Source organism: Lysinibacillus fusiformis (genome assembly GCF_016925635.1).
Classification (GTDB): Bacteria; Bacillota; Bacilli; order Bacillales_A; family Planococcaceae; genus Lysinibacillus; species Lysinibacillus fusiformis_F.
Map to the genome: position 1 here is coordinate 3,747,686 of NZ_CP070490.1, position 461,373 is coordinate 4,209,058.

The following is a 461,373-nucleotide window of genomic DNA, read 5'->3' on the forward strand; positions in this document are numbered from 1 at the left end:
GGGCGGAACGCATTAAATCGGGCGACTTGAATTTTGAGATTGCGTCCTACTCGAATGATGAAATTGGACAGCTGAATCGGTCATTCGAGGAAATGAGAGTCAAATTAAAAGAATCAATCCAGCTTCAGCTCCAATATGAGGAAAATCGGAAAGAGCTCATCTCCAATATCTCCCATGATTTAAAAACGCCAATGACTTCTATTATCGGCTATGTGGAGGGCATTAAAGATGGTGTGGCGAATACAGAGGAAAAAATGGATAAATATTTAACAACTATCTATACAAAAGCAAAGGATATGGATGTATTAATTGATGAGCTATTCTTATTTTCTAAATTGGATTTAAAAAAGATTCCATTCCAAATGGAAAGCGTCAATCTCCAGCAATATATGCATGATTATGTAGAGGATGCGAGCTTTGATTTTATTGCACGAGACATTCATTTACAATATATATCAGCAGGCTCGCCGCTTTTTGCGATGGCGGACCGAGATAAATTAAGACGTGTCTTGACGAACCTATTAAGCAATAGCGAAAAATATATGGATAAGCCGTATAAACAGATTATTATTTCATTGCATGAGCGAGCAGAGGATGCAATTATTCAGGTAACAGATAATGGTGCAGGCATTGATCCTGCCGCATTACCCTATATTTTTGATCGTTTTTACCGTGCGGAGCTTTCACGTAATTCGCAAACAGGTGGCAGTGGCTTAGGGTTAGCCATTGCAAAACAAATCGTTGTTGAAATGGGCGGCGATATTTGGGCAAAGAGCGAATTAACGAAGGGGACGAGCATAGTCATTTCATTGAAAAAAGATGAGGAGAAGGTGAATCATCATGAAAAAAATTCTGCTAATTGAAGATGAAGTGAGCATAGCAGAGCTTCAACGAGATTATTTAGAAATTAATGGTTTTACAGTAGCTATCCAACATCATGGAGAGGATGGACTAAAGCAGGCACTTGAAGGCAATTATGATTTAATCATTTTGGATATTATGCTGCCTGGGATGAGTGGCTTTGAAATTTGTAAACAGATTCGAGCCGTACACAATATTCCCATTTTATTTGTTTCAGCTAAAAAAGAGGATATTGATAAAATTCGCGGTCTTGGACTAGGAGCGGATGATTATATTACGAAACCATTTAGTCCGAGTGAATTAGTGGCAAGGGTCAAGGCTCATTTATCAAGATATGAGCGACTGGCAACCAATCAGCAAACGAATCATATGATGTCCATTCATGGCATTACAATCGATACTTCGGCTAGAAAGGTGTTTGTCAATGGGGATGAAATTGCCTTTACAACAAAGGAATTTGATTTACTCGTCTTTTTTGTCAAACACCCCAATCAAGTTTTAAGTAAAGAGCAACTCTATGAGCGAAACTGGGGCTATGAATCCGCTGCAGATGTTTCGACTGTCACCGTTCATATCCGAAAGCTCCGTGAAAAAATTGAACGAGATCCAGCACAGCCCAAGTTTTTGGAAACAGTATGGGGTGCAGGCTACCGCTTCAATGTTTAAGTACAAACTACCTCGTCCTTGTGGCGGGGGATTTTTTTAGACTTTTTTAAGAATTCATTAATGGGGAATTTAGCATTACCACTTACACTGAGGAAAAGAAAGGCGGTGTATGAAAATTGAAGAAGAGGCAGGCAGTTATCATCGCATTAACATTTTTACTACAAGGGTGTGCCTTACATGATACAGAGACGATCCAGCATAGTGAAGTGGTGCAAACAGATTGGTCGAGTGCGTTGTTGAAGGCAGCTGAAAAGGGAGATATCGATGGGCTTCAACATGTTTTAAGTCAAAACGTGAATATCGATGCTCAGGATTCAAATAACCGAACAGCCTTAATGATTGCTACCTATAATCAGGATATAGAGGCAGCGAAATTATTAATAGATGCAGGAGCAGATGTTAATATTCAGGATAATCAGCAAAATACGCCGTTTCTCTATGCAGGGGCGGAAGGCTATCTGGCTATTTTAAAAATGACCATCCAAGCTGGTGCCGATCCGACTATTTTAAATCGATATGGGGGAACAGCACTCATACCAGCAGCAGAACATGGTCATGTGGAGGTCATCGAGGAGCTATTGAGCAATACTGACATGGACGTCAATCATGTGAATCATTTAGGCTGGACAGCCCTGATGGAGGCAATTGTCTTAAATAACGGCAATGCACCACAGCAAACCGTGGTACAACTGCTGATTGAACATGGTGCTGATGTGAATATTCCCGATCAAAATAAGGTGACACCACTGCAACATGCAAAACAGCGAGGATTTAAAGAGATCGAACAAATCCTCCTTGCAGCAGGCGCGACATAACCCAAACTGTAGAGACGGCTCTCTACAGTTTTTTTGTTCTTAAATTATTTTTCCTATTTTTTAATTCTTTTTTAATCATTTATTTATTGGCAGTTTAGATATGGACCTTATGATAAATTTTGTAAACCAAATAACACCATAAAGGGGAGTTCAACAAATGAAATTAAGAAAACGTCTTGTCCCAGCAGCATTAGCTATATCGGTATTATCAGCAGGTCTAGTAACCGTAGGCGAGCCATTAAATGTGGATGCAGCAAGCAATAAAGCGGTAGCAGCAGCGGAAAATGAGCAAGTAGCTAAAATAACAAACATCAAACCATTAAATACGATGACACTACAAATTACATTTAATCAGTCATTAGCAGCTGCTGATGTAGACCTAAATAATTTAGTTGCCATTAAAAAACATTTTACTTTTAATGGGGATTTAGCGATTGTCAATGTGCCACGCTTAATGACAGGTTCTAAGAGTACATATATTGTACCGACAACATTCCAAGAAGATGATTTTATTTATACTTTGAGCTATAAAGAGCAACGCAATCAAGTTTTTGAGGGCACGGATGAAAAGGTGTATGTACGCCATGTGGAGCAAGTCACAAACGATACATTCACGTTGGAATCATTCCAGGAGGATGGCGTAGTAGACTATGCTAACATTATTGAAGCCTATCGCGCGGGTCGTGGAGATTTAGCATTTAGCTTAGATCGTCATAATCGAGATGCTAGCGGAAAACGCTTTGATGTTATTTCTTCATTACGTGATCGCTATGTGACAGTGAAAACAAGTGAGGGAGAAGCGTTTGTCGCTAATTATGTACCATTTACACAAGCAGCTGATGGCAGACAAGCTCCTCAATTTAGACTTCCTGCTGGCAAAATTTTAAAATCAGGTGTGACTTACCGTGTGTACGCACAATGGGCGGAGATAGATGGAAAGAGCTTTGTAGCGAATGAAATCGCGCCATTCGCCCTGCAATCAGCGAAAGCAATAGATGAAAAATCCTTTGAATTACAATTAAGAAACGATCCACCATCTGATTTACTTGCTGGCCGAAGTGTAGAGCTAAAAGGAAATGATGGAAGCACATTGCAAGCGCAATATCGTTATTCATCACGTAAAGGTGCTGTGGGCATTTTTGATCTAGCGAACGGTGGCACGTTGAAGGCAAATGTCAGCTATACTGTTATCCCATTAAATAACTGGGCTACAGCGACAAATGTAGTGCTACAAGGAAAATAATCGTTTCCGTGAAATAATGTTTAACATCGTAAAAATCTCGTCACGGCTGTGGCGAGATTTTTTTATAGCCAGCCTTTTTCACCTGCTACCTGAGCGGCTTGCTGTCTGGATTCCACTTGTAGCTTTTGGATAGAGGTTGATAAATAATTGCGAATTGTGCCCTTTGTTAAATATAATTGCTTACTGATTTCGTTTGTAGTCAAGCCTTCTTTGACTAGCTGAAGTACCGCTATTTCTCGTTCATTTAAAGGGTTTTGCTCCTTCATAAATAAGGAAGCAGCTAAATCCTTGCTGACCACCTTTTCTCCCTGCATGATTTTTCGGATAGTAGCGATTAAATAATCAATCGGTTCATCTTTCAATAGATAGCCGTGTACCTCGCAATCGATTGCCTTCTGTAAATAGCCTGGGCGTGCAAAGGTTGTTACAATCATCACCTTGCAAGGGAGGTTGGCCTGTTGTATTTTTTCAGCAAGCTCTAGCCCTGACAGATGGGGCATTTCGATATCGACGAGGCAAATATCTGGTGGCTCCTGCTGGATAAATTCCCATGCTTGTTGACCATCTGCCACCTCGGCTATGACCTCAATATCAGGTTCAAATGCTAAGAGCGAAGTCAAGGCACCACGTAACATTTGCTGGTCCTCTGCTAGTAATACACGTATCATGTTAGAGGCTCCTTTCCATCTTGAATTGGTAAAGTAAGTGTGACACTTGTGCCTGTTGGTGTGTCACTGTCAATCATGGCATAGCCTTGCAGCATATGCATTCTTTCTTTTATGGAGTGGATGCCATTCCCGCGTCCTTGTGACTGTAAACCGATGCCATCGTCCTTCATCACAAGGGTATATTGTCCAGCATGACAATGGATGGTGATATGGCATTTTTTTGCCTGACTATGCTTGAGAATATTCGTAGTGGCTTCTCGTACACATAAAGCGAGCATCGTTTCCTCCACACTAGAAAGTACGATTTGAGGACATTGATTGGCCAGGGTTGTCGTAATATTCGCACTTTGTAAAAGCTGTTGGCAATGGACAAGCTCCGTTTGCAACGAAATAAAATTCATCTCAGACACAAGCTCCCGTACCTGTTTTAAGGCTGTACGGGTAGTGGCTAATATATCATGTAGCTCAGGCTTCACGCTTGAAGGATCTCGGTCGATTAGTTTTGTCGTTAGCTCGGTTTTCACTTTAATCATTGTGAGTGTATGACCGATTGTATCATGAAGGTCTCTAGCAATTCGCTGTCGTTCCTCTTGCTGAACAAGCTGTGTATTCACGTCAGCCAGTTCGGCTTGCAGATTTTTCGACTTTTCCACAAAATAAATGAGAATCGGGAGCACCAGCTGAAACATCATAATCGGTACTAGCACCAGTGACTCCTTTTGTAAAAATGAATCTGTTGTTATGTACATGACCGTCAAAAACATAACAGCGATGGCTACGATTCCACAGGCAATATGCCTTTTTGATTTTGCCCGTCCTAGTAAATCGGCAAAGGTAAAGCCAAAAATAAGCATAAAAGGATCGACTAAAATGCCAAGTAAGGTGATAAGGACAAAGGCTACTAGTGATGCAACAAGTAGCCTCCCATCTCGATGCCATAAAGCAATGTAGAAGGCTATTAGGTATAAAAGGAGCACTGCTATTTTCATAGTTAAGGGAAGGGAATGAGACCATAGCACCATAGTGATCAAGAAAATGACAGAAGCTGTATCAATGATTAAATAATGCTTAATTTGTTCTCTTGGATATATTTTTATTACTAGCACCATCCTTTGTTGCTGATTGCTGTGTCATTGCTTGAAGGGCTTTTTTACGAAGCCATTCCATCGGACCCATTTGAAATGGCTGTAACCAAGCGAATGCTATGACTAGTTGTAAGATTGATAGAGATAGCCAAATACCAATGACGGTGAAGCTATTGACTTGCCCGCCTAAGCCAAGCCCCCAGCCATAAAAAATGATCGACGCAAGCACGTTTTGGAGGACATAGCAGCTTAAAGACATTTTGCCGACATAGGCAAAGCGCTGCCAAAGCCAATCTAGCCTCTTATATTCTACCAGTTTACCTAAAATTCCAATATAGCCAATAGATAGAATAGGGGCACATAGATAGCGAACAGGTAAATCAAAAAGCCCACCAGGAATAAAAATAAGCAGATTGATAGGAATGCCAATGAATACACCAATCTTAAATAGCTTTTGTCGAGCAAGGCGTCCTTTGTCTGTTGGTGAAAATACCTCATTACGCATGAACTTCACGCCAAGTAAAAATAAAAAGACATTCATTGGGATAATAAAAATAGCTTCTGAGCGATAAAATAAAAAGTTTGTTAGACGATGCTGTACCTGCGCAAGCCATGTGCCATGTTCATATAGCGTGGCAACGGACGCCATACCATTTAAGGAAACTCCTGCTCCTTGTAAGGTACTGATAAAAATAAGCAGAATCAATAGAACGTGAAAGCCACCAAAAAGATAGAAGGCGCCTGTCATGACCTTGTCTCCCAAACGCACAATAAAAGAGACGATGAATGCTGTGACGGCATAGCTCATTAAAATATCATATTCCATCACAAGCGTGTAATGTAGCAGCCCCTCCAAACCTAAAAAGATGATAGTCCACAGATACACGCCAGGCCAAGCTGTGCCTCTACGTAAGGCTTGCTGATATTTTAATTGTAAGCCCACCCCAAACATAATCGTTAAAAGTCCAAGCAGCTTACCATTAACGAAAAATAATACGACCATTCGTAAAAAATCATGGAAGGACCACCAACCAGAATAGTTACTTGTTGTGATATACGATAAATCTCCTAAATAGGCAAAAATCCAAATATTTGTGCCGAGCGTTCCTAAAACGGCAAAGCCTCTTAACATATCGATAAAAGGAAGTCTTTGTTGCGTTTGCATAAGTTCGATCACTCTTTCTTTGTTTTCTTACCTTAAGGATAAGAAAATCTCAAAAGAAAACCTATTCACACCAGTCAAAGGATCTTGATGACAGGTGTCATAAAATATGCTGTGACAGCACAAAAAACCAGCAACGCTTTGGATGCTGGCTCATTATTTTGTACAGGTATAGATGCGATAGTCTAAAATTTTTTCGTATTTTTCATTCATGGCGATGTGCTGATCCATCATTTCATAGAACTCGGATTCCATATCTGTGGAAACTTGAAATTCAGGCTTGGATGAGATGGATTTGTTTTTTTGTATATGGATATCATGAAAACCAGCCTGTTGTAGTAGTCCTACCCAATCCTTTTTTGTGAGGAGAGACTGAAAGCCATAAAATTGTTGGATGTCCTCTGTAAGTTTAGTGCGAAGTGTTTTGGGAATGGTGAATTCAATGGCAATGAAGCGGCCACCTTTTTTCAATAAACGATAAATTTCCTGCAAAGCCAGCTGTAGATTAACAAAGGTTAGAACCGACTCAGCTAGAATCAAGTCAAATGACTCGTTCGCTAACGAGGTTTGTTCTATAGAGCCTTGCAGAAGACTGACAGGTAGACGCGCTTTCTGCATGCGCTGACGAGCCTTTTCTATCATAATAGGCTGAATATCGAGACCTGTGACGTTTGCTTGATAGGAAGATGCTAAATAAGCAGCCGTTTGTCCTGTACCACATCCTACATCTAAAATATGTGCGTTTTGCTCGATATTCTCTGCTTGCAAGACAGCCTTTGATAGATTGATGCCCCCTGGATGTGCGCCTCCAACCCCGAACTTAGCTAAAAAGGTAAGATAATGAGAGCCTTGAATAGTACCACCTTCTTTTTTTCTTATAGTATGACAGGGAAACTAGTATGGTTCCCTTATTATTTTTAACCTCTTCTTCAAAAGTCTAATTCGCTATTAATATTTGCACATATACTAGTGAGAAGCTTTCAGATAGGGGGTGTATAAATGCCATATTTTCAGCCGAATGCTAGAAGGGGCCCATATCCGCCAAACAATAGGCAATATTTTGGCCCACCTTTTCGAGGTAGAATGGTGCAACCTTACTATTCTCCCAATCAACAACAACAAGGCCCTAGACTAGGAAATTTACCAGATCATTTAAATACGATTATGGGGCATGCTGGGACGATTACAAATGGAGTTAATATGTTGAGGCAGATGGGATCGTTACTAAGTTTATTTAGATAAAAACTAGAAACCCTCTTAAGAAAATGGTCTTAAGAGGGTCATGTTGTTGAAAAAAGAGGATGTCAACGGCAGAAAAAGCAACTTTGCAAGGTGAGGGGTTGATTTCCGTTCCGCCAGCGTCCTTTCCAGGGGGCGTTCGATGAGCCGCTTCACTCACTTCCGTTCGCTCCAGGGTCTCCTCTGTGACGCTAAATCCCCTAGGAGTGACGCTGGCTCCACTCCAATCAACCATTCTGCAAAAGTGTCTTTACTTTTTTTCATACTAGCATAGCAATCAAATAGCCCAATATCTGTATGCTTAGGGGGATAGGATTTTTATTTTCAATGTGGAGAAGTGATGCGTGACAACACCCCTCCATAAAGAGTAGTGAACACCTTTACTTTATTTGAAAACCTTTGCTAAAAAGGTAACACTTTTGTAGGTTGGAGTGGAAGGCTACTTGACTCCCGTGGGATAGCGAGACAGGCGAAGCCCTGCACGGAGCGGTAGCGGAGGAAGCGATTCGGCGCTCGCCCACAGGAAAGCAAGTAGCCTGCAACGGAAATCCATTTCTACCTTTCAATTGACTGTTTTGTTTTTCAACACTAAGACCCTCTTAAGAAAATGATCTTAAGAGGGTTCATATTTGGGTTTAATGGGCTGGGGCCAATTGCTTTTCGATAATAGAGCGATTTTTCTCTTTAAATAGTTCATTATGTGAGGACACCATGCCATGACGATAGGCGGTCGGTTCTAAATACGTTTTAATGGAGTTGACCGCATTGGCTGCATCCTGGAATGTGCCAAGTAGCAAATTGATTTTTCCATCAAACGATAAAATATCACCTGCCGCAAAAATACCAGGCTGTGCCGTTTCGCCTGTTGCTTTTCCTTCAAAATAATAATCATCCTTTTTTGGGAGGTCAATGGCCTCATCAAATGCAAGAGATGCCTCACGATTATAGCCGTGACTGACGATTACCTCATCGATTTGACGAGTATAGCTTTGCTTCGTTATCGTATTTTCACATGTCACTAATTGAATAGCGGTTTTATCAGCATTCGCGGAAAGCTTGGTAATCGATGTATTACACTCAATACGCACACCTGCATCCAGTGCTTCCTGTACAGTGGCTTCATGAGCGGATAAATTCTCTTTGCGGTAAACCACCGTCACGCTTTTGGCAATCGGACTTAACTCAACAGCCCAATCAATGGCTGCATTGCCACCACCTGAGATCATGATATCCTTATCGACAAAACGTTTATACGATTGCACAGTGTAATGTAAATTTGACATTTCATATTTTTCAGCGCCTTCAAGTGTTAGCTTTTGAGGATTAATAATGCCACCACCAACAGCGAGCAGCACCGTTTTAGAATAATGTTTTTCACCAGTTGCTGTATGTATCACAAAAATATCATCGTGACGTTCAATCAAATCTACTTTTGTATCTGTCAAAATAGTAGGATCGAATGTTTTGGCTTGCTCGATTAATTGTTTGACAAATTGTTCGCCTAACACAGGAGGATGCCCTCCAATATCCCATATCAGCTTTTCGGGATAAAGTAGTACTTTTCCGCCAAGCTGTGATTGGCTTTCTAGTAATTTTGTTTTTAAACCACGTAAACCACTATAAAAGGCACTATATAAGCCAGCTGGGCCTCCGCCAATAATTGTCACATCATACACATGCTGCATTTTTATTGCCACATCCTTAATAAATAGTAAAAAAGTAATTGACAAAATCTTATCAAAAAACTAGACTAATTCTAGTGATAATGATTATCATTTTAAGCTTTGAATATCATAGCATGGAAAGAAGTAAAAAGAAAGTGAGGGTCCGATTTGCGTTTAGAAGTTGAATCGATTCGTGTTGGTTATGAGAATAAAACAATTGTGCATGACTTATCGCTGCAAATTCCCGATGGCAAAATAACAACAATCATTGGTTCAAATGGTTGTGGAAAATCAACCTTATTAAAGGCCATCACACGGATTTTAAAGCATGAGAGTGGACAGGTCATATTAGATGGTCAAAATATTTCCAAGATGAACACAAAAGAATTGGCAAAAGAGCTGGCAATCTTACCACAGAGTCCAGAAAGTGCACATGGTTTAACAGTGGAAGAGCTTGTATCCTACGGTCGATTTCCTTATCAAAAGGGCTTCGGTAATTTATCACCAAAAGATAAAGATGTGATTGGCTGGGCTTTACAGGTAACCAAAACAGAAGAATTCCGTTTACAAACTGTAGATGCTTTATCTGGTGGACAACGTCAGCGCGTATGGATTGCGATGGCATTGGCCCAAGAAACCGACATTATCTTTTTAGATGAACCGACAACTTATTTAGATATGGCTCATCAGCTAGAAGTTTTAGAGCTGCTTTACAAACTGAATGAAGAACAGGGGCGCACCATTGTCATGGTACTCCATGATTTAAATCAAGCGGCACGTTTTTCAGATTATATTGTAGCGCTCTCACAGGGTGAGCTTGTAAAATTCGGAACGGCTGAAGAAGTGATGGTTCCAGAAGTTTTGAAAAAAGTATTTAATATTGATGCAGTCATTGGCAAAGATCCACGAACAAACAAACCAATGTGCATTACATATGACTTATTACAAACCGTTTAAAGGGAGAATAACAATGAAAAAGTGGCTATTACCAATGTTTATGATGCTTGTCCTAGTACTTGCAGCATGTGGCAATAAGGAAGAAAAAACAGAGCAGGCTGATGAAGGCTCAAAAGAAGAAACATCAGCAGAAACAATCACATATCAATCAGAGTCAGGTCCTGTTGAAGTACCAGCAAATCCGAAACGTGTAGTTGTACTATCTTCTTTTGTAGGAAGCTTATTACAGCTTGATGTGAATGTTGTTGGCGTAGATGCATGGGCAGCGAAAAATCCGAACTTCGAAGACGGGATTAAAGATGCTGTCGTAGTTGAAAATACAGATATTGAAAAAATTCTTGAGCTAGAACCAGATTTAATTATTGGCTTAAATGGGATTGAAAATGCTGATAAATTAGCAGAAATCGCGCCAACAGTATTATTTACGTATGGTAAAGTAGACTATTTACAGCAGTTCATTGAAATCGGTAAAGTTGTGAATAAAGAAAAAGAAGCAACTGCATGGGTAGAAGATTTTAAAACACGCGCAGCAGAAGCTGGTAAAAAAATTAAAGAAAAAATCGGTGAAGATGCGACTGTAACAGTGGCAGAAAACTTCAATAAACAGTTCTATATTTATGGCGATAACTGGGGCCGTGGAACAGAGATTTTATATCAAGAAATGGGCTTGAAAATGCCTGAAAAAGTAAAAGAAACAGCGTTAGAGCCTGGTTACTATGCTATTTCTCAAGAAGTTTTAGGGGAATACGCTGGTGACTATGTGATCTTCAGTATGTTCCAAGATCAAGATAATTCCTTTACAGATGCAGCGTGGTTTAAAGATTTAGAAGCAGTGAAAAATGGTCATTTATTTGAAGTGAATGCAAATGCCTTTTACTTCAACGATCCTATCACATTAGAACATCAACTGAAGTTCTTTGAAGAGAAATTTTTACAATAATTAGTAGAGAGTAGCGAAGGCAAATGACAAAGTTTCGAAAGCTTCCATTTTGGCTTCAAGTATTGCTAGCATTGCTTGTATTAATTGGCACTGCTAGTATCTCGCTGTGCTTAGGGGCAGCGAATACTAGCATTCAAGATGTCTTTCAAGCAATTGTTGGACAAAGTGGTGGCAAACATTACACGATTTTACGTGAAATTCGATTTCCGCGTATCATTGCAGCTATTTTTGTTGGGAGTGCCCTCGCTGTCGCTGGGGCGATTATGCAAGGGGTTACACGAAATCCATTAGCTGATCCAGGGCTGCTTGGTTTAACAGCAGGGGCAAATGCTGCCCTTGCTTTAACGATGGCATTTATTCCGAAGTTCTCGTATTATACGTTAATTTTAGCCTGCTTTGTTGGGGCTGGTATTGGTATGATGATTGTTTATGGGATTGGTGCCTCTACTAAAAAAGGCTTTTCTCCGTTGAAGCTTGTTTTGGCTGGTGCGGCTGTCACGGCATTATTACAGGCAATCGCAGAAGGAACAGGCATTTTATTTCAAATTTCCAAAGATGTTTCGATGTGGACAAGTGGCGGTTTTATTGGCACAACATGGCAGGCATTATTAATCGTTCCTGTTATTATCATCGGTCTACTCCTATCATTTGCTTTCAGTCGTCAATTAACGATTTTAAGCTTAAATGAGGAAGTAGCGGTGGGGGTTGGACAAAACACCACGTTCGTAAAAGGCATCATGATGTTTGTGGTGGTTATTCTGGCTGGTTCTGCTGTGGCCCTTGTCGGAAATCTAGCTTTCGTTGGCTTAATGGTGCCGCATATTGTCCGCGCGTTTGTAGGGACAGACTATCGCTTTGTCTTACCAATGAGCGCCATTGTAGGTGGCTGGTTTATGGTATTGGCTGATTTTGCAGGTCGCATGATTAACGCACCTTATGAAACGCCAGTTGTGGCCATTATTTCGATTATAGGTCTTCCATTCTTCCTACTCTTAGTGCGGAAGGGAGGACGTCAATTTGTTTAAAGAAGGTCGAAAAAAACAACGGAAATGGTTGTTCATTTGGCTAGTGGTCACCTTATTCATTTTTGTAATGGGGATTTCATTAGGTGCCGCATCCGTATCTTTTGATCGAATTATCCCGACCTTGTTGGGCGATGGTAGTTTTAAAGAGTCGTTCGTGCTATTTTCCGTTCGTTTACCAAGAATGTTTGTGCTAGCGGCTGCGGGTATGGCATTAGCGCTGGCGGGTGCCGTATTGCAGGGGGTGACCCGCAATGATTTAGCGGACCCAGGGATTATTGGCATAAGTGCTGGGGCAGGTGTTGGGATTACAGTCTTTTATTTGCTAGTAAATGGCGACCTTCCTCACTTTGCCTATATTTTACCGATTGTCGGCTTTTGTAGTGCCTTAGTGACAGCCCTGTGCATTTACTTTTTCTCTTATCAGCGTAATAAGGGCGTACATCCTGTGCAGTTTATTTTAGTAGGGGTTGGCGTAGCATCCGCCTTATCAGGGGTCATGATGGTGTTAATTTCCTCCGCTGAGCGTAGTGATGTACAATTTATTGCACAATGGCTAGCCGGAAATGTGTGGGGCACAGATTGGCCATTTTTCTGGGCGTTAGTGCCTTGGCTTGTACTGGGTATCCCGTACATTTTCTATAAAGCGAATGTGTTAAATGTCTTGGCCATGACGGAGCAAACAGCAGTCGGCCTCGGTATGAATATTGGGCGAGAACGTTTGCGATTATTAATTGTCGCCGTTGCGCTAGCGGCAGCTGCTGTATCGGTAACAGGTGGTGTAGCCTTCATCGGTTTGATGGCTCCGCATATTGCGAAACAGCTTGTTGGCCCACGCTACCAATTCTTTTTACCACTGACCTTATTCATTGGCGCAAGCTTGCTAATGCTGGCTGATACCATTGGGCGTGTAGCCATTGCAAGTGCAACAGTTCCTGCTGGTATTGTTGTTGTGTTTATTGGCGCACCCTACTTCCTGTATTTATTGCGGAAGAATGTGTAGAAACGTATTAGCAAACGTTAGTTGTTGCTCGAAAGAACAGTCTTTCGATCTACTAAAAATTGTGAAAAATTGATTTTGCAATATCTATCTTTTAAGTTTTTGAGAACCTCATTTGTTGAGGTTCTTTTTTTATATAATCAGGGCAGGAGGTGAATACATGATTCTATTAGCACGACAACCATCGGATTCTCAGAAAATACTAGAGGTGATGCTACGAAGATTGCCGCAGACGCACAATGACTACGCCTATTATAGTGAACGGTTGAGCCGTGTCCAAGCAGGGCTTGCTGGTGAACAGCGTGTCGATGCAGAATGGCTTGAGATCGATTTACCAACCCCCCATTATTTTCTCCATGATTTTCAAACCACGAATGGCTTCGGCTCTACCCATCAAATGGACACCATTTTTCTCTGTCCCCATTTTTTACTCATCCTAGAAATCAAAAATATAACAGGAAATCTCTCATATGATGCCTCTTTTGCGCAGTTTACACGTACGACCATGGATGGCACGGTGGAAGGAATGGCTAATCCATTTGTTCAGCTGGAGCGACATGTGGTTTGGATGAAAAAACTGTTCCAGCGAGAACGTATCGATTTACCTGTTGTTCATGCGGTTGTACTGGCAACGAAAAATGGCATTTTAACAAAGGGTTTTGAGAGGCAACCTATATTTCATGTGACAGGGTTACGATTTTATTTCCAAAAATGGATAGAGCGGCATCATCCTAGCGAAAGTGTAGATCTTTTGCGATTGGCGAACCTTCTATTATCCCTACACACGAAGTTGAAAAAAGAGGTAGAGCTGCCGCTTCAGGAAATGGTGAAAGGTGTGTTATGTCCACAATGTGGTACGGGACAGCGATTAAAGTATCACTATAAAAAATGGATTTGCCCACGCTGTGGATTGGTGGATCGAGAAGCGCTGATGCGAACATTGGAAGATTACCGATTACTAGTCGGGCAGCAGGTAACCAATCGAAGCTTCCGCGAATTCTTTGGCATTGACTCGCCCGATTTAGCGTACAAGTTGTTACAGCAACTCCCTTTGCAAGCAGAGGGTGTCAAAAAACATAGGAAGTACTGGATTATGGAATAAGGATATTAAAAACTAAGCAACTCATTCAAGCGGTCTGAATGAGTTGCTTTCATAGTTTTTGAGGTGGATAGAACGCGAGAAGTAGCGGATACAACAGAGAAAGTGGAGGATACGGATTAAGTCCATATAATTGTGTAAAAAGAAAAGGGGTCATTTTCTCTCCTCTTGGTTAGAATGTTTTCAACCACGAACACATTTTAAGAGAGGTAGATTAAAAATGACCCAGTTACAGTTTAACCTAGACATGGATCTTTTAAAAGATTCCGTTATGAATTCCACTATTGATGCTGTTGTAAAGTCAGCTATTATTTTAGTCTTAAATGAATTTATGGAAAAAGAAAGAGATGCCTTCCTTCATGCATCTGCCTATGAACGTTCTAATGAGCGTCGTGATTACCGTAATGGGTACTATGAACGTGAACTGACTATGAGTATTGGTAAGATAAAACTAAAAGTTCCTAGAACGCGTCATGGTGAATTTTCTCCTACTGTTTTTGACAAGTATGCACGTTGTGATCAGGCATTTGTTCTTTCTATGCTGGAGATGGTTATTAATGGCGTCTCTACACGAAAAGTCACACATATTGTAGAACAACTTTGCGGCGAATCCGTTTCTAAATCTTTTGTTTCTTCACTCACACAGAAACTGGATCCGATCGTGAACGAATGGGCAAATCGTCCATTAAACACCATGTATTATCCTTTTGTTTTTGTAGATGCCATGTACATAAAAGTACGTGAACATCAACGTGTCGTATCAAAAGCTGTTTATATCGCTACGGCCATTACGGAAGAAAATAAACGCGAAATTATCGGTTTAAGTGTGGATCATGTTGAAAGTTTTGATAGTTGGAGCTCTTTTTTTAAACAACTCAAATCACGTGGACTTCAATCACCTCAACTAGTGATTTCAGATGCTCATCAAGGGCTTCAAAAAGCGATACAGCGTGAATTTATCGGCACTGCTTGGCAAAGATGTAATGTGCATTTTAAACGAAATATTATCGAGAAGCTTCCTAAAAAAGACTCCGTCGATATCCGAATGATGATGAAGCGCATTTTTGAAGCCGTAACCCTTGAAGATATTCGAAAGTTTAAGGATGAATTAATGGACCAATTTGGAAATAATCCAAAGTACGAAAAAGCTCTTACTATCTTAGATGAAGGTTTCGAAGATACCATCCAATACATGAATTATCCAGCAGATATACGCTGTCATATTCGAAGTACAAATTCACTTGAACGATTAAATCAAGAAGTGCGTAGAAGAGAAAAGGTCATACGAATCTTTCCAAATACGCAGTCTGCCTTTCGATTGGTAGGTGCTATTTTAATGCAGTATCAAGAAACGATTTACTCAAAGAAAAAAGGTTTAACCAAATAGAACAAGTATTTTTCAACGTATCTTCCATTCATGGAGTATTCCACAAGCAGTAAAGGCTATCAAAGTGAAAAGAGCCTTTGACAGCCTTTACTGCCTGTGGAGATATAAACCCATGGAAGTTACGGGCAAAAAAATGGTAGTGTTGTTAAATGGATAAACAAAATTTGGCTACACCAATCAAGAGCTATGAATAAACGCTAGGTTGAAAACTTCTGTATAGAATTTTACACAATAATTAGGACTTGACTCGGATACGCAATAAGTAGGTGGATAGAAAAGGAAAAGTAGCGGATAGAACGTGAGAAGTGGTGGATACAGCAGAGAAAGTGGAGGATACGCAATAAGTAGGTGGATAGAGAAGGGAAAGTAGCGGATAGAACGCGAGAAGTGGTGGATACAGCAGAGAAAGTGGAGGATACACAATAAATTAGTGGATAGAACAAGAAAAGTTGCGGATAGAACGTGAGAAGTGGTGGATACAGCAGAGAAAGTGGCGGATACACGCATCAAGATGAGGATGGATTCTCCGAAAAGTATGCTAAATCTACCTCCTTTCTGAGCGAGGGTTCGCTTATTTCCTACTAGACAAATAGAGATTTTGGGTATATAGTTAGCTAGGCTAACTAATTTAAAAGGAAGTGATAGTGTGACAATTGAACAGGAATTTTTTAATCAGTACCGCTTAATGTATCGGCCATTTATTAATCAGCTGAATGTACAGCTTGAACCCTATCAGTTATATAGCTCGCAGTGGGCAGTGCTTCGTTTCTTGAATGATAGGGGGCCACATTCATTTGTAGATATCGCGAACTTCATGTCTATAGAGAAGCCAAGTGTCACGAAGCTTGTACATAAACTTGTGGAGCTGGGCTATGTGGAAACGATGGCAGGTAAGGATAAGCGTGAAAAGCTTGTACATCTATCAAAGCATGGGGAAGAGCTTGTGCAGGAAATAAAGTCGCATTTGAGTCCGTTTTTTGAGCAGGCACTGGCAGGTGTGCCCAAGCAAGATATTGACATTGCGACACAGGTTTTAGCAAGAATTTGTATGAATATCAATCAATAGGAGAGAGTAACGTGGAAGCAACCAGAAAGAAACTATGGACAAAGGATTTTTTAATTGTCTCACTTATTAATTTTACCATTACGTTAATCTTTTATTTATTAATGGTGACGATTGCGGCTTATGCGGTGGAGCATTTTAATGCCTCTACAAGTACAGCAGGGCTTGTATCGAGCATTTTTATTATCGGGACACTATTAGGTCGTCTTGGGACAGGGCGTATTATTGGTGACTGGGGTAGCAAAAAAACATTATTTTGCGGATTGCTATTATTTATGTTGTCAACGATGTCTTATTTTATAGCAGGCAGTCTACCACTGCTGATGGCCAATCGTTTAATACAGGGGATTGCACTAGGAATTGCCAGTACAGCTACAGGTACGATTATTGCACAAATTTTACCAGCAGAGCGTCGTGGGGAAGGGATTGGTTATTATAGCCTAAGTGCGATTTTAGCCACAGCCATTGGCCCATTTGTCGGCATATTATTAACACAGCTGTTTGAAGATTATCGTATGATCTTTGCAGTCGATTCTGTTTTAGCTATTATTTGTTTCTTTATGTATTTCATGGTGACCGTGCCAGATGCACCGAAAAAAGCGAAGGATACAGCTGCGAAGGCTGGCTTTAAAGTGACGAACTTTATTGAAATGCGCGCAGTACCGATTGCCTTTGTGGCACTTGTGATTGGCTTTGCGTATTCAGGTGTCATGTCGTTTATGACGTTTTATGCAAAGGAGCTAGATTTAGTATCAGCAGGTAGCTACTTCTTTATTATCTATGCTATTGTCATTTTGGCTACACGTCCATTTACAGGGAAATTGCTTGATACAAGAGGGGCAAATATCATTATCTATCCATGCTTAGTGTTGTTTGCAATAGGCATGTATGCCTTTAGCTCAGCAACAACTACGATTGCCTTTTTAATCGCTGCCGCTTGTATCGGGATTGGCTATGGAAACTTCAACTCGGTGGCACAGGCAATTGCCATCAAAGTAACACCAAATGAGCGTTTAGGACTTGCGACATCTACGTATTTTATTTTTTATGATTTAGGCTTAGGTGTCGGGCCTTATTTCTTAGGTTTATTTGTACCCTCTATGGGCTACAGCTCGATTTTCTTCTCGATGGTCTTTGTTATTTTAGTGTCGATTGTGCTTTATTACCTTTTACATGGAAAACATGAAAATTTGAAACAAGCAAAAATTTTGTAGATTAGAATCATTATATTGTAGAAAAAACGTCTTTTTTCTAGTTGTTCGTAAAGAATAACTGAAAAATGACGTTTTTTTCTATTTACAAAAATAGTTGTTGCAATAGATGATGATAATCATTATCATCACAATATAAAACAAATTCGGAAGTAGGTACGAAGTATGAAAAACAAATCATTTTTGTCGGTATTAGTAGCAGGAGGCATTTTAATGGCTGGCTGTGGCAATACAGAAGAAGTAAAAAAAGAAGATAAGCCAGCAACAGAACAGGCGGAGCAAGCTACAAAAGAGGTGGATTTATCTTCTGAATTATCAGCCTATCAACAATTTGCGTTAGAGCAAATGGATCAATTTTTACTAGATACAGAGAAATTTGTGAACCTATTCAAAGCAGGCGATATTGAAGGGGCAAAGGAAGCGTATGCGCCAGCACGTATGTATTTTGAACGCTCTGAGCCAATTGCGGAAAGCTTCGGTGATCTTGACCCTCGCATCGATGGACGTTTAGCAGATATTCAAGAAGAAGGTAAGGGTGAGGAAGAATGGTCAGGCTACCATAAGCTTGAGTATGCTCTTTGGGAAGAAAATACAACAAAAGGTTATGAGGCTGTAGCAGATCAGCTTCTTGCAGATGCGAAGGAATTGCATGCACTTGTGCAAACAGTGGAAGTGACACCTGACTTAATGATTACAGGTGCAGTAGATTTATTAAATGAAGTATCAACATCTAAAATTACAGGTGAGGAAGAAATTTACTCTCATACAGACCTTTATGATTTTAAAGCGAATATTGAAGGCGCAGAAAAAATCTTTGAGATTTTACGCTCAAAATTAGAAGCAAAAGATTCTACATTAGTGGCAACACTTGATGAAAAATTCAAAGCAGTAGACGATTTATTAGCACAGCATACAACGGCTGATGGTGGCTATATATCTTACGAAGAATTAACGGAGGAAAACACAAAAGCACTGGCAGCAGCGGTGAATCAGCTTGGAGAACCATTAAGTCAAATGGGTATCATTTTGGAGTGAACATAAACAATGACAACGTCAAACGAGGAAAAATTTATAAATAAAAAAATTTCTAGACGTGATATGTTAAAGCTAACAGGTATCGGTGTGGCAGGTGTTGCCATCGGTGCCTCTGGCTTGGGTGGTGTCATGAAAGCAATGGGCTATGATGTCTTTGAGCCAGTAGCAGATAGCACGACGGCTAGCAATAAGGTCAATTTCTATGGCAAGCATCAGTCGGGTATCGTGACACCTGTACAGACGAATATTTATTTTGCTTCTTTAGATGTATTAGTGACATCAAAGAAGGAACTACAAGCGTTGTTCCAGCAATGGACACCCCTTGTGGTGCGTTTAATGAATGGTGAAGTCATGGTCGATGTATCGACAAATACAAGAGTGCCAACTGGCGATACCGGAGAGGCAGAGGGCTTAGATGCATCTAATCTATCCATTACCATTGGTGTCGGGCCTTCATTATTCGATAAACTGGGCATCCAGCATTTAAAACCAGCGGAGCTAAAGGATTTACCACATTTCCCTAAAGATCAGCTACAGAAAGAATACACAGGTGGTGATTTGTGTATTCAGGCTTGTGCAGATGATCCGCAGGTGGCCTTCCATGCTGTTCGTAATCTAGTACGAGCTGCTTCAGGTAAAGTAGAAATAAAATGGTCACAGGCGGGCTTTAACTCGTTTCCAGCTAGTGGAGGGACACCACGAAACCTCTTCGCATTTAAGGACGGTACTGTAAATCCAGTCATTACGGATGAAAAAGACTTAAATGAGGTCGTGTGGGTGGATAAAGGCTGGTTAAAGGGTGGCTCTTATTTAATTGCACGTAAAGTTCAAATGCATCTTGAAACTTGGGATCGTACATCATTGAAAGATCAAGAGGCAACATTTGGCCGTTACCGCGACAGTGGGGCACCTTTTGGCAAAACAAAGGAATTCGATGATTTTAATGTAGAGGCAAAGGATGATAAGGGCAATTATATAATGCCTGATACATCACATGTCCATTTGGCGCGGAAATCAGGTGCGCGTATTTTGCGACGCTCTTATTCTTATGCGTCAGGCGTGATGTCGAATACAGGGACCCATGATGCGGGGCTAATCTTTATCTCTTTTCAAAAAGACCCAGCCCAATTTACAACCATCCAAAATAGCTTAGGGCGTATGGATAAAATGAATGAGTACATTACCCATCGAGGCAGTGCCGTGTTTGCTTGCTTCCCTGGTGTACAAAAGGGGAGTTATTTAGGTGAAGCACTTTTTAACGCGCTGTAGTATCGTGTTTGCCCTTATGCTGACTTTAGCTTTACCTGTGCAAGCTGCGCAGTCCTATAGTCATCTCTATATTGCGATTAGTGATGCACTGATGAATACAAAGCAGGATAAAGAGGCGGAGGCCAAGCAGGCACTTGAACAATTTGCTATTGATTGGGCTAAAGTATCTTCAGAGCAGAAAGAGGCAAAAGCAAAGGTTGATGAAATCCTTGCGCAAGCTACTGAAGCGACATCCAAAGACGAGCGTTTAGAGGCGCTATCAGCACTGTCGAATGCATTGCGTGCCTTAGAAAAGCTTGAAAATCCAGTGGATGAAGCGGCACAGCGAGCAGAGTTTGGGCAAAAGTTTAAGCCGATTATGGCAGACTTTGAAAAAGCTTTAGCAAGTGGTGACATTCAGGCCATTGAGGAAGCCTACAAAGATTTTAATAGTAAATGGAATAAAAATGAGCGACCTGTGCGTGAACAAAGTATCGCAATGTACGGGCAAATCGAAACACAAATGGCATTTCTTCGTATCTCTATTTCTGCTGAGGAGCCTGATGTAGCGCTTATGCAATCTCAATTTGCTGCTTTAAAGCAAACGATTGAGGATTTTGTAGCTGGTAAAGAAACAGCCGAAGTGGTAGAGGGGGAGTATTCATTAGCGACATTAATTGCCTATATAGATGAGGCCAATGATTTTGTCAACGCTGGTGATTACCAGGCAGCTTCAAATAAAATACGTGAGTTTATTACCATTTGGCCAAGCGTAGAAATTGAAATCTCCACACGTAATGGTAGTCTTTACACGAAAATTGAAAGTGATATGCCGATTATCGCGAGTGATTTATTAAAATCCAACGTCGATCAGCAAGCAATTACAAAAAAATTAAATGCTTTCCGTACTGAAATTGAGCTGATTCAGGGGGATTCCGATTACACCATTTGGGACGCTGCGTTAATTTTACTACGTGAAGGGCTAGAGGCATTACTCATTATTTTAGCCTTAGTGTCATTCCTCAATAAATCAGGACAGAACAAGATGCGCAAATGGATCTATGTTGGCGCATTTGTCGGCGTTTTATTATCAGCCGTTGCTGCCATCCTTATGTCGACGATTTTGAATTCAGCAACGATTGATACGAATCGAGAATTAATGGAAGGGTATGTAGGGTTAGTTGCTGCAGCGATGATGATCGGTGTTGGTATCTGGCTGCATAGCAAATCAAGTGTAGTCAGCTGGAACCGCTACATTTCCAAACAAATGGGCAATGCCATTTCGAGTGGCTCTATTTTTGCGATGGCTATGATTAGTTTTTTATCGGTCTTCCGTGAAGGTGCAGAAACGTTGGTCTTTTATGCGGGGATTGCACCAAAAATGGAAACGTCGCAGTTTATTCTTGGAATTGTAGTGGCACTGGTCATTCTTGCTGTACTGGCAGTCGTGTTATTTAAAGCAAGTGGCAAAATTCCCATTCATAAATTCTTTGCAGTAGCAACCGTTTTAATTTACGTTTTAGCCTTTAAAATTATTGGTGTCAGTCTGCACACATTGCAACTCACAGATAATCTGTCCACAACCATTGTTGATGGCATACCTGTTATTAGCTTCATTGGCTTCTATCCAACAGTGGAAACGATCATTGGCCAAGCTATTTTACTCGTGTTAGTGGCAGCGACTGTGCTTTATAAAAAGAAACAAGCCTAATGAAAAAGGGTAGATGAGTGTAAAACGCCATCTACCTTTTTTAATGCCAATGGGCTGGTCGTTTAATATAGGAAGGTAATTTAGTCGAACGATCCCCCTTTGCGGCATTGATTTGCATTTGGGTTAAAAACAGACTTGTCGAAAGGTCAGCACCGCGCAAATTGGCATCTCGTAAATCGGCCCCGATGAAATCTACTACTTGTAAATGCGCATTTTGAAGATTAGCTGCAATTAAATAACTACCCCTTAGATCAGTCCCTCGTAAATCCTTGCCTTTTAAATTTTTGCCCATCCAATCAGCTCCACGCTGATTCAATTTGCTAGCAGTCTTTCCCTTTACGCTAAGCTGACGAATTTGCTCACTTGTTTGGAGCAATAGTGCATTGATCGGCATACGAATCGCTACCATATCCAGTGCTAATAAGGCATCAGCCTCTAGTGCTGTTGTTTGCTGTAGCTGCTCCAATTGGGCAAGGAGCTGCTCATAAAGCGTATTATCCACCTGATAGGACAATGCCTCCGCTACATAAGCAATCATTTCGTAAAGCTGTTCCATGATGGGAAAAACGCGAAACATCTTGTCAGCATGCTCACGGGATTGTCACCAATCCTGTCCATGAAATGTCACCTGTGAAACCTGCTGTCCTGCACCTAAGCAATCAAAAACGGTACAGCCCTTAAAGCCTGTTTCTCTCAGCTGGCTATGAATGTGACAGCTATAGTCACCCTGCAAATTAGGACATGGCGTGCCTGCTGGCTTATTAATCGCAAAATCACTGGAAGCCACGATATTTAATGCGGTACAGCATAAACCAAAACAACTTTGACAATCTGCCTGTAGGCTTTGTCGGATTTTTGTACCAACTGTTGTCTCTTTCTTTGTCTGATTCGACATTCTCATTTTCCTCTCTAATCTTTTCCAATTAATTATTATTTTAACACTATCAGGCTAGCAGTTAAAATAGAGAGCAAACTGTATTTTGAAAGATAGTAGGGGATATGGTATTCTTCTTCAAAAGAGTTGTAAAGAAAAGTGGTGGTGGAACATGGGGTAACGGTCAATGAATTATTACAATTGCCATCCTTTCGAGGGGCAGAGGTGTTAACGGGTAAAGATAATCTGCATCGTACCGTATCATCCTTATCTGTACTAGAGGTATCGAATGTTGATTTTTATTCGAAAATTATTAACCGTGTACAGGAGGAATGGTATGCAGAGGAGCTTGTCATTAGCTCCTTTTACTCCATTCGAGATAGCGTGGAGCAACAATGTGAAACGATTCAGCATTTACATGATTTAGGAGAGCTAGGTCTGATTTTGTATTATGTCGGCATTGTATTGCCCGATATTCCAGAAGAAGTGCTGACGTTAGCGGAGGCGCAAGGGTTTATTATCATTTGTATGCCAAGAAATGATTATTCACTGCGCTATAATGAGGTTATTTATGAGGTCATGGAAGCCATCGTTAGTAATCAAGGCGTAAATGATCATTTTGTCAAAGAGACATTAGAAAAGGTATCGTTACTGCCTGAGCATTTAAGAAGTGTTGAAATTACACTGAAAATGCTTTCGGATCGTTTGAAAGCCAATATCGTGCTCACGAATAGTCATTTTGAAATTGTGAACCAGGTGATGTGGCCTCGAAATTCATCATTAGATGTGGCGAATGTGATTGAAGAATGCTCTCAATCCAATTTCCATCGAGAAACGGGCAAGCTAGAGCTACAAAGAAGTGATGTCTCTTGTGTCGTGGACTATAAAAGAGTGCATCAAAAAAATGGCGAGCCGCTATTTTTATTCTTAATAAAGGAAAATACAAAACTGCCCGCTAAGACGATTGAAAAGGTAAGTGAGGTTGTACAAGTAGCCATAAATTTATGGGGAGATAAGCATGATGAGGTAAGTGAATACGCCCTAGTCAAAGCCATTATTAATGATGAAGGGGAGAAAATGAGACGGTTAGCCAATCTCCTTCATATTGATGTTTCCGCCATTCAAATGATGTGGCTTGTCTACATGCATGATTTAGCAGATGAAAAAAGAATTCGCGATGAATTGGAAGAACAGCTTTCCAAGTATTATCAAACAAGAGTGATCCAATGCATTGACCATTGTATGATCGTGCTGGTAGGGAATTGCTTTTATAAGCATCATGAGTTTGAAATTGCCATCGAATATAGTGAAACGACCCAGTATGATGCACAAATCGCAGAAATTGTTTATGCACCTAAAATGAGAAATACAAAGTCTGTTCGTCAAATGTATCAATTGGTCAATCAGGTGGGGGACAAGGCTCATACCATTTACCCAATGCGAAAATTGTTTACAGCAGCGGAAGTTCGCTCTATGAAAAGGGCCATTGATGTCAGTAAGCAGGGCGAGGAAATGATTGAGGAATACTTGTCTGTGATAGAACCCATTTTACGTGATCAGGATGCCTTGCAGACATTGTTGACCTTTTTATTAGATGCAAACGCTAGTGTGGAGCGCTGTGCAGAGCTCCTTTATATTCATAAAAACACGGTGAAATATCGCATTAAAAAAATTAGCGAGCTGATTGGCACGGATGTTACCGTGTACTCGGAATTTTATGATGCCTATATGGCTTGCATGCTATATCGATTGATTAATGATTAGAATAATCTGAAATTTTGTCATTTTGAACAAAATTTCAGATTATTTTTTTCATTTACGCAAAAGACTCGTGCCCTTCCTTTCTTTTATAATTAAAAACATTAAACCCCAATAAGGAGGGAGTCACATGCAAAATGAAAACAAAGGTCAATCTTGGTATAGCTTAGGCATTATTTGGGCTGGTGCCATGATTTGTATCCCTAGTTTATTAGTAGGTAACGCACTGATTACCAATATGAGTTTATCAAAGGCACTGGCTGTCGCTTTTGTAGGCTATGCCATTGTCGTATTCATCATGGTATTGCAAGGCATGCAAAGCAGTGATTTAGGAAAACCCACTGTCCATATCGCAGGGCAAGTGTTTGGGAAAAAAGGCTCTCGTACAATATTATCCATTATCTTAGCCATTGCTTGCTTAGGGTGGTTTGGCATTCAGGCCAATGTGTGTGGCGTTGCCTTAGCGAATTTATTAGCTATCTATCATTTGAATATACCCATTCCTCTTGCTTCATTCGTGAGTGGTATGGTCATGGTCGTATCGGCTCTTTATGGTATGAAAGTGTTACGTATTTTAAGCTATATTGCTGTACCATTACTCGTCATTATTTGCCTGTACGGTTTAGGTCAAACATTAACTGGCGAGCAGCTGCAGCTCATTCGGGATTATCAGCCACAGGGCAATATGAGCTTTATGGATGGTTTAGCTGTAACGATTGGGTCCTTTGCATTAGGGGCTGTTATAGCGGGTGATTATTCGCAATTTTCCAAAAAACGTTCAGATGTTTTCAAAGCCGCTACATTAGGGATTATTCCAGCAGGTGTGCTGATGATTGCTGTGGGAGCTGTGTTAACGATTGCCTATCAAACAAGTGATATTACTGCAGTCTTTCTGCATATCGCAACACCCTTTATTGGTGGGGTTGGTCTGATTTTAGCGACATGGAAAACCAACTTGGTTAATGCGATTTCAGGTGGTATTGCCTTAATAAATGTATTCGATGTTGCCAAAAACAAAGAACGATTAGCAATTGGTGTGGCGGGTACACTTGGCACAATCTTAGCCGTTGTGGGGATTTTAAATTATTTTACACCGATTATGTCAATTTTATCGGCGATGATTCCACCTGTTGCAGGGGTGATGATTGCGTCCTACTGGGTCATTCATAAAGGCAAAACAGATAGCTGGCATGAAGTTGAAGGGGTCAATCGATTAGGCGTATTTTCTTGGCTAGTAGGAGCTGTGATTGCCTGTATGCCAGTGGTATTCTCCTTATTCCCTGCATTGCCAGCACTACCAAACCAACCGATGATCGGCATTATTATTTCATTCGTGATTTATTATGTTGGCTATCGTGTATCTGTACAAAAAACGGTCATATTGGGGGAACATAGATGAGATATTTAGATCAAACCGCTATTGAACATATTGCCATTGGCGCAGCATTTCTAGGAACAGGTGGGGGAGGCGATCCCTACATTGGGAAATTAATGGCGCTTTCTGCCATCGAAAAAAATGGGCCTGTGAAGCTGTATTCTGTAGATGAAATTGCAGATGATGACTTTTTCATTCCAGCCGCGATGATGGGAGCACCATCAGTTTTAGTAGAGAAATTCCCACGTGGCGATGAGTTCGTGAAAGTTTTCCAAAAGCTCGCGCAATATTTGGGCAAGGAAAAAATTGCAGGCACCTATCCAATGGAAGCGGGTGGGGTCAATTCGATGATTCCCATTGTAGTTGCTGCACAGCTTGGCTTACCATTGATTGATTGTGATGGTATGGGACGTGCATTCCCAGAATTACAAATGGTGACATTCCACTTAGATGGGATTTCGGCAACGCCAATGGCCATCACAGATGAAAAAGGGAATATTGGTATTTTTGAAACGATTGATAATAAATGGACAGAGCGTATCGCACGAACAGCAACAGTGGAAATGGGCGCTAGTTCATTAGTGAGCCTCTACCCAACAACAGGTGCACAAATTAAACAAAGCGGTGTACATCATATTGTGACGCTTTCTGAAAAAATCGGTGAAATTATTGCCTCGAAAGATCAAGAGGTGAACGATAAGCTACAAAATCTTTTAAAGCTTGTGGAAGGATATGAGCTTTTCCAAGGAAAAATAGTAGATGTTATTCGTGAAACAAAGGGTGGCTTTAACTTAGGTAAAATGAATCTTGAAGGTATTGAATCTTATAAAAATGATCAGATGAAGGTTCATTTCCAAAACGAAAACTTATTAGCGGAGAAAAACGAACAGGTTGTTGCGATGACACCAGACTTAATTTGCTTGGTGGATTATGAAACCTTATTGCCTGTTACAACAGAAAGTCTAAAATACGGCAAACGTGTGCGTGTAATTGGCTTACCAGCACATGAAAAATGGCGTACAGCAAAAGGGATTGAAACGGCTGGACCAAAATACTTTGGCTATGAATATGAGTATACGCCAATTGAGGAATTGGTGAAAAAGGAGGTAGCAGAGCATGTATAAAATTGGGATCGATGTAGGTGGAACAAACACAGATGCCATCCTTTTAGACCATAATAGTCAGCTCATTTACAGTGTGAAATCACCAACCAGCTTAGATATTAAAACGGGTATTGAACAGTCTCTGCAACAATTACTAGAGGGCGCAAATATTGACAAAACAAAAATTACCCATGCGATGTTAGGAACGACACAATGCACCAATGCGATTGTTGAACGTAAAAAGCTAGCAAGAGTCGGTGTTATTCGATTAGGCTATCCAGCGACGGCCTCTGTACTGCCTTATACCGCTTGGCCAGCCGATATGATTGATAAATTATCAGGTAATTATGCGATTGCACATGGTGGCTATGAATATGATGGTCAATTATTAAGTGCGCTCGATCAGGAGGAAATTACAAAGCTATTAGAGGAATGGCGTGGTCAAGTAGAATCGATTGCGATTGTCGGCGTCTTTTCTTCTATTAAAAACGATCAAGAATTGCAGGTTCGTGAATGGATTCAAGAGGTCTATGGCGAGGAGTTCCCGATTTCCTGCTCCTCATTAATTGGTTCTGTCGGGTTAATTGAACGTGAAAATGCAACGATTCTAAATGCTGCATTATGTAAGGTGATCGAGACAACAACACAGGGCTTTGTACAGGCGTTGCAAGCAGAAGGTATTTTTGATGTAGCAGTATATCTATGCCAGAATGACGGTACATTAATGTCCATCGACTATGCCAAGCAATTCCCGATTTTAACAATTGCTTGTGGACCAACGAATAGTATTCGTGGGGCATCGTATTTATCCCAAATTCAAAACACAATGGTATTGGACGTTGGGGGGACGACTTCCGATATCGGCGTATTACAGGATGGTTTCCCTCGAGAATCCTCTGTTGCGGTAGAAGTGGGGGACATCCGTACAAACTTTAGAATGCCCGATATTATCTCAGTAGGACTTGGCGGTGGTAGTATTGTTCGTGTGAATGATGACAAAATTACTGTTGGGCCAGATAGTGTAGGCTATAAAATTAGTGAAGAGGCCCTTGTCTTTGGTGGCTCGACCTTAACGACAACGGATATCGCTGTCTGTTTAGGCTTAGCAGACGTAGGCGATTCCACGTTAGTTGCCCATATTGATGAAGCATTTGCCAAAGCCGTTCAAGAAGAAATTTCTTCCTTACTGGAGCAGGCGATTGATAAAATGAAAACTTCCTCAGAGGATGTGTCACTGGTTTTAGTGGGCGGCGGTGGAATCATTGTGCCAGACAAAATTCGTGGCGTTTCTACTATTGTAAAATCTGAATACGGTGGTGTAGCGAATGCCATCGGTGCCTCGATTGCGCAAATTAGTGGTCAATATGAGCAAATTTATATTTATTCCAAAGAACCACGTCAGGAATCCTTAAAGGATGCACAAAACAAGGCTGTGAAACAAGCCGTATTAGCAGGTGCTCTTGAGGATACGATTGAGCTAGTGGAAGTAGAAGAAACCCCTCTAGCGTATCATCCAGAAAATGCAACAAGATTAAAGGTAAAAGTAGTAGGGAAAATGGTCTAACAGTCAAAGGAAGAGTCCTAGTTAAACAGGGCTCTTCCTTTTATTAATTGATCAAATGAATGAATCTCGGCATCTGGTTTGATGTCAGTAGGATTCGTGAGTTGATGAGGATTGAACCATATGCCCTTCATCTTTGCCTGTTGACAACCAGCAATATCCTTTTCTAGGTCATCCCCAACGAATAGGGCTTCTTCTGGTTGTACATGAAGCTGATTTAAGGCTAATTCAAATATGCGTTTGTCAGGCTTAGTAAATCCTACTTCCTCAGAAATAAGGACAACATCAAAGTAACTCGCTAAGCCTGTATGCGTGATTTTAGCCTTTTGTCGCTGAGTAGAGCCGTTTGTGATAATGCCAACCTGTACATGCTTCTTCATTGTTTGGATAACCTTCAGCGTATGTTGATTAATAGAAAAGCAATATGGAAACTGCTGATTCCAAAAATCTTGCATGTCATGACGAGGCATTTGAAAGGCTGGTGGAAACGCATCAAAAAACGATGTTAAAACAATTGTTTTATCGGCATTGCCATAATCTCTTTTATCGTATTCTTTAAATCGTTGCAGCATGTCAGTTTTTACAGAATGCTCAACAGCTCCATAGTATTTTTCTAGCATAATATGAAACAGGTTATCGACAGCATGATCTCGATTAAGTAAAGTATCATCTAAATCAAATAGTATCGCCTTCACAAGCTTCATGTCCTTTCTTGCTCATCAAGCAGTTTTCGTTTATGCTTTTCCTTAATAATTTTCTTGTTAAGGATTGTTACCTTACCAACCATGAGCAACCTCATATCTTCCACAATATACTTAGCTAGCTCTTCGTCCGATATGTCATCCCCATCAATATCAAGGCGGAATTCCTGCCCTTGTAGGCCACCACCATTGGTAAAGTCAATTTCAAAATCAAAGACAACTCTATTATCCATTCCAGTACCACCTTACGCTTAGTGTTAGAGTCCTATCCATATATTCTGTTTTGTATAGATGAATACCTCCTTAAAAAAATGTGTAGATACAAATAAATAACAGAGGATTCTTATCAATTTAGAAATGAAAGCTTTTCTTGATGATTTTCGCCACTTCTGGTGCACTCAAATTTGTATTATTGATTTTGAGATAATTTGAATAAGGAATCTCACCTTCTAAAGAATTCAACCTGTACTGCTCCATTGATATTTTTAAGTCAGCCTCAGACCATTCTATATCTCTTTTGGATGGCTTATGTACAAGTCGGTTATCACTTTTATTACGTTCAAGTCTTTCATCGAAATCAGCCTCAAGTTCCACATAGTAAACAATACCACCTCTGGACTCGAACAACTGCGAGACTCGCTTCACATAATCCCAGTCAGCTTGTAGATTAAATGCCCAAACGTAAGTAAAAATCATGCCATACATATTGCTCTTTGATACTTCTTCAAATATCTCCTGACGAAACAAATTTACTAATCTTTTTCCTTCTTTCGTGCCGTAATCAAAAAAATGTCCCACTAAATCAATCGTCATATGATTATGAAAAAGCTTCAAATTTGTTATTTTAGCTAATTCTTGTCCAACAGTCATCTTCCCAACTGCTTGTGGTCCAAAGATAAGAATAAATTTCATAAACTCCCTCCTAATATCCAATATTATCCTATAAAGAGTAAAGCATAGATAAAGGAATAATGGAAGACGATTAGAAGGAAAAGACCTGAGCAATAGGAATTTCCTTTTTCTTGTATTTGCCACTTGCTAACTAAAAAGTCATAGTGTAATATGTGACTAGTACACTATGACACGAGGTGTTGTGATTGAAAAGTTTTGTAGGACTTTTAAAAAAAGAATGGGTGCTTTATCGCTCATGGTTTCTAGTAGGGATATTTATGGGTCTTACGCTATCTTGGATCGTTCCCTATGTATTACATCAGTATGTCAATCTCTTTGCACATGAGCATCAGCTAGCATTTGCCTTTACGATACTCGTCCTTTTTCTAGGCGGATTTTATTCTATCTTACAATTTTTAGCGTCGATGCGATTGGATATTAAAGCAAAGGAGAGCTGGCTCCATTCAACAAGCTCCATTACGAAGCTTATCGGGGCAAAGTTAGTTTGTTCGTTAGTAGGATATCTCCTCTTTAATACCCTTTTCACGAGTATAGCCATTTTCCATATGAAAGATGAGCTAATAGCGAGTGCTGGACAAATTTTATTAATTTTGGTAATAATTGTTATTATATTGACAGTTTTACAATTAATGCTATTTATCGTGCTTTTATTCTTTTTAGCTTTTTATTTGCAATTAAAGCGCCTAATCGGTCGTTTTTCGATTGTACTGACAATGGTTGCGTTTTATTTAACGACAGCTGGTTGGGTGAAGGTGACGGAGAGTCAGCTGTATCGAACGATTTTCCTCCATGGAGAAGTTTCGCTTCACCATATTGAACAGTACCTACCAAAAGCGAAAGGGATGACAATGGAATGGATGCTGGGCTCGATTTATATTGTCGAGGAAGTGGCCATTACGTTATTCCTGCTACTGCTCTTTTTAGCAGCATCGAAGTGGCTTGAAAGGGTGGTTTTACGATGACGATGGATTTTTCGCGTGATAAACCCATTTATAGCCAGCTTGTCGATCGAATTTGTGGGGACATTTTGAAGGGGAAGTTGCAACTAGGTGATCGACTTCCCTCCGTTCGAGAATATGCAGTAGAAACAGGTGTCAATGTCAATACGGTGCAACGTGTCTATAAGGAGTTAGAGGCGATGAATATAACGGAAACCAAACGAGGACAGGGTACATTTATTACGAGCAATGAGGAACGCATTGAGTTATTGCGGGAAGAGATGAAAAACCAGCTAGCTGAAAATTTTTTAACATCAATTGAGGCATTAGGCTTTTCCAAGGAAGAGATGCTAGTGGTTTTGAAAAATAAAGCGTGAGGTGAAGGGATGTTACAGCTATCAAAAGTGTCTTTTCAATATAAGAAAAAGCCGATTTTACAGGATCTATCCTTTTCCTTTCCGATTGGACAAATCATTGGACTAGTTGGGGAAAATGGTAGTGGTAAATCCACGCTCATGAAAGTTTTAGCTGGCTTACTACGACCTACTGCTGGTGAGGTCACACTAGATGGTGAGCCCGTCACACGTAGAAGTGCTGACCAAATTGCTTATTTGCCCGATACGGATTTGTTTTTTGAGTACTACACGGGTGAACAGCTATTCCAGCATTATGCCTCACAGTTTGCAGATTTTTCCTATGATAAGGCCTGTATCGTCGCACAATTTTTACAGGTAGATAAAGGCGCGAAGCTACGCCAATTGTCAAAGGGCAATCGTGGTCGTATGAAAATGGCTGCAACCCTTGGGCGAGAGGTTCCTTATTATGTCATGGATGAGCCGTTTGCTGGGCTAGATCCCATAGTGAGAGAGCAGCTGATTAAGGGCTTAATTCAATTTACGGATATTGAAAATCAAACGATTGTGCTATCCACACATGAATTATATGAGGTAGAGCCTATTTTAGATCAAATTATTTTATTGCAGGCGGGCGCTATTACGGCCTATGAGGAAGTCGAAACATTACGTGATGTGGCGAATAAGGATGCAGTCGAGTGGATGAAAGGATTTTATCGTCCTTCAGTAAAAGACATCGACAGCTCAAGGTGAAGAAAAAATTGTCAGTAAGGCATTATTGCAGGATGGCTTCAATAGCCAGACGCCATTATGCCAAGTCGAAATAGATTAGAAAGGGTGAAAAATATGACTGAACCAATTGTACAATTGCAAAATTTATCGAAGACGATTCGAGGAAAGCAATTAATTCAACAGTTAAACATTGATTTATATCCTGGCCAAATTACAGGATTTTTAGGACCGAATGGAGCGGGGAAAACAACAACGATCCGAATGATGACAGGACTTATGCATCCAACAGAGGGCAATGTCATCATCGATGGTCTTTCACTTAAGGATCATTATGAGGAAGCCATTAGTAAGGTTGGCGTCATTGTAGAAAATCCAGAAATGTATAAATTTATGTCAGGCTATAAAAATTTACTACATTTTGCGCGTATGCATAAAAATGTAACAAAGGAACGAATTCAGGAGGTTATTCAACAGGTTGGGCTCGAAAATCGTATCCATGAAAAGGTCTCTACGTATTCACTTGGTATGAGACAACGACTAGGGTTAGCTCAGGCGCTATTGCACAGACCGAAGTTTTTGATTTTAGATGAGCCGACGAATGGCTTAGACCCTGCTGGTATTCGTGAGTTTCGTATGTACCTGCGTAAGATTGCTTCTGAAGAGGGCGTATCCGTCTTTGTCTCAAGTCACTTATTATCTGAGATTGAATTGATGTGTGATCGTGTGGCCGTGATCCAAAATGGGCAGCTAATTGATCTGCGTGATATTCACAATGAAAGCTCATCATTTTATTATGTGGAGGCACAGCCAAAAGAGCAGGTGTCTGCTTATCTGGAACAGCGTGACTTTAACTTTGTAGCAGAAAATCAAGGCTATGTGGTGGAAATGAAGAAAGAGGATGTCCCAGCCATGACTACACAACTAGTCCAAGCGGGTATTCAATTATTTGCTGTACAGCCACATCAAAAAACATTAGAGGATCAATTCTTAGAAATGACGGGAGGCGGACAAATTGCTGAAGCTAATTCAAAATGAGTGGATGAAATTATGGCATAAAAAAGGAACATGGGCAATGGTGGCCATGCTGATTCTTGTCATTCTTGTTCCAGCTGGAATCACAAAATATTATGAAGTAAAATCCCCGACAGAAGGCTCTTGGCAGGACATAGAGCAGGAGGCCATTCAGTCGTATAAAGAGAGGCTAGCAGGTGAAGATTTAACGGAGGAAGATAAAGCATACTTTCAAGAGCAGATGGCTATTTCTGAATATCGTTTAGCTAATGATGCACCAAGTCAAAAGGATAGTAGCCTTGTGAGCTTTATGTCCTTTACAAGCGGCATGCTAACGCTTGTCACTTTATTTACAGTCATTACCGCAGCGAGTATTGTATCGAGCGAATTTTCAACAGGGACGATTAAAATGCTCTTAACGCGTCCAATGTCCCGTGCAAAAGTGTTAACGTCTAAATTACTGACAACATTCCTCTTTGGTTTGTTATTGTATGTGGTCAACGTGGTGGTAAGTGCGCTTGTCGGCTTAGTCTTGTTCGGCATGGGAACAGGTGTCGAATTAGAAATCGTCAATGAACAGGTTGTTGAAAAGGGCGTATGGGGTGATTTAGCCTATCATTATCTATTATCTGGTGGCGATTTTGTAATGTCTACATTATTTGCCTTTTTGATAGGTTCTGTGTTCCGTTCAAGCTCCTTAGCAATCGGTTTAACGATGTTCCTGTCCTTTACAGGCGGCATGATTGTCATGTTCTTAAGCCGATATGACATCGTCAAATATATTTGGCTAACACATTCTGATTTAACACAGTATGAACATGGTGGAGGCTCTATCATTGCTGATGTAACGATGCCCTTCTCACTAACAGTACTTGCTATTTACGCATTAGTTTTCCTTGTCATTAGTTATTCAACCTTTATGAAACGTGATGTCACGGCATAAGCTAAATAAGAACTGTGCCCTAATTTCAGATTAGGGTGCGGTTTTTTTGTTTGACATCACGAAATATTAAAAAAGTATTTATTTTTTTTTGAATTGCGCCTATAATAATAGCAACTTAGTGAAAACGCTTTTTTTTTTACTAAAGTGGTCTAGACAACTATACCAAAGGGGGATAATGAATGTTTGCTTTCTTACAAAAAATCGGTAAGTCGCTCATGTTTCCAATTGCTACATTACCAGCAGCAGCATTACTATTGCGTTTAGGTTCAGGGGATATGCTTGGGGCCGTACCGAATGAAGCAATCCAGTACATTGCTAGTATTATGGCCGCTTCTGGTAATGCCATACTAGGGAATTTACCAATTATTTTTGCCATCGGTATTGCGATGGGATTGGCACACGATAGCAGTGGCGGCGCAGCTCTTGCAGGTGCAATTGCGCATCTTGTTTTAATAGCCGTTTTAGGAACTGTTAATGAAGAATTAAATATGGGTGTGTTTGGTGGCATTATTGCCGGTATTACGGCAGGCTTATTGTATAACAAATATTATAATGTGAAATTTCCAGAATGGTTATCATTCTTTGGTGGACGGCGCTTTGTGCCAATTATTACATCCATCACCATGGCGATTTTAGGGAGTATTTTAGCGATCGTATGGGGACCAATTCAAGGTGGCATAGATGCTGTCGGCAATTGGATGATCGGGGCAGGATCACTTGGCGTAGGAATGTATGGCTTCTTCAACCGTCTATTAATTCCAGTGGGTCTACACCATGTAATCAATACGATTATTTGGTTTGATTTCGGTGAATTTACGAATGCTGCAGGCGAAATCGTGAAAGGGGATATCAATCGTTTCCTAGCAGGAGACACATCAGCTGGACATTTCCAAGCTGGCTTCTTCCCCATTATGATGTTCGGTTTACCAGCAGCATGTCTTGCGATGTATTTTACAGCGAAAAAAGAAAAACGTCCGATCGTTGGTGGGATGTTCGTATCCATCGCTTTAACAGCCTTTTTAACAGGGGTTACAGAGCCGATTGAATTTTCATTTATGTTCTTATCACCAGTTCTTTATGGTATCCATGCGGTATTAACAGGTATTTCGCTTGCAGTTGCCTATATTGTTGGGTTCCGTGACGGCTTTGGCTTCTCAGCAGGTTTAATTGACTACTTGCTCAACTTAGGGCTAGCAGATAAACCATTGCTATTATTACCGTTAGGCTTGGGCTTTGGGGCAATTTACTTTGTTGTTTTCTATTTTTTAATCAAAAAATTAGATTTAAAAACACCTGGACGTGAAGACGATGAGGAAGAGGATGGCGAAGTAAATGCTACTATTTCTAATGATGTCGATTTACGTGCCTACTATACAATTGAAGCATTAGGTGGAAAAGACAATATTCAGCAAGTGGATTACTGTACAACTCGCTTACGTCTGTCTGTACAGGATGCGAATGTTGTAGATGATAAAACACTGAAACAAACAGGTGCACGAGGTGTAATGCGTATCAGTAAAACGAATGTTCAAGTAATTATTGGAACATCTGTAGAGTTTTTAGCTGAGGCCATGAAAGAGCGTTTGAAAAAAGGCAATCCAGCACCAACCAACGCTGAACTTCCTACTGCACAGCCTGTCGTGGAAGAGGCAGTAAAGAACGAGACTATGACATTCCGTGATTTCGAGATGCCAATGACAGGTGATTTATTACCTTTAACAGAAGTGCCAGATGAGGCATTTTCAGCAGGCTTGATGGGCCCAGGTTTCGGTATTCGTCCGACAGATGGAGCAGTTTATGCACCATTCGATGGTCAGGTAGTAATGATTTTCCCAACAAAGCATGCAATCGGCTTGAAATCAGATACAGGTATGGAAGTATTAATTCATGTTGGCTTAGATACGGTCAAACTAAATGGTGAAGGCTTTGAACTGTTCGTTACAGATGGTCAAAAAATTAAGCGTGGGGATGCGCTATTAAAAGCAGACATCATACAGATTGAAGGCCAAGTACCTTCTGTCATCACACCAGTTGTCTTTACAAGCTTAATGGGGCAAGAGATTACACTTGAAAAAACGGGCTACCAACGAGCAGGCTCAACAAATATTATTACAATGAAGAAGTAACGACTAATGGGGCTGTTAGCGAAGGTACACAGAGGCAATGAGCTATTGCAAATGGATGCCTTTTCGACAGCCCTTGTTCAAGAAGGAGATGTTTTTCTTGAGTTTATTCATTCGAAATATCACAGTGGTGAATGCCAATGGACGAGATGAACAGGTAGACGTGTGGATGAAGGATGGTAAAATTGCGCAAATTGCTCCCCATCTCGATATTCATGATGTAGATCAGCTAGATGGTTCAGGGAAATTTTTATTGCCAGGATTTATTGATATGCACATTCATGGGTCCGCTCAAATTGATACAATGGATGCTTCAGATGAAGGGCTTCATACGATGGCCCAATCCCTTTTAAAAGAAGGCACGACAAGCTTTTTAGCCACAACGATGACACAAAGCTATGACAACATTGAGCGAGCTATCGAAAATGTGGCGCAGTTCCAGCCACAGCCAGACGAAGCGGAGGTACTAGGTATTCATATCGAAGGGCCATTTGTCTCAAAGCAGCGAGCAGGGGCACAGCCTCTTGAATATATTGTCGAGCTAGATTTGGATAGATGGACAAAATGGCAGGAAATCAGTGGCCATAAAATTAAGCAAATTACGCTAGCACCAGAAGAACCGAATGGCATGGCAGCTGTGCAAAGTATTTCTGCTAGCGGTGTCATTGTTTCCATTGGTCACTCGGATGCTACCTTTGAGCAAATGCAACAAGCGGTTCAATTAGGTGCCACACAGGGAACACACTTATACAATCAAATGCGTCCATTCCACCATCGAGATCCAGGTGTAGTTGGTGGTGTCCTGCTGCTAGATGCGATTAAGGCAGAATTGATTGTTGATTTTATCCATATGCATGAAGGCGCGGTGGAAATGGCCTATCGCTTAAAGGGAGCAGACGGACTGATTTTAATTACCGATGCGATGCGCGCAAAGGGCATGCCATTTGGAGCGTATGATTTAGGTGGTCAAACAGTACATGTAACAGAGGCAGGCGCCCATTTATCGAATGGTTCTTTAGCAGGTAGTATTTTAAAAATGGATCAAGCTGTACGGAATATGCGTCACATTACGAATTGTACGCTGGAGGAGCTTGTCAAAATGTCCAGCTTTAATGCTGCAGAGCAATTGAAGCTAAGTAATAAGGGACAGCTTGTGCAAGGCTATGATGCCGATGCGGTAATTTTGGATGAACATTTAAAGCTTCATCAAACGATTAAGGCGGGCAAGGTCTTCTATGATGCAATGCTAGCTGGTGATGGGCAATAATGTCAGGAGTTATGCAAACATCTAGCATGAAACGATGGAAATGAAAAGGTGATAGAACATGAATACCTATTTTCAACAAGTTAATCGATATTTAACAATGATGGCACAACAGGAAAGCAATCAACTGATGCGTATTGCCGAGCAAATTGTTAAACGTCTCACACAGGGAGGCATCATTCAGCTCTTTGGCTCTGGTCATTCCATGCTATTAGCACAGGAATGTTACTACCGAGCAGGTGGCTTAGTGCCTGTCAAACCCATACACATTGAATCGTTAATGCTACATCAGGGTGCACGGCAATCCTCACAAAATGAAAAAAAACAGGCTTTTTTAGCCTCCTATAAGAATCAGCTGCAATTTGATGACCAAGATGTTTGTATCATCATTTCAACCTCTGCCAATAATCCAGCGCCCATTGATATGGCTATTTTTGCAAAGGAAGCGGGCGCTTTGACCATATCACTGCAGTCGCTCGAATATCAACAGCAGCCATCACGCCATTCATCAGGCAAGCGTTTAGAGCAAGTAGTAGATGAAGTATTGAATACGCATGTGCCATTAGGCGACGGTGTGTTAACCGTTGACCAGTTGCAATATGCTCCTGTATCAACAGTGTTAGGTGCAACTTTATTAAATGCTTTATTCGCTCAAATCATTGAGCTGATGCATGCACAGGGCGCAAGCATACCTGTGTTTGGTAGCAGTAATTTAGGGGAAAACAATAACAATGCGCTCATTGATCAATATGGTCAGCGCATTCATTTCTAAGGCACAAAGGAGGATATGTGGTGAAAATAAAAAGGTTTTCCTCAATGGATGATTTATATACACATGCAGTAGCAACAATCGTGGAAGCAAAAAATAATGGCGCAACAACTTTCGGATTAGCTACTGGTGGAACAATGGAACCGCTGTATGCTAAAATTTGTCAAACAGATATTGATTTTTCACAGAGCATTAGCTTTAATTTGGATGAATATGTCGGGCTTGAGGCAACACATAAGCAAAGCTACGCCTATTATATGAGCAAACATTTATTTAACCAAAAACCATTTCTAGCATCGTATTTACCGGATGGTTTAGCAATAGATCCTCTAGTGGAAACAGCTCGCTATGAAGGATTATTGCAACAATATCCATTAGACTTCCAATTACTTGGTATCGGTCAAAATGGTCATATCGGCTTCAATGAGCCTGGTACGCCATTTGCTTCTTTAACACATCTTGTGACACTCGAAGAATCCACTCGTCAAGCCAATGCGCGTTTCTTTTCTTCCATTGACGAAGTGCCAACACAGGCATATACAATGGGTATTCAATCGATTATGCGTGCAAAATGCATTTTGTTACTCGCAGTGGGAGAAGCTAAGCGTGAGGTGTTAGAGCGTTTACTGTCTTCTGATTATACAGAAGATGTACCAGCCACTGTTTTATCCAAACATCCAAATGTTATTGTTTTAACAGACTTACAAGAAGAGGAGAATAAATTATGAAAACACAACAATTTACAGTAGTCGATCCTTTAGGTATTCATGCACGACCAGCAAGCCAGCTTGTGGCAAAAGCAACACCGTTTACTTCATCTATTGAAATACGCACAGAAGAAAAAGCAGCTAATTTGAAATCCATTTTAGGTGTGATGGGATTAGCCTTAAAGCAAGGTTCACAATTTACACTTGCTGTAGAGGGGGAAGACGAAGAGCAAGCATTAGCAGCATTAACGACACTCATTACAGAAATGGGGCTTGCACAATGACACAACTCACTGGTATTGCCGCTTCAGACGGCATTGCCATTGCGAAAGCATATCGTTTCGTCCAACCAGATTTAACATTTGCTAAAACAACTGTTCCTGATATCGAGGCGGAGCAGCAACGTTTAACAGCCGCTCTTGCCAAAGCAGAACAAGAACTAGTTATTATTCGACAGCAAACATTCGAAAAATTTAGTGCAGAAGAAGCTGCAATTTTTGAGGCACATTTATTAGTGGTTCATGATCCCGAATTAATTGGGCCCATCAATCAAAAAATTGCAGACGAAGCGGTGAATGCGGAATATGCATTGCATGAAGTATCCTCTATGTTTGTGGCATTATTTGAAGGTATGGATGACGAATACATGAGTGCACGAGCATCAGATATTAGAGATGTGACAAATCGCATATTAGCACACTTACTCGGTGTACATATTCCAAATCCAAGCAATATGAACGAACAGGTAATTATCGTAGCGAATGATTTGACTCCTTCAGAGACAGCCCAATTAGATCGCAACTTTGTTCTCGGTTTTATTACCGATATTGGAGGGCGAACATCCCATTCGGCCATCATGGCTCGTAGCTTAGAAATCCCAGCAGTCGTAGGAGCAGGGATTGCTACGACAACGATTCAGAATGGCGATCAATTAATCGTGGATGGTTTGGCGGGTCAAGTCCTAGTGAATCCAACAGCCGATGTGATTGCGCACTACCAGGAAAAGGCGCAAAACTATCGTGCACAGCAGGCGGAATGGTCTACTTTAGTGAATGAGCAAACTGTTTCTAAAGATGGCGTGCATGTGGAGCTAGCGGCTAATATTGGATCACCAAGTGATTTGGATGGTGTATTGCGTCATGGGGCAGAAGGAATTGGCCTGTATCGTACAGAGTTTTTATATATGGGCCGAGAAAATTTGCCATCAGAGGAAGAACAATTTATAGCGTATAAAACAGTCATGGAAGGAATGAAGGGCAAGCCAGTTGTTATTCGAACACTGGATATCGGTGGCGACAAACACTTGCCATACTTACCTTTGCAGGAAGAAATGAACCCATTCCTTGGTCATCGTGCCATTCGTCTATGTCTAGACCAGCAGGAGCTATTCCGCACACAATTGCGTGCCCTCCTTCGAGCATCGGTCTACGGAAATTTAAAAATTATGTTCCCCATGATTGCGACCATTCAAGAATTCCGTGAGGCTAAAGCGATTTTGCTTGAGGAAGAGGAAAAGCTGATAGCGGCAGGTATTGCAGTAGGTTCATCTATAGAGGTCGGGATGATGGTTGAAATTCCATCGACAGCCGTAATGGCTGATATTTTTGCAAAAGAAGTGGATTTTTTCTCCATTGGCACAAATGATTTAATTCAATATACAATGGCTGCAGATCGCATGAATGAAAAAGTTGCCTATTTATATCAACCGTATAATCCAGCCATTTTACGTTTAATTCAAATGGTCATTAAAGCTGCCCATCAAGAACAGAAATGGGTAGGGATGTGTGGAGAAATGGCAGGCGATGAGCTAGCTGTTCCTCTATTACTAGGCTTAGGCTTAGATGAGTTCTCTATGAGTGCCACATCGATTTTAAAAACACGCGCCTTGCTGAAGCAATTATCTGTCCCAGAGATGCAGACTTTAGCGACGGAGGCTTTACAGTTAGCGACAGCTGAGGAAGTGCTAGAAAAAGTAAAGCAAGCATTGAAATAAGATAGAACGATAGCCCATCTACCAAGTAGATGGGTTTTGTAGCATTACTGGCTGAAAGAGTTGATGACTATAGGTATTTCTAATAAATCCTCCACGATGGCATCCGCTTCAACATCGTCCCATTGTTTGTCCTTTTTCCAAATGCCCTTCATTCCTACGTGTTGAGCAGCTTTGACATCATTTTCAGGATGATCGCCGATAAAAACACATTCATGAGGCAGCACATTCAGGTTTTCGATTGCGTTCAAAAATAGTTGAGGATGGGGCTTTTTCATTCCTGCCCATTCAGAAACTAAAATGACATCAAAATACTGCTCAATTACTAATGCCTTTATATTGTCCATCTGAAATTGCCCATAGCCATTTGTAATCATGCCTAAAACCAATCGATCCTTTTTCAATTGCTCTAGCATCGAAATAAGGTTAGGAAAAGGGACACAGCTATATTTGAATTCATTTAGGTAATCTTGAAGAAGTGCTTCCCACGTTATATGAGCAAGATGAAATTCCTCCACTAATTGCTGATAGACGCGATCCTTCCAAACGTAGCCTCGCTTATCTAATTGAATAAAGCGAGTTATATATTGTTCCCTTGGAATGCAACCGAGAACCGCCTTCAATCGCTCATATTGCTGCTCGATGAAGAGTTGGACAGATGCATCTCTATTTAATAATGTTCCGTCTAAATCAAATAATGCCGCTTTAATCACGAAACATTTCACCGTCCTTTTTGATTGTAAAAAAAGTAGCTGAATTATAAAAGGGTTGCTTATTTATAGAGAATTTACATACTTATTTATGAGTTAAATATATACATTAATAGTAAATTTTTATATAATTTATATATACAGAAAAATATGTATCTTATTATACTTTAATCTAATTTGCATACGATGTATAGACAATTAAGGAAATCAATACCCATGATAAATGTACTAAAAACAAGATATAGCAGGGGGAAAATTTATATGGATATTAAGGAAATGAAATGTAAAAGTTGTGGAGGAGATTCATTTGTAGAAGCGATGGATTTCATAAATCTTCGTCCAGTTGATAAGAAAATTGCTATAGGTTCTGAGAGAATCTTTACGGTTTGTTTGGATTGTGGAGAAGTTGCTTCAATAAAAGTAAAAAAACCAGAAAAATTAATTAAGTGATCTTACTGCTTGAGTGAAGAAATAAAATTAATTAGTTTCGGTTCTTCGTCATTGATAGTTCCTCTAATTGGGAATTAGAAACATGCCCATTCTAAAAAAGGCACGACAAATGCTATGTGATTTTATAAACTAATTCTATTAAATAGGGTACGAAAATCATTGTGATTTCGTACCCTATTTATGTTGAAATTAAATTTTTGTCCTTCAAAAGTGAAAGTCTGAAGTTTTAGTTCATTAGGCATGTTTTGAAATAATTTGCTGAAGCTTCGCCTGCAGTGTTGGTAGGTCGTGCATCGTAATGGTTGTGCGAACATAGCTTTCATCCATATCTAATGCCTCAGCAAAAAAGCTACCAATGCCTTTTACTTTGCGGTCAATTTGCATTAAAATCTCTGCAGAATGGTTGGACTGAGAGAGGAAAACTACTTCTAGCTCATCTAAATGACCTCTAAATTGTCCAGTTGGTACAAATTCAAATTCCTGGACAAATGGATAGTAGCCACGGAAGCGTGAAGGGGCTTGTTCACATTCAGCTTCACGTAAACGGAAACCTAATCCACGAATCGCATCTAATATATGTCCTGCAAGCGCTGTTGGCTCAACACGAATATAATCCTTATCACTCGGATCGACCGCATTTTTAATATCCAGACCCGTTTGAATCCAAACCTGTGTTTTACCAGCACTAATCGGTGTTTCAAATGGTAGTGTTAATGAAATAGGAAAGACCTTTTCTTCGCCAGCCGTCAGTGTGAAAGGCTCTGTTACTTTGACTTTTTGTAGTGCGGCAACCTCTGTATGTTTGTGATCATTCGACTCGCGAATATACGTCGTATTGACGGATAAATAAATGGTATCCACTTGTTGCTCGACTTGACCGCCATGCACTATGATTTCCCCCTGCATAACCTCTCCAGCATGATAAGTTTCCTTTTCCAATCTTGTATCCACTGTTGCTGAACCTATTCCAATACTTGCTAATGCTTTATGAAAAAAAGACATCTTTCATTCCTCCTACTGACATCGTTAGCTATACATACGCTTATGTTGAAAAAAGGTTTCAAGACTTCCAAATTTTTCGCTATACTAGTTGAAAACGAAAGAGGGATAGCGATGGAAACAGAATGGCTACGCACATTTATGGTGGCAGCACAAACCGAAAACTTTCGAGAAACAGCTGAAAAACGATTTATTACACAATCGACCGTGACGAAGCACATCCAGCATTTAGAAAGGGCATTGCAAACGCCATTATTTAATCGACAGGGCAAACAGGTAACGTTAAATCGGCACGGTGCTTATTTTAGTCAGCAGGCACAAAAAATTTTGTCCGCTTTAGATGAAGGGCTACATCAGATGGATGCCTTCGTAAAGGGCTACACCGCTAAACTTACGCTTGGTGTTGCTCCACAAATAGCGAATTCAACATTACCAGCCATTATCACAGCATTCCAGCGCCGAAAGCCAACTACTCAAGTAGTGATAGAACTTTTAAAATCCAATGAAATCGGGGAAGCGGTATTTACTGGTGTAATCGATATTGGCTTATCCAAATTAACCTCAACTCGTGAGCTACACACGGTGATGCTCGCACAGGAACCACTGCATTTGATTGCCCCTATGGCTAAAAAGGACAAGGATGCTTTCACACTTTTACAGCAGGAAACACTTTTCACCCATGCGTATGCGCCCTATTGGCAGGAGGTTCAACAGGTGCTACAGCAATTTGCCAGCCATCAAACAATGCATATCAATCAAACAGAGGTGATTAAGCATTTCGTCAAGCATGGTCTTGGTATCGCCCTATTGCCTAAAAGTGTGATTGAAGCAGATTGTCAGCAACATCTTCTACATAGCTATTCAATAAAAGAATTTTCCCATATTGTATCGGATACCTATTTGCTTACAAAGTATGTCTCAGCTGATTATGATGATTTTTTAGAAGCATGTAATAGCGTGTATGGGTAAAGCTGCTATCTGCACTGTTTATTCATAATGTTCCTTTATACTATTTTAATATAAAGGATAGATAGAGGGTGTTGATATGTATAGTATGTTGTCCACCATTAGTCAGTTTATTAGTGAGCCCATTACGCAATTTGTACAGGGCTATGAGCATTCTGCCTTGATGCTGGCCATTCTTCTTGGCTTGATAGGCGCATTTGCTCCATGTCAATTAACAGGTAATATGAGTGCCATTACATTTTACGGCAATCGAACACTTCAAAAGAGCAGTAATTGGCAGGAGATTGTATTTTTTATTGTAGGGAAAGTGGTTGTTTTTAGTGGACTTGGCTTTTGTGCATGGCTATTTGGACAATCGTTTGAAACAAAGATGACCGTTTATTTTCCAATTTTTCGTAAGGCTATTGGACCGATGATGCTGCTAACAGGGCTGGTGCTAATCGGTTTATTCAAATTAACCTTTCTGCAACGCTTAACATCGCTGCTGCCACCTGTAGTCAAAGAGGGGAAATTCGGCTCGTTCTTAATGGGCGCTAGTTTTTCGATTGCCTTTTGTCCCACTATGTTTGTCTTGTTCTTTGTGTGGTTAATGCCCCTTGTGGCGAGCACTTCCTATGGTTTGCTCCTCCCAAGTATTTTTGGCGTAACAACGGCTGTACCGCTTATCATCATGCTTCTGCTGATTTACGTCTTTGATGCCAAGCGTCTTATCCTACGCAAAAGTATGAAAATGGGAAGGGCTATTCAAATGATGGCAGGTATCCTATTATTTTTAATCGGTATGACGGACACCATTACCTATTGGAGCTTGTAAGACATGTATAATAGAGTTAAAACGAGAAAGAGAGATACAGTATGTCAGCTATATTATTATTTATTCTTGCGGGAATTGGCGAAATAGGTGGAGGCTATTTAATTTGGCTTTGGTTACGAGAGGGCAAACCTTTTTATTGGGGCATTATTGGCGGATTTGCACTTGCTCTGTACGGTGTGGTCGCAACATTTCAGTCCTTTCCAACGTTTGGGCGAGTTTATGCAGCCTATGGTGGGGTATTCATCGTGCTGTCCATTTTATGGGGGTGGGGCATTGATGGCAAAAAGCCCGATCACTTGGACTTTATTGGCGCTGGTATATGCTTAATCGGCGTTATCGTGATATTGCTGCCTCGCTCTTAGCGTGGAAAAAAAGGTTACTAGGACAGGCTAGTAACCTTTTTTGAACTATTTTTTACGCGCAATAAAACGTAGACGATAATAATCAATGACCCATTCATTGTGGTGAAAGCAAGTTGGCTTTAATAATTCCTCACATGTCGCATACACCTGCTCCTTGTCATCTACCGTTAAGTGCTGTAGTAGATTATCACTAAACATCACCAACCAGTTGCGAAGCCCATCCAGCCCTTGAAGTGGTGTAGGACGTTTATAGAGTGTGATATTCTCGACCTGAAAGCCTGCATTTTCTAATTTTGATTGATATTCCTCGACGCTTGGAAAATACCAAGGGAAATAGTGGTCGATATAGGGAAATTGTAAAGATTCCATACTTTTTTGCAGGGCCCAAACGATGGATGCAATATTACCTTGTCCACCCATTTCAGCAACAAAGCGTCCATCGTTCTTCAGTGCGCCATAGACGTTTTCGATAACTACATCAGGTTCCTTCATCCAATGAAGTGCGGCATTGGAGAAAACGGCATCAAATTGCTGAGAAAAATGCATCGCTGTAGCTTCCATTGTTTGAAAATTTATGGCAGGATATTTTTGCTGAGCAGCTAAAATCATCGTAGCCGAGGCATCTACTCCAATCACAGAAGCCCCAAATGCTGATATGTCATTAGCCAAATCTCCTGTACCACAACCCACATCTAAAATATGTTCATTTTTCTGCGGCGCTAGTAGATCGACTAAGCTTGTACCCAATTTTGACACGAAATCATGCTTTTCATCATATAAATGAGCATTCCATTTTGTTTTTGTTGTCATCCTATTTCATCTCCTTTAGTTGAGCATAGCAAAGGAGAACAGAAATCAGAAATGCGAAAAATCATGAATTTTGATTCCAAATTGGAATTAGAACTTTCTCTACAACAGCTAGCTTTACAGGCTATCAAATTTCCGATCCGATAAGAGATTAAAATTTTTTATAAAACACATGGTCAAGGTAGTAAGAAAGTTTTATCTGGAGTTTCTCAATGATTTGAAAAAACGAGGTCCAAATGTAAAGATACCGCAAGCATAAAAATTTTGAGTAAACTAAAAAGGTAGCTGATGTTTTTTCAGCTACCTTTTGTTATGGTTAAAGCTTTGTTAATGTTTTGCCACTCCAGCCAAACAAGATCGTAAGAATTGGTCCAAGTAAACAGAAGAAGGTGAACGGTAGGTAATCCAATGTGGAAATACCGAGGACACTTGCGATAAAAATACCACAAACACTCCAAGGCACAAGTGGGTTGACGACCGTACCTGCATCCTCCATGACGCGTGAAAGGTTTTTTGGTGCAAGACCAACCTTTGCAAATTGAGCCTTAAAGGCCTCACCAGTTAATAGAATGGATAAGTACTGTTCACCGATCAATGAATTGACACCGATGCCTGTAATAGCAGCACCTGTAATAACAGAACCAGCACTTTTAAATAAACTTTGCACCTTCGCTAAAATACTTTGAATAATGCCTAATGTGAACAAAAGACCACCCATTGTTAAAGCAAGTAGAACAAGCGCGATTGTAAATAGCATACTATTCATCCCACCACGAGTGAGCAAGGCGTCTACATCTTTATTACCAGTTTGAGAGACATAGCCATCAAACAGAATCTTGAAGATATCTGAAGCGGGAACTGGGTCAAGTAGAGAGCCAAGGCCTACTCCAATAATGGATACAACAGCCAATGTAATGATTGCTGGTGCCTTATAAAAAGTCATGATAACAAGAACAACAATTGGCAATAATGTATACCAATGAATAAGTTCTGTAGACAATAAACCTTCTTTAAATTGTTCCACAGTCTCAAAGGATGTAGCAGCTCCTGTTGGCGAGATAATAGCATAGATTACAAAGGAGATAAGAAAAGCAGGAATGGTTGTCCAGCCCATATTTTTAATATGCTCAAAAAGGTCTACACCAACTGTACCAGAAGCAAGATTGGTTGTATCGGATAAGGGTGACATTTTATCACCAAAGAAGGCGCCAGAAACAATCGCTCCAGCTGTAATCGTTAGGGAGATATCCATAGCACCGGCAATGCCCATAAATGCCACACCAACCGTCGCCACAGTTGTCAACGAGCTTCCAATTGAAATACCCACGATACTACAAATTAAAAACACGATGGCAAAGAAAAAGTTTGGCGAAACAGTTAAAAAGCCATAATAGATAAGGGTTGGGATCGTTCCACCCATAATCCAGCTTGAAATTAAAATGCCGATAAAAAAGAAAATAAAAACGGCGCCAAGTCCAGCGCTAGCACCCGCAATCATACCACCTTCAAGATCGCGAAAGGGTACTTTTTTCAGTAGTCCATAAGCGAGTAAAATGGCAATCACAAGAAAAATCGGGATATGTGGCGTAGCCTTTAAATAGCCAATACTATAAGCCATTATGGCAATAATTAAAATAGTGATAAAGCTTGCCTCAAGAAATCGAGGGTTACTCTTTGCTTCTATTCGAAACATGTGAATCCTCCTAATACATACTTCTGCGCTTCAATGCGGTGAAGCCCAAAAGTATTATAGCACGCTAATATTTTTTGTCAATTGACTGAAAATTGGCGGTTTCAATGCAAGAAATAATCCCATGCATTTTTCAAAATTAATAAACAGGTCATGACAATAAAGATGACACGCATCATGGTCGTTCCACGCTTCAACGCAAATTTGGATCCAAGGATGGCCCCAAAGATCATGACAAAGCCCATCGAAAAACCATATAGAAAATGAACTTCTCCTAAAAATAAAAACATGATTAATGCCGCTAAATTAGAGGTGAAATTAAAAGCCTTGGCATTACCAGCAGCTTGCAGAAAATCATAGCCCATCATTAATAGAATAAAAATAAAAAATGAGCCTGTACCAGGTCCAAAAAAGCCATCGTAAAAGCCAATAGCCGCAAATGTGCCTATAAAGGCTAAATTTTTGGCTGTACTAAGCACACGCTCTTGATATTGCTGTCCCTAATCTTTTTTAAACATTGTATAAGCAGCTACAAGGACGAGCATAACAAGCATAAGTGGTTTTAAAATAGCAGGGGATACAAGATGGACAGTAAAGGCACCGAGTAAAGATCCTACAAAGATAAAGGGAAGGATTTTTCCGATTTTCTTGATGTCTACTTTCCCTGCACGTAAAAAAGTGAGCATACTTGTACCATTACTAATCGTATTGGCCAGTTTATTTGTGGCAATGGCTGTACTTGGAGGTAAACCAACGGCCATTAATGCAGGTAAGGAGATGAGCCCACCGCCTCCGACAATCGCATTTAAAAAAGATGCGATAAAAGCAAGTGGTAATAATAGTGTGAGTGAAAATAAATCAATATCCATAGGTATGCTTCCATCTTTCTCCATTGCGTTTTAACATAGCGTACTGCGAAAGTCAAAAAATAACAATGAAATCCCAGCATTTTCATGTAAATTTCGTTTACAATTCCTTAACATTTCACAGGGCAAACAAATAAGCAGAAAAAAGTTTATTTCAAGTATTTTTATAAAAATAAAAGAAAAAATGGTCGTTTTTAAAGAAAAAATAGTGATTTTTAATATTTGATTTCCAACGTTTGCAACTTGGAAAATAGCTTGAAAATAAATGTGGCGAATTTTATATTACAGTTTTGTAAAATCAACAGCTACGTGTTTAAAATTTTGTAGAATTGTGTAAATGTTTTGTTATGATGGTTCAGAAATCGACAATATATTTTCAACAGGAGGAACAGGATGTTCAACTCAAATAAGCAAGATCCATTTTTTCAGTCATTATTAAAAATCGCGAAAAACGTGAATGAAGGTATTTATTATGCTCATAATGCCCGTATTCAAGATATAGATGCGCTAAAAGAAATTGCAGACACAATGAAGCAATACGAAACAAGTGGCGACAAATTAATCCATGAGCTCATTGTCATGCTGAATAAATCCTTTATGACGCCAATTGAGCGTGAAGATATTTTAGCCTTAGCGAATAAATTGGATGATGTAATTGATGGGATGGAAGGCTGTATTGCGCACTTCAATATGTACAACTTAACAGAAGTAACAGAGCCAATGCGTCAATTCCTCACATATATTGCGAAGAGCACAGACGAAATGGTACAAGCCATGGAATTGTTAAATAGTAAAAAGCTTGTGGAAATGCGTAAACATGCTATTCAAATCAAGGACAATGAACGTGAATGTGATGAAATTTTCCGTTCTTCGATGAAGCAATTATTCATCCAAGAAAAAGATCCAATGCGTCTGATTGTCTTCAAGGATATTTATGAGCAATTTGAAGATATCGCGGACAGCTGTCAAACAGTAGCAAACACAATTGAAACAATAATTATGCGTAATGCATAAGATGGAGTGTACGAAATGGATACGATCTTATTAATCACCATATTAGTCGTTATTTTCGCACTTGTGTTCGACTTTATTAACGGCTTCCATGATACAGCAAATGCCATTGCTACTTCTGTATCAACCCGTGCCTTAAAGCCACGTACTGCGGTGTACATGGCAGCGGTTATGAACTTCGTCGGAGCGATTACCTTCGTTGGGGTAGCCAAAGCCTTAACAAAAGATATTGTGGACCCATTTTCTTTAAATGCCTATGATGGCGATATTACAGGTTCTGTTGTGATTTTAGCAGCCCTATTATCTGCGATTACATGGAATTTATTAACATGGTATTTTGGGATTCCATCGAGTTCTTCTCATACATTGATTGGTTCTGTTGCAGGGGCAGCTATTGCCGCAGCAGGATTGGATATTTTGAACTATGCTGGGTTTATTAAAATTCTTCAAGCACTTATTTTTTCACCATTACTAGCGTTCGCCGCTGGTTTCCTGATGATGACCTTAATGAAGGTCATCTTCAAAGATATGAATTTATATCGCACGAATAAAGGCTTCCGCACAATGCAAATTGGGACAGCAGCCTTGCAATCCTTTACACACGGGACAAATGATGCGCAAAAGGCGATGGGGATTATTACCCTCGCGTTAATCGCAGGCGGCCTACACCAGGGAGATGATATTCCATTCTGGGTACGTTTTGCAGCAGCAACTGCGATGGGTCTTGGTACTTCTGTCGGTGGTTATAAAATTATCAAAACCGTTGGCGGTAAAATCATGAAAATCCGCCCAGTGAACGGGGTAGCGGCAGACTTAGCTTCTGCATCGATTATCTTTGGTGCAACATTAATCCATTTACCTGTATCCACAACACATGTTATTTCTTCATCCATCATGGGTGTCGGAACAGCACACCGTGTTAAAGGGGTAAAATGGGGAATGGCACGCAAAATCGTTACAACATGGGTCATCACGATGCCAATCTCTGCTGTCATGGCAGCATTGATTTACTATATTTTAAGTTTATTTTTCTAGTTCGCTAAGGAATGCACAATCACAGTGCATTCCTTTTTTTGTGCTGGAAAATGGAAGCAGGTGATAGGATAGAAATGAAGGATGTAGCGGATAGGAGCGGCAAAGTGAAGGATAGCCCCACAAAAGTGGCGGATAGCCCGGGCAGGAAGAAAAACTGCTTCGGTGAAATCGGTAGCCTCCGCCACTTGTGTAAAGTGCGGATACGCTCTAAGGTAATTATAAAGAAAGTGTAAAGTTCGGAGAAAATCGTTTTTTCCGTAGTAAGGTGAATACAGGAGGAAAATGATGAAGGAAAAGTTACTACTGATTGAGGATGATACAGCAATTGGACGCATTGTGAAGGATACGCTAGAGCAGGAAGGCTATTATGTGACATGGGCTACTACGGGCCTTGAGGGACTGGCAGATTTTCAAACGCAACCTTTCGATTTAGTGCTAGTGGATTGGATGCTGCCAGAAATGGATGGGTTAACGGTTTGTCAAAATATCCGTTGGGAGAGTGATGTGCCGATCCTAATGATGAGTGCCCGCAAGGAAGATGCGGATAAAGTGGAGGGCTTGCAGGGGGCAGACGATTATATCGCTAAACCATTTAGCTTAGAAGAATTAAAGGCACGAGTTGCCTCTCACCTTAGACGCTGGCGACGCTACCACAAGCAAGACGTGATAGAAGAGCATACTGCCTATGCGAATGGATTAACAATAGATTGGCAACGACAAATAGTATGTGTTTATCAGCAAGAAATTGCATTAACTCAAAAGGAGTTTGCTCTTGTTAGGCTGCTAGCTAAAAATCCGAGTCAAACCTTTACAAAAGAAGAACTGTATCAGCATATTTGGCAGCAAGCAACGTTAGAGGACACTCATACTGTCACAGTGCATATTAAGGCTTTGCGAGAAAAGCTCAAGGATTCTGTGAAAAACCCAAATTTCATTCAAACTGTGTGGGGTAAGGGCTACCGTTTTATTGGTGAACCATTATGAAAATAAAAGCGTGGTTACTAATTATGTTTTTTATTGTAATGGTATTACCCATAGTAGGGGCTTATAGCCTTTATGTGTGGATTAATGCTTATTACCAAGATAAAAATGTGGCGGAGTACTTTGACAAGTGGACAGAGCTAAATCAGGTAAAAGATGTCCTTGACAATCCAGTGCTTTATCAAAAAAATGCCGATTTTGAGGAAATAGAGGAACTTACCAATGAGCAGCTGGCGATTACCCTCTATACGAAATCTGGCTATGTTTTATATTCCTCCAACCCCTTGCTAACGGGCTATGTAGGGAAAGAGCGCATGTTAAATGGTTTATATGATTTACAGCAAGCATATAACGCCTTTACATACAAGGAGCCTGTATATCTAAAAGGTGATTTGCTTGGCATCTATGAAATTCAATTACTACGAACAGATTGGGTAAAGGGTGTAGAAAAGCGTTCGTGGCTCGTCATCGCAAGCACGATCCTGTTATTTCTTATCATTTATTTAACTGTCATCTTGTTGCTTCATCGGAAACTGAATCGGCCATTACGTGAACTGATGCAGCAAATGCGTAATTTTGCGAAAGGTCAGCATGTTAAATCAAATCTAAGCGTAAGAAAAGATGAGATTGGGGCACTCGCCAAAACATTTGAGGCGATGCAGGATGAAATTGAAAAGACTCGAGCTTCTTTAAAAGCGGAACAACAGCAAAAAGAAATGATGATTGCAAGTATTTCCCATGATTTGAAAACACCCCTTACAGCCATCCAAGCCTATGCGGAATCTTTACAAAATAAAGGCTTGTCAGAACAGCAGGAGGCAGAATATCAGCAGGTCATCGTTACGAAGGCAGATCGGATGAAGCATATGCTAGAGGATTTAATGATGTTTACATTACTTCAATCAACGAACTATACATTAGAGCTCATTGCTGTGGATGGAGAAGAATTTTTTGACATGGCCCTGTCTGACTATGAACCTTTATGTGAGGAAGAAGGATTTACATTAAAAGTCTTCTGTGCCGTAGATGGGCTCTATGCTGTGCATCCTAAACAACTTCAGCGTGTCATTGATAATTTATTAAACAATGCATGGCGTTATGGGGAAAAGGGGACAACAATCTGCTTAGCGGCAGTCAAGGCTGGAAACGATCCCAAATGGGGCTTTGACTTCTTGAAGTCGGCTTTAAACAAGCAAGAGGGAATGTATATCATTGTACAAAATCACGGAAGAGGTATACCACAGCAGGACATTGTAAAATTATTCGAGCCTATGTATCAAGCAGATTATGCGAGATCAAAGGCTGGTGAACGAGGAACAGGACTAGGCTTAAATATTACAAAACAAATTATTGAAAAACATGGTGGCACTGTCGAACTGCTTTCTAGAGAGAACATTGGAACAGCGGTAATTTGCTGGCTACCACCTTATAAAGGAGTAAATGAATGATGAATTGGAAAAAATCTTGCCAAGCAGCAGGCTTAATTGCTGTGATGACATTTAGTTTAGTGGGCTGTAATTCAGAGGCATCTTATACACCTCAGGAAATTATCGACCAAGCCCTTCAAGAATCGAAAGAGCCACTCACTTACTATGGCGAATATACGTTAGATATGGGAGAGCTAGGTGGTAAAGCTCAAGTGAAGGAATGGGTAAAGGATAGCAATAGACGGATAGAAATGACAGGTGATAATGGAGAACATGTTATCACAGTCAAAAATGACGCTAAAGTGATTAGCTATGATGTCACTGAAAAGACAGCCTACACAATGGATTATTCACAACATGAATTAGACAGCTTGCAATCACCTAAAGATCAGGTACAGCTTATTTTTAATATGGTTAAAGATACGCATGATATTAAGATAGCAGGAGAAGAGAAGGTTGCAGGTAGAGATACCTATAAAATCGTCGCAAAAACGAAGAAAACGGAATCGTTATTTGGAGATATCGAAGCATGGATTGACAAAAAAACTTGGCTGACATTAAAAATGAAGACAGATAGTGCAGGTACTCATATGATCACTGAGTATTCTAAGCTTAATTTTGGTGAAAAAATAGATGCTCAACAATTTACACTAGATCTTCCAAAGGATGTAACGATTCAGGAAATTAGCGGACAGGACACTTCAGCATCCATTTCTTTAGACGACGTAAAGCAGCAGCTTGAAAAGTTTTTATTAGTGCCAGAAGTAAATGGTCTAACGTTAGATAACATAACCATGGTTAAAGGGATAGAGGAACGACCAGAATACTCTTTCGATTATGTTTTAGATGGAGAGTTAGCCTTTTTTGTCACGATTTTTAAAGCAGATGCTAGCGTTGCAGATATTGGTCCCATTCTAAATGAAAAAGAAATAGATATTCGTGGACAAAAAGGCACAGTTATGGATGGTGAAAATTTCCGTTCCCTTGCTTGGCAAGAAAACGGCTACCAATATAGTATGGTTGGGCAAAATCCAGCATTAACAGTTGAGGATCTTTTAAGCTATGCGCAACAAATGACCGTTGTACAATGAGGTGATACTATGAAAAAAGCGCAAGGACTAAAATATCTGGCATTATTTTTATTTACCACTATTTTCCTATATGGGGTAGGAGAAACATATGAGGTGACTTGGCTACAATTTCACTTTACGGGACAATATCAGGACGTAGGCTTTTATTTCAGTTTTACATCCCTCATTCCAATATTAATTGGATTATTAATGGTGGGTCTATATGAATCATTGTTAAAACGATTCATCTAAATAATTAGGAGCAGGGTCAGCGTGGAGGATCCTGCTTTTTTTATGGCGGGAATATTGTTCGTATATTACAATATTTATATAAAGAGGATACTTATAGGAGTTTTCATCAATGGCTACATTTCTACATGGCTTTGCTCAACAACTCTTTTTCCCCTTGTTTATGATTTTATGCTTTTATTTCACACTAACTTATTTTCATCATCTAAAGACAGGCGATGACCGTGATATTAAGAACACAAAACGGGCAGCAGTGGTGTGTTTAGCGTTCGCTTTGGTTGCGCCAGCGCTTTATAATGTGATTACGTTCATGATCATGATGAGGTAAAGTGATAATTTTGGCACAATGCGTACAGAATATAAGGTAGCAGGTTTAGTCATTCTAAAATTAGGGAATATATATTTATCCTAAGATAATGTAGGTGATACATATGTTTGACAATTTACTATTTCAGTTACCTTTTATTATTTTTATCGGTTTGTTTTCACAGTGGTTAGCATGGCGTTTTCGTATGCCTGCCATTGTCATTATGAGTATTGCTGGGCTAATTATTGGTCCGTTTACAGGGTTAGTGTCTCCAAAAGAGACATTTGGACCTATTTTTCATACCATTATTTCTCTGGCAGTTGCCGTTATATTATTTGAAGGAAGTTTAAGCCTTGATTTTCGAGAAATACGTGGCTTTAAGAAGTCTATATTACGTATTTCTACAGTAGGGGCAGCCATCGCTTGGATTGCAGGCTCTACTGCCGCGCATTTTGTTGCAGGGCTATCATGGCCAGTTTCTTTTGTCATTGGTGGATTATTTATTGTAACAGGTCCAACCGTTATTTTGCCTTTATTGAGACAGGCAAAATTGAAGGAGCGACCAGCAGCTATCTTAAAATGGGAAGGAATTGTTGTAGATCCTTTTGGCGCGTTGTTAGCGCTATTTGCGTATCAGGTCGTTTTGGGCATATATCATTTAGAAGGTGGGACATCCCTTACCGTTTTCTTTGTTTCCGCCTTTTTAGCCGCCCTGTTAGGAGGGGTCGTCGGTTATGTAATGGGGCAATGCTTGGAGCGTGGTTTAATTCCAGAGTTTTTGAAATCACCTCTGTTACTTGCTACTATTTTACTTGTTTTTGCCCTAAGCGATGCCATCATGCACGAGACGGGCTTATTGGCTGTGACAGTGATGGGGCTTGTGATGGCCAATATGCATTTAACAAGTCATCATGAGCTGTTGCATTTTAAAGAAAATATTTCGGTTATTTTAATTTCAAGTGTCTTTATTATGCTGACGTCGTCTTTAACCATCGATACGTTATGGCAAATCGTTGATTGGCGTATGCTACTATTCGTGCTAGCAATGATGTTTATTGTTCGACCGTTATCGATTTGGATTGCGACCATTAATACGGGCTTAACATTGGAAGAACGGGCCTTAATTGGGTGGATTGCACCGAGAGGGATTGTAGCATTAACCGTTTCAGGTTACTTTACAACGGCACTACAAGACGTAGGTTTTCAAAGTGCACAATTATTAACAGCGCTCACATTAGCACTTGTTTTTGCGACAGTGGTTGCCCATGGCTTTAGCATTGGCTGGCTTGCGAAAAAATTAGAGCTACAAGCTTCCACTGGGAAAGGTATTGTGATTGTAGGCGCTTCTCCATTTACAACACAGCTCGCAACGTCCCTGCAAAATAACGGAATTGATGTGTTGATGATGGATCGTGCATGGGAAGATTTATCTGATGCTCGACAAAATGGTATTAAGACGGAAACAGGTGATATTTTAAGCGAGCATACTGAGTTTTATGTTGATTTATCCCCATATGATCAACTAATTGTAGCAACAAAGCAGGACGCCTATAATGTCCTTGTTTGTGCAGACTTTGTTCCAGAATTAGGGCGTCTCAATATTTTTCAAACGGCTTTACATTCTACAGACCCTAAAAATTACTCACGGAAGTACGGGGGACAGCTTCTTGTCGATGCACAGCATGATATTCATCAGCTCAATGAACTGATAGAGCAAGGTGCACAACTTCGTCAAACGAAAATTACAGAAGTATTTACATGGAAGGATTATGTAGAACAAAATCCTCATGCCGTCTGGGTGTATGCTATAACACAGGATGGAGCTATCGTGTTGGATATGGTCAATAAATATGACGATATAAAACATGAACCACATACTATTATTAGTTTAATTAGCTAAAACCAGCCAACTGTTTGTGCAGGGCGGCTGGTTTTTTGATGCAAGAGAAAGGAGACTAGTTGACTGAAAATGACCATGCTTGCAATTAGTGTTCTGCCTGTTTTATACAAAACAAGAACAGCTAGCTTAAAGAGAGCAACTCCATATCCCGATGATGAATAATGGTAATCCCACCCCAAGAGAGCATTTAATTAGGAGATTTTTCTAACCCGTTTCTACTAAAAATCGCAGTGTTAAATGGCTATTCATACTTTCCTCCTCATTACGCAATCTGCTGTAAATGCGTCTTCTTAAAAGCGTCATCATATTTTAAACCATAGCCAAGTGCACGATCTAAGAAAATATGGGCGAGCCAAATGAGGGTAGCCATCAAAAGTATGGGTGTAGACGTTAGTAAACCAAAGACCATCAACACGGCAGGTAGCACAAAGCTATGTCCTATATTATAGAAAAGAGCGCCTATTTTTGTATTGATGAGATACCCAACCATTGTGATGTCAGGAAGCAATAAAAACACAATAAAATAAAGCCATGAAAAATCGAGATGCCCAAAGAAAAAGACGGTGATGATAAAGGCAATGAGATATTCGAAAGAGATGATTTGACGTAATTTCATTTAACCACGACCTTCCAGTAAATTTTGATACATATCCTCAATGAGTGAGGTAATTTTTTCTTGATTTTTTTCAAACTGTCCGTCAGCCATTAACATTTTTGTCAGTTGTAACGATTGAAGCGCATGCTGATAGAATCGTAGTTGCTGCTCGATTTGGGCAATCTTTGTGGAAAATAGCTGAACCGTTTCTTCATTACACGCTGTTGAAATAGGCTTTTGTTCGAGTGTCAGTAAATGTTTAATTTCTTGTAGCGTAAAGCCTAGCTGGCGTAAGACGATAATAAATTTCATTGTATGTTCACACATGGCATCATACACACGGTAGCCATTGTCTTGTTTTTGAGGATGTAAGAGTCCCTCTTTTTCATAGTAGCGAACGGTATCGGTTGTTAATTGAAATTTCTCGGCGAATTGTTTAATTTTCATGTAAGTACCTCCTAAAATCATCCTAACATTGGAGTATACTCCAAGGTCAAGGTGCTGGAGGAAAAAAGTTGAAAAAAATGAAACGGTCAGTCAGTGGCAGTCGTTTATAGTGTAAGAAGGGGAGGTGGACGGCATACTTGAAGAAATGATCGAAGAACATGCAACGCATTTATTACGTCTCGCCTATTTTTATGTGAAGAACCGACAAACTGCTGAGGATATTGTGCAAGAGGTCTTTATTAAATTTTCTCAGCGTGGCTATGAAGAACGAGGGCAGTTACGTGCGTATTTATCGACACTAACGATTAATCAAAGCAAGGATTATTTAAAAAGCTGGCATTATAAAAAGTTACTATTACAAGAAAAAATATTTCCTGTGCAGGGGAATAAACAACGGGATGAGCTTGTGGCAGCAGAGGAACGTTCTCAAATTGGGGCAGCTATTTTAAAGCTATCACTAACCTATCGGGAGCCCATCATTCTTTATTATTTTGAAGAAATGAAGATTCATGATATTGCCCAGCTACTAGGCATTGCTGAGAATACGGTGAAGACAAGATTGAGACGGGCAAGAGAAGCATTAAAGCCTCATCTGAAGCAGGAAGAATGGGAGGTGCTTAGACATGAATGAGATACACAAGGAATTACTCAAAGTAGCGGGTGATATGACAGCAAGCAAAGAGCGTGTTAAAAAACATGTGCTACAACAGTCTATCAATAGAAGGAAGCCTTTTCGATTCACCCTATTAACCGTCGTACTGACACTTTGTATGGCAGGGTTTGTGATGGTGCAGCTTCTTACGAACGAACCAAAGCAAACGTCCTCACTATTTCATGAAAGGCAGCTTGAGCACTTCGAACGTATTAATCAGACCATGTGGCCAGGGAAAGAGCAGGAATTTTATAAGGAGGAGTCCTACCTTTCATATGAGAAGCTCGTTGCCGCCTACTATTTTGCGACATCATTAGGGATTGATTATTCAAAGGCAGAGCTTGAGATGGAGAGAAAGAAGCAAGTAGAACAGTTGGAAATGCTTTATCAGTCATCTGAATACGAAGCACTTTTTCAAGGATTAGCACCGAAACAGTATGTTGAAACATTTCTCGAACCCCTTCTGCCGATGTATACAACGAGAACGAAACTATATGCCTTATATAAAGAAAAATATCCAACTTTTTATGCTTACCAAGAGGTAGCCAATATTGATGCCAAACGGTACTTCCAAGCGCATTATACTGAGCAGGCAACAGCCTTTCAAAAGGAACATAACATTGTAATACGTACCAGCTCACATGGTGCTTCAATGGTCGGAACAGTTGCAAAGGTTGAATCGAATGTTTTCTTATTTATTGAAGGGGTGATTCCTGAGAATCTTGAGCATATGACGGAGGAACAGCTTAGTGAAAAATATGAACAAGCCGATTGGTATCCTGTGCTGGATGAATTTCCTGTCGAGCAGGGAGATTATATTACTTTAACTTCAATGGGAACAGGGAGCATTGAGGAAGACGGAGTCGTAAGAAAATATGGTTTATTATCAAAATTGGAAAAATTAGAGCCAACCGTTACAAGGATACTTGAGCTGGAAAATGACAAAGAGGTCGCTGAGTTTTTACACGATATTCCTTGGAAGACTGCAAATTATATGAAAAGACCACCCGACTATTCATTTGAAATAGAAGGTGTCCGTATTGAAATGTGGAGGGGCTATGGTGGTTCCCTTTATCTTCAAAAGGTAGGGAGCGGAGAAATTCAGTTGAGTGCCAGCAGAGCGAAGGAATTAAAAGCCATCCTAGGTATAGAAGATTAACAAGTCTCTTGAAAGAGGCTTGTTTTTTATTTTGGAGAAAATTATAGTGAAAGTACCATGTTAAAATAACCTTTTTTAAAATCTAGGATAAAATACACAATAATTTTCAACATTAGGATGAATTACTTAATATCGAAAAAATAAATGAGTCCAAAGAATTGTAATATTTCAAGGGCAAATGTAGTATTAAAGAAGTAGGGATGAAGAAAAGGAGGGGCGGTATGAACGCACAAGAATTTGAAGAATTATGGATTACGCTGAATGAGTTATATAATGCGGATCGTTTTTTAGAATATATAGAAATAAGTAGTGCCGCAATTGAAAGTGCCATTAAGCTTGAAATGTATGATAAGGCTATTCTTCTATTACGTTATAGCTGTGCCAGTTATTTTCAAACGGGTGATCTACAGCTTTCTATAAGCGTTCTTGAACAATATCGTGAGTTAACTTTTCAACATGGCAATGATATTGATTTAATTCAATATTACAATTTAGCGGCCATTTATTGGGGAACATTTGGTCATTTAAAAAAATCAGAAGAGTTGATGTTGAAAGGCTTAAAAATTGCTGAAACGATTCAGCATGTGGAGAGCATGGGGAAAATCTACAACAATCTGAGCGACTTAGATATATCCATGGGTAGCTATCGGACAGCTAAGGAATTTGCCTTAAAGAGTTTATACTACGCCAATGCGTTTGAAATGAAGCATAAAGAGCCTTATACAGGGATTATCCATCCGAAGACGAACCTAGCTGTGGCGCTTATTTGGCTTGAAGAATTTGAAGAAGCCAATACAATATTACAAGAATTAATGGCAACGATTCATCATCCACCTTATTCGAAAGTACAACTGGAGGTTCTCAATGCCTATGCCTTCCTATGTGAAAGACAGGGACGTGTAAGTGAGGCCATAGATTTATACCAAAAGACGAAGCATTATGCTTTGCAAAACAATGATCTTTCCTTGCTTCAATTAATTTATAATTCGTTAGTGAAGCTAATTGAGGAGCAAGGCAATAAAATCGTGTTATGCGCGATACAAAAGGAATATATTAATATTTTGTTAGAAATTCAGCGTGAAAACTATTCACATGTATTGTTTGAGATGGAATATAACGATCATAAGAAGCAATTTGAAAAAAATGCCTATATCGATCCTTTGACGAATATCTACAATCGTCGCTATTTTGATGAACAGGCTAAAATGATGGTCGAAAAAGCTGCTGAAAGTCATCAGCAATTGGCCTTGATGATGGTGGATTTAGATCATTTTAAAGAAATCAATGATATGAATGGCCATTTATTTGGCGATGATGCGTTGACGAATACAGCCAAAACATTACAGGACTTTTTTCAGCCCTTTGCGTCCATTGTCGCCCGTTTTGGTGGAGATGAATTTATTGTGTTGAGTCAAGTAAAGGAAGGTGAATCGGTGCAAACGTTGGCCGACAACCTGTATCAAACCTTAACGGCACTGTCACTTACCGTGAACAATCAAACCGTTCAGTTGGAATTCAGTATTGGTGTCAGTACGAACAATCATGGCAAAATTCAGAAAGTAGAGGAGCTCATTCAGCATGCGGATGAAGCGCTTTATAAGTCAAAGCGTAACGGCCGCAACCAAATTACGCACTATAACCAATATTGCGATGTGGGAAATGGTATTTAAAAGAGAGAGAGGCAAATCTACAGAAGAAGTGCCTCTTTCGTGAAGTGTTGCTAGTGTGATGGATTAAGCAAGCCGTAAAACACAATATCTTCAAAAGTACCGTTTTTATAAACATGATCCTTTAATGTTCCCTCATAGCGCATGCCGCATTTCTCCATGATTTTCCCTGATGCGGGATTGGATTGAAAATACTGGGCATAAATACGATGATACTGCTTCTCCTGAAAGGCAAATTCGATAATCGCTTGAGCCGCCTCTGTTCCGTAGCCATTTCCCCAATAGGACTCTCCAATCCAATAAGCGATTTCTCCCCTTTGATGTTGAGATTGATTTGACAGCCCTATCGCTCCATATAATTGTCCGCTGTGTTTGTCTGTTATCGCAAATTCGTAACTTCGATTTTCCTCAAAGTTTTGTTGATGCGTGGAAATCCATGACAATGCACATTCTAATGTATAAGGATAAGGTAAATTCAGCGTGCTTTTATAAATCGCATAATTGTTACATAAAACACTTACTTCTTGTGCATCTGCATCTGTAAAAAGTCGAAGTATTAAACGCGGAGTTTCAATCGTTTTTTCTGTAGGTGAATAAATCATCGAATGCCCCCTTTTCGTTGGTTGGATTGATTATAGCACAATAAAAAGTAAAGTAAACCAAATATTGGGTATCTAATAACATCTTGAATTGGAATAAAAATTTATTGAAAAACGATAAATTTTGTGGTAAATTTAACGGGAGAATAAATAAAAGAGGTGCGTAAGATGAAACGAGAAACGCTCTTTTTAAAGATAGCTGTTTTTCTAATAGGCATACCCGTTCTTGCCTTATGTATATGGGTGGTGCCTCGTGTTGCTTTGGGTACAGTGGGGCATTCTCCGGTCCTAACCATTGTTGCTTTAATTGGCGTCTATGCAACGGCCATCGCTTATTTTGTTGCTCTATTTACGACAATCAAACTACTAAGCTATATTGACCAAAACATTGCATTTTCAGAGCTGTCAGTGAAAGCTTTAATCAAGATCAAATATTGTGCAATTATTATTAGTAGTGTTTACGTGGTTGGCATGCCACTGATATACTATGCTGCAGAAGTAGACGATGCACCAGGTCTTATACTTATCGGAATGGTCATTATTTTTGCTTCCTTTGTCGTGGCAGTCTTTGCTGCTGTGCTGCAAAAGCTTCTTAAAAATGCCATCGATATCAAATCAGAAAATGATCTAACGGTTTGAGGTGAATACTATGGCAATGATCATTAATATTGATGTAATGCTGGCGAAACGAAAAATGAGTGTAACAGAGCTTTCAGAAAAGGTTGGCATCACGATGGCAAACCTCTCGATTTTAAAAAACGGCAAGGCCAAAGCCATCCGCTTTTCAACATTAGAGGCTATTTGTGAGGCATTGGATTGCCAGCCTGGCGATATTTTGGAATATCGAAAGAACGAGGACCTACAAAAATAAGGATCTGCGTAAAGCAGATTCTTTTTTTGTAGAAATTATTGCCAACAGAAGTCGTCCTATGCTAGGATAAAGGTAAGATAAATTGACAGGCAGTCGGTCTATTATAAGGAGTTGTCTTGATGAGGGAAATGAAAAAAGCAGATGAGCGCAGAAATGAAATATTAGATGCAGCGGATGAATTATTTACGCAGAAGGGGTTTGACGGCACTAGTACCAGTAATATTTTGGAAAAAGTAGGTATTGCTCGAGGCACCCTTTATTATCATTTTAAATCCAAGGAAGATATTATGGATGCACTGATTGAGCGTTATACAAGCTCGATGCTCGCAAAGGCAAAAACCGTTGCAGCAGACACAAGCATCGCTGTAAATGAACGTATATTGCGCGTTGTCATGGCATTGAATATGCAAAATGAACATGGTGGACAGGAAATGATGGAGCATGTTCATAAGCCACAAAATGCTTTGATGCATCGCAAGATACAGCAGGTGGTCATCAATCAAGTACCGCCGATCCTCACGTCCATTATTCGTGAGGGCATTGAGCAAGGTATTTACCAAACACCCTACCCCTATGAGTGCATGGAAATGATAATCGCTTATACCAATACGGTATTCGATGATGATCTTGTCTTGATGACAGATGAGGAACGAGCTACCCGTATCCCAGCATTGATGTTTAATATTGAACGAATGCTAGGAGTGGAAAGTGGTAGCTTACTGTATATGATGCAAATGTTTGGGAATGAAGAGGAAGGCAGTTCGAACTAATTTTTTTAGGTATTGTTAGGTTTGACGCCAGTTAACAACTTACAAAGAGGTGACCTATGTATTGGAAAATTGTGCGCAATGATATGGCAAATAGCAAGCTAATAACAGGTATGACAACATTATTTGTGGCGGCAGCGGCTTTGCTTGTCACATTATCAGCAGTACTGATCGTCCATTTGACAAGTGCAATTGATACGCTGATGAAGCAAGCAGAAACGTCGCATTTTCTCCAAATGCATGCAGGGGAAATCGACCAAGTGCAGCTCACTGAATTTGCAGAGCAAAATGAATATGTAGATGAATTTCAAATGAATGAATTTCTAGATGTAGAGGGCTCGAAGATTAATATTGCGGGTACCACTTTGGCACATAGTGTGCAGGACAATGGTTTTAGCACGCAAAGTGAGCAATTTGATTACTTACTGGACCTTGATGGAAACGTGATTGAAGTATCCAATGGTGACATTTATGTACCTGTAAGCTATTGGAAGGACGGCATTGCCGACTTGGGTGATAGTGTGGTGGTCCATGATCAAACCTTTACAATAGCTGGGTTTCTAAGGGATTCACAGATGAATTCTATGCTAGCTTCATCTAAACGCTTTCTTGTCAGTGAACAAGATTATGCAGCAATCCAGGGAGCGGGCACAGTTGAATACTTAATCGAGTTTCGTTTAAAAAATTTGGCGGATTTAAAGAGTTTTGAAGAAGCCTATATGGGGGCAGGGCTCGAAGCAAACGGACCGACCATTACGTACCAGCTTTTTCAAATGCTGAATGCCATATCGGATGGACTCATGATTGCTGTCATCCTACTAATCAGCATCCTTGTAGTCGCTATTGCTTTTATGTGTATCCGTTTTACATTGCTCACTAAAATGGAAGAGGATACTCGAGAAATCGGTGTGATGAAAGCGATTGGCCTACGCGTTGGGGATATTCAGAAAATGTATCTAGCCAAGTATGGCGTGATCGCTGTAATTGGCTGCCTGCTTGGTTTTGCCTGCTCTTTCTTGCTTCGAGATATGCTATTAGAAAATATTCGCTTGTTCATGGGAGAAACGGACAATGTCTCACAAATTTGGCTGTTCACGGGTCTCGGGTTGATGCTCGTATTTATGGTGATAATGGGCTATGTACATTCAGTATTGAAACAGTTTCGCAAGCTATCAGCCACACAGGCTATTCGCTTCGGTACAACGCAAGGTAAAGTGCAACATGCAAAATTTTTGAACCTCAGCTCCAATAAAAGGCTTCCAATTAATCTTTTTCTTGGTATGAAGGATGTGCTCTCCCGAAAAAGTCTTTATGCGACAATGCTTGCCGTGCTATTATTAGCAACATTTATTATCATCGTCCCTCAAAATCTACACAACACGATTGCGGCTAAAAGCTTTATTACGTATATGGGTATTGGGGATAGTGACATCCGAATCGATATCCCACAAGGTAAGCAAAATGCACAGCAGGTGGCAGCGGTGATCGATACGCTTGAGCATGACACAGCCATCAAGAATTACACTGTTTTGACAACGAAAAAGTTCACAACGATTGCCGAGGACGGATCAGCGCAAAACCTAAAAATAGAGCTGGGTAACCATACGATCTTCCCATTAGAATATGCGCATGGTAAGGCACCGGTTGCCCCTAATGAAGTAGCGCTTTCGGTGCTCAATGCAGAGGAGCTTCAAAAAAAGGTTGGCGATCAGATAGCAGTGGTCCTCAATGATGAGGAGAAAAAGTTGAGGGTCAGCGGTATTTATTCAGATATTACAAATGGCGGCAAGACAGCTAAAGCAGCTTTCTCTGATCATTCTACGGAAAGCATGTGGAGTGTTATTTATAGTACGATGGCAGATCCATCACTCGTCACAGATAAAAGGGCGGAATATGCAAAAACTTTCTCTTTTGCCAAGGTGTCAGGGATTGATGATTATATCAATCAAACATTTGGTACGACGATTCATGCCATTGAAAAGGCAGCCCGTGCAGCACTCGTCATAGCTCTATTGCTGTGTGTGCTCGTGACATTATTATTTATGAATATGCTGATTACGAAGGATCAAGCGCCTATCGCTATTATGAAAGCTTTAGGATTTACGAATGCTGATATTGCTACACAATATGCGGCGCGTTCGGTTTTTGTATTACTGCTAGCCATTACGATGGGGACGTTGCTCGCAAACACGCTAGGCGAATTTCTAACAAGTACAGTCATTGCCTCATTTGGGGCGGCATCATTTGATTTTACGATTAATCCACTAGCAGCCTATGTTTTTTGCCCACTAGCGCTTATAAGCGTCGTACTGCTAGCCACGTTATTCGGTACGTCAAGGGCAGGGCAGGTAAAAATGATAGAACATATGAAGGAGTAGAACCTATGAATATAGTGAGTGGAGAACAAATTGCAAAGTCTTTTCAAGTAGGCAATGACCAGCATCCGGTTTTAATGAATGTCTCAGTGGCAATCAATCAAGGGGAGTTTATTGCCATTATGGGGCCATCTGGCTGTGGGAAATCGACATTGTTGTATGCCCTTAGTGGGATGGACAGTATTGATCATGGTCAGGTTATCTTTGATGGAATGGATTTAACAGCACTAAGTGACAAAGAACTGGCTGATTTGCGTAGAACGAAAATGGGCTTTGTTTTTCAGCAGCCGACCTTTCTAAAAAGCCTGAATATCCTTGATAATATCCTGTTACCTGCCATGCGTGATCAGCGAAAAAATGTGAGGGCCTTGACAGAAAGGGCGCTGCAAATCATGCACAAAATGGGGATTGCAGATTTGGCAGAGCGAGATATTACCCAGGTTTCTGGAGGGCAGCTGCAACGAGCAGGCATCTGTCGCGCTTTGATTAGCAACCCACAAATCATTTTTGGAGATGAACCCACAGGCGCTTTAAATTCAACGTCTGCTCAGGAAATCATGGATTTACTCGTTGCCATTAATCGAGAAGGCACAACGGTTATGCTTGTGACACATGATCCAAAAATTGCTGCAAGAACAGAGCGTATCCTTTTTATGTCTGATGGCGCTATTGTGAATGAACTGCGGTTGCCTGAATTCACAGGCAATGATTTAGACGATCGAATGGTCAAAGTTGTCTCTACTATGCAAAAAATAGGTATTTAGCTTGAAGAAATCCGTAATGATTTTAAAATTACGGATTTTTTTTGTGAAAAATGAATCGCAATCGTTATGGCGTCCGTCAGTAGTGTAGAAAGTAGGTGAGGGCAATGATGGATATTGAACAGATAATCGAGGAGCACGGTGATTACTTACTAAAGGTCGCCTATCTATATGTAAAAAATAAGGCAACGGCGGATGACATCGTGCAGGATGTGTTCATCGCCTTTTATCAAAAGCAGGGACAGTTTCGTCAGGAGGCATCCTTGCGTACATATTTAGTGAAAATGACGGTTAATCGAAGTCACGATTATTTACGAAGTTGGAAAAGTAAACGACTGTCATTGTTTGAAAAGATCACGGGGCGCACAACAGCTATGACACCTGAAAAGGAGATGCTAGAGAAATCCGTTAAAAAAGAGCTAACGGAGGCATTGTTTACATTATCAGTTGCCTATCGAGAGGTCTTGATTTTGTATTATTTTGAGGAGATGTCGACAGTGGAAATTGCACAGCTTGTACACTGTCCGGAAGCAACGATTCGCACAAGATTACAGCGAGCTCGTAAACAGCTGGCAACAGCAATGGGTGACTTTGATTGGGAGGTGCTACGCCATGAATCAATTTAAAGAGGATGTATTAAAGGAGCTACAAGATGTCAAGCTCTCACAGCAGCGCAAACAAGTAATCGCGGAAAAAGCACGACGAAAGGTTCAACGCAAAGCAGGCGGTCAATGGACGTATCGTTTCGTGCTCGCAACCTTTACTATTTTTGTCATCGGTTTTAGCTATATCTTGACACAACAGAAAGAGCAACGTACTTCAGGCCACCAAGCGGCTAGCCTACAGTCGGATACTTGGCATTGGTGGTCACTTTTTGATTCGGATTATGTAAGAGGCTTTATTTTACTGAGCATTTTTATAGGGGCGACATTTATAGTCAAACGTTATCTAGTGAAAAAGGGTTATGGTTTACCTGTTTGTATCGAATGTGGGGAAAGCTGGTCTGAGAAGGATGCACGTAAATTATATCGCAAAAATAGTGAAATTATGTGCCCTCATTGTGGACAAAAACAATATCGCACAAAAAAATCGATGCAAATCAGTGGTGTGATGACGATGCCAGTACCTTTGTTGATTATGCTGCAGCATGTTTTCCAACATTTTGTTATCGGTATTATTTTCTTTTTAGTAGGGATGTTCTATTACCATTATCAAATTGCGCCATATGTGTTTAAGCTACAAGAAAAAGATCCAATGAATGAACCTTTATGGTAATGATTATGACAGGAAATTGCTATTGTAATCTAGCAATTTCTTGATGTTGTTGAAAAAAGATCATGTCACTAGCAGAAAAAGAACTTTTAGCAAGGTGAGGGGTTGATTTCCGTTCCACCAGCGTCCTTTCCAGGGGGCGTCCGATGAGCCGCTTCACTCACTTCCGTTCGCTCCAGGGTCTCCTCTGTGACGCTAAATCCCCTAGGAGTGACGCTGGCTCCACTCCAATCAACCATTCTGCAAAAGTGGCTTTTCCTTATCTTTCATACTAGCTAGCCGTAGTAATCAAATTTGCCCATGATTTGTATAATTAGATAGGCTCTTATTTTCAATGTGTAGTGACAACACCCCTTCATAAAGAGTAGTGAAGATCTTCACTTTATTTGAAAACCGTTGCTAAAAAGGTAACACTTTTGTGTATTGGAGTGGAAGGCTACTTGACTCCCGTGGGATAGCGAGACAGGCAAAACTCTAAACGGAGCGGTAGCGGAGGAAGCGATTCGGCGCTCGCCCACAGGAAAGCAAGTAGCCTGCAACGGAAACCATTTTCACCTTTCACAAAAATTCTATTGATTGTTTTGTTTTTCAACACTATGAGGAAATTGCTATTGTAATCTAGCAATTTCTTTTTTTATTCTAAAATAGATTGACAATGGTTTTCATTTGCTTTATCTTTGTGTTAACTTATTTTTATTATTAGTTAACGCACAAGGGGAGGCTTTTTACATTGAAAAAAGGAAGTACATATCAATACGTCTTAGCAGCATTTGGGGCAGCGATTATCGCGGTTTTAGCACAGGTAACAATTCCATTACCACTTATTCCGATTACAGGTCAAACTTTAGCGGTTGGAATCATCGTGACGATTTTAGGGACAAGATTAGGCACGTTATCTGTTCTATTATATATTTTACTAGGAGCAGCAGGTTTACCTGTATTTAGTGGTATGTCAGGTGGACTAGGAATTTTAGTTGGTCCAACAGGTGGGTACATTGTTGGTTTCCTTGCCACAGCGATTATTATGGGCTTATACTTAGATAAATTTGGTATTACATTTGCTCAAGCTATTATTGCGAATATCATTGGGATGATCATTACATTAGCGTTTGGGACAGTGTGGTTAAAAATTGTAGCAGATTATACATGGACAGCTGCCTTTATGGGTGGAGTTGCACCATTTATCGTGGTGGGGATCGTCAAGGCGGTACTTGCAGCATGGATTGGTGTCATTGTTCGTCGTCGCTTAGAAAGAGCGCACTTAATTGAAGCAATAGCATAGGACATGGGAGGAATTGTTTTGGCAACATTATGGACAGGTGGTAAGATTTACACGATGGCTCAGGTTGGTGAAACAGTGGATGCAGTCCTTGTTGAAGATGGAAAAATTGTGGCGACAGGCTCAGTAGAGAGCTTGTCGCCACTAGCTGCTTCTATCCAACATTTAGAGGGGAATATCATGTATCCAGGCTTTGTCGACAGCCATTTACATATTATTGGCTACGGAGAAAAACTCAAGCATCTTGATGTATCGGCGGTTACCAGTAAGGAGGCGCTACTTGAGAAGCTTCAAGAGCGAATGTCTGAGGCGTCAGCACATGAATGGGTCATTGCGATTGGGCTAAATGAAAACCAATTTGAGGAGCCCATTTTCCCAACCTTAGCGGAGCTAGATGCCCTTGGAAATGCTCATTTAATCATTAAACGGAGCTGTCACCATTTAATCTTAGCCAATTCCAAGGCACTCGCTTTTGCAGGAATTACAAATGCTACCCCTTCGCCAGAGGGCGGTGTTATTGACAAAGTAGATGGTCAGCTCACAGGTGTGTTAAAGGATGCAGCATTGTATTTAATTGTTAACCATATGCCCCATATTACACCTGCGTATATTGAGGATGCACTGACAAAGGCGGTGGCCTCATTGCAATCCTATGGTTTAGTAGGGGGACATTCAGAGGATTTAAGCTATTATGGACCGCCAAGCCAGCCGATTCAGGCTTATCGCAAAATCGTAGAGGCACAGCAATCCTTTAAGGTGCATTTATTACAGCATCATACAGTCTTTGAAGAGGTTGCGAAGATGGATTTAACCCCATCACCATTTTTAGCGTTTGGTGCGATGAAAATTTTTATTGATGGAGCCTTTGGAGGTCGCACGGCTGCACTACGTCAGCCTTATTGTGATGATCCAGATAATGCGGGGATGCTTATTCATACAACAGAGCAATTAACAAGCTATGTTCAGCTAGCACGCCAATATGGACAAACCGTTGCTGTGCATGCCATTGGTGATTTAGCGATAGACATGATTTTAGATGTTTTTGCGGACAATCCTCCTCAGGATGGTCAGCTTGATCGGGTCATCCACTGTAGCTTAGTCGATGAGGAACTATTAGCCAAGCTAGCTGCATTACCAGTGGCAGTGGATATGCAACCGCAATTTGTACAGGGAGAATATCAAGCAGAGCTATCGAGACTTGGAGAGGAGCGCGCACAGGGCTTACATCCTTTAAAATCCCTTCTTGACCGAGGGCTGATTGTGGCAGGTGGCAGTGACGCTCCGATTGAAGTACCAAATCCGTTGCACGGTATCTACGCGGCTGTCACTAGAAGAAATTTTGGGGAGACACATGAAGGCTACAATCCTCATGAGAAAATTTCACGATTTGAGGCAGTCCGTTTGTACACAGTAGGGGCGGCTGAAATAATTGGGCAGCAATTTAGGCGTGGCAAAATTGCAGAAGGCTATGCAGCAGACTTTACGATTTTGCAAGAGGATGTATTTACGGTAGAGACGGACCAACTACCACACATACAAGTGGCATGTACGGTTGTGGATGGTAAGATTGTCTATGAAAATCGCTGAGAAGGTTATCCTTCACAGCGATTTTTTTCATGGGGCTATTGTTTGTCAGCTAGTTTTGTTATTTGTTGTTCCAAGTTCGATACACGTTTTGTTAAGTCCTCTACTTGCTGTTGCATGGTTGGTGGAGGAGGCACAGGGGCGGTAGATTTCATTTTTTTAATCATATGAATCATCACGAAAAAGATTGCTAGAAACATACATAAAAGAACAGTTGTACTAATGATATCGCCAAGATTGAATTTCATGTTTGCGCTCCTTTCTGTAGTGGGTATCTAGTTATATACAGGGTGGCATGCTAAAAAGTTTCAAAAAAATGGAGAATGTCACGATGAATACAAAAATCGATTCCTGCTTTGATGTAGAGGCGTGCTATTTTATTGGCTTTGAGGAATGGGCCATAGCAGTCAAAACATACGTTAGTAGAGAGCGATTTTAACAGCATGATAGGGGTGAGTATGTGCACAAGGCAGGACAAGTAATGCGACAGGCTGTTCATAATATTTATGTATATCGATTCGATTATGTACAGGTTTTCGCATTAATTAGAATCTTTCAGTTTTTAATGATGATCCCTGTAACCTCTATCGTTTTGAAGCTCATGCTACGAGTAACAGGGTTTACACATATTACCGAGCAAAATTGGCAAAGCTTTGTGACCCATCCCTTTGTCATCATGATGATTTGTCTATTAATTTTGCTGTTTTTATTATTTGTGTATTATGAGATGGGCTTTTTATTTCTCATGGCCTTTCATCAGCAACGGGGAATTCGCTATCGATTTCTTCCTTTATGGCAACAATTAAATCGCAAGGTTGTTTATTTTTTTAGTGTGCAAGTACTGTTTCTTATCGTCTATCTAGCACTATTAATGCCACTAGCTTCCTTTATGCTACCACTTACGTTGACCCAATCCATCTCCCTTCCACATTTTCTAACTGAAGAAATCATGAGCAGTCGAGCGGGTAGACTAACATATGCTGCGGTGGCAAGCATCGTGGTGCTGATAGGTATTCGAAGTATTTTAACCTTACCTATTTTTACAATTCAGCCGCACATCTCTATTTTGCGTTCCTTTAAGCAGAGCTGGCATTTTTCTAAGCGAGGTTTATTTGAACTTTTAGTGCTATTAGCGATGCTTTTAACAGGACATCTGTTGATGATGCTTGGGATAACAGTGATCGCTACGTTTCCGCTCTATTTAATCGAACGTTTAATGCCAAGTGCCGCATTGGTTACAGCTGGGCTGACACTTGCCTTTTTGGAAATGGTCTTTGTGGTGCTTTTTAGTTACTTACAGGCGATGTTTTCACAAGTTATGGTTGCCATTACGTATAATACGCCGGTGATGGGTAAAGTCAGCGCTACTACCCATCGGAAGCGGCGCTATAAGCCATTGCTGTTGATCAGTGGCATTGTTTTTCTCGTATTAAGTATGATGAATATCAATTCATTAGAGAAAAGTGTCTATGCTCCAGACACAAAAATTATTGCCCACCGCGGCTATGTCGCTGGCAATGTAGAAAATACGATTAGTGGATTGGTGAGTGCAGCCAATGCGGGGGCAGATTTAATTGAAATCGACATTCAGCAAACCGTGGATGGCGAATTCGTCGTCTTCCATGATCGAACATTACGAAGGCTAGCAGGTAAAAACGGTGTCATTGCGAATATGACCCTGAGCGAACTAAAAACGTTAACCATTCATCAAAATGGCTTTAGCGATAAAATTGCTTCATTAGATGAGTGTATTGAAATTGCTAAAGCGCTAGATGTGGCGCTGTTAATCGAATTAAAGGTACATGGCCAAGAAACAGAAGATGTTTTACCTAAATTAGTAGAGAAGCTACGAAAATACAAGGTGCTAGATTCCTACTATGTGCAATCCGCTGATGTACAGAAAATGACACAATTAAAAAAATTGGTGCCAAATTTACGTGTCGGTATTGTCTATGCACTCAATATTGGTCCAATGGAGGAAAATGTTGATTTTATCGCATTGGAGGAATCCTGGGTAACGGAGCAGCTTATCGAAGAATTGAAGCAGCACCCGACCGATTTATTTGTATGGACACTCAATGACGACCGATCCCTGCAAACCTTTATCGAAAAAAATGTCAGCGGCGTCATCACCGACCACCCCGACGTCGCCCGCGAGCTAAGAACGCAGCAAAGCGAAAACCAATACTTCTTACAACGCATCCTGAATCGACTGCGATTTATCTTCTGATCGGGGGTGAATACCCGCGAACGAAGGGGAAATACTCGCGGAGAGAAAGCGAATACCCGCGAACGAAGGGGAAATACTCGCGGAGAGAAAGCGAATACCCGCGAACGAAGGGGAAATACTCGCGGAGAGAAAGCGAATACCCGAGAACGAAGGGGAAATACTCGCGGAGAGAAAGCAAATACCCGCGAACGAAGAGAAAATACTCGCGAAAGCAAAAGCTCGAGCCATAAAAATTTTGGGCCAAATTGTAACCTTTTTCATGTGAACACGACTACTATTATGAACTCGTGAAAATGAAGGAGATGCTTTTTGTATGAAAATGACGAAAGTCGTACCATTTGCTATGTCAGCATTATTATTAGGGGGCTCGATTGGAGCTCCAACTGCATCAGCGAACGAAGGGGAGGCTACTGTGATTAACGCAGAAACTTCGGTGCAACAAGTGCAGCCTGTTTTTATTAAAGTGACAGGTACAATTGACAGCGTAGAAGTACGTGAAAACGCCACATACTATACAGTGGTTGATGGTGACAATACCAATATTATGATTGCGAATAAAGACACATTAGTTTTCGACAATATGGGCAAAGAAGTCAAACTTCAAAAAGGAGATAAGGTGTCAGCTTACTCTTATGCGAAGAAGCCGATGCTTGCAATTTATCCACCACAGTACAACCCAGAAGTAATCATTGTGGAAACGGAAGAAATGGGTAGCGTGGAAGTGGATTTCTTCAATAAAGATTTAGTGGATACTGAAAATAACCTCAAATTAAATGTTGGGGAAGACACGAAGCTGGCAAGTGCTACTGGCAAAGATGTGAAAGTGGACGATTTAAAAGAGCAGCATTTAGTGGTGTTCTACACAATCGCAACGATGAGCATCCCTGCTCAAACACCACCTTCCAAAGTGATTGTGTTAGATACAATCGAGAAGGAAGAGCCTGTTGAAGTGGACCCAGTGCCGACACCAGAGCCAGCTCCAGTTGATTCAGCGGTTCAAGAAATTATTAATAAAGACTTTTACGAAGTAGAAGGAACGAAAATGGTGCCGCTACGCTTAATCGCTGAAAAGCTAGGCTTTAAAGTAGAAGTAACGCCAAAAGGTGCCATTGTTTCAAAAGGAGCCCTTTCGTATACAATTACGCGAGGTCAAAAAGAATATGGTTATAATAAAGCACTTCGCCAATTTAAAGTAGCCCCTGCTTTATTAGAATCTGGCAAAACCTATGTACCTGTTGAATTTGTAGAGGAATTAACAAAATAATCTCGTCATACCCCTTTATGGTTGCTACCATGAAAGGGGTTTTTTTATGACAAAATAGTTGTAGAAAAATATTTTGAAAAAGGGTTGAGAAGGTATTGAAGCCAAATAAAATTGGTTTTTTGTGGAGTCTTTATTCTGCATTTTGGAGAAATATGTTGCTTTAAAGAGAAAAAATAGTACAGGAAATAAAATTCAGAGTATTGACAATTGTTGAACTATTATTTAAAATTCAAAACAAATCCACATAAATACAGAAATAAAATGTTGAATTTGTGGATTGTGTTGGATTTAACTTTGTGTTTGGAGTGATGATGTATGTCTCTTTCGTTTGAGGAACGTAAAAAAGTAATTTTAGATATTTTAGATTTAGAAGGAAAAGTGAAGGTAAGTGATGCAGAACAGCTATTAAACGTATCAGGCGAGACCATACGTAGAGATATGGATCGATTGGAGAAGGAAGGGCTTCTACACAAAGTCTATGGGGGTGCTGTGAAGGCAAAAGAAAAGTATGAACGGACCTTTGAACAGAAAACGTCACTTAACAATATAGAGAAGAGGAGGATTTGTAAGGCTGCTGCAAGTATTGTGGAGGACGGAGATGTGATTTTTATCGGTCATGGTACAACAGCCTATGAAATCGTTCGTTATTTAGGTGATAAGCCCAATGTCATCGTGGTCACAAACTCGCTCCCAGTTTTATCCTTAGCGGCAGAATGCTTTCAAGGGAAGGTGCTCTTTGCGGGGGGAGAGTATGAGCATCGTCAAAAATTTATGGGTGGTCCATTAGCTGATTTATTTTTTAATCAACTAAAGGCAAATAAAGCCTTTGTTGCGGCAGGCGGGATTTCTTTAGCCGATGGTATTACCGATTATGATATTACGGGCGCCGCGATTTCAAAGAAATTAATAGAGCGGGCAGAAAATACGATTATTTTAGCAGACCATACGAAATTTGGTATCTCTACATTTGCACATATTTGTCATTTAGAGGACGTTTCGATGGTTATTACGGATCAAAAGAGTTCTACACAATGGCAGGAACGTTTACAGCAGAAAAAAGTGGAGTTATTCATCGCAGGTGAAATATTGGATGAAGTCAATGTATAGGAAGGTGGAAACAATGGACTATTTTGCAAATAAACAGGCAACCTTACAAAAATCAATTGACTGGTGGAATCCAGGAAAAACGAAACAGTGGCAAATTGATGGTGTCGATGTCGTTATCGGGAAACGAGAGGGCTATTATTTTTACGATGTGGATGGCAAAAAATTAATGAATGCGCATCTCAATGGCGGTACGTATAATCTCGGACATCGTAACCCAGAAGTCATTGCGGCATTGGTGGAAGGAACCAATTATTTTGATATTGGAAATCATCATTTTCCATCGACTGCACGTGCACAATTAGCAGAAAAATTAGCAGCTTGCACACCAGAGGGTTTAACATACTCTATTTTTTCTAGTGGTGGAAGTGAAGCAATTGATGTTGCCCTAAAGTGTGCACGTTATGCTACAAAACGCAAGAAAACGATTTCAATTAAAAATGGATATCATGGCCACACAGGTCTTGCGGTTTCACTTGGTAATGAACGCTATTCAAAGCCATTTTTAAGTGAAGGCAGTCCACATGAATTTGTACACGTACCATTCAATGATCTTGCGGCAATGGAGCGAGAGCTTGCAAAAGGGGATGTAGCTAGCGTCATTATCGAGACCATTCCTGCGACATATGGGTTCCCGTTGCCAACAGCGAATTACTTGGCGGATGTCAAGTCACTATGTGAGCGATACGGGGCATTATATATTGCAGATGAGGTGCAAACGGGCTTAATGAGAACAGGTAAACTGTGGGGAATTGAGCATTATGGTGTGAAACCAGATATTCTGGTGACGGCAAAGGGTCTGAGTGGCGGCATCTATCCAATTGCGGCAACAGTGGTCAATGAACGAGCAGGTGGCTGGATGGAAGAAGATGGACTAGCCCATATTTCTACATTTGGTGGCGCAGAACTTGGTTGTGTAGTGGCGATGAAAGTATTAGAAATCTCCCAACGTCCTGAAGTAGTAAAGAATGTAGAATATGTTGCGCGTTACCTACGCAGTGGCTTAGAGCGTATTCAACAACAATATCCTGATTTCTTTGTGGGCATTCGTCAGCTTGGCGTTGTTATGGGTCTAGAGTTTAATCATCCTGAAGGGGCTAAATATGTCATGAGCTCCTTGTACAAGCATGGTGTATGGGCCATTTATTCGATGCTAGATACTCGTGTGTTGCAATTTAAGCCAGGGTTATTATGTGATAAAGCGTATTGTGATGAATTGCTGGAGAAATGTGAGGCAGGTATTAAAGAAGCAGCACAGCTTGTAAAGTTTGCACGCTATTAATGGGAAGAAAGCTTATCATTTTAGTAAACAGGGGGTTTTCTAGATGGGTCAAATGGATTTCGTAGATTTAGAAATGGTCCTTTCCAACTTTCATCAAGCCGCAAATGACGCGTTAAAGGAGTTTAGTTGTTTAGTAGAAGCATCTTGTGAAATGATTGATTATTCCGAAAATGCGACGTATCTCGTAGAAGATGGTCAGGGTAAAAAATATATTCTGAGGATTAGCCGTCCAAATTACCATAAAAAAGAAGAAATCGAAGCGGAGATTGCTTGGTTAAACTCGCTCCATGAGCAATCTCCTATTGATGTATCATTACCGATGCGAGCAGATGACGGTGACTACGTACATGCTCATCCGTATAATGACACGATTTATTATAGCACATTATTTACATTTTTAGAGGGAAATGCTCCTGATGAAAATAATGAAGAAGACTTAATTCAACAATTTGAAACATTAGGCGAAATTACAGCCATGTTCCATAAACATACAATCGAGCAGCATGATTATTACCAAGCCTTTCAACGCATGACATGGAATTATGACACGATTTTAGGCCAATCCCCTAAATGGGCGAGATGGCAGGATGGACTTGGAATGACCTCTACACGAATTGCCTTATATGAGAAAGCATCACATATCATACAAAGGAAGTTAGAGGCATTTGGCAAAGATAAAACACGATTTGGTCTTATCCATGCTGATTTACGCTTAGCTAATTTACTCATCTATGGTGATGAAATTAAGGTGATTGATTTCGATGATTGTGGTTTTGGTTGGTTTTTATATGATTTAGCTACATCCGTGAGCTTTATTGAGCATATGCCATATCTTGATGAGTTGATCGTTTCATGGATCAAGGGCTACAGTAAAATTCGATCATTAACAGATGAAGAAAAAGAGATGATTCCGACATTTATTTTAATGAGAAGACTACAGCTTATTTCCTGGATTGGTAGTCGTGATAATGAGACAACGCGCTTACTTGGTGAAAACTACACGCTTCAGAGCGATGCATTAGTGAAAGCTTATGTAGAAAGGTATCAAGACCGTAACAACTAAATAACGATAAAAGGTGGCGAATAACATGTCTTCGAAAAAGGATGAAATCATCGTATTAAAGAAAGCCCTTACACCCATCCATTTATGGACAATTGGCGTCGGCATTGTGATTTCTGGTAACTACTTTGGCTGGAATTTTGGTTTAAGTCAATCTGGTTTTTTAGGAATGCTCATTGCCACATTATTTATGGCGATTATGTATTTAACGATGACCTTAGGTATTTCTGAATTATCGACGATGTTACCTTATGCAGGTGGCCCTTATTCATTTGCTCGACGGGCGATGGGTCGTTATATCGGTTTTATTACAGGGATTGGTGTCGTGCTGCAGTATGTCATTGCCGCACCCATTATCGCGATTGGTATTGGGGGCTATATTAGCTTTTTATTTCCAGCCGTACCGACAGTGGTGGCAGCTGCCTTTATGTATGCTCTGTTCATGGGTGTTCACATTATTGGTATTAAGGAATATGCCACAATCGAAATGGTGCTTGTCTTTATCGCGTTAGGTCTATTAGTGCTAATGTACTTCGTTGGCTTACCACAAATTAATGTGGGTCATTTATTCCCTGCGAATGGTGATCTTATACCAGGTGGGTTTAAAGGAATATGGTAGGCATTACCGTATGCGATGTGGCTATTCCTAGCAATCGAGATGCTGCCTATGCTATCAGAGGAAACAAGAGATGTGCAAAAGGATATGCCAAAGGGGTTAATTTCAGGTATGGTGACCTTGCTAATCTTGTCCATTTTGACAACAACGGTTGCTATCGGGCTAGCTGGTATTGATGTCATGACAGTTGCTGAAGATCCGTTGCCAGCAGCGATTGCGGCCGTTTTTGGGAATACGTATTGGTTGGCTCAAATCTTAGCATCTGTTGGCTTAGTCGGCTTAATCGCAAGCTTTTCTGGTGTCATTTTGGCTTATTCTCGTCAGGTCTATGCCTTATCACGAGCAGGCTATTTGCCAAGCATGTTATCGAAGATGCATAAAAAGCGTCAGACACCGTATATGGCCATTATTTTGCCAGGCTTTATCGGGTTAGTGTTAGTCCTTTTATTTAATCCAGATGATTTGATTTTAATTTCTACATTTGGGGCCTTGGTATCCTATATCACGATGAATTTATCGGTGTTGATTTTGCGTAAAAAGGAGCCACATCTAGTGCGTACCTTTAAGACACCGCTGTATCCATTTACGCCCATTGTCTCACTCGTGCTAGCTGTTATTGCCATCTTTGCGAGCTTCTTTGCGAATTTGACTTTTTTCATCGTTAGTTTGGCTGTTTTTGCTGTGGCAAGTATTTATTATTGGGTGTGGGCAAGACATCGTATTAACGAGGATGCACCAGAGGAACGTTTTGCGAAGGAAGCCACGGTGCAGGTAGAGGTGCAAGTACCAGTATCGCCAATCGAAGCGATACGAGAATAAACAAAGGGATGGGTTTTCCTATGACAAAAGTGGAATGGGTCATTTTTGATAAGGATGGAACGATTATCGAGATGGATTCTTTATGGATTGACTGGGCCAAAAATTTATATGCAAATTTAACTGAAAATCCAGACTTCAAAATCCGTATTTCCTTACAAATTTTTTTGAAAAATATAGGGGTTCATGACAATGGAACAACCATTGATCCAACGAGTCCTCTAGCCATTGGAAGTATACAAGAAGCTGAAACGATTGTGGCGTTTTTACTCTATCAGCAGGGAATCCCTTGGAGCAAAGGGGTGACACTTGCGAGAGCAGCTTCCAACTTAGCCACATCACAGCAGGAAAATAGCAGGGTACAGGCATTACCAGGTATTCGCTCTCTCATCAAGACTTTAAAAAATCAAGGGATGAAATTAGGGGTGATCACAGCTGATCAAACAGCACGAGCTAAGTCACACTTACAACAGCTAGAGTTATTAGGCTACTTTGAATTCGTTCTAGGAAGTGACCAAGCTGCATCCAGTAAACCCTTCCCAGACTTAGCATATGTTGCAAAGGAACAATTTCAAGTACCACTTGAGAAAGCCGTGATGATTGGCGATTCGAATGCAGATATGCTCTTTGCTAAAAATGCTGGCATGTGCTTTTCGATTGGCATCATACCTCCAGCCACATACCCAAAGGATTATTTACCTGATGCGACCACCATTATTGAAGCGTATGACGAATCTGTTTTTACCATGCTAATCGAAAAGGAGTGAGCATATGGACAATCAGCTAATTGCCAAAATTACTGAATTGGTATTGGAAAAACTAACACAAGCCTCTCAAACATTATCAAACGAAGAATTACAGGAATGGCAATCATTTCGATTAATAAAAGAAAATCATCAGTTACAGCAAGCAACGGCCCCTGCTTATGAAGCATTATCTGCGCATGAATTACAACATTGGCAAAGCTTGCACCAGCAATCATCAGGCACTGCCTCTACAGCCAATACGAACGACTTAATCGCGCTAAAAAAATTTACATGACGGGAGGTTCGTCATATGGTGAGAGACCAAGATTTGCTTTCCATACAAGAGGCAAGGGACGGGATAGCAGCCGCTTCGCTTGCGCAAAAAATGTATGCTAGCTTTACACAAGAGCAGGTGGATCGAATTGTCGAGGCCATTGCCCAAGCTGCTTATAAACAAGCAGAAAACCTTGCCATACTAGCCGTTACGGAAACAAAGATGGGGATTATTGAACATAAAAAAATGAAAAATGAGTTGGCTTCCCAAGGTGTTTATGAAGCCATCCGACAGGAGAAGACAGTTGGCATTATATATGAGGATAGGGTAGCAAAGCAGGTGGAAATGGCCTATCCATTCGGTGTCATTGCCGCAGTTACACCTGTCACGAACCCGACAGCAACAGCCATTTTTAAAACGCTCATTGCCTTAAAGGCGCAAAATGCCATTGTCTTTAGTCCTCATCCAACAGCCGTCAACTGCACCATTGAGGCATTAAAGATTTGTCAGCAGGCAGCCGTTCATGCCGGTGCACCAGAGGGACTCATTCAATGGATTAGCCATCCAACAATAAAAGGTACAGAGGAACTTATGCATCATCGTGATGTACAGCTGATTTTAGCAACAGGTGGAGCAGGGCTTGTTAAAGCTGCCTATAGCTCAGGGAAACCAGCCTATGGTGTTGGCCCTGGGAATGTTCCTGTCTATATTGATCGCACAGCAAATGTGAACGAGGCGATGAAACGAATTATCGATAGTAAATCATTTGATAATAGTACCATCTGTGCCACAGAACAAGCCATTGTCGTTCATCAGGAGGTAAAAGCTCAGGTGATGGCGGCTTTAGCGGAGAATGGGGCGATCTTACTAAGTGGGCAGAACAAGGAAAAATTAGCAAAGGTGATTTCGCCAGTGGCTCGTACATTAAATAGCCAAATTGTCGGAAAGCCAGCAACTGTAATCGCCCAAATGGCCAATATTGAGGTTCCCCCTCATACACGCGTGTTAGTGGCGGAGGAACATGAGATAGGGAAGGAATTTCCGTTTTCAATGGAAAAGCTATCCCCGATCTTAGGTCTTTATACAGCTCAGTCTCAGGAGGAAGCCGTAAAGATTTGTCATCGCTTGCTTGACGTTGGAGGGAGAGGACATAGCCTGGCTATTCATGCTCAGGATGAACATTTTGTTAAGCAGTTCGCCGCTCAAATGCCTGTGTCCAGAATTTTAGTGAATACCTTAGCATCTGTTGGTGCTGCGGGCGGTACAACAAGTTTACCCCCTTCCTTTACATTAGGCTGTGGGGCATATGGGGGGAATATTACGAGTGATAATATTTCTGCTCGTCATTTGGTGAATAAAAAAAGAGTGGCCTATGAAGTGAAGGCACTAACAATTCCGCCCCCACAGCATCCACAAAATATACAGGCTCCTTCGATGCAAGCAAATGAAGGGGCATCCATTGACAGGTTGACCATTGAAAAGATTGTAGAGAAAGTACTAACAAAGCTAAGTAATTAGAGGAGGAAATAGCAATGAGTGTAGAAATAAATGGAGCTTTAGGCATGATTGAAACAAGAGGCTTAATCGGATCAATTGAAGCAGCAGATGCCATGGTGAAGGCTGCAAACGTCAATATTGTAGGAAAAGTACATGTTGGGGGCGGCATTGTGACGGTGCTGGTGACAGGTGATGTCGGGGCAGTCAAGGCAGCGACCGATGCAGGCTCTGAGGCCGCACGTCGTGTAGGTGAGCTATTATCCGTACATGTCATTCCACGCCCTCATTCGGAATTATACGCAATTTTACCTAAGTGAAAAGTGAGGGATTGTGATGACAAACAATCAAATACATGCCACTGATGTCACCAATCAAAGTATTCCGATTGCGATTTCTGCCCGTCATTGCCATTTAAATGAGGAGGATTTCTATCATTTATTTGGGAGAGAGGCTGTTTTACAGAAATGGAAGGAACTTTCCCAGCCCGGTCAATTTGCCGCACAGCAAGTCCTAACGATAAAGGGAGCTAGAGGTCAAATTGACAAGGTTCGGGTTTTAGGCCCTTTTCGCACAGCAACCCAAATTGAAATCAGCCAAACGGATGCCATCAAGCTTGGCGTGACACCACCGATTCGTCTGTCAGGTGACTTAGAAAAATCTGAATCGATCACATTGATTGGACCGCATGGAACACGCCATAAAAAGCAAGGATTGATTATTGCCCAAGCACATATTCATATGGGCGTATCGGATGCTGTTGCCTTCAATGTCCAAGATAAGGAAATCGTGACGGTCGAAATCTGTGGGGATGTACGTCATCTGCAATTAATGAATGTTGTTGTACGTGTCTCACCCGAATTCGTCCTTGAGATGCATGTAGATACAGATGAAGCGAATGCCGCTGCCCTTCATCAGCATTCAATTGGCAAGCTGATAAAAATGGAGTGACAAGTATGGATGTAAAAGAATTACAGAGAATCATCGAAGAAGTAGTCACATCGTTGATGGATACGAGGCACAAAAGAATCTTACTTGTTCATCCTTACACGGCAACCTCTAAGAAACAAGTGGACATATTACAAAGCTATTGCCATGTCGAGGAGTGGCAAGTAAACGACACTACTAGCACCTCTCAGCTGTTTTACGATGCCATTGTTTTTCTGGAAGTGGATCAAGCATTTATTGTCAGCAGCGCACAAGGTTTGCCTACTACACCGGCAGCCTTGTACCTGTCTGAGTTGCTTATTAGCACTCAAACAGCGATTTTAATTCCCGATGAAAAATTAGCTGCTGTTGTCTCAGCAAAGGAACCAAATCCTTACATGAAGATGTTGCTGCACCATATAGAGCGCTTAAAGGAATTTGGCTGTGACATTCAGTTATTTGCACAGCTTATTCGATTTTTAAAGCAGCAACAGGAACCTACTCATTTAAGTATAGAGGCAAACTATGTAACAGCCGAGATGCTTCAATCGTACAAAGGGCAACAGCTGACACTGCCTGCCCACACAAAACTTACACCACTTGCACAAGAAATAATTCAGGAAAAAGGGATGACAATACAAAGATATTAGCAGGAGTGTTGCTACATGACGAAATCGATTGGTATTGTGGAGACAAGAGGGCTTGCGATTTCAATACGAATCGCAGATGCTATGCTCAAAGCAGCGGATATTCGAATACTTCGACAAGAAACCATCGATTTGGCTCTAGTAACCATTGCCATTGAAGGGGACACAGCGGCCATTCAAGAAGCGATAGCCATTGGCACACAACTAGCTAAAGCAGCCAACCAATGGATTGCCTCATCGACTATTTTACGGCCAGATATTGCGGTGAATGGATTAGTCACAGAAATTGCGAAAAAGCCAAGTACTTAAAATGGATAAAAGGAAAGGTGGAGGAACGAGTTGAAGGTCGATTTAACGGGAAAGGTTGTCATAGTTACTGGTGGTAGTAAAGGAATTGGGAAGGGGATTGCCACCGTCTTTGCTCAGCAAGGTGCTCATGTGGTGATTGCGGCAAGAGGTATGGAAGCTGCCACAGATTTAGCAAATCAACTACAAGCGCAAGGGTTTTCAGCTTCAGCTACCGCTGTTGATGTTGAAAACTATGAATCTGTTGAAAACATGGCTACGGAGGTTGCTAGCTCTTTTGGTTCCATCGATATTTTATGTGCCAATGCTGGTATTTTTCCCTCTGTAAAACTAGAGGACATGACGCCCGACCATTGGGATCAGGTATTAAATGTCAATGCCAGAGGAACGATGTTTGCTGTTAAAGCGTGCATCCCGTATTTAAAGGAAGCGAATGCTGGCAGGGTCATTATTACCTCGTCCATAACGGGCCCAGTGACTGGCTATGCTGGATGGACCCATTATGCCGCAAGTAAAGCAGCTCAATTAGGGTTTATGCGCACTGCGGCTCTTGAATTAGCACCCTATAAGATTACGGTCAATGCCGTGCTACCAGGAAATATTGCAACAGAAGGCTTAGATGGACTTGGTGAAACCTATCTACAGAAGATGGCAAAGGCGATTCCATATGGTAGTCTCGGTCGTGTGGAGGATATTGCGTATGCCGCATTGTTCCTCAGTAGTAAGGAGGCTGGTTTTATTACGGGCCAATCGATCATTATTGATGGCGGTCAAACATTACCAGAAGATGCAGAAGCATTTTAAGAGAGGGAGGGATACGAGATGAATTTAGGTGCATTAGGGATGATTGAAACAAAGGGTTTAGTGGGTTCTATTGAAGCGGCTGATGCGATGGTGAAGGCCGCAAATGTCAATATTGTTGGTAAAGTCCATGTGGGTGGCGGTATCGTTACTGTGCTTGTCCGTGGGGATGTAGGGGCTGTGAAAGCCGCAACGGATGCAGGAGCAGCAGCTGCACAACGTGTTGGAGAGCTATTATCTGTGCATGTGATTCCGCGACCACATGCAGAATTGGAAGCGATGCTAAAGGTGCAATAATGAGTGAGGTGGCTATATGAATGAGCAAGCAATCATGCAAATTGTCAATGATATCATAGCCGAATTACTACTCAAAAAACAAGCCGCTCCTACACCCAATGAAATCCCCATAGGTATCTCTGCAAGGCATATTCATTTACAACAAGCGCATATTGAGCACCTTTTTGGTAAAGGTGCAACGCTGAGTGTACAAAAAATATTAGCTCAGCCTGGTCAGTTTGCAGCACAGGAAACGCTACAGGTGGTGGGACCAAAAGGAAGCATCCAAAATGTACGTGTATTAGGTCCAGCTCGCACAGTTACACAAATTGAAATTAGTCAAACCGATGCCATTGCACTCGGAATCCAACCACCCTTACGTGAATCGGGCGCGATTGCTGGCTCAGCTAGCTGTACATTGGTAGGGCCAAAAGGAAGCTTGGTCTTACAGGAGGGAGTCATTATAGCACAGGCACATATTCATATGACACCCACTGATGCACAGTTTTTAGGGGTTCAAAACGGTCAATCCGTATCCGTAAAGGTGCAAGGGCGACGTCCCATTACCTTTGAGCAAGTGAAAATTCGTGTGGCAGCTCATTATCAATTAGAAATGCATATTGATACAGATGAAGCAAACGCAGGCTTCATCCAACAGGGCGAAACAGGTACCATTATAACAGGCAAGGTGGCAGGAGAGCCGTTCAATAACCCTGTCCGGCCTCCAATTGAAATCAACAACAAAATCATAACAGCAAGCGATTTAAGCCATTATCAAGGTAAGACAGTGGTAGTCCCAAAAGAGGCAAGATTGACGGCACTGGCAAAGGAGACCGTGACAAAATTAGGAATTGAACTTCAGTTTCACGAAAAAGGATGAGGATGCATGCGGATAGGAACGGTGGTCGGAAATATCTGGGCAACGCGTAAAGAGGAAGGGCTACAGGGATTGAAATTACTCATTATCCAACAAAAAAAACTGGATGGTCAATTGAGTGATGAACAAATTGTTGCAGCAGATCGAATAGGTGCAGGTGTCGGTGATGACGTCATTTTAACAATGGGCAGTGCAGCCGTACGAAGTTTTTCAACGACCAATATTTGTCCGATTGATGCGATTGTTGTGGGAATTATAGATGGCACAGATGAATCGTGAGGTGAGCACAGTGAAGGAAGCGATAGGGATGATCGAAACGTATGGCATGATTGGCTCTATTGAGGCGGCGGACGCCATGCTAAAAGCAGCGAATGTCCAGTTAGTGAAACAGGAGCTAGTGGACGGTGGTATCGTAACCGTGATTGTCGAGGGAGATGTTGGTGCAGTACAGGCTGCTGTAGAGGCAGGCAAAGCGGCAGCAATGCGAACGAGCAAGCTACTAAGCGCACATGTAATTCCGAGAGCCGCACATGAAGTATTCACAGCGATTATTGTTGAAAAACAGCATACAAAAGTGACGGAGACAGGAGCCAAAAAAACAAGCGCTCGCCAGAAGGCTCAACAAACAAAGCCTGTAGAGGATGAGCAGGCAGACAAGTAGTCATGCAATGTCGTTAGGAGGGTGAGGCAAATGAGCTTTAGGCGACCCAAAATCGCCATCATTGGCGCTGGACATACAGGTGCAACCGTAGCTTTAATGGTCGCACAGAAGCAGCTTGGAGATCCTGTGCTTATCGATTTACCAGACTTAGAAAATGCTGCAAAGGGGAAGGCACTCGATATTCTTCAAGCTGGACCGATAGAAAAATTTAATGTACAGGTGACGGCTACATCAAAGTATGAGGAAATAGCTCATGCTGATATTGTGGTTATCACGGCAGGTATTGCAAGAAAACCTGGAATGACACGAGAAGATTTAATTCATACAAATGCGGCAATCGTCCGCACAGTAAGTGAACAGATTAAACGTTATGCTCCAACTAGCTATATTATTGTCTTAAGTAACCCTGTCGATGCCATGACCTATGCTTGTCTGGAAGCAACAGGTTTTCCAAAAAATCGTGTCATGGGACAATCAGGTGTTTTAGATACAGCGCGCTTTAATACCTTTATTGCACAGACTCTTCAGCTCGCTGTTGAGGATGTATCAAGCTTCGTCCTGGGTGGGCATGGCGATGAAATGGTGCCACTCGTTCGTTATACGTATGTCGGGGGAATTCCACTAGAAAAATTGCTGCCACAAGCACAGATTGAGCAAATAGTGGAGCGGACCCGAAAAGGCGGAGGCGAAATTGTTTCCCTACTTGGCAATGGCAGTGCTTACTATGCCCCAGCCGCCGCCATTGTCCAAATGATCGAAGCGATTGTCAAGGATCAACGAAAAGTAATGCCCATCATTACGTATTTACAGGGCGAATATCAAGTAAACAATGCCTGCATTGGTGTCCCCGTCGTTTTAGGGGGAGATGGCATTGAAAGTGTAATTGAATTGCATTTAAACGAAGAGGAACAGCAAGCATTTAATCATTCGGTTCACCAAGTTTATCAAACATTAGCCTATATCAAATGATGCAAGCGCATGACACCATCTAATAGTGGCATGTATTAGATGGTACTGTACATAGGAGTAGAAGCACCTCACCATGTTGTGAAGGTGCTTTTTGTTGTTCAAAATTTTCTTTTAATGGAAGATCGTTTTCTGTACAATTAAAAAGGTTACTATTACTGGATAAAGGAGAACGCTATGAAACAAGCACTCATCATTATCGATATACAAGAGGCTTTCTTTCTAGATAGCCAACAAAATCTTTGGAACAGTGAAGCCATTATCAAAAATATCAATGCCTCCATTACATGGGCACGGCGCAATGAAGTACCGATAATTTTTATTCAGCATACAGAAGCAGACGATGTTGATTTTGCATTAGGTCAGCCTGGGTGGGAACTGTATCATGGACTACAAAGAGAAGCGGAAGATCAAGTGATTCAAAAAACAACATGGGACGCTTTTTATCAGACGGAGCTTGCAGCTTATTTACAAGCGCAGCACATCGACCAATTGATTTTCGCTGGCGCTCAAACAGAGTTCTGCCTTGATACGACAATCCGCAGTGCTTTTAGTCATGGCTACCAGCATAATATTTTAATAGAAGATGCCCATAGCACCTTAGATAGTAATGTACTGGCAGCACCGCAAATTATTCAACATCATGAATCTATTTGGCATAATCGTTTTGTGCGAATTCAGTCTATTGGGGGGCTTCAACATGCTGATTGACCAGAAAGAGCTTCAGATAAAAGAGCTATCCTATACAATTCGCTGTGCCCGATTCGAAGATGCCCAAGCCTTATCGGATTTGCGCTTGCAATTAGACGGTGAAACGGAAAACTTCGATCGTGAACAAGGCGAGGCATTCATTGACCGAGCAGGCTTTGAGCAGCTTATTCAAAAAGACATCGAAAGCCCCAAAAATCTGTGTTTAGTAGCGGTTGTCGGTGATCGAATCGTTGGGTTCTCAAGATGTGAGGGCTCTTCACTCAAAAGGCTTGCCCATAAAGTCACATTTGGTGTTGGTGTTAGTAAAGCGTTTTGGGGCTATGGCATAGGAAAAGCCTTGCTGCAACAATCCATTGCTTGGGCAGATGCCAATGGTGTACGGAAAATAGCACTAGAAGTGTTAGAAACCAATGAGAAAGCCATACAGCTCTATAAAAAAATGGGCTTTTTAGTGGAAGGCATTGTGAAAAATGATAAATGCCTTGCAGATGGTATGTTCTATCATACGATCATTATGGGAAGATGGCAGGAATAGCAACGTAGAAGGAATTTGAAACAGCATGACAAATTTTATGTATATCTTTTGTTTAATTGTCTGGGGTCTTAATTTTATTGCAGTCAAAATTCAAGGAACGCCAGTCAGTTTAGAACTATCTTTAACCTATCGTTTAGTGATGACAGCCTTTTTATTTTTCATCCTTGCTTGGTTCATGAAACCACAGGGTAAACCTCAAAAGCACGATGTACCTTTTATCATTGTTTTTGGCGTTTGTAATTTTGCATTCAGCTATTTAGCGCTGTATTATGCGACGATATGGAGCTCGGCTGCTATTGTCACATTAATTTTTTCATTAAAAGTCATTTTAACACCCATCGCTCTATGGATATTTCTCAAGGAGCCATTGCATCGTCGTGTTTTAATTGGCGGCATTTTAGGTGTCATCGGCGTGGGGGTGCTGATTTATCCATCTTTACATAATATGGAGTTAAAAGGAGTTTTGATTGCCTTTGTAGGGACTGTCCTGACAGCCATCGGGGATGCAAGCTCTGCCAGAAATGCCAAACATCAAATAAACCCCATTTATGCGAATGCCATTGGTTTTGCAGTGGGCAGTGCAGTCATGTGTGCCATTGTTTGGCTACAGGGACAAACAGTCGTGATACCCAAATCCTTTACCTACTTATCGGCTCTGTTGTATTTAACGATTATCGCATCTTTTCTTGCATGGTTATTTTACTTAAAACTAGTCGAACGAATTGGTGGGGCAAAAAGTGGCTATATGGTGGCGTTATTTCCCGTGATTGGCGGTATTGCTTCTGTTGTCATTGGGGAATCAACACTCAGTATTTATTTAATCTTAGGCTGTCTTTTTAGCTGCATCGGGGCTGCGATTGCCTTAGGCTTTAAAATTAAGCCTATTTTACGATGAACGAAAACCCTCTTCCCTTCATAAACTAGAGAAGAACGCTTGAAAAGGGTGAGGGGCAAAATGTCATTCGTTCCATTGAATGCGATGGGCATCAGTAGAGAAAAAGAAGAAGATCATTGGGATATTGATCGTTGGGAAAATGATGGTGGCAGAAGCTTAGAGGCGTAAGGGAGACAGAAATTTGTCTCCCTTAAAATATTTTTGAAACCTTTTGATAGATGGCTCGTATGATAAGTAGACAAGTTTTAAATTGTCAGCTATAAAAAAGGGAGAAATGATTTTTTTGAACCATTGAACAAAACGATTATTATTTATTATTTACGTGATTGTCATTGCGGATGCGTATTACACAACGCTCTATATTGAACCCAAAACACCGCCGCAACACCAAACGATCAAAGCAACAGCCATTACAGTGAACCAACTACGGTAGCAAGCCTCACAAAAAGAAGCGGACAACCCGTCGTATGAAGCCTATTTCCTTCAAGCCATTTCTTCAGAGTGTGTTCAAGGAAATGGTGATGCCAGAAAGTTTCGGAGAGGCACGAACACAAAAGCGTGTCTACTTACACTATCAACAGCTACGTTGCTGACACCCTGTACATTTACAGGGTTTTTTTAATAGGAGGAGCAAGCACATGAGCATGGCAACCTATATAGGCTTCAATTTCCCAGTTGAAATACAGGATGAGTATACAGAAAATGAAGTGGACATAAATTATTTTTTCTCAGATAAAGAGAATCGCCAAATTGTACAGGCAAAGCATTTTACAACACCCTATATATATGAAATCGAAACAAAGGGAGAGCCCATTTGGCAAATGCATAACGAAAATAAAGTGTATTCCCCACATAACTATGAAAAAGCCAAAAGAACTTTTCTCCATGTATGTGACTTCTTAAGAAGTTTCCTTCCCCAAGGAGATTATTGCGAAATCTATATTTGCTGGATAGGAGAAGAAGGGGAGGACCATGAGAAAAAATTCGAACTTCCGTTAGATCCACTTCCAGTAGATGAGGTAGAAATAGATGAGAAATGTTTGATGACATTGAAAAACTAAAGCCTTCATAAAGGAAAAACAAAACCATCAATAGAATTTTTGTGAAAGGTGAAAATGGTTTCCGTTGCAGGCTACTTGCTTTCCTGTGGGCGAGCGCCGAGCCGCTTCCTCCGCTCCCGCTCCGTGCAGGGGCTCGCCTGTCTCGCTATCCCACGGGAGTCAAGTAGCCCTCCACTCCAACCTACAAAATGTTAACTTTTTAGCAAAGGTTTTCAAATAAAGTGAAGGCGTTCATTACTCTTTATGAAGGGGTGTTGTCACGCATCACTTCTTCACATTGAAAATAAGAGTTTATCCCCTCTAAGAATACAGTTAATGGGCTATTCGATCGCTATGCTACTATGAAAAAAAGTAAAGACACTTTGCAAAAAGATTGATTGGAGTGGAGCCAGCGTCACTCCCTAGGGGATTTAGCGTCACAGAGGAGACCCTGGAGCGAACGTTAGTGAGTGAAGCGGCTCCTCGGACGCCCCCTGGAAAGGACGCTGGCGGAACGGAAATCAACCCCTCACCTTGCAAAATTGGTTTTTCTGCCGTTGACATCATCTTTTTGCAACAACAGGAAAAAGATTGAAGCGTAAGCCTCAATCTTTTTTATGTTTGCTAGGAAGCTGATAGCCATCTAAGTTCGGAATAAATTCTTGTGGGTCAATCGGTACATTTACTTCAAGCCTTTCTGGATGAACATAGCTTGTCAGCTCACCGTTTTGGTCATATGTTTCACTTTTAACGAGAATGCCAGTATCTTTATCCACCCAAAAACGAAACGCTTCTGTCGTGCCTTTTAAATTATCACTATATGTCACCTCTTTATCCATTTTCCCTGCTAATACGATTGTGTTATGACCTAATAACGCTTCATTTTGTTTTTCAATCTCCCAATCTCCCATATGTCTTAAATAACTAGCAGCTTTCTCATAAGCGAACAACGACATACTTGAACTTCCAAATGAAGGTCTTTCCCTCAATTTATTATATGAAATAGGCGGATATTGCAAGTCAATACTAAAAGCTTGCTCAGGCGTAACTATGTCTCGTTTTGGTTTCTGTTTCGATTCACTAACTGTATAAATTTTTTGACCATTAAGCGCTGTATATTTTAACCAGCTCTTTTTGTTGTTATAAAAGTACTCCTGTGTATCGTTCTTAATCCCCGTCGTGTTATCATCTAAAGCGATCAGTTTTTCATAGCCACCAATTTCGTTTTTGGTACTTACTTTATAAGTAACACCCAATGTTCTAGTGGAACCGTCTTGAAAAATTTTATGTTCTTCAAATTTTCCAGCTGCTGAGTGAAAATAATCAATTGAATTCAATAATTTACTCACGACATCCTCTTTTGTTATCTCACCATAAAATTCTTCTTGGATCGGGGGGATATAAAGATTCGTTTCCAATGTAGGTTCTTGTGAACGGTCACCCTTAGCAACTGGTTGTTCTGTCAGCTCCGTGACCATAAAATAGCTAACGCCTATAAGAAAAAGACCAATAACAGCTATAGGTAACAAATGTTTGAAAATGGATTGAAATGGGTGCTGTTTCTTATGGCCTTTTCGAAGCCTCTGTCGCACTTTTTCTTTATGTTTCTCATTAAAATGAATGTCCTTTAATGCCGTGTCATCTAACGCTTTACCTATATTTTTAAATATATCATTCATTCATCTTGCACCCTTCCATTGACTTTTTTAGCAAAAGGCGAGCCCTATGAAGACGAGACTTAATGGTTTGTAAACGCAAATCTAACAAATCAGCTATTTGGTTATAGGACAGCTCTTCATAATAATATAAAATAATGAGTTCTCGATATCGTACAGGTAGAGCAAGAATCTTCTCAGAAAGCAAACGTTTATCCTCCTGTCCAACTAATTCCAACTCAGGGGATTGACTAGTACTCTTAATTTTTGAGAAAAATTCTGTCAGAACGATATTTCGATAAGACCAGCTTTTTAATTTATCTTTACATAGATTGACAGTAATTCGATATAACCATGTTTTATAGGAAGATTCATTCCTGAAATTATCTAAATGCTCATAGCACTTTATAAACACTTCCTGCGCAATATCTTCCGAAAGCTGCTTGTGCTTCATATACGTAAAGGCTAGACGTGCTATATCATCTCCATACGCCTTCATCAACCATTCAAGCCTCTCCTCCTTACTACAATCCCTACTAACTTCTATTGATGTTCTCACATGTTCAAGCATCCTCCACACCCTTTCAATTATTAGACGGAGTTGGTGCTATTTGGTTGTAATTAATTTACTATAATAACGAAGGATTTGTAATAGAGGTAAAAGAGAGGAATGAGAGATTCTTGTGTTATTATTCAATAGTAAAGTGCCAATAAATGGTGAAAAAGGGGAGTTAGTATGAATACACAATTCGAATTTACAGTTTTTCCTCCATTGGAAACAAAACGCTTCATCCTACGAAAAGGAAGAATGAATGATGGCCAAGATATTTTAAGACTTTATTCTAATGAAAATGTAGTGAAGTATCTGCCATTACCATTGTTCGCTTCAGTGGAAGATGCTATAGATGAAATCAATTGGTATGAGAAAATTTTCAAAGAACAGACAGGCTTAAGATGGGTAATCGAAGAAATTCAGACCAACAAAGTGATTGGCACATGTGGCTATTTGAATTATGAAAAAGAGCATAATCGTATAGAAATTGGCTATGATTTAAACCCTGACTATTGGGGGAAGGGTGTGATGCAAGAGGCTTTAAGCGCGATCATCCATTTTGCCTTTACATCAATGGGGATAAATAAAATCGAGGCAAAAATAGAACCAGAAAATACAGCATCGATCAAACTATTGGAAAAATTAAATTTTTCTCAAGAAGGTCTTTTAAGGCAACATGAATTTGAAAAAGGGAAGTACGTCGATCTTGTTATTTTTTCATTATTGAAAAGTGATTATTAGGAAGTCACGCTTAGAATGAGTAGTGGCTTTTAACAGACAAAATGTTGGGAGGAGTATTTTTTGAGCAACAATCAGCTAATTCCTACAAATGAAATTAAAGAAGAGTTTGAGGCTATTTTATTAGAACATGATAGTATTGCGCATTGTGAGATTAATTTAAAAAACGGGACTATCAAAAACATACATCAATTAGACACCAGCTATGACGAGTTTGCTTTGGATACGGTGAATAATGAATTCTGTTTTAGTCTAAAAGATAAAAATAACATAAACTTTTATAGAATGAATCTTCAAACATTTAGTCAAATAAATGCTATCACATTACATTTAGACAATTATTTTTCTTCTGAAGAACTTAAGGATGAAAGCTATTATTCCAAGTTAATCTACCTTAATCATCAATATTTGTTGTATTGGATTACGAAAAGAGCAATTAACTATGGACATCCTTTTTATCAATGTATTTTTTTAGTAAACACGTCTAGGGGAGAGATAAAACGATTAAATCCTTTCCTTCCAAACGGAGATAATTTACTTAGATTAGATACGTCCAAAAACATCTATCTAAGCAATCAAAATCATTTTTTACTAGTAAAAACGGGGAGAATTAGACCCTTTGAGAAACAAGCAATGTATAAAAGAGTAGATATTGAAAATCCTTATCATGACCACCTTGAATCGATTTACTTAATGGAGGTTTCAACTTTAATTGATCAACAAAATTTTAATAATACGACATTACTATCTTTATTAAATTATTCAGGTGCTTCTGAAAACTTACGATATGAGAACAATGTTCTTTCATACGTAGTCTCTGATTTTACTAATAACACGAAAGAATTAATAAAACATGATTTGTTAGTTGGGGATGTTTCAAGATGTCAAGATGACCAATTCATACGAGATCATTTAAATTATGAACTTGAAGTAGAAACAAGCTACTATCATTATATTGTAAAATTATTCAAACAAGAAAAAACGGATTCATTTAGTCTAATTGACGATGAATTGTCGTTTAATTTAAAGCTGGATAAGATAAGCTGAGAGAATTTTAACTTGTTAAAAGCATTTGTAATGGAGGATGGATTACATAGGAGTCTTATACCTAATGGGAGCCCTTCAACAATACATAAAGGCTATGAAGATGTTAAGTAGGAGGAAGAATAAACAACTCATTAATAGAGTGACTAAATAGAGTAGATACAAGGATGAGGTTTGGCATGAATTCGGTTTCTATTGGGATTCATGCTTTTAATTTTGCTTTTCTCAAGATATTTTCTATAAAATAAAAAGATTGAAGCACATTAGCCTCAATCTTTTTATTTTCGCTTTTATTATTTGACGTTCGGATAAATCATTGTTGCTGGGTCTACATATTCATCGAACTGTTCTTCTGTTAGTAAGCCACTTGCGATGGCTGCTGCTTTTAAAGTCGTGCCTTCTTTGTGGGCCTGTTTCGCGATTTTTGCTGCGTTTTCATAGCCGATATATGGGTTTAATGCTGTTACAAGCATTAAGGAATTTTGTAAATTGTGATCAAGTACTTCTTTGTTTGGCTCAATGCCTACTGCACAATGGTCGTTAAATGATTTCATTGTATCCGCTAATAGGCGCGTTGATTGTAAGAAGTTGTAAATGATGACTGGTTTAAAGACGTTTAGTTCAAAGTTACCTTGAGAAGCGGCGAAGGCAATCGTCGCGTCATTCCCAACTACTTGTGTGACAACCATTGTCATGGCTTCACTTTGTGTAGGGTTTACTTTACCTGGCATAATCGAAGAGCCTGGCTCGTTTTCTGGAATCGTAATTTCACCGATACCTGAGCGAGGGCCACTTGCAAGCCAGCGAACATCATTGGCAATTTTCATTAAATCAGCCGCTAAAGCTTTTAATGCACCATGCGCCACAACCGCTTCATCATGACTTGTTAGAGCATGGAATTTATTTGCAGCCGATGTAAATTGTTTGCCTGTAAGCTCACTAATTTCCACAGCTACACGGTCACCAAATTCAGGGTGCGCATTGATACCCGTACCAACCGCTGTTCCGCCAATTGCAAGTTCCTTCATATAGTCAATATTTTGAATAATCATGTGTTCCGATTTTGCCAGCATGGCTGCCCAACCGCTAATTTCTTGACCTAGTGTAAGAGGTGTCGCGTCCTGTAAATGTGTACGGCCAATTTTAATAATGTCTTTGAATTGAGCTGCTTTATCTTCCAATGTTGCTTTTAATAGACGTAGTCTTGGAAGTAAATAATCTTCTACTTTTAAGACAGCCGCAATATGCAATGCTGTTGGGAATGTATCATTTGAGCTTTGTGATTTATTGACATCATCATTTGGATGAATGCAGTCAGCTTCGCCAGCATCCTTTAATAGTTGATTCGCACGGTGAGCAATGACTTCGTTCACATTCATATTGGATTGTGTACCACTACCAGTTTGCCAAACCACAAGAGGGAATTGATCGTCCCATTGACCATTTAAAATTTCATCTGAAGCCTGCACGATGGCATTTGCTTTAATATCAGAAAGTTTGCCTAGTTTGTTGTTCGCAATCGCAGCACTTTTCTTTAAGATCGTCATAGCTTGCACAAGCTCGATTGGCATTTGTTCCGTACCAATTTGGAAATTTTCTTTACTGCGCTGTGTTTGCGCGCCCCAAATTTTATTAGCGGGTACTTTAATTTCACCCATAGTGTCTTTTTCAATACGATAATCCATGTCAAAACAGCTCCTTTAGTATGTAAAGTTCTCCTCATGTACAGATAAAAACGGATACTCTTAGTCTGATGTAAGAATATCCGTTTGATACATGCTTATTCAAAAAAGAGGGGGATTCTGAATTAAGCAATTTGGAGAAAAGAAATAATCTATTGATAATGATAATTGTTATCAATTAAAAAGTCAACGGTTTTGCTTGAAGAAATTTAATGGTGAGAATATTTCGCAATCCGTGCTTATTTTATTCCCGAAATTTAATGGAATAAACCTGTTTTAGTCGACTATCTCTTTTTCTTCCCAAGCTCTTTAAGAGGCTGCTTTTTAGGGATTTTTTCGAACAATATCTTCACATGAAAATTGTTGTCATCCACTTGAAGTACCTCCAACACCTTTGCCTTGCGCCCTTTAATGCGAATATCCTCTTCCACAGCAGGCAGTTTGACGAGCAATTGACTTAAAACGGACGTCTTGTTTTCATAATAATGAGTCACAAACATCACGATTCTCCTTCTAACTTTTGATTGTTACTCAATTTATGAGCGGAGGATAATAGTTAGAACTTTGAAGGTGGTGATCAAAGAATGAGTGGAACCGCTCGAAAAGATGTTAGTGGTGATCATCAATGGAGGGAACCCGCTCAAAAAGTTGCTGAAAGTGATCATAAAGAGAGGGAACCCGCTCAGAAAGTTGCTGAAAGTGATCATAAAGAGAGGGAACCCGCTCAGAAAGTAGCTCAAAGTGATCATAAAACGAGGAAAACCGCTCACAAAGGAACGCGAGGTGATCATAAAGCGATGCCCCCGCTCACAAAGGAACGTGAGGTGATCATCAAACGATGCTCCCCGCTCAAAAAGGAACACCAAGTGATCATAAAGCGATGCACTCCGCTCAGAAAGGAACGCCAGGTGATCATAAAGTGAAGCCCCCGCTCAAAAAGGAACGCAAGGTGATCATAAACTAAGAGAGCCAGGCACAGAGGAAAACTAGTAATTAATTTCTTATAGAAGTTTATAACTTAGTGAGGGAAAAAGAGGAGTAGAATACCATACAATGCTTAATAATCATATTGTAGGTGAATGGAATAGATTTAATAAATGAAAATAATATTTCGAAAGTAAATTACTTTTCCTATTGGTTAATTATGTTAATATCACGTTAGATTAATATGACTAGATAGTAAAGAAAAGGAGGCTAGAAAGAAGGATGGCAAATAATATCATCGAACAAGTAAAACGGGGATTGGAAGGTTTTGCTATTGGGGGTTATCATACTAGCGGAAATTTTAGTAAGTATCGAGAGGAATACTATAAATATTTTGGAGATCCAGATTATGAAACAAGAAAATACGCTATCGCTGCATTTACTTGTATGCTGGGTACCTGGGAAACAGGTTCTCTTCAGGTATTTCAGCCAATACAGGAGTGGGAGGAAAATAAAAAATGGAGCTCGAATCCATTAGACCAGAAGCGATTTTATCGTTTTAAAGATTATCTTTCTGCACTGTTAGCACATCATGAGCAGATAGAGAAAGAATTCCCCTATATGTTTGAAGATATTGTTTTATTTTTAATAAAGATTGAACTGAATCAAGGGATCAGTTATGAGGAATGGTTTCCTGAACATAACCCGAATTTGTTTAAGCGATTAAGGGAGGAAATTTTAATCCCTAAACAACATTTGATAGATAAAAGAAGTCATCGGAAATTCTTATTAAAAGAAATAGGTATTGAGCCTTTTTTTGAATCGGATCAATTTAGGTAGTTAAAGTGATCTAAAGGTGAATGGATTTGCCCAGAAACGAACTCTAGGTGATCCTAAAGTGAGGAACCCCGCTCAGCAAGGGATGTAAGGTGATCATAAAGAGAGGGAAACCGCTCAGAAAGGAAGTCAAGGTGATCATAAAGAGAGGCCACCCGCTCAAAAAGGAACGCAAAGTGATCATAAAACGAGGAAAACCGCTCAAAAAGGAACGCAAGGTGATCATAAAACGAGATAACCCGCTCAGAAAGGAACACCAAGTGATCATAAAGCGGTGCACCTCGCTCAGAAAGGGATGCCAGGTGATCATCAAACGATGCACCCCGCTCAAAAAGGAACACCAAGTGATCATAAAGCGAGGCATCCCGCTCTTATTCAAGATGATCCAGCAGCAAATCACTGGAAATAATAGAAAATACCGCTCAGAATGGCAGGGAAATCGCGTTTACTCATTCGGAAGGAATTCTCCAGAATGAGGTTTGCCTCCGTTTGTTTTATAAGAAAATCAAAAATATGACATGATTTTACGTGTGGGAATTGCAACTTTCGACATGTTTTTTATTTATTTCTCGGGAAATATCTCATAGCAATTTGTGAAAATGGTAGGGACTTCGTCAGCTAGTTTAGGCAATTTATGTGGTGGTTGGCTCGGATGGATACATAATAAAGTGTAATTTCAATCAAACAGGTGGGTGGATTACGTTTCAGCTAGGGGGATGTTCGCTATAATAAGAGTAAGGAGGAAATGCGATGTATTTAAAATCATGTAAGGTGTTACAGGATACAATTCCGAATAAGCAGGTGTATCCTTTTAATATTCCAAGCTTGCAGGATTTGCATGAGCTGGAGTTCCCGACGAATGTGACGTTCTTTGTTGGGGAGAATGGTTCGGGAAAATCAACATTACTGGAGGCGATTGCGGATCGCTGCGATTTCAATACGGCGGGTGGTGGTCGTCAAAATTTATATGAAGTACATAAGGCGGAATCTTCGTTGGGGGAATATATTCGTTTGTCGTGGCTACCGAAAATATCGAATGGTTTTTTTCTTCGATCGGAAACATTTTATCAATTTGCCAGTCATATTGATTTGTTAGATCGCCATCCAAACAAATATGCTGCTTTTGGAGGAAAATCTCTGCACCATCAATCCCATGGTGAATCCTTTCTGGCGTTATTTATGAATCGCTTTAAGGGTAAAGCCATTTATTTATTGGATGAGCCTGAGGCGGCATTGTCTCCAACGAGGCAGCTGAGCTTGCTGAAAATTATCAAGGACCTAGAGCATGAGGCACAATTTATTATTGCCACACACTCACCCATTTTGCTTGGCTATCCGAATGCAACAATTTATAGTTTTGATCAAGGAGAAATTGAATCCATTCGCTATGAGGATACGATTCATTACATCGTTACAAAACGTTTTTTAGATGCGCCACAGACCATAATAAGAGAGTTATTTGATGAGGAGAGGGAATCATGAATCAACGAAAAGGCTTAATCATGCGAGAAATTCGATTAGATGAAATGGCACAGTCCATTGATTTACTGAATTATGTCTTTCAAATGTCAATGTCCATTCACAAGGATCGTCGTTTTGTGAATGCTAAGAGCAGGCAATTTAATGAAGGGCATGCCATCGGGTGGTTTGATGGTTCACAGCTTGTATCGCAAATTTTAAGTTTGCCTTTTGAGGTTAATGTACATGGCAAAATTTATGAAATGGGTGGCATCACAGCAGTTGGGACATACCCTGAGTATTCGGGACATGGCTTAATGGAGAGCTTGATCATTGAAAGCCTGCAAAGTATGCGAAATGAAGGACAGTTTATATCCTATTTATTTCCATATTCTATTCCTTATTACCGCAAAAAGGGATGGGAAATTATGAGTGACATTGTGGAGTTTCAAGTGAAGGATACACAGCTGCCTCATTATGCTGGGCTAAACGGGAAAATTCGTCGTGTTGATCCGAAACATGAGGACGTTGTGGAAATCTACGCACGCTATGCACAAAAAACGCATGGGGTAATGGTGCGCAATAGTATTGCCTGGAACGAGAAATTTCAGGAGGATTTCTGGGAAGAGAAATTCATTGATAGTGATGTCAATCTTCAGGCGGCGGTCTATTATGATGAAGAGGATGTGGCACAGGGCTACATGTTCTATCGCATTATGGAGGAAAATTATTACATTGATGAAATCGTATATTTGCAGGAGGAGGCTCGTAAAGGTTTATGGAATTTCGTCTCGGCTCACAGCTCGATGGTTTATAATGTCTACGGGAAAACAACGGGCAATGAAGCGGTAGCCTTTCTATTAGAGGACAGTGAGATCATTCAAAAGGTATCGCCTTATTTCATGGCAAGAATTGTCGATGTCAAAGAATTTTTACTGCGCTATCCATTTATCGGCCAGGGTTTCGAGCTTCAGCTAGCTGTCATTGATCGTACTGTGGCGTGGAATAATGGTACCTACATCATCAAAATGAAAGATGGAAACCTTTCCGTGCAAAAGGTGAGTGAGACGTTGAATGCGAATGCTGTGCATTTAACGGTGCAAACATTGGCTACTATGCTGTTAGGCTATAAACGTCCAACCTATTTAGAAAGAATTGAACGATTACAGGGACGTGCAGAGGAAATTGCATTGCTGGAGGCGGTTTTACCAGTAGGTATCCCAACATTTATTGATTATTTTTGAGCGAGGGGGAGAGCCATAACGTTGACGGTTATGGCTGCCACGCCTCTTTTAACAGCTCGATGCCTCGCTTGATTTCTTCCATCGTTAATTTGCTAAAGCCTAATTGCAGCATAGGTTCATCTCTTGTTTGATGGATAAAAAACGGGCTTGTCGGATAAACCTTCACACCGTAAGACGCCGCTCGTTGAATGAGCTGCTGCTCTGAAAGTAGAGACTTCATCTTCACTAATACATACAGTCCTGATTGCTCGCCCAACACAGAAATTTGCTGACCAAATTGGCGTTGTAGCTCCTGCACAAGGTGCTGCATTTTTTGTTTATACGTCAAACGCATTCGTTTAATATGGCGTGTCCATTCCCCTTGAGCCATAAATTGGGCCATTGTGCGTTGATGGAGGGACGAAGCATTTTGTTCAAATTGAGCAAATCGCTCTTTAAATGGCTGAACCAGTGCATTGGGTAGCACCATATAGCTCAAACGTACACCTGGTAAAAACGATTTGGAGAAGGTGCCAAGATAGATTACTCGTGAAGGGTCGATGGAGGCAAGGGCAGGAAATGGCTGTTGCGCATAGCGAAATTCTCCATCATAATCATCCTCCAGAATATACCCACCGACTTGTTGAGCCCATTGTATTAAAGTTTGTCGTTGCTGAATGGTCATGGACACACCGTATGGGAAATGATGTGATGGGGTGACATACAACAAGCGAGATTGACAGTGTTGGAGTACATCAAGTTGTGCTCCTGTTTCTATTACGGGCAATGCCTCTATTTCGAAATGGTGTAACTGGAAGGATTCACGTGCACCGTTATAACCAGGGTCTTCCAAAAGAATGCTTGGGAAATGGTCTTTTAATAAAAAGCCAAGATACAGTAGCATTTGCTGTGTGCTACTGCCAATGATGATATTTTCGCTCGTTGTACAAACCCCTCTTGCTTGCAATAAATACGGCACAAGCTGCTCCTTTAGCATTGATTCTCCAAACAGTTCTCCGTATTCGTAACAGGTGGATTCCTGTAATACTTGATTGGCGATTTGGCGCCATGCTTTCATAGGAAAATGCTGCTGATCCACAGCCCCTGCGCGAAAATCGACGAGGTATGATGTAGCGTTACTTTTTGACTCTGACATAAGAGGCTGTTCCTGCTCCTGTAGGAAAACCTGCTCCAGTGCATTAACGAAATAGCCTTTTCGACCTTCACCGCGTATGTATCCTTCTGCCACAAGCTGTTCATAGGCAGTTAATGTAGTATTACGACTGACCTGTAAAGTTTCTGCTAGTTTTCGAATGGAGGGCAGGGAATCATCCGTTTGCAGTGTACCTTGCGTAATCAGTACTTTAATTTGCTGGTACACTTGCTTATATTTTGCCTCTTTTTCTGTTAATAGAAAGATAAAATCGTCCATAGGGCACCACCTTGACATGTTAAAATGTTTGAAACTGTTTCTTTTGAAATGTCAGATTACTTACTATCATCATACTAGAAGGACAATAAAAAAGAAATGGAGAGTCATAGCATGAAAATATCTACAGTGACACAGGCAACGATAGGGGAAGTAGTCCCATTATTTAATGCCTATCGTGAATTTTATGGTCAACCGTCTGATATACAGCAAGCTGAACAGTTTATACGGGAGCGAGTGGAGAGAGCAGAGTCTATTATTTTCCTCGCGTATCTGGAGGAGGAGCCAGTCGGATTTGCACAGCTGTTTCCAGTCTTTTCATCCGTAGCTATGAAAAGAGCATTTCTCTTAAATGATTTATTTGTGGCGAAACAAGCCAGAAAACAAGGCGTGGCACAGGCTTTAATGGAACAATGCTACACCTATTGTCAACAGGAGGAGGCTCGTTACATGTTGCTCGAAACCGCCACCGATAATGTCCAAGCACAGAAACTCTATGAAAAAATGGGCATGACGATTGATGAAAAGGTTTATTATTATAGTATTTATTGGTGAATTTTTTCTATGTGGTGGGTGGGGAGCTACTGATAAAGTGTCTGAGGTGCTTACATTCGAGGGGTAACCGCTCCTAAATGAGTAGAGAGTGATCCATCTGAAGGGGTAACCGCTCGTAAATGAGTAGAAAGTGATCCATCTGAGGAGGAGCCCGCTCCTAAATGAGTAGAAAGTGATCCATCTGAAGGGGTAACCGCTCGTAAATGAGTAGAAAGTGATCCATCTGAGGAAGAGCCCGCTCCTAAATGAGGAGAAAGCGCTCCAACTGAGGAGGAGCCCGCTCAAAAATGAGGAGAAAGTGATCCAACTGAAGGAGACCCTGCTCATAAATGAGATGAAAGCGCTCCACCAAGTGAAGACCCCGCTCCAAAATGAAATCAAAGTGCTCCAACTGGAGAAGAATCCGCTCATAAAAAGGGTAAAAGCGCTCCAACTGAAGGAGTCTCCGCTCATAAGCTAGGCAAAAGCGCTCCATCTGAGGAAGAGCCCGCTCCTAAATGAGGAGAAAGCGCTCCAACTGAGGAGGAGCCCGCTCAAAAATGAGGAGAAAGTGATCCAACTGAAGGAGACCCTGCTCATAAATGAGATGAAAGCGCTCCACCAAGTGAAGAACCCGCTCCAAAATGAAACCAAAGTGCTCCAACTGGAGAAGAATCCGCTCATAAAAAGGGTAAAAGCGCTCAAACTAAAGGAGTCTCCGCTCATAAGCTAGGCAAAAGCGCTCCAACTGAGGGAGACGCCGCTCCTAAATGAGGCAAAAGTGCTCAAACAGAAGGAAACCCCGCTCATAAAAGGAACGAAAGCGCTCAAACCAAGTTGAATTCGCTCCACCAAGTGTAGAACCCGATCAATTAACCCTTCAAAAATAAACACTAGCCCCCGCCATTGTCACTATAAATGGTGGGGGCTTTGTGTTTAGGCGTGGCTCATCCATCCTGCGAAGAGGCCTGAGGAGAAAAAGCGGGTAATGTTTTGGAAGCCAGCTTCACTTAAAAGCTGTTGGATTTCTTGATCAGATAAGAAAGAAATATTCATGATGACTTTGCCCATGTTTTCTACCTTTTCTTTTGTGTAGCCAGCATCTAAAAAGTAGCTTTGCCATATACTGATGCGATCTTGTAGCTCGTCACTTTCTCGTTCTCCGTAGGCACAGGCGAGGACAAAAGGCTTTCCGGGTTTTAATTGCTTGCGAATGTTTTGTAGTAGACGGCGTTTCTCCTGTCGATCTTCAATAAAATGAAGAACGAGGATACAGCTTGCCGCATCGAATTTCGGTGTCGTTTGTGGCAAATGCTCAATCGTTCCTTGTAGTAACTGAACACGACTTTCAATACCGAGTTGTACGGCTTTATGTTGAGCGATTTGGAGCATTTCCACAGCAGGATCAACCCCGGTGAACGTCCATTTAGGGTTTGTTGGTCCCCATGCAGAAAGTTCATTGCCCCCGCCCGCTCCTACTACAAGTAAGGATGCTTCTTGTTCCCCTAAATGCATACGGAAATAGGCTTGTGTCATGGTAAATAATGTGTCATAGGCAGGCACGGAAATCCGCGTGCTTTGCTCATAAGTTCGTGCCTTTTCTAATAAATGTGTAGATAATGTCCCCATTGTGATAGCCTCCAGTGTTTTATCGTCTCTATTACAGACCTTTAATGTCTGTAATAGAGTATAAATGAAAATAACTGAAAAGACAAAGAAGAAGGCTGTAGCCAGCGCATTTCGTTGTAAAGCATTAAAAAATTAATAATAAAGATAAATAATTTAACGATTATCATTAAATAACTGTTGAAAAAAATGGTGCTTTCTTCTATGCTTGTAGTAAACAGGAGGGGAAATAGAATGATGAATAGTTTAATCAGTGCCGTTTTGCAAGTGATATTATTTTCAGTGATTCCGTTTATTTGGTGGCTTTGCACAGCGAGAAAAAAACAGCCCTTTTTAACGTGGATAGGCTTGCAAAAGCCCATTATTGTGCATAAGGGAAGGTATGCCATGTTCTTTGTACTTTCCATTGTTGTGCTTGTAGTACCGAGCTTTGCGCTAATCTTTTTCTATATTGATCGCTCCTTACTAGCGGCGAATCAATTTGCGGGCCTTGGTGTGGCAGCGATCATTCCAGCACTTTTCTACGCCATTATTCAAACAGGTTTAGCAGAGGAACTATTGTTTCGCGGCTTTTTATTGAAGAGGTTGGCGAAATTTTTTGGCTTTCAAGTAGGTAATCTCGTGCAAAGTATTGTTTTTGGCTGTGTTCATGGGGCCATGCTATGGTCGCTGCTTTCGCTTCACGTGATCTTGTTAGTCGTGCTTACTACAGCGCTTGCTGGCTATTTGATGGGGTGGATGAATGAACGAGTTGCAGGGGGTTCCATTGTCACTAGCTGGTGTATCCATAGTATTGTGAATTTCATAGCAGCGTGCATGTATATGTTTCAATTTTGACTTATTTGCATTTCTTTGCTGTCACTTGCATAATAGGGCAGAGAAGATTTTTTCGTGAAGGGACGTGCAAGCATGACAGAGTGGCCTAAGGGAGTAGCAAAACCAGCAATTCGCGCATTACATGCAGTGGGCTATACAGAATTGAAGCAGCTAGAAAAAGTGGAGCTTTCTACATTAGCTCATCTTCATGGAATGGGGCCAAAAGCTTTAGCAGCGATTGAGGCGGCACTGAAGGAAAGTAGGGAACCTCGTGAATAAGCTGACATTATTTTTACTGGCAATGGTTGTCTATTATATCCTCGTTGTAGTCGTTATTAGCAAGCTGTTTATTATTCCCATTATGAAAGTGATGGCGCTGATCTTTTTTATAGGGGCAGGTTATATTTTTTCTCGTAAAATGCGTAGAAAATTACAGTAGGAGGTAATATGAAAATTGTTAAATTAACATTCTTTTATTTAGCTATTATTTTATTGGCACTGACGCTGTCCTTAGCGGGTGTTCGTCTATCCATTTCACTCGGGATATTTGCATTGATTGCGATTGGGATGATTTATCGCCATATACATATTTTATATCGCACAAACAATATGGAGCAGGTGGATCAATGGGTGAAAAATCATCGAAAAGAGCCTATATTTGCTGCTCTCTATGCATCAGCTTACGGGACAAAAGAGGAACAGATTCAGGCAATCGATGTCATCATTCATCACTACAAGCAACCAGCTATCAAGTACAATTATCTCTTTATTAAGGCGATTATGGAGGAGAATCTTGGTGCTGCTAAAGTAGCTGCAAGACAAATTGAAAAGGAGCCTTTAACTAGCTATGCACGATGCTATATTGCTGCGCTTGAAGGTCGATCCGCCGATATGAGAAGTGATAAACTAACACAGCCGTGGATGCAACCTGCAATCGAAGCGGTCCATGCCTGTACAATAAAGGATCAAGCAAAGTTCCGCCAATTCGCAGATGCCAGCATCCAACAAGCACGTGGCATACAGAAGTACGGTTTAATACATAATTTTAAGCAAATGGAAGATGAATTGGTAAAGGTATAATCGAAGGGCTACTTGATAACAGTATCAGGTAGCCTGATTTTGTGTCAGAAACCATAAATTATAAATTAATTCGATGAGGTGAAAATGTTTGTCTAAAATGGATCATATGATGCAGATTTTATGGATGTTGAATTCAGGTAGGAAAATTACTGCGAAAGAAATTGCTGAAAAATTAGAGATTAATATCAGATCCGTTTACCGCTATATTAACTCCCTTTCTGCCAGTGGTGTCCCAATTATAGCTGAAACCGGTCATCATGGAGGATATACCCTGTTGAATAATTTTATTAAAAGTCCTCTTATTTTTGATGTTGACGAGAAAGCGGCATTACTTCATGCTTCTATTTTTGCAAAAGAAGCTGGTTATTTTTTAGATGAGGCATTAAACAGTGCAACAGCAAAGCTTACAATGTATTCAAATCAAGAGCAAGAAAAAATGATTCAACAGCATTTACAAGGTTTCGAGATAATCGGACCTGTTGAATCCTCATTGGAGCCACTATTAAAAAAATTAGAAGAGAGTATAGTAAAGGAAACATCTATAGAAATGGAATACCATACTAATAATGAAGAGCAAGCTAAGTCTAGGGTGATTAATCCATATGGTTTGGTTTATTGGAATCAAAACTGGTATGTCGTTGCATTTTGTCATGTAAGAAATGAAATCCGTACTTTTAAAGTAGGCCGAATTAGCAGTCTGCATCAAACAGTCATTCCCTTCCAACGACCACAATCTTTCTCTGCCAGTGATTTTTTTATGAAAAGCCTTTTTCCCCAAGTCGAAGATAAACAGAACCTTGTGCCCTTCATCATTTGTGGAAAGACAAGTGCTGTGGATGCGATCAGTCAGGATTGGTTTTTAAAGTATCACCTCAAAGAACGCACCAATAAGAACGCAATATTTTTATTAGATGAAGAAGCATTACATACATATGTACCTTATTTACTTTTTCCCTATGGAAAAGCAATCCAAGTAGTAGAACCCATAAGTCTAAAGCAAAAAATAATTGATGTTCTATATGAGCTCATACATTTTTATGAAAATGAAAACTTTACTGACGGAGAATGTCAGTAAAGTTTTTTTATACTAAGGATAGTTTCATTTAAAGGAGTGTTTATTATGCAGACAAGAAAAGTATATCTTTATGTATTTGATACGATGGCAGATTGGGAGATAGGGTATTTAATGGCCGAATTAAATACAGGTAGATATTTTAAAAAGGGGTTAGAGCCTTTAGAGGTGATGACTGTAGGGATTGATAGAAGTCCTGTTACGACAATGGGCGGCATCACCATACTTCCGACGATGGCCGTTGCTGAATGTCACTTGAATAGCATGGATGTCTTGATTCTTCCTGGAGGCAACACATGGCTAGAGTCTATTCATGAGCCTGTATTGAATAAAGTCTCAAAAGCGTTGAACGAAAATGTTTTCGTAGCTGCAATTTGTGGTGCAACGTTTGGTCTCGCAAAGGTTGGTTTGCTTGATACAAGACAACATACGAGCAACGATCTCGAATACTTGAAGATGCTTTGTCCACATTATATTGGGGATGAACATTTTAAACAGAAGCCAGCCGTAACTGAAAGGAATTTAGTAACGGCATCAGGCATTGCACCGTTGGGATTTGCCTACCATGTTTTGAGGCTACTCGATGTTTTTACACCAGAAACATTACATGCTTGGTATAAGCTTTATGAGACGCAGGAGAAAAAATATTTTTATGAATTAATGACATCTATTGAATAATAATTAGTCTAAGAAGAGCATGTTCATTGTTAAAACATGCTCTCTTTTTTTACATTAACTTTTTTTAGCCAACAAAATGCCTCGCACAATCCCCATCATGAAGATGCCACATAACAGCAACAGAAATAGGTAAGCCTGCCATTGCTGTAAAATACGTTCACGTCCTAGAGCTACCGTAAGATCATTGAACAGGGAGTAGGTGAAATACAATAGAATACTATTTTTGATGAGACAAAAGGTAAGGATGCCATTTTGTCGTTGTCTATGGGACAGTGGGGCTTTATTTTTGCGCATCACAGGATAAGCGGCTTTTATCTCTAAATAGTGTAAAAGTAAAAAGAGCATGAGTGCGACAAAGGGTAAATAAAAAATAGCGATTTTTGGTCCGAACTGGGCTTGGTCACTCGTGAAGCTTTGTAAGACAGGAATCGTGGCAGGGAGCTTGCCATATTGAATGAGTGTTGCTGTAATACCAGCTAGAAAAATAGTAGACACGATAACAGTTAGCTGGTGACAAAAGCGTGGTGTGGGTGTTTTTTGTTGTATATGCATCCTTGCTCCTCATTTCCATCATCATTGATAATAACAATCTGTTATACTGTATCATAGAATGATTGCTTTTTGTGTTAGAGAAAGAAGGATATTATGGAATACTTGTTGTTTTTACTAATTGGCATCATAGGGAATGTCATTGGCACGTTAGTTGGGGGCGGTGGTTTAATTACCTTGCCAACGATGATGCTTATGGGTGTACCCGTCCATTCGGCTATTGGCGCGAATAAAGTGTCCAATATGGTAAGTGCTTTTTCAAGCTTTTATACGATTTATCAACGTAAGGAATTAGCCTGGACCGAAATGCGTTCGGTGTTACTTGTCTCTTTGATTGGTGGTACATTGGGGGGACTTTTCGCTTCATTCATGAGCAGTCAAACATTGACGTTCATTGCGATTATTTTACTTGGCTTTGCGCTTGTCATGTCCTTTATGGGTGGGGCTGATTTTGGCGACAAGGAACGCTTTACGATGAATCGAAAAAACGGTCCTATCCTTCTTGGGGTAGGCTTTTATGACGGCATGTTTGGCCCTGGCAGTAGTACATTGGCGCTTTATACATATGCACATGAGAAGATTTCCTATATTAAAGCAGTTGGGCTATCACGGGTAGGGGTATTTGCAATGTGCTCAGGAGCAGCGATTACCTATATTGCTACAGGGAAAATCGAATGGCCATTAACGCTTATTTTAATGATTGGCTCGACGATTGGTGCACAAATTGGGCTCGTGCTCGCGAGAAAAGTGAAAGCAAATCAGGTAAAGCTTTTACTGCGTATTGTAACGATTGTGCTGATCATACAGCTTGTTTATGATTTCATCCATCAGCTTTAGGAGGTGATTGTCCTGTTTGAAATTTCACCCTATCCAACCTTTTCGTGGTCGCTCTCGCGTCATAAAACATTGACAAGCTGCGCCCGCAAATATGGCTTTGAATATTACTTTTCACATAACGGATGGCTCAGCTACAATGTGGAGCCCTATCATCAACAGGTGTATCGCTTAAAAAAGCTACAATCAATGCCTATTTTATTTGGGCAAATTGTCCATCGATACATTGAGCAGGCCATTAATGATTATCTACAAACAGGTAAAGCTCCTACTGTAGAGGAGTTGATTCAATTGGCACGCGGGCAGCTTAATGCAGCCTTTATCGACTCCACTCGTCGTCTTGAATTTTGGAGACAAAAACCGAATAAATACTATATGATGCAGGAAATTTATTATCAAGGCACACTTTCTCCTGAGCTTGTGCAAGACTATAAAGAACGTTTACGACTTGTTTTTAGCCATTTTTTGATGAGCGAAACATTCCAGCAAATCACCTCACAAAAAGGCTCTCTCCGTATAGGGGAACCAGAGCAATTCCGCTCCATGAAAGTGGATGATGTCCAGGTATTCGTTGTTATGGACTTTCATTATTATGATGAACTGAGGGATAAATGGGTTATTGTTGACTGGAAAACGGGCGGGGAGTCTGATGATGACCGTCAGCAATTAGCGCTCTACGCTTACTATGTTCAGCAGAAATACCGTGTGTCTCTGGCGCAAATCGAGGTATATAATGAATATTTATTAACAGGAAAACGCAAGAAATATAGTTTTACTGACTTCGATATGGAGAATATTTTGTATACATTTCAGCGCAGTGTTTTAGAAATGAAAAAGTATCAGGCAGATATTTTCTCCAACGAGCCCGTAGACATCGAGGACTTTGAACAAACACAGGAAAAATGGCATTGTCGAGGCTGTAATTTTAGGGAGTTATGCGCGCCAATGTGAGTGAGAAAAAGAAGCGATTGCTAAAATAGCCACTCGCTTCTTTTTAAGTGATTTTAGATAAATGAGCTTTGTGCTTTTTTAATAAAATAAAGAAAAATTAATTGCACAAGCGCAACTATTAGAAACATGAGGCCCAAAATAACGAATGAGATCAATTTACTTTCAGGTGTTTGTGCAATCCCAGCACCATCAACATTCATTGCCCCAATAAATACGGCAATGCCAGAAAAGATCAATAACCATACAATATTTACAGCCCACCAAATTATTTTCATACCCAACATAAACATCCTCTTTCTTCTTGTAGTTCCCTCTTATTGCTTTATTATATCAATTTACCTTAATTTTGGAAATTTTCTACAGCCTTCAGACGGATTGACGATAAAATTGATGTTTTTCACAGGCTTCATTCCTTCTTCAGGGGATATATGGTAAATTTGGTATGTACATATTTTTGTATGTCACCTAGCCATTTTCTAGAAAGGAGGCAGCATATGGTTAACAATAAAAAGGCGTTTATCGGGTCAATCGTTATTTTGGGTATATGTATGTGTCTATTTTTTCCGTATCCCTACAATGAAGCGATGATTGCACATACTACATTCATGTCAATTCCCATCGAAACACAGGATGGATACGTGTTACTTGGCATTTTTTGCTCGATTTTATTTATAATCGCCATGATTATACTACTTAGGAGCATAAACAAATATCTTTTTCGAACATTTGTCATCGTAGTATTACTCTATTCATTTTTACCCCATTTGCTCATTATGGCATATCAAGAAACCTTTGCTAGTGGCATTATGGCCATTTCATATAAAGGAGACGGTAACTGTCATTTTGATATGGTGGGAAAAGACTTAATGAATGGGGAATGCACCCTTGTATTACATAATCGAAGCAATGAAGCAGTGTCCTTTGATTTACAATTTATCGATACGAATTTTTTTAAAGATGATGAGCGTATGACTTCGCTTATGAATATTGCAGGGCCATATCATGTGACAATCGAGGCCAATCGTGAAAAATCTATTCATCTAAAGGAATTACTCGATGTAACAAATGTCCCTAATCATATATATAGTGGGGGCTCCTCCAAGGTACATGTTCAATTAAGGGACGGAGACAATGAAAGAACCTTATAGATAGGCGATGAGGGGAAAACATTTTGCGTCTCCTACATCGTTTCAATTTTGGATTTGCTTTTATGGGAGACTAGTATTAAATTATAATAAGCTATGAATTGATTTTGAGAGAGGAGGCAAAAAGTCATGGAAACGATTTTCAGAAGAACGGCCATTGAGGTAAAGACATTTTTACAATTAGATGATTTATGCTCAAAGGGACCAGTCTGTGGTTTTTTAAGAAAACAGCATATTGAGATTAGTAACCGGAAGCTTTTTGCCTTTGTCAGTCATGTGTGAAAAATGACTTTTTAACGATACAAAGTAATTTCTAGACGCCGGTTTTATGGCGTCTTTTTTGTTGTGATTCAACTGAGAGAGGGTGAGCTAATTGCTAAAAAAACTAAGGCAATTAAGGAATGTTGCAGTGTTCCTAGCGCTTCTAATTTAGAAAAAACAATTAGAAGCGAGGAATTATACGATGAAAAAACAACCAATTTTTACTTCATCATTTCTTTTTCTATTTATAAGTAATTTTTTTATTTTTATAGGATTTGAAATGCTACTGCCTATTTTACCAGCCTATTTATTAAGCATAAACGCCAATCCAATGCAAGTAGGCTTGGTGACGACGGTATTTACACTAGGCGCCATTACGATAAGACCTTTTATAGGATACTATTTAATTGATCATAAGCGAAAAAAACTAGCCATTGTTGCAAGTATCATGTTACTAATCATTACAATGCTGTATCCATTGCTTAATACGATTTGGATTTTCCTGTTGTTGCGACTTTTCCATGGAACGGCGTGGGGGGTATCGACGACAGCCAATAGTACAATGGCTGTAGATAGCATTCCTAAAGCGCGATTAGGAGAGGGAATGGGCTATTTCTCGGTGTCAACAACAGTCGGAGCGATTGTTGCACCAAGTCTCGGGATCCTTATTTATAGTTCCTTTTCTTTTCATACTTTGATTTGGTCATCTGCCTTACTCAGTTTATTTGCGATCCTAATGCTTTCATTAGTGCATTCAACGGCACCTACTCAAAATGACAAGCAGCCATTTCGATTTATGGAAGCGTTATTTGAAAAAGAGGTAAGGTTTCAGGCATTATTGACAGTCGTGACGACGCTTGGTTTTGGCGCCATCATTACATTCTTAGTTCTTTTTGGTGAACAAAAGGGATTAGCACATATTTTTCTATTCTTTCTGATCAATGCAATTGTTTCCACTTTAATACGTCCATTTACAGGGAAATGGTTTGATCAGCATGGACCGTGGTCGATCATCATTGTGTCAGCCATCTTCGGTTTCCTATCATTAATCATGTTGTCCTATACGACAAATAATCTCACACTAATTATCGCAGCGATTTTATTCGGTGCAGGCTATGGCACCGTAATGCCGTGCTTACAAACTTGGGCTGTTCAAAAAGTAAGCGAAGCCAAAAGTGGTGCAGCCAATGCCACTTTCCTTTCCAGTTTTGACGTTGGGGTCGGTTTGAGCGCATTCATCTTAGGGATGTTAGCTGAATGGATGAGTATAGAAATGATTTTCCGACTTGTTAGCCTAAGCTTTCTTCTTGTCGCCCTGTTAGTTTACCGAGATTATATTGTTAATAAGAAAACAAACCATTAATCCAGTAAGAAGGACCAGTCTCTGTTAATTGCCCTTTAAAGAAGGACCTTAATTTTACACGTCTTATTTAAAGGGGATTTTTATATGAACAACATCATTAGACTTCTTCACTCAGTACAACCAAAAAAATACCATCAATAGCACTTAGATAGGATTGCGTGATAACAAATAGTTGGAAAATTCAATCCAAATTATTTAGGTTTGAGGTATGATAGGGAGTAGGCAAGCTTTGGAGGATTTTAAATGGGAAATGAACAATTATTAAAGCATGTTAGAACCTTATTGGAGATGTATGAAGAAGGAGATCTTGGTGGGGAAGTAATGCCTGAAGATGCATTAAAGGGTGTTGTAGAAGATGCAGATTTACTTCATGTGCTAACGCTAGCAATGGCTTTGAATTATCAACGAAATTCTTATGCGTTGTGGGAATCTGTTGTCAAGGCTTATCAAGATGAAAAAACAGCATGGATTTTTCAGCCTGAAATCGTCTCAAATTGTGATATTCATGATTTACGCGAGGCATTATTGCTTCATCGTGTTGCTTTACAACCTAATCGACATCCTGAGATTTGGCAACGAGTAGCGAAAGGTATTGTAAATTCCTCTGCAAATGGAGATGTACAGGGGCTGATAGCATCTACTCACTTTGATATTGCTATCTTAAAAGAGCTGATGCAACATACTCGCAAAGCGGAATTCCCCTATTTATCTGGACCTAAAATTTTCAATTACTGGCTATATGTTTTGGAGAGCTACGCATCTATTAAGTGGCGTTCTCGGGAGCTTATAACAATCGCTCCAGATACACATATAATGAAAGCAACTGTTAAATTGGGGTTATGTATGGAAGAGGTGTTAGATGGGGGAGCAAATGATCGTAAAGTTGTAGCGAATGCCTGGGAGCAAGCACTCAAAGGCACAGGAATAGCCCCAATCGATATTCATACGCCATTATGGTTGTGGTCTCGAGCTGGATTCCCCTCGCTCCAAGAGAAAAAGCAAAGGGTTTAGCCGTGCAGCTTTTAAAACCTAAAGAGCATGTTTTGATTATATGTTTTCAAAACATGCTCTTACTTATTGTGGCCGTATTTAGTAAAGATTAAAAACTATTTCTCCCAAAGCTCTATCAGTCGACCTTCTGGATCTTTAATCCAAATAAACTTTCCGAATTCGCTACTCTCTAGAGGCTTTGCAAGGGGAACAGCAAGATGTTCAAGATGCTTTATCATCTCGTTTAAATCATGTACTTGGAAATTCAACATTACTTGTTGTTCTATGGGAAAATAACTGTCCTGTTCAGTGAAGAAAGAAAAGATCGTTTCATTGCCTTCTTGGGGTTTCATGATTGTCCCATTCCAATCGTCTATTTCCAACATCAAGACTTCGCTGTACCATTTTTTTATAGCATCTAGATTCTTTGTTCGCCAAAAAATGCCGCCAAAACCTTTTATCATCGTCTCGAACTCCTGTCTATTTAAAGTTTCCTCATCTTTACCAATATAGCATGACAAGTTGGGCATAAGAAAGAGACCATGCCAATTTGAATGGTCTCTACCTATTATTCGGTAACCGTCTCTGCAAATGTTTTACGGCCAGGGCTTACTTTATTAATATGAATATCGATTTTACTAATGGAGTCTTTGCTTAATGGAATTTTACCATCCTTCTCTAATTTTTTCCACGTTTTTACATTACCACGATAAAGATATTCGGATAGGCGGAAGACATCTGCATCCAGCTTTAGCCCTTCCTCAAAGGTAGTCATGATTTCTTCTCTGACTGCTTTTTCTACTTTTTTTCTTACCTGATTAGGTGTGAGCTTCCCTTTAAATCCATTTAAAATCGTATCGAATTTTAAATAGACCTCAAATGTTACATCATTCCCTTTGACAATTGGTTTGACTTTAACATCTAGCTTTTTAATATCAACGGTTAAGTAATCACTTTTTTCATTATTTTCTAATTCAACGGTGATTTCACCTTGCTTTGTTTCATCATTCATCCACTCGATTCCACGAGCCGTTTTGCCTTTAATATAGCCTTTAAAACTATCCTTTGACAGAATACCAACACCAGCAAAAACGGTTTCTGTTTTGGATCCATCTGTTGTTTCCCAGTTTTCGTTGACGGTTACGTAAGGAATTTTCATTTCGTGGTTTGGCTCATTTAAGCCAATGACTAGCTGTCTTAAATTGACAGGCTCTACAAATGACTCCTGCTTAGCTGTATTTTTAGGATTACTTAATTTGGCTGCAGTTGGTGATTTCTCTAACAATGGAGAAACTAATAAAACATCCTTAATAGGATCTTGGGTACAGTAAACCCAAATATGATATCTGGTCTCGCGAAAGCGTAAAAAAGTATCAATAACCGCAATAGCACGCTCATCTTTCATAGCACTCTCGGAGAAGAGAAGAAAGGTCATATGTCCCCAAAATACTTCTTGGTCCATTGAACGATACAATTTGTAAATGGCTTCTTCTATTGTTTTTCCCTTCGCTTGGCCAATTTCGGTAGGTGCCGCTTCTGGATTAGCGGATTCTGTTTTCGCTACATTAGCAAAGTTGATAATTTGTAAGTATGCTGTATATTCATTATCCTTATAGTCAACCCCTACACCTTGTACGTAATACATTCGTTGTGGCTCTGTGACATCCCAACAGCCTGACATCAGTAGTGTAGTCGTAAGCATGACAATAATAATCGCAATCTTTTTTTGGCTCATATGTCTCCCTACTTTTTAAAGTTCGTGTATATTAGTTTGTACAAGAACGCAAGGTATTATAAGTAGAGACCATTTAGTATGTAGAAAAGTGCTGCTCTTGTCAAAAATGACTTGGAGACAGCACTAGTGGTTTTAGTGGAAATATTTTTGGACGCGTTGAACGACCTCGTTTGCCGAAAGTCCATCCGCATCAATGACAGGACCTGCCATGACTGGATCACTAATTCCCATAACATCGCGGTCCTGACCTGTAATGATACAAGCATCACATTTTTTTGCATCCTCTTCATTACGAAGCTGGATGACTTCATAGCCTTGTGCCTTTAAAGCATCCTCAATATTTGATAATGATTGTTCAACACCAATAATTCTAGACATTCCTTGTCCACCTCCTACAAATAATGTGCCATTTCAGGTAGCTCATTATTCATATTATTTTTTTAGAGGAGATGGATAATTTTTAGAGATCTGTCCGTAATAGTGGTTGTGTACTACATCTAAAAGAACCGCCAAAGCTTCGAGAGATTGTAAAATCAACATATTCTACTGTGATACCTCTCTGTGCTAGTTGCTCGCCGATCCATGTAAATTCTTTATCTGTAATATAGACTTCTTCATTAATTGGTAAACCGTTAGTAGCAAGTCTTGCGGCATCCTCTAGAGAAACGTGAATTTTATCCCAATCCTGTAGCTGTTCGGGAATGCCGTCTACGAGCGCTTCCTCACAAACAATCATCAGACCCTCTCTAACCAAGCTTAGCGCACAGTCGAGATGGAGAATGGTTGGATGAAGCGGCACTTCGACCACCTTATAATCAACGTTACTTGCCAGATTACGCAGCCATTGCACTCCGTTTTTATTGGAGGCTAATCCTGAATTTCCGACGAAAATCGTTTTATCTAACACTAACACATCGCCACCCTCTAAAAATGGGCCAGCCTCAGAATCCAGACCATCTGCCATATCAGGCTTTGGAATGGAGACATAGAAACATTGATTTTCGTTTGCTTCCTGTGCTAAAAGATTGCGCACTGGCAAAACTTCGTTGCGTCTATGTGGGAATCGAAGGGAACCCTCGATTAAGAAATGGCCGATGGTGAAAAAGGGATCGCGAACGAAGAAATTGCTATAGCCATCTTCTTTTCCTGTCTCTTTTTCATAGTCTGTTAAACATCTTGGTACTTGTACTTCTACATCGTATTTTTCTAATACCTTCTTTAAATTGGCTCTTTCCAATTCCCATTGCTGCTGTCTTTCTGGAAAGACGTCTTTGAAATTTTTACCGAGTGTATCTGTGTTTGCATAAAGTGCCAATGTTTCTTCTGTTAAAAATGCATCATCTGTTAGATCATCCTTCGCTGGAAAAGCAAATTCCGATTGCGCCATGACAACTCGTTTTAAAGGAGCAAACTCACTTTTTACAAAAATATTCGTCATCGTACTTCCTCCTGTTGTATGATTTAGAAAAAATAGTGAAAACTTTTCCTTCGATGTTCCTTATCGTAAGGTATATAGTTACTATATAGTCAAGAATGGGTTGTAAGGTGGTGAAAAGATGGGCATTGCAGAAGTGTTGACCATTTTCTTTGTCGTATTAAAGCTAACAGATGTCATTACATGGTCGTGGTGGCTGGTATTATTACCAGCGATTCTTTCCTTTAGTCTGTATGCCATGATTGGGCTGGTGAAGCTCGGGCTGGTATTGATTGCTGTGGTAGCAGTGAAAAGGAGGCGGGTTGATAAAATCGATTGAAAAATGAAGTGTATGATTTCCTACATAAAAATCAGGAGAGGATCGAGCAAATTCGAATCCCTCCTGATTAGTTTAAGAAACTTTGAACAAATAAAAATAAATCAGCATTGTCCGCAAGAATGTATTGCTTCATATTTTTAGGATGCACGTTAATACCGATGATATTTCTGTCATAATCCACTTGGATTGTATACGATTCTTCTGCATTGGCAGAATTGAAAATCATATAAGCATCCGTATTAAATGCGGGTATATTCGGTATGAATTTCTTTTTCATCACTAGATTATCTAGTATCGAGATCAGTTGCTCTGTTTCCTCAGCGTCCAGATAATACGATTTTTCTCTCGTATCTGAAATCAAAACAAGTTGGATATTAGCTGTATTTCATTCAGGTACAGCATCATGAAAGGAAATGAGCGGTTTGCGAAAAAACACGAGCAGCAAAATGATCACTAGTAATCCGAACGACCAGATCCATCTTTTGTTTCGCATAGTCATCTCCTCCTAGCTCTTCAACCAAATTTTGGAGATTGAAAAAGGTGAGGTTAGTCCAACTAGGTCCAACCTCATCACTTTATTATTTGCTTAATTCATAGGTTTTCACAGCTGGAGGAACAAAGCTTTCGCATTTATCTAATAGGGCTGCTGCGTCCTCATCGACAATAAGTGCCTCACGATATTGGGCTTTTAAAAATTGTTCATTTTGCATATGGTCAAAGAATGAAATTAATAAATCAAAATAGCGTTCCATATTGAAAATAGCACAGGGTTTTTGAAGCAGACCGATTTGATTCCACGTAAATACTTCAAAAAATTCCTCTAATGTTCCAGGTCCACCAGGAAGGGCGATAAAGCCATCTGCTAATTCCATCATTTTACTTTTACGTTCATGCATTGTGTTCACAACAATTAGTTCTGTCAGCTGTTGATGCGCAATTTCACGTTCTTCTAATAATGTCGGAATCACCCCAATGACCTTGCCGCCTTCTTCTAGCACTGTATTCGCTACTGTTGCCATGATGCCTACAGAAGCACCACCATAGATAAGGGTAATTTGTCTTTTGGCTAATTCTTTTCCTAGTAAAATGGCTCCTTGACGATAAGCGTCAGAAGCGCCTAGACTGGATCCGCAAAATACGGCAATACTTTTCATAGTTGATTTCCTCCATATCTGATCAAATTCTTTTATAGTATAATTTATTTTGAAGAGGAAGGAAATGGAGGAAACAGAATTGCAACTAAATGAATTTCAACGCTGGGTAAAGGATTATTATGAAGCACGTGGCTGGTCAGAGCTCAATATTTTTACACGTATTGGCTTTTTGGCAGAAGAAACAGGTGAGGTAGCGAGGGCGATTCGAGCAATCGAGATTGGTAGAGATCGACCAGATGAAAAAACACAGTCCTTTGAGGAAAATAAACAGGAGCTGATTGAAGAGCTAGGGGATGTCCTAGGGAATCTTATAGTCATTGCCAATCAATATGATATTCCACTAGAAGAGATATTTGCGGCTCATCAAGACAAGCTTATAAAACGCTACCAGGAGTAGGAGGAGCAAAATGGAATATCAAGTAGAGGTTCTACGTGAACAGCATGAGGATTTTACGAATTTTTTAAGCGAAAAAATTCGTGCCTACAATAATGAGCATTCCTCTTATCATCGTGAAAGTAGACAGAAGGGGGCGGTTCGTCCTTTACAGTTGATCGTCACAGATCAACAGCAGCAATGGATAGGTGGTCTAACGGCTGAGATCTACTGGGGATGGGTGGAAATACATAAATTTTGGTTTAGTGAAGAATATCGTGGAAAGGGTATTGGCAAAAAGCTCTTAGCACAAGCAGAATTGGTAGCGAAGGACATGGGGGCAACCAAAGCCTTGCTGACAACCTACGCGTTTCAAGCGCGTACATTTTACGAGGCACATGGCTATCAAGTAGTGGGAGAAATTAAAGATTACCCTCCAGGCAGTAGCTACTATACGATGGTGAAAGTGTTAGCTTAAGAATTGGCTGTCTATGGAGATAGACAGCCTGTTTTAATTGACATCGCCCAAATAAATAGCTGTTTGTTGTCCTTGAATAAATTGTTGTAGTGGTTGGATAAGGGCTTTAGGGTAAAGTCTATAAGTATGAAGCTTTTCAATGGGAATCCATTGTGTTCCGACTTGATGACTATCTGGATTTGTTGGTTGGCTGGTTTGCTCCTGTACCTGACATAGGAAATAATATTCTACTTGATGTACATCTGCGTCAAAGGCGGCATGCTCATGATTTTGTCCGATGTATTCTCGGATAAATTGTAGCTCTCCAATCTGAACGGAGGAGCCAATTTCTTCAAGGCATTCTCTTTGTAGCGTTTTGTGGAAGGTCTCTCCATGCTCCTGTCCGCCACCTGGGCAAAGATAAAAGTAGCCCTCGTCATCTTGATTTTTTGTTAACAATAGCTTCCCATCCGTGATGATAATTGCTTTGACAGAATTTCTAATCATCGACTTCTCCTTTTAATTGTTATTTTTTGTGATCATGACTAAAACGCTTCATGAATGTCTACCTTAGTAAAAAGGGGAGATGAAGCGTGTATTCAATGTCCAATTTTAAATTACTTGTAGACAAACAGACTGAAATTGATACCATTTATCAGAATTGTAATGATTTAATTCAATCCAATGTTACACCGAAACTAGATGCAGAGGTGGAGCAGTTTTTAAAGCTAGTTGAACAGCATTTGACACAACAAGGCTTTACGATTACGAATACCTCAACGGGGTTAATCGCCAATTATCAAGAGGCTGTCATTAATGTAGATAAACATTCAAAGCATTTGGAAGAATGCTTTTTTATCAATTTAAATAGTTATGCTGAGGATCAAGTCTCTATTGTACTCGATATCTCACCGACGATGCTACCGAAAATTTCAAATCAGCTTGATGGCTATACAGATATTATCGAGCAAATGACGGATAAGCTAAAGCAGGCAAAAAGTCTGGAGAAAGCTTGTACGAATCCCAAATTTCTTTATAAAACGCAAAGCAATAAAGTTTTCCATTCCGCTCAGGAAGTTTTGGATTATTATTTTCAAGGATAGGAGAAGAACCTGGGACAAAACTAGCTGATATTCAAGAAAAGAGAAAACTTGATTCTAAGGACTGATTTCAACAGTATAGACAAATAAAAAATGCATCTTCGATTGAATAGGGGTTTAGAAACCTAAATTTCAATTGGGATGAGTTTTTTCTAAGAATATAAGAGTGAGTTATCCATATGAAAAAAATGAAAGCCATTGAGACAGGTTTTAAATGAATTAATTGATACCTTTTGCGGAATATAAATACGAAAAGGATGATGATTCAATTACAATCACCATCTTTTTTAGTGTATAAAATAACTAAAACATACTTAATCGGTAAATGAAATCATTCTTTAATCCGTTTCAAAGGGCTTTTCTTTATACTTGGAAACATCATAACGCCCAATTACTTGATAATTACTAGACGTTTCATCGTCAGCCTTGAATTTATTGAAATCAGCTACATCCAGTGCATCTGTCATCATCTTCAATAAATATTGTGGTTCCGAAGCTTCTTCTACTGCGGCAAGAACTAGTGCATTTCGTAAATATCCTGCATGCTGTGAGAGCAATTGAGCATTGAAGTCTAGACTATTTGCTTCAGCAAAAAGCTTCATGAAAATCGATACTGTTCGTGTATTTCCTTCTCGGAAAGGATGAACACGCCAAAGCTTTGTCATAAATGAAGAAAAGTCCTCTACTAGGCGAGGATTAGAATACTTCCATTGCTTAGATTTAGACCAACTGAAAATAGTTTTTAAATCAGATACAATGTGATCTTTATCACTATAAGCAACAGATAATCCATTTAAAACATGTTCATTTTTATAAATATTGACTGTGCGGAATTCTCCAGCCCATGAATATAGCTCATGAAAAAGGAAGTGATGAATCTTTTGGAGACTTTCATATTTTTGAAAGTCAATCTCATACGTGATAGAAGAAATATCTATAATCCCAGCGATTAACAGTTGTGCTTCAACGTCAATCAATTGTTGTCCATCTCGAATATTTAATTTGTTGATTAAGACGTTTGTATTAGGATAAATATATGGGTCCATAAACTACTGTGAAGCCCTTGTATATTTTTCAACAATCGCTTGTTTCAATTGGCTGGATGATACTTGACCATTTTCATATTGGTTTAAGAGGTTTTGTGTAAATGCGCTCGGTTTTCCACCGTCAATGGCAGCCATACCCACTGCGAATTGCACTTGCTTTTTACGTTCCAAGGATGAATTTTCTTTCATAAATAACACCCCTCATTTTAATGGTATATCTATTATATCAGTTTTATGCATCAGGAGATAGTTAGACCACTACACGATTCCTACTGACATAGTTCAATCTTTGTCATTAGCATTTACAGTTTGAGTGGAAAAATTTGGAGCTAGGCAAGTCTATAATCAGAGTGGGTGAAATTTTACGAAGAGTAAAATTTCACCCACTTTTTCTATTCGGAGAAGAGGTTTTGTTCTAAGTCTTTCATCAATCTAAAAGCCATAGGATTGGAAGCCCGCTTTCTTCCATTATCGAATAAACTTTCTCCCAAAAAGCCACATCATGAAGGATAGACCTAAGAAATAAAGTGGCATTGTTAGTAAAGAACCGTTGTGTAGCAAGCTCATACCAGATGTGATGGCGCTGACGAGTAAGTAATAGCCGAGACTAAAGATAGCGCCTGCTGTACCAATGACATCCTGAAAGTCTACTAATGCTAGACTTAGACAGTTCGGAAGTGCAATGCCTGAGCCTAACAGCATGATAAAAACAGTAATCATCATACCGATGGCCATCAAGTTCGTATGCAATGGCAGCGTACAGACGATGGTCAAAAGTAAAGTGCCACCAAGTATCACTAAACAACCAACATGAATGATTTTTTGTGGTGGCTGGATGATGACGAGCCGTTTTGAAATCATGGCCCCTATAATGGAAGCAAGGGCAACAATGATACCAAGAAAGCCATACAGACCTGGTGACAGCTGAAAATGCTCGATGAAAATAAAGGGTGCTTCGGCATAGTAGCTAAAAAGGATACCATTGATGCCTCCAATTAGCAATCCATAGACAAGCACGATGGGTGAAGCAAAAATGCGTTTGACGACAGGCCAAATCGCCGTTCTTTGTCTTGTTGCAGGATCGGTTGTTTCTGGAAGTCTGCAATAAGCATAAATAAACAACAAGAGACTCATGATGACAAGGACAAAAAACACAGCTCGAAAGCCAAACGCTTGATCCACCCAACCACCAATCAACGGCCCTACCGCTGGGGTAAAGGCAATGACGGCTGAAATTTGAGCAAACATGGCATGGCGTTGATTCCCCGTCATGCTTTCACGCAAAATGGTCTGCGTAATAATGGAGCCAGTTGCGGCACCGAACGCTTGGATCAACCGACTAGCTAGCAGAAAAGGGATTGTCTCTGCGTAAAAACAGAGTAGGCTACCTATTCCATAAAAAATTAAACCGGCTAGCATGGCAGGTCGACGGCCAATAAAATCAGAAATCCATCCCCAGCAGAAAACGCCGAATGCAAAGCCAATAAAATAGATGCTCAAGGTTAATTGGACTGAGCTAAAGTTTACATCAAGTGCAGCTGCGATATCCGGTAGAGATGGTGTGTATATCGTTTCACTAATTTGTGGAAAAGCCACAAGAACGATCATTAATAATAAAGATGGTACTGCCTGTTTTTTCAACATATTGCCCTCCTACAAGCAAAATTCTACTTTGTCAGTTACAAGTAGATTGCGTAGCTAGGGAAACGGCGGGACCATTATAAGAATACGTTCATAAGAAGTCATGTTGAAATCACCTTTATATGCTTGAAGTAGGAGTGCATAGTCTAGTAGCTATTATAGGCTATTTTACAATATTTATATAGTAATAATTGCTAAACCTATCAATTATTAAGAGAAATTGCTTGTACATAGAAGGTGAATTTTATAAAATAGAACAAATGTTCTTTTTTAATTTGAATGATAGAGGGTGAACCTAATTGAATTTTGAGCTAACATTATTTACTTCTACCGATATTCAGGGATTAATTGAGCTATCAGCTTCAGTTGGATGGGATTACGATGCCCATGAAATAGAAACGATCATGGCAGCAGGTCGAATAGTTGGACATAAAAATATGGAAGGAAAAATTGTTTCTAGTGCAGCCATTATTCTCTATGATACAAATGTAGCTTCCATTGGCATGGTGATTGTGCATGAACAATGTAGAGGTTTTGGCTTAGGTAGAATTGTTACACAAGCCTGTATCGATAGTGTTTCAGATGACACAGCCATTATGCTCGTAGCTACGAAAGAAGGAGAACCATTATATCAAAAAATGGGCTTCACGACTGTGGAACATGTACATAAATATTTGGCGAACAAATTTGTAGAGACGACAAGGGAAGCAAATTGTTTTGGCACCATCAATGAATTGCAAGAACAGGATTTTGAACAGCTTGTTAAACTTGATGCAGCAGCCTTTGGGGATAGTAGAAGCGTCTTTTTGCGTAAAAGAATTCAGCAGTCACAGCGCTGTGTTGTCGTGAAAAATCAACACAACCAAATGATTGGCTATGGCTTAACAATCGCAGGGCCAATTTATCTTCTTTTAGGACCAATCGTAGCGCCAGATAAGGAAATAGCGCATTATATTATCAATGAATTGGCTAAGGGCTACCAGGGGAAATTACGTATCGATTGTCCGTCTGTCCACAAGGAGCTGAGTCCAATTTTACAACAAAGTGGTTTTACGCTGGCTGCCACACCGCCTGTCATGATCCGCAATGCCAAAAGAATGCCTACTCGAAATCAAACATTATTTGCTCTAGCAGCACAAGCTTTCGGCTAAGCAAACGTGCGAGCCTACTTTTATGTTGTCAAAAAAGGATTTTGAAGGAAGAGTAGAGAATGTTATGGATGGTAGAGGAGGGGAACAGGATGTTTCCAGTATTAGAAACAGCAAGACTTAGGTTAAGAGAACTCACAGAGGAGGATGTTCCTGCGATTTTTCGTTGTTTTTCCAATGAGGCTTTAACACGCTATTATGGGCAGGAACCCTTTGTCGACACACAGCAGGCCAAACAATTAATTAAGCAATTTGCCAAAACCTTTGAAGAAAAGCGTGGGATTCGTTGGGGAATCGAACGAAAAGATTCGAATGAAGTGATTGGTACAGTTGGCTTTCATTTATGGTCGGCTGCACATCAGCGAGCAGAAATTGGCTATGAAATTCATCCCGATTACTGGCGACTAGGTTTTACAAAAGAAGCTGTGCAGAAAGTGATTGCCTATGGTTTTGAGAATATGAAGTTAAATCGTATCGGAGCCGTAGTTTTTTTAGAAAATGAGTCATCCACTCAGCTATTGATTAAACTTGGATTCCAACAGGAAGGCATATTGAGGGACTATATGTATCAAAAGGGACAAGCACATGATACATTTATCTATTCTTTATTAAAAAAAGATGAATAACGTAGCTTTAGCGCTTTTATAGAATAATAATTTACTTGGAAATGGATAATAAATAATAATTTAGATGGAGTTTTGAGGTTACTTTTTTCGGTTATAGTTCTTATATGAACAACAATTCATAAGTTCGTGCAAAAAAGTAACAGATGAGGGGCTGGGTGTTATGGAGCAATACAGCACAGCTTATTTTCAAAAGCTAGATTTACTGTCAAGCTTATACGCGGGACAGGCTGCTCTAAAGGGTTCCATTCCAACAGAGAAGGTCAAGCGAATGGAGCGCTATCAACAAATTGAAGCGGCGATTACAAAACTAAATAACGAAATTAGAATCATTGAACGGACCATATTAAAGTCCTCCCATTCTACTAGAAATGGTTAATAGTAGCTCAACCCATGCAGAGATATGCATGGGTTTTTATATTGATTAGTAAAACTAAAAGCTTCCTTTACACTAAAAATAGATAGGAGGATACGTTAGCAACACAGAGCTATCCTTCAATTTCCGCGATCTATCCGCTACTTTAGGATTGCTATCCGCCATTTTGCTTGATTTATCCGCTTTCAAAGGGCTATCCTTCAATTTCCACGATCTATCCGCTACATTCAAAGTGCTATCCGCTACTTTAGGATTGCTATCCACCACATAGCTTGATCTATCCGCTTTCAAAGGGCTATCCTTCAATTTACGTAATCTATCCGCTACTTTAGGAGTCTTATCCACCACATAGCTTGATTTATCCACTTTCACAAGGCTATCCCTCAATCTCCACGATCTATCCGCTACATTCAAAGTGCTATCCGCTACTTTAGGATTGCTATCCACCACATAGCTTGATTTATCCGCTATCACAAGGCTATCCTTCAATCTCCACGATCTATCCGCTACTTTCAAAGGGCTATCCGCTACTTTAGGATTGCAATCCACCATTTTGCTTGATTTATCCACTTTCACAGGGCTATCCTTCAATGTCCGCGATCTATCCGCTACATTCAAAGGGCTATCCGCAACTTTAGGATTGCTATCCACCACATAGCTTGATTTATCCGCTTTCACAAGGCTATCCCTCAATCTCCACGATCTATACGCTACTTTAGAATTTCTATCCACCTCATTCTATCCGCTTCCATCCTTTTTCCACAAAAAAACCCCTCATAGCATCACTATAAGGGTCTACATACCATTCATTATTGAGCAAGTGCTAGTAAAAATTGATCTCGGTCTGCTTCTTCCTGCATTTTACTATCGACAAGCATTGCACCTGATTGGACACTTGTGATGTCGTTGTCTACAAGAAATTGTACATTGATCTTGGCTACTTCATTGTTAACCGTACAATCGCCCTCGAACTCTACTACATCCTGTCCCTTTTGTGTTTCAAAATAAACCCAATATGGATTTTCGCAGGCAGAGGCAAAGGCACTCTCTAATGTTTTTGTACTATTTTCATAGGAATAGTTTTTTACATATGTAATGTATTCGTTGTCCGTAATATCCTTTTGTGGGCCATAAAAGTACCAAAATACCCCTAAGATACCGATTGGCACAATCCACAATATATTTCTTTTGCTTAATTTCCCCATGCCTTACATCCCCCTTTATGTGAATATTTTAACATCTTCTTTTGCATTTTTGCTAGCTTACGATAATATTTTCTATAGAAGGCCGTGATTCTGTTCATAGCGTGAGCTTTGAATTCAGGTGGCAGTTATGATAACGTTAGTTGATAGATTTGTTCGAAGTCGCCATATTGCTTGGTGAAGGAGGTTTTTACATGCATAAAAAAAGACGTGGTTTGCTGTTAGTTCTTGTGCTGATGTTAATGGGTTTGGTCTTTTTTCTCGGCATGAAAATGAGGCCAGTCACACAACCGACTAGAAATCCTGAGACAACGCCCGTTCAAGAGGATGCGTCCGAACAGGAAAGTGGTTCAGAAAATATGGAGGCCCTCATACAGGACATTGCTCAATTCGCGCAAGAAGGAAAAATACCAGATGTGCCATTTGCAGTAGGAGATACTGAACAACAAACGGTTCATGAGCAATGGGGAGAACCTCAGCAAGTCACTGAATCAGCCAATGGACAATATGAAGATTATGAGAATGTGACGATTGGTTATCGAGGTTCACAGGCCTTCGATATTCGTTCATCGAAAGAGAATATTAAAAGCATTCGTTTAGCAGATATTAAAAATAAATTGGGTGAACCTGATGAAGTTCGTTACTATCAGGATCCGACGACCAATCAAATTATTCTTGTCTACCAAGTCAATGCCAGCTATCAATTAAAGTGGATCTTACCGAAACCGACTGACAGCGATGCCAATCCTGCGGTTCATCATATTTCGGTTTATAGGGAACTTAAACCACAAGCACCAGATACGGTGGAACAGATGACATTGGACGAGAAAATCGGTCAAATAATGTTTGCAGGTGTGTCAGGTACGACGCTCCAGCAGGAGGCAACAAGCCTCATTCAAAAGGCTAAAGTAGGTGGTTTGATTCTTTATGGCAATAATCTTGAAACACCCCAGCAAACGGTCACATTGATGAATGACTTAATGGCTGCCAATGCGAATAATCAGCTACCACTTTTCCTTGGCATTGACCAAGAGGGTGGCAAAGTAGTCAGATTACCAGGTGCATTAAAAAATTTCCCAACGAACAAAAAAATTGGGGACATTAACCAATCTAAGTTTTCATTTGAAATAGGTCAATTATTAGGGGAGCAATTAAAGGCATTTGGCTTCAATTTGGACTTTGCGCCTGTATTAGATGTCAATAGCAATCCGAATAATCCGATTATCGGAGATCGCTCGTTTTCCAATGATCCTGCTATCGTCAGCAAATTAGGCATTCAGACAATGAAGGGTCTGGAGTCTGAGCAGGTTATTCCTGTCGTCAAGCATTTCCCTGGGCATGGTGACACGTCAGTGGATTCCCATTTCGAATTGCCAAAGGTGGCAAAAAGCTTGAACGACTTGAATCGGCTAGAGCTTGTCCCATTTAAAGACGCCATTAACAATGGTGCAGATGTCGTTATGGTCGCTCATATTTTATTGCCAAAGATCGATCCACAGTATCCTTCCTCGATGTCGAAGGAAATTATTACGGGTATGCTAAGAAAGCAACTAGGCTTTGATGGTGTTATCATGACAGATGATATGACGATGAAAGCTATCACAAATCATTATGCGATCGGGCAAGCAGCTGTCGATTCGATCAAGGCTGGTAGTGATATTATTTTAATTGCCCATGAGTATGCCAATATTACAGCAGCTATAGAAGCGGTGAAAGCAGCTGTCAGCAATGGGGAAATAACAGAGGAGCGCATAAATGATAGCGTCCGCAGAATAATAAAACTAAAAGAAAAATATCAGCTTGTCAATCAACCCGTGACAGCGGTCGATATCAACAAGCTTAATACAGACATCGCAAAAGTATTGAATACGTATATGAAATAAAGGCGAAAAGGGACATACAGCAAGTGATGTATGTTCCTTTTTGTGAATGATGGATAAGGGTGAGAACGTGGATAAGGAATTCAAATTAGCTAGTCAATTATTAACGCTGCTAGATTCTGAACAAAGATGGTTTACCTTAGCAGAGGTTGAAAAAAGTTTACATATTTCAGATAAGACCATACGTAAGCTCGTTGAGGAGATTAATCAGCAATTACCAGCAGCGATGACTATTGAAGTATCTAGAGGGAAGGGGATTTTTCTACAACGTGATGGGCGAAGTACAACCGTTAGTGAAGTGCTTTCTAGCATGCTCAGGCAAACCATCTTCTATCGACTAATGCATGTATTGTTTGTAAATAGGAAACAATTGTCAATGGAGGAGCTGGCAGAAGCCATGTTTATGAGCACCTCCTCGTTGAAGAAGCTGATCATGCAACTAAATAATCATGATTTGAAGCCGTATAAGCTACGCATCACATACTCGACGCCAGCCGTAAAGGGAAATGAATTGAATATCCGCTACTTTTATTGGAAATTATATGGTGATGCCTATGAGTTTACAGGATGGCCATTTACCAATAGTGACTTTGATTTTATTAATCAATACATCACGCATATAGAGCATGAGCAAAGCATTGTTTATTTTATCAATTCCAAAAGGAAATTATCCTTTTTAGTGGCCATTGTCTTGGAAAGAGTAAGAAAGGGCAACTATGTCAAAATTACGGAGGGTGATTACGCTTGGGAAAGTGGGCTGTTTTATTTGCCAGTAAAAGACTTTGCACAGGCACTGGAAGAAAAATTTTCGATTGAATTACCAAAGAGTGAACGGTTTTTTATGCAATCTCTATTTAGTCTAAGCCAATATCATTATTATGAAGGGTCAGACATGACGCCAATGAAGGAAATCGAATTATATAAGAATAAAGAGATTGATCAAATGGCGCAGCAGCTGTTCACCTTATTAGCAAAGGCTTACCCTAATCTAGATATGAATGAGCGGTTTAGCTTGGAGGTTTATGAGTTCCTGGACAAGCTTTTCATCGATAATGCCATCCCTGAATGGCTGATGATTTCACAAAGTAATTTAACAAACTATGTTCAAATTGAATGTCAGCAAATTTACCAAGATATGCAGACCTGTATGCAAACGTGGCAAAATGCGTACCCTTCTGTCCTGTATAATGACTTTCATTTAACCAAGCTTACCTTGCTTGTTCGTTCAGGGCTACGTTATAAAAGTAAACGAGCCTTCTTGGTCATTGGTGAGGAGTTTTCAATCCGCCATTATATAGCTAATTTGATCAAAAATGAAATTGGGGACCAGTTGATTATTAATACCTCTATTATGAAGGGGCTAACGGATGAAATGGTGCAGCAGCATGACATTGATTTTGTTATAAGTAATTTTCCAGTTGCTTTAACGACAGTGCCGGTTGTTATTATATCCACGATTCCCTCCAAAAGAGATTTAGATAATATTCGTCAAGAATTGCTTCGGTAATTTGGTCAATTATTTCCCGTACACTACGTAACAATCTGGTCTAGTTTGTTATGATCATTAAATCTTATACTCATAGTAGTTTCTGAACGGATTTCTTGTAGAAGAAATCGGTTTGGAAATGGCTATGGGTATTTTTTTATTGGTAAATGAAAACGGTTACCTAATGAATTTGAGATAAATAACAAGTTTTTGGAGGAATGAAAATGAGTAGACATTTAGGAGCAAAAAAGGGAGAAATAGCTGAGCGTGCCTTATTACCTGGAGACCCTTTACGTGCAAGATTTGTAGCAGAGCATTTTTTGGAGAATGTCTATTGCTATAACGAAGTAAGAGGAATGTATGGTTACACAGGAACGTTCAAAGGCGTGCCGATTTCAGTGCAGGGGACGGGCATGGGCAATCCATCGATGAGTATATACGGTACTGAATTGGTCAACGATTATGGCGTGAAAAAATTGATTCGTATTGGCACATGTGGCGCGATGCAAAAGGACATTCAAATCCGCGATATCATTTTAGCCCAAGCCGTGTCTTCAGACAGCAATTTGACGGAGAAAATTTTCTACGGCAATAATTACGCACCAATTGCGGATTTTTCTTTATTAATGAAAGCGTTTCAACTAGCGCAAGGGAAAAAGGGAAATGTCTTTGTTGGCAACATTTATAATTCAGATGAATTTTATCGTGAAACATTAGACAGGCTTCATAAGTTTATGGAATTCGGTGTGCTAGGGGTAGAAATGGAAAGCACAGCCCTCTATACGTTAGCCGCAAAATATGGGGTAAAGGCATTATCTATTTTGACGGTAGGTAGTCAATTATTAACAAATGAAAGCTTAACGCACGAGGAAAGTGAAAAGTCCTTTTTTGATATGGTGGACATTGCTCTACACACAATTATCGAGGAGTAAGGGATGGGAAGAGAAAACATTTGAAAACATTGTTCGTAACGGAGGGGACAACATGCATTATATCATTTCGATAGTAGGTCTACTACTCGTGCTATTTTTAGCATGGCTTGCAAGCAATAATAAGAAAAAGATTAAATACCGCCCAATCATTGTGATGATTGTTATCCAGCTTGTTTTAGGGTTTCTTCTACTGAAAACAGGTATCGGGGAATTTTTAATTAAAGGTTTTGCTGATAGCTTTGCAAAACTACTTGAATATGCCAACGAGGGTACGAATTTTGTATTTGGTGGAATGGCGAATGAGGGTGCACATACATTTTTCCTGTATGTTTTAATGCCAATCGTTTTTATGTCAGCCATCATCGGCATATTACAACATTATAAAATCCTGCCGTTTATCATCAAGTATATTGGTTTAGTATTAAGTAAAATCAATGGGATGGGTAAACTAGAATCCTATAATGCGGTTGCAGCGGCAATAGTGGGGCAAAATGAAGTATTTATTTCAGTGAAAAACCAAATTGGCTTTTTACCAAAGCATCGACTCTATACCTTATGTGCTTCTGCGATGTCAACGGTATCTATGTCCATTGTGGGCTCCTATATGACGATGCTAGAGCCTAAGTATGTAGTGGCTGCCTTAATATTAAACTTGTTTGGTGGTTTTATCGTAGCCTCGATCATTAATCCGTATGAAGTGAAAGCGGAGGAAGATATAATTGAAGTGCAGGAAGGCGAAAAGCAAACATTTTTTGAAATGCTAGGCGAATACATTATGGATGGCTTTAAAGTAGCCATCATTGTCGGGGTTATGTTAGTAGGCTTTGTTGGGTTAATTGCCCTCATTAATGGTGTGTTTAATGGCATTTTCGGCATCTCGTTCCAAGGTTTCCTAGGGTATGTCTTTGCCCCAATTGCCTTTGTCATGGGTGTACCTTGGCATGAAGCTGTGAATGCTGGTAGTATTATGGCGACAAAGCTTGTTGCAAATGAATTCGTTGCCATGCTGGACTTCGTTAAAATCCAAGATAGCTTCAGTGAGCGTACAGCAGCCATTGTCTCTGTTTTCCTCATATCCTTTGCTAACTTTGGCTCGATTGGTACCATTGTAGGTGCAGTAAAAGGGTTAAATGAAAAGCAAGGCAATGTGGTAGCACGCTTTGGATTAAAACTGCTATACGGTGCCTCCCTTGTAAGTGTTCTATCAGCGATTATTATTGGGATTGTGTTTTAAATAGAAACGATACGTGATTAAAAAAAGAAAGAGACTACCATATTATTTCGGTAGCCTCTTTTATTTTATGGAAAGTAAGTAGCTTACGATTTTTGGAGAACGGTATTAGTTTAATCTACAGCGCAATCGGGCCATGTTTTAGAAATAATCCGATAAAGATCAACTTCTACCTACAGTGACATGGTATAGGAATATGAAGTACCCCTTTTAGTTATTCTTTTTAAAGGAGGATGACAATGTTCTTTACAAGGAATTAATTATTGGTTTTTTTGAGGAAACCCATAAACATTTGCACGAAATGCTACTAGGAATCCAAGAAGAATGAGGATAAACATTACCCATGGAAAAGAACTCACATCAAATGATTCTATCAGAACTGCTCCAATTGCACTCCCGCCACCAATAGCGAGATTCCAAACAGTAACTAACATAGATTGGGCAATATCCGCACCTTTTTTAGCATTATCTGCTATGGCTGTTTGCGTCAGTGTTGCTGCTCCACCAAAGGTTAAGCCCCATACAGTTACAGCACTATAAATGATAATAGGATGACTAATTCCGATACCTAATGCGAATGATGCTAATCCAAATCCGACCAGACTCATTAAAACTAAAGTACGTAGTCTACGCTCAATGAATATACCTATAACCCAGATTCCAACTAAAGATGCCATACCGAAAACAAGTAAAATCAAATCAATTCGTTTGGCAAGTCCTGCTTCGGAAAGGTATGGTGCGATATAAGTATAAAGCATGTTATGCGAAAGTATCCAAGCTAATACAACAAACAAGATTGGACGAACTCCAGGCGTAATAAAAACCTCTAGAAGAGTCATTCGTTTTGAAGATGTTTGTCCAGGGAAGTTTGGGACTTTCCAAATAATCCATAAAATCAGTAATGCTGCTAAAAGTGACATTATGCCAAAGACATTTCTCCAGCCAACAAGGGAACCGAGAAATGTCCCAGTAGGAACACCCAAAGCTAATGCAAGAGGCGTACCAATCATGGCTACGGCCATTGCCCTTCCTTTTAGTGATTCTGGCGCCATCAGTCGTGCATATCCCGCAGTCAGCCCCCACAGGACTCCAGCCGTTACACCTGCAAAGAAGCGAGCGATTAAAGTTAAGGTCAAACTAGAAGATAAGGCTGTAATAGTATTAAATACAAGGAATCCAATAATACACAAAAGCAGTAAGGGCTTCCTATGCCATCCTTGTGTTGCAGTGGTTATAGGAATAGCTGCAATGAGTGAACCAAGAGCATAAGCTGTAACAAGTTGACCTGCAAGGGATTCTGACACACCGAGTCCTTTGCTTATTTCTATTAGTAAACCAGCAGGTATAGTTTCGGTAAGGATACATATAAACCCAGCCATAGCGAGCGCCATTAAACCTGCCCAAGGAAGACGTTCTGAGGGTATTGCATAAGAATTTTGTTTACTTAAATCACTATTATTATCCATTTATAAAAGGCCTCCTGATTAGTTGATAGGATTAATTATACTAATCAGATTTTGAATTTTACATTTGATAATAAAGGAATAAATTTATATTTGGTTATAAAAACAATGTAATTTGATGCTATCACGTTTAAATTATAATATAATGATTTCAGGGTCATATACGTCCTACAATTTGATATCACTATCGTAAATGATATGAAGGGGTGCTTAAATGGATAGTATTGATAGAGATATACTCATGCATTTACAATCAGATGCTCGGTTGTCAATGACTGCCCTCGGAAAACTTATAGGATTATCTCAACCAGCAATAACAGAGCGGGTAAAAAGGCTAGAAGAACAAGGCGTGATAAAAAGCTACAGGGCTAAAGTATCGAATGAAAAAGTCGGAAAATCCATTGTTGCTTTTATCCTTTTCCGGACTACCAAGTGCAATAATTTCGTTGATTATTGTATGCAAGCTTCACAAGTAGTAGAGTGTCATCGAATTAGCGGAGAATACAATTATCTAATTAAGGTAGTAGTGGAATCAACAAAGGAACTTGAATTATTTGAAAATGATAGCATGAGGTATGGCGATTCTACTACATTGATTTCCTTATCATCACCTATTGAAGACAAACCATTGCTACCAAATTTAAATGTTGATTATTAATTTTTATAACCTTTTATAAAAAGATCGATTTGAATACAGTTATTTATGTAAAAATGGCTAAGCATTGAATGAAAAATTGGGTTTTCTCTATTTAGGAGAGATAGACAAATATTTAATGAGTAAGTTTTACAGCTACCTTAATGAATAAATCAAGTATGAAAAGTTCACTGTTTATAGGCAGTGAACTTTTCAATTATCGGGCGCTTTTCATCAATGTGGAGAGTGTCTTTCTGAATAAGGCCATATTGTTGAGTAATAAGCGAGATCTTGTACTATATAGTGAATATTAAAATCAGAAACGTATAAAAGAGAAAATAAAAGGATTGAGCTCGGTACTATACCGATTTCAATCCTTCTTAGCTACTTAACTTCATATAGTGTCTAATTTTTGTGTCATTTAAGGGTCATAATTCGGTAGGGAAAGTAGTTATACTTGCAAAATAAACACCTACATTTTTTCTAGGATATTTTTTATGGGCTTTTGAAGTACGTCTATAATGGCTACGATGATAGCTGTTACAAAAATCGCTATTAGACCAAGTGCGATCGGACCTGCTGCGTCTTCACCTGTGAACATAGCAAAAATCCTTAAGTAAACGATTAACAACAAAATGAAGAAAATAATTGTAAAAGCACATTTTTTTATAGCCTTCAAGGATTTAAGGAATAACTCTGAAAAAGCATTGTTTAAATGGATATAACTCAATAGTTTATATGCTTGATACAATGCAACAGAAAACGTAATGCATACGCCATAGGCACATATTAACAATGGATATATCGAGTAATCTCCTGGACGCACTTGTGCATCTTGTATAGCTGCTTGAGGTAACCAATATATACATACAGCAAGTACCGCAATGCCCATTAGAAAAGCAACGATCTTTAAGAAAAAAGTTGAACTTAGTTTAACATTCATATGAAGCACCTCATTGATTTTATAATAATATGATATTAGTCTATTTATTATCGTTTATCAATATATTTATTTCGTTTTTTATTATATTATTGTTGTTATTCAAATAATTACTTGATAATCATGTGGGAATCATACTTCAGTTATTGTCAGTTTTATCATGAAGTAACTGAACAAGTAGGCGCAATTTTTAAAATGGGGAATGCGTCTTTTTTGTTTAAGTCGCTTTAGAATAAATAATGGGAGCACATAGCTGTTCTTGGAGCGGTGTTATTTGCTAAAAATCACCCAGTAAATCATACAAGCTAAATTGATGAAATCTAATTTTTAACTAGTTACTAAGATTTCGTAAAGATATCAATATCTTGGATTATTGAATAATCTCTGTATGAAAAGGACTCTCCCTGGTTATATTCTGAAAAGTCCTGTTGCTAATTTTATTTGAACACGCTAAGATTCCAAACTCTCGTATTGAGATAATTGCTGAAAGACTTCAGTAAAGATATATAAAAAGAATTTATTGAAAAGTTTCTTCTTGCAACAATCAGGCACATTTCTTTAGGAAGGAATATGTCTTTTTTTATCTACAAGTCCAGAATGTGGAAAAATATATTGATACTCATTTCAGTCTAATTACCGATAGCATATTAACTGATTATCCTTTATTGTTAATAGGTCGTAAAAGACACTATCAGGAATATCCTGCAAATATTGAAATGATAGGTGGAAAACAATGAATTATCAAGTATTATTATATTACCATTACACGAAGATTGAAGATCCAGCTGTGTTTTCAGCAACGCACTTAGAAATGTGTAAAGAGATCGGTTTAAAAGGTCGTATTTTAGTAGCCAATGAGGGTATTAACGGTACTGTTTCGGGTACGATTGAGCAAACAGAGCAATACATGGCAAACATGCAAGCTGACCCATTATTTGAAGGCATTGTCTTCAAAATTGATGCGGCAGATGATCATGCATTCAAAAAAATGCATGTACGCCCACGTCCTGAGTTAGTCAACTTAGGCTTAGAAGAAGACGTAAACCCACATGAATTAACAGGTCGTTACCTGTCACCAGAACAATTCCTTGCTGAAATGCAAGATGAAAATACAGTAGTATTAGATGTGCGTAACACGTATGAATACGATGTCGGCCATTTTCGTGGCGCGATTCGACCAGATGTAAAAAACTTCCGTGATACTCCAGAATGGGTACGTGAAAACCGCGAGCTATTCGAAGGGAAAAATGTTTTAACGTATTGCACGGGCGGGATTCGTTGTGAGAAGTTTTCTGGCTGGATGAAACGTGAAGGCTTTGGCAATGTCGGTCAATTGCATGGCGGTGTGGCAACATACGGAAAAGACCCTGTTGCGAAAGGCCAATTATGGGACGGTCAAATGTACGTTTTTGATGAGCGTTTAACGGTGCCAATCAATCAAGTAGAGCATGTGATTATCGGTCGTGATCACTATGACGGAGAACCTTGTGAACGTTACATTAACTGTGCAAACCCAGAATGTAACAAGCAAATCATTGCATCTGAGGAAAATGAAGCAAAGCATTTAGGTGGCTGTACAATCGAATGTACAAAGCATGCACGCAACCGCTACATCGTGCGTCACAATTTAACAGAAGAGCAAGTAGCTCAAGCAATTGAGGCGTTACAAGCATAAGCATGTGGGCTGTCTAAACATACAAAACGCTATTCAATAACTTTCATAACCCACTATTTAGAGGTTTTTAAAACACTCAATGTAAGTGTTCAAACGATCCATTTCACCATTGGACTAGTTTGCTCGCTTATATAGGGTGTTTTTTCTTATGTAAGGAAAAGGTAAATGACTTAATCATTGGGTGAAGAGGGGAATAAATCGGCAGCTGTTTAAAGTAGATGATCACAGGGTATTCAAAAAAATGTAACAGGCTTTAATTAGCGCAAGCTCGCAAAAGGTGGACACACGGCTTGCGAGAGATAATGAAACGAGCCCCCTACAGTTGATAGTTTGTGTCTAACTCCAGGGGGCATCTGCTTTTAAATCGCTTTATTGTGTGCAATATGCAAGCCGTTTTAATCTTCGTTTATAAGTATGAGCGCTTAGCTGGCCATGAACCTTGTAGTTTACGAAGTTGGACAATTTGCCCTGTATGATATGCATCGTGCAACAGGATATTTAGATATTGTTGCCAAACTGGAAGAGCAGGACTAGGTTGATCTAATGCCTCTTCTTGAAGGGATGCTAATGAAGATTGTAAGGCATCATGTACTTGAAGCGTTCGCGTCACGGTTTCTTGCCAAGCATCTTCATCATGAGCGCCACCTTGGACAAACGTTTCATCATTATTTTGTGGAGCAACAAATGTGTCATCTTTATGTAAGCGAGAAACTAAGCGCTCTTTAAAGATTAGTAAATGGTTTACATTTTCCCAAATCGTATTCGCTGCATTTCCTTCTGGTTGCCAACATGCTTGTGCAGCAGTGAGATTCTTTAATGCTTCTGATAACGGTGGGTACCATTCCTCTTCGTAAAAAACTTGATTGACTCCATTTTGCAAAAGTTCTTTTTTACTCATTTGGATAGCCTCCTTTTTTGTAACGCTCAACACATTCCTTCCTCTCAATTTATCAAATTTTCCGAAAATAGTATATAGGAGTGAAAATATACATGGTCATGTGATTGAAAAAAATACTAAATTGGTGTTAGTAAAGAAAAGTACTTAAAATAACGGAGCACTTTAGTTTAAATTTTTGTGAATTTAGATGGATAATTTATTTAATTTTGGAACTTCTGTTCATTTCAGACGTATTAAAGTTGAGGGACTATGGCAGTTCAAAGTGATACATAATAAAAAAAAGGAGAAAATGAAATGAATATTTATATAGTAATATTACCAATGATTAGTATGTTGTTAGGTTTGTATTTAGTATGTCTGGGACTCTGGGAATTAAGAGTGGGTATAGATAGAAAAAGATTTATAACCTACTCGTTTACAGGGCTATTTTTGATCTTTATATTACCGAATATGTTTGGTTTTTTTCAATTTAATTATTAATAACTTACTTGAACTAAGCAGTTTAGTTGAAGAACTGCAGTTGCAAGCAAACAACAAAGATCTTAGTGAGAAATTAAAAGATGGTTGTTTATAACAAGTATGTTTAAGAAACCTCTTCTTGGATGCCTATAAACTAAATATTGTTTTATATGTTATAATTGACCAAATGATTAAAACAAAAGTGACGTAAAGTACTATAAAAAGCCACTTTCATAAACGGGTCATTTGGTTGAATACATAGGTTAAATTTGTAAAAATAACTGCTCATGAAAAGGGAGGACAAAAGTAATGGAAATGGGAATTGGCCTAGTTTTCGGTGTATTTGTAATTTGGGCCGGCAATATTGTTCGGACAAAACAGGCATTTTCATTTCTTGCAGGTTTTAGGGAAACGTGGCAACCGGTTAATAAAGAAAGACTAGAAAATAGAGTTGGTATTCTCTTAATGATGATAGGTGTTATAGCCATTTTTACGTCTATTTTTACCATATGGTTTGGGGATACAGTCGGAAAAATCTCTGGGGTCTTGGCTATGATTGATGTGATTTTGATTATTATAGTCATCGGATTAAATCAAATAGGCTATTGAAAGGAGTGTATACGTGGGAAACTGGAGAATAAAACTAGTCCTGTTATTTACAATATTAAATATAATAGGAATATTCGCTATCATTCCATATTCGATAACTTTAATGGACAATCAATCTGTACCGGGAGATAGTCCAATTTCATTAATCATTATTATCAATTCAACTATTCAAGTTTTTTATATGTTTGTATTGATATTGGTTGGTTTAAGACTTCAAAATCGTACAGGGTTAAACGCTCCACTATTAAATGGAATTGTTTATCCTAAGACACGAGTACATATTTCAAAAAAGTGGTTAATCAATAGTATTGTTGGGGCATTCATTGGAAGCCTTATGATCATTCTTCTTGATTTATTCGTATTTAGCCCTCTGATAGGGGCTCCAATGGATCAACTTCCCTCACCAAATTGGTGGCAAGGTTTACTTGCTTCACTATACGGAGGAATGACAGAAGAACTAATGCTGCGATTGTTTGGCATGACGTTCATTGTATGGTTATTGGCCAGGATAACAAAAAAAGAAAAGGATAACATTCCTACTAGTTTTTACTATGTTGCAATTTTTCTTGTAGCAATACTATTTGGATTAGGGCATTTGCCAGCGACAATACAAGTATTCGGCGATCTATCTACCATTATTGTCATACGGGCATTGGTGTTAAATGGGCTCTTAGGCTTGTGGTTTGGTTACTTATACTGGAGAAAGGGCTTAGAATATGCAATGATTGCACATATGTCAGCAGATATCTTTCTTCACGTTCTATTTGCGTCAATCCTCTATTAAACAATCGGGCGCTTTCCTTGAATAGGAGAGTGTCCTTTTTCATGAAAAGGGCCATTTATTGGAGTAATGCGTATTGCAAAAAAATGGATAAGATTTGAAATAATTTAATGAAACATTCATCAATTGGGGGAGCGAATATGCGTTATTTTAAAAACTATTGCTTGTTTATAGTTATCACATTGTTGTTAACAGGGTGTGCAGGAGTAGAAACAAAAAAATCTCCATCAAATTCGAAATTAACCATTGAGTCTTACAACATGAGTGAAAAAGAAACCTTATTAATTAGTAAAACAGGTGTAGAGCAAATTGAATTTTTTAAGTTGAATGGCACTTTGAAAGAAGATGATGATTTGCAATTTTCAGTGGAAGTGTTTGAAAACGGTAAGTTTAAAGAGGAGTTACTAAAGACTTGGGATGAACTCGAAACAAAATATAATGACAGCCTTATTTCTTTTGGAATAATTGACAATAGAGACGAAGATCATTCTTTAAAACTTTTAAATGGTATACCTTCTGGGCTTGCTACAACGTTTTATTCAAATAACATGACAACATCTTCTTTCGGTTTGCTAATCGACGAAAAAATGACTTTAGAAAAAAATAAACCTATTTATTTAACAGCATGGCTAGGCACTACTAAAAACGAACTGCGTTCTGGAGGTGGCACAACTGGGGAACTGCCCTTAGGTATTGAAGAAGCTGAACTAGCATTTATATACAAAGTTTTATGGACCGACAAAGAAAAGAAATAATTTTTGCCTAAGTTATTCAACAATCAGGCGCTATTCTTGAATAACATAGTGGAAAATAATCAAACTTATTATAAAATTCTCATATTTATTTAAAAGGGCAACTCCACTTATGGCACTTTTCTCAAATGTGAGAAGTAAATTTCTTCATGAATAAGGCTATATAAAATCAGTTGAATGGAAGAACGCTATTTGACTAACATTGTTAAAATAAGATTTATTACAAAATTCAGGAGGTGTTTACTTGCATACAAATTACGTTCTATATAATATAGTTCCTTTAGGATTTTTAGTTTTGTTGTTATATATTTTTATCGATGTATTGCTTGATTACTTTAGAAAAGAAAGCAAGCGTAATCAAAGACGGGTGATCCTATACAGCTTTATCATTTAATATGCTTAATTCAAATAAAAGTAGGGGGATTAACACTTATACCTCAAAATCCAGCAGACAATAGTAGACGTTTTATTACAGCTAATGACTGGTTTGGAATTTTTGATGCGATCCACTTCAATATTTATTTATGGAGCTATTCAGCTATATTTTATCATTTTTTATTATTACTCCCTTTAGGTATATTTTTATTCGTTCTTTTCAATTTAAAAAATGTAAAGAAAGCCGTTTTTATAGTGATATTGTGTTGTTTAAGTATTGAGTTTTTACGTCTCCTATTGGGGTCGTTTAATTTAACTACAAGAAACCTTGGTCCTGTAGATGCTATCTACTTGTTATTTAATATGCTAGGTGGAGTATTTGGATTATTAATAGTCAAGTTTTCTCTAAAAAATATCTCCTTCTATAAATATACACGTGAAGCTAAAATATAAAATTTATAATGGCAGTTTTAATAGAATCATAATCTTCTGCAATCGGGCGCGTTTATTTACGAACGCGTCTTTTTCTTTTAAAGGGCGATATTGTATATAGGCTAAATCCAGTTAGTGTTTATAATTGAAACCTTTCCCACAATTTACCGTTAAGTATTGTTAAACAACAATACAAAAATAGAAAGAGGGATTCGATATGATTGGTTGGCTTAATATTGGCAGTCTCTTACTTGGACTAATCGCTTGGATACTGCCAATTATTTATCTCATGGGAAATAAAAAACATGAATATAATAATTGGGGCATCCTTTCCGTTCTCAGCATCAGTGCCTGTGCTATTTCAATTAGTTTTCAGATTTTCTATAATTATCATTTAGTAAAAGTTGAGGATTGGACGGCACTAATGGACACCACACGTGCAGTAGTGATCGCCACAGCCGTCCTTCTCATTTTTACATTGCTATTAAATGGACTTACTTTTATTGTATATCGAAAGAACAAAAAGTAGGATAGTAGTTTCCTGTTCCTGATTGAAATATATTTTAGGTTTTAAGAGGGTGTAATGAAGCGAACGGCGACTTTCGGGTCTTTTAATATTTAACAATCGGGCGCTTTATTTAGCGAAAATCTACTCTTTCTCGTGAGATTGCTAAAAGAATCAACCACGCTATAGTAAAATATCATAGGAAATGTAAGCGGGTTAGGAAGAAATTTTGGGAATTATATTGACAAAATAATTTTTTTCTGTAAAATGAGAAACAATTCAAAAATATTTGTATAGAACAAAGGCTATGAAAAGAAATAGTATCAATTATTTTTACGAACAGAAAGTTACCGGTTGATGAGAGGTGCATGTAAAACGATTGAGAATTCATCTTGGAGCTGTGTACCGAAAAGATCATGCTAAGTAGGCTACAACGGTAAGCATCCGTAATCATGTGCGAGAGTATCGTCAAATGACCGTACTTCTTAAGGTAAGTAATGTGAATTGCTTATAAATTAAAGGTGGTAACACGAGTTGAATCGTCCTTTTGGTTAATCCAAGAGGGCGTTTTTTTTATTCCTTTTTTGAGCAAATTATTTGAAAATCTAAACGTAGTAGGAGTTAGACATTATGAAAGACAATCATCAAGATTCACAGCTAAAGCGCGGATTAAGTACGCGTCACATGCAATTAATTGCACTTGGCGGATCCATTGGGGTCGGTTTATTTTATGGCTCTAGTTCAACCATTCAAATGGCTGGGCCATCTATTTTACTAGGTTATTTAATTGGCGGATTAGTTATTTTCACCATTATGCGTGCATTAGGTGAAATGGCAGTAGAGGAACCTGTGTCAGGCTCGTTCAGTACGTACGCGAATAAATATTTAGGACGTTTTGCTGGGTTCTTATCTGGTTGGACGTATTGGTTCATGTGGATTGTCGTGGGCATGGCAGAATTAACAGTTGTCGGTGTATACATTAACTACTGGTTCCCCGATATTCCACAATGGGTAACTGCACTTGTCGTACTTATCATGATGATGCTTGTAAACTTAGCAAATGTAAAAGCTTACGGGGAATTCGAATTCTGGTTTGCGATGATTAAAGTGGTTGCGATTATCGGTATGATCGTTCTCGGATTAGGCATTATTTTCTTCGGTACTGGCAACCACGGTGAAGCAATGGGCTTCGATAATTTATGGGCACACGGTGGCTTCATGCCAAATGGTTTCCATGGTATTTTAATGTCACTAGTATTAGTTATGTTCTCATTCGGTGGGGTTGAATTAGTTGGTATTTCTGCAGGGGAAGCAAAGAATCCTAGCAAGTCCATTCCTTCAGCTATTAACAACATCGTTTGGCGTATTTTAATCTTCTACATTGGTGCATTAGGCGTTATGATGGTGATTTATCCTTGGAATGAAGTTGGTTCAGAGGGTAGCCCGTTCGTTCAAATTTTCGATTACGTCGGCATCCCTGCAGCGGCTCACATTATTAACTTTGTTGTCATTACAGCAGCAATGTCTGCATTTAATAGTGGTTTATACGGTTCAGGACGTATGCTACACAACTTATCGGTACAAAAAGATGGTCCAAAATATTTTAAAACAGTAAGCAAAAACGGTAGTCCGCGTAGAGGGATTTTATTTTCTTCAGCGGTGTTATTAATGGCAGTTGTCTTAAACTATATAGTACCTGAAAAAGTGTTCATCTATATTTCTGCTGTTGCGACGGTTGCAGTCATTACAAGCTGGATGATTATTTTAATAGCCCAATTGAAATTTAGAAAGGCAAAAACGAAAGAGGAAGTAGCCCAACTGAAATTCAAAATTCCACTTTATCCATTTTCTACGTATATGGCCATTGCATTCTTATTAATGGTGATTGTGTTAATGGCGTTTATTCCAGATATGCGTGTTGCCCTATATGTCGCACCCGTTTGGTTTTTCATCTTATTTATTGGATACAAAGTAATAAAAGTTAAAAAGTAGTCATTTAACCGATACTTCTTCAGCTATCTGTTAAAAAATCCTTTTGGTTAATTCGATTGGTTACACCTATCTCAAGATTAATAATTTTTCTACATTAGCAAATGGTAATACTGTTCCCAAATGAAGTTTAGTTATGTCATTAAAGGATTCTATTTCCATTCAATTTGCGGCACAAGGATTAGAACTCAGTTTACATTGATGAAAATTTTCTGTATAATTTTTGTAAATTATGGGAATTTCATTTGGGGTATTTTTGGACATATGTGGAAGTGGTTGTCTTAGGAGAGGGGATAAAAAATGATTGAATTACGAAAAATAACTGGAGATAATATAGAGGAAGTAATAGCACTTGAAGTTGGAGAAAACCAGAAAGACTTTATCGAAACGACGAACCTTAGAAGCTTTGCAGACGCTCATGCGTTGAACGCTGATGGTATACCAGCGACTCCCTTGGCCATTTATGTCGATGAAGTTGCGGTGGGATTTTTGATGTATATTTATGATACGTTGGATCATGAATCATTTGAAAATGAAGTCTTTTACGGGAAAAAGAGCTATTTTATTTGGCATATTATGATCGATAAGCGTTACCAAGGGAAAGGATACGGCAAACTTTCTTTTGAAAAAATGTTGATGGATATTGAAACGATGCCAAATGGAGAAGCAGAATATATAACCCTCTTTTATCGAACAAGTAATGTCATAGCAAAAACATTATACGCTTCATTTGGTTTCGTAGATACAGGAATCATTCAGGACAATTCGATGTTGGCAATTAAAAAGATAGGCAAATAACAGAATCCTTAGTAGAATAGGATTTCTCTGAAAGAAATGTAAGTTATCAACGTCTCAGCCTACAAATATCCACAAGTAAAAACCGATTTTGTTAACGCTGTCTTAGTAAAAATATAATATTTATACCGCATTCAGGCACTTTCTGTAAAAAGGAAAGGGTCTTTTTTCTTGAAGTTGAAGGTCTCTAATAGTGAGCATACGTCTAACAAGACGTATGCTTAATTATTTGGCTATAAAAACGTAAAAATTGGATAATTTATGATATAGTTTACATATCATCTGTAACTCGTTAATTAACTTATTGAGACGGGAGATCGCTGTTATGGAACAAAAAATACTAGAATTGCTCAATAACATATATCCAGTGGATTTTATTAAGGTGGAAGCAGTAACAAATGAAATGTTTCGGTGTTCCGCAAAACAAGGTGAATACTTTGCAAGAATGACAAACTACAAAGGTTATGATGAGCAATTAGAAGAGGTTACCTATACAAACTACCTACATAAAGAAGGGCTAGGTGTATCACCTGCAATCGTTTCAATCAATGGTAAAGAGGTAGAAAAGATAGCCTTTAATCACAAGGAAGTATTAACGGTTCTTTATGAATCTGCTGCAGGTAAACACTTATCAAGAAACCAATGGCAGGCAAATGTTTTAAAAGAGCTAGGCAGGCAAATTGGTAAATTACATCGCCTCTCTAGAAAATTTGAAGAGATACATCCGACTAGATATATCAAGGATTGGTATCAAAATGAGGAATATGCTTTCTTGAAATATATTCCTGAGGAAGAGACTACGATTAGAGCTGTTGCACAAGAAATTTTAACAAAGATTAAAAACATGCCAAAAGACAAGTCCAATTATGGATTGTTACACGGTGACCTGTGGCTAGAGAATATATTAGTAGATCGTGATGTAAAACTGTCAATGGTTGATTTTCAAGATTGTGAGAAGAATTTTTATATCTTTGATTTAGCTGTTCCCATATATAGCGCCATAGAGTATTCATTTGTCGGTGGTGGGAACATCATTGAATATGACAGAGGTATTACAAAAGCAATCATCGAGGGATACCAAGAGGAAAACGATCTCCCGAAGGAAATGTTAGAAAAGCTGCCCTTATTTATAAAACTAAAAGAAGTCTTTGAGTACAGCTTAATGCATATGTACTGGAATAAAGAAAGGTTAACGGAAGAACAAATAAGAATAATGAACCATTTTAGAATGAGAATCGAAAAAGATCATTCTTTCCTAGACACAAATAGTTTGTTTTTTGACTAACCTTATATTACGATCGGGCGCAACTCTTAAAAAGATACGTGCTCCTTTTCATTTAAGGGTCAGATTGTTGAGTAAAGCAATACATATTACATTTGCGTTTTTATCTTAACATGAGTTTTCTTTATTGAGGAATCGCTTTATTAGAGTAGCGCAGTATAGTTCATGATTTACGTTACATTATCGAAAAGTCAAACAAATCGAGGAGACAATAATGGATGAAATTTTATTAAGAAGAATGTCTAAAGATGAATTTGAGAGTTACTTCCAAAATAAGATTGAAAGATATTCGGATGTATTATCTGAAAATATACATGAACAGGGAGATGACCCTTCTACCAAAGCACTTAAACAATTAAAAGGTTTACTACCTAATGGAATTAAAACGCCTAATCATCACCTTTTTAATATCCAAAGAGGAGAAAAGGTAATAGGCTTTGTTTGGTTGAAAATGGAGGAAGAGAAAAAAAGTGCTTTTCTCTATGAAATCTATATTTTTGAAAATTTCAGAGGTAAAGGCTTTGGAACAGAAACTATGAATTGTATAGAAAATTTCTTAATCCAAAAAGAAATCTATTATTTTAAACTTCATGTTTTCGGTAGTAACACAGGAGCACGTAAACTGTATGAAGAGCTTGGATTTGAAATTGCTGGAATTAATATGCTGAAGCCATTATCTAAAAAGTAATGATACCTTGTTCAACTAACAGGAAGCTTTAGTGAAAGAAAAAGTAGACTTCAATTGAGAATTGGCTTTTTATATTGGGAAATTATAACAATTTTATTAACTTAAGTAACAGTCCTTATTCAGCAATCGGGTCCTATTGTTGAATAAGGTTCTTTTGGAAAAGCTTTTCAAATAAAGCTTTTGGCACTTTAAGTTTCAGTATTTTAATAGGTGATTATGTATTATTTTCACAGGGTATTTTATATACTAAAACGCACTTGAATTAACACAAGGGTTATTGTTATCTTTGTAGCATCTAATTACTATAATAAATTGCGGTGAAATTCAATGTTATAAAGGGAGTGTAAAGATGGACCTATTACTTTGGCTAACTATTGGTTTCATAATAATTGGATTTGTTGTGCTCACTTCTATGAAAAAAGGTATGGAAAGTAAGGTCGCTTTTATAAAAGCAAATATGGAAGAAGAGGAAAATTCATCAAAAGCTAAATCTGTAGTTTTGTGGATATGGAGTACCACTGCTTGGGGGATAGCGAGTATGTTTCTTGTTGTTTGGTGTTTTCATCATTACTTGGGATAACTGTTGCTTCAACTGTGCTTAAAAAATCAGGTATTTTTATATGAATAGTCTGAAGTATTACTATACTGTCTATTCTTGAATACTAAATACATTATAAATTCAATTAACGTTTCCAAATGAAAGTTTGGAAACACACTTAAGGACGCATTTCCCTAATAAGAAATGCGTCTATTTGCATTCAAGGGCCATTTAATTAAATGAGTAAATTGCTGGAATTTGGAACTTTTACCATTCTATATTTAATGTCTATAAATAGACTTTGGAGTGGGGCATCCTTTATAGATTAATAATATGTAAAGTGGATGAGAGCACATATACTACCATATTTTTTTAATCACCATTTGATTACTATAAGGTGTTCGCATCCGTTTTTTAGGGTCAAACTACCGCAAAAAGTCATGACGTCCGTTTGGTTCATGCGTGTTTTTATTGTTTTTCCTTTATACGGAAGTGACGAGTTTGTATAAAGCCAGTCGTAGAGAATGTGTATTGATTATGTAAACCAATTTGGGGTACTATCTACTCAGGCTAAACGATAATGATTATCATTATAAATAATCGAATTGTTTTGCTACTATACATAAATTATGGGAGTGAATTTAATCATGGCAAGATTGATGCTTATGAAAACAGGATGGATATCGCTTATAACTGCAGGAATGATTACGATGTCAGGTTGCGCCTCGACAGGCAATCAAGCTGCTGGGACGACCGATCAGCCTGCAAACGCAACGGCAGTTTCAAGTGAAGGCACGCCTCAAACCGAAACACGTGTCGTAACAGATGGCTTCGGAGAGGTAGAGATTCCGAAAAATCCGAAGCGAGTCTCAGCTCTTTATCGGGAAGATTATTTAGTTGCACTTGGGGTAACGCCCATTGTGCAATACTATAACCCGATGTGGGGCAAACAGGATTATTTGAAACTGGATGTGCCATTGTTTGACGTGACTGGGAACATCGAGGCTTTGCTTGTATCCGAGCCAGACTTGATTATCGGCGCTGGAGAGGTAGATGCTGAACAATACGAGCTCTATTCTAAGGTTGCACCGACGTTCCGATTGCCGGATGATGTACTTGTGGATACGCGCAAAACTTTGACCTTAATCGCCGATTTGCTTGGACTAAGCGATAAGGCGAAGCAGGTTCTTGCTGATTACGATGCACGTATTGCGGATGTGAAAACGAAGCTGAACGAGGCGATTGGCGATGAGAAGGTTGTTGTTCTGCGAATGAACGTCGTAGACAAATCGATTAATATTTTCGGCATTCATAACACGTTTGTTGGACAAATTTTGTATGAGGATCTTGGACTGAAGGCTCCGGGGTTCGCCGAGGCAATGACGGAGGGCAATATCGTCTTGTCGAAGGAGGTCATTCCTGAACTTGACGCGGACCATATAATTTTACTTCCATCCAATGGGACATGGGAGGAAGAGAGCAACGCGAAAGCTCTAGCGGAGATGAAGGTAGATCGGTTATGGCAGACCGTTCCTGCATTTAAGAACGGCCATGTATATCCAGTTGAGAGATCCTATTGGCAGACGGGAGCCATTACGGCTAACGAGTTGAAGCTGGACGATTTACTTCGATTACTGGCTCCTTAATACGAAATAGGGTGATTACGTTCCTTTGCATGACTTATCACCATAGTTGGAAATTTAACTGACCCCTTTATAAAGGATAATCTTAAGAAAGGCTAGTCACTTTTTTGAAGCTGCCGTCTGTATTTTGCGGCAGCTTTTTCAACTTCCATTGACAATTTTTCCCGCTAAGCTTAATTCACCTTCTGACGAACGTCTTGCATTTGTTTTTCGAATAGCTTGTAAACTTTCAACTCCAGTTATACGAAAAGCGGTACGCCAACGTTTCCTCTGTCTACGCTTTAAACCAATTAATTCAACATCTAAACCTGCTGCTTTAAAAATTTCTCTAGGTAATTTACCATTTTCAGTTTTCGCAATAAAATGACGGTTACATTCTTATATATGTAATCACTAGCCTGTAGATTTGAATTGTATTATTCCTGTACTTTTTTAGTAAAGTATTTATTGGACATTTCTACATTAACTTCTTTTTTCTGAATTTAAAAAAGTACAGTTTAAGGTTGATGGGCGGCTCTTTTTGATTTACACTATATTCATTGAGAATGAATATCAATTAAAGGGCGGTTGTTAGTAACAATGGATATTGAACAGTGCAAACAAGCCGAGATAGCCCCATTAGTCCAATATGTTTTGCGATCCATCCGCTTCATCGTTGTGGGCGATCAAGCTGAAATGAATGATTCGGAGGGCAGCAATAGGAACGATAAGGAAAGTTATGAACTCCTCTTTATTATGAGTGGCACGGGACAAGGAAAATGTTATTTACAGGGGAAAGGCAGATATTTCACTATTGATCAAAAGATTTCGAACTGCAGTTACTACCAGGTGCGCTTTGAAACGAGAGGCTATGATGCAGCTTCGGGTTTACTGCCTGATAAGCAAGAGCTTGCCTGCTCACCCTTCGCAAAGACAATGGAACTCCTTAATGAGTTATATGGACTCCGCAGAGCGAGCGACGAGCTCGAGCTGTTCCAACGATTTGTAAAATTCCAAGAGTTGCTGCTCTTTCTATTCCACCAAAATGCACCAGTAATTGAAGAGAAGGGAACGGATACCGAGCATCATGGGATAGAGCTCAGTATACGGCACATTCATCAATATTACCGTGAGCTTCTGACCGTGGAAGAGCTGGCCTCCCTCGCAGGTATTGATCGTTGGAAGTATACCCGTTTGTTCAAAGAAGCTACTGGTCAAGTACCGCTCCAGTACTTGAATGAAGTACGGATTAATCAAGCCAAGAAGTGGCTGGTGAGCGCCGATGACAAGTTGCTCGATATTGCGCTAAATGCAGGTTTCAGCAATGAATATTATTTCAGCCGCCGTTTCAAGCAGACGGTAGGCATATCGCCCGGACAATACCGTCTCAGTCGTAAGGGAAAGCTTAGAGTAGTAGCGCCATATTTGGAGGATTTCATTGTCGCGCTGGAAATGGAGCCTATCGCCCAATATCGGCATGAGAAATGGGGAAAACAAGATTATCTAGGCTTAAACGATATTCCGACATTTGAGGAGAACAGCGACAATCTTGAAGAGCTTTCCTATTATAAACCTGATTTGATATTGCTTGTGGATCGTTACGAACAACAGCAATATGCTCAGTGCCGACGCATATCCAACACGTGCATCCTGCGTGAGCAGACCAATAATTGGCGTACATTGCTACGTACCGTCGCTGATTATTTTGGGCGGGCGGAGTTGGCCGATGAAGCTATCGCAAATTATGATTTCAAAGCAAGGAGTGCGAGTCAAACGCTGAGTCATCTTATGAAAGGGCAGAGTGTTGCTTTTTTGCGTATTTCGGCGGATCAAATCATCCAATATACGGAAGGAGGGCAAGCCTTTGTTTCAACAGTTCTTTATGGCGATGTTGGTTTGCGCTCCCACTCCGCAGTAGGTGTAGCTTCAAAAGCGAACAGGCCGGGTATGTTCACTCTCACTGTAGAAGACCTGCGTATGCTAACCGCAGATCACCTGTTCATTACTTTCGATAAATGGCATAGCCAGGAAGAAGGGAAGGAGAGGGAACTGCTCCAGAAGCCAGAGTGGCGCGATCTGCCCGCTGTTAGAAACAACCGTGTTTACGAGGTTGATTTTCTAACATGGATGAATAATGGAATTATTTCCAACAGCAAAAAAATCGATGATATACTGCGATCGTTAGCTTGATTTAATTTTGCTTGCGGGTCTCAACTATTACTGTTAAGGGTTTGAGGATACTAAGGTGGAGATGATGATAAACTTATTTAACAATGCCTAGCTTTTGATTAAATATTATGATTACAAAAGGAGTGTTTCTTTCAGAGGAAGGAATGCTTCTTTTTATTTAAAACCTCTGCTTTAGTTTTAGGAACGAAAATTAATTTCTTCTTTATAACACTATTGATCAATAAAAAGTACTCTATTTGCATGCTATAAAACAACACAAAAGGATCGCGAATAACCATTACCACTAAAGTCCCGCCAATAGCACCAAAGAAGACTGCTAGTAGTAATAGTATGAACGCAGAAAAATAAAGATTATTCTTTTTTTGTACGCTATAAACGCAATCATATTCGCAATAATGATAAACAAGACCATAAGTATTATGAAAAACTACCCATTTTTACGCCCTCTTTTAACTTGGACAGCTAGATTTTTTTAATTTACATCTATTTACTTTTTCTCTCTGTACTTTAAAATGAGTAAAAGTTCCATTATAAAACAATTCGCCTATCTAAATAGGATGGACATGGCGAAAGACGACGCAGTGTTACAAAGGCGTATCAAGATTCACGCTATGCTAAGCACAAGTGAAAAATTATTAAAGCCTAGGCACTCCATTAATGTTGAGCCTGGGCTATTTGTGTATTTTCTTAAATAGTTGACCATTCTATTATGGATAGGAGTGAAACAATGAACGATATAGGCTACTTACAAATAGCTAGTGAAACAATTATAACTTTTTTTGTCCTTCTAGCTCTTACACGTCTTTTAGGAAAAAAACAATTAAGTCATTTAACTTTTTTTAACTATGTAACAGGAATAACAATAGGGTCCATGGCTGCAAATATGGTTGTTCTTAGTACAAAAGATTACACAAAGGATCTACTTAGCCTAGTAATTTGGTGTTTACTTACTATAATAATCAGTTATATAAGTCTTAAGTCGGGGAAAATTAGAGTATTCCTTGATGGTCAACCTACAATTATTATAAAACATGGCGAGATAGACAGAAAAGCATTAAAAAGAACAGGTGTGAATATCGATGACCTAACGATGTTGATTAGGCAAAATCAAATCTTTTCAATAACAGAAATTGATTTCGCCATTCTAGAACCAGATGGTAGACTTAGTATTCTCAAAAAGCAAGAATATCAAGGGACACAAAAAAGTGACTTAAACATATATCCTTCGCCACCGACTTATTTACCGATTGAAATAATTACGGATGGAAAATTATTACCTAAAAATTTGTTGGAAGTTGGGAAAAGTAGAGATTGGTTAAAAAATGAATTAAGCAGGGCCAATATAAAAGAGATAGAAGAAGTGTTTTATGCTGAGATTCAATCTGATGGAAGCTTATTTATACAAAAATTCTAAACAAAAGTAACCAGGCACTCAATGGAGTACCTGGTCATTTTTTTTGAAGCTCAGGCAGCAGCCAGTAAAAAATTAATCGAAGACTAGCTATATTTATTGACCTTCCCCTTACAGGAAACATTATATTTAAAGTAATTTATGAAAGGAGGTGATGATTATGCTTTCAATTGGTGAATTCTCGAAAATATCACATCTTACGTTGAAGACACTTCGATACTATGATGAAATTGAGCTTTTAAAGCCAGCTTCCATAGACAGTCAAAATAACTATCGCTACTATCATCTTTCCCAATTAAAAACGGCTTTATTGATTACGCGATTAAAAAACTATTTATTTTCGCTTGAAGAAATCAAAGTTATTTTAGCAAATTTGGAAGATACGGACTTTTTAAACGCTAAAATGCAAACCAAGCAAGAAAAATTAACAAAACATATAACTGATTATTGTTCGCTATTAAAAAAATTAGAGCTTGATATTCAATGCTTAAATAAAGCGGAACATATCATGGGGTACTTAGATAAAATAGAGATTAAACTGATGAATCACTTGACCTTTCATCTATTATCTCAACGAAAACAAATGAATACCGCTGATTTTCTATTACACTTTAATGAATTATTGAGTAGAGCTTTGTTTGCAAATTTAGCACCTATTGCGAAACCACTTGCCATTTTTCATAGCGCAGAATATGTACCAGAAAAATATGATGTAGAAATAGCAATTCCCTTGGCAGAGGCCACAAATGAAACAAAAGTGTTTAACCCCGGTCTTTGCGCAATGGCGACGCTTACTGGTTCTTATGATGAATTACCGTCTATTCATACAAAGCTACATATGTGGATTAAAGAGAATCACTATAATCTGAATGGGGCGCCGTTTGAAGTTTATCAAACGAATCCATATCGTACATCGGAGGAGAATAATATTGTAGAAGTATATTTTCCTATCCAATAAATAGTTGAAGGAGTGTACTACAATGTATGGCATTAACCGGCCAACGATAAAAGAAAAAATCTTGATTGTAGTTGCTGAAATGATCTATCTAGTCATTGCATATTATTTACTTTTCATTACTTATGACAACTCAGGCATTGCACTAGGGCTTTTTATTGCTTTGATTATTACAGCTTTACGATTAACGGCTATGATGTTTATATGGTTGACTAGAGGAATAGCATGGCAAGAAGCTATCATGAACAGTATTGCTTTTGGGATCTATTATTTAGGCTTCCCAATCTTAATGATTACTAGTAATCAAGATCCAAATGGAGTAGTACTTATTTTAGGTTGGGTATTATTTGTAGGAGGAAGTATGCTAAACACCGTTTCAGAGTTGTTAAGAAAGCCTTTTAAAGACAATCCTGCTAATCAAGGAAAGCTATATACGGGAGGATTATTTAAATATGCAATTCATATTAATTATCTAGGGGATTGCCTCTGGGTATTAGGTTTAGCGCTCATCTCTAACAATATTTATAGTTTACTTATACCACTTGGTCTCATTTTAGTATTTATATTTGGATATATTCCCAAATCCGACGATTATCTACAGAGCAAGTATGGAGAACAATTTACAGTATATAAACTGAAAACAAAAAAGTTAATTCCGTTTATCTGGTAAATCCGAAGCATGCGTTTCAAACAGAGCAAAATCACCCTTTAACATGGGACAATATTAATATGTACCATTAACGGGTTTTGCTTGTTGCATCTCAAGTTTGGATTGGCTAGTTCTGTCTTACAAAAATAAAAAAGCTGCGGCTTTCAATAAACGCCACAGCCTATAAAAAGTGCGTGCGAGGCACCAATATTAATGTATGTAATGTAATGTTACTTATTACTTTTTAATCATTTCAACTAGGACGTGATGTTGTAAAAATGGCCATCCATTGTAAAATAACAGGACCACCTTCTAATTTAGAAAGTGATCAAGATGAAAGAAAAGATTAGAAGAGCCTAGTATCTGGGAATAGGATGTTCTAAGTGTTATTTTATGTATCAAAAGTTTTGTGATAGAAGCGTTCAATTCAGATAGATGTTCTAGAAATAAGAGCTGCAGCGGTACACACGCTACAGCTCGTGGGTTTTATTAACAGTCTTCTTCTCTTTTTAAGAAAGTTGCGCCGACAATAATCAAAAGAATAAATAGAACAACAATTAGGGCAAATGTTGAGCCATTATTAGATCCGCCGCCATAATAGCCACCATTTTCTATGCCACCTACATTTCCACAGTATCCCATAATATATCCCTCCTTTCTACAATACATAGTATGTTAGCTGTAGACAAGGATTGAGGTGTTAACCTATCAATTATAGGGCTAAATAAAGTATATTTTTGTTAGACGAGACAATAAAAAAGCCATTTGGGATAGGAGCGATCATTAGATATATAATGAGGGTATGTGTGATCAGGTTAGCTTTACCTTACTATTAATAAATGTGATAACTAATCATGAAAATAGGTAAAGTATTTCAGAAGCTGCCGGAGCAAATTTGAAGAAGATAAATACTGAAAAAAGTCCCTTCAGATAGTTTGAAGGGACTCCCATTACGATTCGTGTATGACTATAGTTCCGTAATGGTTATTTGTATTTTTTAGCTAGAGATTCGCTGCCAATTGCTCCAATGATCGTCATAAAAAACGGGCCAATCTGAAATAACAGAGAATCCTGTAAGAACACAATGTTTAAATCAAATAACTTATTACCTATTACAATGAATATCTTAGCTAGTATGATTAAGAATCCAATGATTAGAAGAATATCAAAAAACAATTTCCAGCGTGGATAGACTAATTTTTGGCTATCTTTTATGAGTTGCTCTTTCAAAGAATGATCCTCCTTTACTAATGCATCAAGCGTAATATCAAATAGGTCACTTAACTTAATTAACATGTCAAGACTAGGGTAACTTTCTCCACGTTCCCATTTTGAAATAGCTTGTCTACTAATAGTAAGTTTTTCTCCAAGCTGTTGTTGTGACATATTATGCTTTTGACGTTCTTCTTTTATTTTTGAAGAAAAATACATATGATCAACTCCTATCCACAGTATATTTAATTGCACTAAAAAACGAAAGAACCACATCGTTGCAAGGGTGTAAACTATTAGTTTCCCCTTGGAAATAGCGTTTATTATTGTTTATAATCCTCCATTTACCTGTTAATTATAAAAAATAGGAATTTAAGGGGCTTTCGGTCAGTGTCTTTTATGGGGGTTTATTAAATAATAAAAATTCTTTTGTTATATTGCTATAAGCAGGATCCCTGTAATAATTGAAAGGAAATCTAGCTTTAGCCGTATAACGATCTTCCACAATTTGGCTCATTTCTTCATTTTAAAGGGCCATTTTGTGGCAAAATAAATTAAAAGCAAAGGGTGGTTATTTTGAAGATAATTGAGACGGAACGATTATACCTTAGAGAGTTAAAAATGGACGATCAGAACGAATTATCGAAAGTGCTTTCCGACCCAGAGTCTATGCAATATTACCCGCATCCTTTTAACCAAGAAGAGGTTAAAAATTGGAACAAATGGAATGAGAAAAATTATAAGCAATATAATCACGGACTATGGGCGGTTGTTTTAAAAGAAGGGGATACATTTATCGGTGATTGTGGCATAACAATGCAGAACATCGACGGTGTAAGGTTACCTGAAATCGGGTTTCACATTATTAAAGCGTATTGGAATAAGGGGTATGCCACAGAAGCGGCATCTGCCTGTAAGGAATATGCGTTTAATATTTTGGGCTATTCTGAAATATTTTCATATACGACCTTAAAAAATATTCTATCACAAAAAGTTGCGGAAAAAATCGGGATGGAAAATTATAAGTTTTTTGAGAAGAATGGTGAACAACAAATCGTTCAAGTTGCATACAAATAGCTTATGAATATTTAGTAACTCGTTAGCTATTATTCCAGAAAAGGACGCGTTTATTTAGAAACGTGTCTTTTTCTTTTAAAGAGCCAGATTGTTGAATAGCATTCTTTTTGGAGAATTGGATATTTATGCTAAAATTTTATAGAAGGAATGTTTCAAAGGGGGATTTAATGAAGAAATATATAAAAGGTTTAGTGCCTTGGATTTATTTGATGTTGTCTTTCTTTGTACTATCTGGCTGTAATGCTCAAAAAGGTGGTAATCATTATTATTTATTATTGATGGGTGAAAGTGAAAGCTGGAATCTAACAGGTTATGAAATGGTTATAACACCAGAAGACGTTAAAGCAGGATTTGGGAATTTAAAGATGAAAAACGTCAATGAGTATATGACCGATTTCTTCCACTTTGAAGCGCATGTGGTTATAGATAATGATGATTCAGTGGTTCATACTAATTCAGCTACTGGTGAGATGAACATAGCAGAATATACAACTGGTGCTATTGAAGGCCCATATATCAATAAAAACGGTGACTTTGTTACACTTGAAGATATAAATGAGATTTATGTGGTCGTTGAATGGTGGGATATTAGTAAGAACGAAAGTATGAAAGAAAGAATAGATCTATTGAACAAATCTAAAAAAGAACAGTCCTTCTTGAACTAACTAAGGTTATAGTTGAATAACGATCTTCCACAATCGGACGCTTTTCTGAAATAGGAAAGCGTCTTTCTTCATGAAAAGGGGCATTATTTATGGGTAGATATACAATATGTAAGTATAAATGCTGTTGCATCAACTGTTTGTGCTACTTGTATAAATAATTGACCTCGCCAAAAGGTACGAACGTTGATTACACAACCTTCGTGCTTTTTTTGTGTATTCACAAATTTTTATTTGAAAACGTTGAACAATTTTTTAGAAAACGAGCGTCTAAGTAGTAGGATGGAAACGAGGTGAGTTATTTTTGGAACAAATCGTAGAACAATACGGTGAATATTTATATCATCTTAACTACTTATATATGAAGGATTTTCAGCTTGCAGAGGAAGTTACACAGGACGTCCTAATGAAGTATTTATTACATAAAGACGATTTCAGAAAAGATGCTTCATTGAAAACGTATTTAACGCGTATCGCTATTAATTGCTGTCACGATGAACTACGAAAACAAAAGAGAAAATCATTTATTTCAAAACTTTTACCACTAGGCAAAACTGAACCATCAGTGGAGCAAACGTATATAGCAACTGAAGATTATACAGCTTTAAAGCAAATTGTCTTCGCATTACCACTTCATTATAGGGAAGTCATTGTCCTGTTTTATTATGAAGAATTTGATGTTTCTGAAATTGCTAGTTTATTAAATGTCTCACAAAACACCGTTCGTACAAGGATTCGTCGAGCGAGAGAATTGTTGAAAACAAATCAGGAACTGGAGGCACTATTTTATGAAGGATTTTAAAGCCAAGCTAAAAGAAGAATTGCGACAAGATGCTCCATTTACAAATGATATAAAGCAACGCATATTGCAACCGAAACCAATAAAAAGAAAGTTGAACTGGCAGGTCGTCTCGGTATCTATTGCAGCTTGTTTCATTATTGGGTTCATGCTATTCGTTGAATTTTCTCAAAATAATAACCTACAAACTGCAAGTCAGCAAAATGTGCTACTACCGATTGTCGATGATGTTTCCTCTTTAGATATAATTGAGCCGAAATATGCCCATCTACTTGGGGAACAATGGATGCTGCATTTTTTGCCAATGATTATCGATAAGGAAGCCCCCATTACGTATGGAGATTATATTGCTTTTTATGGAACGGATGGGCTTGTCGTTTCAACTGTATTAGGATTAGGTAATGATCATGTAACAATGAAGCAAGGGCAAATTTTAGTAGAGGAAACCCCATTAAAGGTTCATGGATTAAATGAGCAAATAAAAAAAGAGGATATCAATGACCCATTGAAGAATCCTTACTTTTTTCATAACTTTGGAACAAGGCCAGCGCCATTCAATGACAAATCGATTTCTGCGAAAGAAAAAGAAATGGTTGTTTATGACACTGACGAAGGCCACACGATTATGAAAATTAGTGAGGGGCAATTAGTAGGTAAGGTCGTAGGATTCCAAAATTTTGAGCTAACATTTGAATTGACTGAACAGGAGCAGCAAGTTTTTAATGCCTTTAAAACGGATTATAATATTGAAAAGTTAAAAAATATGACACCACAAGCGATTACTAAAATGTTTTTATTGAGTGATATTGAAAAAGATTATGAAACATATGAAGCATTGTTTACAACAAATAGGAACGATGAAACAGAAAGTGTTCGAAGTTATTATGAGAAAACGAAAATCGTACGTCAGGAGTTGTTTACAAAGGAAATAAATCGCCTTATTATTGCAAACCTCTTTGCTGGGTTAGAAAATGCAGAGTTTGAGCAACAAACAGCTACAACAGGGGTTGTAAAATTTATTTCACTCGAAGGACAAAAAGAGCTAGGTATGGAGAAAAATGCCCAAGGAATTTGGCAGCCAGCCTTTAGTAGAGGAATTTATTAGCTTTAATGCAAGGACATCAATTCACGCTAAAATGCTTGCGTTGATGTTCTGCTGATACTGTTTGGTCGACCTATGAAGCATAAACCTTCCCAATCCAACCCCATTCTCCAATATAGGAGAACCCTTTTTATAACAATCGGACGCGTTTATTTCGAAACGCGTCTTCTTTTATTGGGTCATGTAGATTGAATAAAGAGCAGAAATATATGTGGATTTTTATGGTAAAATATTTAGTGAGGTAGGGGATAGATTTTTTGGAAGAATATATAAGAAAAGGGGTGTTCAAAGATGAAAAAAGTATTCTCAGGCATTTTTCTTGCATTGCTTCTCATCATGACTTCGTCACCTACATATGCAGCCGATTTTCACATAAAAGTTGACGGTGTTACGATTGCATCCGATGTGAAGCCAGAAGTTAAAAGTAATCGGACAATGGTTCCTTTACGTGTAATTAGTGAAAATTTGGGGGCAAATGTCACATGGACGAATTCTCAAATCACGCTTACTAAAAACGATCTGCAGGTAATACTGAAACTTAATAGTAATAAAATGGTAAAAAACGGTAAAACGGAACTGCTTGATGTAAAGCCGTACATGAAAAATAATCGTACTTTTGTTCCGATGCGTTTTCTTGCCGAAACATTTGGCAGCCAAGTCACTTACAAAAACGGTACAGTAACGATTGAGACAAAGCCATTCTTTATTGATGGTATAAAAGTAAAAGCATTGCAATACGAATATCATATGACATTAGGCGGAGTCGTACAGCAAATCAATGGGAATGGTTATAACGAAGCTATTTATAATACTTTTATAAAAAATAATAGAAATAAAGTTGAAGCACCTGCTTATAATCCATGGGATTCTCATCCCATTCCAGTAGGGAACTATGATAAAAATGCGCAATATGATTTTTTAGATGAAGAGGGGAACAGTATCAAACGATTTGATATTTATTCTTCAACGGGGGACTTGGGCGGAGTTTTGGTGCATGATACTACTGAAAATTATTGGTATGTCTATAGTGATTCCTCAAGACTAGGCATACTTCAATTAATTGATAACGCCTCGTTGAACGGCTTTGTGACAGTTATAAGTAATACAGTTCCATAAGGTAAATAATATTGTTTTGTGATAACGAGGTGTTGTACTTCAATAAGGAGTAGAATCTAGCCTCGTTTTTTACATCCATCATTAAAAGGTAGTAGAAATGAGGTTTGGAAGAATTGAAGAAAGCTGTACTTAGTTTACTTGAAATCATTGTAATCTTATCGATTGGTTTACTTTTCACAACTTCTATTTTAAGACCTATATACGAGAATTTTGGAATTCAATTTACAGGAAACGTATGGGTAAACTGGTTTGGACTCTCTTATATTTTATTCGTCTTATACTCGTTGATTGTTGGTTTGTTTATTTTTCGGGAAAATATTCTCTTTAAACAGCGACGTACATCAGTACTTTTTTGGCTCATTTTTATTGGTTCAAGCTATGTAGTTTTTATCCCTTTTATAAAAGGTGAAAATCCATTCTGATACTTCTATATGGTTCACCAATCCCAATTATTATCGAAATGAAGTATGAGTAAAATCAAAAAACTGCATCCGTTTAGATGCAGCCTATTTTTTTCTAATCAGTGTTTCACCAAGAGGGATTCCAACCACAACAACCAAAACCGTTAAAATTAACAGGGCTCTAAAAATAAAATAGGCAGCTTGATCAAACATCGTATCTCTCCTTCTTTTTTACAATACCTACCTCATATTCCGAAAAATTAGTGTGAGTGCTTTTTATAATATAGTTTACGTCATTACAAGGTATGTATGCAGTCCTTTTTAATATTTGTGGTCTTTATTTTAGTAAATGCATTAGAAAATTGAAGAATACAACATTGCTTTAATTTCAATAATTCTATACCCGTTATACTAAAGAGTAAACCGATTAATATCTGCCGTGAAAGTAAGTGTCGAGTTGAACCCGACATTAGATGCTGAGGGTTGAATTATCTCCTTGCTTAGCTATTTCAGCCTTAGTTGAATAAGAATTTCAATTGCACATTATAACCCTTGTAATTGATACTGACATACCAAAATTCACAAGTAAATATTTCAGGAACTCATATCATAAATAAGTGAGGTTCTGGTCTTTTTATGTAGAATTAGATTAAGTAGGAGTCGATAGTCAACGATACATAAGTCAATTTAATGGAGGTTATGATGATGAGAATAGCGAAGAAAATAGCCAGGATAGTGGGGATTTTTCTAGCTATACTGACTTTGTTTATAGGGATTGGATACGCTATTCTTGCGATTAATCCGTTAGGGAATAAACCAGGCAAGCCAGTTGCGGATATTGAACGCAAGGTGGAGATTTGGGGAGAAGAAGTGGCAGGGAATCATTCGGGAAGTAAGCTAGATGATATGACTATTAAGGGGAATCCTAATAGATTGCTAGCGACATTCAAATTTTCCACTAGCATTGTGGGAGAAGACTATAAAGACAATGAAGCGGCCATTGATACCTTTACCTATATCCATGAAATTGAAGGGGGCTATGAAAAATCAACCTATGAAGATGAGCCCTATCTGATTCCTTATACAGTAGCGAATGGTGACAGTGCTGTCATTATTATTCCAGGTGGTGGGTATGGCTTTAAGGAAATGGATGGTGGAACAGCGGAAGGAAAGGAAGTCGCTGTATCATTAAATAAGGCAGGTATTAACGCATTCGTTCTCCACTATCGTTCCAATCCGTATGAGTGGCCTATTCCACAACTAGATGTTCAGCGAGCAGTCCGTTATCTCCGTTATCATGCCAATGATTATGGTATCCATCCAGATCGAATTGGGTTGATAGGTTTTAGTGCGGGAGGCTATCAAACAGGTAGCTTTATTAACCTCATTCAGGGAGAAAATCTGTTTCCTGCTCGTTATCAGCCTGATGTCATCGATGCAGTTGATGATCAAGTAGCAGCCGCCGCGATGATTTACCCTGCATTGACGTATCGCTATAATGTACCCATGCTCTTTGCCTCTTTTAATGATGAGGATGTCAGAAATCCAGAAAAGCGTGAAGAGCTCTTGAAGCAGACAGATTTATCTACGCATTTCCGAACAGCTCATATTCCACAATTTATTGCTTATGGGACAAAGGATTTAGCAATTGAGGTAAAAGGTCCACAGGAATATATTCAATCCGCACGAAACGCAGGTGCGGATGTGACTGTGATTGTAGCAGAAGGTCAGAATCATGGCTTTAAGCAAGAATACTATATGCGAGCGTATCTTGAATGGGTAAAGAAAATTTTCGATTCTTTATAATATGCTTTGAAAGTGGTCAAAGATTTTAGTAAGTGCTATTTTATATTGTTTAAAGTAAAATAGTAGTAAGGTATTTCACTATCAACTCAACTAATCTGATTAGTTGAGTTTTATGTTTTTATAGAAAAAGCTATTAAAATATTGTAAAGAAGATGTGATGATTAATGGGGAAAATTGCTATTTTAGCAGAGAAACCATCTCAAGCAAGAGCATATGCAGACGCATTTAATGTGAAACAAAAAGAGAAAACCTTTATTGAACTGGAACCATGTGCTACTTTTCCTCATGGGGCAGTTATTACCTGGGCGGTTGGTCATCTTGTTGAATTAAAGGAACCAAAAGAATATCAGAAGGAGTGGGAGAAATGGTCGCTTGCTTCATTACCAATCATGCCGCAAAAATTTGAAGATAAAGTGGTCTCTAAAATGTATACACAATTTAATGCAGTCAAAAAAATCTTTAGTAATCCGCAAGTAACAATGATTTATAACTGCTGCGATAGTGAACGTGAGGGTTCAAATATCTTCTACTCCCTTTTGAAAATGACGAAAGTAAATAAGCCAGTTAAACGATTATGGATCAATTCATTAGAAGTGGAGGAAATCCGAAAAGGGTTTAATCATATGCAAAGTAATGAGCGGGACTTGCTTATGTACCAAGAAGCCAAAACGCGTCAAATTAGCGATTGGTTAGTAGGTATGAACTGTAGTCGTCTTTATACGCTACTGTTACAGAAAAAAGGCTTCAAGGGCAGTATCTCCATCGGACGAGTGCAATCGCCAACTGTCTATTTAATTTATAAAAGACAACAGGAAATTGAACAGTTCAAGCCGGAAAAATTTTATGAAATCGAAGGGGTTTTTAAAGCTCAAAATGGTGTATATAAAGGGAAGGCGAAGCTAAAGACCAAAGTGCGTGCAGAGGCAGTGCAATTATTGCAACAGCATGGGATTGAACCGCAGGATACAGGTCTCATTACAAGTGTCACGAACAAAACGAAGCGGATTGCGCCACCTAAACTACATGCGCTATCAACATTACAAGCGGCTGCCAATAAACGTTGGAAATACAGTCCATCACATGTGTTGAAACTTACGCAATCACTTTATGAGAAAAAGCTTGTTTCTTACCCACGTACATTATCTATAAAATATTGATGGACATAATTAATAAATTTCTAAGAATCATTGGTTTTCTAAAGTTTACCTATATAAGTGAATGGACATAATTACAAATGTGGACATAATAGACTATAATTGTTAGAAGATAACTTAAATAGTCTAAAACAATAGGAAGTAATATAAGTGAAATTATTGTAATTGCACTTCAAATTACCTGAGTCAAACAGAGATTAAAGAAAAATTAGGAGCTCCTATTTTTTCGCGTTTTGATCATTTTATTAATTTTGATGAACTATCTTTTGAAGCTAAAGAAGCCATTATAAACAGAGTGTATGATGAAGAATTACAAAAGTTTAATATTACTGATCAGCAAATAATTGAGAACTGGGATATAAAAAAGAAGCTTAAAAGTAGTATTTCTTCTTTAAACAATGCAAGGGAAATTAGAAAAATTATGATTCAAATGATGGCATATCCACTTATAGAAAAACTATAGTTATGAAATTTTTGAGGAGGAAACATGGTATCATATAATAAAGAGTATCTAGTAGGCAAACCTGTATGCGAAAAAGAAGAAATTTTAACAGGAGACGATTATTGTATCCATAAAAGAGAATTATTAAGAGTTGAATTAAATAAGAAAGGGGAAAAAATAGCTTCAATTATTATGATGAATCCTTCTAAAGCTGATTCTGATCAATCTGACACGACAGTAAACAAAATTATTGAAATGTTTCATCAATTACCACAAGGTCAAATGGGTGAAGACATAATATATCTTAATATACTAAACATATTACCTATCTATAATTCAAAAAGTAGTGATTTATTAAGCGATTTCGAAAGGATTATAGAATTGAAGTCTGAAAATTTCATGACCGAAATATTAGATAATAATATGAGTATGATAGAAAGTAAAATACGAGAATCAGAATATATTATACTTGCTTGGGGAATGCCTAAACAATTTACACTTCCATTATACTATACGCAAGTAGCTAAAGTATTACAAATGCTAGACAAATCAGATGAAATATATGTATTGAAAGCTAAGCATCCTACAGGAGACATTGAAGTTTTAACAAAGGACTATTTAAATCCACCACACCCATCGAGATGTGAAATATCTGGTTTAGTGAAAGTAATGTTACAATCCCATTTTAGAATAAAGTAATAATAGCTTCTTAAGAATAATATAGATAGAATTTATTCTTTTGACTTTTTATATAGAATTGAATCTGCTACCTTAAATAAGGGCATGTTTTGATCAATCTTTTTTCAAAACATGCTCTTTGAATTTGTTCTCATATCAAGGTTAATATCGTTAATTTAATCGTAAGCCCGTAAGAACATGTTTCTAGGGAAACGTCGAAAACGACGTTAAAAGCATTCGAAACCAATCGTTGAAAAGTTTATGGATTGAATTGGAAAATAGACGACGAAAAAAATGCGCTTCCAAAGGCTGGGGAATATACACTTAATTGAGTGTATGGTCTGAAAGTATTCTACGTATGGACATAATCAAAATAGGGTATAAAGGTAAATAAAATTTTTAACTTCAAATTGTTGATGTAAAGTGAGTAAATTTCAAACGCCCCTGGTTATACCTATTAGAATGTCGTTTATCTGGATGATAAATGTGAAGTAGCTGTTTAACAACGATTTCTATTTTAAATACTTATAAAAATTATAAGGTGAAATATATAATAAATGGTAAAATATAATTGTTAAATATTTTATTTTATTATTATTAGGAGGACTTGATGAGTATGCGTGGAACTGTTATTTCGTTAATTAATATGAAAGGAGGCGTAGGTAAAACAACTTTATGTAGAGAGATTGGATTGTTTTTATCAGAAAAATTCTGTAGATTAAATGATGATGGTACCTCGGACGAATTAAAGGTATTATTAATTGATATTGATCCACAGTCAAACTTAACACAATCCCTATTAGAAAATTTAGGGAAAGAATCTGTTGTATACAAATATGATGAAAATGGTGAAATCAAAAAGGATAGTAAGGGCAAGCCAATTGTTGAATATAAATGCTCAATTGATAATTTATTTAAAGGTGATATGTCCGGTCTTCAAGAGAAACATATAATATTAGAGCTTTCAGATAATCTTCATTTGATACCGGGAGAACTAGAAACAGTCTTTTTGCAAAGACAACAAAATTCTCAAACTCCATTTGTCTTGAGAAATTACATAATTGAAAAAAAATTAAAAGAGAAATATGATTTTATTTTATTAGATTGTCCACCTACATATTCTGTATATACGGAAATGTCTTTTTATGCAAGTGATTATTATCTAGTACCGGCTGTACCAGATGCCTATTCAAGTTTAGGTGTTGATTTGTTAGAACGAGTTGTTAAAGATATAGTGCATGGGCAACGCTTTGGGATTTTCGAACATGCTAGACCGAAAAATATTGGGGTTATTTGGTCTAGAGTAGATTTGAAATATAAACCAAGGCAGCAAGTACATATGGACGCATTATTGATTTCAGAAACGATAACTCAAAACGGAATAAAAACTTTAGATAGTTCATTTGAAGAATCAAATAAACTATCTACTTCTCCATTTGAAAAAACAATAATAGATAGAAATGATAGTAAGTTAAATGAAATTTTAACTAATATTTGTAAAGAGTTAATAAGCGAGACAGAGGTGGATGTAAATGAAGTTATTGTGGAAAAAGAGTAAGAATTTAGTTTTAAAAGATAGTATTGATCTAACTAAAATGGACTTTTATGCTTTACTAGTTCCTACTATTTTATCCGCAGAAATTTTTGATAAAAATATTGATTTGAAAGTGTTAGTAGAAAACTTTAAAGTAGAGAAACCTATCAAAGATTATTTATATGATAATAGAACGGCTTTATTGGCTAGGCTAATTAGGGAAATAGAGCGTTCGGATGAAGAGAGTTTATCGTATAATATCTTGATTTTAAATGATTTTTTAGACCAAGTTTTTAAATTATCGCTGCAAAATGATATAGAGTTAATTAATGCTGTGAAGTTATTAAATAAATATTCAAGAAATAAGGTATAACTTATGGGTAGAGAGTGGATATATCAAAATTATTTAGAATATTTGTCTGAGTACCATCCAAAGTTTTATCAAGTATCAAGTGAAAGCGAAAATTTAAGAACATTATATTTTATGGTAAATGATTTGTACGTCCTTAATGAAAATTTTCAAGCGGAACGTTTTCAATTGAATAATTATTATAACTTAATAAATGAGTTCAAAGTGTATGCAAGCAGACTATTAATATTGTTACCTTTAAATGATATTTATATGATAGATGCTTTATTAAGGCTACTTGTTGAAAAGCTATATAGAATTATTTACAGTTTATATTGTCCATTAAAGACAGAAAGAAACATTAGAAAGCAATCAAGAGAAGAAATGGCAAAAAAGATAGATGGTAATGTGGGAAGGAAAAATGATTTAGATTTGCTATATGCGAATTATTCCACATTAATTCATCATACAGATACATTAAATACTGATAATTATAATTTTCGAGAACTAGTACAATATGATGAGTCAATAAATGTAGGGCTTATTTCAATTTTACAAAACATTATAGAAATTTATATCGAAGAATTTGTTTTGAAAGTTCTTCAAAGTGACGAGTTAGAATTGGCTATGAAATTAAATTTAAGTAGTAATCTAACTCCTCAAAGTTTGCATAATATAAGATCGCTGTTATAAGATCGGCTGAATTTATTTATAGAATCAAGAATTTAATTAAATATTCTTAATTAGGGGAAATATCTATTCTTCATCTTAAGATACTTTCAGTAGAAGAGCGTAATTTGATAGAATCTCTCAATCGAATAACCATCGGTTTGTCAGATTTAAATGGGGCTGCAAAAAAGTTGGATTTTATCTGACTTTTGGCAGCCCTGTTCTATTCTTTAAGAGTAAAATTTTTAATTCATCATCTATAAGATAATATTGTTTTGTTATAGTTAGTACCGTTTCAATATTAGTTGAAACATGAGAATATTGAAAATTGTAGCCAGAATTTTTCTGTGATATTGGAGAATAAAATATCATACTTAACTGTGTAATAATCTTTTTTGATCTAGAAATATTTGAGAGATTGCAAATATATAATGCATAAATAAGGATTATTTTTTTCTCGTTGTTGCCTAATGAATTTTATAGTCAAAATAGAGCATTTTATAATTTTGGAAAATACTCTATTTATGTTAGTACTAATAATTTACTTATAAGTTTTAAAAATCTCATTCGAAACATTCAACAACATTCTAAGATTACCTTCGTTTTTATCCTCTAGTATATTTAAAATTAACTGTATCAACTCTTTTTTTACATTTATTACGTCGGGGTCATCTATGAATTCGGGAATCAATACTTTCTCAGAAGTTCTTGGATGGAATGAATCTGATTTTATAAAAATTAAAGAGAACGATAAAGTGTATCGAAATTATATTACCCCTGGAGATACCACACATTTTTCTATGAGTAACTTAATGTTTCAGGGTATTAATCCGTTATCAATTGCTAAAATGGCGGGCCATGTTCGGATTGGGACTCAAAGAAACTATTGGGGACATATGGAACATTTTGTTGAATCCTTTGTTTATATCTTAACTTCTAAAAATCGTATTACTCGATTAGATCGAAATTTGAATCACGGGATATTTAGTTTTCAAGATAAAATAGATGAATCTAAAATCTTAGAAATAAGTGATTTTGTAAATTTACATGAGGTTGAACATGGTTATTGTAGAAATAATAACTTTCCTGAAGAATGTCCAGGGGAATGCAGATTTTGCGAATATTATTTTTTTAAACCCGAAAATTATCAAGATGGAATTAAGTGGTTGAAAAATCAGTCAGATTTATTAGAACAGCAATTAATGACGGAGATACGGAGTTTGTTATCAATGTTTAAAAATATGAAATTTAATTTAATTACTGAAACATATTCAATCTTAGATCAAGAGATGGCATTCTCAAATGCAAATATAATTAATCGAATAATTAATCAAAAGGCAATGGTAGATTCACTATTACCAAAAAATAAAGAGGTGGATTTATAAAAATGACCACAGGAAAACCAGGAAAGCCGGAAAATTATAGTGATACTCAATTAAAGAAAATATTAATTGAGTTTAGAAAAAAAAATAAGGGCATTATTTCATTCTTAGCATTGGAAAAAGAGACTCAGATTAGTAGGAAAACTTGGAAAAGAAGAATGGGAGAAGTAATTACTGAATTAAATAAAATTGATACAAACAATAAAACAAATATAGTTGATGATATACCGATTCCAAGTGTAGATATTATTATCGATAAGTTTGATAATATCCCAGAAAGTTTACGATATTCTCTTTACCATTTGAACGAAGTAATAATAAAAAATCATGAAGAAAATATGAAACTAAAGGAAATACTCAATAAAAAAGATAAGATACAAGCTTCTTTATTGAAAAAATTGAAAATCTGGAGAAAGATAATAAAAAATTAACTGATGAAGTTGCTTATTATGAAAAAATATGGATTGAAAGTACAAATTCAATTATGAGAAAAAAGTTAGGCTTAAAAGACAATCTGATAGAAATAAATAAAAGAAATCAACACTCAGCGTTATCTTTAGACATAGAAAAAAGAATTCCCAGAATTATCCAGAGATTTTAATAGAGAATAAGATAATAGATTTATTATGTATAAAAGCTACATTTTAAAATGAATGCAGCTTTTAATTATGAGAGAAAAGCTTTAAAATAATCAAATTGTTTATTGTTCAAGGATCCAAACTTTTTAAGTTAAGACACTAATTATGCAAACACAAATATATCACATCGTAATTATTTACACAATTATCCCACTTAAAAGATAAAACTCTTAAATCATGTGTATCAAAGATTAGCACTTAATCAAAAAAAGAAAAAGAGGGGTATTCTCCTAGGACCCCAGTTCTTTAAGTTTGATAACATTTGTAGAACTTATATTTCCAGTAACATCTTTTAAGGTAATTCGAACTGAATACAAATTAATATCTTTTTGAATGGTCTTATGATGTGACCTATTTTTAAAATGAAATCCTAAATTTACAAATGTTGCATCGTTTTGGGGAACTTTCAAAAAGTTATTAATGCGCATGTCTTGCCATTTTCCTTCAATATTTGGAACAAGGTATGAATTAAGATCTAATATTTCAATCTCCCTATCCTCAATATATATTGTAAGGCTACCACCTGTAACCATATTTATTCTTGAACCTGTATTAAGGACATTTATTAAACATCCCCAAGCAATATTGTTATTTGAGAGGTAAGTACTTACCACAAGTTCGTCTGTACCAATAAGTGTTTCTAAGCGGTAAGGGGGAATTACAATCTTTTCACGTTCTGTGTACATTGAGTCAAGATCATATTTATCTGCTGCTTGCGTTCTAGTTCCTTTCCGTATAGGAATGAACATTTCTCTGTTTTTATATGTAAGGAGCATATGCGGCTTATTATAAGAACGGGGGATATGAACTACTATTATAATTTTTTCATCCACCTGAATTTCATTAAACTCAATTGTAAAAGGTTCAAGTACCTTGCGGTTGATTATATTAGCTAAATCGGCAGCATCAAGTGGAAGTGCGGTATGGTGTAAATCCCTTGTGTTACCATCAATACCCACTATAATGTTTCCAGCACCGTATTGTGAATTGGCCATAAGAGTTAAGTCTTTTGCAAATTCATTTTTACCCTCGTCATTTGACAAATCCCAGAATTGACGTTTTAACTCTATTATTGGGTTCTCATATTGTGCGCCAGATTTTATTTGCGCACTAATATTTTTAATTTTCTCGATATTTATACCTTGACTGCTATTAAACAAATTACAACACCGCTTCAATATTTTTCTACAAAATAATTATATCACTATCATTTTACAAAATAGTACTTAGCTATTGAAATAGTAGTGATATTGTTTCATTACGGTAGTTAAGCCAAATGTCTTGAGTATTGACACTGGAAATCTGATGTTGCAAAATCGATGTGTTAATCGTGTCAAAACTAAGTATCAAAAGTGATTGCTGAAAGAGGGTTAGAAATTACAGTTTATGGATACGTTCGTGTGTCAACAAGGGCAAGACCTTAAAGCGCAGATTCAAGCTTTACATAATGAGAATGTCGAAATCATTTATCAAGAAAAGTTCTCAGGCACAGCTACAGATAGACCAAAGCTACATGAGCTACTAGAAGTATTAGAGGCAGGGATAAGCTTGTAGTAACTAAATTAGATCTACTGGTGCGTAATACTAAAGAAGATATATAGTTGATTGAACAACTGTTCGAGAAGGATATAAAGGTACACGTGTTGAATGAGGCTTATTAGAATGTTCGAGTATGGGGCGTTTCTTCCTAACAACATTACCTGCGGTAGCTGAAATGGAGCGTAATATGATTGTAGAGCGAAGGTAAGTTGATAGCAAAACTCTGAGACGGTAGACCAAGAGGTACACTCTGTACCAAATAGATGAAGCTATGAAGTTCCTAGAAACGATGTCGTTTTTTCTGATGGGAAAAATAGATCGCGGGGGTACTAAAATAAGTATGAGTACTCTAAAAGGGTGAGAGAAAGAAAAGAAACGCTATAGAATATAGTGATGGTATAAATAGGGATTTATAATAAATAAATAAATAAATAAATAAATGCAACTTGTTTAAGTCTTTATATATATTTATCTTTACATTTGATAAAATATAACAAAATAATTCCAATTGAGGTGCTAAAAATGGAAATGTTATATATTTGGATTGAAAATTATGGACCAATCTCGAAGCAGTCCCTAAATTTTGGGGATGAAAATACTTATTATTTCGAAGATAATATTTTAAAAAGTAGAAAAAATCCTTTTTATTTAGAAAAATTTTTTTCTTTAAATTCTAACATGCAAAACAAAAATAATATTACTAATATTACAGGTATTGTAGGGGAAAATGGAGTTGGGAAAACAACTTTGTTATTTCTTATTATTAAAATTCTTGAAAGACATGATGAATTTCTTATGGATACTTTCCCAGAAAAATTGACTGAAAGCAATAATAAGTATTTTGCGATTTTTAAGTCAAATAACAAATATTATTTATACAATCCTTTTTTAATACAAATTAATAATCAAACTAATATGAAATTTGAAGAGAAAATGAAAAAAACTATACTAACTAAGCAAGTATTTGTATCAACTGTATTGAATGGTAGTTTTATTGAAGAAACTGTAGATAGTACACAAAATATGAGTACAGCTTACTTAATTAAAAAAGGATTAAATAAATACAAATCTAATAATATAAAGTGGAATTTGCAACTTATAAATGAAATAAATTCTCAGGATACATCTCGATATATTTTTTCTAAAGTTAAAGTACCAGAAGAATTAACTGTTAAATTAATGGGAAATTATTTCGATAATTTTCCTAGTTTTTTTATCGAAAGGAAATCGATAATAGAAGATTTTCATAGAGAAAATGATATTACAAAATTTAAAATTAATTTAATACTAAACTTTGCGAAGATAATTATTCAATTTATTAAAAATAGAAATATTAAGGATTTACCTTCGGAATTATTGAGTATTCACGATAACAAACTACTTGAAGATTTATTAAAAGAAAATATTGACACTTCATTAAAAAAATACTTTCATACTTTTGATCAAGGTGAAATTAATAATAGTTCTGCCGAATATGAAATGTGTACTTGGATTATAGAACTTAATGAATTGTTGTTAAGCTATATTAATTCAAATTATATAGAAGTGATTTCTGATCAAGAATTCAAATTTTCTACAAGATCGCCTTATTTAAAATCATTTATAGATAAAAATACTAAAATAACTGATGATATATTTGAATTTCGATGGAGAAGTTTGAGCTCTGGTGAAGAAATAATTTTAAACTTATTTTCAAGAATATTTGAATCTTTAAGTAAAGTTAAGTATCAAAACTCAAAAATAATTTATCTATTAATTGATGAAATTGAAAATAATCTTCATCCACAATGGCAAAAAGAAATTCTCTATGGATTAATAAAATTCATAGAGCAGCAAAATTTAAATCTAAGCATCCAAATTATTATAACTTCACATTCGCCATTTATTTTGTCTGATTTGCCCCATAACAATGTTATATTACTTGAAAAAAACAATGATTTTATACGAAGATTAACTGTATTAGAAAATAATGAACGAACTTTTGCAGGAAATATACATACGCTCTATACAAATAGTTTTTTTATTAAAGATGGATTGATTAGTAAATTTGCAAGTGAAAAAATTAAAGATTATTACTATGAATTAATGAATTTTTCGGAAGAAGAGTTTATGAGGAATAAAGAAATTATTAATAATTTTATTCAAATTATTGGAGAACCATTAATTAGAAATAAATTTAATAGTTTATATGAGGAAAAATCAAAGGTAAATAGCTTACTTAAAGATCCTAATTTAGAAATCAATCAATTGAAATTAGAAATCGATAAATTAAAAAATATGATTCATCAATTAGGAGGGGATAGAGATGATTAAATTAAATGCTATTGATCAAAAATATTTAGATAAACATCTCAATTACTTTAAAGGTAAATGTCACCCTAAATTACAAGAATATTTAAAAAAACCTTTGACTATAGGAAGAAAAGAATTTTTATACTTTTTAAATAATAATTACGAAGAAATTATTATTGGAACACCTGAAGTATTACAAAAAATTAAGTGCAAAATCAAAAATAGTTATAAGCATGCGTATGAAGATTTGCATATAGATAAAAAGAATGCTAATCCCAATCAAATTGAATTGAAAAACATTATTAATGATATATTTGACTATGATAATTTTCAAAAAGTAAAAAAAACAATGTGGGATGCATACCAATTGACTAAGGCTTTAAATGTTACTATCTGTCCTTACTGTAACCGTTCATTTACTACTACTCATTTAGGGGAGGATGGTAAAACACGTCCTACTTTAGATCATTTTTATAATAAGTCTAAATATCCTTATTTTGCTCTTTCAATTTATAATTTAATACCGAGTTGCTACGTATGTAACTCCTCTTTTAAAGGTGATAAGGATTTCAGTATTGATAGTCATTTACATCCGTATATAGAAGGTTTTGAAAACCATGCAAATTTTACACTGATTTTAGATGAAAATGATCCCAAAAATTTATTGCTAGGTAATTTTGAAATAAAATTGAATATAGAACAGGGTAGCCAATATAAAGATAAAATACTAAATAACGAGAAAGTTTTCCATTTAACAGAGTTGTATGATTCTCATCATGATTATATTTATGAATTAATTAATCAAAGTGTTATGTATTCAGATTCAAATATTAAGCAACTGACCAGCCTACCATTATTTGAAAACGAAAGTGAAATTCGTAATATGCTTTTGGGGTTTAATGGAGATGTTAATGTAAATTCTAGTAATAAAGTATTGTCAAAATTAATGAAAGATATTTCTGATGAATTAGGTTTGTCTATAACTTAATAAATTGATTTAAATATTGATTTAAATGGGACTGGAACGGAAAGAGCTTTTTAGTAAACAAATAGAGCTTGTTATTTGGTGAAAATTGGACAATTTAATATTGATGGAACGACTTCAGTACGACGTTTGAGACTATTGGCTTAAGTAGCGCTCGCGGAAAGCGTCCCTGGGACAAAATTCATTTGTTCTAAGAAACTAAAAAACGCACCATTTTCTCGCAATGAAAAAAATGGTGCGTTTCTCTTTTTTACTAGGAACTTTTAGTAAACAACATGATATTAGTAAAGTTGTTGGTTACTGAGGGAAATTAAAAATAATTTTTTGCTCTTTTTCACCCCATGTAAGATGTGCATTAAAAGTCTTTTCTACTTTTTTAAATCCTTTAATCAAGTCTGTTTCACCTGAGGCCAAGAGTTTTTTCATATTTGTGTGTGAAATGGTTTTACCTAGGATTTTCTTTGAAACCGAGAATTTACAATTAGCTGTTTTATAATTTGAACACCCATAAAAAGTGCCATGATCTATGATTGACCCTTCGCAAAGGATACATTTCCCAACAACTGTTTTTTCTTTTTTATATTTTTTATTATATGGATTATTTGCAGTGATTTTATCTACTACATTTTGATTAAATGCCCATTCCTTTTCACGCTTGTTAGCATCTGAAATCAATTTGTCAGCAAGCTTTTTTATTTGTTCCATAAATGCTTTAGGAGAAGCGTTGCCGTCACCTATTTCAGATAGTCGTTGCTCCCATTTGGCTGTCATGGAAGGGGACGTTAAGATACTTTCACCCAGTGCCTCAATTAGTAATATACCTTTAGTCGTTGCAAAGACTTGGTTTTTCTTAACTTCGATATAGTTTCGATCTTTTAATGTACCAATAATTCCAGCGCGTGTAGCTTCAGTACCTAATCCTTCCGTTTTCGATAAGACCTTTTCTAATTCTACATCTTCCAAATGTTTACCAGCTGTTTTCATTACGGTAATCAAATTACCTTCAGAATAACGATTTGGTGGTTGGGTTTCACCTTTCTTTACGTTCGCTTTCGCAACGATACCTTGCTCATTTTCATGTAATGGGGGGAGCAGTTCATCTTTGTCTATAGGTGAGTTATCTTTAGAATGATAAATAACCTTACGCCAACCTTCTTCCATTAGCACTTTGCCCTTAGAGATAAATTCTGCACGTTTATCGACAAGGGAATGAATCGTTGTGTAAGAAAATATGGCATTGTTGTAATGTGCTGCAATGACTTGTCTTGCAACTAAATCATAAATCTTTTCTTCTTCTGTACTTAGCTTTGCTACGTCTGGTATTTGCTCTGTAATAATAATTGCATGGTGATCGGTTACTTTTTTGTCATTCACATATCTTTTATTATTCATAATTGTACTTGTCGGTGGCGGAAGAAGACCTTTATATTTATTAATTTTACTTAAATGCTCTAGTATCTTTGGTAGTGTTTTTGCTTCTTCATTCGTTAAAAATTGTGAATCAGATCTTGGATAGGAAACTACGCCCTTTAAATAAAGTTTTTGCAAAATATCCAGTGTATTTTGTGGTGAGAATTTATAGGCCTTGTTTGCTGTAGCTTGTAATGCAGATAAGTTGAATAACAATGGAGGAGCGTATTCCTTTGTTTCTCTTTTAATACTATTAATTTCCACATTTTTATTGATACAGAAATTAGCAATCGCAATAGCTTGTCGTTCCTCTTGAACCCTTGAAATGTTATCTTTATGCCATTTTGCTTTTAACATTTTTCCATCAAAATTAAACTCTGTTTCCACTTCCCAAAATGGTTCTGATTTAAAATTCGCAATTTCATGTTCTCTCTTTACTATTAGTGCAAGTGTAGGTGTTTGTACACGACCAATTGAAAATACATCTTTCACGCCATTTCGTTTGAGGAGTACCGTGTATAATCTGGATGTGTTGATGCCAATTAGCCAGTCTGCACATGAACGACTTAGTGCTTCAAAATATATATCGCGTGTTTTCTCTTCTGGTAGTAAATTTGCAAACCCGTTTTTTACAGCGTTTTCTGTTAAAGATGATATCCATAGACGTTTCATCGGTTTATGAACACCGCATACTCTTAAAATGGTGCGGATAATCAATTCACCTTCACGCCCAGCATCACCACCAATAATGATTTCTTGAATGTCTGGTCTTTTTACTAAACTTTTAATCACATTAAATTGTTTATACTTTGACTTAGTCACTTTATATTCAAATCGATCTGGAATAATCGGTAATGTATCTAATGTCCATTTTTTCCATGTAGGATTATATTCTTCAGGGGCTTTCAGTTCACATAGATGTCCAATCGCCCATGTTATTAGTGCTCCACCTGGAAAGTAAGTATTTGGCTTCACTTCAAAATAACCAGATTTTTTTGTAAAAGAAAAAGGGGCAGCTAATTTTGCAGCTTGGTCTGGTTTTTCTGCAATTACTATTTTCATATACTCTTCTCCTATTAATAATAATTACAACTTCTTGTATTATAATTATAAATGAAATTTCAATATTACGGTTATTTTAATATTGTGTCCATCTTTTACTAGAAAATCTAGTTATGTTGACTAATAATTTGGACTTTTATACATATTAATTAGGTCCAAAATAATTAAGTCCATTTTTATGTAGATAACGTACCGATTCACAGCTTATTACACATTAGGAAAAAAACTAACGGAAAAAAACATTCATGATTTATGTAAGAGTGGGAAAACAGCTGTGATGAAAGGCTTTAAATCAAAGAATGGCAAACAATTTAATGCGGCACTTCGTTTGGTAGAAGGAAAGATTGAATTTGAGTTTAATGAAAAGTAAAAGCGGATATTTTAGCTGGAAGTATCGTTTTTGAAGGTTATCTCCATTCAAAGGACTTCCAACATGCTATCCTATTTTTATGCGATAGTTAGCTATTTAAGCGAATAAATCACCTGAAATTACAAAAGGAGTAATGTGATGACGACTATTAAAGAAATTGGAAGCTTATGTATTACGGATAGTGATGGATACATTATAAATCATGCAGATTGGCATAAAATCAACCCTATTTTTCTGCCTGTCATCAACGATGTGGTTCATACGTATCGCACCCTTCTTCAAGATGACCTACATAGCATATACATAAGGGGATCGATTCCAAAAGGTATAGGTATTGAAGGAGTAGCTGACTTAGACACAATAGCGATTACCAAGCAAAACCCTAATAAACAGCAGTTGAAGCGGATAAAAGAAGTAGAACAAGCATTAACTCAGAACCATCCTTGTGTAGACGGGATTGAGCTAAGTGTATTCTGCAAAGAAGCTATTTTCAATACGGCATCTTTTTCAATCATTAGTTTCATCCTCCAAACCCATAGTATATGTGTGTTTGGAGAGGATGTAATACCTCAATTACCAAGATATAAAGCGAACGAAGCTTTAGCGAATGACCACCTTATTCATTTACAGGGGCAAATAAAAAATGCCTGTGATGACCTTCAAGATAATTCGGATCGTGAGGATATAAAGGATTGTTGCAAGTGGATTATGAAAATTATAGTAAGAGCAGGACTTGCACTTGTCATAACGAAGGAAAACGCCTATACAAGGGATTTGTACCCCGCTTATAAACGGTTTTCGAAATATTTCCCTGACAAGGAAAGCGACATGAGAAGGGCACTTGAATATGCGATAACACCCACAACAGATACAAACGTATTGTTATTGTTTTTAAATGAATTTGGCGCGTGGATGGTTAGTGAAGCTGATAAATGGTTACATTTCTATAACCCTACTAGAGAATTAAACATGAAAATCGTATAACTTCCCAGACAAATAGAAAAAGGTAATCACCTATGCGTTGTGATTACCTTTTTTTGTTAAATGAAAATTTTGTGTTCTGCTTTATCTTTCAAAAGGGTTGTTAATATAAGGGCCTTTAATGGTAATACGCATTAACTGGGTCGCCATAAATTTGGGTGTATAGGGCATATCATTTTCTAGCCACCAGACAATTACTTCAAGAAAGGCAGCGGCATAAAAACGGACGGCCATTTCGCGGGGCACGGTCAGCTTTTGATCGTCAGGCTCCATACTTTGAATGCCGCTTGAGATAAAATTGATAATAATGTCTTTAAGGCCATCAGAGAAGTAAGGGATATTTTTTTCCGTGAGATACACCTTGTATAGCTTATTATTCAGCGCTATTTGTTCAAATAAATGCATAAATGTCTCGTGAGGTTGGTCATAATTCTTTAATAAATCAAAGTCCTCCTTCTCTTCAAAGGTTGGATGGATACTACTTACAAGCTCATGTAAGGTTTCTTCTGAGCTTTGATAAAGAAGGTCTAGTTTATCACGGTAATGTAAATAAAAAGTGGCACGGTTTAACGTAGCCCGTTGTGTAATATCTTGTACCGTAATTTTTTCATAGCCTTGTTCATCAATTAATTCCACGAGTGCATCTCTTAATAACTGGCGCGTTCTGATGACGCGAGGGTCCATTTTTTTCGACATTTTTAAGCTCCTTGTATTAAATTTTCTATTTTAACAACAGTTCGATTGCGAGTGTTGTGAAAGCGTCATAATGGGCTTCTATGTTGTTTGCCCTTTTTCAATAGCGAGTTATAATTATATTAACGACACGGTGTCGATAATACAACTAGTTGTTAACGTGTTCACGAATTGTTCATTTATATAGAAGGAAGGAAGTTTTATGATGGGTCGTTTAAATGGGAAAGTAGCAATTATTACAGGAGCAGCAATGGGAATGGGAGCTTCGGAAGCAAAACTATTTGCACAAGAAGGAGCAAAGGTCATTGCAACAGATGTACAAATCGAGCCATTGAATAATTTAGTAAAAGAAATTAAAGAAAATGGTGGAGACATTATTGGTCTTCAACATAATGTTACTTCTGAGGATGAGTGGAAAGCGGTGATTGCGGAGGCTGTAAAGGCATATGGCAAAGTGGATATTCTTGTCAACAATGCAGGTGTTTCATCACCAAAAACGATTGCCAACATGGAAATGACTGAATGGAATAAAATCATGGACATTAACCTGAATGGCTGTATCATTGGCATGAAATATGTGATTCCTGAAATGCAAAAAGCTGGCGGCGGTTCAATTATCAATATTTCTTCCATCGGTGGGATTGTAGGAATGGCTGGTACAAGCCCTTATACAGCAGCAAAAGGTGCGCTTCGTGTCCTTTCTAAATCGGCTGCGATTGAATATGGCAAAGATAAAATTCGCGTGAATTCTGTTCACCCAGGCATTATCGTAACACCAATGACAGCGCCTACGATGGAAGAGGGCGGTGCATTGCCATACTATCAAGCTTACACACAACTACCGTACTTCGGTGAACCTGAAGATGTAGCATATGGCGTAGTGTTCCTAGCATCAGACGAATCTCGCTTCATGACAGGCGCAGAGCTCGTAATCGATGGCGGCTGGACAGCTATTTAATCGAATAGTAACAACAAAACTAGGCTTCACTTGATGTGAGCCTAGTTTTTTATATGGATGAGGGTGAATACCCGCGAATCGAGTGAAGATACACGCGGTGGAGACGTGAATACCCGCGAATCGAAGGGAAATACACGCGGTAGAGAGGCGAATACCCGCGATTGACCGTTAAATCCTCGATAACGAGCGAGAAACCTCATAAATAAAAGAAAAATCCCTGCTGAAGGAATCCTTGATACATACAAAATAGCACAGACATAGTGGATATTTGTGCATATCATAAATGGAGTAAGCGTTTTCTTCATTATATAGAAGAAAGTCAAAAACAGAAAATTTCACGATTATGTGAACGTCACGAAAAAAAATTCACAAAAACCTTAACTATTTCATGTGAAATCCGTATAATAAATCAAACAGTAAGAAAATTGTCCATATTTCTCGATAAATTGCGTGAATTTTTTAAATTGTATTGACGTAGGAAACGATAATTTGTACACTGTGTACAGTCAATTGTTTTGTGGAGGAATACAATTAATTTGAAAAAGTTAGGATTTGATAGATATGATCGTGTGTAAATTTGGTGGAACATCTGTAGCAAGTGCAGAACAAATACAAAAAGTAGCAAACATTGTAAAATCTAATCCGGCACGTAAGATTGTTGCCGTTTCAGCACCAGGGAAACGTTCTGGTGACGATATAAAAGTAACAGACCTATTAATACAATTAGCAAATGCAGCGTTACAACAAGAGAATACAGAGGAAAAATTGCAAACTGTTGTGGATCGTTTTAGAGCGATTGCAGATGGTTTGGGGCTTGATGATGCCATTTGTGATGTAATCGCAGAAGATTTACGTGAACGTGTACAAGGTGACAAAACAAATGTGGAATTATTCATCGATAGTATTAAAGCAGCAGGTGAAGATAATAACGCCAAGCTTATTGCCGCTTACTTTAATGCCATTGATATGCCCGCACGCTATGTCAGTCCTAAAGAAGGTTTAGTAGTCAATGACTTACCCGAAAGAACCTTTGCATTACCTGAAGCGTATGCTAATTTAGCCCCTTTAAAAGACACAAAAGAAATTATTGTGTTCCCAGGGTTCTTCGGTTACACTAAAGCGGGCGTATTGCGAACATTTGACCGCGGTGGCTCTGATATTACAGGCTCCATTTTAGCAGCAGCCGTTGAAGCGGAGCTTTATGAAAACTTTACGGATGTGGATTGTGTGTTCTCCGCGAATCCGAAGGTTGTCAATGATCCAGTGGAAATTAAAGAAATTACGTATCGCGAAATGCGCGAATTATCATATGCAGGCTTTTCAGTGTTCCATGATGAAGCGTTAATGCCTGTCTACAAGATTGGGGTGCCCGTTAACATAAAAAATACAAATAATCCAACAGCCCCAGGTACACGTATTGTACCAAGCCGTCCTGCAACAGGTCGTCCAGTTACAGGTATTTCGGCAGACAGTGGCTTTTCAACTTTATATGTCTCTAAATATTTGATGAATCGTGAGGTAGGCTTTGGACGTAAGCTCCTCCAAATTTTAGAAGATGAAAATATTTCTTATGAACACACACCATCTGGTTTAGACGATATTTCTGTCATCATGCGTTCGAATCAACTAACACCAGAAAATGAAGCACGCATTATTAGTCGTGTGAAAGAAGAGCTACATGCAGAGTATGTAGAAATGCGTCACGGTTTTTCTATGATCGTGATTGTGGGCGAAGGGATGCGTCATAACACAGGATTAGCTGCCCGTGCTGCCACAGCCATTTCAAAAACTGGCGCAAACATTGAAATGATCAATCAAGGTTCTTCTGAGGTGAGCCTCGTGTTTGGGGTCCTTCAGGATTATGAAAACCGCATTTTACAAGCGTTATATGAAGAGTTTTTTGCCCATGCAAAAGCATAATGACACAATCATCACTAATCCAAGTGCTTCTTGCTTGGATTAGTGTTTTCTTTTTGCTGAGAATACGGTAAAATCGAGGGCGTACATAGTTGGGAGGGTTTTTCGTGAAGAATTTAACAATTGGTATGCTTTTTTCAATTATCGGGATACTTTTTGTCTGTTTAACGATTATGGATATTTTACCATCATCGACAAAAACAATGAAAATTGTTTACATCGGCATTGGGTGGGTCTTTATTATTATCGGCTCCGTGATCCGCTTTAAGAATCTCAAACAAAAACAGCAATAACACTTTGAAAATGGAATTGTGACAATAGCCAAAGTTATGATACAATTTCAAAGAAAATAAATAATTTGAGTATTATGAAGTTGTTATTCTGTACAAATGTTCAGAAGGTTCAAATTTTAATAAAGAATCGACCGTACAAATTCTTCTTTGTAAGAATTTGTTTTTTTATGTTCCGTGACAACTTTATCGCGAGGAGGCGATTGATTGCCTATACTTACTAAGGATTGCATTCATATTTTTGACGATTATGTTGCCCTTCAAACGGCTTCACCCATGAAGGTTGTATCCTCAGCCATGCATAACCCAGGCTTTGGTCAATATACGCATCTCATGAATCGAACAGTGCCCATTACCTATGATGAACGACAACCACATCAGGAATTACAGCGATTTTTGCAGGCACAGCACTTTCCACATGACAAGACAGTGGCTATGATGACGGCTGTCCAAGCCAAGTTTGCGACCATTCGTGACTTTACATATGAGGGAATCCACCTTGTCATTATGATTACCGCAGGGCTTGGCAATGCGGTGGATATTACTCGTGCTTTTCATCGGGAGGAGCAGTACCATGCAGGCACCATCAATACATGGGTGCTGATCAATGGCAAGCTGTCTGATGAAGCACTATTTCAGGCGATGATTTCAACAACGGAAGCTAAGGTGAAGGCGTTAGTGGATGAAGGTATTACAGACCCAACGACAGGCACGCAAGCTACAGGTACATCTACCGATAGCTTGCTCATTGCCTCGACAGAAGAAGGGGACTACCATCAATATGCAGGCCCCATCACCATGCTTGGCAAGGTCATTGGCTATGGCGTTTATGAAACGATGTGTGAGGCGGTTAGAAAATATAAAAAAGATAAAGAGGAGCGGTCTAAATGATAGCTATCGTGATTGCCTGTATCATAGGGCTTATTTTTGATTTAGTAGTAGGGGACCCTCCGAAGCTTCCTCACCCTGTACGCTGGATTGGACACTTGATTCAATCGCAAACAGCTTTATGGAATAAGGGCAAATGGCGCAAACTACGCGGAACAGTGATGGCACTTGCTGTTGTTGGCACAACCATGTTTGTGGTGACACTGATTTTACTGCTAAGCTATCAGGTGAGTATTATTTTTGGCATCCTAGTAGAAGGGCTTCTGATTGGCATTGGACTCGCACAGCGTAGCTTGAAGGAGGCGGCGATGGCTGTCTATGAGCCCCTTGTCAAAGGCGATTTTTCCGAAGCCCGTGTTAAGCTGTCATGGATTGTCGGACGTGATACAGACAAACTGGGTGAGGACGAAATTGTGCGTGGCGTGGTAGAAACGGTTTCTGAGAATACAAGTGATGGGGTGACAGCTCCACTCTTTTATGCCTTTTTATTTGGAGCCATTGGTTTATGGGGCTATAAGGCTGTCAATACATTGGATTCGATGGTTGGCTATAAAAATGAGCAATACAAAGACTTTGGTATGTTTTCAGCCAAGCTGGATGATGTACTGAATTTTATTCCAAGTCGTATCACAGGCTTACTGATCGTGCTGGGTACGAAAAATGAAACAGATCGTTCGCTTGGCAAGCGCTTAAAGCGTTGGGCACAGGACGCGAAGAAGCATCCAAGTCCAAACAGTGGCTATTTAGAGGCAGCGACGGCTGTGCAGCTTGGTGTACAGCTAGGTGGGAAAAATATGTATAAGGGGGTTGTCTCTCATCGAGCGATTATGGGCGAAAAATTAGTTCCATTAACGAAGGAGCATATTGCAACGTCCATTATTCATATGCGTATTGCCACAGTCCTCTTTACGCTTGTCATGCTAGCAGTGAAGGTGTTAATTTATGCGGTTACCTAATCACGGAGCAAATCCGCACAATGTTTATCAGCAATTAGGCTTAACGATGCCTGAGGTGGTGTATGATTTCAGCGAAAATGTCAATGCGGCAGGGCCACCATCCTTTGTGGAGGCACGTTGGCGTACTTTTTATCCGCTAATTCAACGCTATCCCGATCCAGATGGGGAGCCTTTTTTAACGAAGGTCGCTGCTTTTCATCAAGTAGCGAAGAATACGATTTTACTAGGCAATGGGGCTTCCGAGCTTTTTAGTGTGCTAGCAAGACGCTATGCCAATAAGCATGTCATTATTGTGCATCCGACTTTTTCAGAATATGAGCGAACATTGTGTGCTGCAGGTGCTACCATCGTGCCCATTGTCGTGACGGATTTTATCGATTACACATTGCCATTAGAGCAGCTAAAACAGGAAATGGTGAAGGCAGACGCTGTTTATCTTTGTACACCTAATAATCCGACTGGTGTCCTGCCGAAAAAGGAAGATTTACTTGCTTTAATAGCACACGGGGCAGCTGTTCACTGTGAGCTTGTTATCGATGAAGCCTTTATGGATTGGGTAGATGAGGCACATTCGCTGATTCAGTTTAGTGCACAAAACCCACATGTTATTGTCGTTCGTTCGATGACTAAAATGTATGCGATTCCAGGTTTACGACTTGGCTATTTGGTCGCACATGCTTCTATAGTGAGCGCCTTAAAGGACATGCTGCCACATTGGAATTTAAACGCCTTTGCTCTTGTCATTGGGGCAAGCTGTTTAGATGAACAGCGCTATTGTCAGCAAGCAATTAGCTATGCGACAGCGCAAAGAGAATGGCTGCATCGTTATTTACAAGAAAACGGCTGCCAAGTAACCAACAGTGTCACGAATTATGTGTGCTTCTCATTACCAAAAACACAGCAAGCGGACGCCTTTTTCACCTACTGTTTAGCACAGGGTGTTGTCCTGCGTCATACGAAAAATTTTCAAGGTTTACAGGGTGCATGGTTCCGTATTGGTATAAAAGATATGGCGGCCATGACCTCTTTACATAATTGTCTACAAGCTTGGTTTAATGCAAATAAGGGGAGAGAAAAGTGACAACTTTTTATCTAGTAAGACATGGGGAAACACAATGGAATCAGGAGCATCGACTACAGGGATGGCTGGACTCTCCATTAACGGAAAATGGTAGAGCAGCGGCTGAAAAACTTCACAAGCAACTGCAACAGATCCCTTTTGCTGCTGCTTATTGTAGTTCAAGTGGTCGTGCAAGAGAGACGATGGACATTTTGACGACTGATCGCAAGCTGCCTATTGCCTATGAAGATGATTTACGTGAGATCTATTTAGGGAAATGGCAGGGGCAGACAATCGAGGACATACTGGCGACACATAAGCTTGATTATGAGCTATATACGAACTACCCTGCGCAGTTTGTGGCAAGCCATACAGAAAGCTTTGGAGCTGTGACAGAAAGAGCGATGTTTACATTAAAAAAAATAGCAGCACAACATCAGAATGAAACAATTCTCATTGTCTCCCACGCTGTAACGATTAAATGCATCATCAACGCTATTTTACAGCGCAGCATCAGTGAGCTGTGGGCGGCCCCATACATTCATGGGACAAGTGTCACCGTGATTGAACGGCAAGGTCAACAATGGCTTGTGAAGGATATTGGCAATCTACATCATTTACAATAGGAGGTGTCCCACATGCCACTCATTTTTATTACAGGTGGTGTTCGAAGTGGTAAATCCCATTTTGCTGAGCAAACAGCGCTTCAGCATTACGAGGCGCAGTCGAGTACAGCGAAACGCTTGCTCTATTTGGCTTCTGGCATTGCCTTAGATAGTGAAATGGAAAAAAGAATCTTACGTCATCAGGCAGATCGCCAGGCACAGCCTATTCAATGGCTGACGGTGGAGGCTCCCTATGCGATTTCTGACGTATTTGAGACACTCCAGGATGGAGATGTGGTGCTGTGGGATTGTGTTACAACTTGGCTGACCAATGCTTTTTACGAAGGCTATGACAAGGGGACACCCTGTTTACAGCAGCCTGGTTGTTTAGCTAATAAGCTGCAGGTCGTCAAGCAGGCTATCCAGTCACTACTGAAGAAGGACGTGACTTTTTTTGTTGTATCCAATGAACTGTTTGATGAGCCACCTTATGCTAGTGATGAGGTAGAACTATATCGACGAACGCTCGGACAATTCCATCAATGGTTCGTTGCAATGGCACAGGAGGCCTATGAAATGAACTACGGCATTGTGAAGAGATGGAAATAATCAAGAAGGAAGGCAAGACGATGAAAAATTTTTGGCATAGCCTGCTACTGGCATTTCAATTTTTTACGGTTTTGCCAGTACATAAAGAGCTACCATTAACAAGATCTACCATCACAGGCATGTTCGCTTGCTTACCATGGATAGGCGCTTTGATGGGGACGACGGTGGCAGCCGTGCTCTATAGTCTTACGCAGTGGACAGCAAGCAGTGAAGTCATGCTAGCTTTTATTGTGATAGGGCTATTTGCCTTATGGACAGGTGGTTTGCATTTGGATGGCTTTATTGATATGGGCGATGCTTATTTTTCCTATCGAGACCGAGAGAAACGATTGGAGATTTTAGATGACCCTCGTGTGGGAGCGTTCGGGGTATTGTCTGTAGTGTTTTTATTAATGGGGAAATTTGTTATTCTACATGAGCTTTTTGTGCAGCAGAAGTTCGCCTTGTGGATGGTGCTATTCGTTCCTTTTTTAACAAGGGTCGGCATGAGCTTTTATTTCATGTCACTCCATTGCTCGAAGGAAAAAGGTCTTGCCTATTTTTTTAAGTCTCATATAAACGCTAATCGATTGAAAGTTATCATGCTGTTATCGCTTGTATTGGTTATTGGGGTTGTTTTCACCTTCACCCAGTTCTCTTTGCTGCCCCTTGTATTAGTCATCGTTTTAGCCATTGCACTTTTTATTTTTCGGCAATTTACGTTGCGTAATTTTGGCGGGGTATCAGGCGATTTACTGGGTGCATCAATTGAAGGGATGGAGGTTGTGCTATGGGTGACATTGTTACTGTGTGCTTAATGCGGCATGCGCCTACAAAAGAGAATCTTGAAAAACGCTATCTTGGGTGGACGGACGCACCATTAGCCGATCCAACGAAGCTTGCTGTGGTAGATACTAATGTCAAAAAGGTATATGGCAGTGATCTACAACGCTGTCGACAAACGGCAGCTCATTATTTTCCCAATGCTAGCTATCAGGCGGAGGCACGCCTTCGGGAGACGAATTTTGGTGCTTTCGAAGGAAAAACCTATGAGGAATTAAAAATGAATGCTCAGTATCGGGCATGGGTAGATGATCCAAACCACACGCCCCCACCACAGGGCGAGGCATTTGATGACTTTGTTGCACGTGTTGTAGATGGATTTCACTATCTACCGAAAAATGAGGATAGCTATTATTTAGTGGTTCATGGCGGAGTCATTCGTGCCTTACTTGTTGCGTTCGCGCCAACAGAACAGCCCTTTTGGTCCTATCAGGTGCCACATGACAAACAATTTGTTTTAACATTTACTAAAAAGGCTTGGGAGGAGGGAGCACGATGCATGTCTTTATCGGAGGTGCCTATAACGGCAAAACCGACTATGTGAGGCGCTTGTATGAACAGCAACAGGTGGTCATGATGGATGGCGAACTACCTGAGGTGGCACCAGCCTGTGATGTCCTTGTCCTGAAGAACTTAGAAAAATGGCTTGTGACACAAAACTTGGAGGAAGATGAACAAATCGTACAAAAGGTGCTAGTCACATTACAAGAGCTTGAACAGCATTGTACACTCGTGCTTATTGTGACGGATATGGGGCGTGGGGTTGTGCCAATGGAAAAACAAGCCCGACAGCTACGAGATACATGTGGTCGTCTATACCAAGCTTTGTTCAAGGAAGCAGAGCAGGTTGTACGGATTTGGTATGGAATGGCTGAGCAATTAAAATAAAGTAGAATTCAACCGAAAAGAGGGAAAGGTATGGAACGACAAAAATTAAGGAAATGGATTTTGACGGCCATGGTAGCGGCCATCTGTGCAGTGGGAGCAATGATTAAGGTACCAACGTTTATTTCAACGGCTGCATTGGATTCGGCTCCTGCCTTTTTAGGGGTTGTCTTCCTATCCCCAATCTTAGCAGGGGTTGCTGGATTGATCGGCCATTTTATTACGGCATTAACGTCTGGATTCCCCCTAGGACCATTACATATTATTATTGCGGTAGAAATGTTGATTGTCGTATGGGTCTTCGGGGTGATGCATACAAAAGGCATGCACTTTTGGAAATGGCCAGTTGCCTTAGTATTAAACGGTATTGTAGCGCCACTACCATTTTATTTTATGATTAGTCCAGCATTTTTCTGGGGTGCTTTTGGGAGTATTTTAATGGCAACGGTGATCAATTTAATCATTGTTGCGGTAGTAATGCCCGTCCTATCAAAGGTTTTTGTGCGTAAGGCAGGTCGTGTACAGTGAGAAATGCGATGAAAGTAGGGGCAATCATTGCGACCATGGATAATGCCGCAGCCATTGGCCAAAAACCACAAGATGTTGTGTCGGCACCAGACCAATTAACAGCCTACATGACAGTCCGTGTAACGTTTTTAGAACAGCTTGCTGCACAGGCACTACCTATTCAAGTTCTACTTGCGAATTTTTCTGGAGATGCCGCATGGTCACGCTATGAAAAAGGCATACAGCAAGTCTTTGCAGAGGCAGGTCTTACCTGTCCAGCGATTGCAGGGAGTACGGAATCCAATATGTCCACATTGCAGTCAGGCTTAGCTGTTACAATGCTTGGAGAAATCCAGCAGCGTCGAGCATTTGACCATAAACAGCTAAGCTGGTACACCTATGGCCTGCCGCTTGTTGGCGAAGAAGTGTTGGCACAGCCTGAAGATGTGGCACAGCTGCTGCCGATTTTTCAGGCATGGCAGGCAGAAATTGTTCAGCAAGTATGGCCTGTCGGATCAAAGGGGCTACAAGGAGAATTTGCTCGTCTGTTTGGGGAGCAACGAGTTGAAAGCTCCCTCGATGGTACAAAATCAGCAGGCCCCTGTACGGTCATTTTGCTAGGCATCGATCCTGCTCATGAGCAGCAGGCGCAAAAACTCTTCCTGCGAAACTTTGAGAAACTACGCATTTCTGTAAAGTGATAAGGCTTGTTTTGAGCAAATGAGCCTTTCTTGGAACATGGCCAGATAATCCGGAGCAAGGGTTATTTTAAGTCGATAGTATTCTTGCTCTGGAGGTGTGTTGCTCATTAGACGGGTGACTTTGAATCTAAAGTAGCTGGTGGTCGCTTATCAAAGGAGTGACCCCGCTCTGGAATGAGAGGAAGTCGCTCTTAAGAAGGGAGAGCCCGCTCTGGAATGAGAGGAAGTCGCTCATAAGGAGAGGAAAACCCTCTCTAAAATGTGAGGGAGCCGCTCTTAAGGAGAGTGACCCGCTCTAAAGTGGGTGGAGCCCGCTCCTAAGAAGGGAGAGCCCGCTCTGGAATGAGAGGAAGTCGCTCATAATGAGGGAAAACTTGCTCCAAAGTGAGAGGAAGCCGCTCTTAAGAAGGGAGAACCCGCTCCAAAAAGTGAGGGAACCGCTCATAAGGAGAGTGACCCCGCTCTAAAGTGAGTGGGGGCCGCTCCTAAGAAGAGAAAACCCGCTCTGAAATGAGAGGAAGTCGCTCATAAGGAGGGAAACCCCGCTCCAAAGTGAGAGGAAGCTGCTCCTAAGGAGGGAGAGCCCGCTAGTAAGTGTGGGGAAGCTGCTTCTAAGGAGAGTGACCCGCTCTAAAGTGGGTGGAGGCCGCTCCAAAGTGAGAGGAAGCCGCTCTTAAGAAGGGAGAACCTGCTCTAAAGTGAGAGGAGGCCGCTCCAAAAAAGTGAAAACCCGCTCCAAAGTGAGAGGAAGCCGCTCTTAAGAAGGGAGAACCTGCTCCAAAGTGAGAGGAAGCCGCTCCAAAGTGAGAGGAAGCCGCTCCTAAGAAGGGAGAACCCGCTCCAAAGTGAGAGGAAGCCGCTCCTAAGAAGGGAGAACCCGCTCCAAAGTGAGAGGAAGCCGCTCCTAAGAAGGGAAAACCGCTTTAAAGTGAGAGGAAGCCGCTCCTAAGAAGGGAGAACCCGCTCCAAAGTGAGAGGAAGCCGCTCCTAAGAAGGGAGAACCCGCTCCAAAGTGAGAGGAAGCCGCTCATAAGGAGGGAAAACCCGCTCCAAAGTGAGAGGAAGCCGCTCCTAAAAAGTGAAAACCCGCTCCAAAGTAAATGAAAGCCGCTCCTAAGAAGAGAAAACCCGCTCCAAAATGTGAGGAAGTCGCTCCTAAGGAGGGAAACCCCGCTCCAAAGTGAGAGGAAGCCGCTCTTTAGAAGGGAGAACCTGCTCCAAAGTGAGAGGAAGTCGCTCCTAAGGAGAGTGACCCTGCTCTAAAGTGAGAGGAAGTCGCTCCTAAGGAGAGTGACCCCGCTCCAAAGTGAATGGAAGCCGCTCCTAAGAAGGTAAACCCCGCTCCAAAATGTGAGGAAGCTGTTCATAATGAGGGAAGACCCGCTCCAAAGTATGAGGAAGCCGCTCATAAGAAGAGAAAACCCGCTCAATAAAAGAGTCACTCCCCTCCAAAAGCCGCTTATAAATTAGATCTTTCCTCCTCACGAATCTCCCCCAACACAATCCAACCAATCCAGTCCAGAATATTACGAGACCCGAAAAATTATTTGCCAAATGGGAATGATTTTCAGTTATAATGAGGAACGAATGGGATTTAAATAGAACGGAGACGAATGTATGCAGGCAGTTAAACAGTTAGGGCAGTATTTGGGGCCTTATAAATTTTTCACTTTGATTGCGCCGCTTTTGATGGTGCTGGAGGTGACGATGGATTTAATTCAGCCGACCATTATGCAGCATATGATTGATACGGGGATTGCCAATGGGGATAATCGCTATGTATTGAATATGTTTGTGTGGATGCTTGGCAGTGCAATGCTCGGACTGATCGGTGGGGTTGGTTGCTCGTATTATAGCTCGAAGGCAGCGATTCATTTTGCGTCGGATGTTCGGCAGGCTCTTTATGAGAAGATGATGACGTACTCGGCTAAGGAGCGAGATGCGTTTACGACGGGGAAGCTGATTACGATTTTAACGAGTGATGTGGAAAGTATTCAGCGTGCCTTTATGATGACGCTGCGTATTTTTGTGCGTGGGCCGTTGCTCTTTATTGGTGCAGTGATTATTGTGTTTGTCACAGCACGTGAGCTTTTTTCTATACTTCTGATTATCGTGCCTTTATTGATTATTGCGATGTATTTTTTCACGAAGTATTCGGGCGTCCTATATCGTCGTGTTCAGGAGGCAATTGATGCCGTCAATACGAAGCTACAGGAAAATTTGGCGGGTATTCGTGTCGTCAAAGCCTTTCGTCGTGAGACACAGCAGGTGGCACAGTTTGGCGAATTAAATGAGGCGTTGACAAAACGTTTCATTACAGCTGAGCAAATTGTCGGCGTGCTTGTGCCCTTTACGATGTTTGTTGTCAATCTAGGGATTGTAGCGGCGCTTTGGCTAGGAGCTATTAAGGTAGAGGCGGGGACGTTGCAAGTTGGTGTTATTCTTGCGTTTATCAACTACTTAACGATTATTTTAAATGGACTGATGTCCTCTAGTATGGTGCTGATGCAAATTGCCCGCGCCTTGCCTTCGGGAGAACGCATTGTGGACGTGTTAAATAAAGACATTGCTGTCAAGGAAGCACAAAATGCACTGACAGATCCAATAAAAGGAGCCGTTGACTTTGATCAGGTGAGCTATCGTTATTATGAGACAGCTGAGGATGTTCTCAAAAAGATTTCATTTTCTGTGAAGCCAGGGCAAACGGTTGGCATTATTGGGAAAACAGGTAGTGGTAAATCGACGCTTGTGAAGCTATTACCTCGCTTATTTGATCCTACTGGTGGGGAAATCCGTATAGACGGCAAACCGCTACAATCGTATGCGCTTGCAACCTTACGTGCGCATATTGGTTTTACCTCACAAAAAGCCTTATTGTTCTCTGGGCCGATTGAAAAAAATATTCTTCTCGGCAAGGATGATGCGACAGCCGAGGACATGCAACAGGCATTAGAGGCGGCATGTGCCAGTGAAATTGTGGAGCGGCTTGATAAGGGCTTAGCGCATGAATTGTCACAAGGTGCAACGAATCTATCTGGTGGGCAAAAACAGCGCCTTGCTTTAAGTCGTGCGTTTATTCGAAAGCCTGCCATTTTAGTGCTGGATGATACAACGTCAGCGCTCGATAGTGCATCGGAACAACATGTGCAGCAGGCCATTGCCACACATTATCAAGACACAACGACCTTCATCGTAGCGTCGAAAATTGCCTCCATTCAGCAGGCAGATGTTATTTTGGTACTAGAGGATGGAGACATTGTTGGGCAAGGAACCCATCAGCAGCTTCTACAATCAAATGCGCATTACCAAGCAATTTACGCGTCACAGCAAAAGGCTGGTGAACAAGGATGAGTCAAAGTCAACCAAAGCAAATGAATTTTGGACGTGGACCGCGTATGGGAGGACCAGCTGAGAAGGCGAAAAATCAAAGGGAGACATTGTCACGCATATGGCATTATGTCAAGCAGCAAAAAGTAGGGCTGTTTTTCTCTATCTTTTTTGTCATCGCTTCGACCTTTTTAAGTCTTGCAGGGCCCTATATGATTGGGCATATTATTGATGATTATATTATGAAAAAGGATATCGACGGAACGATTCGTTTAGGCATCCTGTTGGCCGTTATTTTTACGGTAGCCTCTATACTGACTTGGCTGCAAACCTATGTCATGATTCATGTGGCAATGAAAACCATTCGGACATTGCGTCTCGAATTATTTCAAAAGCTTCAAACGCTGACATTACGCTTCTTTGATCAGCGTGCACTTGGGGATTTAATGAGTCGTGTGACCAATGATATCGATAATTTAAATACCGCACTCGCACAAAGTGTTACGCAAATCGTGTCGTCCATTTTAACTGTCGTTGGTGTCAGCATCGCGATGTTTACACTAAGCTGGCAATTAGCGATCGTGACATTGATTATTATTCCGCTGATCGTTTTCACAACCAAGCAAATCATTCAACGCAGCAGTAAAAATTATGCAGCACGACAACGAGATCTTGGGAAGCTGAACGGCTATATTGAGGAAATGATTACAGGAGCGGAGGTACTTACGCTGTTTGGCAAGGAGCAGCAAACGATTGATACGTTCCATCAGCAAAACGAAAATCTACGAAACTCCGCCCAACGAGCAGAAATTACCTCTGGCTTACTAGGACCGATTAATAACTTTATGAATAACTTAGGCCTTGCTGTCGTCATCGGAACGGGTGCTCTTTTAGCAGTAAAGAGTATTGTTACGGTTGGGATTATTGCCGCCTTTGTGACCTATACACGGCAATTTTTCCGTCCGCTTAATCAGCTATCCAATCTATTAAACACCTTCCAATCTGCTATTGCTGGGGCAGAGCGTGTTTTTGAAATACTAGATGAACCTTCAGAGGTGGCAGATCAACCGGATGCCATCAAGGTGGCAACGCTCAAAGGGGATGTTGTTTTCAAGCAAGTGTCATTTAGCTATGAGCCAAACAAGCCTGTGTTAAAGAATATTGACTTCCATGCCAAGGCAGGAGAGACCATTGCTCTTGTTGGTCCGACAGGCTCAGGCAAAACGACGATTATTAATTTACTAACACGTTTTTATGACGTCGATCAAGGTGAAATTTTGATTGATGGGCATCATATCGAACATTATCAAATGGCAACGATTCGTCAAAGAGTTGGCGTGGTTTTACAGGACACGTATTTGTTCTCTGGTACGATTCGTGAAAATATTCGCTTTGGGAAGCTAGATGCGACAGATGAAGAGGTTGTGGAAGCGGCAAAAATTGCGAATGCGCATCATTTTATTAAATATTTACCAGCTCAATACGATTCTCTCGTGCAGGCAGGAGGAGCCAATTTAAGTCAGGGACAGCGACAGCTTATTGCGATTGCCCGTGCCATTTTAGAGAATGCCGATATTTTAATTTTGGATGAAGCGACATCGAGCGTGGATACACAAACAGAGGTCGATATTCAAAAAGGCTTACAGCATTTAATGCAGGGACGCACAAGCTTTGTTATTGCCCATCGTCTGAAAACAATCGAGAATGCCGATCAAATCCTCGTGATTCAGCAGGGAGAAATTGTTGAGCAGGGTAATCATCAAGAGCTGATGCAGCAGCAGGGCATTTATCGTCATCTTCAACAAAAACTATTGTTAGAGCAGGTCGAATAGGGAATAATAAAGATACATCTTCCAGAAGGCGAGGGATTGACATGTATGAATTAAAGACCAAAGAAACCGATGTAAGTGTCATTGAATTTATTGAAAGTGTAGACCATCCAAAAAAGCGAGAAGACGCCTACCGATTATTGGATATTTTTACAGAGGTCTCAGGCCATGAAGCCAAAATGTGGGGACCAAGCATTATCGGCTTTGGTAAATATCATTACAAATATCAAACAGGCCATGAAGGTGATGCACCACTTGTTGGCTACTCCCCTCGCAAAGCGAAAATTAGCTTATATTTTGCCCCAGGTGATGAGCGGGAACAGCTATTACAGCAATTTGGCAAGCACACAACAGGGAAAGCCTGCGTTTATATTAACAAGCTGGATGATGTGGATGAAGACATCTTAAAAGCCCTTATACAACAAACGATCGATTTTGTACAAAAAACCTATCCAGATGCTTAATTTCAAGAAAGCTGCCTATTAGTAGGTAGCTTTTTTGTATGAAATTTATCTATTTTCTCCAAAAATTTAGTAGAAATTTATTTTTAACGTGTATCCTTGCAAGTATTAACAGAAGGGGAGATACGTATGAAAAAGAAATTAAAGAAAATGGTTGTCTACATGGGGGCATTCATCGTGCTTGGAATGATGATAGTTTGTATCTACCACTATAGTTTAGTACAGAAGGAGTCAGCTATTTTACAACCTAACGGCACATTAAACAATGTAGATGGTCAAAACATCCATGTTTATCAGGAGGGGACTGGCGACGATACATATGTCTTTATGGCAGGCTCAGGCATTGCAGCACCCGTATATGAGCTAAAAGGGCTGTATCGTAAGTTTTCACAGCATCATCAAATTGCAGTAGTCGATCGAGCTGGCTATGGCTATAGCGACGTAGCCCATGATGATAGAGGTATCGATACCATTTTAGCGCAAACACGACAGGCACTTCTACAAAGTGGACTTGAGCCACCCTATGTCCTCGTGCCACATTCCATTTCAGGGCTAGAGGCGATTTACTGGGCACAAAAATACCCCGATGAAGTAAAGGGCATCATTGCGCTGGACATTGGCTTACCTAGTCAATATGTAAAGCATCCAATGGGGACGGTCGATCGTTGGATGGTGAGGGGAATGCACCTCGCTACTAAGCTAGGCGTACATCGACTTATGCCATCTCAGGTCTATAATCCACAAGTATTGAACATGTCTTTTTTAACGGCACAGGAAAAGGCAATCTATCAGGCGTTGTCCTTTAAGCAATTTTTTAATGAGGCTATGCAAAATGAGCTGTTACAGGTCTATGAAAATAGTTTACAATCAGAACAGCTTCCAAAGCCGCAAGCCACCCCTATCTTACTGATTGATGCCATTGCGGAAGACAATAAACATTCGAAATATACGAGGCAAAATCGGCAGGATTATGCAGATTTTGCGAAGCAATTCACCTATGCACAAGTGAAAGAGGTCAGTGGCACACATTGTATATATCTTTATCAGCCCGAGGAAATCTATCAACTAGCGCTGGCATTTATGAAAACAGAAAGGTCGATCAGATGAAGGGATTTAGGATTTTAATTGTAGAAGACGATCACATGATTGGTGATTTGCTCCAAAAAATAGTACAGCGAGAGGGTTATGAAGCGATCTGGAAAACGGATGGCAAGGATATGATGGCACTGATTCAGCAGGTGGATTTAGTCATTATGGATATTATGCTGCCAGGAGAGGATGGCTATCAATTAAGCAAAAACATTAAACGATTAGGCTTAAATATTCCGATTATTTTTTTATCGGCACGTAATGATATTGACAGTAAGCTAGAAGGATTGATGGTCGGAGAGGATTACCTGACAAAGCCATTTGATCCGCGAGAGCTGTTGCTAAGGATGCAAAAAATGCTGGCACAACAATATGGTACATTTACGCAAATTCAGCATTTATTTATTGATGGGGAGCGCCGTCAAGTGTTTCATCAAAGTATCCATAATGAAATTGCCCTGACAGCGATCGAGCGAAAAATTTTCTTTTATTTATTCGACAATCGAGACAGAGTGTTAACAAAGGATCATTTCTTCGATTATCTTTGGCCGCTCGATGAACGCAATCATAATATTTTGAATGTCCATATTAAAAAAATTCGAACAAAGCTACAGGACCCAGCAGGCAATATTGTGCAAAATATTTATGGAGAAGGGTATCGTTTGAATACCTATACTAGAAAATGACCTTAAAAACCAAATACCGCACTTTATTATTTGTAGCGATTGTGAGTGTGCCCATTGTGCTATTAGGCATTAGTGTGGCCATGTCTATTCTATATGACAAGGCCTTTAAAATGAAAAATGGTGGCATCCCGTTTCATGAGTCCTTTGCCTATCCCGTTATGTTGCTTACGTTTGTGTTAGCTTTAGGATTGCTCGCATGGCTATTTTCCACATCGATACATTCTTTATTATCCAAAATTACATTACTCAATAAAACAATTCGAAAACTAGCGAGTAATGAACGGATACCTGATACGTTAACCGTAAGCAGTGAGGATGAAATCGGGCAGCTTAGCCAATCTGTCAATCTCTTAATTGAGCGTACAACTTACAGGGAATTAGAGCTAGCACAGCAGCAGGAGCTTCAGAAAGAGCTGCTACAAAAGTTGCGACATGACATCCATACGCCATTGACGGCCATTCGTTTGCAGTTGTTTTATCTAGAGGATCAATTACAGGGACAGCCGAAATTGGTGGAATCCTTAAATGCACAAATTCAATATATCACGAATTTAACGAATGCCTTTCAGTTACAGTCCTTTGATACGAGTGAACAGTCCTATGTCATGCAGGAGGAGGTCCAGCTTGTGCCATTGTTAGAAATGATGATGAGGAAGTGGCAGTATTTATATCGCATGCAGAACATTATTCTAAGTTTTCATCATGATGATTTACAAGCAACTTGGCTTAGCAATGAATTATGGCTACAGCGTTTATTCGATAATGTTTTTCAAAATACATTAAAGCATGCCCAAGCAACCAAGCTAGTGGTGACGATTAAAAACGGACAGCTTACGATGTGTGATGATGGCATCGGCTTTCATCCTGACGATGACCACGATGGACTTGGGCTGAAAATCATACAGGATATTGCGCAAACGCTGAACATCGAAGCCTCTTTACAATCAAACAGGGATGGCACCGTCTTCTGCTTTACGCACCAATAAAAAACAACGGCAAAGACTGCCGTTGTTTTTCCATTTAAACTGATTTTCGTTGCTGTAGTAAGAACAGGGCAAGTCCCAGTAAAATGACCATAATCCCTACGCCTTGTTGAACGGAAATCATCTCATCTAAAATAAAATAAGCTAATATACAGGTGCCGATCGTTTCGCCTAAAATACTCATGGAAATCACGGTTGTACTTAACCATTTCAATAGCCAATTAAAAATGGTTTGCCCGAAAATCGTCGCAATGACAGCCAGCCCTACAAGGGACCACCATGTGGAGGCTGAATAATCGAAAAATGACTCTTTCATCAAGAGGGCATAAACGGCTAAAAAGATCGAGCTACTGCCATAGCCGATAATGGAATAGGGAATGAGTGATAAATCTTTGCGTACAGATTGCCCGATAAAAAAGTAGGCTGTAATAATCCCTGCCGCAATAAAGGCTAGAATATCACCATAAAGGGCTTGTCCACTGATCTGGAAATCTTGCCAGCCAATGATGAAGCAGCCGATGATCGCTACGAAACAGCCCAAAATTGCACCTTTTGAAAATCGTTCTTTAAATAAGAAATAACTGCCTACTAAAGAGAATAGTGGCTGTAGTGTCACAATGACGGTTGAACTAGCCACAGATGTGTAGTTTAATGATTCAAACCATAAAACATAATGACAGGACAAAAATAAGCCTGATAAAATGCCAAGTCCCCACTGCTTTTTTGAGAGGCTAGCAAGCTCCTGCCGCAAGCCCTTCTGAGCTAATAAAAACGGTAGAAGCACCAGCATCGCAAAAAATAGTCGATAAAAGGCTGTAATCGCTGGTGGTGCATCAGCGAGCTTAACAAAAATAGCTGAGGTGGATAACGCAAATACTGCAAAAAATAACGAGATGTAATAAAACATGATGTACTCCTATACTTTTACAAGATTAATAATGACAAACCTATTATAGTGCAGTCGACATGAATAATATAGGGTTTTTAGAATATTGGCACAAAACATCATCCTGCAACTAATTCTGTTCAAGCAAGGATTCAATGACCTGCTTTAATTGCAGGATGAAGGGCTGCTTGCTATCATCTTTTTTATGAATAAAAACCGTTTCAATAATATGATGGAGATTGTCTAATTCATAAAAATAAAGGTCAGGGCAAGGATAGAGTGCTAGTAATTTCGTATTTAATACAGCCAATGTATGCTCGATTTCAAGAAAATCGAGAATACTACTAACCGATTTGATTTCTTTCATCGTAAAAGGAACCTGCTTCTCAGTGAGCCATTGTGCTAATGCATGGGTATACATGCAGCCCTTACTTAACACAAGCAATGTGACTGGTGTCCGTTGTTCAAAGTCAATGATATGAGCAGAGCTTGAGATGACTTCGAATGTTTCAGTGGCGATGACATCATAGTGTAAATCGCTATAATGCTTGATTGGATTACTTGTTAATGCACAATCTATTTCCGCCAGATGGACTTTATGATTTAAGGACGTACTCGATTCTACAGTGAAATCTACATCAATCGGACTTTGACTGGCTTGTAGCGCGTTCATGATGGATGGACCATAGATTTTAATGGTTGTATGAGATGTACCCACATGAATGTGTGTTTGCGTCGGGCCGATGTTATGTAAAAAATCCTCATAATTTTGAGCAACTTTCTTTAAAAATTGTAAATAATGATCACCTACCTCTGTCAGCTTTAAGCCTTGAGGCGTTCGTTTAAAGACCTCCTGCCCAATTTCACGCTCCATTTTTTTCACCTTTGCTGTTAAGGCAGATTGTGTGTAATTGGTGATTTCAGCCGATTTACTCAAGTTTTGCCTTTCAAGAAGCTCCATTTTTAAGGCAATTTCTTCAATGTTCATGTTGTTCCTCACACACCTATAGAATTTTTTGATAGCGGCTATCATTTTCCTCCATTTTACGTACGCTAGCTGTCCACGTAAACTCTAGGTAACGAAAAGGTATACTGCAAAGCGGTATAAACCTGATGGAGGGTTATTATGCATACATATTATCGATGGGTCATTTTACTTGTGGCTACACTTTCGCAGACAGCCGCAACCTTTGTGACCTACGGGATGGGGCCAGTTGCCTCTTTTTATCAAATGGAATGGCACTTAACGTCCTTCCAAACAGGACTGATTGTTTCAGCCGTCAATATTGGACCGATTTTCTCCATGCTGCTATTCGGCTATCTCATGGATAAAAAGGGAGAGAAGCAGATTATTGGATGGGGTTCAATTATTCTGGGCCTGTCAGCCTTATTGCTCATTCCTGTGAATCATTATACGACATTGCTACTCGTATTAATAGTTGTGGGAATATGGTATGGCAGTGCGCAAACGGGTGGCAGTACAGCTATAGTGAAATGGTTTCCTGACAAGCATCGAGGACTTGCTATTGGGATTCGCCAGACAGGTATTCCAATTGGCGGTGCATTGGCTTCAACTGTGCTGACTTATTTGTATCAACTTCATCATCATCATCTTTCCTCTGTCCATTTAACACAGGGCTTGATGGCGATTGGTGGGGGACTATTATTTTTATTGCTGTACAAAGAACCAAAACAGCATGTAAGCGCTGCGGCAGCTCCCATTCCTTTTAAAGAGAAGATGCGTGCAATTCGGCACAATCGAGCGCTCTATCCTTTATTTTTTGTTGGCATGGTCATGATGTCCCTGCAAATGATTATCATTGCTCACTTTATGAGCTATTTACATCAAGAGGGTGGTTATTCATTAACGGAGGCAGGGCGCTATTTAAGTCTGATTTTACTTGGTGGGATGCTTGGGAGGATTGTGCTTGCTTGGATGAGTGATCACTATTTCGCTCAAAGGCGAGAGCCATTATTAGTGTTCGTCATGGTCGCTACATTTCTGATGATTGGCTGTCTGCCCTTTGTCATACATAGCCAGGGCTTGATGATTATTTTTTGCGGTGTGTTTGGTTTTTTAGCACTTGGCTGGTACTCCTTATATATCACTTGTGTTACCGAACAATCGGATTCTCAAGCTGTTGGGCTGACTGTTAGTGCAGCGTTAACGATTAATCAGTTCTTTATTGTCTTGGCACCAACAGTTTATGGCTTATTGGTTGCTGTTTTTTCCAGTTATCAGCTCGCTTTGGATCTCGTCGCTGTCATGGTATTACTTGGGGCTTTTCACTTATATCGAACAACCCAAAGTAGTCTAACTCCTGAAAGTTCGGTAAAATAAGGGAAAAGAGGAAATGGAGGTTGCTGCGAATGACCAGTTCGATTTGGATTGATACTGAAATTAATAAAGTATGGCAAGCGATTACGGAGGAGCAATCCCTCTCCCAATGGTACGCACCAGGCTCCACATGGGACATTCCCATACTAGCTGTTGGGGAAAAGATGACATTTACCTTAATGCCAAATGCGCATAATCAGCTATCTGAAAAACTGCCGATGCAGCTAACGATTCAGCAAGTGAAGAAAAATGAGGAATTTGCCTTTTATTTAGAAGTTCCTGAAACATTGATCGCTATTACGCTAGCCGAGCAGGGCAATGGCACAACGGTGAGCTTTAATTCGCCAGGCTATGATGCCTCTCTCGCTAATTTAAAGGCTTTGCTGGAGGGGCATGACTAGCCATCTCTACGTCTCAGGTCTTAGATGAATTTCAAGCGTAGGGTCGTATTTTAATTTCCTTACTCCTATATAATGTAATTATTGGTAGATTAAATGGCGGGAGGAAATAATGTTGAAAAAATTAGTTGGTTTAGGTGTCGTGATGGGGACGTCAGCATTGGTGCTATCGGGATGCTTTTCCGTTATGCCAAGCAAGATGCGAGAGGAAGCCATCTTGGTGGAAAAGGATAAAGCGAAAGCATTAGAGGTAGACATTGATTTAGGTGTCGGGGAAATGAATGTATCGAGCGGTGCAAAGGAATGGGTTGAGGGCAATGCAGAATATAATTTAAAAAAGCTAGCCCCACAGGTAGACTATGCTGTACATGGCGATACAGGAGAAGTGGAAATCAAGCATAAAGGCTCCACAAAGCTAGGGCTCTCCAATATTAAAAACACATGGGCGATTCAACTGAATGACAGCATCCCATTGGATCTGACTGTAGAAACGGGTGCCTCTCTTGCCAACCTCGATTTACAGGGACTTCAGCTGGAAAAACTCGATATTGAAGCGGGTGTTGGTGATCTAACGGTCAATCTAGGCGGCGATTGGAAAAAGAGCTTCACAACGAATATTGAAACAGGCGTCGGTCAAACAACGGTCATTTTACCTTCAAAGGTTGGGGTCAAATTAACGACGGAAAAAGGCATTGGCTCGTCTAATGTCGAAGGCCTTGTGTCTAAAGGCAACGGTGTCTATGTCAACGAAGCTTATGACAAGGCGGATGTTGTGCTAGAGGTCAATTCGGAATTGGGCATCGGAGAAATTACCTTTAAGTTAGATCGATAGAAAATGGAGTAGGCTACTTTCATTGAAGTAGTCTCTTTTTTTGCGTTCAAAAAAATTTAATACAAGTGCAACTTTTTACTTGGGTCAATGACTCTAAGGAGGGAAGGAGGGAACGAAACAGATCTACCATTCAAACCGTCAGCCGACACAATAATCATAATAGGGGTGTCAAATACATCCTTTGTATTTGGCGCTTATTTTATGGTAGCTTTAAGAAAGCAATTGTTTTAAAGGAGCGAATAGATTGAAGACCTATACATACAAGCAACCAGCAGCCATCGAGTCAACAGAGACCGTTACTATTTTAAATGAAGCAGGGGAGGTATCGTCCACCGTTCAACGTGTGTATTCCAATGCACTAAAAAAAGCATTCGATAAGACGATGGATTATCGTTATTTCGTTCGATTTGATGCGAATGATCGCAATGGTCAGCCTCTTTTTACGTGTAAAAAAGTATCCCGTCGTGGACGCGTGCATTTTCGTGGCAAGGATTTGGTGACAGGGAAAGACTATATGATTGCCTACGATGGCTGGCAAATTATGATTCCCGATTTAGTCATTACCGATGGCGAACAGCAAATCAAACTCAACAAAGAAATGGAGGACTGGTCTGTTTTTACTGTGAATGAGCAGCCCATCGCCCGTTGGCAAGCGACTTTCTGTGAGACGCATTTTGACATTACTCTGCAAATTGAAGACAGCAGCCCCATTCAGCAGGAAGCCTTTTTTATTGCAATCGGACAGGCTGTGCTTTTTGTTGGGGCTTAAGTTAGAAGGGGGCTTGATGAGGTGCTAAACATACTACCAGCAAAAGAAATTTATTTACAGGGAAACGAGCATGCCCTATTGCTTTTACATTCCTTTACAAGTCATACAAGAGATATGAAAAAAGTAGCCACTGCGTTACATACACAAGGCTATACTTGCTATGCGCCCTTATATCGTGGACACGGCACTCTCCCGGAACAGTTATTACACTATCAGGTAGACGACTGGTGGCAGGATGTAGTGAATGCCCATCAATTTTTATTGGATGAAGGCTATCAAAAGATTTCAGTCATCGGTCTCTCCATCGGTGGTATTTTCACATTGAAGCTTGCCCAATTAGAGAAGCTGGTGCAGATCATTGTCTTATCGGTACCGTTTGATAAGGAGCCAGAGCAATTAAAACAAAGAATTGTAGACTATGCCTACAATTATAAAACGATAGAGGGCAAATCACCGCTTCAAATCGCACAGGAAATGGAGCCATTTAAGAACATGCCATTAGATGCGATGAACGCATTCCAAACGTTTATCCAAGAAACGATGCAGCAGCTTGATAAAATCACCATTCCTATTGCTATCTACTATGGTGAACGCGACGATGCATGGTATACAAAAAGCGCAGAAATGATTTATCAGCATGTTCAATCATCTAGAAAACGGAAGAAAGGCTTTGAAAATTCTAAGCATCTTATGACATTAGGACGGGATCAAGAAGCTATCATAAAGGAAATGATGGATTTTCTTCAAATTTAGGGAGAGTTTCATTTATAAAAGGAGTGGGGGTGCTCACTGAAGAGAGAAATTCGCTCCAGAGGGGTGTAGAAGCGCTCATTCAAGAGAGAACCCCGCTCCAAAAAGAAGTAAAAGCGCTCATCGAAGGGGAGTCTGCGCTCCAAAAAGGAGTAAAAGCGCTCATCGAAGAGTGAATCACACTCCAAAAAGAAATAGAAGCGCTCATTCAAGAGAGAACTCCGCTCCAAAAAGGAGTAAAGGCGCTCATTCAAGAGAGAACTCCGCTCCAAAAAGGAGTAAAGGCGCTCATTCAAGAGAGAACTCCGCTCCAAAAAGGAGTAAAGGCGCTCATTCAAGAGAGAACCCCGCTCAAAGAAGGAGTAAAAGCGCTCATCGAAGAGAGAACCCCGCTCCATAAAGAAGTAGGAGTGCTCATTCAAGAGAGAACCCCGCTCCAAAAAGGAGTAAAGGCGCTCATTCAAGAGAGAACTCCGCTCTAAAAAGGAGTAAAGGCGCTCATTCAAGAAGGAACTCCGCTCCAAAAAGGAGTAAAGGTGCTCATTCAAGAGAGAACTCCGCTCAAACAAGAAGTAGAAGCGCTCATTCAAGAGTGAACCCCGCTCAAAGAAGAACCAAAAGCGCTCGCCCGAGAAAGCCCCCCGCTCCTAAAAAAACAGCCACCTCATCCAGAGAGGGGCTGTTTTTACTTAGATTTCCACGATTTCATTCGCTAGCTTTTGTCGGCTAATCCAGTAGCCTTGGAGGGTAAAGACAATGAGTGTTGCTCCTAGGAGGGTGATGCTTGTGATGCCTAATGTTAAGAAGTCATAGGACATCGGGGAGCCCTCATCAATGAAGCCTAGCATTCTTGTTAAAACTAATCCTAGCAATGTGCCGACTGTGAGACCATAGAGGACAAAGGATAGGACTTGTGTCAGTATGAGCTTCATTAAGCCATTTGGTGACAGGCCAATCAATCGTTGGATGGCATAGTCGCTGCGTTTTGTATAAATGGTATGCAGTAATGTTTGTAGGACACCTAGGGCAGTGGCAGCTATTAAAATAACAAAGACACCGACAAATAGGCTCCAGCGTTGGAAGAACATTTCATTGGATTGCGCTAGTATGGTCGCTTTATCTGTAAACTTCAGGGCTGGCCAGCGCTCTTCCAAGAATGATAGCTCCGCCAATGCCTGCTCAGGGTGAGATGTTTCGACCATAATGTCTTCGATGATTAGGTGATCCTGCGCCGTGAGGAATGATGACCAATCAACGATTATATCAGCACGTTGAATAGGTGTATCGGTAATTCCTATAATTTGTAATTCACCGGTTGGCATATCCTGCTGGGCAGCAAAATCATAGGAACCTATCGTTAGACGATCACCCACTGATAAATGATGACGTTCGGCAAAGTGCTTTGTCACCACGAGACCATCCTGCAAATTTCCACCCTCAATTTCAGGCAATTTCTTTAATTGCATAAATTTCTCGATATCAATGATTGTATAGTTTTCTGGTAGCCATTCTTCGCCGAGTTGTAGGGCAATATACGCATTATTACTTTGTGCATACGCATACTGCACGCTCGGCACTGCTTCAATTTCCTCTATAATAGCAGGTGTGATGGTTGGATCATTTAATTCATTATTAATCTTTACGGCTGTTTCGTATTGTGATTCCGTGTAGGCAAGGTCGTTGAGCTGTAAGGTTTTCATTAATGAGCTGCCAAAGGTTAAAATGACCATTAATCCAATAATGCTGAGCACCACGGGCATATTTTTGCGTACTTGTGGCATGAGCTGCTGGCACGCTAAATAGGCTTCTTTGCCAAGTACCTTTCGAATCGGCTTTAAAGCCAGATGAAGGATGACTGTAAATAGATAGGGGATTAGTAACAGTAAAATCCCACATACGAGTAATGTCCCGAGTAGAATAAATAAGGCACCTTGATCGCTTCCTGTCCCAGCTAAATAGGCTTGTAAAAAGAATAGTAAAGCGATCACACCTACAATACTGACGATGATTGCTTTCCATTTTGTCCAACGAAGATGTAAATGTTCATTTTCTGAAGCGATTTGTAATGGCAATAGTCTGGAACTTTTAGCTACTTGCCATTTTGTCATCATCTGCAGAATCAAGAAGCTGGAAAGGGCAATCAATAGTATAAATCCAATAGGAAGCTCTGTTTTAGCATTAGGTAAATGCAACAAGCTAATTAATTGTGGCAGCCAGATTTTTATCACCACAAGGCTCAGCGTTGTTCCAAGCATAACACCAAAGCTAATGATCAGTGAGAGTTGGAGCTTAACAATACGTCCAACCTGTTTTACTGATGCCCCGAGAGCCCGTAAAATCATTAGTTGCTCTTTGATTTTATAGAATAATAGCTGGAATGTGGACAGCAATAGGACGCTTGAAATGAGTAAAATAAAAACAGATAGTACAATCATAAAAACCATTAAGCTCTGTAAATTTCTTTTAAATACATCGTAATCACTCATAACATCAACACGTAATGTTGCATCGAGTTGTTTGATTTCTGCACCTACTGCCTTGGCACGACCCTCATCTGTTTTCATGAGCGCAAATATGCCTGCCGTTTGTGGCTGACTATTGTTCATCCATGCTTTGACAACATCATTAGCTAAGAGGATGATATTAGGACTGTCAGTGCCTTTCATAGTCGGTAAAATTTCTTGCACGATAAAATCCTTTGATTGAATATGAATGGAGTCCCCAACGCGTTTATTGAAAAGACGGGCAACATTTTCTGAAAGAATGGCATCGTTCGGTCCAAGATTGACCTCGAAATGGTAGCGGCTTTTCACAAGGTCATCATTTTCCACGCCAACGGTATAAAAAGCAGTGTGCTTTTCTTGTTCAACCATTGTATGAGCTAGCGATAAACTGGACACTTGTGTGACACCTGCTAGGGTAGAAAGCTCCTCTATTTGTGATGCTGTCAACAATTTTTGCTGATCGGGATTATAACCGACCATTAAGTCCATTTCTCCATACAATGCTTGGATGTCGGCCTTCATCTGGCTATTGGCATTCCAAATGTAGACGGTCATTGTCATCACCAGGCAAATCGAGATCGTAATAATACTAATACTTGTTAGGACATTTGCCCAAGCGGCACGAAATAGCTTGAGGGCAATATTGCGCATCGTAAACATTAGCGATCCCCCCTCGTAATTTGTTTGAATTTCATTAAAATACAATCCAAATCCTCTTCATTCTGCTGGTTTTGATAGGAATCCACAATTGCCCCATCATGGAAGAACAGTACCCGATTGGCATAGGTAGCTACATAGGGGTCATGTGTGACGAGTAAAATCGTTTGCTGGTTCGTTTTTTGCAGAGCAACGAGCAGCGCTAAAATTTCATCTGTTGTATGAACATCCAAAGCCCCTGTTGGCTCATCTGCCAGTAAAATAGGAGGGTTAGCAATAATCGCACGCGCAATGGCGACACGTTGCTTTTGTCCACCAGACAGCTCATGGGGTCGATGCTTTGCCCAAGCGGCGATATTCAAGGTTTCCATCATGTGCTGCACACGCACCTTAATCTCCTTGCTAGGAACATCATTTAAAATAAGGGGAAGTGCAATATTATCCTCGACGGTTAAATCCTTTAGCAGATGAAAGGATTGGAAGATAAAGCCGATATTTTCTTTTCGAAATTGCGATGCTTTTGGCTCTTGATAAATAGCGTGAGCTTCCTTGCCAAATAAAAATAATGCGCCGTCTGTTGGCTCATCAATGGCACTGATCATATTCAGAAGTGTGCTTTTACCAGAGCCGCTTGTCCCCATAATCGCTACCATTTCTCCTTGATAAATGGTGCAATGGATATTTTTCAAGGCATTCACAGTATGATGCTTTTGCTGATAAATTTTGGACATCCCTTCAACACGTAGCACTTCTGTTAACCGTCCTTCAGGGATGGGTATTGCATTAATGACTTCTTTCAGCGGATTGAACCCACTCATCGAGATATGCCCCCTTTAATTGTTGTCGTAATGCTTGCAAGCCACGGCGAATATATGTTTTCACGGTGCCTTCAGGACATTGCAAAATCGCCGCAATATCCTTGACCGAGTAGTCTTGATAAAATCGTAGCAATAGCACTGTTTTGTACTTTTCCTCGAGCTGGCAAAGAGCCTGCCATAAATCCAGCTCTTCTTCGATATATGTAGGGGATGAGCTTGTTAAATCCTCGAAAGTTTGTGGTTCAACAGGCATAACTGTATTTTTCTTCGCTATATAGGTTTTACAGCAATTAATCATAATTCGGATGAGCCAAGTAGCAAAATAGTGTGGCTCCTTTAATTGTGGCAAGCCCTCATAGGCTCGAATAATGGTTTGCTGAAAAACTTCTACGGCGTCGTTTTCATTTTGTACGTAGACATAGGCCATGCGATAAAGCTTATGCTGCTCCTGCTCAATTAGCTGATAAAATGCTTGCTCATCACCTTGTTGGGCTAAGGCTACAAGAGATTGTTGGGTGCACGTAATGAAAATCGCCTCCTTTTCGACCATTAGACTCAGCAAGTCGTCATTTCGATTCAAGTTTTTTATTTTTATTGAGAAACTTAATAAGCATACCCATTTAATAGTAGGTTATCAATTTATTGCTATAATGATAGTGGCTTAATCGAAAAAAAGGAGTGAGTTTATGAGCAGAAAGCCTATTTATGTCGAGATAGACATCCAGGCGCCTATAGAAAAAGCATGGGATTATACACAAAATCCTCAGTTGCATGAGCAATGGGATTTACGTTTTACATCCATTACCTATAGTCCGAAAAAATCACCTGAGGAGCCACAGCGTTTTACCTATGAAACGAAGGTCATGCCAGGCTTACAGGTAAGCGGCTGGGGAGAAAGCAAGGGGGAGCATCATAAAGAAAATGGCACGCGAACATCCTCTCTGCATTTTGGCACGCCTCAAAAGCGCTCACCTATAGCGGAGGGAAAGGGCTATTGGCAATATATCCCGCATCAACAGGGGCTGACATTTTTAACTCAATATGATTATGACACACGCTATGGCAAGCTTGGCACATTCTTTGATCTATTTTTTCGCCCATTAATGGGGTGGGCGACGGCACTCAGCTTTGATGTATTAAAAAGATGGCTAGAAAAAGGAGAAAATCCTGCTGCCCAGTATAGACGATTCTTTTTAACCATGCTCATGCGTATATTCTTTTGCTTTGTCTGGTTCTATCATGGTCTTGTACCGAAGATTGTCCATCTGCATCCGCAGGAATTAAAGATGACGGCTTCATTACTAAACCATGCAGATCAGCTAGTGGTGTGGATAGGGGTTGCAGAAATCCTTTTTGCCTTGTGTTGGCTTTACCCGCGAGGAAAACGCTGGCTCTTTGGCATACAAATCATTGTTTTTCCACTCTTGACGATCGCTGCTATTGGTGCGGACCCGACAAGTATTCAAGCTCCCTTTAATCCACTCACCTTTAATAGCGCTTTATGGGTGTTGTCAATCATCGGATTTAGCTTAAGTAAAGATGTCCCAAGTGCCAAAAGCTGTAAAAGAAAGCGAGGACAACAAGGATGACGATCTATCAAACATTTTTAGGGGATGATTTTGCAAGACTTCATCCGATGCTACAACAGCGTTATGCGTTACCGATTGATGAACCATTTTTTGCTCAGGGTGTGATGCATCAAATAAAATCTGGTGCTAAATGGATGCGTCTCTTTTATACGCTGGCAGCGAAAACGCAATTTCTGTTCCCTGAGTCAGGGGAGAATGTTCCCTTTACCATTTCGAATACATGCCGAGCTCTGCCGAGTGGGGTACTGGAGGTGCTATGGGAGCGCACCTTTTATTTCCCACAGAAGACAAGGCATTTTGATGCAAGGATGACCATTGATCCAATCCGAAAAATTGTGAAAGATTATTTAGGCACACCTTCTCTTTTTTATTCCGATTTGCACTTTACGGTGACACGAGAGGGAACGTTAGTTATTCGTTCAGGTAAACAGCGTTTTGTCCTCTCTCGTTTCGAATGCCCCATGCCTAGATTGATAGAGGGGCGGGTCATTGTGGAGGAGGGCTTTGATGAATCGAAAAATGTCTTCACCATTCATGTCTCCATCCATAATCCATTAATAGGGAGGCTCATGATGTATGCTGGAGAATTTACGCAACAATCGAAGTAATTTCATTTTTTTACTGGGGATTATGTTCACGGTAATTTGCTTTGTACTTAGTGGACAACCCAGTTACTTTTGGTTACTCACAGCTGCTCAACTGATTTTCGTCCCCACCATGGTCTCCGTGGTTGTGGATGTTCAGAAAGCGGGCAAAGCCATCATTGTTGGGATGATGCTAGCTGTTACACTGCTGCATGGGTGGACGGATGGCTTATTGGCTAATGTGCTGGCAGGTATGTATTTACTGTATACCTTCTATATAGCCATACAAGGCGTGAAAAGGTTTTTACAGCGAGGATTTACGAATAGTGCAGAGTTTGCGATTGACATGGGGCTTTTCTATCTAGCTCTTGGTGGTTTGTGGTTTTTCGCCTATGTCGCCAACATTGATACTGGCTTTTCACCATTAATAACGTGGTTAACGGCCATTCACTTTCATTATTCCGCTTGTTTATTACCCATTTCAGTCGGACTTTTGGGTCGATTACATGATAGTAGCGGGTATCGTGTCATGGTGATGATTTTGCTGGCAGGACCACTCCTTGTTGCGATGGGTATTGCCTTTTCCAGACTCATCGAAATCATCGCAGTTGCTCTTTATATCTTCGCTATCTATGGCTTGTTTTTCGTTGCACTCAAAACAAAGCTTCCGTTTGGGCAGGGGCTATTGCTGAGGATTTCCTATGGAGCGCTCTGTCTGACGATTCTTGGATCTTGTCTGTATGTTTACAGTCGTGTCAGTGGCAACTTTTCCATTGGCATTCCACAAATGCTCCAATTCCATGGTGTAATCAATGGTGTTTTCTTTGGTGGGGTAGGGGTTATCGCATGGCTAATGGCTGTACCCCCAACAACACAGCGTCCGTTTGAGTTTCCTGTAAGCCAAATTCGCGGGAAGCTGCGTCATAAGAATATACCACACTCTGGCTTGGTCGATGCCTTACAGGATTTTGTCGATACAGCAAAGCTACCGCCTGTCATTCCGCATTTTTATGAGCATACGACGTCCTATCGTCTGTTGGCGACGGTGCAATGGAAGACTTGGTTTCGACCTTTTGCCTTTTTGTATCAAGGATTGAGCCGTTTTCTCCAACAGCTCAATTTACCCTTTTCCAGTAAGCAAATCGAAATGACGGGCAGCATTGTTCAGGTCGATTCTGTACAAGATAGCCGTCCGTCTCCACGTGCATGGATTCGGACAATGCATCAGCAAACCGTTTTTGTCGCCATTTATTCGAAGCACACAAGCAACGAAACGACCTATATGAATATTGCCTTGCCACTCCCGTTTTCAACAATGGTTGGTATTTTGTATGCCTATGAAGAAAATGGTCAGCTACACCTAACAAGTCGCCACGATGGAGATGCAGGAATTTATTTGGCGATAGGAAAGAATGTGATGAGGCTACCTTTACAGGAGCATTTTCAAATTGCTGCAGTAGATGACAAGACATTGACAGCACGCCACCAGATGACGTTATGGGGTATTCCTTTTTTACAAATTGATTATCATATTGAAAGAAATGTGTAGATTGGCAGGAAATCCCTCATCCGAACGAGAAGGTCCTATATAGAGACAAATAACAAGGAGTGATGGCTTGCGTTTAACAAAAGGAATTTCTGGTTTCGATGCAGCGCATTTAATTGAGCAGGACATGCGCATGTTTCAGTCGATGGTGTACCATTTAGTGACAAGCGAACAACGAGCGAAAGTAAGGCAATTTATCGATAAAGCGCCCTTTATCTATATGCAGGCAGTGGTCGAAATTGATGGAGAGACACTGACGATTCTTCATCATCGTTTGATGCCGTACATCGCCTTTGCCAAGCAGGAGGAGAGTAGCTTTACCTTTTTATCCAAGCCGCTGCTGCACAAATATTTTCCTATGCGTAAATGCTTGGAAGCGGAGACTCTTGCCACATCACTAGCAAAGGATCAAGCATTGCATAGCCTATCTGCTACGGAATGGAAATACGTCTCTTATTTTAATAGCCAAACCATTGGCGACGTGATGTTCAATGGCTGGGATTAAGGATAGTACCAAAGACGCAAGATGAAAGATGCTATAAAAAACATTATATTGACCAAGTTATTTCTGGAAATATAGCAAAAATTCCTAAAACCGCTAATCGTCCTTGTTAAATGGTAGATTTTTAATGATGGAATAGATTAGGAAAATAAGGGGTTTTTGCAGATGAAGTTCAAAACAATCAGTAGACGCATTGTTTTTTCCTTTAGCATTGTGATCGCAATTGTGATGGGGTACATTGTTTACAATTACTTTGCTATCAAGCAAAGCAATGATGCGACAGAACAAATTGTACAGCAAGAATTACAACTATTAATCATCGATTACGAGCAGGCACAGTCTATTGATTTAAGGATAGCGGCAGCTAGAGGCTATGTGTTGTCTGGGAGAGAAAAGTATAAAGAGATATTTCAGGATAATGTTACAAAGGAAGTAAGCAACGAAGAAAAACGATCAGCATTATCTTCCTCGGGCGAATTCGGAAAATTTGCGGAGATGTCCAAGGAATGGAACCGTTATATTGAGCAGGAGGTATTTGCGGTATATGACGAAGGAAACACCGAACTGGCTACCCAAAACCTCACGAAAATGGATGACATAGCGACGACCATTCGTGAAGGCTACGAAGGCTTAGCGGCGCAACGAAAGCTAGCCATTAATGAGGTAGGGACGGACATCATTGCCACTGGGGAGCAGAAACAGCGAATCGCCATTATCGTAGGTGTTGGGATTGTTCTTCTAGCAGTGATAATTGAGCTATTAAGTGCTCGTGGTATTTCAAGACCGATTGTGACGTTAACCAAGCGTATGCAGCAAATGACCAATGGCGATTTAAGTGAGCCGCCATTGAAGATTCAATCGAAGGACGAAGTGGGGCAACTGATGGAAGCGACCAATACGATGTCAGATATTTTAAATCGTCTATTAAAGCACATTCAAACAGTGTCCAACGATGTGGCGGCACATAGTGAGGAGCTTCTTCAGTCGACTTCAGAGGTCAAAACAGGGACAGAGCAAATTGTTCATACCGTAACAGAAATGGCGAGTGGGACAGAACTACAGGCAGATCATGCATCAGATGTCGCTTCCTCCATGAATGATTTTGCTGGCAAAGTCACTACGGTTCATCACGGCAGTAAAGATGTTCAACAGTATTCGCAGGATGTGAAAGCTTTAACGCAAGAAGGTAGGAACTTAATGACCACTTCCACAAAACAAATGGAAGCAATCCAGCATACGGTGAAGGATGCTGTGGAACAGGTAAATGGCCTAAGTAAGCAAACACAGGAGATTTCTAAGCTTGTAGCAGTCATTCAAACGATTGCAGCCCAAACAAATTTACTTGCATTGAACGCAGCGATTGAAGCGGCCAGAGCTGGCGAACAGGGGAAAGGCTTTGCTGTGGTGGCGGACGAGGTTCGGACTTTAGCCGAGCAGGTCGCCTTCTCCGTTGATGATATTACAGCGATTGTGAGAAAAATTCAGGATGATTCCCATGCAGTGACCTCCTCGCTAGAGCAAGGCTATGGGGAAGTAGAAAAGGGCACCTCACAAATGGCAGCAACCAATTCAACATTCTATCGAATTGCGGATGCTATTGAGGCCATTGCCACAGGCGTTGACGGTATGTCAGTGGAGCTAGCAGAGGTTGTTCACAATACTGTCACGATTCATAAAGCAGTTGATGAAATAGCTGCTGTCTCCGAACAGTCAGCAGCAGGCATTCAGGAAACATCGGCTACCATTGAGCAGACCGCAAGCTCCATGGCGGAAATTAAACATAGTGCCGAGCATTTAGCAGAAATGGCTGAACAACTAAACGCCCTGATTCGTCAATTTAAGCTCTAGAAATTACCTGTAGATTTCAAACTTCCATCACATTTCATCTGTATACTAAGGCATTGGAAGGTGGAATCATTTTGAGAAAATATTTACTTTTATTATTGATGAGTACTTTATTCATGGCACCTGTTGCCTACGCCCATACGATGGATAAAAGCACACTATTCACAGATGTCCCTGAAACAGATGCCAATATTCAGGACATTATGGTATTACACAGTATTGGGCTTCTTGGGTACAATGGCAAAGATATGGCCTTAAACCCAACAGACAACCTCTCCCGCAAAGACTTTGCAGGCTGGGTAGGTGGCTTCTTTGGTCTTGAAGGAGCGACAGTGGATGAGCTAGCACAAGCAGCACAAAAAGAAGATTACGTGTCTTCCCTAGAGGGAGATATTACGTACAAGGAAATAAATACAGCACTTTTTCATCATAAACTAGAGCTAGCCAATCCTGACGCAACCATGACGAAACAAGAGTACATTGCATTCTTAATAGAGCACCTTACATTTGATATGGGCGGACATACGCTTATGCAAATGGGCGGCTTTGCAGAAGGACCAACGGGTACGATTGAAGACGTGGTAACAGGTGACCAAACAGGGATCATCATTGACGGTAAAACATACATGCTGTCAGGACACCCTCGCATCTTTGCCGATTCAACAGATGCCAAAAGCTGGGTAGGGCAACAGCTAGAACGCTCTATTTTCACAACAGCAGCAGATCACCACCATGGTCATGACGGTGGGCAAGAAGAAAGCCACGGCGACCATGCAGAAGGACACAGCGACAGCCACGAACACGAAGCATCCGCCACAGATGAAGCAACTCTACAATATGTGCAAATTAGCACTACACAAGTGGTGAAAGAAGATACCAAAGAAATGGAGTCTTCGAACGCCACACCAAGAGAAGAACAACAAGCAGCCGCATCTGATGACACAACATCCAACTCAAACACAGTATGGATGATCGCCATCCTTGCTGTACTAGCAGCTATTTTTGTTATTGTTTTTGTGAAACGCAAGAAATAATGTAAATTAAAAAAACCAGCAATGACCGAGGAAATTCGGTTATTGTTGGTTTTTTTAACAGGAAATTTTATTTATACAATAAATTTTAAGGATTTAAATTCTGCTTAGCTAATAAAAAATGTCGTCAGTTGGACAATATCTTCTTATCCTATTCTGATTTAAAACCCACTTAGTTAATGAAAAACATCATCAATAATCGACTTTAAAGCATCAATGTTTTCATTTAAATTCCACTTAGTTAATGAAAAACGGGTAACGTTTGGAAATCTCATCTTCTAATTTCTTATTTAAATTCCACTTAGTTAATGAAAAACAAAGTTATCACTTGCTATTGAAAAAGCGTATTTGAGATTTAAATTCCACTTAGTTAATGAAAAACGTTACTGTCCACACATTGAACAAGTAAGCTTTGTTACATTTAAATTCCACTTAGTTAATGAAAAACAAACGACAAAATCCTGATTTGTGGAGGTATTACAGAATTTAAATTCCACTTAGTTAATGAAAAACTGCAACCATCAAGTTTCAGTAATTTGTGTATAATAAATTTAAATTCCACTTAGTTAATGAAAAACAGTATGGGCATTCGAACCACAGAAAATGATTGCTGGATTTAAATTCCACTTAGTTAATGAAAAACGTATCACCCAGCTTGCCAATTTCTTCGAGATATTCATTTAAATTCCACTTAGTTAATGAAAAACGTTAATATCTGTTGCAATAACTTCACGATTTTTATCATTTAAAATCCACTTAGTTAATGAAAAACAGGCAGCTAGTAAATGAATATAAGAACACAAGATCAATTTAAATTCCACTTAGTTAATGAAAAACCACGCGTGGTTCAATTGAATTTAGTTTCCGTAACCAGATTTAAAATCCACTTAGTTAATGAAAAACTCTAAGCTGTTTAGATATGAGTGGATTTGGAAAAAATTTAAATTCCACTTAGTTAATGAAAAACAGCAGCCGGCATCTTATGGCTAATCTTAGACGAATTTATTTAAATTCCACTTAGTTAATGAAAAACAAACATGGAAAAAATACTTGATATTTTAGTAGCTATATTTAAATTCCACTTAGTTAATGAAAAACAAAGATGCTGAAGTTGTGGCAAGCTTTGCTGACATTATTTAAATTCCACTTAGTTAATGAAAAACCAATTTCAACAACAAAAGCTATCAAGGGAAGAGGAATTTAAATTCCACTTAGTTAATGAAAAACATTAGCTAGCGCAGATATAGACAAGCTATATCTTTACATTTAAATTCCACTTAGTTAATGAAAAACTACTTTAGCCTGTGCATCTTTTATGGAATCCCATGAAAATTTAAATTCCACTTAGTTAATGAAAAACAAGTATAGTCCAGATAAGACCCTTAAAATTGCTCAATTTAAATTCCACTTAGTTAATGAAAAACAAGTAATGACCCAAATCCAACTGGTAGTCTTATCAAATTTAAATTCCACTTAGTTAATGAAAAACTGGAAGATTAGTTGAAGGATTGAATGTGTTTCATTATTTAAATTCCACTTAGTTAATGAAAAACTCATCCTCCAAATTGCCACCATTGGTATTATGTCACATTTAAATTCCACTTAGTTAATGAAAAACAGCTGAAGTAGCAAGCGCCGTTACAAAAGAGTTGCAATTTAAATTCCACTTAGTTAATGAAAAACTCAAACCCCTCTTTGCGTTTAAACAATTCCTCAAACAAATTTAAATTCCACTTAGTTAATGAAAAACCCACCTTAATCATAATCAAAAAACCCTTATTTTTCAACGCTTTATCGGGTTGTATGTTGCGATCAATATGATTCATTTGCAGTCAATCAGTAGTCCGGAAATTTCCCTTTGCCATCCAAGTGCCTTGAAGCTAGGTATGATAAGCTTTGAAGGGATTTAATGTTGTAAAATGATTCACTGCAATTTTATATAAAGAGGGGAGAATCCGTTCCATTCAAGTAATAGTTCATGACGAGCACATGCTCATAGGGAGTTTTGTATCTACGTTAAATATTTTCATGCTTTATAAATTTGCCTTACTCGTGTTACCTCCCCATCATGAGCAATCGTCGTATACTTAGTGCTTTAACACCTTCAATGTGAATTTCATATTTGGGGAGGCATATAGGCTCTTGGTTGCTACTAGTTACTGTGAGTTTTTTGATTAGATGTAGTTGAAGAGGGTAAAGGAAGTTAAATGAAGTTTAGTTAGAATCACTAATCGTAATCAGCTAAGTAAAAAACCTACTCGAATTCGTCTCAAGTAGGCTCTTTTGCTGTTTTTTTTAAAAGGAAGTACACAGTTGAAATAAGTAAAATTCCACATAGTTAATAAAAATGAGATAGTTTTCTAAAAAATTAAACCTTATTTAAAAATATATATTTAAATTCCACTTAGTTAAACAAGATTTTTCTATCTTATCAAGAAAAGCTAAGAAAATAAATGAGAATAAAATCCCAAAGTAAATTATTATCCTATATAATTTTAATAATAATTTAATTTTTAGAAAATATTGACTAAATATAAAAGATAAATTACTATAAATGTAAATTAAATCCCAAATATATCCTTACTAAATTAACTTTACTATATCTGGGAGTAGTCTATGAAATAAAAGGAGGTGAAGCCAAATGAGGTTGCAGATTACTATGGAAGCGGAGAAAATACCTAAGCACTATCACTTTTTAGCTGGGAGTATAGTTAAAGCTGGACTATCTTCGTTCAATCAAGAATTAAAGGAAAGTTTGTATAGCTTTGAGGAACATCATGCTAACAAGGCGATGCGTCCTTTTACAGGAGCGATTTATTTAAATGGTTATACGCTAGAAGGTGATGAATTTATCATCCATCAAGACATTCGCATGACCATTTCTTCATCTGATATAAATTTTATGATAACTCTGTATAATGGCTTACTTGAGCATCAGCAAATGCAATATAAGTCATACACCCTACACATTAAGCATGTTAAATTTTTATCTGAAAAATTACCTACAAAATCTCAAGCTCTATTTAAAACAAACAGCACCATCATTATTAAAGATAAAAACAATCAATATTTAAATATTGATGATCCTAATTATGAGAAGGAATTGAATTATGCGGCGAATGAATGCCTAAAATCTGTTGTTGGGCGAACATTACATCAGCCACTTGTTTTTACACCAGTCATGATGCATAAAAAAGTTGTGCAGTTAAAGCATGACAAGTTTAAAAATTTAAATGAAAAAGGAATTCTTTATTTGAATGGTTTTGAGGGAAGCTTTGTACTAGGAGGACATCCAGAAGATTTAGCTTTATTAACGCAGACGGGTATTGGTTTTAGAAGATCACAAATGCTAGGCTGCATTGAAATGGTGAATGAATAGGAGGTGAAGTGAATGATTGAACTACAGTTAGATGAAACAATTTACAATGCAAGTATTTTGGGACTTTGCCGTGTATTTGACTATGCAAAACTAGAGTATAGTAAGAACGATCATCAGACTATTAGTTTTCCAGAAAGCAATTTAGCGAACTTTGAAGAACATTATTTTGCCTATTTATCTGCTCAATATGGACATGAAACAAATTACCATAAAATGACTAATTCTAATATTGTAGAGTTTTTATTAAGAGCGAAAACTGACATAGGAGATGAAAAAAACTTAGAACGGCTCAATGTCCATATTGAAAAAGTGAAGTACTGGCTGTCATCGAATAGTTATAAGAATGTCTATCCATTTCTGTCTGCGATTCCATTTGATTTTTTAGAGGCTGCAAAAAGTTTAAAAAAGGTAACACAGAGGAAAAAAGAAACCTTGGAACAAATACAGCCGCAAATTGTAGACGCTGTGGACGCATTACTACAAATTGTCGAGCATTTAAAGCATAAGGATGCAAAGCGATTTATCATCCCACGTGTCCTTACATATCAAGTTATTCAAAGTTTTTGGTCCAATGTTTCCTTTCTAAATAGCAATGCGAGTAAAAAGGATCTCTATGATGAATATTTTAATTACTTCATCAAACCTGCTGAAGATTTTCTAACGTCAAAGAAAGATGAAAAAAAGTATGAAAAAAATAAATTAACATGTGCGTGCTGTGACAACAAAATGAAGTCTATCTCAGAGGCATTTGATCTTACTTGGGTACAAAATTTAGGGGTTGATGGGGCAAGAAAGTCCTCGCATTATTGGAACCATCAGCGCAATTTATTTATTTGTCCAATCTGTAATATTGTGTATAGTTGTCTGCCATTAGGTTTCACATTGAAAAATGGGATAGGTCTCTTTATCAATAGCAATCAATCCATTGTAGAGTTATTATCTTACAATAAAATCCAGTTGCGCAATGATAGAGGAGAAGAATATACACGCGATAAGCTGGAGGAAATGGCCTATTCAAAAATTATCAATGAAATGTATCAACACGCAGAAAACAAGAAGAATGTAGAAATTGATAATATCCAGATTGTTAAATATGACAAAAATAATGAATCCAGACCTTATACATTCAATATGTTATCCCGTGACAAAGCACAGCAGCTGTATGATAGCCGGAATGACTTCCATTACTTGACGGGGAAATTTGTTAAGGAAAATGGAGACTATATAAGCCTCTATCAAGAAGTTATTCGACGTTTTTATAATGGACAGCGTTTTAGTGATTTACTCTATCGTTTAATACGTTTAGTAATCGATGGAAAATATGCGGATACTTTTTCTATCTATAAAATTCTGAAAATTTCAAATTTTGGGTTAAAGGGAGGTTCACATTATATGACAGATAAAGAGTTAAGAAGTATTCGGATTAGCGGCTACGAATTAAGAAAAGTATATCGAGGTCAAGAAACAAAATTAAATGCTATTTCACACCGTTTGTTAAATGCTTTAAAAGTAAAGAATCCCAATAAATTTATGGAAACAATTGTACAAGCGTATAGCTATAAACGTCATGAAAAATTAGGTATACCCATATTTTTCACAACAACACTAAGTGATATTGAAAAATTCCAAACAATTGGCTACGCATTTTTAATAGGATTAAATGGAAAAGATTTCGAAAAAGAGGATATGGCAAAGGAGGAGCAAGTAAATGAATAAAAAAGGATTAACAGTCAGTATGATAGTTGAAGCAGAAAGTGCCAACTATGGTGAGGGTGTTGGGAACGTTGCTTCTTTGAAAAAAATTTCCCGCGGAGATCATGAAGTGTACACGTATATTTCACGTCAAGCATTGCGTTATAACATTGTCGATCAAATGGATATTAATCACACGCCATTAGGTATGGATGGCTCCGTTATTCAATTTCACCCAGAGGCAACAATCGCAGATTATCCTGAAATTGATTTGTTCGGCTATATGAAAACGGTAAAGCCAACGAAAACTCGTGCTGCCGTTGTACGCTTATCCAATGCTGTCGCATTGGAAAGTTATAATACAGATTTAGAATTTTTAACGAATAAAGGGTTGTTTGACCGCCATAAAAGTGCAACAGCTAATGAGGAATTAAGAGGTGGAAATATTGCACAAAGTGAAATTCATAAATCCTTTTATGCTTACACACTGACGGTGGATTTAGATAAGATTGGGATTGATACAAACGATCAAATCGAAATTCCATTAGAGGAACGTGCTGAGCGTGTTATTTCTTTATTACGTACATTAAAATTTTTATATCGCGATATAAAAGGGCGTCGAGAGAATTTAGCGCCAATTTTTGCGATCGGTGGTGTCTATGATTTAAAAAATCCATTTTTCGAAAATCGGTTAAAGCTTCAAAATAATAAACTTGCCGTTGCAACGGTTGAGGGAGTTTTAGCATTGGATTCACATATTCAACAACATACACATGTTGGCTTAGTCAAAGGATTATTAGCAAACGACGAGGAAATTGAGCAAAGTTTACAAGCCAAACCAATGGCAGACTTCTTCGCGCAGCTAGAGCAGGCTGTATCAGACTATTATAAGTAAGCAGGTGAACATATGAAGGGGATTCGGATTGAGGCTTATCAGAACCTAGTGAACTACAAAAAGCCTACGAGTTTTCAATTAAAGGAATCATATCCACTGCCCCCGTACTCAACTGTTATTGGCATGGTGCATGCGGCATGTGGCTTTACAAGTTATGTGCCAATGCAGGTGAGTATTCAGGGAAAATATCATGCAAAGGTCAATGATTTATGGACGCGCTATGAGTTTGCTGGTAGTTCATACGAGCAAGGTCGCCATCAGTTGAAAGTGGAGTTATCAGATGGAAAAGCACATGGTATTACACGCGGTGTTTCCACAACAGAGCTATTAGTAGATGTCGAACTAGTATTGCATATTGTACCAGAGGACAAGCAATACATTCCAATCATTATCGACGCACTAAAATCACCTGCTGAATATTTATCACTTGGTAGACGTGAGGATTTATTGCAGATTAATGTGGTGAAGGAAGTAGAAATAGAGTTTCAAGAAATGGAAGAAGACAAGGAAGTTGATTTTGATATTTTTATTCCGCAATCGATGACCAAGAGTGATATTTATGGAAAAGTCGGTACATCCTATCGTTTAAATAAAACATATAAATTATTAGAAATCGCTAAAGGAAAGCACATTCGTCAGTGGGAAAAAGTGATTGTTTCCCATGTACCGGCTTCTTCAACTAACTATCTTGTTGCATATGAAAAAGTGCTTTTCGATAAAGATGGCTATACCGTATTTTTAGTATAAGAGTGGGGAATGTTCTCCATTCTTTTTTTATAAGGAGGTTAGTAGATGTTTGAAAAGCTACTAGCAAAATCTGCAACAAAAACATCCGCTGCACAAACGATTATTGAGCATACGAACCATTTAATTAATAGATGGGAAACATTTCGTAAAATTTATCCAAATGCATTGTCAAAGAAAGATTGGGATATTTTACTACAAGCGGTGAAGTATCACGATATAGGGAAGGCAAATACCAAATTTCAGAATAAAGTACGAGCAATAGGAGAGCGTATAAAGGATGTATTCCCTGAATTAAATGAAATTCCTCACAATTACTTAAGTTGTGCATTTATGCCGATTAAAAATCTAATCACTCGGTATGGTAAAGAGGATGCTACGATATTAATTTTAGCTGTTTATTATCACCACGAACGGGCAGAGCAAAATATGTACGAGAGTGGTGATGAGATTAAAAAGGATTTACAAAAATACGTGCCACTATTAAATGGTGATTTTAATATTCGTGAGGAACCTAAATTTGATTATCGAAAATTTACGGATCGAAAATTTCTTAGAAACCGTGAGCATCTGTATCGTTTCGTTAGCATAAAGGGTTTATTAAATAAGTTGGATTATGCGGCAAGTGGAAATTATGAAGTTGAAATTCCTTCTGATGGTTTGTCACAAAAGATGGAAATATATTTTAGTGATAAAAATCGCACTCGAAATAAGTTACAAGACTATCTATATGCTCGACAACAAGATAATCATGTAGTCATTGCGTCAACAGGTATTGGGAAAACAGAAGCTGCACTTTTGTGGCTTGGTAATGACAAGGGCATTTTCACGCTGCCATTAAAAGTGTCCATCAATGCGATTTATGACCGATTGATTAATGAAATTGGCTGCAGCAAAAAGAATACAGGATTACTGCATAGCGGTATGCATGCTGAATATGTCAAACGTGCGGATGAGCAAGACCTTGATTTAATAACGATCACACATGCGAAAAATCTATCTATGCCGCTTACAGTGACAACGATTGATCAAATTATTGATTTTGTGGGGTTATTTCCAGGCTTTGAAATGAAACTTGCCACATTAGCCTATAGCAAAATTATTATTGATGAAATTCAAATGTACAGCGCAAGATTAGCTGCCTTTATCGTATTAGGGTTGAAGTATATTACGGATATAGGCGGTAAGTTTTTAATTATGACTGCCACATTGCCACCACTTTTCATAGAAGCATTAAAACGATTGGGAGTTCCGTTTGAAAAACGAGAAGACCCATTTTTTAAATTAAATACCATTAATCAGCCAATTCAGCGTCATTTTATGCAAATTGTTGAAAAGGATTTAACGCTAGAAGAAATTTTAAAGTATCCAATGGAACAAAAGGTATTAATCATTGTAAATACGGTGACGAAAGCACAGCAATTATATAAAGAATTTGAAGAAACAGGGATAAAGGCTTCTCTTTTACACAGCCGTTTTATCAGCAAGCACCGTCAAGAAAAGGAAGATGCGATTTTAGCATTAGGAAACAAAGATTGCCTAAAAACGGGAATATGGATTACAACACAGTTAGTAGAAGCAAGTGTTGATATTGATTTTGATATTTTATTTACTGAGCTTTCGGAGGCATCAGGTTTATTTCAACGGATGGGGCGTATTTATCGAACGCGAGATTATGTAAAAAACATACCGAATATTTACGTTTTTACAGGCGATCCATTGCCATCAGGTATTGCAAACAACAAAAAATCTGTTGTTGATTTTACAATTTTCTCTAAATCTAAGGAGGTGTTACTGCAATATAACAATCAGCTAATGGATGAGAAAATTAAAATGGAGATTGTGGAGCAAGTGTATAGTAGAGAAGCTTTAGGAGCAGCGTGCGAATATATTCAAACATTTGATGAAACATTAGCTTGGTATGAGGATTTATTACCTTATCAAGAGGAGAATAAGCCGACCTTAAGAGATATTCAAAATCAATTGGTGATACCATATGGCGTTTATAGGGAAAATGAATTAGAAATAGAGAATATAAAGCATGAATTATCTAAAAGATTAGCATGGCAGACGAAGATTAATTTGTTAATGGAATTGCAAAAATTCACAGTGCCTATCGCAACTTGGGCGTATGATAATGCAAGAAAACGGAAAAATGGAGAGGTTACTTCAACAATTAGAGTTGATCGCTATACAGAATACCCAGTTGTGACCTATCAATATACAGAGGAACTCGGCTTAATTTTTGCAAATGATGTAGATGCCTTCTTTCAATAATTATGGAAAAAACCATAAAAGGGGTGAAAGCATATGCAATGGGACGATTTAAAGGCAAACGGTTTGCAAGTCCAATATTTGAAAGTATGCGAGCGCAAACTATGGTTACATTCACATCAACTTGGCTTTGAGGATGAGGATGATAAAGTACAACAAGGGAAAGTATTGCATGATACGTCCTATCAACGCCAAAAGTCAAAAGAAGTATTGATAGAAAATTTAATTCGCATTGATATGATGGACAAGCATTATGTTGGAGAAGTGAAATCTAGTAGTAAAATGGAACAGGCTGATAAGGCGCAGATTCTATATTATTTATTCGTACTTGAGCAAATGGGGATATATCGAAAAGGCAAAATACATTATCCAAAAGAAAAACGTGTTGATGAAATTGAATTAACGGAAGAGGATAGAGAGGCCATCCCTAAATGGTTAGCCCAAATCCAACAAATTATTCAGCTAGACAAGCCTCCTAAGAAGAAAAAATTAAGATATTGTACAAAATGTGCTTATTATTCATTTTGCTGGGTAGGTGAAGAGGAATGAAAAATGTATATTTATTTAATAACGGAAGGATCCAAAGAAAAGATTCTACTATTTATCTAGTATTCGAAGATGGTACGAAAAAAACATTACCAATTGAAAATACAGAAAATCTACATGTATTTGCGGAAATGGACTTTAACACCCCTTTTTTAAATCTGATGAATCAAAAAGATGTGAATATACATTTTTATAATTACTACGGTTACTATTCAGGTAGTTACACACCTAGACGAAAAAAAGTGGCGGGCTTTGTTGATGTCCAGCAAGCAGCCCATGTGCTTGACTTGAATAAAAGGTTGTATATTGCACAACAATTTGTCTATAGTGCTATTCATCATATGTTACGCAATATTCGTCGCTACAAAGATGAGGTAGAGCCATTCATCCATGAAATAACGCAACTAAAGAAACAAGTTGCAGATGCTACGGATATACAAACCTTAATGGGCATTGAGGGGAAAATTCGCTTTACTTACTATCAATGCTTTAATGCAATTATTAAAAATCCTGATTTTCAATTTACAAAGAGGGAAAAACGCCCGCCTACAAATCCAATTAATGCACTTATTTCATTTGGCAATAGTTTAATGTATACAGCTGTATTATCTGAAATGTACAAAACGCAATTAAACCCAACAATTAGTTATTTACATGAACCAGGTTCTCGAAGATTTTCCCTATCACTGGATATTGCAGAAATCTTCAAACCGTTGTTAATGGATAATTTAATTTTTATGTTAATTAACAAAAAGATGATTCGTGCGGAACATTTTGAATATATCGAAGAACATATTTGCTTATTAAACGAAACAGGACGTAAAATTTTTATTGCTGAATTCGAAAAACGAATGAGCACAACCATTAAACATCGAAAATTAAACAGACAAACCTCTTACCGATTTTTAATTCGTCTAGAATGTTATAAATTAATTAAACATCTGATTGGTGATGAAGATTATAAAGCATTGAAAGCGTGGTGGTAACATGTATGTGCTGATTGCGTATGATGTGGATGTAAAACGAGTAGGGAAAGTCCATAAAGTATTGAAAAAATATTTAACGTGGACACAAAACTCCTTATTTGAAGGAGAAATTACAGAAGGACTTTTAAAACAATGCCTAGCTGAATTAGCAACAAAGGCTAATCCGAATATTGATTCGATTTATGTTTACCGAATTGCCAATCCAAAAAACATGAAAAAAACTGTGTATGGGGTCGAGAAAGATTTTGAGAGCATGTTCTTATAGATATCTATTATATTATCAAATGACTGGTCATGAAAAGAGGGAATCAATCGCATTCAAGTTATCTCATCCAATTTGAATGCAACAGATTCTCTTTTTTTGTAGTATTGCAGTGAATCATTTTACAGCATTAAATCCCTTTAAAGCTTATCATATCTAGCTTTAAAGCACTTTAATTGTAAAGGTAAATTTCTGGACTACCGATTGACTGCAAATAATCATATTTGTCGTAATATACAGCCCGTCAAAGCGTTGAAAAATAAGGGTTTTTTGAGTATGCTTAAGGTGGGTTTTACATTAACTAAGTGGAATATAAATGATGCTGTATTAAAAAAGAGTATTTTTATTAATAACGTTTTACATTAACTAAGTGGAATATAAATACGAAATATATAGTCGGCTCTTTTGTAAAAATTTCGTTTTACATTAACTAAGTGGAATATAAATATATACTAACTCAATAACTTCCCTCAAGGACTTATCGTTTTACATTAACTAAGTGGAATATAAATGCAGATGTGGAGACGTTATGAATCATCATTTGTGCTGTTTTACATTAACTAAGTGGAATATAAATCCTTCCACAGTTGTTTGTGTCGGAGCTGTATCAAGGTTTTACATTAACTAAGTGGAATATAAATCTCATAAGTACGGCAAAGGTTTTAAAGTTACTAACTGTTTTCATTAACTAAGTGGAATATAAATTCAAAAATTCCGTTATAGTCAACCCATGTTGCTGTATCGTTTTACATTAACTAAGTGGAATATAAATCTAGGGGCATTAAACGTAGTAGTCACAGGCATTTCGTTTTACATTAACTAAGTGGAATATAAATATACTATAGTTATCTCTGAAATAAACCTAAGTATAGTTTTACATTAACTAAGTGGAATATAAATTGAGGTTATAAACTTGAATATCAATCGTATCTACTTGTTTTACATTAACTAAGTGGAATATAAATTGCACAAGCTCATTTAGCACCCAATCACCATCATCGTTTTACATTAACTAAGTGGAATATAAATGTTGCAGGGATAGATTTACTATACGCAAGTATCACGTTTTACATTAACTAAGTGGAATATAAATGTGTACGAGGCATTTTTAACTGAAGCTGTTGCGAGGTTTTACATTAACTAAGTGGAATATAAATATGAAGGTCGTTTAGTGCCAAAAACATGGTCAGACCGTTTTACATTAACTAAGTGGAATATAAATTGAGCACGAATCATAGTCACCTTGTCACCCTTAAGTTTTACATTAACTAAGTGGAATATAAATTTATTATTTGAAGTTGTTGGCTGTGGTGTACTTCCGTTTTACATTAACTAAGTGGAATATAAATTTTTTTTAGATATAATCTGCATCTCAGCTTTAAATTTGTTTTACATTAACTAAGTGGAATATAAATTCTTGACGCTGATACGGAAAAACACCAGGACGAGTAAGTTTTACATTAACTAAGTGGAATATAAATAATTCACCAGTCTTCTCACCCGGTTCCTCGAATCCGTGTTTTACATTAACTAAGTGGAATATAAATGCTAATGCAAATGTAGATCCAGCAACCACACCAAGTTTTACATTAACTAAGTGGAATATAAATGTACGTAATATCCTTTTCGATAGCCCTCAAGGTATCAGTTTTACATTAACTAAGTGGAATATAAATACGGATCAGCGGCAAAAGAAATATTTGGTAAAGGTTATGTTTTACATTAACTAAGTGGAATATTAATTACTTACGGCGCATTGGTAGTACCTTTCTCGATATCGTTTTACATTAACTAAGTGGAATATAAATTGTTCTGCCGATGTGCCAGGCGTAAATGCGATACTGTTTTACATTAACTAAGTGGAATATAAATGTCGTCTGTAGTTTTAGTTGTAAAAGCATCATCACGTTTTACATTAACTAAGTGGAATATAAATATCTGTGAGTTCTTTAAAAAGGTTGCGTGTTTCTTGGTTTTACATTAACTAAGTGGAATATAAATTCATTTATTCCCCCTTGACTTAATAAAAGCCCTTCACGTTTTACATTAACTAAGTGGAATATAAATTTTCATCGATTTCATGTCTTGTAACTAGCTTTTAAGTTTTGCAATAATAAAGTGGAATCTTACCAACCACCGAAAAAACGAACAGCACACCCTCAACCGCTGTTCATTTTTTATTGCCCAAAACCATCCTTCTTTCATTAAACCGTCAAACATTCCAATTAAACCCCTGCATATTCCAGTAATTTTACACAAAATTGAATAAGCACAAGCATGTTCGGTATATAAATAGGGTACGAACATTTTTTGGTTAGGAGTGTGTAAATGGCTGTACTTGTGGTGAAGAGGAGTATTATGCATCGTTATCAAAGTATCGGGCAGGCGATTGAAGAGGCAGCGCCAGGGGATATGATTGAAATTCGGGATGGGATTTATGAGGAAAGCTTGGATATTGCCAAGCGGCTGACGTTGTATGGGGTTGGCAATGTGACGATCAAGGGTGGCGTTTTTATTCGCTATCAAACACATGTTGCGATGCGTAATTTACGGTTTCGGCAAGGGCAGGGGCTGTATGTGAAAGGCGATTTACAGCTAGAGAATTGTGTGATTGAGGAGCAATTGATACGGACGCAGATCATGGTGAGCTATGGTAGTTTGTTGATGAAAAATTGTGCAGTGCTTGCGACGCCGCTGAATCATTTTGGTTTGCGTGTGGCGAATGGTTCCAGTGTTATTCTAGTCGACACGACATTTGAGCATCATGTAAAGGCACAGATTATCGCTCAAAACTGTGAGCTGAGCCTGACGAATTGTATGCTGTTGGAAGGGAAGAAGCATGGTATTTTTGCGATTCGCCATGTCAAGATGACAATGGAGGATTGTGAGATTCATGGGCATGACAAGGCACAAGTGATGGCTGCGTCGAGTGAGATTGCGATGACCAATTGTCTGGTTCATCAAGGGCAAGGGGTAGGCATTCAATTATTTGATAGCACGACTTTTAGGATGGATGGCTGTGAAATAAAAGAGCATCTCGATACGAATATGGTGGTTCATCGCAGTGATTTAATGATATCTGATTGTATTTTTTCAGATGGTCAAAGTCATGGGCTTTATCTTGGAGAAAAATCGGACGCCAAGTTCTATGATTGTCAAATTTCTCGTCATGTCAAGGCGCAGGTGTTGATAGAAAATAGCAAGGTGGAGCTTTATCAATGTCATGTCCGAAATGGCATGGCAGTAGGGCTTACCATTGTGGATGAAGCAGATGTTTCGTTGAACCAATGTAAAATTCAAAACCATCAGCAATTTCATATCATTGTCGATGCTAGTGGACTAAAGCTGCATCAATCGACTATTCAATTTGGACAATCGGGTGGTATTTATGGTAATGAGCATGCCAAAATCATGATGCAGCATACAACGATTCGAGAGCTGCAAAGCCATCATGTCTATATCAACAATGCTCGTCTATTTACACAGTATTGCACGTTTGAACAAATGGAAGGAAACGGGATTACTTGCATTGATGCGATTTTTGAAGTAGCTAATAGCTATTTTAAAGATGGTCAAGAAAGCTCTTATGCCATGATCTGGTCAGATCAATCAATGGGACGTATTGAAAATTGCAAGGTGGATGAAGCAGCTAGACCATTTTTAGCGCTCTCCAATAAATCTCTATTGGAAATGCGCCATACGGATATAGCTGCAGTAAAAGCTCCTGCGGTGGTACAGGAAAACAGCCAATTATTTGTGCAAGGGCATGTGCAGCCCGCGACATGGCAAAAGGATACAGCATCCAAGATTTCTCAAATTGAGGGCATGCAGGTGATGGGGGACAAGAAAATAGAAATAGTGAAACATGATATTAAAAAAATAATATAAAAGCCGATTATACAAATAAGACAAGTAGTTTCAATTTTGAAATTACTTTTTTTATGGATGCGAATATCTAGGTTTCTTTCTTGTGAAAAATGGGTAAAGGAAAATGTTTGTGCTGTTAATTTTCTTTAGTTTGTGCAAAAAAACTCTATAATTCGACAAAATGCATGAATATTTTTATAATGGTATAGATGTCTCGTTGCAATTACTGCAATATTTTGAAATATTCCACAGGAAAAGTTATACAATGCCTGTATAAGTTATAATAAACATAATAAAGTTTTTACTTAATGTAAAAAAATATTAAATAATTGTGGATAATACATTGATTATTTTCCATGTTTTAGCCTATAATTAGTAAAAATGGTACATGAAATAAGATAAAAATGCGTTAATTATGAAATGTGTGTAATGATTTTACAATAATAAATAGAGAGAGTATTGGGGTGATATGAGGATGTTTGGGCTGACAAAAGAAGAAATTATGTTACTGCTTGAGGGAATGGAATTAGCAGAGAAGCAAAAGAATGTGATTGCTGATATCTTTCATCTAAACAATATGCGAATCGAACAACAACTCGCATTAATGATCCATTTAATCATAGATGAGCGCGAACGAAATATTTCCAACAATACATATCTAAATTAAAAAAATGTCGAAAAATCACAGGTGTTTTGTTTTAAGCACCTGTGATTTTTTTGTCCGCTATTTTTATAATTTTTTTGTGAAGCAAATGATGCGATTGGCTTCTGTAAAACCGAGCTGAAGATGAACTTGTAGGCTTTCTTCATTGTGCCATTCACAGTCACTGGCAAACTCTAGACAGCCCCTACGCTTTGCCCATTGCTCACAATGCTCCACAAGCCGTCTTGCATAGCCTTGCTGGCGGTATTCCCCCATCACGAAAAGGCCTTCTAAATAGCCGACTGGACTTGTGTCGGTGCCTTCTACATAATCCGCTCGCAATTGGCATTGGGCAAATCCAATTGCTTTGTCCTCCTCATAGGCAAGGAAGATGGCTGCGTTTTCTCCCTTTAGTAGCTGTGTCATATCTGCTGTAAATTCCTCTAGTGTATGATTGGGCCAGAGCAGTAAGGCTAATGTGGCTGCAGCTTTTGCGTCTTGTTGCTTTGCTTGCTGTATCATCAAATCTCCTCCTTGGTAAAAAATGAAACAAAACGTTTTGAAGCACGTACAAACTAGTAAAGAACTATTTTTTATTTTAACATCCGCACTTCAAGAGGGGGAATCCAATAATGTCACTCTTACAAACGTTAATTGAACAAGCGAAAAAACCAAATGGATGGCTGGGCTCATCGATGCTACGAATCATGAATATCGCTCATCGCGGTATGAATGCATGGTTCATCAGGCAAGGAGCCATCAATGATGGTGATCGTGTGTTAGACATAGGTTGTGGTGGTGGGAAAACGCTCCAAATTTTATCCAAATTGAATCCAAATGGTATAATCTATGGGATCGATTTTTCTGCACAGGCCGTGAAGGAATCGATCAAACTGAATGAAGCACGTGTTGCTAGTGGTAGCGTCATTGTGAAAGAGGCGAGCGTTTCCAACATTCCATACGATAATCAGTTTTTTGATGCCATTACAGCCTTTCAAACGCATTATTTTTGGCCATCCTTAGAGCACGATGTGGAGGAAGTATGGCGGGTACTGAAAAACGGTGGGAAATTTATTATGATAGCAGAGCTCTACAAAATGAATTATCATATGCAAGCCTATCAAACACCTGAGGCGACGAAGCAATTATTAGAACGTATCGGTTTTCAAACCGTTTATGTCACGGAAAAATCAAGTAAAGGATGGCTTTGCATTACAGCTATTAAGTAAGGAGTACATAAAATGGAGGGTATAAAAATGAAAAGATGTGATTGGGTCAAGCTAGATGAGCCTTTGTATGTGGAATACCATGACAAGGAGTGGGGTGTGCCGGTCTATGACGATCAGCATTTATTTGAGATGCTTTGCTTGGAGGGGGCACAGGCTGGCCTGAGCTGGTGGACGATTCTCCAAAAGCGTGAAGGCTATCGTGAGGCATTTGATCAATTCGATGTGGAAAAAATTATTCTTTATACACAGGACAAGCTAGAGGAATTACAGCAAGACACACGGATTGTACGCAATAAATTAAAAATAGCTAGCGTGGTGACAAATGCCAAAGCGTATCTCCAAATACAAGAAAAGCATGGCTCATTCTCACACTATATTTGGGGATTTGTGGATCATAAGCCACTTATTAATGAATGGGCTTCCATCAAAGAAGTGCCTGTGACGACAGACATTAGTGATCGTATGAGCAAGCAATTGAAGAAGGATGGCTTTAAATTTATTGGGAGTACGATTTGTTATTCCTTTATGCAGGCAGTGGGCATGGTGAATGACCATACAACAGATTGCTGCTGTCGACAAAAGGAGCTAGCGGATGACAATTGAACATATTCGGGCTCAACTAGCTAAGCAGGCAACGATTTTTCAAACAGGTGGTATTCGCCCCACACATGATTTACTGGAAAGCTGGATTGGCTATGTCGGCTGGTCCTTACCAGAGGAGCAACCACCATCTGGCTATCAGCCGCTTGCTATATTCTTTCTAAAAGACCTTCCCTATGTACCGGAAGCATTACAGCCGTTTCAATTAATCACGCTGTTTGTCGATGAACGCCTATTGGATCATCTCGTGGAGGATGATCTTAGGTCTTATTTTGACATTAGAACGTACACCACTTTGGAAGGCTTAGTAAAGCGTGAATGGCAGCATGAACACATTCGCGCGTTTCCCCTCATACCCCAGCATGTCACGAATGACTATCCAACCTGGGATGGGGGCGGTATTCCTGCTCAATTGGAGGAAGAGATTTTGACGTTGGAGCATGAGGAGCAGCTCGAATATTTTGAGGATATTGTAGAAGACCTTTATCCGCTCCATAAAATTGGTGGCTATCCAAGCTTTTGTCAAAGTGGCATGGATTTTGGTGATGATGCACCGTTTGTCCTCCAAATTGCCTCGGATGCGAAAGCACATTTGAACATTGTGGATCATGGCCATTTTTATTTTTTCTACAATCCAACAACTCAGACTTGGCACGTCTATTGTGATTTCTACTAGTCTCTTTCCTGAATGGTCATCATGATTAATCGGTAAATCAGATATAAGCCGAGATACGCTCCGGTAATCAGAAATACAGGGTTTAAGAAAACTGCGTGAATCGTTGTCATAAAGACCGCATCCTCAAGAATAATGTTCGTTATAGCTGTAGCGGCAATCGTGCTAAACAGGATTGCCGCAATGACACCTAGTATGTTGAAAAGAAGGCGAAAGATTGCCCCTTTTTGCTGAAGATACACCATAAGGCTTGGGATTCCAATCGTGGCAACCAGCATGAAAATTGTCATAACATCACATCCTTTCTTTCAGATTGCCCTTGTTCGCTCATGCATAAACATAGAAAACGATAGGAGGGAAACATAATGCGATGGCAAGATGGAGAGATAAAAAGAACAAGGAAGGTGAAAAAAGTGGAGCATAAAACGGTGGTCAAAAATGGCATTGGCTTTGGATCGGTTTTAGCGATTACGATTTCATGGAGTGTGCATCATTCCATCATCTGGGCAATCATCCATGGCTGTTTTAGCTGGCTGTATGTTATTTACTACGCCATCACACGCTAAGCTTGTAGGTCAGCCTATCAACTAAGATGTTGTTTGAATAAAAATAACATGGGGTACATAAAAACAAATCGTTCATAATTTTTAATGAGCAAGCATAAATAACAAAGTGCTCTTTTTCCAAAGTACTAATTGTATGAACGTAGAAGAAAGGTTGATAGAATGACACATCAAGTAACGGCTTTAAGTAATGTTAATGGTAATGCTACAGGCGTGGAAGGTATTTTACAAAATGTAGCATTTATTTTATCGACGTTTACGATCCCTTGTCCGCTTCGCGAGTATGTGACAAGGTCTGATATTCGTAAACCCTTCCAACGTCTGAAGAAAATAAACACGAAACGCCTCATTGAATGTATCCAACGTTTTGAGCCACGAGCTGTCGTAGTGGATGTTGATTATCTTGGCGATGTAAATAGAGGAAAACTAGAGCCCATTGTCAAAGTCATTGTCAATGAATAGCTGAAAAAATATGAATTCTGCCAGGTATGGATTCACGAACCTGGCAGAAGATCAAATGTGCTTGTAGTGGTAGGATTTATGGTATATGAATTGGTGTCAAGTAGGGTATTGGAACATTTACGCGCTTCTAATGGCAATAATTTGCTGACAATCAATGATAAGTGGTGATGCAGCTGCCGCATCTACCTCAAAAAATGTTGCACAGCAAGTTTTAGGATCTAAGCTGATGAAGTAAATACCTGCAAAGCTACCGCCACCTGCTAAAATAACATCTACAAAAGCGCCAGGTGATAAGCATCTTAATAGATGACAGATACAGCCTTTACAGTGGTGATCCTTCGAATAATCAACTTCGTAATAATCTTCCTCCTCTTTTTTGCAAGAGCAGGAATCTTCCTTTTCCCATTTACAATGGTCATCCTTATGCTTGCATTTACATCGCTCGTGTTTATGTTCCCATTTACAATGCCCAGGCTTCTGTTTGCATTTGCATCCCTCTTGTTTGTGCTCACATTTTTTTTCTAAATGACAATAGCATTTTACATATTGTTCACAGCACTTTTCTTTTTTCTGATTCCAATTCATATATTGACTAAATCTACTATCTTGCATCTTTTAATCTCCCTTTTTGTTAGTTTTTTAGTAATGGTAGCGCTAACCTTTACATTTCTAATCTATGAAGCCGCAAACATGACTTGTTGGTAATTTGCCCTCTGCAACAGTGGAAAATTATTTTTCGAAAACTAAATGGAGATATAGCCATACATAGCTGTGAGAACAATAAAAGATTTCAGGGCAAAAGATTGCTAGACTGCCGCCTGTAAATTTCATGGAGAAATGGAGTGAATGTATGAAGAGAATCCTGCACATCTTCTTTCTATTCATGTGCTTACTGGTCGTGATTTCATTGTGGATGACACAAAAACAGCCTTCAATTATAGCCACGAACCCCGAAAGTGCGACTCCCTATGCAGAGGAGCTTGGCGAAAAATTACAAGCCACGAATTTTACCAAACAGGTGATACAGGCGATACGAGCGGCAGGCTACTCGCCTGATAGTACAGTCGGTTATTTAATAGATTCTCCAGCGCATCAAGTCATCACGATTCAATTACACGATGGGGAAGAAATTGATGTAAGTACAGAAAGTGAGATTCAATCAATCATCGATGAGCTATCCAAAAAGAATAATATGCATCTATTTATGGTCAATGTTCAGCTACTGGAGCGTGACTAATCGAGGAGAAAGGCACTGTTATCGGTGCCTTTTTTACATATAAAGGGAATTGCGTTATAATGATAACAGAGGTGAGAGGAATGAAAATCTTAATATTAGGTGCCAGTGGACGTGTCGGCAGCCATATGGTGGAGCTAGCATTAAAGGATCAGCATGAGGTCACTCTATTGGTCCGTAATCCCGATAAAATAACGCACCATCAACAACAGCTGCGTGTTATCCAAGGCGATGTTTTAAACAAGCAGGATGTCGAGCAGGCAATGGTCAATGTCGATGTGGTAGTCAGTGCATTAAATACAGATGGTGGCGATACATTATCGGCTAGTTTACCGTTGATTCTTGAAGCGATGACAAAGCAGCAGGTGAAAAGAATCATTACGATCGGAACAGCAGGAATCTTACAAAGTCGTGTGACACCGACTATTCTTCGTTATCAATCGACTGAATCGAAACGAAAATCGACCGTTGCTGCACAGGAGCACCAACGTGTATTTGAACAATTACAGCAATCTACTATGGATTGGACGATTGTTTGTCCTACCTATTTACCTGATGGGGCCTGGACAGGAAACTATCGCGTTGAACGCAACTTTTTGCCAGAGGGAGGCAGCCAAATTTCCGTAGCAGATACAGCAGACTTTGCCTATCAACAAATCTTTCGTGAGGATTTTTTGAGAACGCGCGTCGGTATTGCCTACTAGAAAAGAGGAGCTATAGTGAAATGTATTCATGCCATCATCGGGATAATCATCATTGTCGTAGGATGTGCCTTTCTCAGTACAACCATTGAGGAGGCGCCTGTTAGAAATGTGATGCTGAAAGTTTATGGAAGTTTCATTGTTTTTGTCGGGTCATTCTACCTCAAAAAAATTGCGAAATTTGGTAAGCAATAATCACTTTTACACAAGGATAGTCTAAATGAACTTATCGATTTGACCTATTTTTATGCTAAACTGTCCATATGGTTGTCATTTTAGTGAAAAAATATACTGTTATTTTCCTTTTTATAGAAGGTTTGCTATACTTTATGTCGAATATATCTATTGAAGAGGTGATGATATGGACAAGGAGATATCAAATAACTATCAATATCCTAAACACCTAACAAGCCATGATGGAATCGAAACGACAGAACTATATGTCATCAAGATAACAAAGGAACAAGTGGATAGGTTGATTGAGGATATCGATCAAACATTAAAGACGTCGACATGACGTCTTTTTTTCATAAAAAAAGGCCACCTTCCAAGAGAAAGTGACCTCAAAACAGGAGCGCTGTGGAAAGGCTAGATTTGCTTCACACTACTATTTATATGTAAAAGTAGTCTTGTTAGCTAGCCATTTGCCTGAAAGCATGCATTATGTACAACCTCAGTTTTTTTGACATGAAAAGGAGTAATTCAATGCCAAATAATCTCGTATGATGGTGGGCTGTCCGCCATTTTCAAGACATAGCTTACTAGCTATTTTAATTTCCTTCTGATTATAGTGAGATTGTGCACCAATCAAAAATATGCCTGACAGTATCAATAAAGTACCGATGCCCAAAACATATTTTATAACCCTTTTCACTCAACTTACCTCCATTTCAATATGTCTTTCCTCTTGTCTAACATATGATGGAGCAACAAAGTATTATGTTTAATTGACAATATGTATACGTTTGTATACAATGTATTTAAATCAACGTATACAAATGTATACAAAAAGGAGTGTTCGAATAATGAGAGGATCAGGATTTAGAGAGCATATGAGAGAGGGACATCACCGTGGAGGTCGTCACAGAGGCATGGAAGGCGCACCACAGCGAGGAGCGAAAACGTTCCGACGAGGTAAAGCGATATCGTTTCTAGAAATGCTGCATGTGAAGCGTGCAACCATTAAACAGCAATTAGAGCAGCCAGAGTTTCAATCCATTCAGCAAATTTTAGTAGGGGAATTAAAAGCCATCGACCTGGTTATCCAAGAATTTAGCCAGTTGTTTGATATTCAAGAAAATGAAACAAACGACATAGCGGACAGTCTACAAGAGGAAGAACATGCACATGAAACAAATGAATAATTATATCGATGAGGTATTTTATCAGCACGATGCCATGTTAGAGGATGTCATATCCTCTATTGTGGAAAACGGCATGCCTGCCATTTCGGTGTCCCCATCCTCAGGCAAGCTGTTAACAATGCTTGTGTCAATTACAGGAGCGAAGGCTATTTTAGAAATTGGTGCACTGGGTGGCTATAGTGGCATCTGCTTAGCAAGAGGGATCGAAGGAGAGGGCACATTGACCTCCCTAGAATTACAGGAGAACTATGCACAGCTAGCTGCTCAAAATCTTGCCAAGGCAGGCTTTGCCGAGCAAGTGACGTATAGGACTGGTCCTGCACTTGAGAACCTTGAAAATCTTGTAGCAGAAGGACAGCGTTTTGATTTCTTCTTCATTGATGCCGATAAGGATAACTATGAAAATTATTTAGCCTATTGCATTAAGCTGGCCAACCCTGGTGCATTCATTGTGGCAGATAATGTCCTTGCAGGGGGCAGTGTAGCAGACCCTGAGGCAGCATCAAAGCGCTATACAGCCATTATGAAAAAGTTCAATGTCACAGTGGCGAATCATCCACAGCTTGAATCCGTCCTTCTACCGATTGGGGATGGCATGACGGTTTCAAAAGTTAAAAAATAATGCATATCACAAATTAACTATTAATGGTAAAATATTGTTAGCAAACGATAAGGGAGAGATGCTTTTGAAGCAAGCACTAGTAGTCATTGATGCACAGCAAGAATTAATCGAGGGAAATCAGGATGAACAAGCCGTCTATCGCAAGGATGAATTGCTTGAGACAATCAATACCGTGATTCAGAAAGCTACCGAGGCAAACGCACATCTTATTTTTGTGCGTGATCAGGATGTAGCTGGTGGAGAAGGGGAGGGCTTTCAGGTACATCAAGCGATTCATGTACCACCGACAGCTGTCTATTTTGATAAACTGGCTACAAATGCTTTTTATAAGACAGGTTTACTCGATTATTTACAGGCCAATGCGGTAGAGCATTTGGTGATGATGGGCTGCAAAACTGAGCATTGCGTGGATACAGCAGTAAGAGCGGCAACTATTCATGGCTTTGATGTCACACTGGTGGGAGATGGCCATTCAACAAATGGTTCCCAATACTTATCACCAGAAGATACGGTTGCCCATCATAATGACATCCTGCACGGCCATTACAACGTGGATCATTTCTCACTGGTGCGAAACGCCGACGAAGCACTATTTGAACCTACACACAATAATTATCGCTAATAAAAAATGACCAAGAATCTAGGTTCTTGGTCATTTTTACATATAGAAGTGATTGAGCATCCATCCTATAACCGTACTCACGATACCGACTACTATCAAAACCAGCCCATGGGTTGGTGCTTGATAATCCTTTTTAAGTACGATCCCCATACAGATAGCCATGAGCCCACAAAAAGCTTGGAATAGGAGAAGGGCAAGCAAAACATTGACCCAACCGATGATTAAAAGTAATCGCTTACTATTATTTTCATGTACCATTTATTGTTCTCCTTCATCTTTTTTATGTAAGTAAAGGGCAAAACCTGACGCGCCGAGTAGTAGGATTGAAAAAATAATAGACATCATCGCTTGATAGACAATAGCGGTAATGAATAAAAGCAGTAAAATAATCAGCATAATGAAACGCAGTAGGATATTTGTTTTTTTACTAATCGTGAAAAAATCCTGTAGAATAATGAGTAAAAAGCTTACCCCGAATAGGAGAGCGTATTCAAGAATGAATAGAGGTTGCCCATTCGGTATACCAAAATGAAAGAATTTTGAAATGAATATAGGTATGAGTATGTATTTTATATACTTGTACCACTGGAAATGGCGATCCATGTTGCTGCCTCCAGCTCTATCGTAATTTTTACAAATATTGTAACAAAAATTAGGGTGCGATACAACGATCTTTTATCTTCATAGGGCCACTGTGCGAGCAGTGACCCTATGTATCAAGTCAGGAGGTGTAAGGCTAAAATTAGCTTTACACTATTATATGTATGAGAAAGTAGCTTCGAAAGTTAGTTATTTGCCTGTTCGATAGATTATTTTTTGAAAGGCGACTAAATGGTGCACCAATTGTCGGATGGAAGGGGGCTATTCCTGCTAAAGTAGTGATAAGGAAGGTGATAGAAGTGGATTCTTTAACAAGGTTGAATGAGGCGATTGCGTATATCGAGGCCAATCTAACGGAGGAAATTGATGTGCAAGAGGCTGCGAGATTAGCTTATTGCTCGGAATATCATTTTAAACGAATGTTTTCTTTTCTAGCAGGCATCTCGCTATCAGAGTATATTCGTCGTAGGCGCTTGACACTTGCTGCACTGGAACTGTCGGATTCATCTATGAGAATTCTCGATATCGCGATTCGCTATGGCTATCGCTCTGCAGATGCATTTACAAGAGCCTTTCAGCAAATGCATGGCATCACCCCATCAGAGGCGAGGCAAAGTGGTCAACACTTAAAAGCTTTCCCACGGATGACCTTCCAACTTACTATACAAGGAGGTTGTGAAATGAATTACCGACTCGAACAAAAAGAAGCGTTTCACATCGTGGGTCTTATGAAAAGAGTACCCATCGTTTTTCAAGGAGAAAATCCAGCAATAACCGAAATGACACGTTCATTAACAATGGAGGATATTGCGCAACTAAAAAAGCTATCTAATGTAGAACCAAAAGGAATCATCCAAGCCTCCGCCAACTTTTCCGAGGGCAGAATGGAGGAGAAGGGTGAGCTTGATCATTATATCGGCGTGGCCACAACAGAAACGTCTCACCATTTCACACAGTTGGATGTACCCGCTTGTACGTGGGCGGTCTTTGAAGCGGTCGGGCCATTTCCGCAAACACTGCAGGAAACATGGGGTCGCATCTATGCCGAATGGTTCCCATCTTCTGGCTATGAACAGATTGCTGGTCCAGAAATCGTGCACCATGCAAGCACCGATTTTTCCTCACCAACCTTTACTAGTGAAATCTGGATTCCTCTTCAGAAAAAAGAGCCTCTTGCGTAATGCGAGAGGCTTTTACTGTATTTTCGTTCCATTTGGCAGCTGCTGATCGGGCGTTAACAGGATCACATCACCCTCCACAGGCACGCCACCAATGACAAGCACCTCTGACTTAAAACCAGCAACCCGACGCGGTGGGAAATTAACAATCGCTACAACTTGCTTTCCAATAATGATTTCGGGTGTATAACGCTTCGTAATTTGTGCAGAAGACTGTTTAATGCCCAGCTCTTCACCGAAATCAATTTTCATTTTAATCGCAGGAACCCGAGCCTTTGGTAGTGCCTCTGTCTCTAATACCGTACCAATTCGTATATCAAGTGCTGTAAAATCTTCTATTGTCGCCATTTTTGTACTCCTTCAGCTTTTATGACAATGTTAGCATTTAATAGAAAAAAATACAAAAAAAGAAGAGCACATAGCGTGCCCTTCTCTCGTTAACGACGATGCTCTACCAGGTCAATCGCACCTAACACAATGTGCGCTAAGCCAAAGCCAAAAATCGTATTGGCCACCATTTTGTTAGAGCCATGTTTTTGCTTCATTGCATAGCCTGCCGCCGTAACAGCTGACCCGAGTATAGTGGGGATTAAACCTTCACGAATTCCATTCATAAATTGATCCCTCCGTCGTATGATTCGGCGTGAGCTCCACACCATACTTACTATGAACGTTTGGCGAGCATACTATACTAGGCATCAACCGTATCAATCATAAAAGCAGTGATCTCTGTTTGATCTGCATTTGTATAAGCCTTGCAAAAAAGAATCACGGCACTTTCTTCATCATCAAACCATAAATAGCGAATCTCTGATATAAAGCAACTTTGGTCATCCATTTCATACACATCAATATCTACAGATGCTTCATCCAGTGGCCATGTTAAGGTACCTTGCAAGGCGAAAACCTCTTGCAGAAAAATAGTGGTTTCCTCTGTTAATATCTTCTCTTGTTGAAGTTTTTCATAGTTATTATGTACTAAATCATCTAATGTATTTTTCGTTAATGCTCTTATTTGATCTTTTATTTGCATAACCGCCCTTCTTATAGCTAGTTTAATGAAAAGGAAAAATTCTGTAAAGGTAAATGGGAGTTTAATGAAACGAAAAAGAGCATCAGCCGTATAATAAAATAAGGGGGGCTGAAAATGAAGTATATAGGCATTGGAACCATCTTGTCCATTCTAGGTGTTATATGCTCCATCCTCATATGGGGGAAGGAGGAAGCGCATTTGCTTTCAGGTTTACTAGGCGGAATTTTCATCGTTTCTGCCATGTTAATGTCAGGAGCCATAGCAAGCGGAGATAGAATGCGTGCCAATTTAGCAACAGAAACAAAAGAAGACAGAAACGAACGCAATCACCTGATGAATAACGCTTTACTATTAGCAATACCAAACATTATTGTCGCCATCTTTGCTTATTATCTATGAAGTGACATTAAGAACAATCCACTCTGAGAGATTGTATCGATCAAAATAAGCGTTCTAACCGTCAGATCTAGAATTATATACAGCAGTTTATACGTTCTAACCGCTACATTTTGAACTGTATCCAGCAACTAAGAGGAGCAATTCATTCTGAGCAATTCTATCCATCAAAATCAGCAGTGTATCCACCAGTTTAGAAGAACAAACCATTTTGAACAATTCTATCCATAAGAATAAGCATCCTAACCGCTACATTTAGAATGGTATCCACCAGTTAAGAGGAGCAATCCATTCTGAGCAATTCTATCCGTCAAAATAAGTATTGTATCCGTCAGAATAAGCATGCTAACCGCTACATTTAGGATTGTATCCAGCAATTAAGAGGAGCAATCGATTCTAAGCAATTGTATCCTTCAAACTAAGCAGTGTATCCGTCAGAATAAGCGTTCTAACCGCTACATTTTGAATTATATCCACCAGTTTAGAAGAACAAACCATTTTGAACAATTCTATCCATCAGAATAATCATCCTAACCGCTACATTTAGGATGGTATCCAGCAATTAAGAGGAGCAATCGATTCTGAGTAATTCTATCCGTCAAAATCAGCAGTGTATCCGCCAGAATAAGCGTTCTAACCGCTACATTTAGGATTGTATCCACCAATTAAGAGGAGCAATCCATTCGGAGAATTCTATCCGTCAAAATAAGTATTGTATCCGCCAGAATAATCATCCTAACCGCTACATTTTGAATTATATCCACCAGTTTAGAAGAACAATCCATTCTAAGCAATGGTATCCACCAATTAGAATCAACAATCCATTCCAAGCAATTCTATCCATTAGAAATCACGTTCTATCTACCACATTTAGAATCACACCCACCACATTCTACAGGCTATCCACCAGTCATTACATATAAAATTCATAAAAAGTGTCACATCTACCCTAGGTGTGGCTTTTTTTAATGCATTTAATAGGGAGGAGTACATTTGCAATAGAGAGGTGGTACTATGCAATTAACAGATGGTACACGGACATTTGAAACGGACATCATTGATGAGGCGGCCAAAAAGAAGGAGCGTGATGAGCAGGAGCGGGAGATGCTCAATGCCTTTGCTCGCTATGCTTACCTGCGATACAAGCAAATACGAGATAAAGTAAATCCACGAAAATGCAAATATATGTATATGCATCAGGTACGCCAGCAATTAGCATTACCAGCTAGACTACAACGTGTTTGTAAGCTGCTTTCGATGACGGAAGAGGAAGTGCTGTACATTGTAGAATTTGTGCGGAAGTATTTGAAATACGTCAAATAAGCCTCATCTCCATAGATGGGGTTTTTTTACATAATTTCTAGGGAGAATTGTTTCTCAACACTCGCTCCATATAGTATGATGAACGTGTATAAAGGAGTGAGCGTAGTTGAGATTCATTAAATTTCTAGTGGTGATCGTTATTTTCCTTGGTGTAGTGGGGTATGGTGTGCTGCATTTCGGCACAAAATTTGTCTCTGAAAAAATTGTAGATACCTTGTCTACCGAATTAGAAAATAGCGGACAAAAGGAAGAAATCAAAAATACCATTGAAAATGATCCACAATTAAAAGCCTATATGGAAGAGGCGAAAACGGTCGATAGTAGTACACTACCGTTTACGACGAAAGAAGAGGCAACGACAGTATTAATTCAAAAAGTGGGCATTACGGATTTGAACGACATGCGTGTGAAATTGCAGGACGGCTCGATGACACAGGAAGAAGCCCTGCAAATGGTGGAAGGCAAATTATCCGATGAAGAGATTGCCGCATTAAAAGTCATCGTCTATAAAGAGCTTTATGAATAAAATGGGGCAGCAGCAAACGTTAGCTTCTGCTTCCACTACCCATCACTATCCAAATCTCGAACATTATTCACTTTTCACCTGCTTGTAAGGGCATGCTGTCATGGCATGTCCTTTTTTTATGTCCCTTTTTTTCAAAATTTTCTTTATATAGTTAGAAAGGATATCAGATGGAAAGAGGGATCATGATGATTTATCGAGTAGTCAAAAAGCAGAATTTTGTTGTGCTGGATAAGGCATTTTTAAATGATGGTCAATTGAGCTGGAAAGCTAAGGGCCTGCTTGCCTATATGCTGTCCTTACCAGATGATTGGCACTTTCGTCTTGCCGATTTAGCCACACGTAGTAAATGTGGACGGGAGGCGACAGCCAGCATTCTAGCTGAACTCATAGAGGCGGGCTATCTTCAAAAAGTGCAGAAGAGAGCAAAGGATGGCAAGTTCGGTAAGGTGGAATTTTTCGTGTATGAAGCTCCCAAACGTGCGGCCATGCCGTCAACGGCTACACCATCAACGGAAAAGCCCACACTACTAAATAATGAATTACTAAATAAGCAATTACTAAAAGATAGAGATGATAAGCAGTCTACTACCACTGCCTACCATTTTTTCGAGCAACAGGGCTTTGGCACACTAACAGCCTATATTACTAGCAAAATACGTCATTGGCTCACTATTTTTTCGGAGGAAATGGTCATACATGCGATGAAGCTAGCGGTGGAGCACAATGTTCTACGCTGGCGGTATGTAGAAAAAATTTTACAAAATTGGTGTGATCAGAACATAAAGAGCCTTGCAGATATTGCGATAGAGCAACAGCGTTTTCAAGCACGCAAGCAACAAGTGTCACCACCTTATAAGGGCAGACGGCAGGAGATCATTCCGAAGTGGTTTCATCAGCGTTATGAGGAGGAACCAACATCGCAACCAACGATGGATTTTGAAGCGGAACGGCAAAAAATATTAGCCCTCTTACGGAACGAATAAATTCTCCGCATACCATAAAGGTTTCATCGAAGAAAAGTTATCATGATCCTGTAAAATGATATGAATTCTTGCCAACGCATCGTCAAAGGATTGTGGATCATATTGGCGTGTCCAAACAATGGTTGAAAAGACAGTCATCGCGGCATAGAGGGCATACAGCCGCCAAAACATATCGTCTGGTGCAGATGAAAAATAGCCATCGATTTGTCCGATACAGAAGGGGATACTATGTCTCCTATTAAACAAGGCAAGATTATAAAAGTCATGATAAGGATCACCTACATCGTAGCCATTAAAATCAATAACCCCATTGTAAGTATGGCCCTTACAAATAATGTGACCAAGGTGGAAATCATCATGAAGCAGGGTAATGGGACGTTGCTTTAACAGTGGCAAGTGCGTTTCAATAAAGTGCAATAGTTTAGCTTCTTGCGGAAGTTGATAGGAGTCTAGCTGATATGCCCTAAGATAAGCAGAGAATTTTTTAAGCTGTGCTGTCTCCCAATGGATTATTTGTGGGGGGCTCACTTGATGTATTTTTCTCAATTCCTCCCCAGCCGCAAGACCGAGATGAAATTGCTCTGCGTCAGTAAAATCCTGCATGACTTCATCCGCTGGCGTGCCTTCTAAAAAGCTAACGACCATTGCGGATACGTTGGCTTCCTGAAACAGGGTATATTCTACGGCTTTATGCGTTCTTACACCCTGTTTTGCTAAGTCTTGGAGCAAAGAAAACTCTTTTGCACGTTTGTCATGATGCACTAGGTCTGCTATACGCACCATATAGCGCATTTCACCAACTGTTACGAGATACTTACTATCAGGTGAATAGCCTTTATTAATTTTAACTAGTTCCGTAAAGCCATGTAAGCTTGGTAATTGACGAATCATCTCTATTGCCTGCACATTATCTTTCCTCACTTTCAATATTTTAGAAGATCAAAAATACTACAGAAAACAATACTTTGTCAATGCTTGGAATCAAGAAAAGAGGTTATAAAATCATATTGAAAAAATAGTAAAAGAGCACAACTAACTAGAAATCACTTTTGTGTGAGCATTTACTAATAGTAAGTGGATGTCATTGTGACATTCACACTTCATAGCTTCGAGGAAAGAGAGGTGAAACAATAACAGCTAGTGAAGTAATGCCGTAAGAAACACTCTCTTACCAACGGTTGATTTTCCCTAACTACCGCAAATAGCAGAAAAGCATCACATAGCGTCAGTCGCTAAAAAAATAATAGGAAAGGACGGTGCAGCATGAGTTATGTTATTGAAAAACAGTTGATGTCAGGGTTACCGAATCAGGCGCTAACGGCAGTAAAATACGTTGTGGCCCATGAATCAGGTAATGGCAACAATACAGGCCCAAAAGCATTGGAAAACGAAATTGCCTATATGAATCGAAATAAAGCCAATGCCTTCGTCTCTCACTGGGTGGGCGGTGGTGGACGAATCGTACAAGTAGCCCCTGTGAATCGCGTGCAATATGGCTGTGGTCCAAAGGGAAATCCGTATAGCTATGCCCAGGTGGAATTGGCACGGACTGCTGACAAGGAACAATTTAAGAAGGATTATGCCGCTTATATTTGGCTGTTACGTAAGCTTGCCATAGAGGCAGGGGTTCCTACTGTTTTAGATGGCAACGGTAATGGCATTAAGTCACATCGATGGATTGCGGAAAATCTAGGAGGCACTACACACAAAGATCCTTTTGACTATTTAAAAAGTATGGGGATTACAGAAGCACAGTTCCAGCAAGATATTAAAAATGGGCTTGAGGAGGGATTAACAGTGTCGCAATACAATGAGCTAAAACAAGAGATCGAGACGTTAAAAAGCTTACTAGCTGAAAAAGCTAGTTTACAAACAAGCAGAGAGGTAGGCGCAGCCCATAAAGAGGCTTGGGAATGGGCCGCTAACGAAGGCATTATCCGAGGCGATGGAAGTAAGAACATGAATCCAGCAGGCGCCTTGACACGGGAGCAAATGGCGACCATGCTGAAGCGCTATTACGACAAATTTATAGTCAACTAATTGTACTGGATAAGGCTCAACTATCATCATGAGCTTTATCCTTTTTCTTTGAATAAAGGTTTTTTCAAACTTTTGTCGAATGTAGTAGAAGAGAGGAGGGGTTTTGATGTTAACAAAAATAAGAAAAGTAAAATTTGAACAAGAAAGAAAAAATCCATTATACCAGGTGGTGATGGAATGTCCAGATGGTAAGCAACTCTATGTAAAATTTGATTATACGTATAAAACAAAGAATTTCTGGCCATTGGAAGTGAATTATAATAAAAAGAACTATGGTGCTAAGCTCGCATGGTATACAAATGAAGTCGAAAATATGACAGTGGCTTTATTTTTAGCAACAATTGCTAGCAAAATCAACAAGAAGTATGATTTTAACTTTAAGTAAAAATAAAAAAAGCAGCACCTTATAGGAGCATACTGCTTATAGCCTGTCCATTAATTTGTCGAGATATAGACAACGAGTGCTGCCTCATCAAATGATACATTTGCGCCGAGTGCTTGACTGACAAAGCGTAAAGGCACCATTGTTGTTCCTTGATAAATTTCAGCTGGATGGCTGAGTGTAATCGTTGATGAAGCACCATTTGCATCAACATAAGCCGTCTTATTCCCCACACCGATCACAATTTTTTTACTGTCCTTTGTTGCCGTCACTTTTTTCGTTGCACTATCATAGCTAACCGTTGCCCCAAGAGATTCAAAAATCGCCTTCATCGGCACTAAGGTTGTGCCATTTTTCATATAAGCGCCAGGCGTATAATTTTGCTTCACGTCATTTAAATAGACAGCAACCTTCGTTAATACGGGTGCTACCGTTGCCTTAGGTGTCGGCGTAGCATGACTTTGACCGCCTGAGGAAGACCCTGCATTATTGCCACCATTGCCATTATGATAATGATAGCCTGAACAAAGCCCTTTAGCCTTTGATTTGTCAGAACAGTTGTGACCACCATTGCCATCTAAACGCCCTGGATGTGCGCTTGCAATAGAGGCTGTGGTGAAAAATAACGTAAACATCGCCATCAACAAAACCAATTTCTTCATATAAATCCTCCTATTTATAAAATATGTAATTATTATACTGTTAAAAAGTGAATTTTGATATGTTTTTATAGGAAATTAGTTTTAGCGGATACTTTCGATACAATGAAAGGCACTAACAGTCAAGACTGGTTAGTGCCTTCTTAGTGTTGAAAAACAAAACAGTCAATTGAAAGGTAGAAATGGATTCCCGTTGCAGGCTACTTGCTTTCCTGTGGGCGAGCGCCGAGCCGCTTCCTCTGCTACCGCTCCGTTTAGAGGCTCGCCTGTCTCGCTATCCCACGGGAGTCAAGTAGCCTTCCACTCCAATCCATAAAAGTGTTACCTTTTTAGCAAAGGTTTTCAAATAAAGTGGAGGTGTTCTCACGCATCACTTCTCCACATTGAAAATAAAAGCTTATCTCCTCTAAGAATACAGATAATGGGCTGTTTGATCGCTGCTATGAAAAAAGTAAAGACACTTTGCAGCATAGTTGATTGGAGTGGAGCCAGCTCACTCCTAGGGGATTTAGCGTCACTGAGGAGACCCTGGAGCGAACGCAGTGAGTGAAGCGGCTCCTCGGACGCCCCCTGGAAAGGACGCTGGCGGAACGGAAATCAACCCCTCGCCTTGCCAAGTTGCTTTTTCTGCCGTTGACATCATCTTTTTTCAACAACGTGAAGGCACTAACAGTCCAGACTGGTTAGTGCCTTTTGGTTATACCGTTAATTCATTTTCACACTGAAGATCCATGGCCTTTTGTAGCAGCCGATGCAGAACGGCTGCAAAGGTTGCAATCGTACTGGAGGCAAAGATGCTGATCAGTGACAGCGTAATAATTCCTGTAATATCTTCCTTGCCAGTAAACATCAACATAATCGCTGCAATGCCTAGCACAAGGAAGAGAACAATGGTGAAAGCACAATTTTTGATCGTTCTCAAAGCGCGTATAGAGGATTCGGAGAACGCTTGATGCTGGTCGATATTCGTTAATAGACGATAAGCTTGATACAACGCAGCGTAATAGGGAATGCATAGTGTATATACATAGATTAAAAAAAGATAGGACAAATAGGACGATTCAGGATGTGCCGCTGCATCTCTGCTGGCCACCCCAGGTAACCAAAACAGCCCTAACGCTAATACAGGTATACCAAATAGAATAATCACACTCTTTAGGAAAAGAGTTGACCCTTTTTTATGTTTCATTCAAAGCACCTCACTGGTTATGGTACATTGATTTTAAAACAAAATTTATCGTTTATCAATAAAAATATATTATAAATCATTTGTTTTTTATCTAAAAAAGACATCCATCCTTGTGGGATAGATGCCTTTTAAGTGTGCTGATTAACATCTTACATATTTACGTTTAAAGCCCACTCTACCTCGTTCTACTTCCTTTTGAATTGTTTCATAAGCATGAAGCAGCGTGCTTTTTTTGTTGTCTCGTTTCATTTCCACTGGACCAATTGCCTGTGCTGTTGCTACAGCTTGTTCGTGGAGCGGCACATAGGAAATAGCCACTGTGTATAGAAAATTATTCATGGCTGATTTTGTACGTTCGGGTACGTCGTGGATGGTATTTTTTACAACTTCCAGCATGTTAGCCAGCTTGCTCTCGGAAAATTCGCTATCCTTGCGATTCCCTAATAGCCAGCAATAGCAGCTCCAGCCCGCAGACATTTTCAGCTCCTCACCACTGGCAATCCATGCATCTGCCACCTCCTGTGCAATCGGTGCTTCCGCTAAAGTGACCGCTACGACATAATCCGACAGCATGTAAAAATAAGCTGCCTCGATCCAACGATTAAAATCTTCCACAGTCATGGCTTTTGGATCTGCAATGACACCAGCAAAGTACATGGCATCATAGTTGCCAGTGGCATAAAGCGCTTCTGCTAGAGCCTGATCGATTTTAATTTTCTTCGCAATGGGCTTCATCGCACCTGTTGCCACACCAAACAACGGCTCATTTGCGCCATTTGACATATATATTTTCTTCGTCCGTTCCTTGCCTAGAGCCTCTAGCTCCTGCAGCACCATTTCAGCATTCATAGTAGCACTTCCTTTTCTTTAATCGATTGCCTTGAGACAGTTAGTATTATTTATGCCATATAGCGTTTTCGTTCCTTCTAAGTGGTCACTTAAGAACCGATCCACCATTTGAATAAGCTCTTCAACGGAAAAATCAAGCTCGCCCTGTAGCCAGCTAATGGTTACAGCCGTAATGGAGACGGTGAAAAAATGGGTCACAAAACTCATATATTTTTTCTCCACCTCTTGGCACATTTCCGCAATTTGCTTCACGAAGTCTTCAATAATGCTATATATTTCTTGATGGAAAAAGCGATTAAAATGCTCATGACCCATGGAATTAATAGCATTAAGCGCAAACGCTCGATTTTTCTCTAAGTATAATACTATATCTCGAAAGCCTTCTTGCCAAAGGCTTTCATCCTTATAATCATCCAGCAACTCAATTGCCTCTCGCTCTAATGTCCACTTCAATAAATCATAAATATCCTCAAAGTGATAGTAAAACGTCTGTCGATTCAATTGTGCTTTCTCCATGACTTCCTGTATCGATATCTTTTCTAATGGCTTAAGGACCATTAAGTCTTTTAAGACACTGGCTAATTGCCTTTTTGTTTTTTCACTTTTTTTCATATGGATCACCTTTTTTACAATTTTGCATTTTTGTCTGAATTTTTACAGATCACATCATCTGTCTATATCTTGCTCTTCCTTTCTTGATATACAGTATAGTCAGTTCTAATTGGAAAGGAAGAAAAGCATGAAAAAGTCATGGATATTGAGTCCTGTTTTTTGGGTGATAACAGTTATCGTGATGCTGATGGTAATGCCTAATCTTGAAAAACTTGTACTAGATAAAGGACAAATCACGTTGCCTAGTGATTTAGAGAGCGTCATTGGCACAGAGCTGTTAAATGATATTCAAAACGAAGGAAAGGATACCTATTCGTTTGTCTATGTATTTCATCAAGATAAGGGTTTAACAGCTGCTGATTATTCGGCAATCGAAGGGGTACTTCATCATTTAAACACAAAAAAGCTTCATATCACAAATGCGCTCTTCCATACAGACAGTGAGCAGGCGGCAAATCAATTAGTTAGTAAAGACCATACAACCGTCATGGCACAATTGTCAATTGATAGAAAGATCGGTACAGCCAGTGAAGCGGCAGCGTTATTAAAGGCGGAAGTAAAAGATTTATCAGTGGATACATATGTAACAGGAGCCGATATTGTGATGGATGATTTCTCTTCCACAACACAAGAAGGTGTGAAAAAGACCGAAATCATTGCAGTTGTCTTTATCATTGCGATATTGGTGATCATTTTCCGTTCACCGATTATTCCATTTATCTCACTTTTAACAGTAGGGGTAGCCTATGCTGTATCGTTATCCATCATCGCCTTACTTGCTAATTATTGGAATTTTCCGTTTTCTAACTTTACGCAAGTATTTTTAGTCGTCATATTATTTGGGATTGGTACTGACTACAATATTCTTTTGTTTACTCGCTTTAAAGAGGAATTAGCTAACACGAATCATGTCTTAAAGGCGATACAAAACACCTATAAAACAGCTGGGAAAACCGTATTACTAAGCAGCTCATCTGTGTTAATAGGCTTTACGGTGCTGTATTTTTCAAAATTCTCCTTGTATCAAAGTGTCAGTGGAATCGCGATTGGCATTTGTGTCTTATTGGCCGTTTTGATGACATTAAATCCATTCTTTATGGGGTTACTTGGCTTTAAACTGTTTTGGCCAAGTAAGGCGATAGCAGGGCATACTGAAAATAAGCTGTGGGGTTTTTTAGCGAAAAATGCCTTTGCAAGACCATTCGTGGGCATTATCTTTGCCTGTATCCTCACCTTGCCATTTATTTATCATTACGCAGGGGAACTCAATTACAACGATTTAGTAGAAATTGACGACAAATATGAATCGAAGCAGGCAATTAGCTTGATTGAAAAACATTATGAGCCTGGTATGAGTGCGCCTGCAACACTTGTTATCCAACAAAAGGAATCGCTCGCAAGCACTGATTATTTACGTGCATTAGATGAATTAACAGGCATTATTGCCAATACACCTGGTGTAGCAAAAGTCTATTCTCCGACACGTCCTGAAGGGGAGCGTATCGCTGATCTTTATGTGAATGAACAAGCAAATACACTAAAGGGGGGTTTAGGAGAAGCACAAGAGGGTGTCGGTTCTATTCAAAAAGGACTACAGGATGCCACCAATCAATTATCGGAAGAACAAGATGTCAGTGGTGTCCAAAATTTAATTAATGGCACCATACAATTACAGAATGGGGCTAGTGATTTAACGAATGCTTTACAGGGATTAACGAATGGCTTAGACAATGCAACAAATGGTTCTACCGATTTAATTGACGGAGCAGCAGCCTTAGAAGCGGGACTTGGGGAGCTTCAACAAGGACTCAATCAATTACAAACCTCCTATCAACAAATTGATACAGGCTTTCAACAATATCGTCCAGTTTTTTCTCAAATCGAGCAGCTAATCACGTCCTCTAAACAAGCATTTGAAGGTATTTTAGCGGCCATGAATGCATATGTCCAAGCAAACCCGGAAGCAGCAGATGATGACCATATCCAAACAACTATAAATACTGCCCAGCAGGGAATAAGTTCGCTCAATGCATTAGATATTGCATCGCTGTCAGCCCAATATAATCAATTAACACAGGCTTTCGGGCAAGCCAATAGTTCCTTAGCTAATGCCCAATCAGCAATTGTGACATTAAAAGCAGGCGCTCGTGCCCTAAAAAGTGGTGTCAATGATTTATCGCAAGGAATAGGGACAGCCGCACAAGGAGCCAATCAAATAACGGCTGGTTCTCACAATTTAACCAATGGATTAGCTGAGGTAAAAGCAGGGCAACAGCAATTACAACAACATTTAAACAGCCTACAGGATAGCATGGTGGAACTGCGCAATGGATTAGGCGAAGGAGCAGAAGGGCTAGAAGACATCTACGCAGGATTAGATGATGCAAATGGCTATTTACATGAATTGTCAAACAAAGAAACGGGAACATTTTTTGTGCCAACAGAGGTGTTACAGGGTGAATTCCAGGAAAGCTTAAATGCCTATATGACAGATGATCGTCATGCCGCAACCTTCATGATTATTTTGGAGGTCAATCCCTATAAGGAAGAAGCCATGACGATGATGCGTGACATCAAGCATCGAGTGGACAGCTATGTGGAAAGTTCTGTATTGCAGCAAGCAGACGTCTATTTAACAGGTAAAACAATGAGTAATATCGATTTACAAGAAATTTCTTCAGCTGACTTTATACGAAGTGCAGTACTGATGCTTGCTGGCATTAGCGTGATTTTATGGTTGATCACACGCTCATTTTTACAAACGCTTATTATTAATGCCAGCTTATTAATCGCTACATTTGCCAGCCTTGGCTTAACTGAAATGATAGCGAAGCAGCTGCTAGGTTATGACATGCTTAGCTGGAATGTACCATTCTTTACGTACATTATGATTGTCTCACTTGGTGTGGATTACTCCATCTTCTTGATGATGCGCTATAACGAAACAGCACAAGCAGGGCTGAAGGAAATTATTCCGACAAGCCTACAGATGGGAAGTGTTATTTTAGCTGCGGCTGTTATTTTAGGTGGCACATTTGCTGCATTAATGCCATCGGGCGTTATTACGCTGATTCAGGTAGCGATGGCAGTGATTATTGGATTAGTGATCTTGACGTTTATGATGATGCCAATCTTTATTCCAGCTTGGTTTGGGCTTGCTGACAAAATAAAGCTACTCCTAGCAAACAGAAAAGAAAACAATCAGTAACGTTCATATATTTTTTTAGAATAGAAAAATTACTATTATATGAAATGAAAATGTGGATTTGGCATTTTCCAAATCCACATTTTAGCTAGAGTCTATTCCAAATAAACATAAATTGAGCTGCATCCGATTCGAGGGCAATTTGATGATAATCAGTTGATTCATCATCTGTAATCAAACGCCCTTTTTGCACATTTAAAATGGCATGTTTAACCGAATCAGGATGTTCAATCGCATAGTGGGAGTCTTTTAGAAGAGTGAGGGCAGATCGACATTTATGTTTATCAATACGCTCATTTTTTCCTTTAAAATACAGCTTAATCAAATAGGGCACATCGTCAATGATTAAGCCAAGCTCAGGATTGGAACGAACGATTAAATCGTCACAATACCAATTCGCCTTCCCTGGTTCAAACCACTGAACATGTTTATTTTTTAAGAATTTTATATAGGCTTTAACGGCTTCCTGGTAATTTTTCTGGCGTGCAGGAAGGGCGTTATCCACAATGTCGAGTAAATAGGCATCATTAAAGCGTTGTTCATGATATTTTTTTAATCCATCACGCAATGCTTTCCAATAATCTTTTATTGGATGGTACTCTCCCTGATATTTTATATCCTTCACAAACTTTGTCTTAGCTGCACTTCCCTTCATTGTGAAGTCTGTAAATTGTGTTAAACCAATGGATGGCTTTGTGAGAGTCGTCATTTTTCCATCACCCTTCTTTTATCTATAGATTAGTATTATATTGGAAAGGGTACATGTATATGATCGAAGGGCTAGTAAGCAATCAACGCCTAACAGTGTTCTATCACAATAAGAAAATTAGTTTTTAAAAAAAATATATTTCGATATGTTTTGACTGGGAATATAAATAGCTCAAAAAATATTTAGGTGGAATAGAAATGGCTAACAAGCAAAACAATCGCAACAGAAACAACAATGAAAACATGACTGTCGAAGAAGCGGGACGTAAAGGCGGCGAGGCTACGTCTAAAAATCATGGACATGAATTTTATGAAGAAAATGGTCGCAAAGATGGAGAAGCTACGGCTGATAACCACGGCGAAGAATTTTATGGCGAGATAGGCCGTAAAGGTGGAGAGGCACGCAGCAAACAGCGTAGTCAGGACTCCAATGGCAACCAAAATCGTCGACATAACAATAATAACTAATCACATTTAAATAGGTTGAAACCCTTCACACACAAGGCGTTTGTAGTTTTTCACTACAGGCGCCTTTTTTGTTGTTAAGTTCCTCTCAATCCACAGGATAAATTTGTTGAATTTCTCCTAATGGTAGTATATATTTAATCCGCTTCTACTTGTTTTCAGAGGAAATGAGGATAGAGAGAATGACACAACATAAAGAAAAAGAACGATTGCAGGTAATTCAATCCGTCGTGCAGGCTGTGAACATGACGGTCAAGATAAAACAAGATGATTCAGGTATGAATATGAGCTATAACTTTATTGGTGATTATGTAGGTTTTGATGCGAAACGACTAGTAGAGGCAAGAAATGAGCTAATGCTCCCAACTTCACTTGAAGTGTATGTCAAAACAATGACCCTACATGAGCTAGGTCATGCTGTGGATCGAGAAGCATTACAGGCATCTCTTCCATGTACAATGGAAATCTTTACGATGAAAAAGCAACATGCCTTAAAAGAAATATATCGTCAGGAACATCTATTAGCCATGCTGATTGAAGAACATGAAATGAATCGGCAATTTGAGCAAACGGCCTGGACGAATGCATGGATGCTGAATCATACACATCATCTCGTTCCTGAAAAGGACTTTCACTATATCAAACAGCATAGCCTAGCGACCTATCAGAAATTATACGACCAAGATTTACAAGCGTATCACCATCTTTTGAACCAACAGATGGTGCCATTAGTTTAGCTAGAAATAATCATTTCATACCGTCCTGGGAATAGATCAAACCAAATAGGGCAATGTAATACTACTTGGAGGTGATCATTTTGACAAAGGGCAAACAATATAAACGTCAGTCAGAGTTGGCGGAATTAGCGACAGATTTAAGTCCAGATGATTTAGATGTGCGCGAAGAAAATGCTTTAACACAAGAGCAAAAGAAAAATTCGAACGAAGGGAATCGTTCAAAAAAATCCGCCACACGCAAATCGCAATCATAACAAGAACACCACAATCATTTTGGATTGTGGTGTTCTTTTATCAAGCATAGAGAAGACAAAGCCATCGCCACTTTTACATAGAACTATACTACCGAGCGTTGATTTAATGTTACAATTTATAGAATGAATGAAAAGAGTTGGAATAAATGATTATATTTATCGTGTTTGTTGGCGTGGTCGTTGTCATAGGCATCGTCAGTAATGCAAATAAAAATCACAGCAAATCAAACGAGCACAGCCACCACATCCATTCCACAAACGATTTTTCAACAAACGATGCACATCTTTCCTCCCAAGACAGCCAACAGTGTACTGATTCTAGTGCTACAACGAGTGACTCATCCTGTGGCTCCGGCGGGGAATGAAGGTGACCGCTCTGGAAAAGTGGTTGGAGTGCTCCAAAATAAGGGGAAGCCGTTCCTAAATGTGGTAGAAGTGATCCTAAGTAAGGGAAAGCCGCTCCTAAATGTGGTAGAAGTGATCCAAAATAAGGAGAAACCGCTCCTAAATGTGGTAGAGGTGATCTAACTAAGGGAGATCCCGCTCCAAAATGTGGTAGAAGTGATCAAAAATAAGGGAAAACCGCTCTAAATGTGGTAGAAGTGATCCAAAATAAGGGGAAGCCGCTCCTAAATGTGGTAGAAGTGATCCAAAATAAGAAGAACCCGCTCCAAAAAGAGTCCAAAGTGATCCAAAATAAGGAGATCCCGCTCCAAAGCAAGTCCAAGGTGATCCAAAATGAGAAGAAGCCGCTCTAAAGTGAGTCCAAGGTGATCTAAAATAAGGAGATCCCGCTCCAAAGTGAGGTCAAAGTGATCTAACTGGGGAGCCGCCTCGAAAGTGATGCCGAAGTGATCCAACTAAGGGAGACCGCGCTCCAAAGTAAGGCTAAAGTGATTCAAAATAAGGAGAAGCCGCTCCAAAAAGAGTCCAAAGTGATCCAAAATAAGAAGGAGCCGCTCTAAAGAGAGTCCAAGGTGATCCAAAATGAGAAGAAGCCGCTCTAAAGAGAGTCCAAGGTGATCTAAAATAAGGAGAACCCGCTCCAAAGCAAGTCCAAGGTGATCCAAAATGAGAAGAAGCCGCTCTAAAGTGAGTCCAAGGTGATCTAAAATAAGGAGATCCCGCTCCAAAGTGAGGTCAAAGTGATCTAACTGGGGAGCCGCCTCGAAAGTGATGCCGAAGTGATCCAACTAAGGGAGACCGCGCTCCAAAGTAAGGCTAAAGTGATTCAAAATAAGGAGAAGCCGCTCCAAAAAGAGTCCAAAGTGATCCAAAATAAGAAGGAGCCGCTCTAAAGAGAGTCCAAGGTGATCCAAAATGAGAAGAAGCCGCTCTAAAGAGAGTCCAAGGTGATCTAAAATAAGGAGAACCCGCTCCAAAGCAAGTCCAAGGTGATCCAAAATGAGAAGAAGCCGCTCTAAAGTGAGTCCAAGGTGATCTAAAATAAGGAGATCCCGCTCCAAAGTGAGGTCAAAGTGATCTAACTGGGGAGCCGCCTCGAAAGTGATGCCGAAGTGATCCAACTAAGGGAGACCGCGCTCCAAAGTAAGGCTAAAGTGATTCAAAATAAGGAGAAGCCGCTCCAAAAAGAGTCCAAAGTGATCCAAAATAAGAAGGAGCCGCTCTAAAGAGAGTCCAAGGTGATCCAAAATGAGAAGAAGCCGCTCTAAAGAGAGTCCAAGGTGATCTAAAATAAGGAGAACCCGCTCCAAAGTGAGGTCAAAGTGATCTAACTGGGGAGCCGCCTCGAAAGTGATGCCGAAGTGATTCAACTAAGGGAGACCTCGCTCCAAAGTAAGTCCAAGGTGATCCAAAATGAGAAGAAGCCGCTCCAAAGAGAGTCCAAGGTGATCCAAAATAAGAAGGAGCCGCTCTAAAGAGAGTCTAAGATGATTCAATTAAGGAAGAAGTCGCTTCAAAGTGAGTAAAAGGTGATCCAAAATAAGAAGAACCCGCTCATAAGTGAGTCCAAAGTGATCCAAAATAAGAAGAACCCGCTCATAGTGGGTCCAAAATGATCCAACTAAGGAAGAAACCGCTCCAAAGTGGATTATAGGTGATCCAAAAGAAGAGGAGATCAGCTTGTCTCGGATCTCTTCTATCGTACATATTTGAATGGATATTTTTCATCGCCTCACAAATATCTACATCTGTTGAAAAGAACGGAATAGATTCAGCATCCTCGACTAAGGTTTGGTGCGTCATTGTACTTTTGGAGGACAATCTCTAGCCCAATAAATAAGAAGCTATTTACTATTCAGTATTTTTTCAGCTAAACAAATAGCGAAAATAAGGCAACAGGCGTAAGATAGAGTAATAGATAGAGAGAATTTGGAGGTAATAGTAGAGATGATACGATTCGAAAATGATTATGCAGAGGGTGCCCATCCACAGATTTTGCAACGATTAGTGGCCACAAATGAAGAACAAACACCGGGCTATGGTATGGACGAGCATTGTGAACAAGCAAGAGCCTCTATTAAAAAAGCCATTGCAGCGGAGCAGGCAGACATTCACTTTTTAGTTGGTGGTACGCAAACGAATACAATCGTTATTGCGTCTATTTTAAGGCCGCATCAGGGCGTTATTGCTGCAAGTACGGGGCATATTGCGGTGCATGAAACGGGTGCCATTGAGGCAACGGGTCATAAGGTGCTGACATTGCCTAGCGATGATGGTAAACTAACGGCGGCACAGGTGAAAGCTTGCTATGATGCGCATTGGCAGGACAGTACGCATGAGCATATGGTGCAGCCAGGTTTAGTGTACATATCTCATCCTACAGAAAATGGCACAACTTATAGTAAGGCAGAATTAACGGCTTTAAGTGAAGTTTGCCGAGACTGTGGTTTACCGCTGTTTTTAGATGGTGCCCGTTTAGGCTATGGTCTCGTGGCACAAGACAGCGATTTATCTTTAGCAGAAATCGCTAAGCTTGTGGATGTTTTTTATATTGGTGGCACTAAAATGGGGGCATTGTTTGGGGAAGCAGTCGTGATCGTGAATCCTGCGTACCAAAAGGATTTCCGCTACATGATCAAGCAAAGAGGAGGGCTGCTTGCCAAGGGTCGATTATTGGGAATTCAGTTCGAAACGCTATTTGAAGATACGCTTTATATGGATATTTCGCATCATGCTGTAGACATGGCGATGCTGATTCGACAGGCGTTTCTCGACAAAGGCTTCGCAATGCGCTATGACTCGAAAACGAATCAGCAATTTCCGATTTTACCAAACCATCTACTTCCGACGTTGGAAGAAAAATATTCCTTCTCTATTTGGGAAACATACGATGATACTCATACGGTTGTGCGCTTTTGCACAAGCTGGGCTACGACAAAAGAAAATGTGGAGCGTTTAATAGACGACATTCACCGATTAGCATAGCCAATCAAGCTGCACCTTGAATAAAAGGGTGCAGTTTTTTCCTATTATTCCCTAATTATTGCTATACTATAGATAAAAGGAAAGGGGGAAGCGAATGACGAAATACGTAGCACTTTTACGAGGCATTAATGTAGGTGGGCACAATAAATTAAAAATGGCTGAATTAAGAGATGCCCTGCAACCACTAGGACTCCAAAATATTCGGACATATATTCAAAGTGGCAATATCCTGTTCGAATCAAGTGAATCTGAAGAACGCTTGCAACAGCAAATTCAAGATACCATCCTAACTACATTCACTATCACAAGTACAGTGATCATCCGTACAGCTGATGAGTTCCACTCGATTGTGAACAATTGTCCTTTCCCAGAGCAAGACTTAACAGACGCAAGTGCTACAGCTACAGGGGAAAGTCTCCATGTAGCATTACTACCAGTAGCTCCAACCGAAATAAACAGTGCTAAGCTATTACAATATGTAAGTGAAAAAGAGCGCTGCATTATCAAGGGCAGAGATGTCTATCTGTTATTTTACGATAGCATTCGCAATGCCAAGCTTAGTCAACACCTGCATAAGCTGGAGGTGCCCGCTACAGTTCGCAATTGGAAAACGATGATGAAGCTTGCGTCGATGATTGATCAGTAGGGAAATCACCTTTTCTAAAAGGAGGCGTGTTGGATGCGACGGGATCAAGTAGTTCATTTTATTTATCCTGTTATGTACTTCCTTGTAAGAACGGTGAACCAATGGAGGAAGCAAGAGCCGATTACATGGGGAGAAAATGTGACGATGATGGTGATAACGATGGTCATCATCTATTTCTTTATTTGGATGTGGAATTGGTCCAAAAAGCCGTATCAATGGGGGAAGAAGAATAATAAAGAAATATAAAACAAGAGAGCAAATTTCATTTTTCTTGAAATGATGCTCTCTTGTTTTTTACTTGAACTTTTCAGGTTTTGTGGCTTTAATAGAGGCAATTTCTCCACATTGCGTACAGACAGTAAAAATAAGAGGAGAGCCAGAAGAAAAGATGCTATTCACGGGTCTTAAAGCCGCATAGCCATCTAATTTCCCTTCAGAAAAAGATTGACCACCACAGGCCTTACAACTATATGTATTCGTTTCCATGTTCTCACCTCATAATGTAAGTTTAAGGAAATTATAACATAGAAAAAGCTACAGCGATATGCATCACTGTAGCTCAGAATTGGTTGATACCCTTTGAGGTTTTCTAAAGTATTATAGCATAACAACTTATTCATTGTATAGATGAAGGAAAATATACTTCATTTGACTTGACTGAATTGGCTATTTGAACGAAAAGATTGGGTGTTTCATGATTCGTGACATCTTTATAAATGCTGAGAAGATATTGTAAATGGTTTTCTTCAAAGACAAAGAAATTAAAAAGTAGGTGCTCAAAATAAATCCCCTGACTACCATCCTGCAGTGTATAGGCTTTTCCTGAAAAGCTCAATTTTTGTTGAATAGGTCGAATATCGATTTTAAAAATATGCTGTTTCATTTCGTTATGAACATAGAGAATATTTAGTGCATCATTTATGCCATCTTCATGATCTTTGTAAAATCGGCCAAATTTATGCGTGATGGAAAATGGGGGTAAAACAGTTGGCAGTTTGACCTTAGTATAATACTGTTCAAATTCCTTCACAGCTGCTTCTACTGATTGATAGCCCGCTTCATCAAATTTTTCCTCAAAAGTGGGCGGCTGAGGATGCGCGCTAACATGATCAATGGTTTGGTAAATTAAAAAAATAAATAGTGAAAAAGTAATTTTCTTCCGCATTTGCTTGCACGTCCTTATTGAAAGTACTTTATTTTTAAGTATCTCGATTCAGATTGAAAATATACATTTCACATTCAAGGCTATTAGTTTAAAAATAAATAGTTTAATGTTAAACTATTTAACGGTAAGAGAGCTAATTCGCTCTTTTTCGTGTGATTGAAGGAGGAATTAAAAATGGATCGAGTAAAAAATAAAGTGGCATTAGTGACAGGTGGGGCTTCTGGTATTGGTTTATCCGCAGCTAGCTTATTAGCAAAAGAGGGCGCAAAAGTAGTCATTGCTGATTTCAATGTAGAGGGGGCAAAAGAGGCGGCAGCTACTTTAGTCAAAGAAGGGTATGAGGCGGCAGCGGTTTTCCTTGATGCAGGGGATGCTTCCTCCATTGAAGCGGCCGTGAACTTCACGGTAGAACGATACGGCTCATTAACGGTGCTCTTTAATAATGTTGGTTTAACTAACCTGAAGAAAGATTTAGATGTATTGAATATTGATTTAGACGAGTGGGACCGTTTAGTGAATGTGAACTTAAAATCCATCTTACTTGGCAGTCGTTTTGCGATTCCGCATATGCAAAAAGCGGGCGGGGGCTCAATTATTAATACGGCTTCTATGGCGGCATTCGCCAGTGACCAAATCCGTACAGCCTATGGGGCAACAAAAGCAGGGGTGGTGAATATGACGAGAAACATTGCCACACAATTTGGGAAGGATCATATTCGTTGTAATGCGGTTGCACCAGGGCTTATTTTAACACCAGCTGCGAAAAACAATATGCCAGAGGAAATGCTAGCGATCTATGGAAAATTTAATGCGCTACCTTATCATGGGGAAGCAGATGATATTGGCCATGCAGTCGTATTTTTAGCCTCTGACGAATCAAAATTTATGACGGGCCAAACATTGCAAATTGAAGGCGGCCATTATCTCGCTAACCCAACCATCGCTGATACTAATAACTGGCTAGCATCTTTATAGCGTAAAAAATCATTAATAAAAGAGGTTGCCTATTTTTAGGACAACCTCTCTTTTTATTATGCAAAAGCTTCTGAATAACGCACAATACCCCGCACATCGGCAAGTGCATTTTCTGTTAATTCAAGAGCCATAAATGCTTCGTCTGGTACTTCAAACGGTGCTCGAATATGCCAGTTGCTTGCTGGTTGAAAGCCAAACTTTGGGTAGTAATCTTTGTGACCTAACAGAATGACAGAATAGTACCCTAGCTCCTGTGCTTTTTTGAGAGCCGCACGAATTAATTGACTGCCGATGCCCATTTTCTGATGAGAAGGTGCAACTGAGACAGGGGCAAGAGCTAATGATTCCACAGCTTTGTCACCATCCAGTATGTGAATTTTTGATAAAAGAATATGACCAACCAGTTCGTCTTGTTGAATAGCAACGAGTGATAGCTCAGGGATAAAGGCATCTGTTTGGCGAATGCGCTGTACCAGCAAATGCTCCTGATGATCACTGTATGCTTCATTCAAAAAAGCACTTTTCACGATGGCCTCCGTTGTTTGATAATCTGCTGTGAGTTCTTGTCTAATAATCATGTCCATTTGTAATCTCCTGTTCTTTTGAAAATCTATAAATGGTGCTTTCTTGCTACATTCCCTGTATTAAGAAAGCGTACTCACAATGCTTAAACATAAGTTGAACAAACAAAAACCTCCCATATAGACTGCTTATAGTATAGCGAACTTGAGCGTTTTATAAAATGCTATTCACTCGAAAATAAAGCAAAAATCAGTGATTCGCCTGTTTGAAACATGAAATTCCTCCAAAAATTTCATGTTCCTATGTCCCTAAAAGAAAAGCAAGATAAAGCACGGCATAAAGGGGAAGTGCAATAGAAAGGAGGATATACATGCTCCATTCACCAAGCGATAATTTTCGTTGCCACTTCGTTAATTTTAGCTGTCGACAATAGATCATACTAGCAAGTAAAAAAATTAATAAAGTAAAATCCTTTAAGTTATTTAAAAAGGTGATCAATAGTATCAGCTCCTTTAAGCTTTTGCAATATATGTGCTACCACGATTTTCGATGACTATAGGAATGCAAAAAGTGCGTCTCTATCTAACATAGAAACGCACTTCGATTTATTCCTCTCGAATGACAATAAAAACGCCACTAAAAATTAACAGGGAGCCAATCCAAAAGGAAGGCCCGATCGTCTCTCCCAATAAGAGCCAGCCTAAAAATGTGCCAACAATAGGTTGAAAGAAGAAAAATAGGCCACCACTAGACGCATTCATTAGTTGAAGCCCTTTATTCCACAGTAAAAAACCACCAGCAGTTGAGACAATACCTAGGTAGAGCAAGCCCCCTGAAATCGTTGGCTGCAAAACACTTGCTAGATCCAAATCCTGTAGCCTTGGAAGGACAAAAGGAGTCAATAGCATCACGGCAATCAAAGATGTATAGGTCGTAACAACAATTTGTGAGTAATGGCTGGGCACTTTTTTCACGAATACCGACATCAATGCCCACGTTAAGGCAGCAAGCAGTAAGTAGAGTCCACCTAATTGCTGTGTCACGTCGATTTGACCGTTACCTACAATGATCCCCACGCCCATCGTGGCAAGAGCGATGGACAAACACTTTTTCAGCGTAATGCTTTCTTTTAAAATCAAACGGGCAAAGACGACCATAAAAGCAGGAGTTGTTGCTGTAATGATTGCCCCCATCTGCGCAGTGGACAGCATTGTACCCATTTCCTGCGTAACAATCGAAATGGTGTTCCCGATAAGTCCAACAAGAAAAATAATCAACCAATCTTTTTTCACTATTTTCCAAGATTGCTTCATCACGATACCAATGATACCGAGTGCAATCACCGCAATTAAATAACGCATCCAAACAAGCTCTAATGGTGGCACAACCTCCACCACTACTTTAACGACGACATACATAGCACCCCAAATACTTGCGGCAAGCGATAAAAAGATGGCGCCGATTACTAGATTTCTCATGTTTTTTCCTCCGTTTTCATAGATACCTATGCCCTTAACGGAGAAAAAGCGCTTCTACCGTTAAGGAAGAAGAAGTGCTGGTACATCCTGTTCAAATAATGGAGCAAACATCATAATCATCCACCATCCTCAAGTCATTTTTTATTAAGTATAATAGAATATACATTGTTTTCCAAGGGGAGAGGGATGCAAAGGGCATTACTTCCATACGAGATAGGGGGGAAGAAACATGAAGAACAAACCATCCAAATTAGACGAGGTATCCTACATTCAGTTAATCACCACAACAGAGAGTATGGTGGGGGAAGCCTTCCTTTTGTAGGTTTCCGCCTTTATAATTTCACCCCATTATTTTTAGACTGGATGAAATAGCTATTAGTTGATTCCTGCTTATAGTGTCCTACATTCAATTCGTTCAGATTTATTAAATCCTTAAAGAATTTGGGGACAGGGCAATTCCAATCTACATTTGCTATTGTTAGTGGAAAATTGTCCTCAGCTGGATTAGGCGTATGTATATTTACTGAATCCAAACTAGCGTCTTCCTCCACGAACTCCATCCACAATTGATAGGGTTTTCCGAGTGTCGAAAGCTTTTCTGATAAATGGTTATACAAGGCGATATGTGCTTTTATATGCTCTCTTCGTATCTTCAAACCATTATTGCCATACCCGTAAAAATCAAGGTGGGTGTGCCACAAGTCAAACCAACCTTCTTTGCCAAAGTCTACATCATATGGGTCTGCCGTTGTTTCTCGCCATAAGTTACGGAAATAACGCTTTTTCCCACGAAATTTTTTCAAATTACTGTTCCTCCATTTAAACAAGTTGTTCTTTTCATTACTTTGCCTTTATTAAAATAATGGCTTTGGAAATCCACTAAGGTGCGCGATAACAGAGATTTGCCCAACATGGTAAGCTTCATGCGAGTAAACATGATGAAACAACCAGTTAAGTTTAGGTACGGAAGGTGGTGTCCAACCATCGGAAAACTTTGGCACCTCGACTAATTGATTGAGCTGCGAATCGTCTAATGTATGTAGAATGTTATCCGTATAATTTCTAATTTCAATATAGCTATCTAGTATTTCCTTAGGCGAACAATCATCGTGAAGGTTTAACATACAAGGTTTTTTTAGACCAATTTCATTCACCCAATAGTCTTCGCTACTGGATAAATGAGAAATAACCCAAGCTACATTATTTGGATAAAAATCGGATTTCTTATACCAAAACGCCTCATCAAGAGTGTTTAGGTAAGGTATTAACGTTTTCCTAAGATCATTACGATATGGAAACAGCAAATCCATCCATCCTTTCATTTATGCATACGTTTATTGTAAAGGAACAAGCATGGGATAGGAAATGAATACTTTATTTCTCAGGTTGAATGCGGTCTGGAATAATTAAACGATAGATAGTGTCCAAAAAAAAAATCACCTTGAGGAAGGTGATTAAATCGGATTGACTTTAAGCTCTCTTAGAATCAAAAGAACGCCCATTCCATACACGATAGAGATTGCTAAAGGTACAAGTGTGAAAGCTTGATCAACAAAGAAGCCACCTAAAATCAAAGCAGAAAAACAGACGCCTAAAGTCACAAATAAATAAGCTTTACTTTTATAAATCCATATGTAAGGAAGAAAATGAGAGCCTGCAAGTAAACCAATTGTGAAGGGAAGGTATTCAGGTATGTTCATATACACAATGATAAATACAGGTATGTAAAAAGCTTGAGGAGCAGCAACGATTCCTCCTAACGTCCCTAAAGGGTTACCAGTAGCGTTTAAATTAATACCAAGAATTTTACTAATGAACATACCGATTGGAAAAATAGCGCCCAAGCCAAATATCCAAATTAAATGTACAGTTTCTATTGGCAAAACTAAGGGCATTAGGGTGAAAAGTAAAAAGACAACGGCACCAGAAAGTAAAATGGGGAATCCTTTTTTTACTTCAACGATCATTTCCTTTTGTAAATCTTCCAGTGTTTTATCCATCAATGCACCACCTTTCATGAAATGAATAGAATACAACCTATAATATACCAGTAATTATCTATTTTTACCATAGATGATTTGAAATGGAATTTTTAAAAAGATTGAACATAAAAAAGCCGATTAGCACGTCCAATCAGCTTCTGTTTTTTAGCTTTTTCTCTGTTTCCATACCGACACTGAAAACCGCGATTACCATACTAAAGAAAAATATAATTTGAACGAATCTGTCTGCGGTCCAATGCCCCAAAAAATTCATGAAGACAAAGATCATAATTAAAATTGTTGAAACCACTTGTATATAGAAACGTAAATTAACAAGCATTTGTACACCTCCAATTTATGTAAATCAAATCACGCTTTAAGGTTAACGTGGATGAGGGGTTAAAACCATTATTATTGAATATTTGAAAGAAATTGTTCAGTAAAGTTATTTATCTTTTTGAGGTTTTACAAAGAATGAAAGGAACATAACAGAAACACCTAGGGCAATGAATAGTACTGCAAAAGATTTATTTGAAATAAATGAATTGTATTCTAGGGCACCAGTTAATCTCGCTGATCCGATTGAAAGCGATAAGATGCCTAAAACAAATATGATATGTCCAATTTTAGAATGTGTTTTCATTTCATAACAACTCCTGATATTAGGTTAATGATAACATCATTAGGAAATATTTAAAAATATGGTTCGGTTTGATTGCTGCACAATATAAGGAACATGCTTGAAAGATATTGATTGGTAAAACTACTAACCTTTTTCTTTTTTGGGTTTCACAAAGTAAGAAATAAACATGACAAAAAAGCCCATAGAAATGTATATTAGTGCAACAGATTTGTTTGGAATAACTGAATCATATTCAAAGAAACCAGATAATCTTCCCACTCCACTTATAAGCAAAGTAATGCCAAAAATAAATATGATCCATCCAAGTGTAGACATTGTTTTCATTGCATAACAACTCCTGATATATAGGTAATTACCTATATAAGGATAACATAATTGGGTAATATATGAAAATATGGAATGATGCATTTACTGCACTATCGGAGGATAATGTGCAGTAAATAAAAAGGAATTAATAGTACAATTAATTGTTAGGAAATTTGAAAGAAGGTTATAAGCATGAGAGATAGAAGTTCGGTTGTAATAATTGAAAATAAAATGGTTGCACTTATTAGAAGGGAAAGAGACGGTACCGTTTATTATGTTTTTCCAGGCGGCGGAATGGAGAATAATGAAAAACCTGAAGATACTGCAAGGAGGGAAGCATTAGAGGAATTAGGCGTAATAGTTAGGGTCAAGGATTGTATCGCAGAGGAAAAATTTAATGGCAATCAATATTTTTTCTTATCAGAAATAATTGGGGGTAAATTTGGAACAGGACAAGGTGAAGAATACTCAGACAGCAATAAAGATAGTGGAACTTATCTACCGATATGGGTAGAGATTGAAAAGTTGTTGACAATTGATATTAAACCAAAAGAAGTTGCTGTAAAGATTCAGTCTTTATTTATATAGAGGTCTCTCTATCTATTCAGGATGGACCAATGATACTGCACAATATGCTATTTCTTTTCATATTTTTTACTACCCCATGCCCAATTTAAAAAAGCATAAACAAGTACTGCCCATAAAGAAAAGAAGAGATTATTAAGAAAATCCCAATTACCTTTTTTGAAATAATCCGAAACAGATAAAAGTAAAAAAAGTGTAACGAAGTAAACAATATTCAAGTATTTTCTGATAAATGTCATTAGAATCACCTTAATATGTATTTTGTGTAAATTATAACATAAAAAGTCTTAGTGATTTTGTGGCTTAATTAGTTGTTAGTCAAGAATTCTTTACTGAACATTTTAAGGAGATTATGCAAAAAGAGATTTAAAATCAAAAAAAGAGCTGTCCTAAAAAAGAACAGCTAATTATTTGGCAGCTTTAAAAAGAGCTTTTCCCTTATGGTAGAGAAATCTTTCCCACTTAACTAACAACCCATTGCCATTCTCGCCATTTTCTATTGCTAACGCGTGATTTTTATGGAAATCTTTTACTCGTTTATGATGTTCTTTTTGCCATGGGTACAAAGGATGATGTTTCATTTTCTAGCCTCCTTTTCGTTACTTAAGTATATGATGGAGTCAGATAAATTAACAGTAAGCTAAATCATCTAGTTAAACAGAAAATAAAAAATTAGATTAATAAGGGGATGGAAATGATGGAGTTTGAAGAATTATATACTATAGCAAAAGGTGCCTTAAATCCAATACAAATTTCAAAAAATTCTTATGCAGGATCTGTTGCTGCTGCGATTTTATGTGAAAATGATAAGGTATATAAAGGGGTGTGTATCGATACGCCTTGCTCTATGGGATTTTGTGCAGAACACGCAGCCATAGCAGCGATGATTACGGATGGTGAAAGTAAAATAAAAAAAGTCATTGCAGTTTACAAGGATGGAACAATCATACCACCGTGCGGAAGATGTAGGGAGTTTATTTGTCAAATTCATGATGATAACTATCAATGTGAAGTCATGGTAGGAGAGAATACGATCTTGACTATAGGCGACTTACTTCCTATTCGTTGGGTATGAGAATGTTGATACAACGGAAGGCATTGCAGATAGCCGAAACTTTGCCCACTCTACGGCACTGACCTATATCACCACGTATGAAATGATTTTAATCAAGAGTACATATTCCTGCAGGGGCATAGTATGAGGAGACCCTTCATGTATATTGACAAAAGGGAAGCTTTACTAAAGGTTGGCCTCATTCATTCCTAATTGGATTAGAAAAACTACCTTTATATTGAATAGGCCGATTTTTAATATAAAGGTAGAATTGGTGCTATTTAATAGTTTACTTTCGTAGCAATAGGGGTTTTTTTGAATAGCAAAATAGCAAGAAATAAAGCGATGCTTACAGTACCAAAACCTACCCAATTCAAATTTAGGACAGAGGTATGGCCGATGACAAATCCGCCTAATGCCGAGCCCAGTGCAAAACCAAATTGGATAAAGGAAGTATTTATGCTTAGGGCAATGTCTGGATTTCGAGGTACCAGCGTGACAAGAAGGAGCTGCTGGGCAGGGGAAATACTCCATGTTGCTACCATAAAAATCATTAAAACCAAGATCAATACAAAGAGGTTGCTACCAGATAGTGCGAATAAGAGGAGTGTTGCTGCTTGTAACAGCAATCCAAACCAAATGGTGAATCGCGAACCCTTTGCATCTGCCAATTGTCCGCCCACTTTTGAACCAACGAAGCTGCAAATTCCCGCCAGAAATAGAATGCCACTTATTTCGGTCATAGAAAGAGTGGATGTGGCTTGCAAGAAAGGCGTAATATAAGTAAATAGGATAGCGTATCCACCGACATAAAATAAAGTAATAGCCAGGGCAGTTAGAATTTTTGAATCTTTTAAAATGAAGAGCTGCGACCTGAGGGCAACAGCTTCTTCCTCCTTGATGACTGGAACCTTTGTATAGATGATAAGCAATGGCAAAATGGTTAATAAACCGATCAATATAAATAAAACTCTCCATCCAAACATTTCACTAAAAAAGGTGCCAATTGGAACACCTAGCACGAGCGAACTGCTTAGGCCCATCAAAATTATGCCGATAGCACGGCCTCTTCGTTCTTTTTCAACTAGTCGCGTAGCTACTGCCATGGCTACCACTGTAGCGATTCCACCGCTAACCCCTTGAATAATTCGTATCCATAGTGCAAATTCATAAGAAGGGCTTATAAACATTAATCCGTTGCTGACAATGAACACACTAACGGTAGCCAGGAGCAACTTTTTGCGATCCATATTTATCGTGAGCGCAATGAGAATTGGAGCGAAAATGGCTGCTGCAAGGGCAAATAAAGTCACCAATAACCCAGCTTCTGAAATCGTTACTCCAAAGTCCACAGCAATCATTTCAATCACGCCTGTAATAATGTATTCAACTGTTCCGATTAGAAAAACAACAAGCGATAAAACATAGATAATCAGATTATTTTTCAACTCATTTCACTCTTCTTTCAGCTATCTATTTGTAATAGGTATTTGTATTTCCATTAATTGGACGTTTTGTGTTGTAGATAATGGCAAATATATTTCTCTACCTGGTTCGTTTTCCTTGATCTGATAGTTATTTTTCACAATCCAGTTAGCTAAATCAACACAGGCTGTACAAGCAAAGTTAGAATCCGAACGAAAGGTCATTGTGGCCATCATCGGCTCTGGAGGAAGCGTCCGTAGTTGAAATGTATCGGGGAATGATGGAAGCTCCTTGGTTAAAAAATACCCGACTTCAAATTCAAACTCGTCTTCTTTTTCCTCTATTTCTTTCCATAAAACGACCTGGGGACTTTGAGCCAAATGGCGCATTTCCTTTGTTAATAATTGATTAAATGTACGAAACAGGTCTGGAATATCTTCTTCTCTCCCACGTGCTTTCAATGAAAGAAACTGCTGAGCACCTTCTGCCTTGATTCGGATTTCTTGATCTGATTCCACTTGTCCCTCTCGTTCTAAAAGTTGCATACGCTCTTCAATCCGTGCGAGCTTGGCTTGTTCTGTATCGATAATATGTTGGATTTCATTTTTCTTCAGCTTAAACATCCCTTGAATATCTTTTAACGTAATATCCTCATGGAGCAAACGTATAATCTGTGGCAAGGTGAACCCCAATTCCTTATAGAGAAAGATTCGGTTGAGCTCAAGTAGCTGGTCTGCTGAATAATATCGGTAGCAGGTGTCATCGTCCACCTTTCTCGGCTTTAATATGCCAATCTGATCATAATAGCGCAATGTTTTTAAGGATACTTTGCTTAGCCTGGAAAATTCACTGATTTTAAACAAAATATCACCTCCAATCTAATAACTTAATGTAAGTATATAGTTTCCAGTACAGGGGAAAGTCAAGTGTGTAAAAGAAACTTTTAAACCACTTTAAGGAGCCTTCCTCCAATAAGATGTAGCCAGGCGCTGTCACTAGTAGCCAATTTCGCAAAAAATTCTGGTCCAAAAGAACCTCCCACTCTTAGTAGCGCACCGTTTTGGATCAATGTAAATCAATTAAACTACATTTTAAAAATCTTAAGTAATAGTGATGCCACAATGTTTCCCTATTTTTTTAACTTTTGTTATCAAACGATGGTTTGGGGGCTATATTTCATTCAATTAACGAAGCAGCATACTTTATTACAGCGAAGATAAATATTTGAAACAAGTGAATGAACATTATATGATAAGATGGTTATTAATTACATTAAATGGTTTTAATACATATGGAGGGTATTTATGCATGATTTTTATTTAATAAAAAAGACCGAAACACAAGATGAAGAATTTTTTCAATATTTTTGGAGAGATAAAGAGCAATTCAAAGATTTAATTGTTGAATACATTGGACTTGAAGACAACCTAGTTGAATATATTTTTGATTCACTTACATGGATTCCATGCAGGAACCCTAGCTTGCCTGGCATGCCTCAAGACATAGGCTTTAATAACATTGGCGTCACCCTATTTGAAGAACATTCGGCTCCTTGCCTTATTTCGATTTTTACTGCTTGGTGTGATTTATTAAAAAATGGTCCAGAGGAAATCCTCAAAATGATTTATTACCATGATTACTCTGAGGATGAATTACTGCGTTTCGATAGAGACTACGCGATAGCCAAATTTGAAAAAATGAGTTCTATATCTAAACAACTGTCTGAGGGCAATTATTATATCTATCACATGGGGATATGAAAATCACAAACTAATGTTACTTTGAGCAGTACCAAACATCGCTTCGGAAAGGTGATGTTGTTAATTGGAAAACAAAGAAATAATACTTAATATCTTAAATGAAATCAAAAATGGCCATATACCTGTTCATACAGATTACAATTTTAATTTAGACATGTGGGCAGATCTTATTGAGTATATGCATGATAGAACATATATTGCTGATGTTACAATTTATTGGTTTGGCGATGATGATACATATAACAATGAAAGAGTTCACTCGGTTGATCTAACCAAAGTCACAATGACAACTTTTGGAGAAAGATTTTTAACAGAAGAAATGAATTAAGTATATAAAATCAAAAATGTAAGTTAGGGACACAATATAACAATCAAAACATTGGCATATCCATGTTTTGATTGTTATTCTTTGTTTCATTTATATACAGCTTTTTTAAATTACAGTAACAAGTTCGCAGATGATAGACTGGTATTCGTCGTATAAGATAGGGAGTAAAACTATGAATGAATTTAATAAAGCGTTAACATATGTAAATGAATTACTTTATGCACCTCATCATTTGACTATAAAAAACAGCCAAGAGGAAACTCAAAATGCTGATTACGGGGCTGGGATGTTTCAGTTGGATTCGAAATCAGTTCGATTTAGAGTCGCAAAAATAACACCTACCAAGGTAGGACAGTTTGTTTCCTTTTGGGAAAAGGATGCAGCTAATAAAAACCAAGCATTCTCATATGAGAACGCCACTGATTTATTGGTAATAAACACTTTTCATAATAATGGTGATTTTGGCCAATTTGTATTTCCAAAAGAAGTTCTTTTACAACAAAACATCCTTAAAATGGCTAATACAAAGGGGAAAATGGCTATTAGAGTTTACCCTAGTTGGGATACGCCCACCAGCAAACAGGCAATCGCAACTAAAAAGTGGCAATCACCGTATTTTGTTAAAGTGGACGCTACTTCTCGTTTATCAATCCATGAGCTATTAAAATTATACGCCTTCTAAAATTAGGTATCTTTAACTGTGTCATTCAATCGGGCGCCATCCTGGAACATGGATAGGCGTCATTTTTATTTTAGGTGTCGAATACCATAACAAATATTAAAAGCTAATCAACATTATACTGAGGAGGCGTAATACTGAAGATGAATGAACAAAGCATAAAAAATAAAAAGGCGTGGGAATATCGAGCATATGAATTTTGGAATAAAAGCAACGGCACCCCTAAGGATTTGGCTATTCATATATTAGAAAACCCTATCGCATGTCTTAAAAAGCACAAACAATACTTTGAACATATTGAAGGAAAGAAGATTGCCAATATTTGCGGTTCAAATGGCAGAAAAGCAGTACCATTAGCATTATTAGGTGCTGAAGTAACCGTATTTGATATTTCAGCAGAAAACCAAAAATATGCCTTAGAATTAGCAGAACATGCAAATACCTCTATTCATTATATTGTCACTGATATTGATGATATTGACTTAACAAAGTATAGAAGCCATTTTGACATGATTTATTTAGAAGGAGGCATATTACACTATTTTAATGATATTGATAAATTCATGTTGATTCTGTTTTCTTTACTAAAAGATGGTGGGGAAATGATTCTCAGTGATTTTCATCCCTTAAGAAGATGTATAGTTAAAGGACCTAACGCTGAAATCCAATATCAAATCCAACAAGGTTATTTTGACCAAGAATTACAAAATGGAGACTTAGCGTATAAGCATTTCTTTGATGAGCATGAACAACAAGACTTTCCAGATGTATCTATACGGTTTTATACACTTAGTGAAATAATAAATGCTGTTATCACATCAGGTTTCAAATTAAAGAAATTTGATGAGCATCGTGGTTGGAAAAATGAAAATATCCCATGGGAATTTACTATCTTAGCTTTTAGATAAAGACAATCGAAAGTGAAGGATACAACTGAAAAAGTAGCGGATAGAACGCTCAAAGTGAGGGATAGCCCTCAAATAGAAGGATAGAATTCTAAAAGTGCAGGATACAACTGAAAAAGTAGCGGATAGAACGTTCAAAGTGAGGGATAGCCCTCAAATAGAAGGATAGGATTCTAAAAGTGCAGGATACAACTGAAAAAGTAGCGGATAGAACGTTCAAAGTGAGGGATAGCCCTCAAATAGAAGGATAGGATTCTAAAAGTGCAGGATACAACTGAAAAAGTAGCGGATAGAACGCTCAAAGTGGAGGATAGCCCTCAAAGAGAAGGATAGAATTCTAAAAGTGCAGGATAGAACTGAAAAAGTAGCGGATAGAACGTTCAAAGTGAGGGATAGCCCTCAAAGAGAAGGATAGAATTCTAAAAGTGCAGGATAGAACTGAAAAAGTAGCGGATAGAACGCTCAAAGTGAGGGATAGTCCCGCAAAATAGGGGGATAGCCTGTAAAGTGAAGGATACAACTGAAAAAGTAGTGAGCGCTATCCGTGAATTAGGATAAGCGCTTCATTTTTTTCTTAAACTTTTAAGCCCTCAAACTAGTATTTAACCTTCAAGCCTAGTAATGAAGCAAAACCTATCGCTTGTTCAGTAGAGACTTCACACCCATGTAAACTTTCTGGAGTGACTTGCAGTCTTTTAAATTGACATGTACTGATGTCTATTCCTTTTAACGAAGTTTGAGAGAAATCCACATCATGTAGATTACTTTCCTGAAACGCCACTTTATTAAGTGAACAATCATAAAAATTAGCACCTTGTAGGGAGGTGTTATCAAATAATACTTGTTTGAAACGCACTTCAGGGAAATTGCATAAGTTTGCAAGACAATTTTCAAATGAAACATTGCCAAGGTTTGCTTCAGTTAAATTCAACCCCAATAATTTACAGTTTTTAAAGGCCACTCTATGAATGATGCCTTCACTTAGATTGGAGTTAGATAAATCACAGTTTTCAAAAACGACATCCGTTAAATCAATTTTTTGAAAGGTACAATTGATGAATGTGACATTTTTAAAGATAACGTTAGAGACGATTAATCGTTCAACATCCTCGTGATCCATGACGGTATCAGCAATCATGCAATTTGTTAAATAGGGTTCTTCATCATAAAAAATATCCTGAAAGTTTGCCTTGTCAAGATTAGTAGGTATTTTTGGTGATGTAAGTTGGAAATTGTATGACATATTAGCACACCCTTCAAATGTAAATAAAAGCTTTTCCTATTTAGTATAAGTGCAAAGCTAAAATAAGAACACTGTCTATACAACGGTGCTTTTTGTCACCATCTTACTAAAAACGGAGGCTAGCACCTGTTGAAATAGCATACCGAACACAACAGGCATGGCGACTTTACCTGGAAAATATGTTGTGGCCACAATGACACCGACGGCAATATTTCTCATGCCACCAGTAAAAACAAAGGTTGCCATTTGAGGGCCATCTTTTAACAGGTATCGACCAATGAGGTAAGCAAATAGATAGCCCGATATAGCAAGCAAGAACACTAAAAGCACCACGAATAAGAGATGCATGTTGATATCCTTTAAGTAGGGAGCAATCGCACTACTATTAATCAATATAACTGCAAATAAACATAGCTTGGAAAAAGGAGCAAGCTTCTTACCGATTTTTTTTGGGATGGCTCCTTTTGAAAGTTCATTCACTAAAATACCTAAAATCGTAGGTAAGACAATCATCCACAGCAAGTTCAGAATCAGGGATGCCACATCCAACTCAATTTTTTCACCCGAAACGATATAGAGGATGAAGGGGAGGATGATGGGAGAAAGGAGTGTATCAATTAAAATAATCGATAAGCCTAACGGTAAGTTTCCTTTACAAATATTGATCCAAATAACACTCGTTACGCCTGTTGGGAGTGCAACCGCTAAGACAAAACCAACAGTCAACAAATGGTCATCGAACAAAACGGTGGACAAGAAATACGCCCATAAAGGCATCAAGAGATGAAGAAAAAGGATGGAGCATAAAATGAGTACTGGATGCTTCATGAAAATTTTTACATCTTTAAATTTCATATGTAAGCTTCCTGAAAATGTCATGAAGGCAAATAGCCAGGAGACGAGGAATAATAAATGATGTCCAATGCTTTCTAAGAACACACCGATAATTAAACTTAATGGTGTCAGGATCGCAATGTATTTTTGGAGAAATACATTCAGTTTTTCTAACATACAAAGACCTTCTTTTTTTATCTGATTTTATCATATTATTATAATTGTAGGCGTATTTCCAGAAAAAAACGAAGGTCTATGTGAAGGAGATAAAACCAGCTAAGTATTTACTTGTTTTTTATCCGTTTCTTTCGTAAATGGAATCCATACAATGCCTACGATCAATAACATATTACCTGTCCACCTAACCCATAAATAATAAGGATGGTCTTTTAAAAAGTACAACGAGGCTAGGATAATCATCATCCCAATACCAATCATCAATTTTAAAAAAATCGGAATTTTTGCCATTCTATTTCCTCCTTTCTTTCTTTTCACGATGAACATGTATCTACACCACTCTTTTTCCTATCCAATGAGCAGTGAAGACAATGGGGAAAAATAGTATGCCAAAAGGAAGACTTATCAAAACGATAGGCCACGTAAGGATGCCACTAGTAAACAAAGATTTAAATAAAATAATACTATAGGGAATAATGATGATCGCTGATGTTATCGCTCCTGGGGTAATGGAACGAAAGAACAGCGATTGTCCAATATGGGTAAAAGCATGGATAAAGAAAACAAGTGTAACAGCTGTGAAAAAATAGATAGTAAAAGTGACTCCATTTAGGAAATAGTAGTTAGCCAGAATGGTAGAGAGACTGACAAATAAAAAGATAAATAACACAGCAACAGCAAATTGTGCTGTGGTCATTGAAAATTGTTTCACCACTTTATCGGCTATTTTTGGGGGTAATCTTTCATACAGCTTATGACGATTGTGATGTAACCATTTCTCTATCATAATAATTTCTTCAAAGTCATGGATAATAAATAAAATAGGAAACAACCAAATAAGTGTTTGAACATTCAACCATTCCATATGCATACCTTTCTCCTTATCACTATGCTGAAAGTGACCCTGAAAATACCATTTTTATATAATATATGTTAATAATAACATATTGGAATTTAGCTAAGATTCATTATTATTAAGAAATTGAGGGATGAAGCGATGAGTGAAATCGATAAACGTAATAGACTAAACGAGGAACCATTTACTTATCAAATGACCAAAAAGGGGACTGTCGTTATTTATTATGAAGGGAAGCAAATTAAAATCGTCAAGGAGAAAGAGGCTGAGCGTCTTCTAGCAAAAATTCAGGAAGTGAAAGGTCAGATTAAGGAAGTCCAGTTATTGTTAGCTAAAATTACGGGTAATTTTAAACGGGGTAACGAGAAATTGGGTAAACATAAAAGATTATGAAGGTTAAAATGATTTATTGATATAATAATTATGCAAATCTAGTAGGAACATGCTGTCTTTATTTTTCCTTTTTAAGGTAGAATTTATGGGGATTAGTTCGGCGTTTTAATGTTTTATTCTCTTTTATAAAAATACAAACAGTTGTTATGTCCAATGAGAAGGGTATGCTAATTGGCAGCCAAATTTCGAATTTGAATTTTTTGTTAATTTTTAGCTCAATTTACCATCAGGCCGATGATCGATCTGTTTTACAGCAATGGTAACTATGAAGCTTTCGCACGTCCTAAAAAACCTGAGGGGGTAGATGCAAAATCTGCTTATCTGATTGGTTCGGGACTAGCCTCGCTTTCAGCGGCATGTTTTTTAATTCGTGATGGCCAAATGAAAGGAGAGAATATTCATATTCTCGAAGAGTTGGATATTTCAGGAGGTAGTCTTGATGGCATACTTAATCCGACGAGAGGGTTTATTATTCGCGGTGGTCGTGAAATGGAAGATCATTTTGAATGCCTATGGGATTTATTCCGTTCCATTCCTTCGTTAGAAGTAGAAAATGCTTCGGTTTTAGATGAATTTTATTGGCTAAATAAAGAGGACCCTAACTATTCAAAATGTCGATTAATAAAGGATAGAGGACAAAGACTAGAGGATGATGGCAAGTTCACCTTATCCGATCAATCCTCTGAAGAAATGATTAAATTATTCTTTACCCCTGAGGAAAAATTAGAGGATAAAAAAATCACAGATGTTTTTTCAGAGGAATTTTTTGAATCGAACTTTTGGCTCTATTGGTCCACTATGTTTGCGTTTGAAAAATGGCATTCTGCGATGGAAATGCGTCGTTATATTATGCGTTTCATTCATCATATTGGCGGATTACCAGATTTATCGGCCTTGAAATTTACAAAGTATAATCAGTATGAATCACTCGTGCTTCCAATGATTAAATATTTAGAAAGTCATGATGTTGATTTCCAATATAATACGGTTGTAGAAAATGTTTTGGTTGATAAGGTAGGAGACAAAAAAGTCGCTCATACATTGGTGTTAAGAAAAGATGGTGTGAAAAAGAATATTGAGCTAACAGAAAATGAGTTAGTGTTTGTGACAAATGGTAGTATTACGGAGAGCACAACCTACGGGGATAATAATACACCAGCCCCTATAAATAAAGAGTTAGGTGGCAGCTGGTCGCTATGGAAAAACATCGCTGCTCAAGGTGAAGAGTTTGGGCGACCAGAAAAGTTCTGTGATAATCTTCCAGAGGAAAGCTGGTTTGTTTCAGCTACTCTTACGACATTAGACGATCGTGTGGCTCCTTATATTGAAAAAATCAGTAAAAGGGACCCATATGCTGGTAAGGTTGTAACAGGAGGGATTGTCACAGCTACCGATTCTAATTGGATGCTAAGCTATACATTGAATCGACAACCTCATTTTAAAAATCAACCAAAGGATCAATTAGTTGTTTGGATTTATGGCTTACTATCAAACAAACCAGGTGATTTTATTAAGAAAAGTATTACGGAATGTACAGGCATTGAGATTGCACAAGAGTGGTTATACCATATGGGTGTACCGGTGGATGAAATTCCAGACATTGCGCAAAATTCTTGTAATACCATTCCATGCTATATGCCTTACATCACCTCTTATTTCATGCCAAGAGCAATGGGCGATCGTCCACTAGTTGTGCCAGAAGGTTCCGCTAACCTAGCCTTCATTGGCAACTTTAGTGAAACAGCAAGAGATACAGTCTTTACCACTGAATATTCAGTAAGAACGGCGATGGAGGCAGTCTATCAATTATTAACGATTGATCGTGGAGTGCCAGAAGTATTTGCATCTGCCTTTGATGTTCGCACGTTGTTAGCTTCAACGGCTCGTTTACTGGATGGCAAAAAATTAACAGATATTGATGCACCATTTATCTTAAAGCAAATCGGTAAATTGGGTATTCACAAAACAAAAGATACAATCATTTATGATTTACTGAAAGAAAGTAAATTAATCTAGTGTTTTAGCAGAAAAATAGACAAAGCCGTTTGAGGAGCTTTGTCTATTTTTTTTATAGCCAATCTTTTACATAGGCAAGTAAACCGATAAACGCACCTAACCCCATGCCAATAAAGACAGGCACTATGAGGTTGGCTTTCTTTTGTACGGTTTTCATTTCTTCCATTGAAATCCCTTCTTTCCCATCACATACTTAAAATTCTAAACGCATCGTCTGGTTCGTATCCTTGAACCCATGTTTTTCATATAAGGATTTAGCCCCTTTATTTTCAGTCAATACATTTAACTCTAAATAATCCAAGTGACGATAGGCTGCCCATTTTTTCGCTTCATCTAATAAAGCAGATCCAATTCCTTTGCTTTGGTAAGATTTTTCAACTATCACATCAACAATAAAGGCATATTTGTGTTCAACCAAACAAGAGTAGGGTGGGGTCGTTGTTTCTTGAATAAGCAAAAAGCCTACTACTTAGTTCTCGAATGTTGCGATTAAAATATCTGAATCATCTTCAATGATTGTATACCTGATAAAATTGGCATCTTGTTTGGCAGGTTTGATATATTTAGGTTGAAGAATGGACATTTCTAAAAAAAGCGCTTGGTATAAACGCTCAATTTGTGGGATTTCTTCGAGCGTTGCAGTTTTTATTTCCATACTATCCCTCCGTCAGTTTTAGTATAGTAAGTAATATTTTACATTAATGGTTGATTAATAGAAAGGGGAAGACGTATGAGGTTATGGCATGTAGATTTAATCGCGTATCTACCAAAAGGACAACTTCTGTCACAGTGGAGAGAGCTAAATAGCATCTTTGCTAAAGAGGATCAGCATATTTTGATTAATTATCTATACGAATACCCGAAAGACGACCTGTATTTGTATACAGAAAAAGTCATGGATGAAATGAAGAAGCGGGGCTATCAAATTCGAACATACGAAAAAATGAATCACTACTTTGATGGAGTAGGACCAGTAAAAGCGAGGAAACCCTTTCAGCAGCATCATAATCAGGAATATCTTGAAATTTGTTTTTATAATTTAAAGGAGAAATTTATAAGAGGCCAGAAGGATTATGAAGAGGAAATGTATCAGCAATTATGCACATATGTAAAGAACGTGCTGTAACTAGGAGGGCTATTCATGGTGAAAGCGATTATTTTTGATGTAGACGGAACGATTTTGGACACAGAGCAAGCGATTTTACAGTCATTGCAAAGAACCTTACGAGAGGAAACACAAAAAGACTATCCGTTTGAGGCGCTACGATTTGCTTTAGGCATCCCAGGGAAAGATGCGTTGCAGAGGCTCAACATGGATGACATAGAAGCTGTACATCAGAAATGGTCTGCTGCAGTGCTTGAGTTTTCACATGAAGTGGCTGTTTTCGAAAATATAGAGCAAGTTATTCAGCACCTCGCAACAAAGCCGCTACAAATGGGTATTGTAACCTCTAAGACAGCGCAAGAGATAGTGGATGAGTTCGATCCGTTTGGGTTAAGTGATTATTTCCACCAGATTGTAAGTGCCAGTGATACGGAAAAGCATAAACCACACCCAGAGCCTCTGTTAAAATGTCTGGACGCATTACAGGTAGCACCACAAGATGCGATCTATATTGGTGATTCCATCTATGATTTCCAATGCGCAAAGCAAGCAGGAGCCAAGTTTGCCCTTGCCCATTGGGGAGCTAAATCCACCATTGGCTTTGAGGAGGCAGATTACGTTTTTTATGAGCCAAAGGATATTTTAGCAATCGTTAAGTAGCATGAAAAATAGAAGATGGTGTCCTATATTTCACACCATCTTTGCCTATTACAAATGAGATAAAAAAATTGTTGTCAGTCGCCTGATAAGATTGTGAAATTTTAATGAAAGAACATGGAGTTGCGTAGGCAGCTCTTTTTCTTTATTGAATAGTAGTGAATAGTGGCATCAAAAAATTTATAAGAAAAGTAATTGACACCCTGACTACTTGGTGTTACTATGTAGTTGTAATAAGTATTACTTAATAGCTCTCAAAAGCGAAAAAATTTTACCTAAGTACTAAGTTATACAGAATAGTGAAGCAAATAGAGGTGGTTCTGCATATGGAAAATTTAACGGAGATGCTGAAGGGGTCCCTGGAAGGTTGCGTACTGGAAATCATTAGCCGTCATGAAACCTACGGATACGAAATTACCCGACGCTTGAACGAGCTAGGGTTCACTGAAGTTGTGGAAGGGACGGTCTACACCATCCTCGTGCGTTTAGAGAAAAAAAAACTGGTGCATATTCAAAAGAAACCATCCGATATGGGACCGCCCCGCAAGTTTTACTCACTTAATGAGGCTGGACGTGACGAACTAAAATTATTTTGGGAAAAATGGGATTTTATATCGTCAAAAATCAATGCTCTAAAGTCTATTTAGTTTCATATGATAATGCGTCTGATCTTTAGCTTGATAATACAAAGGAGGAAAATAACGTGATCGAATTGTTCAAAAAAATGATGGGTGATAAAAAAGAGTACAAGATGATGATGGCACGGGTCGAACAACTGCCAGAGGATTACCAATTTGTGTTTAAAAAAATTCAAAACTACATGTGGAATTTCACCGCAGGCAATGGGATGGATATGCTGCACATGCAATATGAATTGATCGAGTTGTTCGAAGGTGGAGCTGCGGAAGGCAGACAAGTGCTGGAAATCACTGGAGAAGATGTAGCGTCCTTTGCTGATGAGCTAGTGGCAAACGCAAAAACCTATATCGCCAAGTATCGTGAAGATTTAAACCAAAGCATTTTGAATCGATTAGGAAAAAAATAATTGGATCAGTAATACCGACTGAATAGCTACTTGTTCATTATCGCCTTCGCTATTCAGTTTTAATTGCACAAGGTACTAAGTTATACAGATTATCAGTCATACTTAGTAGTTAAGGAAGGGCAATCTACTCTGCAAAGAGATTTTTAAAAAGGGAGGAAAAAGGATGAGCAAAGATGCGATTTCTGTAAAAGGGTTAAAAAAATCTTTTAAAGAAAAGGAAGTCTTAAAGGGGGTGGATTTTGAGGTGCGGCGTGGCGAAATTTTCGCACTGCTAGGCTCAAATGGAGCAGGCAAGACGACGATAATCAACATCCTCTCCACTTTGATGAAGCCGGATGGTGGCAAAGTAGGGATTTGCGGTTTTGACGTCCAGCGCCAAGCGGATCATGTTCGACAGAGTATCAGCCTCACAGGGCAGTTCGCCACTTTAGACGGTATGCTTACAGGGAGGGAAAACCTGATCATGATTGCCAAGTTGCGAGGAGTTTCCAATGCCGCTCAAACCGCAGACCATCTGCTCGCAAGATTCAGCCTTACCGATGCGGGCAATCGTCGGGCAGAGAACTATTCTGGCGGGATGCGGCGCCGACTTGACATCGCCATGAGCATGATTGGGACGCCAGCAGTCATTTTTCTAGACGAACCAACGACAGGGCTTGACCCCGAAGCACGAATGGAAGTCTGGGAAACAGTCAAGGAACTTGCTGATGGTGGCAAAACCATCTTGCTAACGACCCAGTACCTGGAGGAAGCCGAACAACTGGCGGATCGTATTGCCATCCTACATGAAGGAAAAATTATAACGACTGGTACCCTTACAGAACTTAAAGAGATGTTCCCGCCAGCGAAAGTAGAGTACATTGAGAAGCAGCCAACATTGGAGGACATTTTTCTCGCTATCATTGGCAAAAAGGAGGAGATCTAAATGAAAAGCAAAACATGGGTATTACTAGGGCGTTTAATGCGTTACATTATGCGCAGCCCCGATACAATAATCACCGTGGCAATTACGCCAATTATGATGATGCTACTGTTTGTCTACGTATTTGGTGGGGCAATAGAGACCGGCACAGACAACTATGTCAATTATTTATTGCCAGGAATCTTGCTGATGGCGATCGCATCTGGCTGCGCTTATACTTCCGCGCGGCTGTTTACAGATAGAAAGAGTGGGCTGATGGCGCGTTTTATCACCATGCCTATCAAGCGCTCGTCTGTATTGTGGGCGCATGTGTTGTCCTCGCTTATTTCCAACGCGCTTACTGTCGTAGTGGTTATTCTTGTTGCGTTCATGATGGGTTTCCGTTCTAGTACGGATCTCTTGGATTGGTTCGCGGTAGCTGGCATACTTGGGCTGTTTACGCTAGCACTGACATGGTTGGCAATTATTCCTGGATTGGCAGCAGGGTCTATGGAGGGAGCAACAGCCTACTCGTACCCGCTAATTTTCCTACCTTTTATCAGTTCGGCTTTTGTTCCCACTGAAACCATGCCTAAAATTATCCGTGCGTTTGCTGAGAACCAGCCTGTTACCTCAATCGTGAATGCGATACGTGCCCTCTTATATGAAGGGGCTGTTAGTAACGATATCTGGCTCGCTCTTATGTGGTGCGTCGGCATCATGGTCCTCGCTTACTTCTTCGCCATTACACAATTTAAACGCCAGTTAGGATAAGTACATCATTATTGAAAAAGTCGATTTCTTCTTGTATAGGAAATCGGCTTTTTTTTAGGTAGGACATTCTCGCTTCTATTCAATTTATATCAATTTAGTTTCGAAAATGATTGCGTGCTAGCAGGGTTGCTGACTGATATTCAGAAGGCAACTCATCCTCAAAATAAATCGCTTCTACTGGACAAACTAATTCACAGGCTCCACAATCAATGCAAAGATCGGGATCAATTACATATTGGGTATCTGTCATAACAATGCAATTTACTGGACAGACATCCAAACAGACAGCCGCTTTTTCATCCCTACATAATTCTGTAATGACAAATGCCATTTTAAATCCTCCTATACAGACAATTGTTGTTTCAGTTCTTCAGGTGAGTGTTGCCAATACGCTTCATTAAATCCAGATAAAAACTGATTGAGTAGTTTTTTTGAATTACTGTCTATATGCTGCAAGAGAAATTTCCCTTTCAGTGCCTTATCTAAATAATTTACTTGTTCTGGCAAAGATTTATAGCCAAGCTTGATACGGCGTTCTTCCTTTGATACCCGTACTTCACTTGCGGTACATCCCGCATAATAAGGGCCATTTTGATTAACCTGAATCGCTACCCACACTATCCAGTAACGAGAATAATCGTTGCTAGCATGAGCTAGATCTGGGGAAAAACGAACTTTTTTTTCAATTTGACTTCGTCCGTGTAAGGCTTCTAAATCTATAAACACGTGCTCTTTTTCACAATCTATAATAATTGACGTTACATTATTTAGATCAAGGGTACCTACTCCGTAACCTCCATCTCCGTCAGTTGAATCGTTACTTAAAATTGTAAAATGCATTTTCTCTTTCATAGAAATCACCTCGACACTTTGTATTTCAAATAGTTAATCGGTCTGAACATACAGTTTTATCCATAGCAAAAGGGCATAAAAACATCACTGTACGTTCCGTTGTACAAGATGTAATTTTTCGAGTACAAATCTAACAAACACATTACGTATAGTTTTTATAAATTAAGATACTTGAACGTTTTAGTAGTAATTTTTTTCTATACGTAATGGTTGTCTAGGATTTATCCTAATACTTTTATTGTTAAAAAGTATAAATACAATATACAGTCTATTGTCATTTCTTGTCTTCAGACTAATGTCTGAAGTGTTATGTATTGGAAATTTCACAATAATACAGTTGTTCGACCTTTAATTAACGGAACGCAGACCTTTCCTGTCAACCAACGTTTGAAACCCAGTCAGCTCGAATCACCTCTGAGCACCTTTCTGTGTTGAAAAACGGCATTTTTTCTATAAAGGAAATTAAAACTGCTTGTTGTTGTAACAACAATAGTGTACGATACATAGTATAAGTTATACAGTGTATGTCATATAGTAAGTGGAATTGAGGTGAGTGAATGAGTACGTTACTGAATTCATTAACGACAGAACTTAGGAGAGGAACGCTGACATTAGCCGTTTTAAGTCAATTACGAACACCCCAGTATGGGTATTCACTTGTTCAATTATTAGAGGATTCGGGCATTAACATTGATCAAAGTACCTTATATCCATTGCTTCGCCGTTTAGAAAAACAGGAGTTAGTGACGAGTAGCTGGGAAACATCAGAGAGTAGACCGCGCAAGTATTATGTATTAAGTGACTATGGATTAGAAGTCTTTTTGCAATTGAAAAGAGAATGGATTAATAATTCAAAAGAACTTTATGAGTTACTAAAAGGAGATGAGGATAAAGATGAATCTGACTGAAATTTATATTCAAGAAGTCACGCGGAGGCTGCCTGAAAAAAATCGTGAGGATATCGCACTTGAGTTACGATCAACCATTGGGGATATGCTGCCTGATGATTACAATGAGAATGATGTAAAGGATGTTCTTGAGAAATTAGGAAACCCAGCAGCATTAGCGAGTGGTTATCGAGATCAACCCATGCATTTAATTGGCCCACGCTATTTTGATGTATACATCTCGTTATTAAAAATGATTATTCCAATTGCCGCTGTCGTTGCAGTGATCTCGATGATTGCTGAATACTTTATTGGTTTTGGTGGAGAAGAAGCGATTCTTAATGTTGTCATCACGATAATCAGTGAAGGAATATGGAGAATCATCGAAGTAGGAATCAACGTCTTTTTCTGGCTAACGCTCGTTTTCGCCATTATTGAACGAACAGATAAAGGAAAAGAGCAGTATCCGTTGTCAGCAAGTCTTAAAAAATGGACCCCTGAGGATTTGAAAACCGTTATTTATATTCCGAAGAAAAAAGCAATTACGAAGCTCGAAGTATTTGGCTATTTAATGTGGACGGCCATTTGGGCAACTTTTTATTTTTATGCAAATCATCTATTAGGTGTATATGAAGGTGGTGGGGATGGACTCAGATTCGTAATGCCAGCTTTCAATCAGGATGTTTTACTTCGTTATTGGCCCATTGTGCTCGTTGTCATTGCTCTCGAAATTGGGTTAGGTCTCTACAAATTACTGAAAGGGCAATGGACGAAAAAAGTGGCAATCTTTCATACAATTGTGGAGCTTTTCGCAACCGTTGTATCCATTGTGATAGTAAGTAATCCGAATTTAATGAACCAAGAATTTATTACGTACATGAGTCATTTATTTAGCACATCAACTAAGCAATTTGAAATATGGATAGTTGGCGGCGTAATCATTATATTTGTTGTATATGCCGCAATCAGTATATTCGATGGCTTCCGTAAGGCTCGAATCCGTTAATTCATCGTTGTTAATCATTCAATTAATATGCAACCACGGATACTTTACTTTAAGATGGCCTCCATATAGAGCCATCTTTTTTTTATTCAACTAGTCTTTTGAAACGTATGTAGTATGAAGTAAATTGACATCGATAATGGGGGAATCAAAATGGATTTACTAATTGGAATAGCGATTGTACTAATTGTGTTTTTCTCTTCAAGCATCATTGAAAAAAGGTTAAAATCGATTGAAAAGCAAAACAATCGCATAATAGAAATACTAGAAGAAATAAGAGATAGAAAATAAATTGATAGTACATGAACAGTTTAGTCAAACAATATAACGATGAAATACCCCATCAAAGTAAGACACAACATCTAGCTTTGATGGGGTGCTTTTATGATTAAATCTACCACAGATGAAAAAAATCGCATGACATTAAATAAAGGGACAAGCAAATGATTTTAATGGGAAGGTATTATTCAGGTGGATATTTATACGTCTTTAGGTGCGTGTGATGGATTAATTTAACCTCAGGTCCTGCAGATATTTCATAGGTCATTCGATCCTTCCCTATTGGAATCCATTGTCCACCATCTGTAGGTTCAATTTCAAAAGTAATTTGCAATTTAAAGCCTCGGAAATGATTTCTTTTTGTTTCAATCACTTCAATTTTCCAGGGAGTAACATGAGGGGAAACATCCTTTCTAATCTTTGAATAATAATTGGTCAAATCTTTTTCAATATAAGGAGTAAGCAATAGCATGAGCATATCCTGTAATCTCAGCTCGTTAGAATCCTGTGTTGGTTCAGCTGTTGAAGCGGATATTGTTTGAAAAGAAGTAACAAGTATAAGGGGGAGTATAAAGACGAGTAACATCTTTTTCATTTTCTTCTACACCTCTTTGTGATCTTTACCTAATGCATTGTATTGTTACCTTTATTGAATGAAGTATGTATTATTGAAGTACCGATGTAGAGTAGCTCAACACTATATGCTTGCGATATATAAAAACAAATAACATAACCATCCATAGAATTTTGGTGGAAGGTGAAAATGGTTTCCATTGCAGGCTACTTGCTTTCCTGTGGGCGAGCGCCGAGCCTATCGCTCCGTTTAGAGGCTTGTCTGTCTCGCGATCACACGGGAGTCAAGTAGCCTTCCACTCCAACTCTTAAATCCTTTATGGAGTGGTGTTGTCACGCATCACTTCTCTACATTACGGCTAGTATGAAAGATGATGATGATTGAAAATGGACCTCATAGAAATTAGCTAAGTGCTATTTCACCGTAAACAACCAATTTGTAGGCTTCTATTATAATTGCTTATTTAAAAATCGGATAAATCGTGCTTGCGCCTGCTTTTTCTTCATCATTCTCTTGACACGAATAGTGCTTTGAAGATATTTTCTGACGTGACGATTCGCAAAAAATAAGCTGCGATACTGATCATCATAATAAATGGTCTGAAACCAATCATATTGTTGTAGCCTTGCTATATTTTGATCAATTTTTCTTGTATGTAAAGGTGATTGACTAACATAGGTATTGGATAAAAAATTAACAATAAATTCTAACATAATTCCACATCCCATCATAACGAATAAATTCTATCGTAATGGATGGCGATGAAGTGTGCAATAACCAAAAAATAGAAGCGGCACCGCACCGATGAAAGTGCCCCTTCGTAACAAATCGGGAGGTGCTATGTTAAATGAATTCGCTTAACACTACTATTTATTTTGATTCAGCAGAAAATATCCACCTCTATAGGCGGTGAGATGAATGCATAAATTGTTCTCTTTGGGTGTCCAAACATCGACTGAATCAAGATTAAAGCCCCAGCGGATGTCACAGATTTGGAAGAGGAGCTTTTCGAGCAAGCTCAAAAAAATCTGGACGCAATTACACTGTGGCGTAAGACTGGTTTTATAGTCCATCATCTTGAATAAGCTAAAGTTTACACTTCGTATCGAAGAATGGCTGTTATCCAGTCCTTTACTAATAGTTCCCACAGTAGCGGTGAACTATCTAAAGGAAGTGAAAGACTTTGTAGCTCTTTAGGGAGCAAGTGTATTTTATGACGTATCATTTCATTATCAGGTGATTCTGTATCGATAAATAAAAGATAGCGTCCGTTTAAATCTTCCTTATACATAGATGGAAAATCAAGGGCTTTTAATACGCGTGTAGAAAATTCCACACCATTTAAAATCACCTCAAAATGTCCCCGCACATTAAATTCACAGCGAATATGCGTACCAGGTAATCGATGTAGCGCTTGTAGAAAAGCAGCGAATGTTCTTTCACTAATGAAATAGGTTTTCCAATAGTATTGACTCTCTTCATGCTTATTAGAATTAGCATCATATGTATCATATCTTATTTCAAGTGTTTCTTCTGCTGCGTCAGGTTTTTTCCTATTGAGGTAATGTCGAGCAATTTTTTTTATTGTGTGATGATCTAAGTCACACCCATAGCTGAGAATGGTTACTTGTTTGCGTTGTGCTTTGGCGAATAACCGCATTTCCAAATTTGCATCATCATTTAAATCCCAGCCATAGCGTGAGTTGTAATGAATATATTTACTTTTGTTCATTGCGTCCTCCTTTTTGCCTTATCTACTAATAGTATAAATAATTTTGACTAATTTTCCTTATTTTTCTTTTGGAATTGAAACTTTTGGTTTTTAAGTTTCGTATAAATTGGAAAATACTTTTTAGGAGGAAATTATGGCTAAATGGAGAGGCACAATCCTTCTATGTACATTGCTATTAACAGCCTGTACAGCAGAAACCGTTCAACCTAAAGATCAAATACAGGAAGCGAAAAACGATGAAAATATTGTGGTGACAAAGGATGGCAAAATAACCTTTGAGATTAAGAATGAGATTGGTGTTCCACAAGAAAAAGTAGAGGCTATAAAGGATGAAATTGTGACGGCATACGACCATATAAAGGATTCTATACATACTTCCTACACGCCATCCGAGCACATCAACGTATGGTTTATGGAAGACGGACTATCTTGGGGCGGTGCATCGAAAATCGAACTAGTTGGCGTTAATGAAGATATCTATCCACTAGTCCATGAAATGACCCATTCTTTACTTGGTTATGGCGACAATTTCCAATCAGACCATGGCTATGTTACGCAAGAGGGTTTTGCGAGTTATATGGAGGATCAATATGGAAAAAATAAATTATACTTTGAAAAATACATGAAGCATTATTTGGATTCAGATAAGTTAATTCCCATTAGTAAGCTAATTGATCCAAATCAAGATGATGTCTATTTTCGCCCAGAACTATCAAATCAAAAAGAGAATCAAGTCCTGATGGAGATGAGCTACACGTATGCGGCTTCATTTGTTACATATTTAATTGATACCTATGGACTGGAAAAGTTTGAACAAATCTACAACGAGAAAGAACTAGCAAAAAAAATAGAGGAAGTTTATGGGAGAAATAGTAGTGAGTTAGAAAATGACTGGTTAGCATTTATTCAAAATCAACAAGGATTTACTCATGAGGATAAATTTAAATCAGGAAATTTTTATGATATGAATACAATTCTTCTTCAAATAGATCCAAAATATTTTGAGAAGGAATAATTTTTTTTCTAAATTAAAAAGTATACCCAAGTGCTCTTTATTTTGAGTACCTAGGTTTACTTTTGTATGAATTCGGATGAAATTGTTTATGTAATAAATGAACGCCAAGTAAAACGCACACACCACCAATGATTCTTAATAATATATTTTTGAGAAATACTGTATCGTCAACCGTAATAACAATCAACATAGGACCAACCATAATCAAGGCGATGCCTAGTAATCCTTTTATTACTCTCCACATGTAGGGTTCACCTCCATTTACCATTTCAAATTTCATTATCGCACGCCTGTCTGAAAAGGAAAAGGGTCACTAGGCTGGTAAAAGCGACCCTTATAAAATGGCTAGAATGACCTTACATGACTATAGAAGTCTGTAAAAGGTTAGGTGCTAATTGGGATGATTAGTACATGAAAGAAGCGCCAACAATGATTAAAAGAATGAATAGAACGACGATTAATACGAATGTTGAACCGTAATAGCCGCCACCGCCAGAGTCGCCGCCGCCATAATAGCAGCTGTTGTTGATGTTACCTACGTTTCCGTTGTATCCCACTGAAAATCCCTCCTTTCTACAACATATAATATGTATGCTGGCAGAAAGGAGAAATGGTATTTACCCTATGGTTTGAAAAAATGCTGAAAACTTTCTTGCCTATCACTTTAAGAGAATAAGTTTTTTCATTTACTTAATTTTAATTTTTTACATAATTAGAGAGTGATATGTTATTTTTGCGAATGAAGTTAGAAAAGAAAGCGGGAGTTACATGCGAAGGGAAAAACTAAAGCAAAAAATCCTAAGTGAACCGACTAAATGTATCGCTTATTTAAAAGAATTAGTGAAATTCAATCGAATTTATGATGGGGAAGTATTGGTAATCATTATGGCTGTTATAAAAAATGGACCAGATCAATTAAGCAATAGGCAATGGGATGTCTTGTTAGATAAGGGTTTACTACCTGATCTTTATGTAGAATGTGATCGCTGTGAAGATACCATTCCATGGTCAGAAATGTACCGTGCGATTTTCATAGCGAGAGATTATTTTTGTCCTTTTTGTAGATATATAGTAAATAAAAAGAATGTAAGGTTATTAGACTAAGATGGTAGAGACAAAAAGAATGAGATGGTTCCTGATGATAGCTGAATGGCTATTCTTTTTATATGTGCTGATTTGTCTACTGATTTTTAACATGATTCACCTTGGTAACCTTCTTTATGTGGATATGCCAAATGAAGAACCGATGACCGTGACATCCTCCTATGCGCAGACATCACTGTTTATCATAGGAATAGGTGTTGTTTGTTTTTTGTATATGAGGTATTTAAGGGGCAGTAATGCTTATAAAAGGTCCAAGGCCGTGATCTGGGGAAGTCTATTTGCCTGCCATGCGTTGGCAAGTGGTTTTTATTTGCTCATGCGACATGGACTTATATGGAATCAGCAAGAAGCCATGGAACTTTTATTATCGACTTTGATTAGTTGCATTCTAACCATTCAGGCTGTTTCGAAATATTACATGTGTAAAATGACCGATAACTAATTATATAAAAAGTGCAGGAAACGATTGCAACACTAGTCAGTCATTCTATTGGACAGGATAAGGGGAGAGAGCAATTTGCTATAAAATGAAGAATATAGGTGAGAAATATGAAAAGGGGATTTAAACGTATGATGTTGATCATATTTACAATAATCATTTCGTTTTTTGTGTTGATTCTTACTGTGAGCTTTATTAATCATAAAATACAATTGTCAAAAGAAGAAGAACGATTTGTTCCAATTGGGCAACTTGTAGAAGTTAATGGCCATCAAATGCATGTTTATACAGAAGGAAAAGGAGAAGATACTCTTGTTTTTATGTCTGGTGGTGGTACAAGCTCACCTACATTAGATTTTAAATCACTTTATTCTTTGTTGAGCGATCAATATAAAATTGTTGTTGTTGAAAAGGCAGGTTATGGATTTAGCGAAGTTACAGATACTGATCGAGATATTGATACAATTCTAGCTGAAACAAAAGAAGCTCTTTTTAAATCAGGAATTGAAGGACCGTATATTTTATTCCCTCATTCTATGTCTGGCATTGAAGCCTTGAAATGGGCGCAAGACGACCCTGATGAAATAAAAGCTATTATTGGATTAGATATGGCTGTTCCAACTGTATATGAAGAATTAGCTATCAATATGTTCCTTGTTCGATTAGGTGCTTTAACTGCAACTACTGGTTTAATCAGGTGGATTCCAAATCTATCGGAAAGTGACGCAATAAAATATGGGAATTTAACAGATGAAGAGAAAGCGTTGTATAAAGTAATTTTTTATCGAAGAACATTGACTAAAGATATGGTCAATGAAATACATCATATAAAAGCAAATGCACAAAAAGTCAAAAATGTTGGAATCCCGAACATTCCTACACTTTTGTTTTCATCTAATGGTGAGGGGACTGGTTTTGACAATCAAAAGTGGAATGGAATTCAAAATGACTTTATTAAAAGGATTGATAAAGGTAAATTAATTGAGTTAGATTCATCTCACTATGTTCATAGTATTGACTATGAGCGAATAGCTGAGGCATCAGAGGCGTTTATAGAAAGTTTACATCGTTAGATGAATTTAGTACAACGAGACGCATTCATCATCAAGCCAGTGAAGTCGTCCAATTTTTAATGTTAGATGTTATTCAAAAGTACAATCTTGACCATGAGTATTCCGACATGGGTGAAATGGTTTTTGATGGGGCAACTGTCAAAGCAAAATACAAAGAAATATTTGGCGTTGACTTAGATATAGAGAATATGAATTTCCCATCCAGAGAGAGCCAGTCCATTATAGCTTATGAAGGAGGGAAGTTTTATATATATCCAACAGGCTTTTATTTCGACGCTATTGACCGTCATTTTCAAGATGTCTATAAAGTCAGAGATGATTTATACTATGTGACCATTTTAGATAATGAATTTAATAATACTGAATATTCGCTCTCAAAAGATACAAATATCACAGCAGAGGAAATGTTTGCGAAGGATATTGCGGGTTGGCCGAAGGAAGCACGCATTTGGTTAAAACCAGAGATCCAAAGATATGCGGTCGTGAAATATATGGATGGGGCACCGAAAGTTCAATATATGGGTGCACAAAACTTAACAGATCAACAAATCGAGGCCTTCTAAGTTCCGCTAGCAATTCCTTCGATGAAATATGTTAAAATGAACAATAGCATAAGGTTTGGAGGGATGGTGTTGGCAGAAAAAAGGCTAAAAGTTTGCGAAAAAGGGCATACATTTTACAAAAGCACAGATTGTCCAAGCTGCCCTACCTGTGATCAGGAAAATAAACCGAGTAGTGGCTTCCTTTCCAAACTAAGTTCACCTGCAAGAAATGCATTGCTGCACGCAGGCATTGATAGGTTGGAAAAACTATCTACGTATACGGAAAAGGACATAGTAAAAATGCATGGTATTGGACCAGCCTCCTTACCGATTATGAGATCATCATTGGAGGAAGAAGGCTTGTCATTTAAATAAGCGAGGGGAAGACAACGATGACAACGAAGGAATTATCACAAGAGCAACGCGAGGAACTAATCAATACTTTGCAAGCTCGCTTTGAGAAAAATACGTCTCGTCATGAAGGGCTTGACTGGGCAAATGTCCAAGCTAAGCTAGAGGCTAAAATGGAAAAACTATGGTCGCTCCACGAAATGGAAGCAACAGGCGGTGAACCAGATGTAGTGGGCTATGATGCAAACACGGACGAGTTCATTTTCTATGATTGTTCAGTGGAAAGCCCTAAAGGTCGCAGGAGTTTATGCTACGACCGTGAAGCATTGGAAGCTAGAAAAAATCATAAGCCTGAAAACACGGCTATGGACGTTGCCAAGGACATCGGTATTGAGCTGTTAACAGAGGAGCAATATCGCCATCTGCAGGAGCTTGGCAAATTCGATTTAAAAACATCCAGCTGGGTACAAACACCTGACAACATTCGCAAGCTCGGCGGTGCCATCTTCTGCGACCGTCGCTATGACATGGTCTTTATGTACCACAATGGAGCAGATTCCTACTACGCCGCAAGAGGCTTCCGTGGGTCGTTAAAAGTTTAAAAATAAAGGCATATGTTCGATCTATGGACGAGCATATGCCTTTATCTATGGAAATGTAGTTATACGAATGACCTTCTAGTTAGCTATAAACTTTATTTATTGTATGATAAACTAAAATGGGAGGTGGAAAGTTATGTTAAATCGTTTGAAAATTATCTTTTCAATTACAGGCATTTCTCTCGCAGCCTACGGTCTAATCACACGAGATTTCCAATTGAATGACCTCATGATATTGTTCTTAGGCTTCTTCATGTTCACTTTAGGCATTCAAGAATTTCAAAGACAGAGAACAGTGTCTGGTTGGTTCCTAATGGGCGTATCTTTATTTTCAATCTATGTGTCCGTTCAAAGCTTTGTCTTGATTTAAAAGAAGCGGGGTCCGTTAATTATTGTCCATCATTTTGATGAAAGCTGGGAGCGCTTCTTCGTTCAAAGAATACATATCGTTTAGATAAACTCGCCCTCTATTTGAGCTTGCGTAATACCATACATCTATCGAATCCTTATAAATCACTTCCAGTTGATAGAATGGCCCTTCATCTGTATGAGGTTCTGTTAAATTAGCGTTTTGCATGGTATTTTCATTATGGCGATGTCCTCACTATTTACCCCTTGTCCCATCACAATTATTTTTTGTATTTCATCAGGAAATGCAAACGTTTTCCCTCCGTTTTAACCGTGTCATTACACCCTACAAGAAATAACAAAATGAGTAATAAGAATGTTTTTTTTATTGATATTCCAAGAGATTTTATAGAGTAGACTTCAAATTATAGGGCTTTGTTACAAGAGGCTAATGATTTGATGGGTCAGACCCGCTCATCGCTCATACTAAGTGTTTTTATGTTATAATTACCATAAGTTACATAATGAGGTGATGAGATGGAGAATGAAAAATTGGTTTGCAAGGCTTGTGGTCGAGATAAATTTACGACTGGACAGGTGGGTGGTACTACAAGCCAAGGCAATATAAGACCTATTGGCGCAATTATGGCAGTAGGGTCACCACTCCTAATGACTTTTTGTAAAAACTGTGGCGAAGTTGCTTCATTTAAAGTAGTAAAACCACAGAATTTTAAATAATCGTTGAAAGGGTCACTAATAGGAAAGTGACCTTTTTTATGTTGTGGAAGTTTCAAATGGCAGGGGATTTTAATGAAAGAATTTAAGCGCATACGTGATGTTCAGCTTTGGTTTGTATGCTTTATTGTGAGTGCATCCATTATACTTTTAATGCTTATTCTTAGTATGAATGGCATTTACCTACAGATTGGATTCCCACCAGGTGGACTATCTCATCATTTCTTAAAATGTTTATTCATGTTTTCCACCTGCCTATCTGGGATTTATTTCATTTTCGCTTTTACATGCAGGACCGGATTGCTAGCTGTATAATCAAGTGCATTTTGTCGTCAAGGAAACAGGTCACGGTGATATGTATTATTATCAGGAAGTTATTATAAAATACAAATGAGTGCTGATAATGAAACGGAATTCATTATCGTGAAACATCGAAATGGCATCAATATTTCCTGGGGAAAGGTGATATAAGTGATCATAGGATTATGCCCCAGTGCACTAGCGGATTCTTTTTATAAATTTCTTGGTTTGATTATGATGAGGCTGCGATGCATTTCACAAAGGTGGATATTCAAAAGTCATTGATTGATTATTAAAAAACAGGATATGAGGTTGAAAGGAAATATGCTTTGCAATCAATTACTCGCAGGAATGCTAGGCAGTATGTCGGAAGAAGAGTGACTAATGATGATTTTAATGAATTGAATATTATTATTTCGCCATATTAAAACACCCTCTAATACGTTAAAGGGTGTTTTAATACTAGATAGAATTTCGATAAGCTCTTAAAGTTGAATTTAAGTTTGAATTCGAACTTGCGATTGATTTTTTATAGTTATACATACCTAATGGGCTTAAATGATTCGAATTCGATCCTAATAACCCTTGCTTTACAGCGCTTTTTAACGTTTCAATTTGCTTGGTAGATAGTTTAGAGGTTTTACTTTCTTCAAGTATTTTATTTACATTATTTATTTTTTCTTGATCCTCTTTTGATGTAGCTTTAACTTCTTTGCTCATTTGTCGCGTCAACCCGTAATACTTAGACGAGGACCTACGTGACATTAAATATTGCATATTAGAAAATTTCGTCGTAATCATGATAAGTTGTCACCTTCCTATTCACATTTTTAGTTCCATACTTGTTATCGTACAGGACTTGAAAAGATTTAGTATATTTACTTTTTTAGTAATTTATTTACAAGCGCAGTTAACTTCGTTGTGTATTTATAAGAGATGGTAAACGGAATCTGTAGAAGTTAGACAAGAAATGAGCTTTGAAAAAGAACGTCTAACAACTTGGAACGTTAGGGAGAATAGAAAAATGCGTAATACTGGTTGCTATTAATCTATTTATAAGCTGATCACACCGTTTTTCAAGCAAATTAAAAACCCCTTGGTGAGGGGAAGAACAGTGATTAACTTTATTGATTGTTAGATTTAGAGTATAGGTAATAATCAGACCATATCATTGCAAACGTTTGCATCGAAAAAACACTGAGAAATGATATTGGGAATAGCATTAAGTTTTTTATAAAAAAACAAGAAATAAATCCTGATAGTGAAAAGACAGAAACTGTGGGAAAAATAATTCTATTCATTACTTTAGTGTTTGGCAAGAGCATATAGATTCTTTTTAATGGAATAGATTTTTTTGGTTGGGTATATATCACCTTGTTATTCCAGTCATCTATAAACATATATTTATTGTCTTTTTTTACTAACATTGAAGTTTCACTTTTCATTTTAATAATTTCCCATTCTTCATCTCCTAGCATAATAAAAAACTCATCATAAGAAGTTAAGTTTCTTTCTATTAAAGAAATTGAATTAAACAATACAATAAAAGTAAATGTCAGAAGAAACCAAACAATTGCAACTACTAGTAGACCTACTGTAATAGAAGGAAAAATTTTGTCTAATAAATGAGGATTACTAAACGCCGTATAGATAATGCCTATGGTTAAAATAACAAAATTATAAAATCCATAATTAGATAAATCCATTTTAAATTTTTTCCAGTTAGTCATTAATAACTTTTCAATTTCTGAAAGATTTCTGTTATCGATAATATTTTTAATTGTAACCACTAATAAAGGAATGATAGCTATGTAACTAATCTCACTAAAAATTTTGGTTATGATGATCTCCATAAAAATGCCCCTTATATTTATTGATAGTTAAATTTTAACATAAGTGTATGATTAAAATTGATAAAAGGAAAGGGAAGCTTATGAATAACAGTGTAGATGAATCAATATGACAAGCGTTTTATCTAGTTTTTATACAAGGGACAACATGAAGAATAACAAGATAATTGAAATTAATGAAGATAAGAAAGGGGATATAAAATAATATTTGATCTCATTGAAAGGAAAATTTTTAAAGAATAGATTCATAAAATTTTAAGTATACATATTTATTGGAAATTGTACAAAAGGGTTGACTTTTCTATACATAAAACGAATAATAATTTATTAATTTGTATTTTTATTCACAAGGAGGACTATAAATGAATTTTCGAGAATTTACTTTAAATGATTTTGATTCAGTGATTAATTTATGGAAAAAGGCTGGATTGATTATTTCCCGTTCAGATACTCTTGAAGGACTGAAGAAAAAAATAAAAAGAGATCCGCAGTTATTTTTTGTCATGGAGAAAGATTCTTTTATTATTGGCGTAGTAATGGGCAGTTATGATGGAAGAAGAGGTTGGATAAACCATTTAGCTGTAGACCCTGAATACCAAGGAATGAAAATTGGACAGGAAATCATCAAAGAATTAGAAATGCGTTTTAAAAAAATTGGATGTGAAAAGATTAACTTGTTAATAGAAAGAAATAATGAAGAAGTTCAAGAATTCTATGAGAAACAAGGCTTTAAAAAAGATGAATTACTATTTATGGAGAAATGGATATGATTTAAAGGCCCCTGAACCAGAGGCAAATTGGATTATCATATAAAATAACGAGGATGAAAAATTTCATGAAAAAATTGCATTTGAATGGTCATTCACTTACACAAAATGAAAATACATTATCTTTCGCAAGTTTTTCTGAAAAAGAGGATAAAACTTACTATTATCAATATAATGGTGAAAATCTAAAGGAAATTTCAAGAGAATTGTATGCGAATAGTAAATTTGATAATAGATGGGGTAGTATATCTCGTCAATTGGAAGAATCGAATTTTTCATATATTGAAAGTATAGCGAAGTGTTGGGTAAATGAAGCGGGAAAAAGAAAGCTAATTAGTTTGAGTGAGTACTATAACTATACGTTTGGTGAAAATTGGGAAAATAACTATGATTTTAGTATCATACCAAATAATATCTTTTCGGACGTTACTAATCTTATGACTTGTACTATACGAAATGAAACAATTTGTCTTCTCTGGCCCCATAATATCCTACTGCATTTTAATGAGCATGATGAGCTTGTACAATATATTGTGCTGGAAACCTCGGACTATTATGATACACTGTATCAAATTTGTTCAGATGGCCAAGGAATCTGGGCTGTATCCCCGACTTTGAACTCTGTTGTAAAGTATAGATTTCCGAGTTTTGAAATAAAAAAAATCTATCATTATACTACCGACGAAGAACTTGCACGAAAAACAGAAGATATAAGGAATGAACTTCAGGTAATTTATTGTGATCATGCGCTTGAAGGTTTAGATTACCCAGAATATATTTCTTATGTGAATGGGAAGCTTTCTATTTGTGATATGGAAAATAAGCGAATTGTAATTTTTAATCCTAGTAGCGGGAAAATCGAATCCTATATTGCCCTGAATTCAAAGCCATTTGAGTTTTTAAACTACAAAAATCAATTTGTTATTCAAACGGACACAGGAATCTATTTATTAAATGAGAATGAAATTAATGAATTTTTTGATTAAAGCTTCTTCATTCAGAGAGCTTAAACGGAGTGGATGTCTACTTTCCCAATAAAAAAGACAAAAATGCGTACCATTTATCAGATTACTACTGGTGCTCGTTAATTAAACAGCAGACATCAATATCACAATATACAAATTAAAGCTATTCCAGAGACATTTTAGGCTTGCTACGATGACAAAGTACTAGCATAGCAAATACCAAGTGCAATTAATTGTGGAGGACAATACAGCTAAATTGGTAGTGAAGGATGATGATACAATGCGCTTTACAAATGAAACACTCAAAGCGGCAGTTCGTGATTACCTTAAGTAAGCAGTGGACAAAAGGCTTATTGATAAATCACATCTAGATAAATTTGATGCTGGTACATTGACGGATGGTGATTTTGAAGGTTTGATGATTATCATTGCACAACGTAGCGCTTAACAGTAGATGCCCGTTACCTTAATTGGTAATGGGCTTTTTTATGTTTTTATTTACTGCCTATCTTACTTTTTATGTAAAATCAGAAAATCTCTTAGTGACCAAATGAAGAAAAGTAATGGTAAACCAGTGATGAATAAAAATCCTAAAATGAATGAAATCAGAGGGAATTCTCCGCTATCAGTTGCCATAACACCGATAAAAAGCCCTAATGGACTAGTGGCACAAAAAATCAAGAAATTGGTCACGCAGGTAAATTTGTAATACTTTAAGGTGGATTCTTTAGGTTCTTTTTTTCTGAAAAAGAAGTAAAAGATAATTTGATAAAGATAAAAAATGGGTATACATAATAATCCAAACGATGCGAACGTCATTTAATTCACCTCAATTTCAATTCTGGAAATTTCCCCATAGAATGTTGGATCTATAAAATCTTAACAATGTATTGCTCTATTTCCTATATGTAATTATTTCCATTAACTAATATTCTGAAATAAATCGAACAAATGTTCCTGTTGAGCGGTGTGGAATGATGAAAGAACAACTGATTAAAGCAATGCAGCGTAACCAATTTTTAAATATGATGTACTTAGCTAAGGATGGCAACGTGTCAAAGAGGCGTATCAAAATTATTAAAATTGCTGGCAATTCCTACAAGGCGAGCCAAACGTACATTTATGATTGATAGTGTTTTAGCAGTTGTCCCAGCCATTCTAAAAGAGTGTGAAGTCATATCTTGAATCCTGAACAGCGGATTTTCCTCCGAAATCCCCCGAAATCAGGCAAAAAGCATGTCTTTGTACTTTCATGCGAAACCTTGCTATAATAAGCTTTGCGAATACATATGAAAGAGGGTAAAAGCATGAACGCTTATGATGAATATATGAAGCAGGTTGTGAAGCCGATGCGTGAGGAGCTTGTGGGGGCTGGGTTTACAGAGCTGACAACGGCAGATGCGGTGAATGAATTTATGGCGGAGACGAAGGGGACTTCGTTAGTGGTGATTAATTCGGTTTGTGGTTGTGCGGCAGGGCTTGCTCGTCCAGCAGCGCGTGAGGCGATTGCAGCGGTGAAGCCAGATCATCTTGTGACGGTGTTTGCGGGGCAGGACCCAGAGGCGACTGCGGCGATGCGTGGTTATTTTGAGGATGTGCCACCTAGCTCGCCATCTATGGCGATTTTAAAGGATGGGGAATTGGCTTACTTTATCCCACGTGAACAAATTGAGGGATTCCCTGTGGAGCAAATTGTCTCTCATTTAACTGGCGTGCTAGAGCAAACATGCGAGAACTAAAAACGATTGTGACGACAGCGGGCAGACCAGACGATATATCGATGGCGCTCGCTGCTTTTGCGTGCCAGGAATTAGGTGCTGCGTTTGAGCCACGGAAAAAGCGCTCTGTTCGCAAGATTTCACAGGACTTACAGACACATGTGATGGTCGCTGGGAAGAATCGCTACGAGTATTATGCCTATGGGGCACAGGAGCCGTTTTTCTTTCATCCCAATTCTGCGGCGTTTCGATTAAAGCGTGTTGCCCGTGGCGAGGCAGAGCCTTTTTTGGAAGCGGCACAGCTTCAACTGGGGGATTCGGTGCTGGATTGTACGTTAGGTTTAGCGGCGGATGCTATGTTAGCGGCTTATAAAGTGGGTGAAGCAGGTCGTGTTGTGGGACTGGAAGCGAATCCGAATGTGGCATTTATTGTTAGACAGGGGATGCAAACCTATGATACATCCGAGCTACCGTTAACTGCCTGTATGCGGCATATTGAGGTTGTTCAGTCTGAGGCTGTTCACTATTTAAAAACCTTACCAGACAATGTGTTTGATGTGGTCTATATGGACCCGATGTTTGAGGAGGTTATTGCAGAGGCCAATAATTTTCAGGCACTACGGCTAGCAGGGGAGCATGCGACATTAACGGATGAATGGGTTCATGAAGCCAAGCGTGTGGCGAAAAAGCGTGTGGTGTTAAAGGCACATTTTCGATCAGAGTGGTTTGCGACCTATGGCTTTCAGCAGCATGAACGGGTATCTGCAAAATTTCATTATGGTGTGTTAGAGGTATAAGGGCTTGTTCTTGAGACAAGCCTCTTTTTAGCATAGGGTAATAAAGTTTTTGGAATAATATGTAAATAGAGTTGTGCGAACCCTGATCTGCACAAGCCTTCTAGTCAATGGTGTGTTGGCTTGCATTCCGTAGTAATCACATATTGACCTTTACATTTATAAAATAGGATGCTATAATAGGAAACGTGCTATTTTAGGTAGCATATTTCCGTAATCTGGCATTCTGCTTTTTGTTTTTGTAGATACTTATTCACACTGGCGCATGCTTTGGGGCTGCAAGGACGCAAAAGATGGTAGGGTTTGCGTTGCTTAAGTTAGAAGGCACACAGTGGAATTTTACCGCGGTGATGAAACGAATCTGGTTTCAAGATAATATTCCCCAGACGATTGGGTTGAGACTTTTACAATTTACGAGAATGTTACCTATAAATGCTAAAGGGGTAGTTTCGCAACAGCGAGGCTGCCCCTTGTCTAATTTTTAGAGTCTGTCATGTCTAACTATGACAGGCTTTTTTGGTATACATTACCGTTTACTCTCATCCATAAATAAGTGATAATAAAAGCATGAATTTTAGTAAAAATCTAAATTCTCAATGAAGATATCAGAAAAATCAAAAAGGTGAGGGATGTCTATGGAAAATATCGACACACTATCTACGAATGTAGTAACAGAATTAACAGAAATGGCTACATCACGGCAAGACAATATGGATCAGCTAGTAGCACGTTATTGCCAAGAAAGACTACTTTATCGTCTATCAGCATCATCCTATGACGAACAATTTTATCTAGATGGAGAGCTACTATTATTTGCATTAACAAATGGATTGGTGAAGCCTTCCAAAGAAGTCACACTGACAGCTCAAGCGAGTGTTCATCAACATGAAATTGTCAAACAGGCCTTTAAAGAAATTTGCTCGATGGCAGTACCAGAGGATGGCATTGAATGGGACGCAGAGCAAATTGAATCCACTGTAACGAATGACAGTATTCATTTAACCATTCCAGCTACATTGGGCCAAATGACATCATACATAGAAGTAAGGGTTACCTTTAACGAAAACATGCGAATAACACCGAAAACCATTATTTTTCCGAGCTTGCTAGATCGTAAGGCAGCGGTGCTTTATACATATCCAACGGAATTCGTGATCGCACAAAAATTTATCGAAATATACCAGTATCCAGCATTAGAGAAGACTGAAAAAACAATAGATGAAGTACAACAATTGCTACAAACGCAAACTATTGAAGGACGGAAATTACAGGCGTATATTGTGGATTTATTTGATCGTTATCATTTTACAATCGAGCTATATCCTACGTTCGAGTCAACAGGGATTCTGAAACAATTTTTTAACCCTGTTTATGAAGCTATTTTGGCTGAGGATGAATTTTTCAAGCAATGGCAGTGTGACAATCAGGCTTGGCAATGATGAGAGAGAACCCGCAAATCTTCTATGGTTTGCGGGTTTTTGCATGTCTTATTCAGTAACCTAATAGCGGATAAGAAGGGAAGATTCATTTGTGATGTCTAATGAATGGTCTCTTCTTTTTTACTAAAATGTAAGCTATAAAGTATCTGTTGCACGAATAATTGAAGTTGAATCGTATTATGTCGTGAAGGAGGTTAGGTGAAAAATATGATAAAGTTTGCTGGCCTATGTGTGCAAGAAATTGTTCAAACATATAGTGACACCCTTATACGAATTGCTGTGCAACAGACCAAAAATATGGCTGAGGCGGAGGATATTGTGCAGGAGGTTTATCTGACACTTATGAGACAGAAAAAGCCGTTCGCTCATGAAGCACATTTAAAGGCTTGGCTCATTAAAGTGACATTTAACAAGTGTAAGGATTATTTTAAGTCCTCACGTGTCAAGAAGACGGTACCAATAACAGAAGAAATGACCTTTATTGCAAAAGAGGAGCAGATGGTTCTCACTGAAATTTTTGAGCTTCCTCCAGAAGAGAGAGTCATTGTTTATTTACATTATTACGAAGGTTACACAACGGCAGAAATTGCTCATTTATTGGAGATCAACGTCAACACAGTAGGCTCAAAGCTGAGAAGGGCACGCATGAAGCTGAAGACGATTCTAGAAGAGGGGAGCAAAGTGTGATGAATGCTTATAAGAATGTGATGAAGCAGATTCATGCTTCTGATGAATTTAAACGTAAGATGCAGAAGGAAATGATGGAATATGAGAAAAAAGAAAAGAGGGCATTTATGAAAAAAGTAAAAATAAGTGTAGGAAGCTTAGTAGCCTGTGCAGTGATTGCTGTCCTTGCTATGGTCAATATAAATCATGATACACCGATAGATTTAACGGAGAGAATTGTTGCGGATCACTCAGCTCCTGCAGCCAGTGCGCTAGTAAATATCGAAGGGATCATTACAGATGTCGGAGAAGATGGGCTGAGCTTTACGTTGGATAATGGCATGGAAGTAGTCGTTACAGACAAAACCAAAATAGGAATAGATGGGCCGACAGCGCCACCTAAGGAGGAACAGTTTTTTGAGCCTACCTTTAGAGTAGGTAATTTAATCGGCGGCTATACAGAAGATACCTCCGCACACCCAGTTCAGGCCGCTGCCATTTATACAAATTGGAATTTCGAAAATCCGATACGATGAAGGTCCAAATGGTCAAAAAAGAATTCCCTTAGGGGATTCTTTTTCATGTTGTTGAAAAAAGATGATGTCACTAGCAGAAAAAGATCTTTTGGTAAGGCGAGAGGTTGATTTCCGCTCCGCCAGCGTCCTGCAAAGTGCCATAAAGAGTAGTGAACACCTTCACTTAGTTGAAAACCTTTGCTAAAAATATTATTGATTACTTTGTTTTTCAACACTATGAAAGATTCCCTTAGGAGGATTTTTTTTGCATATCTAATTTAAGGGAAGAACTGGATAGATATCCACCTTGTTTTTTACCAATAAATTCTTTTTATACTAAAAATAAGGTTGAATATTTCTATTTATAAAGAAATGATTATTTTTATACAAAAAAAGTATTGTCTAAAGAGAATATTGTCACTATAATTTACGTAATAGTCTTACATTTCCGAATTGCGAAAAATAATACGCATTATGGAAAAATATCAAACTAGGGGGATGGGCTATGAAAAGAAATATAATGGTGTTGCTAACAATTATGGCAGCTTTCACGCTAGTTTTAGCGGGTTGCGGTGCGAAGGACAATACATCATCAGGTGATGGAGATAGTAAAAAAGTTTATAAGGTAGGCACTGAGGCTACATTTGCACCTATCGTATCACTAGACGATAAAGGGAAAATTGTAGGGATTGATGTGGATGTACTACAAGCAATCGCAGATGAGATGGATTTTGAAGTGAAATGGGAAAGTATTGGTTGGGAGCCTGTATTCCAAACAATTAAAAATGGTGAAACAGATATCGGTGGTGCAGGGATTACAATTACAGACGAGCGTAAGGAAACATTTGATTTTACTGAGCCGTATTACGAATCTCAATTATTAATCGTGGTGAAAGAAGATTCAAAGATCCAATCATTAGATGAATTAAAGGATAAAAAGATTTCCGTACAAATTAATGCAACTGGTCATATGGCTGCCAACAAGCTACAGGGTGAATCTAGTCCAAACATTTTTGCATTCGAAAATCAACCAATCGCTATTCAAGAGATGCTGAATGGCAACGTAGAGGCAGCAATTGGTGATAATTCAGTTGTTTATGAATATATCAAGGCACATCCAAATGACAAGATTAAAGTAATCAAAGATGATTCGTTTGAAAAAGAATACTATGGTTTCATGGTCCAAAAGGGGAACAAGGAGCTTTTAGATAAGTTAAATGAAGGCCTTAAAAAGATTAAAGAAAACGGTAAATTAAAAGAAATTACGGGTTCAGACTTTTAGTAATAAATAAACCGTAGAAGCTCATCACATGGAGTTCTACGGTTTATTTTTTTAGGTGCTATTCTTGTGCTTCGGCGACTTTTTTGACACGATCTAAAAATTCAACGACTACTTTGTCCGAAGCAAACAATAAAAATAATTTGACGAACCATTTCAACGCATTATTTGTTACGGTATAAGTAAAGGAAGTCTGTGTTTCATTTATTTTATTTAATTCATAGTAAGCCGTAATTTCAAACAGATTAGCGAGTACAAAGCCTACCTTCAATATTTTTTTATCGGGTGTATTCGTATATTCAAGTGTTTCTACATCATACTCCTCGATACGTTTTCCTTCTTTATATTTTTGGCGATAAACGCTACCAACCACTTCTTCCGTTATGTTCACAGGCTTGTTTTCAATTACTTGTGGCATAATCTTCTGCAAATCAGCTAGAGAGCCATCAAGCAATTTCCAAACATTTTCGATGGGGGCATTTATGTTTATAGTCTTCGTCCATGTTTTCATCAATAAACACCTCTACTTCCAATATTATTAATTTCGTTAGTTTAGCCTCAATCTATGGTGCAAATTAAAGTAATCACTAAATGTAAGTATACTAAAATTTAAGCGTTATTACTTTAAATCGAGTCACAAAGAGGGTGGGGAAAAACAAAAAAAGATCGAAGCCAATATAGCCCCGATCCTTCTTACTTGCACATTCTTATACATACGCCGCTTATGACAAACCTAAACTTCGAAAAACAGTTCTCTTAATTTTCATCTTTTATTTTCCAGTCGTTGTATACGATATCTTGAAGTACATTTTTCAGTTGTACAAATTGCTGCTCTGAGATATTGGATTGCTTCATCACTTGGCGAGACACTTCTGGAAGTTTTCTTCGTACATTTGCGCCTTCATTCGTAAAATATATTTTCATTAGTCGTTCGTCATCCTTCGAACGTTCACGACAAATGTAATTCTTTGCCTCTAATTTTTTTAATAATGGTGTTAATGTTCCTGAATCTAAAAATAAACGTTGTCCCAATTCTTTCACGGTTATCTGTTCGTTTTCCTCTAAAGCTAATAAAGTAATATAGCCTGTATAAGTAAGATCGTATGGCTTCAATAATAAGGTGTATTGTCGAGTGATTTCCTTTGATGTTGCATATAAAAGAAAGCACAGTTGATTATCTAAATGATTAGGCATAAAAATCCCCTCTTAAAGTTCTTCTACTACCATTTATATTAAAAATAAAGTTCCTACTTGTCAAACGCAATTAAATTGTGTACAATTCAATTTGTAAAAATTAGATTGTACACAATTTAATTAACAACAAAAGATAAGGGGTTTTTAATTATGAAAGAATTATACGCAACTACAATGATTAATGAAGGTGGCCGTAGTGGCACATCCTATGCAGAAGATCAATCATTATCGTTAAAAATTGCACCACCAGGCTCCAAACTAGACAATGTGACAAACCCAGAACAATTATTTGCGGCTGGCTATAGTGCCTGCTTTAATAGTGCATTGGATTTAATTAAACGCCAAAAGAAACTAAAAAACGCATCAACAATTAAAGTAACAGTTAAATTAATGGAACAAGCTTCTTTTGACTATGTGCTTGCTGTTGACATTGAAGGACATATTGAAGGCTTAGCACTGGAGGAAGCACAGGAATTATTAGAGGTCACACATACGGTATGCCCCTATTCAAAAGCCACAATGGGCAATATCAATGTAACAATAAAAGCAGTTTAATTTTCGAAAAGAGGGAAAGTACATGTTATCCACTACACCACTAAAACAAATTATGCAAATGCGTAAATCTGTACGTAAATACAATGCTCAAACTAAAATTTCGCGTGACACAATCATGCAGCTGTTGCAGGATGCTACTTCAGCACCTTCCTCAAGTAATATGCAGCCATGGCGCTTTCTTGTCATTGATGATAAAGAAATCCAAAAGAATATTAATTTCTTTTCATTTAATCAAGAGCAAATCGAAACAGCCTCTGCCATAATTGCTGTCATTGGTGATATTGAAATGTACGTAAATGCTGAGGAAATCTATGCAAAAAATGTGGAATTAGGCTACATGCCTGAACAAATTGCCAATAAGCTTGCACAAGATGCATTGGCAATGTATGGCTCAGCTTCGACAAAAACATTAGAAAACATCGTACACTTTGATGCTGGCTTAGTGTCTATGCAAATCATGCTATTAGCGAAGGAAATGGGCTATGATACCGTTCCAATGGGTGGGTTTGATAAAGCGAAATTCGCTGAATACATGGAATTACCAGCAAATGAAATTCCTATTTTATTATTAGCCATTGGTGAAGCAGCTGCCCCAGCGTATGGTTCTTCACGCCTACCAATAGATCGAATTGTAAGGTTTAATAAATAATATAAGGCAATGTCCCTGATTCTTTTGCGGACATTGCTTTTTTAAAGATTTTTTAGGAGTGAATAGGATGTCATCATTAACTTTTATTTTAAGCTTAGTCGTAGCAGCTGAGCATTTGTATATTATGTATTTAGAAACGTTTGCAACTACTTCTAAAAGAACAGCGAAAACATTTAATCTGTCTGAGGAAACATTGAAGAATGTAAATGTCCAAGTTCTTTTCAAAAATCAAGGCATTTATAATGGTCTGATTGCGATCGCCTTATTGTATGGTTTATTTTTCTCTAATCAGCAAACTGAAGTTGTCACCATGTTTTTAATCTTTGTGATCATTGTCGCTTTGTACGGAAGCGTAACAAGCTCTAAGTCGATTCTATTAAAACAAGGTGGACCTGCTATTTTAGCACTAATTAGTTTGTTTTTCTAAAGATATATTGAAAACCTGTATTAATAAAAAATTCTCATAAAATGAAAGTACTTAGAGATAGAAATGAAACTAAGCCACATATCCTGAAAAGAAAAAAATTCCTAAATCAGCACTTGATTTTCCTAGTGACAGTAAAACTTGACACCCGACACAAAAACCGTTATCACTGCTTGAGTATCTTTTACTAACTTACACTAATCCAGGTGACACATTGTTAGATAGCTACATGGGAGCATTAGTACACCTTTAGCGTATGACAATACAAAACATTCCTAGGTTGGTTTTAAATTGAATTCGGAATACTGTGAAGGTGCAAATAATCGAAAATAGACAAAGATTTGGTTTGATACCCATTGGAATTTTGTCCTTAAAAAGTGAAAAGAATAATTAAGTTTTAGAGTAAACAGGAATCATCAAAAATGGTGAATCTTTGGAAGTGAGTTGAACGACTAGCGTTATTTCATTTTATAGTGGTAGATTTATGTATGGCTAAAAAAATAACTGCGGTAATAGAAGTTGATGAAAATGTTATGAAAGATAAAAACTAAAACATTGACGAGGAGTTCATATGGCTAGTTGATAGCGGTATATCTTTAAAAAAACTTGCGAATGATCTTTCTGTTTCTGATATAAATGATTATCTGCAGCAAGAAAATATATTAACGAAAGAACAAAAAACATATAGAAATCAAGGCAAATGATTTTATGAACGTTAGTGTTAAAACTTCTTGTTAATGCAGACAAGATTCGTAAAATCTATCCAAAGTTAAGGATTCATCAAAACTGGTGAGTCCTTTTTCTTGTCAAAAAGGAGCTAGCGTATAACATGGCAATTTTAAACCTTTTGAAGAGGTTGAGCGAATGGTTCTTAATATTAGTCCTGATAAGAATGTAACACGTGTACAAGTAGCCATCATGATTGCACGTATTTTAGGCTTTACAGAAGGACAAACAGTAAATAAAGCACCATTCAAAGATGGGGAAAAAGATTATAGTGCTGCTTGAGCGATTGCCTCAGTCAAAGAACAGGGCATTTATGAATGGTGATCAACATGATAAATTCCATGCAAATGCCAACATCACACATGCTGAAATGGTCGCAGTTTCAGCCAACTTTAAACAACTTTCTATAGAAAAAGGTTTTGGATTACATTCAAGGATACAAAAGGCCACTAGACACAGTGGATCATTGAAGCAAATCGCGCTGTAGCACCCTCAACGGTCTGGAAGATGGAAACTTTGCAACAAATGCAGCTTTAACACGTGCACACCCTGTCGTGATGATGAACCGTATGTTTGAACGCGGTCCATTACATGGAGTGACAAAACCAAGATTCCCAGATGTCAAAGTCACACATTGGGCAATTAAGGAAATCGAAGAAGTAGCTAATTTTCACATGTATCTTGTTGATAGGGATGGTAAAGAATCAACTTTCGAAGTAATGAAAGTTTAATCAGGCAAGGAAGAATTTTCTTAGCCTGCTTATTAATTTTGAAGGGAAATAGTTTCAACTATAAATATTAAAATAATCCATTGTTCAGATTTTGTTCATGTTTTCTATGTTAATATTCCAACGGGAGTTGATTGAATCATAAACAATAAGATGTTAACATACATAAGAATTTACTCGTCTACGGAGGCGTGATAATGAAAAAGAATATGCTAATTATTATGAGTGTTATCATGCTGTTTGTTTTGGTTTTTTTCTTTAGCAATTGGCATTATTACTCTAATAATAATCTTCAAATGGTTCACCAAGGTGTTGTGAAAATTGAGGAGGAGCAACTACAAAAACCAATAAAGCTAGAAGGAGATTGGGCTTTTTATCCAAACGTCTTAATTCCTTCGTGGGAAAAGCTTGATAACTATAAAAATAAACAACTTACACTAGATATCCCCTTTAATTGGGACAAATATGTAGAGCCAAATGAAGAAGGGCTTGCTGTTGGCACCTATCACGTCAAAATAAAGGTACCAACGGAGGGAGTTTACGGCTTATATATTCGGTCTATCCGACAGGCTAGTCGTGTTTTTATTAACGGTATAGAAGTAGGGGCTAAAGGAAAAGCAAGTACGGTGTTAAGTGAATATGAAGCTGAAAATGATGATAAATATACTGTCTATGCTAAAAGTGATAACAATGAATTAAATATTGTCATACATGTGGTGAACTACAATGTTGCTCAGTCTGGTATTGTTTATCCTATTGAATTTGGAACGGAGGAGGTTATTCAACAGTATTATAATTGGAAAGTGTTTTTAGATGCATTAGTAAGCATTGGGCATATAGTTATTGGAATCGTTTATATCTTTACCTATGTACAGAATCGCAAACGCATTGAAGAATTGTTCTTTGGGCTTTTTACTATTTCATTAGGATTTTATATGTCGTTCATTAATCAAAAAATCTTTTTCCTATTATTTTCCGATTTTGAAACTGTCAATCAATTGCGTTTACAGTTAGGTTCGATTCCGATAGCGCTCCTATCTTTAACACTATTTATTTATTCGATGTATCCACAATTACAAAAGAGAAAGGTCGTTTATATGATTGTCGCCTTACTCGGTATTGTGTTTGTTTTTTACGGTATTTACAATCCAATTACTAAAAATGAAAGAGCATCTTCTGATTTGGAAATGTTCCTAAGAAAAATAATATATATCAGTATTACAGCTCCTATTGTTTTCTATAATGTAGGGATACTGATCCAAGTGATGTTAAATCGACTTGAAGGTGTTCGTTATATGTTAATCGTTATTTCCGCTATTTGTTGTTATACGATTTTACTTGTTTTTAATTTTTTAATTGGTGTACCGATTGATTATACAGAATTTGTGCTGTTTTTACTGATCTTATTCGGCTTTGCTTCATTATTAAATTACAGGGCTAATCAAGCTTTTGAGAAAATCCAAACTTTATCAGAAGAATTGCTGGCACACAATCAAATGAAGGATGAATTTCTACTAAAAACATCACATGAACTACGTACCCCCCTTAATGGTATTTTAAATTTATCAAAAACCTTGATGGAAGGTGCGCAAGGACCTTTGAAACGGACGCAACAGGAGCAAGTTATTTTGATTCATAATGTGACACAGCGTTTAGGACATTTTGTAGAGGATTTATTGTTTTCATCTAACCAAATGATTGGTGAAGTAAGGGTTTCCCTTCGTCATGTACCTATCGATGTTATCAATGAGGTAGTAGAAGAAATTCGTAGTGTGATGCCTAAAAATAGTCAAGTAAGTTTACATGATGAGGTTGATTTATCGTTGCCAGCTATATTGACAGACGAATTACGTTTTAAGCAAGTGCTCTATAATCTACTGCACAATGCCATGAAATACACAGAAAATGGCGAAATTGTAGTTACGGCTTATGTCCGTGCAGAGCATATGGTGATCCAAGTGAGTGATACAGGCGCTGGCATTCCTGCACAAGATTTAGATCGAATCTTTAATGCCTTTTATCAAGTAAATAATCAACATAAAAAAGAAGGGCTTGGCTTGGGATTAAGTATTACTAAAAATATTGTAGAAAAATTAAATGGTGACATTCATGTGACAAGTACACTAGGACAAGGGACAACATTTACTTTTACGATGCCACTTGCAACAGGTGAAAACGTAAGTCTGGACCAACCTCCAATTGTCACACATACAACTACTGAGGTTCTCCAGCTTAACTTACCACTTATTCGTAAAGGAAATGATAAAAAAATACTTGTGGTGGATGATAATCATACCAATATTAAAGCTTTAGCTGACGCTTTAGCTGTAAAAGGATATACAGTGATAGCTGTTGATAATGGCTTTGATGCTGTAGATTATATTAAAAATAATAAAGTAGATTGTATGTTAATAGATTTAATGATGAATGGGATGTCAGGTTATGAGTTATGTAAACGAGTACGCAAACATTATGATATGTTGGAACTTCCAATCATTATTTTAACAGCAATCATGAAGCATTCTGATTTAGTGCTATCTTTAAAGGTAGGTGCAAATGATTACTTACAAAAACCTGTTTCAACGGATGAATTATTTATTCGCATTGAATCTTTGTTAGCTGTTCGTCAATCTTCAATAGATGCCATAGAAGTGGAAATGAATTATTTGTATTCACAGGTAACGCCGCATTTTGTGTATAACACACTTAACACAATTATTGGTTTGAGCTATACGGATATGGACAATACCCGGGAAGCACTTTATTGTTTGGCAACATATTTCCGAGCCAAGCTCAATGTTTATTACCGCAATAGTTTTGTCTCTGTTGATGAAGAGATGGAGCTGGTAAAAGCATACCTATATATTGAAAAGATGCGTTTTGGTGATCGTTTAACGATTAAATATGATATTGATGAATCCATTAATTTAATGATTCCTGCATTATCTATTCAGCCCTTAGTTGAAAATGCTGTTTTCCATGGTATTTCTAAAAAACAAGAGGGCGGTACTGTGGAAATAAGTGTTCAGCGTGAGGGGCAGTTTGTCTGCATTAAAATTTATGATAATGGTGTTGGTATCCCTGAGGAAAAACTTCAACTGCTGATAAATGAAGAAAGTACACGTATTGGCTTTATGAATCCTTTAAAGAAATTCAAGTTAATGAAAAATGCCAGTTTACGTTTATACAGCGAGGAAGGAAAGGGGACTACTATTGTCGTTTTATTACCAGAGGGTGGTGGAGTATGAAAATAATTATTGTTGATGATGAAATAATGGCAATCGATGTTCTAAGCATCATGTTAAAACGGCTTACTCAATTTCAGATTGACATCAAAGGGGCATTTACAAATGCAGTAGACGCCTTTCTTTTCCTTGAAAAGGAGGCGGTTGACCTTGTCTTTTTAGATATTGAAATGATCGACATGCATGGTATGCAAGTGGCTAAACAATTGTTACAAAAACACCCATTCTTACAAATAATCTTTGTGACGGCCCATGCACAATTTGCCGTGGATGCATTTGAAATAGAGGCTATGGATTATTTATTAAAACCTGTACATGAAAAGCGTTTAATTAAAGCATTGAATAAGTCTCAGAAAAAGTGGAAACAAGAAGTAACACTTAGAAAGAATTTAAAAGATAGCATGTTATATGCACATACTCTTGGTAGTTTTTACTTACTAGATGTTAAACATGAGGTGGTAAAGTGGCGAACTAAAAAAGTGCGAGAATTGTTCCTTTATTTATGGAGTCATCAAAAAAAACCTGTATTAAGTGCTTTACTTATAGAAGAGCTTTGGCCAGAATTAGATTTAAAGAAAGCCACAAAGAATTTACATACTTCTATATATCAATTAAGAAAGCTTTTTAAGGAAAATGGCATTGAAAAAGCTATACAAATGACGAATAATCATTACCAATTAACTTTAAAAATCGAAAGTGATTATGATGAATTAATTCAACTACTGCAAGAAGTTAGTCATGATGGAGCGTCTATTCAAAAAATTATTAATTTTTATGAAGATGATTTTTTAGCACAAGATGAATATATGTGGTCCATTCAATTAAAAATAAATTTAAAAGAAAAAGTAATTCAAGCACTTGAAAGATACATTACAAATCCAAATTCAAAAGATTTTCTAATAACCTATAATTGTTTACAGAAATTATTAGAGTTAGATGAATTTAATGAACATTATATGTTTTTACTATTAGAATTTTTAATTAAACATAATAAAAGAAAAAAAAGTTTAGATTGTTATAAGTTTATTAAAGAAAAATTTTCAGAAATAGGTATACAAATACCACAGAAAATCCAAGGATTATGGAATGATTATTTGAATAAATAGTTTTTAATTTCAAGGTGTAGGTATTGGTCAGGGGGAAGGACCAGCTCACGGAACTCATAAAAGGGATGGAAGTCTTTTATTGGCTTAAAAGGCATAGTAAGTACCATTTTTTCGCTCTTTCCTAATGCACAGTATCAAACTTGTTTAGGACACGTGGCTCGCATTATCTAATACAATATCCACGTAGAAGATTGTCAAGAAATCTGTCTTTAAATCCTTGCATGACAAAACCTTCTCCTAAGTTTTATAGCTTTCCAAAAGCAATTTCGATCCTATAGTAAAAACTATTATTGGAATGTATATTAAAGGTGATGGCCCGTTTTTACGTGTTAAAACAGAATTAGGAAAGATCGTAGAGAATGCTAGGGATAAAGTGTTTAGTTAAGGATAAATGACATAAAAGAAACGGAAAAAGCTAGTTAATAATCCGTGAAATAAAATTTTCCACAATAAATGTGATTTTTGTATTACTTATCAAATTAAACGATATATTTTTAGCATAAAAAAGAATTTACAATGCAAATTGAACAACTTTATTTAACACTGTCCATATTTACGGATGGTGTTATGCTCTTTATTAGTAACGAATTTAAACAAATTTATTATCATAGAGAACAATTTGTAGAAGTTGAAAATTTTAATAATAAAGTGTTGATATTTATTTTGAAACAACTAATTTTTGAAGCAGATTAAGGGATTGGATTCTTATAAATCAAAAATAGATATGGTATAATATGTATTAAATGTAAAGCGAAATTATATTAAAATCTAAACTGCAAGGAGGATTGAGTGTATGAGAAGGAATACTATTTTTGCATAGCAAAGGCTATTGCATAATAAAATAATTGAAAAAGTAGCCTTTGCTCTTCCTAAAAGAAATACTAAAAATTAGGAGTGCAAAAATGAGCTATAAAAAAGCAAAACATATACTTCCAACTGAGTTGGTGGAGTTAATACAGAAATATGTTGATGGTGAATATATTTATATCCCACGAAGAAAAGATAGTAAAAAGAGTTGGGGGTCCAGTACTGCTACCAGAGGAGAATTGGATCTAAGAAATTCTAATATATATAATGATTATTTATCGGGGTTGAATATAGCTTCTTTGTGTGAAAAATATTATTTGTCATCAAAAAGTATTCAAAGAATTGTATTAAAAGAGAAAAGAAAAAGAACAAATTTTTAAAATAAGCCAATGTGGTTTTATGCCGCATTGGCTTATTTTCTTTTATGAAATAAGTTTGAGGTTTTTTCAAGTAATGTAAGTCAGATATAATCTAATCAACTCTTATAAAAGGTAAGGGCAACCAGTTAATTGATTTTTGAGACCCAGACGTAGTTTATCTAGATTAATGAACTAAAGTGGAAGTATGTATTGGGCGGACATTGTTACTTAAGGAATTGTTTTTTTGCAAAATGAATATTAGCAAAGGGATAGGGGGAGAAATATGAACAATTTATTTACAATAGATTGTGGTGATATATTACTGAGAGAATTTAGAATTGAAGATGCTGATGCTATTTATGAGCTAACCTCACAACCTGAAGTTTATAATTTTCTGCCAGATTGGCGTTCAACAAAAGAACAACGATTAAACTGGGTCACGAATTATGAAATACCCGAAAATAAAAAGTTTTTGTTAGCTGTACCTAATATTAGTGGTGCTAATTACTTGAAGTTGGGAATTATATTGAAGGAAACTGGAGAATTTATTGGTTTCTGCAATACAGGTATAAAAGAAGAGCTAAGTGAACCAAACCGAGAAGTTGTTTATGCAATTTCAAAGCAATACAGTTGTCGTGGATACACAACAAATGCAGTAAAAGGATTGATAAAATATTTGTTTGAGAATACAGATGTAGAGCTGCTTAATACAGTTGTTCTACCTCACAATTTAGGCTCAAATAAAGTTATTCAAAAATGCGGATTTCGTTTTAATAGAGAAATTGAAATTGAAGAACAAACTCATTATCATTACACTCTTAACAAAGAGGATTGGAAAGGGGGAAAGTTGGTTAGGCCTTTGGGAAAATGAAACAGTAAATCTTCCATATCATCCATCCATTCGTCATGTAGCATATAAAGTAGATAGGTGTGAAATTGAAAGAGTAAAGGAGTGGTTAGAATCTGTAAATACTGAAGTTCGTACCTCATTTGGTTTCTCTCCAGAGATGCAACCGTTAGTATTTAAAAATAATCCACATCATGCTGCTGTTTATTTTTATGATCCCGATGGCAATTCATTAGAATTAATAACACCACTAGATATGGAACTTCCTGATAACGAAAAAATGATGACGTTAGTAGATTGGAAAAAGAAACACATGAAATAAAAACCCTTATTTAAAGGAGAATTAGATTTTAATTTTTATTTCCACAATCGGGCGCTTTCCTGGAAACAAGGAAAGTGCCTTTTAGATTAATTAGAGTTAAGAAAGGTCAAATGATAAATCGTAAAACTTTTTTAGGATGCAGTGAGTATAAAAATGGTTGTAAGTTTTCGATTAATAAAACAATCGCAACTAAAAAGCTTACTGAGAAAAATATCAATGATTTATTAGAAAAAGGATCTTGTTGGCGGGTACAGCCTTTTTTATATTGAACTAACATGAAAATCAACTTTCGAAAAAGTAAGGTGGTAAGACCGAGGTAATAGAATTTAAGGATTATGTAAGGTTTAAGTTAGTAAGGTGTAATATCAAAATTCTATTATTAATTTTGTGAAAGGAGTTATCATATGAATTTAATGAAAGAAAACTCACCCAATCAAAATAGAATATATGAACTTGATATCATTAGAGGATTTGCTTTAATAGGTATTTTCTTAGTAAATATCTTCAATTTTATACAAAGGGCAGGCATAGGTAGTCAGCTATTATCTGGCGGTAATTGGATTGATATTATTTTTACAGGAAAGTTTTACGCTATCTTTTCTCTCTTATTTGGAGCAGGTGCAGCTATTTTCTTAAGCCGTGCTAAAGAAAAAGGAAAACCTTCTATACTTTTTATTCGCCGAATGGTTGTACTTGCAGTGATAGGATTCCTTCATTCGTTAGTTTGGGGTGGGGATGTGTTACTACCGTATGCTTTAGTTGGTTTAGTACTATTTGCTTTGCACAAAGTCCCTGCAAAAGTATTGTTTAAAGTAACTTTTAGTTTACATATCATAGGCATACTAGTGAATGTATTTGCCTATGATTGGTTATATGGTGGAAAGACGGATATGCCCCCTATATTAGATATCCTACTTTTAATCACGGCTTTAACATCATTTTTAGTTTATTTTATAGAAGGCTACACTTTAATGAATATGGATGTTCTTGAGAAATTAAAAATGCGTCCCAGAATGCACAAGTGGTTGCTCATCACCCTTGGAAGTATTTCTGTAATTTCCGTCATTGCGCAGTTCATGATCACTCATCATAAGCCAGCACACATTTTATTAATCATTTCACAACTGCCATTAATGCTAACATACATTCTTCTATTATTATGGTTGGTTAAGAAAAAAAGAGGAAGTTATATTTTATATCCTTTACAAGCTTACGGAAGAATGGCGATGAGTAATTATTTAGGTCAAACTGTGGTAGGAATATTTATCTTACCAATGTTGATTGGTTATTTTTCTCCATCATTAATTATCTATGGAGTATGCATGATTACTTGGATTACACAAATAATTATTAGTAATATATGGTTAAAGTATTTTTATTATGGACCCGTGGAATGGATTTGGAGATGCTTAACATACTGGCGTCTGGTTCCTCTACTAAAATAAAATATTATTGTTTCATTTTGTTCAGAAAGCGCTACTCAATTGAGTAGTGTATTTTTAATATAAAAGAACGTGATGCAATGCTATCAATCACTAAATACGAAGGTACTGGTATGAAGAGGCTAACCAGTCGTGATAAAAAACATTGATACGTATTTGAATTGACCTTAGGTGCCGTGAACGTGATAACCACCCCAATTCCTTTTATTTAATAACCGTGGAAGGGGTAATTTTAATATTTTTGCTTAACACGCTACAAAGTAATATTTTAGCCCCAACTCATGCATTGTTTTGCGTTATTATGCAGGATAAAGAAAAAATAAAAAGCCCCCAAAAGCTATATGTAACAGGCTTTTGAGGGCTTTGTAGGGTACAGATTACAAAATAAAAATTAGTCCGTGAAACATAAAGATGATAAATAACCTAACATTAATAAAAGACCAATACCCATTACGATGCTCATGCTTTGTACCTCCTTTAAAAAACCGACACATTATTCATAAATATTGTACAATGAATTATAGAAATATGAAACCTTTTAATGGCGAGAACGTATATAATAATAGGAGAATTACCAATTTGTACATAAAGAGTAGGTGACAATAAATGAAAACGTGGGTTAAGAAAAGTATAGTCATCATGGTTGCGTTTTTAACATTTGGCTTAATAACGCCTACACATGAGATTTGGGAAGCATTTGATCAAAATCCCTCGAACCGTGCATCCATCGGCCCTGAGTCAGGGACAAGCACTGCTTTAGCTGCTGAACGTGATGATAGCAGTGACGAACAGATGCAAATTCAAGAGGAAGCGATCGATTATAATGCCTTGCTCGTGGATGCAGCTAGAGAACAATCGTACATAAAATTTGGCACAAAAATTGGTCCTAAAATTAGTAATGAATTCGACAGCATCATCTTTCCAAAAATGGAAGAAGCCATTGCGATGACGGTGGCTAATCTTGATGATCAAACTGCCGCATCTTTAACCATCTCTGAAAGGCCAAGTGGTAATTATGGTGAGAAAATTTTCAATGTCTTCAACAATGAAACGGGCACAGATTTAATCCGTTTCCATGTACGCACAGAAAAAAGACCACAGGAAGGCTACTACTACAACTTCCACTACCACAGTGCCGAGGACGACTTCATGGCACATTACAACCTTGGCGATATCTATTGGGAAAAAAACACACCACCTAAGTGGTTGTCATAAAAGATACGAAACACTCGTTTACATGACGAGTGTTTTTTTGTGCGAAAACATTGATCTATCAATGTTTGTAGTAGTTCATTAAGTTATACCTTCTCATCACAATGCGGAGAAGGTATTGCATCAAACCTTGTTATTATTTAAAGTGGTTAAGATTAGAATGGGGGTAGAATGTTGAACTGGCTTTTGTGCAATTCACCAAATCAGGAGAACCATAGATAATACAGTGAACCAATTGTAAGGAGGTGCTGTAGTGAACCAACACAAAATAATAATTACCCAGTATAATCCCAAATACGCTGAACAAACAGTGGGTATGTGGCGAGATAGTAAGGAACAGGCTATTGGTCAGAAAGAAATTCACAGCTTTGAACGTCACGTATATTTTTTAAATCATATAGTAGCTGAACAGTTTCAAATCGATTTAGCGCTAATTGATGAAAAAGTGGTTGGAATGACTGCCTATAACGAAAGCGAAATAAGTCAACTATATATTCATGTTGATTATCAAGGAATCGGTATAGGTCATGCATTACTAGAAAAAGTAAAAGCACAATCAAGTGGGCGATTAACATTATACACATTTGAAGTAAATAAAAATGCACAACGGTTTTATGAAAAACATGGGTTTAAAATCATCGGTAGAGGACATGAAAACGAAGAAAATTTAGCTGATATTCAATATGAATGGATAGCAACATAAATGATTTTTCAGATAAGTCTTCCATTAGGGAGAAAGAGCTACTTCTTCCCTATCGTTTCAGTAAGCGCTACTCACATCGAGTAGCGTATTTTTATTGCGAAAGAAGGTGATGCGATGCTATCAATCACTAACTACGAAGGCACTTTCATAATGGCTTTGGTATATAAAGGTAAGCTATTGTTCCTGTAAAAGGTTTGAATTTATAGCCTTTACTCATAACTACTTCAACATGTTTGTTGGCATAAATTCAATGAAGATTAAAATTAATACTAGTGGAAAAAGTTTAAATATGTATTAATTACAAAAAAAGTATATAGTATTATATTAGTGTAGTAAATAATAGGAGAGGTGTCATATTATGGGGGAGTTTAAGAACGAAGCAGAAATAGCATTTGTAACCAATTCATCGCAGTTTGATTACCTTAAAGAAGATTTTCAAGAATTAATCAAGGAATTGAAACTCAATTACCAGCAACTTTCAAAAATAGTTGATTTGCCTATAAATGAGATAGAAAATTTAATGAACAATAAAGGTAACTTGACAAACGATAAGCTGGGAATTATTGAGAATAAATTAGCTATGTTAAACCATGGATTTGGAAGCTTCGATGCGAGAGAGAGGGCAACATATCTATTGAATGATCTGTTAAAAGATTACATGTTATCAACTGACATTGTATCGAAAATGATTCATGTAGATGAACAAGAGCTGATTGACTTCAGACAAAAACAATTAATGGATAAAGATATAGAACTAAAGATATGTGTGAATGTCATTATGCTGCATTTTGTATTACATGACTAAATGTATGCCCAGGCACCAATTTGAACTGCTCCCTGTCAAGTAGACCATGGCAATATTAAAAATAGCGGCTTGGGCCTCTGAATTCTACGGAAAATACACCATCAAAGTGGTTGTCATAAAAGACACGAAACACTCGTTTACATGACGAGTGTTTTTTTGTGCGAGAACCTTGGAATATAAAGGTTTAGTCTAGTGAAAGGTGCGTGGACAAGAATGGGCTAACCCTTAAAGAACCAATAGGATCTAAAGAATAAGGAAGGTTATTTAATACGTTAAAGGGATATAGATATGAATAATATTGTCCTTACAATTGAATAAATTTAAATCTAGCCAATGCTCCAAATCAAAAGGTCGCTGCGTATCATAATTATTATGTTCTAACCAATCATTAATAGAAAGATAGGTATTATCTATATCCTCCTCTGTACCTTGATGTTTAAATAATAAATATTCACCGTCTGGAATGGTATGGGTAATCATAGCTTCTGGTATACAAGAAAAATCCTGTACTTCTACGGCAACAATATGTGTATAAGGCGTATCTGGCGTCCATTCATCTTCTCCGTATATCTGTATAAGAAAGATGCTTTCACTAACCTGATTTTTAATCTGTGGAAACATATTTATAACCTTTTCACGGAGATTTTTAACGATGTTCAATTGAATATCTTCATTAAGACTAGCCTTTGTAGAAAATCCGATTAATTTCAATTCCTGTCTATTCACAATTTCAACATCTTTTATCACCATTTTTCACGAACCTTTCTATTAATGTCATACATTCAAATTATATCAATACGGGTAGGTGTTGTCAGTTTTAACAGGAAATGCAAGGACAATAGAGTATTCAATTGTCAGGAGCTTTGGGGAGGGAAAAATTACTTCAACACCTTATATTCAATTTGCATAGTTTAAGAAATCTAGTTTTCCTAGTATAATTGTAGTATGTTCGTTATTGTGTTTTGAGATTGGAGAAATGTATGAAAGATCGTAAACAAATCGTTATCGAATCAACATTACAATTATTTACTGAAAAAGGGTATCAGCATACATCGGTTCAGGATATTTTAGATAAAGCAAATATTTCTAAAGGGACATTTTATAATTATTTTTCATCTAAAAATGAATGTCTGAAAGCCGTATTAGAGCAAAATCGCCAAGAACGAAATGTTTTAAAAGAGGAAATTTTAGTTGGCAAGAAAAAAGAGGATGTAGACGTTTTGATTGAACAATTAATCGCTACATTAAAAATTAAAGAAAAATATAACTTAATGCCTTTATTTCGAGAAATCTCCTTTTTGCATGATGAAGAGTTGCAAGAAATTCTTGCAGAACATCGCTTTCATGAAATCACCTGGTTAAAAAACAGATTCTACGATATTTATGGTGAAGAGGGAAAGCACTATTATTATGAGTGTGCGGTCGTCTTTTTTGGCACATTCCAATATTTATCTTTTTATTGGAATTTGGCTACCAATATGACGATTGATCTAAAAAAAGTGGTCACTCGGTCATTGAAATATGTAGAAAGTTTTCTGCCAGAAATGATTAAAAGTGGAGAAATTTTATTGGAACCAAAGGAAATGAATTTGTTAGAGAAGGATGTAGCCTATAAATCGATCACAAGCAAACAGATTCAAGAGAAATTAGAGAAATTTTATAAAAAAATTTCGACTATCGAACTTCCGCAAAAATCACTCGAACTTTCCAGCCTGCTTTTGGATGAAATGAAAAGAGAAACGCCACGCATGAGTGTTTTAGAGATCATGCTCCAGCCATTTCGTAGTTCTTTCGCTGAAACAATTTATAAATATGAAGCAGAAGAAATCGCTAATCTTTTCTGGCTTTTTATGAAGATGCAAAACAAGGCATAAATGAATGCATTACTAGACCAGCTTTTTATCATAAAGTTGGTCTTTTTCATTTGAATTCGCGAGGCTCAAATTACATATGCTGCATATGCTTACCCCATTTGGCTAGCGATTCTAGTGAGGGCACTAGGTCTTTTCCTTCTTCTGTTAGTGAATATTCGACTCTTGGTGGAATCTCAGGATACTGCGTACGAGTAACGACTCCAAATTCCTCCAGCTCCTTTAACGATTGAGATAGCATCATATTGGTAATGCCATCAACGATACGTTTTAATTCATTGTACCGTAACGTGTCATTTTTCCATAAAGCCCAAATGATAGGGAGTCTCCATTTTCCGCCAATTATACTGAATGCATAATTTAATGGGCAATTTTTTTTATCTGTAATTTCCGCATCTACACGATTCATCGTAAAACCCCCTTTAATCAGTTTTTCCTGACTTAGTCAACAATTACTGCGTACTTGTTGCAACATAACAAATTCATTATATTGATAGGTAGTTCAATAATCAAGAATAGGGGAGATAAACATGACGATAACATACGAGGTAATACCTAATGAAAAAGCTGATATTTGTAGAGATTTATGTAATGAGCTGATGAGCTTTCAGAAATCACAAGCCCACATCAAGCCAGAACTGTTTAACACGATGAATTACGAAACACGGATGGTACCTTCGATAGAAAGTGCGATTGCTAATCATATTGTGGTTGCGAAAGATAATCAGAAGGTTGTTGGCTATGCCTACTCAACGATTTCTCCTAAAGAAACCTATGCCAATGATTTTGCTACTTTTTTCAATATGTCTTCAGTTAGCCAAAACAATGTAGGCTGTTTATCTCAATTTTTCATTAAAGAAGAATACAGACAATATGGGGTTGGATCTACACTTTTTAATAGATCAATTCAATGGCTGGAACAATTTGATGATGTAGAAGACTATTTTATTTTTGTATCCAACGGCAATGAAAATGCCCTAAAGTTCTATCAACGTAAAGGTTTTTCCATTAGTCATGATATATTGGAGGGCTTTATAACTGTTTTACGAAACGACGGGTAAGTAACCATTTAATGACTAATTCAGGAAGTGTTATAATAATTTTACACGTAGACATGTTGTATCGATAGACACAGCAAGAGAGAGGTCGTGAAGAAAGTAAGAGTATTATGGTTGACCACACTGAAAATATTTTTAGAATTAATAAGAATTATTGTGCTTTTTTTCGTTATTGGATGCGTAATGTGGGGAGGCGTAAGGCTTATTTATACCTCTTTAGGAATAAATATTGATGGTTCTTACGCAGGATGGCTGGGAGGAATCGCGATATATAGTTTATTGTTTGTCCTCTACCGTAATAAACTGCAATTTTCGGGATTTTATGATGGTCCACATCGACAAAAATTATCCTCTAAAAGCACCACCACTTTGGTTACTGTCTCAGCTTTTCTTTTAATTCTCCCGTTTCTCTTGAAGAGCTTTTCATTATAACGGACCGCTATATTAAGCACACAAAAAGATCAGCTACTCAAATGAGTTTGAGACCTGATCTTTTTTATTTAAAGATGAGAGATTAGCCTTATCAAAATATGAAAACTTTTTATCATTGTTTCATCATATGGGTACCTTTTGGCTTGCTGTTTTCAATTGCAGCATTTGGATTAGAAGTAGTCGCAGGAAATAAAATCCCACTAACATTATCTTTGCCCTTATCAGTGGCGTAATAGGAGCGTTTACTTTTGAAAAAATATATGATTTTCTTTTTATAGAAGCATATATTTTAAGTGTTATTAGTGCGATTATCATTTTGGATATTGCAGGTTTACTTTATGCTTTTGTAGAAATTTCATTTAAGAGAAATATAAAATTTGTTTAAGCTATTTACTTGGAGTGAATTCTTATTTTTTAACAAAGAGGAGAGTCAATATGGAAGTAGTATATTTGGCAGGTGGATGTTTATGGGGTGTACAAGCTTTTATAAAAACGCTGCCCGGCGTTACTTTTACAGAAGCAGGAAGAGCTAATGGTACAAGTCATACGCTTGAGGGCGATTATGATGGGTATGCCGAATGTGTAAAAACAGGATTTGATCCGACAGTGGTAACAATCAGGGAATTAATGGGATATTTATTTGAAATCATTGATCCTTACAGTTTGAATAAACAAGGTCAGGATGTGGGCGAGAAATACAGAACAGGCGTGTATAGTGAAAATCCTGAACATTTAGAGGAGGCGAAGGCATTCCTCAGTGAAAGACATGACTATGACCTGATAGTGGTTGAAGTATTACCTCTTACAAACTATGTAAGAAGCGCAGAAGAACATCAAGATAGACTAGCTAGATGTCCAAATGATTACTGTCATATTCCAAAAGAAATATTAAATAGGTATAAGTAAAAAAGATGATTAATGGATAGTTAATTGGTTTAATTATTTTCAACAATCGGGCGAGTTCGTTCAATAGAGATTAAACAGCTTTAAAGAGCCTTACTACAATAAAATGTAGTAGGGCTCTATTAATTTATATCAAAACTTCTCAAACCATTAGAGAAAAAGTAAGTTATACAGTAACTGAAATTAACACAAATTCAAGCCCTTCTCCACACCAATTAATTTTCGTTTATATACTATAAATACTATGGTCACACCTTTCTGAATGGGTGTTTCATGCAAGAAATTAAATCTATATTTGATAGTTAAATAAATAAAATCAAATTTATAACGCAATCCATTAATGAGGGGGCGCGTTTTTTATTGTGACTATTTTAATGAATGTCAATTTGAAGAGAATATATAAATAACAATAATAATATAATTAAAAACAATTAAAATATATTGTTAAACGATAAGTATTGTGTTAAATTGGTATTGTTATTAAATAAGTGAGGTGCTTCCTATGAATGGTAAACGAGTTTCAACAGCTTTCTTAAGGGTAGTTATTTTTCTGGCTGGGATTGCAATTCTTGCATTATGTCTATTTTTAGTACCTCCTATGGCTAATTTCGCATCAAGATTGTATCCAACTTTTTCCTTAATGAAATATCTTATTTTCATCGTGATGTATGGAGCGGCTGTGGCTTTTTACTTTGCGCTCTATCAAGCTTTTAATCTTCTACGGTACATTGACAAGAACACAGCGTTCTCGGAATTATCTGAAAGGGCGTTAAAGAACATCAAGTACTGTGCGATTATTATCAGTGGTTTGTATGTATTAGGTATGCCGATGTTCCATTTTATCGCAAAAAATGTTGACCCTCCTATTGGCATAATGGGACTCATCATCATTTTTACTTCGTCGATTATCGCCGCTTTTGCTGCTGTCCTCCAACAGCTTCTACAAGAAGTGATGAATAAAAAGTCAGAAAATGATTTAACAGTCTGAGATGGAGGATATGGTGGTTATTAGAAATGTTGATACTCGTTGGTAAGAGGAATGGGTGAAGAATGTTTCAACAATTAAGTCCTCAAAATATATTTTCCAACATCAATTTCCTTGTTGAATGAAAGAAAAAGTCGATTACATTGGAGAATCGGCTTTTTTATATCTCGGAAAATTATAATAGTTTAAGAGCGTGTCACAACCTCATCGTTATGGAACAGTTCAGCAATCGGGTGCAAAGGTAGAACAATACGATTAGAACTGGTTAAACTTTGTAATAAAAATTGTATTAATGTTTTTTCAAAACGGATTCTTTTCATTTACCGTAAAACAGGAGGTCACTGGTTGTTTATTGATAAATGATGACATAGATCTTCCGGAAACCTCACACATTAACCTCAAAAAGTTTGGAGGTTCCAAAATGAAAAATGCCTGTAAAGTGTATGTGCTTTTATTTATCGTAGTTTTCTCATTTTCGGCATCTGTATATGCAGAAGAAAATAAGGAAGGAACGCTGGTATACCATGTGAAATATGATTATGATGCCATAAGTAAATTTTTGGGCATGACAATGGCGGAATATGATCAAGAATGGGCGAAAGGTCTGTCGATTGCAGAAATGGCGAAGAAAAAGGGGATTGCCAGAAGAGATGTAGAAGGCTATTTTTATCAATTTCATTATGAAGAAATGCAAAAGTGGCGAAAAAAGGGTGTCATGACAGAAAAGCACTATTTTCATCTTGTCTACAGATTAGCGGATGACGTAGAGGAATTTATTGATCGTAATCCGAACTTACACAAAGATTAGATTTTGGGACAGCTTGTATCCTTTGTATAAAAACATTGTTTATCTCTCAAAATAAGAAAAATTCGATGATCGTGGGGTACTCAAATGGAAAATTTGATGGTGGAAATGAGGTCTAAATTTGCCGATCACGATGATTTTTTCATTGAAGAAGAGCTTATACATCAAACGGTTATCTATCTTATGGGATTTAAAACACTGATTGATTATCCAAAGTCTAACCAATACATTCGGCAAATGGCTAGTTCTGCTGCGTCCGTAGAAGAGCTTTTGACAAATCTTAGCGATCGATTGGATGTGGGGAGTGAACAGATGGTCAACGCTGTGTTAGAGGGGAAGCTGATCATCGTCATACAAAAGGATCAACGAAACGCGATAGTCGATCCAGTTGCCCTTAATTTAACACGAAGTATTGATGAACCGAAAAATGAAAGTCCTATACAAGCATCGATTGATGCATTTGTTGAGGATTTGAATACAAATGTGGGGCTTATTAGAAAAAGACTGAAAACAGACAGGCTATTGCATTGCTCCTTTCAAGTGGGTGAGCTAGAAAAACGCAATTTGTCCATGCTATATATTAATGGAAGAGCACCGAATGATCTGGTCGAAAAAGTTAATGAGCAATTAAAGCAAATTGGCACGGATATTGAATCCATTGATGACCTTAATAGGCATTTTGGTTTACGCAAATGGAGCCCTGTAAGTCATTTCTTTCCGACAGAAGTGCCGATTCAGGCCATTCATTCCTTAAAGAAGAATAGAATTGTCCTTTTATTAGATAATTATCCCTTTGCCCTTGTTTTTCCACATCTATTGCTAGATATGTTTAGTATTGTGAATGATCGGAATTTCCCCTATATATTATCCGTTATGCTTCGAGTTCTTCGCGTGGTAGGCGCGGTACTGACGCTTATCCTTCCAGCCTTGTATGTCGCATTAGTATCTGTTAATCCTGAGATATTTAAATTCGATCTTGCTTTATTTGTGGCGAAAAGCAGAGAAGGGATTCCTGTACCCGCTTTGCTTGAAACGATCATCATGGTTGTATTAATTGATTTAATACTGGAGGCTATTGTTAGACTTCCTAAAAGTATTGGGCCGACTATTTCCATGGTAGGGGGCGTCATATTAGGTCAAGCCATGGTGGAAGCGAAATTAGTCAGTACGCTCTTAGGGATTGTCATTACCGCTATTGTGATTTCCAGCTCAGTTGTTGCGGGTATCCAAAACTCTCTTTATATACGCTTACTAAAATACCCGATTTTAATTTTAGCATCGATTTTCGGCATTCTTGGTATATTTACTGGTTTAGCGCTTACGGGCATTTATTTAGCAAGTTTAACCTCATTCCATATTCCCTATACGACATTCCATATGAAAAGAGAAGGGGACACGAAGTGACGCATCGGTTTCAAATCGCGATTGTTTTCTTTATTATTCATTTAAGCTTTGGCTTTTTACTTTATCCTGAGCTGATCTATAAGTTGACAGATACGGGCCATTGGTTGGTTGTTTTGTGTCAGGGTGTTTTACAGCTACTATTAATTTTGCTCTATATGAAAGGGTTAAATTATTTTCCCAATGAGGATATTGTGGATATTTATTTAAAAATGGGGAGGCTGATTGCTTTCGTCATCCTTCTTCCATTTGTCCTGAATTTAACGGTACTTGTTGCACTTAATATCCGTACCTATACAGAGGTGATTAATTCCTTATTTTTGCTACGGACACCTCACTGGCCGATAGCGTTACTGCTTTATTTTATTTCGGCTTATACAGCTACAAAAGGTTTAGGGACAATATTGCGGTCTTCTGTGTTTATTTTTTTCATGATTATTCCCTTTATATTGTTCATCAGTTTTTCTTCCATTGTGAATTTTGATTTTCATAATGGATTCCCTATAAGGGATGCATCGATTGATTTCTTATTAGATATGGAGTTCTATTATCTCATGGGATTTTCGGCATTTTTATTTTTAGGATTTATGGTCTCTAACAAACCATTGGTATTTCGAGATATTTTGATAGCCTGGTTTTCTGTCATCATCCTTTATTTAGCCTTTGTTTATATTCCACTTTTTATTTTTGGACAAGAAACTGTCGTTACCCTGTCCTTACCGTTTGTCATAGCGATGGATTCAGTGGATATTCGGTGGCTTGCATTTAATCGGCAAACGATGTTCTTTGGTATTTCTTCGATTGGCTTTATGCTGATCTTTAATGCGGTCATGCTATGGATGATTAGTCAAATTATGCAGAAATTATTCAGCAAGCTGCGCGTAAAATCAGCCTTATGGATTATAATCTTTTCAATTATCGGCTATATTGCAGGTTTATTTATTCCAAATCAAGTTTGGACAAATACGCTGATTTTATGGAATAGAGGGGCGCAGGTTTATTTTATGCTAATTCTCCCGATAACGATTTACATCTATGGCGTTGTGATCAAGAGAAAGGGGACGAGCGATGAAAGAAAATCATCCTTATAAAACATTGATTATATGTATGTTTTTTCTTTTACCCTCTCTTGGTGGGTGCTGGGATGTTAAAGATATAGATAAACGATTATTGCCCTTGGTTATCGGCATTGCGAAGGAAAATGGAGACTATCAAGTGACACTACAAATTCCAATTACACAAAAAGAAAATGAAGTATCGAGGATTGTTACTGGGAAAGCAGAAACGGTATTAAAGGTGTTGGGGCAAGTTCGAACAAACTCTGAAGAAGCGGTGGATTACTCGCATATTGAATTAATTATTATTCAAAGCAACCTAGCTGCTAATCAACAGGAAATGAGGGAGCTGATTGAATTTTTAATGCACTCAGAGGAAATCCCTTCAAGAGCACTTGTAGCCATTACGGATGATAAAATCGATAAAGTTCTTTCCAACATTAATGATAAATTAGGGGTGAATGCGACTTCCATTTATAATTACTTTAACAAAGGGGCAGGGTGGGCACCTGAGATAACAAGCGTTCATATTTGGGAAGTATACCGAAGTCTGTACTCCTACACAAAAGATATGCTAATTCCAGTTGTACGTGCTGGAAACGATACCGTGTTAGTCTATGAGGGCTCTAGCGTTTTGAAAAATGGTGAATTAATGGCAAAGATTAATCCGGATGAAAGTCAGCTAACTAAGCTATTTCAAAACTTCAATGCAAAGGGGAAAGTAGAAAGCTTTGATTTGGCGAGTATGATGGTGATCAATAGTGCCATTAAAAATAAAGCCTCGTTGAAGAATGGCATACCCACTGTGACAAGTCATTTAACATTAAAAATAGCGATTTTAGAGCGCACAAAAGATGTGTCCAATGAGCAAATCACGAAGGAGCTAACGAAGCTTATAGAAAAACGGTTTTATGATATGTTTGAACAGGCGCAGTCCAATCAAACGGATCTTTTCGGATTTGGTCAACTTTTCCGACAACAGCTTTCCTATCAAGAACTAAAGAGTTGGAGAGAGGACTTTTATCCTCGATTGAAGGTGGATTTTCAGGTACATGTAGGTGTGGATTAGACGAAGGTCACAGAGAAAAAAAGGCAGAAACGTTGCTTGCACAACATCTCTGCCTTTGTTCATTTATTTTTGTGTGATACGCTCGAAAAATTCCACTGTTCTGTTCATATCTGTAACATGTTCATTACATGTTTGACTATCAGCACAAATGTAATTACTGTGGTTGGTAAATGTGCCAACCACCTGCCCTTTAATGGACGTAGTAAATAAGCCAACATCTGCATGGCGATTACAGATAGCGCAAATGCCGCGAACCGTGTTATTGGCGAATAGCCCTTTGATTCCTTTTAGCTGCCCATTTTGCTCAAGGACAACATATTTTCGATGTGTACCAGCATCATCCCAAGCAAGATAACAAATTTGCTGAAAATCGAGTGCTTCTAGATTTGGTAGCTTGAGCTTCTTTTCCTTTTTAAATAAGGTTTTAAGCGTACTAGTTGTCACGGGCTTGAACGGGATGACATAGGGTTTTAATTGCTCTAAAAATGCCTCACCCTGTGCACGATCTGTGATAGCAAAAAGCTGTTCAATCAGCTTTGTTTCCTCAGCTGATAATGCTAATTTTGTCGTTACCTCCGTATCAACAAGGCCACGTACTGCTAGGATAACGTCTTTATCCTTTGTTGTCGTCAGTGCATGTAAAATTTTATTTAATTGCTGTTCGAGTAAATGATAGTTGGCAACCGTTAAAAACGGCTGAATTGTTTGTTGTTCCATTTGAAATCTCTCCTGTTTCTTAGGCTATTTTTTTCCTTTTTGGCCTAAAGAGATCATTCAATTTCTGTTAGTTGTATAACTTAATCTTGACCTCTTTGACCTAAAGAAGTCGTTCTAGAGCATGCATTACAAGTGAATGCGATCATTTCGATCCCTCCTTTAAAGGAAACGTTGATTTATATGGGTTTTATAATAGGTTGAATTAAACAGGCGACCAATTTACATTAATTTGTTAAACATCTTCAAGTCAGTCAAGTGACCATAAGTATCTATAGATATAGTAACATGTGATGGCCCTAATTGCTCTTGAATTGTTGTGAAATTTAATCCATTTACAATGGCATAAGATGTGAAGGTCATGCAAATTTATCTCTTTCAAATCGTTTAATTTAACAAATCTTGACCATTCTCTGGACATTGAAAACAGGGTAGCCGAAATTGTTTGTATATAATAAGTTCCATCTTCAGTATATGCAGGACACTATTCATTTTTCTTTTGTTTTGCTGATTTTTGTAGGGTGTATCGCGTATGCTTTTATTTCACACATAAATAAATCGGGTACGACGATAGTACGCGTTTTTTATGAGAACATTTTAGTTTCGTCATCAAAGTGCAATTGTTTATTATTATAAAATTTATTATGCTCATAATCTATGGAATTGTGCGTTAGTCCTGCGATTGAAGAGCATCTTAAGAAAAAAATTAGGATTGTTTGCTTAATTTTAATGAACTAATTATTTTTCTACCATAAGAAAGAATAAAGTAAATAAGTGTAACATCTAGAAAGAAATAAAGTATATGAAAGTGAATTTGAGTAATACCAATTTTGGTAAATAAAGAAAATGCGGAGGATAACTCATTTTCACCGATGTAACTTAGAAATTGAAAAGGGGCTCCAAATTTGTTAGAACCATAGGATACAAAGAAAATGGACAATAAAGTCACTATAATGCTAATCCATAATAATCCCTTTTTGTTTGTCACTTGCATTAAATCATCTCCTTCTTGTAGGTTAACTACCCAATATAATTATTATATCGTAATAAATGAAATATAGTAATAATTTGGGAATTTATAATAGGATATTATCTAGAATGATAATAGATATAAGTAAAAAATAAAATATTTCACATTACAAAAAGCCACTATGTATTTATTTTCTGAATTGTTCGATAGGTAAAAAATTGGTATAATGGACTGAATTGGTTAATAAAGGGGGATTTATTATGAAACAGATGACTGCACGTAAAATAATGAATGCTTGGAGAATTTATACATTGTAGGAGGCACTATGCTATTAAATAAACAAGGTTTTGATTTATGGGCCGATGGATATGATCAAACGGTTCAACACAGTGAGGAAAGTAATCAATATCCATTTGCAGGCTATAAAGCGATTTTAAATAAAATTTTCAATGAAGTGATGGCTGTTCCCACTTCTACGGTTTTAGATATTGGCTTTGGGACAGGGGTATTAACGGCAAAGCTTTATGAACATGGGCACGCGATTTATGGCTTTGATTTTTCATCGAACATGATTGCCATTGCGAAGGAAAAAATGCCAGAGGCTCACTTAATGGAGTGGGATTTAACGAATGGCTTGCCACAGGAGCTATTACAGCAGCCCTATGATGCGATTATTAGTACGTATGCGCTCCATCATTTTATAGATGAGCAAAAGGCCGTGTATATCACGCAATTATTACAGCACCTAAAGCCGAATGGACAGCTATTAATTGGCGATGTTGCTTTTTCTACAAGAGGGCAGCTGGAGCAATGCCGTCAAAATAGCAAGGGATACTGGGATGAGGATGAATTTTACTTTGTCCATGAGGAACTAAAGGTCGCCTTACAGGAAATTTGTGAGTTAACATTTTACCCACTATCGCATTGTGGTGGAGTCTTTGTGATTAGTCGGAAGAATATAAATGCTGATTAGTGACCCCTTATATGGGGAGTTCGAGATAGATGGTTTGTTAGAGGAATTGATTGTAAGTAAGCCAGTTCAACGCTTAAAGGAAATTCATCAGGCTGGGGCAGGCTTTCTAGTAAATAGCAGGTGGACTATTACAAGATTTGAGCATTCGATAGGCGTCATGCTGCTTATTCGACAGTTTGGCGGGTCATTGGAGGAGCAGGTAGCAGGCTTATTGCATGATGTGTCCCATACCGCTTTTTCCCATGTTGTGGATGTGGTTCTGGAGAATGAGGCGGAAGATTATCATGAAGAGCTATTCATGGATGTTATCAAACAGTCTTCTATACCTGCGATTCTTGAAAAATATGGCTACGAGGTAGAGAACAAACTAGATACATCCAGATGGTCGTTACTTGAACAACCTGCTCCAGCATTGTGTGCGGATCGCATAGATTATACATTAAGAGATATGTATTTTTATGGCCACGCTGCCATAGAAGATATTCAAAAATTTTTACAAGACTTATTTGTTTTTCAGGGGAAACTGTGTGTTCAAACGATTGAGCGCGCAGAATGGTTTGTGGAAATTTATTATCAGGAAGTGTTGGATTTTTTTCTGCACCCTTTAAATATTTATGCGACTAGTACGTTAGCGGACGTGTTAAAGCTAGCACTCGAAAAACAAATTCTAACACTGGATGATTTCCAAAAGACTGATCTTGAACTGCTGGGGCACATGAGGGCTTCACATGATCAGGACATTCTAGCTCTTTTACAACAATTACATGAACATGTAGAGGTAAGAGAGGAGCAAGAGAACCATGACATTCATTTTCGGAATAAAGTGCGACTCATCGATCCAGCTGTCTATCATCAACAGCGATTATGGAAGGCGAGCGATCTATCTGACAAAGTCAAAACAATGAATGCCTATGCGTTGGAACGGTTTGAGCAGGGTGTTTACGTGAAAATGATTAAAAGATAGGTAATCAATGAGGAGCTGTCAAAAGGCAGCTCCTTTTCTTTAGGCAAACATCGACAAAATATATTTACCAGAAAGCATAAATACAGCATAGACTGCAAGCGCACTCATAACGGAAATGCCTGGTTTAAACCAGCTTGTTAGGAGGAACGCGAGCACAGTAAATAACAGCATGCCAACCGCTCCAAATACCGTGTTTTGTAGGACGGTATGAAAGGTATCTTCTTTCATATTTTTCATTTGCATGCCCATATTAATGAGCGTCAAAATCGGTAAGGCTGTAATGATACCTGACAAAAATAAATATTTCGATTGGCTGAGTAGCAGCGCTAGCACCATGATCGTGCCACCTACTAAAAAATAGAGAAAGTATAACATAGGATGCCCTCAATTAAATTCAGAATAGAGTCATAATACTGTAGAAAGGAAGTGCCCACAAGTACCTCTTGATAATATGTAGCAAGATGCGCAGAAAGATAGATGATTATGAAAAATAGATAGAAGATTTGTGAAGGGGTGAGTAGTGATGTCCATACTATCCTTTATGCTTTTATATGTAGTAGGCATACCATTCTCCACGCTGTTGCATGAAATCGGCCATGCGTTAGGCGTTATAGTATGTTCAAAGGAACGAGCCCAGGTTTATTTAGGTGCAAAAAATCTTCCTGAAAACGGTCGTATAGGTCGCATGCATTTCCATATTCGATGGGGATTTTTTGGCTATTGTACGCTACAAAAGGGGAGTAGCTTAAGACGCAAGCAGATGCTCGGATTTATGGCGGGTGGTCCTATTATGACTTTATTGCTGTTGCTTATTGCCAGCTATCTAGCCCGTTATTTTGCTGCTTATGCAGGGATACACTATTTTTTCAATGGCCTTTTTTATTTGAATACCTTTCAATTTCTTGCGACGGCAATCCCGCTAATTTATCCTAACTGGTATAAGCCTTATGCAGGATTACCCTCTGATGGCTATCAAATACTCAGGTTACTGAAGAGAAATATCTGAAAATATAAACTTTAACGAGGGAACTTTTAATGTATCGTAAAATACGATATAATCGCATAGAACGATATATTAAAGGAGTTAATACGATGATTAAAGAGATAAATGACTATTTTACAACGATATTCTATCATCTACATACAACACATGAAGATGTTATTTCCCATCAGAGCGTGCGTATTTTGCAAATGATTCAAAAGGAAGCGGAAGTGACGGTGCGTGATATTGCGGGGTTACTAAACATTTCTCCTAACACGGCGTCTGAGCATGTGAAAAAGCTAGAGCGTCATGGCTGGGTGATGAAGGAACGTGCAAGTGATGACCAGCGTAAGGTCATGTTGCATTTGACAGCAGAGGGGCTACAAGTGCTGAAGAAAAACTCTGAGCTAGATGATGATAAGCTACAGCATGCACTTAATCAGCTAACTGAACAGGAACAGCAAGCCATTCTACAGGCATTTCGACGTCTAAGTGAGGTGGCAAAATAATGTATACATTCTTTAAAATTTTGAGTTCAGCTGCCATCATTGGCGTTGTGACGGAGGTAGCACGAAGATTTCCTACCTATGGGGGCATTATTGCAGCGTTGCCATTGGTGAGTATTTTAAGTATTATTTGGCTGACGGTGCAAAGTGAGTCGAGTGAGCATATTCAGCGCTTTACAGTGGGCGTTATCGTTGGTTTGCCAGCAACAATGTGTATGCTATTTGTGATTTACATGGCGATGAAATCCTCCATGCATATTGTGCTAGCTATTGGTCTTGGTGTGCTGTCTTGGGCTGTATTTTTAGGCATACAAAAAGCGATTGCAGGGGTTTTTCATATTTCTATTTAACAAGGAGTTTATAAAATGACGATTATTGCCATACATCAAGTACCAAACCAACATGTTCGCCAGTTTTTTCAGGAACATTGGGGTTCAACGGAGATGGTCATTTCCAGTGGTATTTATGACTGTAGTGAATTAGCGGGCTTTGCTTTTATGAATGAGCAACAGACGATGATCGGTTTAATCACCTATATCGTGCGGGAAGAGGACTGTGAAATCATTTCGTTAGATAGTACGGTTGAGGGGAAAGGCATCGGTTCAGCTCTTGTGAAAGCGATAGAACAAGCAGCAATGGAGCAGGGCTGTAAAAGCATTTCACTCATTACAACAAACGATAATTTGCATGCATTGAAATTCTATCAAAAACGTGGCTATTGTTTAATCGAAATACTGCGTAATGCAGTCGAAAAAGCAAGGGCCTATAAGCCTTCTATCCCACTTATTGGTGATGACGGTATTCCAATACGAGATGAAATACGTTTACAAAAACAACTTGACTGTCAATAAGTCAGGTTGTTTTTTGTTATACTGTTGGGAGGAAAGAGAGGGTAAGTATGAAAAAAATACTATTTATTTTAGTACTGAGTGTGCTTGTGGTCGGAGCAATCTTTATGATTTATCTCAAAAGCAATCCACCACTGGTCATGCAAAGCTTCACCACTAAACAAGGCAATGAAGCAGTTAAACTCATTGCACTTGAAAATACAGGGCTGCGTGAAATTAAGCTGAAGCAAATACTGGTGAATGATCAGCTTCCTGATAGCGCAAAGCTTGTAATTAGTAAGTCAGAACCTTTTGAGGCAGAAACAAAGCTAGAGGGAAATAGTGATATTTCTTTTCATAAATTTTCACAGCGAACCATTTTGCCTCAAAAATACATAGACCAACAGGCCATTGGCAAGCAGCCACAGCACTACGCTGTTCAAGTTCAAGCTGCTGCTATCAAGAAAGTAACGATTCACTATGAGTATTTAAAAATACCTTTTACGCTAATTGCTGAGCTTCAAGCCAACAAATAAATCAAATTTTGTCTTATCCTTTATGGCTGTGTCAATTCCTAAGATTGTTTGGTGAAAAACTCCTATCCCTCCTAAGTCATGGTAATATTGTAGTAACAGCAATTGTGATACTAGGAGGGACCTAATGGCATTTATCATCTTGGGTATAGTACTATTTATCTGTGTTATCACTGTGGCTTTAGTGTTTATCAAAAAACTTTCGAAAAACGATATTATGCTTGAAGTGACAGCCACCTGTGAAGGGAAAAATGAAGACAATCAAGCGATTATGAAAATATATTTTACGTATTCCATTGGACGGCTTGCCAAAAGGAAACGAGAGATGATAGGCAGTATTGAATGGTCTGAAGGATGGATGCCTGTCAGCTATAATCTAAAAGAACATGGCGTGTATCACGATGAAAGAATTCTGTATGCGACGAATGAGCAAACGTATTCCACCTTTGAAATCAATGCGGCGAATGCCATTGATGAGCAAGGGCGAGGAGAGGGCTATGTGGTCCTTGTATTGGAAGAGCCAAATGCCTCTCATATGTCTAGAGCCGGTGTTATTCTCGCTGTTACAGCCAATATGGTTACATATCAATTATCAGACTCAACTAGCTGGCACAATGATGTGGTGACGAATTAGCTATCCAATGTATTGGGTAGCTTTTTTGGTATTTACAAGTAAAAATAGGCTGTTTATGGAACCAATTGGGGAAAATAACGTATAGAAAGAAGAAGGACTTGCAGGATGGAGGAGGATATAGATGTCCGAACAACAAAGCAAATACAATAATTCAAGGCTTATCCTAATAGATGAGCAAATATGTGCACTTTTAAAGCAACGAAAAGCGCAATCTAGTCATACTTCAGGCTTTCCATCGGATGACACCATTTCGGAATGGGCACAGCGATATGGTTTCGATGATACTTATTTAGCGATGTTTTTCCAGTTGATGAAATCAGAAAAATACTATACACCTAAGGTAGAACCAACAGGCTTCCGTCACTATATCCCTGTGTTGAAAACGGTAGAAAAGAAAGAGCGTTTGTATACGGTTTCCTATATTCGTCAATATGACAATGCAAGTGTGGTGCAATTATTAATCGATTGGGATGAGCAGCAAGAACCACAGCTAACGATTCAGCAAAAATTAGAACGAAATCATTTGGGTCTATTCATCGATGCGTCCTATGAATGCCGTAGTAAAGGTACAAGTGGCACAAATGGACATGAAAGCAGTACGTATGTTGTGACACCACCCTTGCCAGATGATATAAGGGGACTTCATTTTGTTTTTACAGAATACGAAGATGTCTTTGAAGAAAAGCCTACAGGATGGGCTGTCACCATACAAGGTTAGGGGGAATGTTCAATGAAAAAATGGATTTTTCCGATGGTACTCGTCATCCTATTAACGGCCTGTCAAAGTGCTGAGCAGGAGATTCACTATATCGCAAAAAGTGAACATTGGAAAGCCATCTATCATAGTAATGGGGATGAGGGATTGCGCTTATTTTATCTCGGTGATCACAATGATTTGGGACCTTTACAAATCACGATCGAAGGGGCAAAGGAATCCCAAACGTTGGATGATGCGCAGTTAACTAAAGAAGGGTATTATTCATTCACAAGAAAAGAAAGCGAGAAAATTTTTAAACGAGATGCGAAGCCAAAGATTCAGATGAAATGGCAATCTGAGAGTGAGGCTTTAGATGTGAAAAATAACTAGGAGATAATAATAATATGCGAATTGAGCAGCGTGGTGATGTAGTGATCATTGATGGACTAGAGATCAGCGGAGCGATTCAAAAAAAGCAACAATGTCCGGCTTGTCAAAGTTCCATAATCTATGATGACTCATTCGATAGTTATTTTTGTGCGATGTGTAATGAATGGCAGGAGGAGGCATGTGATGACCCGAATTGTCACTACTGTGTACAACGTCCAGAACGCCCATTGCCAGTCCATCGCTAAATTTTTTTAGTGTTTGACAAAGAATCCACTATTCGTTATAGTAATTAACAATTTCATACAAAAATGAAATGGGCAATGAAAAGGACAAGAGATTCGATGAAGCATTTTTAGAGAGGGAGGCCTTGGCTGCAAGCTTCCTAATGTCGTAATCCTATCTTACTACCTTGGAGCCGTGCTTGGAAACTTGCACCGTTTTTGCGACGTTACAGCAAAATCAATGAGCCACTAGCACGTAAACTAGTGGGAATTTGGGTGGAACCACGGGTAATCAACACATACTCGTCCCTTCTTAGGGGCGGATATGTGTTTTTTTTATCTACACAATTATGCCGAGGTGTAATTGATTTTATTACTAAAAAAGGAGTAGAGAACATGTCAAATCAACGTATTCACATTCAATTTCCAGATGGTCAACAGCAAGCATTTACAAAAGGTGTGACACTAACCGATATTGCACAAGCGATTCGTCCAGAACTTCGCAAAAAGGCAGTCGCAGGGAGTGTTAACGGAACCATCATTGATTTGACGCGCCCGATTATGGAAGATGCTCAAATTACATTGTACGATGCAAGCTCAAAGGAAGGGATCGAGGTCATTCGCCATTCTACGGCCCATTTATTGGCTCAGGCAATTAAACGACTTTATCCTCATGCACAATTTGGGGTAGGACCAGTCATTGAAAATGGCTTTTATTATGATATCGATATTGCAGATACACTGACACCGAGTGATTTGCAGCAAATAGAAAAGAAAATGAAACAAATTGCGCAGGAAAATATACCGGTTCATAGACGCGAGGTTTCACGTGAAGAAGCGAAGCAATTATTCGCCCATGATGCGTTAAAGCTCGAACTGTTGGAGGCAATTCCTGCAAATGAGCTAGTTACGATTTATGAACAGGGAGAGTTTTACGATTTATGTCGTGGTCCACATGTCCCGTCTACAGGCAAATTACAGCATTTTAAATTAATGCATGTATCGGGCGCTTACTGGCGAGGCGATAGCAATAACCAAATGCTTCAGCGTATTTATGGCGTTGCCTTTGCCACAAAAGAAGAACTGCATGATCATTTTGTCTTTTTGGAGGAAGCGGAAAAGCGGAATCATCGCAAACTAGGTAAAGAGCTATCGTTATTTATGTTTTCGGAGGAAGCACCTGGCATGCCATTCTATTTAGCCAACGGTCAAATTATACGCAATGAACTGGAATCATATTTGCGCCATTTACAAGCGAAATATGACTATAGGGAAGTACGAACACCGTTGATGATGAACCAACGACTATGGGAGCAGTCGGGTCACTGGGATCATTATAAGGACAATATGTATTTCACACAGGTAGATGACCAAAGCTTTGCCTTAAAGCCCATGAACTGCCCTGGACATATGCTGATTTTTAAAAATGCCCTCCACTCTTATCGGGATTTACCGATTCGTATGGCAGAATTCGGGCAAGTGCACCGACATGAATTTAGTGGCGCCTTGAATGGTCTATTACGTGTACGGACATTCTGTCAGGATGATGCCCATATTTTTGCAACACCACAACAAATTGAGGATGAAATTGCGCTTGCATTAAATATTATTGATGAAGTGTACAATGTCTTTGGATTTGCGTATACGATTGAATTATCGACACGACCAGATGATTATATGGGTGATTTGGCGTTGTGGAATCAAGCGGAGGCGGCACTGGAAAATGTCCTCAAGAATTTAGGCATTGCCTATACAATTAATGCAGGGGATGGGGCTTTCTATGGACCGAAAATTGACATCCATATTAAAGATGCGATTCAGCGCAGTCATCAATGTGCAACGGTTCAGCTTGATTTCCAGCTACCAGAGAAATTTGATTTAACGTATATTAATGAACACAACGAAAAGGTGAGACCGGTTGTCATCCATCGTGCAGTGTTTGGCTCGATTGATCGCTTCTTAGGTATTTTAATCGAGCATTTTGGCGGAGCATTCCCAACTTGGCTTGCACCACAGCAAGTGCAAGTCATTGGTGTAGCAGAGGCACATCAAGGCTATGCCAAGCAGGTAGTAGCAGCCTTACAACAGGCAGGAATCCGTGTGCAATTAGATGAGCGCCAAGAAAAGCTCGGTAAAAAGATACGTGAAGCCCAATTGCAAAAAATACCGTATATTTTAGTCATTGGGGATCGGGAAGTAGCGAACCAAAGTGTAGCTGTTCGCAGACATGGTCAGCAAGATTCCACTGATAAGTCACTACAGCAATTAATAGAAGAAGTTACAGCAGCCATTCAACAAAAAAGTTTAGCTTAAGCCAGCAAAGAAAGCTTGCTTTGAATGTTCGTCATTCATTGCAAGCTTTTTAAATGTTAAGAAATTTTTACCTCTATTTTTTTGAAATGACTACTAGAATCTACGTGATGTGCATACAATGAATTAAAGGTGCTTGGAACTTTCTTGAAAAAGCGAATGTCCCACGATTACTTCTTGTGTTTCAGCGTCGATGACAAGAAACTTACGATAGGATTCATCGGTATTGTGCTGAAAGGATGCTAAAAAATAAACTTGTCGATTGGGATGAATAAAAGTATGTTGAGAGAGGTCTATTGTTTCCTGTTTATCATCTGTTTGTAAATAAAAACGTTTTGTCGCATTTGCCACATCTTTAAAAGCCATCTTTTGACGAATATTCAATGCAGCATTGGGATATTCCTCATAAATCGCACGATTAAGCTGCTGATAAAATTTGTCCTCATCACGAAACGATTGAAATTGGTTGTTTGGGTATTGATATAGTGTATTTATTTCAGTTGGTGTGCAAAGTGTGGGTGCTGTATGGTCTACTGAATGTTGAGGTGGCATTAATATTTTGGAAACAACCATAAAAGTTAAGATAAATACATGCATTATTCAACCTCCAAATGTTTTCTTATCAAAAACATCGCCTACTTTTTCATTCTCTATACATCCAGAGAAATGGCTAGGTGAATGCATGTATCAGCCATGATAAAACCAGCCAATAAAAACATGGCCTGGCTTTATCCAATCTATTCTTTCTTTTATTATATGCCTCGTTATGATTAGGAAGCTTGTGCTTGTTTTAAATATCTATTAAGTAAGACATCCAATTCTTGACTGTAATCTACAACAGTAGGGTGGGTGAAACCAAGATCCTTTGCTTTTTTATACATAATTCTTCGTTTGATCTCAATTTCCGCCTTCAAGAATTGTTTAAGTAATAAGTTAACCAAGATATTTTCCTCCTAATTTTTTATCCATATTCCTGAAATAAATTTCGATGACCTCGATTCAACTTTTTCATTGTATATCACTTATATTAAAAAAAATGTCATATTGTGTTTTGTTTATCAAATTCGTAATTTAGTCATAGATAAGGTACTTCATCCTATTTAGCTTGATTGAAAATGTTTGATTATTATAGATAAAAAATACTGATAAATTCCCCTTTTATTGAATTAAATATATGACTTAAAACCCTATTCATGTGCTGGATAGGGTTATTCACTTGTTTTATTTTAGAAAATATTAAGGAGAAAAAAGAAGCCTTAAGTCTTTTATACTAAGAAAAAAGTTGTAATCAGAGATTGAATTTTCAGATAATTTTACCTGAAATTCATATCTTGTCACATTTTAGCAAATTCCCTTTTATGTTGTTTAGAAATGTGGACATTTCATTGTCTATGGTGAAATGTTGAGAATTTTTGAAATTAATGGAATAATTGATGGAAGATGAGGTGATCAAGCGCATGATGAAAAAACGGGTTTCGATCATTGCTTTATTAAGTTTGCTAACGGCATGTGAAAGGGAGGAGCCCTTACAGGAACCGACCATTGTGTATGACAAGGAGATGACATCAACATACACATCCACTGAATTTAGCTATGTAGCGGATTTATCTGTGGAAAAAACAGAGGCCTATCAAGCATTTTTAAACGATGGAGAAATTCGTCATTTGCAGACCCTTTCGCCAGAGGAAATGCTGCTAATGATGTTTGATTTAGTGGAGGAACCTCGTATGGATGCATTATATGCGATTACTTACAGCAATGATGCATTCCCTACAAAAGAATTGTTTAAGCAATACTATACGGATTCACTTGCAGGTGATTTGCTCGTTACCTATTTCATGTATAGATTTTATGATCGAATAGCTGTTAATGAATCGAGCACCCCTGATTTACAGGTCGTTCAACTGGAAATTTCCGTTGGGAGTCAGCGCTATATCAAAACATATGCTCTGCAACAGCAAGAGGGGATTTGGAAGATTCATTTAGCTAAAGATTAAAGAGGAGAAACAGATGACCGAAATTTATTTTGTTAGACACGCACATGCCCATTATTCAGTGGATGAATATCATCGTCCACTATCTGCTCAGGGAGAAAGGGATGCAGAGCGTGTCACAAATCTATTGAAACATCAACGAATCGATGCGGTATATACTAGTCCCTATCGAAGAGCCATTCAAACAGTGGAGGGAATTGCACACGCTCGACATTTACCCGTCCAAACGATCGATGCTTTAAAAGAACGACAGCTTTCTAGTGGTGTGCTGGAGGATTTTCATGCAGCAGTTCAGCGGGAGTGGCATGAGCCAAGCTTTGCATGGGCGGGAGGGGAGTCCAATCAACAGGCGATGGCTCGCACTATTCCAAGTTTGCGAAACATCCTTCTCACGCATCCGCAGCAGTCTGTCGTGATCGGTACACATGGCAATATCATGGTGTTAATGATGCACTATTTTGATGCCCAGTACGATTACGCATTTTGGCAAAAGTTAAGTATGCCAGATATCTATCGATTATCCTTTCAAGGGCTATCTTTACAGGAAGTAACACGTGTGTGGCAAGAGATCTGAACAAAAAAAGAGATACTACAGCAAGCATAGTATCTCTCTTGTGCTATTCAGTTAATTTCTCTCCCATTCGGAGCGTAAGAGGCCAAATACTACTACATCATGGAATGTACCGAAGCGGAAAATTTCTTGGCGTAAAATGCCTTCTTTTGTGAAGCCGCATTTCTCATAGGAGCGAATAGCTGCTGGGTTAAAGCTAAAAACCTGAAGCTTGATTTTCTGAACAGCTATATATTGGAATATAAAATCAATAAGCGTTTTCATTGCATCTGTGCCATAGCCCTTGCCGTGCCACTCTTTTCCGATTGAAATCCCCACAGAGCACGTGCTATTTTGCCAATTCACTGAATAAACGGCACAGGAGCCAATCAGCTGATGGGACGCTTTTTCATAAATGCCGAAAAAGAATTCCTCCTTTTTCCCACTGATACTGTTAAAGAAAGCGGTGTGATCCTCTACAGTTTGTGGAAAAGGAATCTCATCATTAGCAAGTAGCAAAGAGGTGATTTCGCTTTCGATGGCTATAAAAGCCTCTAGGTCAGCAGAAGTCATTTGCTGTAAAGTGATCGATTGACCTGTTAAAAATGTTTTTAAATAGTGTTCCATTATTGTATTCTCCCTTGTATAAGGGCTGCAAGTAGCGTTACAACCCATCGATTGTTTGTAATACTTTCACGTCTACTGCATTTTTCACACTCATAAACCCACCCCTTTTTTGTGCATACTTCCATAGTAGCATGAGGGACTAAGAGAATGGAAGAAATTATGTTAAAATATGACATAGTTAAAGAGAGAGAGGGATTAAGATGCGTACAGCTTATTTTGCGAATTTATTACACTACTTACCACAGGAGGAGCAGCAACAATTACAACAGGCTGTTGGTGCTTCAGATGCACAAATTCAGGCTTTGTTAGAAGTATTTCCGAATTGCCCACAAGCATTGATTGAGCTATTACAGGATGTCAATGGTACCTATTATTGTCAGCATGGGCAAGAAACCATCAGTGTTCTAGTACTAGGCTCTGATTTAGGGGATTACCCGTATTATTTAAAATCGGTGGAGCAAATCGTAAAAGATTACCATGACAAGCGTGAAACGATTCATGAGCGCTATCAGGAATTTTTAGCGTATGTTGAAGTAGATGAAAAGATTAATATGCATGTCCCGTTAAATGAACGTTTATGCTTTGCGGATTGTATGAATAATGGGGGCACATCGAGCCTATATATTGATTTTACGCCAAATGAAGCAGGGCAAGTTGGTCAGGTGGTTCGTTATGTGCATGATCCTGATAGCTTTGAGGTGATCGCGGCTTCCTTTGAGGAATATTTACTGCAACTTATAGAGGGAGACTATGAATTCACCGCTATTTACGAGGAGGAATTCGAATGACCATGCTGCTCATGTTCTATGAGGACAAGGCACAGCATTTAGTGGAACAATATACGCTAACAGAAGAGCAGCTCCGCTATACTAAGTCTCCAAAAGAGAGCATTGAACTTGCTAAGCAGGATAATAGTCGACATGCTATTTTAGCGATGGATGGTAACAAGCTAGTCACCTTTTTTATCTTACATGAAAAAGAAGGGGTGACGCTTTACTCCTCCAATGAACAGGCGCTATTAATCCGTTCCTTTTCCACCGATTTTTATGAGCAGGGAAAAGGCTACGCCAAAACGGCACTCCACTTATTACCTGACTTTGTTCGCAAGCATTTCCCGCACATCAATGAGCTGGTGCTAGGGGTGAATGTGCCAAATATAGCGGCACAGGAACTTTATAAGCGTTGCGGCTTTGTCGATGAAGGCAGACAGGCGAAGGGACTTCGAGAGGAGCTAAAGGTGATGAGCTATTATTTGAAGGAGGTTAATAATTGAACCATATCATCGAAGCAAAAAGAGAGCATTTACAAGCACTTTATACAATCGATCAAGAAGTGATTGGTGATTCATCCAGAGAGGGAGAAATTCAACAAGCTATCGAAGAGAAACGCTGTTTGCTCTACCAATCCGCCGATACCATTGCGGGGTTTCTGCTATTTAGCAATGACTTTTTTGGCTATAGCTTTATTTCCTTAGTCATTGTCAAGCCGTCCGAGCGCAGAAAAGGCGTTGCGTCTGCCTTAATGATGGCTTATATGAACATGGCTAAAACATCAAAAGTTTTCTCCTCTACAAATCAGTCCAATAAGCGGATGCAACAGCTTTTTCACAACCTAGGCTTTGTCAAAAGTGGTTTTATTGACAATTTAGATGAGGGAGACCCAGAAATGATTTATATGAAACAAGCCTCACCACAAACATAGGGTGAGGCTTTCGTTTATTTTTTTACTTTGATAAATAAAAAGGACGGTTTGCGTAGCTCCTTTTCAATGGAAGGAAGCTGTTGAATGGCTTCTTGGCTTGGAATCGGTTCTACGATTTTATCAATCGTTAACCCATGAGCAATCAATGTATTAACCATTGTTGCTAAGGTGCGATGATATTTGACAACACCCTCCACCAACCATGTTTGCTCACGCAAGCCTTCATCCTGGTAATGATCCACTGCGTAGTGCAGAGGGTGATGATGGTCATCATATATCCAATTATCTTCCGTTGTGTGACGAGCTGTAGCAATAGGATGTTCCACAGAGAAAATAAATACACCGTTAGGACGAAGCATGTGAGCAATTTGAGCAATTACCGCATCAAAATCTTTGACATAATGAAGCGATAGGGAGCTGGTTATACAATCAAAGCTATTCGAGGGTGCTTCATAATCCTCTATTGCCTGTAGCTGATAGTCAATTCGAGGGTGAGCATGCGCCTGCTTGGCAATGGTCAGCATATTGCTCGACACATCTAATGCGGTTACATGCTTGGCTTGATGGTCGATACAATACTTGGCGAAATCACCCATACCACAGCCAATATCAAGTACCCGTAAATTTGTTAAAGGTGGAAGTAAGGCCTTCATAGTGGGCTGCTCTAAAAGACGATTATAATTATATGCTTTTTGTCTCAATGTCTTATACTGATGAAAAAATATCGGATTATCATAAATATTTTGTTTCATTAAAAACCTCCAGTTGATGAAACATAACGTTATGTCAATTGTGCGCATCATTATTGTCCCATGTAGAGATAAAAAGAAATAGACTTTTATTACAATTTTTTGTAGGATGTAGATAGAGGCATATCATTTTTAGATGAAGTTTATTTCCATTTAATGGGATAATGTCTTTGCGAATCCTTCTACATAATGATTTTCCTACCACGACTCTTCTATTCATTTCACTCCTTTTCCTTATATGTCATAAAAATGTAACAATTCTTCAAAATAAAAATATTTAAAGGGAAAACATGGCACTTCTTGCAATCTGTAACGTTCTTAGTAGTTGGAAGCAAATTCCGAAAAAAAGACGTTGGAGGGATTCTATTGAATCAAGAAAGTTTATTATCCATTAGTAGCAATGCCTTATTTATTGCCTTTATTTTACTGCTCATTGCTATTGTGTCATTAGGGCTTGCGGTCAAATCGAAGAGGAAAATGTTCGGTAAGCTAGGATTACTGCTCACTTATCTAGCCTTTACCCTACAGCTCGTATACTTTGTTGTGAGATGGGTAGCGGTTGACCATGCACCTGTCAGCAATATGTATGAATTTATGACGTTCTTTGGCATCATGCTTACAGGAAGTTACTTAATTATCCATTTCTTATATAAGCAAATCGTAGTTGGCTTATTTACTATTCCTGTGTCACTAATCATCCTTGGCTATGGAAGCGTTTTCGCGAAGGAAGTATCGCCACTTGTTCCATCTCTGCAAAGTCACTGGTTAACTATTCATGTCATGACAGTGGCCTTTTCTAGTGCCATTTTATCCGTGTCCTTTGCCACAGGTTTGATTTATTTATTAAGAACACTGGATGTTTCTCAAAAATCTATCAGTACATACGGGCTTGAATTTGTGTTGTATTGTTTGGTGGTTGTCATTGGCTTTATCGGCGTATCGACTTTTTTCAGCGTTGCCACAGAAGAGGTACAGGTACAATTCGATAATGCACAGGGACAGCAAGAACAAGCCACTTACGCCATGATGCCCCTGATTGTTAATAAAGGTGCCGTCACCGAAAAAGGTGATGCAGTAGGTGTAGTCGAAATCACAAACAAAATAGACGCCAAGAAATTAAACTCGATTGTCTGGGCATTTATCGTTGGTACTATTTTATATGGTGTCATTCGATTAATCACAAGAAAATCAGTGAGTGCCTTATTAAAACCATGGACAAGTCGTGTACAGCCACAATTAATGGACGAAATATCCTACCGCGCTGTTGTCATCGGCTTCCCATTATTTGCATTAGGTGGTCTACTATTCGCCATGATTTGGGCCCAAATTGCCTGGAGTCGCTATTGGGGCTGGGACCCGAAAGAAGTCTGGGCATTAATCACCTTTTTATTCTACGCAGCCTTCCTCCATTTCCGCCTATCCAAAGGCTGGGAAGGCGAGAGAACAGCCTGGCTGGCCATCATCGGCTTCGGCATCATCGTGTTCAACCAAGTATTTGTCAACCTAGTCATCGCCGGCTTGCATTCTTATGCCTAGCTGAAGGTGGGCGCTCTGAAGTAAGGTGAGAAGTGATTTTGAGTGAGAGGAGTTATTCTTATGTGAGTGAGAAGTGATCCTGATGGAGGAGTAGTTGCTCTGAAGATGGTGAGGAGTGATCCTGATGGAGGAGAATCCGCTCCTAAAAGGTTGAGGGGTGATCCTAATTGAGGAGAAGCCGCTCCTAAATGTGTGAGAGGTGATCCTAATGGAGGAGAAAGCGCTCCAACTAATAAGGAAGCCGCTCCAAAATAAGGAGAAAGCGCTCCACCCAGTAAGGAAGCCGCTCCAAAATAAGGAGAAAGCGCTCCACCCAGTAAGGAAGCCGCTCTAAAATAAGGAGAAAGCGCTCCAACTAATAAGGTAACCGCTCCAAAGTAAGGGAAAAGCACTCCAACTAATAAGGAAGCCGCTCCAAAGTGAGGGGAAAGCGCTCCCCCGAATAAGAAAGCCGCTCCAAAATAAGGAGAAAGCGCTCCACCAAATAAGGAAGCCGCTCCAAAGTAAGGGAAAAGCGCTCCCCCCAGTAAGGAAGCCGCTCCAAAATAAGGAGAAAGCGCTCCCCCGAATAAGGAAGCCGCTCCAAAATAAAGAGAAAGCGCTCTACCCAATAAGGTAACCGTTCCAACCAGTGAGAAAACCTCTTTGGTCTGCCTTTTCTTCTTATTAAAATAACCAACCGAAAAAAGCATTACGAAATGCATTTAGCACTTCGTAATGCTCTTTTTTAATGATTCTTTGCGAAATAGTCTAATGTTGCTTGGCCTAAGACATTGGCGGCAATTCGTAAGGAGCGCTCGTCGATATCGAATTTCGGGTGATGGTGCGGATAGACTTCTTCCCAATCAGGATTTTTTGCTCCTGTGAAGAAAAAGGCCCCTGGGATTTCCTCTAAGAAATAGGCAAAGTCCTCACCACCCATATTCGGATCAACAATTTCAACAGACTCTACATCTGCAATTTTCTCTGCGGACGCGATTATATGGTCAGTCTCTGCTTCGTGGTTCACAACAGGCGGATAGCCTCGCACATACTCATATTCATAGTCTGCCTTTGTTAAATAACATGTGGCCTTTAAGAGCTCTTCGATTTCATGTTCTAGCAACCGACGCTCTTCCTCATGGAAAGTGCGCACCGTACCCTTCATGTACACTTGATCTGCAATGACATTGAAAGGATTTAATGCCTCGATATGCCCAATCGACACTACTGCTGGACGTAATGGATTGATACGACGTGCCACAAGCTGCTGTAAATTTGTTATAAACTGTGCTGCCAGGACAATGGAGTCCTTGGTATCACTTGGGTTTGAACCGTGGCCACCCTTGCCTTTTATCGTTATATAAATACCATCTGCTGCAGCCATTAATGGGCCTTTAGCTGTTTGGACTTTACCAAGCTCAGTGGGTGCCCATAAATGTGTACCAAAAATCACATCTACACCTTCTAAGCAGCCATCCTTAATCATCGAAATCGCTCCACCTGGCGCAAGCTCCTCGGCATGTTGATGAATAAAGACGATTGTTCCTTCTAGGTCATCCTTCATTTGATTGAACGCCTTCGCTAAAATTAACAGGGAAGCTGTGTGTCCATCATGGCCGCAAGCATGCATACGTCCTTTAATTTTCGATTGGAAAGGTAAGCCGGTTTCTTCCGTAATGGCTAAAGCGTCAAAATCTGCGCGCAATGCTACTGTTTTGCCTGGTTTACCACCAACGAGCTTCGCCACAACACCATTGCCACCTACACCTTCACGAACCTCATGACCTAATGCACGATGAAAGGCAGCAATGGTTTTCGGCGTTTCTACTTCCTCAAAGGAAAGCTCAGGATTTTCATGGAAATGACGACGAAGCTGTATCGTCTCTTCTTCATATTGCTTTAATAAATCTGCTAACTGTTGTTGTAATGTTGTCATTTAATAACACTCCTTATTTTAAGTAAATATAATCTCCAGGGCCAAGCGGTAGACCTAGTAGGAACCAAATGGCAAAGAGGATAATCCAACCGATTGCGAAAAACACTGAGAACGGTAATAAAGAAGAGATAAGCGTACCGATACCGATATTTTTATCATAGCGCTTTGCAAACGACAGTAAAATCGCGAAGTACGGTAACATAGGTGTAATGGGATTTGTAATCGAATCACCTACACGATAGGCCATTTGTGTAACTGCTGGGGAATAGCCTAAGTATAGGAACATCGGTACGAAGATCGGTGCAAGTAAAGCCCATTTTGCAGAAGCACTGGCGATTAATAAGTTGACAAAGGCGCAAATTAAAACAAATCCGATCATCATTGGTAAACCTGTAAAATTTAATGCTTGTAAAAGCTCCGCACCTTTAATGGCTAAAATAGAACCAATATTGCTCCAGTTGAAAAAGGCAATCATTTGTGAAGCCGCAAACGCTAATACAATAAAGGGCGCCATATCAGCAATGGATTTAAAAATTTTCTCTGCAACTTCCTTATCGTTTTTAACTTCCTTCGCTGCAATACCATAGGCAAGACCAGGTAATAGGAAGAAGAATAACATAATGGGTACAATGCCTGACATGAAAGGTGAATTTAAAAAGCCACCTGTTGCAGGATCACGTAAAAGACCGTTCGATGGAATGACTGTAAAAGCAATCACTAGACTATAAATTGCGGTTACGATTCCAGCCCATTTTAACCCTCGCTTTTCTAATGCTGTCAAGGGCTCTAGCTTTTCAATTTCACCATGAAACGTACCAAAGCGAGGCTCTGTAAACTTTTTTGCAACCCATGTACCAATAATGACTAATAAAAAAGTCGAAGCAATTAAGAAGTAATAGTTCATCGTTGCCCGACCAGTGTACGCAGGGTCTGCAATCTGTGCTGCTGATTCTGTAATCCCTAATAATAATACGTCTAGAGAGCTAATTAATATGTTGGCACTGAAGCCTCCAGCTACAGCTGCATATGTAATAATTAAGCCTGCTAATGGATTTCGACCAACGCTCATAAAAATCATGGCTGCAATGGGTGGTAAAATGATAAATGCCGCGTCAGCAGCTAAGTTACCAACTAAACCTGTAAAAATGATAAAAGGTACAATTAATTTTGTAGGTGCTGACATCACAATTTTTTTCATGACAGCCGAAATGAGACCTGTTTGCTCAGCTAAACCGATACCTATCATGGTCACGATGACTAACCCTAAAGGAGCAAAGCCTGTAAATGTTGAAACCATCTGCGTTAAAATTAAGATGAGACCTTCTTGGCTTAGTAGATTTTTTACTTGAATGACATCGTTTGTACCGGGTTGAACTGCTGAAATACCTAGCATGGAAAAGACCCATGATAAAACTAGTACTACACCTGCTAGAATGATAAATAACGTGATAGGGTCTGGTAACTTATTACCTGCACGCTCGATTTTATCTAACATGTTGTCAATCCAAGATTTTTTCTTAATTGTTTGTGAATTCCCTTGCATAAATTTCATCTCCTTTTATACTTTATTAGACTTATTCTTTAAAAATCCAATGTCTTTATTTTAAGACATTGAAAATCTATGTCCTTTATACAAAGAAACCATATTTTCTGACTATTTTCAATATTTATTTTTTATTAAGGAGCTATCTGTATGTATAAAATTAATGTTTTTACCGCAAAACGCTCGCTTTCATGGGTTCAACAGCTTGAAAAAATTAAACCCTCTTTTTGTGAATTTCATTACTATGCTTATACTGATTTTGAACATTTGAATGAGCTTTTAGAAAAGTATTTGGAAGGGGGAAATGGAGCGCTTTTTAGCGGGCAAATACCATATTTTTATGCTCAAACACATTTTCAAGAAGCAACGGTACCCATGCATTATTTTGATATTTCAGAGCGTGATTTTTACCGTACCGTTACGGAGCTTTTTTATGAAAAAAAGATTGCGATGAATCGCATTGCCATCGACTTTTGCTATGAAGAAAATGGCTATTTGGGCATTCATGAATGGTCGATTGGAAAAAAACCTTATCTTTTTAGCCAAACGATGAGCGAGTACGCAAGTAGCGATATTGTCGATAAAGCTGCTGAATGGCACATACAATTGCATAAGGAAAACAAGGTTGATTTGAGCTTTACCCGCATTGCAGAAATACGTGAGCGCTTAGCAGATCAAAATATACCATTTATCGCTTTTTACCCGTCTCCATATGCCATGCAATTAACATTAGATCATTTTCTGAATCAACTGCAAATCCGTCAGCTTAACCAAAATAAAGTTGTGGTAGTGCATATTTTAATTCCCATAGACAAATCGAATATAGATGACTTAGAATATCGGCAAATTGCCTTATATAAATCCATTTTAGATTTCAAACAACTGTATGCCAGCTCATTTATCGTGCATCGTGAGGCGTCCTTCATTGCGATTATCACGACATATAAGCAATTTTTAAGTACAACGAACAGTTATTCACATTGTCATTTAGTTGATTTTTTAAATGAGAAACTATCTTTTCCTGTCAGAATAGGGTGGGGGATTGGTGATTCTTTAATTGATAGTCAGGAGTTTGCTAAAAAAGCCGCAACTCTCTGCTCCTCAAAGGAAACACAGGGGTATATTATTGAAAATACACGAGAAATCGGCCCTTTGTTATATGGAACGATGCTACAGTTTGACGATGAAAAACAACAGCATCTAAAAAATTTAAGTACGACATATGATATTCCCTTATTACAACTACAAAAAATAGAAGCGATGCTGGAAAAACTAACGACAACGATCGTCAGTGGGGAACTCCTCAGCACTCATCTCGGCATTACGGTACGCTCTGCCAACCGCATTTTAAAGCAGCTCCATGAAAAAAAATTAGCACACGAATTACCAAGCAACATATCCACCACGCGTGGACGACCAAAAAAGTATTATCAAATTCATTTATATTAGTCAGGATGGAATGGCTACCTTCGCAAGTTGATAAGATGATCGTAAAGGTATAGCGGGGGAGTAACTCGGATTTATAAATCCTGAAAGGGAAAAAGAGACATCCATTTACGAATGTCTCTTTTTATATGCACGTCTATGTTAAGTGAAGATTATAGTTTCACTACATTCGTTGCTTGAGGTCCGCGGCTGCCTTCTTCTACGCCGAATTCAACTTTTTGGCCCTCTTCTAAAGTTTTGAAGCCATCAGATTGGATAGCTGAGAAATGTACGAATACATCGTTGCCACCTTCAACTGCGATGAAGCCAAAACCTTTTTCTGCGTTAAACCATTTTACTGTACCTTGTGTCATGTAAACACCCTCCCAAAAAAATTCAACAATCAATTGCTTCTATCACATATAAAAAACCTATTCAAAAGCTCATATTACTTTTGAATACGTGTTTTTAATCATCGCAATGAAGTAATGTAATTATTACCCTTATTATAGTACAGAATTGTTTGTATATCCAGTAAATTCCGTTTTTAGTAAGGAAAAATTTACATTTGTAATCTTATAGTAAAGAAACGCTATTTCCTCATTATTTAATCCATGCTTTTTCCTTCGCAACGATGACAGCCTCTGCCCGCGACTCTACATTCAGCTTGACGAATAGCTTGGATAAATAGTTCTCCACTGTACGCTGGGTGACACCTATTGCAGAGGCGATGGCTTTATTTGTGCAGCCTTGGGCAACAAGCTGGAGTATTTCCTGTTCCTTGTCGCTCAGTAAAACCTCCTGCTGAACATTCGGCAGGTTGGTGCGTTGCTGGACAAAGTCTAAGAAATCAGCTGCTAGTAAAATCTCACCTCTTAGGGCTGCTTGAATGGTTTGGATGACTTGCTCCTTTGTCGCCAGCTTTGATAGTAGGCCGTCAATTTTTTTCTCAATCAGCAGCTCATAATAATCGGAAAGTTCGTAGCCTGTATAAAGGATGATCAATGCCTCCGGTTGTTTTTTCTTGATCATCTCTGATAGTTGAATGCCGTTGATTGGCTTCATATTGATATCAATTAAAAATAATTGAAAGGTATCTGTATCCATTCTTGATAATACAGCTGCGCTATCCTGCTCTGTTTCGATATGAACATTGGCTAAATCCTGCAACAATGTTTTCGTACCATCTAAAACGACAGGATGGTCATCTATAATAAGTATGTTCATCATATGAATCCCCGTCCTCTTGTATTTGTATAAAAATATGCATGCCTTCATTACGACTCGATTGGATGGTGATGTCACCATTAAAAGCACGGACACGTTCACGAATGCCATTAATGCCCATTGATGCAGAGGACTGAATTAAGTCGTCAATGTCGCAACCAATACCGTTATCATCATATTGAAGGATAAAGCCTTGAGGAATTGCTTGTAATTGTAGCGAAACCTCTGTTGCTTCGGCATGCTTGATTGCATTATTTAACAGCTCTTGAACGAGACGATAGACCACGAGATGAAGGGTGACATCCTGGAAGTGCACACGATCAATTTGTGCGTCTAATAAAAAGTCAGCCCGAATTTTTACCTTTTGAATGAGTTTTTTTAACGCCATTTGTAAGCCAAAGGTATCCAATAGTGGGGGACTTAGGTTCTCGCAATATTCTCGTAAGTCCTTTGTTGCGTTTAATAGCTGTTCACGAATAGCTAGCACGGTTTCCTTTTTAATAGTAGGAGAGCCGGCAAGGACATCAAGCTCTCTGGCTAAATGAAGCTGCTCCTGCAAAATGGTATCGTGTAATTCCTGTGCTAAAATACTCTTTTCTTTCTCAATAATATTCCATAGCAATTTATCGAGCCAAGGAAGCGGTGTATCACTGGTGTTTTTCATATGCTGAATTTCCTGAACTAAATCCTCAATTTGCTGTAAATTATTGATAAACATCGACACATACAGCGCAAGCAATTCTAACCAAAGGAGCTCTTCCTTTTGCAGGGCATGTCGTATTTCTAGCATGATTTTTTCCTCTCCAGCATCATGTAACAGTAGTTGCGTATAGTGGCTTACATGCTGTGGAGAATCTTCTGTTATCGTACAGATATGAAACGCTGTTGTCCCAAGCTTCTCGGTAATTTCATATTTAAAACGATCCAATAATTCTTGCTGGTTTTTTGCTTTGCCCATGCGCTGAACAGCCGCATATAAATTATGTACATAATTTCCAGTAGAAGAGAAGATAATTTTTCGATACTTAAAATCAATGCGCTCTTTTATATAGAAGCTCGCAATGATCACCATGAAGACAAGTAAAAAAATACTTGTGACATGGACGATGGATAGCTGTCCCAAGAATAACAGGGCAATTCCCGCTGTCAACAGAAGCGCACTGAAAAAGGCTAGTGTTGAATAATAGCGTAATCGTGATAATTGGTATTCAATATCGAATAATCGTTCGTTCACCTGAATGAACAGAAAAGAGAACGGAATAAATAATAAAAACAATGCGGCGATTTCAGCGTGTAATATCGGCTTATGTCCTAAAATTTCAGGTGTAACGAAAAATGATAAAAAGGGCAAAAACGGCACGATAAAGGCAAGCGCAATTAAACGAATTTTTGCCAATTTTGTGCGTAAATAACTCGTTAATAAAATATAAATAGCATACAGCACAAGGACAGCAAATAAACTTAAGTTCAAGATAGGCGTGACCTCACGTATTGCGGGCATGACGCTCTCCATTAGATAGCAGCCAGGGATGATAAGCGTTAATAAGTATAGCCATTTACTGTGAGGGTATGTCCATTTGATTCGTAGGTACTTGAAAAAGTGTTGTAAAAAGTGAATAAAGAGAACCATGCATAAAATAATACAAATGCCAATGACAAACATCCCAATGATATTTCCTCTTGCTGATGCGCCCGTACTGATATAGGCCATGGAACAGGTTAATAAAAACAGGATTAATAAAAACGTTGCAAGATTGTTTTGATTACGTCGCCAAACATAAAGGGCGACGCTGAAAGCTAGGAGAAAATAAAAGATTGGGAACAAAATTTGCAAATATAATTCTTCTGGCATATCTCGATGCTGGACTGCAATGGTTTGAATGCTCTTATCGGCCTTTTGAATCGTTAATGAATTGGCACTTCTAACGACCATTTGTCGCTGAACGTAGCGATTCTCCATGGTTGGCTCCCCATCGATCGCCACAATGATATCTCCTTTTTCAATATTTTTTTGCTGTGCCCATTCGGGGTAATAGCTATCCACAAAAATAGGCTGCCCATTTGTCGTCTCAAGAGTGAGACTAATAAAGGGTGTTTTGATGGCAATACCTAATACATAAATACCAAGTATTAAATATGTAAGAAAAATACAATATGTCCATTTTTTCATTGTGAAACCTCGATTTTGCTTATGATTAGAATCTCCTATATATTATCGCTAATTATTGATAAATTTGGAATACCGAAATAACGTGTTTCGGAAAACCACTATTGTTTTTTCGGAATAACGAAATAGTGTTTTCGGACATGGCTATGATACGGTAAATTTAATCATTAGTGACGAATAGGGGGACGATTGCGTGAAAAAAGGTATTCTAACACTTATTCTTTTTTTCCTCATCGCTATGATCACCATTCCATTGACCACGATGGCTAAAACGGTGAATCAAGATAAAGTCGAAGTAGAAATCGGTCTTATTGGCAGTGATCATCATTTTGTCTATAAGATTCCGAAGCATTTACATAAGGATGTGCCCTATACAGAAATGAAAAATGGCATTCAAGCCTCCTTAGCTAATCATTGGAAAATTGGAGAGACCCGTTACGAGGCCAATAAATCCGATGTTGCCTATACTTTTTATATTCAGGATTTATATCAAGAAAAGCAAGATGGTCAGCTCAAAGTAGCGATTCCCTATCGTAACCTCGTAGGGATGTTTGGCGAGCAAGATCCTATTCAATTGCGCATTTTAGCGAGTAAATTATCCAATTGGACTGTCAATACAAAGGATTGGACAGCGCTTGGCTTTATGGAGCCTTTTACTTTTTTAAGCGAGCGTGAATATGTTTATGAGGGAGCGGTCCATGACTTATTGAACCAAAGGGTGGGTCATTTTGATGGCACAATCCAAAAAAGTCAGTTGCTTCTATATAGTGTGATCTATTTTTGCTTTATGGGTGTCCAACTGCTTGCTTGTCTCATTTTGTCTAGACGCTTAAAAAGGAAAATCATTGAAAACCCAGACAATCTGCATCAGTTCCGTAAACTCAATTACCTGTATCAATTGGTGCCGATCTTAATCATTGTCGCGCAAATCGTGTTCCTTGTATTATCGGGCCTGATTACAGCATTTGGGTTATATTTTAGTCCGGGCATTGATTTATTAGTGATCGTTGGCCCTGTTTTACTGAATATCATCTTGCTTCCCACTTTTTTCGTCACAACAGAAAGTGAAATTTCAAGGGAGCTCAACAATAATTCGTTGTGAAATGGTATAATGGTCAACAGCAAACTTGAAGGAGCTGTTGAAGAAAAATGACGCATCCAGAATTAGCGTACTTAAATTTACTACAACATATATTAGAAAATGGCACGAAGAAAGAGGATCGAACGGGGACAGGTACATACAGTGTCTTTGGTTATCAAATGCGTTTTGATTTAAGCAAAGGTTTTCCTCTTCTAACGACAAAACGTGTGCCTTTTAAGCTTGTAGCAAGTGAATTATTATGGTTCATTAAAGGGGATACCAATATCCGTTACCTATTGCAGCATAATAACCACATTTGGGATGAATGGGCATTCAAAAAATGGGTGGAATCGGACGACTATACAGGGCCAGATATGACAGATTTTGGCCGTCGCTGTTTAGTAGACGAGTCATTTAATGCATTGTATCAAAAAGAGCTTGCTTCATTTTGTGAACGTGTCTTAACAGACGATGCCTTTGCACAGCAATATGGAGATCTTGGAAATGTCTATGGCAAACAATGGCGCCATTGGACAACTTCTGATGGCGAAAGCCTTGACCAGCTACAGGATGTCATTGATCAAATTAAGCATCATCCTGACTCACGACGTATTATTGTCAATGCGTGGAATCCTGAGGATGTGATCAATGCGGGGGCAAAGGGCAGTAAAGCCGCATTACCGCCATGTCATGTCATGTTCCAGTTTTATGTAGCAAATGGTCAATTAAGCTGTCAGTTAATGCAACGAAGCTTAGATACATTATTAGGCTGTCCATTCAATATTGCGTCTTACGCTTTATTAACACATTTGATTGCACATGAATGCGGACTAGAGGTTGGCGAATTTATTCATAGCATTGGGGATGCGCATATTTATGCGAACCATGTGGAGCAAGTGAAAGAACAGCTATCACGTGAGCCAAGGAACCTACCAACATTGCACATCAATCCAAATAAAACATCGATCTTCGATATAGAGCTTGAGGATTTATCCATTGAAGGATATGATCCACATCCTGCGATTAAAGCACCGATTGCCGTATAATACTAACAGCAGCCTTTATGGTTGCTGTTTTTTCAAACAAATAATTAGGTCTAACGATTTGTTTTACGAAATAGGTAGGTAGTTGGATGACTGGATGAAGAGAAATTGATTATAGTTATTATGGTATAATTAGCATTATTTGGTATAATGGTATTAGTCCATTATATTGTAGGGGTGATAGTTGTGAAAAATGCAATGGTACTTCTAGTAGATGAATATGATCGACAGCCAGGTGATCCAGAACAAAGCATGGGTTCTGTGCAGCATGCATTTTCCTGTAACTCGATCGAATTGTCACAGCAGCAAATTCAGGAAATGATGCAAATCATCGAAGAGATTCGTTTGAAAGGTTATAAAGAAACACTATAAATGTAAGCGCCTCCTAAGCTATAATGGCTGTGGAGGTGTTTTTTTATGAACGTTATTTTTATCGATTCTTTTTCTGGGGAAGAGCTGTTACATATGGTGTCACAAGATGTAGCAGGCATTTTGGCAGCAGCACAGGGAGAAAGCGTGACATTTCCTGGAGGTCACTTTAAATATGAATTTCACAATTTAGATTTTTATGAGGACAATGGCCAAATACGTCAGGAATTAGTGATTTATGTGAAAAAAATATAAGCCATACATTAGCAACAGAAAAACGGGCAACAATACATACAGGTCACAGTGCTTGACTTTTTTCTGTACCTGTAACTATAATAGTTACAACAGGTGGTGATACATATGGTGAACAGTCGATTTTCGGTAGCGATCCATATTCTTTCGCTCATTGCCACAATATCTGATAAAAGTCTGCTAACGTCTGACTTTATTGCTGGAAGTGTCAATACCAATCCAGTCGTTGTAAGACGAATGATTGGTGTGCTAAAAAAAGCAGGCTTACTTTCTTCTCATTCTGGCATGGCTGGCTATGAGTTGTTAGTGGAGCCAAAGGATTTAACACTATTAGCTATTTATCAGGCGATTGATGGACCAGAGCAGCTTTTTGCGATTCATGATGAGCCGAATCCAGCGTGTGCAGTAGGTCAAAAAATCCAGCATACATTGGAGGGTGTCTATACATCTGTGTGGCAGGCAATGGAAGAGCAATTACAAGCACAGACGCTACAGGATGTGCTAGATCAGCTTCGTACTTAGACGGAGATGGTCTTCTTGTATCCAACCTGTAACTAAAATGGTTACAACTAAACCTTAGGAGGAATAAATCATGAAAATTGCCGTAATTGGTGCAACAGGGAAAGCAGGACAAAAAATAGTAGAGGAAGCACTACAACGTGGGCATGACGTAACAGCCATCGTTCGTTCAGCAGCAAAAGCGACAGCCGCGATTCCAGTAATTGAAAAAGATGTGTTTGATGTGACACAAGAAGATGTAAAAGGCTTCGATGTGGTTGTCAATGCATTTGGTGCACCAGCTGGACAAGAAGAGTTACATGTAAAAGCTGGGCGTCATTTGATCTCGATTTTCCAAGGTATTGCTACAAAATTAGTGGTTGTAGGGGGAGCGGGCAGTCTATTTGTGGACCCAGAGAAAAAAGTGCGTGTGATGGATACACCAGATTTCCCAGCAATATACTTAGCGACAGCGCAAAATCAAGGACATAACCTACAGGATTTGCAACAATCATCCATTACTTGGACATTTATCAGTCCATCTGCATTTTTCGATCCAGAAGGACCACGTACAGGTCACTATACAGCAGGTGTCGACCATTTATTAGTAAATGATGCAGGGGAAAGCTATGTCAGCTATGCCGATTATGCCGTTGCTGTCGTAGATGAATTAGAAAACCCACAGCATGTCAATAGCCGTTTCACAGTAACGTCAAATAAATAATAAAATGCAACCGAGCGTAGGAAATGCGCTCGGTTTCTTGTGATTTTTTTGCTTTTTTGAAGGATTTTTTTCGTTTACAGAAAAATGACTGTTTACAATACGACTTTTATTAGCTACTATCAAGTGTGAGTATTACATAAAAGGAGACGACAATCATGTCAACACAACGTATAGAAAAAGATTTTTTAGGTGAGCGCGTATTACCAGCAGAGGCTTATTACGGAATTCAAACATTACGTGCAACGGAAAACTTCCCAATTACAGGCTACACAATTCACTCTTCACTTATTAAGGCGATGGGGATTGTGAAGAAGGCAGCGGCTTTAAGTAATATGGAAGTACACCTATTATCAAAAGAAATTGGTGAGGCAATTGTCGAAGCAGCACAAGAAGTAATTGATGGCAAATGGGATGCAGAATTCCTTGTAGACCCAATCCAAGGTGGAGCAGGTACATCCATCAATATGAATGCTAATGAAGTCATCGCCAACCGTGCCCTAGAAATTTTGGGGAAAGAAAAAGGTGACTATCACACAGTAAGTCCAAACAGTCATGTTAATATGTCACAATCAACAAATGATGCGTTCCCAACAGCTATTCATATCGCTGTGTTAAATTTAATAGATGAATTATTAGTAACGATGGATTATATGCAATCGGTTTTCCATCAAAAAGCAGAGCAATTTGCACATGTCATTAAAATGGGTCGTACGCATTTACAGGATGCCGTGCCAATTCGCTTAGGACAAGAGTTTGAAGCTTATTGCCGCGTGATTAACCGTGATATCGTACGCATTCGTCAAACACGTCCAAATTTATATGATGTGAACATGGGTGCAACGGCTGTCGGAACAGGCTTAAATGCCTTCCCAGACTACATTAAATCCGTTGATGAGCATCTTGCTGAAATTTCTGGTTTACCATTAAAAGGTGCGACACATTTAGTGGACGCGACACAAAATACAGATGCTTATACAGAAGTATCAGGTGCTTTAAAAATCTGTATGATTAATATGTCTAAAATTGCTAACGACTTACGTTTAATGGCTTCTGGTCCACGCGCAGGCTTAGGAGAAATCCTGTTACCAGCTCGTCAACCAGGATCTTCAATTATGCCAGGTAAAGTCAACCCAGTTATGCCAGAGGTACTGAACCAAGTAGCCTTCCAAGTAATCGGGAATGACCATACAATCTCTCTAGCATCTGAAGCTGGCCAATTAGAATTAAACGTAATGGAGCCTGTATTAGTGTTCAACCTAATCCAATCCATTAGCATTATGAATAATGTTTTCCGTGCGTTTACAGAAAACTGCTTAAAAGATATCGAAGCAAATGAAGAGCGCATGAAAGAATATGTTGAGAAAAGTGTAGGGGTACTAACTGCTGTAAACCCACATATTGGCTATGAAGTAGCAGCACGTCTTGCACGTGAAGCCATTCTAACTGGTCGTTCCATTCGTGAGCTTTGCATTGAAGAAGGCGTCCTAACAAAAGAACAATTAGACTTAATTTTAGATCCTTATGAAATGACACACCCAGGTATTGCGGGCTCTAGTATCATGAAATTAAAATAAAGCGAGAAATGATGGACTGTAGACATGCCCTAAAAGGCTGTCTACAGTCTTTTTTTGTAGACCTTTCCTCATGTGAAAATAGAGCGTATCCTTATGCGTTTTAGGATTATTCAACTATAATAATGGTATGGAAGACATATTTTAGTTGGGGGAATTTGTTATGAGTTTACGAAAAAAGAGTTTACTTGGCTTTTCCGTTTTAAATGTTTTAATGATTATTATTTTATTCATCGATTTAGCCAATGTAACGACATTAGATTGGTTTTCTACCGTGTTAACGATTGTAGGAATCGCTATTACACTATCTTACACGGTGTATGTCCACTACAAAGTGATACAGCCTATCAAACAATTAACAGAGGCAGCACAAGGGATTACGGCAGGCCAATTAGATACAGTTGTCATTGAGGTTCGTGACAATAGTGAAATTTCTCAACTAGCGCAATCCTTTTTAGAGATGCAGGAACAATTACGAACAATGACACAAAAAATCGCACACAGCTCTACGGATTTATCAGCAAGCATTGAGGAATTATCGGCAAGTACGAATGAAATTACGCTAGCTGTGGAAGAAGTCGATCAACAAATGGAGAAGACGTCAGACGGCTTGAAGCAAGCGGCGCAATCTGCGAATGATAGTGCCCAGTCTATGCAAGAAACCGTTGATGGAATTGAGCGAATTACAGTAGCCACACAAGATGTGTTCGTGCATGCGAAAGATGCCAGCGAAATAGCGGGAAATGGTGCAAATATTTTACATGTGGCAAAAGAACAAATGCAATTCATTTCCTCATCAACAGAAAAAACGAGTGGGCTGATGCAGCAATTATCCCTTAAAATGTCAGATATTAAATCGATGACAGACATGATTACAGCTATTACGGATCAAACGAATCTATTAGCATTAAATGCGGCGATAGAAGCAGCACGCGCTGGAGAGCATGGTAAAGGCTTCGCCGTTGTAGCTGAAGAAGTACGCCAATTAGCAGAGCAATCAAAGCACTCCGCTACACAAATTGTAGATTTAGTTGTGGGAATAGAAAGTGATACAAAACAGGTCGCTTCATCAGTGGAAGATGATTTGAAAAATGTCCAACAGGGGGTCTATGTCATTGACGAGGCAACAAAATCATTTGGCACGATCTCACAGCATGTTAGTCAGATGACGAGTCAGCTTGAGGATATTTCGACGACAGCTGAGCAGCTTTCAAGCAGCGCCAATGAAGTGGCATCCACTGTGACAACCATCGCAGCTGGCATGGGCAAGCTATCGAATTATACAGAAGCTGTGTTACATTCAATGGATGAGCAAACAGCCTCTATGCAAGCTGTTAATCATGTCACACAGGATTTAAGTGTTCAAGCCGATAACTTACAAAAGTTAACAAATCAATTTCGTGTCTAGGCAAGAAATAGATATTTTCAAGATTGTTTAGTCCTAAATAAGCACCTCCATCAATACTACGAAAAGCCACACAATGGCACTAATTGATCGTAAAAACACTTTCCTAGAATACGTGGAAAGTGTTTTTTATTGTCGAACCAGCGCAGCTAATTTCTCAGTGAAATCCTCTGAAATTGTGTAAATTGAATGGGTATCCTTGACATGCATCAAACTACTGTTTTGATCTTTATCACCTAACCAAAGGTGATAGCCATATTTGTTTCCTGCCGTATCCACTATTTGTACATCATATTCAGGTTTAGCCATATCGACAATACCCTCGTTTTTGACCGCTGTTGCAATGACTTGTTGGAATAGTGTAAGTGATTCTTCATCCGTATATTCTTTAAAAAAATCAGTGTTCACCTTGTAAAATTTAGCACCAATAGAAATGCTGACCTTAGCTACATCACCATCGGGTACACTATTTTCATTACATCCTAGTAAAACAACGGCTATTAGAGACAATAAAGCAATCATCATTGTTCGCAACCTCTCACCCCCTCTGTATGCTAAATAATACCATCATTTTCTGTCGTAGCTCTTACTTTTTTGTAATACATTAAATAAACGACAGCGAAAGGGGGACAGATAATGGGCTTATTTGATGGATTAATCGGCAATGCAAGCGAGGTGAATTTAGAAAAACTACAGGAGGAGGTCCATGATTTATTAATTCCAAACGAGACAATCAAGAATGCCTATAAAATTATTAGAGACACGTTTATTTTTACCAATAAACGATTAATCCTCATCGATAAGCAAGGGGTGACTGGCAAGAAAACGGAGTATCATTCCATTCCCTATAAAAATATCGTTCATTTTTCAGTAGAAACAGCCGGTACATTTGATTTAGATGCAGAGCTCAAAATATGGGTGTCTGGCAGTCCGTTGCCGATTCAAAAAAACTTCAATAAGGCGACAAATATTTATAAAGTGCAAAGCGTCTTAGCGCAGTATGTTTTGGGGACGTGAGGATTCAATAGGTTATGAAAGCCCACATTTATGTGAGGCTTTTTTTGTTGTAGAGGACTAGCCCTTCGTTAATTCGATAAGTAATACCCTGTCCAACATAGTATAATAAAGCAATAAATAGTCTCTTGAAGAGATAAAGGGGAATCTATAGTGGAATATGAAGAAAAGACCTCAATTGAATTTTTAAACGAAGTTGTTTTGAGGGCAGGTGAAAAAATTGAGAAGGTTGAATACCAAGGGCCTATTCAAACAGTAACGATTGTAAGAAGGTCCGCACGTATTTACAAAAAGGTTGCCCAAATCAAAGTAGCAAAGCAGCCCATTTGGAAGACAACTATTCCACAGGAGCTTGTGAAATATAAATTTTCACCAAAAGTAAATCGCCTACTAAATGAACCATTTGAAACGATTCAGGACTGGCTCCAGGAAGGGTGGATAATACGAGAGATTCGTTATCATGTAGATGGTATAAGTATCAAAGATGATGTCTATCGGATGGGTCCCGCCTATCTGTTTGCGCTTAAATATCGTAAAAGTAAAGAACAACAGCAATATGAGCTACAACTAGAACAGTTACGAAAGCAAGCGGATGACCTACAAATGTCGCCACTGTTTCTACATGCACTGTCAGCGGAAGCAATGCCTCGTTATTGGAGTCGTGTAAAGCAATTAAAGTTTATGCAGTTTTGTATTGCTATGTACCAGCTTGCTCAGCAAAAAGACTTATTTGACTTTAAAGAAATAGGTGCGACATATGAAGATCGAATTGGTGGTTCGAAAATGTTTGATCAGGAGCGAGAGGAATTTTTAGCCCATCTCGCACAATTAGGCATCGATGCCCCGTCTTATGGCCTTGTAAGCTCAGGAAAAATCGTGCCAATCTATTTTACTGGACATGCACAATCAGAGCTAGCCTCCTATCATCTTGGTGCAGTTCATGCAACAACAGATAATACAGTGTTACAAACGACATTTACAACTTCCAACACGACACTATGGCTTGTGGAAAATAGGGCTATTTTAACACGTATGGCAACGGAAAGTGAATTTCTACGAGAAAGCCATTCATTTGTGCTTTGTTTGGATGGGCAAATTCGATCCGCTCATAAGCAATTTATCAAACAGTTGCTTAAAAGTTCCATACAACAAGTACTGATTTGGACGGATTATGATGAGGCAGGACTAACAATTGCTAAAAAAGCTATTCAGCTTCTTTCTTGTCCCTTTAAAATTATTGGACGAGATTCGCAAATTTTTACGGATATTGAAACTTACGAGCAGTGGCTTCAGCATGAAAATCGTCATGAGCAAGAGCAACAATTGGGAGGAGTGAACGAATGGAAAATGTGGATGTAAATGCACCCATTTCGATTTTTCACAGTGATTATTTTTCAGCTGAATTTATGAAATCAATGCGAGATTTAGCTTCTCTGTCAGCTGTCTTAAAAGACTTAAGCACGGAAAAAATGTATGATTCACCAATGGAAATTATCCGCTTTTTAAATATTATTCAATTATTAAATACGGCATCTTTAGGTATTGGAGATCCGATTGATCATGAAGATACGCTTTATTATCGCTACCGCCATACATATGAGAATGACTCTGAGCCACCGACGCTTCAGTACATTCAACGTGTGCTCCATATTTTAGAACGCAATAATTGGGTTGTAAAGCAGACGCGGCAAATTAAATTAATGGACAGAGGCAAGCGTATGATGGATGGCTTAATTCGTATGGGAAATGATGCACTTGCTTATTATTTACAAGATGATATTGGCCGTTCACTATTTCAGGCAAGACGTGATGCAGAAATTAGTGCAGCCTATGATGATAAAGGCATTTCAGGTGGAAATAAAATTGCGTCGATGATTTATAATGTAGAGCAAGCCGTTGAGCAATTAGAAAATAGACAGCTTGAATTTTTGGCTGATCGCAATGCCTTGCCACAACTAGAAAAAATCAATCAGTTAATGTTGGGGCTAGAGGAAAAAATGACGGAGCGTTTAGCACAATTCCAAACGATAGAGGAAAGTCTTGTAATGAGTGACTTGATGCACCGTGGAACGGCAGCCATTACAAAGGGCACAACATTAAGTTTAAGCGTATTAACTAAATATGTGCGTTTCGTTACGATGCAATTAACACCGATGGAAGAGGCTATTTCCCCTGAAAAAGTACGAAATTTCATCTTGGCGATGTATAACCCACCCTTGCATAGTAATATCCCGACAGCACATGATATCTTTAGCTTTATGGAACAAAATCAATATGAAGAAGAAACATTTGATGGCATGTGGATGCCGGTAAAGTTTGCTGCACCTATAGGACATCAAGATATTAATGATGCTATCCATTATTTAGCCACCTATGAGCCAAAACGTGAGGGAGATATCATTGACCGAGAGGAGCCAGAATATAGAGAAGTAGAAATGGTGGGAGATTCCATTGAAGAAATGTTTGAGCAAGCTGCTTGGCAAATGACAAAGGCCCAAATCGACACAACGAAAATAGAAAGTTACTTAGATGACCATGGAGAGAGTGAAATAGAGGAATTAATCGTGCGAGCTAGCTCGAACAAATGGCATGATGCCGTTTTATCAATGCTCGCTGTTTCTGCTTTAACAAGCAGTAAAAAAATAGACAGGTCACCTAAAGCGGAGACGGCAAACTTTGAAAAAGAATGGGAGTGGATTAATGATGACGACAAACGATATACCATATATAAGCTCTTTAGCGATGATTGATCATCTAAAAGGCTATTTAACGACAGAGGAAGAATTGGCTTTTATGCAATTACTGTTTTCATCATCTGCCTCTATTAAGGGAGCGAATTATGGATTGCGTCGGAAGGAGTTAGAAAAATTATTAGGTATAAAAAATGACGACAATGCTTTGCAATCCTTTATAGATCGCGTAAATGGAGCTTTAAATCGCTATTTCAAAATTATTTATGATGAGAGGCGTGATCGTGTTGTTGTCATGATGCGAATCACAGCGAAAAATGCAAAATCTACATTGAGTAGTGAAGCATTGGCGATTTTACTCTATATGTTTTACCAGCAAGAAGTATTAGGCCATGAATTTACATTAGTACATCAAATTTTAGTTGATTTTGGCCATGAGTCTTTAAATGCTAATAGAAGAATGAAAAGTAATATCGACCAATTAAAAAAGGTGGGAGCTGTTGAAGATTATGAAGCATCTTCAGAAGAGGCATATCAATTAACAACAATAGGTGTTCATTTATTCTCCGAATCTTTTTTACGTCGTACAGTCGAATTTGCGCAAGAAACAAAGTTGAATAAAGAAGAAGTGATGAAATTTTTTAACCGTTATAACTTACATGTGGAGGAGGACAAAGAATGATTCCTTACGTGTTGAAAATACAGGGTGTACGTGACTATCCACCAACAAGGGTGATACTAGGTGAAGCCGATGAACACGTATTAATAACAGGTCCAAATGGTGTCGGAAAGTCAACATTAACGTTTTGCATAGGGGCTATATTATATTCTGCAAAAGTAGATATTGAAGGGCTACGCTCGAGTAATTTACAAGCAAATGAAGCATGGTATGCGAAATTATCGTTAGTGTTTAAAAATGAAGGCATGACCCGCATTGATGCGCCGCCATTTATTGCATTTGAATTAATTGTACAACAAGCTGTGAAAAATGGTGCCTTGCAAAAAGAGTATCGTATAACAACAGGAGATTCAGAAGATACGTTAACGAACATAACATCTTATACTTCTGGCAATATAGCAGGACGGAATTTCGGAGCTTACAAAGAAGATTTACAAATTAAATATAAAATTGATCCAGATTTGTATCATTTAATTTGGTATCAGCAAGAAGTGAACCAATTTGCCGCCATGAACCCTGAGGAAAGATTTCGTCAATTTAGTAATATGTTTCATATTGCTGATATGCAAAAAGAATGGGAAGCGGCATTAGAAGGAATTAGAGAAGCTAAACAAGAAATCATCCATTTATCGTCCATTGTAAAAACAGCTGAACATAATCTAACCATTGCAGAAAATGATCTCAACGCCTTTTTAAATAATAAAAAACGTATTCTGGAAAACGGTCGTCTGTATTATACATATACAAATGTTCTACTGCAAAAATATTCAAATGAATGCTCTGATACACAAGCTATTCTTCAGCAATTGCAGGAAGAAGAAGCACAAATAGGGACAAAGCAAAAATTACTGTTGCACGAAAAGGAGCGTACAGGTCAACATTTAATTCAAGTAGTGAATGAGTGCGAACAGGTTGAAGCACAAATTATTGAGTCAAAGACATTATTAAATGAGGAAGTACAGCAGGAAAAAACACTACTAGGGCGATATAGTGAGCTTTCTGCACAGCTAGAATCAATTTCCGATAAAGCAAAGCGACTACGTTTCGATGAACAAACAACCTGGGAAAAACAAAAAGCAACAGCCTTTCTACTAAAACAAGTTGAAGAGCAAGATAAGCAACTAAAAACAAAAGAACAACAATTAAGAGAAAACGAACGACTTTTGAATAGTGAAAGCGCACGAGTGACGATACATTTCGAAAACCTGAAAAAAGATCTAGTGGAAGCACGTAAGATCGTCCATTTATATCAAAGTAGCCGTTTTATTTTAAGTCAACTAGATGCTGCAAATCTCCAGCAACATCAATTTTTAAAGGAAAAACAGTTATTATCTTCCGCCATCCAAGAGAAGCAGAAAATCATCCAGCAGCTACAACAAAATAAAGTAAGATCTGCTCGTCAACAACAAGGACTAGAAGACTTACATAGACAAGGTATAGAGGCATATACATTACGTGATTTAATTTCGTTGACACCAAGTGCGCCTTTAAAGTTAGAGTCAAGTATTGAAGCGATTAAATACGCTATTTTTTATAATGCAGCGAGCTATAAGCCACTGAATGATTTGTATTATGTTTCATTAAAGCAGCTCATACCAAATCGTATGATTGACAATATCCCTCATTTAGGATTACAAATGCGTAGCGGACTATCTGAGCAACTACAAAACTATGCCAATAAAGCATTGTGGTGGATCGAGCAATTTTTCACTTCAACGCCTCGAATTGAGGCAGGTACGCTTATAGATGAACGTGGTGCTAGAGGCGCACAGGAACAACTGCAATTTATTCTAAGTGATGCAGCTATTCAACAAACCTTACAAGACCAGGCGAGTAACTTAAACAACCTGCAAGAGCGTCAAGTACAGTTAAATGCGCAGTATGATCATAATATCAAGCAAATTAACCAATTGCATGGAGACTTGCGCAAAATTCAACAGGCTGAAAGTACGCTATTGAAGGAAAGTGAACTGCATGCCTACGAAAGTCAACAGAAAGCTTTAACAGAGCAATTGTTAGCAATTTATGATGAGCAAGCGGAAATGGAAGCACAGCGGGAAACAGCTAGAAAACATCAGGCAGAACATTTTCAAGAGCTGCAATTGCTAGAGAAGGAGTGCCGCATTTATGAGGAGCTAGGGGCAGTGGCAGAGCAACAAATCGAGGTACAGCAAATGGAACAAACGTTAAAAGAATTACGCAAAACAATTAATGATTCCAAAAGAGAGTATCAGCAATGGACAGAGCAATTGGAGGAGCTGTCCAATGATAAACGTCAACTAAAATTACTAAAACAAAATCATGAATCAGAGCTTGAATTAATAAATAGTAATCTAACAAACTGTCGGCTACGTATGGTGAGAGCGCAAGAAAAAATCGAACAATTAGAGGCTAGCCAAGCAAGTCTAGTAATAAAACTACAGGAATTAGAGCATATTTTACCTGTCGAAGCATGTGTTGTTGATGAATCCATCTCCATTAAATGGTCTGAGGCAAGGTTAATTCATGGTAATGCAGAAAAAGCTGCTGCATTCGAAGCGGCACGCCTAGAAAAGGTCAATATTCATGCTGAAGTAAATTTTGAAAAAATGAAAGAAGATTTTGAGCGTAAAAATGCAGAATTAGCAAGTGCTGAAATACTTCTTGAGCAAAATGCGGGTTTTGCAGCAGATTTAGAAGATAAACTAGAAACGACCATTAATATGTATTTAACAAAGATTAATATGTTGTTCCAAAAGTATATGGATCTTTTTCATTTTGAGGGACATATCGAAAAAGAAAGAATAGAAGAGAAGGCAGGGCGTATTAAATACTTGCTTTATGTGAAAGCTCGTAAAATCGGTCATCAGGGTACTATGGAGGATGTTAGCTTGAAAGCACGAAATGGCAAAGTAGGTAAAGGTGTCTCAGGAGGGGAGGAATCGTTAAGCTCGCTCCTCTTTGCCTTAGCTTTATTGCAAAACCTCTCGATTGCCCCAAGCTATATCGTACTTGATGAATTTGATAGCGCACTAGATGATGAACGCAAGGACAAAGTATTTCATTTATATGCAAAAGAGTTAAATCGAAAGTTAATTATTTTATCTCCAAAAGCTCATGATAAAACCTATTACGACCATTTTTCCAAGGTATTTGTCATAGAACATAATTCATCTATTCCACAAAGTAGGATTGTTGGTTTCCAAAAGGTGTAGGACCATTTCGGTGAATGAAATTGTGTTTTAATCGAGCAAGAATTGACTTCTAAATGGCATTCCTTTACAATTAATTTTAATACTTTAATAGGAAAACGAGGTATTCTCGTTTCCTTACCAACTGAATAGCGTGTAGTAATAGGTGTAAATTGCGTGCAATTTGCTTAAAAGGGAAGTCGGTGCAAATCCGACACTGTCCCGCAACTGTAAATGTGAGCGACTTTTCAGCAACCACTGTCTTTGGACGGGAAGGAGAAAAGAAGCGATGACCATGAGTCAGGAGACCTGCCTGTTATGAGTACACACCAGTAACCTACGAGGAATAGCTTTTTACTATGGGATGGTGATACGCTACAAACATTGTCATATCAATATTTTCGAGTCTACATAATGAGATTTAGGATAGTGGGGTTACGCAGCCACTTTTCTAATTAACGAAGACACTTTCTTTAGATTCATTAATCTAAACGGGGGTGTCTTTTTTGTGTTGTTAAAATTCGCTATACAGGATTTTTTGGATGAAAAGGAACTGCAAAATCTAAGTAAACATACTTTACATAGTTACAGAGCTTTCTTTAGGGAGTTTAAAAGATGGCTATATGAAAAAGAGATAGTCGATGTAGATGATATTACACCCAAAATTATCAAAAGTTATCTTCTCTATTGTAAAAACGAACGTGGAAACGCAGCACCTACTATAAATACGAAACTGAAACATTTGAAAGCATTTTTTAATCATTTACAAGACAATGAGTTTTTGTTAAAGAATCCAATTATCAAAATAAGCAAGATGAAAGAAGATACACAAATTGAGGTATTTACTGATGTTCATATTAGAAAAATGCTGGCATATTACAGGCGAACAAAAGGGAAAGATAAGCAATTTTTAGCTTTTAGGAATAGTTGCATTATTACCACATTACTTGGAACAGGAATACGCATTGGAGAGCTGCTGAATTTGCAATGGTCGGATATTGATACAGAAAACTATTTAATGACTATTTATGGTAAAAATCGTAGACAAGAAACTGTACCGCTAACATCAAAGGTACTACAGGAATTGTTGGAATATAAGCTGTTCTGTGAACGGCACTTTGGTATATTATCAAATTTTGTATTTGTAAAGTACAACAATACTCAATTGACCTACGATTCGATTAAAAACATGTTTATGAAGTTACAAGAAGTCATGAACTTTACCGATGTTCGACTCTCAGCACATACGTTTAGACATACTTTTAGTCACCGATTTTTGATGTCGGGCGGAGACGTTTTCACGCTTCAAAAAATTTTAAGACATAAAAATCTCAGTATGACAGAAAAGTACCTCGCACTATGGGGAACGGCTCTACACGAACAGAATGAGAAATACAATCCATTGAATGATTTTGATTTATAGATAAAAGAAAGAGCCTAGCGTTATGAGCGCTAGACCTTAACAAAACGATCACACTATCGCTGGCAGGCAAATAGTGTTCACTCACAACTGAATATGAGCGATTATATGCCTTTATTTTACCTCGAAAATTCGTAAAATGCAAAGGCCTGCTTTCCTATTGTCTTTTTTAGGAACGCTCACTGACGAGCAGCCGTTAAGCGTCATTAAAAAACACGTCAGGTTAGCCGAGCCAACGCAGTAAATTCGGCTATATCGTAGACAAGCCGTTTCCTGTTACGGCTGCGATGAATTGGTGAGCGCCACCATTAAGGGCGCGGCATGGTTTATCGGCTAGTTACGGCTAGGGTAAGCATGTACAAGCGGACAATCAGCGTACAAATACGCTCAATTAAGGACTACCGCACGTCTAGGACGATAAATAGACGAGTACATACGGATAGAAATATCCCAATCTAACAGGAGCATACGAGAAACCCAGGACGTCACTATGACGCTGAAATATGCGGTTGTTACTTATTGTTGCTATTCGCGTATTTCTACGTGTCTAGCGATAATAGGTAACCTCTCTGCGCCGATTTCCCGGAGCGAGCAGCTATTCTGCTGAAAATGGGTGCGGTTGTCAAGTGGATATTTATGTTTATATTTTAAGGAGTGTTACTATTTAGAAAAATAGTTTAATATTAATTAAAAGGAATTTAAGGAGGTCATTATGAGGTCAAGTGTATTTAAAATTAAGGCTTCTCAAATAGATGAAACTAGAATCGACGAGACGACTCAATTGAATTTGTGGAAGATACATATTCCTATATTAAGTGCTTATAGTATAGAATATATAACTGAACACTGGGATCCTTTAAGTGGAGTTCTTGCTAATGAATGTGTTAATGGGAATATAATTGAATATCAGACTGATTTTCAAAAAGCAGAAGTAGCTGATTTATTTATGATCATACATTATCATGGTATTAAAGATTATGAGGCTTTATTTCCGTGGATAATAAATGATAATTTAAGAAAACGTATCGCTACCTTTTATGAAGAACTTGAAAGTAATTTTGAAAATGGTGTTTGGTTGTCAGCTTTACTATTAAGTGGTGCAGTATTAGAAGGGATATTAGCAGCAAAATTAGGTAAAATGGACAAAACATTAAATGACTTGATAACTTTGGCCAAAGAAAGACGGTTAGTTAACGAAAGTGATGCTACGTTATTAACCGAAATTAGAAAATATAGGAATATTGTTCATGCGAATAAATACAGGGATGAATATGTTACTAAACAAAAAGCTATGGATGTTAGAAGTATCATTGATAGAATTATTAAAAATTTCGCAGGATGTTAGTTATGTTTAAAAGCGGTGGGCTTAGCCTTCCGCATTTTTTATTTAATCTAGTGTTTGTTAGATGTAAGGTAACAACTTTCTCCTATTTCCTAATTTCATCAGCCATTCTGTTGAAAAATCGTGTACCTTTGTCAAACAAAATATATGGTTTTTGGATATTTCTATATAATGAACTAGGATAATTTAGTAAAATTTAATTTGGAGGTGTTCAAGTTTGATATTTGATATGACTGATTATAATAGCAACATTAAATCACTAGTAGATTTTTTAGACTTAACAGAAGAAGAAATTTCAGATTTTGTTTTAGAAAGCACAGATGTAATAGAGTTTTTGGAAGCGTTTAATATAGAAGATGAAAAACTTTTAGAAAAGGATATTGATTTAGTTAGCTTACATAGTACAGCCAGTATTGACAATTGTAAGTCAATTAAAGAAAAAGGGATAATTAACCTGCAAGATGCTGTGTCTCAAAAAAACCCAATAGGAGATTATTTAAAAAATAAGGATATCCAAATTAATATCGATGAGAAGTATATTTTATTTAAAGGTAATAAATTGGATATTAGTAAGGAAACTAAAGGATTTTGCTTGGAAGACGAAGATGAATATAGGAATCGTGTGATTCATAAATTTTATGGTGATTTTCAAATTAATGGATTTTTAAGTCATAGAAATGTGCTTACATACGGCGGTAATACAAGAAAAAGGCCTGAGATTCTTTTTGATTTAGCAAGATTTTTAAAGGATGAAAAAATTGAACTAGATTGGGTTAAAGATAAAAACAATAAGCACTACATAATTAAATTTAAACAACCTCTGAATTACTATATATATTTTACATTTGAGGCTGATTGGGATAGTGAATACGGAATCACGAAAGATAATTTAGAATACTTACCGAACGAGATAATAGAAGCAAAAGTAAAGAAATGGGTAATCCAAAAATCGCTCAATATAGTAAAGGATGGAGTATACGAACTTTATTCTTATGTAAATCCAAAAGTGAAAATCGAACCAAAAGATATAATGGAAATAATTACGGAACAAGAATACATTTCTAGGTACAAAATAATGAGTGATTATTGAAAACGTAGAGAAAAAGATAATTAAAACTTAAAAGACACAAGAGGCGTAGCCGTTAGTCGGCATGTGCTTTTTCTATGAAGCTTTAAATTTCTTTAAAATATTGACATAATTTTCATAAAGAGTTATTCTATATTCAGAATAAAATAAAATTACAAATTTATGTTTTGGTACTACTATATGTAGTTTAATAGGGAAGTTCGGTCTATTCCGACGCTGTCCCCGCAACTGTAAAGCTGACGATGATTGCAACCACTGTGCATTCGCATGGAAAGGAAATCAGAGAATGAAGCAAAGCCAGGAGACCTGCCAAACACTAATTTTCTCTAATAAAGACTTTTAGTGTTTAGCTTGTTTCGAGGTTTGCTTTTTTCTCTTTTTTCTTTGTCTCGAAATTTAGCTTGCTGATTTTATTAGACGTTTTATTCTTAAACTTTTCTAATTGGCAGGTGATAAAACAGTGGAAGTAGCTGCGTTAATTGTCAGTGTTGTAACTTGTGTTTGTATGATCATTTTTGAGATACTAAATATTTGTCTAAAAAATAATAACTAAACTTAAAGCAAAACAATTCGAGCGAGAAGTGCATAATTTTATCATGGTAGTGAAAATAAGAAAAGGACGATAGCCGTTATTGGCCGTCGTCTTTTTTGTTGTCTACTATTTCGATTAGATCGCTAATATCGCAATTTAAAGCTTTACAAACCTTCTCTAATGTATCGAACTTTATTCCATCAGTTTCCTCGTTATATAAGCGTGTAAGACCATTTCTATGTAATCCTGTTTCTTTTGCTAATTCAGAAATTTTCATTCTTTTCTCACCTAATAAACGAGATAAATGTACTTTAATCATATCTAATCACATTCCTTTTTTATTTCATTTTACACTGTAGTATATATTACTTCAAATTATTGTTGACAATGCACATTGTAGTGTATATTATATTATCTATAAAGCACATTGCGATGTGCATAAAATACATTCTGATGTAATTGGAGGTTATCTAATGTTTACTAAAATGCAAATTTTCGAAGTTGAGCCAGGATATTCTTATATAGTTGAAAGAACGCAGATTATTGATGGCGTATATCTAGAAGTATTTAAGCAACCAGGATACGAAGATGATGCGATTTTGTATATCGGTGATAATGAGCTTTTATTCAAGTGGGATGATGAAGCACGCTCTATCTTCTCCGAATTGGATACCGCAGAACCTATCGAATTGCTAGTGATCCTTGCGCAATCACCGAAAGTATTTCCTTAATATGTAATCGGACGATTAGGCACGTCTTACTTGCCACGACGGTTGGATAAATTGGAGACGATTCAATGCAGAGTGAAGGCGATCGGAGCGCAGATAGACGGATTCTATTGCGCTACATACATCAGAGCAGTTGGCGATGCTCACAGAATAACAACAGTATTGCAAAGTGCAGTATTCAGCTATTTAACATACAGGCGACTTTGTAAAGATTTAAACTAGCGGAGTGGTTGGCGACATTCCGTTAACGTAGAGAGAATTAACGAACTAGTTTCTATATATATATGACGGTTTTCATGCTGCACATGAGGACCGTTATTTTTTTATAACTTCGATATAGTTAGTAGGTATTTAGACTTATTTTGATATTTTATAAAAAAGATTGTCCCGATTCAACTCTTGTAACTCCACTAAGTAGAGTAAGGAGGTGCTTAAGGTGGTAGAAACCAAGCTCGTAATCGCAATGGTACCGCATTTTGAAAATTAATTTACGTAAAAGTGTGCGAAACTCATTTTTTTTGGCTATAAGTTTAGTGGGGAAGGAAATTAATATTAATAAAAGTGCGACAAACGGGAATTTTGTGGATATAAGTCAGTAGGAAGAAGTTTTTCTTTAAAAGTGTTAACGGAATGGCAATTTACAGACCAATATAAAGTAATAAAAGTTTTTCTCGTAGCTTGTTGCAAAGTGGGTAATCCAAGTCCGCTTATATAGTAGAACAAGTTTTTCATTCAATTTGTCCCAAAACACGACGTTTTAGTGTGCGGTATATAGTAGATTGATAATTTTATAAAAAGTGATATCAAAATTAATTTTTGCGTGGGAATAAGAAGTAGGAAGAAATTATCAAAACATGTCCGAAACTGAATTTTCATTCGGGTATACAAAGTAGGAGGCAAATTTTTAACCGAAAGTGTTAACGAAATTAAATTTTACCGTGCAGTATGTAGTAGAAGGCAATTCCGTCGATCAATCGGCGATCATATACAAAAAACTAATTAACTAAGGGAGAGATTTTATTATGACACAAACATTAAACCGCGTATTCAATGAGGAGAAAGAAAGTTATTTATATTACAACGAGGCTCTACTGAGTAACAACGTAATTATCGAACAATCCACAATTGAAACTGACGAAGGTTTTCAAACGATAATCGACGTGCTTCATTATAACGATATGGATGCTGTTCAATACACGTTATATTGGGGCAATCCATTATCAGCGATTCAAGTTTATCGAATAGTTAAGGACGTTCATGAGTTATACATCGAAAATACGTTAGGTGATTTCCTGCAATTGATGTACGAAATGAGTGAGGTATCATTAAGCGCATTGGCTCAGTCGAACTACGAAAATAGAGCAGAAATCAAGGAGAGGATTACGAGTTTATTCGAAGTAGTGGAGGTTCACGCATGAAAACGAAAGCTATCCGATCACTACGGCTTGCCAACGAGCTTGCCGCTAGTGGTCACCGCATATTATGGACAGAACCTTGCCGTAATTTACATGGCTATCAAGTATTTATCTTCGAAGATTCGCCAGCATTACAAGCGGTATTAACACAATCACGCAGACGACGATGATGATCCGCAGCCAATCTACTAAACTGCTAAAGGAGACGATTTTATGACAGAGAAGACAGAAGCGCCAAAAGAATTAGTTGTACAAAAGGCTTTACCGTTTAAGTATGATGCCGGGTGGACGGGCGTCCCTAACACAATTTTCGAAACTTATTCGTTTCATCCGAAATTTACTGGTTCAACGATGCTTGTTTACTTGTACTTATTGCTCCGTCACAACCATAACGAAGGCTACGCATGGCCGACGCATGACCAAATAGCGGATGCGATATGTATTAGTCGGACCACGGTTGGTTCAGCAATTAGGGCTTTAAAGGAATTGGACTTAATTATAGTTGAGCGCAATCCCACTCACGGTAACGATGTGTACTTCTTTAAGCGACCTATTGATGACCGATCTACATTTGAGCGCAAATTCCCAGAGGCATTAGAGAAAAGAATTAAGCATGAACAGTCGCGTCTATTAGATATTCAACAGAGGCATGAACGAAAAGAGGAGTTTGAAGCTAAACGTAGGGCAGCGAAGCAAGGTCTTTTGTGAATATATATTTACCAATGTGTAATTTTTACTTTACTGTGGTGCAATTTCTGTACCGTATAAAGAATTACTTATAAAGACTTACCTATAAAGACTTAAAACATTTAGCGCTCATTAATGCTTAAAAGAGTGCATTAATAAACGCTATCTATCACTCTCATATATTAGTGATGGTATTTAAAAGAGCATGAACAAAAAATACAACGTGTGGTTAAATTTTTACACCACGATAATGGAGGCCAGCCAATGACGAAAGCAGTCGCAGCTAAATTAAGTAAAGCGGGTCGTGCATTAATTGAAATCGCAGAAGCAGAAGGAAAAACGATAACGTACGAAAATGTATATCCTGGTTCTGTGTTCACACATAAGATTCTAAAAGCCCGACATAAACCGTTGTATAGTAAGGATTTTCCGAAGCCGAAAAAGCCGTCGATCCTAGAACGATTTGCGAATGTTGATGAGGTGTATTTAAAGCGTGCGCCAAAGGGGTCGTTAGAATATGAGGCGTTGCAGAGAGTAAAGAAATCAGAAAGTGCCGACCAAGAAAAGGCCCGCATATGTCCACCTGTTACGGATCGCTCATATGTCGAACGTTCTGACTTTACTTTGCACGACTTATATAACGATATTCGATCTGTCATGGAGTGGTATTCAATCGCTACGTATTTGATGCGCTTGTTGATTTTCAGTAATTCAGCCTTAGTTACGTACACTGACCGTTTAGATTGGGAGTATTACAGAAGTGAGCGAAAGAAATTCCGAAGTTGCCGTTACAAATATTGCTTAAATATGTTTGCGATTGAAGGCGATAATATCCGCCAGGGAGATGTTAAACGAACGGATAGTCGTTATTGCTGCGATACTTGCAGAAAAGCAGATTATGACGCCACTGAGCGATATAAAAAGCATGGCTCCTATTTACCTGTTTATTTCTACGTAGAGCAGACCACTGAACATATTGGAGACACAGCTAGGATGCGTGAGGTAGCAAAACCTTTAGAAGCGATTGAACGTAGGAATGCAAAAGGAATTGCCACGTCGCCGATGAAAGGTAAACAACAAAAACGTGCTGAAAAGCCTGAATTTAAGCCGTTTTTAACTGTAAATATTGCCACTGGAGAAGTGAAATATACGTCGGAAAATCACCTATACAGGTATTAAGGGCAGATTAAGCCCGCATTTATTTTTAGGGTAGTAGCGTCAAAATGAAACACGATAAATCAAAATGAGGAGGGAAACAATGGATATTCTGTGGGAAATTTATGGCATGCGTAAACATAAGAAACTAACGCAAAGAGAGTTTGCAGAAAAACTTGGTTTTTCTCGTAGTGCAGTGAATGATATTGAAAATATGCGAAGAAATCCAAGTGAAAGTTTTTTAGTTTCATTTAATCAAATATTTCATTCTGAAAAAACGGATGAATTCTATTCTTTTTTAGCTATATTAAAGAAAAATTCATATAAATATCCAATATAACATTAACATAAAAACACTGTCTTGTAAAGGAGGTTTTTATTTGTCAGCTGATTTTTGGCGCTTAGATAACGGAAACTTCGCGCTCTACATCGATACCACGCATGTTCGTGAAATCCGTAACATTAAACGGTCACGCGATTGGTCAATCATAGCAACGTATCAAAAGAATGGACGAGTTGTTGGTTTGCAGTGGCGAGTTCCTGAATCGGACTATCGAGCAGCAAAACGTATAGAAAATCGGATTAACAAAGGTGTACATGAAATCGAAGAAAAGCCTTCGTTAGACACAGGTTAGTGATGAGATGAACAAACACCTTACCTAGTGTTCTATCGTCGCTTAAATCAAGCGAAACGACAGATTCATGTCAATATATGTAGCTGAAAAAGCAAGGTGTCGGTGAGGACGATGCCTATTAAAAGGAGGATTTAAAAATGACAGAAGAAAAACAACCAGTAGTAGAAGAAAAATTATTTACACAGAGAGAACTTGATGAAATTATTACTAAACGTTTAGCTCGTGAGCATAAAAAATGCGAAAAGCCCGAGATATTAAAAGTACGAATTGAGGAACTTTTAAGGGAATTAGCTGAATACGCAGATGCGCTTTCTAGGGAGGTGAGTAAGTGATAGATGAAAAACTGGACGAGCAACCTACTCTAGAAACGCAAGTAAACGAGCCAACAACAGAACAATCGGAAATTGACGAGTTACGAGCGCAAGTAGTTGAGTTTGAAGCGCTAAAAGCACAAATAGCAAAACAAGAGGCGACTCAAAAAGCAGAGATATTCGCGCAGAAGGTCGAACAATCGGGCGTTAAAGACTTCGATAAATTACAACCGTTCCTAGATGCTACAAAGCTAGAAGGCGATGCACTCGACGAACTGCTCGGCATTTTGCAGGGCATGAAGCCAAAGCCGGCACCAATTGGGACAGCAACAAACGGCGGTAATGGAAATAAAACTGATCAACAGATTGTACTTGAACAAGCGAAGGCTAAAGCCAAACGCACGGGCTCACCCGAAGATATTGCCGCATTCAGCGGATTAAAACAAAAAATTAAACAATTTGGAGGACGACAATAATGACAAACGCGATCAATACAACAAACTTAGTAGGTAAGAAAGAGTCTGTAGTAGATGAGGTACTTTTACTCAATCCAAACCAAACACCTTTAATTAATTTACTTGGTTTCAGCAATCCAGTAACAAATACGATCCACCAGTGGTACGAAGATAAAATGTTTGATACAAAAACGAAGGTAACAACCGCAGCAACATTGACAGCAACAGAATTAACGGTAGAAAGCGTAGAGCCTTTTGTAGTTCATTCAGTCGCGCAGATTGACGAGGAGTTAGTCCTTGTTACTGCGATTGATGCTTCGGCTAAGAAGTTGACAGTTGAGCGTGGATACGCGGATACTACTGCGGTTGCAATCGTTAAAGATGCCCAAATCGAGTTCCAGTACGATATGACTCCAGAGGGAGCAGACGCACCGAAATCGCGATACAAATCGCGTACTCCACAAAATAACGTAACGCAAATCTTTATGGAATCAGTAGAAGTAACAGGTTCAGCGCAAGAGGTTGAGCAGTACGGAGTAGATGACCTTTATAACTACGAAAAAGCGAAGAAACAGTTAGAGGTAGCACTACAACTTGAAAAATCACTAATCAACGGAATCAAGCTAGACAACGGCATTGTGCGACATATGGCTGGATTACGACAACTAATTAAAACGAATGTAATCGATGCTGCAGGCGCATCAGTGGCAGTTAAAATGCTGGGAGACTTGGTGCAAGCCGTATTTGAAAAAGGCGGTCTGGCTAGTGGTGGACAGTATGCGTTTATTGTATCGGCTAATCAAAAACGTGCAATCAGCGACCTCCAAAGCGATAAAATCCGTATTGTCCAAGCTGAAACTAGTCGAGGTCAAGTAGTGGACCACATCGTCACAGAGTTTGGCCGTTTCCCAGTAATTATGAATGATAACGTAAAACCGACGGAATTATTCTTCATCGATATTAACCGTACGAAAATTAAGCCGTTAGGTAGTCGTGGTTTCCATCACCAAGACACTGCAATCACAGGCGACCATCGACGTGGTTTTATCGTAGGCGAGTACACGCTTGAGTTCAAACAAGAGTCGGCGCATGGTAGAATTAAAAATCTAGTGTAACAATTTCCAAGAGGTTAGCGATTAATTTCGCAGCCTCTTTTTTATTACGGCGGATTATTCCGCCACCAAGCCTTTGATGCGGCGTGAGTCGTGTCTTACCTATGGGGCTGTAAATTGTCATAGGGCACTAGGCGTGAAAAACCTGGTGTCCAAACTCCGAACAAAGCGGTATTGTAGCACCGCGATTTTGGGCGTCGTAGCCGGTAGAAGCCACGACGCCTCTTTTTTTATTTACAAAAAACTGGAACTGATTTATTTTTAACTTAAAGGACGGTGTTCAAAATGATTGACGGACAAAACATATCAAGTATTATTGAAAAAATGAAAAAGTTGCATATTAATGATCCTGCAATTTATAAATATTGGGATCAATTGATTTTAGAATTTAATGACGTGAACGATACCATATGTTTTTTAGACGGTTGCACAGAAGAAGAAATTGGTTGGTTATCATCGGTTTTCGATGATTTGGCCTATAAATTTCAAAGTAAGGGATATGCAGAATGTCTTAAGAGACTGGATGAAAAATATCCGGATAATGTGTTATCCAATTTGGTTGAATTAGCAGAATCGTGTATCGATTAATACCGCGCTCTTAAAAAGAGTTGCGGTTTTTTCTTATTGTGCGGGTTTTACGCTCGCAGCAGGACGCTCTATTTTAGGGCGCCTTTTTCTATGCAAAAAATGCGAGGGGGCTACGGAAAATGAGTAACATAGATAGAGAAATAGAAATTTTAACAAAAGCCACATTACTAGCGGGAGCTTTATTAGACGCAGTTACAAGTAAGCGTGAGTCGATGTTACCAAAGTTAAAAGAACTTGAAGACGAAGTAAAAGCGACTCAACTAGAGGTACACAAAAATTTAAAACGATTAGTAATTATGACGGTGAATGCGGCGATCAGATATTGTTCTAGCGGAAAGCAATCAGACGCAAAACTAACGCGTAGGAACGGAAATGAAGTTGCTAAAGAGTTAGGTCGTTTAAAAAGACTTGCACATCGCAAGGAGGAAACTAGATGGCCGTAAATTTAACCGCGGTGTTTCGCGTAAGAGACCAGGGGACTTCGAGGCTTCGACAGATTACATCGATGATGGACCGCATGAACCGAACAAGTCGAGCAACAGGTGAATCAGTAAGTCGAGCACAAACAGCGGTAAATAGGTTTGGTAGCGCTGTATCTTCTACATCCAATCGTATGAGCAGCTTTTCTACTCGTATGACAGGCTTACGTGCAGGAACTAATGGGCTTAGTGCAAGTTTTAGTGGTATGCAAAGTTCTTTAATCGGTTTAATGGGGGCATACGCTGGTGTGAATGGGGCGGCCAAGTTGTTTAACGCAACTATAGGCGCTGCAGCAAACTACGAACAAAATGCGATGGCTATTAGCGGGATGTTTGGTGATGATAAACAAGCAAAAAAGTATCTTCAAATGGTCGAAAAGGCTGCTATTGATAGTCCAGTATTGAACAGCACAGATATGATGACAAACTCAAAGGCATTCATAGGAATCAGTAAGAACCTTGATGAATTAAAACAAGTTTGGGGTTTAGTTGAACGTATACAAGCGCTTTCTGGCGTAGACACTCAACAGGCAGCTTTCTCAACAAAAGAGCTTATGCAAGGTGACTATGTTTCAATGTACGAAGCAGTTGGACTAGATAAAAAGGAATTGCAAAAAATCACTAAAATGGACGGCATGTCTGCTAAGATGGCTGGTTTAGATAAATTATTAACCAAAATGGGTGTAACTGATGAAATGGTTAATAAGATGGGGAATACGACAAAAGGATTGTGGTCGCAACTTGAAGAGAAGTCACAGACGTTCTTTAGAAACATGGGAATGGAGAGTAATACAAAACTAGGAGAATTCTTACGACGACTAAATAAAATGTTTGATGGTCTTGATACTACCTCTCTCAGCAATAAATTGGGAGGTATGCTTGCTAAAGCCACAGATAAAGCGATTGCTTTATACGATATATTCGTGAAATGGCGAACACAAATAGCATACGTAGCAGGAGCGATTGGCACTTTTGTAGCTGCGCTAGCTGTAGTAGGAACAATTTCCGCGTTGGCAAATCCGATAGCACTTATAGCAATGGGAATAGCCGCAGCAGTAGTCGGATTCAAAGCGCTCTACGACAATAGCGAAATGTTCCGAGGAGCAATCGACGGTATAGTCGGCAAGGTTAAATCGTTATGGTCCGCATTTAAGACGGGCGGCACGGGCGGTTTAATCAGCGCACTATTTCCGCCTGATATTGCGAATCAGATTAACTCGTTAGTTGGCGGAATTAAGGCGAAGATTTCTGGACTAATGACTGCGTTCAAATCTGGCGGATTTAAAGGCGTACTGGAGATGCTAATTTCTCCTGAAGCTATCAGCGCAATGACATCACGTTTTGCAACGATAAAGGAGCAGGTAATTAGCGTATTCACTAGCCTCGTTGAAGCCGTGTTGCCCGTACTGCAAACGCTTTGGTCAACGGCACAGCCTATTCTTAGCGCTTTGTGGGACGCATTAAAAATCGTAGCTGACGTCGTAATGCTCGCTTGGAATAACATTATCGCACCTACGATTACATTCGTTATGAAAACTTTTAAGCTTATGTGGACGGTGATTGGTCCGATACTTGAACTTCTAGGTGCGGCGATCGGCGCAGCCTTTAAGATATTGCGCTTAGTATGGGATACGATTGTAGGTCCGTTTGTAGCGTTTCTAGCCGGAGGATTTACGCAAGCATTCGGAGCAGCTACGGAAATTGTTAAAGCGCTGACTCCCGCATTCAAAACTGTGGGCAGTTGGATTAGTACAGCGGCAGGATACTTAAAGGACTTCGCAGCAATTTTAGGAAACATTAAAATGCCAGACTGGATTGGTAAAATCGGTTCTGGTGCCGTAAGTTGGGCGAAGAAATTGATACCAGGCAAGGACGGCGGAGCTGCTAAATCGCATTATAGCGGATTAGATTCCGTGCCATATGACGGATATACAGCGCGTCTCCATAAGGATGAACGCGTTTTAACTGCGCGTGAAAATCGTGATTATTCGGAAGGTGGCGGAGGAAACGGCACTGGCGGAGGAGTCGTTATCTCTGGTAATAACTTTACAGTACGTGAAGAGGCGGACATACATCGTATAGCGTTTGAGCTAGCGAAATTAATCGAACAGGAGATGGTGCAAACTGGCTAAGAGTTCTATCGCGATATGGCTGAAAGATCGTCATAACGTTTATAAGCAATTTCCGGTAAATCCAGAAGTAGTTAGTCGCGAGTCTCCGTTCGATTTTACTACGGTAAATAATAAATGATACTTGGCCGGCATCGGCTTTTATAGCGTTGCTTGCCTTTTCTATTACAACGAAAGAAGGGGCGATGAAATGAAGCGATCATCTACAATTGAAGAATTAAAAGAGGACATTGAGCGTTTACAGGCAGAGATTGATGCGTCAGATGTGAAGCGAGGTTATTGTAAAGTTCCGTTCCCATCGGTTAGTGACGTTTGGGCAGAACAAGCATATAAACGTAATTTAGTAGATATAAAGCAGTTTTTAGCAGAATATACAGAACTAGTTTTAACAGCAAAGGAAATTATACCATTGGGTGAACAAGACCGTATTAATGAGTGGTTAGAGATGCTAAAAGTTGCGAGAGAAGCGAAGGATTTAATACTAGGTTCTACGTGTACACTGATTGCTGCTTTATTACTGATCGCTACTAACGGTGACAGCAGAATGCATTACGCAAATTTAGCGGATATGCTTGTAAGTATCATTGAGGAAACGCCTTATTCCGTTTATTCCGAAGATGTCTATAAAGGCGACTATGACGGAAATTATGATAAATACTACGCTGACAAACGAGAGGAGCTATTAAAATGGAGAGCAAACTAGAAGGTATTTTAAAAGAATTGACGGCCGATCAGGCGAAGGCTGCCGAGTTGATTTACGAAAACGACCTATTACCGAAAGGTAAGCGTCGTTCTTACGTTGAAATTGCAAAGGAAATTGGCATATCTGACCGGACATTACGTAAATGGAGACAGTTGCCTGCGATGTTAGAATATAAGACAGCGGTAACAGATATGTATTTATCGGATAATCGTACGCGCGTTATGCAGGCGCTTATTCAAGGTTGTGTGGACGGCAACGCTTCGCATATGAAACTGTACATGCAAACGATGGGTATGCTAGTTGATAAGGCGGAAGTTGAGATTAAAGCGCCTAATGCGGATCCAGATGCAGTTGCAGCTCGATTAGCGAATATTAAAAATCGATATTAAAAGGCGGTATATCAACGATTTAGTGCGGTAAAGTATTATAAATGCGGAGTTGGCTACGTGTTGGCTTCGCTCTTTTTTTATGCGTTGGAATGGCGTTAGGGCTTCCGTTTAATTCCGAAATACGAGGAAACATCGGGCAGAACGTGCTGGCGGACGCGCTACCTTGAAAACAAATCGTTATCTGACAATTTAACCGGTATTTTATACAGCATTTTATGCAGTATTGTAACGCATGTGCAAATAGAGATAGTCGCAAGAATTGCGGCATATTAACGATGTATAAGATTGTGTATATGTTGTTTCAGCGCAGAAGTAGAGAAACATTGTTATATGAATGGTTTTACGTATATTTTAGTTTACATAATCAAGCTTATGGGAAGTTGGAAATGAATAAATATTCATTTGATATTCATTGCGTCAATTAAACGTTGGATGACTCGAAAATCCCCCCAAGCCACCGACTTCCTACAGGCGCTTTCTGCTGTCCGATAATTACAGATACCATTTTCAAAACAAGCCGGTTTTTGCGATGTCAGAGGCTTCGAGAATTGTTGAATCGGATAGTTGTGCGTGTAAGTTTGTCTGAGGTGCGTTTATTATTAGGCTGTTTATGTTAATATTTCAAATTTATAGAAGTGAGTTATCCCGATTGAACTTGCGTCAGTTTTGCGTTAAAAAAATGAGCGCAAGGGATTCCTGCGCTCGTAACTCGTTTTTTCAAATGTTACATAAATAATAACCTAAAATAAAAGTGCCGTAAATACCTTTTTTTAAAAGCCGTCAATCAGTCGCTAAAGCCTATTCTCATGCGGTTTCTTTCAGTATATACTCCGAATAATAGATGGAGGTGATACGGATGTTAAAAAGAAGACATTCGGTAAAGGACGTATTAGAGAAGTTAAATATTACGGACAAAACATTAACTAGTTACGCGGATTTAATGTGTGAAGTAGACGACAATTTTGCTGATTCGTTGGAAAAGACCAGAAAGTATAGCGGTAAAGAAATCGAGGTTATTCAGTATATGCTGCGTAGAAAATCCGAGGGGATTTCGAAAGAGATGGCCCGCGATGAAGCTGCGGAAGTATACTACGATCAAAGTAAATGTGAAGACGTGCTGTCAGAATTTCAGAGTTTGTTAGATAAAATTAAGAAACGATGATTAGTAGTTTGGAAAATATTATGATATTTGACTTTAGAAAAACACTACTTTACAATTGATTTTAGTAATCTAATAGGAATGTGGAGTACACTCGATTCCTATGACAACTGAATAGCGTGTAGTAATAGGTGTAAATTGCGTGCAATTTGCTTAAAAGGGAAGTCGGTGCAAATCCGACACTGTCCCGCAACTGTAAATGTGAGCGACTTTTCAGCAACCACTGTCTTTGGACGGGAAGGAGAAAAGAAGCGATGACCATGAGTCAGGAGACCTGCCTGTTATGAGTACACACCAGTAACCTACGAGGAATAGGAGGTGGCATGTTGACAAAACAGAATGCTCTGTTCGTCACAGTACGTCAAACGCCCATAGTAAATGAAAGGGTTCACAATCGGACTCGTTCACACATACTTAGGGTTTGTTTGGCATTGTGTGATGAAAGAAGATAAAGCGAAGGACTTCCTCAAAACGTAGGGAGTCCTTTTTGTTTTGAAAATATGTACGCAAAGGGGATGCACGTATGACGAATATTCATGTAACGACAACGCTGGAAACGCCTTATGAAGATATGAACATTTGTAAGCAACCACGCACAGAAGTTGCCAAGAAAGCGAAAACAAGAATGGTGGTCGAATCGCTGATCGATCAATTATTAGCAACGAAGCTGATTCGCAACGATCGCTTCTTTGAACAAATCTTATATAATAAAGAAATTATTTGGATACAAAATGGGGATGTGGACGGTCATCTTTTGGCAAAAGCAGCATTAACAGATGAGCTGAAAACAAAGACCAATCATTTTATGATGTATATGCCGACCAATCCGATTGTCTATGAGGTCAATGGGGAAGCGTATCACTTAATTACGCGCATTGATTCAACACGCGCAAAGCCCAACCTTGATCGTCTAACATTGGAGCCAAAGCCTGTTTTAAGTGCCGCTCGTGTCAATGACTTATTATGCTCGATTGTCATGCGCTTTTATGAAACATATCTACACGATTTAGCGTCTCACCATGACAAACTCATCGCATTCGTGCAGCAGGAATATGCCCAGTTTATTGAAGCGGTGCAAGCGTTAAATGATTATCATTTCAACTGGCATCCACGCGGCAATGGGCACGAGCTCTTACTGCAATTAATTGATCATCTACAAATTTTAAAAAGTCACCCAGGCAAGGTACTGATTGATTTTACGAACAAGCATGACTACGTGATAGTAGAACCCGCTTATTTGATGGACAAACCAACAAAGAAAGCCGTCGGTGCACTATAAGAACAAGCCCTCCGCTTTATGGAGGGCTTGCTTTCATTTAAATGCAGGATCGAAATATATTCACGTTCAAGCAAGAAATACCCGCGCTTGAGCTATGAGTACCCGCGGAAGCAAGTGAAATACTCGCGCTAGAGCAATGAATACCCGCGGAAGCAGGAGAAATACCCGCGCTTGGGCGACGAATACCCGCGAAAGCAGGAGAAATACCCGCGCTAGAGCTATGAGTACCCGCGGAAGCAAGAGAAATACTCGCGCTAGAGCGATGAATACCCGCGGAAGCAGGAGAAATACTCGCGCTTGAGCGAAGAATACCCGCGAAAGCAGGAGAAATACCCGCGCTTGGGCGACGAATACCCGCGAAAGCAAGAGAAATACCCGCGCTTGAGCGAAGAATACCCGCGAAAGCAAGCAAAACACTCCCGAGCGAGTAGGCCGACTCCTGCCCTATAAACAATGCATGGCTGCCTGTGCTTCATGCCACGGAACCGTATATCCTTTGCCCTTTGCACAAAAAATACTGGAGGAACTATATTCAGGGTCGGCATTTTTATCGTAGCCAATCTGTGCAATTACTTCCTCTGTATTATGGCATATATCATAGCCATCAAATTGGAGTGTGAGTGCACCTTTCCCATTTGTATAGGCAGCAAAGGTTGTGCTGTAGCTCATTAAAGTGGCAACGGGCGCGCGACCTGTTAGCACCACATCTGTTTCGGATAATATCGGGTCATCAAATGTGCCTGCTGCTTGCTGAACGTCAGTCATCATGCGGCCGATAAAGTCGTTTGAAGCCTTCATTTTAAAACGATAATAGGGTTCAAGTAGAACATTTTGGGCTTGCTCTAGTCCCTGGCGCAGCGCACGGAAACTAGCTTCTCGGAAATCGCCGCCCGATGTATGTTCATTATGCCCGCGACCTGTTAGAAGCGTAAAATGAACATCTGTTAAAGGGAAGCCTGTAAGTAAGCCATGATGATCGCGCTCAAACAGGTGCTTTTCAACAAGGCGCTGATTGCCTACGGATAAATGATCTGCATGACAGGCATTGCTGAAGGTATTGCCGGTTCCACGTGGATTTGGCTCCATTAATAAATGAACTTCCGCATAATGCTTGAGTGGCTCGAAATGGCCATAGCCTGTCACCTTCGTCGCAATGGTCTCCATATATAAAATTTGCGGCTCGCCAAAGGAGACGGCTAATGAAAAACGTCTCATTAATACCTCTGTCAGGACCTCCAATTGAATGACACCCATAATATGGACATGGATTTCCTGGAACTTTTCCTGCCAAACGACACGTAAAGAAGGCTCTTCTGCTTCAAGTAAACGGAAAATCTGTAGCACTTCCTTGATATGCTGATCGCCCGCATATTGAACCTTTGCCTGTAGCGTTGGGACAAGCTCATAGGGCTGTGTTAGCGTCGTTGTACCGATTCGATCTCCAATGTTTGCCTGACTCAGCCCTTTCACAGCGAAAATCTCTCCTGCTTCAACCTGTTGAACGGACTCAAAGCGACTGCCATTATAAAGGCGAATTTCTGTCACTTTTTCTGTCACTTCACCAAATGAAAATTCATCCCGCACATGTAAGGAGCCCTTGACAGCCTTCATAAAGGTTAAACGCTGATGCCCATCATGACGAATTTTAAAAACCTCTCCCTCAAACGGGACATTCTGGTCAAATTGGGTAGCCGTTAACAGGGGAAGCTGGTCAAGAAATTCCTGAATGCCCTCATCCTTTAAGGCAGAGCCTGTAAAGCAGGGGAAGGCACACTCATTTTTAATCATGGCCTGTAGCTGAGCAAGACATGGTTCATGCTCTAATGACTCATTCAGAAAGGCATCCAAAAATTTTTCATCACGCTCCGCCAGCCATTCCATGATGCTATTTGACACATAATCTGCTCGCAGCGGTTCATCGACGAACAACACATGCTGAGAGCAATCTTTACGAAGCTGGCTCATGACAGCTCCTACATTTGCTCCTTCACGATCCGTTTTATTGATAAAGAAGAAGGTTGGGACATGGTATTTACGTAAAAGCTGCCACACCGTTTCTGTATGGCCTTGTATCCCTTCGACAGCGCTAATGATAATAATGGCATAATCCATCACACGAATGGCACGCTCCATCTCAGGGGAGAAATCGACATGCCCAGGTGTATCAATCAATGTGTATGTATCATCGCCAATGCTCATGCGACCTTGCTCGGCAAAGATCGTAATCCCACGCCTGCGCTCTAGCTCATGATTATCGAGAAAGGTATCCTGATGATCGACTCGACCACGGGCTTGAATACTATTTGTATGAAAAAGCACTTGCTCAGAGAAGGTCGTTTTCCCTGCATCCACATGCGCAAGTACACCGATTGTTTTGTACATAAGAAATCCTCGTTTCTATAGATTGCTATCTTTTCATTGTAACAGAATACTCGCATATATAATTCTTGTAAAATAGTTCGTATTTTTGTCGAAATAGTGCTAATATAGTGATGATTGCATAATTAGCGTCATACTACGCTAGTCTATCAATAGTATTGACCATAATAGAACGTATTGGTGCAAATGGCATTTGTCATTTGCTTAAAAGGGAAATCGGTGCAATTCCGATGCTGTCCCGCAACTGTAAATGGGGAGTCTATACAGCATGCCACTGTAGTAAAGCTATGGGAAGGCGTATAGATGATGAACCTAAGCCAGGATACCTGCCAGTATGTGTTTTTTGACTAAGAACCACGAGGATGGGGATAGTGATAAAGGTAATGATGATACCGTTATTTCACTATGCTACTCTCTTGGCGACAAGAGGGTTTTTTTATGCCCTTCCAACCACCTTGGTAGCAAAGAAGTCTCTGATTTCTTTCTATATTTTAACAACAAAGGAGAAAAGGACATGAAGAAATGGAAAAGTATATGGCTGATGATGATCATTGCCTTGGTCGCTATTTTAGGGGCTTGTAATGCAAAGGACAAAACTGAATCAGCAGCACAAGGTGAAAAGGTTGAGCCATCTGAGGCAGCAACAGAAGTAACCATTGAAAATAATGACACAACCCAAACATATAAGGAAGCACCTACGAAAGCGATTAGCTTAAATCAGCATGTGACAGAAATCATGCTGGCGCTTGGCTTAGAGGATTCTATGGTTGGGACGGCTTACTTAGATGATAAAATCTATGAGCCACTCCAAGAGGCATACGATAAAGTCCCTGTGCTTTCAGATCAATACCCTACGAAGGAGCAAGTGATTGATGCCGAGGCGGATTTCCTATATGCAGGCTGGAAAAGTGGTTTTGGTGAAAAGGGCGTTGGCACACCAGAGGAGCTTGAAGAATTAGGCATTCATACGTATTTACATACGGCTTCTAACATGACAAAACCAACATTAGAAGATATTTTCACTGATATTCGCAATATCGCGAAGATTTTCCGTATCGAGGATCGTGGCGAAGCTTTAATTGAGCAAATGACAAAAGATGTAGAGGCAGTACAAGCTAAATTACCAAAAGATAGCGAAAAATTACGTGTTCTTGTGTTTGATAGCGGTGAAAAGGATGTATTTACAGCTGGTCAAAACTTTATGAATGAGCTAGTGACAATCGCGGGTGGTCAAAATATCTTTGGTGATGTGGAATCAGGCTGGACAACTGTGTCGAAGGAAGATGCAGTAGATCGTAATCCAGAGGTTGTTGTCGTGATTGATTACGGTGAAACAACGGCAGAACAAAAGATCCAATTCTTAAAAAATGATCCAGCATTAAAGGAGATGGAAGCTGTCAAGAATGAGCACTTTGTCATCCTGCCACTTTCAGCAGCGTCTGAAGGGGTTCGTGCGGCAGAGGCCATTGAAATTTTAGCGAAGGGCTTCTATCCTGAAAACTTTTAAACCATTCGAGCTAGCGCTTTGCTAGCTCCTTTTTCATAAGGAGCGATATCAATGAACGCATTTCAAAAAAACGTACCAGATCAAACATTTGAAACACTAAACCGTGATGGTGAATTTACCCGTCTAGCAGTTAGCCCTGGCATTATCAATAAGCATTATACGCCAGCGCAATTTCAAAAAATAGCCGAAATTGCTGGCGAAAAGGGGGCGATTAAGTATTCCGCCTCCTATAGTATTCTCGTATCCATTCCAACGAGCGATGCGACAGAAGCTGTGCAAGCCTTACAGGAAGCGGGTCTTTATGTTGCGCCCTCTGGCTCCATTATTGCCATGAAGGCTTGCGATTTTTGTGATGGTGAGAAAATGGAGGCAGCTCCGATAACCGAACAGCTCTATCACGCCATAGCGGGGATAACGGTACCTGCAAGAGTACGTGTCAATATCAATGGCTGTGCATCTGCCTGCTACAATGCAGTCTATGATGATATTGGGCTCGTGTATCAGCAGGAAAGCTTTGATGTCTATTTAGGTGCTGTGCCGATGGGGGCAAAGGCACAGGCTGGCACATTATTCGCTAAAAGGGTAGGTGTCGAGCACATTGAAGATTTTTTACTGTACATGATAGGCCTTTATAAAGAGCATGCTCGCCCGAATGAACCCTTTTATAAATTTTATCGCAGAACAAAGTCCGCAGAATATTGGGAACTAGTAAAAAATTCTATTAAATAGCAGGAATATTACTTAGGGTGTCGAAGTATTGTAGTAAGGCACAGAAAATTACAATACAAAGGAGCAAGAACATGACATCGAAACAAGGGATTCAACCAGAAGATCTTTATCACTTAAAATCAGTAGCAGATCCACAGCTATCACCCGATGGAACTGAGGTAGTTTATGTAGAGACTCGTATGGACGAGAAGAAAAACGACTATATCTCGAATTTATTTTACATAAACTTGAAGGACAAAACGCCACAGCAATGGACATTTGGTGAGGATAGAACAAGTTCCCCTGTTTGGTCACCAGATGGCAGCCAAATTGCGTTTTTGTCAACGAGAACAGGTAAATCGCAAATTTATGTGCTATCGAAAGCAGGTGGTGAGGCAAAACAGCTGACACATTGTAAAAATGGGGCAACATCACCTGTCTGGTCCCCATGTGGCAAGAAAATTGCTTTTTCAGTTGTCCTAGGGAAAGATGAAACCATCCAAGATAAAGCGGAGGATGAGAAGAAAAAGGACAAAGAACTCAAGCCACTAGAAATCGAGAAAATGAAGCACAAATCGGATGCTGGTGGATTTATTGATATGGAGCAGTTTGTTCATATTGCCCTTGTCAATGTGGAATCAGGAGAGCTAGAGCAAGTGACGGAGGGAAAAGAGTACTTCCATCTGGGTACATGGTCGCCAGATGGCAAATACCTTACGTACTTAGCCGATAAAGCGGAGGATTTGGATTTCTCATTTAATGTGGATATCTATTTATTGGATTTAGAAACTAAACAGAGCCGCAAGCTAACAGAAGGCTGTGGTGCATATTACCAAACGGCTTGGTCTCCGAATAGCCGATTCCTTTCTTTTGTAGGTGGAGAACGTGAATTTGAAAATGCCACACAAGCGAAGCTATGGATATATGACATGGAGCAAAAACTGCTAAACTGTGTAACAAGTGAATTCGATGCGCCTGTTGGTGATTTTGTCATCGGTGATTTCCTGCAAGGTGTAGCGTCACCACGCGTGCAATGGATGAATGATAATCATAGCTTCTACTTCCAAGTCACAGATCACGGCAATGCGGCGATTTATTTCGGAAATGTAGATGGCGAAATTTACCCAGCTATTCATGATGATCAATATGTCTATGGCTTTTCACTTGATCCGCAAAACGATCAGGCTATTGTAGCGATTAGCACAACGACAAACCCAGGCGATTTGTTTTATGTAAACCTAAAAACAGGTGACAAAGAACAGTTGACGTCAATTAATGAAGAATTTTTAAAGACCAAAACATTAGCTGTTCCCGAAAGTATTGAATTGGAAGGCGCTGAAGGCTGGAAGGTCAATGGCTGGATCATGAAGCCAGTTGGCTATGAAGCAGGGAAGAAGTATCCTCTTATTCTTGAAATCCATGGTGGTCCACATGCGATGTATGGCAACACCTACTTTAATGAATTGCAAATCCTTGCTGCACAAGGCTTTGCAGTGCTTTATACTAATCCGCGTGGTAGTCATGGCTATGGCCAAAAATTTGTGGATGCAGTACGTGGCGATTATGGTGGCAATGATTATGCAGACTTAATGGCAGCGGTAGACTACGCTTTGGAGCACTATGATTTTATTGACCAAGACCGTCTTGGTGTAACAGGTGGAAGCTATGGTGGTTTTATGACCAACTGGATTGTGGGCCATACAAATCGCTTTAAAGCGGCTGTGACGCAGCGCTCCATTTCAAACTGGATTAGCTTTGCGGGTGTCAGTGATATCGGCTATTATTTTACAGACTGGCAAATTCAAGCGGGACTCGATGATATAGAGAAGCTATGGCATCATTCACCGCTGAAATATGTAGACAATGTGGAGACACCATTATTGATTTTACATGGTGAAAAAGACTATCGTTGTCCAATTGAGCAGGCAGAACAATTATTTATTGCCTTAAAGTATCGGAAAAAAGAAACAAAATTCGTTCGTTTCCCTGAGGCGAATCATGAACTATCAAGGAGCGGCAAGCCCACATTACGAATTAATCGACTTGAATATATTCGTGATTGGTTTGTGAAATATCTATAATAGGGTGGCCTAAGAAGAGCATAGCTTCTTAGGCTATTTTTAATAGAAAAGCCCTGTATGATTGTTTATAACGTTTCAATCGTTTGAAAAATCTCTTTGTAAAGGATATCTAACCCTTTCTCACCTTTCATATAGAAATACCAAACATCTTCTCGATTTGCATCATGATCATATAAATAAATTGTTGTATGAGAACCGTTATGTAATGATTCCCAATGAGCCGTTTCAAATGTAGTTCCTTCTCTTGTAAATGGAAAATGACGTTTTGGTGAATCAAAAAAAACAATGGGGATTTTAGCGTTTTCATAAGCTTTAACCAATTTATCAGCTGATGCTTCTTCAAACATCACGGGTGTTATCATAACAGCATCAAAATTTGTGGAAATATGTAATGTATCCTCGCTAAATTCATCTAATGCAATGGTTTCGAAATGAATTTTTTCGTTATTTAATTCAGGGATAGTACCAACTACAGCCATTTTTAAAGGCGCTCCATCATATTTAGTTTCATCATTTGAACATGCAACTAATACTAACAAACTTAATATGAATAAAAATTTTTTCACAATTATCCTCCTTTTTTCTCACGATATCGTTGTGTTCATCACATAAAAAAAGAATCACAACAAGGTGTGATTCTCGATGGGTTAGTCGATTTTCTGGATGAACACGACCTTCAGATAATTAAACTCAGGGTATTCACGTTGTACTCGGAAATCCTTCGGCAAACCGTATTCCTCCACGATTTTATAGCGTGTACGAGTTTCTTTAAATGCTTGGTCAATAAAGCCTTTGAACTTTTTCATACCGAAGCTAGCATTATTTGTGGAAGCCACAATGATGCCGTTTTTAGCGGTAATGGCAATCGTGTCCTTCAGTAATTTAGGGTAGTCCTTTGCCGTTGAAAAGGTCATTTGCTTCGTACGTGCAAAGCTAGGTGGGTCTAAAACGACAAGGTCAAACTGTAAAGCATGACGCTGCGCATATTTAAAATAATGAAAGACATCCATGACTTTTATATCCTGTGCCTCATAATCAATATGATTGACACTAAATTGCTCAATTGTTTTGGCTAGACTGCGCTTGGCTACATCTACACTCGTTGTCTTGATGGCACCTCCTAGAGCAGCTGCCACAGAAAATGCTCCTGTATAGGAGAACGTATTCAGCATGTCAGTATTATTCGCATAACGCTCACGAATAGCTAATCGCACCTCACGTTGATCAAGGAAAATCCCTGTCATGGCACCATCGTTTAAATGCACTGCATAGGTCATACCATTTTCCTTTACCATGATGGGAAATTCGCCTGGCGTGCCCATCACAAAATCATCCTGCTCGATATACTGCCCTTTGCTATCAAAGCGTTTTTTCTCATAAATCGCTTGGTAGTTCACTGTCTCAGCAAGCGCCTCATAAACCACTTCTCTAAATGAGTAAATACCCTCACTATACCAGCTCACCATGTAGTAGCCGTTAAAAAAGTCGATCGTTAGACCGCCGATGCCATCTCCTTCACCGTTAAATACACGAAAGGCTGTTGTGTTTTCATTGTTGAAGAATGCAGCACGATTGTCGATGGCTTTTTTGAATTTTTTCATAAAAAAAGGTTTATCGATGGTTTCATTCGCATCGGTCGTTAGCACCCAGCCAATCCCTTTATTTTGGATTCCGTAGTAACCTGTTCCAATAAAACGGTTATGGTGATCCATGAGCTTTAGGAGTGTTCCTTGCTCAGCAGGTAGACGTCGTGCATCGACCGCATCCTTTGAAATAAGAGGGTAGCCTTTTTTTAATTGATCAGAAAAGGGCTGTTGTATTTGTAGTGCCATTATTTGTGTCATAGTGTCATCCTTTAAAAAACGTTTTGCTCTATTATCGCACTGTTTGAGCGGGATAGCCAAACTTATTTCAGGAATTGCGCAATTTTTGTCACGGTTTCAATTGTTGCGTCTTCAAAATAATTCATTTTACTGAAATAGCTATGGATTAATCCTGGCATTGTAATATGCTCGACTGCCACACCAGCAGCCTTTAACTTTTGTGCATAGCTTAGACCCTCATCAAAGAGAACATCTGCCTCTGCCGCGATAATCAATGTTTTTGGCATGTTACGGACATCCTCTAGCTGAAGAGGGGACACAAATGGATTCGTGAAGTTTGCTTCCTCCGTATAGTGCTGAGAGAACCATTGCATGGCTTGTGCATCTAAGCCGTAATTTTCACCATATGCCAGATAGGATACTGTTGAAAAATCGACATTTGTCACAGGATAGATCAGTGCTTGCGCTTGTAGCGTTGGACCATCCAGTGCAGTAGCTAAGTGCGCAACGACTGTAGCCAAATTTCCACCTGCACTATCCCCAGCAACCGACAATCGACTTACATCTCCACCTATTGCTTCAATATGGTCATGCACCCATACTAAGCTATCGTAGGCATCGTGTAAGGGTGTTGGGAAGGGGTATTCGGGTGCTAAACGATAATCCACTGACACCACAATCGCCTGTGCCTGATCTGCTAATAGCTGGCAGCCTGCATCGACAGATTCTAAATTGCCATAGACCCAGCCACCACCATGGTAATAAACAATAACTGGTAATGCTTTACCGACAACGGGCGTATAAAGCCGAACTGTAATTTGCGCGCCATCTCGCACCGTAATGTTGTGATCCTCAATGGATGCTAGCTTCGGTTTATGGGCGGATTGCCATTGCGTAACCGTTCGCATAGCTCTCGCTTCCTGTGGTGTCACTTTGTAATAAGGTGTACCAGTACGCTGAGCTTCTATATAGTGAACAGCTTCTTTTCTTAAAGTAGTCATCTTCATCATTCCTTTATCATGAGGTTTGTTATTTCTATTATAAACTATTCGTATAATTTTACTAGGATTTGATTTAGAAAAAGTTTATTTATTTATAAATGAGGTGAAATCAGCGCATTATGTTTATAATAAAAAGGATGAACGTATTTGGAGGGACAGTATGATTTCTTTAATTGTGGCACATGATGACAACCACGTCATCGGTTATAACAATGGGATGCCGTGGCATTTACCAGGGGATTTGCAGTATTTTAAACAAAAAACAATGGGCAAGCCTATGATTATGGGACGTAAAACATTTGAATCCATCGGTCGACCACTTCCAGGGCGACGCAACATCGTCATTACGCGTGATGAAAACTATCAGGCAGAGGGCATTGAAATCGTGACAAGCTTGGAAGCGGCTTTAGCGCTAGCTGGAGATGTACCTGAGGTAATGATTATTGGTGGCGAGCAGATTTTCCGTTTAGTGATGGAGATGGCTGATCGCTTGTATATCACAAAAATTAATCACGCCTTTCAGGGAGATACCTATTTCCCAAGCTATGAGCAGGATTTTGTCCAAGTCTCTTCACAGGAGCCTGAAACAGCACCAGAAGGCTATACATTCCAATATCAAATTTTTGAACGTAAATAAACGAAAAAGCAATCGCTCCCTTCACAATGAGCGATTGCTTTTATTATAGATAAAAATAAACACATGCATACATAGAGGCACAGCCAGCTAGCACAAAGAGGTGCCAGATCGCATGGTTAAAGGGCAGTGAACGCCATGCATAAAAGATGGCCCCAATCGTATAGAACAGCCCACCAGCTAGCAGTAAAGCAAAGCCATGTAACCCTAAATAGAGATAAACAGGCTTAATGGCAAATATAATTAACCAGCCCATTCCGATATAAAAAATCAATGAAAGTACTTCAAAGCGATTAATAAAGAAACATTTAAACAACACACCAAGCACAGCCAGTGACCAAATAATACATAGCAACGTCAATCCTAGAGTACCACCAACGGCAATTAATAAAAATGGCGTATAGGTGCCGGCAATTAAAATATAAATGGACGAATGGTCCAAAATAGCGAAAAAGTGTTTATATTTTTCTGGCATACTGTGTAGCAAGGTAGACATTAAAAACAGAATGATGACAGACGCACCGAAAATGCTGAAGGTTGTAATATGTAGGGCATTTCCTGTTTGTACGGCTGCTAATAGTAGAACAACCAGTGCTGGAATACTAGCGATGAAACCAATACCATGTGTAATGGCATTCCACAGCTCTTCCCTCCATGATTTATAGTCAAATGAATCAACCATTTGAAACACTCCTTTCGTTCATACATTTACTATACCCCAATAATTTGTACATGAACATTTACATTTGTCATATATTTCATATCAAAAATGTCATAAGGCTGTCATAATCTTTGAGGGGCATTGATAGACAAGAGGTAGGCGAAAACGCTATAGTATCCAAGGTAGCGTTTACATGCAAGCGAGGACAAGGTTTTGCCTAATGACAAATGTCATGTTTACATAATGATTCATTAGTCTATATAATAAATTTTAATGAAGTAAAAGGATGTGTCGAAGTGAGACGAATTCATATAGTAACGGACTCAACTTGTGATTTAACAAAAGAAGAAGTAGCACAACATGGAATACATATCGTGCCTTTAACGATTCAAATTGATGGTCAAACATATACAGATGGTGTGGACTTAGAGCCACAGTCTTTTTTAGGCTTAATGAAAAATGCGAAAAATTTACCAAAAAGTTCGCAGCCAGCACCAGGGAAATTTAAAGAATTATATGATGAGCTAGGTAAAGATGGTGATCAAATAATCTCCATCCATATGACAGGCGGCATGAGTGGAACAGTAGAATCTGCACGTCAAGCAGCACAAATGACAGATGCCGATGTGACAGTCATTGACTCTCGCTTTATCGCGATTGGTTTGGCTATCCAACTACGTGAGGCAATCCGCATGCGTGATGAAGGCGCAACAGTAGAGGACATCGTGGCACGTTTAGAAAAGGTACGAGACAATACGCATTTATATGTGATTGTGGACACGCTCGAAAACTTAATTAAAGGCGGTCGAATCGGTAAAGGAACAGGCTTTATCGGTTCTCTCCTAAACATCAAAGTCATTGCCAACCTTGAAGGGGGCGTATACAACCCTGTGTCAAAGGTACGTAGTCATAAGCAAGTAGTCAATTTCTTATTTAAACAATTCCAAGCAGACACAGCCGGAAAAACGGTTAAGGCAGTCGGCATTTCCCATGCAGATGGTCTAGTAACGATGGGCAACCCATTAAAATCGTTAATCGAAGACACAGGCTTTAACGATGTAGAAATTGCCTTTACATCCCCAATCATCTCGACACACACAGGTCCAGGAGCCATCGGTTTTATTTATTTTGCAGAATAATAGGAAGGAGCTACTACATAAGTAAATGTAGTGGCTTTTTTTATACGTCGATCTCGTAGCAACCATAACTTTCACACCAGGGATGAGCGGACTTGTGTGAAAGATGAGCCATTTTAATTAACCCGTGATCCGTTTCCGACTAAATAAGAGCGTTTTGGATTAAATGGTGATCACTTGAACAGCAAGAAAGAGCGTCTCCGATCAAATGGAGATCACTTGGCTAGTGAGAAAGAGCGTCTTCGATTAAATAGTGATCACTTTGCTACTAAGAAAGAGCGTCTCCGATCAAATGGAGATCACTTGGCTACCAAGAAAGAGCGTCTCCGGTCAAATGGAGATCACTTTGCTACTAAGAAAGAGCGTCTCCGATCAAATGGAGATCACTTTGCTACTGAGAAAGAGCGTCTCCGGTCAAATGGAGATCACTTTGCTACTAAGAAAGAGCGTTTCCGGTCAAATGGAGATCACTTTACTACTAAGAAAGAGCGTCTTCGATTAAATGGAGATCACTTTGCTACTGAGAAAGAGCGTCTCCAATTAAATAGTGATCACTTTGCTATTAAGAAAGAGCGTCTCCGATCAAATGGAGATCACTTTGCTACCAAGAAAGAGCGTCTTCGATTAAATGGAGATCACTTTGCTAGTGAGAAAGAGCGTCTCCGATCAAATGGAGATCACTTTGCTACTAAGAAAGAGCGTCTTCGATCAAATGGAGATCACTTGGCTAGTGAGAAAGAGCGTCTTCGATTAAATGGAGATCACTTTGCTACTAAGAAAGAGCGCCTCCGATTAAATGGAGATCACTTGGCTACTAAGAAAGAGCGTCTCCGATCAAATGGTGATCGTTTCCCCACAAAGAAAGAGCGTCTTCGTTACAAAGATGATCGGTTTACCACGAAGTAAGAGCGTCTTCAAACAAAGTGTGATCGCTTTCTCGCCTGATATGAGCGGCTAACCACTAAGTATGATCGTCTTCATTTAAATAGTGTCGTTTTGCCAACAAATACAATCAGTAATCCTCCTAATGATCATCACTTCCGCATAAAGGTACACTGAATAAACACACATTATCCATACATACACCCCATGATTGAGTGAGGAAATTTGGCAAGAACACAAAATTATGGAGAACTAAGGGTAAGTCACTTTTCATTGCGGCATAAACTATTCTATAATAGAAGTAATAGAAAGGGATGGAAGGTGGTCAAATGGACATTTGGCGATTTATGTTGTCGTGTTTGACCGTCTTAGTACTAAGTGGTTGTGCAATTTCAATCGATGAACCGAATCCGCAAGCAGAGCCTGAAGGTGAGCAAGCAGGAACGGAGCAAGATATGCCGCAGGATGAGCAACAAACAGAAGATGAGGAAAAAACATCTAAGAATATGTTGACGCAAATTTTTGAACATTTTTTTGAGCCATCAGCAGAGGATTTATCGCAAATTGATGAAGAACAAGCAAAGCAACTACATTACTTGGCACTGGGAGATTCGTTGACAGATGGTGTCGGTGATGAGTATAGTCAAGACGGTTATGTTGGAAGATTAGCAGATTCATTGCTCGCATGGCCTTCGATCTCGGATGTGGAGGTCGATAATCGGGGCAAACGTGGTAGACGCAGTGATCAGCTACTAAAATTAGTGAAAAAAGGGCATTATGATGAAGAGCTGCAAGAAGCACAGTTCATTTCCTTAACAATGGGTGGCAATGATGTCATGAAGGTCGTCAGGCAGGATTTATTTAACTTGAAGCGTGACGCTTTTGATAAGGAATTGCTGGCTTATAAAGAACGTTACAGCAAAATTGTAGAAGGCATTCGCGCAAAAAATCCGACAGTGCCCTTATTACTCATTGGTTTTTATAATCCCTTTTCGATTGTGACCAATGAGGCGAATGAATTTGATACGATTATCACAGAATGGAATAATGTGATTGAGGAAGTAGCCAGCAAGGATTCCAATGCTTGTTACGTATCAGTAGAAGATTTGTTTGATTCAAATGAAGAGCTCGTTTATCATACAGACTTTTTCCACCCCAATGCAAAGGGGTATGAAAAAATGACAGAGCGTATACTAGCAGCAATGGAGCAGTGTGGTATGGAAAAAAAGATTAACAAGGCAATAGGCTTCGAGGAGTGACAAAATGAATAAATGGAAAGTCGCGTTTTTTGCCTTAGCGGGCACAGTGCTTTTTGCAATCCTCCTCGTCGTTTTTTTAGCAACTAGACCAGTGGATGGCGTCCATGTTGCGAAGAGTTCAGCAGGTGAAAGTGAAAGCAAAGGGAATGTACTCGTGGTGCAAACCACAACAAAGGAATTAGAATCGATATCAAAAAAATATTTAAAGGATGCAGCGAAAGGCTCACCTTTACCACTTGATTTCACAATTGGGGATGATATTCAATTACGCAGCACACTAACGGTATTTTATACGGAAATCCCTATTTCCATGAATTTTGAGCCCATTGTGGATGACAAGGGGAATATTATTTTAAAACAGACGGGCATGAATGTCGGGTTATTAAACATTCCACCGGAGACGACGATGAAAATCATGCGCGATTCGGTGGAATTTCCCTCATGGATTACCGTGAATCCGAATAAAGCCGAAATTTATATTGATTTATCGCGCATTAACATTGCTTCTGGATCACGTGTACGTGCTAAAGAGTTGGACTTACCAAAGGATAAAATCTTATTGGAAATTATTGTTCCTGGTGAATAAGGAGTGAAATGAATGGCAAAGCAATATGCAACATTTGCGGGAGGCTGTTTTTGGTGTATGGTCAAGCCCTTTGACGAAACACCCGGCATTGATTCTGTGATTTCAGGCTATACAGGTGGACATGTTGTGAATCCTACCTATGAACAGGTGTGCTCTGAAACAACAGGGCATGTAGAGGCTGTACAAATCACATTTGATGATGAATTATATAGCTACGAGCAGTTACTTGCGATTTATTGGACATTGATTGACCCAACAGATGCAGGCGGGCAATTTTACGACCGTGGAGAATCCTACACAACGGCCATTTTTTATCATGACGAAGAACAACGTGAGCTAGCTGAACGTTCAAAGGCGGATTTACAAGCGTCTGGCAAGTTTGATAAACCAATTATGGTAAAAATCTTACCAGCCACTACGTTTTATCCGGCTGAGGGTTATCATCAGCAGTATTATAAGAAAAATCCAATGCACTATGAGCGCTATTCGATTGGATCCGGTCGTCGAGCGTTTCAGGAGCATCACTGGGGGAATAAGCATGAGTAAAGAACAGCGTTTAAAAGAATTAACTGAAATGCAATATTATGTGACACAAGAAAATGGTACAGAGCCACCATTTCGCAATGAATTCGATGACCATTTTGCAGAAGGCATCTACGTAGATATTGTATCTGGCAAGCCTTTATTCAGCTCACTCGATAAATACAACTCCGGCTGTGGCTGGCCAGCCTTCACAAAGCCGATTGAAAAAGAACAGGTAACCGAGCATTTCGATACATCTCACGGCATGCGTCGAGTGGAGGTACGCAGCAAAGAAGCGGATTCCCATCTAGGACATGTCTTCCCAGACGGCCCAAGTGAGCAAGGCGGCTTACGCTACTGCATAAACTCAGCAGCCCTTCGATTTATCGCAAAAGAAGATTTAGAAAAAGAAGGCTATGGCGAATACCTAGCATTATTTAAATAGTAAAGCCTAGCAAGGTAGCTCCTTGCTAGGTTTTTTTGTGTCATTATAAAGTGAGGGGGAGAAATAGCAGATAGAAGGATAAGATTCTAAAAGCGCAGGATAGAACTGAAAAAGTAGCGGATAGAACGCTCAAAGTGGAGGATAGCCCTGCGAATTAGGAGGAGCCCCCGCAGATAGAAGGATAAGATTCTAAAAGTAAAGGATAGAACTGAAAAAGTAGCGGATAGAATGCTCAAAGTGGAGGATAGCCCCACGAATTAGGAGGAGCCCCCGCAGATAGAAGGATAGGATTCTAAAAGTAAAGGATAGAACTGAAAAAGTAGAGGATAGCTCTACAAATTAGGAGGAGCCCCCGCAGATAGAAGGATAAGATTCTAAAAGTAAAGGATAGAACTGAAAAAGTAGCGGATAGAATGCTCAAAGTGGAGGATAGCCCCACGAATTAGGAGGAGCCCCCGCAGATAGAAGGATAAGATTCTAAAAGTAAAGGATAGAACTGAAAAAGTAGCGGATAGAATGCTCAAAGTGGAGGATAGCCCCGCAAATTAGGAGGAGCCCCCGCAGATAGAAGGATAAGATTCTAAAAGTAAAGGATAAAACTAAAAAAGTAGCGGATAGAATGCTGGAAGTGGAGGATAGCCCTGCGAATTAGGAAGCGAACCAGCAGATAGAAGGATAGGATTCTAAAAGCGCAGGATAGAACTGAAAAAGTAGCGGATAGAATGCTGGAAGTGGAGGATAGCCCCACAAATTAGGAGGAGCCCCCGTAGATAGAAGGATAAGATTCTAAAAGCGTAGGATAGAACTGAAAAAGTAGCGGATAGAATGCTGGAAGTGGAGGATAGCCCTGCGAATTAGGAAGCGAACCAGCAGATAGAAGGATAGGATTCTAAAAGCGCAGGATAGAACTGAAAAAGTAGCGGATAGAATGCTCAAAGTGGAGGATAGCCCCGCAAATTAGGAGGAGCCCCCGCAGATAGAAGGATAAGATTCTAAAAGTGAAGGATAGAACTGAAAAAGTAGTGGATAGAATGCTGGAAGTGGAGGATAGCCCCGCAAATTAGGAGGAGCCCCCGCAGATAGAAGGATAAGATTCTAAAAGTGAAGGATAGAACTGAAAAAGTAGTGGATAGAATGCTGGAAGTGGAGGATAGCCCCACGAATTAGGAGGAGCCCCCGCAGATAGAAGGATAGAATACTCAAAATGAAGGATAGCCCTATAAATTAAAAAAGGAGAACCAATCGAAAATATTGGTTCTCCCTCTCCAATTCAAAAATCTTAAACTTTAAACTCGCTTACGAGGTTGCGTAGGCTATCGGCTTGTTGGGCGAGCTCAGTGGCTGCGGCGTTGATTTCCTGCATGGATGCGGAGCCTTGTGTGGCTGCTGCTGCAGATGTTACGGTGTTGGCCGCGGATTGTTCTGCGTAGGCATTGACATGAATGAAGTCACTTGCCACCGCATTGCTATTTTCAAGTGTTGTCGCAATTTTATCCACCATGGCTGCGATGATGGATGTTGTTTCCTCGGTATGCGACAAAATATTGGCTAAGGATTGATTTGTTTCATTGGTCACTTCAACGCCTCGGATGACCGTTGTCACACCTTCATGATTTTGGGCAATGATCGATGTGACCTCATCTTGGATGGATGTGACAATCGATGTAACCTCTTTTGCTGCACTTTGGGATTGCTCTGCTAGCTTGCGCACCTCATCGGCTACGACCGCAAAGCCTCGTCCATGCTCGCCAGCGCGCGCCGCTTCAATCGCCGCATTTAAAGCGAGAAGGTTTGTTTGCTCAGAAATGGCCGTGATTGTACCGATAATGGACGTAATATCCGCCGATTTACGACCTAACGCCTCCACAGTAGACGTTGTAGAAGCCATTGTTTCTTCAATGGATTGCATCACGAGTGACGATTGTTCCACAGAGCGGCTACCTTCATCGGCTGCTTGCTGCATGGCAACAGAGGCACGATGGACAGCACTCGCTTGCTCATTTAATTGGTGCATCGAATGCTCTAAGTCGCTCATTTTTTGCTGCGCACTATTCATACTGGAAATTGTATTGTCACTATCACTCGCAATATCTGCTGTCGCATCCGCTATATCCTGAATTGTACGCGCATTTTCATCTGCTAACGACATCAGCTCCTGACTACTGCTTGATACATGATCGGCCAATTCACTTACGCGTCGAATTAAGTTGGAAATCGACTCGATTAACGTATTCGTTGAGGCTGCAATAATCGAAAATTCATCACGATTACGCACATTTACTCGTCTTGTCAAATCGCCGCCAGCTTGTGCAATATCAAGGATAGAGTCATTAATCGCCTGTGTATTACGTTTCAGTGATTTAAATAGCATAAAGCCAAAAATCACAATCGCTAAAAAGCCAACGATTGATACAAGAAAGAACGTCGTGATCGAAAGGTTTACCTGCTGATTAAGCTTGTCTAATTTTGTTTTATTGGAATCGTCCATGACGGTATTGATGGTCTCGATGTTTTTATCGATATGCGTTTTCATTGTTTCCCCAGTAGCACCCATCATCAGCTTACGAGCCTGCTCAAGACCGAGCTCATCACGCATTGTCATAACTTTATCTGAATAATCAAGGTAATTTTTATAATATTGCTCGATTGCCTGCATATGACCTAGTTCCACTTGTCGATCTTGAAATTGATCTTTCAAGGCAGCCAGCTTTTTATTAATGGTATCAATTTTTAAATGATAAGAAGTGGAATAAATGCCGTTACCAGTAATCAAATATGATTGTTCTAAATTGGTCAGTCTAGCAATCTCGTAGGCAAGTTGATTCACCGTTAGTTGCTCCTGCACGTTTTTCTTAGTGAAGTCTTCCATTTGGTGCTGCAAATTTTGTATATTGATATAGGACAATATACCCATTATACCGTTAATTACAATAAGAAGTGCAAACATAATAAGCACTTTACCCCGAATTAAATGGTAAAAACGTTGTCGTTTTTCTTTAATAGGAGGGGGATTGTTCCCGGTTTCCCCTTGTGTAGAAGCTTTCCTCTTCTTAAAAAAGCTAAAAGTAAAGAGAGACGGGCGTTTTTTCGCTGTATCATGAGTTTTTTTAGTCTTTTTCATCGCCATCACCTTCCTATTTTTTTAAATAGTCGATTTCAATTTTATCTTATTTTGCTAGATTTTTCTATCGTTATTTCTAAAAATTAAAATTTTTCAGATAAAATAACTATGACAAAAGTCAGGACCGACCATGAAAATAGTTCTAAAATCATAATTGGGTAAAATATAGTAGTAGTGGAAGTTATGACGAACGCTATTTTTTTTGATACACTAGCGAAAAGCCAATGCATAAAAAGGGGAAATTGTTTGATGAAGAAAAGTTTTTATTTATATGTCCTAACCTATCGAGGTGGTGATTGGTCTGACCCTAAAGTACGCTTTGCAGAGGAAGTATTTCATGAGCATAATTTTCCAAAGCAGAGCACAGACTTTAATGAGTTGTCCGACTATATCGAAACCTACGCGACGGAAAACTTAACAATCGAGACCTTTGATTCTTTGTGGACGCTTTATGAGGAACAAGCTTAATTGTACGAAAACTATAAATAATTTTGAAGTTGCTAGACGTCTAGCATTGCGTAAATGACAGAAACACAGTATTATTTATAGTGATAACTGACAGAAAAGAGGGATTGCAGTATGAGTATTCATATTAATGCAAAAAAAGGTGAAATCGCTGACACAATTTTACTTCCAGGAGATCCACTACGTGCAAAATACATTGCAGAAACATTTTTAGAAGATGTAACTTGCTACAATGAAGTACGTAATATGTTCGGATACACTGGTACGTATAAAGGGAAACGTATTTCTGTACAAGGAACTGGTATGGGTGTGCCATCTATTTCTATCTATGTAACAGAATTAATGCAAGAATATGATGTACAAAAATTAATCCGTGTAGGTACTTGTGGTGCAATTCAAAAAGATGTAAAAGTGCGTGACGTGATTTTAGCGCAAGGAGCAACTTCGGATACACGTATGAACCAAATCATTTGGGGCGGTGCTATCGACTTCGCACCAATCGCTGACTTTGACCTTTTATTAAAAGCATACAATGCAGGTAAAGATGCAGGTCTTAACTTACAAGTAGGGAATATCTTTACAGCAGATTTATTCTACTCAGACGAGCACCAAAACGAAAAATTAGCTCAATACGGCGTACTAGCAGTAGAAATGGAATCAGCAGCTCTTTACACATTAGCTGCAAAATTCGGCCGTAAAGCACTTTCTGTTCTAACAGTAAGTGACCACATCATTACAGGTGAAGTAACAACAGCTGAAGAACGTCAAACAACGTTCAATGATATGATTGTGGTAGCATTAGACGCAGCAATTCAAGACTAACTCAACGTTTTATACCAATCTAATATCATAATGAACAAAGGCAACCGACAAAAAAACCGACCATTTTTTAAGATGGACAGGGAATAGTCGGTTGCTTTTTTCTTGGGAAATTATAGGCAGATGGTTCCGGTTTTGATACCAGTAGGGCCGTTAAATCCTGGGATTGTGGCAATTACCATGTTTGTTGCTATGTCGATGACAGACACCGTATTATCTGTTTGATTTGTTACATAGGCGAGTGTTCCATTTGGCAGGATGGTTACTTGGTCTGGAGATGATCCTACTGGAATTGTCGCAATCACTGTATTGGTGGCTGTACTGATAACAGATACCGTATTATTACCTTTATTCACAATGTAAACAAGTGTTCCATTAGGTGTAATAGCTGTTCCTACTGGGCCTGCTCCGACAGGGATAGTATTCACTACCGTATTTGTAGTGGCATTAATGACCGATACTGAGCCGCTATTTTCGTTTGTCACGTAAGCAAATTGTCCGCTTGGCGTGAAAACAATGGATCTAGGACGAATTCCTACAGGGATTGTCGCAATCACCGTATTGGTTGCAGTATTGATAACAGATACTGAATTTGAATTCTCGTTTGCAACATAAGCAAACGCACCGTTCGGCGTAAAGGCAATACCTTGAGGTTGAAGCCCTACTGGAATCGTAGCGGTTACGGTATTGGTAGCTGTGTTGATGACAGATACAGTGCTCGATCCGTGATTGGATACATAAGCAAGCGTCCCATTTGGTGAAATGGCGACACCAAGGGGGTTAATGCCTACAGGGATGGTAGCAATTGGCAAGTTTGTGGCCGTGCTAAAAACCGTTACATTATCCGAGAAGAGCGCTGGAACATAACCAAAAGCGCCATTTGGTGTAATCGCTACTTCTAGCGGAGCAGTTCCTACTGGAATGGTAGCGACGATTGTGTTTGTTGCGGTATCGATCACAGATACTCTATTATCAGGCGTTGCGAGCTGCCCAGCATCTGTCACATAGACGAGATAATGACAGCTTGGTGGTATGGGTAAAAATGGGGGCTTACAATTACAACGACAACAAGGACAACAGCAGCGACAATGACAATTTGGATTTGATTTGAACTTGAATTTTTTTAAATGTTTCTGTTCTTTCCCCACACAGGACATCCTTTCGGTCATATATGGCTACTTTATGCGTAAAGAGTTAGGCTTTTTGTACATTTACCTAACCAATCCCTTTTCTTTGGAGAAATGAATAGGTCTGCCTTGACAATAAATTCATTGATATAGAAAAGGAAATTATCAATTCCAATAGGGGATATAATATAATTGCATAGGATAAAAAGATCTTGGAAATAAAGAAGCAGATAAATTACAGGTTGAGAGATACATAGAAGAATTAAAGAAAGAGGTATATAATGCTAACCTATGAGCTTTTGGATGCAAGGCTACTAGCCGATGAGGGAACGATTTGTCCTGTTATGCTGACAGGGCCGTTTCCTATGATTATCATTCCTACACAACCGATTACCATTCGAGCAGAGAAGCGTAGTTGTCGAATAGGGAAAGGGCAATTTGTCTTGCTTCTGCATCCAGAACAGGACTTTCATATGGTCCCAAGTGAGGGAGAAGCATTTGCTCCTGTTTACTGTCTATCCTTTAACAGTTATCGATTGGCTAAACGGGAACAAGACACGCTAATTTATGTGGCTGATACAGCACATTTGCCAGGGCATGGACAGGTTATGGAATTTCCTCGATATGCGGAAGGACTGCTGAAAAATTTGATGGCGCAGTTTCAGCAGACACAAAAGGTAAGTGCTACTCCTAAGCTCCATTTGCTCCTGCATGAGTTACTCGATACGATTTTTGAAAGAAAGCGTATCGATATCAGTTTCGTGACACATGATCAAGCCATTCAGCAGGCCGTTACCTATATTAAACAGCATTTTGCAGCACCACTAACACGCTCTTTTATGGCCAATATGACTGGTTTTAACGAAAGCTATTTCTCCTCATTGTTTAAGAAGGAAACAGGGTGGAGCTTTGCTGAGTACGTCAATCAAATTCGGATTGATCAGGCAAAGCGTATGCTACTCGGCACAAATGACAAATTGCAGGATATTGCATTGAAAACAGGATTCGCAGATGGCTCGTATTTGGGGAAAACATTCACCAAGTATGTTCACCTTTCAGCTAGTAGTTTTCGCAAAAGGAGACATACAAACCGTATCGTCAGTATTCAATTTCTTGGAGCATTACTGGCTCTAAATATTCAACCCCTTGCGACTACACGGGAGCTGCTTCAATCATCCCACCTATTGCACAAGCATTTGCCGAATATTGTGGAGATAGAATCCTTTGATCAAATGGAAGTGTTGCGACAACTAGCCCCAGAGCTAATCGTAGCTCCCACTTATTTATATAATTACCCTGATATACTGAAAGCTCTCGAACAAATCGCTCCTGTTTTGACTCTTCCTTGGGGGCAGCTAGACAAGCTTGAGGAAGTGCAATTGCTTGGTACACTGCTTGGGCGAACACAGGAGGCTGAGGATTGGATGACGAGGTTGCAGCAATCAGCTCAGGAAGCGAGAACAATCATCAAACCATTTTTAGAGCCCGGGATGACAGCAGGAATCTATGAATTAGGGCACGATAATTTATGGCTGATTCCTTATCTATCCGTTCGCTCCGCCTATACTTTATATCAGCTTTTAGGACTCAGTGCGCCTCAGCGTATTCAGCAGGAGGTACTGCAAACAGGTAAACATCTGAAAGTCGAAGAACAGGACGTACCATTGTACGCGGCAAGTCATATGTTTTTAATTGTGCCGGCTGATGATACGGAATCTTTCCGTGAAAAGTTGATGCAGCGCTCTGTTTGGCAACGATTAGTGTATGAACAAGGCTGCCAACTACACTTACTGAAGCTAAATGATTTTTGGTTTGATGATGGTCTATCATTGGAGCTTCAACTTGATGTAATGGTAAAATTGTTAACTAATCAAAGTTAAATCCAACAATTTTCCCTATACAACATCCAATTTATAGGCGTTGTCCTTGTACAAACTTGTCTTTATAATGAACATATCATCGCGAATGATAATCATTATCAAACAAGGAGGTACAATCTTGTACTTACATAAACTAGTAAAAACCATATTATTTCTTGCTTTAATCGTTATACTTACTGCCTGTGGCAATGCAAATGATAGCACGAAAACGGAGACAAATAAGGATACTTCCTCAACAGCTGAAACATCAGACTCAGCAACAAAAATAATTAAAACGCAACGTGGAGAGCTTGAAATGCCACGTAATCCGCAGCGCATTGTAACGGATGGCTATTTACCAGAGCTGCTTGTGCTAGGGGTGAAGCCAGTCGGTTCTACGCAATGGGATTTGGAGAACAAAGTCATACAGGATCAGATTGATGGAATTGAATCTACTGGAGAGCGATCATTGGAGACAATTGTTCAGCTGAAACCAGATTTAATTATCACTTGGGTGAGTGATGAAAAGATTCTTCAGCAGTATGAGAAAATCGCACCAACGCTTGCGCTCCCTTATAGCTCTTCAGGTGATATTTATGAAATTATGCGTCTTTTGGGTGATGCTTTAGATAAAAAAGAGGAAGCCGAAAAATGGATTAAGCATCTAGATAAGACAGCAGAGGAAGCACGAGCACAGCTTGCGGATATTGTGAAGCCAGATGACACATTTGCACTGATGGGCGTTTTCGTAGTAGATAAAGGATTTTATATTTACGGTGACGGAGGCTATAGGGGCGGTGAAGCTATTTATAAGCATCTGCAATTAAAGCCACCTGCCAAACAAGAGAAGGAAATGATAGGGAAAGAAGCCTATCGACAAGTTTCGTACGAGGTTATTCCTGAATATGCGGGCGATTATATCTTCATCGACCAGGGTGATTTGATCTCAGAAGTATGGGGTGAGAGCGAAGGACTTTGGAAATCACTAGACGCTGTGAAGAATGACCGAGTGTTCAAGCTAGATCCAGATTTATTCTGGGGCAATGATCCCATTTCATTAGAGCTGCAAATCAAAGAAGTTGTAAACATGTTGACGAATAAACAATAAGAATGAAATAAACCTTTAAAGGTCACTCATGATGAGTGGCCTTTATTGTTGGAAGATCATTACATAAATTTGTAAATACTATTTACATTATAGCTAATAAAACAAATGATCCATCGCTGAAAAGATTTTCTTTATTTGCTTTGACTAGATAGTATTTAAAAATCAAATTTATTACATGCGTTTCTCTAAAGTTTCTTCGATATCATTGTATTAATGGTCTGTGTCAGCATAAATCTGATTCAGCAGGTTACCCTGTATCTAAACAGGATAGAGGAGCGGTAAAATGAACAAGCGTATTCTTATTGGGCTAGCTTTATTTACGTATGTTTTCCCTCTTCATTTCATTTCTGCCAAGGACAGTGATTCGCCACAACCTCTTGAAGCGTTTCTTCCTGAAATCGGCTATAAAACAATAGAGGTAGCCGTTAAAGAGTTCGAACATCACTATAATAAAGAGCTGAAGCTACCCCTACGAGTACCGCCAATCAGCTTTACACATCATTTTGGAAGGTTTAGCGATTTAGAAGGGGAAATGAATGATCAGCTGGAGGTGGTCATGATCAGTGATCAATTGCCACAAAATCATTTTAAAATCAAGGTTCGACCCGTTCAGCATAAAATGTCATTTGAAAAATATAAAACGGATGTATATAAGCTGAAAAATGGCAGTGAGGCTGCCTATATTGAAAATCCACGATTTGGTTTTCATTTACTCGTGTTTGAAAGAGACGATTGGCAATATGTCTTTAGTATTGATCGCGATGTGGCAGATCAAGTAACAGCTGAAGTCTTGATTGATATTGCCAATTCGATTGATTATCCAAAGCAAAAGTATTAGCCCTTCTAGTTTTTATTTTTCAGCTCTTCTCGTAATTTCTTTATTTCCTCAGTTTGCTCCAAAATAGTATTGTTGACTCGTCTAATCGAATCATATATCGCCAAAATCCCAGCAAAAATAACAATGACAAACAATAATTCCATCATGCACCTTCTTTCTGTTTTTACAATCATTGTAACAGGAATTTCCAAATGTATGAAGAAATAGTTAGGTGGAGGTGCTTGTCATGCAGAGGTATGTTTATCATATGGTTCCAAGTGACATGGTCGGTCAGGAGTTGATGCCATTAAATAGGCTAGGGGCAATGTATCCACATTTATATGAACGCTATACGAAAAAGTATTTTGACCATCCTGAGCGAACGAAATTGCTATCAAGAGAAATCCCTCCATTAAATTGCTTGTGGCATGATGTTGTCCATTTCCTACCTATCCACCCTAATCATATTTATAAGAAGTTAACAGAGCTAGGTATTGAAACGAAAGAAAACCTTATGTTTTATCAAATTCCAATAGAAAAACTTGCGCCTAACCAAAATGCAATATACATGTATTCGAAGGAACACTATAAAGGGCCAGCAGGGGCAATCGCTGCAGAGGATATAAAATTATTGTCGATAGATGATTATAAGGAACTGGCACAGCTACCTTCAGCAACCATTGACTATTTCCAAACGGAAAAAGAAAAAGGCAAGAACTTTGGGCTTTTTGCGTATGTTCCGCATCTCTTGAGCTTAGGCAATGTTAACATAGATGAGGCGGAAATCATTACGTGGAATCACTTCAATCCTAACTGAGGTGGACAAAGAAATAGGGTATGCCGAGTAGTTGGCTACCCTTAAATGTCTTAATTTCTTCTTCCTACTCATTAGCTATGATTTCTATTAGACTGTCGAAATACGAGTTGAAGCAAATACACAATCAATCGAAAAATGAGTAGATAAATAAAAGCTTCAATCAAGCTTGTTGCTAGTATCATTACATAACGACCGAAATCTTCTAATTCATGAAAAGTATATTTTTGTATGTGCCAATCAAAAAATAATGCTTTGTAACTCGTCCTCAAAAAGATGGGTATGAAAAGTAGCCAATAAAAGAGCGGTAAACTAAATTTATAGCCTTTAACCAGCAAGGGACTCCCTCCTCAACTTTTAAGTCATCATAACATAAAAGATAATGTTTTAGTATATTATGGAAGTATCGAAGTATTATTTACTAATATAGTAATTTAAAGGTATTATTAGTAAGTTAAAATGAACCGCAAGAAAGGTAGAATTCCATGAAACTGATTCAATCAAGCAAGATTCAACCCGAAGTGAAAACATTATTATCCTATGCTACTTCCGAAAAGAAAGTGGATAGGGAATACCCATTATATATCCAAAATCCAGAAAGAGTGTTGTATGGCTATACCATCGAGCAAGATTTAGTCGGTTGTATAGGAATCGTTAAAGGAGAGGCAAATCGCTGTGAAATTAAACATATTGCCGTATCGCCCGCTTTTCGTGGAAAGGGCATTGGACGTGAGATGATTCGGTATGTAGAAGAATATCATGCTTTTTCTTCCATTTATGCAGAAACAGATCAAGACGCTGTGACCTTTTATAAAAATCTCGGCTTTCACATTACGAGTTTAGGTGAAAAATACCCTGGGGTGGAGCGTTTTGCCTGTCTATTAGCCTGCACTACATAATGGTCAATTCGTTGTACTGTCCATAAACGTCCACTTATATGCTTTTTACGACCTGTTATTTGTTTGTGTTAAAAGATAGGAAATTGCAATGGTACGCTAGCATAGAAAGGAGCTATAAAAATGAAAAAGAAATTGTGGTTGATTGTATGCGGCTTGGCATTATTCATAGCGGGCTATTCGATTGTTCAATATTTACTATTCGATGCACGGCAGGCGGGATTTGTTCAATTAAAGCTCATGCTTAGTGCTACATTGAATTCATTTTGGTATTTGATGCTCTATATACATATTGTATTCGGTGTATTAGCCTTAGTCATCGGTCCTTTTACATTGTCATCAAGGTTACGAGAGAAAAATGTGAAGCGCCATAGAATATTAGGCAGTATTTATATGGTCAGTATTTTATTTGGTGGCTTGGCAGGACTTTATTTAGCACTGAACGCAACAGGGGGCTGGGTAGCACAGCTAGGCTTTGCTTTATTATCTATAGGGTGGCTCATCACCATGTTTCAAGCGCTGGTCCATATTAAAAAACGAAACATCCAAGGCCATCAGAAATGGATGTTAAGAAATTATGCTTTAACCTTTGCAGCTGTCACATTACGAATTTGGCTACCTTTGTTTACGGTATTATTTGGCTTTGATCATTTTCAGTATAGTTACGCCGTTATCGCCTGGCTATGCTGGGTGCCTAATTTCATCGTGATGGAATGGTATATCCAGCGTAAGCTCCATGTATTGATGGACAATCGACATGTAACCAAGACGACTTGACTTGAATATCTTCTTTGAGCATTGGGATTAAATAGAGCCTAATGCTTTTTATTTTAATTCGTATTCAAATACATGCAAATTGTCCTTTTGATCTACTGTAGCGAGAAGGACATCTTTTATTTCTAGGTTATGGATTGCTTTCAGTTGACCCTTCAACCATTGCTCAGAATGCTTGGTTTTGTTTAGCTCATGGTAATCAATTTTTCCCTCTTTAATAAGAACAATCGGAAGAAAAAAGGGTTCCGGCTGTAAATTCATATCTGCCCGTGTCGGTGTTTGATAGGGCGTGTGTAAAAAACTAGAGATCCGTCTGGTTCCCACAATGCCAGCGCTACATTTTGAACCTCTTCACTTTTTTCCTTTCTTAACTCGGATAAAAGCAAATCTACAGAGATTCTAGCCTTCCGTAAGTTGGCGTTAATAATTTGCCCATTTTTAATAAGGGGAATTGGCGGTGAGTCTATCAAATGGCGAAAGGCTATCCATTTTAGGCTTATAAAAACACCGATAAGGTATAACAAAACTAAAACGGTCATGGTAATCATGGAACCCTTCATTCCTAATCCTTCATCAGATAGGGGATGTGCGATAATATTCCCAAGTGTGATGGCCATGGCAAAGTCCAGTAATCTTAACTGAGAAATAGAACGCTGCCCCATAATTTTTGTCGCGAAAAGTAAGAAGAAAAAAGCGATAATGGCTCGGAGAATCCATTGAATCGCCGTAAGTGATTCATGACTATGAAAAAATTCCACAGTGACACATCCTCTTTTTTCTTATTGTTTCCTTCCGTTACATGATTATGCGGATCTTCATGATTGAAACGAAATAGACTTGTAAAAATATGTTCAAAACGATATGGTTAAAATAAAAAATCTATTATTTAGTAATTTTAAGAAAATCAGGAGAATACTTATGCAAACAAAACTACAACATATCGTAATGGAAATACAAGAGAAGGTTGATTTTTCAGGTACAGTTCTAGTGGAAAATGAAGAGAAGGTTGCCTTAGTCAGCCAAAGCTTTGGCTATGCGAATCGCTCAGAACAAATCGATAATCATGCTAAAACTCGTTTTGGCATTGCCTCTGGCTGTAAAATTTTTACTGCAGTCGCTATTTGTCAGCTTATTGAAAAAGGGAAGCTCTCTTTTGACACGAAATTAAGTGATTGTCTGCCTCCACATTTTAAGCACTTCGATGAGCAAGTAACCGTTGCTCATCTGCTAACACATACTTCGGGCATACCCGATTATTTTGATGAGGAAGAAATGGAGGATTTTGAAGCGTTGTGGGTTGAAAATCCGATGTATCAGCTTCGAACATTGCGTGATTTCTTACCTTTATTCCAGAATCGACCGATGAAGCATAAAGTAGGTGAGAAATTTCATTACAACAATGCAGGATATATTGTATTAGGATTAATCGTAGAGCATATCGCTGGGATGGATTTTTCCGATTACATTCAGCAACATCTATTCGATCGGGTGAATATGACGGAATCTGGCTATTTTTCGTTTGATTCTCTGCCATCTAATACAGCGTTAGGGTATATAGACAACCCAGACGGGACCTGGAAAACCAATATCTATTCATTACCTGTAAAAGGTGGTTCTGATGGGGGAGCATTTGTCACAGGGAAGGATATGGCAAAGTTCTGGTGTGCGCTCATGAACTTTGAGCTTTTAAATGAAGATTTAACGAATCAGCTGCTTTTACCTCATATAGAAATAAATGAAAATGATGGTTATGGCTATGGTGTATGGATTAAGAAGAACAGTGAACAAGCTATACTAAAATACCATGTAATGGGATATGATCCTGGGGTGTGCTTCCATTCAGCTTATTATCCTGCGTCGTCCATCAAAGTTGTCGTTTGTTCCAATAAATCAAAGGGAGCTTTTGATATGATGAAAGGAATAGAGGCTACCTTATAAAAGAATAGGGCTTGTCTGTAAAAAAGATTGCAGACAAGCTCTGTTACTAGTTATTAAGTAATGCCACCATATATATTACAATAATATTCGACCTCAATAATATGAGGCGAGGATACACCATTGTATGAATAGTAGCCACCGATTGTAATATTGTAAGCACTGCCTTGATCTTTAATGGAAGGGTCATATCCTGTTTGCGTCCAGTTGCCTTCGCCCTGTTCAATTTTTGACGACAATGAATGCATAACCGAGAACAGCTGTCTTCCACCAGGAATATCCTTGTTTAGTTGGGTGTCAAATGTACCATCAACACGAATGATTGTTTGATGTGATCCCATATGTAATTTCACTAATTTTGGTACTTTTACTGGTGAAAAAATTTCCTTATTATCGACCACGACAAATGAAGTGTCGATTCTTCCTTTTAACATGTCCTCAAAATCATTTAATTCAAGCCAATAATCCGCTGAAAATGTTGTAATGGGATCTAGTTTAAAGCCTGTACCATACTCTTCATTTAATTGATTGACAATAGTCGAATATTCTTTATAATATTGTTCCTTCTGTGCTAGCGTCAAAACTAATGGAACAGGTGCCATGACTGGTTCCTTATCTTTTATTTGTTCATCGACTGATGTAGATTGTGGTGAGGCTGCTTCGTCATCATTATTACAGCCTGTAAGGAAGAGGGCTCCTAGTACAATGCTTGTCACCAAATATTTTTTCAACACCTTCACCTCCATAAAATGAAAAGTACTTCTATTGTATCATACATAAATGCGTATATTTTCATTTATTTGGTAAATTATTAGTTTCGTAGTATATTGTAGAGAGAAGAACAAAGGAGAGATAGGATGGCACTATTAAAAGAATATTCGAGTAATCCTTGTTGTGAGGTAGAGCTTAACATTATATTGGTGAACGAGGGAAGTGTAAGATTCCGCATTGAATTTCGCTATGGACCAGCTTTCCCAGCCATACATACTGAAATTTATTGTTTAAAAAGAGATTTTCTTCAATTATTAGAAGACATGACGCAATTGAAGCCTACCCATTTAAGTATGCTGGAGCCGCATGATCCTGGACTATGCATCTATCATATCCCTCATTATGGGCAATATTTTTACCCTGGATATGGTATTTTTCAAATCCCTGAGGAGGAGAGGGAGGAAGCAGCGCCTCGTTATAAATTAATGTTTGTCCTAGATGCCTATGAGAGGAATCATTACGGAGCAAGAGAATGTGGCCCTGCATTATGTATAATCGTGACGATGGAACAAATCCAAGTGTTCGTTAACCGTTTGCAGGCAGATGTAACGAATTTTAATGGAAGTTACTAGAAGGGGATAGAGTGGTCATAGATCTTCCTCCTCTATAACGATGCTGTAGGAAAGATTGAGGCGATCACATACCCAGTTTTCAAATAGCTGATCGATTTGCTTTTTCATTTCATCGCTAGGTAATTGCTCATTTATCCCTAATTGCTCAAATGAAAATGTTTCTTGGATTTGCTCTTTATACTTGGTATTGAAGGCAAAAGTAATGATTTTAGACACGTGATTTTCCTCCGTTTTTCTGGCGTGTGCAACTATGGTCGAATAATAAGAAATTGTATGTCGTTCTTATTTTCAGTAACGAAGCTTTTTTTCTTTGGGGAAAAAGAATAAAAAATGCTGTCGGCTGAATTGTCATTAATATATATAGTGTAATTCGTATGATGCTCTAGCAATTGCTTTAGTTGTTGAATGATTTGTTCGTTCGGTGCTTCAGCTTTTGTTTCTTTGTCTAATTCAAGAGCAATCGCTATTATCATAGCCTGAATATCTTTTTGGCTTGCAGGACGATTTAATTTTTCCTGCCTAGATAAAATAGCATTTATTTCTTCAGGCGTAAGATCTCGTTCAGCTATGTTTTTTCCTCCTCTCCAATTAATCTTTCTGTTAAAAAAGTAACTTAATAGTAGAATTGTAAATGTTAAAATTTAGTATAAACTTTTGTACATATTGGTGCAATAGCTACCCTTTTAAGGAGCGGTGTACTTCTGTTTTTTTTGCTTCTTTTGTTTATAGGCAATATAAGAAGTTTTTAAAGAAGCATAACTCCCAATTGCTGCATAGCCATAAAACCAGCCCATAAATAGTCCAGCAAGAAGATTATGGCGATGGCTGATGAAAATGGAAATGAGTAAGCCGACGACTAATGCAATGGTCGGAACCCAGAAAGGCTTAATATGCCATATTTTCTTGATGAGTTGCGTAATCAACATCACGACAGGTACTGCAATGACGGCATCCCAAAAATTTGTATGTATGAGTGGAAAATGTTCCATTTCGTTCACCTCGCATTGACTGATTTAGAACTTATTGTGGTCAAGTTGGCTGATTTTATGCAGAAGCATGTTGAGAACTCGTAGAGGATTTGTATAGAGTATGTTCAGATGGCTATGTTAGTCTTAAGCTGTCGGGATGCGCAAGCAAACTAACACGCACAAAAAGGACAGGGTCGTTTGGCCTTGTCCTTTTAATAAGATGTCATCTAATGGAAATAAAGATTGAAATCGTTCGTTGCCAAATGTAAAATTTGATTAACAAATCCATGATAAAAGAGGTATACGATGTTTCCTATATTACATACTGAACGATTAGTGTTAAGAGAATTGGCGAGTCCTGATGCACAAGCTCTCCTTGATTGCTTTTCGAATCCTGAAGTTTTACGTCATTATGGACAACAACCTTTAACGAATTTAGTACAGGTGCAACAAATCATTAAAAATTTTGCTAACAATTTTACCGAAAAACGCGGTATTAAATGGGGCATTGCATTAAAGGAACAAGAAGGGATTATTGGTACAATCGGCTTTCAAGAGTGGTCAATAGAGCATCGAAGAGCGGAAATCAGCTATGCACTTTTCCCTGAATATTGGGGAAAGGGCTATGCTCAGGAAGCTGTGAAAAGAGCCATTTCCTATGGTTTTGAAGAGATGGATTTAGTACGAATTGGTGCCATTGTGTTTAAAGAAAATGAAGCTTCTAATCTGTTATTGCAAAAAATAGGCTTCGAACAAGAAGGCTTATTAAAAAAATATATGCATCAAAATAATGTGCCACATGATACCTATATGTATTCACTGATAAAATAAAATGGAGACCAGATTCCTAAGAGGGCATCTGGTCATTTACTAATGGTTTCTGTAAATGTTTTTCGTCCTGGATTGATTTTGGCTACTTCCACATGAATTTTACTGATGGAATCCTCTGATAAAGGAATTTTTCCATCTTTCTCGAACTTTTTCCAAGCCTTGACGTTATCGCGATAGAGATATTCTGACAAACGATAGATATCGACATCTAATTTTAAGCCTTCTTTATAGGTTTCATGAATTTCCTTTTTCACCTCTGCAATAATAAGCTCTTCCAGCTCTTTTTCGGTTACTTTCCCTTTAAAACCATTAATGGTCGCATTGATTCTCAATTCGACTTCAAATGTAACATCCTCTTGTTTGACAAGTGGATTCACATCGACATGTATTTTCTCAATACTGACCGTTAGCTCTTCCTGGTCATCGTTGTTTAATTGAAAGGTAATCTCCCCTCGATTTGTATAGTTATGCATCCATTGACTGCCGCGAGCAGCATTGTCTTGCACAAACCCCTTAAAGCCATCTTTCGATAGAACACCAACTCCTGAAAAATAGGTTTCTTCCACCTGCTCCTCATCGGTTTGCCAATCGTCTTTAATGGACACATAGGGAATTGTTACTTCATGACTTGGTTCATTTAAACCGATGACAATATCTCTTAAGTCTTTTGGTTCGATAAATGTTTCTTGTTCTGTTGGGTTGATTGGGTTACTTAATTTTGATGAGGATAAAGAATTTCTTAAGATAGGTGTGACAAGCAGTATTTCATCGACTGGATTTTTTGTACAATACACCCATATTTGATACCTTGTATCCCGAAAGCGTATAAATGTATCAATGACTGGAATAATATGTTCATTTTCCATAGCCCGCTCTGAAAAGACAATAAAGCGCATATGCCCCCAAAAAATTTCCTGGTCCGAGGAACGATACAATTTGTAAATCGCTTCTTCTATTGTTTTTCCTGTGGCACGCCCGACTTCAGCAGGGGCCACATTCGCACTTGGCTGTACAGATTTCGCAACATCGGCGAAATTAATCACTTGTAAATAGACAATATACTCGTCGTTTTCATAGTCTACACCTACTGCATTGATATAGTACATTCTTTGTGGCTCCGTAATATCCCAGCATCCAGCGAGTAAGGTTGTCAATCCGATGATCATTAACAATTTGAAATAGGTTTTCATGGTTTCTCCACTCGAATAGCTCTACAGTTATATTTTATAGTGTTAGCTTAGACAAAAGATGGCTTTTTTATAAAGAGCCTGCAGCTTAAAGAAGATTTGGGAAATGATATCCAATGAGACTTGTTTCAGGTATGATCAGATAAAAGAGGTGAGAACTGTGACTCGTATTGCTTATTGTCTTATGAATACATTTGCGACAGAGCTGTATAAAGGGAATCCCGCAGCAGTATGTCTCTTAGATGAAGAACTTTCTGAGGAGACCATGCAAAAAATTGCACAGGAGATACCTGTTCCGACAACAGCCTTTATTGAAAAAAAACAGGATGATTTTTCGCTCAGATGGTTTACACCGCATATGGAAATACCCATTTGTGGTCATGGCACCCTTGCTAGTGCTTTTGTGCTTTGGCAGCAGGGAATAGTGGCTAAGGAGCACACGATTACATTTCATACGGCTAGTGGTCCCTTACATGCCAAGTGGCAACATGAACGAGTGGAAATCGCCATTAAAAAGTATCAAATTGAAGCAATCGTATGTCCTTCCGCATTGGAGGACTGGTTAGGATGTAAGCCCATCTTTGTTGGGAGGACCGAATTGGATTATATTGTGGAAGTAAGCAATGATGACCTTATTGCACACTTTGAACCAGATTTTTCTGCGATGAAGCAGTTTCCTGTTAGGGGGATATGTCTAACTAGTCAGTCGAAGGAAGAGGGCATTGATATCGTGTCACGCTTCTTTTCTCCAGCACAAGGCATTGACGAAGATCATGTGAATGGGTCTAGTCATGGTGCACTAGGGCCTTATTGGGGGGAGAAATTAACCAAACAACAGCTTGTAAGTCAGCAGCTTTCCAAACGGGGTGGTGTAATTTATGTGACACCTCATCACGACAGGGTTACGATTGCAGGCGAAGCAGTTCAAGTATTGCAAGGAGAATTAAGCATCTAGATACGGTTTTGTAGGAGGATGTATATTGAAGGTGATTAAACTATTCTTACTTTGTATTAGTTTACTAGTTTTCGTCCTATTTATAGGTATCAATCAAATGACGGCAGTCCCTGGTTCTTCTTCTGGTAATGGCAATCCTGCACTATTGTTACTTATACTGGTAATCCCACTATTTTTCGTGATGGTTTGGCTATGGCAGAGGCTTATCCGCCAGTACGGACTAAGTAGACGAGCTATAATGATTGGCTTATTCCTCACGTTTATTCATATTTTGGCAGGTATTATTTATCAAAGATTGGCGCTAGCAAATTACCGAAAAGTGATTGAGATAGCCTTGATTGAGCGATATGGTTATGCAGATCAACAATACCTTTTAGACATCACTTCAGGGCTAACCATTCATGTCAACAATCAATATTTTAATGTGAATACCTTTTTCATGCTAATCAGTTTTTCTATTTTTATCGCCTTCATATGGTTCGTGCTGCCAGCAGAAAAAAGCGAGAAAAAAATTTGAAATTTGTTGTAACCTTTTTCAATGGTAAACGACTACTCTATTAGTAGAATACAAAAAACTAAAGCATAGTAGTAACATTCACTTTTCACAAAATGACCAGGGCTCAATTTCTGAGTACCTGGTTATTTTGTTGCCATAATAAAAAGAGGATATGCACACGTGGCATATCCTCCTCGATTTATTCGCTCAGCATGGCTTTTAATGTTCGCTTTTGCCAGCCTAGCTTGAAGTATGCATATTGCATAATGAAATGGACGCAGAAGGTGATCGGATAGGCTAACCAAACACCGTTTAACTCTAGTGACGTATGGTGAGATAATAAGAACGCTAATGGCACCTGCACCACCCAAATCGTAATGACTAAGAAGATGGTTGGCCATAATACGACACCTGTGGCACGCATCGTAGCAGAAACGGTTTGTGTGTGTCCAAAAATTAAATAGCTCCAAAAGGCGAAATATAAATAATTTTTGGCAATCTGCACAGTCTCATGTGAATCGATAAAGAAAGCCAAAATAGGCTCTGCAAACAGATACATAATGAGTATGATTGCGCCACCTAGAAGATAATTAATTCGCACACCCATTTGACGGATTTTTTTGATCATCTCCGTAGAATTGGCCCCTAACGCCTGTGCTACAAAGACAGATGTGGCAATGGCAATACTCATTGCTGGGACTTGTGCATAACTAGCTACCTGATTGACAACGCCATAAGCGGCAGTGGCATCTGAACCATAGGCATTGACAAAGCCAATAACGGCAATTTCAGCCACTGAAATGGCAACCATGCTAATACTGGATGGAACGGCTAGCTTTAATAAGGAAGTTAAAATATCTTTCTTTAATTTAAAATGCTGTAGGATTGTTTTATCAAAGCGTAGTAAATGCTTTGTTTTATGCAAATAGGCTAACAACAGGATCATTGTCACGAGGTTGGATAACACGGAAGCATAGGCAGCCCCATTTAAGCCAAACGCAGGCAACCCCAACCAGCCGAATACTAAAGGTGGTAGGAAGGCGATATTTAACACAACACTAATCACTAAGAATAGGAATGGTGTTTTCGAATCACCAACTCCACGCATAAAGGTTGTATACACCAAATACCAAAACATAATAGGTAACGTGAAGAATAATATTTTGGCATAACTAATACTCATGTCTAAAATATTCGCAGGTGTTTGCATAAAGCGTAAAATCCATTCGATGAAAAAGCCACCAAAAATCGCGACAGCAATGGATAAAATGGTTGTAAAAGCAAGTGTTACACCAACAACCTCTTTCATTTTAGCATGATTACCAGCCCCAAATGTTTGCCCGACTAAAATAGAGCTTCCTGAACCAATGCCAATCGCAAAGGCCATTAAAAAGAAGAAAAACGGGAAAAATGCGGAAATGGCTGCTAGGGCATCGACCCCTAAATTGCGTCCAACGATAAACATAGCAAATACTTGGCCGACGGATTGCAGCACATTCGCTAGCATCACGGGAATCAAGAAATTGAAAAAGGCTTTGCGTAGCTGCCGATCATCCTGTAACATTTGTTCATTCATAATTAAGTTCCTCTTGAGTTTTAATAACCCATTTCTTTTAAGATTCTTGATAGTGTGCGTAGGCGTTCCCCAATTAGCTCACCATCATTATTAAGTGCTTGCTGAAAAAGCTGAATATCCTCTTTGATCTGTTCATTTTCTGTGCAAACTTCCACTGTCATGGCATCACCCTGTAGGCCTACACGATTAATCACAGGGTTTTCTTCATCATATAAATGCTCGTGACGATAAGCCTCCTTAAAATAAAGTTCTGTTTCACACACTAAAATAGCAAGATCAAGCACGCGATGGAGGGGTAGTTCTTCTGATTGACGAGACCATTTGCCACCTGTATGTCGCCAAACCTTCGCAGAAATATCAACTTTTCCTCGATCATTCCATTGTGCCAGACCAAGTGAAAGCCCTTGGGCATCTGTTTGATAGGCCGTGCGCCCATCAATATTGGCATAATTTTCAGCCACGATGACAGGTTTATGTTTTAAATGTGTTGGAATTTTCATGTATCCGTACTCCTTGTCATTTCAAATTTAGTAATTTAGTAAATTACTGCTTTAGTAAATTTAGCATTTGCTTATAAAGAAGTCAATTGAAAAAGTCGAGGTGCAACTTTTTCTTCCATGGTAAGTCTAATAGGTGAGATGATGGAAAGGAGGGATGTACATGCGCTATCTACGACTTTGTTTGTGCAGTATAGTAATACTATTATTTATACCTATGAACGCTGGTGCGACGAGCTGGGTCTATCATTTTGTAGTGTGGGATGGTCAAATTTATAAAATGACAGAAGAAAAAGTGACATCCATTGACAATGAAATTGGAGCGGTAACAAAATATTCAGATATGGAACAATATAAGGGGAATTTTTCAAATACTTATCCTAAAGGGACAAAGTATTTTGCCATCAAGGGAATCGATACGGAGATAGCTATTGCGGTACAAGTGGACAAAGGGCAATACCTTAAAGCGATAAATGATGGGGAATATACATATCAACGTCAAACAAACATCACCCTAAATCTCTATAAAGTAGTAGGAATCATGGCTCTGTTCATCGTGATTTATATATTATTCACGAGCTTACGTAAAAAGCGTTAAGTTTTACCCTATCAAAGAGCGTAAAATGGATAAACGCCAAGCTGAAAAACTAGTTTATTCCTTATATAGCAATAGTGATTCTCTATACATTGTTAGACTGACAAGCTATCGCACTTTTATGTTTTATTATAATGGTTGCAAGTGTTTCTTTGTGGTTAGAGGGCCAGCTTCGTGTCGTTCTAATAATTTTGGAAGGTATATGGACAATGTTGTTTTTTGCTTTTTGGCTACTAATCGGGTGTTAGCACACCAGCACAAATTATATTGATGTTAGCAAACTAGGTATTGTTCAACAATCCCTAGTTTTTTTGTCTTTTTATAAAGTAGAGCAACGCATTGTTAAATAAATTAATGTATAAAAATCCATCTATTAAAAAATTTAATTTACACTCTTTCCAATTTAGGAAATTTGAAGTAAAATAATCCTTACAAAAATACAGTATGTTTATTTCGAATTTTCTAGAAATTATGTGTATGTACCTATTTATTGGAAAAGGTGGTGTAATAATTATGGATAATGAAATTTGAAATAATAATTTTTTGCGGAAAAGTAAAGAAATCATAAATCGAATGTAAAAATAATAAAAACGCCTAACTGATACATAGTAACTATGAAGGCATATTCTCTTGCTTAGTCATAGGGAAGGTATTACCAGATTAGTAAGTGTAAAAATTTTCATTTTAAGGTGTATTATTGAATAATTTAAGGGGGATCGTTATGAAGTTCAAATCATTACGGACAAAAATTTTATTCGGATTTTTCATCATTCTAATAGGGATTATGATACAAAGTGGGTATATCATTTATTCAAATATACAAATGAATAAAGAGATTGAAGATATGGTGCATCGGGAGCTTGAATTGTCCATTGTCGACCAGCACTTAGCCAACTCCATTTCAGTGAGGATTGGTGCTGCCAGAGGCTATGTATTAACAGGTGAAAAAGGATATAAAGATACATATGAAGAATATACAAAATTGTCTTTAGATAATGAAGAAAAAGCTCGTCAAATACTTGAATCACAAGAACTAGAGGTGGTTGCGGCAAGAGCAAAGGCATGGCGTCAATATGTGGAGGAAAATGTCTTTCCAATCTATGAAGGTGGCAATACCGAATTAGCCGTAAAAAACCTAATTAGTAAAGAGGATGAGATTGGGGCGGTTCGTGAAGGCTTTGAATCGCTGGCAAGCTCACGCGAGGAGTCGATTCGTCAGGCAGGGCAAACGTTAATAAAGAATAATGACCGTCTGAATACAATTAGTATGGTAGCATTTGGTATCGTTGTATTATTAGCAATCGGGGCAGGTCTCACTTCTGCCTTGTCGATTTCTAGACCTGTTAAGCAAATTTCAGAGCGAGTGAAGCTGATTGCGGAGGGTGATTTAAGCCATGATATGCTGACTATTAAAGCAAAAGATGAAATTGGCGAATTAAGTATTTCAACCAATACGATGAATATGAAAATGAAGGACATGCTTCAGCGAATTCAAGATGTGTCCAATGAGGTTGCTGCACACAGTGAACAGCTACTACAATCGTCCATCGAAATTAAATCAGGAACCGAGCAAGTAGCACTGACAATGAATGATATTGCAGAGGGTACAGAGTCACAGGCAAATAATACGAGTGACCTCTCCAATTTGATGAGTGATTTTGTTATTCGAATGAATGAAGCGAGTCAAAATGGTCAGCATGTACAAAGTAATTCCAATCATGTGCTTTCTTTAACGAATTCAGGCCAGCATTTAATTGAAGCGTCTACCAACCAAATGACAAAAATTGATGCCATCGTCCATGACGCAGTGGATAAAGTAGAAGGTTTAAATCATAAATCACAGGATATTTCCAAGCTCGTTGTTGTCATAAATGATATTGCAAAACAAACAAATTTATTGGCACTCAATGCGGCGATTGAGGCGGCACGGGCAGGTGTGCAAGGTCAGGGCTTTGCTGTGGTGGCAGAAGAAGTCCGTAAATTGGCAGAGCAGGTGTCATTGTCTGTTATCGATATCGAGCAAATCGTTGGGCAAATTGTAGAGGAGACCAATGATGTTACAAACTCTTTGAAGCGCAGCTATGAGGAGGTACAACAAGGGACAGAACAAATCTCTTTAACGAATCAAACATTTGTCGAAATTGACCGTGCTGTGACAGAGATGGCCACTAACATTACAAGCGTCTCTCAAAACTTAAATCAGCTAGTAGAAAACTCTGTAAGAATTGATGAAGCCATCGAAGAAATTGCCGCGATATCTCAAGAATCTGCAGCAGGGGTGGAAGAAACCTCCGCAACGATGCAGCAAACTTCGAGTGCGATGGAGGAAGTTTCGAATAGCTCCAATCAGCTGGCAAAAATGGCGGAAGAATTAAATAATCAGGTAGGTCAATTTAAGCTCAACTAAGCAAAAAACCAGGACTTATCATAAAGGTAAGCCCTGGTTTAAGTATTGGATACATTTTTTTATTGCGTCTCTCAGAGCTTGTATCAATCCAATGCACTGTTTCTCCCCTCATGTTACGTGGATATTCTAATTCACTAGTTTTGATAGAAATAGAATCTGAAAAAGGGTATTATTGTAAATGTTAATTTAGTGAAAAGGAGCCGATTCACATATGGAATGTGCATGTCCATCGCAAATGACCGATCATCTAAGAGTAGAAGGGGATATAGGGGCAGACCCGATTTGGTGTCATCGCTGCTATTGTAATTTAAATATAGAGGATGTCCCACTGTCAGACCAATTAAAACACGAACTAGACATATGGATTCGACAATACGGAGAATGGATTGACTGGAAGAATGACGGCATTTTTCCGCATGGAGTTGAATTGGAAGATCGATTTAATCAGCAAGGAATGCAGTTAACAGAACGGGTGAAAGCTGAGCTTGCCGATACTTACAAGGTATTCTATAAGCCTTCCACTTTTGCGAGGAGAAATGCAAATACGTAATAGCGTTAAGGGGGATTGCAATGGAAACAACCATTTTTATGATTAGACATGCAGAATCGCCCTTTATTTTTGGACAGGAACGTACAAGAGGCTTATCCAAAAAGGGTGAGGAAGATGCGAGAGCAATAACGAAAGCGCTCCTTTCATTTAACATAGATGTGATTGTTTCAAGTCCTTATACACGAGCGATCCAAACAATCCAAGGATTGGCTGATGCTCACAAGCTGGAGATACAGACAATTGAAAGTTTAAGAGAAAAACAGTTAAAGGGAGCCTATCAACTTCCAGCCGAAGAAATAGATGATGCGATAAAAAAATCCTTTCATGACCTCGATTACTGTTTGGACGGTGGTGAATCGAGCAGGGATGTCCAAAATCGTGCCATTCCTGAAATCATTCGTTTATTAGAGAAATATGCAGGTCAAACAATCGCCATCGGAACACATGGCAATATAATGGCAATCATCTTCCATTATTTCAATGCCCACTATGGCTATGATTTTTGGAAAAGTACCTCTAAGCCGGATATCTATCAACTCATTTTTGAAGGCGTACAGCTTAAAAGGGTTCAAAGAATAAAGAAGGAAATTAGGTTTTGTGAAAATTCCCTCAAAAATGTGTAACCTTTGCCAAGCTGACACGACTACTGTACTAGTAGAATACAAAAACTAAAGCAAACTAGTAGGTTTCACTTTTCACAAAAAGACCAGGACTCAATTTTTTTGAGAGCGCCTGGTCTTTTTGTGTTCTGGCAACACAGCGGAAGTGATGCTAAAATAAATACATTAGAATTTTCTTGAAATTAAAAGGTAAAGCAATCAAAATCACGCGTAGAAATTGAAAAAATGAAGTCCCCCATTGTTTTTTCAACTAGGCGTAAAAAGGAGTTCAGACATGCAGGTTCGTCCAATTTAAAAATCCCCCGCAAGAAAAGTTAAAATCTTATTTTTGGGGGATAAAACGTGTTTAAAAACCGATCTTTTTCACTTTTATTGACAGGTCAAGCTTTAGCGGATATTGGCGATATTCTTTATATAGTAAGCGTGATTAGTATAATTTATCGTTTAACCAATTCGGCTATTGCTACTTCCTTCGTACCGTTTATTATTACATCTTGTATGTTGATTTCCAGTCTGCTGACACCTATTATGACGACGAAAATCTCGTTGAATCATTTGCTAACCATTTCTCAAGGCTTTAAAACCGCTGTCCTTTTGGGTCTCGCCTTGTATGTACAATGGGTTGGCGATCAGCCGATGATTGTCTTTGTATTTTTGCTGATTGCGATGGTTGCGTTCTTGGATGGTTGTGCCAATCCCATTCGTCAATCCTTGCTGCCTCATTATGTGGAGGAAAAGGATTTGTTACGAGCAAATAGTATGGCTGAAACGGTTATCCAATCCATTCAGGTGGGTTCTTGGTTCGTTGGTAGTTCCTTGCTTCTTCTCTTTACGCCATCACAGCTTATATGGGGTGTTGTCATCCTTTTTTTCATCGCAACATTTCTTTTAAAGCTTCTACCAGATGTAGCACGTATCGAACGTCCACAGACAAAGAAATGGTCGTTAATTATGGAAGGGTGGCAAACCATTCACCAAACGCCTGTACTAAAAGTAGCTGCGCGTATGGATTTACTGGAATCGATGGCAGGAGCTGTATGGGTCGCAGCGATATTACTCGTTTTTGTAGAAGAAGCATTGCAGGCTCCTTCTCAATGGTGGGGTTATCTCAACGGCATTTTTTTTATTGGCATGATGATAGGCAGTATGATTTGTTTTAAATGGACCCAATTTGTTGCGCGTAAAAAAGCTATGCTAATAAGTGTAGGCGCGCTGTTATCCGCTATTTTTACATTATTCTTTGCGGTTAGTATCACACCATTTATGGCTTTACTCTGTTCTCTGCTGATTGGCTTATGTGGACAATTAAAAAACATTCCACAGCAAACCATCATTCAAACAAGTGTCTCCAAGGAAAAATTACCTACTGTTTATACATCTCTAAATGTTATTGTGACAGGGGTATTCGGCCTTTCATCATTAGTGATGGGCATCTTGTCAGAATGGTATGGGATACGAGTTGTTTTTTTCCTTTCAGCTAGTGTGCTTCTGCTCGTTAGTTTGATCGCCATTAAAAATAGAACGTTTTTCACGTAAAAAAATCGTAGCCCTTACTTTCAGAGTAGGGGCTACTCATGTTGTTGCAAAAAAGATGATGTCAACGGCAGAAAAAGCAATTTTGCAAGGTGAGAGGTTGCTTTCCGTTCTGTCAGCGTCCTTTCCAGGGAGCGTCCGATGAGCCGCTTCACTCACTTGCGTTCGCTCCAGGGTCTCCTCTGTGACGCTGGCTCCACTCCAATCAACCATTCTGCACAAGTGGCTTTTCCTTATCTTTCATACTAGCTAGCCGTAGTAATCAAATTAGCCCATGATTTATATAATTAGATAGGCTCTTATTTTCAATGTGTAGTGACAACACCCCTTCATAAAGAGTAGTGAAGACCTTCACTTTATTTGAAAACCGTTGCTAAAAAGTTAACATTTTGTAGGTTTGAGCGGAGGAAGCGGCTCGGCGCTCGCCCACAGGAAAGCAAGTAGCCTGCAACGGAAACCATTTTCACCTTTCTTAAAAATTCTATTGATGGTTTTGTTTTTCAACAATATGCGTAGCCCTTACTTTCAAAGTAGGGGCTACTTTTATGTTTTACAAAAAGTTCATATCCTGTTAGTAGATTGTATGGTAAAATATACAATTAATTGTATATTTTAAAAGGAGAAGTTGTATGCATCGTAAAAAAATAGGCTTCATTATTTCAGCACTCATTATCGCAATCTTTATTGGTATGGCATTAAAAAATGTTTTTTTTCAAGAATCTCTTACACCCTCTATGACCGTTTTGGAGGATGGCACCAAACAAATTAATTATGAAACTGCTTTAACAAAGCTAGATCAATCCTCCACAACGTTTGAAGCATATAAGGGCAAAATATTAATTGTGAATTTTTGGGCATCTTGGTGTGGACCTTGTCAACAGGAAGCACCTGAATTAGAGGCATTTTATCAACAAAAATCAAAGGATGTCGAGCTACTAGCCATCAATGCCACAGCCTATGACAGCTATGCGAAGGCGGCAGCATTTAAGGATACCTATGATTTATCGTTTCCTATTTTCCTAGACGAGGAGGGGGTACTACAGAAAACATTTGAAGTGATGAATTATCCTAGTACCTTTATCTTTGATAAAGAAGGAAAATTACAGCACAGTATGAAAGGCGAACTCAATCAACAAGAATTAACACAATTGATTGAGGGCCTCTAAGAACAATAAAAGTCTTATAGACAATATCGTTAGAAAAATGAAACTTTTTCCAAAATGATACGTAGATGTAGCTGAAGAAAAAAGGAAGGGGCTCCTTTGAATGCAGCGGAAACACATTATTATTATTATCATTGCATGGATTGTAGAAATATCGCTGACGTATTGGATTGCCACAATGTTCTCTGTACGATTTATCGAAGTGATGTTTTTCACGGGCGTAGCCTTTACATTAGGAACATTTTACTTTTCGAGTAGCGGTGGAGCGATGTCAAGGCTTTTCGCATCCCAAGTGAGTGCACAAACAGGAATCATTCATGAGCGAGAGCGGTTCAAGGTTACACTTGGCCCCGTATTTATAGCCTCACTGGTATTTTTCCTTATTGGTTTAGTATTCTTTATTTTACTTGTAACAGGCATTATTCCCCCACAAAAGATGTAAAAGCTATTGGTTCAACAGGCAAAAAATCAAGAGGGCTAGCTGCTCATCTTGATTTTTTACGTTGTATAGAATTTGTAGAGTGTAATATTATAAAATAGGCTTCGATAATTGTATTTTTACAATTAGAAAGGGATAAATGGATAACTATTATACTAGAATTATCATTAGATACTAGTCGTTTATCATGCAAAATATGTATATCCTTATATCTATAAAGGTATGCGATATGTTAAAGGAGCTATCAAACCGCAGTGCCCCAAAATCGAAACCAACAAAATACAGAAAACAGTAGAAAACTAGCACCTGACGCTCACTATAAAGCTATGCTAGCAATTCAAACGATGGAAAGTAGTATAAAAAGATACATAACAGAGCATGGTGACCATATGAATGCAGCTGAATATCATTATTTGCTACAAATGATCAAGAGCTTAGAAGAATTGAAAGCAGCCATTGAAGGTGTTTCATTGGACTAGGCACATCCATTTAAATTGTATGATCTGACAATACGGTTTGTCAGATCATCCTACGAATTAATCCACCGATAATAAGTGAATGTGAAGTTTTGTCCATTCATTTCAAATGTTTCCCCACTTCTATCCATCTTTTTAAAGCCGTTTCTTTCTAATACTTTTTGAGAGGCTATATTATTCGTCGTTGTTTGTGCGTCCATGACGAGAATGCCTTCCTGGCGCATAAGGTCTACTACTAATTGTAAGGCTGTATGGGCAACCCCTTTTCCACTATATTCTTTTCCCACTCTATAACCGATATGACCTAATCGTTGCTGCTTATCAATATCGGTTACATTCATTCTTCCTAAAATTTGTCCAAGTTCATTTTTTATTAGATAGAAATAAGACAGCTGTTTAGCTTGTTCCTCTACTAGCATGTCATTTTTCCTTATGAAATTTGGTAAATGGTAATAGTCATCCCCTCGGCTTGGTACTGTTTTTTCAAAATACGCCCTATTTTTAACCTCAAATGCATATAAATTTTCAAAATCATCCTGTGTTAATTTTTCTAATCGAATGTTCATGGTATCTCCAATCAATTTTGGGTTTTTCTTTCATTATACCCGTAGTCTAGGGCTAATCTCATCTTGTTTTTCGATTGTTCAGTAGGTGTAGATGTACGATTAGTAAAATGGTTGGGTTCATAGATTGTACATTAATCATTAGGGGAACGTGACCTAGGAGGTGAATTTTGCAAAAGGGAATTGTTTTTGTACTGAAGGCGTAGCATCAGGGATAAACGTGCATACTCGTTTGTTTTTTCAGCCGTTCGCTAAAAAAAGGGAACGCATAATGCTGTGACGTCATTAAGCAATGAAAACATCCCCTTTTGCCAAGGCCGCTTATGAAAAAGATTGCTGTTATTATTACCATATTTATTCTCTTGTTAACAGGCTCGCGACTACTATGGTTACAATTATTTATACAATCACATCAACCATATGCTGAAGGGGGGCAAATAGATTTACGAGATTTCGATTTCCAGCATCACACCTTGACACTTGATGGTGAATGGGCATTTTATCCATCTAGTTGGTTGATGGACGAGAACAATCCTCCGATGCCTCCGACCTATATACAGGTTCCAGATGGCTGGGATGAAGTTTTTCAAGAGGGTGAATTGACACCATATGGTTATGGCTCCTATCATTTGAAACTATTGATAGACCCTGAAAAAGCTTTTACATTTAGTATGAGGGTACCTAGTATTCGTAGTGCTGCGGAAATATATGTGGATGGGCATTTAATTGCGGCTGCAGGGGAACTAGGTGAAAATCGCCAGCAAACAATTGCCAAAAATGTCCCGTTTACCGCTTCGTTTGAAACAAAGGGACAAAGTGAAATCGACATTATTGTGCAGGTTGCTAACTTTCAAGACCCACGTAATGGTGGTATTGTGCGTTCCATTAAATTCGGACGAGAAGAGATGATTTTTCGGGAAACACAATTATCTATCACGATGCAGCTTCTCGTAGCAGTTGTCTTAATCTTACATGCGATCTATTCTGTCATTCTGTACTTGCTTGGGAATAAGGATAGACGTTTACTATTCTTTTCCGTTTTAACCATTAGTATTATGTTTTATTATCTTTTAGGGAGTGATGATAAGCTTCTTTCTTTTTGGTTTCCAATCAATTATGATTGGGGCTTTATATTCGTTCATCTTTCGATGGTTGGCATTGGCTATTCGCTCCTCCAATGTATCGAGCCATGGTTGCCCCGCCATCTAAATCGTACTAAACAGGGGTTTGCCCTTATTTGTGCCTGTGCATCTGTATTGGCGATGCTATTACCAACACGTTATGTTGTGACAATACAAGGTGTTTATATTGTCCTTTTAGCTGTTCCGATTGTGATTACGATGATGTTAATGCTAGGAAGGACAATAAAAGATATTCGTCATAATGTGTTTCTTCTTTTAGCCATACTCGCATTTGTCAATAGTATTCTATGGGATGTCTTGCTGCTGATCACTGGAATCAAGGTGATTTCGTATCCATTTGATTTGATTATCACGATTGCCTGCTTAGCCACGTTATGGTTTAAGGATTATGTGAAAGTGCATGCCGATACAAAAGAGCTTGCACAAAAACTGCAAAAGGCAGATTTACTAAAGGATGAATTTTTGGCTAGTACGTCACATGAGTTGCGCAATCCACTTCATAGCATTATCAATATGTCAAAAGCGGTGTTAGAGCGTGAAGCAGCTGTCCTTAGTCATAAAAGTGTCAATGATTTAGAAACAGTGCTAGCTGTTGGAAAACGCATGTCCTTATTGTTAAATGATTTACTGGATGTAATGAATCTAAAGGAAAATACGAAAAAGCTCCATCTAGGCACTGTTTCCATACACACAATTGTTGTGGCTGTGTTAGATATGCTCCGCTTTATGATGGAGGGGAAGCCTGTTCATTTTGTTAACCAAATTCCAAAAAATTTTCACAAGGTATTAGCCGATGAAAATCGAGTAATTCAAATTGTCTTTAATTTAGTACATAACGCAGTGAAGTTTACCAATGAAGGGGCGATTACGCTATCTGGTTATACGACAGGAGAGGGAATGGCTAAAATTGTTATAGCCGATACAGGCATTGGTGTGGATGCGGAGACAATGCAGCGTATATTTGAGCCCTATGAACAAGGGACTGTTAGTAAAACCATCATTGAAGGCGGATTTGGACTGGGACTCAACATAAGTAAACGACTTATTGAATTACATGGTGGAACATTAGAGGTACAGTCAGTGGTAGGACAAGGTTCAACCTTTGCCTTTACATTACCTTTATCGGATGAAGCGGATAGCTACGATACCGATGAGAATAATCAAGAACACAAGAGCCAGGAAAGAATGGCTTCGCAGTCCACTGTGGAGACTAAACGCTTGCCAGCATGTAACCGTCCTCGCATTTTAGTCGTGGATGATGAGCCCATCAACTTGAGAGTGATCGAAACGATATTAGTTAATGAAAAATATGAAGTAGTGACTGTAACAAGTGGCTTGAAGGCTCTAGCGTGCATTTGGTCTCAGGAATGGGATTTAGTGATTTCAGACGTGATGATGCCGAAGATGTCTGGATATGAATTAGTACGTAGTATTCGCAAGCAATTTACGATGACCGATTTACCTGTCTTATTGTTGACAGCGCGCAGTCAGCCACATGATATTGAAAATGGCTTTTTAGCAGGGGCCAATGATTACGTCATCAAGCCTGTGGATGCCTTAGAGCTACGATCCCGAGTAGAGGCGTTAACAAAGGTGAAGCGCTCTATTCAAGAGCTACATCGTATGGAGGCGGCTTGGCTTCAGGCACAAATCGAGCCACATTTTCTCTTTAATACATTAAATGCCATCTTAACGTTAAGTGAATTAGATAGTGACCGAACAAGTAAATTAGTAGAGGCATTAAGCGATTTTTTAAGAGAGTCCTATAATTTTCAAAACGTGGAAGCACTTGTGCCGCTAGAAAATGAACTTAGGTTGATTCAAGCCTATCTCTATATTCAGCAGGAGCGTTTTGGAGAGCGTATCCAGGTCGTATGGGAACTAGAAGCGGAGACAGATGTCCTCATCCCATCATTGACTATCCAGCCTTTAATTGAAAATGCATTAAAGCACGGAATCTTAAAGCGTGCTGAAGGTGGAACGATTCATGTTCGTATGATCGATTATACTACCCATCTCGAAATCACTGTAGCGGATGATGGCGTTGGGATGGATGAAGAACAATTGGCGAAGCTACTGCAGATGGAAAAGCGACATTCTAGAAGTATTGGTTTAATCAATACCCATATAAGACTGCAACACCATTACGGTCAGGGCTTGCGCATTACAAGCAAGCTGCACGAAGGGACTACGGTTTCATTTGTTGTACTAGCAAAAACACCAACGAATCCATTAGATGCATTGCCTCTCGTTGAGTTTTGAGAGGGGAATGCATCTTTTATTTTAAATTACCGTAGTTCCTGCATGTACCGAAAGAGATGGAATTAGAGCACAGCCTGTGGCGTCTTCGCTTTAAAATATGTGAATAAATAGCACCCCATAATCACGATGATTCCCCCAATGCCTTGCAGCCAGCTTAGCTGTTCTCCGATAAATAAAAAGGCGAGCAGGGCTGTAAAAATGGGATTAAAATTCAGAAAAATACCAGAGGTTGTGGCACCTAATTGCTGAACGCCAATATTCCAAAGGACCATACAAACTACTGTAGAGATGACCCCTGTATAAAGAATTGAAAGAATGAAAGAGTAGTCGATTTTGGAAAAGGTAAAATCCGTAATCGTGAATGGAACTAGGATGAGCACCCCAAACAAGCCTGCATACAATGTCGCCATTAAAGGAGAGGTTGTTTTCATAGCCCACTTACTGCAAACGGAGTAAAGTCCCCATACACAAACGGCTGCCACCATCCATAAATCCCCTGTATTCAATTGGAAGTTCAGTAATTGTTGCCAATCTCCCTTTGAAAGGACAAGAACAACACCAAATAAAGAGAGGATCATCGCTAAAAGCTGCAAGCCATTTATTTTTTCTTTCAGAAAGGCAAAGGAAAAAAGGGCGATGGACATAGTATTCATCGTTGAAATAAGACCAGCATTCGTGGAGGTTGTTCGTTCCAATGCTAAAAATTGAAAAATATTAAATAAGGCAACACCTGTAATGCCCATTAGGAATAAAGGTACAAGAGCCGACTTGGCAGGAACTAATTTCTTCTCTTTCCACCAAACCAATGGTAGAAGGACGATCACCGCAATCAACCATCTGACCATCGTTAATGTCATCGGAGAGGCATGCGCCACCAGCGTCTTAGCCACAACAAAATTGCCTCCCCATAGTAAGCTTGTGACGAGCATTAAGCCCATATAAAATTTGACCACAGTATAGGAACACTCCTTTTGCTTTTATGTATAATAAGAATCATAGCACTATTGGTGATTTTCCAGTATAATATTTTGTATAAATGAAGAAATTTGAAATAATTGAAAGTTTTTTAACGATTATTGAAATAATGTTTTGTAATTGTGTTCAAAACTTGCTTGTCTAAAAATAATCAAAAGAGGAGAAAGCAATGGAAGATATAAAAAATAAAGGATTAGATAATGTGGATCTGCAAATCTTAGCCATTTTGCAGCGAGAGGTTCAAATTAGCAACGCAGAATTAGCTAGACGGGTGAATTTATCCCCACCAGCAACCCATACAAGGGTGAAACGCCTAGAAAATGAAGGCTATATTGATCAACAAGTCGCGATTTTAAATCAGGAAAAATTAGGTTTTGATTTACTGTGCTATATTTTTATGAGCACCAATATTCATCAGGAAAAGGAAATAGAGGAGCTAGAAAACAGCTTGAAAACAATGACCGAAATTTTGGAATGTCATTGCTTAACAGGTGCCTATGATTATTTGTTAAAGGTTGTCATTCGTGATCGTAAAGACTTGGATCAATTCATTCGAAAATTAAATAAGCTGGGGATTTCTAGAATTCAAACGAATTTATCCTTACGGGAAATTAAATATTCCACGGTGCTACCTATAGAAGAAAACAGCAAGCCTGAGTGAGTTAATTCGGGCTTGCTGTTTTTTAGTTATCATGAGGATCTTTTGTTATTTTATCTATTATAGCGGTCGAGGCCTACTCACGAAAGGTTGGCAGCCGCTCTGAATGAGGAGGGAAGCGCTCCTAAATGGTTAGATTCCGCTCTAAATGAGGAGGGAAGCGCTCCAAAATGGTTAGATTCCGCTCTAAATGAGGAGGGATTCGCTCCAAAAAGGTTGGCAGCCGCTCTAAATGAGTAGAGAAGTGCTCCTAAAAGGTAAGCAGCCGCTCCTAATGAGGATGAACCCGCTCCAAAAAGGTGAGTAGCCGCTCTAAATGAGGAGGGATCCGCTCCAAAAAGGTGAGAAGCCGCTCCAAAAGAGTAGAGAAGCGCTCCAAAAAGGTGAGAAGCCGCTCTAAATGAGTAGAGAAGCGCTCCTAAAAGGTAAGAACCCGCTCTAAAAAGGTAAGCAGCCTCTCTAAATGAGTGGAGAAGCCGCTCCAAAAAAGTGAGTTGCGGCTCTAAATGAGTAGAGAAGCGCTCCAAAAAGGTAAGAATCCGCTCCAAATGAGTAGTGACCCGCTCCAAAAAGGTTAGCAGCTGCTCTAAATGAGTAGAGAAGTGCTCCAAAAAGGAGAGCAGCCGCTCTAAATGAGTAGAGACCGGCTCCAAAAAAGTGAGTAGCCACTCCAAAAGAGTAGAGGAGTGCTCCGAAAATGAGAGCAGCCGCTCTAAATGAGTGGAGAGCCGCTCCAAAAGAGTAGAGAAGCGCTCCTAAAAGGTGAGAAGCCGCTCTAAATGAGTAGAGAAGCGCTCCAAAAAGGTAAGAACCCGCTCTAAAAAGGTAAGCAGCCTCTCTAAATGAGTGGAGAGCCGCTCCAAAAAAGTGAGAAGCCGCTCTAAATGAGTAGAGAGCCGCTCCTAAAAAGTGAGTTGCGGCTCTAAATGAGTAGAGAAGCGCTCCAAAAAGGTAAGAATCCGCTCCAAATGAGTAGTGACCCGCTCCAAAAAGGTTAGCAGCTGCTCTAAATGAGTAGAGAAGTGCTCCAAAAAGGAGAGCAGCCGCTCTAAATGAGTAGAGACCGGCTCCAAAAAAGTGAGTAGCCACTCCAAAAGAGTAGAGGAGTGCTCCGAAAATGAGAGCAGCCGCTCTAAATGAGTGGAGAGCCGCTCCAAAAAGGAGAGCAGCCGCTCTAAATGAGTAGAGAAGCGCTCCAAAAAGGAGAGCAGCCGCTCTAAATGAGTAGAGAAGCGCTCCAAAAAGGTAAGAATCCGCTCTAAATGAGTAGAGAGCCGCTCCAAAAAGGAGAGCAGCCGCTCCTAATGAGTAGAGAAGCGCTCCAAAAAGGTAAGAATCCGCTCTAAATGAGTAGAACTCCGCTCCAAAAAGAATAGCCCCCGCTCCAAATGAAGAGACCTCCGCTCCTAAAAGATTCACCCCGTTCAAATAAGGAGTCCACACGTACAAAACTCATGCAACCCACAAGTTGCTTATAGTTGACATGCAACCATATAGTTGCCTATAATCGAGCTATGAATTGGGACAAAGCCGCTGTTTTTAAAGCACTTGGGGACTCGACTCGGCGACTTATATTAGATGAGCTAGCTGAGCGGGATGAGATGACGTTGTATGAACTGACGGTGCGTCTTCTAATGAAACATGAACTTTCTATTTCGAGGCAGGGGATTGCTAAACATCTCTCTGTATTGGAGGGGGCTGGACTCGTCATATCACAGCGGAAGGGAAAATATCGAGTGATTCTTTTCAATAAAGAACCGCTTAAAGATTTGCTGAAAGGATGGGTAGAGTAAAGCTTTCATGTGAAGGATGCTTCTTAACGACTCAAAAGGAGGAAAATAAATTGAACATTATTGTCAACAGTATCTTTGTACAAGACCAGGAAAAGGCACTTGCATTTTATACGGAAAAGTTAGGATTTGTAAAAAAGGAGGATGTTCCATTAGGAAAACATAGATGGCTAACGCTTGTGTCGCCTGATGATTTAGAAGGGACTGAGCTATTACTTGAGCCAGATGAGCATCCTGCCGCAAAGGATTATCAAAGCAAGATTTTCGCTGAAGGAATTCCAGCCACGATGTTTGGAGTCGCTGATTTAGACAAGGAGTACACGCGTTTACTGGAGAAAGGCGTTGAATTTACGATCAAACCGACAAAAGCGGGGGAGGTCACAATAGCAGTTTTCAATGATACATGTGGCAACCTTATTCAAATTATACAAAGATAGTTTATAGAAGCGTGTTTTGATATCATTTTATCAAAACACGCTTTTTACATTATTCAGCCATTGTCCAACCTTTGTCATAGCCCAAGGCATGGAGGTTTTCTTTTGGTTGCGCATTTACGGTCTGTTCTTTAGCTTCGGCTTCTTCGCTGGGTGGAGCTTCTTCCGACGAACAAGCAGATAAAAGGAAGAGTAGCACAATACTTAATGACAGGAATTTCTGCATGAGGCAAACCTCCATCAATCAATCGTTGATATGAATATTTTGCACATTTTCATACAGAATATGTTGCGTATAGCTGCCATCAAAAAATTTTTTTAAGCGACTGTATTACTAATAATTTTGCTAAATCCATTGTTATCTGCACTTTGAATCAGTTGCTGAATAGACTTTACAGCTTGTTCAGAGAATAAATACCAGCTATCCTCTGTTGTATCATGTAGTAGAACTTTAGGATAGCCTTGTAATAGTTCCTCAGGGAAAGGTTGATTTAATGTATAAATATCATATTGTTTGACACTGTTATTGTCATGGCTCATAAAATCAAATTGACCAAGCTTATAATAAGATCCCGGAGCTTCTAGATTAAAGTGCCAATAATATTCTTTCGGAGCCTCTACTTTGTCGCCTTTCTTTTCTTGGAAAATGTTGAAAAGCGCTTGGTGATAGGCATGGCCCTTAATATCCTGAATGACACCACCCATTGTCATATGATATTCATAGCGAAGCACCTTGATTTTTTCGTCTTCAATTAGCAATGGTTCAGTCGTAATATTCACTGTCCCTTGATTGTAATGCACTTGACTGCCAAATGTTTCAGCAATAAAGCGGATTGGTACATAGGTGCGATTATTTTTCATGTATGGCTGTACATCCAATTGCTCTGTTTCACCATTTTTAATGACTGTTCGGTTATTTAGATTCAATTTAACGGTTGCTTGATCCATTGAAAGGGTGATTTGGGCATCCTGCCAATGAACTTGCGCACCAAGGTTTTCACTGATCACACGCAATGGCACCATTGTTCGATTGTTTTTTTGCTCAGGTGCTGTATCAGATTGTACCACAACATCGTCGATTTTGATTTGTGTTGTTGCAGCCTCAGCGGGCGTTGCCATCCACAGCATCGTTGTTAGACATAGCCCTGTAAAAATTTTCTTCATGGTAATAAACCTCCTTTACTCATAACACTTACCACCTTCGAAATTTTACCATAATATTCTTCTGTTTATAATAAAAATATTACTATTTTTAATCTCTTTATATCATCAGATATACAATGACACAAAGTCTTCATCGCTATAGCTACTTTTTGACAGCGTATAATCTGTATTTGTTCTCGAATACTAACGCTGAAAGGAGGTTATTGAATGAAGTTTTTGACATGGGGCATTGTTGGTGCGGCATTATTTGCTGTGATGAAAGGCTATGGGAAATCCAATCAAGGACAGAAGGATAGCTTTCAACAAACAACGACGCCTGTACAATTAGTCGCCAATGCGAATCCGCTGACAGCCAATACACCGAAACAGTAGAACAAAAGCTTATAGATTACTTTGATCTATAAGCTTACTATAATTTTACATAAATATCCTATCATTGGTATAATAGATTACAAGAAAAGGGGTGTATAAATGCTTGATTTTACAAACTATCATGACGATGATTTAGAAGAAATTCTGCAATTATTTTACGAAACTGTACATAGTGTAAACGCTCAAGATTATTCACAGGCACAATTGGAGGCTTGGGCACCGTTAGCAATGCAGCCAGTTAGCGTAGCGGCTTGGCAGCAGTCTTTAAGAAATAATAAGACCTATATCGCAAGGGCGCATTATCAAATTGTTGGCTTTGGAGATATGACAATGGAGGGTTATTTAGATCGTCTTTATGTCCATAAGGATTTCCAGGGTCAGGGGATTGCCTCCGCCTTAGTAGATTTACTAGAAGCGGACGCAAAAAAGCTTGGTCTTACTCATATCTCCACAGATGCTAGTCTTACAGCGAGACCATTTTTTGAACGAAAAGGGTACCAAATCATGCAAACACAAACAGTCGAACGACAAGGCATATCGTTGACGAACGTTAGCATGGTTAAAAGATTTATTGATGAAAAGGACGGATGAAAAGGATGAATTATGTAAAGGGTTTTGTCGTATTAATGCTGCTATGCTTCATGCTTAGTGCCTGTGCACAAACAGAAAAGCCTTCCCATGAAAAACCAGATGTAGAAAGTATCACGGTTTCATTCGAACATCCAAAAACAAAGCAACCATTTAAAATAATTCATGCTTATGAGCTTTTTCAAAACTATACAGAAAAGGTAGAAAGTGACCCAGATCGTTCACCATTGGACATCTATCGAGAAGAGGTCGTTGATCCAGTTTATAGTGCATGTTTTGAGAATGGTGAATATATAAACTTGGCTGAGTTGGTGCTAAACATAACGCCTAAACAAATAAAAGATAATCAATTATTAAGTGAAAATATTGAAAGGGAAGCAACGGAAAGGAGTATTAAAGAAGCTCTTTTCAAAGCTTCTGATTTTCTTCCTACAAAAAATGAAACAACCGTATGTGTTTTTCCTGCTACAGATGAAGGGATTGGCATGGTGGCTATAGGGTCAGGTAAAATAACTGTTCTATACAATAAATATTATAATGATGAATATATAAGATATACAATACCTCATGAATATCATCATAGTGTTTTGACTGAAAATCGCCCAAAAACTGAAGGAACCGTATTGGACCATATGGTGTTTGAAGGAAAAGCAGTTATGTTTGAAAAATTAGTCAATCCCGAAATGGATTTAAGGAAAATTGATTTCAATTCCAAAGACTTTTATTGGTCAAAAATTGTAGGAGATCTCGAAAAGAGGGACTTGAATCGTGCAACTGAAATCAATTTAGGTGGAAATGGTCTACCCTATGAATATGGCTACAGTGAAGGCTATAAAATGGTAAAATCCTATCTTGATTTGCATCCCAATGTATCGATAGAGGAATGGACCGCCTTAAGTCCGAAAGAAATTTTTGAGAAAGGAAACTATCTTGAAAACTATCAATAAACAAGTAAGCAACAGACCGAGTATCAAACGGGGTCTGTTGCTTCGTTTAGGCATCGATGAATGGTTAAAATTGCTTGTAAATGCATCCCTTCATGAAAGATGGTGCGTAGGAGTACTTGTTCAATGGTCTGCATACCCATGTCAATAGGTGGGAATTCTTCCGCCAATCGATGACCATAGCGCTCCTTTAAATGAGAGGGTTGCTGAGCCAAATACGTTTTTAACTCCTCAAAGGTTGGCGTTTCGTCGTCAAAATGTATAGGCGATGTACCAAAACCAAACCATTTCTTGAAAACGTCTAGCTCCGCATCCTTTTCTTTTGTTAAAGCCTCTATCCATAAATATTGATCGAGATAAATATGGCCCATATTCCAGCGAATATGATGATGAAAACCAGCTGGAATGATGTTTGCCTTTTCTTCTGACACATGCTCTAGTAAATGGAGTAACTCGCTACGGTAATGTGCTAACTGCTGAAATAAATTTTCTTGGCGTTGATTCAAGTTCAAGCCTCCTTTTTAGTATGTATTGGCTAAAATTCTCCATTTTCCTGCCAAAAAAGAAGAACACTTTTTTGTGTTCTTCTCCAATTCATCTACTTTGTGTCTGTAACGCTAAACGGACACCGAGACCGATATAAACGAAGCCAACTGTTTTTTCAAGCCAGCGTGAGCTACCGCTTGTTTTCGTAAAGATTTTTTCGCCAATGAAGCTTGTCATAATCGCTAGTAGGATTGTATATAAAGCACTCATCACGACAAATGTAATACCAAGTGTTAGCAATTGGCTTGTGACAGATTGCTCGTTATGCTGAACAAATTGCGGTAAGAAGGCAAGGAAAAACAGTGCCGTCTTTGGATTGAGAATTTCTGCTAAAAAGCCTTGGCGGAAGGACGTACTAGCAGGACTTTGTTCGACAGTCGGTTGTTCGATTTTCTTTGGTTTTGTGAGGAGCATCTGAATACCTAAGTAAACAAGGTATGCCACACCAATATATTTCACCACTTCAAAGGCAGTGGCTGATTTCATCAAGATAGCGGAAAGACCTAAAACAGCCGCTAATGTATGAACCAAGTCACCGAGACCGATGCCTAAAGCGGTATAAATACCATTCTTTTTCCCGCTTTTTAATGTTTGCGTAATGGTAATAATCACCGCAGGACCTGGGATTAAAAATAATAAAAGAACTATTGCGATAAACGATAACATGCGAAACCATCCTATTCTAATAAACTAATCATTCTAGGGTGAATGCATGGAATATTATATTCTAGCTGTTGTGTGGCTGTCGATAAAGAAATATTGAAAAAATAATGAAAAATAATTCAGAAAACTACCAATTAGATTTTATTACCTAGTACTAATATTTAGTGTTAGAATAAGGGTATAAAAATATTTTGGAGGAATTCATATGTTAACAGGTCAACAAATACAAGCTATTTTGCCTCACCGTTATCCATTTCTTTTGGTGGATCGTATTATGGAATTAGAGGAAGGAAAGCGCGCAGTTGGAATGAAAAATGTGACGATCAATGAAGAGTTTTTTACAGGTCATTTTCCACAGTATCCTGTGATGCCAGGTGTGTTAATTGTTGAAGCATTAGCACAGGTTAGTGCAATAATTATGCTGACAAAGGCAGGGAATGAGGGGCGTTTAGGCTTATTGGCAGGAATTGATCATTGTCGCTTTAAGAAACAAGTAAAGCCTGGTGATCAGCTGCGTCTTGAGGTAGACATCACACGAGTAAAGGGAGCAGTTGGGAAAGGTAGAGGAATTGCCACCGTAGATGGAGAAATTGTTTGTGAAACAGATCTTGTTTTTGCGTTTGGATCTTAAAAAAATGGAGGTGCTCCGTTGAATTACACATTTATGCTTTATATCGCCATTTGTATCATGCAAATAACGCTATTGGTGAATAGTACGATTGCTAAAGGCGCTTGGAATGGGTTGACAATGTGGCTCTGTACGGCGGTTTTTGTTTTCGCAACAGCTATTTTCGGATTGAGTAGAGGACGGCGAAAAGAAAATCAATAATAAACGACTTTGCTTGATAACGTACTACACGACTCTCTTTCCTTCATATAGTGAATGAAGTGAAAGTTTTAATGATGAGAGGGTGAGGAGGTTTGAGGGTCGCCATTATTGAAAAAAATGAAGAGCAGTTAAAGCCAGAGCAAGCGTTGGCGCACGGTTTCTGTGATCAATTTGTCCTAAAGATGCATAAAAATATACTGCATAAAAAGCTTGATAAAGATGTGTATCAGTCCTATTTTGTTATTTTTCAGCAACAATATACAAGGCAGGAGCTGCGATTTATCGTCCATCTGTTAAAAGCACAGGCAAATGAGATACTACGTATGAAGCCCATGTTCATTACAATGAGTGGTGTCATTCTATCCGTTTTTACGTTCATAGTTATCACCATAAATAGTAAGCTCCTGTTAGGCATGTCACTTGTCCAAATCGTCGCATTAGCCGTCTTGAGTTTTCATGTCGTCATTATATGGATTTCCTTTAAAATTGAATTCGAACATAAGCGGGTGCAGGCGGTGATTGCTTTATTGGATTATTACGTAACCATTGATTCCGAAGGGAGTGACCTTCATGCAAAAGACAGTTGATCAATTACATTATTGGCTTATAAAAGTGCCAGAAGTATTTCATGTCATGACAGAAGTGGAAAGTACAAAACGACCTGCTCCGAAAAAATGGTCCAAAAAGGAGGTAATCGGTCATTTATGTGATGCGGCTACGGTCCATCTTGAACGATTGCTTCAAATTCAGTATGAAGCTTCACCCTATGTAGTGACTACATACGACCAAGTACAATGGGTCGCGTTACAGGGCTATCAGGAATTACCAATAGAAGATATCTTATTGTTATGGACAAGCTTAAACAAAAAAATCATGTATGTGCTGGAACACCTAGCTGAAGAATCATTAAGCCTTCCATGTATGATCAATCAGCAACAAAGGACTTTGGGATGGTTGATTGAAGAGTATATACAACATTTGGAACATCATATCCACCAGCAAATTTTAATGGATGAATGCGAAACGTAGGCATTTTTTTATGAAATCCTCAAATAATAAAGTACGAAAAAATTATTTGGGGACGTGAACATGTGAAAAAGTTTTTATTGTTTTTACTACCAATTAGTCTCATCACGGTGTCGCTTTTTTATGTAAAAGTGAGTTCTTCTGAAAATAAAGGAAGAAAGTATTATGAGGAAGCAGGTCAAATTCTTTGGGAAATTCAGACAGATGAAAAAATCATTGCCTTAACATTTGATGATGGGCCACATCGCAAATATACAGCAGAAATCCTTGATATATTGGAAAAATACCATGCAAAAGCAACCTTTTTTATTGTCGGTCAAAATGCGGAAAAAAATCCTGAGCTGATTACAAGAATGTATGAAGAAGGGCATGAATTGGCCAATCATACCTTTACACACCCTTTCAAGACAAATGTACCTAATTTAATGAAGGAAATACAACAAACAGATGAAGTGATTGCAGGCATTACAGGCTATCAGCCAACATTATTTCGACCAGTAGAAGGACAATATACCGATGCGATGATTGATGCCATCGCAAAAGAAGGCTATAAAGTTGTGATGTGGTCCTGGCATTTAGATACACTTGACTGGAAAAGCCCTGGTGTCAATCGCATCGTGAGTACGGTATTAAAAGGTGTAAAGGCAGGCAATATTGTACTCTTTCATGACGGTGGGGGAAACCGAGCACAAACAGTCAAGGCAATGGAGCAAATCTTACCAGAGCTTGAAAAACAGGGCTACCAGTTTGTGACGGTTTCTGAATTATTGGAAATCCAAAGGACAAATAAGAAAATGGAAAAAAAACAGTAGTGTTGAAGTGATCCATCTTCAGCACTACTCTTTATGTAAAGGTTATTTTAACATTTTTTTGATTTGCTTCAGCTCAGCAATTAAATAATCGATTTGCATCTGCATGTTATCGACTTTGGCTGTTTGATCACCATTATTTGTTGGAGAAGAATCATTCTTCGCATTTTGTAGTGACTCTAGGGCTAGACCAGCTGCGATGGTCTGTATGCCATCCCCTAACGTTGAAATGGCTGTGCCGATATAGGCTAACTTTGCGATATAAATATCCATTGAATCATTGTCCTGGTTCTGTTTATTATTTCTTCCCATTTTTCTGCCTCCTTACGTTTGTCATTACTTGCATCATATGCGGCAACAAGTGAAAAGGCGATTCCTATTGTATTTGAATGAATCACTAAAAATGGTAAAATTAGCACAATGAACGTATTGGGGGGACTAGTCATGGCGCAAGTAGAGCTGATTGAAATGAATGGTGAGCTGCTAGAGGGAATGGGCAGCTATTGTTTACGAAGCAAGAAGAAAACAGTGGGCTATCAAAACAAAAACAAATGGCTTAATCAACAATTTGAAAAGGGCTTACATTACATACAAGTGCTTGAAAATCAAAAGCAAGTAGGTTTTATAGAATATACAGATGCGGAATACTCTTCAAGGGTTGTGCATGCAGATGGCTATGTGGTGATTCATTGTTTATGGGTAAGTGCAGTAGGCAAGGGCTATGGTACACAATTATTGAAGAGATGTTTAGAGGATGCCAAGGAACGTGGGAAAAAGGGAGTGGTGGTCATCACCAATGACCAAACTTCCTGGACACCAAGCAAGGATTTATTTTTACAACACCAATTTCAACCTATTGCAACAGCACTCGATGCTTTTGAATTATGGGTGTTTCCATTTCATGAAGGCGTTGAACTGCCATATTTTCCTGATAATTGGCAGGAACGATTAACGAGGTTTCCTCATTTAACGATTTTACGTTCTTTTCAATGTCCTTATGTAGACGTTGCAACAGAGAATATTCAACTAGCTGCAAAAAAATTAGGGCTGCTGCCAGAGTTGGTGGATCTTCAAACGAGAGAAGAGCTGATGGAGAAATCACCGACGCCATATGGTATTTTTTCAGTGGTTTATAAAGGACAATTGATTTCCTTCCATCGATTAACCGTGCATTCCATTTATAAAAAACTGCAAAATCTCTTGAATAATTCCTGATTGGATGCAACTTTTTGGGACACTGGCACGTTTTATTCTTATAGCATTTCTATGATTCTTTGAGTTTTTTGTTGACTGCTCCTAGGAAATGAGTAAAATTAAAAGGCAGTACCATAATATGCCTAAACTTAGTAGTATGATAGGTGAATAGGTGCTGGAATGCTCGTTAGAATGAAGCATGATAGGACAAGGTCTGTCATGAAACTTTGACAGTCTTTTTCTTTTCGTCTTCTGGATAACCTGTTAAGATGGTAGTAGTGTGACAACAAGTTAGTGTAAATGAGAGTGGTGACAATCAAGATGGATGAACAGAAAAAAGAAAGTACAGAACAGCAGCAGGAGCCGACTCCAGCTGAAATAAAGCCGGCAGGACAATTTATACAACTAAAACCGTTTAAATTTATCATGCTAATGTTCTTTACGATTCTTATTACAGCAGGTTTAACGATTTTTGCGTTAACCTTTGGTGATAAGAAAGTAGTAGAAGTGAAAGTTCCGATTGAACGAGAGGAATTTACAAAATTATATGAAGCATTTGATTTACTGAAAAATAACTATTACCAAGATATCGATGATGAAAAAGTGGTCGATGGTGCGATCAATGGTATGTTTGAGGCATTAGGCGATCCCTATTCCGATTTCATGGTAAAGGAAGAAGCAGATCAATTTAATTCTGGCTTATCTTCGAGTTTCCAAGGAATTGGGGCAGAAATCCAAGAACGTAATGGTTATATTACAGTTGTGTCACCTATCAAAAATTCTCCTGCTGAAAAGGCAGGCTTATTACCAAAAGATATTATCTTAACAGTTGATGGGAAAAGCATTCAGGGCTTAAGTGCAACAGAAGCGGTTGCTTTAATTCGCGGTGAGAAAGGAACACCAGTGAAATTAACGGTGAAACGCGGCGAAAATACAGAGGCTATTCACATGACCATTGTTCGTGACGATATCCCAGTAGAAACCGTTTATGGTGAAATGCTTGATGGCAATATTGCCCATATTCAAATTACATCATTTAGTGAACAAACAACCAAAGAGCTTGAAAAAATCCTTGCTGAGTATGAAGGCAAAGGAATGAAGGGCATTGTCTTAGATCTACGTCAAAATCCTGGTGGCTATTTAACGGCTGCTGTCGATATTTCTAATTTCTTTGTACCAGAAGGAAAAGCGATTGTGCAGGTACAAGAAAAAGATGCAGAGCCTCAAATTACAAATGCCATTGCAGGTAAAAAATATAACCTACCAATTACAGTACTTGTCGATAGTGGTAGTGCCTCTGCCTCTGAGATTTTAGCAGGAGCATTAAAAGAATCAGTCGGTGCCAAAGTTGTAGGTGAAACATCCTTCGGTAAAGGGACTGTCCAAAATGTAACACCATTAAAAGACGGCTCGAATCTGAAATTTACAACAGGTAAATGGTTAACGCCAAACGGCAACTGGATAAATGAAAAAGGCATTGAGCCTGATGTTAAAGTTGGTTATCCATCGTATGCCTCTTTACCATACTTGAACGCCTCTTTAGAAATGAAGACAGGCCTACAATCTGACTCTGTGAAAGCAGCAGAGGAGATGCTTCAAGTGCTAGGGTATGAGCCTGGTGAAGTAGATGGAATCTTCGATGACAATACAGCGCATGCAGTAGAAGAACTACAAGCAGCGAGTAATCTTGAAGAAACAGGTATTTTAACAGGCAATACAACGTATGCATTAATGGATGCTATACGTGCGAAAATGAAAGCCGATGATCCTCAGTTATTAAAAGCGAAAGAGCTCCTTGTAGGAACAGCTGAAAAAACGGAGGAAACAACAAACTAACAGTGTAGCTGTCGCAGCAGTCGTCTTTCACGGCATCTGCGACAGCTTTTTTTATAGGAGGAACTAGAATGAAAGATGTGTACCTATTTAGTGGCTTTTTAGGGAGTGGCAAAACATCCATGCTGACAGATGTCATTCGCCAGCTAAAAGAAAAGAAATACAAGCCTGCTGTTATTATGAATGAGCTAGGGAAGCTGCCATTTGACTCACAGGCAGTGGAGAAGGATATCCCGCTCAAGGAGATGCTAGAGGGCTGTATTTGCTGTTCTGGTGCTGAAAAAACAGAGGCACAAATTCAATCTCTTCTATTAGATAGTGATTTTGATGTGCTCATTATCGAAACAACAGGCGCAGCACATCCTGTAGAAGCATTGGATGCTGTTTTTTCACCGCTATTTGCAGATCAGCTCAATGTCAAAGGCATTATCACCGTGGCTGATTCTAAGCTCTGGCTACACCGTGATACATTAACACCACAAGTGCGCTCTTTATTTATGGAGCAAATTCGCCACGCACACCTCTTATTAGCAAATAAAACCGATTTATTAACAGAGGCAGAGCAAGGGCAGGTCGTCTATGAACTGCAGGGCTTGAACCCACATGCTTTTATTTTGCAAACAACAAATGGACGCGTACCGCTCAGCTTATTAGAAGGCTTAAAGGCAACGACACAAATTGATAAAACAGCCATTGTCAAAGCGCCGATAGCCTCAATGCAGCTAGGCTCCCGCTTAGTGGATTTCACAGATCAGGAATTTACACAGGAGCAGTTTGAGGATTGGGTGCGTGCATTACCCGAAACGATCTATCGTATGAAAGGCTATGTCCCGATTGAGGGCATCAAAAACCCAATGTTGTTCCAATATGCTTATGGAATGGTCCAATGGCTCCCAGAATATATAAAAATGCCAGCAAAACTTGTTATTATTGGAGAGGATGTTGGTGCATTACCTGTTATTGGGGTAAATTGAAGAAGAAAGCAACCTATGAATTTCTGCCATGTACAACCTGTGTAGTTTTACGCAGGTTGTTTTATTTTTATGTAAATGAAATGTAACGCTCTTGTAACATAAATGTAATATAAGATTGGCAATAGGCTACGACACTAGCTGTCTCTAGGACGATTCAACAATAGCAATGAAAAAAAGAGGTTAAAAACCGAGTGCATAAAACATGCGTTTTTTATTCATGTTTTCGAAAATATCTACTAGTTTAAGAGGGGTGTCAACCCTCTTTCAAACGTAAGTATTTCATAGATTGGTTAAACCTGCTAAAAAATAGCGCGAAAAAAACGTGATTTTCCGCGCATTTTCTTCTTCGTTGGCGTTGTTAGCAAATGTTGGTAAGATTTTAATGAAAATCATCCCTTACGATTAGTGGCAGACAAGGAGGAATTGCAAACATGAAAAAAACACTAACAGCAATTTGTGCAACATTTCTTTTAGCAGCTCCAATTCAAATAGCTTCTGCTGCTGCAAATACAACAGAGGGGAATTCCGTACAGCAATCAACGAACTGTAAAGTTTATTATTATAAATGGTCAAACAACAATCATAAGTGGACAGTCAAACTTCCACAGGCATCTACACCATCTAAAGAGACGCCAACAACAAATAATACAACACCAACAAAGCCAAATAATAATCAATCATCACAAAACGAAAAGCCAGCAACACCACCAACTACTTCAACACCATCAACAACAACTTCAGATGTGAACGCATTTGAACAAGAAGTAGTAAAATTAACAAACGCTGAGCGTACAAAAGCTGGTTTATCACCACTTCAAACAGATGCGAAATTAATGGCTGCAGCTCGTGAAAAATCACAAGATATGCAAACAAACAAATATTTCTCACATACGAGCCCAACTTTTGGTTCACCATTTGATCGTATGAAAGCTTTAGGCATCACATATAAAGGTGCAGGTGAAAACATTGCTCAAGGTCAACGTTCTCCACAAGAAGTAGTACAAGCGTGGATGGACTCACCAGGACACCGTGCGAACATTTTAAACGGTAAATTTACGCACATCGGTGTAGGTTACGTGAAAACAGGTAACTACTGGACACAACAATTTATCCAAAAATAATCATTTATTAATAGAAGGATGCTCTACAAGTCTGTAAAGGCTTATAGAGCATCTTTTTTTATTGAATTAATGGTAAAATTTGATGAGAAAGGGGGGATAAAATTGAAACAATATAGCATAGCCATCGCGATTTTCTCATTGGCCATCTCTTTTGTGATAGGAAGCTGGCTCATCGCTACTAGTTTAAGGGAGCAACCAAAAGAACCCGTGCAACACCAGCTATTATCACAAGAAGAGGCCGCGGATTATTTAGGGATTCATGTAGGAGAAGTGCTAAAATTAACAGAAATCCCAGATGGATCAAATAGTTACATAAGCGAAATCCCTCATGTGAAGGTAGGGAAGAAAGTCTATTATCCGAAGCAAGCCATGGATCGATGGCTACTGGATATGGAATTAATCGTTGTACCCTAAGGAAAAATACTGTAAAAGGAGCTTTGCGGAATCCCTATAAAAAAGCGTGCCCTTGATGATAAAGAAGTGCGCGTATCTTAATAAAATGAGTGCTTTTCTTTTGAAAAGGAGCGGCTATCTTGATGAAAAGAGCGCTTCTACCTCAAAAAGGAGCGGTTATCCTGATATAAGGAGTGCTTCCCCTTCGAAAAGGAGCGTGAATCCTGATGAAAAGAGCGCTTTCTCCTAGAAAAGGAGCGGCTAACCTGATAGAAGGAGCGCTTCTACCTCAAAAAGGAGCGTCTATCCTGATAGAAAGAGCGCTTCCGCCTAGAAAAGGAGCGTCTATCCTGATAAAAAGAGCGCTTCCACCTAGAAAAGGAGCATCTATCCAGATAAAAAGAGCGCTTCCCCTTCGAAAAGGAGCGGGAATCCTGATAAAAAGAGCGCTTCCACCTAGAAAAGGAGCGTCTATCCTGATAAAAAGAGCGCTTCCCCTTCGAAAAGGAGCGGGAATCCTGATAAAAAGAGCACTTCTACCTCAAAAAGGAGCGTCTATCCTGATGAAAAGAGCGCTTCCGCCTAGAAAAGGAGCGGTTATCCTGATAGAAGGAGCGCTTCCGCCTAGAAAAGGAGCGTCTATCCTGATAGAAAGAGAGCTTCTCCCTTGAAAAGGAGCGTCTATCCTGATAGAAAGAGCGCTTCCGCCTAGAAAAGGAGCGTCTAACCGGATAGAAGGAGCGCTTCCGCCTAGAAAAGGAGCGTCTATCCTGATGAAAAGAGCGCTTTCTCCTAGAAAAGGAGCGTCTAACCTGATAGAAGGAGCGCTTCCGCCTAGAAAAGGAGCGTCTATCCTGATAGAAAGAGCGCTTCCGCCTAGAAAAGGAGCGTCTATCCAGATAAAAAGAGCGCTTCCACCTAGAAAAGGAGCGTCTATCCAGATAAAAAGAGCGCTTCCGCCTGAAAAAGGAGCGCGTAACCTGATAAAAAGAGCACTTCCGCCTGAAAAAGGAGCGTCTTCCAATCAAAAAAGAGCGCCCTCCAATCAAAAATAGTCACCCTCCATAAAAAGAGCGCCTCCCCAGCGGAAAAAGGTCGGTGAAATAATTATTTCTCTTTTTAAAATAATAGTTTTTAAAATGTATTTTGGGGAATTGATAAATAAGTAGTGGGTAAAAAGTAGGGAGAGGTGAGATGAATGAAAAAGCCGAATTTATTAAAGCAATTTTTTACAAAAGAAGAAAGTACGCATACGATTGCGCTGGCCACAGCTCAAGACCATCGTTTGTTTTCATATGCCATGTCCTTTGCCAAGTATCACCCCGATATGATGATTGTGTTTTCGGCAGATGGTGAAATTATTTATGTGAATCAAGAGGCACTCTATCAACTATTACAATATCGACCTAGTCATGCAGAGGATTTTAAGAAAATTCTGACCGAGGCAGATTATAAACGGTTAAAAAGAGCGTTCAATCGAACATTACGAGGAAAGTCGGTCAAAATTGATATTGAAAGGCTACAGCATCAAGGACAAAATCTAAGCCTCATGCTGACGTTTATACCGATCAAAAATGATGATAATCAGGCGGAGGGGCTCTATTTAATCATTGAAGATATGTCCACTTATTCAGCCATGAAACATCAGTTAATGCTCCATGAGAAGCATTTGAATTACGCCCAGCATATTGCGGCAGTTGGGAGCTGGGAGTACTTTATTCAGCATGACAAACTGTATTGCTCGGATAATTTTTATCATATCTTTGGCTTTGAGCGTTCAGATAATGATGGTATTGATCGCGCGTTCCAGTTCATTCATCCAGATGATTATGAAAGGACCTATGATGCATTTAATCATGCACGGAAAGGGACTAATTTTGACAGTGACTTTCGTATTTATCACGGAAAAACCAATGACCTGCGTTTTTTACAAGCGGCTGCCGAAGTGATATGGAAGGATGACAAGCCCTTTAAGATGATAGGGGTTGTCAAAGATGAAACGGCTTTCAAACTACTTGAGCAAACGTTAAATGACACACTAGCCAATTATCATTCTATCTTTGACAATTTAGATGCAGGGATTTGGATGCGAGATTCCATTAGGGGGAATATGCTGTTCGCCTCTAAAGGACTAGAGGGCATTTTAGGGATTCCGTTAGCCAAGCTTTACGAAGACTCAGAGGTATGGATTAATATGATTCATCCTGCTCATCGTGAGGAAGTATTAGCATATACGGATCATCTCGCTTCAGGAAAGAGCTATCAAGTGATTTATCGTATACTCACAAGTGATAACCAGACCAAGTGGTTACTGGAACAAATTGTGCCAAGACTAGATGAGGAGGGCGAGGTGAACCATATTTTCGGCTTAGTAACCGATATTACAAAGGAGATCGAACGGGAAAAGAAGCTGAATTATTTAGTGTATTATGATGAATTAACTGGTTTACCGAATCGGTTGAGCTTGCATGATAAAGTCGATACATTATGCGTAGCTGGCGAACCCTTCGCGCTATTATATATTTCCATTAATCGCTTTCATGTATTAAATAATGCGCTCGGTACGAAAATTGGTGATGAGCTTCTTCGAACGGTGACCAACTATTTTTCAACGCTAACCGATGATCATAGTTACATGGCACGCCTAGACAATCAGCATTTTATCATTGTCATTAAAAAATATGTGAGCAAGCAGCATATTTACGCATTGGCTAGCCGTTTGCTGAAAACTTTTGAAACACCTCTTTCCATTAATGACTATCGCCTGCACCTATCTGCTAGCATTGGTATTGTTTTTTATCCAGAGGAAGGCTTAACGAGAAACATCTTGTTAGAAAATGCGTACTCTGCTTTGTGCTACGCGCAACAGCAGGGAAGGAATCGCTTTCATATTTATGCCTTTACCGAAGATATTACTTCCTATAAGCATTACGTGTTAGATCGCGATATGCGACAAGCAATGTTAAATGAGGAATTTGAGTTATATTTTCAACCATTGGTAGAACCGCAAAAGGGGATTATTTATGGGGCAGAGGCGTTAATCCGTTGGCACCATAAAGAATGGGGCCTTGTATCACCTGGTGAATTTATTCCATTAGCCGAAGAAAACCATATGATTCATATCATTACGGATTGGGTGATTAAAAAAGCATGTGCTTTGTTACAGCACTGGAAACAGCAAGGACATGTGTTGCGAACAATTAGCATTAATATATCGCCGATTCGTTTGATGAAAAAGGGCTTTATTCAGTTTGTACAAGAGCAATTACAGATCAATTCGATTGACGCGCATTATTTACAGTTCGAGATTACCGAAAGTACCATCTTAAAAAATAGTACAAGTGTGATGACCGTTTTAAAGGAACTGCAAGAAATCGGTGTCAAAATTGCCATTGGTGATTTTGGAACAGGCTACTCATCCTTAGAATCATTGCGAACATTCCAACCAACGACACTCCATATCTATGAAGCGTTTATTCGTGAAATTCGTCATGATCGTCCGATTGAAAATGGGCTCATTTCCACAACGATTTATTTAGCAAAAATGCTCGGTATTCAGGTAGTGGCAAAAGGGGTCGAAACTTACGAGCAATTTATCTTTTTAAAGCAACAAGAATGTGATTATGTGCAAGGCAGCATCTATGCGAAGGCGGTCCCTGCAAAAGCCTTTGAAAAAATGCTGGCACAAGGCGTTTTAACACCGCCAAAAGCCATTGCTCATAAAAAACCCGTGGTGGAAAGACGCAAATATTACCGCTTCCAATTCCCAGCCTATGTGAAGGGCTTCATGACGATTATCGAAATGAATGAGCAAAAAATTAATATCGGTCATACCCCTATCATCATCGAAAATATTAGCTTAGGAGGCATGAAGATTCGCTCTTCTTTAAAGCTACCAGTCAATCAAACGATGAAGTTTAAATTTAGCTTTATTTTGATGAATCAATCATTTAACTTAGAGGGTACATTTAGATGGACTTTAGAAGAAAAATATCAAATCTACTCTTATGGAGTCGCCTTCAATTTGACGCAGGAGGATGAAGGGAAATTAGCCCCGATCATCAATCGAATGACAACCTTGCATAATAACCATGAAAAAATAGAGGGAACACCCTTTATGTATGAGGATATCGAAGCTTATTTTAAAAAATAGCACATCATGAAGATGCCCATTTGTTCTTAAGGGCATCTTTTTTCATGGCATTGAATCCCGCTAGCTCCGCGTTTGAAATAGAAGATAAATGCTTATACTCTCCAGTAGAGGAGGCGTTTTATGGATAAAGTGAAGTATATGATGAAAAGCCTGCAAAAGGCATTCTACCATTCCTCGGATTTGACCATCAGACAAATAGATTGGCATGAAGGGAATACGGCTATTTTATGCTTTTACGCTTCTCTAGTTGATGCGAAAGAAGTTCAAAAAATACTGGATACGATTTATGCACGTTTAGATACAGAAAAACCTTTTTGGAGTGAAACCTTACTTACGACATTGCAAAATTTTTCCTTGCCACAAGCGATTGAACGAGTTTGCCAAGGTGAAACGCTCGTGATTTTGCCTGACACGGGCGAGATGCTGACACTCAACATCATTAATGAGGTACGTCGAAATCTCGAAGAGCCGATTAACGAACATATTCTTCGTGGCTCCCATGAGGGACTTATTGAGCGTGCGGATACCAATTTAGCCTTGATAAGAAGGCGAGTGAATAATCCTGCCCTTGTCGTAAAATCTTTCTCGATTGGTCATCAAACTAAAACAAAAGCCTATTATCTGTATATGGATGGGGTTATACAGCCCGAGACCTTACAGGAGATTGAAAAGCGAATTGCAGCGATTCAAATCGACTATTTTTATAGTATAGGTCAATTAAGTGATGCCTTAGAGGATTCGGTGCTATCGCCATTTCCTCAATTGTTAAATACAGAGCATCCAGATCGCGTGGTAGCTAATCTAGTGGAGGGCAAGGTTGTGATCATGACCGATATTTCCCCTTCTGCCTTAATTGGTCCTGTGACGTTTTTCTCTTTCTACCAAACACCCGATGACTACAATGGTCGGGTTGTCGTTGGTACCTTTTATAAAATAGTCCGTTTGCTGTCGTTTATAACGGCGGTTTTTTTACCAGCTTTTTATATAGCAGTGATTAGCTTTCACTTTGAGGTACTGCCCTTAGAATTAAGTAATCAAGTGAAAAATGATGTCAACGATATTCCTTATCGACCACTAATCGAAGCCCTCATACTGGAGATTATTATGGAGCTCATTCGAGAATCGAGTATTCGCTTGCCACAATCGGTTGGGCAAACGATTGGAATCGTCGGGGGATTAGTAATAGGAGATGCCATCGTTAGTGCGGGGTTAGTGTCGAATTTAATGATCATTGTCGTCGCCCTAACGGCTATTTCAAGCTATGTTGTGCCATCTGTTGAATTGAATAGTACGATACGTATGCTACGTTTTCCGTTTATGGTACTCTCCTCATTGTTTGGGTTTTTAGGGATTGTCGTGGGGATTGTTATTTTACTCATTCATCTTATCAGTTTAACATCTATCAAACAGCCGTATTTTTCACCCATCGTACCTTTTCAGCCGAAAGCGGTGTTTAAAATTTTTTTACGCTGGCCATTCATTAAACCAACAGTCCAAGTCACTTCCTTTCAACCGCCGAACGATGAACAGCTAAAAAATGAGGATACACCATGAATTTTTCTTTATCCAAGGCGCAATTTTTTTTACTACTATTTATCATTCAAACAGGTGTTGTCTACATTGCCTTCCAAACACCATTAATCATTTACAGTCAACACAGTGCTTGGGTTGTTTTTATTTTAGCGAGTGTCATTCATTATGGCCTGTTATGCTTGTTTGAACAGTATTATCCGTATTTCTATTTAAATGGAGTTTTTCGCTGGGTCTATCAAATCTATTGGCTAGTTTTAAACGCTGTATTGATTGCCTATATGGGGTATGTTTTAGCCACATGGGTCTTACCGCAAACACCTGAATGGCTTGTAGTTGGGATGATTGTAGGGCTGTCCTTGTATGCCAATCTTGTAAGACCAGAAACGGTCATTAACATTGGTGTCATGCTCATACCTATCATTTTCCTCTTCGTGATCTTTTTAATGCTTGCTGTTCCAGATTTAACGTGGAGTAATCTTTTTCCCGTTGAATGGCACAATACGAAACTAATCATGACGGGCTTGATTCATAGTACCTATGCTTTTTTTGGAATTGAAATGTACCTTATTTATCGAACGTTTCTAAAACAAGATACACAAGTGAAAGGTCGGCCTTTATTCATCTACCAATTGGTCCTTTTTGTATTTTATATGATTTCCGTGCTTTTTACGCAAATGTTCTTTGCCCTAGAGGAAATTAAACTGATCCCAGAGCCAATCATGTATATTTTAAAATCACAGGAAGTGACATTTGTTAAAAGACTTGATATTTTCTTCGTCTATATTTGGCTATCGTGGTCTATTGTCACGGTCATGATTTTTGGTCTGTCCTTTCGCGTGCTATATTTTTCTAAAAAGAGGAAGCACCCGAAGCGGAGTATTGTCATTTACCATCTTTTATTAGCAATCCTACCGCTCTTTGTAATGCAATTTCAACAAATTGAGTTTATCAAAAATTCTTTACACTATGTATTACTAGTGTTTACTTTTCTACTACCAATAATCATTATGTGTTGGAATAAATGGAGGGGAAAACGTGTTTCGTAAAGGGAGTATCATCATCTTATCTATAGTACTAGTGGCTGGCTGTTGGGATGAACGCCTTTATAAAAACGCTTCTGTTGTGACGCTCGTTGGTGTGGAAGGATATGTTGGGGATTATAAAGGTTATTATGCCTATCCGAATACAACAACTCAGCAAAATGAAGTGATTGAAGCGGACGGGATTTCACCGAGAGACGTGCGCACGAATGCCAATTTGAAAGTTGAGCAAACACTGGATTTATCGGAGCTATCAACCATCCTAATAGCCGATTATACGGTGAGGAAACCCATTTATGATGTCTTGGACATATATTTTCGTGATCCTAAAAATCCGATTTCCATTAAAGTGGCGATAACAGAAGGGGATGTCAAACCATATATTGACTTAACAAAGGATTTAGCAGGAAGTGCTGGCTCCTATTATGAACGCTTTATCGAAAGCACAGAGGAAAATACATTTTTTCCGAAATTAGATTTACAGACGATTGGCTCTATGCTATTTGAACAGACCGTTGATATCGTACTTCCTTATTTCCAGCTGAGTGAGGATAAACAACATGCTGTGGTGGCTGGATTAGCCTTGTTTTCAGGTCAAACGTTTACAGGCACAGTATTAACACCAAAACAATCGCTCATCATGCTTATCTTAATGAATCAATCGAACAAACAAGCACGTATGAGCTATATGTGGAAGCATGACGGGAAAGAAATGCCGATTACAGCAAATGTCATCCATATAAAGCGTAAATGGGCAGTGAATGAGGAACTAAGAAGAATAACGATGGATTACCAAGTCGAGGTGGAAATCGAAGAATTCGCCCAAGATCATTTATATAAAGACCCGATTTTTAAGGATGTTCAACAAATGATTCAAGAGCATGTGCAGGCTGAGTTTGAGGAGGTTATTCGTATTCTTCAGAATCAAAAGTCTGATACATTAGGAATTGGTCGCTATATTCGCGCTTATCACCCGAAAATGTTCAAAGAAGACTGGCATGCTGAATATGCTTCCTTACAGCTAGTGCCGTCTGTTCAAGTGAAAATCATTCGTACAGGTGTTCTACGTTAAAAAATCGCCTTTCTCAAGTTGGAGAAAAGCGATTTTTGTCGTTAGACTGTGACTCTTTTTTGAACAATCAGCAGGCGGATTAATAGGGTAATCGCGCCCATTGTTAAACCTGCCACAAGTCCAATCCAATAGCCAAACGGGCCGAAATCTGTATGCGTAGCAAGGGTATACCCAACTGGCAAGCCAATCACCCAGTAAGAGATGATAGCCATGATAAATGTGATCATGACATCCTTATAGCCTCTTAATGCCCCTTGTACAGGTGCTTGAATCGCATCAGATAGCTGGAAAATGGCTGCATAGACTAAAAATTGTACGGCATACTCAAGAACCATCTGATCAGTCGTATACATATGGGCTACAGGCTCACGTAAGATAAATAAGATGCAAGCAGAAATAAAGCTAAATAAAATCGCAGTGCCGACACATAGATAACTATACATACGAGCATCTCGCATGCGACCAGCCCCAATCTCAAAACCTACTAATATCGTGACGCCCATAGAAATACTGAGCGGAACCATGTATAACAGGGAGGTGAAATTGATGGCAATCTGATGGGCTGCGATAATTTCTGTGCTAAAATTACTCATCATCATGGTAACGGCAGAAAAAATACTCGTTTCTGCAAAGAGGGAAATGCCGATTGGTACACCAATCAATAAAATTTCCTTCCAACGAAGCCATTCAAGCTTAGGCCAATCATGAAACAGACGGAAACGTTCGAATGGTACTCGTTTGGCGATAATCCATACAGTAATCAGGAATATTAGCCAGTATGTAATCGCTGTAGCTACACCAGCCCCGATGCCACCAAGTTCAGGTGCACCGAATTTGCCGAAAATAAAGATATAGTTCAGCACGATATTGATCGGCGTCGTCATTAAGGTAATGATCATTGTGACACGTGTCTGGCCAAGGGCATCGATAAAACAACGCATAACAAAAAATAAGAAGAGTGGTAAAAGACCAGCACACATCGAATAGATATAGCCTTTTGCAATGGTATGTACAGCAGATTCTAAGTTCATCTTGCTAAGTATCCAATCGATGCCAAAGAAGAGTCCTGTAAAAATAAGGACTGCCAGCAGTATCGCAACATAAATGCCTTGCTGGACTGCCTTTTTTGCATCCATCTCTTTTTTGGCTCCGACAAGCTGTGAGACAATGGGGGTAATTGCAAGAAGTATACCTGATAGTCCTGTATAAATCGGCATCCAAATGGAGGAACCAATCGAGACACCTGCTAAATCAACCGTCCCATAGCGACTGGACATTAAAATATCAAAAAATGAAATAAGATAAATGGCTACCTGTGTCACTAAAATAGGGACAATCATTTTTAAGAGTAGCGCGTATTTTTCCTTAATTGTGGATGTTTGATACATATTTTCTACTTCCTTCATGAACATAATGAACAAGTATAGCATATGTAAAGAGAGAAAAGCTGAAATTTTCATGCTTCATCTATATCTTTTCCTCCGCATATAGTAAAATAGAACACTGTAAACAAAAAGTAGTGCTAACTACAATGGTTTTAAGGAATAGGAGAATTTGTGTGAAACAACAAACAATCATTTTAAC

Annotated in this window: 509 protein-coding genes, 6 pseudogenes, 2 CRISPR repeat arrays, 4 riboswitches and 1 other annotated feature (2 of these 522 only partly in view); of the genes and pseudogenes, 378 read left to right on the plus strand and 137 right to left on the minus strand. The window is 38.6% G+C overall.

The window, feature by feature from the left end; translation table 11 throughout:
• The 4 genes from JTI58_RS18150 to JTI58_RS18165 form a co-directional block, all read left to right on the plus strand.
• Positions 1-863, plus strand: partial view of a sensor histidine kinase gene (locus tag JTI58_RS18150; RefSeq protein WP_205442749.1) — the 3' portion only. Its footprint begins 616 nt before the window's first position; 863 of the gene's 1,479 nt are visible here — the last part of the coding sequence; the start codon falls outside the window, past its left edge; its stop codon occupies positions 861-863.
• Entirely contained in the window at positions 841-1,527 is a 687-nt protein-coding gene (locus JTI58_RS18155; RefSeq protein WP_205442750.1) for a response regulator transcription factor, read from the plus strand. Before JTI58_RS18150 ends, JTI58_RS18155 begins: the two co-directional genes overlap by 23 nt.
• A gap of 116 nt (positions 1,528-1,643) precedes the next feature.
• Positions 1,644-2,342, plus strand: a complete 699-nt coding sequence (locus tag JTI58_RS18160) for an ankyrin repeat domain-containing protein (RefSeq protein WP_205442752.1) — start codon at positions 1,644-1,646, stop codon at positions 2,340-2,342.
• Between the two features lie 157 nt (positions 2,343-2,499).
• On the plus strand, positions 2,500-3,585 hold the full coding sequence (locus JTI58_RS18165; protein WP_205442753.1) for a hypothetical protein: 1,086 nt from the start codon (positions 2,500-2,502) through the stop codon (positions 3,583-3,585).
• Positions 3,586-3,647: 62 nt separating this feature from the next.
• Here the strand turns inward: JTI58_RS18165 and JTI58_RS18170 are convergent, their stop codons facing one another.
• From JTI58_RS18170 to JTI58_RS18185, 4 genes are all read right to left on the minus strand, one after another.
• Positions 3,648-4,253: a response regulator transcription factor gene (locus JTI58_RS18170; RefSeq protein ID WP_205442755.1), complete on the minus strand. Its 606-nt coding sequence runs from the start codon at positions 4,251-4,253 to the stop codon at positions 3,648-3,650.
• Positions 4,250-5,362: a sensor histidine kinase gene (locus tag JTI58_RS18175; RefSeq protein WP_205442756.1), complete on the minus strand. Its 1,113-nt coding sequence runs from the start codon at positions 5,360-5,362 to the stop codon at positions 4,250-4,252. Before JTI58_RS18175 ends, JTI58_RS18170 begins: the two co-directional genes overlap by 4 nt.
• Positions 5,322-6,503 (minus strand): DUF418 domain-containing protein, encoded by a 1,182-nt coding sequence (locus tag JTI58_RS18180; RefSeq protein WP_205442757.1) that lies wholly within the window; start codon positions 6,501-6,503, stop codon positions 5,322-5,324. The genes JTI58_RS18175 and JTI58_RS18180 overlap by 41 nt, the downstream gene beginning before the upstream one ends.
• Positions 6,504-6,656: 153 nt before the next feature.
• Positions 6,657-7,268: a class I SAM-dependent methyltransferase gene (locus JTI58_RS18185; protein ID WP_205442759.1), complete on the minus strand. Its 612-nt coding sequence runs from the start codon at positions 7,266-7,268 to the stop codon at positions 6,657-6,659.
• 231 nt (positions 7,269-7,499) lie between these two features.
• Here JTI58_RS18185 and JTI58_RS18190 point away from each other — a divergent pair, with 231 nt between their 5' ends.
• Positions 7,500-7,742, plus strand: a complete 243-nt coding sequence (locus tag JTI58_RS18190) for a hypothetical protein (RefSeq protein ID WP_205442760.1) — start codon at positions 7,500-7,502, stop codon at positions 7,740-7,742.
• A 632-nt stretch (positions 7,743-8,374) separates the two neighbouring features.
• Here JTI58_RS18190 and JTI58_RS18195 read toward each other — a convergent pair.
• Positions 8,375-9,424, minus strand: coding sequence for an NAD(P)/FAD-dependent oxidoreductase (locus JTI58_RS18195; RefSeq protein ID WP_205442762.1), 1,050 nt, complete (start codon positions 9,422-9,424; stop codon positions 8,375-8,377).
• Positions 9,425-9,571: 147 nt separating this feature from the next.
• Here JTI58_RS18195 and JTI58_RS18200 point away from each other — a divergent pair, with 147 nt between their 5' ends.
• From JTI58_RS18200 to JTI58_RS18250, 11 genes are all read left to right on the plus strand, one after another.
• Positions 9,572-10,360: an ABC transporter ATP-binding protein gene (locus tag JTI58_RS18200; RefSeq protein WP_205442763.1), complete on the plus strand. Its 789-nt coding sequence runs from the start codon at positions 9,572-9,574 to the stop codon at positions 10,358-10,360.
• A gap of 13 nt (positions 10,361-10,373) precedes the next feature.
• A complete protein-coding gene (locus tag JTI58_RS18205) occupies positions 10,374-11,300 on the plus strand; it encodes an iron-hydroxamate ABC transporter substrate-binding protein (protein ID WP_205442765.1) in 927 nt (308 codons plus the stop codon).
• A 23-nt stretch (positions 11,301-11,323) separates the two neighbouring features.
• The gene (locus JTI58_RS18210; protein WP_205442766.1) at positions 11,324-12,325 is read left to right on the plus strand and encodes a FecCD family ABC transporter permease; all 1,002 of its coding nucleotides are present in this window, start codon (positions 11,324-11,326) and stop codon (positions 12,323-12,325) included.
• The gene (locus tag JTI58_RS18215; RefSeq protein ID WP_205442768.1) at positions 12,318-13,325 is read left to right on the plus strand and encodes a FecCD family ABC transporter permease; all 1,008 of its coding nucleotides are present in this window, start codon (positions 12,318-12,320) and stop codon (positions 13,323-13,325) included. The genes JTI58_RS18210 and JTI58_RS18215 overlap by 8 nt, the downstream gene beginning before the upstream one ends.
• Positions 13,326-13,482: 157 nt before the next feature.
• Positions 13,483-14,424, plus strand: coding sequence for a nuclease-related domain-containing protein (locus JTI58_RS18220; RefSeq protein ID WP_205442769.1), 942 nt, complete (start codon positions 13,483-13,485; stop codon positions 14,422-14,424).
• A gap of 217 nt (positions 14,425-14,641) precedes the next feature.
• Complete coding sequence (locus JTI58_RS18225) at positions 14,642-15,808, plus strand: IS256 family transposase (protein WP_066037801.1); 1,167 nt, start codon at positions 14,642-14,644, stop codon at positions 15,806-15,808.
• 646 nt (positions 15,809-16,454) lie between these two features.
• Positions 16,455-16,874, plus strand: coding sequence for a MarR family winged helix-turn-helix transcriptional regulator (locus JTI58_RS18230; protein ID WP_205442771.1), 420 nt, complete (start codon positions 16,455-16,457; stop codon positions 16,872-16,874).
• Positions 16,875-16,885: 11 nt separating this feature from the next.
• A complete protein-coding gene (locus JTI58_RS18235) occupies positions 16,886-18,085 on the plus strand; it encodes an MFS transporter (RefSeq protein ID WP_205442772.1) in 1,200 nt (399 codons plus the stop codon).
• Positions 18,086-18,247: 162 nt separating this feature from the next.
• The gene (gene efeO / locus JTI58_RS18240) at positions 18,248-19,117 is read left to right on the plus strand and encodes an iron uptake system protein EfeO (RefSeq protein ID WP_205442773.1); all 870 of its coding nucleotides are present in this window, start codon (positions 18,248-18,250) and stop codon (positions 19,115-19,117) included.
• A 9-nt stretch (positions 19,118-19,126) separates the two neighbouring features.
• On the plus strand, positions 19,127-20,386 hold the full coding sequence (gene efeB, locus JTI58_RS18245; RefSeq protein WP_205442775.1) for an iron uptake transporter deferrochelatase/peroxidase subunit: 1,260 nt from the start codon (positions 19,127-19,129) through the stop codon (positions 20,384-20,386).
• Positions 20,361-22,076 (plus strand): FTR1 family iron permease, encoded by a 1,716-nt coding sequence (locus tag JTI58_RS18250; RefSeq protein WP_205442776.1) that lies wholly within the window; start codon positions 20,361-20,363, stop codon positions 22,074-22,076. Before efeB ends, JTI58_RS18250 begins: the two co-directional genes overlap by 26 nt.
• Before the next feature lie 40 nt (positions 22,077-22,116).
• On the opposite strand, the pseudogene JTI58_RS18255 reads toward JTI58_RS18250, so the two are convergent.
• A pseudogene (locus JTI58_RS18255) lies at positions 22,117-22,971 on the minus strand (pentapeptide repeat-containing protein).
• A gap of 138 nt (positions 22,972-23,109) precedes the next feature.
• On the opposite strand from JTI58_RS18255, the gene JTI58_RS18260 reads away from it, so the two are divergent.
• From JTI58_RS18260 to JTI58_RS18275, 4 genes are all read left to right on the plus strand, one after another.
• Positions 23,110-24,714 carry a PucR family transcriptional regulator gene (locus JTI58_RS18260; protein WP_205442777.1) on the plus strand — a complete coding sequence of 535 codons (1,605 nt, stop codon included), beginning with the start codon at positions 23,110-23,112 and terminating at the stop codon, positions 24,712-24,714.
• Between the two features lie 124 nt (positions 24,715-24,838).
• Positions 24,839-26,107 carry a cytosine permease gene (locus tag JTI58_RS18265; protein WP_205442779.1) on the plus strand — a complete coding sequence of 423 codons (1,269 nt, stop codon included), beginning with the start codon at positions 24,839-24,841 and terminating at the stop codon, positions 26,105-26,107.
• A complete protein-coding gene (locus tag JTI58_RS18270) occupies positions 26,104-27,207 on the plus strand; it encodes an S-methyl thiohydantoin desulfurase family protein (protein ID WP_205442780.1) in 1,104 nt (367 codons plus the stop codon). The genes JTI58_RS18265 and JTI58_RS18270 overlap by 4 nt, the downstream gene beginning before the upstream one ends.
• Positions 27,200-28,750, plus strand: a complete 1,551-nt coding sequence (locus JTI58_RS18275; protein WP_205442781.1) for a hydantoinase/oxoprolinase N-terminal domain-containing protein — start codon at positions 27,200-27,202, stop codon at positions 28,748-28,750. The genes JTI58_RS18270 and JTI58_RS18275 overlap by 8 nt, the downstream gene beginning before the upstream one ends.
• Before the next feature lie 17 nt (positions 28,751-28,767).
• On the opposite strand, the gene JTI58_RS18280 is transcribed toward JTI58_RS18275, so the two are convergent.
• From JTI58_RS18280 to JTI58_RS18290, 3 genes are all read right to left on the minus strand, one after another.
• Positions 28,768-29,451 (minus strand): HAD family hydrolase, encoded by a 684-nt coding sequence (locus JTI58_RS18280; protein WP_205442783.1) that lies wholly within the window; start codon positions 29,449-29,451, stop codon positions 28,768-28,770.
• Complete coding sequence (locus JTI58_RS18285) at positions 29,448-29,681, minus strand: cyclase (protein WP_205442784.1); 234 nt, start codon at positions 29,679-29,681, stop codon at positions 29,448-29,450. The genes JTI58_RS18280 and JTI58_RS18285 overlap by 4 nt, the downstream gene beginning before the upstream one ends.
• A gap of 118 nt (positions 29,682-29,799) precedes the next feature.
• Positions 29,800-30,360, minus strand: coding sequence for an AAA family ATPase (locus JTI58_RS18290; RefSeq protein WP_205442785.1), 561 nt, complete (start codon positions 30,358-30,360; stop codon positions 29,800-29,802).
• Between the two features lie 185 nt (positions 30,361-30,545).
• Here JTI58_RS18290 and JTI58_RS18295 point away from each other — a divergent pair, with 185 nt between their 5' ends.
• From JTI58_RS18295 to ptsP, 11 genes are all read left to right on the plus strand, one after another.
• Entirely contained in the window at positions 30,546-31,322 is a 777-nt protein-coding gene (locus JTI58_RS18295; protein ID WP_205442786.1) for a hypothetical protein, read from the plus strand.
• Complete coding sequence (locus tag JTI58_RS18300; RefSeq protein WP_004229320.1) at positions 31,319-31,675, plus strand: GntR family transcriptional regulator; 357 nt, start codon at positions 31,319-31,321, stop codon at positions 31,673-31,675. The genes JTI58_RS18295 and JTI58_RS18300 overlap by 4 nt, the downstream gene beginning before the upstream one ends.
• A gap of 9 nt (positions 31,676-31,684) precedes the next feature.
• Positions 31,685-32,404: an ATP-binding cassette domain-containing protein gene (locus tag JTI58_RS18305; protein WP_205442788.1), complete on the plus strand. Its 720-nt coding sequence runs from the start codon at positions 31,685-31,687 to the stop codon at positions 32,402-32,404.
• A 93-nt stretch (positions 32,405-32,497) separates the two neighbouring features.
• A complete protein-coding gene (locus JTI58_RS18310) occupies positions 32,498-33,418 on the plus strand; it encodes an ABC transporter ATP-binding protein (protein WP_205442789.1) in 921 nt (306 codons plus the stop codon).
• On the plus strand, positions 33,396-34,337 hold the full coding sequence (locus JTI58_RS18315; protein WP_205442790.1) for an ABC transporter permease: 942 nt from the start codon (positions 33,396-33,398) through the stop codon (positions 34,335-34,337). The genes JTI58_RS18310 and JTI58_RS18315 overlap by 23 nt, the downstream gene beginning before the upstream one ends.
• 179 nt (positions 34,338-34,516) lie before the next feature.
• Positions 34,517-36,463: an N-acetylglucosamine-specific PTS transporter subunit IIBC gene (nagE, locus tag JTI58_RS18320; RefSeq protein WP_205442793.1), complete on the plus strand. Its 1,947-nt coding sequence runs from the start codon at positions 34,517-34,519 to the stop codon at positions 36,461-36,463.
• 97 nt (positions 36,464-36,560) lie between these two features.
• Positions 36,561-37,727: an N-acetylglucosamine-6-phosphate deacetylase gene (gene nagA, locus JTI58_RS18325; RefSeq protein ID WP_205442795.1), complete on the plus strand. Its 1,167-nt coding sequence runs from the start codon at positions 36,561-36,563 to the stop codon at positions 37,725-37,727.
• Between the two features lie 58 nt (positions 37,728-37,785).
• Positions 37,786-38,496: a sugar isomerase domain-containing protein gene (locus JTI58_RS18330; RefSeq protein ID WP_205442796.1), complete on the plus strand. Its 711-nt coding sequence runs from the start codon at positions 37,786-37,788 to the stop codon at positions 38,494-38,496.
• A 20-nt stretch (positions 38,497-38,516) separates the two neighbouring features.
• Entirely contained in the window at positions 38,517-39,221 is a 705-nt protein-coding gene (locus tag JTI58_RS18335) for a glucosamine-6-phosphate deaminase (RefSeq protein ID WP_205442798.1), read from the plus strand.
• Positions 39,218-39,484 carry an HPr family phosphocarrier protein gene (locus tag JTI58_RS18340; protein ID WP_205442799.1) on the plus strand — a complete coding sequence of 89 codons (267 nt, stop codon included), beginning with the start codon at positions 39,218-39,220 and terminating at the stop codon, positions 39,482-39,484. Before JTI58_RS18335 ends, JTI58_RS18340 begins: the two co-directional genes overlap by 4 nt.
• A complete protein-coding gene (gene ptsP / locus JTI58_RS18345) occupies positions 39,481-41,193 on the plus strand; it encodes a phosphoenolpyruvate--protein phosphotransferase (protein ID WP_205442801.1) in 1,713 nt (570 codons plus the stop codon). Before JTI58_RS18340 ends, ptsP begins: the two co-directional genes overlap by 4 nt.
• A gap of 44 nt (positions 41,194-41,237) precedes the next feature.
• On the opposite strand, the gene JTI58_RS18350 is transcribed toward ptsP, so the two are convergent.
• Positions 41,238-41,903: an HAD family hydrolase gene (locus JTI58_RS18350; protein ID WP_205442802.1), complete on the minus strand. Its 666-nt coding sequence runs from the start codon at positions 41,901-41,903 to the stop codon at positions 41,238-41,240.
• A gap of 258 nt (positions 41,904-42,161) precedes the next feature.
• Here JTI58_RS18350 and JTI58_RS18355 point away from each other — a divergent pair, with 258 nt between their 5' ends.
• Positions 42,162-42,350, plus strand: a complete 189-nt coding sequence (locus JTI58_RS18355; RefSeq protein ID WP_205442804.1) for a hypothetical protein — start codon at positions 42,162-42,164, stop codon at positions 42,348-42,350.
• A gap of 234 nt (positions 42,351-42,584) precedes the next feature.
• Here JTI58_RS18355 and JTI58_RS18360 read toward each other — a convergent pair whose 3' ends face one another.
• Positions 42,585-43,352: a sporulation protein gene (locus JTI58_RS18360; protein ID WP_205442805.1), complete on the minus strand. Its 768-nt coding sequence runs from the start codon at positions 43,350-43,352 to the stop codon at positions 42,585-42,587.
• Between the two features lie 111 nt (positions 43,353-43,463).
• On the opposite strand from JTI58_RS18360, the gene JTI58_RS18365 reads away from it, so the two are divergent.
• The 3 genes from JTI58_RS18365 (at position 43,464) to JTI58_RS18375 (ending at position 45,491) form a co-directional block, all read left to right on the plus strand.
• Positions 43,464-44,318 carry a LysR family transcriptional regulator gene (locus tag JTI58_RS18365; RefSeq protein WP_205442806.1) on the plus strand — a complete coding sequence of 285 codons (855 nt, stop codon included), beginning with the start codon at positions 43,464-43,466 and terminating at the stop codon, positions 44,316-44,318.
• A gap of 76 nt (positions 44,319-44,394) precedes the next feature.
• Positions 44,395-45,129 (plus strand): urease accessory protein UreH domain-containing protein, encoded by a 735-nt coding sequence (locus JTI58_RS18370; protein WP_205442807.1) that lies wholly within the window; start codon positions 44,395-44,397, stop codon positions 45,127-45,129.
• 41 nt (positions 45,130-45,170) lie between these two features.
• Positions 45,171-45,491, plus strand: a complete 321-nt coding sequence (locus JTI58_RS18375) for a YnfA family protein (RefSeq protein WP_205442809.1) — start codon at positions 45,171-45,173, stop codon at positions 45,489-45,491.
• A gap of 45 nt (positions 45,492-45,536) precedes the next feature.
• Here the strand turns inward: JTI58_RS18375 and JTI58_RS18380 are convergent, their stop codons facing one another.
• From JTI58_RS18380 to JTI58_RS18390, 3 genes and pseudogenes are all read right to left on the minus strand, one after another.
• Positions 45,537-46,301, minus strand: coding sequence for a class I SAM-dependent methyltransferase (locus JTI58_RS18380; RefSeq protein WP_205442810.1), 765 nt, complete (start codon positions 46,299-46,301; stop codon positions 45,537-45,539).
• Between the two features lie 313 nt (positions 46,302-46,614).
• Positions 46,615-47,991, minus strand: a complete 1,377-nt coding sequence (gene nhaC / locus JTI58_RS18385; RefSeq protein WP_205442811.1) for a Na+/H+ antiporter NhaC — start codon at positions 47,989-47,991, stop codon at positions 46,615-46,617.
• A gap of 101 nt (positions 47,992-48,092) precedes the next feature.
• A pseudogene (locus tag JTI58_RS18390) lies at positions 48,093-48,857 on the minus strand (sulfite exporter TauE/SafE family protein).
• Between the two features lie 390 nt (positions 48,858-49,247).
• On the opposite strand from JTI58_RS18390, the gene JTI58_RS18395 reads away from it, so the two are divergent.
• The 8 genes from JTI58_RS18395 to JTI58_RS18430 all read left to right on the plus strand — a co-directional run bounded on the left by JTI58_RS18395 (position 49,248) and on the right by JTI58_RS18430 (position 56,834).
• Positions 49,248-49,868: a DUF47 domain-containing protein gene (locus JTI58_RS18395; protein ID WP_004229078.1), complete on the plus strand. Its 621-nt coding sequence runs from the start codon at positions 49,248-49,250 to the stop codon at positions 49,866-49,868.
• A 15-nt stretch (positions 49,869-49,883) separates the two neighbouring features.
• Positions 49,884-50,900 carry an inorganic phosphate transporter gene (locus JTI58_RS18400; protein ID WP_205442813.1) on the plus strand — a complete coding sequence of 339 codons (1,017 nt, stop codon included), beginning with the start codon at positions 49,884-49,886 and terminating at the stop codon, positions 50,898-50,900.
• 285 nt (positions 50,901-51,185) lie between these two features.
• On the plus strand, positions 51,186-51,884 hold the full coding sequence (locus tag JTI58_RS18405) for a response regulator transcription factor (protein ID WP_202341843.1): 699 nt from the start codon (positions 51,186-51,188) through the stop codon (positions 51,882-51,884).
• Positions 51,881-53,329 carry a HAMP domain-containing sensor histidine kinase gene (locus JTI58_RS18410; protein ID WP_205442816.1) on the plus strand — a complete coding sequence of 483 codons (1,449 nt, stop codon included), beginning with the start codon at positions 51,881-51,883 and terminating at the stop codon, positions 53,327-53,329. Before JTI58_RS18405 ends, JTI58_RS18410 begins: the two co-directional genes overlap by 4 nt.
• Positions 53,326-54,399 carry a LolA family protein gene (locus tag JTI58_RS18415; protein WP_243456118.1) on the plus strand — a complete coding sequence of 358 codons (1,074 nt, stop codon included), beginning with the start codon at positions 53,326-53,328 and terminating at the stop codon, positions 54,397-54,399. Before JTI58_RS18410 ends, JTI58_RS18415 begins: the two co-directional genes overlap by 4 nt.
• Positions 54,400-54,408: 9 nt before the next feature.
• Complete coding sequence (locus JTI58_RS18420; protein ID WP_205442818.1) at positions 54,409-54,630, plus strand: hypothetical protein; 222 nt, start codon at positions 54,409-54,411, stop codon at positions 54,628-54,630.
• Positions 54,631-54,739: 109 nt separating this feature from the next.
• On the plus strand, positions 54,740-54,955 hold the full coding sequence (locus tag JTI58_RS18425; RefSeq protein WP_205442819.1) for a hypothetical protein: 216 nt from the start codon (positions 54,740-54,742) through the stop codon (positions 54,953-54,955).
• A 103-nt stretch (positions 54,956-55,058) separates the two neighbouring features.
• On the plus strand, positions 55,059-56,834 hold the full coding sequence (locus JTI58_RS18430; protein WP_205442821.1) for a cation:proton antiporter: 1,776 nt from the start codon (positions 55,059-55,061) through the stop codon (positions 56,832-56,834).
• Positions 56,835-57,096: 262 nt separating this feature from the next.
• Here JTI58_RS18430 and JTI58_RS18435 read toward each other — a convergent pair whose 3' ends face one another.
• Positions 57,097-57,450 carry a DUF4260 domain-containing protein gene (locus JTI58_RS18435; protein ID WP_205442823.1) on the minus strand — a complete coding sequence of 118 codons (354 nt, stop codon included), beginning with the start codon at positions 57,448-57,450 and terminating at the stop codon, positions 57,097-57,099.
• Positions 57,451-57,876, minus strand: coding sequence for a MerR family transcriptional regulator (locus tag JTI58_RS18440; RefSeq protein WP_205442824.1), 426 nt, complete (start codon positions 57,874-57,876; stop codon positions 57,451-57,453).
• Between the two features lie 124 nt (positions 57,877-58,000).
• Between JTI58_RS18440 and JTI58_RS18445 the strand changes: the two genes are divergently transcribed.
• From JTI58_RS18445 to JTI58_RS18455, 3 genes are all read left to right on the plus strand, one after another.
• The gene (locus JTI58_RS18445; RefSeq protein WP_205442825.1) at positions 58,001-58,507 is read left to right on the plus strand and encodes a sigma-70 family RNA polymerase sigma factor; all 507 of its coding nucleotides are present in this window, start codon (positions 58,001-58,003) and stop codon (positions 58,505-58,507) included.
• Positions 58,500-59,687, plus strand: coding sequence for a hypothetical protein (locus JTI58_RS18450; RefSeq protein WP_205442826.1), 1,188 nt, complete (start codon positions 58,500-58,502; stop codon positions 59,685-59,687). Before JTI58_RS18445 ends, JTI58_RS18450 begins: the two co-directional genes overlap by 8 nt.
• A 221-nt stretch (positions 59,688-59,908) precedes the next feature.
• Positions 59,909-61,357, plus strand: coding sequence for a GGDEF domain-containing protein (locus JTI58_RS18455; RefSeq protein ID WP_205442828.1), 1,449 nt, complete (start codon positions 59,909-59,911; stop codon positions 61,355-61,357).
• Between the two features lie 50 nt (positions 61,358-61,407).
• Here the strand turns inward: JTI58_RS18455 and JTI58_RS18460 are convergent, their stop codons facing one another.
• Positions 61,408-61,956, minus strand: a complete 549-nt coding sequence (locus tag JTI58_RS18460) for a GNAT family N-acetyltransferase (RefSeq protein ID WP_205442830.1) — start codon at positions 61,954-61,956, stop codon at positions 61,408-61,410.
• A 165-nt stretch (positions 61,957-62,121) separates the two neighbouring features.
• On the opposite strand from JTI58_RS18460, the gene JTI58_RS18465 reads away from it, so the two are divergent.
• From JTI58_RS18465 to JTI58_RS18505, 9 genes are all read left to right on the plus strand, one after another.
• Complete coding sequence (locus JTI58_RS18465) at positions 62,122-62,592, plus strand: DUF2975 domain-containing protein (protein WP_205442831.1); 471 nt, start codon at positions 62,122-62,124, stop codon at positions 62,590-62,592.
• A 10-nt stretch (positions 62,593-62,602) separates the two neighbouring features.
• Positions 62,603-62,824 carry a helix-turn-helix domain-containing protein gene (locus JTI58_RS18470; protein WP_205442832.1) on the plus strand — a complete coding sequence of 74 codons (222 nt, stop codon included), beginning with the start codon at positions 62,603-62,605 and terminating at the stop codon, positions 62,822-62,824.
• A gap of 119 nt (positions 62,825-62,943) precedes the next feature.
• A complete protein-coding gene (locus tag JTI58_RS18475; RefSeq protein WP_205442834.1) occupies positions 62,944-63,594 on the plus strand; it encodes a TetR/AcrR family transcriptional regulator in 651 nt (216 codons plus the stop codon).
• 56 nt (positions 63,595-63,650) lie between these two features.
• On the plus strand, positions 63,651-65,969 hold the full coding sequence (locus JTI58_RS18480; RefSeq protein ID WP_205442835.1) for an ABC transporter permease: 2,319 nt from the start codon (positions 63,651-63,653) through the stop codon (positions 65,967-65,969).
• Between the two features lie 5 nt (positions 65,970-65,974).
• On the plus strand, positions 65,975-66,730 hold the full coding sequence (locus tag JTI58_RS18485; protein WP_205442836.1) for an ABC transporter ATP-binding protein: 756 nt from the start codon (positions 65,975-65,977) through the stop codon (positions 66,728-66,730).
• Between the two features lie 104 nt (positions 66,731-66,834).
• Positions 66,835-67,353 (plus strand): sigma-70 family RNA polymerase sigma factor, encoded by a 519-nt coding sequence (locus JTI58_RS18490; RefSeq protein WP_205442838.1) that lies wholly within the window; start codon positions 66,835-66,837, stop codon positions 67,351-67,353.
• On the plus strand, positions 67,340-68,002 hold the full coding sequence (locus tag JTI58_RS18495) for a TIGR04104 family putative zinc finger protein (RefSeq protein ID WP_205442839.1): 663 nt from the start codon (positions 67,340-67,342) through the stop codon (positions 68,000-68,002). Before JTI58_RS18490 ends, JTI58_RS18495 begins: the two co-directional genes overlap by 14 nt.
• 727 nt (positions 68,003-68,729) lie before the next feature.
• Entirely contained in the window at positions 68,730-69,281 is a 552-nt protein-coding gene (locus tag JTI58_RS18500; RefSeq protein WP_205442841.1) for a biotin transporter BioY, read from the plus strand.
• 18 nt (positions 69,282-69,299) lie between these two features.
• A complete protein-coding gene (locus JTI58_RS18505; protein ID WP_205442842.1) occupies positions 69,300-70,865 on the plus strand; it encodes an amidohydrolase in 1,566 nt (521 codons plus the stop codon).
• Between the two features lie 35 nt (positions 70,866-70,900).
• Here the strand turns inward: JTI58_RS18505 and JTI58_RS18510 are convergent, their stop codons facing one another.
• Positions 70,901-71,110 (minus strand): hypothetical protein, encoded by a 210-nt coding sequence (locus JTI58_RS18510; RefSeq protein WP_205442843.1) that lies wholly within the window; start codon positions 71,108-71,110, stop codon positions 70,901-70,903.
• A gap of 212 nt (positions 71,111-71,322) precedes the next feature.
• Between JTI58_RS18510 and JTI58_RS18515 the strand changes: the two genes are divergently transcribed.
• The 23 genes and pseudogenes from JTI58_RS18515 to JTI58_RS18625 all read left to right on the plus strand — a co-directional run bounded on the left by JTI58_RS18515 (position 71,323) and on the right by JTI58_RS18625 (position 90,411).
• Positions 71,323-73,092: a glycerophosphoryl diester phosphodiesterase membrane domain-containing protein gene (locus JTI58_RS18515; RefSeq protein ID WP_205442848.1), complete on the plus strand. Its 1,770-nt coding sequence runs from the start codon at positions 71,323-71,325 to the stop codon at positions 73,090-73,092.
• Between the two features lie 313 nt (positions 73,093-73,405).
• On the plus strand, positions 73,406-74,356 hold the full coding sequence (locus tag JTI58_RS18520; protein ID WP_205442849.1) for a stalk domain-containing protein: 951 nt from the start codon (positions 73,406-73,408) through the stop codon (positions 74,354-74,356).
• Positions 74,357-74,671: 315 nt separating this feature from the next.
• Positions 74,672-75,463 carry a DeoR/GlpR family DNA-binding transcription regulator gene (locus tag JTI58_RS18525; protein ID WP_205442850.1) on the plus strand — a complete coding sequence of 264 codons (792 nt, stop codon included), beginning with the start codon at positions 74,672-74,674 and terminating at the stop codon, positions 75,461-75,463.
• Complete coding sequence (locus tag JTI58_RS18530) at positions 75,447-76,742, plus strand: class-III pyridoxal-phosphate-dependent aminotransferase (protein WP_243456120.1); 1,296 nt, start codon at positions 75,447-75,449, stop codon at positions 76,740-76,742. The genes JTI58_RS18525 and JTI58_RS18530 overlap by 17 nt, the downstream gene beginning before the upstream one ends.
• A 43-nt stretch (positions 76,743-76,785) precedes the next feature.
• Positions 76,786-77,805, plus strand: coding sequence for a phosphotransferase enzyme family protein (locus JTI58_RS18535; protein WP_205442855.1), 1,020 nt, complete (start codon positions 76,786-76,788; stop codon positions 77,803-77,805).
• Positions 77,806-77,830: 25 nt separating this feature from the next.
• Positions 77,831-79,237: pseudogene (gene eat / locus JTI58_RS18540) on the plus strand (ethanolamine permease).
• A gap of 20 nt (positions 79,238-79,257) precedes the next feature.
• Complete coding sequence (locus JTI58_RS18545) at positions 79,258-80,001, plus strand: HAD family hydrolase (protein WP_205442856.1); 744 nt, start codon at positions 79,258-79,260, stop codon at positions 79,999-80,001.
• 4 nt (positions 80,002-80,005) lie between these two features.
• Positions 80,006-80,275: a hypothetical protein gene (locus JTI58_RS18550; RefSeq protein WP_205442858.1), complete on the plus strand. Its 270-nt coding sequence runs from the start codon at positions 80,006-80,008 to the stop codon at positions 80,273-80,275.
• Between the two features lie 15 nt (positions 80,276-80,290).
• Positions 80,291-81,772 carry an aldehyde dehydrogenase family protein gene (locus tag JTI58_RS18555; RefSeq protein WP_205442859.1) on the plus strand — a complete coding sequence of 494 codons (1,482 nt, stop codon included), beginning with the start codon at positions 80,291-80,293 and terminating at the stop codon, positions 81,770-81,772.
• A 14-nt stretch (positions 81,773-81,786) separates the two neighbouring features.
• Positions 81,787-82,068, plus strand: a complete 282-nt coding sequence (locus JTI58_RS18560) for a BMC domain-containing protein (protein WP_004229005.1) — start codon at positions 81,787-81,789, stop codon at positions 82,066-82,068.
• 16 nt (positions 82,069-82,084) lie between these two features.
• Complete coding sequence (gene pduL / locus JTI58_RS18565; protein ID WP_205442863.1) at positions 82,085-82,699, plus strand: phosphate propanoyltransferase; 615 nt, start codon at positions 82,085-82,087, stop codon at positions 82,697-82,699.
• 5 nt (positions 82,700-82,704) lie between these two features.
• On the plus strand, positions 82,705-83,325 hold the full coding sequence (locus JTI58_RS18570; protein WP_205442864.1) for a hypothetical protein: 621 nt from the start codon (positions 82,705-82,707) through the stop codon (positions 83,323-83,325).
• A 15-nt stretch (positions 83,326-83,340) separates the two neighbouring features.
• Entirely contained in the window at positions 83,341-83,631 is a 291-nt protein-coding gene (locus JTI58_RS18575) for a BMC domain-containing protein (protein WP_205442866.1), read from the plus strand.
• Between the two features lie 30 nt (positions 83,632-83,661).
• A complete protein-coding gene (gene fabG, locus JTI58_RS18580; RefSeq protein ID WP_205442867.1) occupies positions 83,662-84,432 on the plus strand; it encodes a 3-oxoacyl-ACP reductase FabG in 771 nt (256 codons plus the stop codon).
• An 18-nt stretch (positions 84,433-84,450) separates the two neighbouring features.
• Complete coding sequence (locus JTI58_RS18585; protein WP_205442868.1) at positions 84,451-84,726, plus strand: BMC domain-containing protein; 276 nt, start codon at positions 84,451-84,453, stop codon at positions 84,724-84,726.
• A 16-nt stretch (positions 84,727-84,742) separates the two neighbouring features.
• Positions 84,743-85,585, plus strand: coding sequence for a phosphate propanoyltransferase (gene pduL / locus JTI58_RS18590; RefSeq protein ID WP_205442872.1), 843 nt, complete (start codon positions 84,743-84,745; stop codon positions 85,583-85,585).
• 6 nt (positions 85,586-85,591) lie between these two features.
• Positions 85,592-85,861 carry a EutN/CcmL family microcompartment protein gene (locus tag JTI58_RS18595; RefSeq protein WP_205442874.1) on the plus strand — a complete coding sequence of 90 codons (270 nt, stop codon included), beginning with the start codon at positions 85,592-85,594 and terminating at the stop codon, positions 85,859-85,861.
• Positions 85,862-85,871: 10 nt separating this feature from the next.
• Positions 85,872-86,243: a BMC domain-containing protein gene (locus tag JTI58_RS18600; protein ID WP_205447412.1), complete on the plus strand. Its 372-nt coding sequence runs from the start codon at positions 85,872-85,874 to the stop codon at positions 86,241-86,243.
• Positions 86,244-86,273: 30 nt separating this feature from the next.
• Positions 86,274-87,212: a malate dehydrogenase gene (mdh, locus tag JTI58_RS18605; protein WP_205442876.1), complete on the plus strand. Its 939-nt coding sequence runs from the start codon at positions 86,274-86,276 to the stop codon at positions 87,210-87,212.
• A gap of 174 nt (positions 87,213-87,386) precedes the next feature.
• The gene (locus JTI58_RS18610) at positions 87,387-87,920 is read left to right on the plus strand and encodes a cysteine hydrolase family protein (RefSeq protein WP_205442877.1); all 534 of its coding nucleotides are present in this window, start codon (positions 87,387-87,389) and stop codon (positions 87,918-87,920) included.
• Entirely contained in the window at positions 87,910-88,455 is a 546-nt protein-coding gene (locus JTI58_RS18615) for a GNAT family N-acetyltransferase (protein ID WP_205442879.1), read from the plus strand. Before JTI58_RS18610 ends, JTI58_RS18615 begins: the two co-directional genes overlap by 11 nt.
• 25 nt (positions 88,456-88,480) lie before the next feature.
• Positions 88,481-89,350, plus strand: a complete 870-nt coding sequence (locus JTI58_RS18620) for a DMT family transporter (protein ID WP_205442880.1) — start codon at positions 88,481-88,483, stop codon at positions 89,348-89,350.
• Positions 89,351-89,988: 638 nt separating this feature from the next.
• Positions 89,989-90,411 (plus strand): hypothetical protein, encoded by a 423-nt coding sequence (locus JTI58_RS18625; protein ID WP_205442881.1) that lies wholly within the window; start codon positions 89,989-89,991, stop codon positions 90,409-90,411.
• Positions 90,412-90,995: 584 nt separating this feature from the next.
• Here the strand turns inward: JTI58_RS18625 and JTI58_RS18630 are convergent.
• Positions 90,996-92,069: a hypothetical protein gene (locus tag JTI58_RS18630; RefSeq protein WP_205442883.1), complete on the minus strand. Its 1,074-nt coding sequence runs from the start codon at positions 92,067-92,069 to the stop codon at positions 90,996-90,998.
• Positions 92,062-92,616: a sigma-70 family RNA polymerase sigma factor gene (locus JTI58_RS18635; protein ID WP_205442885.1), complete on the minus strand. Its 555-nt coding sequence runs from the start codon at positions 92,614-92,616 to the stop codon at positions 92,062-92,064. The genes JTI58_RS18630 and JTI58_RS18635 overlap by 8 nt, the downstream gene beginning before the upstream one ends.
• Before the next feature lie 165 nt (positions 92,617-92,781).
• Here JTI58_RS18635 and JTI58_RS18640 point away from each other — a divergent pair, with 165 nt between their 5' ends.
• Entirely contained in the window at positions 92,782-93,339 is a 558-nt protein-coding gene (locus tag JTI58_RS18640) for a GNAT family N-acetyltransferase (RefSeq protein ID WP_205442886.1), read from the plus strand.
• A gap of 60 nt (positions 93,340-93,399) precedes the next feature.
• Positions 93,400-94,383, plus strand: coding sequence for a hypothetical protein (locus JTI58_RS18645; RefSeq protein ID WP_205442888.1), 984 nt, complete (start codon positions 93,400-93,402; stop codon positions 94,381-94,383).
• A 290-nt stretch (positions 94,384-94,673) separates the two neighbouring features.
• Here the strand turns inward: JTI58_RS18645 and fumC are convergent, their stop codons facing one another.
• Together fumC and JTI58_RS18655 are read right to left on the minus strand one after the other, a co-directional pair.
• Positions 94,674-96,065 (minus strand): class II fumarate hydratase, encoded by a 1,392-nt coding sequence (gene fumC / locus JTI58_RS18650; protein ID WP_205442890.1) that lies wholly within the window; start codon positions 96,063-96,065, stop codon positions 94,674-94,676.
• Between the two features lie 281 nt (positions 96,066-96,346).
• Positions 96,347-96,562: a hypothetical protein gene (locus JTI58_RS18655; RefSeq protein ID WP_205442891.1), complete on the minus strand. Its 216-nt coding sequence runs from the start codon at positions 96,560-96,562 to the stop codon at positions 96,347-96,349.
• 706 nt (positions 96,563-97,268) lie between these two features.
• Between JTI58_RS18655 and JTI58_RS18660 the strand changes: the two genes are divergently transcribed.
• From JTI58_RS18660 to JTI58_RS18670, 3 genes are all read left to right on the plus strand, one after another.
• On the plus strand, positions 97,269-97,826 hold the full coding sequence (locus JTI58_RS18660) for a hypothetical protein (protein WP_205442893.1): 558 nt from the start codon (positions 97,269-97,271) through the stop codon (positions 97,824-97,826).
• 747 nt (positions 97,827-98,573) lie between these two features.
• Positions 98,574-99,305 carry an AAA family ATPase gene (locus JTI58_RS18665; protein WP_205442894.1) on the plus strand — a complete coding sequence of 244 codons (732 nt, stop codon included), beginning with the start codon at positions 98,574-98,576 and terminating at the stop codon, positions 99,303-99,305.
• Entirely contained in the window at positions 99,302-100,525 is a 1,224-nt protein-coding gene (locus JTI58_RS18670) for a GNAT family N-acetyltransferase (protein ID WP_205442896.1), read from the plus strand. The genes JTI58_RS18665 and JTI58_RS18670 overlap by 4 nt, the downstream gene beginning before the upstream one ends.
• Before the next feature lie 28 nt (positions 100,526-100,553).
• On the opposite strand, the gene JTI58_RS18675 is transcribed toward JTI58_RS18670, so the two are convergent.
• Positions 100,554-101,936, minus strand: coding sequence for a MocR-like pyridoxine biosynthesis transcription factor PdxR (locus JTI58_RS18675; RefSeq protein WP_205442897.1), 1,383 nt, complete (start codon positions 101,934-101,936; stop codon positions 100,554-100,556).
• A 111-nt stretch (positions 101,937-102,047) separates the two neighbouring features.
• On the opposite strand from JTI58_RS18675, the gene JTI58_RS18680 reads away from it, so the two are divergent.
• Together JTI58_RS18680 and JTI58_RS18685 are read left to right on the plus strand one after the other, a co-directional pair.
• Complete coding sequence (locus JTI58_RS18680; RefSeq protein ID WP_205442898.1) at positions 102,048-102,488, plus strand: GNAT family N-acetyltransferase; 441 nt, start codon at positions 102,048-102,050, stop codon at positions 102,486-102,488.
• Positions 102,489-102,702: 214 nt separating this feature from the next.
• Positions 102,703-102,948: a hypothetical protein gene (locus JTI58_RS18685; protein ID WP_205442900.1), complete on the plus strand. Its 246-nt coding sequence runs from the start codon at positions 102,703-102,705 to the stop codon at positions 102,946-102,948.
• 455 nt (positions 102,949-103,403) lie between these two features.
• Here the strand turns inward: JTI58_RS18685 and JTI58_RS18690 are convergent, their stop codons facing one another.
• Positions 103,404-104,096: a class I SAM-dependent methyltransferase gene (locus JTI58_RS18690; RefSeq protein WP_205442901.1), complete on the minus strand. Its 693-nt coding sequence runs from the start codon at positions 104,094-104,096 to the stop codon at positions 103,404-103,406.
• 231 nt (positions 104,097-104,327) lie between these two features.
• On the opposite strand from JTI58_RS18690, the gene JTI58_RS18695 reads away from it, so the two are divergent.
• From JTI58_RS18695 to JTI58_RS18720, 6 genes are all read left to right on the plus strand, one after another.
• A complete protein-coding gene (locus JTI58_RS18695) occupies positions 104,328-104,930 on the plus strand; it encodes a CPBP family intramembrane glutamic endopeptidase (RefSeq protein WP_205442902.1) in 603 nt (200 codons plus the stop codon).
• Positions 104,931-105,002: 72 nt separating this feature from the next.
• Positions 105,003-105,188 (plus strand): helix-hairpin-helix domain-containing protein, encoded by a 186-nt coding sequence (locus JTI58_RS18700; RefSeq protein WP_205442903.1) that lies wholly within the window; start codon positions 105,003-105,005, stop codon positions 105,186-105,188.
• The gene (locus JTI58_RS18705; RefSeq protein ID WP_016993359.1) at positions 105,181-105,348 is read left to right on the plus strand and encodes a hypothetical protein; all 168 of its coding nucleotides are present in this window, start codon (positions 105,181-105,183) and stop codon (positions 105,346-105,348) included. The genes JTI58_RS18700 and JTI58_RS18705 overlap by 8 nt, the downstream gene beginning before the upstream one ends.
• Positions 105,349-105,356: 8 nt before the next feature.
• Entirely contained in the window at positions 105,357-105,989 is a 633-nt protein-coding gene (locus JTI58_RS18710; protein ID WP_205442904.1) for a hypothetical protein, read from the plus strand.
• Between the two features lie 88 nt (positions 105,990-106,077).
• Positions 106,078-107,064 (plus strand): helix-turn-helix transcriptional regulator, encoded by a 987-nt coding sequence (locus JTI58_RS18715; protein ID WP_205442906.1) that lies wholly within the window; start codon positions 106,078-106,080, stop codon positions 107,062-107,064.
• Positions 107,065-107,109: 45 nt separating this feature from the next.
• Positions 107,110-107,739 (plus strand): type 1 glutamine amidotransferase family protein, encoded by a 630-nt coding sequence (locus JTI58_RS18720; protein ID WP_205442907.1) that lies wholly within the window; start codon positions 107,110-107,112, stop codon positions 107,737-107,739.
• Positions 107,740-107,793: 54 nt separating this feature from the next.
• Here the strand turns inward: JTI58_RS18720 and JTI58_RS18725 are convergent, their stop codons facing one another.
• Positions 107,794-108,291 (minus strand): DUF1648 domain-containing protein, encoded by a 498-nt coding sequence (locus JTI58_RS18725; RefSeq protein WP_205442908.1) that lies wholly within the window; start codon positions 108,289-108,291, stop codon positions 107,794-107,796.
• A gap of 93 nt (positions 108,292-108,384) precedes the next feature.
• On the opposite strand from JTI58_RS18725, the gene JTI58_RS18730 reads away from it, so the two are divergent.
• Entirely contained in the window at positions 108,385-109,125 is a 741-nt protein-coding gene (locus JTI58_RS18730; RefSeq protein WP_205442910.1) for a sulfite exporter TauE/SafE family protein, read from the plus strand.
• 12 nt (positions 109,126-109,137) lie between these two features.
• On the plus strand, positions 109,138-110,073 hold the full coding sequence (locus tag JTI58_RS18735) for a PD-(D/E)XK nuclease family protein (RefSeq protein WP_205447414.1): 936 nt from the start codon (positions 109,138-109,140) through the stop codon (positions 110,071-110,073).
• Positions 110,074-110,126: 53 nt separating this feature from the next.
• Here the strand turns inward: JTI58_RS18735 and JTI58_RS18740 are convergent, their stop codons facing one another.
• Positions 110,127-110,357 (minus strand): DUF3923 family protein, encoded by a 231-nt coding sequence (locus tag JTI58_RS18740; protein WP_243456124.1) that lies wholly within the window; start codon positions 110,355-110,357, stop codon positions 110,127-110,129.
• A gap of 210 nt (positions 110,358-110,567) precedes the next feature.
• Between JTI58_RS18740 and JTI58_RS18745 the strand changes: the two genes are divergently transcribed.
• The 4 genes from JTI58_RS18745 (at position 110,568) to JTI58_RS18760 (ending at position 113,853) form a co-directional block, all read left to right on the plus strand.
• On the plus strand, positions 110,568-111,221 hold the full coding sequence (locus tag JTI58_RS18745; RefSeq protein ID WP_205442911.1) for a hypothetical protein: 654 nt from the start codon (positions 110,568-110,570) through the stop codon (positions 111,219-111,221).
• Between the two features lie 126 nt (positions 111,222-111,347).
• Positions 111,348-111,500 carry a hypothetical protein gene (locus JTI58_RS18750; RefSeq protein WP_205442913.1) on the plus strand — a complete coding sequence of 51 codons (153 nt, stop codon included), beginning with the start codon at positions 111,348-111,350 and terminating at the stop codon, positions 111,498-111,500.
• A 181-nt stretch (positions 111,501-111,681) separates the two neighbouring features.
• The gene (locus tag JTI58_RS18755) at positions 111,682-112,842 is read left to right on the plus strand and encodes an MFS transporter (RefSeq protein WP_205442914.1); all 1,161 of its coding nucleotides are present in this window, start codon (positions 111,682-111,684) and stop codon (positions 112,840-112,842) included.
• Positions 112,843-113,085: 243 nt separating this feature from the next.
• The gene (locus tag JTI58_RS18760) at positions 113,086-113,853 is read left to right on the plus strand and encodes a hypothetical protein (RefSeq protein ID WP_205442915.1); all 768 of its coding nucleotides are present in this window, start codon (positions 113,086-113,088) and stop codon (positions 113,851-113,853) included.
• Positions 113,854-113,948: 95 nt separating this feature from the next.
• Here the strand turns inward: JTI58_RS18760 and JTI58_RS18765 are convergent, their stop codons facing one another.
• From JTI58_RS18765 to JTI58_RS18780, 4 genes are all read right to left on the minus strand, one after another.
• Positions 113,949-114,296 (minus strand): VOC family protein, encoded by a 348-nt coding sequence (locus JTI58_RS18765; protein ID WP_205442917.1) that lies wholly within the window; start codon positions 114,294-114,296, stop codon positions 113,949-113,951.
• A gap of 104 nt (positions 114,297-114,400) precedes the next feature.
• The gene (locus JTI58_RS18770; RefSeq protein WP_205442922.1) at positions 114,401-115,567 is read right to left on the minus strand and encodes a Ger(x)C family spore germination protein; all 1,167 of its coding nucleotides are present in this window, start codon (positions 115,565-115,567) and stop codon (positions 114,401-114,403) included.
• Between the two features lie 132 nt (positions 115,568-115,699).
• Positions 115,700-115,945: a YkuS family protein gene (locus tag JTI58_RS18775; RefSeq protein ID WP_205442923.1), complete on the minus strand. Its 246-nt coding sequence runs from the start codon at positions 115,943-115,945 to the stop codon at positions 115,700-115,702.
• A gap of 82 nt (positions 115,946-116,027) precedes the next feature.
• Entirely contained in the window at positions 116,028-117,005 is a 978-nt protein-coding gene (locus JTI58_RS18780; RefSeq protein WP_205442924.1) for a dimethylarginine dimethylaminohydrolase family protein, read from the minus strand.
• A 118-nt stretch (positions 117,006-117,123) separates the two neighbouring features.
• Between JTI58_RS18780 and JTI58_RS18785 the strand changes: the two genes are divergently transcribed.
• Positions 117,124-117,321, plus strand: coding sequence for a transmembrane Fragile-X-F protein (locus tag JTI58_RS18785; protein ID WP_205442926.1), 198 nt, complete (start codon positions 117,124-117,126; stop codon positions 117,319-117,321).
• Positions 117,322-117,388: 67 nt separating this feature from the next.
• On the opposite strand, the gene JTI58_RS18790 is transcribed toward JTI58_RS18785, so the two are convergent.
• Together JTI58_RS18790 and JTI58_RS18795 are read right to left on the minus strand one after the other, a co-directional pair.
• Complete coding sequence (locus tag JTI58_RS18790; protein ID WP_205442928.1) at positions 117,389-117,682, minus strand: hypothetical protein; 294 nt, start codon at positions 117,680-117,682, stop codon at positions 117,389-117,391.
• 217 nt (positions 117,683-117,899) lie between these two features.
• Positions 117,900-118,475, minus strand: a complete 576-nt coding sequence (locus JTI58_RS18795; RefSeq protein WP_205442932.1) for an LOG family protein — start codon at positions 118,473-118,475, stop codon at positions 117,900-117,902.
• A gap of 79 nt (positions 118,476-118,554) precedes the next feature.
• Between JTI58_RS18795 and JTI58_RS18800 the strand changes: the two genes are divergently transcribed.
• Complete coding sequence (locus JTI58_RS18800; RefSeq protein WP_205447417.1) at positions 118,555-118,872, plus strand: MazG nucleotide pyrophosphohydrolase domain-containing protein; 318 nt, start codon at positions 118,555-118,557, stop codon at positions 118,870-118,872.
• Between the two features lie 10 nt (positions 118,873-118,882).
• Positions 118,883-119,326 carry a GNAT family N-acetyltransferase gene (locus JTI58_RS18805; protein ID WP_205442933.1) on the plus strand — a complete coding sequence of 148 codons (444 nt, stop codon included), beginning with the start codon at positions 118,883-118,885 and terminating at the stop codon, positions 119,324-119,326.
• 33 nt (positions 119,327-119,359) lie between these two features.
• Here the strand turns inward: JTI58_RS18805 and JTI58_RS18810 are convergent, their stop codons facing one another.
• A complete protein-coding gene (locus JTI58_RS18810) occupies positions 119,360-119,812 on the minus strand; it encodes an NUDIX domain-containing protein (protein ID WP_205442934.1) in 453 nt (150 codons plus the stop codon).
• A 95-nt stretch (positions 119,813-119,907) separates the two neighbouring features.
• Here JTI58_RS18810 and JTI58_RS18815 point away from each other — a divergent pair, with 95 nt between their 5' ends.
• Positions 119,908-120,408 (plus strand): hypothetical protein, encoded by a 501-nt coding sequence (locus tag JTI58_RS18815; RefSeq protein ID WP_243456428.1) that lies wholly within the window; start codon positions 119,908-119,910, stop codon positions 120,406-120,408.
• Between the two features lie 335 nt (positions 120,409-120,743).
• Here the strand turns inward: JTI58_RS18815 and JTI58_RS18820 are convergent, their stop codons facing one another.
• From JTI58_RS18820 to JTI58_RS18830, 3 genes are all read right to left on the minus strand, one after another.
• Complete coding sequence (locus JTI58_RS18820) at positions 120,744-121,451, minus strand: Fic/DOC family protein (protein WP_205442936.1); 708 nt, start codon at positions 121,449-121,451, stop codon at positions 120,744-120,746.
• A 3-nt stretch (positions 121,452-121,454) separates the two neighbouring features.
• On the minus strand, positions 121,455-121,640 hold the full coding sequence (locus JTI58_RS18825) for an antitoxin VbhA family protein (RefSeq protein ID WP_048390572.1): 186 nt from the start codon (positions 121,638-121,640) through the stop codon (positions 121,455-121,457).
• 279 nt (positions 121,641-121,919) lie between these two features.
• Complete coding sequence (locus JTI58_RS18830; RefSeq protein WP_205447419.1) at positions 121,920-123,092, minus strand: multidrug effflux MFS transporter; 1,173 nt, start codon at positions 123,090-123,092, stop codon at positions 121,920-121,922.
• A 299-nt stretch (positions 123,093-123,391) separates the two neighbouring features.
• On the opposite strand from JTI58_RS18830, the gene JTI58_RS18835 reads away from it, so the two are divergent.
• From JTI58_RS18835 to JTI58_RS18845, 3 genes are all read left to right on the plus strand, one after another.
• On the plus strand, positions 123,392-124,243 hold the full coding sequence (locus tag JTI58_RS18835; RefSeq protein WP_205442939.1) for a GNAT family N-acetyltransferase: 852 nt from the start codon (positions 123,392-123,394) through the stop codon (positions 124,241-124,243).
• A gap of 89 nt (positions 124,244-124,332) precedes the next feature.
• A complete protein-coding gene (locus JTI58_RS18840; RefSeq protein WP_205442940.1) occupies positions 124,333-124,866 on the plus strand; it encodes a GNAT family N-acetyltransferase in 534 nt (177 codons plus the stop codon).
• Positions 124,867-125,026: 160 nt separating this feature from the next.
• Positions 125,027-125,242, plus strand: coding sequence for a hypothetical protein (locus tag JTI58_RS18845; protein ID WP_205442941.1), 216 nt, complete (start codon positions 125,027-125,029; stop codon positions 125,240-125,242).
• Between the two features lie 72 nt (positions 125,243-125,314).
• Here JTI58_RS18845 and JTI58_RS18850 read toward each other — a convergent pair whose 3' ends face one another.
• Positions 125,315-125,917 (minus strand): hypothetical protein, encoded by a 603-nt coding sequence (locus JTI58_RS18850; RefSeq protein ID WP_205442942.1) that lies wholly within the window; start codon positions 125,915-125,917, stop codon positions 125,315-125,317.
• Positions 125,918-126,048: 131 nt separating this feature from the next.
• On the minus strand, positions 126,049-126,444 hold the full coding sequence (locus tag JTI58_RS18855; RefSeq protein WP_205442943.1) for a glucosamine 6-phosphate synthetase: 396 nt from the start codon (positions 126,442-126,444) through the stop codon (positions 126,049-126,051).
• Between the two features lie 191 nt (positions 126,445-126,635).
• On the opposite strand from JTI58_RS18855, the gene nagZ reads away from it, so the two are divergent.
• From nagZ to JTI58_RS18875, 4 genes are all read left to right on the plus strand, one after another.
• On the plus strand, positions 126,636-128,324 hold the full coding sequence (gene nagZ / locus JTI58_RS18860; RefSeq protein WP_205442944.1) for a beta-N-acetylhexosaminidase: 1,689 nt from the start codon (positions 126,636-126,638) through the stop codon (positions 128,322-128,324).
• A gap of 67 nt (positions 128,325-128,391) precedes the next feature.
• The gene (locus tag JTI58_RS18865) at positions 128,392-129,828 is read left to right on the plus strand and encodes an AcpB/EbpR/MafR family transcriptional regulator (protein ID WP_243456126.1); all 1,437 of its coding nucleotides are present in this window, start codon (positions 128,392-128,394) and stop codon (positions 129,826-129,828) included.
• Between the two features lie 203 nt (positions 129,829-130,031).
• Complete coding sequence (deoD, locus tag JTI58_RS18870; RefSeq protein WP_205442948.1) at positions 130,032-130,739, plus strand: purine-nucleoside phosphorylase; 708 nt, start codon at positions 130,032-130,034, stop codon at positions 130,737-130,739.
• Positions 130,740-130,791: 52 nt separating this feature from the next.
• A complete protein-coding gene (locus JTI58_RS18875; RefSeq protein ID WP_205442950.1) occupies positions 130,792-131,973 on the plus strand; it encodes a NupC/NupG family nucleoside CNT transporter in 1,182 nt (393 codons plus the stop codon).
• Positions 131,974-132,230: 257 nt separating this feature from the next.
• Here JTI58_RS18875 and JTI58_RS18880 read toward each other — a convergent pair whose 3' ends face one another.
• The gene (locus tag JTI58_RS18880; protein ID WP_205442951.1) at positions 132,231-133,436 is read right to left on the minus strand and encodes an MFS transporter; all 1,206 of its coding nucleotides are present in this window, start codon (positions 133,434-133,436) and stop codon (positions 132,231-132,233) included.
• A gap of 211 nt (positions 133,437-133,647) precedes the next feature.
• On the opposite strand from JTI58_RS18880, the gene JTI58_RS18885 reads away from it, so the two are divergent.
• Together JTI58_RS18885 and JTI58_RS25250 are read left to right on the plus strand one after the other, a co-directional pair.
• Positions 133,648-134,091, plus strand: a complete 444-nt coding sequence (locus tag JTI58_RS18885) for an Lrp/AsnC family transcriptional regulator (protein WP_205442953.1) — start codon at positions 133,648-133,650, stop codon at positions 134,089-134,091.
• A 296-nt stretch (positions 134,092-134,387) separates the two neighbouring features.
• A pseudogene (locus JTI58_RS25250) lies at positions 134,388-134,459 on the plus strand (hypothetical protein); the annotation flags it as partial.
• 80 nt (positions 134,460-134,539) lie between these two features.
• Here the strand turns inward: JTI58_RS25250 and JTI58_RS18890 are convergent.
• Positions 134,540-135,010 carry a DUF2975 domain-containing protein gene (locus tag JTI58_RS18890; RefSeq protein WP_205442954.1) on the minus strand — a complete coding sequence of 157 codons (471 nt, stop codon included), beginning with the start codon at positions 135,008-135,010 and terminating at the stop codon, positions 134,540-134,542.
• 730 nt (positions 135,011-135,740) lie between these two features.
• Between JTI58_RS18890 and JTI58_RS18895 the strand changes: the two genes are divergently transcribed.
• On the plus strand, positions 135,741-136,682 hold the full coding sequence (locus tag JTI58_RS18895; protein WP_205442956.1) for an oxygen-dependent tRNA uridine(34) hydroxylase TrhO: 942 nt from the start codon (positions 135,741-135,743) through the stop codon (positions 136,680-136,682).
• Between the two features lie 406 nt (positions 136,683-137,088).
• Here JTI58_RS18895 and JTI58_RS18900 read toward each other — a convergent pair whose 3' ends face one another.
• Positions 137,089-137,580 (minus strand): DinB family protein, encoded by a 492-nt coding sequence (locus tag JTI58_RS18900; RefSeq protein ID WP_205442958.1) that lies wholly within the window; start codon positions 137,578-137,580, stop codon positions 137,089-137,091.
• A gap of 768 nt (positions 137,581-138,348) precedes the next feature.
• On the opposite strand from JTI58_RS18900, the gene JTI58_RS18905 reads away from it, so the two are divergent.
• The 15 genes from JTI58_RS18905 (at position 138,349) to JTI58_RS18970 (ending at position 153,633) form a co-directional block, all read left to right on the plus strand.
• Positions 138,349-138,648: a DUF3784 domain-containing protein gene (locus JTI58_RS18905; protein ID WP_205442959.1), complete on the plus strand. Its 300-nt coding sequence runs from the start codon at positions 138,349-138,351 to the stop codon at positions 138,646-138,648.
• A 13-nt stretch (positions 138,649-138,661) separates the two neighbouring features.
• Entirely contained in the window at positions 138,662-139,432 is a 771-nt protein-coding gene (locus tag JTI58_RS18910) for a CPBP family intramembrane glutamic endopeptidase (RefSeq protein WP_243456127.1), read from the plus strand.
• 137 nt (positions 139,433-139,569) lie between these two features.
• A complete protein-coding gene (locus JTI58_RS18915) occupies positions 139,570-140,184 on the plus strand; it encodes a hypothetical protein (RefSeq protein WP_205442961.1) in 615 nt (204 codons plus the stop codon).
• A 573-nt stretch (positions 140,185-140,757) separates the two neighbouring features.
• A complete protein-coding gene (locus JTI58_RS25150; protein ID WP_431844411.1) occupies positions 140,758-141,009 on the plus strand; it encodes a hypothetical protein in 252 nt (83 codons plus the stop codon).
• 196 nt (positions 141,010-141,205) lie between these two features.
• Positions 141,206-141,517, plus strand: a complete 312-nt coding sequence (locus JTI58_RS18920) for a hypothetical protein (protein WP_205442962.1) — start codon at positions 141,206-141,208, stop codon at positions 141,515-141,517.
• A 274-nt stretch (positions 141,518-141,791) separates the two neighbouring features.
• Positions 141,792-142,043 (plus strand) — a binding site (T-box leader).
• A gap of 80 nt (positions 142,044-142,123) precedes the next feature.
• Entirely contained in the window at positions 142,124-143,485 is a 1,362-nt protein-coding gene (locus JTI58_RS18925) for an amino acid permease (RefSeq protein ID WP_205442963.1), read from the plus strand.
• A gap of 297 nt (positions 143,486-143,782) precedes the next feature.
• Positions 143,783-144,280 carry a GNAT family N-acetyltransferase gene (locus tag JTI58_RS18930; RefSeq protein WP_205442964.1) on the plus strand — a complete coding sequence of 166 codons (498 nt, stop codon included), beginning with the start codon at positions 143,783-143,785 and terminating at the stop codon, positions 144,278-144,280.
• 322 nt (positions 144,281-144,602) lie between these two features.
• Positions 144,603-145,562 carry a phosphotransferase enzyme family protein gene (locus tag JTI58_RS18935; protein ID WP_205442965.1) on the plus strand — a complete coding sequence of 320 codons (960 nt, stop codon included), beginning with the start codon at positions 144,603-144,605 and terminating at the stop codon, positions 145,560-145,562.
• 211 nt (positions 145,563-145,773) lie between these two features.
• Entirely contained in the window at positions 145,774-146,247 is a 474-nt protein-coding gene (locus JTI58_RS18940; protein WP_205442966.1) for a GNAT family N-acetyltransferase, read from the plus strand.
• A gap of 349 nt (positions 146,248-146,596) precedes the next feature.
• A complete protein-coding gene (locus JTI58_RS18945; protein ID WP_205442967.1) occupies positions 146,597-146,827 on the plus strand; it encodes a hypothetical protein in 231 nt (76 codons plus the stop codon).
• Between the two features lie 605 nt (positions 146,828-147,432).
• Positions 147,433-148,431, plus strand: coding sequence for an ABC transporter substrate-binding protein (locus JTI58_RS18950; protein WP_205442971.1), 999 nt, complete (start codon positions 147,433-147,435; stop codon positions 148,429-148,431).
• 576 nt (positions 148,432-149,007) lie between these two features.
• On the plus strand, positions 149,008-150,597 hold the full coding sequence (locus tag JTI58_RS18955) for a helix-turn-helix domain-containing protein (RefSeq protein ID WP_205442972.1): 1,590 nt from the start codon (positions 149,008-149,010) through the stop codon (positions 150,595-150,597).
• Positions 150,598-151,324: 727 nt separating this feature from the next.
• Complete coding sequence (locus JTI58_RS18960; protein WP_205442974.1) at positions 151,325-152,011, plus strand: DUF421 domain-containing protein; 687 nt, start codon at positions 151,325-151,327, stop codon at positions 152,009-152,011.
• Positions 152,012-152,168: 157 nt separating this feature from the next.
• The gene (locus JTI58_RS18965; protein WP_205442976.1) at positions 152,169-152,966 is read left to right on the plus strand and encodes a MerR family transcriptional regulator; all 798 of its coding nucleotides are present in this window, start codon (positions 152,169-152,171) and stop codon (positions 152,964-152,966) included.
• Positions 152,967-152,988: 22 nt separating this feature from the next.
• Entirely contained in the window at positions 152,989-153,633 is a 645-nt protein-coding gene (locus tag JTI58_RS18970) for a DUF1295 domain-containing protein (protein WP_205442980.1), read from the plus strand.
• A 468-nt stretch (positions 153,634-154,101) separates the two neighbouring features.
• Here the strand turns inward: JTI58_RS18970 and JTI58_RS18975 are convergent, their stop codons facing one another.
• On the minus strand, positions 154,102-154,254 hold the full coding sequence (locus JTI58_RS18975; protein WP_081937001.1) for a YjcZ family sporulation protein: 153 nt from the start codon (positions 154,252-154,254) through the stop codon (positions 154,102-154,104).
• 342 nt (positions 154,255-154,596) lie between these two features.
• Positions 154,597-155,043: a helix-turn-helix domain-containing protein gene (locus tag JTI58_RS18980; RefSeq protein WP_205442981.1), complete on the minus strand. Its 447-nt coding sequence runs from the start codon at positions 155,041-155,043 to the stop codon at positions 154,597-154,599.
• Positions 155,044-155,400: 357 nt separating this feature from the next.
• Here JTI58_RS18980 and JTI58_RS18985 point away from each other — a divergent pair, with 357 nt between their 5' ends.
• The 14 genes from JTI58_RS18985 (at position 155,401) to JTI58_RS19050 (ending at position 168,426) form a co-directional block, all read left to right on the plus strand.
• Complete coding sequence (locus JTI58_RS18985; RefSeq protein WP_205442982.1) at positions 155,401-155,901, plus strand: GNAT family N-acetyltransferase; 501 nt, start codon at positions 155,401-155,403, stop codon at positions 155,899-155,901.
• 167 nt (positions 155,902-156,068) lie between these two features.
• A complete protein-coding gene (locus JTI58_RS18990) occupies positions 156,069-156,566 on the plus strand; it encodes a hypothetical protein (RefSeq protein WP_205442983.1) in 498 nt (165 codons plus the stop codon).
• Positions 156,567-156,867: 301 nt separating this feature from the next.
• Positions 156,868-157,365, plus strand: coding sequence for an RNA polymerase sigma factor (locus tag JTI58_RS18995; RefSeq protein WP_205442984.1), 498 nt, complete (start codon positions 156,868-156,870; stop codon positions 157,363-157,365).
• Complete coding sequence (locus JTI58_RS19000) at positions 157,352-158,467, plus strand: hypothetical protein (protein ID WP_205442985.1); 1,116 nt, start codon at positions 157,352-157,354, stop codon at positions 158,465-158,467. The genes JTI58_RS18995 and JTI58_RS19000 overlap by 14 nt, the downstream gene beginning before the upstream one ends.
• Before the next feature lie 288 nt (positions 158,468-158,755).
• Positions 158,756-159,580: a copper amine oxidase N-terminal domain-containing protein gene (locus JTI58_RS19005; RefSeq protein ID WP_205442987.1), complete on the plus strand. Its 825-nt coding sequence runs from the start codon at positions 158,756-158,758 to the stop codon at positions 159,578-159,580.
• Between the two features lie 113 nt (positions 159,581-159,693).
• Positions 159,694-160,002, plus strand: a complete 309-nt coding sequence (locus JTI58_RS19010) for a hypothetical protein (protein ID WP_243456130.1) — start codon at positions 159,694-159,696, stop codon at positions 160,000-160,002.
• 684 nt (positions 160,003-160,686) lie between these two features.
• Positions 160,687-161,787 (plus strand): alpha/beta hydrolase, encoded by a 1,101-nt coding sequence (locus JTI58_RS19015; RefSeq protein WP_205442989.1) that lies wholly within the window; start codon positions 160,687-160,689, stop codon positions 161,785-161,787.
• Positions 161,788-161,951: 164 nt separating this feature from the next.
• Positions 161,952-162,944, plus strand: coding sequence for a DNA topoisomerase (locus JTI58_RS19020; RefSeq protein WP_243456132.1), 993 nt, complete (start codon positions 161,952-161,954; stop codon positions 162,942-162,944).
• A gap of 484 nt (positions 162,945-163,428) precedes the next feature.
• Entirely contained in the window at positions 163,429-164,082 is a 654-nt protein-coding gene (locus JTI58_RS19025; RefSeq protein ID WP_205442990.1) for a DUF1643 domain-containing protein, read from the plus strand.
• Positions 164,083-164,671: 589 nt separating this feature from the next.
• Positions 164,672-165,619 carry a ParA family protein gene (locus tag JTI58_RS19030; RefSeq protein ID WP_205442991.1) on the plus strand — a complete coding sequence of 316 codons (948 nt, stop codon included), beginning with the start codon at positions 164,672-164,674 and terminating at the stop codon, positions 165,617-165,619.
• A complete protein-coding gene (locus tag JTI58_RS19035) occupies positions 165,594-165,968 on the plus strand; it encodes a hypothetical protein (RefSeq protein ID WP_205442992.1) in 375 nt (124 codons plus the stop codon). Before JTI58_RS19030 ends, JTI58_RS19035 begins: the two co-directional genes overlap by 26 nt.
• 3 nt (positions 165,969-165,971) lie before the next feature.
• On the plus strand, positions 165,972-166,637 hold the full coding sequence (locus tag JTI58_RS19040; protein WP_205442993.1) for a hypothetical protein: 666 nt from the start codon (positions 165,972-165,974) through the stop codon (positions 166,635-166,637).
• 650 nt (positions 166,638-167,287) lie between these two features.
• Positions 167,288-167,998: a hypothetical protein gene (locus JTI58_RS19045; RefSeq protein WP_205442994.1), complete on the plus strand. Its 711-nt coding sequence runs from the start codon at positions 167,288-167,290 to the stop codon at positions 167,996-167,998.
• 2 nt (positions 167,999-168,000) lie between these two features.
• Positions 168,001-168,426, plus strand: coding sequence for a hypothetical protein (locus JTI58_RS19050; RefSeq protein WP_205442995.1), 426 nt, complete (start codon positions 168,001-168,003; stop codon positions 168,424-168,426).
• A gap of 437 nt (positions 168,427-168,863) precedes the next feature.
• Here JTI58_RS19050 and JTI58_RS19055 read toward each other — a convergent pair whose 3' ends face one another.
• The gene (locus JTI58_RS19055) at positions 168,864-169,793 is read right to left on the minus strand and encodes an AlbA family DNA-binding domain-containing protein (protein WP_205442997.1); all 930 of its coding nucleotides are present in this window, start codon (positions 169,791-169,793) and stop codon (positions 168,864-168,866) included.
• Positions 169,794-170,009: 216 nt separating this feature from the next.
• Here JTI58_RS19055 and JTI58_RS19060 point away from each other — a divergent pair.
• The 3 genes and pseudogenes from JTI58_RS19060 to JTI58_RS19070 form a co-directional block, all read left to right on the plus strand.
• Positions 170,010-170,374 (plus strand): annotated as a pseudogene (locus JTI58_RS19060) (recombinase family protein); the annotation flags it as partial.
• A 320-nt stretch (positions 170,375-170,694) separates the two neighbouring features.
• The gene (locus JTI58_RS19065; RefSeq protein WP_205442998.1) at positions 170,695-172,485 is read left to right on the plus strand and encodes an AAA family ATPase; all 1,791 of its coding nucleotides are present in this window, start codon (positions 170,695-170,697) and stop codon (positions 172,483-172,485) included.
• Positions 172,478-173,452, plus strand: a complete 975-nt coding sequence (locus tag JTI58_RS19070; RefSeq protein WP_205443000.1) for an HNH endonuclease — start codon at positions 172,478-172,480, stop codon at positions 173,450-173,452. Before JTI58_RS19065 ends, JTI58_RS19070 begins: the two co-directional genes overlap by 8 nt.
• 294 nt (positions 173,453-173,746) lie before the next feature.
• Here the strand turns inward: JTI58_RS19070 and JTI58_RS19075 are convergent, their stop codons facing one another.
• Positions 173,747-175,921 carry a DNA topoisomerase III gene (locus JTI58_RS19075; protein ID WP_205443001.1) on the minus strand — a complete coding sequence of 725 codons (2,175 nt, stop codon included), beginning with the start codon at positions 175,919-175,921 and terminating at the stop codon, positions 173,747-173,749.
• A 184-nt stretch (positions 175,922-176,105) separates the two neighbouring features.
• Here JTI58_RS19075 and JTI58_RS19080 point away from each other — a divergent pair, with 184 nt between their 5' ends.
• Together JTI58_RS19080 and JTI58_RS19085 are read left to right on the plus strand one after the other, a co-directional pair.
• A complete protein-coding gene (locus JTI58_RS19080; RefSeq protein ID WP_279381334.1) occupies positions 176,106-176,291 on the plus strand; it encodes a topoisomerase C-terminal repeat-containing protein in 186 nt (61 codons plus the stop codon).
• Between the two features lie 138 nt (positions 176,292-176,429).
• The gene (locus JTI58_RS19085) at positions 176,430-177,275 is read left to right on the plus strand and encodes a nucleotidyltransferase (RefSeq protein WP_205443003.1); all 846 of its coding nucleotides are present in this window, start codon (positions 176,430-176,432) and stop codon (positions 177,273-177,275) included.
• Between the two features lie 81 nt (positions 177,276-177,356).
• Here JTI58_RS19085 and JTI58_RS19090 read toward each other — a convergent pair whose 3' ends face one another.
• Positions 177,357-177,968 carry a TetR/AcrR family transcriptional regulator gene (locus tag JTI58_RS19090; protein ID WP_205443004.1) on the minus strand — a complete coding sequence of 204 codons (612 nt, stop codon included), beginning with the start codon at positions 177,966-177,968 and terminating at the stop codon, positions 177,357-177,359.
• A 202-nt stretch (positions 177,969-178,170) separates the two neighbouring features.
• Between JTI58_RS19090 and JTI58_RS19095 the strand changes: the two genes are divergently transcribed.
• From JTI58_RS19095 to JTI58_RS19185, 19 genes are all read left to right on the plus strand, one after another.
• On the plus strand, positions 178,171-178,923 hold the full coding sequence (locus JTI58_RS19095) for a glucose 1-dehydrogenase (protein WP_205447431.1): 753 nt from the start codon (positions 178,171-178,173) through the stop codon (positions 178,921-178,923).
• A gap of 561 nt (positions 178,924-179,484) precedes the next feature.
• Entirely contained in the window at positions 179,485-180,843 is a 1,359-nt protein-coding gene (locus JTI58_RS19100) for an aspartate kinase (RefSeq protein WP_205443006.1), read from the plus strand.
• A gap of 104 nt (positions 180,844-180,947) precedes the next feature.
• The gene (locus tag JTI58_RS19105; RefSeq protein WP_016994978.1) at positions 180,948-181,133 is read left to right on the plus strand and encodes a hypothetical protein; all 186 of its coding nucleotides are present in this window, start codon (positions 180,948-180,950) and stop codon (positions 181,131-181,133) included.
• A 204-nt stretch (positions 181,134-181,337) separates the two neighbouring features.
• Complete coding sequence (locus JTI58_RS19110) at positions 181,338-182,021, plus strand: adenosylcobinamide amidohydrolase (RefSeq protein WP_205443007.1); 684 nt, start codon at positions 181,338-181,340, stop codon at positions 182,019-182,021.
• A complete protein-coding gene (cbiB, locus tag JTI58_RS19115) occupies positions 182,018-182,974 on the plus strand; it encodes an adenosylcobinamide-phosphate synthase CbiB (RefSeq protein WP_205443012.1) in 957 nt (318 codons plus the stop codon). Before JTI58_RS19110 ends, cbiB begins: the two co-directional genes overlap by 4 nt.
• A complete protein-coding gene (locus tag JTI58_RS19120; protein ID WP_205443014.1) occupies positions 182,961-184,055 on the plus strand; it encodes a pyridoxal phosphate-dependent aminotransferase in 1,095 nt (364 codons plus the stop codon). The genes cbiB and JTI58_RS19120 overlap by 14 nt, the downstream gene beginning before the upstream one ends.
• A complete protein-coding gene (locus JTI58_RS19125; RefSeq protein ID WP_205443017.1) occupies positions 184,052-184,660 on the plus strand; it encodes a histidine phosphatase family protein in 609 nt (202 codons plus the stop codon). The genes JTI58_RS19120 and JTI58_RS19125 overlap by 4 nt, the downstream gene beginning before the upstream one ends.
• 12 nt (positions 184,661-184,672) lie before the next feature.
• Positions 184,673-185,248 (plus strand): bifunctional adenosylcobinamide kinase/adenosylcobinamide-phosphate guanylyltransferase, encoded by a 576-nt coding sequence (locus JTI58_RS19130; RefSeq protein ID WP_205443019.1) that lies wholly within the window; start codon positions 184,673-184,675, stop codon positions 185,246-185,248.
• 20 nt (positions 185,249-185,268) lie between these two features.
• Positions 185,269-186,045, plus strand: a complete 777-nt coding sequence (gene cobS / locus JTI58_RS19135) for an adenosylcobinamide-GDP ribazoletransferase (RefSeq protein WP_205443020.1) — start codon at positions 185,269-185,271, stop codon at positions 186,043-186,045.
• Positions 186,018-186,614, plus strand: a complete 597-nt coding sequence (locus JTI58_RS19140) for a histidine phosphatase family protein (protein WP_205443021.1) — start codon at positions 186,018-186,020, stop codon at positions 186,612-186,614. The genes cobS and JTI58_RS19140 overlap by 28 nt, the downstream gene beginning before the upstream one ends.
• Positions 186,566-186,958 (plus strand): bifunctional adenosylcobinamide kinase/adenosylcobinamide-phosphate guanylyltransferase, encoded by a 393-nt coding sequence (locus JTI58_RS19145; protein ID WP_205443023.1) that lies wholly within the window; start codon positions 186,566-186,568, stop codon positions 186,956-186,958. Before JTI58_RS19140 ends, JTI58_RS19145 begins: the two co-directional genes overlap by 49 nt.
• Before the next feature lie 30 nt (positions 186,959-186,988).
• A complete protein-coding gene (locus tag JTI58_RS19150) occupies positions 186,989-187,483 on the plus strand; it encodes an ECF transporter S component (RefSeq protein ID WP_205443027.1) in 495 nt (164 codons plus the stop codon).
• Positions 187,480-188,163: a hypothetical protein gene (locus JTI58_RS19155; protein ID WP_243456134.1), complete on the plus strand. Its 684-nt coding sequence runs from the start codon at positions 187,480-187,482 to the stop codon at positions 188,161-188,163. Before JTI58_RS19150 ends, JTI58_RS19155 begins: the two co-directional genes overlap by 4 nt.
• Positions 188,164-189,780: 1,617 nt before the next feature.
• On the plus strand, positions 189,781-191,514 hold the full coding sequence (locus tag JTI58_RS19160; RefSeq protein WP_205443028.1) for an ABC transporter ATP-binding protein: 1,734 nt from the start codon (positions 189,781-189,783) through the stop codon (positions 191,512-191,514).
• Positions 191,511-193,322, plus strand: coding sequence for an ABC transporter ATP-binding protein (locus JTI58_RS19165; RefSeq protein ID WP_205443030.1), 1,812 nt, complete (start codon positions 191,511-191,513; stop codon positions 193,320-193,322). The genes JTI58_RS19160 and JTI58_RS19165 overlap by 4 nt, the downstream gene beginning before the upstream one ends.
• Before the next feature lie 41 nt (positions 193,323-193,363).
• Positions 193,364-193,783, plus strand: coding sequence for a DUF1801 domain-containing protein (locus JTI58_RS19170; RefSeq protein WP_205443032.1), 420 nt, complete (start codon positions 193,364-193,366; stop codon positions 193,781-193,783).
• A 126-nt stretch (positions 193,784-193,909) separates the two neighbouring features.
• Positions 193,910-194,887 (plus strand): alpha/beta hydrolase, encoded by a 978-nt coding sequence (locus JTI58_RS19175; protein WP_205443033.1) that lies wholly within the window; start codon positions 193,910-193,912, stop codon positions 194,885-194,887.
• Positions 194,884-195,555, plus strand: a complete 672-nt coding sequence (locus JTI58_RS19180) for a response regulator transcription factor (protein WP_205443034.1) — start codon at positions 194,884-194,886, stop codon at positions 195,553-195,555. Before JTI58_RS19175 ends, JTI58_RS19180 begins: the two co-directional genes overlap by 4 nt.
• Positions 195,552-196,541, plus strand: a complete 990-nt coding sequence (locus JTI58_RS19185; RefSeq protein WP_205443036.1) for a sensor histidine kinase — start codon at positions 195,552-195,554, stop codon at positions 196,539-196,541. Before JTI58_RS19180 ends, JTI58_RS19185 begins: the two co-directional genes overlap by 4 nt.
• 34 nt (positions 196,542-196,575) lie before the next feature.
• Here JTI58_RS19185 and JTI58_RS19190 read toward each other — a convergent pair whose 3' ends face one another.
• Both JTI58_RS19190 and JTI58_RS19195 read right to left on the minus strand, forming a co-directional pair.
• On the minus strand, positions 196,576-197,445 hold the full coding sequence (locus JTI58_RS19190; protein WP_205443037.1) for a DMT family transporter: 870 nt from the start codon (positions 197,443-197,445) through the stop codon (positions 196,576-196,578).
• Positions 197,446-197,554: 109 nt separating this feature from the next.
• A complete protein-coding gene (locus JTI58_RS19195) occupies positions 197,555-198,412 on the minus strand; it encodes a LysR family transcriptional regulator (RefSeq protein WP_205443039.1) in 858 nt (285 codons plus the stop codon).
• A gap of 138 nt (positions 198,413-198,550) precedes the next feature.
• Between JTI58_RS19195 and JTI58_RS19200 the strand changes: the two genes are divergently transcribed.
• The 5 genes from JTI58_RS19200 (at position 198,551) to JTI58_RS19220 (ending at position 202,514) form a co-directional block, all read left to right on the plus strand.
• Positions 198,551-199,765: an MFS transporter gene (locus JTI58_RS19200; protein WP_205443040.1), complete on the plus strand. Its 1,215-nt coding sequence runs from the start codon at positions 198,551-198,553 to the stop codon at positions 199,763-199,765.
• 29 nt (positions 199,766-199,794) lie between these two features.
• The gene (locus JTI58_RS19205; RefSeq protein ID WP_205443041.1) at positions 199,795-200,163 is read left to right on the plus strand and encodes an SRPBCC domain-containing protein; all 369 of its coding nucleotides are present in this window, start codon (positions 199,795-199,797) and stop codon (positions 200,161-200,163) included.
• A gap of 109 nt (positions 200,164-200,272) precedes the next feature.
• On the plus strand, positions 200,273-200,992 hold the full coding sequence (locus JTI58_RS19210) for a toast rack family protein (protein ID WP_243456136.1): 720 nt from the start codon (positions 200,273-200,275) through the stop codon (positions 200,990-200,992).
• A gap of 244 nt (positions 200,993-201,236) precedes the next feature.
• Positions 201,237-201,761: a tubby C-terminal domain-like protein gene (locus JTI58_RS19215; RefSeq protein WP_205443043.1), complete on the plus strand. Its 525-nt coding sequence runs from the start codon at positions 201,237-201,239 to the stop codon at positions 201,759-201,761.
• Between the two features lie 21 nt (positions 201,762-201,782).
• Positions 201,783-202,514 (plus strand): alpha/beta hydrolase, encoded by a 732-nt coding sequence (locus JTI58_RS19220; RefSeq protein WP_205443044.1) that lies wholly within the window; start codon positions 201,783-201,785, stop codon positions 202,512-202,514.
• 686 nt (positions 202,515-203,200) lie between these two features.
• Here JTI58_RS19220 and JTI58_RS19225 read toward each other — a convergent pair.
• The 3 genes from JTI58_RS19225 to JTI58_RS19235 are packed head-to-tail and all read right to left on the minus strand — an operon-like array spanning position 203,201 to position 207,070.
• On the minus strand, positions 203,201-205,675 hold the full coding sequence (locus JTI58_RS19225; RefSeq protein ID WP_205443045.1) for an ABC transporter permease: 2,475 nt from the start codon (positions 205,673-205,675) through the stop codon (positions 203,201-203,203).
• On the minus strand, positions 205,675-206,403 hold the full coding sequence (locus JTI58_RS19230; RefSeq protein ID WP_393948473.1) for an ABC transporter ATP-binding protein: 729 nt from the start codon (positions 206,401-206,403) through the stop codon (positions 205,675-205,677). The genes JTI58_RS19225 and JTI58_RS19230 overlap by 1 nt, the downstream gene beginning before the upstream one ends.
• A gap of 52 nt (positions 206,404-206,455) precedes the next feature.
• A complete protein-coding gene (locus JTI58_RS19235; protein ID WP_347709094.1) occupies positions 206,456-207,070 on the minus strand; it encodes an RNA polymerase sigma factor in 615 nt (204 codons plus the stop codon).
• A 106-nt stretch (positions 207,071-207,176) separates the two neighbouring features.
• On the opposite strand from JTI58_RS19235, the gene JTI58_RS19240 reads away from it, so the two are divergent.
• The 16 genes from JTI58_RS19240 (at position 207,177) to JTI58_RS19315 (ending at position 228,899) form a co-directional block, all read left to right on the plus strand.
• Positions 207,177-208,079 (plus strand): DoxX-like family protein, encoded by a 903-nt coding sequence (locus JTI58_RS19240; protein ID WP_205443052.1) that lies wholly within the window; start codon positions 207,177-207,179, stop codon positions 208,077-208,079.
• Complete coding sequence (locus JTI58_RS19245) at positions 208,076-208,687, plus strand: DUF4166 domain-containing protein (RefSeq protein WP_205443053.1); 612 nt, start codon at positions 208,076-208,078, stop codon at positions 208,685-208,687. The genes JTI58_RS19240 and JTI58_RS19245 overlap by 4 nt, the downstream gene beginning before the upstream one ends.
• Positions 208,656-210,212, plus strand: coding sequence for a YndJ family protein (locus tag JTI58_RS19250; protein WP_205443055.1), 1,557 nt, complete (start codon positions 208,656-208,658; stop codon positions 210,210-210,212). Before JTI58_RS19245 ends, JTI58_RS19250 begins: the two co-directional genes overlap by 32 nt.
• Positions 210,213-210,279: 67 nt before the next feature.
• The gene (locus JTI58_RS19255; RefSeq protein WP_205443056.1) at positions 210,280-210,714 is read left to right on the plus strand and encodes a hypothetical protein; all 435 of its coding nucleotides are present in this window, start codon (positions 210,280-210,282) and stop codon (positions 210,712-210,714) included.
• A gap of 162 nt (positions 210,715-210,876) precedes the next feature.
• Positions 210,877-212,559, plus strand: coding sequence for a methyl-accepting chemotaxis protein (locus tag JTI58_RS19260; protein ID WP_205443058.1), 1,683 nt, complete (start codon positions 210,877-210,879; stop codon positions 212,557-212,559).
• Between the two features lie 71 nt (positions 212,560-212,630).
• Complete coding sequence (locus JTI58_RS19265; RefSeq protein ID WP_205443059.1) at positions 212,631-213,590, plus strand: hypothetical protein; 960 nt, start codon at positions 212,631-212,633, stop codon at positions 213,588-213,590.
• 91 nt (positions 213,591-213,681) lie between these two features.
• Positions 213,682-215,337: a CRISPR direct-repeat array (repeat unit 29 nt; unit sequence ATTTAAATTCCACTTAGTTAATGAAAAAC).
• 891 nt (positions 215,338-216,228) lie between these two features.
• Complete coding sequence (gene cas6 / locus JTI58_RS19270; RefSeq protein ID WP_205443061.1) at positions 216,229-216,966, plus strand: CRISPR-associated endoribonuclease Cas6; 738 nt, start codon at positions 216,229-216,231, stop codon at positions 216,964-216,966.
• Between the two features lie 12 nt (positions 216,967-216,978).
• Positions 216,979-218,682, plus strand: coding sequence for a Cas8a1 family CRISPR/Cas system-associated protein (locus tag JTI58_RS19275; RefSeq protein WP_243456138.1), 1,704 nt, complete (start codon positions 216,979-216,981; stop codon positions 218,680-218,682).
• Positions 218,675-219,553: a type I-B CRISPR-associated protein Cas7/Cst2/DevR gene (cas7i, locus tag JTI58_RS19280; RefSeq protein WP_205443063.1), complete on the plus strand. Its 879-nt coding sequence runs from the start codon at positions 218,675-218,677 to the stop codon at positions 219,551-219,553. Before JTI58_RS19275 ends, cas7i begins: the two co-directional genes overlap by 8 nt.
• Positions 219,554-219,565: 12 nt before the next feature.
• Complete coding sequence (cas5b, locus tag JTI58_RS19285) at positions 219,566-220,300, plus strand: type I-B CRISPR-associated protein Cas5b (RefSeq protein WP_205443064.1); 735 nt, start codon at positions 219,566-219,568, stop codon at positions 220,298-220,300.
• Positions 220,301-220,345: 45 nt separating this feature from the next.
• Positions 220,346-222,574: a CRISPR-associated helicase Cas3' gene (cas3, locus tag JTI58_RS19290; RefSeq protein ID WP_205443066.1), complete on the plus strand. Its 2,229-nt coding sequence runs from the start codon at positions 220,346-220,348 to the stop codon at positions 222,572-222,574.
• Positions 222,575-222,607: 33 nt separating this feature from the next.
• Entirely contained in the window at positions 222,608-223,120 is a 513-nt protein-coding gene (gene cas4, locus JTI58_RS19295) for a CRISPR-associated protein Cas4 (RefSeq protein ID WP_205443071.1), read from the plus strand.
• On the plus strand, positions 223,117-224,103 hold the full coding sequence (gene cas1b / locus JTI58_RS19300; protein ID WP_205443076.1) for a type I-B CRISPR-associated endonuclease Cas1b: 987 nt from the start codon (positions 223,117-223,119) through the stop codon (positions 224,101-224,103). The genes cas4 and cas1b overlap by 4 nt, the downstream gene beginning before the upstream one ends.
• 1 nt (position 224,104) lies before the next feature.
• Complete coding sequence (cas2, locus tag JTI58_RS19305) at positions 224,105-224,368, plus strand: CRISPR-associated endonuclease Cas2 (protein WP_009371077.1); 264 nt, start codon at positions 224,105-224,107, stop codon at positions 224,366-224,368.
• A gap of 286 nt (positions 224,369-224,654) precedes the next feature.
• Positions 224,655-226,432: a CRISPR direct-repeat array (repeat unit 29 nt; unit sequence GTTTTACATTAACTAAGTGGAATATAAAT).
• Between the two features lie 261 nt (positions 226,433-226,693).
• Entirely contained in the window at positions 226,694-228,253 is a 1,560-nt protein-coding gene (locus JTI58_RS19310; RefSeq protein ID WP_205443078.1) for a right-handed parallel beta-helix repeat-containing protein, read from the plus strand.
• Between the two features lie 454 nt (positions 228,254-228,707).
• Positions 228,708-228,899: a hypothetical protein gene (locus JTI58_RS19315; protein WP_205443079.1), complete on the plus strand. Its 192-nt coding sequence runs from the start codon at positions 228,708-228,710 to the stop codon at positions 228,897-228,899.
• 63 nt (positions 228,900-228,962) lie between these two features.
• On the opposite strand, the gene aac(6') is transcribed toward JTI58_RS19315, so the two are convergent.
• Positions 228,963-229,397 carry an aminoglycoside 6'-N-acetyltransferase gene (aac(6'), locus tag JTI58_RS19320; RefSeq protein WP_205443081.1) on the minus strand — a complete coding sequence of 145 codons (435 nt, stop codon included), beginning with the start codon at positions 229,395-229,397 and terminating at the stop codon, positions 228,963-228,965.
• Positions 229,398-229,507: 110 nt separating this feature from the next.
• Between aac(6') and JTI58_RS19325 the strand changes: the two genes are divergently transcribed.
• The 3 genes from JTI58_RS19325 to JTI58_RS19335 are packed head-to-tail and all read left to right on the plus strand — an operon-like array spanning position 229,508 to position 231,380.
• The gene (locus JTI58_RS19325; RefSeq protein ID WP_205443082.1) at positions 229,508-230,104 is read left to right on the plus strand and encodes a class I SAM-dependent methyltransferase; all 597 of its coding nucleotides are present in this window, start codon (positions 229,508-229,510) and stop codon (positions 230,102-230,104) included.
• Between the two features lie 27 nt (positions 230,105-230,131).
• A complete protein-coding gene (locus JTI58_RS19330) occupies positions 230,132-230,707 on the plus strand; it encodes a DNA-3-methyladenine glycosylase I (RefSeq protein WP_205443084.1) in 576 nt (191 codons plus the stop codon).
• Complete coding sequence (locus JTI58_RS19335; RefSeq protein ID WP_205443085.1) at positions 230,697-231,380, plus strand: DUF1963 domain-containing protein; 684 nt, start codon at positions 230,697-230,699, stop codon at positions 231,378-231,380. Before JTI58_RS19330 ends, JTI58_RS19335 begins: the two co-directional genes overlap by 11 nt.
• Here the strand turns inward: JTI58_RS19335 and JTI58_RS19340 are convergent.
• On the minus strand, positions 231,377-231,667 hold the full coding sequence (locus JTI58_RS19340; RefSeq protein WP_205443086.1) for a transposase: 291 nt from the start codon (positions 231,665-231,667) through the stop codon (positions 231,377-231,379). The genes JTI58_RS19335 and JTI58_RS19340 overlap by 4 nt on opposite strands.
• A gap of 75 nt (positions 231,668-231,742) precedes the next feature.
• Between JTI58_RS19340 and JTI58_RS19345 the strand changes: the two genes are divergently transcribed.
• Together JTI58_RS19345 and JTI58_RS19350 are read left to right on the plus strand one after the other, a co-directional pair.
• A complete protein-coding gene (locus JTI58_RS19345) occupies positions 231,743-231,943 on the plus strand; it encodes a hypothetical protein (protein WP_205443088.1) in 201 nt (66 codons plus the stop codon).
• Positions 231,944-232,102: 159 nt separating this feature from the next.
• On the plus strand, positions 232,103-232,402 hold the full coding sequence (locus JTI58_RS19350; protein ID WP_205443089.1) for a GPW/gp25 family protein: 300 nt from the start codon (positions 232,103-232,105) through the stop codon (positions 232,400-232,402).
• Between the two features lie 117 nt (positions 232,403-232,519).
• Here JTI58_RS19350 and JTI58_RS19355 read toward each other — a convergent pair whose 3' ends face one another.
• Entirely contained in the window at positions 232,520-233,014 is a 495-nt protein-coding gene (locus JTI58_RS19355) for a hypothetical protein (protein WP_205443090.1), read from the minus strand.
• Positions 233,015-233,252: 238 nt separating this feature from the next.
• Here JTI58_RS19355 and JTI58_RS19360 point away from each other — a divergent pair, with 238 nt between their 5' ends.
• The 4 genes from JTI58_RS19360 to JTI58_RS19375 all read left to right on the plus strand — a co-directional run bounded on the left by JTI58_RS19360 (position 233,253) and on the right by JTI58_RS19375 (position 234,854).
• Positions 233,253-233,639: a hypothetical protein gene (locus tag JTI58_RS19360; RefSeq protein WP_205443092.1), complete on the plus strand. Its 387-nt coding sequence runs from the start codon at positions 233,253-233,255 to the stop codon at positions 233,637-233,639.
• 20 nt (positions 233,640-233,659) lie between these two features.
• Positions 233,660-234,340: an NAD(P)-dependent oxidoreductase gene (locus JTI58_RS19365; RefSeq protein WP_347709121.1), complete on the plus strand. Its 681-nt coding sequence runs from the start codon at positions 233,660-233,662 to the stop codon at positions 234,338-234,340.
• A gap of 15 nt (positions 234,341-234,355) precedes the next feature.
• On the plus strand, positions 234,356-234,532 hold the full coding sequence (locus JTI58_RS19370) for a hypothetical protein (protein WP_205443095.1): 177 nt from the start codon (positions 234,356-234,358) through the stop codon (positions 234,530-234,532).
• 166 nt (positions 234,533-234,698) lie between these two features.
• On the plus strand, positions 234,699-234,854 hold the full coding sequence (locus tag JTI58_RS19375) for a hypothetical protein (RefSeq protein WP_205443096.1): 156 nt from the start codon (positions 234,699-234,701) through the stop codon (positions 234,852-234,854).
• A gap of 156 nt (positions 234,855-235,010) precedes the next feature.
• Here the strand turns inward: JTI58_RS19375 and JTI58_RS19380 are convergent, their stop codons facing one another.
• Positions 235,011-235,211 (minus strand): hypothetical protein, encoded by a 201-nt coding sequence (locus tag JTI58_RS19380; RefSeq protein WP_016993987.1) that lies wholly within the window; start codon positions 235,209-235,211, stop codon positions 235,011-235,013.
• 151 nt (positions 235,212-235,362) lie between these two features.
• Between JTI58_RS19380 and JTI58_RS19385 the strand changes: the two genes are divergently transcribed.
• The 3 genes from JTI58_RS19385 (at position 235,363) to JTI58_RS19395 (ending at position 236,945) form a co-directional block, all read left to right on the plus strand.
• Positions 235,363-235,701, plus strand: a complete 339-nt coding sequence (locus JTI58_RS19385) for a hypothetical protein (RefSeq protein WP_243456140.1) — start codon at positions 235,363-235,365, stop codon at positions 235,699-235,701.
• Complete coding sequence (locus JTI58_RS19390; protein ID WP_205443098.1) at positions 235,685-236,323, plus strand: O-methyltransferase; 639 nt, start codon at positions 235,685-235,687, stop codon at positions 236,321-236,323. Before JTI58_RS19385 ends, JTI58_RS19390 begins: the two co-directional genes overlap by 17 nt.
• Before the next feature lie 64 nt (positions 236,324-236,387).
• Positions 236,388-236,945, plus strand: coding sequence for an isochorismatase family protein (locus tag JTI58_RS19395; protein WP_205443099.1), 558 nt, complete (start codon positions 236,388-236,390; stop codon positions 236,943-236,945).
• A 36-nt stretch (positions 236,946-236,981) separates the two neighbouring features.
• Here the strand turns inward: JTI58_RS19395 and JTI58_RS19400 are convergent, their stop codons facing one another.
• Both JTI58_RS19400 and JTI58_RS19405 read right to left on the minus strand, forming a co-directional pair.
• Positions 236,982-237,203, minus strand: coding sequence for a hypothetical protein (locus JTI58_RS19400; RefSeq protein WP_205443100.1), 222 nt, complete (start codon positions 237,201-237,203; stop codon positions 236,982-236,984).
• The gene (locus JTI58_RS19405; RefSeq protein WP_205443102.1) at positions 237,204-237,548 is read right to left on the minus strand and encodes a hypothetical protein; all 345 of its coding nucleotides are present in this window, start codon (positions 237,546-237,548) and stop codon (positions 237,204-237,206) included.
• A gap of 296 nt (positions 237,549-237,844) precedes the next feature.
• On the opposite strand from JTI58_RS19405, the gene JTI58_RS19410 reads away from it, so the two are divergent.
• Positions 237,845-238,726 carry an AraC family transcriptional regulator gene (locus JTI58_RS19410; RefSeq protein WP_205443103.1) on the plus strand — a complete coding sequence of 294 codons (882 nt, stop codon included), beginning with the start codon at positions 237,845-237,847 and terminating at the stop codon, positions 238,724-238,726.
• Positions 238,727-238,738: 12 nt separating this feature from the next.
• Here the strand turns inward: JTI58_RS19410 and csaA are convergent, their stop codons facing one another.
• From csaA to JTI58_RS19425, 3 genes are all read right to left on the minus strand, one after another.
• Entirely contained in the window at positions 238,739-239,071 is a 333-nt protein-coding gene (gene csaA / locus JTI58_RS19415) for a chaperone CsaA (protein WP_205443105.1), read from the minus strand.
• A gap of 89 nt (positions 239,072-239,160) precedes the next feature.
• On the minus strand, positions 239,161-239,337 hold the full coding sequence (locus JTI58_RS19420; protein WP_004228639.1) for a hypothetical protein: 177 nt from the start codon (positions 239,335-239,337) through the stop codon (positions 239,161-239,163).
• Between the two features lie 77 nt (positions 239,338-239,414).
• Positions 239,415-239,756: a DUF7668 domain-containing protein gene (locus JTI58_RS19425; RefSeq protein ID WP_205443106.1), complete on the minus strand. Its 342-nt coding sequence runs from the start codon at positions 239,754-239,756 to the stop codon at positions 239,415-239,417.
• A gap of 114 nt (positions 239,757-239,870) precedes the next feature.
• On the opposite strand from JTI58_RS19425, the gene JTI58_RS19430 reads away from it, so the two are divergent.
• The 4 genes from JTI58_RS19430 (at position 239,871) to JTI58_RS19445 (ending at position 242,984) form a co-directional block, all read left to right on the plus strand.
• Positions 239,871-240,155, plus strand: a complete 285-nt coding sequence (locus JTI58_RS19430; protein WP_205443107.1) for a DUF5316 domain-containing protein — start codon at positions 239,871-239,873, stop codon at positions 240,153-240,155.
• 1,011 nt (positions 240,156-241,166) lie between these two features.
• Positions 241,167-241,475 (plus strand): hypothetical protein, encoded by a 309-nt coding sequence (locus tag JTI58_RS19435; protein WP_205443108.1) that lies wholly within the window; start codon positions 241,167-241,169, stop codon positions 241,473-241,475.
• Positions 241,476-241,581: 106 nt separating this feature from the next.
• Complete coding sequence (locus JTI58_RS19440; protein WP_205443109.1) at positions 241,582-242,001, plus strand: hypothetical protein; 420 nt, start codon at positions 241,582-241,584, stop codon at positions 241,999-242,001.
• 185 nt (positions 242,002-242,186) lie between these two features.
• A complete protein-coding gene (locus JTI58_RS19445) occupies positions 242,187-242,984 on the plus strand; it encodes a DnaD domain protein (protein ID WP_205443110.1) in 798 nt (265 codons plus the stop codon).
• On the opposite strand, the gene JTI58_RS19450 is transcribed toward JTI58_RS19445, so the two are convergent.
• Entirely contained in the window at positions 242,970-243,890 is a 921-nt protein-coding gene (locus tag JTI58_RS19450; protein ID WP_205443111.1) for a phosphotransferase family protein, read from the minus strand. The two genes, JTI58_RS19445 and JTI58_RS19450, sit on opposite strands and share 15 nt — an antisense overlap.
• A 357-nt stretch (positions 243,891-244,247) precedes the next feature.
• On the opposite strand from JTI58_RS19450, the gene JTI58_RS19455 reads away from it, so the two are divergent.
• Positions 244,248-245,024: an N-acetylmuramoyl-L-alanine amidase gene (locus JTI58_RS19455; protein WP_205443112.1), complete on the plus strand. Its 777-nt coding sequence runs from the start codon at positions 244,248-244,250 to the stop codon at positions 245,022-245,024.
• 106 nt (positions 245,025-245,130) lie between these two features.
• Entirely contained in the window at positions 245,131-245,409 is a 279-nt protein-coding gene (locus JTI58_RS19460) for a hypothetical protein (RefSeq protein WP_205443114.1), read from the plus strand.
• 50 nt (positions 245,410-245,459) lie between these two features.
• Here JTI58_RS19460 and JTI58_RS19465 read toward each other — a convergent pair whose 3' ends face one another.
• From JTI58_RS19465 to JTI58_RS19480, 4 genes are all read right to left on the minus strand, one after another.
• Positions 245,460-246,068, minus strand: a complete 609-nt coding sequence (locus JTI58_RS19465; RefSeq protein ID WP_205443115.1) for a copper amine oxidase N-terminal domain-containing protein — start codon at positions 246,066-246,068, stop codon at positions 245,460-245,462.
• Between the two features lie 694 nt (positions 246,069-246,762).
• Positions 246,763-247,254, minus strand: a complete 492-nt coding sequence (locus JTI58_RS19470) for a DUF2975 domain-containing protein (protein WP_205443116.1) — start codon at positions 247,252-247,254, stop codon at positions 246,763-246,765.
• A gap of 141 nt (positions 247,255-247,395) precedes the next feature.
• Positions 247,396-248,103: a DNA alkylation repair protein gene (locus tag JTI58_RS19475; protein ID WP_205443118.1), complete on the minus strand. Its 708-nt coding sequence runs from the start codon at positions 248,101-248,103 to the stop codon at positions 247,396-247,398.
• 18 nt (positions 248,104-248,121) lie between these two features.
• Positions 248,122-248,715 (minus strand): TetR/AcrR family transcriptional regulator C-terminal domain-containing protein, encoded by a 594-nt coding sequence (locus JTI58_RS19480; RefSeq protein ID WP_205443119.1) that lies wholly within the window; start codon positions 248,713-248,715, stop codon positions 248,122-248,124.
• Between the two features lie 127 nt (positions 248,716-248,842).
• Between JTI58_RS19480 and JTI58_RS19485 the strand changes: the two genes are divergently transcribed.
• Positions 248,843-251,923 (plus strand): MMPL family transporter, encoded by a 3,081-nt coding sequence (locus tag JTI58_RS19485; RefSeq protein WP_205443121.1) that lies wholly within the window; start codon positions 248,843-248,845, stop codon positions 251,921-251,923.
• Positions 251,924-252,008: 85 nt separating this feature from the next.
• Here the strand turns inward: JTI58_RS19485 and JTI58_RS19490 are convergent, their stop codons facing one another.
• Positions 252,009-252,629, minus strand: a complete 621-nt coding sequence (locus JTI58_RS19490; RefSeq protein ID WP_205443122.1) for a hypothetical protein — start codon at positions 252,627-252,629, stop codon at positions 252,009-252,011.
• 197 nt (positions 252,630-252,826) lie between these two features.
• Between JTI58_RS19490 and JTI58_RS19495 the strand changes: the two genes are divergently transcribed.
• The 6 genes from JTI58_RS19495 to JTI58_RS19520 all read left to right on the plus strand — a co-directional run bounded on the left by JTI58_RS19495 (position 252,827) and on the right by JTI58_RS19520 (position 258,366).
• Positions 252,827-253,096, plus strand: coding sequence for a general stress protein (locus tag JTI58_RS19495; protein ID WP_205443124.1), 270 nt, complete (start codon positions 252,827-252,829; stop codon positions 253,094-253,096).
• A gap of 179 nt (positions 253,097-253,275) precedes the next feature.
• The gene (locus tag JTI58_RS19500) at positions 253,276-253,830 is read left to right on the plus strand and encodes an integrase (RefSeq protein WP_205443125.1); all 555 of its coding nucleotides are present in this window, start codon (positions 253,276-253,278) and stop codon (positions 253,828-253,830) included.
• A gap of 71 nt (positions 253,831-253,901) precedes the next feature.
• Entirely contained in the window at positions 253,902-254,084 is a 183-nt protein-coding gene (locus JTI58_RS19505; RefSeq protein ID WP_243456430.1) for a hypothetical protein, read from the plus strand.
• A 2,352-nt stretch (positions 254,085-256,436) separates the two neighbouring features.
• Positions 256,437-257,474 carry a threonine aldolase family protein gene (locus JTI58_RS19510; protein ID WP_205443126.1) on the plus strand — a complete coding sequence of 346 codons (1,038 nt, stop codon included), beginning with the start codon at positions 256,437-256,439 and terminating at the stop codon, positions 257,472-257,474.
• Positions 257,475-257,568: 94 nt separating this feature from the next.
• Entirely contained in the window at positions 257,569-258,120 is a 552-nt protein-coding gene (locus JTI58_RS19515) for a DUF1697 domain-containing protein (protein ID WP_205443128.1), read from the plus strand.
• Positions 258,121-258,153: 33 nt separating this feature from the next.
• Entirely contained in the window at positions 258,154-258,366 is a 213-nt protein-coding gene (locus JTI58_RS19520; RefSeq protein ID WP_205443130.1) for a hypothetical protein, read from the plus strand.
• Positions 258,367-258,414: 48 nt separating this feature from the next.
• On the opposite strand, the gene JTI58_RS19525 is transcribed toward JTI58_RS19520, so the two are convergent.
• Positions 258,415-258,606 carry a hypothetical protein gene (locus JTI58_RS19525; RefSeq protein WP_205443131.1) on the minus strand — a complete coding sequence of 64 codons (192 nt, stop codon included), beginning with the start codon at positions 258,604-258,606 and terminating at the stop codon, positions 258,415-258,417.
• A gap of 130 nt (positions 258,607-258,736) precedes the next feature.
• Positions 258,737-259,285 carry a carbon monoxide dehydrogenase gene (locus JTI58_RS19530; RefSeq protein ID WP_205443132.1) on the minus strand — a complete coding sequence of 183 codons (549 nt, stop codon included), beginning with the start codon at positions 259,283-259,285 and terminating at the stop codon, positions 258,737-258,739.
• A 174-nt stretch (positions 259,286-259,459) separates the two neighbouring features.
• Between JTI58_RS19530 and JTI58_RS19535 the strand changes: the two genes are divergently transcribed.
• Positions 259,460-260,260, plus strand: coding sequence for an SDR family NAD(P)-dependent oxidoreductase (locus tag JTI58_RS19535; protein ID WP_205443134.1), 801 nt, complete (start codon positions 259,460-259,462; stop codon positions 260,258-260,260).
• Between the two features lie 56 nt (positions 260,261-260,316).
• Here JTI58_RS19535 and JTI58_RS19540 read toward each other — a convergent pair whose 3' ends face one another.
• From JTI58_RS19540 to JTI58_RS19575, 8 genes are all read right to left on the minus strand, one after another.
• Positions 260,317-260,844, minus strand: coding sequence for a GNAT family N-acetyltransferase (locus tag JTI58_RS19540; protein ID WP_205443135.1), 528 nt, complete (start codon positions 260,842-260,844; stop codon positions 260,317-260,319).
• Between the two features lie 238 nt (positions 260,845-261,082).
• Entirely contained in the window at positions 261,083-261,280 is a 198-nt protein-coding gene (locus JTI58_RS19545) for a hypothetical protein (RefSeq protein WP_205443137.1), read from the minus strand.
• 107 nt (positions 261,281-261,387) lie between these two features.
• Complete coding sequence (locus JTI58_RS19550; protein ID WP_205443138.1) at positions 261,388-262,260, minus strand: DMT family transporter; 873 nt, start codon at positions 262,258-262,260, stop codon at positions 261,388-261,390.
• 332 nt (positions 262,261-262,592) lie between these two features.
• Positions 262,593-263,063, minus strand: coding sequence for a hypothetical protein (locus JTI58_RS19555; RefSeq protein ID WP_205443140.1), 471 nt, complete (start codon positions 263,061-263,063; stop codon positions 262,593-262,595).
• 51 nt (positions 263,064-263,114) lie between these two features.
• Positions 263,115-263,564 (minus strand): DinB family protein, encoded by a 450-nt coding sequence (locus JTI58_RS19560; RefSeq protein ID WP_205443142.1) that lies wholly within the window; start codon positions 263,562-263,564, stop codon positions 263,115-263,117.
• 150 nt (positions 263,565-263,714) lie between these two features.
• Complete coding sequence (locus JTI58_RS19565) at positions 263,715-264,260, minus strand: DUF7010 family protein (RefSeq protein ID WP_205443143.1); 546 nt, start codon at positions 264,258-264,260, stop codon at positions 263,715-263,717.
• A 427-nt stretch (positions 264,261-264,687) separates the two neighbouring features.
• Complete coding sequence (locus JTI58_RS19570; protein WP_205443145.1) at positions 264,688-264,885, minus strand: hypothetical protein; 198 nt, start codon at positions 264,883-264,885, stop codon at positions 264,688-264,690.
• Between the two features lie 123 nt (positions 264,886-265,008).
• Positions 265,009-265,209, minus strand: a complete 201-nt coding sequence (locus JTI58_RS19575; RefSeq protein WP_205443146.1) for a hypothetical protein — start codon at positions 265,207-265,209, stop codon at positions 265,009-265,011.
• 174 nt (positions 265,210-265,383) lie between these two features.
• On the opposite strand from JTI58_RS19575, the gene JTI58_RS19580 reads away from it, so the two are divergent.
• Positions 265,384-265,779 carry an NUDIX hydrolase gene (locus JTI58_RS19580; RefSeq protein WP_205443148.1) on the plus strand — a complete coding sequence of 132 codons (396 nt, stop codon included), beginning with the start codon at positions 265,384-265,386 and terminating at the stop codon, positions 265,777-265,779.
• 404 nt (positions 265,780-266,183) lie between these two features.
• Here the strand turns inward: JTI58_RS19580 and JTI58_RS19585 are convergent, their stop codons facing one another.
• Positions 266,184-266,357 (minus strand): hypothetical protein, encoded by a 174-nt coding sequence (locus JTI58_RS19585; protein WP_205443150.1) that lies wholly within the window; start codon positions 266,355-266,357, stop codon positions 266,184-266,186.
• Positions 266,358-266,473: 116 nt separating this feature from the next.
• On the opposite strand from JTI58_RS19585, the gene JTI58_RS19590 reads away from it, so the two are divergent.
• A complete protein-coding gene (locus JTI58_RS19590; protein WP_205443151.1) occupies positions 266,474-266,851 on the plus strand; it encodes a cytidine deaminase family protein in 378 nt (125 codons plus the stop codon).
• Between the two features lie 260 nt (positions 266,852-267,111).
• Here the strand turns inward: JTI58_RS19590 and JTI58_RS19595 are convergent, their stop codons facing one another.
• Positions 267,112-268,278 (minus strand): MFS transporter, encoded by a 1,167-nt coding sequence (locus tag JTI58_RS19595; RefSeq protein WP_205443152.1) that lies wholly within the window; start codon positions 268,276-268,278, stop codon positions 267,112-267,114.
• A 21-nt stretch (positions 268,279-268,299) separates the two neighbouring features.
• Positions 268,300-269,118: a MerR family transcriptional regulator gene (locus JTI58_RS19600; protein WP_205443154.1), complete on the minus strand. Its 819-nt coding sequence runs from the start codon at positions 269,116-269,118 to the stop codon at positions 268,300-268,302.
• 441 nt (positions 269,119-269,559) lie between these two features.
• Here JTI58_RS19600 and JTI58_RS19605 point away from each other — a divergent pair, with 441 nt between their 5' ends.
• The 4 genes from JTI58_RS19605 (at position 269,560) to JTI58_RS19620 (ending at position 271,930) form a co-directional block, all read left to right on the plus strand.
• Positions 269,560-270,015 carry a hypothetical protein gene (locus tag JTI58_RS19605; protein ID WP_205443156.1) on the plus strand — a complete coding sequence of 152 codons (456 nt, stop codon included), beginning with the start codon at positions 269,560-269,562 and terminating at the stop codon, positions 270,013-270,015.
• A gap of 64 nt (positions 270,016-270,079) precedes the next feature.
• Positions 270,080-270,343: a hypothetical protein gene (locus tag JTI58_RS19610; RefSeq protein ID WP_205443157.1), complete on the plus strand. Its 264-nt coding sequence runs from the start codon at positions 270,080-270,082 to the stop codon at positions 270,341-270,343.
• A gap of 172 nt (positions 270,344-270,515) precedes the next feature.
• A complete protein-coding gene (locus JTI58_RS19615; protein WP_205443159.1) occupies positions 270,516-271,025 on the plus strand; it encodes a MepB family protein in 510 nt (169 codons plus the stop codon).
• Between the two features lie 140 nt (positions 271,026-271,165).
• Positions 271,166-271,930 carry a class I SAM-dependent methyltransferase gene (locus JTI58_RS19620; protein WP_205443160.1) on the plus strand — a complete coding sequence of 255 codons (765 nt, stop codon included), beginning with the start codon at positions 271,166-271,168 and terminating at the stop codon, positions 271,928-271,930.
• Between the two features lie 592 nt (positions 271,931-272,522).
• Here the strand turns inward: JTI58_RS19620 and JTI58_RS19625 are convergent.
• From JTI58_RS19625 to JTI58_RS19640, 4 genes are all read right to left on the minus strand, one after another.
• Complete coding sequence (locus tag JTI58_RS19625; RefSeq protein WP_205443161.1) at positions 272,523-273,170, minus strand: pentapeptide repeat-containing protein; 648 nt, start codon at positions 273,168-273,170, stop codon at positions 272,523-272,525.
• A 75-nt stretch (positions 273,171-273,245) separates the two neighbouring features.
• A complete protein-coding gene (locus JTI58_RS19630) occupies positions 273,246-274,181 on the minus strand; it encodes a bile acid:sodium symporter family protein (RefSeq protein WP_205443162.1) in 936 nt (311 codons plus the stop codon).
• Positions 274,182-274,280: 99 nt separating this feature from the next.
• Positions 274,281-274,472, minus strand: coding sequence for a hypothetical protein (locus JTI58_RS19635; RefSeq protein WP_205443163.1), 192 nt, complete (start codon positions 274,470-274,472; stop codon positions 274,281-274,283).
• Between the two features lie 40 nt (positions 274,473-274,512).
• A complete protein-coding gene (locus tag JTI58_RS19640) occupies positions 274,513-275,052 on the minus strand; it encodes an HXXEE domain-containing protein (protein WP_243456144.1) in 540 nt (179 codons plus the stop codon).
• Between the two features lie 126 nt (positions 275,053-275,178).
• On the opposite strand from JTI58_RS19640, the gene JTI58_RS19645 reads away from it, so the two are divergent.
• Together JTI58_RS19645 and JTI58_RS19650 are read left to right on the plus strand one after the other, a co-directional pair.
• Positions 275,179-275,430: a hypothetical protein gene (locus JTI58_RS19645; RefSeq protein WP_205443164.1), complete on the plus strand. Its 252-nt coding sequence runs from the start codon at positions 275,179-275,181 to the stop codon at positions 275,428-275,430.
• 243 nt (positions 275,431-275,673) lie between these two features.
• Entirely contained in the window at positions 275,674-277,446 is a 1,773-nt protein-coding gene (locus JTI58_RS19650; protein WP_205447453.1) for an oleate hydratase, read from the plus strand.
• Between the two features lie 193 nt (positions 277,447-277,639).
• Here the strand turns inward: JTI58_RS19650 and JTI58_RS24915 are convergent, their stop codons facing one another.
• Entirely contained in the window at positions 277,640-277,903 is a 264-nt protein-coding gene (locus tag JTI58_RS24915) for a GNAT family N-acetyltransferase (protein ID WP_243456146.1), read from the minus strand.
• 12 nt (positions 277,904-277,915) lie between these two features.
• On the minus strand, positions 277,916-278,101 hold the full coding sequence (locus JTI58_RS24920) for a hypothetical protein (protein WP_243456148.1): 186 nt from the start codon (positions 278,099-278,101) through the stop codon (positions 277,916-277,918).
• A 75-nt stretch (positions 278,102-278,176) separates the two neighbouring features.
• Between JTI58_RS24920 and JTI58_RS19660 the strand changes: the two genes are divergently transcribed.
• The 6 genes from JTI58_RS19660 (at position 278,177) to JTI58_RS19685 (ending at position 281,928) form a co-directional block, all read left to right on the plus strand.
• Positions 278,177-278,572, plus strand: a complete 396-nt coding sequence (locus tag JTI58_RS19660; RefSeq protein ID WP_205443165.1) for a pyrimidine dimer DNA glycosylase/endonuclease V — start codon at positions 278,177-278,179, stop codon at positions 278,570-278,572.
• Between the two features lie 15 nt (positions 278,573-278,587).
• On the plus strand, positions 278,588-279,211 hold the full coding sequence (locus tag JTI58_RS19665; protein ID WP_205443166.1) for an HAD family hydrolase: 624 nt from the start codon (positions 278,588-278,590) through the stop codon (positions 279,209-279,211).
• 323 nt (positions 279,212-279,534) lie between these two features.
• Complete coding sequence (locus JTI58_RS19670; RefSeq protein ID WP_205443167.1) at positions 279,535-279,855, plus strand: PadR family transcriptional regulator; 321 nt, start codon at positions 279,535-279,537, stop codon at positions 279,853-279,855.
• A gap of 56 nt (positions 279,856-279,911) precedes the next feature.
• Positions 279,912-280,253, plus strand: a complete 342-nt coding sequence (locus tag JTI58_RS19675; protein ID WP_205443169.1) for a DUF1048 domain-containing protein — start codon at positions 279,912-279,914, stop codon at positions 280,251-280,253.
• A 163-nt stretch (positions 280,254-280,416) separates the two neighbouring features.
• A complete protein-coding gene (locus tag JTI58_RS19680; protein ID WP_205443170.1) occupies positions 280,417-281,178 on the plus strand; it encodes an ABC transporter ATP-binding protein in 762 nt (253 codons plus the stop codon).
• Complete coding sequence (locus JTI58_RS19685) at positions 281,179-281,928, plus strand: ABC transporter permease (RefSeq protein ID WP_205443171.1); 750 nt, start codon at positions 281,179-281,181, stop codon at positions 281,926-281,928.
• Positions 281,929-282,022: 94 nt separating this feature from the next.
• On the opposite strand, the gene JTI58_RS19690 is transcribed toward JTI58_RS19685, so the two are convergent.
• Positions 282,023-282,259 (minus strand): DUF362 domain-containing protein, encoded by a 237-nt coding sequence (locus tag JTI58_RS19690; protein ID WP_205443173.1) that lies wholly within the window; start codon positions 282,257-282,259, stop codon positions 282,023-282,025.
• An 11-nt stretch (positions 282,260-282,270) separates the two neighbouring features.
• Positions 282,271-282,780 carry a YwhD family protein gene (locus JTI58_RS19695; RefSeq protein WP_205443174.1) on the minus strand — a complete coding sequence of 170 codons (510 nt, stop codon included), beginning with the start codon at positions 282,778-282,780 and terminating at the stop codon, positions 282,271-282,273.
• Between the two features lie 557 nt (positions 282,781-283,337).
• Between JTI58_RS19695 and JTI58_RS19700 the strand changes: the two genes are divergently transcribed.
• From JTI58_RS19700 to JTI58_RS19710, 3 genes are all read left to right on the plus strand, one after another.
• The gene (locus tag JTI58_RS19700; protein ID WP_205443176.1) at positions 283,338-283,688 is read left to right on the plus strand and encodes a PadR family transcriptional regulator; all 351 of its coding nucleotides are present in this window, start codon (positions 283,338-283,340) and stop codon (positions 283,686-283,688) included.
• Entirely contained in the window at positions 283,675-284,673 is a 999-nt protein-coding gene (locus tag JTI58_RS19705) for an HAAS signaling domain-containing protein (RefSeq protein WP_205443177.1), read from the plus strand. The genes JTI58_RS19700 and JTI58_RS19705 overlap by 14 nt, the downstream gene beginning before the upstream one ends.
• Before the next feature lie 150 nt (positions 284,674-284,823).
• The gene (locus tag JTI58_RS19710; RefSeq protein WP_205443178.1) at positions 284,824-284,961 is read left to right on the plus strand and encodes a hypothetical protein; all 138 of its coding nucleotides are present in this window, start codon (positions 284,824-284,826) and stop codon (positions 284,959-284,961) included.
• 172 nt (positions 284,962-285,133) lie between these two features.
• Here JTI58_RS19710 and JTI58_RS19715 read toward each other — a convergent pair whose 3' ends face one another.
• The 3 genes from JTI58_RS19715 to JTI58_RS19725 all read right to left on the minus strand — a co-directional run bounded on the left by JTI58_RS19715 (position 285,134) and on the right by JTI58_RS19725 (position 287,255).
• Complete coding sequence (locus JTI58_RS19715) at positions 285,134-285,544, minus strand: DUF3888 domain-containing protein (protein ID WP_205443180.1); 411 nt, start codon at positions 285,542-285,544, stop codon at positions 285,134-285,136.
• A gap of 428 nt (positions 285,545-285,972) precedes the next feature.
• A complete protein-coding gene (locus JTI58_RS19720; RefSeq protein ID WP_205443181.1) occupies positions 285,973-286,236 on the minus strand; it encodes a hypothetical protein in 264 nt (87 codons plus the stop codon).
• 380 nt (positions 286,237-286,616) lie between these two features.
• Positions 286,617-287,255, minus strand: coding sequence for a hypothetical protein (locus JTI58_RS19725; protein ID WP_205443182.1), 639 nt, complete (start codon positions 287,253-287,255; stop codon positions 286,617-286,619).
• 133 nt (positions 287,256-287,388) lie between these two features.
• On the opposite strand from JTI58_RS19725, the gene JTI58_RS19730 reads away from it, so the two are divergent.
• A complete protein-coding gene (locus JTI58_RS19730) occupies positions 287,389-288,270 on the plus strand; it encodes a gluzincin family metallopeptidase (RefSeq protein ID WP_205443183.1) in 882 nt (293 codons plus the stop codon).
• Between the two features lie 404 nt (positions 288,271-288,674).
• Here JTI58_RS19730 and JTI58_RS19735 read toward each other — a convergent pair whose 3' ends face one another.
• Positions 288,675-288,800 (minus strand): YjcZ family sporulation protein, encoded by a 126-nt coding sequence (locus JTI58_RS19735; protein ID WP_205447465.1) that lies wholly within the window; start codon positions 288,798-288,800, stop codon positions 288,675-288,677.
• A 238-nt stretch (positions 288,801-289,038) separates the two neighbouring features.
• On the opposite strand from JTI58_RS19735, the gene JTI58_RS19740 reads away from it, so the two are divergent.
• The 7 genes from JTI58_RS19740 to JTI58_RS19770 all read left to right on the plus strand — a co-directional run bounded on the left by JTI58_RS19740 (position 289,039) and on the right by JTI58_RS19770 (position 292,748).
• Positions 289,039-289,374 carry a hypothetical protein gene (locus JTI58_RS19740; protein WP_205443185.1) on the plus strand — a complete coding sequence of 112 codons (336 nt, stop codon included), beginning with the start codon at positions 289,039-289,041 and terminating at the stop codon, positions 289,372-289,374.
• A gap of 34 nt (positions 289,375-289,408) precedes the next feature.
• Entirely contained in the window at positions 289,409-289,816 is a 408-nt protein-coding gene (locus tag JTI58_RS19745; protein ID WP_243456150.1) for a hypothetical protein, read from the plus strand.
• Positions 289,817-289,944: 128 nt separating this feature from the next.
• Positions 289,945-290,886, plus strand: a complete 942-nt coding sequence (locus tag JTI58_RS19750) for an alpha/beta fold hydrolase (protein ID WP_243456151.1) — start codon at positions 289,945-289,947, stop codon at positions 290,884-290,886.
• A 107-nt stretch (positions 290,887-290,993) separates the two neighbouring features.
• Positions 290,994-291,449 carry a hypothetical protein gene (locus JTI58_RS19755; protein ID WP_205443188.1) on the plus strand — a complete coding sequence of 152 codons (456 nt, stop codon included), beginning with the start codon at positions 290,994-290,996 and terminating at the stop codon, positions 291,447-291,449.
• Positions 291,450-291,515: 66 nt separating this feature from the next.
• Positions 291,516-291,803, plus strand: coding sequence for an RNA polymerase alpha subunit C-terminal domain-containing protein (locus JTI58_RS19760; protein WP_205447469.1), 288 nt, complete (start codon positions 291,516-291,518; stop codon positions 291,801-291,803).
• Between the two features lie 17 nt (positions 291,804-291,820).
• On the plus strand, positions 291,821-292,381 hold the full coding sequence (locus JTI58_RS19765) for a DUF4256 domain-containing protein (RefSeq protein WP_205443189.1): 561 nt from the start codon (positions 291,821-291,823) through the stop codon (positions 292,379-292,381).
• Between the two features lie 133 nt (positions 292,382-292,514).
• Positions 292,515-292,748 carry a YczI family protein gene (locus JTI58_RS19770; RefSeq protein ID WP_205443191.1) on the plus strand — a complete coding sequence of 78 codons (234 nt, stop codon included), beginning with the start codon at positions 292,515-292,517 and terminating at the stop codon, positions 292,746-292,748.
• A 15-nt stretch (positions 292,749-292,763) separates the two neighbouring features.
• On the opposite strand, the gene JTI58_RS19775 is transcribed toward JTI58_RS19770, so the two are convergent.
• The gene (locus JTI58_RS19775) at positions 292,764-292,955 is read right to left on the minus strand and encodes a hypothetical protein (RefSeq protein ID WP_205443192.1); all 192 of its coding nucleotides are present in this window, start codon (positions 292,953-292,955) and stop codon (positions 292,764-292,766) included.
• A gap of 308 nt (positions 292,956-293,263) precedes the next feature.
• On the opposite strand from JTI58_RS19775, the gene JTI58_RS19780 reads away from it, so the two are divergent.
• A complete protein-coding gene (locus tag JTI58_RS19780; RefSeq protein WP_205443193.1) occupies positions 293,264-293,464 on the plus strand; it encodes a hypothetical protein in 201 nt (66 codons plus the stop codon).
• A 759-nt stretch (positions 293,465-294,223) separates the two neighbouring features.
• Here the strand turns inward: JTI58_RS19780 and JTI58_RS19785 are convergent.
• Both JTI58_RS19785 and JTI58_RS19790 read right to left on the minus strand, forming a co-directional pair.
• Positions 294,224-294,481, minus strand: coding sequence for a hypothetical protein (locus JTI58_RS19785; protein WP_243456152.1), 258 nt, complete (start codon positions 294,479-294,481; stop codon positions 294,224-294,226).
• A gap of 404 nt (positions 294,482-294,885) precedes the next feature.
• Positions 294,886-295,614 carry a hypothetical protein gene (locus JTI58_RS19790; RefSeq protein WP_205443197.1) on the minus strand — a complete coding sequence of 243 codons (729 nt, stop codon included), beginning with the start codon at positions 295,612-295,614 and terminating at the stop codon, positions 294,886-294,888.
• A gap of 359 nt (positions 295,615-295,973) precedes the next feature.
• On the opposite strand from JTI58_RS19790, the gene JTI58_RS19795 reads away from it, so the two are divergent.
• The 8 genes from JTI58_RS19795 to JTI58_RS19830 all read left to right on the plus strand — a co-directional run bounded on the left by JTI58_RS19795 (position 295,974) and on the right by JTI58_RS19830 (position 303,757).
• Positions 295,974-296,381, plus strand: a complete 408-nt coding sequence (locus JTI58_RS19795; protein ID WP_205443198.1) for a GNAT family acetyltransferase — start codon at positions 295,974-295,976, stop codon at positions 296,379-296,381.
• A gap of 65 nt (positions 296,382-296,446) precedes the next feature.
• Positions 296,447-297,364, plus strand: a complete 918-nt coding sequence (locus JTI58_RS19800) for a hypothetical protein (protein WP_205443199.1) — start codon at positions 296,447-296,449, stop codon at positions 297,362-297,364.
• A gap of 1,286 nt (positions 297,365-298,650) precedes the next feature.
• Positions 298,651-299,082 (plus strand): BrxA/BrxB family bacilliredoxin, encoded by a 432-nt coding sequence (locus JTI58_RS19805; RefSeq protein ID WP_205443200.1) that lies wholly within the window; start codon positions 298,651-298,653, stop codon positions 299,080-299,082.
• Complete coding sequence (locus tag JTI58_RS19810) at positions 299,070-299,858, plus strand: class I SAM-dependent methyltransferase (protein WP_205443201.1); 789 nt, start codon at positions 299,070-299,072, stop codon at positions 299,856-299,858. The genes JTI58_RS19805 and JTI58_RS19810 overlap by 13 nt, the downstream gene beginning before the upstream one ends.
• A gap of 632 nt (positions 299,859-300,490) precedes the next feature.
• Positions 300,491-301,294 carry a nucleotidyl transferase AbiEii/AbiGii toxin family protein gene (locus JTI58_RS19815; RefSeq protein WP_205443202.1) on the plus strand — a complete coding sequence of 268 codons (804 nt, stop codon included), beginning with the start codon at positions 300,491-300,493 and terminating at the stop codon, positions 301,292-301,294.
• Between the two features lie 207 nt (positions 301,295-301,501).
• A complete protein-coding gene (locus JTI58_RS19820) occupies positions 301,502-301,981 on the plus strand; it encodes an RNA polymerase sigma factor (RefSeq protein ID WP_205447471.1) in 480 nt (159 codons plus the stop codon).
• Complete coding sequence (locus tag JTI58_RS19825; RefSeq protein ID WP_243456154.1) at positions 301,981-302,496, plus strand: hypothetical protein; 516 nt, start codon at positions 301,981-301,983, stop codon at positions 302,494-302,496. The genes JTI58_RS19820 and JTI58_RS19825 overlap by 1 nt, the downstream gene beginning before the upstream one ends.
• A 484-nt stretch (positions 302,497-302,980) precedes the next feature.
• Entirely contained in the window at positions 302,981-303,757 is a 777-nt protein-coding gene (locus JTI58_RS19830) for a basic amino acid ABC transporter substrate-binding protein (protein ID WP_205443204.1), read from the plus strand.
• A 58-nt stretch (positions 303,758-303,815) separates the two neighbouring features.
• On the opposite strand, the gene JTI58_RS19835 is transcribed toward JTI58_RS19830, so the two are convergent.
• Both JTI58_RS19835 and JTI58_RS19840 read right to left on the minus strand, forming a co-directional pair.
• Complete coding sequence (locus JTI58_RS19835) at positions 303,816-304,265, minus strand: SRPBCC family protein (protein ID WP_205443218.1); 450 nt, start codon at positions 304,263-304,265, stop codon at positions 303,816-303,818.
• A 245-nt stretch (positions 304,266-304,510) separates the two neighbouring features.
• Entirely contained in the window at positions 304,511-304,948 is a 438-nt protein-coding gene (locus JTI58_RS19840; protein ID WP_205443223.1) for a MarR family winged helix-turn-helix transcriptional regulator, read from the minus strand.
• A 150-nt stretch (positions 304,949-305,098) separates the two neighbouring features.
• On the opposite strand from JTI58_RS19840, the gene JTI58_RS19845 reads away from it, so the two are divergent.
• From JTI58_RS19845 to JTI58_RS19920, 16 genes are all read left to right on the plus strand, one after another.
• Positions 305,099-305,503, plus strand: a complete 405-nt coding sequence (locus tag JTI58_RS19845) for an Ohr family peroxiredoxin (protein WP_205443224.1) — start codon at positions 305,099-305,101, stop codon at positions 305,501-305,503.
• 22 nt (positions 305,504-305,525) lie between these two features.
• Complete coding sequence (locus tag JTI58_RS19850) at positions 305,526-306,152, plus strand: nitroreductase family protein (protein WP_205443226.1); 627 nt, start codon at positions 305,526-305,528, stop codon at positions 306,150-306,152.
• A 67-nt stretch (positions 306,153-306,219) separates the two neighbouring features.
• Positions 306,220-306,579, plus strand: a complete 360-nt coding sequence (locus JTI58_RS19855) for a DUF1304 domain-containing protein (RefSeq protein WP_205443227.1) — start codon at positions 306,220-306,222, stop codon at positions 306,577-306,579.
• 166 nt (positions 306,580-306,745) lie between these two features.
• Positions 306,746-306,829, plus strand: a complete 84-nt coding sequence (locus JTI58_RS25255; RefSeq protein WP_205447473.1) for a hypothetical protein — start codon at positions 306,746-306,748, stop codon at positions 306,827-306,829.
• A gap of 611 nt (positions 306,830-307,440) precedes the next feature.
• Positions 307,441-307,584, plus strand: coding sequence for a hypothetical protein (locus tag JTI58_RS19865; RefSeq protein WP_205443228.1), 144 nt, complete (start codon positions 307,441-307,443; stop codon positions 307,582-307,584).
• A gap of 31 nt (positions 307,585-307,615) precedes the next feature.
• Positions 307,616-307,789: a hypothetical protein gene (locus JTI58_RS19870; RefSeq protein ID WP_205443230.1), complete on the plus strand. Its 174-nt coding sequence runs from the start codon at positions 307,616-307,618 to the stop codon at positions 307,787-307,789.
• Between the two features lie 82 nt (positions 307,790-307,871).
• Entirely contained in the window at positions 307,872-308,033 is a 162-nt protein-coding gene (locus JTI58_RS19875) for a hypothetical protein (protein WP_205443231.1), read from the plus strand.
• Positions 308,034-308,227: 194 nt separating this feature from the next.
• On the plus strand, positions 308,228-311,278 hold the full coding sequence (locus tag JTI58_RS19880; protein WP_205443233.1) for a sensor histidine kinase: 3,051 nt from the start codon (positions 308,228-308,230) through the stop codon (positions 311,276-311,278).
• Positions 311,275-312,381, plus strand: a complete 1,107-nt coding sequence (locus tag JTI58_RS19885; RefSeq protein ID WP_205443234.1) for a response regulator — start codon at positions 311,275-311,277, stop codon at positions 312,379-312,381. The genes JTI58_RS19880 and JTI58_RS19885 overlap by 4 nt, the downstream gene beginning before the upstream one ends.
• Positions 312,382-313,283: 902 nt before the next feature.
• Positions 313,284-313,568, plus strand: coding sequence for a CD3324 family protein (locus JTI58_RS19890; protein ID WP_107894599.1), 285 nt, complete (start codon positions 313,284-313,286; stop codon positions 313,566-313,568).
• A 262-nt stretch (positions 313,569-313,830) separates the two neighbouring features.
• Complete coding sequence (locus JTI58_RS19895) at positions 313,831-314,418, plus strand: GNAT family N-acetyltransferase (RefSeq protein ID WP_205443236.1); 588 nt, start codon at positions 313,831-313,833, stop codon at positions 314,416-314,418.
• 136 nt (positions 314,419-314,554) lie between these two features.
• On the plus strand, positions 314,555-314,716 hold the full coding sequence (locus JTI58_RS19900; protein ID WP_205443237.1) for a VOC family protein: 162 nt from the start codon (positions 314,555-314,557) through the stop codon (positions 314,714-314,716).
• A 404-nt stretch (positions 314,717-315,120) separates the two neighbouring features.
• Entirely contained in the window at positions 315,121-316,161 is a 1,041-nt protein-coding gene (locus tag JTI58_RS19905; RefSeq protein WP_205443238.1) for a DUF418 domain-containing protein, read from the plus strand.
• A 603-nt stretch (positions 316,162-316,764) separates the two neighbouring features.
• Positions 316,765-317,373: a YpjP family protein gene (locus JTI58_RS19910; protein WP_205443239.1), complete on the plus strand. Its 609-nt coding sequence runs from the start codon at positions 316,765-316,767 to the stop codon at positions 317,371-317,373.
• A gap of 250 nt (positions 317,374-317,623) precedes the next feature.
• Positions 317,624-318,073: a GNAT family N-acetyltransferase gene (locus JTI58_RS19915; protein ID WP_205443240.1), complete on the plus strand. Its 450-nt coding sequence runs from the start codon at positions 317,624-317,626 to the stop codon at positions 318,071-318,073.
• Between the two features lie 358 nt (positions 318,074-318,431).
• On the plus strand, positions 318,432-318,878 hold the full coding sequence (locus tag JTI58_RS19920; protein WP_205443241.1) for an HTH domain-containing protein: 447 nt from the start codon (positions 318,432-318,434) through the stop codon (positions 318,876-318,878).
• 264 nt (positions 318,879-319,142) lie between these two features.
• On the opposite strand, the gene JTI58_RS19925 is transcribed toward JTI58_RS19920, so the two are convergent.
• Entirely contained in the window at positions 319,143-319,628 is a 486-nt protein-coding gene (locus JTI58_RS19925) for a GyrI-like domain-containing protein (protein WP_205443242.1), read from the minus strand.
• 230 nt (positions 319,629-319,858) lie between these two features.
• Here JTI58_RS19925 and JTI58_RS19930 point away from each other — a divergent pair, with 230 nt between their 5' ends.
• The gene (locus JTI58_RS19930) at positions 319,859-320,752 is read left to right on the plus strand and encodes a TetR/AcrR family transcriptional regulator (RefSeq protein WP_205443243.1); all 894 of its coding nucleotides are present in this window, start codon (positions 319,859-319,861) and stop codon (positions 320,750-320,752) included.
• 70 nt (positions 320,753-320,822) lie between these two features.
• Here JTI58_RS19930 and JTI58_RS19935 read toward each other — a convergent pair whose 3' ends face one another.
• Entirely contained in the window at positions 320,823-321,158 is a 336-nt protein-coding gene (locus tag JTI58_RS19935; RefSeq protein WP_205443244.1) for a winged helix-turn-helix transcriptional regulator, read from the minus strand.
• Positions 321,159-321,279: 121 nt separating this feature from the next.
• Here JTI58_RS19935 and JTI58_RS19940 point away from each other — a divergent pair, with 121 nt between their 5' ends.
• The 8 genes from JTI58_RS19940 (at position 321,280) to JTI58_RS19975 (ending at position 328,457) form a co-directional block, all read left to right on the plus strand.
• Positions 321,280-321,810 carry a GNAT family N-acetyltransferase gene (locus tag JTI58_RS19940; protein ID WP_205443245.1) on the plus strand — a complete coding sequence of 177 codons (531 nt, stop codon included), beginning with the start codon at positions 321,280-321,282 and terminating at the stop codon, positions 321,808-321,810.
• A gap of 87 nt (positions 321,811-321,897) precedes the next feature.
• Positions 321,898-322,239, plus strand: coding sequence for a hypothetical protein (locus JTI58_RS19945; protein WP_205443246.1), 342 nt, complete (start codon positions 321,898-321,900; stop codon positions 322,237-322,239).
• A gap of 435 nt (positions 322,240-322,674) precedes the next feature.
• The gene (locus tag JTI58_RS19950; protein ID WP_205443248.1) at positions 322,675-323,145 is read left to right on the plus strand and encodes a peptide-methionine (S)-S-oxide reductase; all 471 of its coding nucleotides are present in this window, start codon (positions 322,675-322,677) and stop codon (positions 323,143-323,145) included.
• Positions 323,146-323,644: 499 nt separating this feature from the next.
• A complete protein-coding gene (locus tag JTI58_RS19955; RefSeq protein WP_205443249.1) occupies positions 323,645-324,130 on the plus strand; it encodes a DUF2975 domain-containing protein in 486 nt (161 codons plus the stop codon).
• A 418-nt stretch (positions 324,131-324,548) separates the two neighbouring features.
• Complete coding sequence (locus JTI58_RS19960) at positions 324,549-324,935, plus strand: hypothetical protein (RefSeq protein ID WP_205447569.1); 387 nt, start codon at positions 324,549-324,551, stop codon at positions 324,933-324,935.
• Positions 324,936-325,019: 84 nt separating this feature from the next.
• Entirely contained in the window at positions 325,020-326,336 is a 1,317-nt protein-coding gene (locus JTI58_RS19965) for a spore germination protein (protein ID WP_205443250.1), read from the plus strand.
• Positions 326,333-327,424, plus strand: a complete 1,092-nt coding sequence (locus tag JTI58_RS19970) for a GerAB/ArcD/ProY family transporter (protein ID WP_205443252.1) — start codon at positions 326,333-326,335, stop codon at positions 327,422-327,424. The genes JTI58_RS19965 and JTI58_RS19970 overlap by 4 nt, the downstream gene beginning before the upstream one ends.
• Entirely contained in the window at positions 327,402-328,457 is a 1,056-nt protein-coding gene (locus JTI58_RS19975; protein ID WP_205443254.1) for a Ger(x)C family spore germination protein, read from the plus strand. Before JTI58_RS19970 ends, JTI58_RS19975 begins: the two co-directional genes overlap by 23 nt.
• 63 nt (positions 328,458-328,520) lie before the next feature.
• Here the strand turns inward: JTI58_RS19975 and JTI58_RS19980 are convergent, their stop codons facing one another.
• Positions 328,521-329,174 carry a FusB/FusC family EF-G-binding protein gene (locus JTI58_RS19980; protein WP_205443255.1) on the minus strand — a complete coding sequence of 218 codons (654 nt, stop codon included), beginning with the start codon at positions 329,172-329,174 and terminating at the stop codon, positions 328,521-328,523.
• 1,292 nt (positions 329,175-330,466) lie between these two features.
• Here JTI58_RS19980 and JTI58_RS19985 point away from each other — a divergent pair.
• Together JTI58_RS19985 and JTI58_RS19990 are read left to right on the plus strand one after the other, a co-directional pair.
• On the plus strand, positions 330,467-331,114 hold the full coding sequence (locus tag JTI58_RS19985; protein ID WP_205443256.1) for a class I SAM-dependent methyltransferase: 648 nt from the start codon (positions 330,467-330,469) through the stop codon (positions 331,112-331,114).
• A complete protein-coding gene (locus JTI58_RS19990) occupies positions 331,104-332,078 on the plus strand; it encodes an HD domain-containing protein (protein ID WP_205443257.1) in 975 nt (324 codons plus the stop codon). The genes JTI58_RS19985 and JTI58_RS19990 overlap by 11 nt, the downstream gene beginning before the upstream one ends.
• 39 nt (positions 332,079-332,117) lie before the next feature.
• Here the strand turns inward: JTI58_RS19990 and JTI58_RS19995 are convergent, their stop codons facing one another.
• Complete coding sequence (locus JTI58_RS19995) at positions 332,118-332,453, minus strand: hypothetical protein (protein WP_036080739.1); 336 nt, start codon at positions 332,451-332,453, stop codon at positions 332,118-332,120.
• A 148-nt stretch (positions 332,454-332,601) separates the two neighbouring features.
• Between JTI58_RS19995 and JTI58_RS20000 the strand changes: the two genes are divergently transcribed.
• The 10 genes from JTI58_RS20000 (at position 332,602) to thrS (ending at position 339,181) form a co-directional block, all read left to right on the plus strand.
• Positions 332,602-333,084 carry a hypothetical protein gene (locus tag JTI58_RS20000; protein WP_205443258.1) on the plus strand — a complete coding sequence of 161 codons (483 nt, stop codon included), beginning with the start codon at positions 332,602-332,604 and terminating at the stop codon, positions 333,082-333,084.
• Positions 333,085-333,170: 86 nt separating this feature from the next.
• A complete protein-coding gene (locus tag JTI58_RS20005) occupies positions 333,171-333,569 on the plus strand; it encodes a MarR family winged helix-turn-helix transcriptional regulator (RefSeq protein WP_205443259.1) in 399 nt (132 codons plus the stop codon).
• Positions 333,569-333,916 (plus strand): DUF3147 family protein, encoded by a 348-nt coding sequence (locus tag JTI58_RS20010; RefSeq protein WP_205443261.1) that lies wholly within the window; start codon positions 333,569-333,571, stop codon positions 333,914-333,916. Before JTI58_RS20005 ends, JTI58_RS20010 begins: the two co-directional genes overlap by 1 nt.
• A gap of 15 nt (positions 333,917-333,931) precedes the next feature.
• Entirely contained in the window at positions 333,932-334,417 is a 486-nt protein-coding gene (locus tag JTI58_RS20015; protein WP_205443262.1) for a GNAT family N-acetyltransferase, read from the plus strand.
• 47 nt (positions 334,418-334,464) lie between these two features.
• Positions 334,465-334,929, plus strand: a complete 465-nt coding sequence (locus JTI58_RS20020) for a hypothetical protein (RefSeq protein WP_205443263.1) — start codon at positions 334,465-334,467, stop codon at positions 334,927-334,929.
• Between the two features lie 124 nt (positions 334,930-335,053).
• A complete protein-coding gene (locus tag JTI58_RS20025; RefSeq protein ID WP_205443265.1) occupies positions 335,054-335,560 on the plus strand; it encodes a hypothetical protein in 507 nt (168 codons plus the stop codon).
• Positions 335,561-335,681: 121 nt separating this feature from the next.
• Positions 335,682-336,278, plus strand: coding sequence for a hypothetical protein (locus tag JTI58_RS20030; RefSeq protein ID WP_205443266.1), 597 nt, complete (start codon positions 335,682-335,684; stop codon positions 336,276-336,278).
• 12 nt (positions 336,279-336,290) lie between these two features.
• Positions 336,291-336,647, plus strand: a complete 357-nt coding sequence (locus JTI58_RS20035) for a hypothetical protein (protein WP_205443268.1) — start codon at positions 336,291-336,293, stop codon at positions 336,645-336,647.
• A gap of 14 nt (positions 336,648-336,661) precedes the next feature.
• Entirely contained in the window at positions 336,662-336,892 is a 231-nt protein-coding gene (locus tag JTI58_RS20040; protein WP_205443269.1) for a hypothetical protein, read from the plus strand.
• 372 nt (positions 336,893-337,264) lie between these two features.
• Entirely contained in the window at positions 337,265-339,181 is a 1,917-nt protein-coding gene (thrS, locus tag JTI58_RS20045; protein WP_205443270.1) for a threonine--tRNA ligase, read from the plus strand.
• 123 nt (positions 339,182-339,304) lie between these two features.
• Here thrS and JTI58_RS20050 read toward each other — a convergent pair whose 3' ends face one another.
• Both JTI58_RS20050 and JTI58_RS20055 read right to left on the minus strand, forming a co-directional pair.
• Positions 339,305-339,775: a hypothetical protein gene (locus JTI58_RS20050; protein WP_205443272.1), complete on the minus strand. Its 471-nt coding sequence runs from the start codon at positions 339,773-339,775 to the stop codon at positions 339,305-339,307.
• Between the two features lie 173 nt (positions 339,776-339,948).
• Positions 339,949-340,119, minus strand: coding sequence for an aspartyl-phosphate phosphatase Spo0E family protein (locus JTI58_RS20055; protein WP_036122469.1), 171 nt, complete (start codon positions 340,117-340,119; stop codon positions 339,949-339,951).
• A 516-nt stretch (positions 340,120-340,635) separates the two neighbouring features.
• On the opposite strand from JTI58_RS20055, the gene JTI58_RS20060 reads away from it, so the two are divergent.
• Both JTI58_RS20060 and JTI58_RS20065 read left to right on the plus strand, forming a co-directional pair.
• The gene (locus JTI58_RS20060) at positions 340,636-341,175 is read left to right on the plus strand and encodes a hypothetical protein (protein ID WP_243456156.1); all 540 of its coding nucleotides are present in this window, start codon (positions 340,636-340,638) and stop codon (positions 341,173-341,175) included.
• Between the two features lie 13 nt (positions 341,176-341,188).
• Positions 341,189-341,746, plus strand: coding sequence for a histidine phosphatase family protein (locus JTI58_RS20065; RefSeq protein ID WP_205443273.1), 558 nt, complete (start codon positions 341,189-341,191; stop codon positions 341,744-341,746).
• Between the two features lie 51 nt (positions 341,747-341,797).
• Here JTI58_RS20065 and JTI58_RS20070 read toward each other — a convergent pair whose 3' ends face one another.
• On the minus strand, positions 341,798-342,349 hold the full coding sequence (locus JTI58_RS20070) for a GNAT family N-acetyltransferase (RefSeq protein WP_205443274.1): 552 nt from the start codon (positions 342,347-342,349) through the stop codon (positions 341,798-341,800).
• Between the two features lie 200 nt (positions 342,350-342,549).
• On the opposite strand from JTI58_RS20070, the gene JTI58_RS20075 reads away from it, so the two are divergent.
• Genes JTI58_RS20075 through JTI58_RS20085 form a run of 3 tightly spaced genes read left to right on the plus strand, consistent with a single transcriptional unit; the run spans position 342,550 to position 344,050 of the window.
• Entirely contained in the window at positions 342,550-343,137 is a 588-nt protein-coding gene (locus tag JTI58_RS20075; protein WP_205443276.1) for an SMI1/KNR4 family protein, read from the plus strand.
• On the plus strand, positions 343,134-343,622 hold the full coding sequence (locus JTI58_RS20080; RefSeq protein ID WP_205443277.1) for a GNAT family N-acetyltransferase: 489 nt from the start codon (positions 343,134-343,136) through the stop codon (positions 343,620-343,622). The genes JTI58_RS20075 and JTI58_RS20080 overlap by 4 nt, the downstream gene beginning before the upstream one ends.
• The gene (locus JTI58_RS20085; protein ID WP_205443279.1) at positions 343,619-344,050 is read left to right on the plus strand and encodes a GNAT family N-acetyltransferase; all 432 of its coding nucleotides are present in this window, start codon (positions 343,619-343,621) and stop codon (positions 344,048-344,050) included. Before JTI58_RS20080 ends, JTI58_RS20085 begins: the two co-directional genes overlap by 4 nt.
• A 14-nt stretch (positions 344,051-344,064) precedes the next feature.
• On the opposite strand, the gene JTI58_RS20090 is transcribed toward JTI58_RS20085, so the two are convergent.
• The gene (locus JTI58_RS20090) at positions 344,065-344,802 is read right to left on the minus strand and encodes a class I SAM-dependent methyltransferase (protein WP_205443280.1); all 738 of its coding nucleotides are present in this window, start codon (positions 344,800-344,802) and stop codon (positions 344,065-344,067) included.
• Between the two features lie 363 nt (positions 344,803-345,165).
• On the opposite strand from JTI58_RS20090, the gene ccsB reads away from it, so the two are divergent.
• Positions 345,166-346,335: a c-type cytochrome biogenesis protein CcsB gene (ccsB, locus tag JTI58_RS20095; RefSeq protein ID WP_205443282.1), complete on the plus strand. Its 1,170-nt coding sequence runs from the start codon at positions 345,166-345,168 to the stop codon at positions 346,333-346,335.
• Here ccsB and JTI58_RS20100 read toward each other — a convergent pair.
• From JTI58_RS20100 to JTI58_RS20110, 3 genes are read right to left on the minus strand one after another with little or no spacing between them, the layout of a single operon-like run.
• The gene (locus JTI58_RS20100; RefSeq protein WP_205443283.1) at positions 346,332-347,039 is read right to left on the minus strand and encodes a hypothetical protein; all 708 of its coding nucleotides are present in this window, start codon (positions 347,037-347,039) and stop codon (positions 346,332-346,334) included. The genes ccsB and JTI58_RS20100 overlap by 4 nt on opposite strands.
• A 23-nt stretch (positions 347,040-347,062) precedes the next feature.
• Positions 347,063-348,253 carry an amidohydrolase gene (locus JTI58_RS20105; protein ID WP_205443284.1) on the minus strand — a complete coding sequence of 397 codons (1,191 nt, stop codon included), beginning with the start codon at positions 348,251-348,253 and terminating at the stop codon, positions 347,063-347,065.
• A 13-nt stretch (positions 348,254-348,266) separates the two neighbouring features.
• Positions 348,267-349,796, minus strand: a complete 1,530-nt coding sequence (locus JTI58_RS20110; RefSeq protein ID WP_205443286.1) for an AbgT family transporter — start codon at positions 349,794-349,796, stop codon at positions 348,267-348,269.
• A 150-nt stretch (positions 349,797-349,946) separates the two neighbouring features.
• On the opposite strand from JTI58_RS20110, the gene JTI58_RS20115 reads away from it, so the two are divergent.
• Positions 349,947-351,245, plus strand: a complete 1,299-nt coding sequence (locus JTI58_RS20115) for a hypothetical protein (protein ID WP_205443288.1) — start codon at positions 349,947-349,949, stop codon at positions 351,243-351,245.
• 149 nt (positions 351,246-351,394) lie between these two features.
• Here JTI58_RS20115 and JTI58_RS20120 read toward each other — a convergent pair whose 3' ends face one another.
• From JTI58_RS20120 to JTI58_RS20130, 3 genes are all read right to left on the minus strand, one after another.
• Positions 351,395-351,595: a cold-shock protein gene (locus tag JTI58_RS20120; protein WP_004230248.1), complete on the minus strand. Its 201-nt coding sequence runs from the start codon at positions 351,593-351,595 to the stop codon at positions 351,395-351,397.
• A 229-nt stretch (positions 351,596-351,824) separates the two neighbouring features.
• A complete protein-coding gene (locus JTI58_RS20125; protein ID WP_205443290.1) occupies positions 351,825-352,451 on the minus strand; it encodes a response regulator transcription factor in 627 nt (208 codons plus the stop codon).
• Positions 352,426-354,618, minus strand: a complete 2,193-nt coding sequence (locus JTI58_RS20130) for an ATP-binding protein (RefSeq protein WP_205443292.1) — start codon at positions 354,616-354,618, stop codon at positions 352,426-352,428. Before JTI58_RS20130 ends, JTI58_RS20125 begins: the two co-directional genes overlap by 26 nt.
• A gap of 190 nt (positions 354,619-354,808) precedes the next feature.
• Here JTI58_RS20130 and JTI58_RS20135 point away from each other — a divergent pair, with 190 nt between their 5' ends.
• The 8 genes from JTI58_RS20135 to JTI58_RS20170 all read left to right on the plus strand — a co-directional run bounded on the left by JTI58_RS20135 (position 354,809) and on the right by JTI58_RS20170 (position 361,561).
• Complete coding sequence (locus JTI58_RS20135) at positions 354,809-355,717, plus strand: hypothetical protein (protein ID WP_205443294.1); 909 nt, start codon at positions 354,809-354,811, stop codon at positions 355,715-355,717.
• A gap of 47 nt (positions 355,718-355,764) precedes the next feature.
• Complete coding sequence (locus JTI58_RS20140) at positions 355,765-356,742, plus strand: thymidylate synthase (protein ID WP_205443295.1); 978 nt, start codon at positions 355,765-355,767, stop codon at positions 356,740-356,742.
• Positions 356,743-356,925: 183 nt separating this feature from the next.
• Entirely contained in the window at positions 356,926-357,111 is a 186-nt protein-coding gene (locus JTI58_RS20145) for a hypothetical protein (RefSeq protein WP_205443297.1), read from the plus strand.
• A gap of 45 nt (positions 357,112-357,156) precedes the next feature.
• Positions 357,157-357,363 (plus strand): thymidylate synthase, encoded by a 207-nt coding sequence (locus tag JTI58_RS20150; protein WP_205443298.1) that lies wholly within the window; start codon positions 357,157-357,159, stop codon positions 357,361-357,363.
• Positions 357,364-357,468: 105 nt separating this feature from the next.
• Positions 357,469-357,882, plus strand: a complete 414-nt coding sequence (locus JTI58_RS20155) for an Rrf2 family transcriptional regulator (protein ID WP_205443299.1) — start codon at positions 357,469-357,471, stop codon at positions 357,880-357,882.
• 70 nt (positions 357,883-357,952) lie between these two features.
• Positions 357,953-358,582 carry an NAD(P)-dependent oxidoreductase gene (locus JTI58_RS20160; protein WP_205443301.1) on the plus strand — a complete coding sequence of 210 codons (630 nt, stop codon included), beginning with the start codon at positions 357,953-357,955 and terminating at the stop codon, positions 358,580-358,582.
• A 155-nt stretch (positions 358,583-358,737) separates the two neighbouring features.
• Positions 358,738-360,156, plus strand: a complete 1,419-nt coding sequence (gene aspA, locus JTI58_RS20165) for an aspartate ammonia-lyase (protein WP_205443302.1) — start codon at positions 358,738-358,740, stop codon at positions 360,154-360,156.
• A 160-nt stretch (positions 360,157-360,316) separates the two neighbouring features.
• Positions 360,317-361,561 (plus strand): methyl-accepting chemotaxis protein, encoded by a 1,245-nt coding sequence (locus JTI58_RS20170; RefSeq protein WP_205443303.1) that lies wholly within the window; start codon positions 360,317-360,319, stop codon positions 361,559-361,561.
• A 126-nt stretch (positions 361,562-361,687) separates the two neighbouring features.
• On the opposite strand, the gene JTI58_RS20175 is transcribed toward JTI58_RS20170, so the two are convergent.
• Positions 361,688-362,083, minus strand: a complete 396-nt coding sequence (locus tag JTI58_RS20175; RefSeq protein ID WP_243456431.1) for a YhfM domain-containing protein — start codon at positions 362,081-362,083, stop codon at positions 361,688-361,690.
• Between the two features lie 111 nt (positions 362,084-362,194).
• Between JTI58_RS20175 and JTI58_RS20180 the strand changes: the two genes are divergently transcribed.
• The 8 genes from JTI58_RS20180 (at position 362,195) to JTI58_RS20215 (ending at position 372,963) form a co-directional block, all read left to right on the plus strand.
• Positions 362,195-362,575, plus strand: a complete 381-nt coding sequence (locus tag JTI58_RS20180; protein ID WP_205443306.1) for a PH domain-containing protein — start codon at positions 362,195-362,197, stop codon at positions 362,573-362,575.
• A gap of 150 nt (positions 362,576-362,725) precedes the next feature.
• On the plus strand, positions 362,726-363,931 hold the full coding sequence (locus JTI58_RS20185) for a DUF2399 domain-containing protein (protein ID WP_205443307.1): 1,206 nt from the start codon (positions 362,726-362,728) through the stop codon (positions 363,929-363,931).
• Positions 363,913-365,322 (plus strand): hypothetical protein, encoded by a 1,410-nt coding sequence (locus JTI58_RS20190; protein WP_205443308.1) that lies wholly within the window; start codon positions 363,913-363,915, stop codon positions 365,320-365,322. The genes JTI58_RS20185 and JTI58_RS20190 overlap by 19 nt, the downstream gene beginning before the upstream one ends.
• Positions 365,276-365,944 carry a hypothetical protein gene (locus tag JTI58_RS20195; protein ID WP_205447477.1) on the plus strand — a complete coding sequence of 223 codons (669 nt, stop codon included), beginning with the start codon at positions 365,276-365,278 and terminating at the stop codon, positions 365,942-365,944. The genes JTI58_RS20190 and JTI58_RS20195 overlap by 47 nt, the downstream gene beginning before the upstream one ends.
• Positions 365,941-369,135, plus strand: a complete 3,195-nt coding sequence (locus tag JTI58_RS20200) for an SMC family protein (protein ID WP_205443309.1) — start codon at positions 365,941-365,943, stop codon at positions 369,133-369,135. The genes JTI58_RS20195 and JTI58_RS20200 overlap by 4 nt, the downstream gene beginning before the upstream one ends.
• Positions 369,136-369,258: 123 nt before the next feature.
• Positions 369,259-369,442, plus strand: a riboswitch (cobalamin riboswitch).
• A 177-nt stretch (positions 369,443-369,619) separates the two neighbouring features.
• Positions 369,620-370,534, plus strand: a complete 915-nt coding sequence (locus JTI58_RS20205) for a tyrosine-type recombinase/integrase (RefSeq protein WP_205443310.1) — start codon at positions 369,620-369,622, stop codon at positions 370,532-370,534.
• 709 nt (positions 370,535-371,243) lie between these two features.
• Positions 371,244-371,876, plus strand: coding sequence for a hypothetical protein (locus JTI58_RS20210; protein WP_205443311.1), 633 nt, complete (start codon positions 371,244-371,246; stop codon positions 371,874-371,876).
• A 214-nt stretch (positions 371,877-372,090) separates the two neighbouring features.
• On the plus strand, positions 372,091-372,963 hold the full coding sequence (locus tag JTI58_RS20215) for a hypothetical protein (protein ID WP_205443312.1): 873 nt from the start codon (positions 372,091-372,093) through the stop codon (positions 372,961-372,963).
• Between the two features lie 148 nt (positions 372,964-373,111).
• A riboswitch (cobalamin riboswitch) is annotated at positions 373,112-373,288 on the plus strand.
• A 301-nt stretch (positions 373,289-373,589) separates the two neighbouring features.
• On the opposite strand, the gene JTI58_RS20220 is transcribed toward JTI58_RS20215, so the two are convergent.
• The gene (locus JTI58_RS20220) at positions 373,590-373,811 is read right to left on the minus strand and encodes a helix-turn-helix domain-containing protein (protein ID WP_205443313.1); all 222 of its coding nucleotides are present in this window, start codon (positions 373,809-373,811) and stop codon (positions 373,590-373,592) included.
• A gap of 154 nt (positions 373,812-373,965) precedes the next feature.
• Between JTI58_RS20220 and JTI58_RS20225 the strand changes: the two genes are divergently transcribed.
• From JTI58_RS20225 to JTI58_RS20305, 17 genes are all read left to right on the plus strand, one after another.
• Positions 373,966-374,223 (plus strand): hypothetical protein, encoded by a 258-nt coding sequence (locus tag JTI58_RS20225; protein ID WP_205443314.1) that lies wholly within the window; start codon positions 373,966-373,968, stop codon positions 374,221-374,223.
• Positions 374,224-375,242: 1,019 nt separating this feature from the next.
• Positions 375,243-375,638, plus strand: coding sequence for a hypothetical protein (locus tag JTI58_RS20230; protein ID WP_205443315.1), 396 nt, complete (start codon positions 375,243-375,245; stop codon positions 375,636-375,638).
• Entirely contained in the window at positions 375,635-375,805 is a 171-nt protein-coding gene (locus tag JTI58_RS20235) for a hypothetical protein (RefSeq protein ID WP_205443316.1), read from the plus strand. The genes JTI58_RS20230 and JTI58_RS20235 overlap by 4 nt, the downstream gene beginning before the upstream one ends.
• 43 nt (positions 375,806-375,848) lie before the next feature.
• Positions 375,849-376,343: a helix-turn-helix domain-containing protein gene (locus tag JTI58_RS20240; protein ID WP_205443317.1), complete on the plus strand. Its 495-nt coding sequence runs from the start codon at positions 375,849-375,851 to the stop codon at positions 376,341-376,343.
• A 243-nt stretch (positions 376,344-376,586) separates the two neighbouring features.
• Complete coding sequence (locus JTI58_RS20245) at positions 376,587-377,501, plus strand: hypothetical protein (RefSeq protein WP_205443318.1); 915 nt, start codon at positions 376,587-376,589, stop codon at positions 377,499-377,501.
• Positions 377,502-377,580: 79 nt separating this feature from the next.
• On the plus strand, positions 377,581-377,817 hold the full coding sequence (locus JTI58_RS20250) for a helix-turn-helix domain-containing protein (RefSeq protein ID WP_205443319.1): 237 nt from the start codon (positions 377,581-377,583) through the stop codon (positions 377,815-377,817).
• Between the two features lie 40 nt (positions 377,818-377,857).
• The gene (locus JTI58_RS20255) at positions 377,858-378,112 is read left to right on the plus strand and encodes a hypothetical protein (protein WP_205443320.1); all 255 of its coding nucleotides are present in this window, start codon (positions 377,858-377,860) and stop codon (positions 378,110-378,112) included.
• 137 nt (positions 378,113-378,249) lie between these two features.
• Entirely contained in the window at positions 378,250-378,444 is a 195-nt protein-coding gene (locus JTI58_RS20260; RefSeq protein WP_205443321.1) for a hypothetical protein, read from the plus strand.
• Positions 378,441-378,899 carry a hypothetical protein gene (locus JTI58_RS20265; protein WP_205443322.1) on the plus strand — a complete coding sequence of 153 codons (459 nt, stop codon included), beginning with the start codon at positions 378,441-378,443 and terminating at the stop codon, positions 378,897-378,899. The genes JTI58_RS20260 and JTI58_RS20265 overlap by 4 nt, the downstream gene beginning before the upstream one ends.
• Positions 378,899-379,993 carry an SU10 major capsid protein gene (locus JTI58_RS20270; protein WP_205443323.1) on the plus strand — a complete coding sequence of 365 codons (1,095 nt, stop codon included), beginning with the start codon at positions 378,899-378,901 and terminating at the stop codon, positions 379,991-379,993. The genes JTI58_RS20265 and JTI58_RS20270 overlap by 1 nt, the downstream gene beginning before the upstream one ends.
• A 282-nt stretch (positions 379,994-380,275) precedes the next feature.
• Entirely contained in the window at positions 380,276-380,578 is a 303-nt protein-coding gene (locus JTI58_RS20275; protein WP_205443325.1) for a hypothetical protein, read from the plus strand.
• A gap of 119 nt (positions 380,579-380,697) precedes the next feature.
• Positions 380,698-381,021, plus strand: a complete 324-nt coding sequence (locus JTI58_RS20280) for a hypothetical protein (RefSeq protein ID WP_205443326.1) — start codon at positions 380,698-380,700, stop codon at positions 381,019-381,021.
• A 74-nt stretch (positions 381,022-381,095) separates the two neighbouring features.
• Positions 381,096-383,189 (plus strand): phage tail protein, encoded by a 2,094-nt coding sequence (locus JTI58_RS20285; protein ID WP_243456158.1) that lies wholly within the window; start codon positions 381,096-381,098, stop codon positions 383,187-383,189.
• Positions 383,190-383,376: 187 nt separating this feature from the next.
• Positions 383,377-383,889, plus strand: coding sequence for a hypothetical protein (locus tag JTI58_RS20290; protein ID WP_205443329.1), 513 nt, complete (start codon positions 383,377-383,379; stop codon positions 383,887-383,889).
• Positions 383,874-384,278, plus strand: coding sequence for a phBC6A51 family helix-turn-helix protein (locus JTI58_RS20295; protein ID WP_205443331.1), 405 nt, complete (start codon positions 383,874-383,876; stop codon positions 384,276-384,278). The genes JTI58_RS20290 and JTI58_RS20295 overlap by 16 nt, the downstream gene beginning before the upstream one ends.
• Before the next feature lie 856 nt (positions 384,279-385,134).
• Entirely contained in the window at positions 385,135-385,440 is a 306-nt protein-coding gene (locus JTI58_RS20300; RefSeq protein WP_205443333.1) for a hypothetical protein, read from the plus strand.
• A 109-nt stretch (positions 385,441-385,549) separates the two neighbouring features.
• Positions 385,550-385,733: riboswitch (cobalamin riboswitch) on the plus strand.
• A gap of 227 nt (positions 385,734-385,960) precedes the next feature.
• Complete coding sequence (locus tag JTI58_RS20305; RefSeq protein WP_205443334.1) at positions 385,961-386,716, plus strand: hypothetical protein; 756 nt, start codon at positions 385,961-385,963, stop codon at positions 386,714-386,716.
• Between the two features lie 444 nt (positions 386,717-387,160).
• Here JTI58_RS20305 and JTI58_RS20310 read toward each other — a convergent pair whose 3' ends face one another.
• Positions 387,161-389,098: an elongation factor G gene (locus JTI58_RS20310; protein ID WP_205443336.1), complete on the minus strand. Its 1,938-nt coding sequence runs from the start codon at positions 389,096-389,098 to the stop codon at positions 387,161-387,163.
• Positions 389,099-389,256: 158 nt separating this feature from the next.
• A riboswitch (cobalamin riboswitch) is annotated at positions 389,257-389,443 on the plus strand.
• 166 nt (positions 389,444-389,609) lie between these two features.
• Between JTI58_RS20310 and JTI58_RS20315 the strand changes: the two genes are divergently transcribed.
• The 3 genes from JTI58_RS20315 (at position 389,610) to JTI58_RS20325 (ending at position 393,391) form a co-directional block, all read left to right on the plus strand.
• On the plus strand, positions 389,610-390,602 hold the full coding sequence (locus JTI58_RS20315) for an ABC transporter substrate-binding protein (RefSeq protein WP_205443337.1): 993 nt from the start codon (positions 389,610-389,612) through the stop codon (positions 390,600-390,602).
• A 51-nt stretch (positions 390,603-390,653) separates the two neighbouring features.
• Positions 390,654-391,331, plus strand: coding sequence for a precorrin-3B methylase (locus tag JTI58_RS20320; RefSeq protein ID WP_205443339.1), 678 nt, complete (start codon positions 390,654-390,656; stop codon positions 391,329-391,331).
• Between the two features lie 71 nt (positions 391,332-391,402).
• The gene (locus JTI58_RS20325) at positions 391,403-393,391 is read left to right on the plus strand and encodes a S9 family peptidase (protein WP_205443340.1); all 1,989 of its coding nucleotides are present in this window, start codon (positions 391,403-391,405) and stop codon (positions 393,389-393,391) included.
• A gap of 65 nt (positions 393,392-393,456) precedes the next feature.
• On the opposite strand, the gene JTI58_RS20330 is transcribed toward JTI58_RS20325, so the two are convergent.
• From JTI58_RS20330 to JTI58_RS20340, 3 genes are all read right to left on the minus strand, one after another.
• On the minus strand, positions 393,457-393,957 hold the full coding sequence (locus JTI58_RS20330; RefSeq protein WP_243456160.1) for an amino acid oxidase: 501 nt from the start codon (positions 393,955-393,957) through the stop codon (positions 393,457-393,459).
• An 81-nt stretch (positions 393,958-394,038) separates the two neighbouring features.
• Entirely contained in the window at positions 394,039-395,235 is a 1,197-nt protein-coding gene (locus JTI58_RS20335; protein ID WP_205443342.1) for a class I SAM-dependent rRNA methyltransferase, read from the minus strand.
• A gap of 62 nt (positions 395,236-395,297) precedes the next feature.
• The gene (locus JTI58_RS20340) at positions 395,298-396,215 is read right to left on the minus strand and encodes an alpha/beta hydrolase (RefSeq protein ID WP_205443343.1); all 918 of its coding nucleotides are present in this window, start codon (positions 396,213-396,215) and stop codon (positions 395,298-395,300) included.
• A 160-nt stretch (positions 396,216-396,375) separates the two neighbouring features.
• Between JTI58_RS20340 and JTI58_RS20345 the strand changes: the two genes are divergently transcribed.
• Complete coding sequence (locus JTI58_RS20345) at positions 396,376-396,852, plus strand: dihydrofolate reductase (protein WP_205443345.1); 477 nt, start codon at positions 396,376-396,378, stop codon at positions 396,850-396,852.
• Positions 396,853-396,895: 43 nt separating this feature from the next.
• Here JTI58_RS20345 and trhA read toward each other — a convergent pair whose 3' ends face one another.
• Complete coding sequence (gene trhA / locus JTI58_RS20350; protein WP_016993322.1) at positions 396,896-397,531, minus strand: PAQR family membrane homeostasis protein TrhA; 636 nt, start codon at positions 397,529-397,531, stop codon at positions 396,896-396,898.
• Between the two features lie 275 nt (positions 397,532-397,806).
• Between trhA and JTI58_RS20355 the strand changes: the two genes are divergently transcribed.
• The 6 genes from JTI58_RS20355 (at position 397,807) to msrB (ending at position 402,340) form a co-directional block, all read left to right on the plus strand.
• Entirely contained in the window at positions 397,807-398,649 is an 843-nt protein-coding gene (locus JTI58_RS20355) for a DegV family protein (RefSeq protein ID WP_205443346.1), read from the plus strand.
• Between the two features lie 216 nt (positions 398,650-398,865).
• Positions 398,866-399,552: a hypothetical protein gene (locus tag JTI58_RS20360; RefSeq protein ID WP_205443348.1), complete on the plus strand. Its 687-nt coding sequence runs from the start codon at positions 398,866-398,868 to the stop codon at positions 399,550-399,552.
• Positions 399,553-399,857: 305 nt separating this feature from the next.
• Positions 399,858-400,787 (plus strand): GDSL-type esterase/lipase family protein, encoded by a 930-nt coding sequence (locus JTI58_RS20365; protein ID WP_243456161.1) that lies wholly within the window; start codon positions 399,858-399,860, stop codon positions 400,785-400,787.
• 4 nt (positions 400,788-400,791) lie between these two features.
• Positions 400,792-401,373 (plus strand): YpmS family protein, encoded by a 582-nt coding sequence (locus JTI58_RS20370; RefSeq protein ID WP_205443351.1) that lies wholly within the window; start codon positions 400,792-400,794, stop codon positions 401,371-401,373.
• 12 nt (positions 401,374-401,385) lie between these two features.
• On the plus strand, positions 401,386-401,919 hold the full coding sequence (msrA, locus tag JTI58_RS20375) for a peptide-methionine (S)-S-oxide reductase MsrA (RefSeq protein WP_205443352.1): 534 nt from the start codon (positions 401,386-401,388) through the stop codon (positions 401,917-401,919).
• Positions 401,912-402,340, plus strand: a complete 429-nt coding sequence (gene msrB / locus JTI58_RS20380) for a peptide-methionine (R)-S-oxide reductase MsrB (protein WP_205443354.1) — start codon at positions 401,912-401,914, stop codon at positions 402,338-402,340. Before msrA ends, msrB begins: the two co-directional genes overlap by 8 nt.
• 1,279 nt (positions 402,341-403,619) lie before the next feature.
• Here the strand turns inward: msrB and JTI58_RS20385 are convergent.
• Positions 403,620-405,461: a methyl-accepting chemotaxis protein gene (locus JTI58_RS20385; protein ID WP_205443355.1), complete on the minus strand. Its 1,842-nt coding sequence runs from the start codon at positions 405,459-405,461 to the stop codon at positions 403,620-403,622.
• Positions 405,462-405,710: 249 nt separating this feature from the next.
• On the opposite strand from JTI58_RS20385, the gene JTI58_RS20390 reads away from it, so the two are divergent.
• Together JTI58_RS20390 and deoD (JTI58_RS20395) are read left to right on the plus strand one after the other, a co-directional pair.
• Positions 405,711-405,929, plus strand: a complete 219-nt coding sequence (locus JTI58_RS20390; RefSeq protein ID WP_205443357.1) for a YozE family protein — start codon at positions 405,711-405,713, stop codon at positions 405,927-405,929.
• A gap of 111 nt (positions 405,930-406,040) precedes the next feature.
• Positions 406,041-406,748 (plus strand): purine-nucleoside phosphorylase, encoded by a 708-nt coding sequence (gene deoD, locus JTI58_RS20395; protein WP_205443358.1) that lies wholly within the window; start codon positions 406,041-406,043, stop codon positions 406,746-406,748.
• A gap of 110 nt (positions 406,749-406,858) precedes the next feature.
• Here deoD (JTI58_RS20395) and JTI58_RS20400 read toward each other — a convergent pair whose 3' ends face one another.
• The gene (locus JTI58_RS20400; RefSeq protein ID WP_347709096.1) at positions 406,859-407,893 is read right to left on the minus strand and encodes a beta-propeller fold lactonase family protein; all 1,035 of its coding nucleotides are present in this window, start codon (positions 407,891-407,893) and stop codon (positions 406,859-406,861) included.
• Between the two features lie 260 nt (positions 407,894-408,153).
• Between JTI58_RS20400 and JTI58_RS20405 the strand changes: the two genes are divergently transcribed.
• The 3 genes from JTI58_RS20405 (at position 408,154) to JTI58_RS20415 (ending at position 411,677) form a co-directional block, all read left to right on the plus strand.
• Positions 408,154-409,752: a helix-turn-helix domain-containing protein gene (locus tag JTI58_RS20405; protein ID WP_205443360.1), complete on the plus strand. Its 1,599-nt coding sequence runs from the start codon at positions 408,154-408,156 to the stop codon at positions 409,750-409,752.
• A gap of 118 nt (positions 409,753-409,870) precedes the next feature.
• Positions 409,871-410,839, plus strand: coding sequence for an ABC transporter substrate-binding protein (locus tag JTI58_RS20410; protein WP_205443362.1), 969 nt, complete (start codon positions 409,871-409,873; stop codon positions 410,837-410,839).
• A gap of 283 nt (positions 410,840-411,122) precedes the next feature.
• Positions 411,123-411,677, plus strand: coding sequence for a hypothetical protein (locus JTI58_RS20415; RefSeq protein ID WP_205443363.1), 555 nt, complete (start codon positions 411,123-411,125; stop codon positions 411,675-411,677).
• 5 nt (positions 411,678-411,682) lie between these two features.
• On the opposite strand, the gene JTI58_RS20420 is transcribed toward JTI58_RS20415, so the two are convergent.
• Positions 411,683-411,823, minus strand: coding sequence for a hypothetical protein (locus tag JTI58_RS20420; protein ID WP_205447571.1), 141 nt, complete (start codon positions 411,821-411,823; stop codon positions 411,683-411,685).
• An 80-nt stretch (positions 411,824-411,903) separates the two neighbouring features.
• On the opposite strand from JTI58_RS20420, the gene JTI58_RS20425 reads away from it, so the two are divergent.
• The 3 genes from JTI58_RS20425 (at position 411,904) to JTI58_RS20435 (ending at position 414,143) form a co-directional block, all read left to right on the plus strand.
• Positions 411,904-412,473 (plus strand): group-specific protein, encoded by a 570-nt coding sequence (locus JTI58_RS20425; protein ID WP_205443364.1) that lies wholly within the window; start codon positions 411,904-411,906, stop codon positions 412,471-412,473.
• 482 nt (positions 412,474-412,955) lie between these two features.
• On the plus strand, positions 412,956-413,369 hold the full coding sequence (locus tag JTI58_RS20430) for a GNAT family N-acetyltransferase (protein WP_205443366.1): 414 nt from the start codon (positions 412,956-412,958) through the stop codon (positions 413,367-413,369).
• A 120-nt stretch (positions 413,370-413,489) separates the two neighbouring features.
• Positions 413,490-414,143, plus strand: a complete 654-nt coding sequence (locus JTI58_RS20435; RefSeq protein WP_205443367.1) for a DUF2306 domain-containing protein — start codon at positions 413,490-413,492, stop codon at positions 414,141-414,143.
• 48 nt (positions 414,144-414,191) lie between these two features.
• On the opposite strand, the pseudogene JTI58_RS20440 reads toward JTI58_RS20435, so the two are convergent.
• Positions 414,192-414,898: pseudogene (locus JTI58_RS20440) on the minus strand (DUF421 domain-containing protein).
• A 160-nt stretch (positions 414,899-415,058) separates the two neighbouring features.
• Between JTI58_RS20440 and JTI58_RS20445 the strand changes: the two are divergent.
• A complete protein-coding gene (locus tag JTI58_RS20445; RefSeq protein WP_205443368.1) occupies positions 415,059-416,078 on the plus strand; it encodes a serine hydrolase domain-containing protein in 1,020 nt (339 codons plus the stop codon).
• 53 nt (positions 416,079-416,131) lie between these two features.
• Here JTI58_RS20445 and JTI58_RS20450 read toward each other — a convergent pair whose 3' ends face one another.
• Positions 416,132-416,809 (minus strand): hypothetical protein, encoded by a 678-nt coding sequence (locus JTI58_RS20450; protein WP_243456163.1) that lies wholly within the window; start codon positions 416,807-416,809, stop codon positions 416,132-416,134.
• A 123-nt stretch (positions 416,810-416,932) separates the two neighbouring features.
• On the opposite strand from JTI58_RS20450, the gene JTI58_RS20455 reads away from it, so the two are divergent.
• Positions 416,933-417,418, plus strand: a complete 486-nt coding sequence (locus JTI58_RS20455) for a hypothetical protein (protein WP_205443372.1) — start codon at positions 416,933-416,935, stop codon at positions 417,416-417,418.
• A 15-nt stretch (positions 417,419-417,433) separates the two neighbouring features.
• Here the strand turns inward: JTI58_RS20455 and JTI58_RS20460 are convergent, their stop codons facing one another.
• The 3 genes from JTI58_RS20460 to JTI58_RS20470 form a co-directional block, all read right to left on the minus strand.
• Positions 417,434-417,634: a hypothetical protein gene (locus JTI58_RS20460; protein WP_205443373.1), complete on the minus strand. Its 201-nt coding sequence runs from the start codon at positions 417,632-417,634 to the stop codon at positions 417,434-417,436.
• Positions 417,635-417,666: 32 nt separating this feature from the next.
• Entirely contained in the window at positions 417,667-417,891 is a 225-nt protein-coding gene (locus JTI58_RS20465; protein WP_243456165.1) for a hypothetical protein, read from the minus strand.
• 210 nt (positions 417,892-418,101) lie between these two features.
• Complete coding sequence (locus JTI58_RS20470) at positions 418,102-418,407, minus strand: hypothetical protein (protein ID WP_205443375.1); 306 nt, start codon at positions 418,405-418,407, stop codon at positions 418,102-418,104.
• A 285-nt stretch (positions 418,408-418,692) separates the two neighbouring features.
• Between JTI58_RS20470 and JTI58_RS20475 the strand changes: the two genes are divergently transcribed.
• Positions 418,693-419,217: a GNAT family N-acetyltransferase gene (locus JTI58_RS20475; protein ID WP_205443377.1), complete on the plus strand. Its 525-nt coding sequence runs from the start codon at positions 418,693-418,695 to the stop codon at positions 419,215-419,217.
• A 32-nt stretch (positions 419,218-419,249) separates the two neighbouring features.
• On the opposite strand, the gene JTI58_RS20480 is transcribed toward JTI58_RS20475, so the two are convergent.
• Positions 419,250-420,407: a Ger(x)C family spore germination protein gene (locus JTI58_RS20480; protein WP_205443378.1), complete on the minus strand. Its 1,158-nt coding sequence runs from the start codon at positions 420,405-420,407 to the stop codon at positions 419,250-419,252.
• Between the two features lie 157 nt (positions 420,408-420,564).
• On the opposite strand from JTI58_RS20480, the gene JTI58_RS20485 reads away from it, so the two are divergent.
• Positions 420,565-421,359 carry a PhzF family phenazine biosynthesis protein gene (locus tag JTI58_RS20485; protein WP_205443379.1) on the plus strand — a complete coding sequence of 265 codons (795 nt, stop codon included), beginning with the start codon at positions 420,565-420,567 and terminating at the stop codon, positions 421,357-421,359.
• 25 nt (positions 421,360-421,384) lie between these two features.
• Entirely contained in the window at positions 421,385-421,876 is a 492-nt protein-coding gene (locus JTI58_RS20490; protein WP_205443380.1) for a hypothetical protein, read from the plus strand.
• A gap of 178 nt (positions 421,877-422,054) precedes the next feature.
• Here the strand turns inward: JTI58_RS20490 and JTI58_RS20495 are convergent, their stop codons facing one another.
• Both JTI58_RS20495 and JTI58_RS20500 read right to left on the minus strand, forming a co-directional pair.
• Positions 422,055-423,431 (minus strand): MATE family efflux transporter, encoded by a 1,377-nt coding sequence (locus JTI58_RS20495; protein ID WP_205443381.1) that lies wholly within the window; start codon positions 423,429-423,431, stop codon positions 422,055-422,057.
• Positions 423,432-423,451: 20 nt separating this feature from the next.
• On the minus strand, positions 423,452-423,931 hold the full coding sequence (locus tag JTI58_RS20500; protein ID WP_016994140.1) for a DUF6530 family protein: 480 nt from the start codon (positions 423,929-423,931) through the stop codon (positions 423,452-423,454).
• Between the two features lie 160 nt (positions 423,932-424,091).
• Between JTI58_RS20500 and JTI58_RS20505 the strand changes: the two genes are divergently transcribed.
• The 8 genes from JTI58_RS20505 (at position 424,092) to JTI58_RS20540 (ending at position 431,714) form a co-directional block, all read left to right on the plus strand.
• Positions 424,092-424,526: a hypothetical protein gene (locus tag JTI58_RS20505; protein ID WP_205443382.1), complete on the plus strand. Its 435-nt coding sequence runs from the start codon at positions 424,092-424,094 to the stop codon at positions 424,524-424,526.
• Between the two features lie 718 nt (positions 424,527-425,244).
• The gene (locus tag JTI58_RS20510) at positions 425,245-426,930 is read left to right on the plus strand and encodes a methyl-accepting chemotaxis protein (protein ID WP_205443383.1); all 1,686 of its coding nucleotides are present in this window, start codon (positions 425,245-425,247) and stop codon (positions 426,928-426,930) included.
• A 211-nt stretch (positions 426,931-427,141) separates the two neighbouring features.
• Entirely contained in the window at positions 427,142-427,480 is a 339-nt protein-coding gene (locus JTI58_RS20515) for a hypothetical protein (protein ID WP_205443384.1), read from the plus strand.
• 20 nt (positions 427,481-427,500) lie between these two features.
• A complete protein-coding gene (locus JTI58_RS20520; RefSeq protein WP_205443385.1) occupies positions 427,501-428,103 on the plus strand; it encodes a histidine phosphatase family protein in 603 nt (200 codons plus the stop codon).
• 339 nt (positions 428,104-428,442) lie between these two features.
• A complete protein-coding gene (locus tag JTI58_RS20525; RefSeq protein WP_205443386.1) occupies positions 428,443-429,636 on the plus strand; it encodes an MFS transporter in 1,194 nt (397 codons plus the stop codon).
• Positions 429,637-430,262: 626 nt separating this feature from the next.
• Entirely contained in the window at positions 430,263-430,799 is a 537-nt protein-coding gene (locus JTI58_RS20530) for a TlpA family protein disulfide reductase (RefSeq protein WP_205443387.1), read from the plus strand.
• 100 nt (positions 430,800-430,899) lie between these two features.
• Entirely contained in the window at positions 430,900-431,238 is a 339-nt protein-coding gene (locus tag JTI58_RS20535) for a hypothetical protein (protein ID WP_205443389.1), read from the plus strand.
• Positions 431,239-431,489: 251 nt separating this feature from the next.
• A complete protein-coding gene (locus tag JTI58_RS20540) occupies positions 431,490-431,714 on the plus strand; it encodes a hypothetical protein (RefSeq protein ID WP_205443390.1) in 225 nt (74 codons plus the stop codon).
• A gap of 50 nt (positions 431,715-431,764) precedes the next feature.
• Here JTI58_RS20540 and JTI58_RS20545 read toward each other — a convergent pair whose 3' ends face one another.
• Positions 431,765-432,277: a GNAT family N-acetyltransferase gene (locus tag JTI58_RS20545; RefSeq protein ID WP_205443392.1), complete on the minus strand. Its 513-nt coding sequence runs from the start codon at positions 432,275-432,277 to the stop codon at positions 431,765-431,767.
• A gap of 320 nt (positions 432,278-432,597) precedes the next feature.
• Between JTI58_RS20545 and JTI58_RS20550 the strand changes: the two genes are divergently transcribed.
• Positions 432,598-435,678, plus strand: coding sequence for a hybrid sensor histidine kinase/response regulator (locus tag JTI58_RS20550; protein WP_205443393.1), 3,081 nt, complete (start codon positions 432,598-432,600; stop codon positions 435,676-435,678).
• A 62-nt stretch (positions 435,679-435,740) separates the two neighbouring features.
• On the opposite strand, the gene JTI58_RS20555 is transcribed toward JTI58_RS20550, so the two are convergent.
• Positions 435,741-436,616: a DMT family transporter gene (locus JTI58_RS20555; RefSeq protein ID WP_243456432.1), complete on the minus strand. Its 876-nt coding sequence runs from the start codon at positions 436,614-436,616 to the stop codon at positions 435,741-435,743.
• A 206-nt stretch (positions 436,617-436,822) separates the two neighbouring features.
• Between JTI58_RS20555 and JTI58_RS20560 the strand changes: the two genes are divergently transcribed.
• Positions 436,823-437,314 (plus strand): Lrp/AsnC family transcriptional regulator, encoded by a 492-nt coding sequence (locus JTI58_RS20560; RefSeq protein WP_205443397.1) that lies wholly within the window; start codon positions 436,823-436,825, stop codon positions 437,312-437,314.
• Positions 437,315-437,770: 456 nt separating this feature from the next.
• Here the strand turns inward: JTI58_RS20560 and JTI58_RS20565 are convergent, their stop codons facing one another.
• Positions 437,771-438,739, minus strand: coding sequence for a hypothetical protein (locus tag JTI58_RS20565; protein ID WP_205443399.1), 969 nt, complete (start codon positions 438,737-438,739; stop codon positions 437,771-437,773).
• Between the two features lie 86 nt (positions 438,740-438,825).
• On the opposite strand from JTI58_RS20565, the gene JTI58_RS20570 reads away from it, so the two are divergent.
• Positions 438,826-439,104, plus strand: a complete 279-nt coding sequence (locus tag JTI58_RS20570) for an ArsR/SmtB family transcription factor (protein WP_205447496.1) — start codon at positions 438,826-438,828, stop codon at positions 439,102-439,104.
• A 50-nt stretch (positions 439,105-439,154) separates the two neighbouring features.
• Positions 439,155-439,538: a VOC family protein gene (locus JTI58_RS20575; protein ID WP_205443400.1), complete on the plus strand. Its 384-nt coding sequence runs from the start codon at positions 439,155-439,157 to the stop codon at positions 439,536-439,538.
• Between the two features lie 49 nt (positions 439,539-439,587).
• Here JTI58_RS20575 and JTI58_RS20580 read toward each other — a convergent pair whose 3' ends face one another.
• Together JTI58_RS20580 and JTI58_RS20585 are read right to left on the minus strand one after the other, a co-directional pair.
• On the minus strand, positions 439,588-439,761 hold the full coding sequence (locus tag JTI58_RS20580) for a hypothetical protein (RefSeq protein WP_205443402.1): 174 nt from the start codon (positions 439,759-439,761) through the stop codon (positions 439,588-439,590).
• 92 nt (positions 439,762-439,853) lie between these two features.
• Complete coding sequence (locus JTI58_RS20585) at positions 439,854-440,699, minus strand: copper amine oxidase N-terminal domain-containing protein (RefSeq protein ID WP_205443404.1); 846 nt, start codon at positions 440,697-440,699, stop codon at positions 439,854-439,856.
• Between the two features lie 207 nt (positions 440,700-440,906).
• On the opposite strand from JTI58_RS20585, the gene JTI58_RS20590 reads away from it, so the two are divergent.
• From JTI58_RS20590 to JTI58_RS20600, 3 genes are all read left to right on the plus strand, one after another.
• Positions 440,907-441,071, plus strand: coding sequence for a hypothetical protein (locus JTI58_RS20590; RefSeq protein WP_004230164.1), 165 nt, complete (start codon positions 440,907-440,909; stop codon positions 441,069-441,071).
• A gap of 99 nt (positions 441,072-441,170) precedes the next feature.
• On the plus strand, positions 441,171-441,662 hold the full coding sequence (locus JTI58_RS20595) for a GNAT family N-acetyltransferase (RefSeq protein ID WP_205443405.1): 492 nt from the start codon (positions 441,171-441,173) through the stop codon (positions 441,660-441,662).
• 5 nt (positions 441,663-441,667) lie between these two features.
• On the plus strand, positions 441,668-442,606 hold the full coding sequence (locus JTI58_RS20600; RefSeq protein WP_205443406.1) for a DUF2268 domain-containing putative Zn-dependent protease: 939 nt from the start codon (positions 441,668-441,670) through the stop codon (positions 442,604-442,606).
• A 23-nt stretch (positions 442,607-442,629) separates the two neighbouring features.
• Here the strand turns inward: JTI58_RS20600 and JTI58_RS20605 are convergent, their stop codons facing one another.
• Together JTI58_RS20605 and JTI58_RS20610 are read right to left on the minus strand one after the other, a co-directional pair.
• The gene (locus JTI58_RS20605) at positions 442,630-443,109 is read right to left on the minus strand and encodes a DinB family protein (RefSeq protein ID WP_205443407.1); all 480 of its coding nucleotides are present in this window, start codon (positions 443,107-443,109) and stop codon (positions 442,630-442,632) included.
• 88 nt (positions 443,110-443,197) lie between these two features.
• On the minus strand, positions 443,198-443,815 hold the full coding sequence (locus tag JTI58_RS20610; RefSeq protein WP_205443408.1) for a LysE family translocator: 618 nt from the start codon (positions 443,813-443,815) through the stop codon (positions 443,198-443,200).
• Positions 443,816-444,017: 202 nt separating this feature from the next.
• On the opposite strand from JTI58_RS20610, the gene fabZ reads away from it, so the two are divergent.
• From fabZ to JTI58_RS20635, 5 genes are all read left to right on the plus strand, one after another.
• Entirely contained in the window at positions 444,018-444,443 is a 426-nt protein-coding gene (gene fabZ / locus JTI58_RS20615; RefSeq protein ID WP_205443409.1) for a 3-hydroxyacyl-ACP dehydratase FabZ, read from the plus strand.
• 18 nt (positions 444,444-444,461) lie between these two features.
• A complete protein-coding gene (locus JTI58_RS20620) occupies positions 444,462-444,641 on the plus strand; it encodes a hypothetical protein (RefSeq protein ID WP_205443411.1) in 180 nt (59 codons plus the stop codon).
• Between the two features lie 92 nt (positions 444,642-444,733).
• Positions 444,734-445,228, plus strand: a complete 495-nt coding sequence (locus tag JTI58_RS20625; RefSeq protein ID WP_205443412.1) for a hydroxymyristoyl-ACP dehydratase — start codon at positions 444,734-444,736, stop codon at positions 445,226-445,228.
• Positions 445,212-445,670, plus strand: a complete 459-nt coding sequence (locus tag JTI58_RS20630) for a DinB family protein (protein WP_205443414.1) — start codon at positions 445,212-445,214, stop codon at positions 445,668-445,670. Before JTI58_RS20625 ends, JTI58_RS20630 begins: the two co-directional genes overlap by 17 nt.
• A 62-nt stretch (positions 445,671-445,732) precedes the next feature.
• On the plus strand, positions 445,733-446,479 hold the full coding sequence (locus JTI58_RS20635) for a polysaccharide deacetylase family protein (protein ID WP_205443415.1): 747 nt from the start codon (positions 445,733-445,735) through the stop codon (positions 446,477-446,479).
• Between the two features lie 42 nt (positions 446,480-446,521).
• On the opposite strand, the gene JTI58_RS20640 is transcribed toward JTI58_RS20635, so the two are convergent.
• Positions 446,522-446,788 (minus strand): translation initiation factor 2, encoded by a 267-nt coding sequence (locus JTI58_RS20640; protein ID WP_205443417.1) that lies wholly within the window; start codon positions 446,786-446,788, stop codon positions 446,522-446,524.
• A gap of 132 nt (positions 446,789-446,920) precedes the next feature.
• On the opposite strand from JTI58_RS20640, the gene JTI58_RS20645 reads away from it, so the two are divergent.
• From JTI58_RS20645 to JTI58_RS20695, 11 genes are all read left to right on the plus strand, one after another.
• Entirely contained in the window at positions 446,921-447,691 is a 771-nt protein-coding gene (locus JTI58_RS20645; RefSeq protein ID WP_205443418.1) for a GNAT family N-acetyltransferase, read from the plus strand.
• 300 nt (positions 447,692-447,991) lie between these two features.
• Complete coding sequence (locus JTI58_RS20650; RefSeq protein ID WP_205443420.1) at positions 447,992-449,506, plus strand: lmo1851 family serine protease; 1,515 nt, start codon at positions 447,992-447,994, stop codon at positions 449,504-449,506.
• A 68-nt stretch (positions 449,507-449,574) separates the two neighbouring features.
• Positions 449,575-450,477 carry a CobW family GTP-binding protein gene (locus tag JTI58_RS20655; RefSeq protein ID WP_205443421.1) on the plus strand — a complete coding sequence of 301 codons (903 nt, stop codon included), beginning with the start codon at positions 449,575-449,577 and terminating at the stop codon, positions 450,475-450,477.
• A gap of 431 nt (positions 450,478-450,908) precedes the next feature.
• Positions 450,909-451,598, plus strand: a complete 690-nt coding sequence (locus JTI58_RS20660; protein ID WP_205443423.1) for a CAP domain-containing protein — start codon at positions 450,909-450,911, stop codon at positions 451,596-451,598.
• Between the two features lie 102 nt (positions 451,599-451,700).
• Complete coding sequence (locus JTI58_RS20665) at positions 451,701-452,012, plus strand: helix-turn-helix domain-containing protein (protein WP_205443424.1); 312 nt, start codon at positions 451,701-451,703, stop codon at positions 452,010-452,012.
• A 206-nt stretch (positions 452,013-452,218) separates the two neighbouring features.
• Entirely contained in the window at positions 452,219-452,662 is a 444-nt protein-coding gene (locus JTI58_RS20670; protein WP_205443425.1) for a ribosomal eL19 family protein, read from the plus strand.
• 102 nt (positions 452,663-452,764) lie between these two features.
• Positions 452,765-453,046 (plus strand): hypothetical protein, encoded by a 282-nt coding sequence (locus JTI58_RS20675; protein WP_205443427.1) that lies wholly within the window; start codon positions 452,765-452,767, stop codon positions 453,044-453,046.
• A 143-nt stretch (positions 453,047-453,189) separates the two neighbouring features.
• Positions 453,190-456,144, plus strand: coding sequence for an EAL domain-containing protein (locus JTI58_RS20680; protein ID WP_205443428.1), 2,955 nt, complete (start codon positions 453,190-453,192; stop codon positions 456,142-456,144).
• Positions 456,145-456,264: 120 nt separating this feature from the next.
• On the plus strand, positions 456,265-457,698 hold the full coding sequence (locus JTI58_RS20685; protein ID WP_205443430.1) for a spore germination protein: 1,434 nt from the start codon (positions 456,265-456,267) through the stop codon (positions 457,696-457,698).
• A complete protein-coding gene (locus JTI58_RS20690; protein WP_205443431.1) occupies positions 457,695-458,723 on the plus strand; it encodes a GerAB/ArcD/ProY family transporter in 1,029 nt (342 codons plus the stop codon). The genes JTI58_RS20685 and JTI58_RS20690 overlap by 4 nt, the downstream gene beginning before the upstream one ends.
• Positions 458,713-459,789, plus strand: coding sequence for a Ger(x)C family spore germination protein (locus JTI58_RS20695; RefSeq protein WP_205443433.1), 1,077 nt, complete (start codon positions 458,713-458,715; stop codon positions 459,787-459,789). Before JTI58_RS20690 ends, JTI58_RS20695 begins: the two co-directional genes overlap by 11 nt.
• Before the next feature lie 41 nt (positions 459,790-459,830).
• Here the strand turns inward: JTI58_RS20695 and JTI58_RS20700 are convergent, their stop codons facing one another.
• Entirely contained in the window at positions 459,831-461,177 is a 1,347-nt protein-coding gene (locus tag JTI58_RS20700; RefSeq protein ID WP_205443434.1) for an MATE family efflux transporter, read from the minus strand.
• Positions 461,178-461,347: 170 nt separating this feature from the next.
• Here JTI58_RS20700 and JTI58_RS20705 point away from each other — a divergent pair, with 170 nt between their 5' ends.
• Positions 461,348-461,373: the start of an undecaprenyldiphospho-muramoylpentapeptide beta-N-acetylglucosaminyltransferase gene (locus tag JTI58_RS20705; protein ID WP_205443436.1), read on the plus strand. Its footprint extends 1,051 nt past the window's final position; only the first 26 of its 1,077 coding nucleotides appear in the window; the start codon lies at positions 461,348-461,350; its stop codon lies off the right edge, out of view.

Excerpts from the sequence above, each read along its gene's own strand:
- JTI58_RS18155 (WP_205442750.1), top strand. The coding sequence starts at position 841 with ATGAAAAAAATTCTGCTAATTGAAGATGAAGTGAGCATAGCAGAGCTT.
- JTI58_RS18165 (WP_205442753.1), top strand. The coding sequence starts at position 2,500 with ATGAAATTAAGAAAACGTCTTGTCCCAGCAGCATTAGCTATATCGGTA.
- JTI58_RS18170 (WP_205442755.1), bottom strand. The coding sequence starts at position 4,253 with ATGATACGTGTATTACTAGCAGAGGACCAGCAAATGTTACGTGGTGCC.
- JTI58_RS18175 (WP_205442756.1), bottom strand. The coding sequence starts at position 5,362 with ATGGTGCTAGTAATAAAAATATATCCAAGAGAACAAATTAAGCATTAT.
- JTI58_RS18180 (WP_205442757.1), bottom strand. The coding sequence starts at position 6,503 with ATGCAAACGCAACAAAGACTTCCTTTTATCGATATGTTAAGAGGCTTT.
- JTI58_RS18190 (WP_205442760.1), top strand. The coding sequence starts at position 7,500 with ATGCCATATTTTCAGCCGAATGCTAGAAGGGGCCCATATCCGCCAAAC.
- JTI58_RS18195 (WP_205442762.1), bottom strand. The coding sequence starts at position 9,424 with ATGCAGCATGTGTATGATGTGACAATTATTGGCGGAGGCCCAGCTGGC.
- JTI58_RS18205 (WP_205442765.1), top strand. The coding sequence starts at position 10,374 with ATGAAAAAGTGGCTATTACCAATGTTTATGATGCTTGTCCTAGTACTT.
- JTI58_RS18210 (WP_205442766.1), top strand. The coding sequence starts at position 11,324 with ATGACAAAGTTTCGAAAGCTTCCATTTTGGCTTCAAGTATTGCTAGCA.
- JTI58_RS18220 (WP_205442769.1), top strand. The coding sequence starts at position 13,483 with ATGATTCTATTAGCACGACAACCATCGGATTCTCAGAAAATACTAGAG.
- JTI58_RS18225 (WP_066037801.1), top strand. The coding sequence starts at position 14,642 with ATGACCCAGTTACAGTTTAACCTAGACATGGATCTTTTAAAAGATTCC.
- efeO (WP_205442773.1), top strand. The coding sequence starts at position 18,248 with ATGAAAAACAAATCATTTTTGTCGGTATTAGTAGCAGGAGGCATTTTA.
- efeB (WP_205442775.1), top strand. The coding sequence starts at position 19,127 with ATGACAACGTCAAACGAGGAAAAATTTATAAATAAAAAAATTTCTAGA.
- JTI58_RS18265 (WP_205442779.1), top strand. The coding sequence starts at position 24,839 with ATGCAAAATGAAAACAAAGGTCAATCTTGGTATAGCTTAGGCATTATT.
- JTI58_RS18270 (WP_205442780.1), top strand. The coding sequence starts at position 26,104 with ATGAGATATTTAGATCAAACCGCTATTGAACATATTGCCATTGGCGCA.
- JTI58_RS18275 (WP_205442781.1), top strand. The coding sequence starts at position 27,200 with ATGTATAAAATTGGGATCGATGTAGGTGGAACAAACACAGATGCCATC.
- JTI58_RS18280 (WP_205442783.1), bottom strand. The coding sequence starts at position 29,451 with ATGAAGCTTGTGAAGGCGATACTATTTGATTTAGATGATACTTTACTT.
- JTI58_RS18285 (WP_205442784.1), bottom strand. The coding sequence starts at position 29,681 with ATGGATAATAGAGTTGTCTTTGATTTTGAAATTGACTTTACCAATGGT.
- JTI58_RS18290 (WP_205442785.1), bottom strand. The coding sequence starts at position 30,360 with ATGAAATTTATTCTTATCTTTGGACCACAAGCAGTTGGGAAGATGACT.
- JTI58_RS18300 (WP_004229320.1), top strand. The coding sequence starts at position 31,319 with ATGACGATGGATTTTTCGCGTGATAAACCCATTTATAGCCAGCTTGTC.
- JTI58_RS18305 (WP_205442788.1), top strand. The coding sequence starts at position 31,685 with ATGTTACAGCTATCAAAAGTGTCTTTTCAATATAAGAAAAAGCCGATT.
- JTI58_RS18310 (WP_205442789.1), top strand. The coding sequence starts at position 32,498 with ATGACTGAACCAATTGTACAATTGCAAAATTTATCGAAGACGATTCGA.
- nagE (WP_205442793.1), top strand. The coding sequence starts at position 34,517 with ATGTTTGCTTTCTTACAAAAAATCGGTAAGTCGCTCATGTTTCCAATT.
- JTI58_RS18330 (WP_205442796.1), top strand. The coding sequence starts at position 37,786 with ATGAATACCTATTTTCAACAAGTTAATCGATATTTAACAATGATGGCA.
- JTI58_RS18340 (WP_205442799.1), top strand. The coding sequence starts at position 39,218 with ATGAAAACACAACAATTTACAGTAGTCGATCCTTTAGGTATTCATGCA.
- ptsP (WP_205442801.1), top strand. The coding sequence starts at position 39,481 with ATGACACAACTCACTGGTATTGCCGCTTCAGACGGCATTGCCATTGCG.
- JTI58_RS18355 (WP_205442804.1), top strand. The coding sequence starts at position 42,162 with ATGGATATTAAGGAAATGAAATGTAAAAGTTGTGGAGGAGATTCATTT.
- JTI58_RS18360 (WP_205442805.1), bottom strand. The coding sequence starts at position 43,352 with ATGTCTTTTTTTCATAAAGCATTAGCAAGTATTGGAATAGGTTCAGCA.
- JTI58_RS18365 (WP_205442806.1), top strand. The coding sequence starts at position 43,464 with ATGGAAACAGAATGGCTACGCACATTTATGGTGGCAGCACAAACCGAA.
- JTI58_RS18370 (WP_205442807.1), top strand. The coding sequence starts at position 44,395 with ATGTATAGTATGTTGTCCACCATTAGTCAGTTTATTAGTGAGCCCATT.
- JTI58_RS18375 (WP_205442809.1), top strand. The coding sequence starts at position 45,171 with ATGTCAGCTATATTATTATTTATTCTTGCGGGAATTGGCGAAATAGGT.
- JTI58_RS18380 (WP_205442810.1), bottom strand. The coding sequence starts at position 46,301 with ATGACAACAAAAACAAAATGGAATGCTCATTTATATGATGAAAAGCAT.
- nhaC (WP_205442811.1), bottom strand. The coding sequence starts at position 47,991 with ATGTTTCGAATAGAAGCAAAGAGTAACCCTCGATTTCTTGAGGCAAGC.
- JTI58_RS18395 (WP_004229078.1), top strand. The coding sequence starts at position 49,248 with ATGTTCAACTCAAATAAGCAAGATCCATTTTTTCAGTCATTATTAAAA.
- JTI58_RS18400 (WP_205442813.1), top strand. The coding sequence starts at position 49,884 with ATGGATACGATCTTATTAATCACCATATTAGTCGTTATTTTCGCACTT.
- JTI58_RS18405 (WP_202341843.1), top strand. The coding sequence starts at position 51,186 with ATGAAGGAAAAGTTACTACTGATTGAGGATGATACAGCAATTGGACGC.
- JTI58_RS18410 (WP_205442816.1), top strand. The coding sequence starts at position 51,881 with ATGAAAATAAAAGCGTGGTTACTAATTATGTTTTTTATTGTAATGGTA.
- JTI58_RS18415 (WP_243456118.1), top strand. The coding sequence starts at position 53,326 with ATGATGAATTGGAAAAAATCTTGCCAAGCAGCAGGCTTAATTGCTGTG.
- JTI58_RS18420 (WP_205442818.1), top strand. The coding sequence starts at position 54,409 with ATGAAAAAAGCGCAAGGACTAAAATATCTGGCATTATTTTTATTTACC.
- JTI58_RS18425 (WP_205442819.1), top strand. The coding sequence starts at position 54,740 with ATGGCTACATTTCTACATGGCTTTGCTCAACAACTCTTTTTCCCCTTG.
- JTI58_RS18430 (WP_205442821.1), top strand. The coding sequence starts at position 55,059 with ATGTTTGACAATTTACTATTTCAGTTACCTTTTATTATTTTTATCGGT.
- JTI58_RS18435 (WP_205442823.1), bottom strand. The coding sequence starts at position 57,450 with ATGAAATTACGTCAAATCATCTCTTTCGAATATCTCATTGCCTTTATC.
- JTI58_RS18440 (WP_205442824.1), bottom strand. The coding sequence starts at position 57,876 with ATGAAAATTAAACAATTCGCCGAGAAATTTCAATTAACAACCGATACC.
- JTI58_RS18450 (WP_205442826.1), top strand. The coding sequence starts at position 58,500 with ATGAATGAGATACACAAGGAATTACTCAAAGTAGCGGGTGATATGACA.
- JTI58_RS18455 (WP_205442828.1), top strand. The coding sequence starts at position 59,909 with ATGAACGCACAAGAATTTGAAGAATTATGGATTACGCTGAATGAGTTA.
- JTI58_RS18460 (WP_205442830.1), bottom strand. The coding sequence starts at position 61,956 with ATGATTTATTCACCTACAGAAAAAACGATTGAAACTCCGCGTTTAATA.
- JTI58_RS18465 (WP_205442831.1), top strand. The coding sequence starts at position 62,122 with ATGAAACGAGAAACGCTCTTTTTAAAGATAGCTGTTTTTCTAATAGGC.
- JTI58_RS18470 (WP_205442832.1), top strand. The coding sequence starts at position 62,603 with ATGGCAATGATCATTAATATTGATGTAATGCTGGCGAAACGAAAAATG.
- JTI58_RS18475 (WP_205442834.1), top strand. The coding sequence starts at position 62,944 with ATGAGGGAAATGAAAAAAGCAGATGAGCGCAGAAATGAAATATTAGAT.
- JTI58_RS18480 (WP_205442835.1), top strand. The coding sequence starts at position 63,651 with ATGTATTGGAAAATTGTGCGCAATGATATGGCAAATAGCAAGCTAATA.
- JTI58_RS18485 (WP_205442836.1), top strand. The coding sequence starts at position 65,975 with ATGAATATAGTGAGTGGAGAACAAATTGCAAAGTCTTTTCAAGTAGGC.
- JTI58_RS18490 (WP_205442838.1), top strand. The coding sequence starts at position 66,835 with ATGATGGATATTGAACAGATAATCGAGGAGCACGGTGATTACTTACTA.
- JTI58_RS18495 (WP_205442839.1), top strand. The coding sequence starts at position 67,340 with ATGAATCAATTTAAAGAGGATGTATTAAAGGAGCTACAAGATGTCAAG.
- JTI58_RS18510 (WP_205442843.1), bottom strand. The coding sequence starts at position 71,110 with ATGAAATTCAATCTTGGCGATATCATTAGTACAACTGTTCTTTTATGT.
- JTI58_RS18520 (WP_205442849.1), top strand. The coding sequence starts at position 73,406 with ATGAAAATGACGAAAGTCGTACCATTTGCTATGTCAGCATTATTATTA.
- JTI58_RS18525 (WP_205442850.1), top strand. The coding sequence starts at position 74,672 with ATGTCTCTTTCGTTTGAGGAACGTAAAAAAGTAATTTTAGATATTTTA.
- JTI58_RS18530 (WP_243456120.1), top strand. The coding sequence starts at position 75,447 with ATGAAGTCAATGTATAGGAAGGTGGAAACAATGGACTATTTTGCAAAT.
- JTI58_RS18535 (WP_205442855.1), top strand. The coding sequence starts at position 76,786 with ATGGGTCAAATGGATTTCGTAGATTTAGAAATGGTCCTTTCCAACTTT.
- JTI58_RS18545 (WP_205442856.1), top strand. The coding sequence starts at position 79,258 with ATGACAAAAGTGGAATGGGTCATTTTTGATAAGGATGGAACGATTATC.
- JTI58_RS18550 (WP_205442858.1), top strand. The coding sequence starts at position 80,006 with ATGGACAATCAGCTAATTGCCAAAATTACTGAATTGGTATTGGAAAAA.
- JTI58_RS18555 (WP_205442859.1), top strand. The coding sequence starts at position 80,291 with ATGGTGAGAGACCAAGATTTGCTTTCCATACAAGAGGCAAGGGACGGG.
- JTI58_RS18560 (WP_004229005.1), top strand. The coding sequence starts at position 81,787 with ATGAGTGTAGAAATAAATGGAGCTTTAGGCATGATTGAAACAAGAGGC.
- pduL (WP_205442863.1), top strand. The coding sequence starts at position 82,085 with ATGACAAACAATCAAATACATGCCACTGATGTCACCAATCAAAGTATT.
- JTI58_RS18570 (WP_205442864.1), top strand. The coding sequence starts at position 82,705 with ATGGATGTAAAAGAATTACAGAGAATCATCGAAGAAGTAGTCACATCG.
- JTI58_RS18575 (WP_205442866.1), top strand. The coding sequence starts at position 83,341 with ATGACGAAATCGATTGGTATTGTGGAGACAAGAGGGCTTGCGATTTCA.
- JTI58_RS18585 (WP_205442868.1), top strand. The coding sequence starts at position 84,451 with ATGAATTTAGGTGCATTAGGGATGATTGAAACAAAGGGTTTAGTGGGT.
- pduL (WP_205442872.1), top strand. The coding sequence starts at position 84,743 with ATGAATGAGCAAGCAATCATGCAAATTGTCAATGATATCATAGCCGAA.
- JTI58_RS18595 (WP_205442874.1), top strand. The coding sequence starts at position 85,592 with ATGCGGATAGGAACGGTGGTCGGAAATATCTGGGCAACGCGTAAAGAG.
- mdh (WP_205442876.1), top strand. The coding sequence starts at position 86,274 with ATGAGCTTTAGGCGACCCAAAATCGCCATCATTGGCGCTGGACATACA.
- JTI58_RS18610 (WP_205442877.1), top strand. The coding sequence starts at position 87,387 with ATGAAACAAGCACTCATCATTATCGATATACAAGAGGCTTTCTTTCTA.
- JTI58_RS18615 (WP_205442879.1), top strand. The coding sequence starts at position 87,910 with ATGCTGATTGACCAGAAAGAGCTTCAGATAAAAGAGCTATCCTATACA.
- JTI58_RS18620 (WP_205442880.1), top strand. The coding sequence starts at position 88,481 with ATGACAAATTTTATGTATATCTTTTGTTTAATTGTCTGGGGTCTTAAT.
- JTI58_RS18625 (WP_205442881.1), top strand. The coding sequence starts at position 89,989 with ATGAGCATGGCAACCTATATAGGCTTCAATTTCCCAGTTGAAATACAG.
- JTI58_RS18630 (WP_205442883.1), bottom strand. The coding sequence starts at position 92,069 with ATGAATGATATATTTAAAAATATAGGTAAAGCGTTAGATGACACGGCA.
- JTI58_RS18635 (WP_205442885.1), bottom strand. The coding sequence starts at position 92,616 with ATGCTTGAACATGTGAGAACATCAATAGAAGTTAGTAGGGATTGTAGT.
- JTI58_RS18640 (WP_205442886.1), top strand. The coding sequence starts at position 92,782 with ATGAATACACAATTCGAATTTACAGTTTTTCCTCCATTGGAAACAAAA.
- fumC (WP_205442890.1), bottom strand. The coding sequence starts at position 96,065 with ATGGATTATCGTATTGAAAAAGACACTATGGGTGAAATTAAAGTACCC.
- JTI58_RS18655 (WP_205442891.1), bottom strand. The coding sequence starts at position 96,562 with ATGTTTGTGACTCATTATTATGAAAACAAGACGTCCGTTTTAAGTCAA.
- JTI58_RS18660 (WP_205442893.1), top strand. The coding sequence starts at position 97,269 with ATGGCAAATAATATCATCGAACAAGTAAAACGGGGATTGGAAGGTTTT.
- JTI58_RS18665 (WP_205442894.1), top strand. The coding sequence starts at position 98,574 with ATGTATTTAAAATCATGTAAGGTGTTACAGGATACAATTCCGAATAAG.
- JTI58_RS18670 (WP_205442896.1), top strand. The coding sequence starts at position 99,302 with ATGAATCAACGAAAAGGCTTAATCATGCGAGAAATTCGATTAGATGAA.
- JTI58_RS18675 (WP_205442897.1), bottom strand. The coding sequence starts at position 101,936 with ATGGACGATTTTATCTTTCTATTAACAGAAAAAGAGGCAAAATATAAG.
- JTI58_RS18680 (WP_205442898.1), top strand. The coding sequence starts at position 102,048 with ATGAAAATATCTACAGTGACACAGGCAACGATAGGGGAAGTAGTCCCA.
- JTI58_RS18690 (WP_205442901.1), bottom strand. The coding sequence starts at position 104,096 with ATGGGGACATTATCTACACATTTATTAGAAAAGGCACGAACTTATGAG.
- JTI58_RS18695 (WP_205442902.1), top strand. The coding sequence starts at position 104,328 with ATGATGAATAGTTTAATCAGTGCCGTTTTGCAAGTGATATTATTTTCA.
- JTI58_RS18700 (WP_205442903.1), top strand. The coding sequence starts at position 105,003 with ATGACAGAGTGGCCTAAGGGAGTAGCAAAACCAGCAATTCGCGCATTA.
- JTI58_RS18710 (WP_205442904.1), top strand. The coding sequence starts at position 105,357 with ATGAAAATTGTTAAATTAACATTCTTTTATTTAGCTATTATTTTATTG.
- JTI58_RS18720 (WP_205442907.1), top strand. The coding sequence starts at position 107,110 with ATGCAGACAAGAAAAGTATATCTTTATGTATTTGATACGATGGCAGAT.
- JTI58_RS18725 (WP_205442908.1), bottom strand. The coding sequence starts at position 108,291 with ATGCATATACAACAAAAAACACCCACACCACGCTTTTGTCACCAGCTA.
- JTI58_RS18730 (WP_205442910.1), top strand. The coding sequence starts at position 108,385 with ATGGAATACTTGTTGTTTTTACTAATTGGCATCATAGGGAATGTCATT.
- JTI58_RS18740 (WP_243456124.1), bottom strand. The coding sequence starts at position 110,357 with ATGTTGGGTATGAAAATAATTTGGTGGGCTGTAAATATTGTATGGTTA.
- JTI58_RS18745 (WP_205442911.1), top strand. The coding sequence starts at position 110,568 with ATGGTTAACAATAAAAAGGCGTTTATCGGGTCAATCGTTATTTTGGGT.
- JTI58_RS18750 (WP_205442913.1), top strand. The coding sequence starts at position 111,348 with ATGGAAACGATTTTCAGAAGAACGGCCATTGAGGTAAAGACATTTTTA.
- JTI58_RS18755 (WP_205442914.1), top strand. The coding sequence starts at position 111,682 with ATGAAAAAACAACCAATTTTTACTTCATCATTTCTTTTTCTATTTATA.
- JTI58_RS18760 (WP_205442915.1), top strand. The coding sequence starts at position 113,086 with ATGGGAAATGAACAATTATTAAAGCATGTTAGAACCTTATTGGAGATG.
- JTI58_RS18765 (WP_205442917.1), bottom strand. The coding sequence starts at position 114,296 with ATGATAAAAGGTTTTGGCGGCATTTTTTGGCGAACAAAGAATCTAGAT.
- JTI58_RS18770 (WP_205442922.1), bottom strand. The coding sequence starts at position 115,567 with ATGAGCCAAAAAAAGATTGCGATTATTATTGTCATGCTTACGACTACA.
- JTI58_RS18775 (WP_205442923.1), bottom strand. The coding sequence starts at position 115,945 with ATGTCTAGAATTATTGGTGTTGAACAATCATTATCAAATATTGAGGAT.
- JTI58_RS18780 (WP_205442924.1), bottom strand. The coding sequence starts at position 117,005 with ATGACGAATATTTTTGTAAAAAGTGAGTTTGCTCCTTTAAAACGAGTT.
- JTI58_RS18785 (WP_205442926.1), top strand. The coding sequence starts at position 117,124 with ATGGGCATTGCAGAAGTGTTGACCATTTTCTTTGTCGTATTAAAGCTA.
- JTI58_RS18795 (WP_205442932.1), bottom strand. The coding sequence starts at position 118,475 with ATGAAAAGTATTGCCGTATTTTGCGGATCCAGTCTAGGCGCTTCTGAC.
- JTI58_RS18805 (WP_205442933.1), top strand. The coding sequence starts at position 118,883 with ATGGAATATCAAGTAGAGGTTCTACGTGAACAGCATGAGGATTTTACG.
- JTI58_RS18810 (WP_205442934.1), bottom strand. The coding sequence starts at position 119,812 with ATGATTAGAAATTCTGTCAAAGCAATTATCATCACGGATGGGAAGCTA.
- JTI58_RS18815 (WP_243456428.1), top strand. The coding sequence starts at position 119,908 with ATGTCCAATTTTAAATTACTTGTAGACAAACAGACTGAAATTGATACC.
- JTI58_RS18820 (WP_205442936.1), bottom strand. The coding sequence starts at position 121,451 with ATGGACCCATATATTTATCCTAATACAAACGTCTTAATCAACAAATTA.
- JTI58_RS18825 (WP_048390572.1), bottom strand. The coding sequence starts at position 121,640 with ATGAAAGAAAATTCATCCTTGGAACGTAAAAAGCAAGTGCAATTCGCA.
- JTI58_RS18840 (WP_205442940.1), top strand. The coding sequence starts at position 124,333 with ATGTTTCCAGTATTAGAAACAGCAAGACTTAGGTTAAGAGAACTCACA.
- JTI58_RS18845 (WP_205442941.1), top strand. The coding sequence starts at position 125,027 with ATGGAGCAATACAGCACAGCTTATTTTCAAAAGCTAGATTTACTGTCA.
- JTI58_RS18855 (WP_205442943.1), bottom strand. The coding sequence starts at position 126,444 with ATGGGGAAATTAAGCAAAAGAAATATATTGTGGATTGTGCCAATCGGT.
- nagZ (WP_205442944.1), top strand. The coding sequence starts at position 126,636 with ATGCATAAAAAAAGACGTGGTTTGCTGTTAGTTCTTGTGCTGATGTTA.
- deoD (WP_205442948.1), top strand. The coding sequence starts at position 130,032 with ATGAGTAGACATTTAGGAGCAAAAAAGGGAGAAATAGCTGAGCGTGCC.
- JTI58_RS18875 (WP_205442950.1), top strand. The coding sequence starts at position 130,792 with ATGCATTATATCATTTCGATAGTAGGTCTACTACTCGTGCTATTTTTA.
- JTI58_RS18880 (WP_205442951.1), bottom strand. The coding sequence starts at position 133,436 with ATGGATAATAATAGTGATTTAAGTAAACAAAATTCTTATGCAATACCC.
- JTI58_RS18885 (WP_205442953.1), top strand. The coding sequence starts at position 133,648 with ATGGATAGTATTGATAGAGATATACTCATGCATTTACAATCAGATGCT.
- JTI58_RS18890 (WP_205442954.1), bottom strand. The coding sequence starts at position 135,010 with ATGAATGTTAAACTAAGTTCAACTTTTTTCTTAAAGATCGTTGCTTTT.
- JTI58_RS18895 (WP_205442956.1), top strand. The coding sequence starts at position 135,741 with ATGAATTATCAAGTATTATTATATTACCATTACACGAAGATTGAAGAT.
- JTI58_RS18900 (WP_205442958.1), bottom strand. The coding sequence starts at position 137,580 with ATGAGTAAAAAAGAACTTTTGCAAAATGGAGTCAATCAAGTTTTTTAC.
- JTI58_RS18905 (WP_205442959.1), top strand. The coding sequence starts at position 138,349 with ATGGAAATGGGAATTGGCCTAGTTTTCGGTGTATTTGTAATTTGGGCC.
- JTI58_RS18915 (WP_205442961.1), top strand. The coding sequence starts at position 139,570 with ATGCGTTATTTTAAAAACTATTGCTTGTTTATAGTTATCACATTGTTG.
- JTI58_RS18920 (WP_205442962.1), top strand. The coding sequence starts at position 141,206 with ATGATTGGTTGGCTTAATATTGGCAGTCTCTTACTTGGACTAATCGCT.
- JTI58_RS18925 (WP_205442963.1), top strand. The coding sequence starts at position 142,124 with ATGAAAGACAATCATCAAGATTCACAGCTAAAGCGCGGATTAAGTACG.
- JTI58_RS18930 (WP_205442964.1), top strand. The coding sequence starts at position 143,783 with ATGATTGAATTACGAAAAATAACTGGAGATAATATAGAGGAAGTAATA.
- JTI58_RS18935 (WP_205442965.1), top strand. The coding sequence starts at position 144,603 with ATGGAACAAAAAATACTAGAATTGCTCAATAACATATATCCAGTGGAT.
- JTI58_RS18940 (WP_205442966.1), top strand. The coding sequence starts at position 145,774 with ATGGATGAAATTTTATTAAGAAGAATGTCTAAAGATGAATTTGAGAGT.
- JTI58_RS18945 (WP_205442967.1), top strand. The coding sequence starts at position 146,597 with ATGGACCTATTACTTTGGCTAACTATTGGTTTCATAATAATTGGATTT.
- JTI58_RS18950 (WP_205442971.1), top strand. The coding sequence starts at position 147,433 with ATGGCAAGATTGATGCTTATGAAAACAGGATGGATATCGCTTATAACT.
- JTI58_RS18955 (WP_205442972.1), top strand. The coding sequence starts at position 149,008 with ATGGATATTGAACAGTGCAAACAAGCCGAGATAGCCCCATTAGTCCAA.
- JTI58_RS18960 (WP_205442974.1), top strand. The coding sequence starts at position 151,325 with ATGAACGATATAGGCTACTTACAAATAGCTAGTGAAACAATTATAACT.
- JTI58_RS18965 (WP_205442976.1), top strand. The coding sequence starts at position 152,169 with ATGCTTTCAATTGGTGAATTCTCGAAAATATCACATCTTACGTTGAAG.
- JTI58_RS18970 (WP_205442980.1), top strand. The coding sequence starts at position 152,989 with ATGTATGGCATTAACCGGCCAACGATAAAAGAAAAAATCTTGATTGTA.
- JTI58_RS18975 (WP_081937001.1), bottom strand. The coding sequence starts at position 154,254 with ATGGGATACTGTGGAAATGTAGGTGGCATAGAAAATGGTGGCTATTAT.
- JTI58_RS18980 (WP_205442981.1), bottom strand. The coding sequence starts at position 155,043 with ATGTATTTTTCTTCAAAAATAAAAGAAGAACGTCAAAAGCATAATATG.
- JTI58_RS18990 (WP_205442983.1), top strand. The coding sequence starts at position 156,069 with ATGAAGAAATATATAAAAGGTTTAGTGCCTTGGATTTATTTGATGTTG.
- JTI58_RS19000 (WP_205442985.1), top strand. The coding sequence starts at position 157,352 with ATGAAGGATTTTAAAGCCAAGCTAAAAGAAGAATTGCGACAAGATGCT.
- JTI58_RS19005 (WP_205442987.1), top strand. The coding sequence starts at position 158,756 with ATGAAAAAAGTATTCTCAGGCATTTTTCTTGCATTGCTTCTCATCATG.
- JTI58_RS19015 (WP_205442989.1), top strand. The coding sequence starts at position 160,687 with ATGAGAATAGCGAAGAAAATAGCCAGGATAGTGGGGATTTTTCTAGCT.
- JTI58_RS19020 (WP_243456132.1), top strand. The coding sequence starts at position 161,952 with ATGGGGAAAATTGCTATTTTAGCAGAGAAACCATCTCAAGCAAGAGCA.
- JTI58_RS19025 (WP_205442990.1), top strand. The coding sequence starts at position 163,429 with ATGGTATCATATAATAAAGAGTATCTAGTAGGCAAACCTGTATGCGAA.
- JTI58_RS19030 (WP_205442991.1), top strand. The coding sequence starts at position 164,672 with ATGAGTATGCGTGGAACTGTTATTTCGTTAATTAATATGAAAGGAGGC.
- JTI58_RS19035 (WP_205442992.1), top strand. The coding sequence starts at position 165,594 with ATGAAGTTATTGTGGAAAAAGAGTAAGAATTTAGTTTTAAAAGATAGT.
- JTI58_RS19040 (WP_205442993.1), top strand. The coding sequence starts at position 165,972 with ATGGGTAGAGAGTGGATATATCAAAATTATTTAGAATATTTGTCTGAG.
- JTI58_RS19045 (WP_205442994.1), top strand. The coding sequence starts at position 167,288 with ATGAATTCGGGAATCAATACTTTCTCAGAAGTTCTTGGATGGAATGAA.
- JTI58_RS19050 (WP_205442995.1), top strand. The coding sequence starts at position 168,001 with ATGACCACAGGAAAACCAGGAAAGCCGGAAAATTATAGTGATACTCAA.
- JTI58_RS19065 (WP_205442998.1), top strand. The coding sequence starts at position 170,695 with ATGGAAATGTTATATATTTGGATTGAAAATTATGGACCAATCTCGAAG.
- JTI58_RS19070 (WP_205443000.1), top strand. The coding sequence starts at position 172,478 with ATGATTAAATTAAATGCTATTGATCAAAAATATTTAGATAAACATCTC.
- JTI58_RS19075 (WP_205443001.1), bottom strand. The coding sequence starts at position 175,921 with ATGAAAATAGTAATTGCAGAAAAACCAGACCAAGCTGCAAAATTAGCT.
- JTI58_RS19085 (WP_205443003.1), top strand. The coding sequence starts at position 176,430 with ATGACGACTATTAAAGAAATTGGAAGCTTATGTATTACGGATAGTGAT.
- JTI58_RS19090 (WP_205443004.1), bottom strand. The coding sequence starts at position 177,968 with ATGTCGAAAAAAATGGACCCTCGCGTCATCAGAACGCGCCAGTTATTA.
- JTI58_RS19095 (WP_205447431.1), top strand. The coding sequence starts at position 178,171 with ATGGGTCGTTTAAATGGGAAAGTAGCAATTATTACAGGAGCAGCAATG.
- JTI58_RS19100 (WP_205443006.1), top strand. The coding sequence starts at position 179,485 with ATGATCGTGTGTAAATTTGGTGGAACATCTGTAGCAAGTGCAGAACAA.
- cbiB (WP_205443012.1), top strand. The coding sequence starts at position 182,018 with ATGATAGCTATCGTGATTGCCTGTATCATAGGGCTTATTTTTGATTTA.
- JTI58_RS19120 (WP_205443014.1), top strand. The coding sequence starts at position 182,961 with ATGCGGTTACCTAATCACGGAGCAAATCCGCACAATGTTTATCAGCAA.
- JTI58_RS19130 (WP_205443019.1), top strand. The coding sequence starts at position 184,673 with ATGCCACTCATTTTTATTACAGGTGGTGTTCGAAGTGGTAAATCCCAT.
- cobS (WP_205443020.1), top strand. The coding sequence starts at position 185,269 with ATGAAAAATTTTTGGCATAGCCTGCTACTGGCATTTCAATTTTTTACG.
- JTI58_RS19140 (WP_205443021.1), top strand. The coding sequence starts at position 186,018 with ATGGGTGACATTGTTACTGTGTGCTTAATGCGGCATGCGCCTACAAAA.
- JTI58_RS19145 (WP_205443023.1), top strand. The coding sequence starts at position 186,566 with ATGCATGTCTTTATCGGAGGTGCCTATAACGGCAAAACCGACTATGTG.
- JTI58_RS19150 (WP_205443027.1), top strand. The coding sequence starts at position 186,989 with ATGGAACGACAAAAATTAAGGAAATGGATTTTGACGGCCATGGTAGCG.
- JTI58_RS19160 (WP_205443028.1), top strand. The coding sequence starts at position 189,781 with ATGCAGGCAGTTAAACAGTTAGGGCAGTATTTGGGGCCTTATAAATTT.
- JTI58_RS19165 (WP_205443030.1), top strand. The coding sequence starts at position 191,511 with ATGAGTCAAAGTCAACCAAAGCAAATGAATTTTGGACGTGGACCGCGT.
- JTI58_RS19170 (WP_205443032.1), top strand. The coding sequence starts at position 193,364 with ATGTATGAATTAAAGACCAAAGAAACCGATGTAAGTGTCATTGAATTT.
- JTI58_RS19175 (WP_205443033.1), top strand. The coding sequence starts at position 193,910 with ATGAAAAAGAAATTAAAGAAAATGGTTGTCTACATGGGGGCATTCATC.
- JTI58_RS19180 (WP_205443034.1), top strand. The coding sequence starts at position 194,884 with ATGAAGGGATTTAGGATTTTAATTGTAGAAGACGATCACATGATTGGT.
- JTI58_RS19185 (WP_205443036.1), top strand. The coding sequence starts at position 195,552 with ATGACCTTAAAAACCAAATACCGCACTTTATTATTTGTAGCGATTGTG.
- JTI58_RS19190 (WP_205443037.1), bottom strand. The coding sequence starts at position 197,445 with ATGTTTTATTACATCTCGTTATTTTTTGCAGTATTTGCGTTATCCACC.
- JTI58_RS19195 (WP_205443039.1), bottom strand. The coding sequence starts at position 198,412 with ATGAACATTGAAGAAATTGCCTTAAAAATGGAGCTTCTTGAAAGGCAA.
- JTI58_RS19200 (WP_205443040.1), top strand. The coding sequence starts at position 198,551 with ATGCATACATATTATCGATGGGTCATTTTACTTGTGGCTACACTTTCG.
- JTI58_RS19205 (WP_205443041.1), top strand. The coding sequence starts at position 199,795 with ATGACCAGTTCGATTTGGATTGATACTGAAATTAATAAAGTATGGCAA.
- JTI58_RS19210 (WP_243456136.1), top strand. The coding sequence starts at position 200,273 with ATGTTGAAAAAATTAGTTGGTTTAGGTGTCGTGATGGGGACGTCAGCA.
- JTI58_RS19225 (WP_205443045.1), bottom strand. The coding sequence starts at position 205,675 with ATGTTTACGATGCGCAATATTGCCCTCAAGCTATTTCGTGCCGCTTGG.
- JTI58_RS19230 (WP_393948473.1), bottom strand. The coding sequence starts at position 206,403 with ATGTCCAAAATTTATCAGCAAAAGCATCATACTGTGAATGCCTTGAAA.
- JTI58_RS19240 (WP_205443052.1), top strand. The coding sequence starts at position 207,177 with ATGAGCAGAAAGCCTATTTATGTCGAGATAGACATCCAGGCGCCTATA.
- JTI58_RS19245 (WP_205443053.1), top strand. The coding sequence starts at position 208,076 with ATGACGATCTATCAAACATTTTTAGGGGATGATTTTGCAAGACTTCAT.
- JTI58_RS19250 (WP_205443055.1), top strand. The coding sequence starts at position 208,656 with ATGCTGGAGAATTTACGCAACAATCGAAGTAATTTCATTTTTTTACTG.
- JTI58_RS19260 (WP_205443058.1), top strand. The coding sequence starts at position 210,877 with ATGAAGTTCAAAACAATCAGTAGACGCATTGTTTTTTCCTTTAGCATT.
- cas6 (WP_205443061.1), top strand. The coding sequence starts at position 216,229 with ATGAGGTTGCAGATTACTATGGAAGCGGAGAAAATACCTAAGCACTAT.
- JTI58_RS19275 (WP_243456138.1), top strand. The coding sequence starts at position 216,979 with ATGATTGAACTACAGTTAGATGAAACAATTTACAATGCAAGTATTTTG.
- cas7i (WP_205443063.1), top strand. The coding sequence starts at position 218,675 with ATGAATAAAAAAGGATTAACAGTCAGTATGATAGTTGAAGCAGAAAGT.
- cas5b (WP_205443064.1), top strand. The coding sequence starts at position 219,566 with ATGAAGGGGATTCGGATTGAGGCTTATCAGAACCTAGTGAACTACAAA.
- cas3 (WP_205443066.1), top strand. The coding sequence starts at position 220,346 with ATGTTTGAAAAGCTACTAGCAAAATCTGCAACAAAAACATCCGCTGCA.
- cas4 (WP_205443071.1), top strand. The coding sequence starts at position 222,608 with ATGCAATGGGACGATTTAAAGGCAAACGGTTTGCAAGTCCAATATTTG.
- cas1b (WP_205443076.1), top strand. The coding sequence starts at position 223,117 with ATGAAAAATGTATATTTATTTAATAACGGAAGGATCCAAAGAAAAGAT.
- cas2 (WP_009371077.1), top strand. The coding sequence starts at position 224,105 with ATGTATGTGCTGATTGCGTATGATGTGGATGTAAAACGAGTAGGGAAA.
- JTI58_RS19310 (WP_205443078.1), top strand. The coding sequence starts at position 226,694 with ATGGCTGTACTTGTGGTGAAGAGGAGTATTATGCATCGTTATCAAAGT.
- JTI58_RS19315 (WP_205443079.1), top strand. The coding sequence starts at position 228,708 with ATGTTTGGGCTGACAAAAGAAGAAATTATGTTACTGCTTGAGGGAATG.
- JTI58_RS19325 (WP_205443082.1), top strand. The coding sequence starts at position 229,508 with ATGTCACTCTTACAAACGTTAATTGAACAAGCGAAAAAACCAAATGGA.
- JTI58_RS19330 (WP_205443084.1), top strand. The coding sequence starts at position 230,132 with ATGAAAAGATGTGATTGGGTCAAGCTAGATGAGCCTTTGTATGTGGAA.
- JTI58_RS19335 (WP_205443085.1), top strand. The coding sequence starts at position 230,697 with ATGACAATTGAACATATTCGGGCTCAACTAGCTAAGCAGGCAACGATT.
- JTI58_RS19340 (WP_205443086.1), bottom strand. The coding sequence starts at position 231,667 with ATGACAATTTTCATGCTGGTTGCCACGATTGGAATCCCAAGCCTTATG.
- JTI58_RS19345 (WP_205443088.1), top strand. The coding sequence starts at position 231,743 with ATGCGATGGCAAGATGGAGAGATAAAAAGAACAAGGAAGGTGAAAAAA.
- JTI58_RS19350 (WP_205443089.1), top strand. The coding sequence starts at position 232,103 with ATGACACATCAAGTAACGGCTTTAAGTAATGTTAATGGTAATGCTACA.
- JTI58_RS19355 (WP_205443090.1), bottom strand. The coding sequence starts at position 233,014 with ATGCAAGATAGTAGATTTAGTCAATATATGAATTGGAATCAGAAAAAA.
- JTI58_RS19360 (WP_205443092.1), top strand. The coding sequence starts at position 233,253 with ATGAAGAGAATCCTGCACATCTTCTTTCTATTCATGTGCTTACTGGTC.
- JTI58_RS19375 (WP_205443096.1), top strand. The coding sequence starts at position 234,699 with ATGGACAAGGAGATATCAAATAACTATCAATATCCTAAACACCTAACA.
- JTI58_RS19385 (WP_243456140.1), top strand. The coding sequence starts at position 235,363 with ATGAGAGGATCAGGATTTAGAGAGCATATGAGAGAGGGACATCACCGT.
- JTI58_RS19390 (WP_205443098.1), top strand. The coding sequence starts at position 235,685 with ATGAAACAAATGAATAATTATATCGATGAGGTATTTTATCAGCACGAT.
- JTI58_RS19400 (WP_205443100.1), bottom strand. The coding sequence starts at position 237,203 with ATGGTACATGAAAATAATAGTAAGCGATTACTTTTAATCATCGGTTGG.
- JTI58_RS19405 (WP_205443102.1), bottom strand. The coding sequence starts at position 237,548 with ATGGATCGCCATTTCCAGTGGTACAAGTATATAAAATACATACTCATA.
- csaA (WP_205443105.1), bottom strand. The coding sequence starts at position 239,071 with ATGGCGACAATAGAAGATTTTACAGCACTTGATATACGAATTGGTACG.
- JTI58_RS19420 (WP_004228639.1), bottom strand. The coding sequence starts at position 239,337 with ATGAATGGAATTCGTGAAGGTTTAATCCCCACTATACTCGGGTCAGCT.
- JTI58_RS19425 (WP_205443106.1), bottom strand. The coding sequence starts at position 239,756 with ATGCAAATAAAAGATCAAATAAGAGCATTAACGAAAAATACATTAGAT.
- JTI58_RS19430 (WP_205443107.1), top strand. The coding sequence starts at position 239,871 with ATGAAGTATATAGGCATTGGAACCATCTTGTCCATTCTAGGTGTTATA.
- JTI58_RS19435 (WP_205443108.1), top strand. The coding sequence starts at position 241,167 with ATGCAATTAACAGATGGTACACGGACATTTGAAACGGACATCATTGAT.
- JTI58_RS19445 (WP_205443110.1), top strand. The coding sequence starts at position 242,187 with ATGATTTATCGAGTAGTCAAAAAGCAGAATTTTGTTGTGCTGGATAAG.
- JTI58_RS19455 (WP_205443112.1), top strand. The coding sequence starts at position 244,248 with ATGAGTTATGTTATTGAAAAACAGTTGATGTCAGGGTTACCGAATCAG.
- JTI58_RS19460 (WP_205443114.1), top strand. The coding sequence starts at position 245,131 with ATGTTAACAAAAATAAGAAAAGTAAAATTTGAACAAGAAAGAAAAAAT.
- JTI58_RS19465 (WP_205443115.1), bottom strand. The coding sequence starts at position 246,068 with ATGAAGAAATTGGTTTTGTTGATGGCGATGTTTACGTTATTTTTCACC.
- JTI58_RS19470 (WP_205443116.1), bottom strand. The coding sequence starts at position 247,254 with ATGAAACATAAAAAAGGGTCAACTCTTTTCCTAAAGAGTGTGATTATT.
- JTI58_RS19475 (WP_205443118.1), bottom strand. The coding sequence starts at position 248,103 with ATGAATGCTGAAATGGTGCTGCAGGAGCTAGAGGCTCTAGGCAAGGAA.
- JTI58_RS19480 (WP_205443119.1), bottom strand. The coding sequence starts at position 248,715 with ATGAAAAAAAGTGAAAAAACAAAAAGGCAATTAGCCAGTGTCTTAAAA.
- JTI58_RS19485 (WP_205443121.1), top strand. The coding sequence starts at position 248,843 with ATGAAAAAGTCATGGATATTGAGTCCTGTTTTTTGGGTGATAACAGTT.
- JTI58_RS19490 (WP_205443122.1), bottom strand. The coding sequence starts at position 252,629 with ATGACGACTCTCACAAAGCCATCCATTGGTTTAACACAATTTACAGAC.
- JTI58_RS19495 (WP_205443124.1), top strand. The coding sequence starts at position 252,827 with ATGGCTAACAAGCAAAACAATCGCAACAGAAACAACAATGAAAACATG.
- JTI58_RS19500 (WP_205443125.1), top strand. The coding sequence starts at position 253,276 with ATGACACAACATAAAGAAAAAGAACGATTGCAGGTAATTCAATCCGTC.
- JTI58_RS19510 (WP_205443126.1), top strand. The coding sequence starts at position 256,437 with ATGATACGATTCGAAAATGATTATGCAGAGGGTGCCCATCCACAGATT.
- JTI58_RS19515 (WP_205443128.1), top strand. The coding sequence starts at position 257,569 with ATGACGAAATACGTAGCACTTTTACGAGGCATTAATGTAGGTGGGCAC.
- JTI58_RS19520 (WP_205443130.1), top strand. The coding sequence starts at position 258,154 with ATGCGACGGGATCAAGTAGTTCATTTTATTTATCCTGTTATGTACTTC.
- JTI58_RS19525 (WP_205443131.1), bottom strand. The coding sequence starts at position 258,606 with ATGGAAACGAATACATATAGTTGTAAGGCCTGTGGTGGTCAATCTTTT.
- JTI58_RS19530 (WP_205443132.1), bottom strand. The coding sequence starts at position 259,285 with ATGCGGAAGAAAATTACTTTTTCACTATTTATTTTTTTAATTTACCAA.
- JTI58_RS19535 (WP_205443134.1), top strand. The coding sequence starts at position 259,460 with ATGGATCGAGTAAAAAATAAAGTGGCATTAGTGACAGGTGGGGCTTCT.
- JTI58_RS19540 (WP_205443135.1), bottom strand. The coding sequence starts at position 260,844 with ATGGACATGATTATTAGACAAGAACTCACAGCAGATTATCAAACAACG.
- JTI58_RS19550 (WP_205443138.1), bottom strand. The coding sequence starts at position 262,260 with ATGAGAAATCTAGTAATCGGCGCCATCTTTTTATCGCTTGCCGCAAGT.
- JTI58_RS19565 (WP_205443143.1), bottom strand. The coding sequence starts at position 264,260 with ATGGATAAAACACTGGAAGATTTACAAAAGGAAATGATCGTTGAAGTA.
- JTI58_RS19570 (WP_205443145.1), bottom strand. The coding sequence starts at position 264,885 with ATGAAAACACATTCTAAAATTGGACATATCATATTTGTTTTAGGCATC.
- JTI58_RS19575 (WP_205443146.1), bottom strand. The coding sequence starts at position 265,209 with ATGAAAACAATGTCTACACTTGGATGGATCATATTTATTTTTGGCATT.
- JTI58_RS19580 (WP_205443148.1), top strand. The coding sequence starts at position 265,384 with ATGAGAGATAGAAGTTCGGTTGTAATAATTGAAAATAAAATGGTTGCA.
- JTI58_RS19585 (WP_205443150.1), bottom strand. The coding sequence starts at position 266,357 with ATGAAACATCATCCTTTGTACCCATGGCAAAAAGAACATCATAAACGA.
- JTI58_RS19590 (WP_205443151.1), top strand. The coding sequence starts at position 266,474 with ATGGAGTTTGAAGAATTATATACTATAGCAAAAGGTGCCTTAAATCCA.
- JTI58_RS19605 (WP_205443156.1), top strand. The coding sequence starts at position 269,560 with ATGCATGATTTTTATTTAATAAAAAAGACCGAAACACAAGATGAAGAA.
- JTI58_RS19615 (WP_205443159.1), top strand. The coding sequence starts at position 270,516 with ATGAATGAATTTAATAAAGCGTTAACATATGTAAATGAATTACTTTAT.
- JTI58_RS19620 (WP_205443160.1), top strand. The coding sequence starts at position 271,166 with ATGAATGAACAAAGCATAAAAAATAAAAAGGCGTGGGAATATCGAGCA.
- JTI58_RS19625 (WP_205443161.1), bottom strand. The coding sequence starts at position 273,170 with ATGTCATACAATTTCCAACTTACATCACCAAAAATACCTACTAATCTT.
- JTI58_RS19630 (WP_205443162.1), bottom strand. The coding sequence starts at position 274,181 with ATGTTAGAAAAACTGAATGTATTTCTCCAAAAATACATTGCGATCCTG.
- JTI58_RS19635 (WP_205443163.1), bottom strand. The coding sequence starts at position 274,472 with ATGGCAAAAATTCCGATTTTTTTAAAATTGATGATTGGTATTGGGATG.
- JTI58_RS19640 (WP_243456144.1), bottom strand. The coding sequence starts at position 275,052 with ATGCATATGGAATGGTTGAATGTTCAAACACTTATTTGGTTGTTTCCT.
- JTI58_RS19645 (WP_205443164.1), top strand. The coding sequence starts at position 275,179 with ATGAGTGAAATCGATAAACGTAATAGACTAAACGAGGAACCATTTACT.
- JTI58_RS24920 (WP_243456148.1), bottom strand. The coding sequence starts at position 278,101 with ATGGAAATAAAAACTGCAACGCTCGAAGAAATCCCACAAATTGAGCGT.
- JTI58_RS19660 (WP_205443165.1), top strand. The coding sequence starts at position 278,177 with ATGAGGTTATGGCATGTAGATTTAATCGCGTATCTACCAAAAGGACAA.
- JTI58_RS19665 (WP_205443166.1), top strand. The coding sequence starts at position 278,588 with ATGGTGAAAGCGATTATTTTTGATGTAGACGGAACGATTTTGGACACA.
- JTI58_RS19670 (WP_205443167.1), top strand. The coding sequence starts at position 279,535 with ATGGAAAATTTAACGGAGATGCTGAAGGGGTCCCTGGAAGGTTGCGTA.
- JTI58_RS19680 (WP_205443170.1), top strand. The coding sequence starts at position 280,417 with ATGAGCAAAGATGCGATTTCTGTAAAAGGGTTAAAAAAATCTTTTAAA.
- JTI58_RS19685 (WP_205443171.1), top strand. The coding sequence starts at position 281,179 with ATGAAAAGCAAAACATGGGTATTACTAGGGCGTTTAATGCGTTACATT.
- JTI58_RS19690 (WP_205443173.1), bottom strand. The coding sequence starts at position 282,259 with ATGGCATTTGTCATTACAGAATTATGTAGGGATGAAAAAGCGGCTGTC.
- JTI58_RS19695 (WP_205443174.1), bottom strand. The coding sequence starts at position 282,780 with ATGAAAGAGAAAATGCATTTTACAATTTTAAGTAACGATTCAACTGAC.
- JTI58_RS19700 (WP_205443176.1), top strand. The coding sequence starts at position 283,338 with ATGAGTACGTTACTGAATTCATTAACGACAGAACTTAGGAGAGGAACG.
- JTI58_RS19705 (WP_205443177.1), top strand. The coding sequence starts at position 283,675 with ATGAATCTGACTGAAATTTATATTCAAGAAGTCACGCGGAGGCTGCCT.
- JTI58_RS19710 (WP_205443178.1), top strand. The coding sequence starts at position 284,824 with ATGGATTTACTAATTGGAATAGCGATTGTACTAATTGTGTTTTTCTCT.
- JTI58_RS19715 (WP_205443180.1), bottom strand. The coding sequence starts at position 285,544 with ATGAAAAAGATGTTACTCGTCTTTATACTCCCCCTTATACTTGTTACT.
- JTI58_RS19720 (WP_205443181.1), bottom strand. The coding sequence starts at position 286,236 with ATGTTAGAATTTATTGTTAATTTTTTATCCAATACCTATGTTAGTCAA.
- JTI58_RS19725 (WP_205443182.1), bottom strand. The coding sequence starts at position 287,255 with ATGAACAAAAGTAAATATATTCATTACAACTCACGCTATGGCTGGGAT.
- JTI58_RS19730 (WP_205443183.1), top strand. The coding sequence starts at position 287,389 with ATGGCTAAATGGAGAGGCACAATCCTTCTATGTACATTGCTATTAACA.
- JTI58_RS19740 (WP_205443185.1), top strand. The coding sequence starts at position 289,039 with ATGCGAAGGGAAAAACTAAAGCAAAAAATCCTAAGTGAACCGACTAAA.
- JTI58_RS19745 (WP_243456150.1), top strand. The coding sequence starts at position 289,409 with ATGATAGCTGAATGGCTATTCTTTTTATATGTGCTGATTTGTCTACTG.
- JTI58_RS19750 (WP_243456151.1), top strand. The coding sequence starts at position 289,945 with ATGATGTTGATCATATTTACAATAATCATTTCGTTTTTTGTGTTGATT.
- JTI58_RS19755 (WP_205443188.1), top strand. The coding sequence starts at position 290,994 with ATGGGTGAAATGGTTTTTGATGGGGCAACTGTCAAAGCAAAATACAAA.
- JTI58_RS19765 (WP_205443189.1), top strand. The coding sequence starts at position 291,821 with ATGACAACGAAGGAATTATCACAAGAGCAACGCGAGGAACTAATCAAT.
- JTI58_RS19770 (WP_205443191.1), top strand. The coding sequence starts at position 292,515 with ATGTTAAATCGTTTGAAAATTATCTTTTCAATTACAGGCATTTCTCTC.
- JTI58_RS19775 (WP_205443192.1), bottom strand. The coding sequence starts at position 292,955 with ATGCAAAACGCTAATTTAACAGAACCTCATACAGATGAAGGGCCATTC.
- JTI58_RS19780 (WP_205443193.1), top strand. The coding sequence starts at position 293,264 with ATGGAGAATGAAAAATTGGTTTGCAAGGCTTGTGGTCGAGATAAATTT.
- JTI58_RS19785 (WP_243456152.1), bottom strand. The coding sequence starts at position 294,481 with ATGAGCAAAGAAGTTAAAGCTACATCAAAAGAGGATCAAGAAAAAATA.
- JTI58_RS19790 (WP_205443197.1), bottom strand. The coding sequence starts at position 295,614 with ATGGAGATCATCATAACCAAAATTTTTAGTGAGATTAGTTACATAGCT.
- JTI58_RS19795 (WP_205443198.1), top strand. The coding sequence starts at position 295,974 with ATGAATTTTCGAGAATTTACTTTAAATGATTTTGATTCAGTGATTAAT.
- JTI58_RS19800 (WP_205443199.1), top strand. The coding sequence starts at position 296,447 with ATGAAAAAATTGCATTTGAATGGTCATTCACTTACACAAAATGAAAAT.
- JTI58_RS19805 (WP_205443200.1), top strand. The coding sequence starts at position 298,651 with ATGAACGCTTATGATGAATATATGAAGCAGGTTGTGAAGCCGATGCGT.
- JTI58_RS19810 (WP_205443201.1), top strand. The coding sequence starts at position 299,070 with ATGCGAGAACTAAAAACGATTGTGACGACAGCGGGCAGACCAGACGAT.
- JTI58_RS19815 (WP_205443202.1), top strand. The coding sequence starts at position 300,491 with ATGGAAAATATCGACACACTATCTACGAATGTAGTAACAGAATTAACA.
- JTI58_RS19820 (WP_205447471.1), top strand. The coding sequence starts at position 301,502 with ATGATAAAGTTTGCTGGCCTATGTGTGCAAGAAATTGTTCAAACATAT.
- JTI58_RS19825 (WP_243456154.1), top strand. The coding sequence starts at position 301,981 with ATGAATGCTTATAAGAATGTGATGAAGCAGATTCATGCTTCTGATGAA.
- JTI58_RS19830 (WP_205443204.1), top strand. The coding sequence starts at position 302,981 with ATGAAAAGAAATATAATGGTGTTGCTAACAATTATGGCAGCTTTCACG.
- JTI58_RS19835 (WP_205443218.1), bottom strand. The coding sequence starts at position 304,265 with ATGAAAACATGGACGAAGACTATAAACATAAATGCCCCCATCGAAAAT.
- JTI58_RS19840 (WP_205443223.1), bottom strand. The coding sequence starts at position 304,948 with ATGCCTAATCATTTAGATAATCAACTGTGCTTTCTTTTATATGCAACA.
- JTI58_RS19845 (WP_205443224.1), top strand. The coding sequence starts at position 305,099 with ATGAAAGAATTATACGCAACTACAATGATTAATGAAGGTGGCCGTAGT.
- JTI58_RS19850 (WP_205443226.1), top strand. The coding sequence starts at position 305,526 with ATGTTATCCACTACACCACTAAAACAAATTATGCAAATGCGTAAATCT.
- JTI58_RS19855 (WP_205443227.1), top strand. The coding sequence starts at position 306,220 with ATGTCATCATTAACTTTTATTTTAAGCTTAGTCGTAGCAGCTGAGCAT.
- JTI58_RS19865 (WP_205443228.1), top strand. The coding sequence starts at position 307,441 with ATGGTTCTTAATATTAGTCCTGATAAGAATGTAACACGTGTACAAGTA.
- JTI58_RS19870 (WP_205443230.1), top strand. The coding sequence starts at position 307,616 with ATGAATGGTGATCAACATGATAAATTCCATGCAAATGCCAACATCACA.
- JTI58_RS19875 (WP_205443231.1), top strand. The coding sequence starts at position 307,872 with ATGTTTGAACGCGGTCCATTACATGGAGTGACAAAACCAAGATTCCCA.
- JTI58_RS19880 (WP_205443233.1), top strand. The coding sequence starts at position 308,228 with ATGAAAAAGAATATGCTAATTATTATGAGTGTTATCATGCTGTTTGTT.
- JTI58_RS19885 (WP_205443234.1), top strand. The coding sequence starts at position 311,275 with ATGAAAATAATTATTGTTGATGATGAAATAATGGCAATCGATGTTCTA.
- JTI58_RS19890 (WP_107894599.1), top strand. The coding sequence starts at position 313,284 with ATGAGCTATAAAAAAGCAAAACATATACTTCCAACTGAGTTGGTGGAG.
- JTI58_RS19895 (WP_205443236.1), top strand. The coding sequence starts at position 313,831 with ATGAACAATTTATTTACAATAGATTGTGGTGATATATTACTGAGAGAA.
- JTI58_RS19900 (WP_205443237.1), top strand. The coding sequence starts at position 314,555 with ATGCAACCGTTAGTATTTAAAAATAATCCACATCATGCTGCTGTTTAT.
- JTI58_RS19905 (WP_205443238.1), top strand. The coding sequence starts at position 315,121 with ATGAATTTAATGAAAGAAAACTCACCCAATCAAAATAGAATATATGAA.
- JTI58_RS19910 (WP_205443239.1), top strand. The coding sequence starts at position 316,765 with ATGAAAACGTGGGTTAAGAAAAGTATAGTCATCATGGTTGCGTTTTTA.
- JTI58_RS19920 (WP_205443241.1), top strand. The coding sequence starts at position 318,432 with ATGGGGGAGTTTAAGAACGAAGCAGAAATAGCATTTGTAACCAATTCA.
- JTI58_RS19925 (WP_205443242.1), bottom strand. The coding sequence starts at position 319,628 with ATGGTGATAAAAGATGTTGAAATTGTGAATAGACAGGAATTGAAATTA.
- JTI58_RS19930 (WP_205443243.1), top strand. The coding sequence starts at position 319,859 with ATGAAAGATCGTAAACAAATCGTTATCGAATCAACATTACAATTATTT.
- JTI58_RS19935 (WP_205443244.1), bottom strand. The coding sequence starts at position 321,158 with ATGAATCGTGTAGATGCGGAAATTACAGATAAAAAAAATTGCCCATTA.
- JTI58_RS19940 (WP_205443245.1), top strand. The coding sequence starts at position 321,280 with ATGACGATAACATACGAGGTAATACCTAATGAAAAAGCTGATATTTGT.
- JTI58_RS19950 (WP_205443248.1), top strand. The coding sequence starts at position 322,675 with ATGGAAGTAGTATATTTGGCAGGTGGATGTTTATGGGGTGTACAAGCT.
- JTI58_RS19955 (WP_205443249.1), top strand. The coding sequence starts at position 323,645 with ATGAATGGTAAACGAGTTTCAACAGCTTTCTTAAGGGTAGTTATTTTT.
- JTI58_RS19960 (WP_205447569.1), top strand. The coding sequence starts at position 324,549 with ATGAAAAATGCCTGTAAAGTGTATGTGCTTTTATTTATCGTAGTTTTC.
- JTI58_RS19965 (WP_205443250.1), top strand. The coding sequence starts at position 325,020 with ATGGAAAATTTGATGGTGGAAATGAGGTCTAAATTTGCCGATCACGAT.
- JTI58_RS19975 (WP_205443254.1), top strand. The coding sequence starts at position 327,402 with ATGAAAGAAAATCATCCTTATAAAACATTGATTATATGTATGTTTTTT.
- JTI58_RS19980 (WP_205443255.1), bottom strand. The coding sequence starts at position 329,174 with ATGGAACAACAAACAATTCAGCCGTTTTTAACGGTTGCCAACTATCAT.
- JTI58_RS19985 (WP_205443256.1), top strand. The coding sequence starts at position 330,467 with ATGCTATTAAATAAACAAGGTTTTGATTTATGGGCCGATGGATATGAT.
- JTI58_RS19990 (WP_205443257.1), top strand. The coding sequence starts at position 331,104 with ATGCTGATTAGTGACCCCTTATATGGGGAGTTCGAGATAGATGGTTTG.
- JTI58_RS19995 (WP_036080739.1), bottom strand. The coding sequence starts at position 332,453 with ATGTTATACTTTCTCTATTTTTTAGTAGGTGGCACGATCATGGTGCTA.
- JTI58_RS20000 (WP_205443258.1), top strand. The coding sequence starts at position 332,602 with ATGTCCATACTATCCTTTATGCTTTTATATGTAGTAGGCATACCATTC.
- JTI58_RS20005 (WP_205443259.1), top strand. The coding sequence starts at position 333,171 with ATGATTAAAGAGATAAATGACTATTTTACAACGATATTCTATCATCTA.
- JTI58_RS20010 (WP_205443261.1), top strand. The coding sequence starts at position 333,569 with ATGTATACATTCTTTAAAATTTTGAGTTCAGCTGCCATCATTGGCGTT.
- JTI58_RS20015 (WP_205443262.1), top strand. The coding sequence starts at position 333,932 with ATGACGATTATTGCCATACATCAAGTACCAAACCAACATGTTCGCCAG.
- JTI58_RS20020 (WP_205443263.1), top strand. The coding sequence starts at position 334,465 with ATGAAAAAAATACTATTTATTTTAGTACTGAGTGTGCTTGTGGTCGGA.
- JTI58_RS20025 (WP_205443265.1), top strand. The coding sequence starts at position 335,054 with ATGGCATTTATCATCTTGGGTATAGTACTATTTATCTGTGTTATCACT.
- JTI58_RS20030 (WP_205443266.1), top strand. The coding sequence starts at position 335,682 with ATGTCCGAACAACAAAGCAAATACAATAATTCAAGGCTTATCCTAATA.
- JTI58_RS20035 (WP_205443268.1), top strand. The coding sequence starts at position 336,291 with ATGAAAAAATGGATTTTTCCGATGGTACTCGTCATCCTATTAACGGCC.
- JTI58_RS20040 (WP_205443269.1), top strand. The coding sequence starts at position 336,662 with ATGCGAATTGAGCAGCGTGGTGATGTAGTGATCATTGATGGACTAGAG.
- thrS (WP_205443270.1), top strand. The coding sequence starts at position 337,265 with ATGTCAAATCAACGTATTCACATTCAATTTCCAGATGGTCAACAGCAA.
- JTI58_RS20050 (WP_205443272.1), bottom strand. The coding sequence starts at position 339,775 with ATGCATGTATTTATCTTAACTTTTATGGTTGTTTCCAAAATATTAATG.
- JTI58_RS20060 (WP_243456156.1), top strand. The coding sequence starts at position 340,636 with ATGATGAAAAAACGGGTTTCGATCATTGCTTTATTAAGTTTGCTAACG.
- JTI58_RS20065 (WP_205443273.1), top strand. The coding sequence starts at position 341,189 with ATGACCGAAATTTATTTTGTTAGACACGCACATGCCCATTATTCAGTG.
- JTI58_RS20070 (WP_205443274.1), bottom strand. The coding sequence starts at position 342,349 with ATGGAACACTATTTAAAAACATTTTTAACAGGTCAATCGATCACTTTA.
- JTI58_RS20075 (WP_205443276.1), top strand. The coding sequence starts at position 342,550 with ATGCGTACAGCTTATTTTGCGAATTTATTACACTACTTACCACAGGAG.
- JTI58_RS20080 (WP_205443277.1), top strand. The coding sequence starts at position 343,134 with ATGACCATGCTGCTCATGTTCTATGAGGACAAGGCACAGCATTTAGTG.
- JTI58_RS20090 (WP_205443280.1), bottom strand. The coding sequence starts at position 344,802 with ATGAAACAAAATATTTATGATAATCCGATATTTTTTCATCAGTATAAG.
- JTI58_RS20100 (WP_205443283.1), bottom strand. The coding sequence starts at position 347,039 with ATGCATTTCGTAATGCTTTTTTCGGTTGGTTATTTTAATAAGAAGAAA.
- JTI58_RS20105 (WP_205443284.1), bottom strand. The coding sequence starts at position 348,253 with ATGACAACATTACAACAACAGTTAGCAGATTTATTAAAGCAATATGAA.
- JTI58_RS20110 (WP_205443286.1), bottom strand. The coding sequence starts at position 349,796 with ATGCAAGGGAATTCACAAACAATTAAGAAAAAATCTTGGATTGACAAC.
- JTI58_RS20115 (WP_205443288.1), top strand. The coding sequence starts at position 349,947 with ATGTATAAAATTAATGTTTTTACCGCAAAACGCTCGCTTTCATGGGTT.
- JTI58_RS20120 (WP_004230248.1), bottom strand. The coding sequence starts at position 351,595 with ATGACACAAGGTACAGTAAAATGGTTTAACGCAGAAAAAGGTTTTGGC.
- JTI58_RS20125 (WP_205443290.1), bottom strand. The coding sequence starts at position 352,451 with ATGATGAACATACTTATTATAGATGACCATCCTGTCGTTTTAGATGGT.
- JTI58_RS20130 (WP_205443292.1), bottom strand. The coding sequence starts at position 354,618 with ATGAAAAAATGGACATATTGTATTTTTCTTACATATTTAATACTTGGT.
- JTI58_RS20140 (WP_205443295.1), top strand. The coding sequence starts at position 355,765 with ATGACGCATCCAGAATTAGCGTACTTAAATTTACTACAACATATATTA.
- JTI58_RS20150 (WP_205443298.1), top strand. The coding sequence starts at position 357,157 with ATGAACGTTATTTTTATCGATTCTTTTTCTGGGGAAGAGCTGTTACAT.
- JTI58_RS20155 (WP_205443299.1), top strand. The coding sequence starts at position 357,469 with ATGGTGAACAGTCGATTTTCGGTAGCGATCCATATTCTTTCGCTCATT.
- JTI58_RS20160 (WP_205443301.1), top strand. The coding sequence starts at position 357,953 with ATGAAAATTGCCGTAATTGGTGCAACAGGGAAAGCAGGACAAAAAATA.
- aspA (WP_205443302.1), top strand. The coding sequence starts at position 358,738 with ATGTCAACACAACGTATAGAAAAAGATTTTTTAGGTGAGCGCGTATTA.
- JTI58_RS20170 (WP_205443303.1), top strand. The coding sequence starts at position 360,317 with ATGAGTTTACGAAAAAAGAGTTTACTTGGCTTTTCCGTTTTAAATGTT.
- JTI58_RS20175 (WP_243456431.1), bottom strand. The coding sequence starts at position 362,083 with ATGATGATTGCTTTATTGTCTCTAATAGCCGTTGTTTTACTAGGATGT.
- JTI58_RS20180 (WP_205443306.1), top strand. The coding sequence starts at position 362,195 with ATGGGCTTATTTGATGGATTAATCGGCAATGCAAGCGAGGTGAATTTA.
- JTI58_RS20190 (WP_205443308.1), top strand. The coding sequence starts at position 363,913 with ATGGAAAATGTGGATGTAAATGCACCCATTTCGATTTTTCACAGTGAT.
- JTI58_RS20195 (WP_205447477.1), top strand. The coding sequence starts at position 365,276 with ATGACGACAAACGATATACCATATATAAGCTCTTTAGCGATGATTGAT.
- JTI58_RS20200 (WP_205443309.1), top strand. The coding sequence starts at position 365,941 with ATGATTCCTTACGTGTTGAAAATACAGGGTGTACGTGACTATCCACCA.
- JTI58_RS20210 (WP_205443311.1), top strand. The coding sequence starts at position 371,244 with ATGAGGTCAAGTGTATTTAAAATTAAGGCTTCTCAAATAGATGAAACT.
- JTI58_RS20220 (WP_205443313.1), bottom strand. The coding sequence starts at position 373,811 with ATGATTAAAGTACATTTATCTCGTTTATTAGGTGAGAAAAGAATGAAA.
- JTI58_RS20225 (WP_205443314.1), top strand. The coding sequence starts at position 373,966 with ATGTTTACTAAAATGCAAATTTTCGAAGTTGAGCCAGGATATTCTTAT.
- JTI58_RS20230 (WP_205443315.1), top strand. The coding sequence starts at position 375,243 with ATGACACAAACATTAAACCGCGTATTCAATGAGGAGAAAGAAAGTTAT.
- JTI58_RS20235 (WP_205443316.1), top strand. The coding sequence starts at position 375,635 with ATGAAAACGAAAGCTATCCGATCACTACGGCTTGCCAACGAGCTTGCC.
- JTI58_RS20240 (WP_205443317.1), top strand. The coding sequence starts at position 375,849 with ATGACAGAGAAGACAGAAGCGCCAAAAGAATTAGTTGTACAAAAGGCT.
- JTI58_RS20245 (WP_205443318.1), top strand. The coding sequence starts at position 376,587 with ATGACGAAAGCAGTCGCAGCTAAATTAAGTAAAGCGGGTCGTGCATTA.
- JTI58_RS20250 (WP_205443319.1), top strand. The coding sequence starts at position 377,581 with ATGGATATTCTGTGGGAAATTTATGGCATGCGTAAACATAAGAAACTA.
- JTI58_RS20260 (WP_205443321.1), top strand. The coding sequence starts at position 378,250 with ATGACAGAAGAAAAACAACCAGTAGTAGAAGAAAAATTATTTACACAG.
- JTI58_RS20270 (WP_205443323.1), top strand. The coding sequence starts at position 378,899 with ATGACAAACGCGATCAATACAACAAACTTAGTAGGTAAGAAAGAGTCT.
- JTI58_RS20275 (WP_205443325.1), top strand. The coding sequence starts at position 380,276 with ATGATTGACGGACAAAACATATCAAGTATTATTGAAAAAATGAAAAAG.
- JTI58_RS20280 (WP_205443326.1), top strand. The coding sequence starts at position 380,698 with ATGAGTAACATAGATAGAGAAATAGAAATTTTAACAAAAGCCACATTA.
- JTI58_RS20285 (WP_243456158.1), top strand. The coding sequence starts at position 381,096 with ATGAACCGAACAAGTCGAGCAACAGGTGAATCAGTAAGTCGAGCACAA.
- JTI58_RS20290 (WP_205443329.1), top strand. The coding sequence starts at position 383,377 with ATGAAGCGATCATCTACAATTGAAGAATTAAAAGAGGACATTGAGCGT.
- JTI58_RS20295 (WP_205443331.1), top strand. The coding sequence starts at position 383,874 with ATGGAGAGCAAACTAGAAGGTATTTTAAAAGAATTGACGGCCGATCAG.
- JTI58_RS20300 (WP_205443333.1), top strand. The coding sequence starts at position 385,135 with ATGTTAAAAAGAAGACATTCGGTAAAGGACGTATTAGAGAAGTTAAAT.
- JTI58_RS20305 (WP_205443334.1), top strand. The coding sequence starts at position 385,961 with ATGACGAATATTCATGTAACGACAACGCTGGAAACGCCTTATGAAGAT.
- JTI58_RS20310 (WP_205443336.1), bottom strand. The coding sequence starts at position 389,098 with ATGTACAAAACAATCGGTGTACTTGCGCATGTGGATGCAGGGAAAACG.
- JTI58_RS20315 (WP_205443337.1), top strand. The coding sequence starts at position 389,610 with ATGAAGAAATGGAAAAGTATATGGCTGATGATGATCATTGCCTTGGTC.
- JTI58_RS20320 (WP_205443339.1), top strand. The coding sequence starts at position 390,654 with ATGAACGCATTTCAAAAAAACGTACCAGATCAAACATTTGAAACACTA.
- JTI58_RS20325 (WP_205443340.1), top strand. The coding sequence starts at position 391,403 with ATGACATCGAAACAAGGGATTCAACCAGAAGATCTTTATCACTTAAAA.
- JTI58_RS20335 (WP_205443342.1), bottom strand. The coding sequence starts at position 395,235 with ATGACACAAATAATGGCACTACAAATACAACAGCCCTTTTCTGATCAA.
- JTI58_RS20340 (WP_205443343.1), bottom strand. The coding sequence starts at position 396,215 with ATGACTACTTTAAGAAAAGAAGCTGTTCACTATATAGAAGCTCAGCGT.
- JTI58_RS20345 (WP_205443345.1), top strand. The coding sequence starts at position 396,376 with ATGATTTCTTTAATTGTGGCACATGATGACAACCACGTCATCGGTTAT.
- trhA (WP_016993322.1), bottom strand. The coding sequence starts at position 397,531 with ATGGTTGATTCATTTGACTATAAATCATGGAGGGAAGAGCTGTGGAAT.
- JTI58_RS20365 (WP_243456161.1), top strand. The coding sequence starts at position 399,858 with ATGGACATTTGGCGATTTATGTTGTCGTGTTTGACCGTCTTAGTACTA.
- JTI58_RS20370 (WP_205443351.1), top strand. The coding sequence starts at position 400,792 with ATGAATAAATGGAAAGTCGCGTTTTTTGCCTTAGCGGGCACAGTGCTT.
- msrA (WP_205443352.1), top strand. The coding sequence starts at position 401,386 with ATGGCAAAGCAATATGCAACATTTGCGGGAGGCTGTTTTTGGTGTATG.
- msrB (WP_205443354.1), top strand. The coding sequence starts at position 401,912 with ATGAGTAAAGAACAGCGTTTAAAAGAATTAACTGAAATGCAATATTAT.
- JTI58_RS20385 (WP_205443355.1), bottom strand. The coding sequence starts at position 405,461 with ATGAAAAAGACTAAAAAAACTCATGATACAGCGAAAAAACGCCCGTCT.
- JTI58_RS20390 (WP_205443357.1), top strand. The coding sequence starts at position 405,711 with ATGAAGAAAAGTTTTTATTTATATGTCCTAACCTATCGAGGTGGTGAT.
- deoD (WP_205443358.1), top strand. The coding sequence starts at position 406,041 with ATGAGTATTCATATTAATGCAAAAAAAGGTGAAATCGCTGACACAATT.
- JTI58_RS20405 (WP_205443360.1), top strand. The coding sequence starts at position 408,154 with ATGCTAACCTATGAGCTTTTGGATGCAAGGCTACTAGCCGATGAGGGA.
- JTI58_RS20415 (WP_205443363.1), top strand. The coding sequence starts at position 411,123 with ATGAACAAGCGTATTCTTATTGGGCTAGCTTTATTTACGTATGTTTTC.
- JTI58_RS20420 (WP_205447571.1), bottom strand. The coding sequence starts at position 411,823 with ATGATGGAATTATTGTTTGTCATTGTTATTTTTGCTGGGATTTTGGCG.
- JTI58_RS20425 (WP_205443364.1), top strand. The coding sequence starts at position 411,904 with ATGCAGAGGTATGTTTATCATATGGTTCCAAGTGACATGGTCGGTCAG.
- JTI58_RS20430 (WP_205443366.1), top strand. The coding sequence starts at position 412,956 with ATGAAACTGATTCAATCAAGCAAGATTCAACCCGAAGTGAAAACATTA.
- JTI58_RS20435 (WP_205443367.1), top strand. The coding sequence starts at position 413,490 with ATGAAAAAGAAATTGTGGTTGATTGTATGCGGCTTGGCATTATTCATA.
- JTI58_RS20445 (WP_205443368.1), top strand. The coding sequence starts at position 415,059 with ATGCAAACAAAACTACAACATATCGTAATGGAAATACAAGAGAAGGTT.
- JTI58_RS20455 (WP_205443372.1), top strand. The coding sequence starts at position 416,933 with ATGGCACTATTAAAAGAATATTCGAGTAATCCTTGTTGTGAGGTAGAG.
- JTI58_RS20465 (WP_243456165.1), bottom strand. The coding sequence starts at position 417,891 with ATGATAATAGCGATTGCTCTTGAATTAGACAAAGAAACAAAAGCTGAA.
- JTI58_RS20470 (WP_205443375.1), bottom strand. The coding sequence starts at position 418,407 with ATGGAACATTTTCCACTCATACATACAAATTTTTGGGATGCCGTCATT.
- JTI58_RS20475 (WP_205443377.1), top strand. The coding sequence starts at position 418,693 with ATGTTTCCTATATTACATACTGAACGATTAGTGTTAAGAGAATTGGCG.
- JTI58_RS20480 (WP_205443378.1), bottom strand. The coding sequence starts at position 420,407 with ATGAAAACCTATTTCAAATTGTTAATGATCATCGGATTGACAACCTTA.
- JTI58_RS20495 (WP_205443381.1), bottom strand. The coding sequence starts at position 423,431 with ATGAATGAACAAATGTTACAGGATGATCGGCAGCTACGCAAAGCCTTT.
- JTI58_RS20500 (WP_016994140.1), bottom strand. The coding sequence starts at position 423,931 with ATGAAAATTCCAACACATTTAAAACATAAACCTGTCATCGTGGCTGAA.
- JTI58_RS20505 (WP_205443382.1), top strand. The coding sequence starts at position 424,092 with ATGCGCTATCTACGACTTTGTTTGTGCAGTATAGTAATACTATTATTT.
- JTI58_RS20510 (WP_205443383.1), top strand. The coding sequence starts at position 425,245 with ATGAAGTTCAAATCATTACGGACAAAAATTTTATTCGGATTTTTCATC.
- JTI58_RS20515 (WP_205443384.1), top strand. The coding sequence starts at position 427,142 with ATGGAATGTGCATGTCCATCGCAAATGACCGATCATCTAAGAGTAGAA.
- JTI58_RS20520 (WP_205443385.1), top strand. The coding sequence starts at position 427,501 with ATGGAAACAACCATTTTTATGATTAGACATGCAGAATCGCCCTTTATT.
- JTI58_RS20530 (WP_205443387.1), top strand. The coding sequence starts at position 430,263 with ATGCATCGTAAAAAAATAGGCTTCATTATTTCAGCACTCATTATCGCA.
- JTI58_RS20535 (WP_205443389.1), top strand. The coding sequence starts at position 430,900 with ATGCAGCGGAAACACATTATTATTATTATCATTGCATGGATTGTAGAA.
- JTI58_RS20545 (WP_205443392.1), bottom strand. The coding sequence starts at position 432,277 with ATGAACATTCGATTAGAAAAATTAACACAGGATGATTTTGAAAATTTA.
- JTI58_RS20550 (WP_205443393.1), top strand. The coding sequence starts at position 432,598 with ATGAAAAAGATTGCTGTTATTATTACCATATTTATTCTCTTGTTAACA.
- JTI58_RS20555 (WP_243456432.1), bottom strand. The coding sequence starts at position 436,616 with ATGGGCTTAATGCTCGTCACAAGCTTACTATGGGGAGGCAATTTTGTT.
- JTI58_RS20560 (WP_205443397.1), top strand. The coding sequence starts at position 436,823 with ATGGAAGATATAAAAAATAAAGGATTAGATAATGTGGATCTGCAAATC.
- JTI58_RS20570 (WP_205447496.1), top strand. The coding sequence starts at position 438,826 with ATGAATTGGGACAAAGCCGCTGTTTTTAAAGCACTTGGGGACTCGACT.
- JTI58_RS20580 (WP_205443402.1), bottom strand. The coding sequence starts at position 439,761 with ATGCAGAAATTCCTGTCATTAAGTATTGTGCTACTCTTCCTTTTATCT.
- JTI58_RS20585 (WP_205443404.1), bottom strand. The coding sequence starts at position 440,699 with ATGAAGAAAATTTTTACAGGGCTATGTCTAACAACGATGCTGTGGATG.
- JTI58_RS20590 (WP_004230164.1), top strand. The coding sequence starts at position 440,907 with ATGAAGTTTTTGACATGGGGCATTGTTGGTGCGGCATTATTTGCTGTG.
- JTI58_RS20595 (WP_205443405.1), top strand. The coding sequence starts at position 441,171 with ATGCTTGATTTTACAAACTATCATGACGATGATTTAGAAGAAATTCTG.
- JTI58_RS20600 (WP_205443406.1), top strand. The coding sequence starts at position 441,668 with ATGAATTATGTAAAGGGTTTTGTCGTATTAATGCTGCTATGCTTCATG.
- JTI58_RS20610 (WP_205443408.1), bottom strand. The coding sequence starts at position 443,815 with ATGTTATCGTTTATCGCAATAGTTCTTTTATTATTTTTAATCCCAGGT.
- fabZ (WP_205443409.1), top strand. The coding sequence starts at position 444,018 with ATGTTAACAGGTCAACAAATACAAGCTATTTTGCCTCACCGTTATCCA.
- JTI58_RS20630 (WP_205443414.1), top strand. The coding sequence starts at position 445,212 with ATGCAAAAGACAGTTGATCAATTACATTATTGGCTTATAAAAGTGCCA.
- JTI58_RS20640 (WP_205443417.1), bottom strand. The coding sequence starts at position 446,788 with ATGGGAAGAAATAATAAACAGAACCAGGACAATGATTCAATGGATATT.
- JTI58_RS20645 (WP_205443418.1), top strand. The coding sequence starts at position 446,921 with ATGGCGCAAGTAGAGCTGATTGAAATGAATGGTGAGCTGCTAGAGGGA.
- JTI58_RS20650 (WP_205443420.1), top strand. The coding sequence starts at position 447,992 with ATGGATGAACAGAAAAAAGAAAGTACAGAACAGCAGCAGGAGCCGACT.
- JTI58_RS20655 (WP_205443421.1), top strand. The coding sequence starts at position 449,575 with ATGAAAGATGTGTACCTATTTAGTGGCTTTTTAGGGAGTGGCAAAACA.
- JTI58_RS20660 (WP_205443423.1), top strand. The coding sequence starts at position 450,909 with ATGAAAAAAACACTAACAGCAATTTGTGCAACATTTCTTTTAGCAGCT.
- JTI58_RS20670 (WP_205443425.1), top strand. The coding sequence starts at position 452,219 with ATGAAAAGAGCGCTTTCTCCTAGAAAAGGAGCGGCTAACCTGATAGAA.
- JTI58_RS20675 (WP_205443427.1), top strand. The coding sequence starts at position 452,765 with ATGAAAAGAGCGCTTTCTCCTAGAAAAGGAGCGTCTAACCTGATAGAA.
- JTI58_RS20680 (WP_205443428.1), top strand. The coding sequence starts at position 453,190 with ATGAAAAAGCCGAATTTATTAAAGCAATTTTTTACAAAAGAAGAAAGT.
- JTI58_RS20685 (WP_205443430.1), top strand. The coding sequence starts at position 456,265 with ATGGATAAAGTGAAGTATATGATGAAAAGCCTGCAAAAGGCATTCTAC.
- JTI58_RS20690 (WP_205443431.1), top strand. The coding sequence starts at position 457,695 with ATGAATTTTTCTTTATCCAAGGCGCAATTTTTTTTACTACTATTTATC.
- JTI58_RS20700 (WP_205443434.1), bottom strand. The coding sequence starts at position 461,177 with ATGTATCAAACATCCACAATTAAGGAAAAATACGCGCTACTCTTAAAA.